The sequence below is a fragment of the Paenibacillus humicola genome (assembly GCF_028826105.1).
GTDB lineage: Bacteria > Bacillota > Bacilli > Paenibacillales > Paenibacillaceae > Paenibacillus_Z > Paenibacillus_Z humicola.
The window spans coordinates 3,534,966-3,996,338 of sequence record NZ_JAQGPL010000001.1 but is presented as its reverse complement, the minus strand read 5'-3'; the positions used below and the strand labels follow the sequence as shown (position 1 = coordinate 3,996,338).

Here is a 461,373-nt window from a genome sequence, read left to right as displayed (position 1 = left end):
GGCAAAGATTTGGATTGCGAATATTTCTATCGTATGGAAACTTGCTACGCCCTGCCTTTGTTTGCCATGCAAAACATCGCGTCGGGAGAAACGGCGGCTCTTTCGCGCTGGGCCGCAGACGTCACGATGCCGTCAGTGGATATTGTAAGATCCGAAAACAACGTCGACCCGAACATGACCGCCGGCGCCATCGGCATGAGCAGGCCGGAAAGCAGGACCTTGAATTATATGTATTACGGGTTTGCCGTGCGCAAACCATTCGAGGCGAAAATCGACGGCCTGTCGATCGATTATGTGTATCCCGGCTGCGACGGGCAGATGCCCCGAAGAAATCAGTATGCGGGCCTCGACTACAACAAGAAATCAAAAACGTTCCAGCGCGTGAACCACCCTGTGGAAGCGGGCTTTGAGCAGCATTACGCGGTGGCCGTAAACTTCAGCCATTACGGCAGCTTCCAGCGGATGATGACAGACAATTGGCGAATCGCCTACGACCGGCTGCGCGACGGGCTGTTCGATGTGGATAACGAGCGCCATTTTCACAACTGCATGAAGATGCTTGCCCAATATACGCGGCAATACGGCGATTCGTACGGTTTGCCCTTTGCCTGCCAGCTGCCCGATATGGACATCTCCTGCGTATCCTTCCAGTTCGGCTTTGTCGGGCAGCAGCCCGGTATCGGCTACCAGCTGCTTCGCTACGGCGACAAGGAAAACGTGCCGGAAGCCTTGGAAAAAGGCGTAAACGTCATCGATTTTTGGGTGAGGACGGCCATGACCGAATCCGGACTGCCGCACATGTGCTACAATCCCAACATCGAGGGGTTCGAGCCGTATCCGCACTATGTGCGCATGCTTGCCGACGGGATCGAGGCTATTTTGGACGCGGCCCTCTATATGCGCAAAAAGGGCGACGAACGGCCGGCCTGGCTCGAGTTTTGCAGAAGGACCGCGGATTGGCTGGTTGACATCCAGAACGATGACGGCAGCTTTTACCGCGCGTACAATACCGACAATTCCATCCGCATGAACTCCAAATCCAACACGCCGAGCGTCATTCGTTTCCTGGTCCAGTTCTATCTGGCGACCGGCGACGAAAGATATAAAACCGCAGCCGTCAAGGCGGGCGAATGGTCATTCGAAAACAATTATAGGAACTTGGAATACCGCGGCGGCACGTGCGACAACATGGATATCCAGGATAAAGAAGCCGGCATCTACGCTTTATTCGGTTTTCTTGCTCTGTATGATCTGACCGGCGAGGACAAATGGCTGGAAGGCGCGATCGGCGCCGCCGATTATACCGAAACCTGGACGTACGCCTGGAAATTCCCGGTACGCACTCTTTGGCCGAAGCATCCGTTCAACAACTATTCGATCAGCGGACAGAGCATCATTACGATCGGCGGGGGCGCCGACGTTTATATGGCCGCATGCTCGTATACCTATTACCGGTTGTATCTGATTACGGGCGACGAGCATTATCTCGATTTTGCCGAGTTCATCCACAAGAACACCCGGCAGTCCAATGACGTGGACGGCAGTGTCGGGTACATCATGCCCGGCCTGGGGCACGAAAGCGGCAACTTTACCAGCCAAACGCTGCAAAGCCGCTACCACTGGCTGCCCTGGTGCACGTATGTGGAAATCGACCCTTCGTCGAGGCTGTACGATACCTTTGGCGGCTATGAAATTGCAGACGCACAAAGACTCAGCCCGGAGGAGAGAGCCAGACGAAACCGCATCTACGATTCCTATGCTTAACCTATATTTGACTTGACGGGATAGTAAATATATGAAATTCTGATATAAAGTAGGTGGGCGTATGAGCCGGGATCAGAAGAAAATCAAATTGCCCCGCCTGATCGGCGACGGTATGGTGCTGCAAAGAAACGCGCAGGTCAAAATATGGGGCTCGGCACCGGCGGGAGAAATCGTCACGGTCCGTTTTATGGAAAAATCCTGCAGTACGATTGTTGATGCAGACGGAGAATGGCAGGTAAGCCTCCGGACCGAAGAGGCAGGCGGACCTTACGATATGGTGATCGAGACCGGAGACGGCGAAGAACGCATCACCGTAACCAATATCCTTTTGGGCGACGTATGGCTCTGTTCCGGTCAATCCAACATGGGCATGAAAATGCTCTCCGTTCAGGAGGTTTATCCCGGGGACATCGCCCGGGCGGGCAGCGATTCCATCCGGCAGTTTCTGGTCCCGGTGAAGTACGACTTTGAACGGCCGCAAACGGATTTCGAAGCCGGATGCTGGGAGGCGGCGGATCCCCAAAGCGTCCTGAACTTCACGGCCGTAGGGTATTTTTTTGCTGCAAAGCTATATGACAAGTACCGTGTCCCCATCGGCCTGATCAACGCCAGTCTAGGCGGGGCGCCGATCGAATCCTTCATGAGCGAGGATGCCCTGTCGCCCTTCGCGGAATATGTTGAAGCCGCGCAAAAGCTGAAAGATAACCATTATTTGGAAGCCCTGGCGAAAGCGGATCAACAATCCGGCGAAGCATGGTACCGCAATGTAAACCAAAATGACGCGGGAATGCCCGACGCCGGGAAGCCATGCTTTGATTCCGGTTACGACGCGTCCGCCTGGCCGTCCATCAAGGTGCCTTCCTATTGGGAAGAAGAAGGTTTGGGTCATTTCAACGGCGTCGTCTGGTACCGGAAGGATATCGAAATACCTGCATCGCTGCTTGGTAATCCCGCAAGGCTTGTTCTGGGCCATGTGGTCGATGAGGATACGGTTTATATCAATGGGACCCGGATCGGATCCAATCCGAATCAGTACGTGCCGAGGAAATACGAACTCCCGGAAAGTCTGCTGCAGGAAGGCAAAAATTCGATTGTGGTGCGAGTGGTCAATACTTCCGGTAAAGGCGGCTTCTATAAAGGGAAGTCGTACCATTTGAAAATCGGGGACCGGATCATCAATTTGAGCGGCGAATGGCAGTACCTGATCGGAGTAAAAAGCGATCCGCTTCCAGCGCCATCCTTTATCCAGTGGCGGCCGCTGGGCTTATACAACGGCATGATTGCGCCGGTTGTCCGTTACGCAATCAAAGGCGTCGCCTGGTATCAGGGCGAATCCAACGCCAAAAAGCCCGATGACTACGAGAGCTTGTTCAAGGCATTGATTGCCGACTGGAGAAAGAAGTGGGAGCAAGGCGATTTTCCCTTCCTTTATGTACAGCTGCCAAACTATATGGAGCCTTCCGGCAAGCCTGCCGCGAGCAATTGGGCCCAAATTAGGGAGGCACAGCGGCGGACGCTTGACGTGCCCGGTACGGGTATGGCGGTAACCATCGATATCGGGGAATGGAACGATGTGCATCCGGTCAATAAAAAGGACGCGGGAGAGCGGCTCGCTCTTGCGGCCCGGAAAATCGCCTATGGGGATGAGTCGGTAGTTTCTTCCGGCCCTACACTGCGATCGGTGAAAAGGGACGGAAGCCGGATCGTCCTGTCCTTCAGGGATACGGGCAGTGGTTTGATCGCCAAAGGCGCGGACCGGCCGGGACATTTCGCTATAGCCGGCACCGGCCGAATCTTCGTCTGGGCGGATGCCGAGATTGAGGGCGACTGCGTTGCGGTTTGGCATGACCGGATCCCGAGTCCCGTTTATGTGAGATACGCGTGGGCCGACAATCCGGAAGGCGCTAACCTGTATAACCGGGAAGGCTTGCCCGCTTCGCCCTTTACTACGGAAGAAGTGGATGATCTCTAATCCACGCAGGCAGCTTGCGGCCTGTTTCTTGCATGTAAATTCGTTTCAGCAGGATATGACGGATTCAATTCGGGTGGCAGGAGGGTGTTGCGATGAAAATAACCGAGATCAAAACCTATTTGGTATCGACGCTCAGACAAAATTGGCTCTTTGTCAAAGTTTTAACGGACGAGGGGGTTTATGGCTGGGGAGAGGCAAGCGTCGAAGGACAGGAGAAGGCGGTCGAACAAAGCATTCATTTATTGGCGGAGCGCTGCGTGATCGGAGAAGATCCCCGCAATATCGAAAAGATTTGGCAGAAGATGGCCCGCCACGGCTTTTGGAAAGGCGGCTTTGTTTATATGTCCGCCATTAGCGGGATCGACCAGGCGCTGTGGGATATAACCGGCAAGATTTACAATGTCCCGGTATACATGCTGCTCGGCGGTGCGGTACGCGACAAAATCCGCACCTATACGCACGCAGGCAATGCGGAATCCGCCCTGAAGGCGGTCGAAATGGGCTTTGCCGGCATTAAAACGGGGGGCGGAAAGCCCGGACGGATGTACGATCCGGCGTCCGATATCGAGTTTCTGGACGAGAATCTCGCTTCGATCCGCAGGGCAATCGGCAAGGATAAACTGATCTGCATCGACAATCACGGCCAAGGAACACCTGCCGAGGCCATCAAGCTGCTTGAGGTCGCGGCAAAACATAACGTCTATTTTTTCGAAGAACCGATCTCTCCCGAGAATACCGCCGCGTTCAAAAGAATCCGCGAAAACTCGGGCAATGTCCCGATCGCGGCAGGAGAGCGCCTTTTCAGCCGTTTCGAGTTCCGGGAAGTAGTTGAAAATCAGCTGTTCGATTTCGCGCAGCCCGACATTTGCCACTGCGGAGGCATAACCGAAATCCGTAAAATCGCTTCGATGGTAGAGACGTATCATATCAAGCTTGCGCCTCACAACCCGAACGGGCCGGTTGCCACGGCAGCAAGCCTTCACGTCAGCGCCGCCGCTCAAAATTTTGATATCCTGGAGTTTGCGGCGCATTCGGTTTACGCACGGACGGACATCTGCAGCATGTCGTTTAAGCCGGAAAACGGCTGTTTTCCTTTGCCGCAAGGCCCCGGCCTGGGGATCGAACTGAATGAAGAGGCGTTTGCAAAATATCCATACAGGTCAAAGCAGTATGAACCGCGTTACAATCTGGATGGAAGCGTCGCGGAAATTTAGGAGATATAAATAGCGGCAGGCAGCAGTTGATTTTTGATTTGCGCGATACCAGGTCAGCCATATCCGGTTGGCTTATATCCGATCAGCCGGAACATTTGGCTGATCTTTTTATTTTCCCAGAAAAAGAACAAAATAGATAACAAAAGTAATTACGAATACAGTATGGATTATTATTGTAAATAAGATATATATTCCAAATTAATATACAATAAAGAACTTTTTTCGTCCCCGCACACTGCGCAGGAGCAACAGGGAACGCCGGTTATACAAAATCTGGTTGACGAGCCGCTCTGGTACGTTTACCATTTCGTTTGTTATACTGGTGCTGCATCTGCCCATTCCGCTTTGTTGTTCGGCGCGACTCCCAACAAGACTGGATTAGCAGATGTTTTTTCCGTGCTTCGACCAACAGGAAAGGGGAATCGTCGCGGATGCGTACGCGCAGGATGTTCAGCTTGCGTTACAAAATATTGATCTTCTCCCTGCTGATGACGCTTGTTCCGATCTTGATCGTCGGCAGCTTCTCATACGTCCGCTCCACGAAAATCGTCAGAGACCAAGCCAGCAAATTAAATATGGAAACGCTTAAACAGATCGCCTACAACATCGAGTTTATCATTAACGACGTGCGCGGGATTTCGATCAACATGATCAACAACCAAAGGCTGAATCAATATTTGAAATCGTTTAACCGCAGCGAAATGTCCCAAAACGATCCTTCGATTCAAACCTTATTAGGCGATTATATTTTAACCAAAAAATATGTATATTCCATCTACGTTCAGGATTTGAGCGGCGGCGGCATGGATACGCAAGGGGCGCGCAATTTGCTCAGCGAGGAACAGATCGCGCGAATGAAGGCGTTGAACGGGAAGGAAGAGTGGTCCCTCAGCGACGTTTATGTGGGGACGTCGGACCTGAATGTCATCACGCTGTTCCGGGAAATCCGGGATATTAACAACATTAACCAGGTGCTCGGGTTTATGAAAATTAATTTGTCGCAGCCGCAAATCCGCAGCATTTACGACAAGCAGGTCGCGAGCGAGCACGGACTTTTCTTCATGATCGATGCGGATAAAACGATTTTGTCCACGCTGTCCGATCAGAAGGTCGGCCAGAAGCTGGAGGACCGGTATGTGCGGCCGCAGCTGTTTACGGACAGAGAAGGCTACTACGATACGGAGATCGACGGTCAAAAATATATGGTGGAGTTTTATACGATCGACCAGACCGGGTGGAGGCTGATCAACTGCGTCCCGCTGCGCTCGATTACGAAGCAGGGCGACCAGATCAAGCAGGTGACCTACGTGTCGATTTTCCTCAGCCTCGTCATTTGCTTCTTGTTCCTGCTCTATTTTCTGCTGAAGGTGCTGAAGCCGCTCCGGCAGATCCGCAGGCTGATGGGCAGCCTGGAGAAAGAAAATTTCAACGTCAACATGAACGTGCAGGGCAACGACGAGATCGCCTTGCTGGGCAGCAGCTTCAACAAAATGTCCAGAAGGCTTGACGAATTGATCAACGAGGTTCATGTGGTCAAGATTAAGCAGAAGGAAGCGGAGATCAAAGCGCTGGAGGAGCAGATCAATCCGCACTTCCTGTACAATACGCTGGACTTGATTTATTGGGTGGGACGGATGGAAAAGGCGTACGAAACCGCATCCCTCATTCAGACGCTGTCCCAGCTGTTCCGCATCGGCTTGAACAAAGGCAGCGGCTTTACGCTGGTCCGCAAGGAATTGGAGTATATCGAAAATTACATGCTGATCCAGAAAAAGCGGTACGAGAACGCCATTACGTTCACCGCCGAAGCCGACCCGGATACGCTGAACTGCAAGGTTATCAAGCTTATTCTGCAGCCGTTGATCGAGAACGCCATCACGCACGGCATCGAGCAAAAGGGCGGCTTCGGCCATATCGGGGTGCGGATTTACAAAGAAGGCGATACGGTCGTGTACGAGGTGACCGACGACGGCGTCGGGATGGATCCGGACGTCGTCGCCCGGCTGCAGGGCCCGGCGCACCTGCAGCAGGGAGTGGGCCTTCGCAATATCAACGACCGCATCAAGCTGAGCTTCGGCAATTCGTACGGAATTCACATTGAGAGTAAGCCCGGACAAGGGACGAAAGTAATCGTCAGACAACCATTCATAAAGGGGAACGAGCAGGATGTTCAACATGATGATCGTGGATGACGAACCGCTGGTTCGCAAAGGGATTGCGACATCGATCGACTGGCAGGAGCACGGCATCGAGATTGCCGCCGAAGCGGGAAACGGGCGGGACGCCCTGCAGAAGCTTCAGACGGCTCCGGTCGACCTCGTGCTGGCCGATATCCGCATGCCGATCATGAACGGGATCGAGTTGTCCGAGCAGATCAAGAAGCTGTATCCCGATATCGCGATCGTGCTGCTGAGCGGTTACGAGGATTTCGCATATGCCAAGGCGGCGCTTCAGATCGGCATTCAAAATTATTTGTTGAAGCCGGCCAGCGCGGAGAAGCTGATCTCCGCCATCACCGATATCCGCGACCGGAAGCGGGAAGAGCAGCTGAGCAAGACAAAAGAAATCGGCCGGCTTCACATGTTTAATGAAAATCTGCCCTACCTCAAGTATAAATTTATGAACAGTCTGCTCAAAAAGGAATTGAGCGCGGCCGGAATCAAGGAAAAGCTGCGGACGCTGCAAATCGATTTGACGGGATCGGAATATCACATCCTGATTATGGACATCGACGATTTCGCGTTCTTCTCCCAGAAGCTGTCGCCGAAGGAGAACGAGGCCTTTGCGTTCGCCGTCTTCAATATCGCCGAAGAGACACTGCTGTCCTACTTCTCCGGCTTTGTCAGCTACGGAGAGCTGAATCGGCTGATCGCCCTCGTGTCTACGGATAAGGTTCATTCGCTTCTGGCCGTCTGCAAGGAAATCCAGTCGAACGTCAAAAGGTACCTGAAGCTGTCGCTTTCAATCGGCATCGGCCTGCCGTGCGCGAGCCTGCTCGAGATCGGCAGGTCGTACCGGGAAGCGGACCAGGCGCTTAAGGAGAAGGTGTATCGGGGAAAAGGGCAGATCTTTATGCACGTGAGAGAGCGGCAGCGGGAGAATGCCGGCGCGGAGCCGTTCTCTACGCTCACGATGGAAGAGCGGTCGATGGCGCAGGCGTTGAAACGGATGAGCGAGAGCGAGCTTCGCGAAATGATCCGCCAATATTTTCAGCGCTTCGCGTCCGAGAACCGGCGCTTCGACGAAGTGAAGCACGCCTGCGTTCGGCTGGTCATCTTTTTCATTCAAGAGCTGGAGGAAGCGGGGCATTCCAAGGACCTTGTTTTCGGCCCGCAATTCATCCCGCATGTTGCGATCGAGCGCTTTGAGGTGGTGGCCGACCTGGAGGCGTGGATGGGGCAGATGGTCGCCAAGATCGTTCGTCATTTGGAGGACAATCGCCGGAATTCCTTCAAGAGGACGATTAAAGAGGCGATTCAGTACATGGAGAAGCATTACGAACAGTCGCTCAGTTTGACGGAGGTGGCCGATCACGTCAATGTGACGCCGGCTTATTTCAGCAAATTGTTCAAAGAGGAAATGGGCATTACGTTCGTGAAGTGGCTCAGCCGGCTGCGGGTGGAGAAAGCGAAGGCGCTGCTCATGGAGACGCGCTTGAAGACGTATGAAATCGCCGAGAAGGTGGGATTCTACGACTACAAATATTTTTCCAATACGTTCCGCAAATATACGGGGCTGTCGCCGAGGGATTACCGAAACCGATAAAAGGATAATTATTTGGATGTTTTCGTAAAAAAGCCGCCCTTTTTTTTAGCCGATTCCTTGTAAAATGTAGACCATGACCCATACCACACGTTACGAGGGGGACTTTTCACATGAAAAAGGCTACGATGCTTGCGTTGGGAACGACGGCTGCGATGTTAGCGCTTTCCGCCTGCGGAGCAAGCGGCGGCAAGGACGCGGCTCCAGGCGGCGCTTCCGACTCAGGTTCAAACGGCGGCTCCGCGCCGTCCATCAAATTGACTTTGGAGGACCGGCTGCTCGAGACGTCCACGGAAGGTGCCGTCATTGCCCATCGGAAGATGATCGACGAGTTCAAGAAAGAGCATCCGAACGTGGAAATTTCCGAGGAATCGCTGCAGGACGCCACCTATAAAACAAAAATCAAAACGCTGGCGGCCGGAAATGACATGCCGGACGTGTTCGAGCTGCTCGGATCGGACGCCCAAATGTTTGTCGACAACAAGCTGATTATGCCGCTCGACGACATCATGAACCAGGATTCGGAATGGAAGAAGGGCTTTATTCCGAGTACGCTGAAGGATTTTACCGTCAATGGGGTATTGGCAGGAGCACCGATGCAGATGCTCTCCACCTCGCTCATTTTCTATAACAAGGATATTTTCGATAAGGTCGGGATCACCGAATTCCCTAAGACGTGGAAAGAGTTCACCGACGCGATCGATACGCTGAAGGCGAAAGGCTACACGCCGATCTCGCTGGGGAACAAAGACAAGTGGGTGGCGGAATCCAGCATTCTTAGCGAGCTTGGGGACCGCTTTACCGGTACGGATTGGTTCAACAGCATCAAGAACAATCAAGGCGCAAAGTTCACCGATAAGCCGTTTGTCGACGCTTTGACGGCGCTGCAAAGCTTGAGCAAGATGGGCGCGTTCAACAGCGACCTTAACAGCATCGACAACAGCCAGCAGCGAACGGCGTTCTACAACGGCAAAGCGGCGATGTTCTTCGAAGGAGACTGGGCGATATCCTCCTTATCCAGCGAAGCGCCGCAGGAAATCAAGGACGCTACGCATCTGGCCATTCTGCCGAGCGTGGAAGGCGGAGCCGGCAAAGCGAATGTCGTATCCGGAGGCGCGGCATGGGCGTTCGCGATCAACGCCAATTTGAAGGGCGACAAGCTGCAGGCGGCAATCGATCTGGTGAAGAAGCTGACCGGCGTGGAAGAAGCGAACGCGGCAGCCGAGAACAATGCCGTTGCCGCAACGATTCCGACCGATTATGACAAGAGCAAGGTCGTGCCGCTGTTCAACGAGTATTTGGAGATGTTCAAGAACCTCGAGCAGTCGCCGATTTATGACGGCCAGCTGTCGCCGGCGGTGATTGAAACGATGAACAACGGGCTGCAGGACCTGCTGATCCAGCGCATTACGCCGGAGCAGCTCGCGAAGGATATTCAAAGCACTTACGAAGGTTCGTAACCGCTTAAAAAGCTCCGTTTGTCTCCGGAACGTCCGTTTCGGAGACAGGGCGGAAGTTAGGAGGTGAGCCGCTTGGGGAAGAAGCTGCCCAACCCGAGATGGACGACGATTTACGGTTTTATGCTTCCCGGCATTCTCGTGTATTTGTTTATTGTCATCGTTCCGCTGGCACTGTCGATTCATTTCAGCTTTTACAAATGGTCCGGCGGCTTGTCCAAGGATTTTATCGGTTTTCATAATTACAGCCAGCTTTTGCAGGATGCGAAGTTTTGGTTCTCGTTCCGCAACAACATGATTATTACGCTGCTGAGCATTATCGGTCAGCTTGGAATCGCGTTCGTGCTGGCCGTCATTTTGCAGGCCAAATGGGTAAAGCTGCGCGAGCTGCACCGCACGGTGCTGTTTCTGCCGGTCGTGCTGCCGGCCGTTGTCGTCGGTTTTATCTGGAACCTGATTTACAGCCAAAATTACGGGATTTTGAACAGCCTGCTCAAGGGCTTGCATCTGGCGGACTGGATTCGCCCGTGGCTGGACGACCCGAAGATCGTCATCTATTCGGTTACGATCCCGATCATTTGGCAGTGGATCGGCTTGTATTTGATTATTTTCATGGCATCGATCCAGAGCATCCCCGGGGAAATTTACGAAGGAGCCGAGATTGACGGGGCCACCGGCTTCAAGAAGGTCATCTATATTACGCTGCCGATGATGTACGATACTTTAAGAGTGGCGATCATGCTGTGCATCGCTGGCAACATGAAGATTTTCGACAACATCTTCGTCATGACCGGGGGCGGACCCGGCAACAGCTCTACCGTTATGGCGCAGTATGCGTACAACACTTCGTTTGGAAAATTTCAACTGGGGTACGGAAGCGCGATTTCCATCGGCATGATCGTCCTTAGTCTCGGCTTGATCCTGCTGAGCCGCAGATTGATGGGAGGTCGTTCCCTTGAATCGTAAAATCGCGGTCGCCGGCGTCAAGTCGGCCGCCAACGTGTTGATCGCCGTGTTTTCGCTCGTCAGCATTTTTCCGATTTTGTGGGTGATGTATTCTTCCCTGAAAAATCAGCAGGAATTCAGCTTTAACATTTTATCGCTCCCCAAAAGCCTGCATTTCGACAATTACGTGACGGCTTTTTGGGACGGCAAGCTGTACCTCTATTTGTGGAACAGCGCGTTCGTCAGCGCGATCTCCGTCGTTCTCACGATATTGATCGGCTTTGTGAGCGGTTACTTTTTGTCGCGGTTTTCCTTCCGGGGCCGAAACGTCGTGTACACGATGTTTTTGTTCGGCATGCTGGTGCCCGTTTACGGTTTGCTGGTACCCTTGTTCATCGAGTATCGCAACCTGCATCTGCTGGATCACCGGTTGTTCCTGGTGCTGCCCGAGGTCACGTTTGCGCTGCCGCTTGTCATCTTCCTGATCGAGAGCTTCATGAAGAGCGTTCCGATTGAGATGGAAGAGGCGGCTTACGTCGATGGAGCGAATACCGTTTCCACCTTGTTTCGCATCGTGTTTCCGATTTGCAGGCCGGTGCTGTCCACCTGTATCATCATCAGCTTCCTGAACATCTGGAACGAATTTCCGTTTGCGCTGATCCTGATCAATTCGCAGGAGCTAAAGACGATTCCGGTCGGCCTGACCAATTTTGTCGGGCAGTACACGATCAACTATCCGCAGCTTATGGCGGGCATTAACGTTTCGATCTTACCCGTCATCATCGTCTACCTTTGCTTGTCCAAACGGATCATTCAAGGCATGGTCGCCGGCGCGGTAAAAGGATGAGTCCGTGCGGCTCCCGTTTGTTCATTTAAAACGATTTGCTAGACTAACAGGTTCATAGAGAGAGGTGCGAGCATGATACCGACACTGAATCCGGTCACGACAGGAAGGGACGCGGCTGCGGAGGAGTTCCTGGACGCGGCGTCGCTGGCGGGCTTTCCGGCGATCGACTACAGCATACTGCCATTTTACGAGACATTCAAAACGCAATCGTTCGCATCCGCCCGGGAAATGCTGTCGACACGGAATCTCGTTCTGGGTTCGTTCGGACTGCCGGTCGAATTCCGCAAGGACGAGGCGCTGTTCCGGGAGGAGCTCGCGGCGCTGCCCGACATCGCCCGCTTCGCTGCCGAGCTCGGCGCGACCAACTGCTGCACGTGGCTGTATCCCGCCACCGACGAGCCGGTTGCCGAATATACGAGCCGCTTCATCCGCCGCCTGCGGGAGTGCGCCAAGGTGCTGGACGATAACGGAATCCGCTTCGGCATCGAGTGGGTCGGGCCGAAGACGCTGCGAACGATGAAGCACGATTTTATCCATACGCTGCCTGGTGTGCTCGAGCTGATCGGAGCCATCGACGTGCCGAACGTCGGCGTGCTGTTCGACAGCTTCCATTGGTTTACCTCGGGTGCGACCCGCGAAGATATTTTGGCGCTGCGGCCGGAGCAAATCGTGCTCGTGCATATTAACGACGCGCCAGACAAGCCCGCGGACGAGCAGATCGACAACCAGCGCCTGCTGCCGGGGGAAGGAATTATCGATTTGCCGGGCATGCTGTCCGCGCTGCGGGAAATCGGCTATGACAGCTATGTATCCGTGGAGACCTTCAGCGACTCGCTTCCGCTGCTCGGTTCGAAAGAAGCGGCGCAGCGCACGAAGAGCGCGCTCGATCCGGTATTGGAGGGGTATGTATGATGAAGAAAGCGGCCATCGTTGGCCCGCGCATGGCGGAATTGGTCGAGCGGCCGATTCCGAAGCCGCAGGGCAGAGAAGTGCTGATCAAGGTGCACGTCGCGCCGATGTGTACGGAGTATAAAGCTTTTCTGGAAGGAAAGCCGCATGACTGCCTGGGACACGAAGCGGTCGGCGAAGTGGTCGAGACGGCGCAGGAGGGCGGACTGTTCAAGGTCGGCGACCGCGTCGTCGCCATGCCGCTCTCCGGCTGCGGCGAGTGCGAGCTTTGCCTGGCGGGAGATTACATCCACTGCCTGAGCAATCCGATGATGGATTCGGCGATGGCGCAGTATATCGTGAAACCGGAAGTCTGCCTGCGCAAAATTCCCGACGATCTGAGCTACGAGCAGGCGGCTTTGGCCTGCTGCGGACTCGGCGCGTCATTCGGTGCGATTCGGAAGCTCGGCGTGTCGGCCTACGATACGCTGCTCGTTACCGGCCTTGGGCCTGTCGGGCTCGGCGCCGTCATTAACGCCAAGTTTTGCGGCGCCGTCGTGATCGGAGTGGAATCGAATCCGTACCGGATCGAGACCGCCCGCCGGCTGGGCATCGATGCGGTGATCGATCCGCGGGACGCCGAAGCCTTGGCGAAGATTGCAGAGCTTACCGGCGGCAAAGGACCGGATTACGCCGTCGACTGCTCGGGCGTGCCGGCCGCCCATCGGCTGTGCATCGATGCCGTCAAGCGGAAGGGCAAGGTCGCTTTCGTCGGGGAATCCCATAACGAAACGCCGATCGTAATCAGCCGGGATATGATTCGCAAAGGCATTCATCTCATCGGCTCGTGGCATTACAACTTGAACGATTTTCCGCTGCTGATGAACGTTATTCGCCGTTCCCGCATGACGGAATCGTTCGTCAGCCATGTGTTTCCGATGAGCCGCATTCAGGAGGCGCTGGAAACCTCCGTTTCCCAGCAGTGCGCCAAAATCATGCTGAAGCCGTGGGAATAACGCGCCATCCGCGTAAATGGAAAGCAGACATTTGCCCCGGCCGGTCAGGCCGGGGCAAATGCGCGAATAAGGAGTGTGAGCTTGGATGAATGGAACAATGAAAGCGGCCGTGATGAGCGCTCCGTTTGAAATCGATATCGTCGAAATGCCGCTGCCCGAGCTTCGGGACGATGAAGTATTGGTGAAAGTGATGGCGGTCGGAGTATGCGGATCCGATATCCATTACTATGAGCACGGCCGTATCGGCCGGTTCGTCGTGGAGAAGCCGATCATTCTCGGCCACGAATGCGCCGGCATCGTGGAGGCGGTCGGCGCCGCCGTCACGAAATTCAAGCCCGGAGACCGGGTCGCCGTCGAGCCCGGCGTCACCTGCGGCAGATGTCCCGCCTGCAAGGAAGGGCGTTATAACCTGTGCCCGGACGTGCAGTTTCTGGCGACCCCTCCCGTAGACGGGGCGTTCGTGCAGTATATCGCCCACCGGGAAGATTTCCTGTTTGCCATTCCGGACCGGCTCTCCTATGAAGAGGCTGCGCTCAACGAGCCGTTCTCCGTCGGCATCCACGCCGCCAAACGGGCCGGCGTCAAGCCGGGGCAGACCGTCGCGATCATGGGCATGGGCCCGGTCGGCTTGATGGCGGTTGTGGCGGCCAAGGCGTTCGGCGCGAAGCAGATCGTCGTCGCGGACCTGGAGCCGATCCGCTTGGAGGCGGCGTTGAGGCTTGGCGCAACGCACGCGGTCAACATCAGGGACGCCGACCCGGTGCAGGCGGTGCGCGAAGCGACGGGCGGCATCGGCGCGGACGTCGCGTTCGAGACAGCGGGCAATCCGAAGGCGCTGCAGTCGGCGCTGTATGCGGTACGCCGCGGAGGCAAGCTGGCGATCGTCGGCCTGCCGCCGCAGGATGAAATTCCGCTGAACATTCCGTGGATCGCGGATAACGAGCTGGACATTTTCGGCGTCTTCCGCTACGCCAACACGTATCCGCAAGGCATTTCGTTTCTGTCCTCCGATATCGCGGACGTACGTTCGCTGATCACCGACCGGTATCCGCTCGAACAAACGAAGGAAGCGATGGAACGGGCCCGCACCAACAAAAGCGGCAGCCTGAAAGTCGTCGTTTATCCGAACGGCCTTTTATAAGACCTGCCGGTTTCCGCCTTTTTGACGTGCTTTAATCAAGCATATCGCGAAAATGGAGCCAAGCGACGCCTAAAGCCATGAACTAGTATCAAAAATATAAAGCAAAGGAATCTTCAAATCCGCCTTCAAGCGGTGATGAAGGTTCTTTTTTATGCGCGAATTCGATCTCTCAGAGGGCTCAAATATCGCATACCGACTTGTATAGAAGCTAACCCTAAAAAATAGATAAAATTCCACTAAATTTAATTCCATAAATTTAATGACATTCATTTCACCCGCTGCCGCTGGTCATGCTCATGGGAGTCCTAAGCCTGTTTTCTAAGAAGCGCAGCTTCGGGCAGACGCTTTGCGTTTCGTTCATGTTTAGATCTCCTTTCAATGTCATATGTTAAAAGCAGGAGATACCGAAAAAAACCGGGTCGTGATCGTCCGCTGCAAAAGGACAAATTTGCTATCCGCAAGCGTCACAATGGAGGGGATTCCGATGTCCAGCAAAACGTTATCGGCCTTCTTAAAGGGAAATTTGGAGGCTTTGAAAAGCAAGGGTCTGTACAATGCGATTGATACGGTGCAGGGGGCCAACGGTCCGGTGATCGCAATTGACGGCAAATCGTTCATCAATCTTTCCTCCAACAACTACCTGGGTCTGGCTTCGGATCCGCGGCTGGTCGAAGCGGCCGTGAAAGCCGCGCGGCAGTACGGGGCCGGGTCCGGAGCGGTAAGAACGATCAACGGAACGCTGAAGCTCCATGTGGAACTGGAACAAAAGCTGGCCGAGTTCAAGCATACCGAGGCGGCGATCGTTTTCCAGTCCGGCTTTAACTGCAATATGGCCGCCATTTCGGCGGTTATGGATGAGCGGGATGCGATTTTGTCCGATGAGCTGAATCATGCTTCGATCATTGACGGCTGCCGTTTATCGAGAGCGAAAGTGATCCGATATCGTCATTCCGATATGAACGACCTGCGCGAAAAAGCGAAGGCAGCCAAAGAGAGCGGCCAGTACAACAAAATGATGGTGATTACGGACGGCGTATTCTCCATGGACGGCGATATCGCCAAGCTGCCGGAAATCGTCAACATTGCCGGGGAGCTCGACCTGATCACCTACGTGGACGACGCGCACGGCTCCGGCGTATTGGGAGACGGAGCGGGGACAGTGAAGCATTTCGGGCTTTCACGCAGCATCGATTTTCAAATCGGTACCTTGTCCAAAGCTATCGGGTCCGTGGGCGGTTATGTGGCCGGCTCGCAGGAGCTGATCGATTGGCTCAAGGTGCGCGGCAGGCCGTTCCTGTTCTCCACCTCCCTGCCTCCCGCCGCGGTTGCCGCTTCGATCGCCGCGATCGATATCCTGAAGAGCAGCTCGGAGCTGCAGAAGCGGCTGTGGGAAAACGCCGCTTATTTGAAGAAGGGGCTTTCCGGTCTCGGCTTCAACATCGGTTCCAGTGAAACGCCAATCACGCCCTGCATCGTTGGGGAGGAGATTTTGACGCAGCGATTTAGCCAAAGGCTGTATGAAGAAGGCGTGTATGCGAAAGCCATCGTATTCCCGACCGTGCCGAAAGGAACCGGAAGAGTGAGAAACATGCCGACGTCGGCGCATACCAAAGACATGCTCGACCGGGCGCTGTCCGCTTATGAAAAAGTCGGCAAACAATTGGCCGTCATACCGGGTTAAGCTCCTTCTCAAACAACCAAATGCTTCATTGGGGAGGCATATGAGATGAAACGGATCTTGGTAACCGGCGCCCTTGGCCAAATCGGCTCCGAATTAGTCGGGAAATTGAGAGAAAGGTACGGGAACGATCAAGTGATCGCGACGGATATCAGAAAAGCGGCCGATCCGGCACGATATGAACCGTTCGAGATTTTGGACGTGACGGATGTGCATGCGATGTTCGACATTGCCCGGAGACACCGCGTGAACACGGTGATCCATCTTGCCTCGTTATTGTCCGCCTCCGCGGAAGCGAGACCGCTTCTAGCCTGGCAGGTGAATATGGGCGGACTGCTCTGCGCCCTGGAAGTTTCCCGGGAGCTGGGCTGCCTGTTTTTTACGCCAAGCTCGATCGGCGCGTTCGGTCCGGGCACGCCCAAAGAAAATACGCCGCAGGATACGATCCAAAGACCGGCGACGATGTACGGCATCAATAAAGTATCCGGGGAGCTGCTGTGCGATTACTATTATCGAAAATTCGGCGTCGATACGCGCGGGCTGCGTTTTCCCGGGATCATCTCGTACAAAACGCCTCCCGGCGGCGGCACGACGGATTATGCCGTGGACATGTACAGAAACGCGGTCGCACATGGAAGGTATACCTCTTATATCGCCGCAGGTACCTATCTGGACATGATGTATATGCCAGATGCTTTGCAGGCCGTCGTCACGCTGCTGGAAGCCGATCCGTCCAGGCTGATTCACCGAAATGCCTTTAATGTCACGGCCATGAGCGTGGAGCCGGAAACCGTTGCCGCGGCCATCCGCAAGCATTTGCCGGCATTCGAGCTCGATTATGCCGTTGACCCCCTGAGGCAGGCGATCGCCGAAAGCTGGCCGAAATCGATGGACGCCACGGCAGCGCGAGACGAATGGGGGTTCCGGCCGGAATACGATCTGGAGAAAATGACACTCGACATGCTGGAACATTTGGGGGGAATAACAACCGCTTAGGCCGAGCTTCGGCCTGTATAAGCTTCGAGCAGGGGACGGAAGCACGGGCGTAGGCATCGGCCGATCCTGTGTGTCTTGAACCGACTCGAACTGAATATTCCGAATTTATGATCATTTTGTATTGACATCCTGCATGTTCATCCTTAACATGAATTTGAAATCGCGCAATCGATTGCAAAGTGCCGTCCTCAAGGTGACGGGACTTTGCCATCTCGTTTGTAAGCGCTTGCGAAAATAGGGAAACTGGACGAGAGGGTGATTAGCGTTGCCGAAGGTGCTGATCCCGCAAACCATTGCGGATGAAGGAGCCCGTTTTTTGATGGAAAGAGGCTATGAGATCGTGAAAGGAAGCGGAATTTCCGAGGACGAGCTCGCCGAAGCGATTCAAGCTTGCGATGCGGTTCTGGCCCGTACGGAAAGGTATACCGAGAACGTGATCCGGGCAGGCCGAAAGGTACGGGTCATCGCCAGGCACGGTGTCGGAGTGGACAACATCAACGTACCGCTGGCGACCGAGCTGGGTATCTACGTCACCACGACTCCCATGGCGAATGCCGTTTCGGTCGCGGAGCACGCCTTGACCCTCATTTTGGCCCTCTCCAAGAAACTGATGGCGATCGACCGGGCGTTCAGAAAAGGCAACTGGGAGATTCGCAATCAAGTATTCGGTATGGAGCTTGAGGGGAAAACGCTGGGTATTCTCGGTTTGGGCAGAATCGGTTCCATGCTTGCGAAGAAGGCTTACCACGGATTAGGGATGAACGTAATCGGATACGACCCTTACGTTCCAGCCGATCGTCTGCCGGAGGGCGTGCGGCAGGCCGATTGGAACGCCATATTTGAGCAAAGCGATTTTGTAAGCGTCCACCTGCCCGCAGCGCCGGAGACGATGGGGATCATCGGCCGGAAGGAGCTGGAGCTGATGAAGCCTTCCGCGTATTTCGTGAATGCTGCCAGAGGCGAGGTTGTGAACGAGCGCGATCTGGTCGCCGTTTTGAACGAAAACAGGATTGCCGGAGCGGGGCTGGACGTCTTTCGGGAGGAGCCGCTGCCTGCGAGCCATCCGTTTTTTCAAATGGAGCAGGTCCTGATGACTCCCCACAATGCGGCGTTAACCGAAGAATCCAGAGCCAAAATGGCCTTGCATGCCGCGATGAGCATCGACGAAGTGTTAACCGGTAAAAGTCCGAGCTGGCCGGTGAATCATCCGGTGCCGAAAGGAGTTAACCATTGATGAATAATAAGGTGAAAAAGAAAATCAAGGAAAACGGATACGTTGTCGGCTGTTTTCAGGGCTTTCACTCGGCCTCCGTCGTGGAGATGGTCGGTTATTCCGGCTTCGACTTTGTCGTCATCGACAATGAGCACGGCCCCTTGTCATGGGGCGAGGTGGAGGAAATGATCCGCGCGGCGGAACTCGCCGGCACGATGCCGTTCGTTCGGGTTGCGTACGATGCCTCCGACATTCAAAAAGCGCTTGACAGGGGCGCTTACGGCATCCATGTCCCGATGGTCAATACGAAGGAGCAGGCGATCGAGATCGTGCAGCGCGCGAAGTTCCCTCCGGCAGGCAGGCGGGGAACCGCCTATTCGTGCCGCGCCGCGCTTTATGGCGTGCACGGCGGAGCCGGCTATTTAAAGCAGGCTAACGATGAGATTCTAGTCGCCGTGCATATCGAAACGCCGGAGGCCGTGGACAATATCGAAGCGATTATGACAGTCGAAGGCATCGATGTGTGTTATATCGGGCCGACGGATTTGTCCGTTACGATGGGGTATGCCTCGGAAGGGCCGAGCCATCCGGAAGTGCAGAAGGCGATGAACCGCGTGCTGGAAAGCGGAAAAAAGCACGGCGTCGCCGTCGGCACGCAGGTCGGCAATGCGCAAGGGGTCACGCAGCAAATGGATTGGGGCGCCCGCTACGTCGGCGTCGGCATAACGCCGATGCTCTATTCGGCCTTTAAGGACGCGGCAAACGCGGGCAAGCGTTAACATGCCGGGCATCGCTCCTTAGAGCCGGGGAGTACGGGCTCAAAAAACGTTTGTCAAGCTGGTTTGGAGAACAAGGATATCGTTCCATACCATTCCTATATGGGTCTTCGGGCCGATTTAGGGATGGTTTTTCATTATCTTGCGGCACAGGCAGAATGCTGATCGCAAACGGGATGTGTGGACGATGAGGCTTAAGTCGAAGTATTTGCTCTTGCTGATCGTGATGGCTGTTCCGCTGACCGTCAGCTTATTGATCGCTTACCAGCAAATCCGGCAGCAAATCAAAGATAACTTGATAGCGGCTCAATTTCAGTTGATGAACCAGTTGAATATCAGCCTGCAGAATGCCGTTATCGAAGTAGACGACAAGCTGATGAGCGTATACGAATCTCCCGATATATACGATTATTTGACCAATCCTTACGGATACTCCCTTCAAGGTGAAAATCGGATGGTGAGCTTATTGCAGGTGCTGGCTTTGTCGCTTCGCGAAGCCAACAACGTTTTTCTGTACCTGAACGATGAGCATTTATGGTACGAGATCGAATACCAGGACTTGTCTTTGCAAAAAAGTACGGAGCTTACGGGTGAGGAGCGGCAATGGCTGGACAAAACCCGGAATCGAAACGGTGCCATGACGATCAATTATTCTTTCGATCAGCCTTCCGGGCAGTTGATTATCGGCCGATCCATAACGGATGTGATTCGAAAAACCTATATCGGCGTTCTCGGGATCGATTTGAATCCGCGTTTTTTCGAGAGTGTTTTGGCCGATCAAATTTCGAACCGCGACGCGATTGAGGTGATAAATGCGGAGGGAACCGCTCTCTATACGACACTAGCGGCCCCGATTGATAAACGCGGCATGATTGCCGTAAAAAGCTCCGCCAATCGATTCGGCTGGAGGGTCATCCAATATATCCCGAACGTTTTCCTGGCCCGGGCGGCATGGGATGCGATTAAATATACCATCTATCTGGGTGGGATGATGATCGCTGTTGCGGCATTGATGTGGCTCTCATTCTCCCGGCAAATATCGGGTCCGATCGTCAGGCTGGTCAGATCCATGAAGGATGTGGGAAACGGTGATTTTAAGCTGGTTTTGAGCGACGGCCGCGATGCATCCAGAGGCGATGAGATTGGGTTTTTGGCGAGGCAGTTCCAGTCCATGGTTCGAAAATTGGACGAACTGATTCAGAGTCAATATGAATTGAAATTGCAGGAGTCTTACTCCAGAGTAAAGGCGCTGCAGGCGCAAATCAATCCTCATTTTTTATACAACACGCTGACCGCGATATACTCGGAAGCATTGGATGCCGGCTCCGAAACGATATGCAGCATGATCAAATCGCTCTCTTCGATGTTCCGGTATACAATCGAGTCGGGTGAGGACATCGTTCCTTTGGGAAGGGAAATCGAGCATGTCCGGAATTATTTGCAGATCCAGCAATTCCGGTTCGAAAAAAATCTGGAGTATCGGATCGAAGCAGCCGAGCATTTACTTTCGTATCCATGTCTCAAATTATCGCTGCAGCCCATCGTAGAAAATGCGGTCATCCATGGCATATCCAAAAAAGGGTTTGGCGCCGTCGTTATTGCGGCCGAACGGCAAGGAGACCGAATCAGTTTGAGCATTCGGGATAACGGTGTCGGACTATCTAAGGAAAAGCTGGAAGCCCTTCGGCGGAATATGATGTCCGTCGGTGTCAGCGGCGACCATTTGGGTCTTCATAACGTTCAGCAGCGCATCCTTCATTATTTTAAGGATTCCGGCGCTATCCGAATCGAGAGCCAACCCGGAACCGGAACGACCGTAACTGTGGAATGGAGCGTGAAGCGCGGTGATGAAATTAATTATCATTGAAGACGAACCCAAGGTCAGAAAAGCGCTCAGATCGATTCTGGCAGCGCTTGATGAACCGATCGAAATCGCCGGCGAAGCTGAAAACGCACTTGAGGGATTGCGGTTAATCGAGGAATCGGAGCCGGATTTGATGCTGCTGGACCTGGCTATACCGGGGATGCACGGGCTGGAGCTTATCGCGCATATGCAGACAAATCGTCATGAGTGTCAGGTCGTCATCATCAGCGGACACGACAGTTTTGCTTTTGCTCAGCAGGCGCTGCGATATAATGTCGTGGACTATATTCTGAAGCCCTTCGACAAGAAGGACCTGTCCCGCGCGCTTGACAAAGCGATTCAGCGTATGCACAGCGCCGCATTCTTGAACGAAGCGGAATATGCGGCGATACGGCATAAACGTGAAGAAACGTCGAAAGCCCGTGCGCGAATCATTCGAAAGATTTATAACGGAGAGAAGCTGACGGTGAACGAACAGGCGCGATATCCGTTTTATCTCAATACCGAATGTTGGTCGGCTCATCTCGTGGTTGTTCGAAACTATTTTTCCGATTTACAAGAAAAATATAACGGAGACCTTGAGCTGGTTGAATACGTCCTGTGCAATTTCTTTGAAGAGATTCTTCAATCATCAAGTATTCCGTATATTTTCGGACCGGCGGGGAATAATTGCCGGCTTGTATTTTGGCTGCTGACGCCATGTAATGCATTGTCAAAGAACAAGCTGTGTGAAATCGCCGGTGTGATGAAAAAAATGGTGAAAATCGACTGCATGATCTTAAGAGAAGGATCGATCTTGACCAAAAATGAATTTTCCGTCGCGATTCATCAACTGGAGCACCGTTTATTACATATCGATCTATCGCAGTTTGAACCCGATCCTGCTGTCATCGACGTTGGCCAGGCGATCTCAAGTCCGCTAACCGACGAAAAGCTGTCGGAATTATCACGGCTGCTGCATAACATCCAGCTCTTTATCGATTACGGGATGCATGAGCAAGCAGCGGCCGCGCTGCAAGAGAGATTTGCATGCTGGCTCAATAACAAGCTTTTGACATGTCAATTCGTCTATTTGCTATTCTCCTCCTTGGTGCACAGCGATTCGGATGCGCTGCATGAAGAAGATCCGTTGACGCTTTGCCTAAAGGCGCAATTGAACGCCTGTTTCCTGCTGGACCGGCTGCTTGCCCGCTTGAAAAATATCGGTGAAAACTCCGATTGCGCAAAGCGACCGGCAACGCGCAAAGAACGAGCCGCAGCCGTTCAAACGTATATCGAGCTGAATTACAGCGAAGCTTTGTCGCTGACGGGACTTGCCCAAACCTTTTTTGTAAGCAAAGAATATTTGGCCAGCAGTTTCAAAGACGAGACCGGCGCCACCATCCATCAATACATCCAAAATATCCGCTTGCAGAAGGCGACCGAGCTTCTCCGTGAGCAGGAATACCGGATATCCGACGTCGCCCAGAGAGTCGGCTACGACAATTACAGTTATTTTGATAAGCTGTTTCGGAAGAAATACGGTCATACCCCTTCGGAATATCGCAGCAAAATCTTAAACCTGTGTTAGTTCGAATCTTAATCCTGAACTATCAAGATTCCGACAGCCCCCTTAATCTAATTGTAAGCGTTTAATAACGCTAATCCTTATGAGGGGGACATTGGGTATGAACTTGAGAAGATTCATGATTCCGTGTCTAATCGCTATCCTAGCTGCCGCTTTGACGATGAGCGGCTGCTCGGCGTCCACGTCGATTACGGGATCCGATGCCAAATCGCCGGATGCCAAAGACACTGGCGGCAAGGTTACGCTGAGATTCATGACAAGCGACAACTCGGAAGCCACCGCCTACAAAACCATTATCAGTGATTTTGAAAAACAGAATCCCAATATTAAAGTCGAAATGACGGTCGTTCCGGGCACCGAAACGTTTATAACGGCGTTGAAAGCCAAATTCTCCGCGAACGACGCGCCGGACCTGTACTCCTTTCAGGTCGGGGCGAGAACCCAGGAATTTGCTGCCGCCGGTTTGCTTGCGGATTTGTCGGGCGATCCGCAGCTGCTTCAGAACATTCAGAAGAAGGACCTTGCTTTGGTTACTTACAAAGGCGGTATTTATGCCGCGCCGACGAACTACCAGGCGACAGGAGTCTTTATCAACCAGGATGTATTCAGCAAGTACGGGCTGACTCCTCCGGAAAATTTTCAGCAGTTAATCGAAGTGAACAAAGCGTTCCAGCAAAAAGGTCTTCAATATCCGATGGTCATGGCGGGGAAAGACGTCGGCATCGTCTCGCAGTTTGATTTTCAATATTTGTCAACCGTGGTGCTGTACAATCAGCCGGATTATTACAAGCAAATCCTGGACGGCAAGCTTCATTTCAACAGCCCGCTCATGAAAAAGATGTTCGATCGCTATGCCCAGCTAAGAGCTTTTATGTCACCGGATTCGCTCGGTGTGGACGCGGACACGGCGGTGAAACGGTTCATAAAGGGCGAAGGGGCCATGCTGATGGACGGGACTTGGCGGATTCAGCCGATCAGGCAGTATGCGCCGGACATGAAGGTCATTATGATTCCTTCGGTGCTGCAGGAACCGAATCAAGAACGCGTGCTGAATGTCGGCGTTTCGCTGGGCGTTTCGCTGACGAAAAGCTCAAAGCATCCCGAAGAGGCCAAGAAATTTCTAGCCTATATCCTTACGCCTGAAGTCGGGAATACCTATGCGACCGTCGCGCAGCAGCTTTCCACCATCAAAGGAGTCAACGCCGTATTCGACCCGATGCTTCAGCCGCTGCTGCCTTACCTGAACGGGGACAAAACGGATAAGACGTCACCGCATGCGGATTTGACCTGGATCCCGGGGATTAAGGACGTGATGAAAACGGAAACGCAAAAATGGTTCTTGGGCGACAGCCTGGACAGCATTCTAAACGACTGGGAAGCGCAGCATCAGCGATTAATGAAGGAAAACCCGGATTTCGTCAATAACTACGGAAAAAACGGATGAGGTCAAAGTGATGCTAACCTCAAAGCTTACCAATCGCCGTTTCAAGGACCGAGTCCAGTTTTCTTCGCTGCTGCTGCCCGCGGTGATCTTTTATTGCGCTTTTGTCATCGTGCCGCTGCTTGGCGCTTTCTTTTACAGTGCGACGGATTGGGATGGAAAGACCGGAGGTTTCCATTTGATCGGCTTGAAGAATTACGCCGGCCTGATGTCGGATGCTTATGTCTGGCATACGCTCGGCGCAACGATGAAGTACACCGTCGCCGTAACCGTTTTCCAGAATGCGTTGGCATTATTCCTTGCCGTGGCTCTGGACCAAAGCTTGAAAACCAAGCATCTGCTCAGAACCTTGATTTTTATTATCTGTACGCTCAGCCCGTTGATCACCGGCTATATCTGGAGCTTTATGTACTCCGACCCCCTCATGACGCTTGGCCGTTTTCTGGGTATCGACGTTCTGGCTAACAATATATTGGGCAGCCGTCCTTTTGCGATTTATGCCGCGGCGTTTGCTTCGATCTGGCGAAGCGCGGGATGGACGATGGTCATTTACTTGGCCGGCCTGCAGATTATTCCCAAGGATCTGGTCGAAGCGGCCTCCGTCGACGGCGTGAACGCCTGGCAAAAATTGAGGAGCATCACCATTCCGCTGCTCGCGCCGGCTATTACGGTCAATATCGTGCTCACCTTTGAACGGGGATTGAAGGATTTTGACACCATTTTCGCCCTGACCGGGGGAGGACCGGGGGATAGCACTTCGATCATCGCTCTCAGCATTTACCGGGAAACCTTCTTTTTCTCCAGAGCCGGATACGGCACAGCGGTGGGCATCCTGTTGTTCATCTTAATCATTATTTGCACGCTGATTCAATTGAAGTTTTTACGAAGGAGGGAGGAAGATGTTAGCTGACCGGATCCGCCGAAAGCCCGGACTAAAGCTGTTTGAGCTGTTTATGATCATTTTCACCTTGGTGTACTGCTTTCCGTTTTATTTAATCGTCTCTACTTCGATGAAAACGCCGCCCGAGATTCTGATGTCGACTTTAGCTTTGCCTAAAACGTTCCATTTGCAAAATTATATCGATGCTTGGGAAGCGAGCAATTTCCCGCATGTGCAGCTCAATACGATGATCGTTTCGCTGACTTCCGTCATCGGCATCATCCTCATCGCTTCCATGGCATCGTTTACGATTGCCAAGCAGGCGAACGGCCTGAACCGGTTTCTGTATTATTTTTTCCTATCCGGCGTCATGATTCCCGTATATACCGTTCTCGTCCCGCTTTTGCAGCTGCTGAACAATTTGCGCCTTATGGACGCAATGCCGGGATTGATTCTCGTCTATATCGGGCAAGGGATGCCCTTCGCCGTATTCCTGACGGTTGGTTTCATTCGAGGCTTTCCCAAGGAAATCATGGAGGCGGGGACGATTGACGGATGCTCGGTGTACGATTTGTTCTGGAAAATCGTGCTGCCTTCGCTCAAGCCGATCATGGCGTCGCTGTTCATACTCGATTTGATCTGGATCTGGAACGATTTTCTGCTGCCGGTGCTGGTGCTGCAAAACAGTGAGCATTTCACCATCACGTTGTCTCAGTATGCTTTTTACGGAGAGTACGGGACAAAGTGGAATATTGCTTTTGCCGGCTATATGATGGCCATTATACCGCTTGCCTTGATTTATGCGGGCCTGCAAAAATTCGTCGTAAAGGGGATATCGGCAGGCGCGTTAAAGGGTTAAAATGGGAAAAGGGAGGGTGCGGAGATGTCCAAAAAGGAACTGCCTCAGCTGCCGTACGGCGCCGTGTATTTCCGCAAATCGAATCCGCCGAAGGCGGATTGGGAGCGCGATTACCGGACGGCTCGCGAGGACGGCATGAATCTGTTCAGGCACTGGTTCATGTGGGGCGCGATTGAAATCGCGCCCGGCGTATTCGACTGGGAGGACTACGACCGTCAGCTTGAGTTGGCGGCTCAAAACGGGATCAAGACCATCATCGCCGAGATGATCGTCTATGCGCCCGAATGGGCGTATGCCCGCTTCCCCGATGCTTTGCACACGGATATTCACGGGCATAAAGTGTACAGCCAGATGGGCGGAAGCAGCGCGACCGGCGGCATGGGCGGGCTTTGTCTCGACTGCGGCGGAGCGAAGGAGCTGGCCGGCCGGTTTCTGACGGAGCTCGTGCTGCGGTACAAGGATCATGAAAGCATGGCCGGCTACGATATTCACAACGAATGCAACTATCAGATGAGCGGCGCCTGCTGCTGCAAGTATTCGCGGGAGAAGTTCCGCGGCTGGCTGAAGGAAAAATACGGCACGGTGCAGGAGCTGGCGAAAGTCTGGAGACGGTACAGCTATACCGATTGGAGCGAAGTTCAGCCGCCGGCAAAGCTCGGCCTGTATCCGGAAACGATCGACTGGCTGCAATTCAACAAGGATAAGCTGTACGAGCTTATCCGCTGGAGGCGCGATCTGATCGCCGCGTTGGACAGCCGCAGCTTCATTACGGCGCATGGCGAAGCGGCCAGCTTGGTCAAAATGGCCGCCGCCGGGTCGGACGATTGGGAATCCGCCAAGCCGGTAGACATTTACGGCTTTACCTGGGTGGCTTCGCGGAAAGGAAGCGAGCCATGGAAGCAGTGGCACGCGGTGGATTTGACGCGGGCGGGCTCCGCGGGAAAGCCGTTCTGGCATGCCGAGATGCAGGGCGGCCCGCTCTGGCTGCAGCCGCAGGTGGTCGGACGGCCGAAATCGGACGGCCGGGTTACCGGGGCGGAAGATATCCGCCTCTGGAACTTGACCTCGCTGGCCGGCGGCGCGCGCGGGCTGCTGTTTCCCCGGTGGCGCCCGCTGCTCGACGGACCGCTGTTCGGCGCCTTCGGCCCTTACGGAATGGACGGCTCGCGAACGGACCGTTCCCGCATGGCCGGGACGATCGCGAAGTGGGCCAATGCGCCGGAGCAGCGAGATTTGCTTGCTTCTTCCCCGATTCGAGGGGAGATCGGTCTTCTCGTCGTTCCGGAGACCGAAATGCTGAACTACATCTTCTCGCTGCAGGGCGATTACGATTTTTACGCCAAAGCGATGTGGGGCGCATATCGCGGATTTTTCGACAATCATATTCAGGCGGACTGGGTCCATATCGACCGGATCGACGAATACGACGTCCTTTACTTTCCTTTCCCGCTGATGCTGACCCGGGAGCATGCGGAAAAACTGAAAGCTTGGGTCAAGAACGGCGGGATCCTGATCAGCGAAGGCTGCCCGGCCTATTTCGGCGACCGCGGCAGCGTCGGTCCGGTGCAGCCGAATTACGGTCTCGACGAAATGTTCGGGGCTGCGGAGGAAACCGTGGAGTTTATGCCGGACATTGCGGATTCCATCACCTTCGAAGCCGGCGGCGGCGAGGTCAGGGGCGGCGTCTATTTGCAGTCGTACCGGGCGACGTCGGGCACGCCGGCGGGCAAGTACCCGGACGGCCGGACGGCCGTCATCGAGCATGCCTTCGGAGCGGGCAAAACGATGCTGATCGGGACGTTTCCGTCGGCGGCTTATTACCGCGCAAGTGATCCCGAGAACAAGCGGTTTTTCGCGGGCGTCCTGCGCTGGTCCGGGAAGGAACCGCAGGTCCGGGTAAGCGCTCCGGAGGTGCAGGTGCGCCTGCATGACGGCCCTGGCGGAAAGTTTGCCTGGATTCTCAATCACGCGGCGGAAACCGTTCGGACCGATATTCGCATTTCTCCGGCGTTCGCCAAAATATCGTCCGCCGAGATGAGGTGGGGGCAAAACGTCCCGAAGGTCGAAGGCAATCTGCTGCATGCGGAGCTGCCGGCGAAAGATGCAATCATCGTCAAAATGATCGAATGAAGAGGAGAGCTGACGGATGCTGAACAATAAAATCGCCGTTATTACGGGTGCAGGAATGGGGATTGGCAGAGCGATTGCGCTGACCTACGCACAAAACGGAGCGCATGTCGTCGTCAATGATATCAAAGAAGACGCCTTGCAGGAAACGATGGAGCTGCTCGGGCACATCCCGGGATGCCGGGCTTACGCCCATGTCGGTGACATCTCGCTGAAGGCTTCGGTCGACGAGCTGTTTCAAATCGTCGAAACCGAGTTTGGCCGCATCGATATTTTGGTGAACAATGCGGCTTGGACGACCTGCGGCCGGCATTTTCTCGAATACGACGAAGAGTTCTGGGATCTGGTTGTGCGCAACAATTTGAAGAGCGTGTATTTGGCTACGCATCGGGCGGCGACGATGATGGCTTCGCAGGAAGAAGGAACGATCGTCAACCTGTCCTCGATCGGCGCGACCAGGGCTCACCGCCAAATGGTGGCTTACGACTCGTGCAAAGGGGCGATCGAAGCGTTCACGAAGGCGACGGCCCTCGATTTGGCGCCGTGGAATATCCGCATCAATGCGATCAGCCCGGCTTCCATACTGGGAACGCCGGTCAAAAAAATGGATGAAAGCGTCCTGCAGAGGCGCGATCCGGCGGATTTCGCCTCGCCGATTCTCCGGCAGGGGACGCCGGAGGATATCGCGAACGCCGCTTTGTTTCTGGCGTCGGAGCAGTCCAGCTTCATGACCGGCCAAACCGTTGCCGTCGACGGCGGCATGAGCATTCAGGCAAGGCCGTTTGCCAGAGACGCGAAGCCTGCGGTTACGCCGGCATCGTGGAAAGCAAACCTGAAGCCGTAACCGGCAGAACCGGGGCCCATCGCCGGCGGCCGGTCATCCGGGCGACTGACCGGCCGACCGGCCGCTAAGCCGGTGCATCCGTTTTTCGTACTTAAAGCCGCTTTGCCGAATCGGGCAAGGCGGCTTTTTTGCGCGCGTTCTGTTCGCCGGCATCGCCGATCGCATCGGCCTCGCAGGTTTTGGGGAGACGGGAACAACGCACGGTCCAAAATGGGATCGATTGCATTGTATGTAGAGAACCGGCTTTCGAATGACATTAAGCATCAGGTTACGGAAGGGAAGAGACCTCACATGGCAGAACGCAGCGATGAAAACGGCGAATCGGGCGCAGCAGGAACGGAGCACGGATCGAACCCTGCAATAGCCGCGTGGAAGCTCTCTTTCATGACCTGGTTATTCGCGTTGTGCGGTTTGGTTGTCATTGCAAACGTTTATACGATGATTCCCATTACGGGGGACGTTGCGCAAGCTTTGCACGCTTCAATCGGCAGGACGGTTTGGTCTAGCAGCATGTTCTCGATTTGGTATGCCGTCGGTTTCTTGGTGTTCGGACCATTATCCCATAGATTCGGGCGAAAGCAAATCATCGTTTCCGGCCTTCTGTTGTTGACGTTAACCACATTTTTGGCAGGTTTCGTCCATACGGCCGGCCAGCTTGTCCTTCTTCGTGCCGTACAAGGATTTTTTGCGGCTTCCTTTCAGCCAGTAGCGCTGGCGTACGTATTTGAACGATTCCCCGTTGAAAAAAAGGGAACGGCCATTTCCATCCTCAGTACCGGATTTCTGATGGCGGGAATCGCCGGCCAGGTCATCAGCTCGTGGGTGACGGAGCGCTATGGCTGGTCAAACGTATTCGTATTGTTTGGCACGCTGTATGGGCTTGGTTTTTTTGTGACGTGGATCATTCTGCCGGCGGGAGAAAAACCGAATCGGGATGCACGCTTCCTCGCGGCATGGAAGAACATGATCGTCTTATTGCGAAGCCCGAAGCTGGTCGGTGCTTATAGCGTCACCTTTACCTTATCGCTGGCCTTCGTTGGCATGTATGCCGCAATGGGGGATTATTTCATCTTTACGTACGGGCTGGCGCCTGAACAGGTGCTTCATATCCGCGCAATGGGCATGGCGGGTATGCTCGTATCGCCGTTCGCCGGTCGATTGATCGCCCGTTTCGGAGTGAAAAGGGTGCTGGCGGGCGGACTGGCGGGCGCAGTCTGCGGCTTGCTGCTCGAATCCGGAATGCCGAAGGTGTATGAAATCGCAGGCTCATCCGTCATTTTTGTAGCGGGCGTTTCCGTATTGATTCCGACCTTCATTCATTTGGTCGGCATTTTGGGCAGCCGGGACAGAAGCGGCGCCGCGGCGCTGTATACGTTTATTCTCAATTTGGGAGCAAGCGCCGGGCCGCTGCTTCACCCTGTCGGAGGCTTTCGGATCATCACTCTGCTATTGTCCGGCGTCCTGATGGTTTCGATGGTCATTTCCGTCACCCTGCGGCTATCGGCCGAACCGGCCGCGGAGCAAGCGAGGATGAAATAAGCCGAAAAAAATCCCCTTCCGGTGACCGGGGAAACGTTCGTCCGCGGACAACCGGGAGGGGAGTCGGTTCGCCATTACCGGCTCATGTTGTTTAAGGCGCTGAACAGGGCTTTGACCGACGAGGTCATAATATCGGCGTCCATTCCGCAGCCCCAATAGACGCTTCCGTTCGGAGAGGTGATGCCGATATAGGAGACCGCCTGGGATTTCGAGCCGGTTTCCAGTGCGTGCTCCGTATAGACCAAATCGGTATATTCCAGCCCGAGATGGGTTTGCAGCGCATTGCTGATCGCATCGAGCCTGCCGTTTCCCGTGCCGGCAAGCTCTTGGGTGCCACTGCCGGTTCGAACGGTGACGACGGTTTGAAAATCGTTGTCGCCGTCGGAACGGTACTTCACAAACTCGAGCGGCGTCCCGATATTCACGTATTCCTTCACGAAAATATCGTGGATTTCACCCGGCATCAGCTCCTTTTGCAGCCGGTCCGATACGTTTTTCACGCAATAGCCGAAGTGCTCGCGCATTTTCGGCGGCAGATCGAGCCCGTACTTTTGCTGCAAAATGTAGCCGATCCCGCCTTTGCCGGACTGGCTGTTGATGCGGATAATATCGCCTTCGTATTCCCGGCCGATATCCTTCGGATCGATCGGCAGATAAGGGACCGACCAGCGCTGGGCTTCCTTGACGTCGCGCCATTTCATTCCTTTGGCAATCGCGTCCTGGTGCGAGCCGGAGAAGGCGGTGAACACAAGCTCGCCGGCGTAAGGGTGCCTTTCGCTCACCTTCATTTTGGTCAGCCGTTCGTAAACGGCCATGATGCCGGGAACATTCTCAAAATTCAGCTTGGGATCCACCCCGTGCGAATACATATTCAGGGCGAGCGTAACAATGTCCACGTTCCCCGTACGTTCGCCGTTTCCGAATAAGGTGCCTTCCACCCGCTGAGCGCCGGCGAGCATCCCCAGCTCCGCATCCGCAACACCTGTTCCTCTGTCGTTATGCGGGTGAAGCGACAAAATGACATGCTCCCGGAAATTCATATGTTCGCTCATGTATTCGATCTGGCTGGCGTAAATATGCGGCATCGACATGGACACCGTGGCCGGAAGATTGATAATGACCGGATTGTTCGCTGTCGGCTGCCATACGTCAAGCACCGCGTTGCAAATGTCCAGCGCAAAATCCACTTCGGTGCCGGTGAAGCTTTCCGGCGAATATTGGAACTGGAAATTGCCTTCCGTTTCCGCGGCGCACTGCTTCAGCAGCTTTGCGCCGGTAACGGCGATATCGATAATTTCGGCTTTGGATTTGCGGAACACCTGCTCCCGCTGGGCAACGGAGGTCGAATTGTACAAATGCACCACGGCTTTTTTCGCGCCCTGCAGCGATTCGAACGTTTTGCGGATAATATGCTCCCGGGACTGCGTCAGCACCTGAATCGTTACGTCGTCCGGGATCAGATTCTGCTCAATCAAGGTGCGCAAAAAGGTGAATTCGGTATCCGATGCCGCGGGAAAGCCGACTTCGATCTCCTTGAACCCGATCTCGACGAGCAATTTGAAGTATTCGAGCTTTTCCTCCAGATTCATGGGGACGATCAAGGCCTGGTTTCCGTCCCGAAGATCGACGCTGCACCAGATCGGGGCTTCGGTAATGTATTCCTTCCGGGTCCAATTCAAGCTTGACTGCGGCGGCATAAAGTAGCCACGGGCGTACTTTTCGTAATTTTTCATGCTGGCGGCCATCCTTTCGTTAGGGGTTCCTGCTCCTGTTACGGATTTTCGGAATGCAAAAAAAGCCTTCCATCTCCAAAGAGACGAAAGACTTTAACATCTTACGCGGTACCACTCTCATTCATACCGAAACGGTATGCACTCGGTGGATAGGAATGATAACATTCGTATCCTCCCATGATAACGGTCAGGCTCCGGCTCCGCTTACTGACGAGTTCAGCGGGCAACTCCAAGGCGAGTTCGGATCTCCTTCACGGCTGCTTCGCACCGGCCAGCAGCTCTCTGGTCGTTTCGGAAATCGTACTAGTCCTCTTCGGCGTATTTGAATATGTAGCATTATTTTATACGTTCCGGACCGGGTTTTCAAGCGAGTAACGAAATAAAATTTTGACGATCCCTGAAGGGGCCCCATTTATTGGAAGGATTCCGCAGGCAACGTTCGACGGCATCGATCCAACGGTGTCGTTTTTCGATTTAGACGCTGCAGCCGGCGTATCGTCTTCAATGGCCTGAAATGTCGTCATCGGTACTTATTTTGCTTGAAATTTGCAAAAAAATGACTATTTTAAAATAAAAATCTATTGACACGAATGAGCTGTCTTAGTAGTATGAAATCAAACATTCCATTCCATACAAATTCAACCAATTCGCGAAGGGGGAGTAGATCGAAAGAATCCGGAACGCGCCGTAAAGTCAAACCGATTGCAGCTTTTATTTTTCCCATTTAAGAAATCGATTACTAAAACTCCATTCTTTTCATCGAAGTTCGCCCACTCAACAGCTCTGTCCTGCTTCAATACCTTCATCCAGACGTGCGAAATAGCTGCAAAAATCAATAAGAAGTCTTCACTTCAATAAGAAATCGATTACTGAAATTTCAGTCTGCATTTGCAGCTGACCTGCCGCCGGAATCGTCTTTTTCGTTTGCTCTCGGGCCTAATCGTTCCTTGGATTTCGTTCATCCTGTACCGGTAAAGCCGGGGGAAGGGGGATTAAACATGGCTGTTACCATGAAGCCTGCAAGCAGCCCGGCCGTCCGGACGATCCGCAGAAAAAAATGGATCGGCCGCAACGATCTGATGGGATTTGCGTTCGTCTCGCCGCTCGTCGCCGGCATATTGGCATTTGCCGTTTATCCGATGGTTTCCGCGCTGTATTTGAGCTTCCAGCAAACCTCGGGTGCGAGCTTGGCGGGAAAATGGGTAGGGCTCTCCAACTACAACTACGTCTTTAACGACCCTATTTTTTGGAAATCGCTTTATAACACGTTTTACATGGGCGTTTTATCCGTCGTTTTCGGTATTTTCGTTTCGTTTGTTTTGGCCAGCATGATCAACAGTCTCAAAGGGACCCGGTCAAAAAATTTATTCAAGGGCATTTATTTCCTGCCCAATGTCGTGTCCGCCGTAGCGTCGACGCTGTTGTTCTCCTTTCTGTTTTTTCCGACCAATCAAGGGCTGCTCAATTTTGTGCTGGGTCTGTTTCACATCCCCCCGGTCGGCTGGTTCACGGATCCCAAATTTTCGCGGATCAGTATTGTGCTGATGAGCATGTGGGGCGCGCTTGGGTACAACACGATTATTTTCATCGCCGGACTGCAGAGCGTGCCGCGGGATCTGTACGAAGCCGCCGAGGTTGACGGCGCGAACGGCCTCCGGAAATGGCGGCATATTACGATTCCGTACATGCGTCCGATTTTCGTGTTTATGATCGTGCTGGGCACGATCGGCAGCATGAAGCGCTTCACGGATGTGTGGCTGATCGGCGGAACGGCCGGCAATCCCGGCGGGACGCTGCTCACCTCGGTGCTGTACATTTACCGGAACGCTTTTTTGGCCGGACAGATGGGTTTGGCAACGGCGGCTTCCTACCTCTTGTTTCTCGTCATTCTCATCATGACCGTGCTTATGCTGAAATTGAACCGGAAGAAAGACAGTTTCGATTAGCGGGAGGGGATGAACCGTGTCTGCTGCTGCATTTAAGGAGAGTTCCAGACGCCGAAACGATGCCGTCACGCAAGGAGTGCTGATGGCCTTGCTGGTCGCAGGCTCGATCGTCATGATCGTTCCGCTCGTTTGGATGCTGAGCACCAGCTTCGACTGGTCCGCCAGACTCGAAATCGGATTCCCGCCGAGATTTTGGCCCGAAGAGCCTTCTTTGAAAAATTACCAGGCGGCGTTTACCAACGTACCGATGCTGAAATACATATTCAATTCCCTGGTAGTCGGCGCCGGCGTTATTGTCGTCAGCGTCATTTCCGCTCTGCTTTCCGGGTATGCGTTGTCCAAAATCCGTTTTCGGGGCTCCAATCTGGTGCTCGTCATGGCGTTAAGCACCATTATGATCCCGTTTGAAATGACTATGATTCCGCAGTTTCTGCTGTTCAGCAAATTGCACCTGACCGATTCGTACGTCGCCTTTTATTTGCCGGCGCTCAACTATGCGTTCGGAACCTTCCTGGCCAAGGCGTTTTTCGATCAGCTGCCTTCAAGCCTGCGCGAAGCGGGCGTCATCGACGGGGCGCACGAGTTCACGGTATTCGGCAAAATCTATTTTCCGCTTTGCACGCCTGTCGTCGCCACGCTCGTCATTCTGCTGTTCCTTGGCGTGTGGAACGACCTGCTCTGGCCGCTGCTGGTGCTGAAGAGCGCGTCCAAATTCACCATTCAGCTCGGTCTCGCCATGTTCACGTATAACAGCGGCATCAACCGTTTCCCGTCGATTATTATGGCCGCCACCATGGTCAGTCTCGTGCCGGTCATTCTCGTTTATCTGTTCTTGCAGCGCTACATTATCGAGAGCATCGCATTGACGGGAATCAAGCAGTAAGGCTCCGCTATCCGCCAGGCTTTCCGGGGAAGCGGGCCCTGTGCATTTCAATTTTTGCAGGGAATGCCCGGCTGTAAATAGAAAAAATATGGAGGAGGAGTCTTGCGTATGAAAAAATGGATGCTCCTTATAATGGTCGTGACGACGGTATTGTCGCTTGCGGCTTGTTCTTCCGGAACGAATTCGGCTTCCGATGCGGCGCCGGCCGTCAAGAAGGTATCCGACATGTCGGGAACCGTAAGGGTTGCCTTGGCAGGCTGGCAGCTGGATAACGGGATCGATCCGCTGACCGGTTCGAATTCGATCGGACTGAATCAATTCCTGAATGAAACCTTCAAGAAAATGTATCCGAACATCAAGCTGGAAATTTCTCAGGTTCCTTGGGAAAATGCGAAGGCCAAACAATATTCCATGCTGCTTTCGAACGAGGTCGACGTGATGTATACCGGCGGGGCGTATGCGACCCAATTTTATCAGGAAGGCCTGCTGCGGAATATCGACGACCTGATCGCCGGCGACAAAACGTTCGATCCGAGCATTTATTTGGACGGGGTATGGAACAACTCCTACAGCACGAAATCGCTCGACAAGAAGCATCAATACGGCATTCCGGCCGTGCTCGGAAGACGGATGACCATTTACGACAAGAAGCTGTTTGACGATTGGGGCGTCGCGCCGCTTTCCGATGCGGCAACGCCCGAGGATATATTGAATGCGGCGCTGAAGATGACGGGCAAAAATCCGAAAACCGGCGAGCAGAATTACGGGCTGTATTGGGAAGGCAACTCGCTCAACGCTTCGATGCTGGTCGGTCTCACGCTTGCGTTCGGCGCCAAAGGGGCGGAAGGCTCCCTCAGCGACATGAAGCACGTCAAGTGGGAGCTGAATTCGCCGGAGATGGTCAAAGTTTTCGAGTGGGTTAAAAAGGCGGCGCCGCTTGCTCCTCCCGGATTCGTGAACGGACAGGGCGCGGAAAACTTCGGCTTGGCCAAAAATGACATTGCGATCGGGATCGACCAGTCCGGCGGCGCCACGATGAGCGATTTTCAATCCTCCAAGGACACGACGCTGCTCGATCGATTCGATACCGCGATGAACATCGGGCCCAAAGGCGAAAGCTGGGTCGCCGTCGACCCGTTCGTGATGGCCAAAAACGCCAAGGACGTCCAGGCCTCGTGGGAGGTCATGAAATTTCTGTCAGGATATGAGACGCAAAAGCATAATTATCAGTATTTCGCCTCTACGCCGACGCTGAAAAATCCGGATTTCATTCTTCCCGAAGACAAATACGTCAAGGAAGCGCTCAAGATTGCCGACCTCGGCCACTCCGAATTGATGGATGAAGCGAACCCGTTCTATTTGAGCGATATCGTTCCCGCCTTCAACGGCTTCGCCAGCCAGGCGGCGAAAGGAAACGCGCCGGACATTCAAACGTACCTGGACGACCTGCAGAAGCGTGCGGTGAATTGGTCGAACAATTTGAAGTAGGCAGGTGAGGAGCTGTATGCTGAAAGGGATCAATCAATGGTGCTTCCCGGAAGGAACGCCGCTGGAAACCGTGTTCGATACGTGCAGGCGGGCCGGCTATGACGCGGTGGAGCTGAATCTTTACGCGCCCGGCGGCGCCGGGCTCACGATGGACACCACGCCGGGCGAAGCCGGAGCGATCGGCGCGATGGCCCGCAAATACGGCCTGCAGCTGCGAAGCTTGTCCACCGGGCTTCTCGGCAAATATCCGCTGTCGTCGGCCGACGAGCACGTCCGGGAAACGGGCCGAAGCGTGATCCGGAAACAGCTTGAGCTTGCCGCCGCGCTCGGCATCGATACGATTCTGGTCGTGCCGGGAAGGGTGACCGAGCAGGTTGCCTACGATGTTTGCTACACGCGCAGCCAGGAGGAGCTGCGGCGTATGATGCCCGAAGCAGAGGCGCGCGGCATCTTCGTCGGCATCGAAAATGTGTGGAACAAGTTTCTTCAGTCCCCGCTTGAGATGGCGAGGTACATCGACGAGCTCGATTCACCGTATGCCGCCGCCTATTACGATGTGGGGAATACGCTCAGCATCGGCTTTCCCGATCAATGGATCCGCATTTTGGGCAGCCGGATTAAGAAAGTGCACGTGAAGGATTTCAAGCCGGAAGCGGGCGGTTACAGCGGCTTCGTTCCCCTCTTGGCCGGGGGCGTCAACTGGGGCCGCGTACGGGAGGCCCTGCGCGAAATCGGCTATACGGACACGCTGACCGCGGAGCTCGATCCGTACGCCGCCGCGCCCGAGCAGCTTGTTTTCGATACGGCGAGACATCTGGATTTTATCATTCGCGGAGAAATCGGATAAAAAAGCGAGGTTTTAGGAGATGAAGGTAGGCTTAAGCACATACAGCTTGTCCCGGGCGGTCAGATCGGGCGAAATGGACGTCCTGCAGGCGATCGAATGGATTGCGGAAAACGGCGGCGAGCATGTGGAAATTTCGCAGTTCGGGTTTAATCTGGAGGAAACCCCCGAGCTGGCGGACGCCATCATTCAGAAAGCCGGCGAGGCGGGGATTGAAGTGTCCGGCTTCAACATTTCCGCCAATTTTATAAGGCCGAGCGAAGCGGAGTACGAAGCCGAGATCGAACGCGTCATCCGAAGCGTCGACATCGCAGCCCGGCTCGGCGTTCGAACGATGCGGCACGACGTCGCCTCCCGGCCGAAAAACGAATGCTCGATCCGGCAGTTTGAAGCGGATCTGGAAAGGCTGGCGCGCGCCTGCCGAATCGTAGCCGATTACGCCGCCAAATACGGCATTACGACAACCGTTGAAAACCATGGATTTTTTATTCAATCGAGCGACCGGATCCAGCGCCTGGTCGATGCCGTCGATCGTCCGAATTACAAAACGACGCTCGATATCGGCAATTTCATGTGCGTGGACGAGGACCCGGTATCCGCGGTCAAGAAAAATCTTGCCTATGCCTCCATGATTCACCTGAAAGATTTCTATCTCCGGCCGGCTTACCGGAATCCCGGGGAAGGATGGTTCGAGACGTTAAGCGGCAATTATTTGCGCGGCGCGATTTTCGGGCAGGGGGATATCGACGTGCCGGAAGTGATCCGGCAGATCAAAGCTTCCGGCTATGACGGTTACTTGTCGATTGAATTCGAAGGCATGGAGGAGTGCAAAGCGGGCTCGAGAATCGGGATGGCAAACGCAAAGCGTCTATGGGCCGAGGCGTGAGGAGAATCGTTAATCAGAGGAGATGACGGCTGTTTATGGTGCGAGTTGCTGTAGTCGGCGCCGGCGGAATCGCGGCGGAGCATCTGAAGCATTTGCATGACAACGAACAAGTCAAGCTGGCGGCCGTATGCGATATTGTACAAGCCAGCAGCGAACGGGCGGCCGAACGGTACGGGGCGGTCCCGTATACCGATTTCGACGCGATGCTGGACCATGAATCCATCGATGCGCTGTTCCTTTGCGTTCCGCCGTTCGCACACGGCGATATGGAGGAGAAGGCCGCCGCGCGCGGCATCCATCTGTTTGTGGAGAAGCCGCTCGGGCTGGATCTGGAAACGGTCCGAAGAAAAGCCCGCGCGATTCGCGAAGCCGGCATTATCGCCGGAACGGGCTACTGCCTGCGGTACTTGGACACCGCCGCAAAAGCCAGGGAATATTTACAGGGCAAGACAATTGCCATGGTTCGCGCCCACCGCTTCGGCTCTTTCGTGACGGTGCCCTGGTGGAAGGATAGGACAAAATCCGGCGGTCAGCTGATCGAGCAAACGACGCATAATGTGGATCTGCTCCGCTACCTGGCCGGCGAGATCACGCACGTTTCGGCGGATATGGCGTTAAACGTCATGAAGGAAATCGACGGCATCGATATTCCGGATGTGTATTCCGTCAACTTCCGGTTTGCTTCCGGCGCGGTCGGCCATCTCGACACCTCGTTCGTCGACCAGCCCGACAGCCGTTCCGGTCTGGAAATTATCGGGCGCGGCTTCCGGGTCGTCTTGGACGGCACCTCGCTTACGATTATGGAAAAGAATTGGACGATGACGTATAAAAGCCGGGTCAACTTCTACAAAGAGCAGGACGACGCCTTTATCGAAGCCGTCGCCGCCTTGGATCCAGCCGGAATATTGGCTCCATACGAAGAAGGGATGAAGACCTTGGAGGTTACGCTGGCCGCCCATCGCTCGTCCGAAACCGCTTCTTTCGTCAAACTCGGAACGGAATGAACGGGGAGGGAATGATATGGCGGACAAAATGAGATTTGCCATTGTCGGCGCCGGCGTCATTGCGCCGTTTCACGCCAAGGCGGTTGCGCTGCACCCGGACGCGGAGCTGGTTGCCGTAGCGGACATCGAGAAGGATAAAGCGGAGCGGCTGAGCGAAACGCACGGCATTCCACTCGTCTATACCGATTACGAGCAAATGCTGAAGCGGGACGACATCGACGTCATTTGCGCAGCGGTGCCGAGCGGGCTTCACCATGAGGTCGCGATCGCAGCGGCGCAGGCGGGAAAGCATGTTTTATGCGAGAAGCCGCTGGATATTGCGTCCGAACCTATGACCCGGATGATCGATGCCTGCAGGCAGAGCGGCGTAAAGCTGGGCTGCGTATTTCAGCGGCGGGTCATGCCCGCGTCCATCGCCGCCAAGAAGGCGGTCACGGAAGGGAAGCTGGGCAAGCTCGTGCTCGGAGACGCTTATTTGAAATATTACCGCAGTCCGGACTATTACCGCAGTGCCGGCTGGAGAGGCACATGGGCAATGGACGGCGCTGGCCGGCGACGTTGCATCGGTGTTCGCGTATTCGGCTCCCCTGCTTCGAGACATCGAGGTCGAGGATACGGCGGTGGCCGTGCTGAAATACAAAAACGGGGCTTTCGGCGTCATTCAGGGCACGACTTCCGTATATCCGGCGCAGGAAACCCGGTTCGAGCTTCACGGCGAGAAGGGCACGATCATTTTCGGGACAGCGGCTTTAAACAGTGGAGCTTCGCAGGCAGCGACGAAGAAATGCCCGAGGCGGAAGGGATGGTCAACTCCGGCAGCGATCCCGCCAACATTGCCGGAGACGGCCATTATATTCTGGTGGACGACATGATCAAGGCCGTGCGGGAAAACCGCGATCCGCTCATTACCGGAGAAGAAGCGAGAAAAGCGGTGGACTTGATATTGGCCATTTACGAATCGTCCAGAACGGGAAAAGAAGTCGTTTTATAGCAGAAGTCGTTTTACAGCGGAACGGCCGCAGCAGCCTGCCATTCTTCGGAATGGCGGGCTTGCTTTATTTGCTGCACTTCCCCCCGCGTTATTACCGTGCCCGGCCCCCGGCGGCTTCGCGCCGTTAATCGGCTCTTGCGGCGACGGAGCTGCGCTCGATCAGCTCGGGCTGCAGCATGAAATTGAGATACGGCTTTTTGTTCCCGTTCATCATGTCCATCAGCATGCCGCAAGCCATTCGCCCCATCTCATAATCGGGCTGCTTGACCGTTGTCAGCGCCGGCGTAATCATGCGCCCGAATTCAATGCCGTCGAAGCCCACGACTGACACGTCCTGCGGCACCGAAAGCCCCTGCGAAGTCAATTCGTTAATAATGCCGAACGCGGTCATATCGTTGCAGGCAAAAATCGCCGTCGGCCGGTCGGAGCGGTCGAGCAGCCTGCCCGTCAACCGCTTGCCGTTGTCGAACTCGTAAATGCCGTCATAAGCGGCTTTCGATTCCGCGCCGGCTTCTTCGACCACAGGCTCCAGTCCAAACTGGCGCATGGCATCCAAGTATCCTTGGCAGGTGCTTTTGCGGCTCGGACGGTCGAGGGGAGAAGTGACATAAGCGATATTCCGATGCCCCTTGCCGATCAAATACGTCGCCGCCATATATCCGCCTTTGCGGAAATCGAACTCGATGCGGGATACTTCCTTCTCGTCGATATCCTGATCCAGCGCAATGACGTTCAGCCCCAAATCGATGAGCTGCTTCAAAAGCTTGGTGTTATTGGAAATGGACGAGATAATGAGTCCTTTGATCTGTTTTTCGAAAATGGTCTTCATGAACTGTTCCTCAAGCTTCGGATCCTGCCTGGCATTGCAGAGCAGGACATGGTAGCCGTGATCGACGGCGATCTCCTCGATCCCCGAAATAACAGACGAATAAAAAGGGTTGGTGATCGACGGGATGATGACGCCGAGCGTCATGTTGGTATTCGTTTTCAGCTGCTTGCCCAGCTGATTCGGAATATATTTCAGCTCGGAGGCGGTTTTTAAAATTTTTTCCCGCATGGCGTGACTGACCGGATAGGTGCTGTTGCTGAGCACTCTGGAAACGGTTGCAGAGGAAACCTGCGCTATTCGGGCGATGTCGTGAATCGTTATCGTTTTTTTCATTGAATAGTCTCCAAATATGTTTTATGATGATCGTAATCGATTTCTGTCTGTTTGTATTATAGCAACGAATTTTATTTTCGCAAATTCCGGCCCGTTCGTTCGGAAGGAAAAGGGATAAAGCATCGACGTTTTAGAAATCGATTACTATTGTTTACGATGGAGGAGCCGCAATGAACATTATGGTGACGGAAAATCCGCAGGAGCTCGGGAGGGAAGCCGCCCGTCTTGCGGCGGAAGCGATCAATAAGGCGATTGCGGCGCGCGGCGGCGCGCGAATCGCGCTCTCGACCGGCGCATCGCAATTCGAAACGCTGGATGAGCTCCGGAAGCAGAACGTGGATTGGACGAAAGTGGACATGTTTCATTTGGATGAATATATCGGCATTACCGAAGAGCATTTGGCAAGCTTCCGCAAATATTTGAAGGAGCGCTTTACGAGCAGGGTACCGTTGAAAAACGCCTATTTTGTCGACGGCGAAGGCGAATACGAGGACAAGATGAAGCGGCTGTCGGAAGAGCTCGCCAAGGCCCCGGTCGATCTCGCCCTTATCGGAATCGGGGAAAACGCGCATATCGCCTTCAACGATCCGCCGGCCGATTTCGGCCGCAAAGAGCCGTACATCGTCGTCAGCCTCGATGAAGCGTGCAAGCTTCAGCAGGTGCGTGAAGGATGGTTCCCGTCGGTGAGCGAGGTGCCGGTACAGGCTATTTCCATGTCCGTCCACCAAATTATGGAGAGCAGGACCATCGTTTCCGCCGTGCCTCACGGGGTGAAGGCGAACGCGGTCAAGCTGGCGCTGGAGAGCGGCGTTCGGCCGGAAGTGCCCGCATCGATCCTGAAGACGCATGCCGATTGGACGCTTGTCCTGGACCGCGAGTCCGCCGCTTTTGTGAAAAACGATTGACGCCAGGCGAGGAGGCGAGGATAAGGGATGGAAACGGTGTTTACGGCGCGGCATTGGCAAACCGGACGGACCGTGAAGGTTGACGTTGCAAACGGCACCATCGCGGATATCGCGGAAACGGACGAAGCGGCGCAGCTGTCGATCGCACCCGGGCTGATCGACATTCAGGTGAACGGGATCGGCGGACATGATTTGAATGATCGCCGGATCACGACGGAGACGGTTCGCGAAGTGGTCAAGCAGCTTTACCGGGGAGGCGTCACCCGTTTTTGCCCGACCGTCGTGACCGGACCGAAGGACCGGATGCTCCACGGCATCCGGACGATCGCGGCCGCCTGCGCCGCCGATCCGACGGTGAACCGCGCGGTTATCGGCATCCATGTGGAAGGGCCGTTTATAAGCGCGGAAGACGGGCCGAGGGGAGCTCACAACAAGGATTGGGTGAGAGACCCCGACGAGGCGGAATTTATGGAATGGTACGATGCGGCCGGCGGAAAAATTTGCAAGGTGACGCTGGCTCCGGAAAAGCCGGGCGCCATCGCGTTCATCCGGATGCTGAAGCGTATGGGCATCGTTGCCGCGATCGGCCACACCGGCGCTTCCGAAGAGCAGATCCGCCAGGCCGTGGACGCCGGCGCTTCCATGAGCACCCACCTGGGAAACGGCGCACATCCTTATCTTAAACGGCATCCGAATTATATTTGGGCGCAGCTGGCGGACGACCGATTGTGGGCCGGATTGATTCCCGACGGCCACCATCTGCCGGATTCGACGCTGAAGTGCATGATCCGCGTCAAAGGAGACAAAGCCATTCTGACCAGCGACGCGGTTCACTTGGCTGGCCTGCCTCCGGGCCGTTACGCGACGGGATTTAACGACGATGTGATCTTGGAAGAAGACGGGCTGCTGCACGTGGCCCATACCCGCGATATTTTGGCGGGGGCCGCCACGCCTCTGCACATCGGCATGGAAAGGGCGGTCCGCGCGAACGTCTGCTCACTGGATGAAGCCGTGCGGATGGCGACGCTGAACCCGGCCGCGCTCTTCGGATTGGACCGGCAGGGCATCGGCAGGCTGGAAGCCGGCTCGCCCGCCGATTTTATCTTGTATCGTTCCGGTCAGGACCGGCCTTTCGACATCGTACAAACGGTTTCGGGCGGAACGGTTATTTATGAAGCTTGCGAGGGAAAGGAGGGCGGCCGTGAATAACAAGGCTTTTGCCGTCATCGGCTGCCGTCATGCCCATATCGGCCTCTTTATTCGCGAGATGCTCGCCTTGGGCTATCGCTGCGCGGGAATTTGCGAACCGGACGAATCGCCGGTCGCGGCTGCATTGGCGGATTCGTTCGGCGTCCCGCTGACTGACAATCCGGAGCGATTGCTGACCCCCGAAGTAGGCGTTGTCGGATGCGCGGCGGTTAATAACGAAAAAATCGATGTGATCGAAATGTGCGAGAAGCACGGGAAGCCGGTCATGCTCGATAAGCCGCTCGTTACGAGCCGGGAAGGGCTCGGCAGGCTGGAGGGCGTGATCGCCCGCGGAAGCATTGAGGTCGGCATGCTGCTTACCTCGCGGGATAGCCGGTCGATTTATACGCTAAAGCAAACCATCGACGAAGGGCGGCTCGGCAAAATCGTCAGCATCACGATGCGCAAGCCGCACCGGCTGTCGCCGGCAGCAAGAGAGCCCTGGCATTTCGCAAAGGAACAAAACGGCGGCCCGATCGTCGATTTGCTCATTCACGATTTCGATTTGCTGCGATGGTTAACCGACCGGGAAATTGCGGGGATGAACGGCATGATGGCGAAAAACGTGCTGCCGGAATATCCGGATTTCTACGATACCGCTGCGGTGCAGGTTAGGATGGAAGGTAATATTTTAGCGCAGCTGTATACCGACTGGCATACGCCCGAAACCTGCTGGGCATTCGGGGACTGCCGCATTTTCGTTTCCGGCACGGAAGGCTGCGCCGAGCTTCGCTTGTATGGAGATCCATCCGTTGCCATGGAGGAATTGATGTTCGTACAGACGAACAGCGAGAAGCTGCACCGGGTTGAACTGCAATCGCCGGCCGTTACGGTGATCGAAGATTTTTTGAACCGGATCGAAGGAAAGCCGTATCGGATATCGCATCAAGATTTGCTGCTTGCCAGCAGGGCGGCTATTGAGGCCGATGAGCAAGCACTGCGGATTCGTTCGATTTGAACATTCTTAAGGAGTATGAAATATACGCATGCAAATGCAAGGACACAGCTGAAAATTAAAGGCGCCGGCTGCAGGACGTATTTATTGCGCAGGACCCAGCAGCAGCGGCAGAAGCTCGCCGATTCGCGAGACGATTGCATCCGGGCGGTCCGGACCTTCCGGAAGCGGCTGCTCGCAGGCGTAGCCCTGCTTTACCCAAATGGCCCGCATCCCGAGCCGCTTTGCCGGAACGATATCGTTATCGATCCGATCCCCGATCATGACGGCCTGTTCCGGCGGACAGCCGGCCTGTTCAAGTCCCATTCGAAAAAAAAGCGGATCCGGCTTCGCCATCCCCGCTTCTGCCGATGCGCAGACGACCTTGAAGTAGGGGGCGAAGCCGTATCGTGCGATTCGTTCCAGGGTTCCGGGACCCTGATTGGCGATAATGCCGAGCTTATGACGGCGGGACAGCGCCGCAAGCAGCGGCAGGGAGTCCGGAAACGGACGTTCCAGGTCTTTGCGGTACTTCATGCTCCGCCTGACCTGCTCCCGCAAATCTTCTGTAGGGATCAATCGCTCCATTACGGTTCGCATCGGAAACCCGGAAAATTGCCGGTAAGCTTCCCGGACGCCGTGTTTGACTTGTTCAGGCGAAAAACGGAATCCGATTTCCTCCGCCCCGCTCACAAATTGGCGTATGCTCTCGTTTATCGCTTCCGACTCATCGATCAAGGTTTCGCCGAGATCGAAAAAAATCCAGCGAATAGGGTCCGTCCAAGGCAGCGGCATCCCTGATTCCTCCGTTCTTAACCTTTTCACCAAGTATTATACGAAGTATTGCTCGGAATGAACAAGTTTTTGTCTTTGTGCGCGTCTGGATTCATTTAGCAGCGTGTGGTATGATTGGAAAAATATAAAACCGCTTGGTTTAATATTCCCTGCCGGAAAGCCGGATATCAGGTTGTAATGGGCAATGTGTCTCCCTTTTTTTTATCTAAAGGAGGTTTTTGGTGTGTCTGAACTGCAGCAAGCCGTATCATCGCTTTTTCAACCGTTCCGATCGGATAGACTGAACACGGACAACCGGATCGTAATGGCGCCGATGACAAGAGGGTATTCGCCGGACGGCGTTCCCGGGGACGACGTAGCCGCTTACTACGGCCGCCGGGCGGCGCATGGGGTCGGATTAATCATAACGGAAGGAACGCTTATCGAACATCCGGCAGCCGGCGCCAATCCGAATTGGCCCCATTTTTTTGGCCATGCCGCGCTGGAAGGCTGGTCGAAAGCCGTCAAAGCCGTTCATGCGGCGGGAGGGAAAATCGTTCCCCAGCTGTGGCACGTCGGGATGGCCCGGAAAATCGGAGATCTGCCGAATCCGGACACGCTGCCGATCGGGCCTTCCGGACTCGACTTAACCGGAGAGAAGGTGACGCAGCCGTTGTCGGAAAACGAGATCGAGGCGCTTATTTCGTCGTACGCGCAGGCGGCCGAGGATGCGGTGCGAATCGGTTTTGACGGAATCGAGCTGCATGGCGCGCACGGCTATTTGATCGATCAATTTTTCTGGGGGCGCACGAACCGGAGGGAAGATAAGTACGGCGGCGATTTGGCCGCGCGTACCCGTTTCGCCGTTGAAGTCATTCGAGCCTGCCGCCGGTCGGTCGGACCGGATTTTCCGATCATTCTGAGGTTCTCGCAGTGGAAGCCGTCCGATTATGACGCGAAGCTTGCGGAAACGCCTGCGGAGCTGGACCGGTTTCTCGCGCCGCTTGCGGATGCGGGCGTCGACGTATTCCACTGCTCCACACGGCGTTACTGGGAAGCCGAATATGAGGGATCGCCGCTCAACCTCGCCGGCTGGACGAAAAAGCTGACGGGGAAGCCGACGATTACCGTAGGCTCGGTTGGCCTGGACAACGAGTTCCGGAGCAGCCGCGGGGATACCGCTCAAACGGCGGAGATCGACGATATCGCGGAGCGGCTCGATCGGGGCGAGTTCGATCTTGTGGCGGTAGGCCGGGCGCTGCTTGCCAATCCGGATTGGGCGGAGCTGATCCGGAGCGGACGTCCGGGCGAGCTGAAAGCATACGATACGCAGGTATTGCGGTCCCTTTATTAAATGAATTGCCGATGGGATCCGATAAGGTTTAGTCGGTTAACCGAAGACGCTTTTTCCCGATAGGGGAAAGGGCGTCTTTTTTTATACCGGCACGTCGAATTCGGAGGAGAGAAGAAGTCCCGGGCCCGGCACGAGCCATGACCGGTTCGATGCCGGCAGGGTTGAAACACCTTTTCCCGGCGAGTCATATTTAATGACACGAATCTGAAAAGCGCCATGTAACCGTGGAAAATGAAGCGATTACAACACTTTAGAAGCGGATGGAACATTTTGAAAACGCTTTTTACATGAAATATTAGTTGACATGCCGAAAACGGAGGCTATAATCATTATTGAAAATATTTTTTTTGAACTAAAAAATATTTTGGTTAAGGGGGCGATGACTTGGAGAACGTGAACGATGAGAAGGAGTTTCTGACTTCGTTGATCAAAGGAATCGCGGCTCAGGTCGGCGAGAAGTGCGAGGTCGTGCTGCACGATTTAACCCGCAGCTACGACAGCTCGATTATCGCGATCGAGAACAACCAGGTGACAGGCCGTACGATCGGTGACAGCGGTACCAACTTGGGACTCGAGGTGCTGCGCGGATCCGTGCAGAACGGGGACCGGTACAATTATATCACGCAGACGAAGGACGGGAAGATTCTCCGTTCGACCTCGATCTACATTCGGAACGAAGAGGGTAAGACGATCGGCGCCATCTGCATCAATCTGGATATCTCGGATTTCATCATGGCGGAGAAAACGCTGAAGTCGATCACACAGCACAATTTTGAGGCGCGGGCGCCGGAAGTCGAGGAAGTGTTCGTCAAGGACGTCAATGAGCTGCTCGACTATTTGCTGCAGGAATGCCAGAAAGAGATCGGCAAGCCGGTCTCGCATATGAGCAAAGAAGAGAAGATGCAGGCGATCCGGTTTCTCGACCAGCGCGGCGCGTTTCTGATCAAGAAAGCGGGGGACCGCGTCTGCCAATTGTTCGATATTTCCAAGTACACGCTCTACAACTACCTCGACGAGGGACGAGGAACGGCCTCCAAATGATGAATTTTACAAAATAGAAGCTATTTCCGGGAGGTGATGACGTGTCGCAGCCTTTGCTGTCTGTTAGAGGCTTGAAAACGTATTTTGTCGGCGGCGGAGCCGAGGTGCGAGCCGTCGACGGCGTCGATCTGGACGTTTATCCGGGCCAGATCGTCTGTGTCGTAGGCGAGTCCGGTTCAGGCAAAAGCATGACGTCCCTGTCCATCATGGGACTTTTGCCCAAACCGCAGGGCCGGATCGTCGCCGGCGAAATACGGTTCGACGGACGGGACCTCGTTCCGCTGAACGAACGCGAGATGTCGGAAATCCGAGGCAATGATATTTCGATGATTTTCCAGGAGCCGATGACCTCGCTGAACCCGGTACTGACGATCGGCGACCAGATCACCGAGGCGCTGCTCCGCCACCGCAGGATCGGCCGCAAGGAAGCCGGCGCGAAAGCCGTCGAGATGCTCAAGTTCGTAGGCGTACCCCGCGCCGAAGCGATCGTCAAGGAATACCCGCACCGGCTGTCCGGCGGCATGCGCCAGCGGGTCATGATTGCGATGGCGATGGTGTGCCGGCCGAAACTGCTGATCGCCGATGAGCCGACCACAGCTTTGGATGTGACGATTCAGGCGCAGGTGCTTGAGCTGATGCGTTCCATGCGGGAACAATTCCATACGGCGATCGTGCTTATCACGCACGATTTGGGCGTCGTGGCTGAAATCGCCGACCACATTGTGGTGATGTACGCCGGACAGATCGTGGAGAATGCGCCGGCGGACGAGCTGTTCGCGAATCCCGGCCATCCGTATACGAAGGCGCTGCTGGACTCGATTCCGGCGATGGACGAGGAGAAGGACGAGCTGTATTCCATCCCCGGTACCGTGCCCGATGCCGCACATTTTCCGAACGGCTGCCGCTTTGCCGATCGATGCCAGCTGGCCAGGGATTCCTGCAGGCAGTCGGAGAAGGAATTGCGCCCGATCAAGTCCGGGCATTGGATCCGGTGCGATGTCGTCTGACAAGCCGGAACAGAAAGGAGAGGAACATGGCTCAACATTTATTGAAAGTTCGGAATATTAAGAAATATTTTCCGATTCGCTCCGGATTGTTGAGACGGACCGTCGGCCATGTCAAGGCCGTGGACGATGTGTCGTTCGAATTGGCGGCCGGAGAGACGCTCGGCATCGTCGGCGAATCCGGCTGCGGCAAGTCGACACTGGGGCGTATGATCATGCGGGTGACGGATCCGACCGACGGCGACATTCTGTTCGAGGACGTCAACCTGACGCAGATGAGCCGGACGCAGCTGCGAAGCATCCGCGACCGATTTCAAATGGTATTCCAGGATCCTTATTCGTCGCTGAACCCGCGGATGAATGTCGGCCAGATTCTGTCCGAGCCGCTTGTCATCAAGGGGATTCGGAAGAAGGAAGCATTGGAGAAGGCGGCCGGTCTGCTCGAGCGGGTCGGGCTCCGCGCCAGAGATCTGGAGCGGTATCCCCACCAATTTTCCGGAGGACAGCGGCAGCGCATTGGCATCGCCCGGGCCATCTCGCTGAATCCCAAGCTCATCGTGGCGGATGAAGCGGTCTCTGCTCTCGACGTGTCGATTCAATCGCAAATTTTGAATTTGATGATGGATTTGAAGCATGAATTGAACCTGGCCTACATCTTCATCTCCCACAATCTCGCCGTGGTGCGTCATATTAGCGCCCGCGTCGGCGTGATGTACCTGGGCAGCATGGTCGAGCTGGGCGACAAAAGCGATGTGTACGGCAGCCCTCTGCATCCTTACACCCAAGCGCTGCTGGCTTCCGCGCCGGTCGCCAGGCGTGAGGCGAACCGGCAGCGGATCGTGCTCGAGGGCGAGCTGCCCAATCCCGCCAATCCGCCGGCCGGCTGCCCGTTTCACCCCCGTTGTCCCCAAGCGATGGACATTTGTGCCCGCCAGAAGCCGGCGCTGAAGGAAGCCGCTCCGCGTCACAGCGTGTCCTGCCATCTGTATTAACAATCGAGAGTGAGGTTCTTTGCATGGACTATCCATCCTATGTTTCCGTCGTCGATCCTTTGACCCGTTCGGTCTATCCGGCCGCGCTGGAACGGACGGAAGAAGGCTTCGCGCTGCACCGCACGGACGCAGACGTCCGTCCCGACGTGTATTTGTCGCCCGGCTGGATCGATCTTCACGCCCATGTCTACGACGGGGTAGCCGATCTCAGCGTCCCGGCGGACGCGATCGGTCTGGCGACCGGCGTTCATCTGATCGCCGACGCCGGCAGTGCCGGAGAAGGAACGATCCGCGGGCTTCGGGAATACGTTGCGCCCCGGTTCGAGACCGAGATCCGGTCGTGGCTGAATATCAGCTCCATCGGACTGGCCCACATCCGCGAGTTCACCGATTTATCCTTGATCGATATCGACAAGACCGTTTCGGCGGCTGTCGGTCAGGCGCCTTTCGTGTGCGGCATCAAGGTCAGGTCCAGCGGCGCCATCGTCGGCAAGCTCGGGCTCATTCCTCTGCAGATGGCGCTGCTAGCCGCCTCCGAAGCCGGCTTGCCCTTGATGGTGCATATCGGAGAAGCGCCTCCGCTCATTGACGATGTGCTTCATCTGCTTCGCGAGGGCGACGTGGTCACGCATTGCTTCCACGGCAAAACAGGCCATCCTTGGCAGCCCGGCGGCACGCCCGGGAGGGCGCTGCAGCAAGCGCTCGAGAGAGGGGTGATACTCGATGTCGGTCATGGAGCGGCAAGCTTCAGCTTCGACATCTGCCGCAATGCGCTGAATCAAGGCCTATCGGGCGTGTCGATCAGTACCGATGCCCATATTCGCAACATCAACGGTCCCGTCTACAGCCTGGCCGTGACGATGACCAAGCTGATGTACTGCGGCATGAGTCTGTGCGACGTCATTGCAGGCGTCACGGCCGTTCCGGCCGGCGTGCTGCGGATGAACGACTGGTGCCGTCTGGAAGGCACGCTGGCTAAAGCCACATTGTTCCGGATCGCGGACGGTGACGCTTCGAACGTCATTTACTCCGATGCGGGCAAATCGGTTGTCCGTCCGAAGCAGATCATTGAGCCGACAGCCGTCATTACGGGCAATCTAATGAAGAAGATATCTTAATGGGGAGGTCATTCAATATGAAAACGAAATGGTTGGTTTTGGTACTGGGGTTAGTTCTTCTTCTGTCCGCTTGCAGTTCATCGAAGGGCGGCACGGGAAGCAGCTCGCCTTCGCCATCCGGCAGCGCCGGATCGGATGCCGGCACATCCCCCTCGGCCGGCGGCTCCGCGGCCGTAGGCGAAGCTTCTCTCGTGGTCGGTCAAGACACGGACGCATCCACGCTCGATCCGCAGAAGCAGGGCAAGATGCCGGACATGAACATTCTCAGCAACATGTTCGACACGCTGGTGACGCGCGACGCCGACAACAAACTCGCACCCGCGCTGGCTACGGAGTGGAAAGCCATTGACGATCATACCTGGCAGTTCAAGCTGCGCCAAGGCGTCAAGTTCCATGACGGCGAGAGCTTCAACGCGAACGTCGTCAAATACAGCATCGACCGCTTAAAGGACCCGGCGACGGCATCTCCGATTGTCGAGCTGAACTCGGTCAAGGAAGTCGATGTTGTGGACGATTACACGGTCAACTTCGTAACGAATGCGCCCGATCCGATTCTTCCCAACAAGCTGACGCTGTTCGGCGGCGTCATGGTTCCGCCGAATTACATTAAGGAGAAAGGCGACGAATACTTCGCCAGCCATCCGGTCGGCACCGGCCCGTTCAAGTTCGTCTCCTGGACGAAGGATAACAAGGTCGAGATGGAAGCGAATGCGGATTACTGGCGCGGCGCTCCGAAAATTAAGAAGCTGACGTTCCGCATCATTCCGAACGCTGCCGACATGGTCGCCGCACTGCGGGCAGGAGAAGTCGATATTGCCGCGACGGGCATCAACGCGGACGTGGCCAATCAATTGAAAAATGACTCGAGCGTCAATATTGTGACGAGCCCTTGGATCCGCACCTTCTACATCTCGCTGAATACGTCCGAGGAGCATCTGGCCAAGAAGGAAGTCCGCCAAGCGATGAACTATGCGATCGACGTAAAGTCCATTATCGACTCGGTTCTCGGCGGCAAAGCCTCCCGTGTCTCCACGCTCATTCCGAAGCAAAATTTCGGCTATGACGCCAATATTGCGCCGTACGACTACGATCCGGCCAAAGCCAAGCAGCTTCTCGCGGACGCCGGCTATCCGAACGGCTTCACGATTTCGATGGATGCGGACAATACCAATGCGAGCTATGTCCAGATCATTGCCGCCCAGCTTGGTCAAGTGGGGATTAAGGTAAACGTCAACCTGATGGACAGCAAGACCTTCACGGCGAACATCGTCGCGGGCAAAGCATCCCCGATGTACTATCAGGGCAATACGGGCTGGACGATGGACGCACTCAGCAATTTCCAGTCTTATATTAAGAGCGACCGCAAGTACAACCGCTGGAAAAACGCCGACGCCGATAAGCTTATCGATCAGGAAGAGCAGTCGATCGATCCGCAGGTCCGCCAGCAAGCGTTCACCAAGCTGCAGCAGCTGCTGAAGGAAGAAGCGCCGTTCGTCTACCTGTATCAGCTCGACAGCTATTACGGCATGACCAAGCGCGTATCCTGGACGCCTAATTCCATCGGCTTGCTCTGGATGTACAATGCATCGGTGAACTGACGGTGTACTTCGGAGGTGGAATGAATTGATCGCTTATATTCTCCGTCGCTTGTTCTATGCGATCTTTGTGCTGTTCGGCGTGGCGACAGTCGTCTTCTTCATCACCCGACTTACAGGAGATCCGGTATCGATTATGCTGCCTCCCGATGCTACCGTGGAACAGGAGGCTCAACTGCGAGCCGCCCTGGGTCTGGATCATTCTCTGCTTGAGCAGTACGGTATTTATTTGAAGGATCTGCTTCATCTGGATTTGGGAGAGTCGCTGCGGTATCAGCAGCCGACCATTCAATTGATCGGCGAACGACTGCCGGCGACGCTTCAGCTCGCCGGTGCGTCTCTGATCTTCTCGTTAATCATCGCTATCCCCGCCGGGATCCTCTCGGCGGTGAAACGCGGCAAGGCGGCCGACAAAGGCATCATCTCTCTGGTGCTGATCGGGCAGTCGATTCCGGTGTTCTGGATGGGGATCGTGCTCGTGCTGCTCTTTGCGGTCGAGCTGCACTGGCTTCCGACCGGCGGCATCGGCGGCTGGAAGCATCTGATTTTGCCCGCCATTGCCCTCGGACTGCATCTGATGGCATTGGTGACCAAACTGCTTCGCTCGTCCCTGATCGAGACACGCGGTTCGGATTATATCCGAACCGCGCGCGCCAAGGGGCTTATGCCCGGCAAAGTCATGGCCAAGCATGCGCTTCGCAACGCATTGCTGCCCGTCATCACGGTCGTCGGCCTGGAGATCGGGTCGCTGCTCGGCGGCTCGGTCGTGACGGAGAGCGTGTTCGCCTGGCCGGGCGTCGGCCAGCTGCTCGTCCAGGCGATCTATAACCGCGATTTTCCGCTGGTGCAGGGCGCGCTTATTCTGTTGGCCGGCATTTTCGTACTGATAAATCTTCTGGTGGATATCTGCTATGTATTCGTTGATCCGCGGATCGAGCTGGAATAGGACGGTGCGGATGAATGATTAAAAAACTTTTGAAATTAAGATCCGGCGGGGCGATCGTCACGTTCTCGATGGTTATTCTTGGCCTGTTCATCATTTTGGCGATTGCCGGCCCGCTGCTTACTGTGAAGGATCCCAACGCGCAGGATTTGATGAACCGCCTGAAGCCCCCGTTCTGGCTGCAAGGCTCGGTGCACGGCCATGCGCTGGGGACGGACGATCTTGGCAGGGACATCTTGAGCCGGCTGATCGCCGGGGCGAGAGTATCGATCATGGTCGGCGTTCTGGCGGCTTGCCTGTCGGGCGTGCTCGGCACGGTCATCGGCCTGCTGTCCGGTTTTTATAAAGCGATCGATCAGATTATGATGCGTCTGGCCGACATTCAGCTGGCTTTTCCGACCATTCTGCTGGCGCTCGCGATCGTGGCGGTGCTCGGCGGCGGCATGGACAATCTGGTCTTTGTGCTCGGCGTGACCGGCTGGGTATCGTATGCGCGGGTCGTCCGCTCGCAGGTGCTCAGCATCCGAGGCAGCGACTTCGTCGTGGCGGCGCAGACGATCGGCGCGAGCGACCTGCGCGTGCTGTACCGTCATATTTTGCCGAACGTGTACGCGCCTGTCATCACAATCGGGGCGTTCCAAATCGCATCGGCGATTATCGCGGAATCGTCGCTCAGCTTCCTGGGACTCGGCGTTCCGATCGATATTCCGAGCTGGGGAAACATGCTGAGCGGCGGCCAGCTGTACATGACCAGCGCCTGGTGGATCTCGGTGCTGCCTGGACTGTGCATTCTGCTGGTCGTGCTCTCCATCAACATTATCGGGGACGCGCTGCGCGATTATTTGGATCCCAAATCAAGGCTGGGCTAGGGGGCAATCGAGTTGAAATGGTCATATGCCACGCATTACGTGTGCGACGATTGTTCGGCCTCGTTCGAAATGCGCCGGGCGCTCAATACATGCCCGGCCTGCGGCGGGCTGCTGGAAGTTCAATATGACTTGGACGCGATGAAGGCGGAGCTGAAACCGGAGCTTTTCGACGGCCGGGAAGGCTCCATGTGGCGATGGCACGAGTTTTATCCGCTGCGCAGCGGCGACCATGTCATCAGTCTGGGCGAGGGAGGCACGCCGCTGGTCCGGTCGATACACGCCGGGCCGCTGCTCGGCTTGTCCCAATTGTACTTTAAGAACGACACGCTGATGCCGACGGGGAGCTTCAAGGACCGCGGCTTCAGTCTGGCCGTCAGCTTCGCCAAGGAATTGGGCATAACCGAGGGCTTGACGTACAGCTCGGGCAATGCCGGCTCCTCGTTCGCGGCGTATGGCTCGCGTGCGGGCATCCGGACGACCGTTTTGGTGGAGTATTTGGCCAATCCGGTCAAACGGTCGATGATCTCCCTCTACGGCGCCCGGACGGCGATTTTGCATTTTCGTGAAATGAACGAGATTACCTCGATGCTTGAGCGTGGCGTCCGGGAGCTGGGACTGTACCAGTTCGTCAACTTCATCAATCCCGTCCGCCACGAGGCGATGAAGAGCTATGCGTATGAGCTTTCGCAGCAGTTCGGCTGGGAAGCGCCAGACGTCGTGGTTCAGCCGGTCGGCACCGGCGGCGGCATATGGGGCGCGTGGAAAGGATTCCGCGAATTGAAGGAGCTGGGCTGGATAAGCTCGCTGCCCCGGATGGTCGCCGTGCAGCCGGAGGCGACGGGACCGATCGTGCGCGCGTTCCGGCAAGGCTTGACCTCGGCCGGAAGCTACGGCGATTCGACACGGACTATCGCGCAAAGCATGGCGGGCAATTCGCCGATTCAAGGCGGCCGGCGCGTGCTGAAAGCGATGTACGACTCGCACGGATTCGGGGAGCTGGTCACGGACGAGCAGATTCTCGAAGCGATGGCCTGGCTGGGCCGTGAAGGCATTTCGGCGGAGCCGGCCTCGGCGGCCACGCTCGCAGCCGTCGCGATTGCCGTTCGGGAAGGGCGCATCGCGCCGGACGAGCGCATCGTGTGCGTCATTACGGGAAGCGCGCTGAAGCAGCCGTCGGCAATTGAGAAGGCAGCTGCCGGGACTTCGCTACAATTAAATGCGAATTTCGAGGAGCTCTCGCGTCTGCTGGCCTCTCTTTAATCGGCGGCGTACGCGATAACCTTTCGATTGAAAGGAGGTCTTGCATGATGACGGAATCTCGCGGCCGGACGGTGCAGCGGCTGATGGCGTGCATCGCCCTGCCAAGTCCGACCCCGCCTGGAGAAGTCGGGGCGGTTGCGGACTGGATCGAGGAATGGGCAATTTCGTTCGGCGCACGGGTGGAGCGCCAGGAGGTGGAGCCGGACAAGGACAACGTGCTCGCAACAATGGACTTCGGACCGGGGCCGACGCTGGTGTTCAACTCCCATATGGATGTCAACAATCCGGCAGGACAAGTATGGCAGCATCCTCCGTTCGAGCCGTTCTTGACCGAGGACCGGCTGTACGGTCTCGGAGCCTGCGACGCCAAAGGCAGCCTGGTCGCCATGCTGTGCGCGATGGAGCGGCTGGCGGAGCGGCGCGAGGGACTCGGCGGGAAGCTGACGCTGACTGCCGTCATGGGCGAAGAAGCCGGCGGGATCGGCAGCTTCCATCTGGTCCGTCAAGGCATTCAGGCGGACGGGGCCGTTGTCGGCGAGCCGACGGGGCTGCAGGTCGCCGTGGCGCACAAAGGCACTTATATGCGAAAAATTGCGTTTCGCGGGCGAGCGGTCCATTCCGGCAGCGCGCACCTGGGCATCAACGCCATTCACCATGCGGCACTGTTCTGCGTGGAGTGCGAAGCGCTAAACCGTCGACTGGCCGAGGCGCCCCACCCGCTGCTCGGTCCGGCTACCGCGGCCGTCACGATGATCAGCGGCGGTACGCGGCAAAACACCATTCCCGGCCGGGCTGAGCTGATTGTCGACCGCCGGCTTCTTCCCGGCGAGACGCATGCCAAAGCGGACGAGGAGCTGGCCGCGATCCTGTCGGAGCTCAAGCGGCGGGTGCCGGAGCTTGACGTCGAGCCGGTCGAGGTGATTGTCGCCACCATCCCGTCGCAGACGCAGGAGGGAGCGGCCATTCTGCCGGCTGCGCTGGCCGCAGCCGACGAGGTGCTGGGCGGGGAGCGGCATCCGGCCGGCTTCAGCGCCGGCTGCGACATGAGCAAGCTGGCGGAGCTGGCCGGCATTCCCACGATCATCGTCGGACCCGGAAGCTTGACGGAAGCCCACGCGCCGGACGAATTCGTAGACCTGGATCAGCTGGACAAGGCGGTTTGCATCTATGAGCGGATCGCACGCAAATTTCTGACCGGGAAGGAGGGGACGTCGTGAGCCGTTTAAAGCAGTTCTTGCAGCAAGAGAGGGAGAACAAAGCATTTTCCGGCGCCGCCTACATCTACGGAAGCGCAGACGGCATCAGCAGCCAGGGGGTCGTCGGCACGCTGTCCTGGGAAGGCCCCGAGGCTGCATTCGATTCGATGTGGGATCTGGCGTCCGTCACCAAGCCAATCGTCGCATTGGCTTTAATGAAGCTGTTCGACAGCGGCGAATGCTACCTGGATCAGCCGATCTCCGATTTTTTGCCCGCTTATCAAGGAACGGACAAGCAGGATCTGTCGCTCCTTCAGCTGTTGACGCATACGAGCGGCATCCCCGGGCAGCAGCCGTTGTACCTTCATGCGGACACGAAGGAGAAGATGCTGGCCGCGATTCGGGGACTGCCCCTGCGCCATGCGCCGGGGACGTTCGTCGAATATTCTTCCCAGGGCTTCATTATTGTCGGTCTGGTCATTGAAGCGATCGCAGGCAAGCCGCTGGACGCCGCCATGCGCGAATTGGTGTTCGAGCCCTTGGGGCTGGACAGCATGACGTTTAATCCGCCGCCCGAATGGCGCGAGCGGATTGCCGCGACCGAGGCGTGCCCGTGGCGGGGCGTTACGGTGCAAGGCCAGGTTCACGACGAGAACGCGGTCGTGCTCGGCGGTGTCGGCGGGCATGCCGGTCTGTTCTCCAATCTGGAGGATTTGGCGAAGATCGCGCAGATGATGTTAAGGCTCGGAGACACAGCGCGCGGACGTTATCTGTCGACCGCCGCAGTCGAGCGCATGACCCGTAATGTTACCGCCGATCTGAATTTGGCGCGCGCGCTGGGCTGGCAGGCGAAGGATGAGCATCACTCGCCGGCGGGCGATTTGTTCTCTTCCCGCTCCTACGGGCACACGGGATTTACCGGCACCAGCCTGTGGATGGACCCGGAGGCGGGCCTGTTCGCCGCACTGCTTACCAATCGTGTACATCCGGATCGCCGCAATGACCGGATCAAGCGCGTCCGGGCGATTGCTCACAACCTGATCTATATGGACTACACACAAGGAGAATCAGCTGATGAAAATTGAAATCGTAACCGATAAAGCTCCCATGCCTGCAGGCTCTTATTCCCAAGGCATCAAAATAGGCAACCGTATCTATGTCGCCGGCCAAGGCCCCAAAAACGCGGCGAACGGCGAAATGCCCGAGACGATCGAAGAGCAGACGCGCCAGGTATTGACCAACATCCGCTACATTCTCGAGGAAGGCGGCGCGACGCTGAACGATGTGGTAAAGGTCACGGCGCATTTGGCCGACATGAGCGATTTTGATAAATACAACAAAGTGTATCACGAATTTTTCAAGCAGCCGTTCCCGGTCCGGACGACCGTCGGCAGCGTGCTGGACCACATTCTGGTGGAGATCGACGTCATTGCGGAAGTCAGTTCCGCATCCGAATAAATCGTCCGATGAAGGTGGTTGAAAGCATGCGAATCAGCAGCATCGTCGTCCGGAAAATCGCGGTGCCGCTCCGTAAGCCGTTTAAAACGGCGCTGCGGACGGTGCATACGGCCGAATCGGCGATCGTAAGGATCGAGACGGCCTGCGGCCGAAGCGGTTGGGGAGAAGCGCCCCCGACGATGGCGATCACCGGGGAAAGTCTGGCCAGCATCGAAGCCTTCATCCTCGGCATCGCTCCCGCCCTGACCGGCGAGCCGGTGCTCGAATTCGAACGGCTGCTTCCGCGGATTCACGGTGCGGCGGCGGGCAACGGCAGCGCGAAAGCCGCTCTCGACATGGCACTGCACGACTTGATCGCGCAGCACTACGGCGTGCCGCTCTATGTGTGGCTGGGCGGCTGCCGGAGCGAGCTGGAGACGGATTATACGGTAAGCGTGGGTGATCCGCGGGACATGGGCGACGATGCGGCCGAGTATGCGGATCTCGGATTTTCCGCCCTGAAGCTCAAGGTCGGTCTGGGCGGCGCAGACCTGGATCTGGCGCGCATCCGGGAGGTTCGCGCGCGGGTCGGTCCGCACCTCAAGCTGCGTCTGGACGCCAACCAAGGCTGGGAGCCGAAGACGGCGATCCGGATCATCCGCAAAATCGAGGACGAAGGGCTGAACGTCGAATGGGTCGAGCAGCCGGTGAAGGCCCGGGATATTGAAGGACTCCGGCAGGTTACGGAAGCTGTCGATACCGACATTATGGCGGACGAGAGCGTATTTACCCCCCGAGATGCGCTGGAGGTGCTGCAGCGCCGGGCCTGCGACGCCATCAACATTAAGCTCATGAAGGCGGGCGGCGTGCAGCGAGCGGCGGTGATCAGCCGGATGGCGGAAGCCTGCGGCGTGCCCTGCATGATCGGCAGCATGATGGAGACGCGAATCGGCATTACGGCGGCGGCTCATTTGGCGGCCGGGCTCCGGCATATCACGCACGTCGACCTGGACGCTCCGCTCATGATGGCGGCCGATGCCGTTATCGGCGGCGTCGTTTACGATGCCTGCCGCATGCGGCTTGGCGACGAGCCCGGATTGGGTATTCGCGGGCTCGCATCCGGATTTGAGACGTAAGCCGCTTCGATGTGAAGCGCAAGACGGCGATTCAGTGCGGCCGAGCCATGTATGCCGGCCTGACGAAGCTGATCTTGACATGATAAGCTCCCCTTATGGTAGACAGGTGAAATAACAAACACCTGGTTACTGTAAGAGGAGTATTTTTATGCCCAAAAAAATGTATACCGCTTCAGAAGTTGGCAATCATACCGTGTGGTGGTATTAATGCTCCATAACAAAGTAAACGGCCTCAGTCCCCTGGATTTCAGGACGAAGGCCGCTTAAATCGCTATTTGTACGGTCTACTTGACGGGGCAGCTCAACATCGGTCCCTATCGGCAGAACGTTCCGAACCATTTTAATTGCCGGCAACGACCTGATCCCAGATGCCGCCGTCCCCGTAGAGCTCGGTATTGACCTTGTCCCAGCCGCCCAAGTAACCGGTATCGAACAAACCGGCCGGCTGTTTGTATTTATCCGCGTAGCTGCTCTGCACCTCCGGAAGGACGGAACGGAAACCGTGGACGGCGAATATTTTCTGCGCTTCGGGCGTCCACAGGAAGTTCAAGAACGCTTCGGCGACGTCGCGCGTGCCGTGCTTATCGACAACTTTATCGACGACGGCGGCCGGATTTTCGATGGCCGTCGTATATTTCGGCGTGATCGCCTCGTACTTCTTCCCCGAATCGATGCGGCTCAGCAGCTCGTTCTCATACGTAATGATGACGTCGCCGATGCCGTTGTCGAACGTGGACATCGACGCTTCGCCGCTTTTGTCGAGCGCCTTGACGTTTTTGTAAATGCCGGCAAGCAGCGCCTTGGCCTGCGCCGGATCCTGTTTGCCGCCTTGTTCCTCGGATAATTTGAGCCCCGCTCCGTAAATGGCGTTCACATCCCAGCGGGCGCCGCCGGACGACTTCGGATCGGGAATGAGCACCTGTACGCCGGGCTTTTCCAAATCCGCCCAGTCGTGTATTCCTTTCGGGTTGCCGCTGCGCACGCCGAATACCGCGATGGAGTCCGTAATCATGCCGCCGTGAGGAGCGCTTTTCCAATCGTGCGTGATCAGCCCGGCCTTGACGATTTTGTCGATATCGCCTTCCAGCGAAAGGGCGGCAATGTCGGCTTCGAAGCCGTTCGTAATATTACGGGCCTGGGATCCCGAGCCTTGATAGGATTCTTTGAATTCCACCTTCTGGCCCGTTTTGTCCTGCCATTCTTTCTGAAAGAGAGGGAAAATCGCCTCGAATTCGTCTTTAATCGTGGAGTAGCCCCCGATGGTGAGGGTTACCGTTCCGGCCCCTTTCGTTGAATTTCCGCTTCCCGCCGGGTTTGATCCCGATCCGGATGGAGAGCCTCCGCTGCCCGACGACCCACACCCCGAAAGTACCGCAGCGGTAAGCAGCAGCGTTAACCCCAAAACATAGAAGCCATTTCTCTTTTTCATGTGCTCCCTCTCCTTATCGTTCGGTCGATGGTTAAATATGAACAGGCATCGGATCTTCCAAAGCGCGGTTTTCCAATACGCGTGTTTCCTCCGTTGTAAAAAGCAGCAGCTGGTGCACCAGCACATTGACGCGGTCTCCGGTTTCGAACGGCCGCTCGCTCATCGGCTGGTAGGCGAACCATTTCGCCCCGGCGTCCAGTTCCATTTCCAGATACCACGAATCGCCGCGAAAATGAACGTGCATTACCGTTCCGGTTTGGCCTGCCGCTTTCAGATGCTGCGTCCGTTCCGGTCTGACCGTAATCGATTCCGGGCGGATCAAGACGCTGACGCCGTCCCGCCATTCGCCGCCGTCCCGAAAGGCTTCCAGCTCCGGGAAGCCGGTGAGCGGGAGGGGAGTCGGCTGTTTGTTGGATTCGCCGACGAAGGAAGCGACAAAGGCCGATGCCGGCTCGTTATAAATTTGCCAAGGCGAGCCCTGCTGCTCGATTTGCCCGTTCTGGACAATGATCAAATCGTCCGCAACCTCGATGGCCTCGTCCTGGTCGTGCGTTACGAAAATGGTCGTGATGCCGAATTCGCTGATCAGCCTGCGCAGCCACAGCCGCAGCGATTTGCGGACTTTCGCGTCGATTGCCGCAAACGGCTCGTCTAGCAGCAGCAGACGGGGCTCCGGGGCGAGCGCCCGGGCGAAAGCGACACGCTGGCGCTGGCCGCCGGAAAGCTGATGCGGGAGCTTATGTTCGGTGCCTTCCAGCTCCATCAGCTTCAGCAGCTCCAACACCCGGCTTTTGATCGCGTCGCGGCCGTATTTTTTCACCCGGAGCCCGTAAGCGATGTTGTCGAAGACGCTCATATGCTTGAACAGCGCATAGTTCTGGAAGACGAATCCGATCCCGCGCTCCTGGACGGGAATGGGGTTCGCCAATTTGCCGTCCAAATAAATTTCGCCCGCCGTCGGCGTTTCAAGCCCGGCGATCATGCGCAGAATGGAGGTTTTTCCGCCGCCGCTCGGTCCGAGCAGCCCGACCAGGTCTCCTTTTTCAATCTCAAAGCTGACCTGCTTGATCGCGTGGAACGAGCCGAACCGTTTCTCCAAATTTCGCGCTTCAATGTACATGTCCGCCGACTTCCTTTCTAAGTTTGATCCATTCCAGCGCCAGCAGTACGGCAACCGAAGCAAGAGCGAGAAGCAGCGCCATGCTGTTCGCCGCGATTTCATTGAAATCGGTGGAATCCTGGTAGACCAGCGTTGTGGCGGTTTGCGTCTGGTTCATAATATTGCCGGAAACGACCAGCACCGCGCCGAATTCGCCGATGGACCGGGCGGCCGTCAGCACCAGGCCGTAACCGACCGCTCCGCGGATCGCGGGCCATGTGATCCGGAAAAACGTTCGGACCGGGCCGGCGCCAAGCGTGGCGGAAGCTTCCTCCTGGCTCGTTCCCAGTTCGCTTAAGACCGGTACCAGCTCCCGAATCATGAAGGGAAAGGTCACGAATACGGTCGCCATCACCATGCCCGGCAGCGCGAAGACGATCTTGAAGCCGTTCTGCTCGAAGAATGCGCCGAGCAACGTGTTCGGGCCGAACAGCAGAATGATCATGAGGCCGCCGATGATCGGCGAAACCGCAAAGGGCAGGTCGAGCACCGCATTGACAAACGGGCGGATCCATTTCGCAATCCAGGTGCCTCTGGCGATTTCCAGCGAAAGCAGAAGACCGATGACCGTATTCAGCACCAGCACGATCGCGGTGATGATTCCCGTAACGGCCAAAGCATGAAGCGCCTCGGGGCGGCCGAGCGACTGTATAAAGGGGCCGAAGCCGCCCTCGAACGCGCCGATGACGATACTCGCGAAAGGAAGAATAAGGATGACGAAAAACAGCAGTACGGTGACGGTTATAAAAAGCTTCCTCACAGCTGGGTCCCTCTTTTCTTCTGCACGGCGTTGACGGTCCACAATACGGCAAAAGACAGCGTCAGCAGCAGAACGGACACGGCCGCCGCTCCCTGAGTGTTGTAATTCTCGATTTCCGTATAAATAAACACCGAGGCGACCTGCGTTTTTCCCGGCAGATTGCCCGAGATCATCGAGATGGCGCCGAATTCCGCCAGCGCCCGCGAGAAGACGAGCATGCTGCCGGCTATAATGCCGGGAGCGACGGAAGGAAGCAAAACGTTAAAAAACGTAAACAATTTCCCGGCGCCGAGCGTGTAGCTGGCCTGCTCCTCGAATGAATCGAATTGTTCGAGCAGCGGCTGGACGGTTCGAATGACGAAGGGGAGCGTAATAAACACCATCCCGATCACAATGGACGTCTCGTTGTACAGCAAATGAACGCCCGCATACTCGAGCCAAACGCCGAGCGGGCTGCTTGGGCCGAGCAAGGTGAGCAGCATAAGTCCCGAGACGGCGGTGGGCAGCGCGAACGGAAGGTCCACAAGGCTGCTCAGCAGCCGGCGTCCGGGAAACCGGTACCGCACGAGAACAAATGCGCTCAGCGTACCGATAACCGCCTGAATGACGGTGGTGACGATGCTTAGCTTGACGGTAAGAACAACCGCTTTCCAGGCGATTGCGCCGGATATTTCGTTCCAGAACGGCTGCCATCCGAGCGAGAAGCCTTTGGCGTAAACGGCCGAAATCGGCAGTACGACAAGGATAAGCAGATAGCCGATCAGGACGGAACGGAATGCTGCGCGAACGGGCTGCATGGCCATCAACACCTCATATCCAACCAAACACACCAGATAAGTTGGAATTAAATTTGATCTTGAATATACCAAGCGGTACAAGCTGTTGTCAATAATAAATATTGATTCCGTTCATAAATTTCAATGATAAAATGCGAAAGATGTATTGACCTTCGATTGGCGATCATGCTAAGATTCAAAAAAAAGTTAACAGGTAGGAAAAATTGGGATAGACAAATCGGCTGCTTCATGACAACTGTACACTGGGTCAACCGGACAACTGGAGACTTCTCGAACGCGCACAACTTGGGAACTGTCTTTGGGCGTCTTTTTATTTATCCGCGGAAAGGAGTTAACGGGCGATATGTCCAATCGTCGGTTCCGTCTGTCCGGTGATCCATGGGAATGGCTGTTTGCCGTCTTTTGTATGGTCATAGGCTTGTGGCTGCTTTTTCATTAGTTTGTGCGGATGAACCTGTCAAAAGAAATGAATAAGGTGTGAGAAAAATGAATCACATGATCGCCATTCAATCCTCAGACGCCGAGCTGTCTGCAGTTTTGCAGTATCCGTTGTCCGGCGGTAATAACAAGTTTCCGCTGGTGATCATCTGTCACGGTTTTATCGGGAACCGGATTGGGGCGGACCGATTGTTCGTCGATGCCGCCAATTCGTTTCTCCGGGGAGGCTATATGGTCCTTCGTTTTGATTACGGAGGGTGCGGCGAAAGCGGCGGCGAGTATGGCACGGGAGGCATGGACCGGCTTATCGAGCAAACAAGATACGTCATCGACTACGCGTCCGCTTTGGATGTCGTGGACCAGGAACAAATTTGTTTATTGGGGCACAGCCTGGGCGGTGCGTGTCGCGCTTCTTACTGCCGTGCGGGATCCGCGGATTAAGACGCTGATCTTATGGTCGGCCGTCGCATATCCATGCGGGGACATTCGCCGCATCGTCGGATCGGAAGTATGGAAGGAAATCGAGGAGAAGGGCAGCGCGCATTATTTGAATTACACCTTGACGAAGCATTTTATACGTTCGCTGGCGAGCTTTCAACCGATGGAGGAATTGCAGCGTTATCAGGGTAATGTGCTCCTTGTTCACGGGACGAACGACGATGTCGTTCCCGTCGATCATTGTTTTCTTTATCAGAAAGTATTTTGGCTCAGGCGGGAGGGCATTTGCGATAAAGAAATCATTTTGCAGGGAGACCATACCTTTTCTTCCAGCACCGCAAGAAAGGAGCTGCTTGAAAAAACGATTCATTGGCTGAAAGGCTTGAGGGACAAAAAATGGCTTTGGAGCGGCTGGTCGATATGAATTTAAGGAGGGACAATAGGATGTCCAATGAGGAAACGGGGCGCCTTTCCGCGGGTATTGACGAAGAAACGCTGCAGTGGATTCTGAAAAATCTGGACGGATTGAAATACGGTACGGTTCATATTACGGTGCATCAAGGCAAAATCGTTCAGATCGACCGGACGGAAAAAATCCGGTTCGATAAGTAACGCTTTATAATTCATAGTTTACAGGTATGATTAATTGGTATAAACTAAACCCATCAGCGAATGAACCGGAGTGCATTCCAGGTGCGGCCCGCGATTTCCGGATAACCGGAATTCCGGGAAGCAAGCGCTGTCGTGCGGGAAATACGGCTCTCCAAGCCGCTTTGCCGAAAAAACGTTTATAAGCGGAAGGTCGACCGGATCACCGGAGGTCTCCCACCTATTCCATCACTGTGGAATCGGCGGGAGATCTCTTTTTGTTTTTCAGGATCCGATTCGTGCCTTGCGTCATTCCAACAGCGGAGATGAGAACAATGAAGCTAACATTCAAACCATCCGTCCTGACCGCATTCTTGATCGTCATGGCTGCCGCGGCGGTTCTGGCGGGCTGCTCGAAAAGCACGACGGCGGTAAATGCAGGCGGCGCCGCGAGCGCCCTCGGGAACGCCGATTCGGCTTCGGCAGGCGGGAAAAGCCCGGGTACGAAGGAAGTGCGCATCGGCTTTCAAAAATACGGCACGATGAACATCCTGAAGGCGAGAGGGACGCTCGAAAAGCGTCTGAGCCCCGAGGGCTACAGCGTGAAATGGGTCGAATTTCCGGGCGGTCCGCAGCTGCTTGAAGCTTTGAATGTCGGCAGCATCGATATCGGGCATACGGGAGAAGCGCCGCCGATTTTCGCGCAAGCGGCCGGGGCCCCGCTCGTCTATCTCGGACATGAACCGGCCAGCCCCAAAAGCGAAGCGATTCTCGTTCCCAAAAACTCGCCGATCCAAACCGTCGCCGATCTGAAAGGGAAAAAAATCGCGCTTAACAAAGGCTCGAACGTTCATTTCCTGCTCGTGAAGGCGCTGGAAAAGGCGGGGGTGAAATACTCGGATATCCAGACGGTATTCCTCGCCCCGGGCGATGCGAGGGTCGCTTTCGAGAACGGCAGCGTCGACGCATGGGTCATTTGGGATCCGTTTTTTGCCGCCGTGCAAACCGCGACAGGCGCGCGAGTGCTTACGGATGGGAAGAATCTGGTTTCCAACAATGAATTTTACATTGCCTCCCGGACTTATGCCGAGCAAAACAAGCCTGTCGTCGATGCGGTGCTCGATGAGCTGAATAAAGTCGATGCGTGGGCGAAATCGAACCAGAAGGAAGTCGCGGAGATGCTCTCCAAGGAGCTGGGCATTGACGTTCCGTCGCTGGAAACGGCATCGGAGCGCCGGGGCTACGGGCTGCAGCCGATTAACGAATCCGTCATTCAGGCGCAGCAAAACATTGCCGATACGTTCTTCGGCTTGAAGCTGATTCCGCAAAAAATCCGGATTGCGGACGCGACGTCAAAGGACTTTACGAAATGAGCCTATGATTCTTAGCGAAAAGCTTTATCGACTCTAAACGAAAGCGGATGATCGAGATGGAAGTGTTCTGGTTTATTCCTACGCATGGCGACGGACGATATTTGGGCAGCGGCAACGGCGCCAGAGCGGTAGACGATGCCTATACACGGCAAATTGCCCAGGCGGCGGACCGGCTCGGATTTGGCGGCGTGCTCCTTCCGACGGGCAGCTCCTGCGAAGATGCATGGGTGGTCGCCTCTTCGCTTATTCCGGTTACGACCAAGCTGAAGTTTCTCGTCGCCGTCCGTCCGGGCCTGATGTCGCCGACGCTCTCGGCACGCATGGCCGCGACGTTCGACCGTTTGTCCCACGGACGCCTGCTGGTCAATGTCGTAACCGGCGGCGACCCGGTCGAGCTGGCGGGAGACGGGTTGTTTCTGGAACACGACACCCGCTACGAGGTGACCTCCGAGTTTCTGGAAGTGTGGCGCCGCGAGCTGTCCGGCGAGACGGTCGATCTCGAAGGGGAGCATCTCCGGATTAAAGGCGGCAAGGTGCTGTATCCGCCGGTTCAGAAGCCTTATCCGCCGCTTTATTTCGGCGGCTCTTCGCCGGCGGCGCAGCAGGTAGCTGCCGATCATGTCGATGTTTACCTCACCTGGGGCGAACCGCCGGCGGAGGTGGCAAATAAAATTGCCCGCGTGAAGGAGCTTTTCAACCAGCGGGGACGAAAAGTCCGTTTCGGCATCCGTCTGCATGTCATCGTGCGGGAGACGGAGGAAGAAGCCTGGAGAGCGGCGGAAAGCTTGATCAAATATGTGGATGACGATGCGATTGCGGCCGCGCAGAAAGTGTTCGCCCGGTTCGACTCGGAAGGACAGAAACGGATGACGCGGCTTCATGGAGGAGACCGTTCCGGGCTCGAAATTTCGCCCAATCTTTGGGCAGGCGTCGGACTTGTCCGCGGCGGCGCGGGAACCGCGCTGGTAGGCGATCCGGAGACGGTGGCGAAACGGATGCTCGAGTACAGGGATCTGGGCATCGAAACGTTTATTTTTTCCGGCTATCCGCATCTGGAAGAAGCTTACCGCGTTGCGGAGCTGCTCTTCCCGCTGCTGCCGCTTGCGCAGCACGAAGCAACAGGCCCGATTTCCACCAGTCCGTTTGGAGAGTTGATTGCAAATGAAATTAAACCGCCCGTGCGGACGCCGGTCAGCTAAAGGGGAAGACGTATGAGTAAACCGAAACGGCTGCAGGCCTTCTGGTCGGACTATGGACTTCCCTGGCTTCTTCCCGTCCTTCTGATTATCGTGTGGCAGCTGCTCGGTACCGCCGGTTTCATCCCCGCGCGCGTTCTGCCGACGCCGCTTGCCATCGTAAAAGCCGCCATCGCCTTATCGAGCAGCGGAGAGCTGTTTGAGTATATCGGCATCAGCACGCAGCGGGCGCTGATCGGCTTTGCAATCGGCGCTGCAATCGGTTTTGCGCTTGGATTTTTGAACGGCATTGCGCCAATGATGGAGAAGCTGACGGACACCAGCATGCAGATGCTCCGCACGATCCCGCATCTGTCGCTCATCCCGCTTGTTATTCTTTGGTTCGGAATCGGGGAAGAAGCGAAAATATTCATTGTCGCACTAGGCGTCATGTTCCCGGTTTATTTGAATACGCTGCACGGCATTCGGTCGGTGGAGCCGGGGCTTATTGAGATGGGACGGATTTACGGGCTGAGCGGGTGGAAGCTGTTTCGAACCGTTATTTTACCCGGCGCGCTGCCGTCCATACTCGTCGGCATCCGGTTTGCGCTCGGCATCATGTGGATTACGCTGATCGTCGCGGAGACGATATCGTCCGACTCGGGGATCGGCTATATGGCGATGAACGCCAGGGAGTTTTTTCAAATGAATGTCGTCGTGCTCAGTATCCTGCTGTACGCCATACTCGGCAAACTGTCCGACTCGATCGCCAAATACATGGAAAGGAGCTGGCTCAAATGGCATCCCCATTACCGTCAAAAGCCGTAAACGGCCGGAGCGCGTATTCCGTGCCTGAACGGGAAAATGGTCTCGAGCTTGAGATTCGCGAAGGCACGGTCCGTTTCGGCGAAAAAACCGTGCTCGACCGCGTCAGTCTTCGCATCCGACCCGGCGAATTTCTTGCCGTCGCGGGCCGGAGCGGCAGCGGCAAAAGCACGCTGCTGCGGCTCATTGCCGGCCTTGAAAAGTCCGAAGCCGAGGCCGTTTTCTTCGACGGCGCCTTATCGTCCGGCTTGCGCAGCGACGTCCGGTTCATGTTTCAGGAAGCGCGCCTCCTTCCCTGGAAAACGGTGCTCGATAATGTGCGCATCGGCGTTCCCGGCGGCGACCGCGGCAAAGCGCTCGTAGCGCTGCAATTCGTAGGGCTGGACGACCGTGCCGGCGAATGGCCGGCCGTGCTGTCGGGCGGGCAGCGTCAGCGGGTTGCGCTGGCAAGGGCGATCGCGGGCAGCCCGAGGCTGCTTTTGCTTGACGAGCCGCTCGGCGCGCTCGATGCGCTGACCCGAATCGAGATGCAGCAGCTGATCGAGCGGCTGTGGATCGAACGGCGGTTTACGGCGGTGCTCGTGACGCACGATATCAGCGAGGCCGTGGCGCTCGCCGACCGCGTCGCCGTGGTGGAGCAGGGGGCCATTACGTTCGACGTGCCCGTCGCGCTCGCTCGTCCCCGCGAACGGGACGGCGGCTTTGCGCAGCACGAGAAGCTCATTTTAAACCGCGTGATGACGAGGGGGAAGCAGGAACGGGAATCCGTTCGGGTCTTATAACGCAACCTTTGGTTTCATTACTTGAGGAGAAACCTGCTTCGCCGCCGAAAGGACGGCGACAGCCGATAAGTCTTGTTTTGTCCATGTTAAAAGGGCGAAAGGTCATTCCGGATTGTATACCGGGGCGGCCTTTTTTGCGTTTCTCCGAACGTAAAATCGAAGGTCAACGGTTTTTTCGCCGAATCGGACGGCCAATATTTTTCATCTGCCGGGCATTGCGTTTTAGGCGGGATATCAGTATGATGCCCTTATTGGAGGGGTGACCGATTGCTGCGATTAGGAAAGTACTGGGAGACGCGGACGCTCAAAAAAAAATTGATGTTCACCTTCATGCCGCTTGTGCTCATTCCGATGATCTTTCTCACTGTCTTGTCCAGCTGGATATACAGCACGCAAATTTCGAAGAGCATCGATCATAATGTGACGAATTCGCTCAATTTGATCAACAATCAGTTGAATACGTACTTGGACGAGCTGACGAGACTGTCGGTTCTTCCGTATTATAACAGCCAAATCCTGACGATCATGGGGCAGACGGGAGACATCAGCGATTCCGACTACAAGCAGATTCAGGGCCTGCTGTCGCAGGCGATCCGGAATCCGAGAGAAGACCTGCAAAGCGTGTTTATTTACCGGAATGACGGACAAATTTTTTCGAGCTCCATCTATAATGCGAGCATCAACTACCAATACGATTTCAAGCATTCGCCGTGGTACAAGAAAGCGGTTGCAGCGGACGGAGGCGTTGTTTTTACCGGCAAGGTGAGCGATACGCGCATCATCAATCGTCCGGAGCCCGCGTTTTCGGTGGCCAGGGCGATCAAGCTGTATAACGGGCCCGTCCTGGGCGTCACGATTATCGACGTCAACTTTACCGGTTTGGAAAGTATTTTCCAGAATGTCGATTTGGGCAAAGGATCGAATATCGTCGTATTGGACGAAAATAACCAAATGATTTACAGCAAAAACAACAACGATATCGACCGGCTGTCCGGCATCGATTTCTCGAAGAGTATGCCCCGGAATTTGCGTGACGGCCGCGACAAGCTGATCGTCCATCATATCGATTCGGCCGATACCGGCTGGAAAATTGTCGGCATCGTATCGGAGGCGGAGATCAATCAAGGCAAAACGATTCTGTACCGGACCATTTTAATGGTATCGGCCATTATTTTTGTGGCGATCGTGATCGTCTCCATTCTGCTGTCCAATACGATTACGAGACCGCTCAAAACGCTTCGAATGCTGATGGGGAAAGTGGAAAACGGCGATTTTAACGTTTCGTACCAATCGCTCGGCGGCAACCTGGAGATCAGCATGGTCGGCAGAGCGTTCAATAAAATGAATCAGAAAATCGACGAGCTGATCAATCAGGTGCTGGAAATCCGCTTCAAGCAGCAGGAGGCGGAGCTGAACAATTTGAAGCTGCAAATCCAGCCTCATTTCCTGTTCAACAATTTGGAGGCAGTCCGGGCGCTGGCGGAAATCGGGGACCGCAAAGGAATTGCCGAGCTGACGACGGCGCTCGGCGGCATCCTGCGCTACAGCCTGACCAAGCAGAACGACAAGGTTCGGCTTCAGGATGAGATCAACCAGGTCAAACGTTACCTGCGAATCGAACAAATCCGCTCGGGAGACGCGCTGAAGGTCGAATACGACCTGGACGAAGAGCTGCTCGGCTGCCGGACCATCCCGATCCTGCTGCAGCCCGTCGTCGAAAATTGCATTCATCACGGATTCGGACAAATCAACGGGCAGAAGCGGATTGCCATTGCCGTGAAGGCTTCGCGCGACGGCATTCTGATTACGGTCGCGGATAATGGAACAGGGATGGCGCCGGACGAGCTGGCCGGGTTGAACGCCTTCCTGGCCGGCGAATCGAAGCAATTTTCGTTCGGGAATTCCGGAATCGGTCTGCAAAATTTGCTCTCCCGCATCCGGCTCGAATACGGCGCCGCTTACGGGATCGCGCTCGCCAGCCGGCAGGGGGCGGGAATGACGGTTCATATTCGAATCCCCCGCATTGACGACGGCGTGCCGGCGCTGAAGGAAGGAGGATGATCGATGCCTCGTCTGCTTATTGTCGACGACGAGTGGCTTATTCGAAAAGGAATTGTCGGCATGGTGAAGCGGCTGCAATCCGATTGGTCGATCGAAGAAGCCGCGAACGCGAAAGAAGCGATTGACCTCCTGACGCTGCACGCGTTCGACTTGATTTTATGCGATATTAAAATGCCCGGCATGGACGGCATCGAAATGCTTGACGAGTTGACGCGCCAGGGCATCCGGATTCCGGTCGTCTATTTAACCGGCTATGACGAATTTACGCTTGTCCGGAATGCACTTCGCTTAAGAGCGTACGATTACTTGCTGAAGCCTGTTAACGACAGCGACGTGGTCGCGGTGTTTGCGAGATTCCAAACCGATTTTCTGACGATCAGCGTTCGATCCGGCGTCCAGGATACCCGCCTGCAGCAATTCGAATTTGGGCTGACCAATGCGCTGGAGTCGTTTGACGCCGACCGGGTCTCGCACGCGATCGAAGAAGGGCTTGCGCTGCTGAACGGCTCGATGTCCAAGTCGGAGTCCGTCGATGAAATTGTTCGCGTGGCCGCAAACTTTTTCGGCAAAAATCGGCTGCCCGGCTTCGAAAAGGAGATTTCCCTCTCTTCGAACGATTTGAGCAATCTGGAAACCGTCAAGCACGCGATCCGCATCCGGCTCGCGCATTTGAAAGCGATCGGCGAGGCCGAAGACGGCAACAAAATCGTCAAAAAGGTCAAAGCCTTTATCGATCAAAATATCCAGCACCAGCTGACGCTTGCGGAAGCGGCGGAGCAAGTCCATTTTAATCCGACCTATTTCAGCGAATATTTCAAGGAGAAGAGCGGGGAAACCTTTATGCAGTACGTGACCCGCGTCAAGATCGAAAAAGCGAAAGCGATGCTCGCCGATCCTACGATCAAAATTAATGACATTTCCGATTTTCTGGGCTACAAGGATCCGCGCTCGTTCAGCAAAATGTTCAAAATGGTGCTGGGATTGACGCCGACCGAGTACCGCCACCTTCAGAGGTAACGTCTTCCAAGGAATTGGAAGGCTTTTTGCCATGCGCCGAATTGCGTTCGAAATCACATTTGCAAAACACCCGAAAAATTGTTCCGTTTTCCGAACGTAAACGCATGTTCACTGAAAACGTTTGCCGCTAAAATAGATGCAGATGGTCGCGACATCACGATTTTACTACCAAACGGGGGTTTAATATGAAACGGCTTACATTATCGCTTATGGTTGGCGTTACGGTCGTCGGCACCGGAATGTTAAGCGCTTGCTCGTCGGGGAAGACGGACGACGCTCAAGGTTCTGCGAACGGTTCCGCCGCATCCGGGAAAACGGTAACGCTGAATTATTTCGATTGGACGGACGAGCAGCCCTACATGGATCAGGTCATCAGCGCATTCGAAAAGAAATATCCGAATATTAAAGTCAATGCCAGCTACGTTCCGACAAGCGATTATATCCAAAAAATTCTCGTCAATTTGTCGACCGGCGGCGGCGATATGGACGTCTTCGCCACGCAGAGCACATCCAATCTCGCCGAATATATTTCCAAGCAGGTGCTGGAGCCCTTGGACGATCTTGCGGGCTCGCCTGATCTTTCCGGAATCGCGGATTCGATCGGGCAGCTGAAATACGACGATCATATCTACGGCCTGCCATACCGGACAAGCAAATGGGTGCTGTATTACAACAAGGATATGTTCGATAAAGCGGGCGTGAAATATCCCGACGGCACGTGGACCTGGGACCAATATGAAGACGCATCCAAAAAGCTGACGAGCGGCAGCGGTCAGAATAAAGTGTACGGTTCCATGAGTTATCAGTCGGATAACACCTGGTGGAGGGTGCTGGCCAACATCGAAGGCGCGAGCAATCCGCTGAAAGCAGACGAGCTTCCCAAATTCAAGCAGGCGCTGGAGTATTATTATAACCTGACCTATACGGACGGCGCGCAGCAGCCGTTCGGCGAGCTGGTCGGCAATGCGGGAGCCGATTTCGCGGGACGCTTCCTGCAGGGAAGCGCCGCCATGATGTGGAACGGCGACTGGGCCGTGCAGCAATTGAACGACGCCATTCAGCAAAAAGGCGTCAAGCTGAATTACGATATCGCACCGCTGCCGCACTGGAAGGATCAGGAGCCGGCAACGACGGGTTCGTTTGCCGTCATCATGGTCAACAAACAAACGAGCCATATGGACGAGGCGAAGAAATTCGCGGAATTTATCGCTTCGGAAGATACGGCGAAAATCATCGCCGGCAACGGCCTCTTGACGCCATGGACCTCCGATGCCGTGAAGCAGGCATACCTCGCCAAGGTGACGACGCCGGCGCATGCAAGCGTCTTCTCCGACAATACCAAGGTCATGAGCCAGGTGCCGATGGATCCGCTGTACAACCAAGGCATCAATATCGTCAAGGAAGAGTCTTCCCTCTATCTGCTGAAGAAGCAAACGATCGACCAGACGATGCAGAACATTCAGGACCGCATCAAAAAAGAAGTCAAGTGATCGGCGGTCATGCCGCAAGCGCTTCCTGCCCGCCAGCGGGCGGGAAGCGTTTCTCAAGCCGATACCTTACAGCAAAGAGGGGGAAGACATGCTTCGTTTCAAACAATACGGGATCGCCTATTTGTTCCTTGCGCCTAGTCTGATCGGCCTGCTCGTGTTTATTTTATATCCGATTGTCGATTCGCTTTATTTGAGCTTTACGAAGTGGGACGGTTTAACGCCGATCAAATGGATCGGACTGGATAATTATCGCGATTTGCTGACGGACGATACCTTCAAAATTTCGTTGATCAACAACCTCTATTATACGGCCGTTACCGTGCCGATCACGATTGCGCTTTCCATTTTGCTTGCGCTCGTCATGAACGTGAAGGTACGGGGAATCAAGACGTTCCGCGTGCTTTACTTCTTCCCGAATATTACGGCCTCCATCGCCGTCGGCATTATTTGGGCTGCGATGTTCACGCAGTACGGGCCGATCAATACGATTCTGCGGTTCTTTGGCGCCAGCAATCCGCCGAGCTGGCTCGCTTCGACCTCGCTGGCGCTGCCGGCCGTCATGATGGTCAGCATTTGGAAAAGCGTCGGCTATAACGCGGTGATTCTGTTTGCCGGCTTGCAAGGCGTGCCCCGCCAGCTGTACGAGGCGGCCGAGCTGGACGGCGCCGGCCGGTTCAAACGATTTTTGCACGTGACGCTTCCCGGCTTGTCGCCCGTCATTTTCTTCAGCGTCGTGACCGGCGTCATCGGCTCGTTCCAGGTTTTCGATACCGTAATGGCGATGACGCAGGGCGGCCCGGGCCGGTCGACGAACGTTCTTGTTTATTACATTTACAATTCGGCTTTCCAAAACTATCACTTCGGCGCCGCTTCCGCGATGTCGTATGTTTTGTTTGTCATCATCCTGATCGTCACGCTGATCCAGCTGAGAGTGCAGAAGCGCTGGGTTACGTACTAGAGACCGAAAGGAGCGGGAGCTTATGGAGATGGCGGCGGGCGAAGGCGTCAACAAGACGATCGGGTTCGGCGGAAAACAGGTTCTCCGGACCACGCTTACCTATATACTGCTTTTGATTGTTTGTATTGTGACCGTACTGCCGTTTGTATGGATGCTGTCCGGCTCGCTGAAAAATCAGGCGACGATTTTTCAGCATTCGATGCAGCTGATTCCCACGCAGCCGCTGTGGTCGAATTACAGCGACGTATGGAGCAAAATTCCGTTCGGGACATTTTATTTGAACACGATCAAAGTATCGGTGCTGTCTACGGCAGGATCGCTCATTTCCGCGTCGCTGGCGGCATACGCATTTGCAAAGCTGAAATTTCCGGGGAGCAGCAAGCTGTTTTTGCTTTATTTGGCGACGATGATGATTCCCGGGCAGGCGATTATGATCCCCCAGTTTTCCATTATGAAACATTTGGATCTCGTCAATACGCACTGGGCTTTAATTCTGCTCCATTTGTTCAGTCCGTACGGCGTTTTTCTGCTTCGCCAGTTTTTCATCCAACTGCCGCACGATCTGAACGAATCGGCCCGCATTGACGGCTGTTCGGAGTTCGGCATCTTTTTCCGTATCGTGCTGCCTTTGGCCAAGCCGGCGCTTGTCACGCTCGGCATATTCAGCCTGCTCGGGTCGTGGAACGACTTTCTCCAGCCGCTTATTTACCTGAGCAATGAAAAGCTGTACACGATCCAGATGGGCATCCGGTATTTTCAACAGCTGAACGGCGCGGATTACCCGCTCATCCTGGCTGCAACGACGATGTCTCTCGTTCCGATCATCCTCATCTACCTGTTCGCCCAGCGATTTTTTATCGAGGGCATTGCGGTGACGGGCATCAAAGGATAAATCGGACGGCAGCGCCGGCGGTTGTTTCCTAAGCGGGTAGAACGGCGTAATCCAATAAAAGCAAAAAGAAAGCGGGCGTACAAGTCTTGAACAAAAAAACGCTGTTTAACGACGGATGGGCGTTTGCCAAAAGCGGCCTCGAGGTGACGGGTCACGACGGCCTTAGCTTTGAACCGGTCGATATCCCCCATGACTGGCTCATATACGATACCTTGAACCTGTACGAGGACGGCATCGGCTGGTACCGAAAGCGGTTCGTGCATGCCAAGGAAGCCGGCCAGGAGGTGCTGTTGTACTTTGACGGGGTATTTATGGACTCGTCGCTTTATGTGAACGGCCGGTTCATCGGCGAATGGAAATACGGCTATTCTTCCTTCGAGCACGAAATTACGGATGCGCTCGTCGAAGGGGAAAACGAAATCATCGTAAAGGTCGTGCACCAAAGCCCGTGCAGCAGATGGTATACGGGCGCCGGAATTTACCGCAATGTGTGGCTGAAGACAAGAGGCCGCAATCATATCGCGACGGACGGCATGTATATCACCGTGAAGCGGGAAGGGAGCGGCTGGATCGTCGAAGCCGAAACGGAGCTTGTCCTGGCGGACGATGCTCAGCTCTCGCATACGGTCCTGTATCGGGACCAAATCGTTGCCGCTTCTTCGGACAAGGCTTCAGCAGGAACAGCGTACAACCGTCAAAGGCTGCACGTAACGGATCCACTGCTGTGGAGCATGGACGAGCCTCATTTGTACCGTCTTGTCACCGAGCTGAAGTCGACAGCGGGGGGCGGGGAAACCGTTGAAACCGTGACGCAGCGGATCGGATTCCGTGAAATCGTCCTCGATCCCAATGAGGGCTTCCGGATTAACGGACGCCGGATGAAACTGAACGGGGTATGCGAGCATCACGATTTAGGCGCGCTCGGGGCCGCGTTTAATAAGGAAGCTCTCCGAAGAAGGTTCATCATCCTGAAAGACATGGGCGTGAACGCCATTCGCACCGCGCACAATATGCCCGCGCCGGAGCTGATGGACCTCGCGGACGAAATGGGCTTCCTCATTGTATCGGAAGCCTTCGATATGTGGGAACGGCCGAAATCGAAATTCGATTACGCCCGGTTTTTCAAGGATTGGGCCGCCGCCGACGTCAGAAGCTGGATCAGGCGGGACCGCAACCATCCGAGCCTGCTTATGTGGAGCATCGGGAACGAGATTTACGATACCCATGCCGGCGAGAGAGGCCTGGAGCTTACGGGCATGCTGATGGAGGAAGTGCGGAAGCACGATCCGAAGGGCAACGGATGGGTGACGCTCGGGTCCAATTATATGCCCTGGGAGAACGCGCAGAAATGTGCGGACCTCGTAAAGGCTGCCGGCTATAACTACGCCGAGAAATATTACCGGAAGCATCACGAGGAGCATCCGGACTGGATCATTTACGGCAGCGAGACGGGATCGGTCGTGCAGAGCAGAGGCATTTACCATTTTCCGTTTAAACAATCGCTGCTGGCCGACGACGACGAGCAGTGTTCCGCGCTCGGCAACAGCGCCACGAGCTGGGGGGCCAGATCCACGGAAGCGTGCATCATTGCCGACCGGGATACGCCGTTCTCCCTCGGCCAGTTTATTTGGACCGGATTCGACTATATCGGAGAACCGACTCCTTACCATACCAAAAATTCCTATTTTGGCCAAATCGATACCGCGACCTTCAAAAAGGATTCGTATTACGCGTATCAGGCGGCATGGACGGATTATAAGAAAAAACCGATGGTTCACCTTTTCCCGTACTGGGATTTCAGTCAAGGGCAGCTGATCGATGTCCGGGTCTGCTCGAACGCGCCAAAAGTCGAGCTGCAGTTCAACGGCGCCTCCATCGGCACCTTCGACATCGACCAAACGCACGGCGCGCAGCTGGGCGGCTGGTGGCAGCTCCCGTATGAGGAAGGCGAGTTGAAAGCGATCGCGTACGACGAGACGGGCGCCGTTATTGCGACCGATGCTAGACGATCGTTCCGGGATGCCCGGAAAATTCGGCTGCAGGCTGACAAAAACAGCCTGCTGGCGAATGGCACGGACCTCATTTTCGTCGAAATCGCGATGGAGGACGAAGACGGCAATCCCGTCGACAATGCGAATAACCGGGTGCACGTCGAGGTGACGGGCGCGGGCCGGCTGCTGGGACTGGACAACGGAGACAGCACGGATTACGACCCGTATAAAGGGCTGAGCAGAAGACTGTTCAGCGGCAGGCTGATGGCGATCATCGGGGCGAAGCTGGAACCGGGAACGATTCGGATCGAGGTATCCTCGAAAGGCTTCGAAACCGTTTCGGCGGAATTCGGGGCGCTGCCGGTACCCGAAGGAACGGACCTTACGGGAATTTCCGCGCGGATGAAGAATGAGGAACGGCCCTGCGTCACGGGGAGCGCGGAAGAAATTCCGGTGCGCAAAATTGACATCGTCAGCCCCTCCGGGCAGCTGCTCGATCCATCCCGGCGGGAAATTACGGTACGGGCGAAGCTGTACCCCGAAAACACGTCGTATCCGGAGGTCGAGTGGAGCGTCGTGAACGATGCGGGGATCGAATCGAACATCGCCAAAGTGGAAGCATTCGGCGCTGAAGCGCGAATTACGGCTTTGGGCGACGGGGATTTCCGGATCCGCTGCACGAGCAGGAACGGCACCGGCAAGACGAAGCTGATCTCCCAGCTCGAGCTGAAGGCCGTAGATCTCGGCACCGCCTATAAAGACCCTTACGGGTTTATCTCGGCCGGGCTTTACGATTATGGCAAGGGCGAAGTCAGCAACGGCAACGAGCGCGGCGTGGCGACGAGCCGGGACGGCGAAACCCAGGTCGGCTTCCGCGACATCGATTTCGGCCCGTACGGCTCGGATACGATCACGCTCCCGATTTTCGCCTTGTCGAGCGACAAATACGCGATGCAAATTTGGGAAGGCATGCCCGGCGAAGAGGGCAGCGAGCTGCTGGCCGACGTGATCTACCAGAAACCGTCCAAATGGAACGTGTACCAGGAAGAAACGTACGTTCTGCCCAAAAGGCTCCGCGGGATTACGTCGATCTGCTTCGTGCTTCGGCAGAAGGTCCATATCAAAGGATTTTCGTTCCGGAAACAAAATCGGGCCTTCGAGCAAATCGGCGCTGCGGACAGCGACCATATTTACGGCGATTCGTTTGCCATAACCGGTAACGGCGTTGAGGGCATCGGCAATAACGTGTCCCTGGAATTCAACCAAATGGATTTTGAGGGTGAAGGCTCCGCAAAGCTTGTCCTGTACGGCAGAGCGCCGATCGATAATACCATTCATATCCGTTTCGCGGGCGACAGCGGGGAGAGCAGCCAAATCGTCGAATTCGCGCAATCCGGCGGTTACGAGGAGCGGGTATTCGAGCTGGAAAACATAACGGGTGTCCAAAACGTGACCTTCGTCTTCCTGCCGGGATGCCAATTCGATTTCGGCTGGTTCCGGTTTGAGCGATAGGGAGTTGGTTCCCAATATTTGTAAAGTGAGTTTATAGGGGTTGACCGTACAAGCTGGCCGAACCGTGGCACATCGCTCCCCCTCAAATCGAAGACAGATACAATTTTGAGGATGCGCTTCTGGTAGGCTGTATGCCGATCACGCTGCTGAAGCACGCGGACAGGGTGAAAATTGCCTGCTTGGCGCAGCTGGTTAATGTTATTGCGCCCATCATGACGGATAACGGTGGAGGCTCCTGGAAGCAAACGATCTTTTTTCCTTTTCTTCATGCATCGCTATACGGCCGCGGAGTGTCGCTTCACCCGGTCGTTTCTTCGCCGAAATACGACAGTGCGGAATTTACCGACGTGCCGTATTTGGAATCGGCAGCCGTTTATCGGGAAGAAACAGAGGAATTGACCCTTTTTGCGGTCAACCGGCATCTTCAGGATTCGCTTCTGCTGGAATGCGACGTGAGGGGATTTTCGGGATATCGAATCGTCGAGCATCTAGTTCTTGAGCATGACGACTTGAAAGCCGTAAACACGGCAGACCGGGAACATGTAAAGCCCCATACCGGAGGAGAATCGCAGCTTCAGGATGGACGGGTTCATGCCCGGTTGGGGAGAGCATCCTGGAATGTCATTCGGCTTGCCAAAATGTAATTGATATGAGGAGAATCGCAGGCGTCGATCCGGACGCATGTGGTTCTCCTCTTTGTTTGCCGGTAATCGTGCAAACAAACAGAGAATGATTTCAGTTTTTCTTGATTTCACAGCGTTTTTTCATATTCGTGCTGTAAAGTAGACGGAAGGGTGGTAGTGATACGACGGCAGTTCAGGATTCATTATAGCTAGCGCAGCATAATGAGAATGGAAATTAATGTATCTGGAGAGAAGGAACGTCATATGGTCAGATCGTTTTTGAAAAGCTTCAACGGTACAAGAGGAATGGCCGCCAAGGTTCCGGAAATCACTTTGTATTTTTGGGTCACGAAGCTGCTGACAACCGGGATGGGCGAAGTGACCTCGGATTATTTGTTCGAGCATCTGAATCCGTTCCTTTCGGCGCCTCTAAGCGTGCTCATTTTTATGGCCGCGATGGTATTGCAGTTCTACGTACGCCGGTATGTGGCCTGGATTTATTGGCTGGTCGTCGTCATGGTCAGTATCTTCGGCACTACGGCTGCAGACGTTGTTCGCGTAGGACTGGGAATCCCTTACGTTATATCAACGGTATTCTTTGCGCTGGCACTGACCGCTGTCCTATTGCTCTGGTATGTCAAAGAGAAATCGCTCTCCGTGCACAGCATCTTCACCCAACGCCGCGAAATTTTTTACTGGATCACCGTGCTCACGACATTTGCGCTTGGCACGGCTGCAGGCGATATGACCGCAACCGCCATGCACCTCGGCTACTTCGCTTCCGGTTTGCTGTTTGCCGCACTGCTTGCCGTTCCGGCCTTATGCTATTGGCTGCTCGGACTTAACGAGATCCTTGCTTTTTGGTTTGCCTATATCATGACGCGTCCGGCTGGGGCCTCTTTCTCGGACTGGTTTTCCGCCGCACACAGTCAAGGCGGTCTCGGAATGGGAAAAGGCGAGGTCAGCCTGATCTTAACCATCCTTATCGTCATTCTTGTCGTGTTCAAAGGCGGTTCTCCTGCCCCGAAAATCGGGTTGACCGTCCCGGGCGAGAAGCGCACCGATTCCGCCGCCGGCTGAGGATTTGCTGCCTGCTGCCGTAACGACTTCCGGCAATACCGCGACGGACGGCAGACGCGAAAAGCCCGGGCCCTCGCCCGGGCTTTTCGCCTTTTCGGAGCATGTCCGCTTTACAGCCCGAGCTCGGTAAGACCCGGATGATCGTCCGGGCGCCGGCCGAGCGGCCAGTGAAATTTGCGCTCCGATTCGGCGATAGGCAGGTCGTTGATTGAAGCGAAGCGGCGCTGCATGAGTCCTTCCGCATTAAACTCCCAATTCTCGTTCCCGTAGGAACGGTACCAATTCCCGCTGTCGTCATGCCATTCGTACGCGAAGCGCACCGCGATGCGGCTGCCGTCGAACGACCACAGCTCCTTAATCAGGCGGTAGTCCAGCTCCTTCTCCCATTTGCGTTTCAGAAACGCCACGATTTCCGGCCGGCCGGTAATAAACTCGGCGCGGTTGCGCCAGCGGCTGTCCTCCGTATAAACCAGCGAGACGCGTTCCGGGTTCCGGCTGTTCCAGCCGTCCTCGGCCATCCGGACTTTGGCGGCTGCGGTTTCTTCTGTGAATGGCGGCACAAGAGCGGCCATAACCTCACTCCTTTCATTCTAATGGTTTCAGTATAAAGCGGCCGGCTGTTCCGGGCAATAAGGCTTCATGATAAGCCGTTCGGGCAACCCGGCGGTTTATATACGCCCGATCAAGAATCGCTTTCGGTGCCGAGCAGACCGTTCTTCAGATCGAGCATTTCAAGCACCTGCCAGGCGTATTGGAGATCGAAAAACGTGGAGTAATCGTCAATCCGGATGCCGAGAATGTCCTCGACCCGTTTAAGGCGATAAGCGAAGGTGTTCGGGTGGATGTTCAGCATGGCGGCCGCCTGCTTGTGGCTTTTTCCGGAAACGATAAAAGCATCCAGCGCTTTCATCAATTCGTCTCTTTTGTGCGGCGGGTAATCCAGCAGCGGCTGGAGCAGGCCGTAAACGAACTGGAGCAGCTGGTCCTTCGGCCGGTCCAGCACGAATTGAATCGCCCCCATCTCGACATAGTCTTTGACCGCATGCTTGTCTTTGCGGCTTTTGATCAGCGCCACGCACTGCTTCGCTTCCTGATACGACTGCATGACTCCGCCGAAATTGCGGCACATGCGGCCGATGCCGATGGAGCAGTTGGCGTCCGGATGGTGTGTGCGCAGGACGTCACTCAGGCGGCGGGCAATGCTCCGGCTTCTTTTCAGCGCGGCCGCGGCATCGGCGCTCCGGGACAACGGCAGGATCATGACGAAAGCGTTCAGCCTGCGGATGACCAGGCTGCTGGGGTTCAAGCCGTGAAGCTCGGCTTCGATCGTTTGCTGAATGCGCCGGTGCGCGGCTTTTCGTAAACCCTCCTGCCGGGGAGCCTTCGCAAAATCGATTTCCGCCACCATGAATGCGAGGGGGTTCTCCGCCTCCAATCCGAGCGATCTGGCGCGTTCGCGCAGCGTCGCGACGTTTTTCTCGGAAATGAGCTCGTCCAGAAACTCGCCCTTTATCCGCTGCTCGGTTTCGTATACCGCTTCCTTCTTCAGAAAATCGAGGGCCAGCACAAGGCAGCACTGCTCCGCCAGCACGACGTCCTGCTCGCTTAATTTCGAATTGATCTCCAGTACGGCGAGTATGCCGAATATTTCGTCGGAGGTGACGATCGGGCACAGCAGGACGGAGCAGGGCGGGCTTCCTTTCGGATTCGGCTGAACCCGGCGGGGCTTCCAGGTTTTCAGCACCGTTTGCAGGGCTGCGACAAAAGAAGGGGCGCCCAGCTCAAGATCGAGCCGGGCCGGCGCCCGGGTCAGCACGCCCAACAGGCTGTCATAAATGAGGATGGGATTTCCGAGTATGCCGCTGACCGCGGCGCCGAACTCAACCGCCGATTTGCCGTTCAGGATAAGCTTCATCAAGCTTTCGTGCGTCTGGTTGATCCGGTAGAGCCGGTGGTTCTGCAATTGAATGACATCGTTCAGCTCCGCCAGCTTCTCCTTCTTGTTCTTCTCGTCCTGGTACAGCCGCGCGTTCTCGAGCGCGACCGCCGCCAGATTGGACAGGGTGATCAACAGGCTCAGGTCGTTTTCGCTGAATGTGCCGTGCATGAAGCTGTTGATCGCCATGACGCCGATGCACTCGCCTTTAATGAGCAGCGGGGCGCACATGACGCTTTTAATTTTAAAATGCTGGCCGATGTCCCGCTTGATCGGCGCGAGCGATTGCTCGTAATAGATTTTGTTCACTGCGGACATCGAAGCCGTATGCCGGATGACGTCGTGCGATTGTTGAAATATTCTCGGCGTCCGGCTTTCGAACGTCAAGCCGGTCATGGATTCCCCCGGCGCGATATGCAGATGCCGCATCTTCTCCCAGAGAAATCCCGTGCAGGCCATCGGCCTTAAGACCGTTTCCTTGTCGTAGATCGACAGAACGCCGGCATCGGCCGCCTCGATTACGTTTTGGGCCCGGTCGAGAATCCGCGTGAACACGTCATCCAGCGCCAGACTGGACGTCAAATACTGCGCGGCATCGATCAGCAGCTCATACTGCACCAGCCGCAGCCGCAGCCCGAAAAGCAGGTTTTCTTGTTCGCGTTCCTCAGCTTTCATAATCAGATCCGCCTTTTCCCGGGAGATATCCCGATTTCAATGACATTCGTTGTCTATTTTTCTCACATACTATCGAAACCGAATTCGAATGTAAATGCCAAAAGTCATTGTTTTCCCGAAAAATGCATGTCTTTTCCGGTAAAATCACGAGATTTCTTCGGCATTCCTTATATTATAATACAGCTAGCTTAAGACTTTCGTTCTAATGATGGTATAAAACATGACATAAAAGGGCCGAGGAGGAGCAGCTTGTGAAATTGATTGGCATCGATGTCGGGGGAACCTTTACCGATCTGATCTTCACGGATACGGAGACGGGCGTCACCCGTATTCACAAGGTACTGACGACAAGGGAGGACCCGTCGGTCGGCATGGTATCGGGCGTGGAGGAGCTTTGCAGGCGGAACGGGATCGAGCCCGGTTCGCTCGACCACGTCTTTCATGGCACGACGATCGCGACGAATGCGATTTTGGAGCACGACGGGGCCAAGACGGGCATGATCACCACCGAAGGGTACCGGGATATTTTGCATATCGGCCGCCATCAGCGCCCGCAAAATTATTCGATCATGCAGGAGATCCCCTGGCAGGAGCGGCCGCTCGTGGAGCGGAGAAACCGCAGAACGGTGAAGGAGCGTCTCGTGCCCGAGAACGGGCGGGCCAGGACGCTTGTTCCGCTGGACGAGGAGGGGGTGCGCGAAGCGCTCCGCCAATTCAAACGGGACGGCGTCGAGTCCGTCGTAATCGGCTTTCTGTTCTCTTATTTGAATCCGGCGCACGAGGAAAGGGCCGCGGAAATCGTCCGCGAGGAGTTCCCGGACCTTTACGTGACGACGTCATCCGGCATTTCGCCACAGTTCCGCGAGTTCGAAAGGTTTACGACGGCCGCGCTCAACGGATTCGTCGGACCTAAGGTGCAGGCTTACATCGACCGCGTGGAGCAGCGCCTTCGGAACGCCGGCATTACGTGCGACCTGCACATCATGACCTCAAGCGGCGGCGTGGCGACGGCCCGAACGGTGGCGGAGAAGCCGGTGCTGACCATGCTCTCCGGCCCGGCGGCCGGCGTGCTCGGCGGCCAGTGGGCGGGCAGGCTGTCCGAGCGGGAGCGGCTCATTACGTTCGACGTCGGCGGAACGAGCGCGGATATCGCGATCGTGACCGAGGACGGCTTCGGGGAATCGTCCGCCCGCGATACGTGGATCAGCGGCTTTCCGGTACAGATCCCCATGATCGATATCCATACGATCGGAGCGGGGGGAGGCAGCATCGCTTACCTGGACGCCGGGGGAGCTTTCCATGTCGGACCGCGAAGCGCGGGCTCGTATCCCGGCCCGGCGGCCTACGGACGCGGCGGGCAGCAGCCGACCGTAACGGACGCCCACGCCGCGCTCGGGCATCTCGACCCGGAACATTTTCTCGGCGGGGAAATGGAGCTGTATCCGGAAAATGCGCTTCAGGCGCTGCAGGAGCTGGGCGAGCAGCTCGGTCTTGACGCAGCGGAAGCGGCGGAAGGCGTGCTCACGATCGTCAACAATAATATGGCGGGCGCCATTCGGGCGAAGACGGTGCAGAAAGGCCACGATCCCCGCACGTTCAGCCTGCTTGCTTTGGGCGGTGCCGGTCCGATGCATGCCGTGGAGGTTGCCAAAATTCTCGGCGTGCCGGAGGTCATCATTCCGCCGCATCCCGGCATTACATCGGCGACGGGGCTCCTGACAACGGATCTGAAATACGATTCGTCGCGCACGCTGTTTCTGCAGAGCGGCTCGGCGCGGCCGGAGCTGCTGAACGCGGTCATTGCGGAAATGGAGGCGGGAATTCGCGGACAGCTGGAGCTGGCGGGCTTCTCCGGCGAGTCGGCCGAGGTCCGCAGCTATTTCGACTGCCGTTACCAGGGACAGGGGTACGAGCTGCGCGTGGCGCTGCCTGGCGAGCCGCTGGATGACGATAACATCCAAGCCGTATGGGACAGCTTCCATGCGTTCCATCAGAAAGAGTACGGGCACGCTTTTCCGGACCGGCCGATCGAAATCGTCAATTTGCGGCTGACCGGAATCGGCGCGATGCCGAAAATCGGGCGTCCGAAGGCCGGCGCAGACACGGCGCTGAACGAAGCCCGGGTCAAAACGAAAGCGTGCTTCTTCCGGGCGGACGGCCGGCTGCAGAAGCTCGAGACGGCGTTCTATCGCAGGGAGCTTCTCCCGGCCGGCGTCTCGTTCGAGGGACCCTGCGTCGTGCTGCAGAAGGATACGACCACAATCATCCCTCCGGGCTGCAGAGCCGTGCTGGAGCAGACCGGAAATATTCGAATTCAAGTGGAGGTGTAACGATGACGGAGCAAGGAGCAAACCGTTCCATCGATCCGGTTACCGCGCAGGTTCTCCGGGGGGCCCTGGAAAACGTTGCGGTCGAAATGGGCTACAAGCTGGCCCGCATGTCCTACTCCAGCATTATTCGCGAATCGGAGGATTTCGGCTGTGCGCTGCTCGATGCCGACGGCCAGCAGCTCTGCGAATCGACGACCAGCACGCCGCTGCAGTCCGGCCCGATTCCGGGGTACATGAAGGGGATCAAAAAAATTATGGCCGAGCGGGGGGAACGATTTTTTCCGGGGGACGTCGTCATGCACAACTCGCCTTATTACGGCGCTTCGCATCAGCCGGACGTCGGGTTTTTCGTCCCGGTGTTTTACCGCGACGAGCTGATCGGATTTTCGTGCGCGACGGCTCACCATCTCGATCTGGGTGCGCTTACGCCGGGCTCGTGCGGCATCGTGGACGCGGTTGACGCGTATGCGGAGGGGCTCCAGTTCAAGGCGATCAAGGTGTACGAACGCGGCGTCCGCAACGAGATGGTATGGCGGATGCTGCGCGACAACGTGCGGGCGGCCGACCTGGTAGTCGGCGATATGGAGGCGCAGATCGCCGCCTGCCGGATCGGGGCCGAACGCTACCTCGAAATCGTGGAGAAATACGGGCTCGAAACCGTGATGGCGGCAAGCGAAGATTTGATGAGCTATTCCGAGCGTATGCTGCGCGGCGAAATCGCCAAGCTTCCGGACGGGACCTATACCGCGACGGGGTATATCGACGGCTTCCTGGACAGCCCGGACCCGGAGAAAAAAGACTTGAAAATCTGCGTATCCGTCACCGTCGAAGGCAGCGATATCGTCGTGGATTTAACCGGTACGTCGCCTCAGGTATCCGACCGGCCGATCAATATGCCGCTCGAAGGAACGGTCGATATCGCCGTTTATTTCACGCTCCGGTCGGTTCTGCTCGACTCGGAGACGTTCGGCCCGATCCCGCAAAATTCCGGCTTCATGCGTCCGATCAAAATCATCGCGCCGAAGGGGACGCTGGTGAATCCGGCGTTCCCGGCGCCGACGATCGCCCGGTTCTGTCCCGGCAACATGGTGGCCGATACGCTGATGCACGCGCTTTCCCAGGTCGTGCCGCGGCAGGTCAGCGCAGGCATCGGGAATCTGAACGTGGTCGCCTACAGCGGTCTCCAGCGCGAGCAGTACTGGGTGTATATGGATATCATGGAGGGCAGCTACGGCGGACGATTTGGTAAGGACGGCATGGACGCCGTCGACACCCTTTACGCGAACACGCGCAACAATCCGATCGAAGACATCGAGTCGCACTACCCGCTTCGCGTAACGCGCTACGAGCTGCTCGACCACTCGGCGGCCGCGGGCAAATTCCGCGGCGGAATCGGATCCGTCCGCGAAATGGCGTTTCTCGAGGACGGCGGGTTCTCCGTGGAAGGGGACGGGCAAAAGTACAATCCATGGGGATTCCAGGGCGGTCTTGACGGTACGCCGTGCGGGCTGCTGCTGCTCTCCGCGGACGGGAAGACCGCGGCCCTGCCGTCCAAAATCCCGTATCACCGCGCAAAGAAAGGAGATTCGCTGCGGTTGACCGGGCCCGGCGGAGGAGGCTACGGCAATCCGCGGGAACGCGATCCGGAAGCGGTCCTATCGGACGTGCTCGACGGCTTCGTTTCGGCCGAAAGCGCCGCGCGCGATTACGGCGTCGCACTCGCCGGCGGGAACATCGACTGGGAAGCGACGGCCCGCTTTCGCTCCTAAGCTTTACCATTCTTGTACACTCGGGAGGTTCATCCATGAAAATCAAAATGGTATACGGCTTGCTCGCGATCCTGATTCTGCTGGCGATGACGGCGTGCGGGAGCGGCTCCGGCTCGTCGGACGGCACCGCGACGAATGCGTCCGGCAGTACGTCCGGCGCGGATACTTCCGGCGGCTCTTCCGGCCCCTCAAGCGCGGCTTCGAGCGATACGTCCGGCTCGAAGGCCGATCTGGACCATGCGCAGCAGCAGATCGACCAGTACAAAAAGCTGCCCGAATTCGTTCCGGCCGGCGAACCGTTCGATGCCAGGAAGGCGATGGCCGGGAAAAAAATACTTAGCATTCCGGCGTCCAGCTCCGTACCGTTCCTCAGCAATATCGAGAAGGTTATGGGCGGCACCGCCAAAGACATCGGCTTCGAGTTTAAAGAATGGACCAACCAGGGACAGCCGTCCGAGTGGGTACAGGGCATGAACAACGCCGTGAACCAGAAGTACGACCTGGTCGATCTCCTGGCCGGAACCGACCCGGCCGTTCTGAAGCCGCAGATCGACGCCGCGAAAGCGGCCGGGGTCAAGGTCGTTTCCTCCCATCTCAGCGGTCTCGACCAGACGGTTCCCAACGTAACCGAAAATCTCGGCATCGATTACAACCTCGCCGGACGGCTGCTGGCCGACTGGGCGTGCGTGAAGACGGAGGGCAAGCCGAACGTGCTGATGATCACCTCGGACGAGGTCGTGTCCACCGGTTCGCTCGCAGGCGGCATCAAGAGCGAATTTGCCGCAGTCTGCCCGGACGCGAAAATCACGTCGGTGAACGTGCCCGTGACCGAATGGGGGACCAAAATCCAGCCGACGGTGCAGGCGGCCGTCGTCAAAGATCCGGGACTCAACTACATTTTGCCGATTTACGACAGCATGAGCCAGTTCGTCGTCTCCGCGCTTGCCACCGCCGGAGCATCGGACCGGGTAAAAATCGCCACCTTTAACGGTACGCCGTTCGTGCTCGATCTGATCGCGCAGGGCAAGGTGGAGATGGACATCGGCGAAAACCTCGACTGGATCGGCAGAGCGGTCCTGGATGCGGAGATGCGCCTGCTCGCGGGACTGCCGTTCCCGAAGGACCCGCACATCCCGCTGTACATCTGGGATAAGAGCAACATTGCGCAAGCGGGCTCGCCGGCCAAGGTGTCGACCGGCTACGGGGATGCCTATATCGACGGCTACAACAAACTGTGGATGCTTTCGAAGTAACCCCTTTGAGGAGGCGGTCCGATGGATAACGCGTATCCGGTCCTGGAGCTGCGCCGCATTTCCAAAACGTTTTTCGGCCAGCGCGCGCTGCAGGACATCGATTTGACGATCGAGCCCGGCGAAGTGCACGGACTGCTGGGCCAGAACGGGTCGGGCAAATCGACGCTCATCAAAGTTTTGGCCGGCTTCCATGCTCCGGACCCGGGCGGGGAGCTGCGGCTCGGCGGTCAGCCGGTCAAGCTGCCGGTGCCGGCCGGTGAATTCAGGAAGCTCGGCATGAGCTTCGTTCACCAGGACCTGGGCCTGATTCCGTCGCTCAGCGTGATCGAAAATCTGCTGATGAGCGAGTTCGCCTCGAAGAGCAAATGGCGCCTTTCGTGGCGCGCGGAAATCCGCAGGGCGAAGGAAACGTTCGCGCGGTTCGGGCTCGACCTGGATCCGAAGGCGAAGGTCGCGGACCTCAGCCCCGTCGAGAAAGCGCTGCTCGCCATCGTCCGCGCGATCGAGGAAATCCGCTCAAACGGGAGCATGAAGGATGCGGGTCCGGGATTGCTCATTTTGGACGAGCCGACCGTATTTCTGCCCCGGACCGGCGTGGATCAACTGTTCCGGCTGGTCCGCGAAGTGGCGGAGACGGGCGTCGGCGTCATCTTCGTCTCCCACGACCTGGACGAGGTAATGGAAATTACCGACCGGGTGTCGATTCTGAAGGACGGGCGGCTGCTTGTCACGGCGCATACGGAGGACGTGACGAAGGAAACGCTGGTGGAAACCATTATCGGGCGCAAGCTGGCTTCCTACAGCCGCGAAACGAACCGGGCAGATCGGCCTGAGCCCCATGTGACCGTTCGCGGGTTGTCCGGAAATGTCGTCCGGGACGTCTCGCTCGAGCTGGGGAAAGGGGAGGTCCTCGGGCTGACGGGGCTGGCCGGTTCGGGCTTTGAGGAAATTCCTTACCTGCTCTATGGCGAGCATCCGGCGTCAAGCGGCCGCATCGAAATCGGCGGGAAAGCTTACGAAGCTCCGGCCATGACGCCGATTCGCGCGATCGAAGGCGGGATGGCGCTCATTCCCGCCGACCGCCCGGGTGCCGGAGGCGTCGATTCCCTGACGATCGCGGACAATGTCACGCTGCCGGTAATCGGGCAATACTTCAAGCACCTGCGCCTCGACCGCGGCCGAATGCTCGCCGATACGCAGTCGCTGCTGTCCCGGTACGAGGTCCGTCCGAACCGGCCGGCGCTGAACCTGCAGGCGCTGAGCGGCGGAAACCAGCAGAAGGTCATTTTGGCGAAATGGTTCCAGATCGATCCGAAGCTGGTGCTGCTCGACGAGCCGACGCAGGGTATCGACGTCGGGGCGCGGGAGCAGGTTTACGACATTATTAAGACGGCCACAAAAGAAGGAACGTCCGTCCTTTGCGCTAGCTCCGATTACGAGCAGCTGGCTTCGATCTGCGACCGGGTGCTGATTTTCGCCCGGGGCCGCATCATCGGCGAGCTTCAGGGGAGCGAGCTGACGAAGGACCGGATTACGGAACGCTGCTACAACAGCTTGGACATCGGAATTGCGCGGGCGACATGACGGCCCGGTGCATGCTAGGAGGAACGGAGCATGAGTAAACCCCGGAACGATGACGGGATTGCCGGCCGTTTGGAAAGCGGTCTGGAACGATTCGCGCTGGTCGGCGCCCTGGTGCTGGTCATCCTGATTTTCGGGAGTTTAAGCCCGGACAATTTTCTCACCGCCGCAAATTTTTCGACCATTCTCGGTTCTCAGGCGGTTCTTGTCGTCCTGACGCTCGGGCTGCTCATTCCGATGACGACAGGCGATTACGATCTGTCGGTCGCAAGCGTGCTGACGCTGTCGAGCATGGTCGTCGCCGTGCTCAACGTGCAGCATCACGTGCCGATCGGATGGGCGATCGCGGCGGCGCTTGCCGGCGGAATCCTGGTCGGTTTCCTGAACGGGGCATTCGTCATGCTGTTCGGCATCGATCCGTTTATCGTCACGTTGGGCTCGGGAACCGTCGTCAACGGCATCATTTTATGGATCAGCGGCTCGACGACGATCAGCGGCATTTCGGACGGACTCATCCAATGGGTGGTCGTCAAGCGGCTGCTCGGCATTCCGCTTGAATTTTATTACGGGCTCGCGCTCTGCGTTTTTCTGTGGTATTTCTTCGAATTTACGACGGTCGGGCGCCGTCTGTTGTTTGTGGGCCGAAACCGGAACGTGGCCAGACTGAGCGGCATCCGCGTCAGCAGGGTCCGCTGGCTCAGCTTGATCGCCTCGGCTTTCATCAGCGCGGTTGCGGGCGTACTTTATGCCGGAACGACCGGCGCTGCGGATCCGACGTCCGGGCTGTCCTATCTGCTGCCGGCGTTCGCGGCGGCGTTTCTCGGCGCGACGAGCATCGTGCCCGGCCGATTCAATCCTTGGGGCTCCTTCGTCGCGGTTTATTTGCTGGTGACGGGAATTACGGGGCTGACCATCATGGGCGTGCAGACGTTCGTCCAGAATCTGTTTTACGGCGGCGCGCTGGTGCTGGCCGTTACCTTTTCCCAGCTGGTCAAGAAGCGTCAGGAGTCGAGAACGAAAGCAAGATCATCATAGGAGGAATTGCCGTTGGACCGTAAAATTCCCGTTATTTCGCTGGAAGATATTCCGCCGGCCGACCTTGGAGGCGGCAGCTGGAGCAAAATACTGATCACCCGGGAGCGCGTCCCGGACAACCTGGCGACGCTCGGCTATTCATGTTTCAAGCCTGGAACCGTGACGGCATCAATCGTGCACGAGACGGAGGAATTCGTGTATGTCGTCCATGGCAGCGGCGAGCTGCGCCTGGACGGCGAAGCCGTGCCGTTTCGCGCGAATCAGGCGCTCTTCATCCCGCCGGGCGTTTGGCACGGGATCGCGAACACGGGGGAAGAGGACGTCGTGATGGTATTCGGCTTTCCTTCTCCCGAATATCCCCCCACGCGGCGCAGGTAAGCGGAAAAAAGCCGGGAACGCAAAGGAAGGAGAGACGGCCATGATTAATCGCGGGCGATTGGAAGAACGGATCGAGCGGCTGGGCCGGATCGGCCGGACGCCGGAGGGAGGGGTCACGCGCCTTGCCCTCTCCGATGAAGACCGGCAGGCGCAGGCACTCGCGGCGGAGTGGATGGAGCAGGCGGGAATGAGCGTATACCGCGATCCCGCGGGCAACCTGATCGGCCGCATCGAAGGAATGGACCGGGAAGCGCCGCCGGTCGTAATCGGCTCCCATATCGATACGGTGCAGAACGGGGGCAAGTACGACGGCGCGATCGGCGTGCTTGGCGGCATCGAGGTCGTGCAGCATTTCCGGGAAGAAGGCCTATGCACGTTCCGGCCCATCGAAGTGATCGCGTTTTGCGAAGAAGAAGGATCGCGCTTCCAGAGCGGGATGTTCGGCAGCCGGGCGCTGGCCGGCATGACGGGCGAGGCGGACCTGGAGCTGACGGACGGACGGGGGATCACGCGGCGGGAAGCGCTGGCCGGGTTCGGTCTCGAGCCCGGACGAATCGGCGTACAGGCCGTGCGCAGACCCGGCGAGGTTCGGGCTTATCTGGAAATGCACATCGAGCAGGGGCCGGTTTTGGAACGGGCGGGCGCGCCGGTCGGGATTGTCGGCGGCATCGCCGGACCCGCCTGGATGGAAGTCTCGGTCGAAGGAAAAGCCGGACATGCGGGGACGCTTCCGATGACGATGCGCCGGGACGCCCTGCTTGGCGCCGGCGAAATCGCGCTGCTGGTCGAGCATATATGCCGGTCCTATCCGGGGACGCCTGTCGCGGGAACGGTCGGGCGGCTCGCGGTGCTGCCGGGCGGCACGAACATCGTGCCGGGCCGCGCCTTGTTCTCGGTCGATATTCGGGATATCGACGCGATTCGCAGAGAAGAAATCATCGAGCGGGTGCGCAGCGGCGCCTTGGAAATCGGTGATCGAAGAGGTCTTGCGGTCCGCTTCGACGAAAGAATGAAAATCGATCCGGTCCGGTGCAGTCCGGCGATCGTCAGCCTGATGAAGGAAAAGTCCCTCGGCATGAAGCTGGAATGCCTCGAGCTGGTCAGCGGCGCCGGGCACGACGCCCAAATCATGGCGTCGATCACCGACGTCGGGATGATCTTCGTCCGCTGCAAAGACGGCGTCAGCCACCATCCCGCGGAATTTGCGGAGCCGGCCGATATCGCGCTCGGCACCGAGCTGCTTGCGCGCGTCGCGCTTGAATTGGCGGCGCGCTGATGCGTCTGCTTCAACCTCCAGTTCAACGTTGAACATGAACAAATTATTTCATGCCTGTTTAATGAACAGGCACTTTTTTTATGTTTGGAAAACTCTTCATGCAACCTATCGGAATCCAACTTCGTCATGAAGTTATTGCGAAGGAGGATCGAAATGAAGAAACCTTTTTATTTTATCCTATTCAGCATCCTCATCATCTCAGGCTGTTCTTCAAAAAAGGATGATCCGGTCCGGACCAGTTCTCCTAATATTCCCGTATATCTTAGTTGGAAAAACACACTCTACACGAATATAAACGGTCAAAATAGCTTCAATAAAGGGGGATTTTTAGGAAAAACGGATGATTCTTATGGAAAGGTTTATCAGATAAAAGGGCGATCCTAAACAAAAAGTGCTGATTGTATACGCTGGAGTAAATCTTGTTGAGTCCCCTGTTCAATTCACCTCGAATTTAGCGATTAAATTTGCGCTGTTCGATGATACGGTGGGCTTCAATATGATCAAGGGTATCACTTTGCCAAATACGTCCGGTAAATATACCTTATCGATTCTCCGTAAAAATGTTTACGTCAATGTTAAGTTAGACGTAAGCGCAAAGCAGGTCGGCCCCCATGCTTTTGACGTTACAATCATTGAATCATGGGACAGCAATAAAAAACATATGTGGATCATCCGGTCCGTTCCGAATGAAACGACTGTCATCCGTCAAGAAGGCGATACACCGCCGCAATTATCCGATTAGAAAGAAACGGTCTTCACCGCTAGAAAGAAACGGTCTTCGCCGCCAAAACGCGATGCAGGCCGTTTCTTTTTCGTTTTTTCGAAAAAATCAGAACGGATCTAAAGAAATCGGAATCCGCTCTTATAGTCATCGCTCCTCATAATTCCTATACTGAAAAAAACGGCAAAAGAGGTGATGCGTGAAAATGGAAGCAGGCGAATCGATCGCGTTGCGGAAAAGCCGGGCTGCCAAAGGGAGGCGCTGGGATTCGCCGATCGCAGGCTACATCGCCATATCACCGTGGCTGATCGGTTTTTTGGCCCTGACGCTGTATCCGATGGTGCAATCGCTGTATTATTCGTTCACGGATTTTTCGCTGCTGGAGGCTCCGGGCTGGGTCGGGCTGCGAAACTACGAACGGATTGCAACGGACGAAAAGTTTTACCACGCGGTGAAGGTCACCTTCATGTACGTGATCGGTTCCGTGCCGCTCCGGCTGGTCGCCGCGTTGTTCGTTGCCGTTCTGCTGGCCAAAAACGTAAAAGGGATGTCGGCCTACAGAACGATGATTTATTTTCCTTCGTTAATCGGGGGGAGCATTGCGGTGTCGCTGCTGTGGAAAAACATTTTCGGAAAGGAGGGGTATATCAACCACCTGCTCGGGTATTTCGGCATCGAGGGCACGGGATACGTGTCCAATCCCGATACGGCGCTCGGAACGCTGGTGCTGCTGGTGGTGTGGCAGTTCGGTTCGGCGATGGTTATTTTTCTTGCCGGGTTAAAGCAGATCTCCGGCGATCTGTACGAAGCGGCGTCCGTCGACGGCGCGGGAAAAACGAGGCAGTTTTTCAACATTACGCTGCCGATGCTGACGCCGACGATTTACTTTAATCTCGTGATGGGGATCATCTCGGCCTTTCAAATGTTTACCCCGGCGCTGATCATTACGAACGGGGGCCCGATGGATTCGACGTATGTGTATGCGCTTTATTTGTACGACCGGGCGTTCGGCCAGCTGCAGATGGGCTACGCTTCGGGACTTGCCTGGATTATGCTGCTGATTATTGTAGCCTTTACATCCGTTATCTTTTTATCCTCCAAGTACTGGGTGTTTTATGAAACGGAAGGAGGGAGAAGGAGGTGACGCAGGCGATCCCGAATCGAATGATCGTCAGACATCTTGTTCTGCTGGTCTTCAGCGTCATTATGATCTATCCGGTGCTGTGGTGGATCGGGGCTTCCCTGAAATCCAACGAAGAGCTGGCGCTGCCCGGACTGCTGCCGACCCACCCCGTCTGGAGCAATTTCACGAAGGGCTGGTACGCAATTCCGGAGCATTCGTTCACCGATTTTTATTTAAACACGTTTCAGCTGGAAATCGGGGTCGTCATCACGACCGTGCTGTCCTGCAGCCTGGTCGCTTACGGCTTCGTCCGGCTCGATTTTCCGCTTCGCAATCTGTGGTTCTCCATCCTGATGCTGACGCTGATGCTGCCGTATCAGGTGACGATTATTCCGCAGTATGCGCTTTTTCACCAGTTCGGCTGGGTAAATACGTATTTGCCGTTTATTGTGCCGCATGCGCTGGCGAACGGATCCGGCGGAACGTTCTTCGTCTTCCTGCTCGTGCAGTTTATCCGGGGCATTCCGCGGGAGCTGGACGAGTCGGCGAAGATGGACGGCTGCAGCTGGTTCGGCATTTATTGGCGAATCGTCATGCCGCTCATGAAACCCGCTTTGGTAACCGTTATCATCTACTGTTTTTTATGGAACTGGGACGATTTCTTCGGTCATCTGCTGTATATCAATTCGGTCGACAAATATACGGTGGGCCTGGCGCTGCGCATGTTCAACGATTCCCAGTCCGCTCAGGCGTGGGGGCAGCTGCTGGCCATGGGCTTCGTATCGGTCATCCCGTCCGCGCTCATTTTCTTCTTGGCGCAAAAGCATTTTGTCGAAGGCATTGCCACAACGGGAATTAAAGGCTAACGGCAGCTAATATTCGATAATAGACAAAGGGGTTGTGAGGAATGGCAAAGGTACGCGGAAAAATCGCGCTTCCGCTTCTGCTGGCGGCGGTTATGACGGCGGCGGCCGGATGCGGCGGCGGAGCGGCGAATACGGGAACGGGCAGTACGGGAGAGACGCAGGGCGCTTCGGGAGAAGCGGCGGGCAAGCCCGTCAAGCTGCGCATCAACTGGTGGGGCTCGGAAGCGAGACATAACGCGACTTTGAAAATTTTGGACCTGTATACGAAGAAAAATCCGAACGTTACCTTCGAACCGGAATATTCCGGCTTTGACGGCTACATCGACAAGCTGAATACGCAGGCGGCGGCCAAAAACGCGCCCGACATCATTCAAATGGACGCGTCGTGGCTTGCCGACTGGAACGCCAGAAACCAATTGGCCGACTTAAGCTCCGTCAATGTGGCCGATATCGATTCCGGGCTCGTGGAGCAGGGGAAATATGACGGGAAGCAGACGGCCATCCCGCTCGGGAAAAACGCCTGGGGCCTCATCTACGATAAAGGCGCGCTGGATAAGCTCGGCTTCAAGCTGCCGGAGGGCGGCATCACGTGGAACGATTATTTCCAGCTCGGAAGAGACATCAAGGCCAAGCTGGACAAAGACCACTACGCGCTGCAGGACTTCACGAGCAACCGGGAAGCGTACACCTCCTACCAGCTCAGCAAAGGGAAAGGCTATCCCGTCACGATGGACGGCAAATTCAACTTCGACCGCGATACGTGGCTGGAATGGATCAAAACGTTTAACGATCTGCGGGCCAAAGGCGTCGTTCCGCCGGCCGATCTGACCGTCGCGGACAAAGAGCTCGATCCGAAGCTGGATCTGCTCGTAACCGGGAAATTTCTGTTCCGCGCGGCCCATGCCGCCCAGGCTTCTTCATGGGACAGCCTGAAGCCGGGAAGCATCGGCGTTGCCGCGATGCCGAAGGACAAGGAGCACGGGGGCTGGCTTAAGGCGACGTTCTTCTTCGGCGTCAGCCAGGATTCGAAGCACAAGGACGAAGCCGCCAAGTTCATCGACTGGTTTATTAACGATCCCGAAGCGATGGCGATCTCCGGCACGACGCGGGGCGTTCCGCCGTCCAACAAAATATTGGCTTCCATGGAGCCGAACTTTACGCCGGCCGACAAATTGACGGCGGATATGATCTCCATGACCGCGCCCGACGCCCAGCAGTTCAATCCCGGCGCCAAAGGCTGGGTCAACTTCGATTCGAAGGACTACAAGAGCGTTACCGAAGCGGTCATGTTCGGCAAAATGACGCCGGAGGAAGCGTTCGACGAGCTGACAAGCAAGGCCAAGGAATACGAACAATAAAACGAAGCGAGCGGGGTGCGCCAAGTGGCGGTAACGTTAACGGGATTTGCGGACGAAATATCACCGGATTTGGATGAACAATTGGCGGTTTTGCAGGCGGAGGGCATCTCCCACCTGGAGCTGAGAAGCATCGGCGGGACCAATGTGCTGAAGCTGACCGATGCCGAGCTGGAGGAGGCGAAAGCCAAGCTGAGCGCAGGCGGCTTCCGCGTCTCCTCCGTCGGTTCGCCGATCGGCAAATACGGGGTTCGCGACGATTTCGCGGCGGAGTTGGAGCATGTGAAGCGCGCTTGCGATATCGCCGCCTTCCTGGAGGCTCCCTACATCCGCGTCTTCTCCTACTTTATTCCGGGGGGGGAGAACCACGCAGATCATCGAGGGGAAGTGGTGCGCCGGATGAAGGAGCTCGCCGCGGTGGCGGAGAGCCGCAGCGTGACGCTTTTGCTGGAGAACGAGAGCGCGGTTTACGGGGACACGGACGACCGCTGCCTCGAGCTGCTCGAAGCCTGCCGCAGTCCGCGCCTGCGTCTGGCGTTCGATCCCGGCAACTTCGTGATGAACGGCGTAAAGCCGGTTTCCGAAGCGCTGCCCAAGCTGAAATCCTATATCGAATACGTGCACGTCAAGGATGCGGCGGGAGAATCCCGCATGTTCGTGCCGGCCGGAGCGGGAGACGGCGAATTGGCGCCGTTCATCCGGCATTTGAAGGATACCGGTTTCCATGGATTTCTCTCCGTCGAACCGCATCTGCACAAGTATTATCCGGAGCTCGACAATCCGTCCCGCTTCGTCCGGGCGGTGCGGGCGCTTAAAGGGCTTTTGGACGACGCGGGTCTGGATTGGAACTGAACGACTAAAGGAGGAAGCGGTAAAACGATGCATAAGGTGAAAATCGGCCTGATCGGCCTTGGAAATATCGGGGGCAACACGCACTGCGGCTATTTGACCGAGCTGGACAGCGTGGAGCTGGTCGGCGTCTGCGACGTCGTCAAGGAAAAGGCGGAGAAGGTCGCCGCCGAGTGCGGCACGGTCGCGTATACGGACTATAAGGAGATGTTCGACAAATCCGGCCCGGAAGCCGTCATCATCGCCACGCCGCATTACGCGCATACGCCGATTTCGGTGGAAGCGTTCGAACGCGGGCTGCACGTCTTGTGCGAGAAGCCGCTGGCCGTTCACGTGATCGACGCGCAGAAGTCGATCGACGCCTACGAGAAGGCGAAGGCGGTTCATCCGAAGCTCGTATTCGGCATGATGTTCCAGGAGAGGACGCTTCCGTTCTACCGGAAGCTGAAGGATATCGTCGACGGCGGCGAGCTGGGCCGATTGACGCGGGTGACGTGGATCAACACCGCTTGGTTCCGGTCGCAGGCGTATTACGACAGCGGCGACTGGCGGGCTACCTGGGCGGGTGAAGGGGGCGGCATTCTCACGAACCAGTGCCCGCACAATCTCGACATGTACCAGTGGCTGTTCGGCGTCCCCGCCCGGATTTCCGGCCATGCGCACATCGGCAAATACCACGACATCGAGGTCGAGGACGAAGTGACCGCTTATTTCGAGCATGAGGGCGGCATGATCGGCCACTTCATCGTGACGACCGGGGAATCGCCGGGAACGAACCGGTTCGAAATCGTCGGCGAGAACGGAAAGCTTGTGTACGAGAACGAGAAGCTTATCCTGTACCGGAACCGGATCTCGATGCTGAAGCATTTGCGGGAGACGACCGAAAAGTTCGGAAATGTGGAAAGCTGGTATACGGAAATTCCGGTCAATACCAAAGCGCCTTCGGGTCACCGGGTGGTGGCGGAGAAGTTTATCGAGGCCGTACGAAACGGCGGAGGCGAGCTGATCGCGCACGGAACCGAAGGCATCAAGGGGCTTACGATCGGCAACGGCATTATGCTGTCGTCCTTCACCGGCAAGACCGTGGACGTGCCGTTCGATGCCGACGACTACGAGCGCAGGCTCCTTGAATTGATCCGGACCTCCAAATATGTCAAAACGGTGCGGGACGCCGGCGATACCGACATGTCCGCTTCCTTCTCGCAGGTGTAACCTTTCGCGCGGACAGGGCCGCCGCTTCGTACGTCCCGATCGGACAGCCAGCCGTCAGCCGGCTTCCGATGGGGACGGCTGGCGGCGCCCTTTTCCCTATCTAGTAAAACAAACGGGCGGATTATATACTGAAACAAATCGTCTTCTCGCTTACCATTTACCGAATAGGGAGGAATCCGACGCATGTGGACAATCGCGATTATCGACGACGACAGACAGGTGCTGAAAGGGATGAAGCAGGTCATTCCCTGGGAGGACATCGATGCCCGATGGGCCGGCGAAAGCCTGAACGGGGCAAGAGGGCTGGAGCTGATCCGCGAGGAGCAGCCGGATATCGTCATCACCGACATCTACATGCCGGTGATGAGCGGGATCGCGATGATCGAGAAGCTGCATGAGGAAGGCTACGAAGGAAAAATTATTATTCACAGCGGCTATTCCGACTTCGAGGTCGCGCGCAAAGCGCTGCGGCTGAACGTCGGGGATTATTTGTCCAAGCCCGTTTCCCGGGATACGCTGCGCGAGGTGCTGCAGCGTGCGATCGCCGAGCTGGAGGGCGAGCGCCGGACCAAGCAGGAGCAGGAGCGGCTTCGGGATAAATTGATGGCTTACGAGCCGTTCGTGCACCGGGAGCGCCTTAAGAGCATGATCACCGGAACGGCGTCCGAATGGGACGAAGACGGTTTGACCGCGCAGCTTGGCGGCCCAGGGCGGCGGCATCTGGTGCTGGGAATCGAAATTTTGCGCACGGCGAGAATCGCCGAAGCCCGTTTGTCGGACAGGCTTATTTTCCGGTTTGCCGTCCAGAACATCATTGAGGAGATTGCGCATGCGGCGCATGCCGCGTTCGATTATATCGAATTGCACGGCTATTATTCCGCGCTCGTGCTCCATGCCGGCGAAGACGAGGATGCGGGCGTGACGGTTCGCCGGATGGCGGACCGCATCGTCCGGTGCGTGCAGCAGTATTTGCAGCTGTCGGTCCGGATCGGGATCGGCGGGCTGAAGAATAACGCCGCGGAGCTGCCGGAATCGTTCGAAGAAGCGTTCCATTTTTTATCGCAGGAGCACCGGGTCCTTCACACCCCGGGCGTGTTTGATTTTGCGGCCGAACGTGAAAGCGGATTAATCAGCCGTACGCTCACCGCCGGGCGGCCGATGAAGTTTTATCATCATTTGGTCGAGGATATGAAAGAAACGCAGGGCAAAAACGCCGCAAAAATCATTGCCAGCTATATCGCCTCGCTCAGGAACGACCGCGAAATCGGCGTTCCTCAGCTTCGCGCGCTCGGAACGCAGTTCTGGGCGATCATCGGCTACGCGCTGAACGACGAGGAAATACGGCTCGACGAGCTCGTTAAGGACGACCGCATCGAGCAGGAGCTGAGCACGGTCTGCACGCTCGATCAATACGAAGCGTGGCTGAATCAGATGGTCGGCGCCGTCTGCCGTCACCAGGATTGGCACGAAAATTTCAAGCACCGGCTGACGATCGATTTTATCAAACAGTACATTCACGAGCATTACGCGCGCGAAATCACGATTGCGGAGCTCGCGTCCGAGGTGTACATTTCGAAAAATTACTTGTGTCAAATTTTCAAAAACGGCACCGGCGAGACGATCAACAACTACATCATCCGCGTCAAAATGGAAAAAGCCAAAAGCCTTCTGCTGGAGCGGAAGCTCAAAATATTCGAAGTCGCGGAAAATGTCGGCTATAAGAGCATTCCCTATTTCAGCACGACCTTCAAAAAGTATTACGGCGTTACGCCGGCCGAGCTGATCTCATGAACCGGCTGTTCAAGAAGTTTCGCATCGATTATTTGATGTACGGCGGATTTTCCGGTGTCATGATCGTGATGCTGAGCATCGTCATCTGGCTGACGTATACGCTGTCCACGCAGGAAATGGTCCGCATGACCTCTTATTATCAGCAGGGCCTGCTCGGCGAATTGTCCAATAAAACGGAAATTCAAATGCTGGCGATCGAGCAGCATTCGCTTGCCGCGGCGCGGAACCCGGTGCTGACGGAGTATACCCGCACGGACGGCGACTCCTATTCCAACTATCAGAAAGTAAGCGAGCTGGAGCTGTATTTGGCCAGCATCACGTACGTGACCCCGATCATTCAATCCATCGACTATTATACGAATCTCATGCCGGTTTCCGTCACGTCCCAGAGTCCCGTTACGTTCTACAGGGAAGATCAGGCGAAGCGCGAAAACTGGTATGCCGTCGTTGAAAATACCGATTTCGCCTGGATCGGCGAGCACCGGAAGCATACCTATCAGGGCGAGATTAACGTCGTCAGCTTCGCCCGCAAAATCTATTCCGGCACCGGCGCGTTTCAAGGCATCCTGCTGCTGAATGTCAAAGCTTCGGCTCTGCAAAGCCTGGTGCGGGGGGATTCGCCGGACGCCAACCGCATGCTGCTGGACTCGGGAGGCAGAGTCATTACGTCGATCGGCGATCCGCAGCTTTACGCCAAGCTTGCCTCCTACAAGGACGAAATGACCGACAATTCCGGTTATGTCAAAACCGCAAACGAGGGGCGCAGCGGTTTATTTTCCCCGGCCTCCCCCTATTTGATCGTATGGGCCAAGCATGCCGATAACGGCCAGACGCTCGTCGAATTGACGCCGTGGCGCAAAGTTACCGCAGGCAGCGTTCATACGGCGATCATTTTGTCCATTGTCGGCATATCGGCCATCCTGCTTTCCCTGCTCGTGACGCTGCTGCTGGCCCACCAGTTTCTGAAGCCGATCCGCCTGCTGCTCCACGAGATGGGACGCTACTCCGGCCGGGCGGGTCAAATTCAGCTGCCCGAGGATTACCGCAACGAATTCGGCATCCTGTTCAAGGGCTACCGGAAGCTGATGAACCGCATTCATATGCTGTATGTTTCGCTGGAAAATCAGTACAAACGGCAAAAAAACGCCGAGCTGAAAGCGCTGCAGGCGATGATCAATCCCCATTTCCTCTATAATACGCTGGACCAGCTGAACTGGATGGCGCTCTCCGCCGGCCAGGACAAGCTGAGCCGCATCCTGGAGCTGATGGGGAAGATGTTCCGGATTGGCTTGTCGAACGGCGAAAGCCTGATTACGGTGCGCGAGGAGTTCGTCTATGCGGAATGCTACGTGAAAATCCAGCAGTACCGCTGGGAGGAAGGGCTGACGGTGACCTTGGACGTGCCCGATTCCGTAAAACGGCTGTATATCCCGAAAATGACGCTTCAGCCATTTATCGAAAACGCCATTATGCACGGCTTCAACGAAAGGACGACCGGGACGATTCATATCGCGGTAAAGGAGGAAGCGGGCAATCTCGTCGTCCGCATCGTCGACGACGGGGTCGGGCTGAAGCCGGGCTGGGATGCGCCGGATAAGCGAAAAACGGGCGGTTACGGCATCCGCAACGTCAGGGAACGGTATTTCACCTTATTCGGCGACCGGGCCGCCATCGAGATCGCCGGCAGCGCTGACACCGCCGGCACGTCCGTGCGGATCCGCCTGCCCGTGCTGACGGGCAGCGAGACCGGGGAGACGGAGCGGGCGGCGCTAACGGCAAACTGAAGCGGGCGTATATCCGTCAATCGAAAGACGATAATGATGAAGACGGATGACTCTTAAAGCGGCGGTGAAGATCCATGCTGTTCACGCCAATCAAGCCGATGATCGTATCGATGGGGCGCGAGGCGTTCGACGATGAAACGTTTATTTTCGAGCCGAAATGGGACGGCTGGCGGATCCTGCTGCACAAGCAGGGCGACCGGCTGGAGGCGTACACCCGCAACGGAAATGTGGTGACCGGAAAGTTTCCGGAGCTGCGCGAGGCGGCCGCCTCTATTCGGGCGCGGGAAGCCATTTTGGATTGCGAAGGGGTCTGCATTCGCGGCGGGCGAACGGTGTTCGACGACTTTTCGTACCGGGGGCGTCTCGCCGACCCGCGCAAAATCGCGTCCGCGGCCCGGACGCACCCGGCTTCCTTCATGGTGTTCGACGTGCTTCTGTCGGACCGCCGCGAACATCTCGATGAGCCGTTGATGACCCGGAAAGAGCGGCTCGCCGAGATCGTCGAGCCGGCGGACATGATCGTGCCGACATCCTATATCGGGGAGAAAGGGAAGGCCATGTTTGCGTGGTCGGCGGAGCACAGGATGGAAGGCATCGTGGCCAAACGCAAAAATTCCGTTTACGTTCCCGGCATCGAAACGCAGGACTGGATCAAAATCAAACATTTCCAAACGATCGACGCGATTGTGCTCGGTTACCGTACGGATCCCCGGTTCGGCCTCGTGATCGGACTCCATTTCCGGACGGTGAAATATAAGCCGGTCGGCGTTGTGGAGTTCGGGTTTCAGCCGGACGAGAAGCGGGCTTTCCTGGAAATCGCCCGGCAGCTGCATACCGTGAAGGACAACAAAACGCAGTGGATCGAGCCGAAGCTGGTCTGCCGCATTCAGTACCTGGAACGGACCGATCGTCATCAGCTGCGGACGACCGTCTTCAAAGGCTTTCAATTTGATCGGAACAGCGATGATTGTTATTGGACGTACTGACAGCCCGTCAGGCTTTCCTCAATGCGCCGGCTCTCCGGCAGGAGCCGTCAAGCCGGCCGAAACCGGCTGGACCAAGCACATCGATCGGACGTTTTCAATTTGTGCGGGACATCTGTAAGTTTGCCGCCTGTTTGGCGTCCGATTGCCGACCGCGCATGCCTATCGTTATAGAGACCATGCTTTCGCCAGCTTTGCGATTCCCTCTTCGATTTGAGGCGCGGTTAACCCGCCAAACCCGGCAACAAATCCCGCCCCGGCCATCGCAGGATAGGCTTCCGCAGAAGCTCCCGGAACCAGATAACGAGAGACTGGAGCGATTTCGATTTCGTGCAGACGGGCGAGACGGACCAGTTCGTCCTCCGAACGGCCTGTACGGCACTCCAGGATGAGGTGAAGCCCCGACTTCGCTCCCGATACACGGGGACGCGATCCCGAAAATTAGTCGCCGCAGCGTCGATCAGCACACGGCGATTGGCCTGATAAAACGTCCTCATGCGCCGGATATGCCGATCCAGACGCCCTTCCTCCATCAAGAGCTGCAGCGTATGCTGCGTCAAGCGCGATGCCGTTTGATCGAAATGGTTGAATTCCCGCTCGTAGCGTTCCAGCAGTGCCGGAGGCAGAATCAAAAAGCCGAGCCGGATGGCGGGTGCCAATATGCGCGAGAACGTCCCCAGATAGATCACCCGCCCGAGCGGATCGATACTTTGCAGCGCGGGTAACGGGCGGCCCTCGTAGACAAATTCGCTGTCGTAATCGTCCTCGATGATCCATCCTCCGCAGCGTTCGGCCCAATGAATGAGACGGCTTCGCTTGGCTGCCGGCAGCATGGCGCCTTGCGGAAATTGATGCGAAGGGGTGACATAGACGCCGCATAACTGTCGATGCCGCTCCAGCTCCTCGCACGACAAGCCGTCATTTTCGAGCCGAATCGGCACTGGAACGAACCGCTGGCGTAAAAACATGCGGTGCATGCCCGGATGCATGAACGCTTCTACGCCGAGCTCCCTATTTTCGCTACTGAGCAGACAGCCGATCATATACGCCGATTGCTGAGTACCGGAGGTGATGACGATCTGCTCGGGCTCACAAACCACGCCGCGGTTTTGCCGCAGGTGCGAACGGATCAGACGCCGCAGGCCGGGCTCGCCTTTCGGATCGCCGTAACCGAACAGATCGCGTCCGTTCCCGTTTAAAGCTTTGACCATGAATCGTTTCCACAGCCTAAGCGGAAAATGCTCCGGCAGAATACGGTCATAGGAGAAGTCAATTAATAACGGTTCTTGCTGCTGCCCTGCTCCAGGCTTCGGATTTGCATTGTGGTCCAAATTTTGGTTCACGGCAGGCTCCGGTCCGGCAATACCCCTTAGCGGTTCAATGACGGCTGCCGTATACCCGCTCTTCGGCTTGTTCTGCAGGTAACCTTCGGCGACTAGCTGCGCATACGCCGTTTCGACCGGATTGCGGCTCACGCCCAAATGCTGGGCCAGCGCCCGGATCGACGGCAGCTTGGTTCCGCCCGGAATGACGCCTAGCAGTATGCGCTCGCGGTAAAAACGGTAAATTCGCACGTACTCGGGCTCATTGGCACCCCTGTTCAGCTGCGGCGGCATCAGCAAGACAAGCTCTCCCTCCTCCTTAATCTGTCATTAAGTTTAATCGAAAAGTGTACATTTTCAAATGACAAAATGAACGTATAATCGGCTTATTGAAGCTTAAGGAGGGAATGTAGATGGAATCGAATTACAGCTACAAGGCTGCCGGAGTCGATATCGGCAACGCGGACCGGGCGAAGTCGGATTTGGGGAAACTGCTTGCAGGTACCGACAGCCGGATCCTGAGCCGGCCGGATTCATTCGCTTCGCTGTTCGTGCCCCGCTTCGACGGAATCGAGGACCCGGTGCTGGTGCTGAAGGCGGAAGAGCCGGGATCCAAGCAGCTGCTTGCGTTTCAGTATCACAAGACGGAAACGATCTGCCGCGATCTGATTCATCATTTGATCAACGACATTGTTGTAATGGGCGCCCGGCCCGAAGCGGTGCTGGACATTATATTATGCGGAAAAATTCAGCGGGAAACGGTTGTCGATATCGTCCGTTTTCTATCGGCGGCGTGCAGGGAGCAGGGATGCAGCATCGTCGGCGGCGAGACATCGGAACAGCCCGGTCTGCTTGAAGAAGGCCGGTATATGCTGAACGCCGCAATCCTGGGCGTCGTGGACCGGCGCAGCATCATCGACGGCAGCGCCATCCGCCGCGGAGACCGGATTCTCGCGCTGGCATCGAACGGCCCGCATACCAACGGTTACTCGCTTATTCGCAAGCTGATGGCCGACATGCCGGAGATTTTACAGGAATATGTGGACGGCACGTCTTTTCTCGAAGCGATTTTACGGCCGCATACCTGTTATTATCGTCAGCTGAAGGACCTGCTGCCAACCGGTACAATTCATGGCATGGCGCATATTACCGGTGGGGGAATCGAAGGGAATGTGAAGCGGATCCTTCCGGAAGGGACGGCCGCGCGGATCCATCTAAGCCGGATTCGGATTCCCCGCGTTTTTCAAATCATTCGGAAGTTCGGCGGCATCCCGGATGCCGAAATGCTGAAATCCTTTAACGTGGGAGCGGGATTGATCGTCGTCGCGCCTCCGGACCGGTGTCCGTCGATTCTCGATCACCTGAACACGCTCGGCTGCGGCAGCTACGAAATCGGCGAGATTACGGACGGTGCGCGGCAGGTTGAATTCACCGGCGTGCTCAATTGGCAGGATTGAACGTTTCTCACGTCTTGCAGCTGGTACATGTTCGCCACCTTCCGCCGCAAGGACAACAATCTGCTGGGAACGGCCGTGCTGACGGCAGAAAGCTTGCTGGGGCCGTTCAAGCCGTACAGCGACGGGCCCGTTACGCCGCAGAATTGGAGCTCGCTTGACGGCCCGGATCAGGACAATACGTCACCGACGGCCCGTATTTGCACCGGACCCGAAGCGGTCGCCGCAGCCCGTTAATCCGCGGCAAAAAAATACCGTGAGCAGGCAAGCGCCTCTTCACGGTATTTTTTGCGATCGGATGTCGGTCCCAGGCTAATGCATGCTTCTGGCCATTTGGACGGCCGCATCCGCTTGTACCAGGCCGTAGCCGAACATGTTGTCGCGTCTGGGAGCGCCCAAATCGACGGCCGTACTTTCGATTACCTTGCGAATCTGATCGTTCGTCAGGCCCGGATTTGCGGACCAGGCGAGAGCGGCAACGCCCGTCACGTGCGGCGTCGCCATCGAGGTGCCTTCGTAATAGCTGTAATCCCACGGCGTCACCTCGACCTTGCCGGTTCCGAGTCCGCCGCTGCGCAGCGCGGTTCCCTGGTTATACGACAAGGATACGGCGGGAATCCAGCTGCCTGCGGCGCCCAGCGTAAAGTTGCCCGGGTCGTCGGGGTTTGCAGTATCGTTGTTTACGATGACCGCCGCCGAAGCCCCTTGGCTCATCGCGTTCTGCACTTTCTCGGAGAAGGCGTTCGTTCCGCGGTCGATGACCGCAATCCAGGCGCCGGAAGCGGGTTTGCCCCCGCAGGTCGCCGCCGAGTCGGCAATGCCGCAGTCGACGAGCGGCCCCGATACCGAGCCGGTCCCGGAAAATTCCAGCGGGTTGCTGTGATAAGACGTCGAATCCCCATCCTTCACGGCCGAGGCGTGAAGCCCGGTACCCCTCGGAACGCTCGATAAGGTTCCGACGCCCGGTCCGACGAGCTCCTGGTCTTTGCCGTAATCGGAGAAGCTGGCCAGATTCAGGCTGCTGTCCACCGCGCCCACCGCCACGACCGATTTGTAACCGGCCGGATAACCGACGTGATTCAGGCTGTCGTTGCCGCTTGCGGCAATGATGAGCATACCGTTCATGTTAGCGCGGTCGAACGCTTTCTGCTCCGTATGGGACGGCTCGTCGCTGCCCAGCGACAGGTTGGCGATATTGGCTTTGTTTTCCTGGCACCAGTTCAGGCCGGCGATCACGCCGCTCGTCAAGCCGTTTCCGTCGTCGCCCAGCACGCGGGCGACATACAGATCGACACCGGGCGCGACGCCGATCCGGCTGCCGCTGGCGCTCGTCTGGCCGGCGATCGTGCCGGACACGTGCGTGCCGTGCCCGAAACCGTCCGCTGCGTCCGGATGCCCGTCATCGACAAAATTTTGGCTCGCTTTAATGATGGACGTTCCGTTGCGGTAAAATTCCGGATGCCCGGCATCGATGCCGGAATCGAGGACGCATACCCGGATATGGCTCCCGGTCGCGTTCTGGCTCCAGGCCTGCTCGGCGTGAACGGCCTGCAGCCCCCAGGTCAGCTCGCCGTCGGTATACGTCTGGCCGAGCGCGGTAGCGTGAACGGGCCGGTCTTCTTCAATCGATTCGATGTCCGGATTATTCTTCAGCTTCTGAATGGTATCCGGGTCCGCGACAATGTTCGCGGCGCCAAGATCGTCCCAGTGCTTTTTCAATTGAATACCGGGGGCGTTCAGCGCATTGACGGATTTGCCGGGCTTCAAATTGACCAGATACGAATGGCGGTCGGATGAAGACGGCGCGGCATAAGTGAAATTGGCGGCAATCAGGAGGAGGGAGCACAAGGCGGCTGCCGCTTTGAAGATGAGGGGCAATCTTCTTTTCATCATGAAACTCTCCTTTCGATACCGGAAAATCGAAGCGGCTTGCGGTTATTCATGATGTCAGCGGTAATGGAAAACAACAGTACTCGGAACGGACGTGTCGAATCGGTTCGGATTGGGAAGAACGGGCGCACATCACCTCCTAAATCTCGTAAGCTTTTACAAATTGATTATAGTAGAAGTAGATTTAAGTAACAATAAATGGCATCTGAGGCGGAAGAATCAAATTTTCGAGCCGATTCAACAGCATTTGTCTATGAATTTACAGAAAAAGGGTGATGGCGGCTGCGCGGCGGATCCGGCCGGTACCGAAGGCAGGCAAGCCGACGATAAAACGGACAAAAAAAAGCTCCGTCCAAACGGTTCTCCAGCCGTTTAGAGGAGCAGAAAAAAAGGTTACATCGACAGGTTAACTGAATTTGTGGTGAAGCGCCAATTAGAAAGACCCTCATTTTGATTAGAATCGACTCATTCAGCTCTCATTTTGTCGAAAAATGTCAAAAAAGTACACCAAAGTATACGGTTTGCGGAAAAAGCGCGCCTTCTGCGAACGAAAACGCCGGAGCGGACGCCGGCTGCTAGAGGCCAATAAGTTCTGAAAGCGAAAAACGAAAGCCCGCGCTTCCGCACCATTTTCCGCCTCATCATCGAAGCCGCAAAAAATCGTGCTGGCGCATCTCTCAGGCTTACTTTAATCTATAGGCAGTGGTATTTTCGGATGACTTCTCGATAGATTGAAGGGAAGAAACTGGTTCCGCCGCCGCAAGACGGCGTCAGCCGTTTCTTCTTGCGATAATAGACAGCGGGAGACGACGAACGATGAAACGAATGGCCATCTTTTATTTTCTGTTCTTTTTGGCGCAGGCGGCCTACGCCCCTTATGTCAGCTTGTATTTCAGCGGCAAGGGCTGGGACGGCACCTCCATCGGCGTCGTCCTTTCCTTATGGTCGCTGGTCGGCATTGCGGCGCAGCCGGCGATGGGGCTGTTAAACGACCGGCTGCGCCACCCCCGCCGGCTGCTCATGCTTGCCGCCGTGCTGGCGCCGGTGACGGCGCTCGGGTTTATCGCATTCGACAGCTATGCCGTCGTCCTGGCGGTTTCGGTCGTGTTCGCCTGGTTCCAGTCGGCCGCCAATCCGCTGGCCGATACGATCGCCGTCGAAACGGCTGCCCGTGAAGGCTTTGCGTTCGGCAGCGTGCGGCTGTGGGGGGCGTTCAGCTATGCGGTGGGCACGCTCGTCACCGGCTTCCTGTATGTGCGAACGGGTTACGAATGGAGCTTTCCGACCTATCTCGCAATCAGCCTGATCGCCGTCGCTTCCCTGCTGTCGTTCCGGCAGCCGGCAGGCGTCCGGCACCGGGTTACGCTGTTCAACCAGGCGAAGGACGTGGTGCGCAACCGGGCGTTTCTGCTTTTTACGTTCATCAGCCTGCTGCTGACGATCGCGCTGGCGGTCAACGCGTCGTTCCTGCCGATCTATTATAAGGAAATGGGCTTTGATAAAAGCTTGATCGGCACGGCCTACGCCATAGCGGCGCTGACCGAGGTCCCGATGTTTTGGGCGGCGGCGAAAATCGCGGCGCGGATCGGAAGGTACGCCGTTTTGGGCATCGCCGCGCTCTGTTACGTCGCCAAATGTTTCCTCATGTACGCCGTTCCCGGCATCCATCTGGCGCTTGCCCTGCAAACGCTGGACGGGATCGCGTTCGCGTTTTTCGCCAGCATGACGGTCGAAACGGTCGAGGCCTTCTCCGGCGAGCGGACGAAGGCGACCTATCAATCGGTGTTTGCGGCCGGAACATACGGGCTGGGCGGGATTATCGGCAATACGGCCGGAGGGGCGGTAATCGACCGGGAAGGCGCGCCGTTCCTGTATGCCGTGCTCGGCACGCTCAGCCTCGTTTCCCTCGCGCTTTATGCGGGATTCGGTCTTTCAAGGAGACGGAGAGCCCGGGAGGAAGGGAGCGGCATCGGGCTGTAGCGAATACCGGATCAAAAAACGTCGCTCCCCCTGCGGGCTGCCCGGCTTTCAGGGGGGTTCTCATGCGTCTGTACGGGCTCGGCCGTTTTGTGATATAACTACGATTGTCGATTCTTTTTGAGTATAATAAGGGAAGGTGTACCATGAACGAATCGAAGCTCCGGTATTTGCACCCTGCGGCGGATTGGCGGAAGGGACTGCCGATCGGCAACGGGAGGCTCGGCGCCGTCGTCATCGGCGGAGCCGGGAGCGAGACCCTGCATTTAACGGAAACGACTTACTGGTCGGGCAAACCGGAACCGGTTCTCCGGAATAAACATGCGAAGGCCGATCTGCAGCGGATGCGGCAGGCGTTCTTTGACGGGGATTTCAAGCGGGGGGAAGAGCTGGCGCAGAAAGCGCTTCAGCCGGAGAAGGGCAATTTCGGCACAAATTTGGCGCTCTGCGATATCCGGATTGATTTTCCTGCCGAAGGGGAAGGATACGAGCGCGTGCTGGACTTGAATGATGCGATCGTACGCACAACCTGCCGGCTGGACGGCAAGCCGCATGTCAGAGAAACGTTTGCCTCGCATCCGGACGGCGTCCTGGCCATGCGGATTTGGAGCGGAGAGGAAGGAAGGATTTCCTTTCGGCTGTCGCTTGCCGGGCGAACGGACACGTTCGAGTCGCATGAGGAGGCGGGCGATTCGATCGCGTTTCGCAGCCGGGCGACGGAAAACGTCCACAGCGACGGCACATGCGGAGTGCGCGCGCAGGGACTGATCAAGGTCGCGGCCAGCGGCGGTTCGGTCGCCGCCGAAGCCGGCACGATCGTCGTCAACGGCGCGCTTGAAGCGTTCGTCTATTTCGCGGCCGCTACCGATTACGGCCAAACGGGCGGCGAGTGGGCGGAAGCGCCGGCGAGACAAATCAAGGACGCGCTTGCCAAAGGATACGAGCGCCTGCGCGCGGATCATATCGCCGATCATCGCAGCCTGTTCGAACGGATCGATCTGCAGCTCGGGTTTTCGGATCGCGAGCAGCTGCCGACCGATGAGCGAATCCGCGCGATTGGAAGCGGTCTCAAGGACGATCCGCAGCTGTATGCGCTGTTCTATCAGTACGGCCGCTATTTGTCCATCGCCGGATCGCGGGCCGATTCCCCGCTCCCTATGCATTTGCAGGGCATATGGAACGACGGCGAGGCGAGCCGCATGGCCTGGAGCTGCGACTATCATCTCGACGTGAATACGGAGATGAATTATTACTTGCAGGAGGCGGCCGGCCTTGGCGAATGCCATCTGCCGCTCATGCGCTTTATCGGACGTCTCGCCGAAGCGGGCCGCGAGACCGCCCAAGGCTTATACGGCTGCGAAGGCTGGGCGGCGCACGTCTTCACGAACGCCTGGGGATTCTCGCAGCCGGGCTGGTATTATTCTTGGGGACTTAACGTAACAGGAGGGCTGTGGCTGGCTACCCATCTGCGCGAGCATTACGAGTTCGGGCTGGACCGCGAATTTCTGGCGGAGCTGGCGTATCCCGTGCTGAAGGAAGCGGCGGCCTTCTTCCTGGACTACATGACCGTTCATCCGAAATACGGATGGCTCGTCACCGGTCCTTCCAATTCCCCGGAAAACAGCTTTTATCCCGGCGAACCGGGGGAAGGATCGCATCATCTGTCCATGGGGCCGACGATGGACCAGGTGCTCGTGCGAGACCTGTTCGAATTTTGCCTGAAGGCGGCCGGGCTGCTGGATACGGACCGCGGCCTGCAGGAGCGGCTGAAGCGGACGATAGCGCTTCTGCCTCCGTTGCAAATCGGCGCAAGCGGGCAGCTGCAGGAATGGCTGGAGGATTACGCCGAAGCCGAACCGGACCACCGGCATTTGTCGCACCTGTTCAGCCTGTATCCGGGCAATCAGATCACGCCCGAGCGCACGCCTGCCTTAAGCGAGGCGGCGAAGACAACGCTGGAATCGCGCATGCGGGGCGACAGCCTGGAGGACGTGGAATTCACGCTCTCCTTGTTTGCCGCCGGCTTTGCCCGGCTGCACGACGGCGGCCGGGCGCACGATCAGCTCGCTTATTTGCTCGGACAGCTCGTTTTCGACAATCTGCTGACCTTCTCCAAGGCCGGCATCGCGGGGGCGGAAGCGAATATTTTCGTCATTGACGGCAACTTCGGCGGCGCTGCGGCAATCGGGGAAATGCTGCTGCAAAGCCATGCGGATGCGATTCGTCTGCTGCCGGCTCTGCCAAAGCAGTGGCATACCGGCCGCGTATCGGGGCTGAGAGCGAAAGGCAGCGCGGAGATCGGCCTCGTCTGGGAGAACGGCAGGCTGACCCGGGCGTCGGTCAAAGCGCATTCGGCCGGGACGGCGACGATCCGCTACGGGGAGCTTTCCGCTTCGCTGACGCTTGTGCCGGGCGCCGAATATCTGTTCGACGGAGGCCTGAATCCGCTTGGGGAAAGCAGCCGCTGATTTTTAATCGATCCGGAAGGAGAGCATAGACCGTGCCCAAGCATTCCAGACTGTTTCGCAGATTTCTGGTTTCTTATCTTATCATCCTGATTATTCCGAGCTTGGCCGGCTATATGTCCTACCGCACGTCGATTTCGGTTACCCAATCCGTCTCGATTGAGAACAGCGTTTCCCAGCTGCGAATGAGCCAGGGGATTCTGGAACGGAGAATGGCCGAGGTGGAGGGCTTCACCAGGCAGATGGCGCTCAATCCGGAGCTGAACATGCTGATGAAAAACCGAAGCGGCAGTCTGCCGAACGTTTACGGCATGTGGAACCTGATGCAGGAAGTGACGGCGTTCAGCCAGACGAACGATTTTCTGCAAAACTTTTATATTTATCTGAACAACTACCACGTCATCGTCACGCCCGGATCGACTTACTACCGGCCCGAGCATTATTACCAGTCCTCCAATTATATCGGGCTCGACGAGAAGGACTGGGAAACGAAGGTGCTGAAAACGACGCACCGCAGCGAAATCATGCCGCTTCGGCCGTATATGAACAAGGGCAACCAAAGCGCCGCCATTACGTATTTGCAGTCGATTCCGCTCGACAGCTTTACCGGCGCCTCGCCCGCCATGGTGGCGGTCATCGTCGACGAGCAGACGATCGCCGGCATCCTGTCCGGCCTGCAGGAAAAATACGGCGGCTGGGTTCATGTAAGTGACGAAAACGGGCATACGATCGGTTCGGTCGGCATCGGCGAGCAGGAGATCCAGCATTTGCAGTCGGACTCCCGCTTCGACAAAGCCGCGCTCAGCCAGTTTTACGGCGATGATCTGGTCATCAGCATCAAGTCCGAGCGAAACGGATGGGTGTATATGGCGGGCATTCCGAGACACGCGCTGATGGAGAATGCCAACAAAATCAAATCGATCACCTGGTCGGTAACCGTTGCGGCGCTGCTTTTCGGACTGCTGGCCGGACTTGTGCTTTCGTACCGGAACAGCGCTCCGATTAACCGGCTGCTCGGCATCATGCGCGAACAGTTCGGCAAGGACGGCGCAGCGGGGCGGAACGAATACGATTTTCTGCAGGGCAATATTTCCGTCCTGCTGACGACGAACAAGCTGCTGGAAAATGAATTGACAAGGCAGCTTCCGCTCATCCGCGACGCTTTCCTGAAGCGGCTTTTGGCAGGCGAATTTCAGTCGCGGGACGAAATTGAGGCCGCAGGCTCGCAGGCGAACATGCGGCTGGGCGATACCGGCAGCGTGGCGATCGTCCAAATTAACGGGTATTCGGGCATGGACAGCGTCGAGATTTTGAACGAGCTGAGCGCGGCGCGGCTGCTGCTCAAGCAAACGCTGGCCGATTTGGACGATTCGGTTCATATGACGGATCTGGGCTCCGACCGGCTGGTCGCTATTTTCGAGCACGAGCCGGCTGAAGCGGGCAAGTCCGATCCGGAGACGGAACGGGTGCTGCAGCAGCTCGCTTCCAGCGTGTTCACCGAGTACCGGATCTCGGTGACGGCTGCACTCGGCGAATCGTACCTTGCGGTGCCGGAAGCCGCCCGTTCCTACGAGCAGGCGAAGCAGACGCTGGAATTTGCCGTCTTTACGAACCGGAAGGGCGTGCTGCATTACAGCGACACGCGCGTGGAGAGCACGACCTATTATTATCCGCTGGAGATGGAGCTCCGCCTGATCAGTACGATTCGCGCCGGAGATATCAATGAGGCAAAACGAATCGTACAGACGATTATGGACGAAAATATGAACAACCGGGTGCTGTCGATCGATATGCGCACCCAGCTCGCCGGCGAGCTGCAGGGAACCTTCATGAAGCTGCTGGACCAGAAGGCTTTCGCGGAATCCGATCAGTTCGAGGAGATCAAGCAGCGCATTGCCGATATTCAGCGCGCGGATACCATCGAATCGGTGCACGGCGAAATCGATGCGGTTATGGAATCGCTCTGCGCCATCGTGTCCAGCCGTAAAAACGACCTGCATACGCGTATGGTCGAGCAGATCAAGCTTTTTATCGAAGAAATGTACGCCGATCCCGAGCTGACGCTGTACCGGATTGCCGAACAGGTGGAACGCCCGGAGAAATCAATTTCCCCATTGTTCAAGGAAGTAACCGGCATCAATCTATCGGACTATCTGGAGAAAGTCCGGCTCGACCATGCGGCGGCAATGCTGCGCCGGAACGACTTTACCGTCGACGAAATCGCGGCGCGGGTCGGCTACAACAGCTCGCATTCGTTCCGCCGAGCGTTTAAGCGGGTGCTGGGCGTGCCGCCCAGCTCATACCGGCAAGCGAATCTAGAAAACTGAACACATCCCGGCTGCTTCCAGCGGCCGGGATGTTTTTCGTTAATTTGCGCTGCAGTACAAAATTGGTATGGCGTTGTCTATATGGGTTCTTTTATCGAATTGACGTTTTTAATTGATCTTCGATATCCTGCAGCTTGTAGTCGCCGGTCATTCCCTTGATGGTGGAATGGAATTTCCCGTCTTTTTCTGGGATAAGAGCATTTGCAGAGCTTCTACATAAGCGATAAGATCGGATTCATTCGTAAGCTCGTGAATCGAATAAACCGGCCAATCCCCTTGGGAGGCAGGCAGCCTTCCCGTGTCCGCCCGTTCTTTAACCTGGCATCCGTTAAACATGAGAATACTGCACGCAATGGTCGCAAGGAGATACATTGCTTTTGGCATTATTCATTCACCGCCTTCTTTATAGACTGTTATCAAATCGATTATGTTGCATACCTTCTTGCCCAATGGCGGAGGGAGAATGGTACGGCCGGATGAAATCGGCGGCAAAGCCTGCGCGGCCGCAAGGGAAAAAGGCCGTCCCAGCGACAAATGTCCCCTTCGAAATCGGGCGATTTGTACGCATAAAGACGCAAATGTACCTATCGCAAGCAAGCATTTTCGCCTAAAATCGTTCCTGTTAAAGCGCCTTCAGGCCGGAATGCAGGATTGTCGTGGGGCGTTTTCGACAGGATTCGAATAGGCCGGGTCAGGTAAAGAGTACGGATACGTCAGAGGCCGGCGGCATCAGAGCTGCGGCTTCGAGAAAGCGCTCACAGCAGGTTCGTTCGGTGAACCGGATTCGGGTTAACTTGGTAGGAGGGGAATTCATCTGGGAACGTTAACAGCAGAAAAACGGGAGGTTAAAAAGGGAGGCAGGGCGGCCACCTCATCCGCTGCGGGACGAAGCTTAAGGAAGCATTGGCAGCTTTACCTGCTGATCATTCCGCCCGTTCTTTATTTTGTCATTTTCAAGTACATCCCGATGTTCAACGTGGTGCTGGCCTTTAAAGACTACAATGTTATCAAGGGCATCTGGGGAAGCCCGTGGGCCGGAATGAAATACTTCGACTTGTTTTTTCATAACCCGGTATTTCTGACGCTGCTCAAAAACACGCTGTTCATTTCGATTTATTTGCTCGCGGTCAGCTTCCCGATTCCGATCATTTTGGCGCTGGCGCTGGGCGAGGTTCGCAGTCAGCGGTTCAAAAAGACCGTTCAGCTCGTCACTTACGCGCCTTATTTTATTTCCACCGTCGTGATGGTGTCGGTCATTATGCTGTTTCTGGCTCCGAATACGGGGATCGTCAACATGCTGCTGGGAAAGCTGGGCATCGATTCGATCAACTTTCTGGGCAATTCGGGCATGTTCCGTTCGATCTACGTCTGGTCCGAGGTTTGGCAGACCGCTGGTTATTCCGCAGTCATCTATTTGGCGGCGCTGGCTGGCGTCGATCCTTCGCTCTACGAAGCCGCTAAAGTGGACGGCGCTTCGCGGCTCCAGAAAATATGGAACGTCGATATTCCGGGCATTTTGCCGGCGGCGACCATTATACTCATTCTGAACGTCGGCAATATTATGGCCATCGGCTTCGAAAAAATTTATTTGCTGCAAAATCCGCTGAACACGACGACGTCGGAGATCATTTCGACGTACGTGTACAAAATCGGGCTGCTAAACGCCAACTACAGCTTTGCGACGGCGGTCGGCCTTTTCAACTCGGTCATCAACCTGTTTCTGCTCGTGTCGGTGAACTCGATCGCCAAGCGGTTATCCAATAACAGCCTTTGGTAAAGGCTTCGTAACGGAAAGGAGCCATTTGCTATGGCAAGCGCAAGCGTAAAACATACCGTTCGCGAGTCGTTCGGCGACCGGATCTTTTTAACCGCCGTTTACGTTTTTTTGACGCTGGTGCTGATTGCGACGCTGTACCCGCTCGTTTTCATCGTCAGCTCGTCGTTCAGCAGCCCGGCCGCCGTCTCGGGAGGACGCGTCTGGCTGCTGCCGGTCGAAGCGGGACTGCAGGGGTATGCAGCCGCCTTCAAGAACAGCCAGATCGTGACGGGCTATGCCAATTCGCTGTTCTATACGGCTGCAGGCACGCTGATCAGCGTGACGCTGACCGTCATGATCGCGTATCCGCTGTCGCGCAAAACGTTTTTCGGGCGCAGCGGCCTGATGATGTTCATCGTGTTTACGATGCTGTTCTCCGGGGGGCTCATTCCGACGTATCTCGTCGTAAAGGCGGTCGGCCTCATCGATACGCGCTGGGCGCTGCTGCTGCCGAACGCCATCTGGGTATGGCAGGTCATCATCGCGCGAACGTTCTTCGCGACCTCGATTCCCGACGAACTGGCGGAGGCCAGCGAGATCGACGGCTGCAGCGATTTGCGGTTTATATCGAGCGTCGTGCTTCCGCTGTCCAAGCCGATTCTCGCGGTGCTGATGCTGATGTATGCCGTCGGGCAATGGAACGCCTATTTCGATGCGCTCATTTATTTGAAGACCAACAGCCTGTTCCCGCTGCAGCTGTTCCTGAGGTCGATTCTCATCCTGAACAACGATACCGGCACGATCGACGCCGGGCAAATCGCGGAGAAACAGATGCTGCAGGCACTGATGAAATATTCGATTATCGTCATTTCCAGCTTGCCGGTGCTGATCATCTACCCGTTCGTCCAACGCTTCTTCGTGCAGGGCATGCTGATCGGTTCCGTCAAAGGCTGAAGCCCGTGCGAATCGATCCTTGAGAGGGGGAATGCGTATGTAAGCGGGTGGCGCATCGCATCGTTATTTTCGAATCCAACAAAAAAGGGAGCGTTCATCATTGAGAAAGATATGGACAACAACGGCTTCGCTCGTATTGGCCGCGACCGTCGTTCTGGCCGGCTGCTCCAAGGGCGGCGGCGACAACGGCGGAGGAAATACGACGGGGAGCGCAGGTACGGGCAGTTCGAACGGCGCATCTTCCTCGGGCCCGGTAACGATCAACGTATTTGCGGACGAAGATACGACCAACAACCAGGATTTAGCCACCAACGCGTTTTCGAAGGAACTGGAGCAGAAATTCAACATCAAATTCAACTGGACCACCGTACCGTACGACGGAGCGCCGGAGAAGCGGCAAATTTCGCTCGCCAGCGGCGATTATCCGGACGCGTTTCTGCTCGTGCCGTATATCGATAATTTCACCCAGAACGATCTGCTGCGCTACGGCCAGCAAGGCGTCATCCTTCCGCTGAACGATCTCATCGATCAATATGCTCCGAACATCAAGAAGACGCTGGAAGAGAATCCGGACTACAAGGCGATCAATACGGCGCCGGACGGCAAAATTTACGGGCTCACGCAGCTCAGCGCCTGCTACCACTGCTCGTTCCCGAACAAAATGTGGGTCAACACGAAGTGGATGAAGCAGCTCGGCATCGAAACGCCGAAAACGACGGAAGATTTTAAGAAGATGCTCGAAGCGTTCAAGAATGACGACCCGAACGGCAACGGCAAGAAGGACGAAGTACCGCTCAGCGGCTCGAAGGAAACGTTCGGCGTGCACGTCATTCCGTACCTGATGAATGCATTCATTTACGACGACGATCATACCTATCTGATGATGGACAGCGGCAAAGTCGATTTCTCGCCGAACAAGCCGCAGTGGAGAGAAGGTCTGAAATATGTCAAATCGCTGTTTGACGAAGGCCTGATCGACCCGGGCGCGTTTACGCAAAACGCCGACGCATTCAAAAAAATCGGCGAAAATTCGCCGCAAATTCTCGGCGCCGGCGCCGGTATGCACCCGGCGATCTTCATCGACATCGCCGACGGCAACCGCTATTCCAAGGATTATGACTCGATTCCGCCGATCAGCGGTCCGGACGGTACGGCCTATGCGACGACGCAGTACACCGGCAACCCGGGCACGGCGTTCGTCCTGACGAACAAGGCCAGCAAGGAAGCGCAAATCGCCATGATCAAAGCGCTCGATTACATCTATACGTTCGACGGCGAGCTTGCTGCGGACAACGGGGTCGAAGGCGTCGACTGGCGCAAGCCGAAGGAAGGCGAGAAGGCGCTGGACGAATCGATTCAGCCGCGTTACGCCACCATCCAGAAGCCGGCCGGCTCGAAGCCGACCAACAACGCCTGGGCGCAGCTCGGCCAATACAACCTGAGCGCCGAATTCCGCAATTCGATCGTACAGTCGACGGATATTTACAAATCCGACGGCTACGAGCGCCGTTTGTTTGCAGCGACGAAGAACAACTACGACGGCAAGCAGCCGAAGGAAGTGTTCCCTTACTGGGCCGTCTGGATCGATCCGGCTTCCGCCGATCAGGCGAGCATCCTGCAAACGAACATTACGAACTACGTCGACCAAAGCGCGCTGCAGTTCATTACGGGCAACAAAGACCTGGATAAAGACTGGGATTCGTACGTGAAGGGCTTCGACAGCCTGGATCTGAAGAGCTACCTGGATATGATGCAGAAAGCGTACGATAATTCGGCATTCGCCAAAAAATAAGCGGACAGCAATAAACAACTTGAACCGAATGGCGCCTTACTCCGGTAAGATCGCCGCTTTCGGAGAAGCCCGAGAGTCCATCACATCACTAACGGTACGTTTCGGCGGGCCCTTCCGCGCGATGCGGAAGGGCCCGTCCCGTACAGAAAGCGGCTGAACATGAAAAGCAATCCAAACCGCCCGCCTGGACCGGGTTATGCGGTTCTCCGCAGCGGACTGCCCCGCCTGCGCGAAAAGCTGAAGAAGGATCAGCCGGTGACGATCGCCTTTCTCGGCGGCTCCATCACGGAGGGCTATGCAGCCTCCGATCCGGACAAAACAAGCTGGCGGGCGCTCACCGAGCAGTATTTTAGGGAAAAATATCCGCATCGCACGATTACCGGCATCAATGCGGGCGTCGGCGGCACCGATTCGGCATTCGGCGCGCACCGGCTCGCCGAGCATGTATTAACGAAAGGCGTACCGGACCTGCTGTTTGTCGAATTCGCCGTCAACGACGGCGAAGACCGCGGCCGGTCGGTCCAAGGCATGGAAGGCATCGTCCGGCAAATGCGTCGGCTGTCGCCCAATACGGATATCTGTTTCCTGTATACGGCGGCGGATAAAAATATGACGGAGGGCGTGCCGTTCAACATCGCCGTTCACGAAGAGGTGGCCGGACATTACGGCATCCCGTCGGTCAATTTCGCGGCCGGCATACGCGATCTGGTTCAAGCGAGGCGCATCCGCTTCGAAGACATCCTTCCCGACCGGACCCATCCGAACGATGAAGGATTTGCGCTGTATGCGGGCTTTTTGCGGGAAGCGCTGGATGCCGGGCTCGGGCCCGGGAACGAGGACGCGGACGCTCGCCCGGCGGCCCGGCCGGGCTATTCTCTGCCGTCACCGCTCGATGCCGGCAATTATGAGTACGGCGGCATGCAGGGCCTGCACACCGCAGGGGCTTCGAAAGGCTTTTCGCCGAAGGTGCTCGCATCGGAACCGCTGATCAACTGGCGATTCAAAACCGACCATTTGTACGCGGATGCCCCCGGTGCGGAGCTTCAATTTACCGTTCAAGGAAGCGGCGCCGGTTTGCTGCTGCTTTGCGGACCCGACAGCGGCATCTTCGAATATGCAATCGACGGAGCCGAATTCCGGCCCGTGAACCTGTTCGACGACTGGTGCCTGAACGTGTACCGCCCGGTGATCGCGCTGTTCCCCGGACCGGACGGAAAGCGGAAGACGCGAAACGTCGCCGTACGCAATACGGGGATGAAAGACGAGCGCAGTACCGGGACGGCGCTGCGGATTTCGAACCTGCTTTATCATTAACGGGATCGGGGCTGTCCTAAAAGTTGTAATGCGATTTGTGAGTCCCGCCAAAAAAATTGAATCCGCGTAAGAAAAGAACTTTCACCTCCGTCTTATCGGCGGATGTGAAGGTTCTTTTTGTTCCCCATTTGGAAGTCTCTCTTTCATGCGGGCACTTGTGGGAGAGCTCCACGAAGGGGAGGTGCCGGGCGGATAACGCCGAAATCATTATTTTGCCGCATAAATCGTAAGATTCTTGGCTTGCGCGCTCCGGACCGCTCGATTACATTGAAACATGGAACCCACTCTAATCGATGAAAGGAGCCAGTTATGAGGAAAACGCTATCAAGGCTGCTGGCGTTCGCGCTTCTGCTCGGGTGCGTCTCGTATTCGTTCGGCGGGGCGGGGCAGGCCGGCGCGGATTCGGCGGCTGCGGACGCTTCGGCGGTCACCGCAGGGGTTTACGGCGGCAGCTTGAGCTACGAAGCCGAAGCTTCGGGCAATACGTTTACCGGCAATGCGAGCGTTGCCGACTGCGGCGCCTGCTCGGGCGGCAAGAAGGTAGGCGGTCTGTACCAGGGCGCCAGCATGACCTTTACGGACGTCAACGTTCCGGCCGGCGGAAAGTACAACGTCGTCTTCGCCTATATTTCCGGCGATCCGCGCAGCGCGGACATCAGCGTCAACGGAGGGGCGGCGCAGCATATCGATTTTGAGAAGACGGCCGACTGGGATACGCTCGGCACGAAAGCGATCGCCTTCGATTTCGTACAAGGAACGAACACGATCGAAATTTCGGACGGCGGCGGCTACGCCCCCGATTTCGATAAAATCGACCTGTACCCGGTATCGCAAAGCGTGGAGGCCGAAGCGCCGGGCAACCTGCTGACCGGCAATGCCGCAATCGCAGACTGCTCCGTCTGCTCGGGCGGCAAGAAGGTCGGCGGCTTGTATCAAGGGGCGTCGCTGCAGTTCAACAACGTTCAAGCGAGCGACAGCGGCACCTACAGGATGACGGTGTATTATATTTCCGGCGACCCGCGTTCAGCCGATATTTCCGTCAATGGCGGGGAAGCCAAGCATGTCGACTTCGCAAAGACGGCCGATTGGGACACGGTCGGCGTCTATGAGACGACCGTCTCGCTGAACGCCGGAAACGGCAATACGATTCTGTTCTCGGACGGCGGCGGCTATTCCCCGGATATCGACCGGATCGTGCTTGCGCCCGCCGGCCAAAGCTACGAGGCCGAAGCGCCGGACAACGTGCTGACAGGCAATGCGTCGGTGGCCGGCTGCGCCGCCTGCTCCGGCGGACAGAAGGTCGGCAACGTTTATCAAGGCGCGTCGCTGCAGTTTAACGGCATCAACGTGCCGGCAGCCGGCAGCTACGATGTAACCGTCTACTACATTTCGGGCGATCCGCGAGCGGCGGACGTCAGCGTTAACGGCGGCCCGGCGCAAAACGTGCTGTTCGCCAAAACGGCCGACTGGGACACGGTCGGCACGCAGACGATCACGCTGACGCTCCAGGCCGGAAGCAACGCAATCCAAATCTCGGACGGCGGCGGCTATGCGCCCGATTTCGACCGCATCGTCGTTTCCGCCGGCAGCGGCAGCAGCGCGCAGCCGTGTGAAATCGCGGACGGCTCGGCCGTGGAGCTGGGGGCGAAAACCGCCGAAAAAACGGTGAACGGCATTACGGTTTCGCAATTTGCCGGCGGCGTTATTATGAAGAACGGCGATTACACCGTCACCTACGATACCGGTACCGGGTTCGCCGAATACGCATGGAATGGCAAAACGGTTGCCAAAGGGATTTACGGCAAGTTCAATGATCTGGCAACCAGCTGCTACAGCAGTCACAGCTTCGCCATGTCCGACGTCCAGCCCGTGAAGGACGGCTTCGGCAGCGGGGTGAAGGTGAAGTTCGTCAATGCGCAGGCGGACAGCCCGAGCCTGATCCAATGGTTCAGCTTCTATCCGGGCAAGCCGTATTTCTTCACCCGCTTGGAAGCGAAGGCCGGCGCGCCGATCAGCTCGAATGATATGGCTCCGCTCGTCACGAATTCGACCGGCGGCGTCGATATCGGCAGCTACGGGGACGGGCGCGTGCTGTCGGTGCCGTACGACAACGACATGTGGATTCGTCACCAGGCGGAACCGATCAATTCGACCGACACAAGCTACGAAGTGTCCGCCGTCTATGACAATACGACGCGAAACGGCCTTATCGTCGGCTCCGTGACTCATGATACGTGGAAAACGGGCATTCATTTCGCCGGCGACAACAACCGCTTGAACAATCTGGAAGTGTACGGCGGGGCATCCTCGGCGAAAACGCATGATTCGATCCCGCACGGCAGCATCTCGGGAACCGATCTGTGGTCCCCGCTGACGTTCGTCGGCTTTTATGGCGACTACCGCACCGGCATGGAGGATTACGGCAAAGCGAACGCCGTCATTGCGCCTCCGCTTGCGTTCGGCAAAAACGTTCCGCAAGGCGTGCCGGTCGGCTGGAACAGCTGGGCGGCTTATGGCGACAAGCTGACGTACCAGGATGTGCTGGACACGTCCGATTACATCAAAGCGAAGCTGCAGCCGAAAGGCTACGACAACAAGAAGGTCGCCTATGTCAACCTCGACTCGTATTGGGACAATTTGACCGACGACCAGCTGGCCAAGGCGGTGGCCCGGATTAAGCAGAACGGTCAGAAGGCCGGCATTTACTGGGGACCGTTCGTCTATTGGGGCGACAATATGAATCAGCCGGTGGAAGGCTCCACGGCGTATACGTACGGGGACATTATCCTGAAAGATAAGGACGGCAATCCGCTGCCCAAGCTCGACGGCGCTTATGCCATCGATCCGACGCATCCGGGCGCGAAGGAGCGGATGGCGTATTATTTGAACCGGTTCAAGAAGCTCGGCTTCGAATATATCAAGCTGGATTTTCTGACGCACGGCGCGCTTGAAGGACAGCATTACGATCCGGCCGTGACGACCGGCACGCAGGCGTACAACAAAGGAATGGCTTATATCGATTCGCTTATCGCGAACTCGATGTTCATCAGCGAGTCGATCGCACCGCTGTTCCCGAGCCAATACGCGCACAGCCGCCGCATCGCGACCGATACGTTCGGCAGCATCTCCGATACGGAGTTCGAGCTGAACGCGCTGACGTACGGCTGGTGGCAAAACGGGACGATTTACCATTACGCCGATCCCGACCATATGGCGCTGACGCGGGCGGGTTCGCTGACCGAAGCGCGCTCGCGGGTCAATTCCGCCGTTATAACCGGCACCGTGTTCCTGAATTCGGACGATTTCCACGATCCGAAAGCGCAGCAGTACGCCGCAGCGCTGCTGACGAACCCGGACGTGCTCGAAGTGGCGAAGAAAGGAAAAGCATTCCGCGCCGTGGAAGGCAACACCGGAGCGAAGGCTGCCGATGTATTCGTCAAGCAGGATAAAAGCTCGTATTATATAGCCGTGTTCAATTACGGCAATGCGGCTGCAGACAAAACGATCGACCTGGCAAGGGCGGGACTTAGCGGCACGGCGCAGTATAAGCTGAAGGAGCTGTGGACCGGAGCGGCATCCCGGGTACAAGGAAAGCTTCACGTGCATCTCGAACCGATGGAATCGAAGCTGTTCGAGCTCAAGCTTGCCGAATGAACAGGAAATTTAAGATTGCAAATCGATAAAAACAGGGAGGCCCGCCGAGGGTCTCCCTTTTGTATGCGTGGCGCATTCATTCGCTCATCTTGTATGTGTGGCGCATTCATTCGTTCATCAGCCATTCGAATCTTTCAGGCCGTCAGGCAGCACGTCATCGTTACAGCGGACCGTGCAGCGGAATGCGGATCTGCACCGCGGTCCCGATGCCGAAACGGCTGTGGATACGGACGCCGTATTCGTCGCCGAACGTCATCTTGATGCGCCTGTCGACATTGCGGATGCCGTAGCCCGGCGAGCTTCCGTCGTCCGCCGTCCGGATCCGCCCGAGCGTCTCGGGGCGCATGCCCATGCCGTCGTCGATCACCTCGAGTACGAGCTGCCCGTCTTCGATCCGCGCTTTGATGATTATCGTAATGCCGGATTCGTCGTCCCAAATCGCGTGATGGATCGCATTTTCGATAAACGGCTGCAGCATCAGCTTGACGACGGGATACGGACAGGCCGCCTCGTCCACCTCGTAATGAAGATGAATCAGCCCGTCGAAGCGGAGCTGCTGGATGGAAAGATACGATTTCGTCAGCTTCAGCTCTTCGCCGAGGCTGACGATCGTTTTGCCTTTGTTCAGCGAAATGCGGTAAAACTTCGCCAGATGCGTCACCATGTCCTGGATTCTGCGGTCCCCGCTGCGTATCGCAAGCGAGGAGATGGAGGCGAGCGTATTGTACAGAAAATGCGGATTAATCTGCGCCTGCAGCATGTTCATCTCCGCTTCCTTCTTGGCGATCTCCTTTTTGTACACCTCGTTGATCAGCTCTTTCATCCGCCCGGCCATCTTTACCATCGCGAATGCGAGCTGGCCGACCTCGTCGTGGCCGGCCGGCACCGCCGGCACGTTGAAATCCTCGCGCTCGACCCGCCGGGTAAGCAGCAGGAGCCGTTCGATCCGCTTCGTAAACAGGCGGGCGGTAATATAAATGAGGATGACCGAAAGCGCAAAGCTGGCGGCAGCCATCGTAAACAGGCGGGAGAAAGCGATTTTCACGTTCGCCAGCAGGCTGTCGTAGGACACGACCGAAACGGTTCGCCAGCCATTGTCGATCGTGTTGTAGACCACGTAAACTTTGGCGCCTTCATACTGGCCCATGAAGCTGCCCGTCTGGCCGGTAAATTCGCCGCCTTCGACGAATTCGTTCAGCTTGCGGTTCAGCATGCGCTTATCCTTGCCGGAAATGATCGTGCCGTCCCCCGTGACGATAAACAGCTCCTTGTTCTGGTTTTCCTTCTCCATCAGCGCATAAATATCCGGTTCGGGGATATCGATGGTAAGGATGCCGTACGGAAAGTTCAGGCTGCTGTTGTCGAGCAGGCGGGCGAGCACGATGCGCGACGGCTTGGCTTCCCGGATGCCCTTCTCGGCCTCCCCGTCCGCCGGGCGGACGGCGGGCATGGCGGTGAACGTGACGTTGCCGAAGGACTTGATTGCCGCAGCGTACCACGGGCTGTTCAGCGCTTCCGCGTCCGGACGCTTGATGAATACCTCGTCGACCGGAAGCGTCCGGTTGGTCGTGTAGACCGTAATGGCGGAAATGTCCGCATTCGTGACGAGCACGTTCCGGAACGTGTTGTCGATGTAATCGTACGCGTCGACGTAAGCCTTGCTGTTCGCGTAATTTTGCGACAGGTAATCGCGCAGGCGCGGGTCCAGGTACAGGGAAGAGGACACCTTGCTGTACGCGTCCAGCTTCATTTTCAGATTGGCGCTGATCTGCGCGGTCGTCAGCTCCATGCTGGCGTATGTCTGGCGCGTCAGCTCGCTCTTCATTTTCTCATAGGAATAGACGGCAAAGAACAGCATCGGTCCGACGGACACCAAGCCGAGGACGACAAACAGCTTGTTGCGCAGCCGCATATCGACGAAAGGACGGATCAGCAGGCGGGAAAACAGCCGTCTCAGACGGCTTGCGAACATGCTTCGCCTCATCAATAATGCTGCTTCCGGAATTGATTGGGCGTCAGACCTGTATATTTTTGGAACACCGAGCAAAAATACGACGCGTTCTCATAGCCGACGAGAGCCGAGATGTCGTGTATTTTGAGCGATTTGTCCGCCAGCAGCCCGCTCGCCCGTTCCATCCGCTTCTCCGTGACCGCCTCGAGAATCGTCCGGCCCGTTTTCTCCTTGAAGATCGTGCGGATATAGTTCGGGGACAAATAGATTTCCTTGGCGATATCCTCGATCGTGAGCGGATCACGGTATTTCCGGTCGATGATGTCCTGAATATGCCGGGCGATATGAAGGTGGCGGTCCTTGTCCTTCTCCGACAGCGAGATGATCAGGCTTCGACACACGTGGCTCAGATGCTCGCCGATTTCGTCCAGCGTGCCGCAGCGGTTCATAATTTCCCGCTCGCTGCCGAACGAGCCGGCCTGCAGCTCCTTGAATGCCGCCTGAAAATGGTGCTCGACCGCGGTGATCAGGCGGACCGCCGCCGAACGTGCCAGGTTCGGGTGGACGTGCAGCTCCCGCAATTGGGCGGTAAAAGCCGCGATTTCGGCTTCCATCTCGTCCGCGCGCAAATGGCCGATCGTGCGGCACAGCGCCGTGAAGTGGGCTTCGATGCCGATTTCGCCCTGCTGAGGCGGGGGCAGCTCCTCGGCGGGCAGCAGCGAGCCGTGCCCGTAATAAAACGCGTGGCCGGCGGACGCCTTCGCCTCCCGGAATAAGCCGTAGGCGTCCGCCGTCCCGTCGCCCGGACGGGATACGCCGATCGTCAGCGAGACGGGAAAATCGTCCGCGATCAGCTTCTGCAGCTGCAGCCAAATTTCCCGGCCGCCGCCGGAATCGGGATAGAGGCCGGCGAACGTGCCGCTCTCCCAGTCGATCAGCATGCCGCCGTAGCCGAGCGCCCGCAGGCGGCCGTGCACCGCGTCGGCGATGCTGCGCTCAAGCGGGGCGGGCATGGCGGCGTCCCGGACGCTGTCGCGGGTCGAGCGGGAGACGGACAGGAACGCCGCCCGGTACGGGCCGCGGGCGGGCAGCCCGGCGCCGGCCAGCAGCTTCAGCTTGGCCGCCAGCTCCGTTCGGCGCGCCGCCGATTCTTCGATCAGCAGCCGGCGCAGCAGCTTCTCGCGCACGACCTCCTGCGAGCGCTCCGCAAGCTTCGCTTCCTCGCATTTCGCCTTCACCTTCTCCATGAGCTGCGTCAGCTCATCGAGATCGAGCGGCTTGAGCAAATAGCCGGACGCTTCGACGGAGAGCGCGGCTTTAATATATTGAAATTCGTCGTGGCCGCTCAAAAACACGATTTTCACCCGTTTGCTGAGCTGCTTCGCCCGCTTGGCGAACTCGAGACCGTCCATAATCGGCATCCGGACATCGGTCAGAATGATGTCGGGATCGAGCCGGCGGGTCAGGTCTAGCGCTTCCCGGCCGTTCTTGGCGGCGCCGGCGACTTTAATCCCCATCGTTTCCCAGGGCACATAATCGGTAAGCGTTTCCAATTCCATGCTTTCGTCATCCGCAAGCAAGATGGAATACATGCGTCGTTCACGTCCTTCATTGACTGGTCGTTAAGTGGCTGATGATTTCATTGTATTCATTCTGCCGCATTTCAACAACGCATCCCAGCAATTCCCGGCGGTTTGAGGCATGGATCGGAGGATGTTTGCATGGAATCCGCCCGAAGCAGGCCCCTATAATGGAAGTACGTTTCAGATCGTCATTATCGGGGGGAGAATCGTTTGTGAAAGCCTTTGCGGAACAATCGCCGCGCCCTGTGCCGCTTCCCGGCAGAAGGACCGCCGTTTGGAGGCGGCTGGCGCAGCAAAAATATTTATGGCTGATGATCGTGCCGGCTTTCGTATGCACGCTGGTGTTTTCATACGCGCCGATGTTCGGTCTATATATGGCGTTTATCAACTACCAGCCGGGCGGCTCGTTCTTCGGATCGTTTTTTCACGGCAAATTTGTCGGGCTCGAATGGTTCCGTTATTTTTTCAATAACGGCGATTTCTGGATCGTGATGCGCAATACGCTGGCGCAGAGCCTGCTCAGCCTGCTGCTCGGCTTTCCGGCGCCGATCATTCTCGCGCTCGCCATCAACGAGGTGCGAAGCGGCTTTTTCAAAAAAATCTTCCAAACGATCTCGTATTTGCCGCACTTTATATCATGGGTTATCGCGGCAAACATCATCATTACGCTGCTGTCGTCGCAGGGGCTCGTCAACAAGGTGCTGATGCTGCTGCATATTACCGATGAGCCGGTCGCCTTTTTCCAGCACGGGCATTACTTTTGGTGGATCATCGCTTCCTCCAACATGTGGAAGGATATGGGGTTTAACGCCATCATGTACTTGGCCGGCATCGCCTCCATCAATCCCGAGCTGTATGAAGCGGCGAAGGTGGACGGCGCCACGCGGATGAAGCTTACGCGCTATATCACGCTGCCTGCGCTGCGGCCGACGATCGTCATCCTGCTCATTCTCGCCGTCGGCGGCGTGCTGAACGCCGGTTTCGACCAGCAGTATTTGATGCAGAACGACCTCGTGCTCAAATATTCCGATGTCATCGATACGTACACGTACCGGTACGGCCTGCAGAACAGCATGTTTTCGTATGCGGCCGCCGTCGGCATGTTTAAATCGGTCGTCGCGTTTCTGCTGGTGCTGATGGTCAACCGCCTGGCGAAAAAAGTTAACGACCAGTCGTTATTCTAAAACCCGACGGAAGGAAGAATCGCATGAAAAGCAGGTCCATGGGGGATATGCTGTACGCCGGCGTCGTCTACGCCTTTCTGCTCGCGGTCGTCTTCGTGACGTTCTACCCGTTCTGGAACGTGCTCGTGCTGTCCGTCAACAGCGCGTCCGATACGATCAAGGGCGGCATTTATTTCTGGCCGAGGGAACTGACCTTCACCAGCTACAAGGAAATTTTGACCGACAGCGAAATCATGCACGCCGTGTGGGTGACGGTTGCGCGCACCGTCATCGGCACGCCGCTTTCGGTGGTTGTGATCAGCCTGCTGGCGTACCCGCTCAGCAACCGCGATCTGGTGATGCGCCGCCCGGTCACGCTCTATTTTATTTTCACGATGTATTTCGGCGGCGGTCTCATCCCGTATTATATGGTGCTGAAAACGGTTCATTTGATCGATACGTTCTGGGTGTTCATTTTGCCGGGGCTGGTCAACGTGTTCTACATGATCCTGGTTCGGACGTACATCGAGCAGCTGCCGCAGGAAATGGTCGAATCGGCGAAAATCGACGGCGCCAACGACCTGCAAATTTTCTTCCGGGTCATCTTCCCGCTGACGATGCCGGTGCTTGCGACGATCGCGCTGTTTACCGCTGTCGGCCACTGGAACGCCTGGTTCGACTCGTACGCGTTCACCTACAAATCGAGCCTGAAAACGCTGCAGGCGGTGCTGGTCAAAATTTTGAACCAATACCAGACCGGAAGCATGGTATCGGACGCGCAGAAGCTGGCCGACTCCGCGAAGCGGCTCGCCGTGTCCTCCGATACGATCCGGATGGCGGCGACGGTCGTGGCGACGCTGCCGATCGTGCTGGTCTACCCGTTCCTGCAGCGCTATTTTGTCAAAGGCATGACGCTCGGAGCGGTGAAGAGCTGACCCGGACGCAGCGATATTGAAAGGGGGGAGCGCCGGCCGGATTCAGGCGCACGGCCTGCGCATGCCGAGACGGGCTTGACAGCCGTTTCATTCCATCTTACATTCCATGCAGGGGGATAGGAACCATGAAGAAAAAACGTATCGCGACGGCGCTGCTCGCGCTGTCGCTTGCGCCCGCGCTGCTCGCCGGCTGCGGCGGCTCGAACGGGGCGAACGGCGGACAGAATGAGGGCTCCGGCGGAACGGCCGGCCAGACGGACGGCGGCGCCGGCAAATCGGCGGAACCGATTACGGTCACCTTTTTCGACCAGAACCGGGGCGACGCTTTCGACGATCCGGTCGCTCAGGAAATCATGAAGCGCACCGGCGTCAAGGTCGAAATCCAGCAGCCGACCGGCAATCCGCAGGAGAAGCTGAACCTGATGCTGGCGAGCGGCGATTTGCCCGACGTCATCCTGATGACCCGAAGCGGGGATATCATCAACAAATATATCGCCGCCGGCGCGATCATTCCGCTGAACGACCTGATCGACAAGTTCGGTCCGGATGTCAAGATGATGTACGGCGACATTTTGTCAAAGACGCGTTACACCGACGGCAATAACTACTACCTGTCCAATTGGTACGGCATGGACCCGACTCCGGTGTTTGGCATGAACATCCGCAAGGACCTCTTGAAGGAGCTGGCTCCGGACGTCGCGGAAGGCGGCAAGCCGCTCACGACCGACCAGTTTGAGCAGCTGCTGAAGGATTTTAAGGCGAAGCATCCGACCATCGACGGCAAAGCGGCGATCCCGATGACCTTCACCGCCGAGAATACGGGCGCCTTGTTCGGCACGTTCAAAGGCATGTGGGGCATGAAAGCCTATTACGAGGACGCGGACGGAAACCTGAAGTTCGACGTCAAAGACCCGAAATACCTCGAGATGCTGCTGTACATGAACAAGCTGTACCGCGAAGGCTTGATCGAGTCCGACTGGCCGGTCAACAAAAACCAGACGTGGGAGCAGAAGCTGTCCAACGGCATCGTGTTCGCCACGCCGGGCGCGTACTGGGACGTAGGCAACGCCAACAATGTGCTGAAAAAATCCGGCGGCGAGGACAAGGAAATGTACGCGTATAAAGTCGCGGCGCCCGGCGTCGATCCGTCCAAGACGACGTTCGGCCCGCGCAGTCCGCTCGGCTGGGACGGCATCGCGATTTCGAAAAACAACAAGCACCCGGAAGAGACGATGAAATTCATCAACTTCCTGGCCAGCGAAGAAGGGCAGTACCTGCTCATGTGGGGCGTCGAAGGCCAGAGCTGGGATATGAAGGACGGCAAACACGTGCCGCGTCCCGACGTGCTGAAGCAGCTGAAGGACGACTGGGCCGGCACGACGAAGAAGCTCGGCATGAGCAAATGGACCTGGTTCGTCAAGAACGGCAACGGCTCGGACGGCACGCCGCTCGGCATCGGGGCGTTCAACCGCGGCGAAACCGACGCGATGGCGATCAAAAACCTGTCCGACTCCGTCTGGGATACGTCGCCGTACGATAACCTCGGACCGGAGGGCGGATCGCCGGATTCGCTCAGCTACCAGAAGGTGCAGGACATCATGAAGCAGTCGCTTACCAAAATCGTCATCGCCGGCTCCGAAGCCGAAGCGAAAAAGACGTACGACGACATGCTCGCGCAAATGAAGGCGGCGGGCGACGAGAAATTGGAAGGCATCATTACCGACAACTACAAGAAGCGTCTGGAATCGTGGAAATAACCGGATCGTTTGGCCAAAGGGCGGGCGCAAGCCTTGCCCTTTGCGCCGTTTTGCCGGGCGGATTTTGTCTTTTCGCGGTTATGATTCGATGGAGAGGATGGCGTGCCGTATGAATGCAAGGCAATTGGGAGTGAAGGTGGAGTTCGGGGAAAGGGCGGTTACGGCGGACAACGGCTGCCTGACGCTGACCGCCGATTTGAAGGGCGGAACGTTTGGGGTGCGCTGGCGCGACGGAGCGGAGCTGAACTCGATCGTCTCGGCTTATCGCCTGACGGGCGGGGCGGTGAATACGACGGCGGATTATGCCGGACACCGCGCGAACGATAACGTGGCGCGCGTGGTCGAAGACGCCGCAGGCGGCCGCGGCATCCGGATCGCTGTCGAGCATACCGGCGGAAAAGCCGGCCGGCCGGCGCTCCGGCAGCTGTTCACGGTTTATGAAAATTTGCCGTTTCTCACCGTCGGCATCGAGCTGTACGGAGCGGCCGGCGAGGAGCCGGAGACGAATTATATGGCGCCTCTGTTCGCCGTCAATCCTGGCGAAGGGGCCATTCGTCTGGGGCTGCCGGAGGATCGCGAGCTGCGCGCCCTGTTCGTTCCGTTCGACAATGACAAATGGGTCCGCTATGCATCCGTGCCGGTTCCCGGCGAGCTGGAAAGCTATGAGGCGACGGCGTTTTACGACCCGTTCTCGCGCAAAGGGCTCGTGCTCGGCTCGGTTTCGCACGACATATGGAAAACCGGCCTCAAGCTGGCGTCCGCGGCCGCAGACCGCATCGAAACGCTGGAGGTCTACGGCGGCGCGGCCGGCGAGCTGACTCGCGATTCGATTCCGCACGGCGCGGTGAAGGGCGCCACGGTGCAGTCGCCGGTTATTTTCGCCGGCTCTTATGCCGATTACCGCGACGGGCTGGAGGCGTTCGGCCGCGCCAACGCCGCAATCCGGCCCGCGCTGCCTTGGGAGCACGGCGTGCCGTTTGGCTGGAACAGCTGGTCGGCGGTCGCCGACAAGCTCGATTACGACGTGTACGTCAAGACGTCCGATTTTCTGCGCGGCCTGAAGGAGAAGGGGTTCGAGAACGAGGGGTTCGTTTATATCAATTTCGACTCTTTCTGGACCAGCCTTACCGACGAGCAGCTGCGGCAGGCGGTCGCGCACGTCAGGAGCAACGGGCAGAAGGCCGGAATTTACTGGACGCCGTTCGCCTTCTGGGGCAAGGATACGGAGCGCGAGGTCGAAGGGACCGGCGGCCGGTATACGTACGCGGAGCTGCTGCTGAAGGACCGGTCCGGCAGCGTGCTGCCGCCGCTGGACGGCGGATTGGCCATCGATCCGACCCATCCCGGAAACCTGCAGCGCACCGATTATCATCTGAAGCGGTTCGCGGAATGGGGCTTCGAATACGTCAAGCTGGATTTTCTCGGTCATGGAGCGCTTGAGGGGAACCATTACGACACTTCGATTCAGACGGGCATCCAGGCCTATAACCTCGGCATGGAGGCGATCGTCCGCGGCCTCGCGCCGGAACGGATCGGCCGCCCGTTCCATATCAACCTGTCGATCGCGCCGCTTTTTCCGCACGGATACGGCCACAGCCGGCGCATCTCGTGCGACGCGTTCGGTACGCTTGCGGACACGGAGTATATGCTGAACGCGCTCACCTACGGCTGGTGGATGAATGGCACGCTGTACCGGTACAACGATCCCGATCATACCGTGCTGTACAAAAGCTACAATCAGGACGCAACCGGCGTGCAGGAAGGCCGCAGCCGACTGAACGCTTCGGCGATCGCCGGCACCGTCCTGCTGATGGGCGACGATTTCCGCCGGGAGGAAGCAAGAGCCCGCGCGACCGAATGGCTCGCCAACGGGGAGCTGCTGTCGCTGGCCCGGCTCGGCCGGACGTTCGTGCCGGCAGAGAGCGGAACGGGATCCGCGGCCGCCGACGTCTTTCTCTTGCGGACCGGGGAGCAGGGGGAAGAGCGGATCGTGCTTGCCGTCTTCAATTACGACAAGCATGCTCCGGCGCGGAAGCGCATTTCGCCGGAGCGGCTCGGCTTGGCTGCGGGCGCATCCGCGGCATATACCACGACCGACCTGTGGACCGGCGAATCCCGGGACTGCAGCGGCGACCTTATCGTGCCGCTGGCGGCGGGGCAATCGACGCTCCTGAAGCTGGTTTTCCGTCCATCCTGATCCGCGGATTGCGGTTTCTCTCCCGGGTAAGGACGCGGATTTTTCCTTCTGCGTCCCGCATAGATAAATCGAATCGCTCTTTGCACGAATGCCGGGCCCGGCATCGGCAAAGAGCGATTTTTTGCGTTGCGCTGGAAACGCCGTGCGCCGCCCGTTACCTTCTGCGAACCTCTGCAGTAACTGAGCCGCCGGAGCGGCCGTCCCCATCCGCCGCCCTGTGAAGGAAACGTCCCTGAACGAAGCGAATACAAAAGGGGATTTACGTGAAAGCGTGTTTATTTTACCATTAGAGGAAAGTTTATGTTCGCACATCTTTTCTCATCCTTGAGGAGCGGTGGTGTCGGCATGGTGTTCAAAAAGCGGTTTTTCAGCATCCGTTCCAAGGTCATGCTCTTTGCCGTCGTCCTGACCGTCTTCCCGCTGTTGATCGTGAGCGGCTTCTCGTATTTCGAATCGATCAGAGTCGTCCGGGACCAGACGATCGACCTGAATTTGATCAACGCGAAGCAAATATCCAACAATCTCGATTTAATTGTAAGCGATGTCAATACGATCTCGCTGAATCTGATCCAGAACCGCGAGATCGCGGACTTCCTGAGCACCCCGGACCCGCAAACCAGGCAGCTCGATTACCCGCGGATTCTGTCCGTCCTGAACGATCAGGCGTTCAACAAAAAATACATTTACTCCATTTACATCCAGGATTTGAGCGAAACCGGAGTCGATAACCGTGGGGCGGTCAATCTCGTGCCGGATAACCGGCTTCTGCAGGCGAAGGCGTACGACGGGAAAGACAGCTGGTATTTTGACAGCGTTTTCGTGCAGAACCAGGAAATCAAGGTCATCTCCATGATCCGGGATATTCGGGACATCAACGATATCGGCCGCTCGCTCGGCGTGCTGAAAATCAACGTCCCCGAAAGCGCCGTCCGTGAATTGTTCCGCACAAAATCAAAATCGCAGGAAAAGAGCCTGTTCTACCTGATCGATCAGCAGAAAAATATTTTGTCGGCGCTGCCGGCGGACCGGATTGGCAGCCGGATCGAGCCCAATCTGACGAGTCCCGGCATGGACAGCCGGACGGAAGGCGATTTTAACGCGACGGTCGGCGGACAGAACTACCTGGCCATTTACTACCGGATGGCGACGCAGAACTGGTATATCGTCGAGCTGACGCCTTACAAGCTCATATCGGGGCCGGGCAATGCGATCAAGCGGGTGACCTTCTATTCGATCGCGGCCAGCCTTGCCGTATGCGTCCTGTTTATCGTGCTGTTTGGGGCGCGGGTGCTGGAGCCGCTGAAGCGGATTCGCGAGTTGATGCGGCAGGTGGAGCGGGAAAATTTCAATTTGGAAATGAAGGTGCAGGGAAACGACGAAATCGCGCTGCTCGCCGGCAGCTTTAACCGCATGTCCCATCGGCTGAACGAGCTGATCAACGAGGTTCACGTGTCGAAGCTCAAGCAGAAGGATGCCGAGCTCAAGGCGCTTGAGGAGCAGATCAACCCGCATTTTCTATACAATACCCTCGATCTGATTTACTGGATGAGCCGGATGGAGCAGGCGTACGAGACATCGGTCATGGTCAACTCCTTATCCCAGCTGTTCCGGATCGGGCTGAACAGCGGCAGCCGGTTTACGACGGTCGCCAAGGAGGTCGAGCATATCGAGCATTATATTCTCATTCAGCAAAAACGGTACGAGGAGACGATCGACTTTTCCATCGACCTTGAGCCGAAAACGCGGGACTGCAGGGTGACGAAGATGGTGCTGCAGCCGATTGTGGAAAATGCGATCCGGCACGGCATCGAGCCTGGCGGAGGAGACGGCAGAGTCGAGATCCGCATTTTTCGCGAAGGGGACGATTTGGTCTACCTGGTGAGCGACGACGGGGAAGGGATCGACGGGGCCTCCGTTCAGGCGGTGCTGGACCGGCCGACCGAGAAGCAGCGGGGGCTCGGACTGAAAAACATTCACGACCGCATCAAACTGAACTGCGGCAGCCGGTACGGCGTCGAATTTCGCAGCGCTTCCGGGCAGGGGACGGCCGTAACGGTGAGACAGCCTTTTCGGAAAGGAACGGTATCCGATGTTTAACGTGATGATTGTGGATGACGAAATGATCGTGCGCAGGGGCATTCGGTCTTCGATCGACTGGGAGGAGCACGGCATTGCGATTGCTGCAGAAGCCCGAAACGGCAAGGAGGCGCTCGAGAAGCTCGGCCGGCAGCCGGTCGATCTGATCCTGACGGATATCCGGATGCCCGTCATGTCGGGCATCGAGCTGGCCAAAACGGTCCGCAGCGAATATCCGGACATCGAAATGGTGCTGCTGAGCGGGTATGAAGATTTCCAGTACGCCAAAGAAGCGATGTCGATCGGCATCCGCCACTATTTGCTGAAGCCGATCATTGCGGAGAAGCTGATTGCGGCGCTTTCCGAAATCCGGGATACGGAGCTGAGCCGGCGGCTGGCCAAGCAGGGAGAGCTGGTGAAGACCCGGCTGCTGAACGAAAGCCTGCCGCTGATCAAGTCCAAGCTGATGACCGGGCTGATCGACAATAAACCGGACACCGGGGACATTCTCGATAAAGCGAAAACGCTCGGCATCGACCTGAGCGGTCCGGCTTATCAGATCGTCGCCGCCGAAGCGGACGGCGAGTGGCCGGGCCGGGAGCTGTCCCGGAAGCAGCGGGAGGCGTTCGATTTCGCCTTTCTGAACATCGCGGAGGAGACGCTCGTTTCCCGTTTCCCGGGGTTTGCCAGCATCGCCGGTCCCGGCCGGCTGACCGGTCTGGTCAATCTGCGTCCGGATGAATCCGCGCTCTCCGTTTGCCGGGACATACAGTCCAATCTGCTGCGGTACCTCCGGTTGTCCGTCTCGATCGGAATCGGACGGCCCGTCCGGCAGCTTGCGGACATTGCCGCCAGCTGGGACGAGGCGGTCAAAGCGGTCCGGAATAAAGCCTTTCACGGGAAAGGCGCGATTCTCGTATGCGGCGAGGAAGAGGCTGCGGCTGCTGCGGCCGGGCACGCGCGAAAATTAGTCGGCGATGTGCTGCGGTACGCCGCCGCCCATTACGACAAGCCGCTCGGGCTGGCGGAAGCGGCCGGCCACGTCTCCGTCACGCCGGCCTACCTCAGCAAGGTGTTCAAGGACGAGATGGGCGTTACCTTCATTAAGTGGCTGAACGGGATCCGGGTGGAGGAAGCCAAGCGGCTGCTCGCGCATACCCGGATGAAAACGTATGAAATCGCGAAAAAGGTCGGCTGCCCGGACTACAAATATTTTTCTTTCCTGTTTAAGCGGCATACGGGCTGCTCGCCGATGGATTTCCGCAACCGGCAGGCCCGGGAGTAAGGAAAAGGGGGAACGCTTCTTGAGCCTATGGACCGCAGTAAGGCTGTTCTGCCTCTGGCTCGTTTTTGCTTCGGCGCTGGCCGGGTGCGCAGACGCGGGCGGCGATATCGGCGGCGCGGACGCGGCCGTAGACGGCACGGATAAGAGCATCAGGCTGACGCTGACGGATTCGTGGACGACGACATCGACCACCGCCGTCGATATCGTCCACCGGCAGTTGATCGAACGGTTTCAACAAGACAATCCGGACATCGACTTATCCGAAGACATTCTCGACAACGCTTCGCTCAAAACGAAGATCAAAACGCTTGCCGCCGGCAACGTGCTGCCGGACGTCTTCATGATGCTCGGCTCGGACGCGAAAATGTTTCTGGACAACAAGCGGATTATGCCCGTTAACGGCCTGCTGGCCGCCGATCCGGCATGGATGCGCGGCTTTCGACCGGACTCATTCGACGATTTCCGGATCGGCGATGCGATCACGGGCATCCCGATGCAAATGACGGCGACGTCGATCGTTTATTATAACGCGGACATTTTCCGAAAGGCCGGCTACGATTCGTTTCCGTCGACCTGGGACGGCTTCGTGGATGCCGTCCGGAAAATCAAGGCGCTCGGCATCACGCCGATCGCAATGGGAAACAAGGACCAGTGGGTGGCGGGGTCATGTCTGCTCAGCACGCTCGGCGACCGGTTCGCCGGCACGGACTGGTTCGGCAGCATCGTCGCGCACGGCGGAGCGAAATTTACGGACAAGCCGTTCGTCGATGCGCTGGCGGCGATCAAGGAGCTTGCCGATCTTGGCGCGTTCAACGGCGACATCAACAAGCTGGACAACATCCAGCAGCGGACCTTGTATTACGTCGGCAGTGCCGCGATGTTCCTCGAAGGAGGCTGGGCGGTCTCCTCCGTCGCGGCCGATGCGCCGAAGCCGATTCTGGACCAGACGCGCCTGGCGTTACTGCCGGCCGTCAAAGGCGGCAGGGGCGCAGCGGATGCCGTGTCCGGCGGCTCGGGCTGGGCGATTGCGCTGAATGCGAATTTAAGTGGGGAGAAGCTGGCGGCCGCGGTCAAGTTCGTGAAGCTGCTGACTGGCACGGAGGCGGCGAATATGGCGGCGGAGCGGGGCGACATCTCCGGCTCGTATGCGTCGGACTACGACAAAAGCGTGTCCCCGGCGCTGTTCGACCCCTATTTAACGCTGCTGAACGGGGCGGAGATGACCCCGGTCTACGATGCGCGCCTGTCGCCCGAGGTTGTCCAGACGATGGACCGTGGGCTGCAGGAGCTGCTCACCCCGGGCTCGAAGCTGTCGCCGCTCCGGCTTGCGCAGCAGATCCAGGAATCGTACAGCGTCTCGGACTGAGCTGCCGCACGGGACCCGGCAAATCGTGCCACACGGGATCCGGCGCATCATGCCGTGCAGGACCCGGCAAATCGTGCCACACGGGATCCGGCGCATCATGCCGTGCAGGACCCGGCAAATCATGCCGCCGAAAGAGGAGCGCGGAAGCTCTCTGAACACGTAACCGGGCCAGCCGGACTGGAAACGTCAAGCGCTGTGCTGCCGCACCTGCGCAGCCGCATCCGGCCGGCACGTTCCTCTGTGATTCATCCGGTTGTCACGGCTTGCCCTCAATCCTGCTCATTTGGCCGTGGCGGCTCGTCCTCCATCTTCCTAGTCCGACCGTTGTCACCGTTCCTCAATCTTCCTCATCCGCTCGTGGCCTCCCGCTCTCAATAATCCTCATACGCCCGGCACGGTCGTCCTTAATCTTTGCCAACCGGCCGGCACGCCCACCTCAATCGGATAAAACTCATTTGTCATCCGAGCCGCCCACCATAAAAATACGGATATAATCTAAAAAATACAGATATTTACAGTTACGACCGACGAAGCCTATACTAATTGCTGAAAACGTTTACCATACGGCTCCGGCACCGGGGCGGGAAGCAAAGGGGGAACACCTACTATCGGGAGGATTGGCACGATTGGCGGTCATCTACTTTGTAAAGATCGGAGAGGGTAGACATGAGAAGAAATGCGATTACGGTCATGCTTGCCGGCCTGCTGCTGATGATGTCCATGCTGGCGGCATGCTCCAACTCGCAAGCGTCGCTGTCGCAGACAAACGCGCAAACGGGCGGGAAACAGACAGATTCCGCGAGCAGCGAACCGGCGGGGACGGCCTCGGCGCCGGACAGCGGGAGCCGGCCGGGGAACGCGGGAGACGCGAAGGAGACGCCGAGAAACGAGACGCTGTACATCAACGGCCTGCAGTGGGGAGCGCCGACCAACTTCAACCTGCTGAGCGGCAATCCGGCGTTTCCGATCAACTACGGGAACTCGCGGGAGCTCATTTACGAAACGTTGTTTATGATCAATATGAACGACGGCAAGCTGGAGCCGCTGCTCGGCAGCTCGTATACATGGACAGACGACAAAACGCTGCGTATCGAGCTGAACAAGGACGCCAAATGGAGCGACGGCCAGCCGTTCACGTCGGACGACGTCGTCTATACGTACAAGCTCGGCCAGAAATATGAAATCAACTGGACTAGCTACTGGGATTACATCCAGGATGTGGCCGCCGACGGTCCGAACGCGGTGAAAATCACGATGAAGCCGGATAACCCGAACAAGCTGACGGTGACGGAAAGCATCGAGCTCATCCCAATGCTGCCGAAGCATATTTGGGAGCCCATCGAGCAGAAGGCGGGCAACGATCTGGCCGCGATCCGCAAGGAATTCAACCCGAATCCGGTCGGAACCGGGCCGTACAAAATGTACTTCTACAACGACCAGAAAATTACGCTCATCCGCGACGACAATTATTGGGGCAAAGCGCTGTTCGGCAAGCTGCCGGCGCCGAAATATATTACGCACGTCATTTATAAAGACAACGCGGCCGGCGATCTGGCGTTCAAGAACGGCCAGGTGGACGTCTCGCAGCAGTTTACGCCCCAGGTATGGAAAATGTGGGAAGGCGGAGCCCCTATCAAGACGTATTTGAAGGATGCGCCGTATTACCTGCCGGGCTCGATGCCGTCGATTTTCTTCAATATGTCGAAGAAGGGTCTCGACAACGCGAGCGTCCGCCGGGCGATCGCAATGGCGATCGACTACAAGAAAATTTCCCAGCTCGCGATGAGCGGCTATTCCGCCGACATGAAGCCGTCGCTGACGCTGGATACGCCGTCGGAATCGCAATACGTCGACCAGGCGGCAATCAAGCCGCTGCAGTGGACGACCGACGTCGACGGCGCCAACAAGCTGCTCGACAGCATCGGCGCAAAGAAGGGCAAGGACGGCATCCGCGTGCTGAACGGCCAGCGGCTCGGGCCGTACGATCTGGAATGCCCGTACGGCTGGTCGGACTGGAACGCCGCGCTTGAAATCGTAGCGCAGAACGCCAAGGCGATCGGCATCGAGATCCGCACGAAATTTCCGGAGCAGCCCGTTTGGAACAACGACCTGCAAACCGGTAAATTCGATATCATCATGAACACGCCGGCCGGCAACGTCACGCCGAGCAACCCGTGGAACCGCGCCAGAACCATCATGTATTCGAAGGGCGTCGCTCCCATCGGCGAGATGGCGTTCTGGAACTGGGGCCGTTACAAAAACCCGCAGGCGGACGAAATCATCGAGAAGATCCCGACGGCGCAGGGCGACGACGCCAAGAAGCTGTATACGGAGCTGACGAAAATCTGGCTGACGGATGTGCCCTCCGTGCCGCTCATGTACCGGCCGTGGGAGTTCTATACGGTAAACGAATCGGTGTGGAAGGGCTTCCCGGTCGACGGCGACGGCAGCAACATCCCGCCGCAAATCGCCATCGACGGCGCGGGCATCAAAGCGCTGTATCAAATCACGAACTAGACACTCCGGATTTATAACACCCGTGGTGAGACAGAATCGCTTATTCCGGCTGACATCATGGGCGGCCTGCGGCTGACCCGCTTCGTGCGGACGCGCGCAGGCCGCGCTTTTGCCGGCCGCATTACGGAGGTGAATATCCGCTTGAACGCCTATACGAAATATTTTGTGAAAAAAACGGCCTGGTACCTGGTTACGCTGCTCATCGCGCTGCTGCTCAATTTTCTGCTGCCGAGGCTGATCGAAGGCAACCCGGTCAGCGCGATCGCCTCCCAGGTGACGCAGGGCATGACGGACAGCGACTCGATCAAGAAGGTGTACGAAAACTTCATGCGGGAATTCGGCGTCGACAAGCCGCTCTACGTGCAGTTCGGCATCTATTTGCGCCATTTGTTCACCGGAGATCTCGGCACCTCGTTCGGCCTTTATCCCCGGAAGGTTTCGGATATCCTCGCATCCGCCGTGCCGTGGACGGTCGGGCTTCAGCTGCCGGCCATTCTCGTCGGCTGGATTCTGGGCAACGTGCTGGGGGCGGTCGCGGCGTACCGCCGGGGCGTATTCGACAAGGTGCTGTTTCCCGCGGCGCTGTTCGTCAACTCGATTCCGTTCTTCACGCTGGCGATCATCCTTCTCTACCTGCTCGGCATCACGCTGAAATGGTTTCCGATTTCCGGCGGCTACGACTTCCAGATGGTGCCGCATTTCGGCCTCGATTTTATCGGCTCGGTTATCCGGCACCATACGCTGCCTTTCCTGTCCATCGTGCTCGTCGCCATCGGCGGGCAGGCGATCGGAATGCGGGAGATGTCGCTTTACGAGCTGAACGCGGATTACGTGCTGTACAGCAAGCTGCTCGGCATCCGCGATTCGCGCGTCGCCCGCTATGTGTTCAAGAACGCCATGCTGCCGCAAATTACCGGGCTTGCGCTGTCGATCGGCACGATGGTCGGCGGATCGCTCATCTGCGAGATCGTCTTCAGCTATCCGGGCATCGGCACCTGGCTGTTTACGGCGATCCGCCAGCTCGATTACCCGCTCATCTCCGGCTGTACGCTGCTCATCGCCATGACCGTGCTGCTGGCGAACTTCACGATCGAGATCATTTACGGCATCGTCGATCCGCGGATCAAGGCAGCGCAAATGGAGGAGAACTGATATGTCGCAATCGACCCGCATTTTGCTGAAGTCGCCGAAATTTTTGTTCGGCCTGATCGTCACTTTGCTGATGATCGCGCTAGTCGTCTTTTATCCGCTGATCAACCGGGGCGACCCGTTCGAAATGAAGGCGCTTGCCTTCCAGCCTCCCGGCGCCGGCCTGCCGCTCGGCTCCGATAACTTCGGCCGCGACCTGTTTCTCGAGCTCGTCTACGGGATTCGCACCTCCGTGATGGTCGGGCTCGTCGCGGGCGTGTGCGCCACCGCGATCGGCCTGGCGATCGGGCTGGCCTCCGGGTATATCGGGGGCTTGGCGGACAACATCTTGACCGCGGTCACGAACATGTTTATCGTTATTCCGTCGTTCATCATTCTTATTCTTATCTCGGTCAGCATCAATTCCCGCAGCTCGCTCATCGTGGCGCTCATCATCGGGCTGACGAGCTGGCCGTGGACGGCGCGGGCCGTCCGGGCGCAGACGACGTCGCTTCGAAACCGCGACCATGTCAACATCGCCAAAATATCCGGCCACGGCACGGCCCGTATCATCGCGTTCGAGATTTTGCCTTACATCGCATCTTACGTCGTCATGGCGTTTATCCTGCAGGTCGCGTCCGGCATCCTGGCCGAGGCGTCCATCTCGATGCTGGGGCTCGGGCCGTACAATACGATCTCCCTCGGCATCATTATGAACTGGGCGCTTATATTCGAAGCCCCCGTGGCGGGCGCCTGGTGGGCGTTTATCCCGGCCGCTTTCGCCATCGCCGTCATCACGTTTTCGCTCTACATGATGAACACGGGAATGGACGAAATTTTCAATCCGAAAATAAGGAGCTAGCCATGAGCAAACCTATGCTGGAAATTGCCGAGCGTCAGAGCCCTTCCGCCCGTAAAAACATACTGGAGGTCAAAGCGCTCAAAACGTACTACCGTACCCGGCTGAAGGAAAAGGTGTTTGCCGTCGACGGCGTCAGCTTCGCGCTTGAGGAGGGCAAGACGCTCGGCATCGCCGGCGAATCCGGGTGCGGCAAATCGACCCTGGCGCTCAGCCTGATGGGATTTTATTTTCCTCCGCTGCATTACGGCAGCGGATCGATTGAAATCAACGGCATCGATATCATGAAGCTGAACAAGGAACAGCTGAGGAAGCGCATCCTTGGCAGGGAGATCGCCTACATTCCGCAGGCGGCGATGAATGCGCTGAACCCGACGCTGAAAATCATCCGTTTTATCGAGGACATGATGAAGGAGCACCGGCCGGAGCTGACGAAGCGGGAGGTTTGGGACATGGCGGCGGAACGGTTCGAGACGCTGCATCTGTCTCCCGATGTGCTGAATGCGTTCCCGAACGAGCTGTCCGGCGGGATGAAGCAGCGGACCGTCATTGCCATCTCGACGATTTTGAACCCGAAGGTGCTCGTGGCGGACGAACCGACGTCGGCGCTCGACGTCACCTCGCAGAAGGCGGTCATCAAGCTGCTGAAAGAGCTGATCGACAAGAAATTCATCAAGTCGCTGGTGTTCATTACGCACGAGCTGCCGCTTCTTTACCATGTGACCGACGACATTATGGTCATGTACGCCGGGGAAATCGTCGAGCGGGGCACGGCGCACCAGATGATTTTCGATCCGGTCCATCCGTATACGAAACGGCTGATGGGCTCGATTATCGTGCCGGAGGAAGGCATGAAGGAGCACAAGCTGGCGGCCATTCCCGGCGCGCCGCCGAATTTGAAGCAGGTGCCTCCGGGCTGCCGCTTCGCGGACCGGTGTACCTTTGCCCGGGAGGACTGCAGGCATGGAAAAATCGAGAACCGCGAGCTTGGAGAACGGGTTTACCGGTGCTTGTTCGAGGCCGGCACCCTGAAGGAGTGGTATGCGCATGAAGAACGGTGAATCGCTGCTTACCGGCACGAAGATCACGAAGGTATTCGGCTACGGGAAGAAAAAAACGACGGCCGTGAACGAGGTCAGCTTCGATTTCCGCGAAGGCGAAATTATTTCGATCGTCGGCGAAAGCGGTAGCGGCAAGACGACCTTGGCGAAAATGCTGATGGGCCTCCTGAAGGAAACGAGCGGGGAGATCCGATATAAGGGGAAGCCGAGACAGCTCGGGCGGCATGCGGACCGGAAGGCGTACTGGAAAGATATCCAGGCGATTTTCCAGGATCCGTTCTCTTCGTTTAATGTGTTCCGCCGGGTGGAGCGGCTGCTCTCCGACTGCATCGAGCTGCAGGGGCTGAAGCTGAGCGGCGAGGAACGGTTTCGGAAGATGAAGGAGGCGTGCTCCTTCGTCAACCTGAAATTCGAGGAGCTGTACAATAAATATCCGTTCGAGCTGTCCGGCGGGCAAATGCAGCGTCTCATGATCGCGCGGATTTTCATGCTTCATCCGAAAATCCTGATCGCCGACGAGCCGACGTCGATGATCGACGCCTGCTCGCGGTCGACCATTCTCGACATGCTGCTGAAGCTGCGCGAGGAGAACAATATGACGATCATCTTTATTACGCATGACGTCGGGCTCGCCTATTACGTCAGCGACACGCTCTACATTATGGAAAAAGGGAAAATCGTGGAAAGCGGGCCGGCGGAGGAGGTCATCATCAATCCCCGCCACCGTTACACGCAGCAGCTCATTTCCGATGTGCCGAAAATCAACGAGCCGTGGGACCTTGCGAATTAATGCCGTCGTCTTGCGTTCATTTGACGATCAGCACCGGAACCTTGGCGCGCACCGTCACCTCGTGGCTGACGCTCCCGAGCACAAACTCGCGGATGGGGCTTAAGCCCCTGCTGCCGAGCACGATCAGGCTGCAGCCGTTCCGCTCGGCGGAATCCAGGATCGCTTCCCCCGGGCGCCCTTCGAGCAGCTCGGTATGCGCGTAGGGAAGATGGACGATTTTGTCCCCGGCCTCCTGAAGCAGCAGCTGCGCCTGCTCGGCCCAGTCGCGCTGAATCGAGGCCGGTGCGGTTACGAGCGCGTCCGCCATGACCATGGCGGGCGCGCTCCATACATGGACGACGGTCAGCCGGTTGGCCTGTTTGCATTCGACCAGCTTCACGGCGGTCGCAAGCGCTTTCTCCGCGGCCTTCGAGCCGTCGAAGGCGGCAAGAACATGATGGAACAGCATGCAAACCCCTCCTTCATACCGGATATACATTTCATTACCTGCCGGAACGGCGTTTGAAACGGGGGATGCACGAAGGGGTATTTTTTCTATTCGAGTTAAGCGCAAATAAGGATTCATTGGACACGATGCAGGCTGCGAGGAATAGTCATGGCTCCGAAAGTATTCGATACCTCATTCTTTTTGGATGCGCCGGATGCCCAGCAGCAGCACCAGAATCAGACCCATATACCCGAATAAGGGATAGAGATAGTCGACCAGGGAAGCAAATCCGATTTGGCTGATGAGAAAACATCCGAGCAGCGTTGCAAATACGATGACGGGTACCGGAAGGCGGCATAAGCTTCGAATCTGGCGCGTAATGCCGAATACATTGCCGATCAGCGTCGTGAAAATTTCCCCGTAAATGACCGTCAGGAACAAGGCATGCATGAACGGCCCGAACTCCCGTATAATTTCGGCCATCGGCACCTCGTACCGCATAATGTCCGGCATTCGCATCGTTAACGCGAAATGGCTGACAAGCAGCATGATGCCGAGCCCGGCGCCTCCCCAGAAGCCGCCCCATTTCAGCGTCGATTCATCCTCCGCCTCGCTTCCGAGCGGCACGATGACGGCTTGGACGAAAGCGAAATTAAGCGACGCGTAAGCCAGCGAATCGAACGCCCACTTGTAGCGGCCGGGGAGATCGGGAGCTGCACCGGGCTGCATCACCCGCGCCAGGCTTGCCGGATCGAGCATGCTTACCGCCAGAAAGATCGTAAAAAAGACCATGAGCGGCGCGACGAGCGCATTAACCGCGATAATGCCTTTGATATCCCGGGACATGACCAGATAACTGAGGCCGATACTGGCCAGAATGCCAAGCTGGTAAGGCAGTCCGAGCTGTTCCTGGAAAATCGACCCCGTACCCGACAGCATGACGGACGTAACGCCGAACAGGATGATGAACGTGAGTCCGTTGGCGATTTTTCCGAAAACCGGTCCGAACAGATAGGTGTTGAGCTCCCGGTAAGAGTAAGCCCGGATACGATGCGAGAGGATCATCATTTTCGTTCCGAGCCACATGAAAAGCAGGGTGCAGACGAGAATGCCCAGCGTTCCGCGCGATCCGTATACGGTAAAAAACTGCATGATCGATTGGCCCGAAGCAAAACCGGCTCCGACGACCGTGCCGATGTACGTGGCGGCGATTTGAAAAACGGCAACCGCTTTTTTCTTCATTCGTCTCCGACCCCCAAAATGGATAAGCCCTACCTTTTCATTCTATGTCTCGCAGATTTATGTATTCTCGCATTTCCCGTTTGTCCCGTGAGCGCGGCTGCGCCATGTGGTAAAATAAAAGGACGACCGCATGGGGACAGTGGAGGAGAGATCGATATGGAAGCGTTGGAAGCGATTCGTACAAGACGAAGCATCGGGAAGGTGAAGCCGGATCCGGTCGCGAAGGAGACGATCGAACGGATTTTGGAAGCGGGGGTATGGGCGCCGAATCACCGTCTGACGGAGCCGTGGCGGTTTTTCGTCATGACCGGCGGCGGCCGCGCCAAGCTGGGCGGCGCGCTCGCCCGGATCGCGCTGCAGGGCGAGGCCGATCCCGGCTCGCCGGAAAACGTGGCGAAGGCGGAGTCGGCAAGGGCCAAGGCGCTGCGCGCGCCGGTCGTCATCGCTGCGGCTGTAACGCCTTCCGAAGCGAAAGGCGTCATCGAGCTGGAGGAATACGGCGCCGTCTTCGCCGCGATCCAAAACATGCTGCTTGCGGCGCACGCCCTCGGGCTCGGCGCGGTCTGGCGGACCGGCGAGCCGTGCTACGGCCCGATTATGAACGAAGTGTTCGGCCTGCAGCCGAAGGACAGGATGCTCGGCTTTATCTATTTGGGCGTCCCGGACATGACTCCTCCCGAGGGAAAACGGGAGAGCGCGGCAAGCCGGACGCAGTGGATTGAAGACTAGCGGCGTCCTGCAGAGCCGTTTTTCATCTAGGATGCCGAGCGTTCCGCACGCGGGTCCCCAGATTTTGGAATTCGTCAGCCTTTCTCAAGCTTTGCTGTACGGCATCCGAACCGCAACTGAGAACCTGCCGATTGTAATCTTCCAGGGAAGGCGGCAAGGAAGCCGCTCCCCGGTTCACCTCGCCAAGCTTGGCGCACAGCAATGCAGCGTCGAGAAGAGCCGTATTCGCTCCGTTTCCGCCGGTTGCGGCAGTGGCATGGACGGCATCTCCGAGCATGGTGACCGCTTGAGACTCCCACGCGGGCACAGGCCCGAGAGCGCGAATAGGCCCGAAGCCGCTATTGTCGCGGTCCGCCTGCCGCACCAGCTCTCTCAGGTCGGGATGCCAGCCTTGTATGAGCTCCAGAATCGTCGCGATTGCAGCCGTGCCTTTCCGCTCCTTCTGCCCGAGCACGCCCGGATGCTCCGGCGGCAGAAGCATGATCCACCGCAAATAGCTTGGCGTCTCCGGCAAATAGACGCCGGGAGCCCATTTCTCGGCGGCCAGATGCGGCGGCTCTCGGAACTGCATTTTGCCCAGAAACATATCCAGTCCGGGTCCGGATACCATGGTCCCCCGGCCGGGTACAAGGGAAGCGAACCTCCGATCGAGCGGAGTCCGGCCAATGACACCGCGAAGTCCTGTATCGACGGGCTCAACAGGTCCGACGAGCTGCCGGCGCACCGCGGACCCCACGCCGTCCGCTCCGACCAGAAGGTCGCAGCAAGCCGATGCGCTGTCGGCGAAGCAGACGCGCACGGTGCCATCGGACAACGTCTCGTATCGGGTCAGTTTTTTACCGAAATGAACCTTTTCCTGAAGGCCGGCGAGCAGAAGATGACGGAGAACGTGCCGATCAATGACGACCGATTCCTCGACCGCATCGGTCTTCGCTTCCCGTCCTTCCATCCGAATGTCGTTCAGCTGCTCGTCTAGGAGCCTTCCCGGGCCGGTCAGGTCCCCGCTGGTTGCTTCCAGCAAAGCATGCAGCCGTACCGGCAAACAACTTTTCAGCGCTTCGAATCCGGAGGGGTTCAATCCGATCCGGTAGCCTTGAAACCGTGCCTCCACTCCCGGATCCTGCTCGTAAACCTCCACCTCGATTCCTTCCTGTGACAGCCCTTGCGCAAGGCATAATCCGCCCAGACCCGCACCGATGACGATGACTTTCATCTTCTTCCCGCCTCTCGTTTAATGGGATGGATAATCAAAGAAAGTCGTTCCCTTAGGGATAGTCTAATCCTGCTTTTTTAACTGAATATGAACGATCGAACCGTCGGAATTTTTCAGGACACAAAAGCCCTCCCTCACAGGAAACCGCTTCCGGCAGCACGAAGGATTTCGCCGTCCGGCGGCGAACGTTATACGAATAAAACGAACGAGGGGGAATGCTGGCGATGAAAGGGAAAGCGGTCGTTTTTACCGATAAGCTGACAGTGTCGGTGCGGGAGGTGGACCTGCCCGAGCCGCGACCGGACGAAGTCGTCGTCGAACCGGCGGTATCCTGGATCAGCAAAGGCACGGAGTCGTCGTATTTGCGCGGCGAGCGGATTGCCGGCGACACGGCCTCTTTCGAAGGAGGACCCACGCCGTTCCCGATCGTGCCCGGCTACCAGAAGACGGGCATCGTCCGCGAGGTCGGCTCCGAGGTCGCCGGCCTGCGGACGGGGGACCGGGTATTCGCGTCCGTAAGCCGCGTTAACGGCATGTTTGCACCTGCAGGCGGACACGTCAGCCCGGCCGTAACGGCGGCCAATCAAGTGTGGAAGCTGCCGGAGGGTGCCGATTTCACCGACTACAGCGGCCTCGTGCTGACGCAGGTCGGCTATAACTGCGGCATGAAAGGGAACCTGGCCCCCGGCGACCGGGCCGTCGTGCTCGGCGACGGGCTTGTCGGCCAATGGACGGCGCAGACGCTGCTGCATCGGGGCGTGCAGGTTCTCGTTGCCGGAAGGCGCGACGACCGGCTGAATCTTCTGCCCGCGGAGGCGGCGCGGCTGAACGCGAGGCGGGATTCGCTGCCGGAGGCAGCGGGCGATTTTGCCGGCGGCGGCACCGGAATTGCCGCTGTCGTCGATACGGTAGGCGATCTGGAGGCGGTGCAGCGGCTTCTTCCGCTGCTGCGGCGCGGCGCGGATTTCGTCTCGGCGGGCTTCTACGGGACGCGCGGCGTGATCGACATCCAGCATCTGCGTCAGAAGGAAATCTCGCTTCATGCGCCGTCCGGCTGGGTGAGGGAGCGAATGGACGCAGCGCTTGAAGGCATCCGCGAGAGCTGGCTGCAAACCGGCAGGCTGGTGACGCACCGTTTTCCCGCCGGCCGTGCGGCCGATGCCTGGAAGCTTATAGCGGACAACAAGGAGCCCTGCCTGGGCGTCGTGCTGGATTGGGAGTAAAGTCCCTGCCCGGCGGAGCGGAAGTCCCGTTCCGCGCGCTGCTTGTCCGGCGGCTGCCATAAAATGCTATAATCGTACAGGAAGGGAAAAATCGAGGAAGAGGAGTGTCTTGAGATGGAATATATGAAACTCGGCAGGACCGGGATGGACGTCTCCCGCATCTGTCTGGGCTGCATGAGCTACGGAGCGCCCGACCGCGGCGGGCATACGTGGACGCTCAGCGAAGAGCAGAGCCGCCCTTTTATCCGGAAAGCGCTTGACCTCGGCATCAACTTTTTCGATACCGCAAACGTTTACTCCGACGGCACGAGCGAGGAAATCGTCGGACGCGCGCTGAGGGATTTCGCGAACCGGGACGAAATCGTGGTGGCGACGAAGGTGCACGGCCGGATGCACCAAGGGCCGAACGGCGCCGGGCTTTCCCGCAAGGCGATCATGGCCGAAATCGATAACAGTCTGCGCCGTCTCGGCATGGATTATGTCGACCTGTACCAGATTCACCGGTGGGACAACCAGACGCCGATCGAAGAAACGATGGAAGCGCTGCACGATGTCGTAAAAGCCGGCAAAGCCCGCTATATCGGCGCTTCTTCCATGTACGCCTGGCAATTTCTGAAGGCGCAGCACACCGCCGAGCGCAACGGCTGGACGCGCTTCGTCTCCATGCAGAACTACCTGAACCTGCTGTACCGCGAAGAGGAGCGCGAGATGCTTCCGCTCTGCAAGGAGGAGCAAGTCGGCGTCATCCCGTGGAGCCCGCTCGCCAGGGGCCGTCTGACCCGCGACTGGGAAGAGACGAGCGCCCGGTCGGAGACGGACCAGTTCGCGAAGGCGCTGTATACGGTCATGGAAACGGCGGACCGCAAGGTCGTGGAGCGCGTGGCCGAGGTTGCGGCCGGGCGCGGCGTGCCGCGCGCGCAGGTCGCGCTCGCATGGGTGCTGCAGAAGGAGGCGGTTGCGGCGCCGATTATCGGCGCGACAAAGCCGCATCATCTTGACGACGCCGCTGCCGCGGTATCGCTCAAGCTGACGCCCGAGGAAATCGCAAAGCTCGAAGAGCCGTACGTGCCGCACCCCGTTCTCGGCGGCCTGAACTGATAAACGGACAAGGCCTATAAGACATTTAACCCGCTCCCGGATCAACTTCCGGGGGCGATTTTGTTTCACAAGCATAACAAACCTCCATGTTTCGCCCTCATATACGCCTTCCAACCGGACGTTTTGCCTCGACTTCCCGTTCCGGCCGGCCTTCCGGTCCGCGTAGGTTTCCTGCAAAATCCTTATAGACGAGTACGCCCCAATTTTTCTCGCATTGCTCCGGATCCGTTTCCGCACGTTCTTCATCCGCTGTGCTCTATCTCCGGTCCTTTCTCCAGTGCCGCCGCGACTGGCCGACGGTCGCTGACGGCTTCGGCATCGGTACAGGTCGCCGGAAGCTGCAGGAGCATATCGAATATCTGTGTACGATCGTGTGAATAGGGAAAACGAAGCGCCTGTCTTAAGCCCCATGAAATCGTTTAAGACGGGCGCTTTTCCGTTGTCACACAAGAAACGGCCGTCCGTGGAGGATGGCCGTTTCGTTGTTAAATGCGTTGCTGCCCGGCGCGTTCAGGGAATCAGCGTACGGCTTACCTTTGGCCGATCTGCACGGCTTGCCGCCGGTACACGGCTGATGCCGGGAATCAGCGTGCGGATTACCGCTCGCTGATCTGTACGGCATGCGGCCGGTACACGGCCGTGATGCGGCCGCTTGCATCGGCGGCAAACATTACCGTGCGCTCCTGCTCGAGCGTAAAGCCGTATCGTTTGCCGGTCTGCGGGTCGCGCACCTCGATGTCGGCGTCGCAGCCGAGCTCCGAGACGAACACGTACAGTGCGCCGGTGGCGAAGGTCAGCTTCCGGCCGTACACGCCGGGAAGCTCGCCGCCCCGCACCCATTCGAGCTCCCGGCCGACGCCGGCGAGCTCAAGCGCCTTGCCATAGACGGCTTCGAGCGTTTCGCCGCGCTCGTTCAGCTCGACCGGCAGCGGGCACCAGAGCAGCCGGCCCGCGCCGAGCTTCGCGTCGATGAGCTGCGCCGGCCCGCTCCCGGCCTGCTTGCAGCTGTCTGCAATATGGCCGCCGCCGAACGATACCGGCAGCAGGCGGCCGTCGAGCTCCAGCAGCTCCTCGCGGAGCAGGTTGCGGACGGCGGCTGCCGCCGGCGCCCCGAGCTCGCGTTCGAGCCGGCCGGCCGGACGCCAGTATTCGTCGAGGCCGAGCGGACCGGTGAACAGCAGCGCTGCGCCGCTCTCGCGAACGTATGCGGTCAGCCGCTCCAGCGCCGCGCCGCTGAAATTGTGCGGGCTCGGCACGATGACGAGCTTCGGCCGCACCGAACCCAGCGCCTCGAGGTGATATTCGCCGAGGCCGAGCGGGTGTACGTTCATCGAATAGGCAAGCGTGCGAATCAGCCGCGTCGTCGATTCGTAAGCGTGCCCCCGGCTGGAAAAATCGTTCGAATACGGGAATATAACCGCCACTTCCTCGAGCTTCCGGCCCTCGAACAGGTCGCGGATTTGCCTCATAAACGCGCCGAAATCGTACGAAACGTCCGCTTCCGGCTTTTCGGTGCCGTCCGCCCGCAGCGCGCCGATATGCGACTCGTTAATGTTGTCCATATAGAAGTTGATGTTCCAGATCCACTGCACGGCGCCCGCGCCGCCCGTCGAGAACGAGTAGGCGTACTTGCGCTCGAGAATGTTGCGCAGCTCCGCCTCGCTCCGCTTCGCCCGGCCGTCCGGCGTTTCGACGTACATGATGCCCGTTTCCTGGATCAGGTTCGGCTTATCCGCCGTTTTCGCGAAAATGCCGTCCCAGACGAGGGCGTCCATTTTCCACCAGGAGTGCACGGTCGTATAATCGACGGCTTCGGCGTAGAAGAACGGCGACGGGCGCTGCGCGCCGAGCCCTTCGTCCTGGCCGACGGTCACGAGCTGCTCCGGCTGGATGCGGCGGATGGTCTCGACCAGCTGCGATGCCCAGCGGTTGTGCATGTCCATGCTGAACAGCGAATAATCGAGCCACGGCCCGCCGCGCTTCGGCGTAATCTCCGTCGTGTTGAAATTGACGCTCCGCGGTTCGGGGAGCTGCACCGCATCGAACGACGGCAGCTCGTCAGGCGTCATGTTCCACCGCTCCTGAAGCGTACTGATATTGTCGTGCCGCTGCTGCAGCCACTCGATAAACGCTTTTCGCTCGAACGGATCGCGCGCCGATCGCGGCCCTTGAAACAACCGGTTCGGATCGAACATCGACGGCTCGTTGATCAGATCCCAGTGGACATGCTTCGACTCCGCATGGCGCGACACGATCGCCGCGATAAACCGTTTCTGCGCCTCGACGCTGCGCGGGTCCAGGTACGGGTTGACGCCCTCCCAGAGCTCCGGCGCGAAGGAGAAGAAATTGAACGTCACTTCCAGCCCGTGCCGTTTGGCCGTCAGCAGGAAGGCGTCGATCGCCCGCAGCACCTCCTCGTACGGATGTCCGTCGACGAACATGATGTTGCGCCATGCGGTCCAAATGCCCGTGCGGATCAGGTTGATGCCCGCCCGCTTCATCTGCGCCATGTCGCGGTCCCAGACGGCTGCGTTCGGCAGGAACAAATATTTGCGCGCGACATCGCTCGTCATGTAGGTCATGCCGACGATCGGCAGCGGGCGGCCTTCTTTGCGGAAATAGTCGCGATCCGCGGTAAGGTGTTCGCCTGCGGCGAGCAGCTCCCGGTCGAAGCCCCAGAAGCCCTGGCGCAGCGTCCGGCGCTCGCCCGTGTCCGATACAGCCTCGCATTCAACGGCGTAGAAGCCCGCTTCGACGGGCGGCTCGACCTGCAAACGCCGGAACGTCAGCTCGCGACCGGCTGTCAGCGTCGTCTCCGTCCGCCACACTTCCGCGAAGCGCGCTTCGTCGTAGGCGAAAAACGGCTGCGGATCGCTTTCCGCGCTATTCGCCGCCTTCAGGACGCGCAGCTTGAACGTCCACGCGCCGGCCTCGTCCGAGGCGCCTTCGCGGGCGCTCGGGAGATGCTGCGCCTGCAGCGTAAGTCCCGCACGTTCGCCGGGCTCGAAAGCGCCGTAATTCGGCTTCAGCCACAGCTCGGTTACGCCCCTCGCCGCAAATTCCGCCCAGCGCGCAAGCGCCTCCGCGCCTCCGCTCAGCCAGAACGACTCGCGTAGCACCTGCGAGACCAGTGCCCAGCGGCCGCCGGCGAACGTTCCTTTCGTATGCTCGAGCAGGACGGCGGGAGCGGCGAGCTCACGGTTTAATGCGCCTCCGCCGATTCCCTTCAGCAGCGGATAAAGATGCGCGTCCATCGGACCGCCGGAGCCCATTTCGGCCGGATGGTCGGAAGCGCGCGTCACGTGCAGCGCAAGCCCGAACGCCGGCTCGATCGTGAACAGCCGCTCGTCTCCGTCGAACAGCGGCAGGTCGGGATTCGCGGACAGCCGCTCGACAGCGCTTACGTCGACGGCCAGCGCCTCATGAATATGAAGCTGCTGATGGTAGGCCGTTTGCTCCGGTTCAGCCTGCCAGGCGCCGCTTTCGTCCTTGTAAACCGGGCGCCGGAACGGCACGCCGCCGAGCAGGACGAGACCTTTGCCCCGCGACAGATGCTTCAGAATCGCCGGCCAGGCCGTTTTCGGAAAATAGGAGCCGTGCAAATGGACCAGCACGTCTGCATGCTCCAGCTGTTCCGCCAGCCCGTCCGCGCCGGTCACCTCAAAATGGCCGGCAAGCGCCCGGACCGCCGCCTCGTCCGGCCTTTGGCCGTCGTAAGGAAACGCCGCGTCGTAAAACAGGACCCCTTTGTTCATTCGTTTGGCACACCTTTCGTCTGTAGTTTCAGAGAAACCTTAAAATGTTAGGATTGTTAGGTTGACAACACCCGTTTCCGGCGACTACTTTAGAGGAAGATGCAGCGGCTTGTCAATGGAAAGATCAGCTTAGGAAAGGGGCGGACGGCATGGCGCAAAAAGTGTCGATGCAGCAAATCGCCGACCGGCTCGGCGTATCGAAATATACCGTATCGCAGGCGCTGGCCGGCAAGGACGGCATCAGCGAAGCGACCCGGCGGCAGGTGGTGGCGATGGCCCGGGCGCTCGGCTACCAGTCTCCGCCGGGGAAAGCAGGCCGCGACGGAGCGGCCGGAAGAGGCGAAGCGGTCTTAAGAAGCGGAGCGACGGGCGGGGTGCCCGGCGCCGCATGCGGCGCGGATGCGGACCGCGAACGCGAGCAAGAAGGGGGGCTGATCGATGTCGGCCTTCCCGAACGGCATGCCGAGGAGCCGTATTTCTGGCAACGGATCCGCCAGGGCATCGAAGCGGGCTGCAGGCAGTACGGGTACCGCGCGCGTTATTTTACGTTCCGCGAGAGCGGCGGCGGCCGGCCGCTTTGCGTCCCGGACGGCGGCGAACGGGCGGCCGGCTATATTATCGCCGGCAGCTGCCCCGCCGAAGCGCTGCTTGAGCTGAAGCGGACCGGCCTTCCGCTCGTGCTCGTCGATCACGAGGAGCCCGTCGCCTTCACCGATGCGGTGCTGAACGCGAACGCGGAAGCCGGCCGCATGGCCTGCCACCAATTAATGTCGCAGGGCTGCGAGTCTATCGCGTTCGTCGGCCGGGACAGCTTCGCGGTCAGCTTTCGGGAGCGGTGGTGGGGCTGCCGGATCGCCATCGACGATCTGAACGGCAAAAGGACGTCCGGCTATGCCGCTCTGAAGCTGGACCGCTCCCCCAGGGATGGCGGCAAAACGGCCGTTCAGCTGCGCAAATGGACGATTCCGTACGGTTCGTCTCCATGGCGCGCCGCGCTCGCCCGCAGGCTGGCCTCGGCGGCTGCCGAGAAAGGGCTGCCGGACGGCTTCGTCTGCGCGAACGACGATATCGCGCTGGAGCTCGTCCGCCTGCTTGCCGTCCAGGACGTCCGCGTGCCGGGCGGCTGCCGGGTCGTCGGCATCGACAACACGGCGGCGAGCGGCGCCGCGCCCGTTCCGCTGACGACGGTCGATCTGGCCAAGGAATGGCTCGGCATCCGGGCCGTGGAGACGTTCGTGCGCAGACTGGAGCGACCCGAAGCGCCGCCGGAGAAGGTGGTGCTCGCCGCCCGGCTCATCGTCCGGCAGTCGGGATAACGAAAACCGCGACGTCGCGAAACCCCGGCTTTTTTGCAGATCCGCAGCTCATTTTCGCGCCGCTTGCGGGATACGGCGTTCTCCCTTCGCTGTGCATACGTCCCGCCTTTGCGGGAAACAAAGCTCCGCGCCTTCTCTCTTCGAGAGCACCGACGTTTCGCATCATTCGTCCGTCCGGGAGGTGCTCCCGGAAGCTTTATGCCGGACAATCTCCGCATCCGCTCCTGTCCGCATAAGATGGTCTAAAGACCCAAGACCATTTGAGAGGAGCTGCTTGGCTCGATGCAACGGACCGTTATGGTGCTTGTCCTGGCGCTGTACGTGCTGCTGGCCGTTCTTTTGGTCGCCGCGCTTTTTTGAATCCGCCTTGAAGGGCGCATCCGGCAGCAGCGCGGCATAGTATCCGATAGGATACGCGATTTTCCTCCGGGGGAAATAAACCGGAGGCTTTTTTATGCTCACCGACCGGTCTTCGTACGCGCTGCCCCGGCAAGATTCCGGCTTCAATCCACAGCCTTACTCCGCTTACCCGCCTGCCCGCATGTCATCCCGTGCGCCGCGGCATAATGCAGCCTCGAATGACAAATACTGTACCTAAGTTTGATCCGAAGCTGAAAGGAGATTCGCGAAGTGGCAGTGAAATCAGGCGCCAAATTTAAAAAAACGGCCATGTCGCCAAAGGAGTATCAGGCGTTCGCCAAAACGCGCGAGCCGTCCCGGTCGGTGCTGGCCAACTGCATCCGCGCCTTTCTCGTCGGGGGCGCCATCTGTCTCGCGGGACAGGGGATTCAGGATTTCTTCGTTTATGTATTCGATATGGGGCGCAAGCAGGCGGCCAATCCGACCGTGGCGGTGCTCATCCTGATCTCCGTCATTATGACCTGCATGGGTGTCTATGACAAGATCGCTCAATGGGCGGGAGCGGGTACGGCCGTTCCCGTTACCGGCTTTGCCAACTCGATGTGTTCGGCGGCGCTCGAGCATCGCAGCGAAGGGCTTGTGCTCGGCGTGGGCGGCAACATGTTCAAGCTGGCCGGTTCGGTCATCGTCTTCGGCACGGTGGCGGCTTTCTTCGTCGGCATCATTTACATGGCGCTCGGCATTAAGGGGCACTGACATGCTCCGGGGCGCACAAACGTGGTGGTTCGACCGGAGGCCCGTCATCGCCGGGGCGGCGACCGTCGTCGGCCCCGAGGAAGGGAACGGTCCGCTCGCGTCCGATTTCGATCTGGTCCACCCCGAGCTCGACATGCAGCAGAAAAGCTGGGAAAAGGCGGAGCGGCTGCTGCTGGAGCAGGCATCCGATTTTGCGCTGAAGGCCGCGCAGCTGGACAAGAAACGGCTGCAATTTTATGTCGGCGGCGATTTGATGAACCAGATCATTTCGAGCAGCTTCGCCGCCCGCACGATCGGCGCGCCTTACCTCGGCGTATTCGGCGCCTGCTCGACTTCGATGGAATCGCTGGCGCTTGCGGCGCTGATCGTCAATTCGGGCTCCGGGCAGTACGTGCTTGCCGGAACGAGCAGCCATAACTGCACGGCCGAGAAGCAGTTTCGCTACCCGACCGAATACGGTTCCCAGAAGCCGCCGACGGCGCAGTTTACCGTTACGGGAGCGGGCGCGGCCGTCCTGGCGCATGAAGGGAGCGGCCCTGTGGTCGAATGCGCGACGATCGGCAAAATCGTCGATCTCGGCATCAAGGACCCGTTCAATATGGGGGCGGCAATGGCGCCGGCGGCGGTCGATACGATCAAGTCGCATTTTAACGATACCGGCAGGGCTCCGGGCGACTACGATTTGATCGTAACGGGAGACCTGGCAAGGGTCGGCCACAAAATCGCATCCGATTTGCTGGCCCGCGAAGGGGTGCCGATGGACAGCACGGTTTTCTCCGACTGCGGCCTGATGGTGTACGATGTCGACAAGCAAAGCGTGCAGGCGGGCGGAAGCGGATGCGCATGCTCGGCCGTCGTGACTTACGGCCATCTGCTGAAGCGGCTCGCGCGCGGCGATCTGAACCGGATTCTCGTGGTGGCTACCGGCGCGCTGCTGTCCCCGCTGTCGTATCAGCAGGGCGAAAGCATCCCGTGCATCGCGCACGCCGTCGCTATCGAACGGGGGCAAAATTAGACCGAAAGGAGTGGAAAATATGGTGTACTTATGGGCGTTTCTGGTTGGCGGCGCCATCTGCGTCATCGGCCAGCTTATGTTCGATGTGGCGAAGCTGACGCCGGCGCATACGATGGCGACGCTGGTCGTGGCCGGAGCGGTGGTCGACGGGATCGGCTGGTACGATCCGCTCGTCGACTTTGCGGGTGCGGGCGCGACCGTGCCGATTACCAGCTTCGGCAACGCGCTCGTGCACGGAGCGATTACGGAAATGCACCGGGACGGCTGGGTCGGGGTGCTGACCGGTATCTTCGACTTGACGAGCGCCGGCATATCGGCGGCGATCATTTTCTCCTTTCTGGCGGCGCTGGTCGTCCGGCCGAAAGGCTGAAGGACTGGAAACGAAAGGCTTACATTCGCGTAAAATTGGAGCTTCCCTGTGGGATTCTCCAATTTTTTTTGTCGGATTTACGGTTGTACGCGGCTGCGACTATTTTGTAAAATAATAGAATCCAGAACTATATCCATTTATCTCATCATCCGGGAGGGTTTAACGATGGACAACCGCAGCGCAGAATACTCTTTAAGCCGAGCGATTCGCCGCAATCTGGAGAGCTGTATCCTGGGGAAAAATGCCGAAATCGAACGTTTTTTGACAGCGCTCCTTGCAGGCGGCCATATTCTGCTCGAGGACGTTCCCGGCACCGGCAAAACCCAGCTTGTGAAGGCGCTTGCCCGCACGATCGGCGGCCGTTTCCGCCGCATTCAATGCAACCCGGACCTGCTTCCTACCGATATAACAGGCGTTTCCATTTATCATCCCAAGGTTGAAGCTTTTATTTTTCGGCCGGGTCCCGTCATGGCGAATCTGCTGCTCGTGGACGAGATCAACCGGGCGACGACGAAGACGCAGTCTGCGCTGCTGGAAGCGATGGAGGAGCGGCATGTGACGATGGACAGCGAGACGTACGCGCTGCCGCAGCCGTTCGTGCTCATCGCCACCCAGAACCCGATCGAATTCGAAGGCACGTATACCCTGCCGGAGGCGCAGCTCGACCGGTTTATGATGAAGCTTTCGCTCGGCTACCCGGATGCCGCGACCGAACGCCAGATGGTGCTCTCCCCCCATTCCATGTCGCCGGCGGAGCAGCTTGAGCCCGTTGCCGATATTCAGCAAATCGCGCAGATGATGGAGGCCGTCCGCCTCGTGCATACGGATGAAGCGATCGCCGATTATTTGATCCGGATTATCCGCGGCACCCGCGAACACGGCGGCGTCCTGCTCGGCGCAAGCCCCCGGGCCGCCATTTCCCTCATGTCGGCGGCGAAGGCGAACGCCTTCCTGCAGGAGCGGGATTACGTCATCCCCGACGATATTAAAGCGCTCGCGCCGGCCGTTCTTTCCCACCGGATCATGCTGCAGACGGAAGCGCGCATGAACGGCCTGACGCCGGAGGAAGTTGTCGACTCCGTCGTCCGCGCGACAAGCGTTCCGGTCCGGATGGAGCGATAAGCGCCATGTTTACGGCAATTACGGCCATGACGAGATGGCGAATCATCGGCTTGGTTTACGCCGTTTCCCTTCTTTTTCTGCTGTTTCAGGGCGGAAAAACGGCATTGATGCTGTTTTGCATTTTTAACGTGCTGCTTGTGTATTTGGTGCTCGGCCGCTGGAGCGGCATCGGCAGCGTAACCGGGAGCAGGCGGCTGGCGGGGGTGGGCGGCGCGACGTTGGAGCAGACGCTGACGGCCGGCGCGCGCGTCGACGTGCAGGTTTTCGTGCAAATTCCCGGCGTCTGGCCGATCCCGTATGTGCTTGTCCGCGACCGGCTGATCCGCCAGGACGGGGAGCCGGTTCCGTTCGAGGCTTCGTTCGTCCCGAGCTATAGGCGCAGCGGCGAAATCGTCTATACGACCCCCCCATTGGAACGAGGCGTCTATCGCTTTGCAAAGACGGAATGCTCGACGCGGGATATTTTCGGGCTGTTCGAGCATACGGGCACCTTTGAATCGCCGGCGCCTTTCAGCGTTTATCCGCGTATGGTGGCGATCCGGCAATGGCAGATTTTAAGGCGGGGAGCGAAAGGCCCGTATTCCACGTCCGCCTCGCGCCTGTCGGCGAAGGAGACGACGCAGATCAACGGCGTTCGCGAATATATTTACGGCGACAAGCTGTCGCGCATCCATTGGAACGCCACGGCCAAGACCGGCCAGTGGAAATCGAAGGAATTCGAACACGAATCGCTGCCGCGCACGGTCATTATGCTCGACCGCTACTCAGGCGGGTACGAGCGGAGCGAGCAGTTCGAGCTGGCGGTTTCGACCGTCGCCTCCTTGATGGATTTCGGCTTCCGCCGTTCGGCGGCAATGGGCCTTTTGTCGGTCGGGGAAGCGCTCCAAGGCTTCGACCCGCAGCCGACCTCCGCCCAGCGGCAGCTCGTCATGAACCATCTTGTCCGCGTGCAGGCGGACGGCAGCGCGCCGCTTTACAGGGCGCTCCGGCAGGGCGAGTCGCTCGTCCCTCCCGGCTCCATCGTCGTGCTGGTCACCCCGGAGAAGGGCGAGGAAACGGTAAAAGCCATGGAATGGCTCGGACGAAGAGGCGCCGTTCCGGTCCTCATATATTTGAAAGGCATTACGGCCTACAGCGCGGGGGGCGGCATGGAGCGCGGCGCTTCCGAATGGCTGCGCCTGCTGGCGAAAGGGGGCTTTTCCGTTCATGCGATCGAATCGCTGCGGGAGCTGCCGGATACGCTTGAAGGAGGAAGTGCCCGGTGAGAAATACGTTTGTTCAAACGGTCGTGAAATGGGCGAAAACCGGTACTTATTTTAAAATGTCGGTCGTTTTTGCGGCTTTGCTTGTCTTCGAATGGATCCGCTGCCTGCAGGACTGGTGGTGGGACGAAACGTTCGCCATTGTGCACGGCACGCTGCTTGCGGCGGTGCTGACCTCGCTGTTTGTTCCGCGGACGGCCTGGCGCCTCGTGATTCAGCTGTGCGCGCTGATTGCGCTGAATATCGCGTATTCCGGCTATAAATGGATTCCTTTTATAGGCGAGAAGAAGAGGGCGGCCGACTGGCTGGTCTGGGCCGGAGCGAATGCGGGTCAGCTGTCCCCGTTTATCTGGATCGGCCTGACGGTGCTCGTGCTGTTCCATGCGATCGTCATCTGCCGCAAGCGCAGGTCGCTGATCATGACGGTCGTCGGAGCGTCGCTCGTGACGCTGGCCGTCGACGATTCGCTGTTTACGCCGATTTACCTGTGGCAGGAAATCGCCTGGACGGTCGGCATCGGGCTGGCTTGGCTTGTCGCCAGCCATTTTACGAGCTTCCGGCAGCGGCATCCCGACAGCTGGAGGCAGTTGACGGATTACCCGGCAAGCCTCTTTCTGCCCGTGCTGTTCATTATCGCGCTCGTCATGGGCGCGGGCTTGTTCGTCCCTTCCGTTAAACCGCTGTTGACGGACCCGTATACCGCCTGGAAGGAAGCGAGAGGCGAGGCCGTGCCGTCGCTGATCGGAGCGAAGGTGGACACAACCGCCGTATCCGGGAGCGAGGGCGATACCCGGTCGGGCTACAGCCGCAACGACAGTGCGCTCGGCGGAGGGTTCCGTTTCGATTATTCGCCGGTCATGACCGTGACGACGACGAAACGCAGCTATTGGCGCGGGGAAACCAAAGCGTTTTACAGCGGCAGAGGCTGGCAGGAAGCTTCTGGAGAGCGGGAGGAAGAATCGGTCGAAATGACCGCGCTTAAGCAATCGCTCCCGACAAGCGGAAATGCTTCCTCCGATCATGTGGAGAAGGTGGAGCAGACGGTCGAAATGGTGCGCAAGGACCGTTTTCCCGTCCTGTTCGGCGCCGGTCCGATCTCGTCCGTCGTGTCCATAAACGGCGGCGATACCGTGCCGTATTCGATGCGTTGGCTGCCGGACTCCTGGGAGCTTCGCCTGCCGAGAGGAGCGGCGTACCCGAAATCGTACTCGCTCGTCTCCGACGTGGCGGTGCTGGACGAAGCGGCGCTGCGCAAAGCCGGGAACGATGACGGGGCCGTTAACGCCATGTACCTGCAGCTCCCGGAATCGCTTCCCCAGCGCGTCCGAAATTTGGCCGCCGAGCTGACGAAAGGGAAGGCGACGGCCTACGACAAGGTGCTGGCGATCGAAAACTATTTGCAGACGAATTTTCAGTATACGAACGAACCCGATCTCAGCAAAAAACGGAGCAGGGATTTCGTCGATTCGTTCCTGTTCGAAATTAAAGAAGGATATTGCGACTACTTCTCGACGGCGATGGCGGTGTTGACGAGAGCCGCCGACATTCCGGCACGCTGGGTAAAAGGTTATGCGCCGGGCTCGATGCCGGTCGATCCGGAAGAGATGCAAATGGAAGGCATTACCGGCGCGAACATCAATCCCGACGGAGCGGGAACCTACACGGTGCGCAACGCCGACGCCCACTCGTGGGTCGAGGTGTACTTCGACGGGTACGGCTGGGTGCCGTTCGAAGCGACCGCGGGCTTCGCCTATCCGTATGCGATGCCCGAGGACGAACCGGCTGCGATTCCCGACATCCAAAGCGCTCCGGACAGCACGCCGTCAGCCGATCCGGCCGAAGAACCCGCGATTCCGCGCAACGACCTGATCGCGTCGTTCGCCGGAGCGGTTATGCTGCTGATTGCGGCGGTCGTCTTCCTGCGCCGGAAAGCGATTGCCGCCGTTTGGCGGACATGGCGCCGGAACAGCGCCGGCTCGCCGAATGAGCGGGTCGTTAAAGAAACGAATCGGCTGCTGCGGTACTGCCGCCGCAAAGGCCTCGACCGGGAGGAGCACGAGACGGTGCGCGAATCGGTTTTGCGCTGGTCGGCTCGTCTCACGTCGCTGCAGAACGAATTCGGCGCCGTGCTGCTCTCGTTCGAAAAAGCGCTCTACAGCCCCGACAAGCTGTCCGAGGAGGAAGCGATCCGCTTCGAAGCTCACGTCAAATCCATCCGGGAGCGGATCGGTTAACACGGTTTCAGCCCGGCCGGGCGCCTTAGGCGCCCCCGGGCTTTTTAAGCGTATCCGCGTAAATATCGGGCAAACTGTTAAAAAATAATGTAAAAGGAAGAAAGCCCTCAAGAGTCCCCAGCGGGGACATCAAGGCAAACAGCGAGGAAAGAACGTCAAACGTAAAGCGTGTCCGCGAATGCGGACGACAAGCGAGGGGAGCTCTCAGACATTTCAACGACGGCCGAGTAGAAGGAACGCCAATATCCGGGTGTCCAGAGGGCCGGGGCCCTCTGGGTCCCCCTCCGGGGGACTTAGGGGACAAAAAAGGAGATGTCCAGAGGGCCGGGGCCCTCGGGGTCCCCCTCCGGGGGATTTAGGGGGCAATAAAAGAGGTGTCCAGAGGGCCGGGGCCCTGGGGTCCCCCCTCCGGGGGATTTAGGGGGCATCTTTGAACAAACGCCCTTTGTGTGGTATAGTTTCGGTGATAGTGAACGCAGGGGAGACAAAGGCATGTTTGAACGGATGTTGCCGCATATGCGCGTCAATACCATTTACGATATCGATTTGCAGGCTTTGCAGAAAAAAGGGCTGAGAGGCATCATTACCGATCTCGACAATACGCTTGTCGGCGCCAAAGTGCCGCTCGCGACGCCGCAGCTCGTGAAATGGCTGGACGTCGTGCGCGACCACGGCTTTCGCGTCGTGATCGTATCGAACAACAACCTGACGCGCGTCTCGAGGTTTGCCGAGCCGCTCCATATCCGCTACGTGCATGCCGCTCGCAAGCCCGCAGGTAAAGCGTTCCTCAAGGCGCTGAAGGAGCTGGCGCTTCCGGCGGAAGAGACGGCGGTCATCGGCGACCAGCTCATGACCGACGTGCTCGGCGGACGGCGGATGGGGCTGTTCACGATTCTCGTCAATCCGATCGCGCCGGGCGATGAAGGCTTTACGACGCGCTTTAACCGGATGATCGAGCGGGTCGCGCTCTCCCGCCTGCGCAAAAAAGGGCTTTGGCCCGAGGAGGAACGCCATTCTTGACGAAACCGATTCATGAGCAGGGAGCTTGCGCCGGCTGCGGCGTCCGGCTGCAAACCGCAGATACGGACAAGCCCGGCTTTGTGCCGGCCGCGGCGCTGGAGCGGGAGCCGGCGATTTGCCAGCGGTGCTTCCGCATCAAAAACTACAACGAAGCGTCCTCGGTCGCCGTCGACCAGGACGACTTTCTCAGGCTGCTGGGCGGCATCGCCGCTACGGACAGCCTTGTCGTACATATCGTCGATATTTTCGACTTCGAAGGCAGTCTGATTTCCGGCCTGCAGCGGTTTGTCGGCAGCAATCCCGTACTGCTCGTCGCGAACAAAATCGATCTGCTGCCAAAAGGAATCAACCTGAACCGCCTTCGCAACTGGGTGCAGAAGCAGGCGAAGGCGCAGGGACTGCGGACCGTCGACATCGTCCTGTGCAGCGCCAAGCGGGGCTTCGGCTTCGAGCACGTGATCGAAGCGCTTGGCAGGCACCGCGGCCGCCGCGACGTGTATGTCGTCGGCGCGACAAATGTCGGGAAATCGACGCTGATCAATAAGCTGATCCGCGATTACAGCGACCTTGGACGCGAGCTGACGACGTCCCGATACCCGGGAACGACGCTGGATGCGGTACACATCCCGCTGGACGACGGTAACGATATCATCGATACGCCGGGCATTGTCTATGCCCACCGGATGACGGAAATCGTCCCGCGCGGCGTGCTGCAGGCGCTGCTTCCGGACAAGCCGGTCAAACAGCTCGTCTATCAGCTGAACGACCGGCAGACGCTGTTCATCGGTGCGCTGGCCCGGATCGATTTTGTGGAAGGCGCGCGGCAGTCGTTTACGCTGTATATCTCGAACGCGCTTTCCGTTCATCGGACGAAGCTGGAGCGGGCGGACGAGCTGTACGCCGAGCACCGCGGCGAAATGCTCGCCCCGCCGAGCCGTGAGCAGCTGGCGGATATGCCGGAATGGACGCGCCACCGGCTGACGGTGAAGCGCGGCGGCGACAACGATGTGTTTATTTCTGGCCTCGGCTGGGTGCACGTCAACGGCGGCGAAGGCGCGCTGATCGACGTTTTTGCACCGAAGGGCGTCCGGGTGCTGCTGCGGGATGCGCTGATTTAACCGCGGCAGGCGGCAGCTTTACGCTCGGAACGAAAAACGGCTTAAAGGTCTGCATGTTGGGAGAGTGAACGTTTCATGGGGACGACGAGCGGCGGGGCGGCGGCACAGGCCGGCACCGCATGGGCGGTCGACAGTCATACGACGCTGTACTGCGTCATCGGCGATCCGGTCCGCCATTCCAAATCGCCGGTTATGCTGAACCGGGCTTTTCAAGAAACGGGCGTGAACGGAATGTATATCGCCTTTCATATAATGAAGGAGCGGCTCGGCGACTTTGCCGCCGGCGTGAGGGCCATGGGCATCCGCGGCGTCAACGTGACGATTCCGCACAAGCTGGACATCATGCCGTTTCTGGACGAAATCGACGAAAGTGCGGAAGCGATCGGCGCCGTCAATACGATTGTGAACGAAGACGGAAGGCTGATCGGCTTTAACACGGACGGCATCGGCTATGTCCGGTCGCTCAAGGAAGAAGCGGAGCCGGAGCTCGCCGGCAAGCATGTGCTGATCGTCGGCGCCGGCGGGGCGACGCGCGGGATCCTCTACGCGCTGTGCAAAGAATCGCCAGGGCGGATCACGATCGTGAACCGGACGCCGGAACGCGCCCAGGCGCTGGCTGAAGCGTTTAAAGGAAGCGCCGACCTTCGCGCGATCGGCTGGGACCGGCTGCGGGACGCCTGCGCGGAAGCCGACATCGTGATCAATACGACGCCGGCGGGCATGCATCCGAACGTGGACGAGGTTCCGTTCGACCCGTCGTGGCTGAAGCCCGGCACGGTCGCGAGCGATTTGATATACAATCCGCTGACGACCCGTTTTCTGTCCTCGGCGGAGGATCGGGGCTGCCGCATTCACGGCGGGCTGGGCATGTTTATTTACCAGGGCGCATATGCATTCGAGTACTGGACAGGTGTGCCCGCCCCGGTGGCGGCAATGCGCGAGACGGTGCTGGAGGCGCTCGGACGCGAACGTTAAAATTGACGACGAAGGAACGAACAATACGATGCTGACAGGGAAGCAAAAACGACATCTGCGGGCGCTCGCGCACCATTTGACACCGGTATTTCAGGTGGGCAAAGGAGGCGCGAACGAGCATCTCGTCCGCCATGTGCAGGAAGCGATCGAAAAGCGGGAGCTGCTGAAGGTTTCGGTGCTGAACAACTGCCTGGACGACCCGAAGGAGATCGGGGAATGGGTCGCGGCGGAAGCGGGCGCCGAGCTCGTCCAAGTGATCGGCAAGACGATCGTGCTCTACAAGGAATCGAAGGATCATAAGACGATTGAGCTGCCATAGGCGGCCGCGTCTCGATATCGGCGGTTGTCGGGCGGAGTATCCGCACGTGCTGCTGCGGGGAGGAAAAGGTTACGGTGTTAAAAGTCGGCATAATGGGCGGCACGTTCGACCCGATTCATTTCGGCCATTTGCTTGCTGCCGAGACGGCGCGCGAGACATGCGGGCTGGACGAGATATGGTTCGTCCCGTCCTGCAAGCCGCCGCTTAAGGCTGGCGAGCCCGAGGCGGACGGCGGATTCCGGCTCGAAATGGTATACCGCGCCATCGATTTTCAGCCGCATTTCCGGGCGATGGATATCGAGCTGGAGCGCGGCGGCACGAGCTATTCGATCGATACGGTGCGGTCGCTTCAAGAGCTGTACCCGGGCAGAACGTTCAGCTATATCATCGGCTCCGACCGTGTCAATGATCTGCCGAAATGGCACCGGATCGAGGAGCTGGCGGACGTCGTCGATTTTATCGGGGTCGAACGGCCGGGAGAATCCATCGACAAGGACAGGCTGCCTGCTTTTATTAGCGGAAAGCTGCGCATCGCGCAAATGCCGCAAATCGGCATATCGTCAACGGATATACGGAAGCGCTGCGCCGAAGGACGGTCGATTCGTTTCCTCGTGCCCGAGAAAGTGTATTCGTTTATAAAAAGGAACGGTCTGTATGAATCGTAACACGATGATGGAAGCGGTTCGCGCTGAAATGCCGGAGCGCCGGTGGGCGCATACGCTCGGCGTCATGGAGACGGCGGTCAAGCTCGCCGAGCGTTTCGGCGGGGACCCGGAGAAGGCGGACCGGGCGGCGATTTTGCACGATGTGGCGAAGTATTGGCCGACGGCGAGGATGGAAACGATCATCCGCGGGCAGGGACTGCCCGCCGATCTGCTGGACTATGATAAGGAACTGTGGCACGCGCCTGTCGGCGCGTTCGTGGCGGAGCGGGATTACGGCGTGTCCGACCATCAGGTGCTGGACGCGATCCGCTACCATACGTCGGGACGGGAGCGCATGACGCTGCTCGACAAAATCGTCTGCCTGGCCGACTATATGGAGCCCGGACGCGATTTTCCCGGGGTGCATAAAATCCGGGAATTAGCCGAGCATAGTTTGGAGAAGGCGCTGATCGCCGGGTTCGACTCGACGATTTCATATTTGCTGGCGCAGGGCAAAAGGATTTATCCATTGACGGTGGCGGCGCGCAATGATTTGATTTTAACGGTGCGGGAGGCTGAGCAATGACGGTGAAAGCGGACGAACTGATGCAGCTCGTGGTGGCTGCGGCGGAGGACAAAAAAGCGCATCAAATCGTGGCGCTCAATCTGACGGGCGTATCGCTGGTGGCGGATTATTTTGTAATCTGCCACGGTAATTCCGATACGCAGGTGCAGGCGATCACGACGGAAATTCGCAAGCGGGCGGAAGAAAGCGGAGCGCGCGTGCGCGGCGTTGAAGGGATGGATTCGGCAAGGTGGGTGCTGGTCGATCTCGGTGATGTCGTCGTTCACGTGTTCCACCGCGACGAGCGCGAATATTACAGCCTGGAGCGGCTTTGGTCCGACGCGAAGGTCGTGGAGTTCGCATGAGCCTCATTGCGGGGACGATACAAAAGCTGAGGGTGGCGCGCGAAGTGCCGCCCTACGGCTTTTTCCTGACCGACGGCGACTCGGAAGTGCTGATGCATTATACGGAAATCATCGACAAAAAACCGAAGCCGGGCGCAGAAGTCGACGTGTTCCTGTACTTTGATTCGGAAGACCGTCCGGCCGCCACGATGAAAAAGCCGCTGATTACGCTCGGCGATGTGGCCCGGCTGGCCGTGGCCGATCTTCACCCGCGCATCGGCGCATTTCTGGAGATGGGGCTCGGCCGCCAGCTGCTGCTGCCGATGTCGGAGCAGCCGGAAGCGAAGGAGCTGCGGCCGCAGCGCGGCGACGAAGTGTACGTGACGCTCGCGCACGACAAAGCCGGCCGCCTGGTGGCGAAAACGGCAAGCGAGGAGCAGCTGGCGAAGCTGGCTTTTCGCGTGCCGTCAGCCTGGCGCCATACTTGGGTGGAGGGCTGGGTGACCAAAACGCTGAAGCTCGGTTCCTTTGTCCTGATCGACGGCGGCGTGATCGGCTTCGGCGCCATGGGGCTCATTCCGGAAAGCGAGCGTTCGCATCCGTTAAGGCTGGGCGAGCGCGCCCGCGCGCGAGTAACGTTCGTGCGCGAGGACGGGCGGGTCAACCTGTCGATGGTTCCTCCGAAGGAAGTCGGCCGCGTGGAGGATGCCGACCGGATTCTGGCCTTTCTGGAAGAGCGGCCAGGCGGCAGAATGCCGTATTCCGACGAAACGCCGGCCGATATCATTAAGCAGAAGTTCGGCATCAGCAAATCGGCGTTCAAGCGCGCGGTCGGCAAGCTGATGCGCGACGGCCGCGCGAAGCAGCTGGGCGGCTGGACCGAGCTGGTTCAGGCCGAAGAGGCGGCCGGAGCGTCCGGTAAGGACGGGCACCGCGACGGGGACGGCCCGGAGGCCGGGGGGACGGACTAAAAAAAGCCGGCAGTGCGGGACAAATGCCCGTCATGACCGGTGAACGATTTTACATCATGGGAGGATGACATCGATGCATGCTTACCGGCAATTCGCGGCTGTGTACGACCGTCTGATGGAGGATATGCCTTACCCTGAATGGATGCGTTTCGCCAGATCCTGCTGGGAACGGTATGGCGTTCCGAAGACGATCGCCGATTTGGGCTGCGGGACGGGCAACCTGTCGATTCCGCTGGCGCGGTCGGGCTTTCACGTTTACGCCATCGATCTGTCGGCGGAAATGCTGACGATCGGACGCAACAAATGGGACGCCTCGCCGCAGCATACGTTCCGCACGCAGGAGGGTTCTATCCGCTGGCTGCAGCAGGATATGCGCGACTGGGAGCTTCCGCAGCCGGTCGACGCCGTCATCTCGTTCTGCGACTGCGTCAATTATTTGACGGAGGAGGACGACGTCGAGGCGGCGTTCCGGGCCGCGTACGGACAGTTGAAGAGCGGAGGCGTTTTTCTGTTCGACGTTCACGCTCCGCGGACGCTCGCGCGCTACGCCGGCGAACAGCCCTTCGTGCTGGACGAACGCGATATCGCTTATATATGGACGTGCGAGCTCGATCGGGAGCGGACCGAAATCGAGCATAAACTGACGATTTTCGCCCGCGAGGGCGAGTCGCGCGACGCGCGGTATGCCCGGATCGAGGAAACGCACGTGCAGCGGGCGTATGAACCGGCTTGGCTCCGCGGCGCGCTGGCCAGAGCGGGCTTCGGGAACATCGAAATCTATGCCGACTTCCGGCTGGAGCCGCCGAACGCCGAATCGGAACGGATTTTTTTCGCCGCGGTGAAATAATTCGGGCGGTCCGCGCTTGACAGGCCGCAAACGCTTTTTTATAATCGAACTAACATTTTTTAATGCAGGCTTTGAAGAGGAGCAGTAGTTTTAACGCGCCCGGATCAGAGAACCGGCGGTTGGTGCAAGCCGGTCCGGCGCGGAGACGAACTCGCCTTGGAGCCGCGCGTCAAACTGGCCGCAGACCGTCGTCCGCCGCCGCGAAACGCGCCGTTTCGCCCGCGATAAGGGCTTCGAGTGAGCGGCGGCAAAGCATGCCTGCCGCTAACTAGGGTGGTACCACGGGAGACGAGTCCTCCCGTCCCTAGCGTTAACGCTGGGGGCGGGAGGTTTTTTGCATTTTCGTCAAGATCAGGGAGGACAAGAAGATGGCGCAGGATCGTCAGGAATTTGGCTACCGTCCGCAGGAGCTGGAGCCGAAATGGCAGCAATATTGGGATCGGCACAAGACGTTTCAAACGAAAGAAGACCCGGACAAACCGAAATTTTATGCGCTCGACATGTTCCCGTATCCGTCTGGGGCCGGGCTGCACGTCGGCCATCCGGAAGGCTATACGGCAACGGACATCGTATCCCGCTACAAACGGATGCGCGGCTATAACGTGCTGCATCCGATGGGCTGGGACGCGTTCGGACTGCCGGCGGAGCAGCACGCGCTCGATACCGGCGAGCATCCGCGCGACATTACGGTGAAGAACATCAACAACTTTCGCCGCCAGATCAAATCGCTCGGCTTCTCATACGACTGGGACCGGGAATTCAGTACGACCGATCCCGATTATCACAAATGGACGCAGTGGATTTTCATCCAGCTGTATAAGAAGGGACTGGCCTATGTTGCCGAGGTGCCCGTGAACTGGTGCCCCGCGCTCGGGACGGTGCTTGCGAACGAGGAAGTGATCAACGGCCTCAGCGAACGAGGCGGCCATCCGGTCATCCGCAAGCCGATGCGCCAATGGGTGCTGAAAATTACGGAATATGCCGAACGGCTGCTGGAGGATCTCGAAGAGCTGGACTGGTCCGAGAGCATCAAGGACATGCAGCGCAACTGGATCGGCAAATCGAAGGGCGCGGAGGTGACGTTTGCGGTCGACGGGTACGACGAGTCGCTCGTCGTCTTTACGACCCGTCCGGACACGCTGTTCGGCGCCACGTACTGCGTCCTTGCGCCGGAGCACGAGCTGGTGGAGAAAATCGCTTCGCCGGAGCAGAAAGCTGCGGTTGAAGCGTACCGGGAAGCGGCGGCGCGCAAGAGCGATCTCGAGCGGACGGATTTGGCGAAGGACAAAACCGGCGTCTTTACCGGCGCGTACGCGGTCAATCCGGTTAACGGCGCGAAGGTGCCGATTTGGATCGCCGATTACGTGCTGGCCGGCTACGGCACGGGCGCCATTATGGCGGTGCCGGGGCACGACCAGCGCGACTGGGAATTCGCCAAGCAGTTCGAGCTGCCGATCGTTGAGGTCGTGCAGGGCGGCGATCTGTCGAAGGAAGCGTTCGCCGGCGACGGCCCGCACGTGAATTCGGATTTTCTGAACGGGCTGCATAACGAAGCTGCCATCAAACGGATGATCGAAAAGCTGGAAGCGAGCGGCAGGGGCAAGGGGAAGGTGACGTACCGGCTGCGCGACTGGCTGTTCAGCCGCCAGCGCTATTGGGGCGAGCCGATCCCGATCCTGCATCTGGAGGACGGCACGATGAAGCCGGTGCCGGAGGACCAGCTGCCGCTTCGGCTGCCGGACGTCGAGCAGATCAAGCCGTCGGGAACGGGCGAATCGCCGCTGGCCAACGTGAAGGAATGGGTCGAGACGGTGGACCCGGAGACCGGCATGAAGGCGCGCCGCGAGACGAACACGATGCCGCAGTGGGCGGGGAGCTGCTGGTATTACCTGCGTTTTATCGACCCGCATAACGACAAGGAGCTTTGCTCGCCGGAGAAGCAGAAGGAATGGCTGCCGGTCGATCTGTACATCGGAGGCGCGGAGCATGCGGTGCTCCATTTGCTGTATGCGCGTTTTTGGCACAAGGTGCTGTACGACCTTGGCGTCGTCGCGACGAAAGAGCCGTTCCATAAGCTGGTTAACCAGGGCATGATTCTCGGCACGAACAACGAGAAAATGTCCAAATCGCGCGGCAACGTGATCAATCCGGACGATATCGTCGGCGAATTCGGGGCGGACACGCTGCGGATGTATGAAATGTTTATGGGGCCGCTTGAGGCGACGAAGCCGTGGAATACGAACGGCGTGGAGGGCATGTCCCGGTTCCTCGCCCGCGTTTGGCGGCTGTTCGTCGGCGAGGACGGCGGGCTAAACCCGCGCATTGCGGACGGCGAAGCGGCCGAATCGTTCAAGCGCACATGGAACCGGACGATCAAGAAGGTTGGCGACGACTACGAGCATCTGCGGTTTAACACTGCGATCAGCCAGTTGATGATTTTCGTCAACGATGCGTACAAAGCGGAAACGCTGCCGCGGAAGGCGATGGAGCATTTCGTGCAAATGCTGTCGCCGCTCGCGCCGCATATCGCCGAAGAGCTGTGGGCGAAGTTAGGCCATGGCGAATCGGTGACCTACGAGCCGTGGCCGTCTTATGAAGAGGCGTGGACGGTCGATCAGGAGATCGAAATCGTGGTGCAGGTAAACGGTAAAATCGTCGATCGCCTGTCGATTCCGGCCGACATGGAAGCCCCGGAGATGGAGGAGACCGCGAAGCGGTCGGAGAAGGTCAAGGAAGCGACCGCCGGTAAAACGGTGCGCAAAGTCATTGCCGTCAAAGGCAAGCTCGTCAATATTGTCGCGAACTGACGCCGCTTCGGCTGCATGCGGCAAAAAATAGACAAAGAGGTGAGGGCTTCTTAACGCAAAGCATGCGTTAAGAGCCGTTCACCTCTTTGCTGTTTAAGGCGACGGCCAAATGCTCCAGATCGTCGCGGTATTTCGCATGGGTCGTCTTGATGACGGCATTGAAGACACCGTCCAGCTCCCGTTCCAGCAGCGCCAGCGCTTTGGCGGTAATGCCGCCGGGAACGGCGACGCGCGCCTGCAGCTCCTCAGGCGTCATGCCGCCCTCGGTAAGCAGCTGGCCGGTGCCGAGCAGCATCGTGCTGGCGATGAGCAGGGCTTCGCTGCGGTCGATACCGGTTTCCTCGACGGCGGCGTCAACGAACCGCTGCAGCACGAAGGCCATGAAAGCGGGTCCGCAGCTGGACAGGTCGGAGACGATCCGGGTATGTTTTTCGTCGATAACAAGCGGTTCGCTGATCGCGGCCAGGAGACCGTTCAGCTGCGCCCGGTCGGCGGCCGTTACCCGGCTGCCGTACATGCACAGCGTCGAGCCGCAGCACAAATAGTTCGTGATGCTCGGGATGACCTTGGCAATTTTGCACGGCAGCAGCTCTTCGAGCTGGTCGAGCAGCACCGGGCTCGTGATCGAGATCACCAGCTGATGCGGCTCCAGCACGCCGCGCAAATCCTCGATCACGTTTTTATATTCGTGGGGCTTGATGCATAAGAAAATCATGTCGCGTTTTTCGGCCGCTTCGCGGTTCGTAGGGACGGCACGCAGGCCGAAATGCCGGTAGGCGAGCCGCTCCGCTTTGGCAAATGTACGGTTGCTGGCCGTTATTTGCGACGGTTCGAGCGCGCCCGAGCCGATAAAGGCCTCGATTAGCAGGCTGCCCATGCTTCCGATTCCGATAAAACCGACATTCATCACAATTCCTCCCTGACGTTGCGCGTAAGGTGTCCCGGCTTTCGGCTCGAGCCGCTAATCGGGGGTACGCGCATATGGACGGATCGGCTTGATGCGTACTGCCGCCTGCTGCTTGTCGAAACCGGCGGACGCCCAAGCGCTCTTACTACAATATGCGGGGCAGCATGGCCAGATAACCCGGGTTTTGACGGAAAGAGAAGAAAAATTAACGATTTCGAATGGGAGGCTCGAACATGCAGATGTTCAACAAGCGGCTGGGCCGGCGGGATAAACCGGCGCTCATTTCACTCGTCATCCTTGCAATCGGTGCTGTCATGCTGGCCACCGCGCTGCTGCTGCAGCGGAATGCCTATGAGCCGCCCGGCTGGCAGCCGGTTAACGGGCAAGTCGCGGAGGCGCTGGAGCGGCTGGACGATGCGGGGAAAGCCGCTTCAGGCGCACTTGAAGTGCAGGAGACTGAGACCGCGGCGCAGACTGACGCGGTGAAAGCGGGAAGGAAAGCCGATGCGGGTGAGAATGCCGGCATGGGTGGGAATGCCGATGCGGATGGGAATGCCGGCACGGGTGGGAAAGCCGATGCGGGCGGGAATGCCGGCCCAGGCGTCGGAAGCGGTGCAGGCTCGGCCGCTGGCACTCAGGATGGCGCCGTCTCTGTGGGCTTGCATGAAAGCGGCCGTTCTGATCAAGCTTCTCGTGTCGGAGGGCCGTCAGGTTCCAGCGCTGCCGTCGGTGAACCTGCTGCAGGTTCCGATGGCGAGAAGTCTCCCGCGGCAGGGAACGAGGGCCGAATCGATATCAACCGCGCAGCCGAGCCCGAGCTCGACGCGCTGCCCGGAATCGGCGAGTCGAAAGCGAAGGCCATTGTCGACGAAAGGGATCGGAACGGACCGTTCCGGTCCGCGGACGATTTGCTGCGCGTGAAGGGAATCGGGCCTAAGCTGCTGGACAAAATAAAGCCCTTCATTGTCGCCGGCCCGTGAATATGCGACAATAAAAGCTGTACGCGCGAGACGACGATGAACCGGATGCTGCAGCGGGAGTCCGATTTCCGTTTGCGGTTTCTCCTAAGGCGCAGGCGGCTTTAAGGAGGAAGTTCCCCCGCGTATTTTCAATAAGGCTGCTAAAGCGTTTATTTGAAGCCGCAAACACCGGCGCTGAATGCTTTTTGCACATTTACAACTATGCTGGCAGAAGCCGGCACGCGATTAAACAACACAAGAGGAGCGTATTCGAACCGATGGCGGCACAATCGCAAGACAGCGCACGCAAGGATTGGGACACTTATTTCATGGATATCGCCTATATGGTATCAACCCGGTCGCGCTGCCCGAGAAGACATGTGGGAGCCGTGCTCGTGCAGGGAAAAAAACTGCTGGGAACGGCTTATAACGGAGCCCCGATGGGCGTGGCGGACTGCTCGGAAGCGGGCTGTATGATCGTGGAGGAAGTCGAGGTCGAAACGAGCGGCGGAGAGGAGAAAATGATCCGGAAGCAGCGCTGCATCCGGACGATTCACGCCGAGCAAAATTTGCTTCTTTTCACAGACCGGATCGACCGTGAAGGGTCGACCGTATATGTCACCGACCAGCCCTGCTGGACATGCGCCAACATGCTGGCGAACAGCGGCATTAACGAAATCGTCTATCACCGGCCCTATCCGAAGGACAGCGAGAAGGTCGCGGACCTGATGGCACAGAAAGGGATAACGTTCCGGACGCTGGCCGGCTACGAGCCGCCGGCGCAGGCGGGCATGAATGTGATTTCGTAAACACAAATCAGCAGGGCAAGCGGGGAAGAACCTCCGGCCAGCGTCTAAGATGACGCGCCGGAGGTTTTTTTGATTTAAAGGAAACTTTTCGTCAACGGAGGAACTGTTCAATGAAGCAAAGACCGCTCGTTGCATTTGCGATTTGCTGGGTGGCGGGGAGCCTGGCGGCGGCTGCGCTGACCATGACCGGGACGGTGTTTGCCGGCGTGGGATTTGCGCTTGCGCTGCTCGCGGCGGCGCTGGGCGGGCGGATCGGCCGGCCGCTCGCCTTTGCCTGCCTGGCCGCATACGGCCTCGCGGCAGGGGAACGCGCTTGGTCGGACGCGCGCAACGCGACCGCGCTCACGGACCTGCTCGCCGCCGCCGAGGCGGCGGGACCTTCGGCTGCGCCGTCTTTCCCCGCCGAAGCCGAAGGGACGATCGCGTCCGCCGTTCAAATCGACGGCGACCGCGTGCAGTTCCGCGTGACGGCGGATACCGTCCGCGTCCGGGACGAGCGGGCGCCGCGGCGGCTGGGCGGCGAGCGCCTGCTCGTACAGGTGCGGCTCGCCGAGCGGGCGGAGCTTGCCGCGGCGGCCGGCTGGCGGCGCGGCGACCGGGTCCGCGTCGCCGGCGAGCTAGAGCGGCCCGCAGGGCCGACCAATTTCGACGGCTTCGATTACCGCCGCTATTTGCGCAGCCAGCGCATCCACTGGCTGCTGAAGGCCGGCGGTGCATCGGCCGTCTCGGCGCACGCCGGCCCGCGGCTGCAGGCGGCGTCGCTGCTCGGCCTGATCGACGATGCCCGCGCATCGCTCGGCAGCCGGATGGAGCGGCTGTTCCCGGCCGAACAGGCCGGCTACATGAAAGGGCTCGTGCTCGGCATCGCCGACGACCTCGATCCCGATTTGTACCGCCGCTTCTCGCAGCTCGGACTGACGCATATTCTGGCCATTTCCGGCCTTCATGTGGCCGTTTTTCTGTATGTGCTCGGCGCGCTGCTGAAGCTGCTTCGCTTGACGCGCGAACGGACGCTCGCCGTTATGATGGCGGGAGTACCGCTGTACGTACTGCTTGCGGGTGGCTCGCCGTCCGTCGTCCGCTCGGGGCTCATGGCGGTTCTCGGCCTTGCCGCCGCTCGCATGAACCGTCTGAAGGACGGCCTGCATCTGCTCGCCGCGGCTGCGTTGTTTATGCTGGCATGGGACCCGTATATGCTGGAAAACGTCGGCTTCCAGCTGTCCTTTCTGGTGACCGCCGGCCTTATTTTGGGCGTGCCGCCGGTGCGACGGCTGTTTCCGGCGGGCGGCAGGCTGAAGCCGCTGTACGATCTCGTGGCGGTCAGCGTCATCGCGCAGGCGGTATCGTTTCCGCTAACCGTTTATTATTTCAATCAGTTCCATCTGCTGTCGCTTCCGGCGAATCTCATACTTGTGCCGTTTATCAGCTTCATTGTTATGCCGCTGGGCGGCGGAGCGCTTCTGCTAGACGCGCTGTGGCATCCGGCCGGCCGTCTGATCGCATTGGCCGCATCGGCCGCAAACGAGCTGACCTTCGGCTTAATCGAGCGGTTGAGTGCCATTCAGCCTCTTCGGCTTATATGGGCTGCACCGCCCGTCTGGTGGATTGCCGCGATGTATGCGGCGATCGCGCTGACGATCGCGTCACTCGGCCGATTTGCCGGCAGGCCGGCCGCAGCCTCCTCGAACCCGCACCAGGCGCCGGACGAACTAACGGTCCCGGCGGAGGACACAACGACCGCGCCGCTGCTTTCGCCGGCTGCGAAGCGCAGGCGGCAGCATGCCGGCGCCGCAGATCTGCGTCTCGACGCTCGCGGTACCGGCTCGGCCGGCACGCAGCCGCTACCGGCCGGACAGGAGGCTGCGTTTGCGGCGGCCGGGATAAGCGGCGCTTCGCTGAACTTGGCCCATGCAGGCGCCGACCCGATCGGCGGGACGCAGCCGTTAAGGGGCGGACAGCCGGCTGCGCCCGCAGCCGCCAAAGCGATCTGCGCCCCGTTATTCCCGGCGGTTCATCGCAAGAGCGGCATTCATCGGGCGACCGCGGCCGGCGCCGCGATCCTCCTGGCTGCGCTGCTGGTCTTCGCGTATTTCCCCGATTGGGCGAGCCGCAGCGCCTCGGTGTCGTTTCTTGATGTCGGGCAGGGCGACTCCATTCTGATCCGGTCGGCGGCCGGCAAAACGATACTGGTCGACGGCGGCGGGGCAGTCGTCTTTCGCAAACCGGACGAGCAGTGGAGGGAAAGGCACGACCCGTTCGAGGTCGGGCGCAAGGTCGTCGTGCCGCTGCTGCAGAAGCGCGGCGTCCATGCCATCGACCTGCTCGTGCTGTCCCATCTTGACAGCGACCATATTAAAGGCGCGCTGGCAGTCGTGGATACGATCCCCGTCCGGGGTATCATGTGGAACGGAACCGTTAAGCCGTCGGACGACGCCGTCCGGCTGCTGCAAGCCGCAGTCGGCAAGCGAATTCCGCTGTTCAAAGCGTCCGCCGGACAAAGCTGGAGCATGGATGCGCGCTCCCGTTTGACGGTCATCGGCGGAGCGGATGCGATTCAGCCGGCCGGACAAGAGGGAGCGGTTCCGACCGTCGAAGAGCAGAACGGCCAAAGCGTTGCGCTTCTGCTGGAGCTTTATGGCCGCACCTTTCTGTTGACGGGCGATGCCGATGCGGCCGAGGAACGGCGGCTGCTCGCCGGGCTGCCGCCGCAGTCCGGCATGGCCGTGTCTGCCGGGCCGCCGCCTCAATCCGGCGCGGCCGCATCCGCCGGCCCGCCGGCCAATCGCGGCGATGCCGCGGCAGGTGCTTCCCTGCCGCGTCAGGCCGCCGCCGGCTCGCCCGCAGGCGGCCCACCCGCCGCCGGCTCGCCCGCTGCCCGGGCGGCATCACTGCGGCCGCCGCTTCTTCCGCAGCCGCCGGTCGACGTGATGAAGGTATCCCATCACGGGAGTAAAACGTCGACGACGGCTGAGTGGCTCGCGTATTGGCATCCGCAGACGGCGGTCATTTCCGTTGGCCGGAACAACATTTACGGACATCCGAACGCCGCGGTGACCGGCCGGCTGCGGGAAGCCGGCATTCGCGTGCGCCGGACGGACACGGACGGCGAGGTGCAGTTTCGCATTGCGCCGGACGGGGGCTTGTACGTCCGAACCCGGCTGGCAAAATAACGCTCGCTAACCATGTCGATCGTTTCGGGCCCCAAATGACTTCCGCGCAATCGCATCAACCGTTTGACCCGCTTCGCCACCGGATGCCAATCCGAAGCATGCAGCCGCCAGGCATCCAACATCCGGATAACCGGGCCGACAACCTGTAGGAGCCGCTTTGACAAATCGGGGCGGCCCCGATATAATGTCAGAATGTAAACGCATTCTTTTTTTGATGTAAGCAGACAACCATGTTTACTGAGGAGGAGAGTGTATGAAAGCCGCCTTTGAGGTCCAGAATCAATACGAAGAGATCCAAATGGACATTTGTATTTTATCGGACCTTCATGCGCTTGCGCATTGGCATGTCGACGTGGAATTGGTTTACGTGATCGAAGGCGCGGTTCAAATGGGAATCAATGAGGAGCAGCGGGTTTTGCAGGCCGGCGATATCGGAATCTGCTGCAGCAACGATATCCACTTTTTCTCTTCGGAGATCAGCAATTCGGTCATCTTGATCAAATGTTTGCCTGAATATATCGATGGCTACGGAACGTGGCAAAAAAATCATATTTTCAACAGCCCGTTTATCGAGGCCAAATCCGTCGGGCAGCCGGGGGGACTTGACCGCGACGTTTACGACAACATGAAAGCGCTGTTCCACAGCCTCTTTCGGGAAATGAACGACCATCGCGATTTCTATAAGCTGTTTGCGAAAAGCAAGCTGCTCGAGCTGTGCGGCCTGATGCTGAGGCATCTGCCGAAACAGGAGTGCGAAACGAAGCGGGAGCAGAGCGACTCCAGCATCAAGCTCGTCCAGGAATCGCTGCGGTATATCGAGAAAAATGTGATGAACAACCCGTCGCTCGAGGAAATCGCCCGGACGATGAACATCAGCCCGTATTATTTTTCCCGAATCTTCAATAAGGTGATCGGCATGAATTTGAAGGCGTATCAAAACATGCTCCGCCTCAACAAGGCCGAGAACATGATCGTATGCGACAAGGCGCCGATCACCGACATTGCGTACCAGTGCGGCTTCAACAGCATTCGGACCTTCAACCGGTGCTTCCGGCTCGTGAAAGGCTATTCGCCTTCCGATCTGCGCAAGCCCGCTATTGCCGCCGCGGTCTCACAGCATTAATTTCCGCCCCTAAGTCTTCGAACGGAAATCGGCATCTGCCGGTTCCGTCGAAGGCTTTTTTTATGCGATTCAAAGTCCGTACAAACCGGGGCTTTAAACGATATGTTCAAAGCGAAATGTTTTTCAAAAAGTATCTCCATACGTACATCTGACATTCTAGGGTATATTTTTGTCATAAATCGTGAAATCATGGCATGAACCATTCAATATCATCAAAATTCAACTTTTTAATGTAAACTATATTGACATAAAATTCATACCCGCTTAAAATCATAATTAAGGTTGAAATTCGTACTAAAAATTCGATAAAATGACCTTAATCCGTTCCAAATCATTTACTTTAGTACGAAAGAGGTCCAACATGAAGGAATCCGGGACACAAAATCTTAACGCCGATCTGGACGAGCTGGATTATCGGATCGTGCAGTTTCTGCAAGACAATGCGAGGTATCCGTTTACGCAAATCGCCAAACAATTGGGGGTGACCGAACGCACGGTGCGCATGCGCGTGCAGCAGATGCAGCAGGACGGCATCCTGAGCCTGGTGGGGGTCGTCAACCCGATCAAAGCCGGCATCCGGATGCAGACGATCATCCAGATCGCGGTCGCATCGAACAAGCTCGATCACGTGATCGGGGAACTCAACGACACGGACGAGGCTAGGCTGGTCTTGTTAACGTCCGGCGAATATCAATTAATGATCGAGGTGTTTACGCGAGACAACGAAGAGCTTTCGTTATTCATCAGGGACAAGCTGCTTCGCATCGAAGGGATCGTCAAAACGAATGTCATCATGGAACTGAAGGTACTGAAATCCCGCATGAAGTTTATCCGATAGCTTGCTCCTTTTTATATCCTATCGTAAAGCGAGGTTATGTTCATGCGTACAAAAAGGCTCCAAGCGGCTTTGGCCGCGGTAGTCGTCGGCGCGATGTTCACGATGGCGGGCTGCAGCGGAGGCGGTTCCGGCAATACGGGCGCATCCGGTTCATCCTCTGCGGCTTCGGCGCCGTCATCGGCTCCGGCGGAAACAAGCGGCGCGCCGGCGGGCGGCAAAGTGCTCAATATCGGAATTAACGCCGATCCGCCCAGCCTGGATCCCTATGCTTCGTCGGCGCTTGTCGACCGGTATGTTCAAAACAGCATTTTCGATAAATTGTTCGATTTGGACAAGGACGGGAAAATCGTTCCGATGCTTGCCGAGTCTTACGAAATCAGCCCGGACGGCAAAACTTACACGCTGAAGCTAAAGCAGGGCGTCAAGTTTCAGGACGGGACGGATTTCAACGCGGATGCCGTCAAATTTAACCTCGACCGGTACGAAGAAGATAACTCGAGGCGCAAAAACGAGCTGAAATTCGTAGACAGCGTAACCGCAGTCGATGCGAATACCGTTAAAATTCAATTATCGCAGCCTTTCTCCCCGTTTCTTTCCATTCTTACGGACCGCGCCGGCATGATGGCTTCGCCAAGCGCGGTGAAGAAATACGGCGACGACTTCGTCAATCATCCTGTCGGCACCGGCCCGTACGCTTTCGTCGAGCACGTATCGGGAGATCACGTGACGCTGAAGAAAAACGACGCGTATTGGAACGGGGCGCCGAAGCTGGACGAAATCAATTACAAAGTGTTTACCGACGGACCGGCTATGGTCCAAAACCTGCGGTCGGGCCAGATTGACATCGCATCCGATTTGAACGGGGCCATCAAGCTGATTCCGAGCATCAAGGACGATACGGCTAATTTCACGATTATCTCGGAAAGCGGAATGGGCTTCCAGGGCATTCATTTGAACGTGACCAAAGGACCGTTCACGAACAAATATTTGCGCGAAGCCGTCGACCGGGCCATCGACCGGGACGCCTTCGTCAAAGTGCTGTTCGACGGTTACGCCAGCCCGGGCAATTCGCCGTTCTCGCCGGGCAGTCTCGCCTACGGGGACTCCGATAAATATGCGAAGCCGGATCCGGATGCGATCAAGGCGCTGCTTGCCAAAGGAGGGAAACCGAACGGATTTTCATTCAAATTCCAGGTCGGTACGGGAACGGCGGCCCAGCAGTTCGGCGCGGTGCTGCAAAATATGCTCAAGCCCTATAACATCACGGTCGAGCTGGAGCAGGTGGAGTTTGGCCAAATGCTTGAAAACGGGACGAACGGCAATTTCGAGGCGCTGCAGATCGGCTGGTCCGGCCGCCCCGACCCGGATCAAAACTTCTACGATTTCGTCGTGACGAAGGGCTCGCAAAACTATTCGCATTACGCCAATCCGGAGGTCGACAAGCTGGCGACCGAGGCAAGGCAGGAGCAGGACCCGACGAAACGCAAGGCGTATTACAACAAAGCGATGGATATTTTGCACGATGACGTGGAATACAGCTATATTTACCACCAAAACAACATTTTCGGCTTCTCCAAAAAAGTGACCGGCTTTACATACGTCCCGGACGGAATCATCCGCACCGCAGGGCTGGACAAGCAATAACGGAATTCACCGGAGGGAGGCGTTTCGATGGTTTTCTTCATCCGAAGACTGCTGCTGACCATACCCATTCTCTTCTTGGTGTCCGTCATGACGTTCATTTTGATTCATTTGATTCCGGGCGATCCCGCCCGAGTCATCCTGGGGCAGGAAGCGACGCCTGAAGCTTACGCAGCGCTGCGGCATCAGCTGGGCCTGGATCAGCCGCTTATCGTGCAGTATTTTCGCTGGCTCGGCGGCGTGCTGCACGGCAACCTGGGCATGTCCATCACGGACCATGTCCCCGTGTCGGCGCTGATCGCCCAGCGCCTGCCGGTCACGATCGAGCTGACGATCGGGACGTTTCTCGTCGCGGCTCTGATCGCGTTTCCCGCCGGCATATTGGCGGCCGTTCGGAAGCGGACGTGGGTCGATTACACCGGTTCGTTCGCGGCACTAGGCGGAATGAGCATTCCGAGCTTCTGGCTGGCCATCATGGCGATCATCTATTTCTCGGTAAAACATCACTGGCTTCCTTCTTCCGGGTATACGCCTCTGTCACATAGCGTTTCGCAAAACCTGATCGGCATGATTTTGCCGTGCTTCGCAACGGGCGTCCGGGAATCCGCGGTCTTGATGAGGATGCTCCGGTCAAGCTTGATTGACGTCAGCACGATGGATTTTGTGCGGACCGCAAAAGCGAAAGGCTTGGGCGAGGCGCGAATCGTCCTGGGACACGTGCTTCGAAACGCGATGATTCCCGTCGTGACGACGTCCGGACTGCTGGTTGCGGGACTGCTTGGCGGACTCGTCATTACGGAATCCATTTTCTCGATACCGGGGTTCGGCCGGCTGATCGTGGAATCCGTCTTTAAACGGGATTACGTTACCGTGCAGGGCGCCGTTCTGGTCTCGGCCCTGCTCGTCGTGATCGTCAATCTGTGCGTCGACCTGCTGTATGCCGCGATCGATTCCCGTATCAAACTCGGAAAGGCGGGAGAAGCATGAGACCATTCCGGCGATTTTTCCGTTCGGGGCTGGGCGCGCTCGGGGCCTTCATTATTTTGGCGCTGGTGTTAACCGCCGTTTTCGCCCATCAAATCGCCCCGTACGATCCGAATGCACAGGATTATAACCACATTCTCGAGCCGCCGGGCGCCAGCCATTTATTCGGCACGGACGACCTGGGCCGGGACATTTTCTCCCGCGTCATTTACGGCGCGCAAATTTCCATCAAAGCCGCCCTCATTTCCGTCGGCATCGCGATGGCGATCGGCATTCCGATCGGGCTCCGGTCCGGCTATTACGGCGGGTTCTGGGACGAGTGGGTCGTGATGCGCACCGTCGACGCCATGCAGGCCTTTCCTTTTCTCATTCTCGCGCTTGCGCTCGCGGCCGTATTGGGCTCGGGATTCGGCAACGCCATGCTGGCCATCGGCATCGGGTTCGCGCCGGCTTTCGTGCGCATTACCCGCGGTCAGGTGCTGGCGATCCGGAATCTGGATTATATCCAGGCGGCCAAAGCGGTCGGCGTCAAAAACCGGTCGATTCTGTTCAGCCACATTCTTCCCAATGCGATCAATCCGATCATCATTCAAACGACGCTCGCGATGGCATCGGCCATTTTGGCGGAGGCATCGCTGTCTTACCTCGGGCTGGGCGTCAAGCCGCCCGCGCCGTCCTGGGGGAGCATGCTGAATCAGGCTCAAAGCCTGGTGACCGCCGCTCCCTATGCGACATACTTCCCCGGGGCGGCGATCTTCATCGTCGTGCTCGGCTTTAACCTGCTCGGCGACGGACTGCAGCTTTATCTGGATCCGAAGGCCAGGAAATAGGAGGCGACCGGGATGAACGCTTTGCTTGAAATTCGGAATTTGCGGACCGCCTTCAAAACGGACCGCGGTCAAGCGGCCGTCGTGGACGGCGTGGACTTCTCCGTCGAACCCGGCGAAACGCTTGGAATCGTGGGGGAATCGGGGTGCGGAAAAAGCGTAACGAGCCTGACGATCATGGGGCTTCTACCGGAAAACGGGAAGGCGGAAGGACGAATCCGCTTCGACGGCCGGGACCTGCTCGCTTGTTCCGCCAAACAGATGCGGGACATTCGCGGGAACCAAATCGCCATGATTTTTCAGGAACCGATGACCTCGTTGAATCCGCTCCATCCCGTAGGGCGGCAAATCGAAGAATCGATTCGGCTTCACCTTAAATGGCCGAAGGACCGGGCGAAAGCCAGAGTCATCGAGCTGCTGAAAGCGGTGGGGATGCCGCGGGCGGAGGAAATTTGCCGCGAATATCCGCATCAGCTCTCGGGCGGAATGAGGCAGCGGGTCATGATCGCGATGGCCATGGCATGCAATCCGAAGCTTATTATCGCCGATGAACCGACAACGGCGCTCGACGTGACCATCCAGGCGCAAATTCTCGACCTGCTCCGCGAGCTGAAAGAAAAGACGGGAACGTCCGTGATGCTCATCACGCACGATTTGGGCGTCGTGGCGGAAATGTGCGACAGGGTGATCGTCATGTATGCGGGGCAGGTGGTGGAAGAGGCGGATGTGGCCGCGTTGTTCGAGGATCCCAAGCATCCCTACACGATAGGCTTGATGGAGTCGCGGCCCGACATCGGGAAGGACCAGGAATATTTGGATACGATTCCGGGCTCCGTGCCCATGGTTCACCAAATGCCGCATGGATGCCGGTTTGCGCCGCGCTGCAGCAAGGTTATGGAACGATGCTTGGCGGAGCAGCCGCCGCTCCGGGAACAAGGAAACCGCAAGTGCAGATGCTGGCTGTTTACGGAAGGGGACCGGACCGATGAATAACCCGCTTCTGGAAGTGAAAGGCTTAAAAAAATATTTTCCGATCAAAAAAGGGCTGCTGGGCCGCACGGCCGGTTACGTCCGGGCTGTGGACGGCGTCGATCTGCACGTGTCGGAAGGCGAAACGTTGGGCATTGTCGGCGAATCCGGCTGCGGAAAGTCGACGACGGGCAAGAGCATTCTCAGGCTGATCGAACCGACCGGAGGACAGGTTCTTTTCCAGGGCAAAGATTTAGCCAAGCTGTCGGCAGAAGAGATGCGCAAAATGCGCAAAGACGTGCAGTTCATTTTTCAAGACCCGTATGCCTCGCTAAATCCCAAAAAAAAGATCCGGCAAATCTTGACGGAGCCGCTGAACGTGCATGAAATCGGAACGAAAAGCGAGCGGCTCCGGGCGGTCGAAGAGATGATCGAGATCGTCGGCCTGAAGAAGGAATATTTGGACCGTTATCCGCACGATTTCTCCGGCGGGCAGAGACAGCGCATCGGCATTGCGCGGGCGCTCATCGTCAAACCGAAATTGATCATCGCCGACGAAGCCGTCTCAGCGCTGGATGTATCGATTCAAGCTCAAATTTTGAATCTGCTGAAGGATTTAAAAAAAGAATTTCAGTTAACGCTCATTTTCATTTCCCACGATTTGTCCGTCATCAAACATATATGCGACCGGGTGGCCGTCATGTATCTGGGGCGCGTGGTGGAAACCGCGGACAAGCGGAAGCTGTTCAGCAGCCCCGGCCATCCGTATACCAAGGCGCTCCTTTCCGCGCTTCCGGTCGCGAATCCGAAGGCGGTCAGGGAGCGGATCATTTTGCGGGGCGATTTGCCGAGTCCGGCGAACCCGCCGAGCGGGTGCGCGTTCCACCCGAGATGTCCGTCGGCCGTCGATGCGTGCAAATCGGCGGCACCCGCGCCGGCTCGAATCGGTTCCGGCCAGTACGTTTCCTGTCACCTGGTTCAAGAAGAAGCAGCTGCGGCCATAAAAATGGGTTAACCCGGGAGGAATTGATCATGGAGTTTAATCCGTCCGAATATCCGTATGCCTCAAGAAGAAATACCGTATACGCCAAAAACGGCATGGTGGCGACCTCGCAGCCGCTTGCCGCCCAAGCCGGGCTGGATATGCTCAAAAAAGGCGGAAACGCGATCGATGCCGCCATCGCCGCCGCCGCATGCCTCACGGTTGTCGAACCGACATCCAACGGCATCGGCGGCGACGCTTTCGCTTTGGTGTGGGTTAAGGACCAGCTGCACGGGCTGAACGCCAGCGGTCCTTCGCCCCGCTCGATTTCGATCGAGGCGGTGAAGCGGGCCGGCTATACGGAAATGCCGGTCTACGGGTTCATTCCCGTTACGGTTCCCGGCGCGCCGGCTGCATGGAAGGCGTTATCCGAACGATTCGGGAAGCTGCCTTTGACGGAAACACTGCGGCCGGCGATCGAATACGCCCGTCAAGGATATCCGTTAACGCCGACGCTCGGCTATTACTGGGCGTCCGCCGTCAGGCATTTACAAGCGAAAACGGCCGGCGACCCCTTTTCAAGCTGGTTCGAGACGTTTGCGCCGGAAGGAAGAGCGCCCCGGATTGGGGAGGTATGGCGGTCGCCGGGCCATGCGAGCACGCTGCAGTCGATTGCCGAGAGCGGCGCCGAATCGTTCTACCGCGGAGAGCTGGCCGAGAAAATCGACCGCTTTTCCAAGCAGTACGGGGGGTTCATCTCTGCCGCGGATCTCGCGGAATATGAGCCCGAGTGGGTGACGCCGGTGAGCGTCAATTACAGGGGCTTCGACGTGTGGGAAATTCCGCCGAACGGCCAGGGCATGGTGGCTTTGATGGCGCTCAACCTTTTGAAGGGCTTCGATTTCGCCGGGCAGGGCGACGCGGAAACGGTTCACAACCAAATCGAAGCAATGAAGCTGGCCTTCGCCGACGGACTGCATTATATTACGCAGCAAGACAAGATGACGGCGTCCGTCGAAGCGCTGCTGTCGGAGGACTATACCCTGAAGCGAAGGGCACTGATGACCGGCCGGGCAGGGTCGCCTGCGGCGGGCGAACCGCCGAAGGGCGGGACGGTTTATCTTTCCGCCGCTGACGGCGAAGGAAACATGATCTCCTACATTCAAAGCAACTACATGGGGTTCGGGTCCGGGCTTGTCGTTCCCGGCACCGGAATCGCGCTGCAAAACCGGGGGCATACGTTCTCGCTGGATCCGGGTCACAGCAACCGGCTTGAACCGGGCAAAAAAACGTACCATACCATCATCCCCGGGTTCCTGTCCAAAGACGGAAAGGCGGTCGGCCCTTTTGGCGTCATGGGCGGGTTTATGCAGCCGCAGGGCCACGTGCAGGTCGTGATGAACATGATCGATTTTCGGCTTAATCCGCAGGCGGCATTGGATGCGCCAAGGTGGCAGTGGATCAAGGACAAGACGGTCCATGTCGAAGCTTCTTTTCCGGAGCCTGTCGTCGAGGCGCTGAAGGAGAAAGGGCATCATATCGAGCGGATAACGGGGTCGGGCACCTTCGGCAGAGGCCAGATCATTTTGCGCGACGAACACGGCGTTCTGGCAGGCGGAACGGAGCCGCGTACGGACGGGTGCATCGCAGCATGGTAATAATGAGCTGATTCGTTCCGATTCGGCGGAAATGATTTTCCACGACGTATTCATGTCACTCGATTGAACGGAGGCATCGTCCCCCGTGCAAACGAAATGCTCTCCCTCCAGGCCGTCGGCCCGGAACGGCGATACGCCGTATTCCGGCCGGCGGTCTTTTTTTTGCGCGCTTTGGAAACGGTCCCATAACAAAAAATGTCCATCATTTAAGCAAAGCATGGCGAGAAAACATTCTCAGTTATGATTATAGTATGAGTTGAAGACGAAAAAGGAGGAGAAATAAATGGAATAGATTATTAAAAATTCTAGAAATCTGTCCTAATACTATTTTAAGGATGAAAAAGGGGGCGGGAATATTGGGGATTTTGAAAAAAGAAGCCATTTGTCAGATTGCTTTGGTTGTAAAAGACATTGAACAGGCGGCACGCCATTACGCCGAGCTGTTCGGCGTCGACGTTCCGCGCATCTTTCAAATTCCTCCGCACGAAGAAGCGAACACGCAGTACCGCGGCCGGCCGACCTCTACTCGGGCCAAGCTGGCCGTAATCGATCTCGGTCCGCTTGTGCTTGAGCTGACGGAGCCTGACGACGAGCCGAGCTCGTGGAAGGAATTTTTGGAAACTAACGGAGAAGGCGTGCATCATATCGGGTTTATGACGGACGACCGCGAGAAGACGATCGGTTATTTTGCGCAAAAGGGCATTCCGGTACGCCATTACGGCGAATATCCGGGCGGCAGCTACACGTTCGTGGACAGCGGCGAGCAGCTGGGCGTCATTCTCAATATTAAACACGAGCCTAAACAAGGGGGAGATCCACAATGAGAAAAACGGTATCGGTCCTGACGGCGGTTGTGTTGACGACGGGCCTGGTTGCGGGCTGCTCGAGCGGCGGCGGGGGCGGCAGCACGGGCTCCGGCACGGATACCGGCTCGACCGGCGGATCGGGCGATTCGAAGGCGGGCCGTACGCTGACCTACTGGTCCCCGTTCAGCGGCGATTCGCAGAAGTGGGATCAAGGCCGGATCGAAGCGTTTACGAAGAAAACGGGCATTAAAGTCGACGTGCAGTTTATCGCGCCCGACGGCGGCCTCTCGAACGGCAAGCTGCTGGCGGCTATATCCGGCGGCACCGTGCCCGACCTGGTGGAAACGAGCTCGCCTTCGCGAGGCTACAATTTTGCAACGGAAGACTCGTTGATGCCTTGGGACCCATATCTGGCCGACATCGGCTTCGACAGCGGCAGCCAGGCGCTTCCGGGCTTCAAGGATCTCATGAAATACGATGACAAAACGTACCTGCTGCCGCAGGACTCGAACGTACTGCTGCTGTACTACAACGTGGATATGTTCAAGGAAGCGGGACTCGATCCGGATAAACCGCCGAAAACGATCGAAGAGCTGGACCAATACGCCGAGAAGCTGACGAAGGTCGACAACGGCAAAATCGAACGCCTCGGATTTGTCCCGTGGGTCGACAGCGGTGCGGATCCGTTCACGTGGCTGTGGATGTTCGGGTCCAAAATTTACGATCCGGCGACCAAGAAGCTGGAGCTGACCGACGACAAGAGCGTCAACGTCTTCAAATGGATGAACAGCTACGCGCAGAAATACGATCCGGCAAAATTGAAATCGTTTACGTCCGGCTTCGGCGGCATGTTCTCCCCGGACCACCCGTTCATGACCGGCAAAATCGCCATGACCGTGACGGGAAACTGGTTTACGAACGCGCTGAAAATTTACGCGCCGAAGGTGAATTACAAGGTCGCGAAAATTCCGGTGCCGGCCGGCGGACGGGAAGGCGGCTCGCCGCTGTACTCCAACGTCTTCATGATCCCGAAAGGGGCCAAAAATCCCGATCTGGCGGCCGAATTCGTCAAATTCGCGCTGACGCCGGAGGTCAATATGGACAACTTCGCGCAGTGGCGGTCGATCCCGATCACCGACGACAAGTTTGACGAGGTGACCTGGACGAAAGAAGGCGACCCGATTTACAAAATCGAACGCGAAGAAGCGAAATCCGAAAATTCCGGGCATCCGGGCCTGTCGCCGGTATCCTCAGAGCTGTCCGACGCGATTACGCAGCTGATGGACAACGTCATTTACAACAATAAGGATCCGAAGCCGCTGCTGCAGGCGCTGCAGGATAAACTTCAAGCGGAAATAGATAAAGGGTAACAGGCTCTTCCGCACGCCCTGAAATTAACGGAAGTGCCAAGGAGGGCTGTATGCGACTTCAAACGGGAACCTTCATGAAAGGAATCGAAACGTTCGTTCTATATGTTGTGCTGCTTGCGCTTGCGGCCTGTTTTATCGTTCCGTTCTTTTGGCTGCTGTCGGAGTCGCTGAAATCCCCGTCGGAGCTTTTCGAGGTTCCGACGAGGTGGTGGCCGAAGACGATCATGTGGTCGAACTATGCGGACATGTTCAACTCGTTTCCATTTTTTCTTTATCTGAAAAACACGATCATCATCCTGATCCCGAATATCGTCGGCGCAGTTATATCCAACACGCTGATCGCCTACGGATTCGCCCGGCTGGACTGGAAATACCGGGACAACGTGTTCATGATCGTGCTGATTACGATGATTTTGCCGTACCAGGTGACGATGATTCCGCTGTTCATCATGTTCCACCATCTGCATTGGATCGGAACGTTTCTGCCCCTCATCGTCCCGAGCTTTTTCGGCAACCCGTTCTTTATTTTTCTGCTTCGCCAGTTTTTGCTCGGGATTCCGAAGGAGCTTTCTTACTCGGCGAAGATCGACGGCGCGAACGAATTTCAAATTTACGCCCGCATCATCATGCCGCTGGCGAAGCCGGTCATCTCGACCGTCGTCATCTTCGCCTTCCTGGGCACCTGGAACGATTTCATCGGACCGCTGATTTTCCTGAGCGACAACAAGCTGTATACGCTGTCCCTCGGCGCCCAGTCCATTATGGGGACGTACGATCCGAAGTGGAATATTTTGATGGCGCTGGGGGTTACCATGACCGTGCCGGTACTCGTAATCTTCTTCCTGCTGCAAAAATATTTCATCCAGGGCGTCGCCATGTCCGGGATCAAGGGCTAGGGAGGGCTGGCTAATGAACAAAAAAATGAACATCGCGCGAAGGGATTTTCGCAACGCCATGCTCTTCATCTCGCTGTGGATCATCGGCGTGATCGCCTTCAAGCTGTACCCGATCGTCATCTCGTTCTATTATTCGCTGACCGATTATTCCGTCGTCAAAAAATCGGAGTTCATCGGCTTCGGCAATTACAACGCGCTTTTTCACGACCCGTTGTTCTACAAATCGCTGTCGAACACGTTTTACATGATTTGTCTCGGTACCGTCTGCTCGACGGCGGCAGCAATCGCCATCGCGGTGCTGCTGAACAACAAGGGAATCAAAGGGCTTTCCTTTCTGCGGGTCGTGTTTTTTATTCCGACGCTCGTTCCGGTCGTCATCGCGAGCATCCTGTGGATTTGGCTGCTGCAGCCGGACAACGGCATCATTAACGAAGTGCTCGGATTTTTCGGTTTAACCGGACCGGTCTGGCTGGCCAGCCCGCTTTGGGCGAAGCCCGCCTTCATCCTGATGATGGTATGGAGCTCGGGAACGGCCATCATCATTTACTTGGCGGGACTGCAGGAAATTCCCGATTCGCTTTACGAATCCGCATCGATCGATGGAGCCGGCTTTTTCCGGAAAGTGTTCTCGATCACGCTTCCGCTGCTGTCGCCGGTTATTCTGTTCAACGTCGTGACATCCGTCATCGGCATTTTTCAATGGTTTGCGGAACCGCTTATTATGACGAACGGCGGGCCGGACAATTCGACGCTGTTCTATTCGCTCAACCTGTACCGTTCCGCGTTCCAGTATTTCAAGATGGGGTATGCGTCCGCGATGGCCTGGATTCTGCTCGTTATCGCCATGATCATCATCCTCATTCTGTTCAGGCTCAACAAACGCTTCGGCTATTCGGAATAAACCATGCATTCAATCGCAGAAGGGAATGGTACCCACATGGACCGCAAACCGCTTGAAACGAACACGGTTACGCAAATCGGCATTTTGGTGCACGACATTGAAAAAACGGCGAAAGCCTATTCGGAATTTCTGGGCATCGAGCCCCGTTTCGTCACGACCGGCACGTACGAGGAAGCCGAGACGGAATATATGGGCAGCCCGTCCAAAGCCAGATGCCGGCTCGCTTTCTTTACGGTCGGCCCGTCCCTGGAGCTTGAACTGCTTCAGCCGGATCACGAGCCGAGCACCTGGCGGCACGATCTCGACAAATACGGCGAAGGCGTCCATCACATCGCGTTCGTCGTCAACGGCATGAAGGAAAAAACGATGCTGCTGCAGCGAAACAACATTCCTTTGCTGCAAAAAGGCGAATATCCCGGCGGACGCTACGCTTATTTCGACGGGACCGAGCAGTTGAAGGTCGTCCTCGAGCTGCTGGAGAACGACTGAACGTAAGCCGGGCGGAACAGCCGCCGGCCGCGAAAATTCGCGGCCGGCGGCTGTTATTTTTTTCACCCCCCGGCGGATAATTGGAAGCGCCTGCGCCCAGAATAAAGCATGCCGCAACTATTCGCTTTTGGAGGTGGGCTTATGGAAACGATCTGGATTACGACGCTGCGAACGCTGACGGGCTTTTTCGTCCTGCTGATTCTTACACGCATCTTGGGAAAAAAACAATTAAGCCAAATGACGTTTTTTACATATATAACGGGAATCGCGCTTGGCAATATTGCCGGCGATATGGTCGTCCACCGGGACATTAAAATCATCGACGGCGTCGCCGGGCTGACGCTGTGGGCGCTGCTGACGATGACCATCGAATATGTCAACCTGAAATCGCCGAAGGTCCGGGTGCTGCTCGACGGCGAGCCGACCATCGTCATTAAAGACGGAAAGATCGTCAAGAAAGCGATGGCTTCGAACAAGCTGAACATGGATGACCTCTCCATGCTGCTCCGGGATAAAGACGTGTTTTCCGTGAAGCAGGTTGATTATGCGATTCTGGAGCCGAACGGAAAGCTCAGCGTGCTGAAGAAGCAGGAGGAGGAAACGGTCACCAAAAAGGATTTGAGCGTCCCGATGTCCCGCCGCTTATATTTGCCGACCGAGCTGATCGTCGACGGGAAAATCGTAGCCAAAAGCCTCAAGGAGCTGAATATCGACCGCGCCTGGCTCGAGCAGCAGATCAAATCCGGCGGCGCAAGCTCGGTGAAGGACGTCTTTTTTGCCGAATTACAGTTTGACGGAAGCGTGTTTGTCGATTTCAAAACGGACGGGCAGGGACTCGCATGAGGAAAAAGCTGACCGTTTCGCTGCTGCTGCTTCTGACATGCGCGGTCGGTTTCGGCTGCCAAAAGCCGGCGGGCGAAATGAAGGAGCAGGATTTGCAAAGGGTGCGTTCTCTTCAAGGAGGACAAACGAAAAAGGTTATCATGATTCTGGTCGATTCCCTTATGCCGAAGACGATCGATACCGGCATCCGGCAGAAGCGCCTGCCGACATTTCAGTATTTGACCGAGCACGGCCAGTATTACCGGAATATGGTCAGCTCGTTTCCCACGATGTCCGTCACGATCGACAGTTCGCTGCAGACCGGCGAATATCCGGACAAGCACCGCGTTCCCGGCCTGACCTGGTATTCGGCCGCCGAACGGCGTGTGATCAACTACGGCACGGGACCGATGGAGGTGCTGAGACAGGGGCCGGGAACGGTGCTCGAGGACGCCTTGATCAGCCTGAACGGCAAACACTTGAGCCGCCATACCCCGACCGTCTATGAAGAGCTCGCCCGGCGGGGGCTGACGTCCGGTTCGGTCAACGGCCTCATTTACCGGGGGGCGAGCGGTCATGAGCTGATTTTGCCGGCCTGGCTCCACGCGCCTTCGCACCTGCCGTCGCGCATACCGGTGAAGGGCCCGGATTTGCTGGCATTAGGTTCGCTGGCCAATCCGCTCGCGGAGCGGATCGATTTGCCGGACGGGGCAGCCGACCGGTTTGGACTGAACAACCGGTTTTCGGCCGAGACGGCGGCATATTTGATCCGGGCCGGCAAGCTGCCCGATTATCTGTTCGTCTATTTGCCCGATCTCGATCAAGAGCTTCATCGAAAAGGGCCGGGAGCGATGGAGGAGGTCGAGCGGGTGGACGGCCAGCTTGCGACGGTGCTGCAGGCTTTCGGATCGCGGGAGGAAGCGCTGCGCAAGGCGATCATTATCGTGGCGGGCGACAGCGGTATGACGCCGATCATGAGGGCGGAGAAGAAGCCGACTGTGGAGCTCGGCGCCATATTTAAAGACGACCGGCTGCTGCGGCCAGGCGAACCCGTATCGGCCCGGACGGGCTTAATCGCAGCCGTCAACGAAACAATGGCGTACGTCTATCGCATGAACACGGACAAAACGCTTCGGGCGCTGGCCGGAGAGCTTGCTGCGGATTCGCGGATCGATCTGGCGGCCTGGAAGGAACGGGGCTGGATATACGTGCTGCAGGGGAAGACGAAGAAGGAGCTGCGTTTCAAGCCGGGCGGGAAACTGGCCGACCCCTATGGGCAGAAGTGGACGGCCGAACGCAGCCTGGACGTGCTGGACGTGAAGGCCGATTCCCGGACGGGGCGGATCGCTTATGACCGTTACCCGGACGGCTTCAGGCGGTTATCCGCAGCGCTCAGCTCGCACGATGGCGATTATTTAATTGTAACCGCAAAACCAGGCTATGAGCTCGCAGACCGAAGCTCGCCGAAGCATAATGGAGGCGGCGGACACGGGGCGCTCGGCCGGGAGGAGACGCTCGTCCCGCTCCTCATTGCAGGCACCCGGCAAAAGCCGGAGCATCTCCGGATGATCGATATAAAGCCGTTCGTGCTGCGGCTGCTGACCGAGCGGCAGGATCAACATCCGGACGGAAAATAACCGGTGGAATCCGGCGCCGGATTCCGGCGGAAGTATGGACGGTTCCCTTTGGCATCTGCTAAAATAAGATTATATTATAGCGTCTAGTTTTATAATATAAAACTAATGCGATGCCAAATTGGAGAGGTGAACGAGCAATGGGGAAAATCGTCATCGTTCCGGAGCTGGAAGCGCGTCATTTGGCCCGAATCCGGGATGCCGCGCCCGGCTGGGAGCTGATCGCCGGCAAAAGTGCGCCCGGATTTATGGAGCATGCGAAGGAAGCGGAAATTATCGGCGGCTGGAATCGCGACGTGCGGGAAGCGGTTCTTCGCCCGGGCACGGCCTTGAAATGGGTGCAGAACTGGAGCGCCGGCGTCGACAGCCTGCCGCTCGACCGCTTCAAGGAGCTGGGGATTGCCCTGACAAGCGCAAGCGGCGTGCACCCGTATCCGATTTCGGAAACGATTTTCGCCATGATCCTCGGCTTTGCCCGGCAAATTCACGTTGCGGTCCGTCACCAGACGGTCCGCCGCTGGGGGCAGTACGGCGCGATGGCCGAAATTCACGGCAGGACGATCGGCATCCTCGGCGCCGGCGCCATCGGCGTGGAGACGGCGAAAGTGGCGAAAGCGTTCGGCATGCGGGTGATCGGGGTCCGGCGTTCCGGCGAGCCTGCGGAGTGGATTGACGAAATGTACGGCATGGACGGATTGAACGAGCTGCTTGGCCGCAGCGATTATATCGTCAACTGCCTCCCGCATACGCCCGAGACGTTTCACCTGATCGGAGAGGAGCAATTTGCCGCCATGAAGGACGGCGCGTTCTACGTGAATATCGGGCGGGGCAAAACGACCGATTCGGATGCCCTGCTCGCCGCTTTGCGAAGCGGGAAACTCGCGGGGGCCGGTCTTGACGTGTTCGAGCAGGAGCCGCTTCCCGCGGAGCATCCTTTTTGGGCGATGGAGAACATCATTCTCACCCCGCACAACGCGGGCAGTACGACGGCTTATTCGGACCGCGTCATCGATATTTTCGCGGACAATCTGAAAGCCTACCTGCAGCACGGAGCGCCGGCGGTTAACGTTGTGCAAATCGATATCGGATACTGAACGCGATTGAAGGAGAAGGGGCCCGCGAGGGCTCCTTTTTTATATGTACCTTTATTTTCCGAAAATTGTGATATCCAATCGGGTTATTTACGGGAGGGCGATTCGGCTGGTAATTGCCGCCTGAGCGGCGGCCGTCGCTATACGGGGTACCGATTTTCTGCTATCCTTTAATGTAGGGTTTTACGGGGTTCATCGCTAAATCTAAAATTTTTTTAAAGACATTTTAAACGAAGCTGCAACATATTCCTGCGCCTTTCCGTCAGAAAGGTTGCAAGAGAGGGGGATCCCCGTGGTAGAGCCCGGCCTGATCAAAGCGGCGCAAGCCGGCGATGGCGACGCTCTGATTTCTCTATTGCGCGAGATTGAACATCACGTATACCGGACAGCCTACTATATATTAAACAATGAGCAGGATGCCATGGACGCCGCTCAGGAGGCGCTGATCCGGATCTATACGAAAATCGGTTCTTATGAAGAAAAAGCCCAGTTTAAAACGTGGGTGCAGCGGATCGTGACGAACATCTGCATCGATAAATTCAGAAGAACCAAACCGACCGTATCGATCGACGAACACGAAATGGTGTTTCAGGACAACCATTCGGTCGAGCAAGAGGTCATGTCCGCATATGCGGTTCAGGATATTCGAAATGCGATCGACAAGCTGCCCGAGCATCACCGCGCTGTCGTGGTGCTGCGGTACTTGCAGGACTTTTCGTACAACGAAATCGCCGATTCGCTCGATCTTCCGCTTAATACGGTAAAATCTTATTTATTTCGGGCCAGACAGCAACTGCAATCGTACCTTCATGATTATCAGAAAGGCGGTGTCCGAGGATGAATTGTCAAGAGGTGATGGACTATATGCAGCGGCAGCTTGACGGCGATCTTGACGATCTTGAGACCGAGGTCTTGATGACTCATACGCGGCATTGCCCCGAATGCAGGAGGGTGTTCGAACGTCTGCAGCTGCTTAATGCCGGACTGGAAAATTTGCCGAAGGTGACGCCGAGCTACAGCCTCGTCGATGCGATTTTGCCGCGCCTCGCCGAGCTTCAGGCGGAGGGCGCGGGAAGCGGCCTGCCGGCACGGACGGAAACCGGCGAGGAGCCTCCGGCCGCAAGGGCGGGCCGCGCCGGCAAGCCGGCGCGCCGCTTGGTCAGCCGGACGACGCTCGGCGCCGCCCTCGGAGTCGCCGCGGCAGGCATTGCCGCGGCTCTGCTGATCGTCAATTATTCCGGCGGCACGCTGCGGCAGGAGTTAAGCGGGATGACCTCGACCGCCGATAAAGCGGCGTCCGATGCGGGCGCGGCTACAGGCGGAGCGGAGCTGCGGTCAGCCGATCAGAAACCTATTCTGGACGATCAAGCAGCTGCGACGAAACAGCTCGAGAAGAATTCGGATAACACTGCGAATCCGGACGGCACGGCTTCAACGAAGCGGGGTTCCGATACGCAGCGTTCGGGCGGCGGCGACGCCGCAGATTCCGGTACGGGAGACGGCGGCGCGGACACCGAACGGCATTTCGGACCGGAAGGCAATTCCGGCGCGCCCTCCTTTTCGCCCAACTATTCGACATCGGGCTCGGGCGGGCAGCAGTCTGCGTCTCCCGACGGCTCCGCTGCTGACGGACCGGGAATAACGAACGGGCCGAATAAGCCGGCGGCTCCGCCGGATGATAGCGCGCCGAAGGACGGGCAAATTTTCAGCGCCGCACGGATTACCCGGCAATGGGATTCACCTGGCGGCCGGTATAAGGCGGCTTTCGACGATTCGTCGTCGGTGCTCGGCATCGCCGACAATGAAGCGAACCAAATCACATATCAAAGTGAAGCTTTCAAAGGCGGCGTTACTGCGGTAAAATGGTCGGAGGACGGCAGGACGCTTACGTTCGAGACCAAGGACGAAAACGGGAAGACCGTCGTCCATACGGTGGACGCGGCGAACGGCACGGAAACGACGCAAATCAAATAATTCGCGGGCAGGTTTGCACACTTTCCGTGACAGCTGCGTATGGTATAGAAAACGCACGCGTCATGGACGGTGCCTCGGGCATCGTATGACCATCCCTGCAGCGGTACCATGGGCCGCCTGCGACGGATGTTTATATAGATGTTCAGGGACAAAGGGATGAAGCCTTCCGCTTCATCCCTTTGTTGCTCTTCTGCAGCTCGAACGAAAGCGAGGACAAGCGATGGACGCGAAAGCGGCGGCAAGGGAATGGAAGAACGGGCAATTTCGGCCGGTATACGTGCTGTATGGCAAAGACCGTTACCGGATGCGGCAGTTTGTGGCCGCCTTGACCGAAGCGCTGCTGCCGGAGGAGGAGCGCGAGCTCGGCGTAGTCAAATTCGATACGTCCGAGATGCCGGTCGACGAAGCGGTTGCCGAAGCGGAGACGCTGCCTTTCTTCGCCAGCCGCAAGCTGGTGGTCGTCCGCGATCAATCGGTACTGGCTGCGGCGCAGGGCCGGGAAGGCGGGAAAATCGAACACCGGACGGAGCGGCTGATCGCGTATGTGCAGGAGCCGTGCGAAAGCAGCGTCGTCGTCTTTCTCGTGATGGCCGACAAGCTCGACGAGCGCCGCAAGGCGGTCAAGCTGCTGAAGGAAAAGGATGCGCTGCTGCCGTTTCAGGAGCTGACGGAAAACGAGCTGCTGCAGTGGACCGTGCGCAGGGCGGAGGAGCAGGGACGGTCGATGAGCCGGGAAGCCGCTGAACTGCTGCTCGCCCGCACCGGCGCGAGCCTGCAGCAGCTGGCGAACGAGGTGGACAAGCTGTGCCTGTATGCGGGAGAAGGCGGCGCGGTCGGCGCGGATTCGGTCGAGGCGCTGACCGCCTCGACGGTCGAAGAGGATGTTTTCGCCCTCATCGATGCGATGGCTTCGCTGCAGGCGGACCGGGCGCTCCGGCTGTACGGCGAGCTGCTGCTGCGGCGGGAGGAGCCGATCCGCATCGCGGCGCTGATCGCCCGCCAGCTGCGGATCATGCTGCAGGTCAAAGAGCTTGAGCAGCACCGGTATTCGCCGCAGCAGATGGCGGGGCAGCTCGGCCTGCACCCGTACGCCGTGAAGCTGGCTGCCGAGAAGGCCCGCAAGTTTACGACCGCCGCGCTGGGCGCGCACCTGAACCGGCTCGCGGAACTCGACTATCAAATGAAGACCGGCCAAATCGACAAAACGCTCGGCCTCGAGCTGTTTCTGTTGTCGATGGCCGCCTGAAGGACATCCGTTAAAAGGCGCAAAAAAAGTCCTGCTCCTCCGCTTCGCCGCGGACCGGGCAGGACTTTTTATTCGAATCAGGCTTGCGCCGAAAGAGCGTTCAGCTTTTTCGCCAGACGAGATTTTTTGCGGGCAGCCGCATTTTTATGGATCAGGCCTTTGGTAACCGCCTTGTCCAGCTTTTTCGTCGCGGCTTGCAGGGCGGCTTTGGCAGCATCGACGTCTGTTGCGACAACAGCTTGGTCGGCGGCTTTCACGGCCGTGCGGAGCGCGGATTTTTGCGAAGCGTTCAAAGCGCGGCGTTTTTCGCTCGTTTTGACGCGTTTCACAGCGGATTTAATGTTTGGCATAGCATTTCACCTCCCGTAGCAAGAGAAACCCCTTAGTTAAAACACAACTTGAAACATTCTACCATGGGCATTTCCAAAAAGCAATAGCCGTCACCGGCTCAGATGCCCGCCGGCAGCGGCAGAAGCGGCTTGCGGCAAACGGCGGACGGCGCTCCGTTCGCCCGCATAATTCACTTTCCATGTTCGCAAACTAAAGCCAAACCGATGGAAGGAGCGCCCGAACATCATGGAAGAGCTTGATTTGTCGCGATTCAATGCCGGCATCGACTTGGCGCTGGAGGCTAAAGAACTGGCGGAATCCGGGGGCCAGGGCCCGATTCCGGGCGTCCGTTCCGGCACCGAGGAAGAAGACGGCATTACGATTACGCGTCTCGATATATTGGACGAACAGGGCTCGCGCGCACTCGGCAAAATGATCGGCCATTACGTGACCTTCGAGGTACCCGATCTGCGCAAGCAGGATACCGGCCTTCAGGACCGGCTCGCCACCAGATTCGCCCAGGAATTCGCTTCGTTTCTGGAACGCATCGGGGTTGACAAGAACGCGAATATTTTGATCGTCGGACTGGGCAACTGGAACGTGACGCCCGACGCCCTAGGCCCACTCGTCGTCGAGAATGCGCTGGTCACGCGGCATTTCTTCGAATTGATGCCCGATCAGGTCGCACCCGGATACCGCTGCGTCAGCGCCGTTGCTCCGGGCGTGCTCGGCATCACCGGCATCGAATCGAGCGAGATCGTGCAGGGTATCGTGGACCGGTCGAAGCCCGACCTCGTCATCGCCATCGACGCGCTTGCCTCCAAGGCGCTCGAGCGGGTCAATACGACGATCCAAATCGCCGATACCGGAATTCATCCGGGCTCGGGCATCGGGAACAAGCGGAAAGGGCTGACGAAGGACATCCTCGGCATCCCGGTCGTCGCCATTGGAGTTCCGACGGTCGTCTATGCCTCAACGATCGTCAATAATACGATCGAGCTGATGAAGAAGCATATCCAGGCCCAGAACGGCAATACCGACCATATATTCGGCCTGATCAATCAAATGCCGGAGAACGAACGGCTGCAGCTCGTCCGCGAAGCGCTCGGGCCGCTCGGCTACGACCTGCTCGTCACCCCGAAAGAAATCGACCAGTTTATCGAAGACATCGCGAACATCGTGGCAAGCGGACTGAATGCCGCGCTCCATGAAGCGGTGGACAAATCGAACGTAGCCGCCTACACGCATTAATCCGCCGTTCATGAAAAGAGGCTTCCCGCGGGAAGTCTCTTTTTCTATGAAAGCCGCTTTCTATGAAACTTTCGGTTCTATGGATTCCGATCCTCTCATAAAGTGATAACAGCTTGTTTAAGAGAAAGCGCACCGATGGGAGGAACGCTTGGAAATGAAACCTGTCGTAACCTGGAATTTGCGAAACGGCAGCCGCAGGCTTCGCGAGCTGCTCGTGACGGGACGCACCTTTGTTTTATTATCCGTCTTATCGATGTTTATGGTGCTTGTAATCGGAATCGGCGCGATCGTGCAGCAGAACGCTGCCGGTACGCCGGTCTCGTCGATGAAAGGACTCGCCGCAGCATTGTCAAGCAGCTTGTTCGGACGGATGCTGGCGATGGAGATGCCGGCGGCGGACGACGGCAAGGGCGGCGCGCAGCCGTCGGGCAAGCAGCTCGGCGCATTTCTGGTGCGGATGCTGACGGACGTCAACGTCTCCGATCCGAAAAGCCTGCTTGCGCGCGAATACCCCGGCATGGACGGCGGCGACCGGACGGTACCGCTTACCGCGGACGCGGGAACGCCGCCCGAAGACCGCGAGCCGGCCGGCGGTCCGGCAGCGGGCGAAACGCAGGGTGGAGCAGGCGGAGCGGAAAAGGAAGGAACCGGCGTGAAGCCGCAGGCGGATTCGACCGGAGGAGCGAAGGACGGCTCTTCCGAATCGCCTCAGAGTGGGGGAGCGCAGGACGGTACCGGCAAACCCGCCGGTCCGGCAGCCGGCGGGCAGGAGGCGGGCCACTCGGCCGCTCCGACGACGGCCGGCCGCGATGTCGTGTTCATTTACCATTCGCATAACCGCGAATCGTGGGCGCCGGAGCTGAAAACGAACAGCAGCGATCCGACGTCGTCCACCATCAACGTGACCCTGCTCGGCAAGCGGCTGGCGGAGGAGCTGAACGATGCCGGCATCGGGACGCTGCATTCGTCGACGGATTATTCGAGCACGATCAAAAATTATATGTGGGTGCTTTCCTATAAATATTCGAAAAAAACGGTCGAAGAGGCAATGGCATCGAACAAAGATTTGAAGTTTTTCTTCGACATTCACCGCGATTCGCAGCACCGCAAATATACGACGGCGACGATCAACGGCAAATCTTACGCGCAGGTCTTCTTCATCGTCGGCCACGCCAACCCGAACTGGCGCAAAAACGAAGCGTTCGCCGAAGAAATCGACGCGGCGCTCAAGAAAGAGTATCCGGGCATCTCGCGCGGCATCTGGGGCAAAACGACGGCGACCGGCAACGGCGAGTATAATCAGTCCGTCTCTCCGGACAGCGTGCTGATCGAAATCGGCGGCATCGACAATACGCTGGAGGAATCGTACCGGACGGTCGATGCGCTGGCCAAGGTGATTTCGAAGATTTACTGGAATGCGGAGAAAGTGAGCGTTCCGAAAACGAATTTTTCCAGCTGAATCGCGTATCGGACGGTCTCGGGCGGAAATACTGGCGATAGGAAGATTCGGAGAGATTATAAGGAGGAAAAGCGATATGCGGCGTCAATCGTTTAAAATGGCGATGATCGGGGGCGTCGTGGCGCTCATCGTGCTGTTCGGCATCGATATTGCAACCAGCGGCGTCCAGCGGATCAACGGGCCTTTCGGCAGCGACGGGGCGCTGCCCGTAAACCGGACGGGCTATGACCCCGATGGGGGATGGACCTATCCGCCGTCAGGGCAGGCCGGCAGCGGCGATCATGCAAACGACGGCCTTTACGGCGGACAGCCGGGCGGCGGATATGCCGGAGGCGGTTACGGCGGTTCGCAGGCCGGCGCTTACGGGCAGTACGGCGGCGATGACGGATGGCGATCGCTGCCCGAAAATTCGGATGCTTACGGGCAGCAGCCGCCCCGAAGCGTCGCCGAAGCCGAGCGCAGCCGCTGGAGCGGCGGCCGGACGCAGCAGCCGGAAGCGGCGCAGCAGCAGCCGCCCGCACCGCAAAACGAACGGCTGCCCGGGCTTCCCGATACGCGGCGCGATTCGTCGGTTAACAAGCTGGCCGACGGCGCGGCCGGTCTGCTGCAGTCGGTATCGAGCGAAGGGATCCGTTTTATCGTTTCGTTCTTCGATTCGATTACGGATTGATGACCACCCCCCGAACTGATATAATTACGGAATGGCTGGCAATATGGATCTTTGTGGGGGTTAGGCATGGCGGACGTACGCGACCGACAGAATAGAATCAGGAACTTTTCGATTATTGCCCATATCGATCACGGCAAATCGACTTTGGCCGATCGAATCTTGGAATATACGGGCGCGCTGTCCTCCCGGGAAATGCAGGACCAGGTGCTCGACCAGATGGATTTGGAGCGCGAGCGCGGCATTACGATTAAGCTGCAGGCCGTTCGGCTCGTCTATAAGGCGGACGACGGCGTGGAATATATATTGAACCTGATCGATACGCCGGGACACGTCGATTTTACGTATGAGGTTTCGCGAAGCCTGGCCGCCTGCGAAGGCGCGCTGCTCGTCGTGGACGCGGCGCAGGGCATCGAGGCCCAGACGCTGGCGAACGTTTACCTGGCGCTGGACAACAACCTGGAAATTTTGCCGGTTATCAATAAAATCGACCTTCCGAGCGCCGAGCCGGAGCGCGTCAAGCAGGAAATCGAGGACGTCATCGGCCTCGACGCAAGCGAAGCGGTGCTGGCTTCCGCGAAGGCGGGCATCGGCATTAAAGACATTTTGGAGCAGGTCGTCTCGAAGGTGCCGGCGCCGGCGGGCGATCCGGACCAGCCTCTCAAGGCGCTTATTTTCGACTCGCATTACGACGCATACAAAGGCGTCATCGTATACGTGCGCGTGGTGGACGGCAGCATTCGGGCGGGAAAAAAAATCCGCTTCATGGCCACCGGAGCGGAATTCGAGGTTATCGAGGTCGGCGCGTTTATGCCCCGCATGGGCATCGTGGACGAGCTGGCGGTCGGAGACGTCGGCTTTATCGTGGCGGGCATCAAGAACGTGAAGGATACGCGCGTCGGCGACACGGTGACGGAAGCGAAGCGTCCCGCCCCCGAGCCGCTGCCGGGCTACCGGAGAATCAACCCGATGGTATTCTGCGGCCTATATCCGATCGAAACGCAGGATTATAACGATTTGCGCGACGCGCTCGAGAAGCTGGAGCTGAACGACGCCTCCCTGCGCTACGAGCCGGAGACGTCGTCGGCGCTCGGCTTCGGCTTCCGCTGCGGTTTTCTCGGGCTGCTGCACATGGAAATCATTCAGGAGCGGATCGAACGCGAGTTCAATATTCCGCTCATAACGACTGCGCCGAGCGTTATTTACCGCGTCACGCTGACGAATGGGGATACCATTGAGATCGACAACCCGTCCAACTATCCCGAGGTCGGCAAAATCGAGTACGTCGAGGAGCCGTACGTGAAGGCGGCCATCATCGTGCCGAACGATTACGTCGGCGCCATCATGGAGCTCTGCCAGAACAAGCGCGGCGAGTTTATCAATATGGAATATTTGGACACGAACCGCGTTACGATCACGTACGATATCCCGCTGTCCGAAATCGTCTACGATTTCTTCGACCAGCTCAAATCGAGCACGAAGGGCTATGCGTCGTTCGACTACGAGCTGTCCGGCTACCGCCAGTCGAAGCTGGTGAAGATGGACATCATGCTGAACGGCGAACAGGTCGACGCCCTGTCGGTCATCGTTCACCGCGACCGCGCCTACCAGCGCGGGCGGATCATTTGCGAAAAGCTGAAAGAGCTTATTCCGCGTCAAATGTTCGAGGTACCGGTGCAGGCTTCGATCGGTCAGAAGGTCATTGCCCGCGAGACGGTCAAGGCGATGCGCAAGAACGTCCTCGCCAAATGCTACGGCGGCGACATCAGCCGGAAGCGCAAGCTGCTGGAGAAGCAGAAGGAAGGCAAAAAGCGGATGAAGCAGGTCGGCAGCGTCGAGGTGCCGCAGGAAGCGTTTATGGCGGTGCTGAAAATCGACGAAGACTGATTCGTCGGTCGGGCCGGTGCCGTACCGTGCAGGACGGGCATCGGACGAGCCTGTGCCGTGTGCCGTTTCGGCCGGGCGACGAAACAACGCGAGGGAGCCGCGGGCTCCCTTTTCGCTTTTGTGCCAGGCGCGCCGCCGCCGCTCAAAAATTGAAGCGCTGATGTTGACATGCGCAGCCGAGCGGCAGAAGCCGGTTGTCTTACCCTATCACGATTCCGCAGGAGGTGACCCAAGATGCTGATGCACGCCCCGCGCGCTTTATATATTCACATCCCGTTTTGCACGAACAAGTGCCATTATTGCGACTTCAACTCCTATGTGCTGAAGGGCCAGCCGGTGGACGATTATTTGGACGCCCTGGAGCGCGAAATGGAAATCACCGTGTCCGTGCTGCCGCCGGACGACATCCGCACGGTCTTCGTCGGCGGAGGGACGCCGACGGTGTTGACGCCGCCGCAAATGGAGCGGTTCCTGAAGGCGGTTCGGGCGCATTTTCCGATTGCGGACGGCGCCGAGTTTACGATGGAGGCGAATCCGGGCACGACCGACCCGGAGAAGCTGGCGGCGATGCGAGCCGGAGGGGTGAACCGGATCAGCTTCGGCGTTCAGTCGTTCGACAACGGGCTGCTGGAGCGGATCGGACGTATACACAACGTCGACGATGTATACCGCTCGATCGGGAACGCCCGCGAAGCCGGCTTTGACAATTTATCGATCGACCTCATGTTCGGCCTGCCCGGCCAGACGGTCGGGCTGCTGTCGGACAGCGTGAACCGCGCGCTGGAGCTGGAGCTGCCGCATTATTCGCTTTACGGGCTGAAGGTGGAGGAGAATACACTTTTCCATGCGCTTTACGAGCGCAATGAGCTGCCGCTGCCTTCCGAGGATGACGAGCTTGCGATGTATATGCTGCTGATCGATAAGCTGACCGCCGCCGGCTTCCGCCATTACGAAATCAGCAATTTTGCAAAACCGGGCTATGAAAGCCGGCATAATACGACCTATTGGCGGAACGAGCCTTATTATGGAATCGGAGCGGGCGCCCACGGCTATGCCAAGGGCGAGCGTCATATCAACGTCAAAGGCGTACAGCCCTATATCGATAAGGCCCGGATGCAGCTGCCGAGACTCGAAACAAATCCTGTCAGCGAAGAGGAAGCGATGGAGGATTTTATGATGGTCGGGCTGCGGCTGCTGGACGGCGTCAGCGGCGAAGCGTTCGCCGGGCAGTTTGCGGGGCAGGCGATCGAGGACGTCTTCGGCCCGCAGCTGCGGAAGCTGCTCGCGGACGGACTGCTTGAGCGGACCGGCGCCCCCGGCGGGGGCTACCGGCTCTCAAAGCGGGGGATCCCCCTCGGCAATGAAGTGTTCGGGGCGTTTATCGGGGAATAGGCGCGTGCCGGGGAAGCCGTAATGCGCGATCTGCAAGGAATGACCGGATGCTTTGCCGGGAAAAAAACTATTGTGCGTCTGGTCGAGCTGATGTATATTTATACGTATTACTCTATTAATCATGCATCGGGGAGGTAAGGAAGCGTGGAGGCGGTATGCAGAAAGGCGACGCCTGAAGACGTCGATATACTAACGCAGTTGATAGCGGGTTACGCCGAAAAGGGTGTCATGCTGCCGCGTTCGCGCGAGACGCTGTCCAGACAGATCGATACGTTCGTCGTCGCCGAGCTGGACGGCGAGGTCGTCGGATGCGGCTCGCTGTGCAGGCTCGGAGCGGAACTGGTTGAAATTCGTTCGCTCGGCATCACGGAAAAGCACAAGGGCGGCGGCATCGGCAGCAAGCTCGTCGATTTTCTGATCGAGGAAGCGAGAAGACAGGAAATTCCGAAGGTGATGGCCCTCACCTATGCCGTTCGTTTTTTCGAGAAAAACGGCTTTGAGGTCGTCAATAAGGATATCTTTCCGGAGAAAGTTTGGACCGACTGCGTCAACTGTCCCAAGCAGCATTGCTGCGATGAAATAGCCGTCCTGAAAACGCTGAACTGACTTGACAATGGGCAAGTCAGTTTGGTATTTTTGTAGTAATGATTAGCACTCAACGACCCCGAGTGCTAACGAGCGCAGACGAAGGATCGACTGACATGCGAGCCTTTCAGCGGTACGTATTGGAGGGAACAGCGATGTTAACCGAACGCCAACGCATGATTTTGAACGCCATCGTCGACGATTACATCCGCTCTGCCGAGCCGGTCGGCTCGCGCAGCATTTCCAAACGCGGCGATGTCGCTTACAGCGCTGCGACCATTCGTAACGAAATGGCGGATCTCGAGGAGCTCGGCTTTTTGGAGCAGCCGCATACGTCCGCGGGGCGGATTCCGTCCATTAAAGGGTATCGGTATTACGTCGATCATCTGGTGAAGCTGGGCGAGGTGACCGAGCGCGATCTGCAGACGATCCGCTCCTTTTTTGCGGAAAAAATGAATCAGCTCGAGCACATCATCCAGCACGCTGCGATGATTCTTTCCAATATGACCAATTATACGTCCATCGTGCTCGGGCCGGAGACGTTTACGAACACGCTGAAGCATTTCCAGCTTGTGCCGATCAGCGAAGACGCGGCGGTGGCGATTATCGTGACCAACACCGGACATGTCGAAAACCGGACGGTTACGATTCCGCCGGATATCGGCATGTCGGACATGGAGCGGGCGGCCAACATTTTGAACAAAAAGCTCGCCGACGTTCCGATTGCTCGCCTGAAGTCGAAGCTGTACTCGGAGGTCGGCCGGGAGCTGGGACGCTATATCGACGGCTGCGAGCATCTGCTTGATATGCTCGGCGATGCGCTGAGCGGCGAGGACGAACACCGCGTCTTCCTGAGCGGCACGACGAACATGCTGAAGCAGCCCGAGTTCAAGGACGTCGAAAAGGTGAAAACGCTGCTCGACCTGCTGGAGGAGACGCCGACCTTGATGCGGATGTTCGCGTCCGTGCCGAGCGGCATCCAGGTGCGCATCGGCACCGAGAACGAACATGATGCGATCGCGAGCTGCAGCGTGATCACCGCTACGTATTCGATCGACGGGCAGTCGCTCGGCACGATCGGCATTTTGGGCCCGACGCGGATGGATTACGGCAAGGTGATCAGTCTGCTCGACGTGCTTTCCAAAGATATGGCCGTCCTGCTTGGACGATGGTACAAATGAACGATGAATTCGAGGAGGTGAACCTTTCCGTGAGCGCAAACGAACAACAAACGGCCGAGGAACATAAAGATGAACAAACAGAAGCCCGCGAGGAAGAAGCCGTGCAGGAGCACGACCGGATTTCGGAACGGGAACCGGCCGGCGGGCAGGCGGAGAAGGTTTCGGATGCGGCGGAGGAGGACCCGCGCGTCGCAGAGCTGACGAAGCTGGCTGAGGATAACCACCAGCGGTACTTACGCGCCCAGGCGGATTTCGATAATTTCCGCCGCCGGACGATGAAAGAGAAGGAAGAGCTTGCGAGCTACGCCTCGATGAAGCTGCTTGGCCAACTGCTGCCGGTCGTCGACAATTTCGGCCGTGCGCTGGAAGCGGGCCGCAGCGGCGGCGATTTCGACGCGTTCGCCAAAGGGGTGGACATGATTTTCCGCCAGCTGGAGCAGGTGCTCGAGCAGGAGGGATTGAAGCCGATGGATACTGTCGGCCAGCCGTTTAATCCGGAGTTCCACCAGGCCATCATGCAGGTGGAATCCGAGGAGCACGAAGAAGGCATCGTTGTGGAGGAAGTTCAGAAGGGCTATATGCTGAAAGATAAAGTGCTGCGTCCCGCCATGGTCAAAGTCAGCGGCTGAACGGCGCAGCTTCCCTATATCGGCTCGACATTACGATAGTTTGAGGAGGACTCCTAAATGAGCAAAGTAATCGGTATCGACCTTGGAACGACCAACTCCTGCGTAGCGGTTATGGAAGGCGGCGAAGCCGTCGTAATCCCGAACCCGGAAGGCAGCCGCACGACGCCGTCCGTCGTCGGCTTCAAAAAAGACGGAGAGCGGATTGTCGGCGAATCGGCCAAACGGCAGGCGATTACGAACCCTGACCGCACGGTCATTTCGATCAAACGCCATATGGGCACGAATCATAAAGAAACGATCGACGGCAAAGAATATTCGCCGCAGGAAATTTCGGCCATGATTTTGCAGAAGCTGAAGTCCGATGCGGAAGCGTACCTGGGGCAAACGGTGACGCAAGCCGTTATCACGGTCCCGGCGTATTTCAACGACAGCCAGCGCCAGGCAACGAAGGATGCAGGGAAAATCGCCGGTCTTGAAGTGCTGCGCATCGTCAACGAGCCGACGGCGGCCGCGCTCGCATACGGCCTCGAGAAGTCGGAGGACCAGACGATCCTCGTCTACGATCTCGGCGGCGGCACATTCGACGTTTCGATTCTCGAGCTCGGCGACGGCTTTTTTGAAGTGAAAGCGACGAGCGGCGACAACCGGCTCGGCGGCGACGATTTCGACCAGGTGATCATCGATTATCTCGCAGGCGAGTTCAATAAAGAGCACGGCATCGACCTGCGCAAGGATAAAGCGGCGGTGCAGCGCCTGAAGGATGCGGCCGAGAAAGCGAAGAAGGAGCTGTCCGGCGTACTGACGACGACGATTTCGCTGCCGTTTATTACGATGGTCGACGGCGTGCCGCAGCACTTGGAAATGAACCTGACCCGCGCCAAATTTGAAGAGCTGTCCGCTCCGCTCGTCGAACGCACGCTCGGTCCGACGCGCCAGGCGCTCAGCGACGCCGGCCTCAGCTCCGGCGATATCGACAAGGTTGTGCTCGTCGGCGGTTCCACGCGGATTCCGGCGGTACAGGACGCGATTAAGAAGCTGATCGGCAAAGAGCCTCATAAAGGCGTCAACCCGGACGAAGTCGTCGCGCTCGGCGCCGCGGTGCAGGCCGGCGTATTGACCGGCGACGTGAAGGACGTCGTGCTCCTCGACGTCACGCCGCTGTCCCTCGGCATCGAAACGGCTGGCGGTGTGTCTACAAGAATGATCGAGCGCAACACGACGATCCCGACCAGCAAGTCGCAAGTTTTCTCGACGTATGCGGATAATCAGCCGAGCGTCGAAATTCACGTCCTGCAGGGCGAACGTCAAATGGCGGCCGACAACAAAACGCTCGGGCGTTTCATGCTCGGCGATATTCCGCTTGCACCGCGCGGCGTGCCTCAAATCGAGGTCACGTTCGATATCGACGCCAACGGCATCGTCAACGTATCCGCGCTCGATAAAGGCACGGGAAAGAGCCAGAAGATTACGATCACGTCCTCGAGCGGCCTGTCGGATCAGGAAATCGACCGTATGATGAAGGATGCGGAGCTGCATGCCGAGGAGGACCGCAAGCGCCGCGATCTCGTCGAAGCGAAAAACAATGCCGACCAGCTGGTCTATTCGGTCGACAAGACGATCAAGGACCTGGGCGACAAAGTCGACGCCGGCGAAGTCGCGAAAGCGAACGACGCCAAGGAAGCGGTCAAGAAGGCGATCGAGAGCGACGACATCGAGCAGATTAAGAAAGCGACGGAAGAGCTGACGCAAATCGTGCAACAGCTGTCCGTTAAGCTTTATGAGCAGGCGCAGGCTGGAGCGCAGGGCGAACAAGGCGCGGAAACGGCTCAAGGCGGCGAAGCGAAGAAAGACAACGTTGTGGATGCCGATTACGAGGTCGTCGACGACAAGAAATAAACACGTTGGAACAAGCGAAACGGCGCGCCGTCCGAAGGTCGGACGGCGCGGCCGTTTTTCGCGTGTAATCAGGGACGGCAATAAGGAGACGGGGTGACGGATTTGGCAGACAAGCGGGACTACTATGAAGTGCTGGGCGTCGGCAAGGACGCTTCCGGGGAAGATATCAAGAAAGCGTACCGGAAGCTGGCGCGTCAATATCATCCGGACGTCAATAAAGAGCCGGATGCGGAAAATAAGTTTAAGGAAGTAAAAGAAGCGTACGATACGCTGAGCGACGACGGCAAGCGGGAGACTTACGACCGTTACGGTCATGTCGATCCGAACCAGGGCTTCGGAGGCGGCGGAGGAGCCGATTTCTCCGGCGGCTTCGGCGATATTTTCGATATGTTTTTCGGCGGCGGCGGCCGGCGGGACCCGAACGCGCCGCAGCGCGGCAACGATTTGCAGTACACGATGACGATCGAATTCAAGGAAGCGGTATTCGGCAAGGAAACGGAAATTACGATTCCGCGCACCGAAACGTGCGACACGTGCCGCGGCTCGGGCGCCAAGCCGGGAACGAAGCCGGAAACGTGTTCGGTCTGCCGGGGTACCGGCCAGCAGGAGGTCGTGCAAAATACGCCGTTCGGCCGCATGGTCAACCGGCGCTCCTGCTCGAACTGCGGCGGCAGCGGCCATATCATCCGCGACAAATGCGGTACGTGCCACGGCTCCGGCAAAGTAAAGCGGCAGCGTAAGCTGAACGTCCGCATCCCGGCCGGAGTAGACGACGGCGCGCAAATCCGCCTGTCTGGCGAAGGTGAAGGCGGCATGCGCGGCGGTCCTTCCGGCGACCTGTATATTGTGATCCGCGTCAAGCCGCACGATTTCTTCGAACGGGAAGGCGACGACATTTATTGCGAGGTGCCGCTGACGTTCGCGCAGGCTGCGCTGGGCGATGAAATCGAAATTCCGACGCTGAGCGAGAAGGTGAAGCTGAAAATTCCGGCTGGCACGCAGACCGGCACTTTTTTCCGGCTGAAAGGAAAAGGCGTTCCTCGGCTGCGCGGTTACGGTCAAGGGGATCAGCACGTCAAGGTGACCCTCGTGACGCCGACGGGCCTTTCCGAGGAGCAGAAGGACCTGCTGCGCCAGTTTGCCGGAATCGACGGCGGGCAGTCGGCGCAGGAGCAGCACGAAACGATTTTCGACCGGATGAAAAAAGCGTTTCGCGGCGACTGACGGCATAGTTTGCGGCAATCTTGCCCATCCTATTCTTCGTAACCGGGCGTTTAACCGCCTGCAATCGCGAAGGAGGAAGTTCGGATGGAACGAGAACCGAAACGCAGCGACCCCTTGCCGGTCGCCAAAAACGAGGATATCGAGTTTTCCGAAGCGCTGGCGGATAAGGACGATCAAGAAGCCGAGCGCCGCGCCGCCGCTGCGGATTCCCGCGCGGAGCGGGAATAGCGAAGGAGGGACCGGCAGTGGCGGCCCGAATTCGCGCGACCTTTCCCGACGTCCTCGGAGCCCGCGAGGCGGAGCTGAAGCTGCAGGCGCTGCGCGCGCAGCAGGTGGAAGGCGACGGCGCGGCGCTGACGGCAACCGTTGACGAGGAGCTGCTCAGCCGGGCGATATATCTTATCCGCCAGACCGGCGGACAGCCCGAGCTTTAGACCCGGAAGCCCATTGTACGTATAAGACTCTGCACGACCGGTCAGCCGGGAATCCGGCAGCGGCAGCGGAGTCTTTTTTGTGTTCTTTCCACGATCTGGTGTAAAATAGACGTCATAATATTGGTGCAGAAATTTGCGGGGGGCGCTAGCGTCGTGAAATGGCATGAACTGACGATCCGGACAACGGAAGAATCGATCGAGATGATCACGAACTTTTTGCATGAAATGGGCGCCGGCGGCGTATCCATTGAAGAATCGGGCACGCTGAACAAACCGCGCGATACGTCGCTCGGCCAATGGTACGACGTGCCGCTGAACGATATTCCGGAGGGCCAGGCGGTCATTAAAGGATATTTTGCCGAAGAAACCGTCATGGACGAGCTTGAAGCGCAGCTGCGTCCCCGGATCGAGGAGCTGCGGGATTACGATATCGACCCCGGCGAGTACGAGCTGTCGCGTCAGCTGGTCGACGACGAGGACTGGGCGACGGCGTGGAAACAATATTTTAAGCCGATTCGGGTGTCTGAGCGGCTGACGATCAAACCGACCTGGGAAAATTACGCGCCTTCGCAGGAGGAGCTTATAATCGAGCTCGACCCGGGCATGGCGTTCGGCACCGGAACCCACCCGACGACGGCGCTGTGTCTGCAGACGCTGGAGTCGGTCATCCGCGGCGGCGAGGATATGATCGACGTCGGCACGGGCTCGGGCATTTTGGCCATCGGCGCCGTCCGGCTCGGCGCGCGCCGCGTGCTGGCGCTTGATCTTGATCCGGTTGCGGTCTCGTCGGCAGCGGAAAACATCAAGCTGAACGGTTTGGAAGCGGACATCCAGGTGCGGCTGAGCGATCTGCTCGGCGTTCTCGGGCGGAGCGCCGAAGGCGATACGGACGAAGCTGATACGCTCCATGTGAGCGTACCGGTCGACCTGATAGTGGCCAACATATTGGCCGAAATCATCCTGCTTTTTATCGACGACGTATACACGGCGCTGAAGCCGGGCGGCATCTATATCGCTTCGGGCGTTTACAAGAACAAGGAGCAGGGCGTAGCGGCCGGGCTGGAAGCGGTCGGCTTCGTTATCGAAGAGCGCCGCCGCGACGAGGACTGGATTGCCTTCGTGGCGAGGAAGCCCGAGCGCACGGAAGCATAGAGGGCCGGCGGAAGCGAGTTTTTTACTCGCAAAGATGCTGGTTCAAGAAGTATCGCAAAAACTTAAGCGTAAGCTCCCGAAGCGAGTTTTGTTTCGTAGCTAATCGTGGAAGCCCTGCTCCACAAAACTTATGGCGTATGCTTCCGAAGCGAGTTTTGTTTCGTAGCTAATCGTGGAAGCCCTGCTCCACAAAACAAATAGTTTATGCTTCCGAAGCGAGTTTTGTTTCGTAGCTAATCGTGGAAGCCCTGCTCCACAAAACTTTTAGGAGGCTGAGAAGTGTCCAACTTACTCTGGTATCCGATCCGGGATTTGCCTTTTATTTTTCTCGTCATTATGATCGCTTTTACGGTTCATGAATTCGCGCATGCATACAGCGCCTATAAATTCGGCGACCGGACGGCGTACGAGGCGGGGCGGGTGACGCTGAACCCGCGCGTGCATTTGGACATTCTCGGCACCATATTGCTGCTGATCGGCGGCTTCGGGTGGGCGAAACCGGTGCCGGTCAATCGCGGGCGCTTCAAGCGTCCCCGGCTGATGGGCATTATCGTTTCCGCCGCCGGACCGGTCAGCAACCTGCTGATCGCCGCTCTCGGCATACTGGCTGTGTACGTGCTGAACGATGCCGGTTTGCTCGATGCCGGCTCGGTCGGCGCGCATAAGGCGATCGTTCATTTTTTGTATTATTTGATCACGATCAACCTGGTGCTGTTCGTCTTTAACCTCATCCCCATCCCGCCGCTCGACGGCTACCGGATCATCCAGGATCTCGTGCCGCTGTCCGTCAGGTACAAAATGGACCAGAACGCGCACTGGGGCATCGTCATTTTTCTGATGATTCTGTTCATCCCGCAGCTGCGCGAGGTCACGCTCGACCCGCTGTTTGCAAGGACGGCGAACATTTGGGGAGGCCTGGGCGATTTTTACGGGCTGTTCTTCAGACCGGTCGATTGGGGGCAATTTTTTCTAGATGCCGCGATGTAAGACGGCCTTTGGAAAAAGTTTAAAATGCTGGCGAAGCGGGAATAAAACGTGTATGATGAAGGTTGGGGCTTTTTTGCGTACTCCTTGCGAAAAAGCCGACTTTAATGCGAAGGATCAGCGTGATGCAACGATATTTTGTAGCGCCGGACCAGTTTGAAGGCAGCCGTGTCGTGCTGACCGGCGACGATGCCCGCCATGCGCTGCGCGTGATGCGGATGGAGCCGGGAGACCGGTTCATCGCCAGCGACGGCGCAAGCCGGGAAGCGGTGGCTGCCGTTACGGCCGCGGATAACGGACGGGTGGAGGCGGAGATCATATTCGAGCTCCCGATGGACGGTGAGCCGAAATGGCCGGTGACGGTGGCGCAAGCATTGCCGAAAGGCGATAAAATGGAGCTTGTCATTCAGAAAGGCACGGAAATCGGAGCCGCGGCGTTTGCGCCGTTTCAGTCCGAACGGATGATCGTGCAGTACGACGACAAGAAGGAAGCGAAGCGTCTCGAACGCTGGAGCAAAATCGCCAAGGAGGCCGCGGAGCAGGCGCACCGCAGCCGGATTCCGGCGGTTGAGCCGGTGCGAACGTGGCGCGAGCTGACCGCATCGATGGCAGCATACGATTTGGTGCTGTTTTGCTATGAGAAGGAAGGGGGATCCGGCGGCACGGGGCTTCGCGAAGCTTTGAACGCGTTTCGGAAAGAACGCCTGGCTGCAGGCGCAACGGAACGCGGACTCCGCGTCATGCTCGTCGTCGGACCGGAGGGCGGTTTTACGCCGCGCGAGGCGGAGGAAGCGGAAGCCGCCGGGGCCGTCATCGTCGGGCTCGGCAGGCGCATATTGCGCACCGAGACGGCGGCGATGGCTGCACTCGCCTGTCTCATGTACGAATCCGGAGAAATGGGAGGCGATTGACGAATGCCGTCGGTTGCATTTTATACACTGGGCTGCAAAGTCAATTTCTACGATACGGAAGCGATTTGGCAGCTGTTCAAAAAAGAAGGGTACGAGCAGGTTGATTTCGAAACGGCAGCCGCGGACGTATACCTGATCAATACGTGCACGGTTACGAACACGGGCGACAAAAAAAGCCGGCAGATCATTCGACGCGCCGTTCGCCGCAACCCGGACGCGGTAATCGCCGTAACGGGCTGCTACGCTCAAACGTCGCCGGCCGAAGTCATGGCGATCGAAGGCGTCGATCTGGTCATCGGCACGCAGGACCGGGACAAGCTGATGGGCTACATCGCGCAAATCCAAAGCGAACGCAAGCCGATCAACGCCGTCCGCAACATTATGAAAACGCGCGCGTTCGAGGAGCTTGACGTGCCCGATTTTGCCGACCGCACGCGAGCTTTTCTAAAAATCCAGGAGGGCTGCAACAATTTTTGCACCTTCTGCATCATCCCGTGGTCGCGCGGATTGTCCCGCAGCCGCGATCCGCAGAGCGTCGTCAAGCAGGCGGAGCAGCTCGTTGCCGCCGGCTACAAGGAAATCGTGCTGACAGGCATCCATACCGGCGGCTACGGCGACGATTTGGACAACTACCGGCTGTCCGACCTGCTCTGGGACCTCGATAAAGTGGAAGGGCTGGAGCGTATCCGTATCAGCTCGATCGAGGCGAGCCAGATCGACGACGCCATGATCGACGTGCTGAACCATTCCCGGAAAATGTGCCGCCATCTTCATATTCCGCTGCAGGCGGGGGAAGATTCCGTGCTGGCGCGGATGCGCCGCAAATATACGACGGCCGAGTTTGCGGACAAAATCCGCCGGCTGCACCGCGCGATGCCGGGCGTGGCGATTACGACGGACGTGATCGTCGGCTTTCCCGGCGAAACGGATGCGTTGTTCGAGCAGGGCTACCGGTTTATGAAGGAGCTCGGTTTTTCCGAAATGCACGTGTTCCCGTACTCCAAACGGACCGGCACGCCTGCCGCCCGGATGGAGGATCAGGTGGACGAAGACGTGAAGCACGAGCGGGTTCACAAGCTGATCGATTTGTCGGAACGGATGCAGCTCGACTACGCGAAGAAGTTTATCGGCGAAGTCGTGGACGTCATCCCGGAACGGGATTACAAAGGGGCTCCGAACAGCGGCCTCGTCATGGGCTATTCCGGCAACTACCTGCAGGTCGTCTTCGAGGGCTCCGAAGCGTTGATCGGCGAGCTGTGCCGCGTGAAAATTACCGAAGCGGGCGTCAATGAATGCCGCGGGCAGCTCGTCCGCGTGCTGGATGCAGGTGCAGCCGCGGCGCGCGGGGGCGATGCTCGGAAGCCGGCAGCGCTTCCTCAAGCGCTGGAAGCCTGAAGCGGCGAGGCCGATACGGCCCGGAAGCGTAAAATCGGCTGGGCGGCCGGCAAGGAAACCGAGGGGGGGACCAAGCATGAAAGAAATATCCGCCGGCGGCGTCGTATACCGGCGCGTAAACGGCGAGCTGCAAATCCAGCTGATTCAGGACCGGTACGGCAAAATTTCGCTGCCGAAAGGGAAGATGGAGCCGGGCGAAACGGTCGAGCAGACGGCGCTGCGCGAGATTTTGGAAGAGACGGGCATGGAAGGCAAAATCATTTCGCCGATCGATCAGATCAAATACACCTATACGCACGAGGCGAAGGGCACGGTCGATAAGGAAGTGCATTATTACCTGGTCGAAGCGACCGGCGGCAAGCTGCAGGCGCAGGTGGAGGAAATCCGCGGCGTCGAATGGTTCGAGCCGGCAGAGGCGTGGCGCCGCCAGAAGCAGTCGGGCTACGACAACAACGACCGCATTTTGTCCGGAGCGCTGCGGCTGCTCGGCCTGGAGGTGCAGGGGCATGGTTGAGCCGTATGTGCCGGGAGCCCCGCTCGCGCGTTTTATCGACCATACGCTGCTGAAGCCGTCCACCGCGGAGAAGGATATCGTCCTGCTGTGCGAGGAAGCGGCGCAGCACGGCTTTTACAGCGTGTGCGTGAACGGCTCCTGGGTTCCGCTGTGCAGAGAGCTGCTGGAAGGCACGGGCGTGCGCATCAGCGCGGTCGTGGGTTTTCCTCTCGGCGCGATGGCGACGAGGGTGAAGGCGTACGAAGCGGCGGCCGCGGTGGAGGACGGTGCCGCCGAAATCGATATGGTGCTGCCGGTGGGAGCGCTCGCCGACGGCCGCTTCGGCGTCGTTGCATACGACATTTCCGCCGTCGTGCGGGCCGTCGAAGGGCGGGCGATCGTCAAGGTCATTCTCGAAACGGGACTGCTGGACGACGAGCATAAAGCGGAGGCGTGCCGGGTCGCGGAAGCGGCCGGCGCCCACTATGTGAAGACGTCGACTGGCTTTGGTCCGGGCGGGGCGACGGAAGCCGACATCCGGCTGATGCGCGCTTCGGTGTCGCCCGGCATCGGCGTGAAGGCGTCGGGCGGTATCCGCGATGCGGAGACGGCGGTCCGGATGCTGAAATGCGGCGCGAACCGGCTCGGAACGAGTGCGGGAGTCGCCATCGTCACTGCGGGGAGCTCTCTCTCAGCCTCGGGTGGTAGCAGACCGGAAGGGCAAGCAGGGAGCATGCAATATTGAAGATCGTCTGCGCATGGGCGATTTGCGCGGCCGGAGAATCCGACAGCCAGGCCGATACGGCATGAAGCTGCCCGACAAGCGGCGTGAACAGCGCCGCGCCGCCGACGTTAAGCAGCAAATGCGACCAGGCGACGAAACGGCCTGATTTCGTGCCGCCGATCGAGGCAAGCAGTGCGGTGACGCAGGTGCCGACGTTGGAGCCGAGCACGATGGCGATGCCGATTTCGACGGGCATCGCGCCGACCGCGGCGAGCCCCATCATAATGCCGATGACGGCGGCGCTGCTGTGAACAATGGCGGTCAGGACGAAGCCGGCGGCCAGTCCCCACAGCACGCTGTCCCCGGCATGGCCGAGGAAGAGCCGGAACAGCGCGCTCGACTCGACCGCCGGGCCGATCGCCTGCATGAGGCCGATGCCGATCAGCAGCATCGCGAATCCGCCTAGGATGAGGGCGCCGCTCCGCAGCGGCTGAAGCCAGCCGCCGGAGCCTGCCTGCGGCTTGCCTGGGGCGGATTTGCCGCCGCCGCCCAAACCGCCGAGCGGAACCGCGGATGTTCTCCGCAGCGAGCGCGCGGCTGCGAGCAGTCCCATTTCGCCGAGCAGCACGGTCACGGTCCACAGGGCGAGCGACGCTTCGAACAAAGGCCAGGCGATCCGGCTCAAATTCAGACCGAGCAGCTCGGTCGTCAGACAAGTTCCGATATTGGTGCCGAGTATGATGCCGAGCGTTCGCGAGAAGGTGAGCAGCCCGGTGTTGACGAGGCCGATCGACATGACCGTGACGGCCGTGCTGCTCTGCAGAACGGCCGTCGCTGCCGTTCCGACGAGGAGACCGTGGATGGGCGTGGCGGTCGATCTTTTCAGCACCGCGTCCAGATGGCGGCCGACCGAACGATGAAGGCCGAGCTCCATCGTTTTCATGCCGATCATGAAGACGGAGAACCCGATCAGCATCGGAATGACTATCGTTGTCAGCATGTACGAGGCTCCTTTATGTTCGAAAATGAGGCCGTTCGTATCGATGTATATGCATCACATTAGACAAGCATGACAAGCAGGCGCGCGGACAGGCGGCCTCGGAAAGGGCGGGAACGATGCAAAAGGAACGGGCGAAGGCCGTGCTTGCGCAAGGGCGCAAAAAGAGGCTGGAGCAGGGACATCCCTGGGTGTACGGAAACGAAATCGCCAACATGGAGGGCGATGCGCAGCCTGGCGATCTCGTCGACCTGGTGAATCATCAAGGGCGCTATCTGGCGACGGGGTACTGGAATCCGCAATCGCAAATCGCCGTGCGGATCGTCTCCTACAAGCCGCTTGACGCCATGGACGCGGCTTTTTTCCGCGAACGGCTGGAGCTCTGCGCGCAGCACCGGGCCCGGTTCGTCCGGAGCCGCGACTGCCGGCTCGTCTACGGCGAAGCGGACTTCCTGCCCGGCCTGATCGTCGACCGGTTCGGCGGTGTGCTTGTTGTGCAGCTGCTTACGCTGGGCATGGACAGCAGGCGGGAGGCGATCGTGGAAGCGCTGGTCGAAGTCTTTCAGCCGCAGGGCATATACGAGCGAAGCGACGTTCCGGTGCGGGCGCTCGAGGGCCTTGAAGAGCGGACCGGCCCGCTGTATGGGCACTGTCCGCGATTGGTTGAGATCCGGGAAAACGGCCTCCTGCTGGAGGTGGATATCGCGGAAGGGCAGAAGACCGGCTATTTCTACGACCAGCGGGAAAACCGCGCGTCGACCGCGCCGCTCATGAAAGGCTGGGGAGCGCGCAGCGGCATCCGGCTGGAGTATCGGCCGCTGTCGGAGGTGCCCGAAGGGGCGGCTGTCGCGATGGCGGAACCGGAAGAGGAGGCGTTGGATTCCGGCGAACACGCACTCGTGCCGGTAAACGCCAACGGCAAAATCGTCACCTACCCGTACTGGGACGGCGGGACGGTGCTCGAATGCTTTTCGCATACCGGCAGCTTTACGCTGCATGCGTGCAAATATGGGGCGAAGAAGGTCACCTGTCTCGACATCTCCGCCCATGCGATCGAGACGGCAAGACGAAACGCGGCGCGCAACGGCTTCGAGGACCGCGTCGAATTCGTCGTGGCCGATGCGTTCGACTATTTGCGCGCGCAGGCGAAAGGGCTGGAAGAGCGCGCGCTTCGCGCCAAAGCGGGCCGTGCGACCGGCAAAACCGACACCTCCAAGCCGCTCGGTGACGACGGCCGGACGTGGGACGTCGTCATTCTCGATCCTCCGGCGTTCGCGAAGTCGAAAAGTGCCGTGCCCGGCGCGGTACGCGGATATAAGGACATCAATCTGCACGGCATGAAGCTGGTGAACGAAGGCGGTTATCTGGTCACCGCAAGCTGTTCGTATCATATGCGGCCGGAGCTGTTTCTCGAGACAATCCGCGCGGCCGCGGACGACGCAGGGAAAACGCTCCGGCTGATCGAGTGGCGGGCCGCCGGCAAAGATCACCCGCAGCTGGTCGGCGTTAACGAAGGCCATTACCTGAAGTTCGGCATCTTTGAAGTGCGCAGCCGCTAGACAGCCTTGTGCGCGCAAAGGAAAAGCCTTCCCGTCGGACATTCAGTCCGGACCCGGGAAGGCTCTTTCGTCTGGCGCGGTTATGCCTGGCGTGCGGCATCCGCTGCGGCACTGCCCGCATCAGCGGGAGCCTGCAGGCAGCGGAACCGTCTCGTAATCCTTGCGGCCGGGGGCTTCGCCGCTTTCCTCCAGCCGGAACGACGCCGCGCTGCGCACCTTCAGGATGATTTTGCGTATGCTTTCGCCGGACAGATGGTAAATCCGTTCCAGCTCAGCAACGGTGCACCCGTCTACGTAGCGGCCGTAAATTTCCTCATTGCGGCGCTCGATCAGCACGCGCGAGCCGCTTTTCTCGCCCCAGCCGGCCCGCTCGCTGCGGGGCTTCGGAATATACAACAGCTCGCCCTGGATATAATGCTGAAGCTCCTTCAGCAAACTAGGGGGAAGCACATCTTTTCCATTTTTGTAGTTCAAGGTAAACCTCCTCTATCATTTCGGACACTGCTGCGACTGCGCCTACCGGTAACGTTGCCTGCATGTTACCTTCCTCCTTTCGTTCGAATGAAAAAAACACGACCCGTCAATAAATCGTGTTTCCCTTAGTATAATTGAAAACGTTTTATTTGGTAACCGGATTTTTGAAAATCGATCCCTATCGAACTGCATGACCGGCTCAAACCGGGTTTTATGGAAGGGAGGCCGCTGAAGGGCCTCCCCCTGCTTTAAGCGGCTCCGCTTACGCGGAAGCCACCTCCGTATGAATGATCAATTCGATCAGCCTCCTTTCGCAAAAATTCGTCGGCCCGACACCTTAATTAACGCATATCCGTCCGTCCGGGGCAAGCGCAAAAACAAGTATAACCATTTTTTACGCCTACGCCTGAACATTCCGATTGCCAGATTCTAAATCTGGCAGGAGCTTTAACATTTCTTTAAACTTAAGGTGTACAATGAAGACCTTTACAAGGAGGGATGCGCGTGTCAGGCACATCGATTTTGATCATTGAAGACGATGCGAAAATAAGAAATCTGCTCAGGCTTTACCTGGAACGGGAAGGTTACGAAGTGCTCGCGGCCGAAAACGGCGAAGAAGGCAAAGAGGCGTTTCTGAAGTTCGATCCCTGTTTTGTCATCACCGATCTGATGCTGCCCAAGCTGAGCGGCGAAGCGTTATGCCGTTGGATCCGCGGCGAGCTTAAAAATGACACGCCGATCATCATGCTGACGGCAAAAGTGACGGAAACGGAACGGATCGAAGGGCTCCAAATGGGCGCCGACGATTATATAACGAAGCCTTTCAGCCCGCAGGAAGTGGTCACGCGCGTCAATACCGTGCTCCGGCGGACTTCGAACCGATGCAGCAAAATCCATTATAAAGGATTGATCATCAAGCCGTCGTACGGAGAAGTCAAATATAACGGCACCCTTATCCCGCTGACGCAGCACGAATTTAAACTGCTGTACTTTTTTATGAGACACCCGAATCAGATTTTATCCCGCGAGCAAATTTTGGACGAGCTTTATCCGAATGAAGAGAAAAGCGTCGTCGACCGGACGGTGGACGTTCATGTCGGGAAGCTGCGAAAAAAAGTGGAGACGTCTTGCAACGCACCGTGTTTTTTCGAGACGATCCGGGGAATGGGGTATCGCTTTGTCGCCTATTAAACGGATATGGAAGCAGCAGGTCGCCTGGAAGTTAATTGTGGTCAATGTGCTGGTCATGCTGATCGTCATTTGGCTGGCAGGCGTATCGGTCAAAGATTTTGCGTGTATCCTTGTGGAAAAGAACCGGCTGATCGGCGAAGGAACCGACTTTTCCTATAACCGGACGATGAACGTCTACCTGATTCGGGCAAGCCTGATCGCGATGGTCGTGGCCTCGATCATTCATTTCGTGTTTATCAAAAAAATATTGTCCCCGTTAAAACGTTTGACGGCGTCGACGCGCCAGCTGACGGACGGGTCCTACCCGGAACCGATAAAGGTACCTTCCGAGGATGAGATCGGACAATTGACCCGCTATTTTAACGATATGGCGTTCGCCTTGAAACGGTCTGCCGAAAACCGCAAACGAATGCTGAGCAACGTTTCGCATGATTTGCGGACGCCTCTGAGCAATCTGAACGGCTATCTGGAGGCGTTAAGCAGCGGGGTGCTGACCGGGGACCGGGATCTGTATTTGTCGCTGCTGGAAGAATCCCAGCATATTACCCGGCTTGTCGAACAGCTGCATCAGCTTTCCGTATGGGAAGACAGGGAAACGGCAGGCATGGCCTTCAGCGCCGTCCAAATCGATGAATTGATCGCCCGGTGCGTGCAGTCGTTCCAGCTGGAGCAGCAAGCGCGAGACATGGAACTGGACGTATCGCTCGAACGGGATGTCGTCACCTGCGACGAGGGCGGTTTAAGACAAGTGTTAAACAATCTGATCCAAAATGCGTTCAGCTACAGCACCGGGCGAATAATTTGGGTGACGGGGTCTGCCGCGCCTTCCGGGTACCGGATTACGGTCAGCAATATCGGCGAGCCGCTGCCCGAAGAGGTGCAGGAGCTTGTGTTTGAACGCTTTTTCCAGGCGGATCCGGCGAGACAGCGCGGGGAACACGCAAAAGGGAGCGGACTCGGGCTCGCCATTGTGAAAGAAATCGTGGAGAAGCACGGAGGCGAGGCCGGCCTGATATCGGAAAATAACAAGCATTCGTTCTGGGTAACGATTCCGCGCAGCCCGAAAAAAAAGTGACCGAAAAAGGAATTCGATCTATCCAACAATTGGTAAAATTCTCTTTAACAAAGCTTAACACACCCCCGATAGGATGGAACCACAATCCTTTTGGGGGTGTTTCGCATGTTGGAAGGATACCGGGCGATGATTTGTGAATTGTTGATGCAGACTTACGGCGACTTGACGCCGAGAGCGAAGAAAGGGGGACGGAATTTTCAAATCCGGCAGGAAGCGCTTACGTTTCTGGATTCGTCCTGGTTTGAAACGCTTTGCGCGGCGGTCGAGCTCGATCCCGGGTCGGTGAGGCGGAGGATGCTTCAGACATCCGTCTCGCGCCGGGTTAAACGATAAGGGAAGGGACATTTGAGTCCCTTCCCGTTTGTTAATTATAAAGCGCTTCCGCCGAATACGAACCGGTATTCCCAGTGCTTCCCGACAATGCTGTCGATCCGGACGCCGCCCGATTCCTTCGAATAGGTTTGCAAAATTTTTCCGTTTCCGAGATAGATTCCGTTATGCGTGATGCGCTGCTTGGATTTGTCAATTCCCGCGTAATTGCCGCTCTTGCTCCCCTTATAAGACATAAAAAACATAATGTCCCCGGGCTTTAGATTTTTCCAGTTTGTCGTCGTATGGCCTTTCCGCTTCACATAATCGGCCTGCTTTCTCGAATCCGCAGGCAGTATAATTCCCGCCCCGTCCTTGAAGGCTTGTCTGACGAAATCGGAACAGTCGAACGTATGGGTATTGGAACGGCTGGAACCGAATTCGTAAGGCGTCCCCAAATATTTCATCCCTGCCTGGATGACGCGGCTCGGCGTCCCGGCGGCAGCGGCTTGTACGTGCTTGTCCATTGCCTGAGCGGAACCGGACGTGTCGATGAACTGGCTTTGCGTAGTCACGTATCCGATTGTGCCGCTGCGGTCTTTGACTTTATACCAGTACTTGTTGACCTTTCCCAGCAGGCTGACGTGTTCGCCGGCTTTTAAGTAGCGGATGCGCTCGCCGCTTGTGGAAGGCTCCTCCCGAAAGTTGACGCTTTTTTGGACGACGCCGCTCTGGCTTGCGGCCGAAGCGGCAGGCAGTCCGGCAAGCAGCGTACCGGAAAAGAGAGTGGAAGCGAGCAGCGACAGGGCCAATTTGTTTTTCAACGTTGAAATACCTCCTAAAGGCTCCGAATTTACCCCAGCGCATTCAAACCGGCTGCGGTATACAGGAAGACTAACATGTGCGGCAGATTGGACATGGAGGTAATTTGTGCCAAAAGAAGGCTTTATCGTTTCTTTAAAAAGATGAGGTATCGTCGTTCAGAAAGGAGGCGGAGACTTGCACAATTTTATGATCGGTTCGTTTGTACTCAACGGTTCGCTGCTTCTGTACCTCGGCATCGGGGCGGCCGGATGGCTGATGCTGAAATACCGGTTTCGATCCTTGCCGGAGGGCGGCCCGTTCCTGTCCTGCGCCATGAATGCGTTCTGGATCTGGATGCTCGTGTGGAAAGGAAGCTTCGCGGTTTTTCATCCGGTCGATTTTATCCGGCAGCCGGTATCGCTCCTTTATTTCGACGGGGGAGAACGCGGCAGATGGGCGGCTGCCCTGGCCGCCGCGGCCTACATCGCGTACCGCTCCGTCAAACAAAAAATGAGCGCTGCGATGTGGATCGAAGCCGGTGCGTGGTTTAGCTTCGCGGGCTGGTTTGTCTATCACTTCCTGCTGTGGATGTTCGATCAGGAGCCGTTGTGGTTTCATGCCGTCAATGCCGGGTTGACGGCGGCTCTGTTGATCGCGTTGGCGGTGACCCATAAAGACGACGCTCCGTTTCAGTACGCTTTATGGTTCTCGATCGGAAATGTGCTGCTGCTGTTTATGGTATCCGACCGCCCGGCGTGGCTGCTGACCTTCAGCAAACAGCAGATCGTGTTCCTGCTCGCCGCCGCGTCATTAACCGGATGGTCATGGAGGAATGAGAAAAGGCGGAAAGGAGGCGCTCATGGATAACGTTACGATACTGGTGGCCGTTGCGGCGGGGATGCTGTCTTTCCTGTCGCCCTGCGTGTTCCCGCTCATTCCGGCTTATGTATCCCATTTAACCGGCTCGTCCATTCAGGACGGCAGGCTTGTCGTCAACCGGAGAAAGCTCCTTGTGAATTCGATCGGCTTTATTGCGGGATTCGCCTTTATATTTATCGTGCTGGGCGCATCGGCAAGCTTCCTCGGCCGCTTTGCGGCTCACGAACGCGATCTGGTGCAAAAAATAAGCGGTCTGCTCATCATGGCGTTTGGGCTGCAAATGGCCGGTTTTTTAAATCTCCGGTTGTTCATGTCCGTCAAGTCATGGAATAACGGGATAAAGACGGGCCGCGGCGTCATCCGCTCGTTTCTGACCGGTCTGGCGTTCGGCGCCGGGTGGAGTCCATGCGTCGGGCTGGCTTTATCGTCCATCCTGCTGCTTGCCGGTTCTTCGGAGACGCTGTGGAGCGGAATCGGGCTGCTTGCCTTTTATTCGATCGGTTTGGGCATCCCCTTTCTGATTCTTTCTTGGCTGTTAACCTACTCGATGGGCATCATGAAAAAAATGAACCGCTGGATGCCCTATTTATCCAAGCTGAACGGGTGGATTTTTATCGCAATGGGTCTGCTGCTGTTTACCGGACAGCTGCAGGTCATCAGCGCCTGGCTTGCCCGGTATACGTTCTTGGACATAACGTTTTAATGCGAGGAGACGATACGAATGAAAAAAAACATCATCGCCATCCTGGTTTTAATCGGACTTGTCGCGTACGGCGGCTATGAATACGCAAGTCCGCCGGCTTCGGATATCCCGACAGCGGAAACGGAAGCGGCCGACCCGGATGAAGGCATCGAAAAAGGACAGCATGCGCCGGACTTCTCATTAACGGATCTTGAAGGCAGGCCTGTCCGTCTATCGGATTTTAAAGGCAAGAAGGTGCTCATTAATTTTTGGGCGACCTGGTGTCCGCCTTGCCGGGTGGAGCTGCCGCATATGCAAAAATTTTACGAGGATTACGAATCGAAAGGAACGGTTATTCTGGGCGTCAATCTGACGCCGACGGAAAGAAACGCGGATTCGATCCGTACCTTCGTCAGGGAGCAGGGACTTTCGTTTCCGATCGTATTGGACCCCGAGGGCGACGTCATGGATACCTTTCAAGTGATGGCCTATCCGACCACGTACCTGCTGGATTCCGAAGGCGTGATCCGGGAAAAGTTTCAGGGCGCCATCAGCTACGACATCATGAAAGATGCGGTTGCGAAGCTGTAGCGGCCGGATTCGTTCAACTATCATTTTCCATCCCGCAATTCGAACAAATGTTTGTGTTTCGGGTGCTCAATTCTCTTTTCCTGTGATAGAATAGAAGAATCGAATCAGCAGGAAGGAGGGGGCGCATGGCGCTCCGATTTATCGTCGGCCGGGCCGGAACGGGCAAAACCCGCCGGTGTCTGGACGAAATGCGCAGCCTGCTGCGGGAACAGCCTGACGGGCCGCCGCTCATGATGCTCGTGCCGGAGCAGGCTACGTTTCAAGCCGAATACGCGCTGCTTGGGGGCGAGGGACCGGGAGGGGCGATTCGCGCCCAGGCGCTCAGCTTCCGCCGCCTGTCGTTCCGCGTCATGCAGGAAACCGGAGGAACGGCGCTCGTGCCGATCGGCGAGAACGGCAAAATGATGCTGCTGCACAAAATCGTGCATCGGCTCGACGTGCAGCTCCAGCTGTTCGGAGGCGGGGAAGCGCAGCGCGGCTTTATCGAACGGCTTGGCGAGCTGATGACGGAGTGGAAGCGGTACGGCATCGATTCCGCCCAAGTGGAGCAGTTCGCCGCCTCCGGGGCGGCGAATCCGCTGCTCGCCCGCAAGCTGCACGACCTGCGGCTGATTGCCGGCGAGCTCGAACGGGAGCTGGACGGACTTTATGTCGATGCGGAGGATTACCTGAGCTGGCTCGCGTCGGGCTTCGATGAGGCGCCATCGATGAAGGGGGCGCGAATTTGGGTCGACGGATTCCACGGCTTTACGCCGAAGGAGTACGGAGCGCTGGAGGCGCTGCTGCGCCATTCGGCCGAAGTGACGGTCGCGCTTTGCCTGGACCGGCCGTACGGCGAAGGCGAACAGCCGCACGAGCTGGAGCTGTTTCGGCCGACGGCGGAAACGTATGTCAAGCTGGCCGAGCTTGCCGGGCGTATCGGGCTCGAGCTGGCGGAGCCGGTCGTGCTGGACGGGAAGCCGCCGCTCCGTTATCGGGGAAGTCCGATGCTCGCCCACCTGGAGCGGCATTTCCGGGACCGGAAGGCGCTGGCGCTTACAGCCGAAGAGCTGGAGACGGGCGCGGTATCGCTGCATGCGGCGGGCAGCCGGAGGGCCGAGGTGGACGCCGCGGCAAGGGACATCCTCCGGCGCGTCCGCGACGAAGGGTACCGGTACCGCGACATTGCGCTGTCGGTGCGAAACGCGCCGGACTATTCCGAATACATAAGCAACGTGTTTGACGATTACGGCATTCCATATTTTCTCGACCAGAAGCAATCGCCGCTGCACCATCCGCTTGTCGAATTCGTCCGCTCGGCGCTCGAAATCGCGTCGTACGGCTGGCGGTACGAGGCGGTTTTCCGCTGCATCAAGACCGAGCTGCTGCTGCCGGACGACGGGAGCGTGACGCGAGAATCGCTCGATCTTCTGGAAAATTACGCGCTGGCCGCCGGCATCGACGGCAGCCGCTGGCTGACGCGCAGCTATTGGAAGCCGCTCGTGCGCGATACGCTTGAAGGCGAAGCGGCGCAGGCCGCGGCCGGCGAGCTGAAGCGGTTCGAAGCGGTGCTTGCGGCCCGGGAGGCGGTCGTGCCGCCGCTGCGGAAATTTATCCGCCAGCTGAAAAAAGCGGAGGACGTGCGCGCGATGTGCGAAGCGGTATACCGGCTCCTCATGGCGGTCGACGCCCCCGACCGGCTCGAACGGTGGAGCCGCAGGGATGCCGCGGCGGGACGGACCCAGCGCGGCCGCGAGCACCGGCAGCTGTGGGACGGCGTCATGGACGTGCTCGACCAGCTGACGGAAATGACCGGGGGCGAACGGATGCCGGTCCAGCTGTTCGCCGGCATGGTGGAAACCGGGCTGGAAAGCCTGAAGCTTGCCGCCGTTCCGCCGTCGCTCGACCAGGTGCTGGTCGGAAGCATGGACCGGACGCGTTCCGGGCGCATCCGGGTCTGCTACGTGCTGGGCGCCAATGACGGCGTAATGCCGCAGCGCGTACAGGAGGACGGCGTGCTGACCGAGCAGGAGCGGGAAACGCTCGGCGCGGGCGGGCTCGTTATGGCGCCGGGCGTAAGGCGCAGGCTGCTGGACGAACGGTTTCTCATCTACAACGCGCTGACGGTGCCGGGCGATCATTTATGGATCAGCTGGCCCACGGCGGACGAAGAAGGGAAAAGCCTTCTGCCGTCGGAGGTGATCCGTCACGTAAAGCAGTTATTTCCCGGCATCCCCGTGAGGACGCCGACCGGCGAACCGGCGCCTTCCATGCCCGAGGAGGAACAGCTGGCTTTTGCCGTCCGCCCCGGGCGTGCGCTGTCGCACGTCATCGGCCAGCTCCGGCATTGGCGCCAGGGAGGCGGCGTCTCGGACGTCTGGTGGGAGGCGTACAACTGGTTTGCCGTGCGTCCGGACTGGCAGCCGCGCCTCGATAGGCTGATCCGCTCCCTCGACTACGCCAACGAGGAGCCTTCGCTCACGCCGTCCACGGCGGAGCAGCTGTACGGCTCGCTGCTGCGCGGCAGCGTATCGCGCATGGAGCGTTTCGTTTCCTGCCCGTTCCAGCATTTCGCCGTTCACGGGCTGCGGCTGCGCGAGCGCGAGCTGCACAAGCTTGCCGCACCGGATATCGGCCAGCTCTTCCACGCTGCGCTCAGCCGGCTCGCGGAATCGCTCGGCGACAGCTGGGGGAAGCTCGCGCCGCAGCAAATCCGCGAAGCGGCCGCCAGTGTCGTGAATGAGCTGGCCCAGCGGCTGCAGTCGCAAATTTTGCTGCGCAGCAGCCGCCACCAGTATGTGGCGCGCAAGCTGCGGGACATTGTCGGCCAGGCGGCGGTCATGCTGAGCGAGCATGCGCGGAGGGCGGAGTTTAAGCCGGTCGGGCTGGAAATCGCCTTCGGGCCGGACGGTCCGCTGCCGCCCGTGCGGATTCCGCTGTCTGGCGGCAGGCTGCTCGAAATGTCGGGGCGAATCGACCGGGTGGACGCCGCGGTTACGGAAGAAGGCGCGCTGCTGCGCGTTATCGATTACAAGTCCGGCGAGCGGCAGCTGCGGCTCGAGGAAATCGCATTTGGCCTCGCGCTGCAAATGCTGACCTACCTGGACGTTCTGCTGACGCATGCGCCGCAATGGCTGGGACAGCCGGCGAAGCCGGCGGGAGCGCTTTATTTTCACGTCCATAACCCGATGCTGTCCGCTTCCAATGTGCTGCCGCCGGAGAAGGCGCGGAAGGAAATGCTGAAGCGGTTCAAGCTGAAAGGGCTGGTGCTCGCGGACGAGGAGACGGCGAGAAGGATGGATCTCGCGCTCGATACCGGCATTTCCGAGCTGATTCCGGTTCGGATCAAGAAGGACGGCGGCTTCGCAAGCGGCTCGTCCGTCGTAACGGACGAGCAGTGGAGCACGCTGCGCGGATCCGTCCGCAGGACGCTGCGCAGAATCGGCGAGCGGATCGCGGACGGCGACGTTTCGATTGCCCCTTACCGGCTCGGAAACCGGACGCCCTGCCAATTTTGCGCGTACAAGCCGGTCTGCCAGTTCGACCCGATGATGGCGGGCAACGACTATACGAAGCTGCGGCGGCCGGCCAAGGACGAAATTTGGGAGCTGCTCGCCGCCGGGGCCGAAGGCGACCCGGACGGCGGACGGGAAACGGATGCGGCAGCCGAAGGAGAGACCGGAGGAACGTCCGGCGCGGAAGGGGGAGAGAAGCGATGACGCAGCGGCAGGCGATTCCGCCGAAGCCGGAAGGCAGCGCGTGGACGGACGACCAATGGCGCGCGATCGTGACGGAGGGCCGGAACATTCTGGTTGCGGCGGCCGCCGGCTCGGGTAAAACAGCGGTGCTGGTCGAGCGGATCATCCGTAAAATATCGGCGGATACCGACGTCGACCGGCTGCTGGTCGCAACCTTTACGAAAGCGGCGGCGGCCGAGATGAAGGAACGGATTCGCATCGCGCTGGAGAAAGAGCTGGACCGGAATCCTTCCTCCGACCATTTGCGGCGGCAGCTCGCGCTGATGGGGCGCGCGTCGGTCACGACGCTTCACTCCTTCTGCCTCGATGTGATCCGCCGGTATTACGCGCTGATCGGGCTTGATCCCGGCTTTCGGATCGCAAGCGAAACGGAAGCGGAGCTTCTTCGCATCGATGTGCTGGATGCGCTGTTCGAAGAGCTGTACGCCATGGCGGAGACGGGAGAGGAGGAGGCGCGCGGGACAGCCCTCTTCGAACTGGAGGAACGCACGGCGCTCGCAGAAGCCGCGGCCGGACTCGAAGACGGAATAGAGCAATTCCCGGACCGAACAGGGCGACAGGCTTTGCGGACCAACGGTCAGCCTCCCGCTCGAAATGCGGGCGGCCCGGAAATGAGCGGCCGGGACGCTGCCGGCGGATCGGAAGAGCATTCGCCGGGCGCCGGAAAAGTGGACGAGCCAGCCGGAGTCCCGCACGATGACGGCGAGGAGGCTGCCGATGATTCGGACGGCGAAGCGGGTGCGGAGACAGCGGCGCATTCCGAGCCGCTGCCGCCTGCGCGCGATTTCATCGAGCTTGTCGAGCGATTCGGGGGCGAACGCGGCGACGAGCCGCTGTACCGCCTTGTGCTGAAGCTGTACGATTTTGCGAAAAGCCATCCGTGGCCGGAGCACTGGCTGCTGCATACGGCGGAGCGCTTCGATCTCCGGGAAACGGCGGAGCTTAGACGCACCGAATGGGCGGATACGATCCGGCTTCAAGCCATGCTCGGCCTTGAAGGGGCGGAACGCCTGCTTCTTCAGGCGCTCGAGCTGACCCGCCGGCCGGCAGGACCGGCGGTATACGCGGAGACGCTCGAGGATGATTTGGCGGCGGTCCGGGGCTTGACGGAGCGGCTGCGCGCCGAGCCGTGGGAAGGCTGGTCCGGCGCGTTTGACGCCATTGCCTTCGGCAAGCTGAAAAGCATGCGCGGCGACGGCTTCGACAAAACGCTGCAAGAGCAGGCGAAGGAGCTGCGCGACCAGGCGAAATCGGCGGTTTCCGGATTGAAGGAGGAGCTGTTCGGCCGCACGGCCGAGCAGTTCGCGTTTGAGCTGCGGGAGCTGGCGCCGCTCATGCGCACGCTGGCGCAGCTTGTTGTCGCTTTCGGCCGGCGGTTCGAGGCGGCCAAACGGGAGAAAGGGCTGCTCGATTTCGGTGACATGGAGCATTACTGCCTGCGCATTTTGCGCGATCCGGCATCGTCTCCGGAGCGGACGGTTCCGTCCGCGGCCGCGCTCGAATACCGGCGCCAGTTCGACGAGATTTTGCTTGACGAATATCAAGATACGAACATGGTGCAGGAGGCGATCGTTGCGCTCCTGTCCAGACCGGGAGCTGGTAACCGCTTCATGGTCGGCGACGTGAAGCAGAGCATTTACCGGTTCCGGCTCGCGGAGCCGAACCTGTTCCTGCATAAATACGAAACGTATTCCCCGGCGGCGGAAGCGGAGACGGCTCTTTTTCCGGAACAGAACGCCGATGCGGCGGAAAGTCTTCCGGCAGAGGAAACCGCGGATGACAGCCAGCGCTTTGTCCTTGTGAACGAGAACTTAGCGCTCGAGGCTTTCGAAGCGGAGGTCGACGAAGAGCGCGGGATGCGGATCGACCTTGCTCGTAATTTTCGCAGCCGGCAGGAGGTTGTGGACGGTGTGAACGGCGTTTTTCGGGCGATCATGCGCCGTCAGACGGCGGAGATGGACTACGACGAGCGCGCCGAGCTCGTGTGCGGCGCGTCGTATCCGCCCGCCGGCGAGGACGGAGCTCCCGAACGGTATGCGGTCGAATTTGCCGTTCTGGATAAAGGCGCGGCGCCGCCGCCGGATCCCGGGCAGTCCGATGACGGAGCGGAAACGCCCGCGGACGGGGAAGAAGCCGCGGAAGCGGCGGAAGATCTGCAGGCCGTGCGGCTGGAGGCGCGATATATTGCGGCGCAAATTTTGCGCCTGCGCGGCGCGGGCGGAGCGAACAAGCCTTTGGCCGTGCACGACGGCAGGCAGGGCGGCAAACGGCCGCTCGCCTGGCGGGACATCGTCATCCTGCTGCGGGCCGACAAAATGTGGGCGCCGGTTATGATCGAGGAGCTGCGGACGCACGGTATTCCGGCACACGCCGAGCTGAGCAGCGGCTATTTCGAGGCGACGGAAGTCGAGACCGTGCTGTCGCTGCTGCGCGTCGTCGACAATCCTTATCAGGACATTCCGCTGGCCGGAACGCTGCGTTCGCCGATATTCGGATTGACGGCGGAGGAGCTGGCGCTTGTGCGGGTCGCCGCCCGAAACGGCTATTATTTCGACGCGGTTAAACGGGCGGCCGGGGACGCGGCGGTACCCGATGAGACGCGGGCGAAGCTTTGGGCGTTCCTGTCGCGCCTGGAAGCGTGGCGCGATGAAGGGAGGCAGAGCGCGGTATCCGAGCTGATTTGGCGGATATACCGGGATACCGGATATCTCGATCTCGTCGCCGGCATGCCGGGCGGGCTTCAGCGGCAGGCGAACCTGCGCGCCCTGCACGACCGCGCGCGGCAGTACGAATCGTCGTCGCTGCGCGGCTTATTCCGCTTCCTGCGCTTTATCGACCGGATGCGCGAGAACGGCGGCGATCTGGGGACGGCCGGAGCGCTCGTGGAGCAGGAGGACGTCGTCCGGATCATGTCCATTCACAAGAGTAAAGGGCTCGAATTCCCCGTCGTGTTCATCGCCGGGCTCGGCAAAGCGTTTAATCGCCAGGACCTCAGCAGCCCGTTTTTGATGCATAAGCAGCTTGGCTTCGGGCCGCGGTTTGTCGACACGGGCATGCGGGTCAGCTATCCGACGCTGCCCTATTTGGCGATTCGGGAACGGCTGCGAATGGAATCGCTCGCCGAGGAGATGCGGATTTTATACGTTGCGCTCACCCGGCCGAAAGAAAAGATGTTTTTGGTCGGCACGGTGGCCGATGCGGAGCGGCAGGCGGAGCGCTGGCGGGCGATGGTGGACGGCGGCGGCTCCCTGCCCGACTTCCGCTTGGCGCAGGCGAAACGGTTCCTCGACTGGCTTGCGCCGCTGGCGCTTTCGGAAGGTTCGTCCGTGACGGCGGAAATCGGTGCCGATTCGGCTGAAGCCGGCTTCTGGACGGCGCCGGCAGACGACGATTCTCGTACGGGTGCCGACGAAACCGGAATGCTACAATCGGATCGAATGGGTATCGCGGAAAACGATTCGAACAGTCTTACGGCGGAAGGGGAAGCTCTTTCCGGTACTTATGCAGCATCGGCACAATCCGGTTTTGTCCACGATGATCCCGGCGGAGCGGAACGAACGGCTCGGCCGGACCGGATCGAAGAGGGGCAAACGGAGCCAGGCGTCCGGGAGCTGCCGCTTGCAGCCGCCGAACGGCGAAACGGAGGGCGGCAGACGGCGGCGCTGCGTAATTGGAAGACCGGCGTCGTCGCGGCTTCGCTGCTCGTGCCGCAGGCTGCGCCGGCCGCCGAGACCGATGAATCGGCGGAGGCGGCGTTTCGCGAGCGGCTAAGGGCCGTGCGCGCCCTCGTGCCGCTTCCGGCGTCCCCGGCGTTAGCGGCGGAGCTGGAGCACCGTTTTGGCTGGCAGTATCCTTATGCCGCGGCGACGACCGTTGCCGCAAAAACGTCGGTGACCGAGATGAAGCGGCTGCACGCCGAAGCCGACGAAGAAGCGGCGGCGCTGCCGCTTCCCGAAGGGATTGCCGGAACGGCAAGCGAGCCCTCGAAGGACAAGCCTCTTGCTGCCGAAGCGGTAGGCGATCGTGCAGAACAGCTGGCATTCGATTTCGGCGAAAGCGAATCGGAAACGGACCTGCCGGTTCCTGACTGGAAAGTTGCGGATGCCGGATCGGCAGACGCGGAGCCGGCTGCCGGAGAGCGGCTGGCGGAGGCAGGCGGCAACGCCGGACCGGTTTTGGATGAGCCGAGTGCTGCAGACGAGCACGGGACGGCCGCGGCTGGCGGCTTCATCCGGGTGCCGGGGGCGCCGGCAGACGTCGGAGGAGCAAGCGTGAACAGCGCACATCCGGCCTTCGACGCAGCTGTTCGGGGGACCTTCCCGGCTCAAGGTTCAGGCGGAGCTTTTACGTTCCGTTTGCGGCGCCCGAAATTTATGGAGGAAGCGTCGCTCACGGCGGCGGAGCGGGGAACGGTCAGCCACTTGGTCATGCAGCACATTCCGCTCTCACTGGGCGAGGTCGACGAGGAATCCGTCCGGGTCACGACACGCCGGCTGCTGGAGCGGCGCATGCTGACAGACCGGCAGGCGGAAGCCGTCGATCCGGCGGCGATCGCCGCCTTTTTCCGGGAGCCGGTCGGCCGGCGGCTGCTGACGGCGGATTGGGTTCGGCGCGAGACGCCGTTCAGCTGCACGTTCCCCGGGGAACGCGTTTATCCCGGCGCGGGGCACGGACTCGGCAGCGAGCCGGTTCTGATCCAGGGCGTCATCGACTGTCTGTTCCGTGACGGGAAAGGGCTGGTGCTGCTCGACTACAAGACGGACCGGATCGTGATGAAAAGGTGGTCGGAAGCCGCCGAACGCCACCGGTTTCAGCTGACGTTGTATGCCGAGGCGGTCGGCCGCATTTTGGGCGAGCCGGTCGGCGAATGCTACGTATTCTTTTTTGACGGCGGCCGTGCGGTCCGGCTGTTCTAGCCGGGATGGCCCGAAGATCTTAATGGAGCGCTTGAGCCGCATTTTGGTGCGGCTGCTTGCGCCGTGAAACCAGGGAGGAGGGGGAGCTGGATGCGAATACTGCATACGGCGGACTGGCATTTCGGGCGGACGCTCGAAGGGCGCAGCCGCCACGAGGAGCAGGAGGCTTTTGTGGACGAGCTGGCCGCCATCGTCAAGGACGAGGCGATCGACCTCGTATTGCTGGCCGGCGACGTCTACGATTCGGTAAACCCGCCGGCTGCGGCGGAGCAGCTGTTTTACGAGGCGTTATCCCGGCTGGCGGACGGGGGGAAACGGACCATTGCGGTCATTGCCGGCAATCACGACCATCCCGAACGGGTCGCGGCGGCGGCACCGCTTGCGGCGAAAAGCGGGATCCGGCTCGCCGGGCTGCCTGCCGCATCGCCGATGACGGCCGATATCGCAAGAACCGGAGAAAGGGCCGTCATCGCGGCGCTTCCGTATCCGTCGGAGTCGCGGCTGCGCGAGCTGCTCAGCGAAGCGACCGACGAAGCGGCGCTGCGCAGCGCCTATTCGGAGCGGGTCGGCCGGCTGATGGCGAAAATGGGCGAATCGTTCGGTCCTGACACCGTCAATTTGGCGATGAGCCATATCTATGTGCTCGGCGGACTCGAAACCGACTCCGAGCGGCCGATACAAGTGGGCGGCGCGTATACGGTCGATCCTTCGGCGCTGCGCTGCGGCGCGCAGTACGTGGCGCTCGGCCACCTGCACCGCCCGCAGCGGGTCGGCGGCGACGATCGGATGCGCTACAGCGGCTCGCCGCTCGCGTACAGCTTCTCGGAAGCGGGCCAGGCGAAGTCGGTTACGGTATTCGACGCCGAGCCGGGCGCTGCCGTTCAGCCCCGGGAGGTGCTGCTCGGCTGCGGCCGTCCGCTCGTGCAGTGGCGCGCAAAAGGGGGGCTTGAGGAAGTGTACCGCTGGCTGGAGGAGGGCCGGGACGCCAGAGCCTGGATCGATCTGGAGGTGGCGCTGACCGAAACGATGACGCTGCCGCAAATTCAGCAGCTGCGCAAACAGCACGACGGTTTTATCCATATCCGTCCGGTTTATCCGGAAACGGAAGAGCGGTCCGATGCGGACGGGCGTTCCCGGGAGAAGCTGCCGGCGGAGGAGCTGTTCCGGCGTTTTTTCGCCCGTCAGACCGGCGGCGCGGAGCCGGATGCCGAGACGGTTCGGCTTTTTCTGGAGCTGATCGCCGAAGACGAAGAAGAAGCGGGACCGGAGGACGTCCGGCTGGAAGGAGGCGAAAGCGCATGAAGCCGATTGTGCTGCGGCTGAGTGGTCTGCAGAGCTATCGAGAGGCGCAGGAGGTCGATTTCAGCCGGCTGTGCGAAGCCGGCGTCTTCGGTATTTTCGGCTCGACCGGCAGCGGGAAATCGAGCATCCTCGACGCGATGACGCTCGCGCTGTACGGCAAGGTCGAGCGGGCGGCGAACGGCACGCAGGGCATTATGAACCAGGCCGAGAAGCAGCTGTCCGTCGCCTTTACGTTCGAGCTGGCCGCTCCGGGCGAGCGGCGGCTGTACCGGGTCGAACGGCAGTTCAAACGCAGCGGCGACGTAACGGTCAGCAATACGCTGAGCCGGTTCATCGAGGTGACGGAAGCGGGGGAGACCGTGCTGGCCGACAAACTGGCCGACGTCACCCGCTGCGTGGAGGAACGGATCGGCCTGAATATGCAGGACTTCACGCGGGCGGTCGTGCTGCCTCAGGGCAAGTTCGCGGAATTTCTGTCGCTGACCGGCAAGGACCGCCGCCAAATGCTGCAGCGGCTGTTCCGGCTGGAGCGGTTCGGCGACGGGCTCGCGTTGAAGCTGAACCAGCGCATGAAAGCGGCGGAAGCCGCGCTGAACGAGGCGGCAGCCGAGCAGCACGGGCTCGGCGACGCCTCTGCGGACGCGGTCGACGCAGCGTCCGCGCGCCACCGCGAAGCGGCCGCCGCCGCGGCGGCGGCGCGTGCGGAGCTCGCGGAAGCGGAGCGGCTGCACGCGGAGCGGCTGCACGTGCGCGAGCGCCAGGAGGCGCTGCGCGCGAAGCAGGCGCTGCAGGCGAAGCTGCTCGAGGAGGCGCCGAAGGTGACGGCGCTCGAGCGCGAGCTGCAGCGCCTTGCGGCGGCCGAGCGGCTGCTGCCGGCGCTGGACGCCGCCGATGCGGCCGAAGCGGCGCTGCGCGCCGCCGCTTCGCGCCGCGAAGCCGCCGGGCGGGCGCATGCCGCCCGGCAGCAGGCGGCCGCTGAGGCCGCCGCCGCGCGGGCCGCGGCGGAAAGCGCGGCAGGCGAGGCCGAGCCGCGCCTCGCGCTGCGGCTCGAGCAGCTCGCGCAGGCGCAGCGGCTCGAGGCCGAAGCCGCCGCGCTGGCGGCGAGCGCCGCCGAAGGCGAACGCCGCCGCGCGGACGCCGCCGGCCGGCAGCACGGCTTTGGCGAGCAGGCCGCCAAAGCGGAGGATACGCTCGCGCGGGCGGCGCAGCGGCAGAGCGAGCTGAAGGCGCAGCTGCAGCAGGCCGAGCTGAGCGCCGAGGAGCGCCAGCTCCGCACGGCGGCTGCGCAGCGGCTGCAGCACGCCGAGGCGCTGCGCGCGCAGCACGCGGCCGCAGAGCGCGAAGCCGAAGCCGCCGCCGGCGAGCTGGAGCGGCGGCGGCAGGCGCTCCGAGCCGCTGAAGCGGATAGCGGCGCGGCGTTTGCCGCGCTGGAAAGCGCCGCCTTCCGGCTTCGCTCTGTACGCGCCGAAACGGCGGCGCTCGAGCGTACGCTGCGGGATGCCGCGCGGGAGCTACCCGCCAGGCTGGAGCGTGCCCGGTCCGCCGAGCGCGCGGCGCAGCTGGAGCGGCTTGCGGCGCAGCTGGCCTCTTCGCTGGCGGACGGGGAGCCTTGTCCGGTCTGCGGATCGCTCGACCATCCGATTCGCCTCCACGCGCCCGATGTTAACGGCTCCCAGCCGCCCGAAACAGGTGCGGCCGAAGCCTGGGAAACCGTTCAGCAGCGGACGCAGGAGCTGCTGCTTCGTACGAGCGGCCTGCATGCGAAGCTCGGAGCCGCCTTTGAACGCATCGAGGAAGCGCTCGCCGATGGGGATGCGGCTCGGCGGTCCGCTTCGGACGGAGCAGTGGAAGACGCGTTCGGTGCGCGGCGCGCCGCTGCCGCGGAAGCGGCCGCGGCCGTTGATGCAGAAGCCGCATCAGCCGCGGACTTGCTTAATGGAGAAGCCCGTGCGCCATCCGTGATGGGCCGAGGGCCTCTTGGAGAGGAGCGGTCGCTGCAGGCCGCCGAACGGTTCCTGCAGGAAGCGGAACATACATACGTACAGGCCGCCGCGTCCTTCTCCGCGGTCGAGCCGGAGCTTACGTCCGTCCGCGCCCGCCGGACGGAAGCGCAGCGCCGCTATGCCGCGGCGGAAAGCGCCAGCCGCGCTCAGGAAGCGCTGGCGGAGGCCGCGAGCCGGCGCTGCGCCGGACTGACGGACGAGCTGGACCGCGAACGGCGGGAATGGATGAGCCGGTTCGGGGCCGAATTAACGATGGAGCAGGCACAGCCGCTTCTGGATGCCTTTGAGCAGAGAGAAACGGCTGCCCTCGATCTGCGCAGCCGGCTGGAACGGAGCGTGACGTTCATCGAGGAAACGGCGGCGCAGCTTCACCGGCTGCGGCAGTCCGGGCAGGAGGCGCAGCTCGAAGCCGTCGAGCTTGCCGCCAGACTGTCCGGCCTGAAAGAGCAGCTGACGGAAAAAGAACGCCTTTTGCGGGAATGGACGGTCGGACGTCCGGCTGCCGAGCTGCTCCGGGAGGCCGAACGGGAACTCCGCGAGCTGCGGGTCCGGCTGCACCGGCTGAAGGAGGCGCAGGAGACGGCCGTCGACGCTCTGCAAGCGGCGTCCGGCGAGCGGATCGCCGCCGAAGAGGCGGAGCGGGCCGCGGCGGCGAGAAAGGGGGAAGCCGATGCCGCTATGCATTCGGCGCTGCAGAGCTCGCCGTTTCAATCCGGCGATGAAGCGCAAAGCCTGCGGCCGCTGCTTCCGCAGCAGGAAGCAATCGCCGCGCAGATCGCAAAATACCGGGAGGCGGAGCGCCAGCTTGCCGCTCAAATCGAGCTGCTGCGCGACCAGCTCGGCGGCCGGTCGGTCACGGACGAGGAATGGGAGCGCTGCGTCTCCCGCCTGCAGACGGCAAGAGCGCGCGGCGAAGAGCTGCTGCAGCTGGCCGCCAAAGCGGAGCGCGATGCCGAGGAGCTGAAAGCGAGGCACGAACGCTGGACCGCGCTGGAGGAAAAGCGGCTCAAAATGGAGCGGCTGTGCGAACGCCTTAAAACGCTGCAAACCGTTTTCCGCGGCAACGCCTTCGTCGAATATGTGGCCGAGGAGCAGCTGGTGCAGGTTTGCCGCTCCGCTTCCGAACGGCTCGGCTATTTGACGAAACGGCGCTACGCGCTCGAGGTCGATTCCGGCGGCGGCTTCGTGATCCGCGACGACGCGGGCGGCGGTATCCGCCGGCCGGTATCCACGCTCTCCGGCGGCGAAACGTTCCTCGCTTCGCTCGCCCTCGCGCTTGCGCTGTCCGGCCAAATTCAGCTTCGGGGCAAATACCCGCTGCAGTTCTTTTTCCTGGACGAGGGCTTCGGCACGCTCGATCCCGAGCTGCTCGATACGGTCATAACTGCGCTGGAGAAGCTGCATCACGACAAGCTGGCCGTCGGCGTTATCAGTCACGTTCCGGAGCTGCGGGCGAGACTGCCCCGCCGGCTGATCGTCACCGGGGCGGAGCCGTTCGGCCGCGGCAGCACGGTCGCGCTCGAAACGATGTAGGGCGTTATTGTGACAATCGCGCGCGCAGGCTTGAAACCGCCCGAAAAAAGCGGTAACGTGAAGCTGGGCGGTACGATGCCGCCCGGCTCGAAACGACCGGATGTGAAGGCGGGCCGCTGATCTTTCAGCGTTTTGCTCCGGTCCGAAAGCCAGCCTTGTAAACGGGGAAGAGACTTGCGGCGCTTCTTTTTGTACGGCGGCAGCCGCGTTTTCCGCTTGTGGAGGAATGATGATCTTTGGAGGAACAACAAAAGAAGCGTTCCTATTTCGTGCCGGTGCTGCTCCTGCTGCTCGTGGTTAGCTTTACGGGCAACATCCTGCTTGTCAGCAAGCGCGTCTCGGACGATCAGGAAGACCGCGTTCAGCGGGGGCTGGCGATTATCGCTGACGGAAAACAGGCGAAGCTTCATATCGACGCGGTTCTGACGAATGTGGATGCCATGCTCGGCAGCGGCAGCGACATCTCCCGCCGGTTGGCCGCAAAAGGTGCACTGGGCGCCGCCTTCAAGCAGGCGGATGAGGTCATCCGTTTCATGGGCGAGGCGCAAAAAATAAGCGGCAAATCGTTTCCGTCGACAAAACGGGATGCTGCATCCTTTTTTGGAGAGGCCGAGCGGTCGATGCTGCAGCTCGGCAATCACGACGGCCCGCTGACGGCGCCGGAACAGGCTTATTTGCAAATGATGAAGCAGGTATACGAGCAGCTGAAAACGGACCTTGCGCCATTCGAATATAAGACGGTATCCCGAGATATCGGCCTGACCGTTCAAACGGGCGGCGCCTGGGTTGACATGGCCTCCCGTATGCAGGAGGCGATCAACGCCCCGGACAACGTCGTGTTCAAACCGTAGTGAAGCGGCAAACGGCCGAAGCTCAGCCAGTTTTTTAAACTTGATGGGGTATGACCCGTTTTGGAGGAGAGATGATGGCAAACGACCCGGCGAGATGCCCGCTCTGCGGAGGCGATAACAGCTGCGTCATGGCGGCCGGCCGAAAGGACGAGCCGTGCTGGTGCATGACGGCCCGCTTCCCGGAGGAAATCTTTGCGCTCATCCCTCCCGAGAACCGGCGAAAAGCCTGCATCTGTCCGGCTTGCCTGGAGCGGTTCAAGCACGGTCATAACGAACAGCAGTCAACCAAACCGAAGTCAATCGAACCGTAGTCATGAACCGCAGTCAACCAAACCGCGATCAACCAAACCACTGTCAACCGAACCGCGGTAACCGAATCATATACAACTTATCCGCAAGCAAGCCGGCCGGGATTTTCCCGGCCGGCTTGCTTGTTAACGGATCTGTTATTAGCTTCGATAAGCACCCTTCCGCCCAGCACCTAGCCGCGCCACCGCACCCGGCACCCTGCCGCCGCCACGCCCGCGATTTAGCTTGCTTTTCCCAACTATTAAGACGAAGATGCCTCCCGCTTCCGGTAATTGGCCGGCGTGCAGCCGTAATGCTGCTTGAAGACGCCGATAAAATAGCTTAAATTGTTGAATCCGACGTCGAGCGCGATATCGATCGTTTTTTTGTCCGTTTCCCGGAGCAGGACGGCCGCCTGCTGCATGCGATACTGATTGACGTATTCGACCGGGCTTTTCGCCGTGATCTCCTTGAAGAAACGGCAAAAATATGCCTCGCTCATCGAGACGAGATCCGCGAGCTCCTTCAGCCGGATCTGTTCGCCGTAATGAACCTGAATATAGCCGAGCACCGTTTTCAATCGCTCGATCTTCGTTTCGTCCGATCCGGCCGGCGTCTGCTGAGGCGCGGGATCGCCGAGCGCGAACAGCTTCGACAGCATCAGGAACAAGAGCCCCTTGGTCTCGAGCTCGAACGCCGGCCGCTGGTCCCGGTTCGCTTCGATCAGCGTTTCGAGCTGCTGCAGCAGCTCCGTCTCCTCGGGGCTCCTGCCGGTCAAATGGACGGGAACCTTCCGTTTGCGCTGGATCAGCGGCTGAATGTACCGCTCCTGCATGACGTCGATTTTGCCGCTGCCCAGCATGTCGGGATGAAACACGACGGCGATAAACGAACAGGAGCCGCCGTCCGGCGCATAGCCGGAATGGAGCTCGCCGGAGTTGATGAAGATCGCTTCCCCGGCGCAGACCCGGTAATTGTTCACATCGACGCGAAATACCGCTTCGCCATCGGTGACGACCAGAATCTCCAGCTCCTCATGCCAATGCAGATCCATCAGCGGCTCGCCCGGCAGACACGAATACGGGTAGATGCTGATCGGGTAAAGCGGCCTGCCATGGACGCGATTTTCTTTCAGCAGCGCTTTATTCACCGGCTTCACCAGCCTTTCTTCGTCTATAAAGGTCAAAATGCTAATATCAATTAGCAAAATGTAGAAAGATTTTCAAAGATAAAGTCAATATCATTATACTATACGAAACGGAGGGATTCGAGTTGAAATTTACTGACGGCTACTGGATGCTGAAAGACGGCATCCGTATCAGCCACCCGGTCGAAATACGCGATCTGACAGCGGACGAACAGCAGCTTTCGGTTCATGCCGCCTGCAAAAACATCCGCACCAAAGGGGATACGTTAAACGCTCCGCTGCTGAACGTGGAGCTCAGCTCGCCCTTCGCCGACGTCATTAAAGTGCGCTGGACGCATCATGCCGGCAAAAGGCCGAAAGGTCCGGCATTCACCGTTTTTGAAGATGGGAATCATCGCGTGACGATCGAAAATGGCGACGATGCAGCGACGCTGCAGAGCGGCGGGCTGACGGCAGCTATCCGCAAGGACGGCCCGTGGGAAATCGCCTTTCACAATTACGGTAAACGCATTACCGGAAGCGGTCCGCGGCGAGCCGGGTATATCGAGACGAAGGAAAAATCCGCCTTTTTCCGCGAGCAGCTTGACCTTGGTGTCGGCGAATCGGTTTACGGGCTTGGCGAGCGGTTTACGCCGTTTGTGAAAAACGGCCAGGTCGTCGACATCTGGAACGAAGACGGCGGGACAAGCAGCGAGCAGGCTTACAAGAACGTGCCGTTTTACCTGTCAAGCGAAGGCTACGGCGTTTTCGTCAACCATCCGGAACGCGTCTCGTTCGAGATTGCGTCGGAGCACGTATCCAAGGTGCAGTTCAGCGTCCCGGGCGAAACGCTCGAGTATTACGTGATCGGCGGCCGTACGCTGAAGGATGTCCTGAACAATTATACGACGCTGACGGGCAAGCCCGCGCTGCCTCCGGCTTGGTCGTTCGGGCTGTGGCTGACGACGTCGTTTACGACCGATTACGACGAAGCGACCGTCAACTCGTTTATCGAAGGAATGGAGAAGCGCAATCTTCCGCTGCACGTGTTCCATTTCGACTGCTTCTGGATGAAGGAGTACCAGTGGTGCGATTTCGAATGGGACCCCGCCGTTTTCCCGGATCCGGAAGGCATGCTGAAGCGGCTCAAGGACCGCGGGCTGAAAATTTGCGTCTGGATCAATTCGTATATTGCGCAAAAATCGCCGCTGTTCCGGGAGGGCATGGAGAAAGGCTATTTGCTCAAAACGAAAGACGGCGACGTTTGGCAGTGGGATATGTGGCAGGCGGGCATGGGACTCGTCGATTTCACGAACCCGGATGCGGCGGAATGGTATAAGAGTCATTTGAGGCGTCTCGTCGACCAGGGGGTTGACTGCTTCAAAACGGATTTCGGCGAGCGCATTCCGACGGATGTCGTTTATTTCGACGGCTCCGACCCGGATAAAATGCACAACTATTATACGTTTCTGTTCAATCGGGCGGTCTTCGAGGTGCTTGAGGAGAAGCTCGGCAAAAACGAAGCGATGCTGTTCGCCCGTTCGGCGGCGGCAGGCAGCCAGCAGTTTCCGGTGCACTGGGGCGGCGATTGCTCCGCGACATACGAATCGATGGCCGAATCGCTGCGCGGCGGTCTGTCGCTCGGCCTCTCGGGCTTCGGCTTCTGGAGTCACGACATCAGCGGCTTCGAGCGGACCGCGCCGCCGGACATTTACAAGCGCTGGGTCGCGTTCGGCCTGCTGTCCTCGCACAGCCGCCTGCACGGCAACGAATCGTACCGGGTGCCGTGGCTGTTCGACGAGGAGGCGGTCGACGTTCTCCGGTTTTTCACGAAGCTCAAAAGCAGCCTGATGCCGTACCTGTTCGCGGCTGCGGTCGAGGCTTCGCAGTTCGGGCGGCCGGTGATGCGCGCGATGGTGCTCGAGTTTCCGGAGGACCCGACCTGCCATCCGCTCGATCTCCAGTATATGCTGGGCCAAAGCCTGCTCGTCGCGCCGATCTTCCGGCCGGACGGCAGCGTCCGCTACTACGTGCCGGAAGGACGCTGGACAAATTATTTTACGGGCGAAACGATCGAGGGCGGGGCGTGGCGGCGGGAAACGCACGGCTATATGAGCCTGCCGCTACTCGTGCGGCCGAATACGCTGCTGGCTGTGGGCGCCGACGATCTGCGGCCGGATTACGATTACGCCGACGGCGTATCGTTTGAGCTGTTCGAGCTGGTAGACGGTGCGGAAGCCGCCGCTCCGGTCCACGGCTTGAACGGAGAGCTGCAGGTGGCGGCCAAAGCGTCGCGTACCGGCAGCCGGATCTCGATCACGGCGGAGGGAGCGGTCAAGCTTTGGAGCGTGATGCTGCGCGGCATCCGCGAAGCCTCCCGGATCGAAGGCGCGACGGGCGAGACGACCGCGCGCGGGCTGAAGCTGACGCCCGAACCCGGCAGGCAGTCGATCATTGTGACGCTGTAAGAAGCTTCACCAAACAACGAAACGCCCTTCGGCCTATACCATGGCCGAAGGGCGTTTCGCGTCATGCCGTGCGAATTGCTCATTCTACTCTTTATGCAAGCGATTGGTCGCCGTTAAGCACCGCGGATCGTACGATGGGAGCGGGGTATTTTGCGGGGGCGATGCCATCCGACGGCGCCAGATCAGCACATCCGCGATTGTTCCGCGGTCGGCAGATCAGCACATCCGCGATTGTTCCGCGGTCGGCAGATCAGCACATCCGCGATTGTTCCGCCGATCGCCAGCGTCCTTTACAGATCAGCACATCCGCGATTGTTCCGCAGGCCGCCGGCGTCCTTCACGATTGGCGAACAAGCGGCGCCGCCGATCCGTCGGCCCTGCCGACGATAACCCCGCTCGCCATCCCGACGAACAGGCCGTTTTCCACGACGCCGGGAATCGCATTCAGCTGCGCGGTCAGCCGGCCCGGATCGCCGATGGAGCCGAAGTTGCAGTCCGCGATATAATTGCCGTTGTCGGTCGTATAGACGGAGCCGTCCCGTGCGAGGCGAACGACCGGATTTCCGCCCAGCTCCGTCAGCTTGGCCAAAGTCAGCTCCTTGCCGAACGGAACAATTTCCACAGGCAGGGGGAAAGCGCCGAGACGCCGGACGACCTTGCTTTCATCGACGACGAGGATCAGCGTCCTGCTTGCGGCGGCGACGATTTTCTCGCGCAGCAGCGCGCCGCCGCCGCCTTTGATGGCGTTGAATGCGCCGTCGACCTCGTCGGCGCCGTCGATCGTTACGTCAATGCCGTCAATATCGGCAAAGGGGGAGATCGGAATGCCGAGCTCGCGGGCAAGCCGCTCCGATTGTACCGAAGTGGCAACTGCCCGGATCGACAGCCCGCCTTGCACGAACTCCCCGATTTTGCGGATCGCATAGACCGCGGTCGATCCTGTGCCGAGCCCGACGGTCATGCCGCTCTCGATGCGCCGGACCGCTTCTTCGGCCGCCGCCCGTTTTCCTGTTGCCTGTGCGCTGGAATCCTGATTCAATGTGATCCGCTCCTTCTCGCCATTTTAGACCCGGGCAAGCTCTTCCGCCAGCAGCTGCGCGACGCGGCGCGCGCTCGAGAAGGCCCGCTCGGCCAGCTCGCCTTTGCCCTCGCAGCCGTCGCCGCAAAAGTAGAAGGGCATGCTTTCGATCCGGCTGGGCAGCAGGCGGTTGCCAACGACATTTTTGACGCTTTGCACCATCGCTTTCTTGGAAACCCGCTTAACGGCGACGGCGTCGCGCCAGCCCGGATAATGGCGGTCGAACAGCGCCTCCATTTGCGCCGTGCGTTCCTCAAGGTATGCTTTGCGGCCATTCTCGCCTCCGTGCGTCTCGTCGCTCAGATAAGCGATGCCCTGCAGCAGCTGGCCGCCTTCGGGAATGAGCGTATGGTCCGTTGCCGATACGTCGGAAATGAACATTTTGTTGTTCATATCGCTGATATAGCTGAACGGCCGGGCTACGATACGATTGAAGCCGACGTCGTACACCATGACTTCCGTCGGCGTGTTCCGCTCGTACGGCTCAAGGAACGGCTCCCACGGAGTGCCGCGAAGCAGCTTGACGACCTGCTGCACCGGCATGGCGAAGACGATGCGGTCGAACGCTTCCTCGCGCGATTTGGTCTTCAAAATATATTTGCCGTTCTCGTAGCGGATGCCGTCGACGCCTTCCTGCAGGGCGAACGTCCAGCGGCCGCTCTGATCGATTTTGGCGCGCAGCTGGTTCGTGATGACGGCCCAGCTGCCGAGCACGTAGTTGACGGGGCGCTGCGACAGAAACAAGTTGTGGTAATATGCGCTGATGACGGGTCCGGGCACGCGCCGCGCGTCTTCCGGAGTGATGAAGAAGTTGCTGCAGACCAGATGCTCCCACAGCTCCTTGACATCCTCGCCCGCGCCGGATTCGGCAAGGTAGTCGCCAAGCGTCGCATAATTTTTCACCTGATGAATGTTGGCGACGACCGCGGCAATTTCCGCCACGAAGCGGACCTTCTGCGCCGCGGTCAGCACCTCGGTCTTTACCAGATTGATCGCGTCGAGCGGGGCTGGCGTCACCTGATCGCCTTTCTCGTACATCACCTTCCGCTTGTCGACCTGCTTGCTGCCGAACGACAAGCCGAGCTCCCGCTCCATGACCGAAAGCGTATGACGGTCGATGCCGTAAATGGCGTGCGCGCCATAGTTAAGCGTAAAGCCGGCCTTCTCGTACGTAAACGCACGTCCGCCGAGCTGGGGGCTGCGTTCGAACAGGACGCCTTCCACGCCGGGCCGGGCCGATAAATAGGCGGCCGCCGTCAGGCCTGCAAGGCCGCCTCCGATAATTGCGATTTTCATTTTCGTTTCCTCCTCGATGAACGGCAAGCCGGAGCTGCCGTCTCCATTCGTCGTTGTCTCGTTTTGTCCCCGCAGTCCATCCCAGGCCGTTGCCAGATGCATGCGCAATGCGTCCGAAAGACTGCCGCCATGCGTCGCCCATCCGACGACGGTTCCCGCATAGATCGTATAGAGCAGCATGGCTTTTCTCCGGTCGCCGACCCAATCGGCGATTTCCGTCACGACGTAAGCCTCCAGCATCGTCAGCTGGCGTCTCAGCTCATCGTGCTCCATCTGCAGGGCGATCAGGCTGCGGACCACCTTCGGCATCGGCTCCAAAACCGACCCGAGGTCGATAAACAGCCGTTCGATATGACGCTGGATGAAAGCGACCCGCGAAGGCCGCTGCTGCGCCCACTGGCGCGCCGCATCCATTTGCCGCCGGGGCAGCTCGACGAGCAGCTCGTCCTTGCTTTTGAAATAGTGGTAAAAGGTACCCTTCGAAGTTCCGGTCGCATGGATGATCTCGTCCACCGATACCTGCTCGAAGCCGCGTTCGCGAAACAGCTTGAGTGCCGTTTCCACGACGAAATCGCGTTTTTGGCGGGTGGACGGGCGCATGAATCTCATACCGATCCCCCCGTTCCTTTCCATTATACCTCGTTGGAAAGGGCGTTATCTATCTCAAATTAGACTCATAGTCTAATCGTTTCGGCATTGATTCCGGTTCTCAGGCGGGAGGGGCACGCGCCTATTTTTTGATGAAACGGTAGCCAAACGCCTACGGGCGAATACCATGGAACAGACAAACGGCAAGCGCTGACGGAACGACTAGTACGCGTGGTATCGCGGAGCCGTTCGTGCAGCGCAGCAATCACTTTCAGGAGGTTATGACCCGCATGGAAAGCAAGGCTTCAACTTCGCCGGTGACGAAAACGTCCACCGCTCCCGTCGTCCATGAAATGCATAAAAAACCGACGGCGGTGATGCCGGAGCACAAAAAACCGACGGCGGTTATGCCGGCAGCAATGCCGGAGCACAAAAAGCCGATGGAGGTTCACGAAGTAAAAAAGTGGTGCCACGACCATAAATATCGATACGTCATGGTGCAGACGAAAGACGGCTGGTGCTGCGACGGGTTTGTCGAACATATCGACGACGAGCATGTCTACCTGGCGGTCCCTTATTGCGGAGAGTACGATTATCATCGGGGCTTCGTTCCCTTCGCTCCGTTTGCGCCGTCTCCGTTCTTTCCGCGGCGAAGATTCATTCGCCGGGTATTTCCTCTTACCGCACTGGTCGCATTTTCGCTCCTTCCGTTTTTCTGGTAACTTGCTTGGAAGACGGCGCTCCGCCTGGCGCCGGCTTCCCGTTCGATTGGACGAGCCCTGTTTTTTTCGGTATGATGGAAAGGTGAAACGCGTATTCAAAGAGCGGGAGGTAGCTTAGGATGGATTGTATTTTTTGCAAAATCGTCGAAGGTTCCGTTCCTTCGCGCAAGGTGTTCGAGAACGAACGCATTTTGGCTTTTCACGATATTCAGCCCGCCGCTCCGGTACATATTTTGATCATTCCGAAGGCGCATATTCCTACGATGAACGATGTCGCGGCGGAGCATGACGCCCTGATGGCCGAAATCTTCACGGTCGCCCGCCAAATCGCCGCGGAGCAGGGGATCGCCGAATCCGGCTACCGGCTCGTCAACAATTGCAATGCCGACGGCGGCCAGGTCGTTTACCATCTGCACCTGCATCTGCTGGGCGGCAGGAAGCTCGGCGCGGTTACCGGTTAATGGGAAGCCGGGACGGAAGAAAGGGAACCGGCAGCATGCAGCTGCCTTAAGTTGACACTGACTTTCGTCTTGACATATAATGAAGTTTGATAAACCGTGTGTTCTTCTTGGACGGTCTGTTTCGGAGGGAGGGAAAACTGGTGTCTGAAACAAAAGTTCGCAAAAACGAGACAATCGATGCTGCACTCCGCCGCTTCAAGCGTTCGATCGCAAAGGATGGCGTCTTGGCCGAGGTGAAGAAACGCAAGCATTATGAGAAGCCTAGTGTCAAACGCAAGAAAAAGTCCGAGGCTGCGCGTAAAAGAAAGTTTTAGGAGGATCCTTCCGCAATGAACCTTAGCGAACGATTGAACGACGATATGAAGCAAGCGATGAAAAGTCAGGACAAATTCAAGCTTTCCGTCATCCGGATGGTCCGTTCGTCCATCAAGAACCGGGAAATCGACTTGAAACGTTCGCTCGACGACACCGAAGTGCTTGATATCTTAAGTCGTGAAGTCAAACAACGTAAAGATTCCCTCCAAGAATTTGAAAAAGCCGGCCGCGACGATCTTGTGTCAGATCTTGCCGCAGAAATTGAAATTATTAGTGCATACCTTCCTCAGCAGCTGAACGAAGAAGAGATCAAAGTGATTGTTCAGCAGACCATCCAGGAAACCGGTGCTTCTTCCAAAGCCGAGATGGGGAAAGTCATGGCTGCCCTCATGCCGAAGGTAAAAGGGCGCGCTGACGGTAAACTAGTAAATACGATCGTGCAGCAATTTCTGCAATAACATACGCTTTCAGCCGAACACTCCCTGCAGCTTGGGAGTGTTTTTTCGTGTTGACAGCCGCTGCCTCCGCCTTCAAAATAGGTCTATCGTCAAAATCGGCTTCTGCCGAAGGAACGGGGACTGCAAAAAGGCTATGTTCAAAAACTGGGGCGCCATTCTCGTGCTCGCCGTTCCGTCGCTCGTCTCGTTCGCGACGCAGACGGTCACCGGCACCGTCAACCTGATCATGGTCGGCCATCTCGGGTCGCTCATCATCGCGGTTGTCGGGGTTTCCAACATTATTATGTACAACGCTTTCGCCCTTTTCTCTGGCATCGGTCATACGGTCAATTATTTGGTGGCGCAAAATTACGGCTCCGGGGATATGGTCAAGGGAATCTCCCGCACCTATTTGGCGATGCTGCTGTGCCTGTTTTTCGCCCTCTGTGTCGCCGCCGCTGGATGGACGGCTGCGGACGATATTTTGCGCTGGACGGGAGGCTCCGAGAGCCTGGTGCGCAGCGGCACGGATTATTTGAAGCTCCGCTTTTACGCCATGTCGTTCGGTATCGTCAATTTCGCTTTTCACGGTTTTTTGCGCGGCATCGGCGCGACGAAAATGTCCATGGTCGTCGCGCTCGTCAGCAACGTGCTGATGGCGCTGCTCACCTACATGTTCACCTTCGGGCGGTGGGGAAGCCCGGAGCTCGGGCTTCAGGGAGCCGGAATCGCCGTGCTCGCCGGAGAAGCGATACAGTTCCTGATTTGCGCCTTGCTGTTCTTTTTCGCCCTGCACGGGCGGTTCCGTACGCGCAGCCTGGGCGCGGTCCGTTTCGAATGGCCGGAAATGAAGCTCATCGCCGGCGAAAGCGGAAAGCTCGGCATGCAGGAATTTTCGCTCAGCCTGTCGATGTATATTTTCACTTCCTTTGTGGCAAGGCTGGGCGACGAGGCGCTTGCGGCAAACGAGGTATCGCTGAATGTCATGTCGTTCGGCTTTATGCCCGCGTTCGCATTCGGGGCGACGGCGACGATTATGGTCGGCCAGCATGTCGGCAAAGGCACGCCGCTGCTCGGGCGCCGGGCGGGCACGGACACGGCGGTGCTCGGTACGATTTTCCTGATCGTGCTCGGCACGGTGGAGATCATTTTCGCCGTTCCGATCGCCCATCTGTATTCGGACGACAAAGCGGTTTACGAGCTGGCCGCATTCCTGATTCAAGTGTCGGCTTATTTGCAAATTTTCGACGGCCTGCTCAATTTTTATGCCGGCGGCCTGCGGGGCATCGGGGATACGACCTTCCTGCTTCGCGTTTCGCTTGCGGTGAGCTGGCTGCTGTTCGTGCCGCTGGCGTATCTGTTTATTTTCGTCTTCGATTGGGGAAGCCTTGGAGCATGGTTGTCGCTTTATTCATTCCTGACGGTGTTCGGCATCAGCGTCATGGTCCGCTTCTACCGGACGGATTGGGCGTCCGTGCGCCTGAAGGAAGCGGCGCATTGAGCCGCCCGTGAAACGGGTGCCGGCCTGCGGCGTATTAAGGAGTGCGGCTCGGAAAGTCCGCGCCGCGCTTTGGCGGATGATCCAAAAAGGGAGGGCTGACTGTTGCGGCTGCGGCAACTTGTAAGAGGGAAGAAAGGGATGCTGCTCGTCCTGCTGCCGATTTTTGCGCTGCTGCTCAGCGCGCCGGCGTTTGCCGCCGGAGCGCAGGCTTCGGCCGCCGATTTGACGGCTTCGCTGCATGAGAGCGGGACGCTGGCCCTGCAGGCGCAGATGGGAGCAGCGGAGAAATTGGCCGATTTTCTGACGGGGCCGGTCGTGCGGACGCTGCTGTTTGCGATCGGGTTTGCCGGCGTGGCGATTGCGATGATCGTTCCGGGTCTCGGCGTTCCGGGCATCGCGGGCATCGCCGCCTTTGCCTTGTATTTCTACGGTAATTTCGTGACCGGCTCCGCAGGGGTGGAGGATATCCTCCTCTTCGTCATCGGCATCGTCCTGCTGGCGAGCGAGCTGTTCGTCCCGAGCTTCGGCATTCTGGCCGCGCTCGGCACGACGTCGCTCATCGCCGGTGCGGCGCTTGCCGCGCAGGACCCGAAGGAAGCGATATTGTCGCTGGTTATCGCGGCGATCGCAGCGGGAATCGTCGTATACTTTGTCGCCAGACGGTTCCGGCACCGGGGCGTCTGGAACAAGTTTATTTTGCGGGACCGGCTGACGACGGAGGAAGGGTATGTGTCGACGGCGGACAAAAAGTCGCTGCTCGGCGCGCACGGGGCTGCCATTACGCCGCTGCGTCCGGCAGGGACGGCGAACATCGGGGGCCGGCGTATCGACGTCGTGACGTCGGGCGAATTTATCGCCTCGGGTACGGACATCGAAGTTATCGAGGTCGAAGGCATGCGCGTCGTCGTACAGCGGCGCGAAGAAAATCAACACTCATAAACGGAGGGAATGCAAATGGGACTGGATCCGACTGTAACCATCATTATTATTGTGGTGCTCGCGATTATCGCGCTGTCCGTGTTTCTCAGCTTTTTCCCGATCATGCTCTGGATTTCGGCACTTGCTTCCGGCGTGCGCATCGGCATTATCACGCTCGTGGCGATGCGGCTGCGCCGGGTCATTCCGAGCCGGATCGTCAATCCGCTGATCAAAGCGACGAAGGCGGGGCTCGGGCTGACGATTAATCAGCTGGAAAGCCACTTTCTGGCGGGCGGCAACGTCGACCGCGTCGTCAATGCGCTGATCGCCGCGGAGCGGGCCAACATCGAGCTCGGCTTCGAACGGGCCGCCGCGATCGACCTGGCCGGCCGCGACGTGCTGCAGGCGGTGCAGATGAGCGTCAACCCGCGCGTCATCGAGACGCCGATCGTATCCGCCGTCGCCAAGGACGGCATCGAAGTGAAGGTCAAGGCGCGCGTAACGGTTCGCGCGAACATCGACCGGCTCGTCGGCGGCGCCGGCGAAGAAACGATTATCGCCCGCGTCGGCGAAGGCATTGTCACGACGGTCGGTTCTTCGAAATCGCATAAGGACGTGCTGGAAAACCCGGATCTCATCTCCCGGACCGTGCTGGGCAAAGGGCTGGACGCCGGCACGGCGTTCGAAATTTTGTCCATCGATATCGCGGACGTCGACGTGGGCAAAAACATCGGCGCCCATCTGCAGACGGAGCAGGCGGAAGCCGACAAGCGGATCGCCCAGGCAAAGGCGGAGGAACGCCGTGCGATGGCGGTGGCGCAGGAGCAGGAAATGAAGGCGAAGGTCGTCGAGATGCGCGCGCGCGTCGTCGAATCCGAATCCCAGGTGCCGCTGGCCATGGCGGACGCGCTGAAGAGCGGAAAAATCGGCGTGCTCGATTATATGAATTTGAAAAATATCGAAGCCGACACGCAGATGCGGAGCTCGATCGGCAGACCCGACGCCGGAATGACCGATAAGCCCGGCGAATAGGTGACGATATGGATGCGATCGTTCAATTTATCGTCCACAACTTCTTCATCGTTATCGTCGTCATCGGGTTCGTGCTTTCGCTGCTGAACAAGGCGCGCCGGGGCAACACCCGCTCCGGGCCCCGGATGCCGAATTTCGGCGGCAATCCGCCGCTGCCGAAAGGGCCCCGGCAGTTAACCGGGCAGCCGGGGCACTCTCGCCCGCCGGTGACGGCGAGGCAGGATGCCGCTTGGCCGGAGCGGCGCGAAACGACGGCCATGCCGACCGAACGCCCGGCAATGACGGCGCCTGATCGTCCGTCGATGCCGATCGAACGTCCGGCAATGACGACGCCCGAACGCCCGCCGATGACGTCGTACTCTTCAGCCGCGCAGCATGATGCGCAGGCGGACGTGCAGACGTCTGGCGGCTGGGAGATTGGCGTCGAGCGGACGTCTGCAGCAGCGGCCCCGGCGGCCGTCCTGCCCGGCAGGGGACGCCCCTCTGCAGCCGCCGATTCCTCAAGCCGCGCGCCTTTTCGGCTGGCGGACCGCGGCGAGCTGCAGCGCGCGGTCGTCCTGGCCGAGGTGCTTGGGCCGCCGCGGTCGAAGCGCCCTTTTCAACGAAAATAACAGACGAATTCACGAGGAACATTCCGCTTTGCCGCGGGATGTTCTTTTTTGTTGTATGGACTCCCCGCGCCTGATTTCCCGTTTTTCGCTTTACCCGTTTCCCCGGGGCCGAACCTTCATATTTTTCTTTTAGGCCGCATAGGTTGGTACAGTACGGGAAGGGGGCCTTACGCCGACATGCGCCGCTTCAATCGCAAACTTCGCAAAATAGCCGCCGATCTGCTCGATTTACCGCAGGACGTCGTATTCGATCTGCCCCGAGTGACCATGATCGGCGACCGCCAGCTTTACATCGAGAACCATCGCGGCGTGCTTCATTTCTCGAGCGACAAGCTGCGCCTGGCGCTCAGTAAAGGCGAGCTGGAGGTAACGGGGGCTCAGCTGGTCATCCGGACCATCTGGACGGAAGAAGTATTCGTGGAAGGCGTCATCAAGCACATCGAGGTGCGCGATTTATAAACAGGCCGGAAAAAGGGGGCTGCTGTAAGGATGAATGCGTCGTGGATGCAGTGGACGAAGGGCATCGTAACAATCCGCGTCAGAGGCGATGCGGCGGAAACGCTCGTAAACCGGGCGCTGGCCGCCGGCGTGCAGCTGTGGTCGATCAGCCGGACAAGCGGGGGGGAGCTTGTTTGCGACGTGACGGTCGGCGATTATTTCCGGCTGCGGCCGCTCCTGAAGGAGACCGGCTGCCGCGCGCATGTCCTCGGCCGGAAGGGAATGCCGTTCTGGCTCGTGAAGCTGGAGAAACGGCTTTTTTTTGGCGCCGGGCTCGTCCTGTTCTTCATTGGAATGTATTTGCTGTCGTCGCTCGTTTGGACCGTCGACGTCAAAGGGAACGACAAGCTGTCCGAAGAGCAGATTTTGCAGGCGGCGAAGCAGGAGGGCATTTATCCGTTTCAATGGTCGTTCCGGCTGCAGGATACGGACGTGCTGTCGAAGAAGCTCGCCCGGATGCTGCCCGGCGCGGCATGGGTCGGCGTCGAGAAGCACGGAACGCGCATTACGATTCAGGTCGTCGAGACGACGAAGCCGGAAACGAAGCCGCTGCTCAGCCCGCGCGATCTCGTGGCGTCCACGGACGCGGTCGTGACGGACATGCTGGCGGAAACGGGACGTCCCGTCGTGAAACGGAACCAGAAGGTAAAGAAAGGCGACGTGCTCATTTCGGGTCTGCTGGGGGACGAAGCGCACCGGCAGGCGGTCGTGGCCAAAGGCACGGTCAAGGGTCTCGTCTGGCACGAATACAATATTGTTTCGCCGCTTATGCGGCAGGTGAACGTATATACAGGACAAAAATCGGTGCGCTGGTACGCGGTCGCCTGGGGCCGCGCGCTCAAGGTGAGCGGCTTCGGCAAGCCGCCGTTCGCGCAGTACGAGACGGAGAAGCAGCTGGAGCAGGCTTCGTGGCGGTCGTGGAAGCTTCCGCTGGGACGAATGAAGGAAACGCTGATGGAGGTGCGCACGGATACGGTACCGGTGAGCGAGAAGGACGCGAAAGCGGCCGGACTGGCGCAGGCGCGCGCCGATTTGATCGCCAAGGGAGGACCGGGGACGGTCATCCGGGGTGAAAACATTTTGCATGAAAACTCGGACAATGGTAAAGTTTATATGAAAGTGCTTTTTGAGGTCGAACAGTCGATTGCAGTCGAAAGACCGCTAGTTCAGATGCAGGGAGATTGAGAATTATTGGTCAATGAAACCAAGGTTGTGAAAATTCCGCTCGCCGGCGCGGCGGAAGGGCTGGCGCTGCTGGGGCCGCAGGACAAGTTCCTCCGGCTCGTTCGGGAGCAGACCGCAGCGGACGTTGCCTCGCGTGACGCCGAAATAACGATCTCCGGTCCGGAAGCCGAAGTGGACTCGATCGAGCAGCTGTTCACCGTGCTGCAGCAGCTGTTCCGCGGCGGCTATACGCCTTCGGAACGCGACGTGACTTATGCGCTTGAGCTGGCCAGGACGCTGCAGGCGGACCAGCTGCTCGATTTGTTCAAGGCGGAAATCACGACGACGTATAAAGGCAAACCGATCCGGGTGAAGACCATCGGCCAGCGCCATTACGTGCAAACGATCAAGAAAAAGGACATCGTGTTCGGCATCGGCCCAGCCGGTACGGGCAAAACGTATCTCGCGGTCGTACTGGCCGTCGCGGCGCTGAAGGAGAACGCCGTCAAGCGCATTATGCTCACGCGCCCCGCGGTCGAAGCGGGCGAGAACCTGGGTTTCCTGCCCGGCGATTTGCAGGAGAAGGTCGATCCGTATTTGCGCCCGCTCTACGACGCGCTTCACGAGGTGCTCGGGCCGGATCAGACCGCCAAGGCGTTCGAGCGGGGACTGATCGAGGTGGCGCCGCTCGCTTATATGCGGGGACGAACGCTGGACGATTCGTTCATTATTTTGGATGAAGCGCAGAATACGACACCGGAACAGATGAAAATGTTTTTGACCCGGCTCGGCTTCGGCTCGAAAATGGTCGTCACCGGAGACGTGACGCAGATCGACCTGCCGCGCGGCAAGCGGTCCGGCCTGATCGAGGCGCAGCGCATTTTGAACAATATCGAAGAAATCGGATTCATCGCCTTTTCGGAGCACGACGTTGTCCGCCATTCACTCGTGCAGAAAATTATAAACGCTTATAACTGGGACGCGGAAAACGAAACGATTTAATGTTAAGGAAGGCCCCGCTGCAGGACGCACCGCTTTTTTGCCGCCTGTGCCGGGGCTTAAAGCCTTGTGGCCCCGCCCGCGGACCTGCCGGGGGTTCCCGAACGGACGTTATTTACGCCGGGGATTCGGGGTGCTTTGCCTCTAGGGGAGGGAGAATGGATGCGATTCAGCGGATGGAAGCAGAACGCGGCCGTACGATGGGGGCTTTTGCTCCTGTTCGTTTTGCTTTTTTATTTGAGCATGGCGCCCCACCTGCTTCCGAAAACGTACGATATCGAGCTCGGCAAACGGAGCGTGCGCGATATTGAAGCGCCCAAGCAGCTGAAGGACGATAAAGCGACCATTCAGGCGCAGGAGCAGGCCGCCGACCGGGTACAGGACATTTATTCGATCGTGGCGCTGCACAGCGAAAATTTGCTCGACAAGCTGTTTACCCGGATGGAGCAGCTCAATCAGGACGACCAGGTGACGGACGCGAATAAAGTCGCGATCTATCGCAGCGAAATCCCGCAGATGTATAACGATTACGTCGACCAGTTCGCGCGGACGAACGCGGGCAACGGCAGCTACAATCAGACGCTGCTGGATGAAATGGCCAAGACGGTCAAGGAGCAGGCGTACCGCATTCCCGAGGAGACGTATTACAAGCTGCCGCAGCTGACGAGCGACCAGCTTACCGAGATGCGCCAGGTCGGCCTCGGCATCGTCCGCAAGCTGACGAGCGACCCGCTGAGCGATGCGGAGACGGCCCGCACCAAGGTAGCGGAGCTTGTCAACGCAAGCTCGCTTAGCGAGCGCAAGACGCGGGAGATTGTGCAGGAGCTGGCGCGTTATGCGATTATGCCGAACCGGTTCTACGACAAGCAGGCAACGAGCGACGCCCGCGTTCAGGCGAAGGAAAACACGCCCGAGGTGATCATTAAGCAGGGCGACATCATCGTGCAGAAGGGCGAAATGATTTCGCAGGACGTTTATGACCGGCTGTCCGGCTTCGGCCTGCTGCAGGATAAGCGGACCTATTGGCCGAATCTCGGCCTGCTGCTTATGTCGGTGCTGTTCATGCTTGTCATTTACAGTTATTTGGAGAAGTCAAGCGGATTATGGAAGGGCGGCAAAACCGGCTATAACAACTCGCAGCTCATGATGCTGCTGCTTGTATTCGTCCTGAACCTCGCGGCCATGCATATCGCCCGCCTGACGCAGACGGAGGCGGTGCCGTATGTCGGCTATCTGGCGCCGACGGCGATGGGCGCGATGCTGATCGCCCTCCTGCTGGACGCTCCGCTCGCGATCGTCAGCACGTTTCTGTTCGCGCTGGCGGGGAGCGTCATCTTCAATACGGAGCCGAACCGGATTTTCGACTTCAATTACGGCTTCGTCACGGCTGTCGTCTCGTTTGCCGCGATTTTCGCGATTCATCGCGCCAGCCACCGCTCGACCATTCTGAAGGCCGGCATTATGGTCAGCCTGTTCGGTTCGGCTTCCGTCGTTTCGCTGCTCCTGCTGCAGAGCGAGCTGCCGCAGCGAACCGACATGATCCTGCCCGTAGCGTTTACGTTTGCTAGCGGCTTGCTGACGGCGATTCTCGTCATCGGGCTGATGCCGTTCTTCGAAGTATCGTTCGGCATTTTGTCGGCGCTGAAGCTTGTGGAGCTGTCCAATCCGAACCATCCGCTGCTGCGCAAGCTGCTGACGGAAACGCCGGGGACGTACCACCACAGCGTCATGGTCGGCAACCTGTCGGAGGCCGCCGCCGAAGCGATCGGCGCGGACGGGCTGCTGTGCCGCGTCGGCTCTTTCTATCACGATATCGGCAAAACGAAGCGGCCGAGCTATTTTATCGAAAATCAGACGAATATCGAAAATCCGCACGACAAGATCGATCCGAAGCTGAGCAAATCGATCATTATCGCGCATGCGCGCGACGGGGTGGAGATGCAGAAGGCGCACAACATCCCGAAGCCGATCCGCGATATCGCCGAGCAGCATCACGGCACGACGTTTTTGAAATACTTTTACTATAAGGCGCTGAAGCAGGCGGAGGAAGCGGGCGTGGAGCCGGATTTTACCGAAGACGATTTCCGGTACCCGGGGCCGCGCGCCCAGTCTAAGGAGGCGGCGATCGTCGGCATTGCCGACTGCGTCGAGGCCGCCGTCCGCAGCCTGCGGAATCCGACGATGGAGCAGATCGAAACGATGATCGCCAAAATCATCAAGGGACGGCTCGAGGACGGCCAGCTTGACGAATGCGACCTGACGATGAAAGAGCTCGACAAGATCGCGCAGACGCTGAAGGAGACGGTAATCGGCATCTTTCACTCGCGCATCGAATATCCCGAAGATGCCAAGCAAAAGGAGCGACCGGCATGAGTTTGCGTTTGGACTGGACCAACGATCAAGACAAAATCGGGCTTCCCGAAGGCTGCATCGAACAGCTGGAGCAGCTGCTGCAGATCACCGGGGAGACGGAAGGAATCGAAGACGGCGAAGTGACGTTAACGTTCGTGGACGATAACGAAATCCATCAGGTGAACCGCGATTACCGCGGCATCGACAGGCCGACCGACGTGCTGTCGTTCGCGATGCAGGAGGAGACGGACGAGGAGCCGGAGATCATTTACGAGGTCGAAAGCGAGGAGGAGGCTGTTCCTTTCGACGGGATGCTCGGCGATATTATCATTTCGGCGGAAACGGCAAAGCGGCAGAGCGAGGAATACGGACATTCCCTCGAGCGGGAAATCGGATTTCTGTTCGTGCACGGGTTTCTTCATCTGCTCGGCTACGATCATCAGGACGAAGCGGGAGAGGCGGAAATGATCCGCAAGCAGGAAGCCGTGCTGGACCGGGCGGGACTGCGACGGTAATGCGCCGCTTCCTTCGCAGCGCGGGCGCGGCGCTGTCGGGCATCGCCTGCGCTTACAGAACGCAGCACCACATCCGGTTTCACTGCTTCAGCGCCGCCGTCGTGATCATCGCCGGCTTGGCGCTGCGGCTTTCGCGTTTCGAATGGGCATGGCTCGTCATCGCCATCGTGTCGGTCCTCGCGGCGGAGCTGATCAACACCGCGGTTGAGAACGTCGTCGATCTGGCGAGCCCGAATATCCATCCGCTCGCGAAGGCGGCGAAGGATACGGCGGCGGGCGCCGTGCTCGTTGCGGCGGCAGGAGCCGTCGTCATCGGGCTGCTCGTATTCGGACCGCATCTTTGGGCGCTTGTGGCGCAGAAAGGATGAAGACAGTCGTGACGGACCTGGACCGGGAGACTGCGGGCGATCCGCAGGCGGAGGAATGGAAGGCGCTGCTGGAAGCCGCAGCGAAAGCCAGGAAACGGGCGTACGCTCCGTATTCGCGCTTCCTGGTGGGGGCGGCGCTGCTGGACGGCGAAGGCCGCGTGCATCTCGGCTGCAACGTCGAGAACGCCGCTTACGGCCCGACCAATTGCGCCGAACGGACGGCGCTGTTCCGGGCGGTGGCCGACGGCTGCAGGCCGCGTTCGTTCCGGGCGATCGCCGTCATCGGCGATACGCCGGAGCCGATCACGCCGTGCGGCGTATGCCGGCAGGTGCTGGCCGAGCTGTGCACGCCGGACATGCCGGTCATCATGAGCAATTTGCAGGGCAGCCGGCTCGTTTCTACCGTATCGGAGCTGCTGCCCGGAGCTTTTTCATTCCATCAACAAGACGATAACGGCAGCCTGGAAGGAGAGCAATCGCATTGAACGCATCGGCAGCGGGCAAGGAACCCTACCGCTCGGGCTTTGTGGCGATCGTCGGAAGGCCGAATGTCGGCAAATCGACGCTCATTAACGAAATGATCGGGCAGAAAATCGCCATCATGTCGGACAAGCCGCAGACGACCCGAAACAAAATACACGGCGTTTATACGACCGACAACTTCCAGATCGTATTTTTGGATACGCCGGGCATCCATAAGCCGCAGTCGAAGCTGGGCGATTTCATGGTGAAGGAAGCGGTCGGCACGCTCGGCGAAGTGGACGCCGCGCTTTTTCTGATCGACGCCTCCGAAGGACTCGGCGGCGGCGACCGTTTCATCATCGAGCAGCTGAAGAAAGTGGAAACGCCCGTTTTTCTCGTGATCAACAAAATCGATAAGGTGCATCCCGAGGAGCTGCTGCCGCTTATTGCGCAGTACAGGGAGCTGCACGAGTTCACCGAGGTGGTGCCGGTCTCGGCGCTGCAGGGCAGCAACGTCGGCACGCTGCTGGACGTGCTGTCCGGCTACCTGCCGGAAGGACCCCAGTATTACCCGGCGGATCAGATCACCGACCACCCGGAGCAGTTCGTCTGCGCCGAGCTGATCCGCGAAAAAATATTGCAGCTCACACGCGAGGAAATACCGCATTCGATCGCCGTTACGATCGAGGATATGCGCGTGCAGGAGAACGGCGTCGTCTACATCGGGGCGGTCATTTTCGTCGAACGGGACTCGCAGAAGGGCATCGTGATCGGCAAGCAGGGCGCGCTGCTGAAGGAAGTCGGCAAGCTGGCGCGGCGCGATATCGAGCTTCTGCTCGGCTCGCGCACATTCCTTGAGCTGTGGGTCAAGGTGAAGAAGGACTGGCGCAACCAGGAGCGCATTCTCAAGGATTTGGGCTTCCGCAGCGAATAGAGCAGCCGTTTATTGTCTGGCATAGGACCGGCCCGATCATCGCATCCTATCCATAAGGAACATTTCCGATCTGGAGGGGATAAATACGAATGCGGGACTTTTCGTGGAAGTATTTTACGATGACCGGGGATGTGGACGCTTTTATGCTCTATAAGGAAATGGATCAGCTCGCGGATGCGGCCGAAGGTTCGGAGGAAGAGCCGGAGAACGACGAAGCCGAAGGCGCCGGGCTTTAACCCGCCGGACGCGTGCGCAGGACAGGGGAGAGTTGAAGGTGCAGTACCGGGCCGAAGGCATCGTGATCCGGAGCATGGATTACGGGGAAGGCAACAAAATCGTCACGATCGTAACCGATTCGTTCGGCAAAACGGGCCTGATGGTCCGCGGCGCGAAAAAAGCGAGAAGCCGCCACGGATCTCTGGCGCAGCCGTTTACGCTCGGCGAATTTCACTATTTTCGGAATACGGGACTCGGCACGCTGTCGCATGGTGAGATTATCGAATCTCACCATGTTTTGCGTGAACAGCTCGAGCTCGCCGCTTATGCGGCTTACGCCGCCGAGCTGACCGACAAGGCGCTTCAGGACGAAGAAGCCGGCCGGTACATATTCGAACAGCTGAAGGCGTGCTTCGCCTCGCTGGAGGAAGGCAAGGATCCGGTGATCGTGACCGGCATTTACGAGATGAAAATATTGCAGGCGGCCGGATACGGGCCGGCGCTCGGCGAATGCGCGTCCTGCGGCAACGCCGCGGGCCCGATGGCGTTAAGCCCCCGAACCGGCGGCCTGCTGTGCGGCAGATGCCGCAGCCGCGACCCGTACGCGCTGGTGCTTGGCGATGGAGCGCTGAAGCTGCTTCGTCTATTTGCCGGCATGGACCTCGGAAGACTCGGCAATGTCCAGGTGAAGGATGAAACCAGGCTGCAGCTGAAGCAGGCGATGAGGCTCCTAATGGATGCTCATTTGGGGATTCCGCTGAAATCGCGTTCTTTTCTCGACCAGATGGACAAGTTTTCGATCTGAATGGATTTGGCGGACTTGCGTTGACAGCGTCCTCGAAAAAAGCTATGATCTAGTATTATGAATATCGGACGATGATAAAGAAAGTAACCGGTTGCGATTCGCGTGCGCAGCGACCCGGGGGCGGTGAGAGCCCGGGCGGACGAACCGGCGAAAGGCGCTTTGGAGTTCGGACAAGCATGAAGCAAGGTGGGTTTCCGCCGGATGCGCGCTTATGCGCCGCACGGATATCGGGGACCAAGTAGGGTGGAACCGCGGGAGATCAGCTCTCGTCCCTACGTCTGCCATCAGACGTAGGGACGGGGGCTTTTTTATCTGCCGGGAGACCGGCTTTAGGCTTGTATTCCCGGCGGATCTAAAGGAAGCGGATTGCTTCGTCGTCTTAAAACGGCTTAAGTTGCCGTTCTTTCCGGGGAATCGAAAGCATCGCCCGCCGCCTGCCTGATGAACAGATGCGTCCATTTGAATAGGAAAAGGAGAGTCGCTAACCGATGAATTTTCAAAGTATGATTTTGACGCTGCAGCAGTTTTGGGCGGAACAAAACTGTATCCTCGTGCAGCCATACGACGTCGAGAAAGGCGCGGGCACGATGAACCCGATGACGTTTCTGCGCTCGATCGGACCCGAGCCGTGGAACGTCGCTTACGTGGAGCCTTCACGCCGCCCGGCGGACGGCCGCTACGGGGAAAATCCGAACCGGTTGTACCAGCATCACCAGTTTCAGGTCATTTTGAAGCCGTCGCCCGGCAACATCCAGGAGCTGTACCTCGAAAGCCTGAAGCGTCTCGGGGTCGACCCGCTTCATCACGACATCCGGTTCGTCGAGGACAACTGGGAATCGCCGACGCTCGGCGCCTGGGGGCTCGGGTGGGAAGTATGGCTGGACGGCATGGAAATTACGCAGTTCACGTATTTTCAGCAGGTCGGCGGCATCGACGCGAATCCGGTCGCGGTGGAAATCACATACGGCATGGAGCGTCTCGCCTCTTATATCCAGGAGAAGGAGAATGTCTTTGACCTGGAATGGGTGGACGGCGTTACCTATGGCGACGTGTTCCTGCAGCCGGAATACGAGCATTCGAAGTATACGTTCGAGGTGTCCGACGCTTCGATGCTGTTCACGCTGTTTAATATGTACGAAGGAGAGGCTCGCAAGGCGATGGAGCAGAAGCTCGTTTTTCCCGCTTACGATTATGTGCTGAAATGCTCGCATACGTTCAACCTGCTCGACGCGCGGGGCGCCATCAGCGTGACGGAGCGGACCGGCTACATCATGCGGGTGCGCAATCTGGCGCGCGCCTGTGCGGCGACCTACCTGGAGGAGCGCGAACGTCTCGGCTTCCCGCTGCTGAAGAAAGGGGTGAGCGTCAATGGCTAAGGACCTGCTGCTTGAAATCGGACTCGAGGAAGTGCCCGCCCGCTTCGTGCGCGGCGCGATGAACCAGCTGAAGGAAAAAACGGTCAAATGGCTTGACGCCTCCCGGATCGGTCATGGGGAAGCCGAAGCGTTTGCCACGCCGCGCAGAATCGCCGTTCTGGTGAGGGGCGTCGAAGAGAAGCAGGACGACGTAAACGAAGAGGTAAAAGGGCCGTCCCGCAAAATCGCGCTCGACGAGCAGGGGAACTGGTCGAAGGCGGCGCTCGGCTTCGCGCGCAGCCAAGGCGTCGATCCCGCATCGTTCTTTTTTAAAGAGCTCGGCGGCGTCGAATACGTCTATGCGAATAAAAGCAGTGTCGGCGCCGCAACCGCCGAGGTGCTGCCGGAAGGGCTTGCGTCCCTGATCGGTTCGATGTCGTTTCCGAAAAACATGCGCTGGGGCAGCACGGAAATGCGCTTTGTCCGCCCGATCCGCTGGCTCGTGACGCTGTATGGCGGCGAAATCGTGCCGCTGGAAATCGCAGGCGTCGCAAGCGGCCGCACGACGCGCGGGCACCGTTTTCTCGGCGGCGAGACGGAAATCGCGGAGCCGTCTCAATATGCGGAGCGGCTGCGCGGGCAGCGGGTCGTCGCCGACGTCGCCGAACGCGAGCGGCTGATTACGCAGCAGATCGAAGCGCTGGCCGCCGAGAAAGGCTGGGAAATCGCCGTCAAGGAGGATCTGCTCGAGGAAGTGCTGTTCCTCGTCGAGTATCCGAGCGTGCTGTTCGGATCGTTCGATCCGTCGTTCCTGCACATCCCGCAGGAGGTGCTGATCACCTCGATGAGAGAGCATCAGCGCTATTTCCCGGTGCTCGATGCCAACGGCAGGTTGCTGCCGTATTTCGTGACGGTGCGCAACGGCGACCGGACCTCCATCGAGCAGGTGGCGAAGGGCAATGAGAAGGTGCTGCGCGCCCGGCTGTCCGACGCGAAATTTTTCTACGCCGAGGATCAGAAGCTGGCGATCCCCGATGCGCTGGCCAAGCTGGAGACGATCGTCTACCATGAGGAGCTCGGTACGGTGGCCGACAAAGTGCGCCGCATTCAGGTGACCGCAAGTAAGCTGTCAGCGGCTCTGGAGCTTGACGCCCAGACGACGGACGATGCCGCGCGAACGGCGGCTGTCTGCAAGTTCGACCTCGTCACGCAGATGGTCTATGAATTCCCGGAGCTGCAGGGCATCATGGGCGAGGATTACGCGCGCAAAGCGGGCGAGCGGGAGGCGGTCGCGCGAGCGATCAACGAGCATTACCAGCCGCGTTTCGCCGGCGACCGCGCTCCGTCATCGCTGGCCGGCGCCGTCGTCAGCATCGCCGACAAAATCGACACAATCGTCGGCTGCTTCCAGATCGGCATCGTGCCGACCGGCTCGCAGGACCCTTATGCGCTGCGCCGGCAGGCGGCAGGCATCGTGCAGATCATTTTGGCGCATGAACTGAAGCTGCCGCTCGGCATGCTGTTCGACCTGTCGCTGGACGTGCATGCCGGCAAACCGATGAAACGGGACCGGGCCGACATACGTAATGATTTGTACGAATTCTTTGGACTCCGCGTCAAAAACGTGCTTACCGAGCAGGGTATTCGTTATGACGTGATCGATGCCGTGATGGCTTCCGGCTACGACGATTTGCGGCAGACGGTAGACCGCGCGTCGGCGCTGACGGCGGCGGCCGCCGGCGAGCGCCAGGCCGAATTCAAATCGGCCGTCGACGCCTTGAACCGCGTCTGCAACCTGGCGGCGAAGGCCGAATCCGGCACCGTCGATCCGGCTTTGTTCGCCGACCCGGCGGAGGGCGCGCTGTATCAGGCGTGGCTGGAGACGGGACCCGCCGCATCCGCGGCGCTGGAAGCGGGCGATGCGGCAGGAGCGATTGCGAAGCTTGCCTCGCTGAAGGACGTCATCAATGCGTACTTCGACAGCGTCATGGTGATGGCCGACGACAAGCAGGTGCGGGATAACCGGCTGGCGACGCTTGCTGCAATCGCCGACGGGGTCGCCCGCGTAGCGGATTTGTCCAAGCTCGTTTGGCAGTAAGTGCGGCAGCCTGCCGCCAAGGCATGCGGGCTGCGCCCCCAATTAAACTGGAGGTCGATGCGAATGACGGAAGAGACGCAGTCTGAAGTCATTATCTATGTCTTATCGGATTCCGCCGGCGATACCGGAGAGCTGGTCGTCCGTGCGGCGGCCGCCCAGTTTCATCCGCTGCTGGCCGATATCCGCCGTGCGCCGTTCATCCACGATACGGCGACGCTTGAGCGGTTCACCCTTCAGGCGAAGGCATGCGGCGGCATTATTTTGTATACGCTGGTCATTCCGGAGCTGCGGGAGGCGCTGAACCGGCTCACGCAGGAGCTGGACGTCATGGCGATCGATCTGCTCGGACCGCTCATCGGCAGCCTGGAGTCGAAGACGGGGCGCAGCTCCCGGCACGAGCCGGGTCTTAATCACGTGCTGGACGCGGATTATTTCCGCAAGGTCGAAGCGGTGGAGTTCGCCGTCAAATATGACGATATGCGGGATACGGCAGGCATCCGGAAAGCCGACATCGTGCTGGTCGGCGTATCCCGGACGTCTAAGACGCCGCTCTCGATGTATCTCGCCCACAAAAAATTCAAGGTGGCGAACGTGCCGCTCATGCCGGAGCTGGAGCCTCCGGCGGAGCTGTTCGACATTCCGAAGGAGCGGGTCATCGGGCTGACGATCGGGGTGCATTATTTGAACGTCATCCGGAAAGAGCGGCTGAAGGCGCTCGGCCTGCCCGACAGCGCGGCTTATGCAACGACGGCGCGCATCGAACGCGAGCTCGCCTATGCGAGGGAAGTGATGGAACGGCTCGGCTGCGTCGTCATCGACGTCTCGCACCGGGCGGTCGAAGAGACGGCGAGCCTGATCATGGAGAATATCAGGGCCACTTGACAATCGGTAACGGCAGGATTTTTTCCTGAATTGCCGTATATAATAGTACGGTTACTTCAGGCAGTGAATCGGGTGAACGGAGATAATGAACGGAAAACCGTTAGTTGTCGTGGACGCAGATGCGTGTCCGGTAAAGCGCGAAATTGTCGAAGCCGCTCGCAAGCTGTCCGTTCCCGTCCTGATGGTCGCCTCCTACGACCATCGGCTTGAGCCGGAAGAAGGCGTACGAATCGTCCAAGTCGACCGAAGCGACCAATCGGTCGACTTGTATATTTCGAATCATGTCGCAAAAGGCGATATCGTCGTCACGCAGGATTTCGGGCTGGCGACGATCGTGCTGGCGAAAGGAGCCGTCGCGCTGTCGCCGAGAGGGCAGCAGTACGACGACGGGAACATCGATTTTCTGATGGCGCGGCGGCATGAGCTGGCCAAACTGCGGCGCGGCGGCGGCCGTTCGAAAGGCCCGAGGGCAATGACCGATGAAGACCGCGCGCGTTTTCAGCAAAAGCTGACAAAAGTTTTGCTCAGCCGGCAGGAGAATGAAGGACGGTAGCGAATACCTATTACGTGTTTGAGGATGAGGTGGAGGTGTATGGCTTACGGATATATACCGGATTCCGTCATAGACACGGTGCTTCGGCATCACGATATCGTGGAGACGGTCGGAAAGTACGTTCACCTCACGAAGGCCGGGAAATACATGAAGGGGCTCTGCCCCTTTCACTCCGAGAAGACGCCGTCCTTTACAGTGACGCCGGAGAAACAGATCTTCTACTGCTACGGGTGCGGCAAGGGCGGCAACGCCATCAAGTTCGTCGAAGAAATTGAAGGCTACTCGTTCCCGGAAGCGGTCCGCCATATGGCCGAGGAGGCCGGCATCGCGATCGAGTGGACGGGACCTGCCGGCCGGTCAAGCGGGCCGGAGAACGCGGTGCGCGACAAGCTGATCGATGCACATGAGCTGTCGGCAAAGCTGTATCATTACTTGTTGAAAAATACGACGCACGGCCAGCCGGCCATGAACTATTTGCGGTCGCGCGGCGTGACGGACAAGCAGATCGACCATTTCATGATCGGCTATGCTCCTGCGGAGTGGGACACACTGGCCCGTTTTTTGAAGGAACGGGGCTTCGATCCGGCGCTGATGGAGAAGGGTGGGCTGCTGATCGCAAGACAGGACGGAAGCGGTCATCTCGACCGGTTCCGCGACCGCATCATGTTTCCGATCCTGAGCCGGGACGGCAAAACGATCGCGTTTGCCGGGAGGCTTCTCGGGGACGGGCAGCCGAAATATTTGAACTCGCCGGAGACGATGCTCTTCGGCAAAAGCCGGACCCTCTACAATTTTCACCATGCGCGCGCGGCAATGCGGAAAAGCCGCAGAGTCGTGTTGTTCGAAGGTTATATGGACGTCATCAAAGCGTGGAGCGCAGGCGTGGACAGCGGCGTCGCTTCGATGGGAACGTCGCTGACCGAGGAGCACTGCGAGCTGCTGAAGCGCAACGCGGAGGAAGCGGTCCTCTGCTACGACGGCGACGATGCCGGACAAGCCGCGGCGCTGAAGGCGATTCCGCTGCTCGAGAAGGCCGGGCTGAAGGTGCAGGTCGCCATGCTTCCAAAAGGGATGGACCCGGATGAATTCATCGAACGGAACGGTCCGCTCGCCTTTATGCGGGAAACGATCGAGCATCCGGTATCGGTCACGAAATTTAAACTACTATATACCCGGAAACACCATATACTCCTAGAAGAAGAAGGACAAAAGAACTACCTCCTCGAAGCGGTCGGCATCATCGCCGAGCTGGACTCGCCGATCGAACGCGAGCTTTATTTGAAGGAGCTGTCCCGGGAGTTCGCCTTCTCCCTCGAGGCGCTGAAGCAGGACTGTTTCGAGCACCGGCAGCAGTTGCAAAAAAAGAAAGCGCAAAGGGATAATAACGATAATTCGTGGAATAATGGTAGGAATGAAAACCGTCGTACGCCGTCCTCCGCGCCAGCCGTTCTGCCGGCTTACCAGGTCGCCGAACGGAAGCTGCTGGCCCGCATGATGCAGGACGCCGAGACGGCCGCGGCGGTGCACGAGAAGCTGGGCGAAGCTTTTAACGTGGAGGATCACGCAGCGATTGCTGCTTATTTATACGCTTATTATGCGCAGGGCAACGATCCGGATATCAGCCGGTTTATCGCATCGCTTCAGGACGATCGTCTGGAACGGACCGCCGCTTCGATCTCCATGATGGACGATGAGTTTCCTCTCGACGGGCAGATGCTTGACGATTTTATCTGGGAAATTCTTAAAGTGCCGCAGTTTCGTGAAATCGATCGAAAAAAAGAAGGCATGGTGCGCGCGGAACGCTCCGGCGACATGCTGGCGGCGGCAAAAATAGCAAGTGAGATTATCGCCCTAGAGAGACGGCTTAAAGGTCGGAGCAGTGATAGGTTCTAGGGAGGAGGGAGTCGGAAAATGGCGAATGAACAACATACGGAACTGGACAGCGAGCAGAAGCTCGAGCTTGTCAAGGAGCAGCTGATCGAGCACGGGAAGAAGCGCTCTTCCCTGACCTATAAAGAGATTATGGAGAAGCTTTCTCCGTTCGATCAGGATCCGGAGCAAATCGACGAGTTTTTCGAGCAGCTCGACGATATCGGTATTGAAGTGGTGAACGAGAACGACGACGATCTCCCGATCAGAGGAGACGATCAGGACCGCGACCAAGACGACTTCAATTTCGATGACGACCTGGCGCTCCCGCCCGGCATCAAAATCAACGACCCCGTTCGGATGTACCTGAAGGAAATCGGCCGCGTGCCGCTTTTGTCCGCAGACGACGAAGTGGAGCTGGCCAAGCGGATCGAGCACGGCGACGAAGAGGCGAAGCGCCGTCTGGCGGAAGCGAATCTGCGGCTTGTCGTCAGCATCGCAAAGCGTTACGTCGGCCGCGGCATGCTGTTTCTCGATCTGATTCAAGAAGGTAATATGGGCTTGATTAAAGCGGTCGAGAAATTCGATCATACGAAGGGCTACAAGTTCAGCACGTACGCGACGTGGTGGATTCGTCAAGCTATCACCCGCGCGATTGCGGACCAGGCGCGCACGATCCGGATCCCGGTGCATATGGTGGAGACGATCAACAAACTGGTGCGGGTTTCCCGCCAGCTGCTGCAGGAGCTGGGGCGCGAGCCGAGCCCCGAGGAAATTGCGGCCGAGATGGATCTCAGCACCGAGAAAGTGCGGGAAATTATGAAAATCGCGCAGGAGCCGGTTTCGCTCGAAACGCCGATCGGCGAGGAAGACGATTCGCATCTGGGGGATTTCATCGAGGATCAGGAAGCGCTCGCCCCGGCGGACGCGGCCGCCTACGAGCTGCTGAAGGAGCAGCTGGAGGATGTGCTCGATACGCTGACCGAACGTGAAGAGAATGTGCTTCGCCTCCGTTTCGGCCTCGACGACGGCCGTACGCGGACGCTCGAGGAAGTCGGCAAGGTGTTCGGCGTAACGCGCGAACGGATCCGGCAAATCGAAGCGAAGGCGCTCCGGAAGCTGCGCCACCCGAGCCGCAGCAAACGGCTCAAGGATTTCCTGGAATAACCGCCAAAGACCTTTCTGCCGAGCAGCGAGGTCTTTTTTCAAGTGGGGGATTCCGCCTTCGGAGGCGGATCCCCCGGAAAAGGGGAACGAAGCCGGCGCAGCGCCATGGAAACGCTGGCTTCTTATTATTGGAAATATTGCCTTGTTCTGTTTTGTTGGTTATTATTTTACCTTTTTTTATCCGTCATTGCAAATTGGGATCGCTGCGTCCGCCGCGGCGGTATTCGTGATTTCCGGTCAGAGGTATAGGCAGAAGCACGAGGCGGCGGGACTTGCGATGACCGGCACCGGTATGCTGCTTAGGCTGGGCGCTGGGCTGTTCCTGCTGCAGCTGTATGAGCTGGCGGCTTGGGGCCGGACGGCGGGGCTGCTGCTTTTCTTCATGCGAAAAAAATGGATTGCGTGGGTTGCTTAACATGATACAGTTATCGAAACGGCTGCAAACGATCGCGGACCGGGTGACGCAGGGGTACCGGCTGGCCGATATCGGCTCCGACCATGCGCTGCTTCCGGTCTATCTTGTGCAAAGCGGCAAATGTCCGTCGGCCGTCGCCGGCGAGCTGAACGACGGCCCTTTTCAGGCGGCACGCCGGCAAACGGCGGAGGCGGGGCTTGCCGCCCGCATTTCCGTCCGCCAAGGAGACGGGCTTGCCGTGCTGTCGCCCGGCGAGGCCGATACTGTCGTCATTGCCGGCATGGGCGGCAGTCTGATGGCGACGATATTGGAAACCGGTTTTCTTGCCGGCAGGCTGAAGGGGGCGAAGGAGCTGGTGCTCCAGCCTAACGTCGGCGAGGATCTCGTTCGAAAATGGCTCGTGCTTCGCGGGTTTGCGCTGCTGGACGAAACGATTCTGGAGGAGGACGGACGGTTTTACGAGGTGCTGCATGCGGCTCCGCTGCCGGATGCCGCCGAACGAAACGGCCATCTGTACGATCCGGCGTTTCTGGACGTGCAAATGCCGCATGCCGCCGCCGCAGGCTGGCTGTACCGCATGGGTCCCTGCCTGCTGCGAAGCGCGGAGCAGCACGAGACGCTGACAGACAAGTGGCGGCAGGAGCTGCTGAAGCTGGAGCGGATCTGCAGCGGGCTGGCGCAGTCGGATACGGAAGAAGCCCGCAGCAGGCTGGCGTCCTTCCGCGCCGAAATCAACCAAATCGGGGAGGTGCTCGCATGTTTGCCCATGGTCAAACGGTCGTCCAGATGATGGAGCAGCTGGCGCCGAAGCATATTGCGGTCGAGAACGACAAAATCGGGCTTCAGCTGGGCTCGCTGCAGAAGGAAATCCGCACCGTTCTGGTCGCGCTTGACGTGACGGACGAGGTGGCGGACGAAGCGATCGCGCTCGGAGCCGATCTTATCGTCGCCCACCACGCGATCATCTTCCGGCCGCTGGCCAAAATCGATACGTCCACCTATGCCGGCAAATTATACGAAAAATTGATCAAGCACGATATCGCCGTCTACATTTCGCATACGAATCTGGATGTCGCGGACGGCGGCATCAACGACTGGATGGCCGACCTGCTCGGCATTGCCCCCGAAGGACGGGCGAGTCTGGAGGACGTGCATACCGACCAGCTGTACAAGCTGGCGGTGTTCGTCCCCAAATCGCATCACGAGCAGGTGCTCGAAGCGATCTGGAAAGCGGGGGCGGGCGGTATCGGCGGCTACAGCTGCTGCAGCTTCAATACCGAAGGAATCGGGACGTTCCGCCCCGGCGAAGGCGCGAATCCGTTTATCGGGGAAGCCGGAAAGCTGGAGCGGGTGGAGGAGGTGCGCATCGAGACGGTCGTGCCGCAGAGCGCGCACCGCAAAGTCGTTCAGGCGATGCTGAAGGCTCATCCGTACGAGGAGGTTGCGTACGATCTGATCCCGATGGACCTGAAGGGGCGCGCCTTCGGTCTCGGCCGGACCGGCCGGCTGACGCAGCCGGCGAAGCTGGGCGAGCTGGCGGAGCGGGTGAAGCGGGCGTTCGACGTGCCGTTCGTCCGGCTTGTCGGCGATCCGGAGCGCGACATTCGCAAAGCCGCCGTGCTGGGCGGCTCGGGCGCCAAATATGTGCGCCATGCGCTTTATGCCGGAGCCGACGTGCTTGTCACCGGCGACATCGACTACCATACGGCGCATGATGCGCTTGCTGCCGGGCTGGCGATTATCGACCCCGGTCACAATGTGGAGAAAATCATGAAGCCGCGTGTGGCGGAGTGGCTGAGCCGGGAGCTTGCACAGCGAAAATACGCCACGAAGGCGGTGCCGTCGAGCCTCGATACCGAAGTGTTCCGTTTCGTCTGATCGGCAATGCCGGCTCGCGTACCTCATGCCCCGATTTGCCGCGGGATGAGACTTGAACGTTTTCTCATTTCGGTTTAGGATGGCGGCGGACTTGCCGTCCCGCCGGCCGTTCGGAGGACAGGCAATGCCGGGCAGCGGAAGCAGCGATTCACAAGGAAACGTTTCGCACTTGAGCTTTCGTTTCGTTCCTAGTATACTAGCTTATGCACACGGAAAGTTTGACAGACAATCGCTGGCGGCCTCAGGGCCGCGAGAGGAAAGTCCGGGCTCCACAGGGCAAAGATGCTGGATAATGTCCAGTCGGCGCGAGCCGAAGGATAGTGCCACAGAAACGGACCGCCGATGGCCGGCTCACGCCGGCACAGGCAAGGGTGGAACCGTGGTGTAAGAGACCACGAGCGCCGTTGGCGACAACGGGGCTGGTAAACCCCATCTGGAGCAAGACCGAGAGAACGTAGCGGAGGCAGACGCCTTCCGCGCCCGATGCCCGGGGATCGTTCGGGTTGGTCGCTTGAGCCGTCCAGTAATGGCCGGCCTAGATAGATGATTGTCGCTTCGCAAGTGGGAGGGTCGTTCCCGTTCGCACCACAGGAAGTACAGAACCCGGCTTACGGCAAACTTTCCGCACGATATTGCATTTCAGCCAATCGTCCCGGCAAACGGGGCGGTTTTTATTTTTCAAGGGAAAAAATCGAGGGGGGGACCCGGGATGGAAACAAATGATCATGGTCGGGGCAACCTGGAGAGGATCGTTCGAAAGCTGGGCGTCCGGCGGATCGTCGAGCTGCTGCGGGACCGGCTTTCCGGCTCCGACTTGAACACGCTGCTGCTGGAGCTGTTCCGGCAGAAGGCGGGGATGTCTTCGCCCGGCGATTTGCTCAGCCGGTACCGGTCCAATCGTTTCGTTCAGCCCGCTGCCGTCGACCCGCTCCGCCTGAAAAGGCTGGAGCTGGAGCTGCTGAGCCTTGCGGCGCGCTATCGCTTCGAGCCCGTCGAGCTGTCCCCGGTCGCTCCGCTTGGCGCCTGCTCGGCTGTGGCGCCCGTCGATCAGCACAAGGTGATTTCCGCACTGCGGGGAACGGAAGTGCTGTCGGACGCAACCAACATGCTCGCATTGCATAGCTGCGATCTGATCCGATCGGGTAAACGGGACCGTGAGGAAGATTTGATCCGGTTGTGCGCCACCCACCGGCACGTCAGGGCGCAGTTTTTCGGCGGCAAACCGGGGCTGCTTCCCCATTTTCACCTGTTCTGCATGGTTACTTCGGGCAAAGATACCGGGTCGTACCGCTTTGAAACGTTATCGTTTTGGGAGCATGTCCGGGTGTACCGGGACATTTTTGAATCCGTTTTCGCAGCCGATATGGAAATCGTTATAAGCGGTCGGGCCGGGTATACGGATCCGGACGGATTGGTGCGGCGAATTGTTCAGGAGGGAGAGGCTCTGACGGTGCCGGTATCGATTAAAGAACCGAATATGGAAAATCGCTACTATCGGGGCCTGCAGTTTACAATTCGCATCCGGCTGGGCGGCAGCGAGATCAATATCGGCGACGGCGGTTTTGTCGACTGGCCGCAGCAGCTGCTGGCAAACCGGAAAGAGCGGATGCTTATCAGCGCGATCGGCTTGGAGCGGTTTCTCGGCTGATCGACAAAAGCCCGGACGTTCCAATGAACGTGCCGGGCCGCTTGCCGCCGCGGTCAGCCTTTGCCGACCATCGCCTCATATTTGCGCATAATCCGCTGCAGCCGGCTTTCGACCTGCTGCGGATACTGCTCGATCGACTCGTTTGACGGGCTGGCCATTTCCAGCGCCCGCACAATGTCGATTTGGCCGTAGCCGAAATATTTGTCTTTGCCTTCGTCGCCGAGATCGAGCGAGGAGCGGCGCATAATGTCGTACACCTGCTCATTGCTGAGCGACGGATTGATCGACCGGATCAGTCCGGCCAGCGCCGCGACGTGCGGACTGGCCATCGATGTGCCGGACAAAGCGGCATACTGGCTGCCGGGATACGTGCTGGCGATGCTGTCGCCGGGAGCCGCAACGTCAATATAATCGCCGTAATTCGAGAACGACGATTTATTGCCGTTGGCATCGGTCGACGCCACCGCAAACACCTCCGGATAGGCCGCCGGGTAGCCCGGCCGTTCCGTATTATCGTTGCCGCTCGCCGCTACCAGGACGACGTCGCGGTCGTACGCATATTTGATGGCGTCGTGCAGAAATTGCGCCTGCGCATAGTTGCCGAGGCTCATGTTGATCACTTTGGCGCCGTGGTCCGTCGCCCAAATGATGCCCTCCGCCACCGTATAGGTCGAGCCCGCGCCGCTGTCGTCCAGCACTTTCACGGGAAGCACCTTGTTGTACCAGGACAGTCCGGCGACCCCTTCGTTGTTGTTGACGACCGCCGCGATGATGCCGGCGACGTGCGTGCCGTGCCCGACATCGTCCTCCGGCGGATTGCCGGGACTGACCAAATTCGTGCCTTCCGCCAGCTTGCCCTGCAGATCGGGGTGATCGGTCTGTACGCCGGTATCGAGCGTGGCCACGATGACCTTATCGCTGCCTTTGCCGATGCTCCAGCCCCGTTCGGTTTCAATCGTGGGCAAATTCCACTGGTATTCCGAATATAGCGCGTCGTTCGGCACGATCGGCTTCACATCGTTGGTTAAATACAAATAATGCGGCTCGACGTAGGACGGATTCCAACGGGACTGAAAATACCGGATCATCGGCTCGGCTTCCATTTTATCCGACTGGAAGACGTACGTGTACCCGAGCTTGCGGACGGAATTGGCGGAAACTTCGCGCTTCATCCGCTCCAGCTCGCGCTCCGACGGATGGCCCTTGAATTTGACGACCACCTCGTCGACCCGGTAATGGCTGGCGCTGCCGTTGTCCTCGCCGCTGTCCACGGTCGTGTCCCGAAGCGTGTTCGATTTTACCGATTCGATCTTGTATCTGCCTTCGGCGGGATACGGCACGACACGCAGATTGCGGCGCTGATGGCGCTCCACGTTCATGACGATGTCCTGCAGCAGAACGGCAACGATGCCGTCGCCCTTGCGCTTGCGGTCCGGGACGGCGATCACCATGTACCGGTGCCCGTTCGCTTCAATGGCGGGGGAAGCGTAAGTACGGCCTTGCGCGAGCTGTCCGCGGGCTAAAGCAAGCTGCCGTTTCAGCTCCCGGTTGTCGCCGGAGGGGAGCTTGCCGCCCGTCAATGTCCGGCCGTTCTGCCGCCACCAAACCGCCTTCATTTGCTTGTGCATCGCCATCATTCGGCGCAGCGCCTTCTCATCCCGGTCAGGCGCGGTTTTGCTTGACATCAGCTTATAAAAATTTTTCGAGCACTCCGTTTTGCACAGCGTTTCCGTCGCGTTCATGTCGTGCTGGACGGCCTGAAGCTTCAGATGCCGCTCGCTGCCGGCAACCGCCGCCTTCGGCGCCGGAGCCGGTCTTGCCGGCGGGGCGGTTCGTTCGCCGGTTCCGAACCAGGGCATGAGCGGGATGAGAAAAACGGCTGCCGCACACGCCGCAAACCAGCCGATCCACTTGCGTCGTCGCATTGGTGCTGCCTCCTCGGTTTGGACTAGGAATCAAGCCGAACCACGGCTTCTACGCCTTAGAATTCGGTGCCGCATCGCAAAATATACGGTTAACTGAGGCAACAGGCAGTACCATCGATATGTATTTTGTGGTACGATGTTGATGGCTTGTAGATATTGTGTTGAATGATGAAAGGGGAACTACCATATTATGCCATCGACCAATGTGAAACCGCTCAGCGAATCAACGAGAGACAAACTGAAATCGGCCATCGGCGATTTGGAAATATTTTTAAACGGGCATGCATTACCGCAGCTTGTCGGCGAGGATCAGGGAAACGAGGCGAGGCTTTTTTATAAAGGCCTGCTGTCGGATTTGCGCCATCTGCTCGTATTTTCGGAGGTCGCTTACGAAAAGCTGGGCGTGGTGCTCAGACGGCCGAATTTCGATCAAGACTTCGCCGAGCGCGCATTGTACGAGGTATACCACCAGTGCGTGAACGCGTTTTTCTATCCAAAAAACGAATGCTACTCGGAGGACGGGCGGTACGCCTATACGGGGCAGGACGCGATCCGCTTCCGCATGAAGCCGGTCCGCGAAGTACGGGATATCGTGCTGTCGGTATCCAAAATTTTCGAAGAGCTGCGCGACGATCTGTCGTATTACGAGAGCGACTATATGACGCAGCGCCGCATGCAGGGTCAAAAATAAGGCAGGGATAACGCACCCCCGGTACGGGAAACTTGATACCGGGGGTGATTTTTATGCCGAAAGGCGTAAGCTGCAGCGTTGCGAACTGCACGTATTGGGCACAAGGCAACCGGTGCAATGCCGACGAAATCATGATCGATATCGACAATCATGCAAGCAAGCCGCTGGACACGGAGTTCGCGCACGAAGTACTGGGCGAACAGCACCGGGATACGGCGCCGGAATCTTCAGCGACATGCTGTCACACATTCAAACCGAAGGAGTGAGACGGCATGGAGCATAATTCGGACTATCCCGAATATCCGGAGTACAAGCACCATTCCAAGCATTCCGCCGGGAACGAAACCCGCAGGCACAATGAGGAAATGGCGGAAGAGCTGGCCGTTCCCGCCCCCCGATCGGGAGGCCGGGTGCGCGTGCTTCAAGAGGACGCGGCGGAGAAAACGACCGACGCGGCGCGCGCGACGGGCTGGGCTGCGTTAGTCCTCGCGATTCTCTCCTGGATTGTATGGCCCGTACTGCTCGGCATTACGGCGGCGGTGGTCGGCTTTATCGCCTTCCGCCAGGGCAGCCGGGGGCTCGGCATTTGGTCGATGACGCTCGGTCTCATTGCGGCGGCGGCTTATTTGGTCCTGATCCCGTTTTATTACGCCGTAACCTGACGATCCAGGCTGCCATGCTCCCCGGCCGGCGGTTCGCGAAAGAGCCGCCGGCCGCAAGTGGCGGGCGCTGCGATTACATAGTGGCGGACAAGCTCAATACCGTGTAAAATAGTAGGTATCGTTTGGCACTTGATTGCACGGATGGAGGCGCTTTGGCCCGATGAGCATTGACCCGCGCATTTTATCTTCGCTGCTGCGGCTGCAGTTCATGCCGAGCTACAATTTGACCGGAACAACCGCGGACGCGGAGACGTTCGATACGGCGGAAAGCGGCGATCCGTTCGGATATCTGCTTCAGCAGCTGATTGCCGGCGGTACCGGTTCGCTTGACGGCTTGGAAAGCAGCGGTTCGGTTGGCGGTTTGACAGTTGCGCAAATGCCGGAGCTCGGCCTGCTGGCTCCGCTGGCCGCCCGCGGCATGGCCATGCCGTCCGGCTATGCGGAAGAAACCGGCGCGGACACGGCCGATTTCGAAGACATCATCCAGGAAGCAGCCGCCAAATATCGGGTCGAGCCCTCTCTGATCAAGGCCGTGATCGATAACGAATCTTCCTTTCATCCGGAAGCGGTTTCGGCCGCGGGAGCGAAAGGGCTGATGCAGCTGATGGACGGAACGGCGCGAAGTCTCGGCGTCACCGATTCGTTCGATCCGCGGCAAAACATCGATGCTGGAACGCGCTATTTGTCGTATTTGATCGGCAAATACAGCGGCAGCATTCCAACGGCGCTGGCCGCTTATAACGCCGGACCGGGACGCGTCGACAGAGCCGGTATCCGCACCGGCGACGATCTGAACGCCAAGTTTTCGGCGCTGCCGGAGGAAACGCGGCGGTATGTGGCGAGCGTTATGGACGCCCGGGCGAGGTTCGGCTCGTCCATGTAGATTTGCCAGGCTTATCGTGAACGTCCGGAGATCGCGGGGAAGCGCCGAAGCATCGGTACACGCTTCTTACGTTGATCTTTTTATTTTGTCCGTCGCTGGCACGGGACGAAAGGAGCCCCTCTGATGACCATGTATTATTTCGACCATTGCGCCTCGACGCCGCCGCTTCCCGAGGTGATCCGCACGATGGCGGAGGTGATGGCCGAGCATTACGCGAACCCCTCCTCTCTCCACCGCGGGGGAGCGGAGGCGGCCAAGCTGCTGGAGCGCGCGCGCGCCGTTATCGCAGGCGCATTCGGCACGGAAGCCGGCGAATGGTTTTTTACGTCGGGCGGAACGGAAAGCAACAATTTGGCAGTTGTCGGAGCCGCCAGGCAGTACCGAAGCCGCGGAAACCATCTGATTACGTCGGCGGTCGAACATCCTTCCGTGCTGGAACCGTTCCGGATGCTGGAGCGCGAAGGCTTCCGCGTCACCTATCTTCCCGTCGACGGCTGCGGAGTCGTGTCTCCGGAGGCGGTTGAAGCCGCGTTGACGGACGAAACGACGCTGGTCAGCGTCATGCACGTGAACAACGAGGTGGGCTCCGTGCAGCCGCTTGCCGCCATCGGCAGCCTGCTGCACCGCCGCCCGCGAACCCTGTTTCACGTCGACGGCGTGCAAAGCATCGGCAAGCTCCCGGTCCGGCTGCGGGAATGGGGCGTCGACCTGCTGGCCGCTTCCGCGCATAAAGTCGGCGGTCCGCGGGGCATCGGCCTGCTTTACAAACGGGAAGGCGTTCGGCTTGCCCCGCTGATGGGCGGAGGAGGCCAGGAGGGCGGCGTTCGCCCCGGAACGGAAAATGTCCCTGCGATCGTCGCGGCGGCCAAAGCGTTCCGGCTCGCGGTCGAAAGCCAGAAGCAGCGCGCGGGGCGAATGTACCGGCTGCGCGGGAAGCTGCTGGCCTGCGTCGCGGCGATACCCGAGCTTGTCCTGAACGGCGGCGGCAGCGCCGACGACCCGGCAGGAACGGGAGGGTCGGAGGAGAAGGAACCGGCTGCGGCGCCGCATATCGTCCATTTTTCATATCCCGGCATGAAGCCGGAGGTGTTCGTCCATATGCTGGAGAAGCACCGGATACTCGCTTCGACGAAGTCCGCCTGCTCTTCGAAGGACGACAAGCCGAGCGCGGTGCTGGAAGCGATGGGAGCGGACCGGGAACGGGCAGCAAGCGGGATTCGCATCAGCTTCGGCGATGAGCACGGCGATGCCGAGCTGGAATGGCTGTGCGGCATGCTCGGGCAAGTCGTGAAGAAGCTGAAGCCATTGGAAAGGAAAATGAACGAATGAAAACCGATATGATTTTGGTCCGTTTCGGCGAACTGACGGTTAAGGGCCGCAACCGCGGACAATTCGAGAAACGGATGGTCGAGCAGGTTAAACGAATGCTGCGCCCGTTTCCGAACGCGTCAATCGAGCGGACGTACGGCCGGCTTTACATATCGCTGAACGGCGAAGCTTATGAGGAAATCGCGGCCAAACTGAAGGACGTATTCGGCATCGTGTCGTTCAGCCCTGTCCGCAGAACCGAGAGCGAGCTGGAGGCGATTCAGGCTGCCGCGGTGGACGTTATGCGCGCCCTTCCCAAAGAGCCGGAAACTTTCAAAGTGTCGGCCAGGCGGGTGCTGAAAGCTTTTCCGCACAATTCGCAGGAAATGAACCACTTGGTCGGTTCAAGCGTGCTGCGCGCGTTCCCCGCGCTCAAGGTGGATGTGCGGACGCCCGAGGTCGAGCTTCGCGTCGAAATTCAGCCGGAAGGCACTTATATTTTCAGCGAGGTCGTGCCGGGCGCCGGAGGGTTCCCGTTCGGCACGAACGGCAAAGCGATGCTGATGCTGTCCGGCGGCATCGACAGTCCGGTGGCGGGTTATTTGGCGATGCGCAAAGGGCTGGAGATTGAGGCGGTCCATTTTCACAGCTATCCGTTCACGAGCGAGCAGGCAAAGGAGAAGGTCATTGAGCTTGCCCGCAGGCTGGCGTATTACAGCGGAAAAGCGATCAAGCTGCATCTGGTGTCCTTCACGGAGATTCAGACGGCGTTTACGCAGTCCAATCAGGATCATCTGATCATTACGCTCATGCGGCGGTCGATGCTGCGCATCGCCGAGCGGCTGGCCGAACGGTCGGGCGCCCTCGGCATTGTGAGCGGGGACAGCCTCGGCCAAGTGGCGAGCCAGACGCTATCCAGCATGAACGTCATCGGACGGACGGTGGGACTGCCGCTGCTGCGGCCTTTGATCATGACGGACAAAAACGATATCATTCGCATGGCGGAGCGGATCGGGACGTATAAGACGTCGATTTTGCCCTATGAGGACTGCTGCACGCTGTTTGTGCCGAAATCGCCGAGCACGAACCCGAACCTGAAGGTGGTCGAAAAGGTCGAATCGTTCGTGCCGCGGCTTTCCGACATGATCGAGGAGGCGGTGGCGGGGACGGAAACGATTCACGTTTCCGAGCAAACGCCGGCCGGGCTGCTTTCGGCAGGCCGTGAAGACTGGTTTTAATTTGGCAGGAAAAAAAGCAGGAGATCCCGCTTCAGTGGGATTCCCTGCTTTTTTCGGTTGCGGCCTTGCGGCTCCGCGCGGTGTTCGTCCAAAGCCCGGCAAGCACGATGACGATGACGACCAGCACCATGAACGACCATTTGAACAAGCTGCTTTGGAGGAAGAACGCTTCGATTTTCGGTTCGTGCGTAATCATCTTCGCCGCCGTGTAAGCGAGAACGCCGGAGCCGATGTAGACGATCCACGGGAAGCGCTGAATGAGCCGGATGAACAGCGTGCTCCCCCAGACGACGATCGGAATGCTGATTAAAAGTCCGAGTATGACGAGCAGCGCATCGCCGTGCGCCGCCCCGGCGACCGCGATGACGTTGTCGAGGCCCATTGCCGCATCGGCGATAATAATCGTCCGTATCGATTGCAGCAGCGTGTTTCCGGCTTTAATATCCCCGTGTCCGCCATCGTCGACAAGCAGCTTGTACGCGATCCACAGCAGCAGGATACCGCCTCCGAGCATGAGCCACGGAATCTCCAGCAAATACACCACGAGCACCGTCGCGACGGCCCGAATGCCGACCGCGCCGAACGTACCCCAGATAACCGCCTTCTTCTGCTGGTCCTTCGGCAGCTTCCGGGCGGCCAGGCCGATGACGATCGCATTATCGCCGGCCAAGATCAAATCGATGAATACGATGGTCAGCAGAGCGGTAAAAAAATCGAGCGTAAACAATTCCATCCCTTTGTCCATCCCTTCCCGGCTTCTGAAAGTCAAAGGTTAATACGTTCCCCGCTGAAATTGGATTCAAAAATAAGGCACATAACTCGTCCAATTCGGACATACACGTTTCATAAGGGCAAATGAACGACCCGAAGCTTGAGCGGGAAATGGCTTCCCAAAGCCGCGCGGACCGTAATTATTTTTTGCGAAAACGTCTGAGCATATGCTTACGAAGCCGCGTTTTCCCTGAAAACGCCTGAGCGTATGCTTACGAAGCCGCGTTTTCTGCGAAAACGCCTGAGCGTATGCTTACGAAGCCGCGTTTTCTGCGAAAACGCCTGAGCATATGCTTACGAAGCCGCGTTTTCTGCGAAAACGCCTGAGGAGGGCCGAGATTGGAAAGCTTGCTCGTTTTTATCGAAATTGTGTTCATTAACGTCCTGCTCAGCGGAGACAACGCAGTCGTGATCGCGCTCGCGAGTCAGCAGCTTCCCCCAAAGCAGCGGAAAAAAGCGGTCTGGTGGGGGGCCGGCGTGGCCGTCGGACTGCGCTGCCTGCTTACGGTCGCGGCAATCACGCTGCTGAAAATCCCGTTCCTGCAGGCGGTCGGCGCCGTGCTCCTGTTTCTGATCGCGGTCAAGCTCGTCACCGATGCAGCCAGCCACCGCGGTGGAGAATCGCACCAGGTCGGCCGCGTCAGCACACTCGCCGGCGCGGTCCGGACGATCGTCGCGGCGGACTTCATCATGAGCCTCGACAACGTGCTGGCAATCGCCGCGGTTGCCGAAGGCGAGCCGATTCTGATGCTGCTCGGCATTGCGCTCAGCATTCCGATGATCATTTGGGGCAGCCAGCTGCTCGGCTCGCTGCTTCATCGATTTCCCTCCTTCGCCTATCTGGGCGGCGGCCTGCTCGGATATGCAGCCGGCGAAATGCTCGCGCACGATCCGGGCATCGTGCAGCTTGGCGTATCCGGCATGCACACCCTGCAGCAGGCCATTCCGTTATTTTGCGTTCCGCTGGTCATTATTGTCGCTCTGCTTCGCGCGCGCCGCTGAAGAGGGCGATTTTTTTTGGCGGAATGACGGCTTACACTGGTTTTTTGTTCCCCGTTCCTATACACTAGTAATGATAAAAATTCCGCTATCGGTGTCGATTCGGACGAAGCGGCTGTATCGCTTGCTTTCCGCACAGCCCTCTTTTCCAAAAGCAGGGATGGTTTCAGGCGCCCGCCGGAAGGCGGCCGGGCCGCTTGACCGGAATCGGGATCAGCCTCCGGTAAAAAAGTGTCGAGAGAAGGGAATCGCAATGTCGAAAAATCAATATGTCGTCGGTCTTCTTTTTTTGTTTGCCGGCGCTATTATTTTGCTTGGAAAGCTCGGCCTGTTCGCCTTTATCGGGACGAACTTCTGGCCGCTTTTCGTGCTGATTCCCGGCATTTTACTGCACGTGCTGTTTTTTGGCCGGCTCCTGCCCTCGGTCGTTCTCGTTCCGGGAGCGGTCTTGACGATAAGCTCGCTCGTCTTTTTCATTTGCATCGCTTTCGGTTGGAGCAATATGCAGTATTTGTGGCCTTTCTTCCTTTTCGGGGTCGCAGCCGGGCTTTACGAGTTTCACCTGTTCGAAATGTCGCATCCGAAATTCCCGCTGACGATCGCCATTGCGCTTGCGATTATCGCCGCCGCCTTTTTCTTCATTATGGTGTTTTGGGGCCTCACGCTTTATATCGTTGCCGCCGCGCTCATCATCGCCGGGGCGTTTCTGGTGGCGGGCCGCAGAGCCCGCTGGTAAACGGGTTTCGAACGTTTTGATTTGCCGATTCGATAAGACTAAACAAGTGGAGTGGATCAGAGAAACATGCAGGCCAGAGAAAACCTACGGAATATCGCCATCATCGCGCACGTCGACCATGGCAAAACGACGCTCGTCGACAAACTGCTGCAGCAGTCCGGAACGTTCCGGGAAAACGAAGCGGTTCAGGAGCGGGCGATGGACTCCAACGATTTGGAGAGGGAACGCGGCATTACGATTCTAGCGAAAAATACCGCCATCACGTATAAGGATTATTTGATCAATATCGTGGATACGCCGGGTCACGCCGATTTCGGCGGCGAGGTGGAGCGCATCATGAAAATGGTCGACGGCGTGCTGCTCGTCGTCGACGCCTTCGAGGGCTGCATGCCGCAGACGAAATTCGTGCTGCGCAAGGCGCTCGAGCACCAGCTGACGCCGATTGTCGTGCTGAACAAAATCGACCGCCCGAACGCCCGTCCCGCCGAGGTGGTGGACGAGGTGCTCGATCTGTTTATCGAGCTCGGAGCGAACGACGAGCAGCTCGATTTCCCCGTCGTTTACGCGTCGGCGCTGATGGGAACGTCGAGTCTCGATCCGGAGCGGCAGGACGGAGACATGCAGGCGCTTTACGAGACGATCGTCAGCCATATTCCGGCTCCGACCGAAAGCATGGAGCAGCCGCTGCAGTTTCTCGTCACGCTGCTCGACTACAACGAATATTTGGGCCGCATCGCCATCGGCCGCGTCAACAGGGGCAAAATCCGCCAAGGCCAGCCGGTCGCCGTCATGACGCGCGAAGGCGCGACGAAATCGGCCCGGATCGAGAAGCTGTTCGGCTTCCAGGGGCTGAAGCGGATCGAGATCGAAGAAGCGGGCGCGGGCGATATTGTGGCCATCGCCGGCATTAAAGAAATCAACATCGGCGAGACGATCGCCGATCCCGCGCATCCTGAAGCGCTGCCGGTGCTGAAGATCGATGAGCCGACGCTGCAGATGACGTTCCTCGTCAACAACAGCCCATTCGCCGGGCGCGAAGGCAAGTGGGTGACGTCGCGCAGGCTGCGCGAGCGTCTTTTCAAGGAGCTGGAAACGGACGTGGCGCTGCGCGTCGACGAAACGGACAGCCCGGACGCGTTCATCGTCTCCGGGCGCGGCGAGCTGCATCTCGGCATTTTGATCGAAAACATGCGCCGCGAAGGCTATGAGCTTCAAGTGTCCAAGCCGGAGGTTATTATTAAAGTGATCGACGGCGCGAAAATGGAGCCGTACGAGCGCCTGATTATCGATGTGCCGGAGGAAAGTACGGGCTCCGTCATGGAGAGCCTCGGCACGCGCAAAGCGGAAATGGTGAACATGGTCAATAACGGCACCGGTCAGGTCCGGCTTGAATTCGTCATTCCGTCGCGGGGGCTGATCGGCTACCGGACGCAGTTCCTGACGCTTACGCGCGGTTACGGCATTATGAACCATGCGTTCGACAGCTACGGACCGCTGGCCGGCGCTTCCGTAGGCGGGCGTCATCAGGGCGTGCTCGTCTCCAGCGAGAACGGCACCTCGACGTTCTACGGCATGCTGTCGGTGGAAGACCGGGGCATTTTGTTCCTCGAGCCCGGGACGGAGGTTTATGAAGGCATGATCGTCGGCGAGCACAACCGCGACACCGATATCATCGTCAATATATGTAAAGAGAAGCAGCTGACCAACGTCCGCTCGGCGACGAAGGAGGAAACGGTGCGGTTGAAAACGCCGGTTCTGTTCTCGCTCGAGCAGGCGCTCGAATATTTGAACGACGACGAATACTGCGAGGTCACGCCGAAGTCGATCCGTTTGCGTAAGAAAATTTTGAACAAAAGCGAACGCGAGCGCGCGGAGAAGCACCGCAAAATGGCGCAGTCCGGCGTATAACCGGCTGGAGGCGCGCTATTTACGAAGCCGCGTTTTCGATTGAAAACGCTGAGGAGGACTGCCCCCGTGCAGAGCTGGTTTCACAACCATCCGGTCATTTCGTACATCCTGATTTTGTGCTTCACGATTTATATATTCAATGCCGTGTTCCGAGTACAGCGGCTGCCGGTGCTGAAGGAAATTCTCGTGCATCTCATCATGGCTGTCGGCGCGTTCGTCCTGCTGGTGCTGCAAATCGACGAGCTGCCGATCATCCAGTGTATGTCGGTTGCCGTTGCGATGATGCTGCTGCTTCGCGGGAGACAGCTGTACGACCGGTGGAAAGGGAAAAACGGCAGTGCCGATGCCGAGGATGGCCGAAAAGCGTAGGATGATTTTGGCTGGAATGGGGATATTATCCGAAAGGCGGCCGAGGAGGGCATTGGCAGATGAGATTTGATGACGCTTTGTTCAATTGGCTGCAGATTCAGATCGTTGCGGATGCCCGCCCGGACGACCGGGCGGCGGCCGATACGAGAGATTTCTTTTTGCAGATTTTGCAGGAGGACCATGGCGTAACCGCCGTCAGCATCGAGAGCGCAGGCGGGGAGACGCTGAACGTGCGCTGCGATCGGGAAGGGCGCACGAACCTACATAAGTTTCCGAAGGAGGCTGGCGAGCGGCTGCTCGCCGATATTAACGCAAACCCGAAATACAATGAATAGAAGGTGGAAGCGATGGCAAGCAAATCTTCACTGCCCCCCAGATCCGCTTCACGATCTTCGAACGGTCCGAAAGGACCGAAACAGCCGAAACGCAGAAAAAAGATGCGCTGGATGCGTTTTGTCATGCTCCTGCTGCTGGTCGTGCTGGCCGGTATTGCGGGCACTTTGGGCTATTTCTATAAGCTTTCCAAAAATGCGATCGATACGATCACGACCGATGCGAATCCGGCAACCGTCATTCCGAAAGCGAAGTCCGTCGCCGTCAAGCCGGTCTCCATTATGCTGCTCGGCCTCGACACGCGCAAAGAAACGGGCAGCCTCAATACGGATGTCATGATGATCGCCGCCTTTAACCCGAAGACGAAGAAAGCGACGGTCATCTCGATCCCGAGAGATTCGAAAATTGAGCTCAGCGGGTATAACAGCCGTAAAGCGAACGCCTACTACGCCAATTTCCTGCGGGAAGCCGAGGATAAGACTTCAGATAAAGCCGAAGCCGACCGGACGGCGAAGCAGGGTCTGCGCAAAATGTTCGGCGAATTTTTCGGCATTCCGATCGATTACACGGCAACGATCAATTTTCAGGGCTTCGCCGACGTCGTCGACGCGCTTCACGGCGTCGATGTAAACGTCGATATGGATATGAATTACAACGATCATGCCGGACAGCCGGACGGCACGAGCATTCATCTCAAGAAGGGATTTCAACATCTGGACGGCGAAGAAGCGCTCGGGTTTGTCCGTTACCGCAAATCGAACGACGGGAAAAACATGTCCAGCGATTTCGACCGCAACCGGCGGCAAAGCGAGGTGCTCGGCGAAATCGCCGACAAGCTGAAGTCGCTCTCCGGGGTGACGAAAATTCCCGGCGTTATCAAAGCGGTGGGCAACAACATGAAGATGGACATTCCGTCCGGCGAGGTCCAGAAAATGATTACGACGTACTTCGGCATCAGCCGAAGCGACATCACGTTCATTCCGCTGGAGGGCACCTGGCGCAGTCCTTACGTCTATCTGGACGCCGATAAGCTGGAGCAGGCGAAGGCCGCGCTGCGGCAACAACTGGCGGATTGACGGGTAGCAAGTCAGCCTCGTACTATGGTATAATGTTTTCCAACGGAGCACCTTTCAACCGCTGCATAAAGGAGGGTTCTGCGGATGACCGAACTTGTCACTGCACTATCCGAAGAGGTCATGAATCAGCTGCGCAAGGAACCGTTCGTGCTTCTGCATACCGTCGATTCGGAAACGGGTTCGCCAACGTCAAGCGCCATCTCATGGATTTATCCGGCGAACGATAAGACGCTCCGGTTCGCGTTAGACGGCCGTTCGCGGCTCGCCGGGAATATGTCGGCTAAAGCGGACGTAAGCGTCACGGTATTCGCTCCCGGCATCGTCCAGACGGTGTACGGCCAAGCGAGACTCGTTACGGATGCGCTGGAGGACGTGCCGTTCAAGCTTGTCTGCTTCGACATTGCGATTGGCCATATCCGCGATGCGATGTACTACGGCGCGCGCTTGTCCCACCTGCCGGAATGCGAGAAAACGTACGACAAACGAGCTGCGGACAAACTTGACGGTCAAGTGTTTGCCGCCATGAAGAAAGCCTAGTGAATGGCTCACTAGGCTTTTTGTGTTTTTTAACGGACCGCCGGCTTTACAATTGCTTATCGATTTTCGTGCCGCTGCGGGTTTGAGGCTCCGCTTCCCGCTGTTCCGTGTTGCGGGGCAGCTGCGGGACGATCCGCCCGACGATGTCCGCCATCTCCTCGGCGAACCCGGCGATCGGCCGTCCGCGCCGGATATCGGCGCCGATTTCCTGCAGCCGCTGCGTCAAATCCATGTCCGCCGTTACGACCGCGTTTACGCCGTAAGGATCTTTGCGGAATGCTTCGGCCACCGCATATTTAAGGGTGCCGACCCGGGAGCGGTCCAGCTTGCCGTCCACGTCGATGCCGACGACCGCCGTATTGCCGAGTACGACGCAGTGCGCCCCTTGTACGCCGGGAATGCTTGCGGCGAGCCGTTCGAGATGGACCGTCACCTGTTCCGGACCGGCGACGTCCATTTCCCGGGGTACGCTCTGCTGCACGTGAACGCCGGCATTATTTTGAGGAGAGGGTGATGTTTCATTGCGGGCGACGGTACCGCAGCCGGCCGTCAGCAAGCTGAGAAAGAGAGCGGATAGGAACCATTTGTACATGAACCTCACCTGACCTTTCCTAGTCTGTACAGGTATAGCTTCACCAAGCGTGCAGCAGCCTATGTACGACACCAAAACCGATATTTCCAACGCCAGGAGGGCTCACGATGAAAAAAATATTCGTGCTGGACACCAATGTGCTGCTCCATGACCCGCAAGCGATCTTCGCCTTCGACGATAACGAGATCATAGTCCCGGCGGTGGTGTTGGAAGAAATTGATTCGAAGAAAAGGCTGGCCGACGAGCTCGGGCGCAACGCGCGTTCCGTCTCCCGGCTGCTCGATCATATGCGGGAAACCGGGCGGCTGCATGAAGGCATCCAGCTGAGCAGCGGCGGGCTTCTGCGAGTGGAGCTTAATCATCGGAGCTTTGTGCGGGTACAGGAAATGTTCGGCGAAATGACAAACGACAACCGCATTTTGGCGGTCGCCTTGAATTATTTTTTGGAGGAGCAGGAGAAGGAGCAGCCGCGGCCGGTCGTCATCGTCAGTAAAGATGTGCTTGTCCGGATCAAAGCGGACGTGCTTGGGCTGCAGGCGGAGGATTATTTGTCCGACCAGGTCGTGACGCCGTCGGAGGTGTACGCCGGCTACCTGACGCTGCTCGTGCATCCGTCGATTATCGATGAATTTTATACGTACCGATTTTTGACGATCAACAGCCTGCAGCTGAAATCGAAGCTCCACCCGAACGAATTCGTGATCCTCCGGGATGAGATGGGCACGTCCAAATCGGCGCTGCTCAAGGTGAGCCCGGATGGAGTGCGGCTGGAGCCGCTTTATATAAGCAACGATCCGGTGTGGGGGATCACGGCGCGCAATGCCCAGCAGCGGATGGCGCTCGAGCTGCTGCTGAATGACGACATTCCGCTCGTGACGCTGACCGGCAGGGCCGGAACCGGCAAGACGCTGCTGGCGCTGGCGGCGGGGCTGATGAAGGTGGAGGATGAGCATAAGTACAAGAAGCTGCTGATCGCCCGCCCCGTCGTCCCGATGGGCAAGGATATCGGCTATCTCCCGGGGGAGAAGGATGAGAAGCTGCGTCCGTGGATGCAGCCGATTTACGATAATTTGGAATACCTGTTCGATACGAAAAAATCCGGCGATATCGATAAAATTTTAATGGGGCTCGGGAGCATTCAAGTCGAAGCGCTGACCTATATCCGGGGACGGTCGATTCCGGGGCAGTTCATTATTATCGACGAAGCGCAAAACCTGACCCGTCACGAAGTGAAGACGATCGTGTCGCGCGTCGGCGAGGGGAGCAAAATCGTGCTGATGGGCGACCCGGAGCAGATCGACCATCCGTATCTCGATGCGATCAGCAACGGGCTGACGCATATTGTGGAGCGGTTCAAGGCGGAGAGCATCAGCGGCCACATCACCCTCGAGAAGGGCGAGCGGTCGAAGCTCGCCCAGCTGGCGGCCGAACTGCTGTAGAGACGCGGCGGGATAACCGCAGATGCCGCTGATCCTCAAAGGAGCTGCTTGGCTTGGCAGCCGTAAGCGCGGGCGACGCCTTCGAGCAGCTCGGCATGATGACGGCCGACGGCGAACAGCCGGCGGCCTTCTTCCTGTTTGCGGGCGAAAGCGAATTCCTCCGCCTGCAGCGACGCCTGATCCGGCTCCGCATCGTCCCCGGCGGGAACGATGGCAACGACGGCGGCAAGCTGCAGATCGATATAATGGCGGCCCGAGCGCGTGACGACGCCGAAGTCGGTGAATAGCCGTTCGTCGGCCGACCACGATTCGTCAAGCGGGGCCCATTCGCTGCGCTCGGTGCCGACCCGATAGCGGGAGACGAACTGCTCCACCGCGTCGGCATCCCCTTCGCCGGCCAGGAAAAGCAGCGTTTTGTCGCGGTCCACGAGCGGCGCCGCATCGGCGATTCCTTTGACGATTTGGGCGTAAAATCCAGGCAGCTTGCCTTCCGGAAGCTGCAGCTCGATGCCGATTAATTTTTCCATCGCGAGAACACCTCCATGTTCGGCCGGAGCTTTGAAGGTCTGGCCGCAGTACGGCTACTGCCATTATGCCCGAAGCGGCGATTCAAGGCAAATATGCGCGACCGCCGGACCGGACCGGCATCCGAATTGCGAGGCGACAGCGAAGCGGTTTCTTGCTACAATAACAGGTAGGACTTTAGAGGGAAAGGAAGGAAAAGGTGTCGCGGAGGAAATATACGCTGCTGCTGTTTGGCGTTTTTGCGCTTTGCGCCGTGCTGCTCGTTCCCATGCTGGATTCCGGGCCGAATGACGCTCCCGACCGCCTGCCTCCATCCGGCGGCCAGCCGCCGGCATCAAACCCGGCGAAAACGGCTGCGGTGACGATTCGGATCGGGATGGCCGTAGACAAGGCGGAGCTTCGTTACTGGCAGGAAGCCGACCGCAGATTCGAGACCGAACACCCGGATATTCGAATCCAGCTCGTCAATGTTCCCGCAAACGATGCGGTCTCGGAGTGGAAGAAGGCGTCGCAGATCGGCGATCCGTTCGATGTCATGCTTCTCGCAAGCCCGCAGGTCGCGGATTTCGCGGTGAACGGCTATTTGCTGCCCGTCGACGATTTGCTGGCCGGCATCGACTTATCCGACCAAATGGAAGCGCTCACAGAACCGGTCAAATGGAACGGTTCGCTGTGGGGCGTACCGTTCGACTATAATCCGGTTGTCACGGTGTGGAGTAACGCGCTGCTGAAAGAGGCGGGACTGAACGGGCCGCCCGCCGATTGGAATGCATTTACGGCCGCGGCGAAGAAGCTTGCTTCGCAGCGGCCCGATTTGGCCGCGGTGAACGTGGACCTGTCCGACCCCGCGGAAGCCGCCGCCTGGCTCGGCTCCTTCGACCCGAACGCCGGACAAACCGTCTGGCCCGGCCTCCTCGGCACCGCCGGGAAGCAGCAGCTGCGGTTCGCCGCTTCCCAAAGCCGCCTGGTCGCAAGTCTGGACCCGCATGCCCATGCGGCCGAGCTGCTGGAGCTGTTCCGTTCCGGCCGGCTGCTGTCTGCCGTTATGCCTTGGTCGGATTATACCGCGCTTGCCGGCAAAGCGCAGGGCACGCTCATTACAGGGGATAAACCGCGGCCGTCCGTATGGCCCGGCGGCCGCAGCCTGGTCATTTCGGCCCAGTCGCAGGCCCCCGCCGCTGCGGGCAGGTGGATTGGCGCCATGGCGTCGTCGGCGCAAGAGCTGGCGGGGTACAATACGCTGGGAACGCTGCCCGCGCGCAAATCGGCGTTTTCGCGGGCCGGCGGCAGGGCCGGGGCGGTCGGCCTGCCGGAAAAGCCGCAAGCGCTGCCGAAGCCTTTCCGGATCTCGGCCGACCCGCATTGGCCGGAGCGTTACCGCAAATGGTCGGCTCTGCTCGCGCCGCTGGCCGGCAGGACGCCGACTCCGTCCGAGACGGAACGTCTCATCCGCATATGGAACGAAGAAGGGGACGGCGGAGCCGCTACAAACTGACGGACAGCTGGACGATCAGCTTCCCGTCCTCGACCTGCACCGACTTCGTCCGCAGGAACGAGATAATGCTTTGCGGATAAAAGTTGAGGTCGAATTCCTGCTCCAGCGATTGCCTCGTCGTATCGGGGAGCGCGAGCCCGTTGAACAGCAGCTCGTCGACATGAAAGACGATCGTGCCTTTCGGATCGATCGTATAATGTCCGGTCAGCTTGACGGACAAATTGCCGTCCCTGCCGCTGACGACGACGGCGTCTTGAACGAAGGCGAAGGAAAAGTTATCGAACAGCTTGTTTTGGTTGCGCAGAAACGCATTCAGCTTGTCGTCCGGAATCGTCAGCGTATAGGTGAAGCCGTCGATTCGAAGCATGTCGCGGTTATCCTGAATCCACTGCGGCAGCTGGCTCATCGCGTCGTCGAGCGCCTGGAAATAGATGCGGACTTTGCCGATTCCGACGTTCTGCCAGTAATCGGTCATCTCCCGGATCATCTGCTTCAGCCGGTCCGCATCGGGACGGCTGTCGACGCTGCTGTCCACGTCCCGCTGGAGCTCAAGCACCCGCTGGCGCTGCGTCTGCAGCTGGGTCTGCACGCCCGCCAGCTCCGCCGACTGCCGATTCAGGTCCGCGACGGCCGATTTCAGCTTGCGGTATTCGGTTAAATATCCGTTCAGCGTCTGCCGGTCAGCGGAAAAAATCGTATCGAAATAGTCCAGTACGGCCATCCAATGGGACAAACTGTCAGCGGAAAATAACGCCGTCAGCAGAACGTCGCGGTCTCCTGTATAATAGGCCCGTAAGACGCGGCCCGCGTCTTCGCGCTTCTGGCTGACCCGCTTCTCCTGTCCGGCAAGGGCGGTGCGGGCCGACTCGAGCTTGGCGCCGAGCTTGGCCTGCTCGTCCGCGACCCGGGCGATTTCCTTGTCGATTTCGACGATGCTCAAACTTTTTTCGAGGATGGATTTGATCTGCCCGTCGTCCGGAGCCTGCGGCGCTTCGGCGTAAGCGGGACAGACCGCGGTCCAGAACGCCAGCGCCAGGCAGACGAAGAGGCCGATGCGCCGGCGAAGCTTGTCGCTCAAGCGGCTTCGCCCCCCTTTTTCGAAACATGACTTGTCCGTTTGCATGCCCTACTATATGCGGACATTCCTTTTAATATTTCTTTCGGGCGGCAAATCGGCCCCCGATACGGAGGCGACTTGACTTGAACGACGCGTTGACGGCGAAAATAGCGGCCGCGATCCGCCGCTCCGGAGCGGCGGGGCGGCCGGATCCGGGGACGGACGGCGGTGCGGACGAGCCCTGCATTACGTTTCGGGATTACATGGAAAGCTGCCTCTACGACCGCGACTTCGGCTATTACCGCACAGGCCGGGTACGAATCGGCCGGAACGGGGACTTTTATACGAGCTCCGCTGTCGGCACCGTGATGGGGGAGATGCTGGCGCGGTATTTCCTCCGTCTGGCGGGCGAGTTCGGCGGCGAGACCGATGCGGCGGAGTGGGGAGCGGGCACGGGCCGGCTGTCCCTGCACATGCTGAGTACGTGGGCGAATGCGGGATATCCGGGGCTTTCGTCGATGACCTATACGGTTGTCGACGGCAATCCCGTGCATTTGGAGGAGGCGGAGCGGACGATCCGTTCCGCGGCTTTGAAGGAAAAGCCCGGGTCGCTCCGCTTCCTGAGCGAAGCCGAAGCGGCGGAGGCGGATTGGAGAGGGAAGCCGGTCGTCGTCCTCGCGAACGAGCTGCTCGATGCGTTTCCCGTTCACCGCGTCGTACGAAAAAACGGGCGGCTGTGGGAGCTCGGCGTCGCCGTTAACGAAACCGCGGAAGCCGGCGCCGAAGCGGACGACCGGCCGTTTCGCTATGTCCGTATGCCCTTGTCCGATCCCCGGATCTCGAAGGCGCTGCAAAGCGACGGAATCCGCTTGGCGGAGGATCAGATCGCGGAGGTCCATCTGGACGCCGAGGCGTGGATCGCCCGGATGGCGGAGACGATCCGGCAAGGCGTATTGGTGCTCGTCGATTACGGCCACGAAGCGGCGGAGCTTGCGGCGCCGCACCGGATGCGCGGCACGCTGCTCTGCTACCGGAACCATCTCGCGGCCGACGACCCGCTGCGGTTTCCCGGCGAACAGGACATCACGGCGCACGTCAATTTTACCGCCTGCCGGAGGGCGGCGGAGGCGGCCGGCTGGCAGGTCGGCTATTACGGCACGCAGAAGCGCTTCCTGATTGAACAAGGCGTCCTGAACGGGCTTTCGGAACACGACGGACGCGATCCGTTCGGCGAAGCGGCCCGGCGCAACCGGTCGATTCGTCAGCTGCTGCTGAGCGACGGGATGAGCGAGACGTTCAAGGTGATGACCCTGATCAAACGATAACCGCCGGTCGCGGCCGGCAACGCGAAAAAAGGCTGCTCCGGTCAGCTTGTACGGACCTGGAGCAGCCTTTTTTGTCGGCGTTCGTTATGTAGCCGGGATCAGAACGGATTGCCCATTACAAATACCGACCAGTATGTGAACCCGAGAAACGCGACGACCATATACCCCCAGAACATCAGGATGTACGACCGTTCGGAAAAGTTCAAATATCCTAACAGGACGAACGCGGCGGCCTGGATAAAGAACAACAGCGCCATCTCTGTCAAATCGCCCGCAAAGGCCATCAGCGCGATTGCCAAGCACCAGAAGCCGAGCACCCGAAACATGCGTGCCATGATATCATCCCCCTCTCGCCAGACTGAGCCCGATTTCTATTGCCCATTATAACGGTTCAGGAAACGGCTGTAAACCTACCTCCGTGACGAAATGACAAACTTTTTGCCTTGACGCCCGGGGCTCTTATAAGTTTGCTTCATTCGTAATCAAAACATGTATGAGCCTCCAAAAAATTGGATATACAATTTAGTATCCGATAGATTCTATGAACTCTACCAAGGGCATAGAGATAAAGTAAGCGCCTAACGTTAGGAGGTTGTTGGTTGCATGACAGCAGTGAGACAAGATGCGTGGAGCCCGGATGACGATCTCATCCTCGCCGAGGTGACGCTGCGGCATATACGCGAAGGAAGCACGCAGCTCGCGGCGTTCGAAGAGGTTGGCGAACGAATCGGCCGGACTTCCGCAGCCTGCGGGTTCCGCTGGAACAGCTGCGTCCGCAAACAGTACGAGGAAGCGATCCAAATTGCGAAACAGCAGCGCCAAAAACGCAACTATATGAAAAAACAATCGTACGCCGCGCCGCACGTGTCGTCCGTCGGGACGGCCGAGGGGGAGGAACGGGCGTACAAGAACGACGCGGTTACGGAAGAATCGCTTTCCATCGATACGGTTATCCGCTTTTTGCGACAATGGAAAGGCACGTATCAGGAGCTTCATCGCCAGATCAAAGCGCTTGAGCGCGAGCTTCGCGACAAAGAAGAAGAGCTGTATTCGCTCCGCGAACATAACGAGAAGCTGATGAGCGAGGTCGACAACGTGCAGACGGACTATCGGGCCGTCAACGACGACTACAAGACGCTGATCCAGATTATGGACCGGGCAAGACGGCTGACGGTATTAAACGAAGAGGACGAGGCGAAGCCTCGCTTCAAAATGGATGCGAACGGCAACCTCGAGCGCATCGAATAACGGCAGAGCGCGGGCGGAAAATCCCGCTTCCCGTATGGGGAGCGGGATTTTTTGCGTTTGCATGGAAAGCGGCGGCGGCATTTTATCAGGCGGCGGTCCGTGGTACGATGATAGGATAAGGGAAGGAAAATATTTCGCCTGCCGGGCAGGGAGGAAAGAAGTCGTGCGAATGTTTATCGTAGGCGCAGGCGCGCTTGGGCTTTTGTATGCCGCCCGTCTGGCCAGGGACGGCGTCCCGGTGACGCTGCTGACGAGAACCCGGCAGCAGGCCGAGGCGATCCTGGAGCAGGGCGTGTCCCTGACGGACGAAAATGGGCGGACCGACCTGCGCATCGTCGCGCAGCCAATCGATGCCCTCAGGGACGGCGGCCGCGCCGTTCCGGCGTCGGAACGGGACTGGATCTGGCTGGCCGTGAAGCAGCCGCACATTAACGAGCCGCTGCTCGAAGCGCTGGGTAGGCTGGCGGCGAAGGGCTCCCCCGTGATCGCGCTGCAGAACGGAATCGGCCACCTGGACGTTCTCCGCGAGGCATTGCCGGACAGCCTGCTGCATGCCGCCGTTTCGACGGAAGGCGCGCTGAAAACCGGCGACTGCGCGGTCCGGCATACCGGGCACGGAAGCCTGACGTTCGGGCTGTGGCCCGGCGGCCGGACGGAAGACGGCGAAGCGCAAAAAATGTTGCTGCAAAAGCTCGAAGCGGCAGGAATCGCGGCCTTTCTGTCGAATGAGATGGGTAACCAGATCTACCGGAAATTGCTCGTCAACGCCGTTATTAACCCGCTCACCGCCCTGTTCGGAGTCACGAACGGCAGGCTGCCGGAGGAACCTGTCCGGCTCTCGCTGATGAAATCGCTGCACGCGGAAACGGAACGTATTCTGGAGTCCGCCGGGATGGAGCGCGACGCAAGCTCCTGGGACAGGCTGTTTGCGGTTTGCCGGCAAACGGCGGAGAACGAATCGTCGATGCTCCGGGACGTAAGAGCGGGACGGGGGACGGAGATCGACTGGATTAACGGCGGCGTCTCGCGGCTTGCGAGAAAATACCGGCTGCCTTCGCCGCTGAACGATGCGATGACGGCAATCGTAAAAGCGCTGATGACATAAGTCGCGGGAACGGAAGGAGCGGCCGTCAAAATGGGATGGATATGGGACCTACTGAGTCATGTCTACGCGTTTCTCGCGGTTGTGCCGGCCGCTCCTTTTTTGCTCATCTATTTCGGGTACGGCGCCTATACGGGCGACCGGAAGAAAGCGTTTCGAACGGCGATGGATATTACGACCGCCCTGCTGATCGGCTGCGTGGCGGTGCTCTTCAATTTTATCTTCCACAGTTCCTTCGGCCTGTACGGGATTCTGCTCATCCTGCTGATCGGGGGCGGCCTGCTCGGCAACCTGCAGTACCGAAGCAAAGGGATCGTCGACCTGAAGCGGATTTTCCGCGCGGTATGGCGGCTCGGTTTTTTTCTGATGAGCGTCTTTTACGTGCTGCTGATGTTTATCGGCATCGGGAAAAGCATTTTTACCCTGTAATGCACGGCTTTCGGATAATTGTCCGGTTTTCGGACTTGAAGCGCCTTCCCGACGGGAGGCGATTTTATTTTTTGACGCTTGGGTCACGGTTGTGTACAATAAATTCAAACTGCAATCATGACCGGATTTTTCCGGTCTTCACTTTATGGGGAAAGCGATGGGGAGAAGTTTGAAACTGCAAATGGAATTGGAGCCGGTTCGGCTGCCCGTATCGCAGCCGCTTGCTGACGCTTTCGTAAACCGGACCGATGCGCGGATCGAAGCGCTGTTCGGGTACCATCCCGCGGAAGCGTCCCACTGGACGCAAAGATTGGAATGGCTCGAGGCGCACCGGAACGACCGGGTTGCGCCGGATTTGCTGGCCGCGGCACTCCGGACATTCAACAAACGCTTCAACGGTTCGGATGCCGCTGTGAAGAGCATAGAAGCGATTGCCGCCGGCGCGCCTGTCATTGTCGGCGGCCAACAGGCGGGGCTGTGGACCGGTCCGCTGCTTGTCATTCATAAGGCCGTGACGATCCTGTCCGCCGCCCGTCATGCTTCCGATGCGACGGGACGGCCCGTTGTGCCGGTTTTCTGGATCGCCGGCGAGGACCACGACTGGGATGAAGCGAACCACGCCTTCATCGTTTCGCAGCAGTCCGACCTTGTGAAAATCGCACTGGATCGGCCCTCCGCCATGCGGAGCTCGGTGAGCCGGACGCGGCTTGCGCGCGAGGCGCTCGAAGCGGCCGTCGCCAAGCTGACCGATGCGCTGCAGGATACCGAGTTCAAGCCGGAGCTGATCGGCAAGCTGAAGGAATTCGCGCAGCGGTCGTCGTCGCTGACCGAATGGTTCGCCTTTATGATGGGATGGCTGTTCGGCGATCAGGGGCTGGTGCTGCTGGATGCCGACGACCCGGCGCTGCGCCGTCTGGAAGGACCGATGTTCCGGCGGATGATCGAACGGAACGACGAGCTGGAGCGGGCGTATTTACATAGCGCCGCAACGGTTCAAAGCTATGGCTACGGCCTGCAGGCGGACGTCGCGGAAGGCGGGGCGAACCTGTTCCTGTTCCGCGAGGAGCCGGCAGCGGATGCCTCGGGGGAAGCGGGAGCGGAACGGACGCTGCTCTTCAAGCGGGATGGCCGGTTCGTCAACCGCCGCGGCACGCTGGAGCTATCGCGCGAGGAGCTGCTCGCGGCGGCGGACGAGACGCCGGAGATGTTTAGCAACAACGTGCTGACCCGCCCGCTCATGCAGGACTATGTCCTGCCCGTGCTGGGCACCGTGCTCGGCTCAGGGGAAATCGCCTATTGGACACTGACGGCGGAAGCGTTCCGCACCATGGGCATGCAGATGCCGATTATCGTGCCGCGCATGTCGTTTACGCTGATCGACGGGACTTCCGCCAAGTTTATGAAGAAGTTTGGCCTGTCGCTGGAGGACGTCGCGCTTCGTTTCGAGGAGCGGAAGGAGCAGTGGCTGAAGGAACAGGATGAGCTGGACATCGACGGTTCGTTCGAAGAAGCAAAGCGCCGTTTCGCGGAGCTGTACGAACCGGTCATCGGTCTTGCGGCCGCCGTCCAGGGCGGGATGGCCGAGCTGGGCGAGAAGAACAAGCTCAAAATCGTCGAGCAGATCGGCTATTTGCAGGCCCGGACGAAGGATGCGCATGCGAAACGATACGAAGCGATCATCCGCCAGCTGGACGGCATCGCGCTCGCCCTTTGGCCGGACGGGAAGCCGCAGGAACGGGTCGTCAACGCCGGCGTATACTGGAACAGGTACGGCAGCGCATGGATCGGCCGGCTGCTGGAAGCGCCTTTCGAGCCGTGCGGCAGCCACCGGATCGTATACCTATAGAATAGAAGGGCTGTGACTTGAGGCGATGGCCGCAAATGCAAAAGAAACGAGTATCGTAGCCGATTTGGCGCTGGCGCCGGACGGACGTTTGAAAATCGACTGGGTCGCGGCGCATATGCCGGTACTGAACCGGATTCGCGAGCAGTTCGAGAAGGAGCAGCCGTTCAAAGGGCTCAAGGTGGCGATATCGCTCCATTTGGAGGCGAAGACAGCCTATCTGGCCAAAGTCGTGCAGGCCGGCGGCGCCGAAGTGACGATTACGGGCAGCAATCCGCTGTCGACGCAGGACGATGTCTGCGCGGCGCTTGTGGAGGACGGCATAACCGTTTTCGCCAAATATAATCCGGAGCCGCAGGAATACAAGGCGCTGCTCGTGAAGACGCTCGAAACGAAGCCGGACCTCGTCATCGACGACGGCGGCGACCTCGTCTCCATCCTGCATGCCGAGCGGCCGGATCTCATGAGTCAGGTGCGCGGCGGCGCGGAGGAGACGACGACCGGTATTCTTCGTCTGAAAGCGATGGAGAAGGACGGCTCGCTCAAGTTTCCGATGGTAGCGGTCAACGACGCGTACTGCAAATATTTGTTCGACAATCGTTACGGCACCGGCCAGTCGGTATGGGACGGCATCAACCGGACGACCAATCTTGTCGCGGCAGGCAAGACGGTTGTGGTCGTCGGCTACGGCTGGTGCGGCAAAGGCGTGGCGATGCGGGCTAAAGGGCTCGGCGCAAACGTCGTCGTTACCGAGGTCGACGCGATTAAAGCGGTCGAGGCTTATATGGACGGCTTTACGGTGCTGCCGATGCTGGAAGCGGCAAAAATCGGCGATATTTTCGTCACCGTGACGGGAAATCGCGACGTCATTCGCGGCGTGCATTACGAAGTGATGAAGAACGGCGCGATTTTGTCGAACGCCGGTCATTTCGATGTCGAAGTGAACAAGCCGGAGCTTGAAGCGTTGTCCGCAAGCAAACGTATCGTTCGCCGAAACATCGAGGAATACCGGTTGAAGGACGGGCGCAGCATTTATTTGCTGGCAGAAGGACGGCTCGTCAATTTGGCGGCCGGCGACGGACATCCCGCCGAAATCATGGATATGACGTTCGCGCTGCAGGCGCTTTCGCTAAAATACGTCAACGATCATTACGCTGCAATCGGCAGCAAAGTGGTCAACGTGCCGTATGAGCTTGACGAGCAGGTGGCGCGTTATAAGCTCGCATCGCTCGGCATCGGCATCGATGCGCTGACGGAAGAACAGCGGTCGTATCTGGACAGCTGGACGGAGCATTAAGCTCCTAGCTGCAATCGTCGCTAACGTTAAAACCGTACCATCCGAGGCTCCCGCAAGGGCTTCCGCTCCGGATGGTACGGTTTTTTTGTTTTCGTCCCGGATGTGCAACATTATCCATGCCGCCTGACGTCTAGTAGGTGCTAGCACAGGCTGTAAAGGGGGGCATGAGATGACAGAAAGCAGGGAGAAAAAGAAGCGCCGAGGGCGAAGAGCGTTCATGCTTGCAATTTTGCCGGCGCTGTTGGTCATGCTGCTGGCCGGCTGCACGCACGGCGGCGGCGCAAATACGGGAGCGGCTGCGGACGCGGCTGCGGCAAATGACGGCTTCATGAGCGGGACGGCCGAATCGAAAGCGGTGGTGGTTCAGGATCAGGCCGCTCCGACGGGAGCCGTGCCGGCTGGCGGCGGATTGCCGGGCGGTGAGACGTTCGCTCCGGACACGGCCGGGGAGGATTCGCCCGCGGGTCCGGAAGAGCTGGCCGGCTCCGCCGATCCGGACGGCCTCAGCCGGAAAATCGTCTACAAGGCGAATATGACGATGAAGGTCGACGATTACGCCAAAGCGCAAACGGAGCTGCAAAAGCGGATCGCGTCATCCGGCGGCTATGTGCTTACCTTTTCCGATTCGAAAACGGCATCCGAAGTCGGCGGCACCTATACGGTCAAGGTTCCCGCGTCCGGCTTCTCCGATTTTATGCAGCAGGTCGAGGCGATCGAGCATCTCGATGTGCAAAGAAGCTTGAGCGGCACGGACGTGACGCAGGAGTACGTCGACCTGCAGGCGCGGCTCAAGGCGCAGCAGGCGGTCGAAGCCCGGCTGAACTCGTTTATGGAGAAGGCGGTGAAGGCGGACGATCTGCTGAAAATATCGCAGCAGCTCGGAGACGTGCAGACGCAAATCGAGCAAATTAAGGGGAGGATGCGCTACCTCGATCAGAACGTCGCCTACTCCACGGCGGTCATCAAGCTTTACGAGGAGCTCGAACCGGTCCAGCAGCCGAAGAAAAAAGGCAAAGAAACGGCGCTTGGGGAGCGGCTGACGAACGCGCTTTCCGGCAGCGCCGATTTCTTGTACCGGATGCTCCAGGGCGCGCTTGTGCTGGCCGCGGGAGCGATTCCGGTTTTGGCCGTTTTGGCGGTCGTGTGCATTCCATTCTATTTCGGCTGGCGCAGGCGGCGCAAGCGAAGGGACGAAACGCGCGAAGCGGGTCCGGCAAACGCAGCCGTACTCCCGATTCATATCCCGTCGGCCGAAAATTCGGATCCGGCTGACCCAAGTGAAGCCAAGCCGAAAAAAAACGATTAACGAGGTGAAAGATAGCGAAAAAGAGCCGTTTCCCGGCCGTCCTGACAATCAGGCGGCGGGAGACGGCTCTTTTGGTATCAATGCGGCTGCCGGCGTCCGCACGCTTTGCGGATCGCATGGCGCATGACGGCTTTCCGCGCCAACAGGCGCCGTTCCTGCTCCGGGGCCTCGAAAAATTGCGGCGACCGGTACAGCTCGATCAGCGCATCCTCGCTTGCCGCCGCCGCCGCGATGTCGTCGCCGAGCAAATAGTGGGCGATTTGATAGCACAGCTGCTCGATCGGGCGCAGCTGCTCGATTTTCGTTTCGGCTAACGCATTCATGGCCGGCTCCTTTAACTGGAAGAAGTTCCCGCGAATCGGGACGGGTAACGGCTTTTCAGTATCCGATGCTTACAGCTTACACGATCGCGCGGGACGAATGGTTTCAAAAATGTAACAAGATTAATCCCCTAAATAATTTATTAAAAAAGGGACTCCCCGGAAGGATTTCGATTTTCGGTGGCGAATAGATCAACCTTAGTGGTGGAAAGTGGGGGCAAGTGGCGAGTTTGGGGGAGGAGGTGGAGCGGCCTATGTTTATGGGCGAATATCAGCACAGCATCGACGACAAAGGCCGCCTCATCATCCCCGCCAAATTCCGCGAGCAGCTGGGCGAGCAGTTTGTCGTCACGCGCGGCCTCGACAACTGTTTGTTCGTTTATCCGATGTCGGAGTGGGGCGTGCTCGAGCAGAAGCTGAAATCGCTGCCGCTCATGAAATCGGACGCGCGGGCGTTCTCGCGGTTTTTCTTCTCGGGAGCGACCGAATGCGAGCTGGACAAACAGGGAAGGGTAAATTTGCCGAATAATTTGTGCGAATATGCCAAATTGGACAAGGAATGCATCGTGCTCGGCGTCTCCAACCGGGTTGAAATTTGGAGCAGGCACATTTGGGAGAGCTACTTCAAGCAGTCCGAAGAAACGTTCAACGACATTGCCGAGAAGCTGGTCGATTTCGATTTCAATTTTTAATTCCGGAATACCTTGCGCGCCAGGGAGGGTTACAGCATGTTCGATCATATTACGGTGCTCAGGGAAGAAGCGGTTGACGGGCTGGCGGTGAAGCCGGACGGGATTTACGTCGACTGCACGCTCGGCGGCGCCGGGCACAGCGAGCTGATCGCGTCGCGCCTCGGGCCGTCCGGCCGTCTGATTGCTTTCGACCAGGACGACCGGGCGCTCGAGCATGCCCGTGTCCGGCTCGCGTCGTACCTGGACCGCGTTACGCTGGTCAAAAGCAATTTTCGCCATCTGGAGCAGGAACTTTCGGCGCTCGGCGTGAACGGCGCGGACGGCGTCCTGTTCGATCTCGGGGTGTCGAGCCCGCAGCTCGATGAAGCGGAGCGCGGCTTCAGCTACAATCACGACGCTCCGCTCGACATGCGGATGGATCAGACGGGGCTTCTGACCGCCGGCGATATCGTCAACACGTGGGAGGAGCGGGACATCGCCCGCATCATCGACAGCTACGGCGAGGAGCGGTTCGCGAAGGCGATCGCCCGCAAAATCGCGCAGGCGCGCGAGCAGCGGGAAATCGTCACGACGGGCGAGCTGGCCGAGCTGATCAAATCGGCCATTCCGGCCGCCGCGAGACGGACGGGCCCGCACCCGGCGAAGCGCACGTTTCAGGCGCTGCGCATCGCCGTCAACGACGAGCTTGGAGCCGAGGAATCGGCGCTCGAGCAGACCGTACGCGTGCTGAAGCCCGGCGGCAGAGCGGCCGTCATCACGTTTCATTCACTCGAAGACCGGATTTGCAAGCACCTTTTCGCGAAATTTGTTGAAAAATGCACCTGTCCGCCCGATTTTCCGATGTGCGTCTGCGGAGGAAAGGGCGTGCTGAAGCTGATTACCCGCAAGCCGATCGTCCCGGGACAAGAGGAGCTCGAACGCAATCCGCGCGCCCGTTCGGCGAAGCTTCGGATTGCCGAAAAGCTGGATTCGGACCGTCCGGCGCAGACGCGGAACGAATAATTGATTTTAGAAACTAGGAGGTATCACCTTACATGGCCTATGTGAACGGCAACTTGGCGCTGCAGCCGAAGCGCAAGCCGGGGCAGAAAAACGCGTACAAGGAAACGAAGAAAACCGTCGTGCGCAGGAAGTCGCTGCCCGTGCAGGAGAAGCTGCTGTTTTTGTTCACCATCGTCGTATTTGTCGTCGTGCTGTTCGTCATTATTTCGCGTTCCGCGCAGGTTTACCAGACCAATTTAAAAGTTGTCCAATTGAACACGAAATATCAGACGCTGCAGGGGCAGATCAAGGATCTGCAGCAGCAGGTGCAGGCGCTGAACAACCCGGAGCGGATTCAGGATATCGCCACGCAGGAAGGCATGTCCGCCGATCTGGACAGCAGCATTAAGGTGAAGACGGACGACGGCGAGACGGCAACGGCGATGAACAGGTAAGGTGAACCGCTCATGACAAAACGAATCCAATTACGGACGCTGCTGGTCGGAGGGCTTATCACCCTCCTTTTTGTTGCTCTTGTAGGCCGCATCTATTGGGTGCAGGTGGTTAAGGCGGACTTCTGGTCCGCGCAGGCGCGCGAGGTATGGTCGAGATCCGAGAAGCTCGAGCCGGTCAGAGGGACGATCACCGACCGCAACGGCAACGTGCTTGCCATGGATGTAGACGCGTATACCGTTTCCGTTAATCCCGATCTCATTCATAAGCTCAATTTGGAGGACGCGGTCGTCAGCAAGCTGCACGCCGTCCTCAACAAGCCCGAGAACGAGCTGCGCGACCTCGTGACGGCGAAGAAGAAAGATGGTACCTACTTACAGAACCGGGAGATCCGTCCCGAAGGCTGGAAGATCGATAAACCGCTTGCCGACAAAGTGGAGCAGGCGGTAGCCGATTTGAAGAAACAGACGAACGATAAGGACGTCGGCATCTATTTGATGACCGAAAAGAAGCGGTTTTATCCGAAGAACGACATGGCTTCCCACCTGCTGGGCTACCTGGACAAGGACGGCAACGCGGTGATGGGGCTGGAGAAATCGCTGGACGACAAGCTGAGAGGCAAGGCAGGCGAAATTGTCTACGAGAAGGACGGCAACGGCGTCATTTTGGATAACGGCCCGGTGAAATTTAATCCTTCCCATGACGGGGATGATGTGACGCTGACGATTGACACCGACATTCAGCATTACGTCGAGGATGCGATCAAGCAGGCATGGGACGAATATAAGCCGAAAAGCATCACGGCGATCGCCGCCGATCCGCAGACCGGCGACATTCTCGGCATGGCGAACCTGCCGGATTTCAACCCGAACCAATATTGGACGGCGAAGCCCGGGGATTTCTACAACTCGGCGATCAAAGCGCTGTACGAGCCCGGCTCGACATTCAAAATCGTAACGCTCTCCGGAGCCGTACAGGAAGGGCTGTTCAATCCGAACGATACGTACAAGTCGGGCTACATCGACGTTCCGGGCAAGCGGATCCGGGATATCAACCGCGAAGGCTGGGGCACGATCACCTACCTCGAAGGGCTCAAGCGGTCCAGTAACGTCGCGTTCGTCAAGCTGGGCTACGAGAAACTCGGCGCCGACCGTTTAATTAACTACATTAAGAAATTCGGCTTCGGCCAGCCGACGGGCATCGAACTGCCTGGGGAGAGCGCCGGTATTGAAGAAATTAATCCGAAAATTCCTACTGATGTGGCGGCAGCGTCATTCGGCCAAGGCAGAATTGCGGTGACGCCGATCCAGCAAATCGCCGCGGTCGGCGCCGTCGCCAACGGCGGCAAGCTGATGCAGCCGCATCTGATCAAACAGATCGAAGATCCGGTAACGAAGAAAGTCGAGGTCACGCAGCCGAAGGTCGTTCGTCAGGTCATTTCGCCGCAGGTATCCAAGCAGGTCGGCGACTATTTGGAGCAGGTCGTGTCCGACCAAAAAATCGGCACCGGCAGAAACGCTTATATCGAAGGCTACCGTGTCGCAGGAAAAACGGGTACGGCTCAGAAGGTTGTGAACGGTCATTATTCGACGGATCAATTTGTTGTCTCATTCATCGGCTTTGCGCCGGTCGGCAACCCGAAAATCGTCGTCTATGTCGTCGTCGACTCGCCGAACAACCCGCTTGCCGGCGGCGGCACCGTCGCAGGGCCGGTTTTCCGCAGCATCGTGCTGCAGAGCCTTCGCCATATGGGCGTAGCCCCGACCGAAACGGCGGCCGATGAAGCCGAGCAGAAGGAAACGACGGTTTCGGTGCCGGATTTGACCGGGCAAAGCGTGACGCAGGCAACGAAGGCGCTGGAAGGCAAGTCGCTGCAAGGCGAACCGGTCGGCACCGGCTCGACGGTGCTGCAGCAAATTCCGAAGGCCGGCACGGCCGTCGGCAAAGATCAAAAAATTTATTTGCTGACCCAGGACCGGAGCAAGCTGCCGGTTCCGAACATGAGCGGGCTTTCGCTCCGCGACGCGCTGGAAATTTGCTCCCTGCTGCAAATTCGCGCCGTAACGGAGGGTGAAGGCTTCGTTACCGCGCAGACGAATGCGAAGTTAAACGGGCAGCCCGTGCTGAAGCTGACGCTCGAGCCGCCGGACGAGCTGCCGCCGCCCGCTGACGGCGCCGGCCAGCCGGACGCCGGGGAAGCCATCACAAACGCCGCCGAAGGCGAAAAGCAGGAGAATAAAGCGCCGCATTGACGGCTTGTTCTAACCCTCTTGCGAACCGAATAGGCTTGGATTAGGAAGCGGATGGACGAGGTCCATGCCGCTTTCCGTCCACTCTCGCATTCGGAAGGGGGCTTTAGGCGTGAAAGTATCGAATGTGACGGTGAGACGGCGGCTGTTCGCCGCGCTTGCCGTTTCCGTTGTGGCGTTCTCGCTGCTGGCCGGACGGCTCGGCTACGTGCAGCTCTGGAACGGGGAGCAGCTTGCGGCGAAGGCGGAGGACTCCTGGCGCCGGGAAATCCCGTTCGCGGCGAAGCGGGGAGAGATCTGGGACCGAAACGGCGTGCGACTTGCGTATAATATAAGCTCACCGACCGTGATGGCGATTCCTGCCCAGGTGAAGAACGCGGACGACACGGCCGCGAAGCTGGCTCCGCTGCTCGGCATGACCGAGGAGCAGGTGCACGCCCTCGTGACGAAAAAGTCGATGATCGTCAACATCAATCCCGGCGGCCGGAAAATAACGCCCGAGAAGGCGCAGCAGGTCAAGGATCTGGCGCTGCCCGGCATCGTCGTCGCGGAGGACAACAAGCGATATTATCCGTTCGGCCAGCTCGCGTCGAACGTGCTCGGCATCGTCGGCCTGGACGGCGGGCTCACCGGAGTCGAACAGAAATACGACAGCCAGCTGAAAGGGATCAACGGCAACGTTTCGTTTCTGTCCGATGCCAAAGGCAAGGTGATGCCGGGCTCGACCGACTCGTATTCGCAGCCGCACGACGGGCTCGATATGGAGCTGACGATCGACAAGCAGATCCAGTCGATCATGGAACGCGAGCTGGATCAGGCAATGGTCAAGTTCCAGGCGGACGATATGATCGCCATCGCAATGGACCCGAACAACGGCGAAATTCTCGGCATGGCCAGCCGGCCGACCTTCGAGCCGGACAAATACCGGGATGCCGATCCGACGGTGTACAACCGCAATCTGCCGATTTGGATGACGTACGAGCCCGGTTCCACGTTTAAAATCATTACGCTGTCCGCCGCTCTCAACGAAGGCAAGGTCGATCTGCAGCACGATACGTTTTTCGACCCCGGTGCGGTCGAGATCGGCGGCGCGCGGCTTCGCTGCTGGAAGAAGGGCGGCCACGGCAGCCAAACCTTCCTCGAAGTGGTGCAAAATTCGTGCAACCCCGGATTCGTGGCGCTCGGCAACCGGCTCGGCAAAGAGAAGCTGTTCGATTATATTAAAGCGTTCGGGTTCGGCCGGAAGACGGGCATCGATATCGGCGGCGAATCGACCGGCATTTTGTTCAAAATGAACCAGGTCGGGCCGGTGGAGCTTGCCACAACCGCCTTCGGCCAGGGCGTTTCGGTAACGCCGATCCAGCAAATAACGGCCGTTTCGGCGGCGATTAACGGCGGAACGCTGTATAAGCCTCACGTCGCCAAGGCGTTTATTAACCCCGAAACCGGCGAAACGGTCGAAACGGTCCAGCCGGATGCGGAGCGGCAGGTTATTACGCCCGAAACGAGCAAAAAGGTGCGCGATGCGCTGGAGAGCGTGGTGGCGAAAGGGACAGGGAAAAACGCCTTCCTCGACGGCTACCGCGTCGGCGGTAAGACGGGGACGGCGCAGAAGGTGATCAACGGCCGCTATTCGCCGAACGAGCATATCGTCTCGTTCATAGGCTTCGCGCCGGCGGATGATCCGAAAATCGTCGTCTACGTGGCCGTCGACAATCCGCAGGGCATCCAGTTCGGCGGCGTTGTCGCGGCGCCGATCGTGCACAACATTTTGGCGGACGCGCTTCCGTATATGGGCGTGCAGCCGCGCCAAAACCAGATCGAGCGGCAGTATAAATACGGCGATCTCGCGCCGAAAATCGTCACCGTTCCGAACCTGGTCGGCAAGACGGTTTCGGATATTTATGAAGATATGAACATGACGCTTAATCTGTCCTCGGCGGGGAGCGGCGACACGGTCATCCGTCAGGCGCCGGCAGCCGGCACCCGGGTGGAGCAGGGCTCGACGGTCCGCATCTATTTGGCCAAGGACCCTGATGAAGACTCTTCGAATTGACGATACTGAATAATAGCAGCGTTTACGCGATAGACACTGAGGGAGGACTTTGGCATGCGACTCACCCAATTGGCATCGCTTCTCATTACCGCAAGGCTGGAAGGCGGCGATGCGGAAATCGCCGGCATTCAGACCGATTCGCGCAGGGTGGAGCCGGGCGATTTGTTTATCTGCCTGCCCGGGTATACGCAGGACGGGCATGATTTCGCACCGCAGGCGGCGCAGCGCGGCGCGGCGGCTTTCGTGGCGGAGCGTCCGCTGCCGGTGGACGCTCCGCAGCTGATCGTAAAGAGCAGCCGGCTGGCGATGGCGGTGCTGTCCGATCATTTCTTCGGCCATCCGAGCCGGAAGATGAAGCTGATCGGCGTGACGGGCACGAACGGCAAAACGACGACCACCTATCTGATCGAACGCATTCTGGCCGATGCCGGCAAGGCGGCCGGCGTGATCGGAACGGTCGAAATGCGGTACGGCGGACGCTCGTTCCCGATGTCGGGCACGACGCCGGAGGCGCTCGAGCTGCAGCGGAGTCTGGCGGCGATGGCGGATGCCGGCACGGAATACTGCGCAATGGAAGTTTCCTCCCATGCGCTGGAGCAGGGCCGGGCGAAGGGCTGCCGGTACCGGTCGGCCATTTTCACCAACCTCACCCAGGACCATCTCGATTACCACGGGACGATGGAGCGTTACGCGGACGCCAAAGGGCTCCTTTTCTCGCGGCTGGGCAACGAGTATGCCGAGACGGCGGAGGAACGGTCGTATGCGGTGATGAACGCCGACGATCCCGCATCGGAACGGATGGCGCAGCTGACCGCGGCGGAAATCATCACTTACGGCGTGGACGCTCCGGCGGACGTCAGGGCGTCTAATATTCGCATCACGGCGCGCGGAACCTCGTTCCGGCTCGATTCGTTTCGGGGCTCCGCGGACATTACGCTGCGCATGGCCGGGAAGTTCAACGTTTACAATGCGCTTGCCGCTCTATGCGCCGCGCTTATCGAAGGAATCCCGCTGGAGAGCGCGAAGCGCAGCCTTGAAGCGGTTCCCGGCGTACCGGGCAGAGTGGAATCGGTCGATGCCGGACAGCCGTTCGCCGTCATCGTCGATTATGCCCATACGCCGGACGGGCTCGAAAACGTGCTGCGCGCGGTGAAGGAATTTGCCGCGGGCCGGGTCATATGCGTGTTCGGCTGCGGCGGCGACCGTGACCGGACGAAGCGTCCGATCATGGGTCAAATCGCCGCCCGCTACGCGGACCGGATCATCGTCACATCGGACAATCCGCGGACGGAGGATCCGGGGAAGATTTTGCTGGATATCGAAGCCGGGCTGAAGGCGGACAGCGTGCCCGAGGAGCGGTACGAGCTGCTTGTCGACCGCCGCGAGGCCATTCAAAAAGCGGTTGAAATGGCCGGCCCCGACGATGTAGTATTGATAGCGGGCAAAGGGCATGAAACCTATCAATTGATCGGCGGCGTAACGCACGACTTCGACGACCGCGAGGTAGCCAAAGCCGCGATAAGGAGTTTGTCGACGTGATCAAAAGAACGCTTGGCGCCATTGCCGCCATGTGCGGCGGAACGTTAAACGACAGCGGCCATGCCGCATTAACCGTTGCCGGGATATCGAAAGATACGCGGCATATAAAACCCGGCCAGCTTTATGTCCCGCTTGCGGGAGAGCGGTTCGACGGGCACGATTTTGCCGCGGACGCGCTGGCGAAAGGCGCTGCCGCGCTGCTTTGGCAGACGGACCGGGAGCTCCCTGGCGAGCTGGCGGGGAAGCCGGCCGTCTTCGTCCCGGACACGCTGGCCGCGCTGCAGCGGCTCGCCGCCTCTTACCGGAGAGAGCTGGGCCTTAAGGTGGTCGGCATTACCGGGAGCAACGGCAAAACGACGACGAAAGATATGGTGGCGTCGGCGCTGTCCGGCGCCCTTCGCGTGCATAAAACGGAAGGCAATCTGAACAATCACATCGGACTGCCGATAACGGTGTTGGAGCTGGACGAGACGGTTGAAGCCGCCGTGCTCGAAATGGGGATGAGCGGCTTCGGTGAAATCGAGCTGCTGACCCGCATCGCGCAGCCGGACATCGCCGTCATTACGAATATCGGCGAAGCTCATTTGCAGCAGCTCGGTTCGCGGGAAGGGATTGCCAAAGCGAAGCTCGAAATTGCGGCCGGCTTGCGGCCGGGCGGCCTGCTGCTGATCAACGGCGACGAGCCGCTGCTGCGAAGCGGCATTGCTTCGCTGTCGCTGCCTGAAGGAGCCGTGGTCCAAACGTTCGGCCTCGGCGCCGGCAACGATTGGACGGCATCCGCGATCGAGATCGGCGCCGAAAGCTCGGCGTTCGGCGTTACACCTTCCGGACGCGCTGCGGCTGCGGCTCTGAACGCCGGGGAAGAGGCCGGCGCCGGCGTCATCTCCGGCTTATCCGTCCCCGTGCCCGGCAAACACAACGTATCGAACGCGGTCGCCGCCGTTGCGGCGGCCGTGCGGTTCGGCTTGACGGCGGAGCAAATCCGCCGCGGCTTTCAGGGCTTGAAGCTGACGGGCATGCGCATCGAGCCGATGCGCGCGGCCGGGGGAGCCATGCTGCTGAACGACGCTTACAATGCCAATCCGACGGCCGTCCGCGCGGCGATCGACCTCGTCGCGCAGCTGACCGGGTACCGGCGGAAGTGGCTCGTCTTGGGAGATATGCTGGAGCTCGGGCCGAAGGAAGAGGATCTGCACCGGGAAGTCGGCGAATATGCCGGTCCGGACAAAGCCGACGCGGTGCTGACGTATGGGCCGCTGTCGGCTCATACGGCAGCGGGAGCCGCGAAGCGGTTCGGCCTGCCGGCGGCGGGAACCGGCTCCGCGGCTCCTGGCGAAGAACCGGCCGTGCTCGCCTTCGACGACAAAACCGCGCTCGCGGAGTTTCTGCGGGCGAGGCTCGCGCCGGACGATCTCGTGCTGGTGAAAGGATCGCGCGGCATGCAGATGGAAGAAATCGTGCATGCGCTCATGCGCGAATAAAGAGGTGTGGTCATGGACGTAAAGGTCATTCTGCTGTCAATCGGCGCTTCCTTCCTGCTTGCGATTTTGCTCGGACCTTTGTTCATCCCGCTGCTGCGCCGGCTGAAATTCGGCCAGCAGATCCGGACCGAGGGCCCGCAGAGCCACTTGAAGAAAAAAGGGACGCCGACGATGGGCGGCATCATTATCATGCTGGCCGCGCTGCTCGCTTTTCTGAAATTTTCCGATAAGACGAGCGAGTTTTGGGTGCTGCTCGTGTCTTCGCTCGGCTTCGGGCTGGTCGGATTTCTGGACGATTACATCAAAATCGTCTTCAAACGCTCGCTCGGCCTGACGGCCCGGCAAAAGCTCGTGTTTCAATTTATTTTTTCCATTCTGGTGTGCGTGCTGCTGTATCAAATGCACCACAGCACCGACGTCGGCATTCCGGGGACGAATGCGGTGTGGCATGCCGGCTGGTTTTATTATCCGTTTGTCATTATTATGCTGTTCGCCACGACCAACGCGGTTAATTTTACGGACGGCGTCGACGGCCTGCTGAGCGGAACGGGCGCCGTCGCGTTCGGCGCGTTCACGATACTCGCGATGCATGCGAGCGAGAACGAATCGGCCGTATTTTCAGCAGCGATGATCGGCGCTCTGCTCGGGTTTCTCGTCTTTAACGCCCACCCCGCCAAAGTTTTTATGGGCGATACCGGCTCGCTCGGCATAGGCGGCGGCATGGCGGCGGTGGCCATTTTGACGAAAACGGAATTTTTGCTTATTATTATCGGCGGCGTGTTCGTCTTGGAGATGTTGTCGGTCATCCTGCAGGTCGGCTCGTTCAAGCTGAGAGGCAAGCGCATCTTCAAAATGAGCCCGATCCATCATCATTTCGAGCTGTCGGGCTGGAGCGAGTGGCGCGTTGTCACCGTGTTCTGGCTTGCCGGCGTCTTATTCGCCGCCCTGGGCATAGCCCTGGGCCGCTAATTCCGCCTCGGGCGGAAGAGGCGCCGCTGGTGCAAAAAAACGCCGCAGGCGGAAAAAGGCACCGCAGGTGCAAAAACGCCCCAGGCGAAAAAAAGCACCGCAGGTGCCGTGTTCGGTCTTTTGCGCGGTTAAGCGTGTCCCCGAGTGGGGACGAAAGCGGCGGATACGAACGAATTCTGTTTTAAAGCGACCATTACCCATAACGTTATTCAAGGTGCAGCCATCAGGTAACAAAGGTGCCCAGAAGTAGAGCGTGTCCCCAGGTGGGGACGAAAGCGGGCATATCAACGAAGACAATTAGGGCGCGGCTCTAAAACTCAAACGTTCTACCTTTCCGGGTGTCCAGAGGGCGGGAGCCCTCGGGGTCTCCTCAGAGTTTTCCGAAGGAAAACTTGCTTCGGAAGCTTAGGCTTGGGGAGGGGGATTTAGGGGGAGGTAATCTCTTGTTTGATCCAATCCACTATAAAAACAAAAACGTCGTCGTGCTGGGCCTTGCGAGAAGCGGGGTCAGCGTCGCCAAGCTGTTTCACAAACTCGGCGCTCACGTCACGGTGAACGACCAAAAGGAACGCCGCCTATGCCCCGAAGCGGACGAGTTGGACGCTTTGGGCGTTTCTGTTATATGCGGCGGTCATCCGGAAGGACTGCTGACGCCCGATACGGCGCTTGTGGTCAAAAATCCGGGCATTCCGTACAGCGCGCCGCCGGTGCGCCGTGCGCTGGAGCTCGGCCTCGACGTCGTGACGGAGGTGGAAGTCGCTTACCGGCTGTCGCCCGCGCCGATCATCGGGATCACGGGCTCGAACGGCAAGACCACCACGACCACCTGGCTCGGCGAAATGATGGAGGCGGCAGGTCTGAGGCCGATCGTCGCCGGCAACATCGGAACGCCGCTCTGCGAGGCGGCGCAGATTGCGGAGCCGGACAACTGGATCGTCGCCGAGCTGAGCAGCTTCCAGCTGAAAGGGACCGAGGCGTTCCGGCCGCGCATCGCGGTTCTGCTGAACGTGGTCGAAACTCATCTCGACTACCACGGCGGCATGGACGATTACATTGCATCGAAGGCGAAGCTGTTCGCCAATCAGACGGAGACGGATTCAGCCGTGCTCAATATGGACGATGACGTCTGCCGCCGGCTGGCGGAAAGCGGCGCCGTGAAGGCGCAGCTGCTGCCCTTCGCGACGAGCCGCGAGCTCGAGTACGGCGTCTATGTCGAACCGCCGTATCCGGAAGCGATTGAGGCGGCGGAGGACGGCGTCGAGCGCAGTATCGTGCTGAAGGAGCGCGGCGGCAGCAAGCGAACGATTCTTGCCGTCGGCGAGCTGGGCATTCCCGGAAAGCACAACGTGTCGGACGCGCTTGCGGCGATCTGCGCCTGCCTGGCGGCCGGCGCAAATCCCGAGCAGCTGATCGAGCCGCTGCGAGGCTTCCGCGGCGTGGAGCACCGGCTCGAATTCGTATGCGAGCGAGGCGGCGTCGTTTATTACAACAACTCGAAAGCGACGAACGGCACGGCTGCGATTATCGCGCTTCGTTCGTTCGCTCCGGGCCGGGTCGTGCTGATTGCCGGCGGGCTCGACCGCGGTTCGGATTATATGGAGCTGCTGCCGCACCTGAAGGATCAGGCGAAGGCGCTCGTCGCGCTCGGCCAGACGCGGGAGAAACTGGCGCGCGTGGCGGAGCTCGCAGGTTTACCGGACGTCAAAATCGTCGAACCTGAAGAGGACGCCGAAAAGACGCTCCGGAAGGCGGTGCGCGAAGCGGCTTCCCTTGCCGGGCCGGGGGATGTCGTGCTGCTGTCGCCGGCCTGCGCAAGCTGGGACATGTTTGAGTCTTACGAGCAGCGGGGGCGAATGTTTAAGCAATCGGCGCATACGTTGTAAGTAGGGGGCTTGTCCCTACTTACGCATGCAGAGGTGTTTCCAGCGATGGCCAAAGCCAGATCCGCCCCGGATATGTGGATGATCGTTTCGATTTTGCTCATTCTTGCCATCGGTCTCGTGATGGTCTACAGCGCAAGCGCCGTACTTGCATTTCACCAATTCGGCGACTCCTTCTATTTCCTGAAACGCCAGCTGCTGTTTGCGGCGCTCGGTGTCGGCGCGATGTTCGTCACGATGAACACCGATTATTGGATATGGAAGAAGTACTCGAAGCTTGCCCTGATCGTCTGCTTCGGCCTGCTCGTCATTGTGCTCATCCCCGGCATCGGCGTCGTGCGCGGCGGCGCGAGAAGCTGGCTCGGCATCAGCTCGTTCGGCATCCAGCCTTCCGAGTTCATGAAGCTCGCCATGATCATCTTTTTGGCCAAACTGCTGTCCGACAGGCAGCAGGTCGTGACGAGCTTCACCAAAGGGCTGCTGCCGCCGCTCGGCATTATGGGCCTGGCGTTCGGTCTGATCATGCTGCAGCCGGACCTCGGCTCGGCGGCGGTCATGGTCGGCGCATCGCTGCTCGTCATCTATACGGCGGGAGCAAGGCTCTCCCATCTCGGCTCGCTGGTCCTGCTCGGCGTCGGCGGCCTGGTCGGCCTTATTTTGGCGGCGCCGTACCGGATGAAGCGCATCACCGGCTTTCTCGATCCATGGTCCGACCCGCTCGGGACGGGGTACCAGATCATCCAATCGCTGTACGCGATCGGTCCCGGCGGCCTGGTCGGTCTCGGTCTCGGCATGAGCCGGCAAAAATTCAATTACCTGCCCGAGCCGCAAACCGATTTTATTTTCTCGATCGTCGCCGAAGAGCTTGGATTTATCGGCGGCGCGGCGATCATCGCGCTGTTCGCGATCTTGATTTGGCGCGGCATGCGGACGGCGATGACGGCGCCCGATACGTTCGGCAGCCTGCTGGCGGTCGGCATCGTCGGCATCGTCGGCGTCCAGGTATTCATCAACATCGGCGTTGTCATCGGCATGCTGCCGGTTACCGGCATTACGCTGCCGCTCGTCAGCTACGGCGGCTCGTCGCTAACGCTGCTGCTGACCGCGCTCGGCATTTTGCTCAACATATCCCGTTATTCGAGGTGACGTTTTCATGCGGATTGTATTGACCGGCGGCGGAACGGGCGGCCACATCTATCCCGCGCTTGCCGTCGGCAGGCACGTAGCCGAGGAGGAGCCGGATACCGCCATCCTTTACATCGGCACCCCGAAAGGGCTTGAAAGCCGGATCGTGCCCGCGCAGGGCATCGATTTCGAGCCGGTCGAAATTACCGGCTTCCGGCGCAAGCTGTCGCTGGAAAACGTCCGCACCGTGATGCGGTTCCTGAAGGGCGTCAGACGTTCGAAGCAGCTGCTCGCGGCCTTCAAGCCGGACGTTGTCGTCGGCACGGGCGGCTATGTATGCGGTCCGGTCGTATACGCTGCGGCGAAGCTCGGCATCCCGACGCTGATCCACGAACAGAATGCGATCGCGGGACTGACCAATCAGTTTCTGGCCCGGTACGCCGACTGCGTCGCCGTCAGCTTTAAAGAATCGCAAACGCAGTTCAAGCGTTCGAAGCGGGTGGTGTTTACCGGCAATCCGCGCGCTTCCCAAGTGGTCAAAGCAAACAGGGACAAAGGCTTCGCCTCGCTCGGCCTGTCCCAGGGCAGCAAAATCGTCCTGGTGGTCGGCGGCAGCAGAGGCGCGAAAGCCATGAACGACGCGATGGTGGACATGGCGCCGCTGACTGGGCGGCTGCCGGGGGTCCATTTTGTGTTTGTAACCGGCGAAAGCTATTACGAGGGGACGATGGAGCGGATCAAGAAAGTGATTCCGCAGCTTTCCAATTACATCCATGTGCTCCCGTATTTGCATAATATGCCCGAGGTGCTGGCCGCCTCGACGCTTGTCGTCAGCCGCTCCGGCGCTTCGTCGCTGGCGGAGCTGACCGCGCTCGGCCTTCCTTCGATTCTCGTCCCGTCGCCGAACGTGACCAACAATCACCAGGAGGCCAACGCGCGGACGCTGATGAACGCGGGCGCCGCGGAAATGATTATTGAGCGACGGCTGACGGGCGCAATGCTGTTCGAGCGGATAAGCGCCATACTTGGCGATTCCGGGCGGCTCGCAGCGATGGGAACGGCGGCGCGCAAGCTTGGCATGCCGCAGTCGGCGGCCCTGCTGTCGGCCGAGCTCAAGCGGCTTGCCGGGCGAAGCTAGGGCAGCCGCGCGGCACCTGGGCGATTGTCACACTACCGTACGCGGAGGCATAGTATACCGTATAATCGTGACCGCCACCCGGCGGGTCCAATAAAGCCTGAGCGTCTGTGCAGGCGGACCGCCCGGCGTCCCGTACGATGTCTCCGGCCGGCTGTCGCCCGCAAGAGCAAAAAGGAGGTACGAGAGATGGAGCAGTTTTTGGCGGAGCTGGCCCGCACCGATGTCGGCGATGTCCGGCACCGCGAGCCTTTATCCGCATATACAACCTGGAAAATCGGCGGCCCCGCCGACGTTTTCGTCATTCCGCATGATGAAAAGCAGCTGGCGGCGGTCCTGCGGCTGCTCCGGAAGCACTCCGTTCCGTGGACGAACCTCGGCCGCGGCTCCAACATGCTGGTGAGCGACAAAGGTATTCGCGGCGTTGTCATCCAATTGGGCGACGGGTTCGATTATGTGCGGTTCGAGGGCACGCTCGTTCATGCCGGCGCCGCTTTCTCCTTCATCAAGCTGTCCGTTCTGGCGGGCAAGGAAGGGCTGACCGGACTGGAATTTGCAGGGGGGATTCCGGGAACGGTCGGCGGAGCCGTTTATATGAACGCAGGCGCCCACGGGTCGGAAGTGTCGCGCATTTTCAAATCAGCTGACGTTGTACTGGAAACAGGGGAATTGGTTCGCTATGGACCAGGCGATATGCAATTCGCTTACCGGCATACGGTGCTTCACGACCGTCCGGGCGTCGTCGCCCGGGCAACGTTCGAGCTCCGCGAAGGAGACCGGAAGGAAATCGCCGCATCGCTGGCATCCTACAAGGACCGGCGCCGCCGTACGCAGCCGCTTCAGCTGCCGTGCGCGGGCAGCGTGTTCCGGAATCCGCCGGGCGATCATGCCGCGCGGCTTATACAGGAAGCGGGCCTCAAGGGGCTTCGCAGCGGAGGAGCGGAAGTATCGGCGCAGCACGCCAATTTCATTGTCAACACCGGGCAAGCGACAGCTGAGGACGTTCTCGCCCTCATGGCAACGATCCGCAGCACCGTCAATGACCGATTCGGAGTCGACCTGGTGCCGGAAGTACTGGTGGTGGGCGAGCGGTAATCCGGAGGTGATACATTGGACAAATTGGTGATTGAAGGCGGGAAACCACTCTCAGGAACCATTGTTATCCAAGGAGCGAAAAACGCCGCTTTGCCGATTTTGGCTGCAAGCATGCTGGTGGAAGGAAAAGTAATGCTCGATCATGTGCCCCGCCTTCTGGACATCGACGTCATGCTGAACATTTTGCGGGAGCTTGGCTGCGAAGCGGTGCATGAGGGGCAAACCGTAACGCTGGATACGTCGACAGCAAACAGCTCTCATATTCCCGAGGCGCTGATGCGTCAAATGCGCTCCTCCATTTTCCTGATGGGGCCGCTGCTGGCCCGGTTCGGGAAGGTGACGGTCTATCAGCCCGGCGGCTGCGCGATCGGCGAACGGAAAATCGACCTGCACCTGCAGGGCCTGACGGCGCTCGGCGCAACGGTCGAAGAGGAAGGAAGCCGGATCGTGTGCTGCGCGGGCCGGCTGAAGGGGACGGAAATCCATCTCGACTTTCCGAGCGTCGGCGCAACGGAAAATATTATGATGGCCGCGGTGCTGGCCGAAGGCATGACCACGATCACGAACGCGGCGAGAGAGCCGGAAATCCAGGATTTGCAGCATTTTCTCAATCGGATGGGTGCCAAGATCATCGGGGCGGGGACGGATACGATTACGGTGGAGGGCGTTAATCGTCTCGAGCCGTGCAGATACCAGGTCATTCCCGACCGCATCGTAACGGGCACCGTCATGGTGGCCGCCGCCGCAACGCGCGGACAGGTGACGCTGCAGCATACGAATCCCGTACACTTAACCTCGCTCATCCACGTCCTCAGGCGCGCAGGTGTTCAAATCGCGGTTGACGGTGATATAATTAAGATCGGCAGTTCCAGCCGCCCGAAAGCGATCGATCGCGTCGTCACGTCGCCTTACCCGGCGTTCCCGACCGATCTGCAATCGCAGGTTATGGTGCTGCTCGCGCTTGCCGACGGAGTGAGCGTCATGAAAGAGACGATTTTCGAAGGCCGTTTCAAGCATGTGGATGAATTGTGCCGCATGGGCGCGGATATCCGCGTCGATCTGAATTCCGCTTTCATCCGCGGCGTCTCACGGCTTTACGGCGCGACGGTCGAGGCGACCGATCTCCGGGCCGGAGCCGCGCTCGTGATTGCAGGGCTGGCGGCGCAGGGAAAAACCGTCGTCGAGCAGGTGCATCATATTGACCGGGGCTACGACCGGATCGAGACGATGCTGGGCCGGCTCGGGGCACGCATCCAACGCGTACCGGCGGCAATGGACGACCGGGTCTACCGCTGACCGCTTGAACATTTTGCATACAATGAGACTCATGATCGCAGCCGGCAACACCGGCCTGCAGGCTGCCCCCGCTAACACCGGGCGGCGGGTACTGCGAACCGGACGTTTGCCGTCCTGCGTTTTGGCAAAGAGGGGACAAGCAATGCAGGAAAAAGTGCCGGTGCTGCGAGAACCTGTCCGGAAACGCCGAAGCGGCAAAAAATTGCTTGCCGTACTTTTGTTGCTTTTTATCGTTATATTAAGCGTGATGTTCTTTCATTCATCGATCAGCAAAATTTCTTCGGTCGATGTGGAAGGCGAGCAGGTGCTCAGCGTCGAATCTATTAAGCAGGCGGCAGGCGTTAAAGCCGGGGACGCATTCTTCGGCATAAGCGCCTCTGCGATCGAGCGCCGGGTCAAAACGCTGAAGCCGGTCGAGAGCGTCGAGGTCGTCAAAACGTTTCCGGGAAAAATCGGCATTACGGTTCGCGAGTTCCCGGTCGTTGCGTTCGAGCTGTCGAAAAAAGGAGAGCTTTCGGCCGTTTTGTCGAACGGAGTGGACGTGCCGGCTACTGCGAATCTTGTGGCGGACAAGCCCGTTCTTACCGGCTGGCAGGACAACGATCCCGTCAAAGCGCAGCTGGCCAAACAGCTGGCCGCCATACCGCCGGAATCGCTGGCCGATTTCTCGGAAATCATCCCGGACCCGTCGAAATCATATCCGGACCGGATCAAAATCTATACGCGCACGCGCTTCGAAGTCATTACCGCCGCCTCGCTGCTGCCGTCCAAGATCGCCATGCTGAACGGCGTTACCCAGCAGCAGGAGCCCGGCATCGTTACGCTGCTGCTGGCCGATAAGTGGGCGCCGTTCAACAACGCGCCGTCCGATGAAGAAAGTTCGAAATGAATCTTTTGAAATCGCTACTCAATAGAGTTAATAAATGATATGATTTAAGTTATATGCCGATTTGGGTTTATCCCGGCATTTCGCGGCTGACAGACCGCTGCAAGGCGGCTCCGGCCCGCACTGGAAACATCTTCAACCCCCGAAAATTTTGTTGAAAAAGAGGGAAAATATAATAGGCGTTGAATTAAAGTAGTCATACATCGTAATCGACCGTACCCAAAAATGTTGAAACGGAGGTGCCATAGGTTTGAGCAGCAATGACATCATCGTCAGTTTGGACATCGGTACATCCAAGGTTCGTGCTATTATTGGCGAAGTCCAGAACGGAGCCATTAATATTATTGGAGTTGGATCTGCCGACTCGGAAGGCATTCGCAAGGGAGCGATCGTCGATATCGACCAGACCGTGCAGTCGATCCGCAACGCTGTGGAACACGCGGAACGCATGGTAGGCATTCAAATAAACGAAGTTTACGTCGGCATTCAAGGGAATCATATCGCTTTGCAAACGAACCGGGGCGTCGTGGCGGTATCGAACGAGGACCGGGAAATCAGCGAAGACGATATCGACCGTGTGCTTCAGGCGGCGAAGGTGGTCGCGCTGCCGCCGGAGCGGGAAATCGTCAATCTGGTGCCGAAGCAGTATCTGGTCGACGGCTTGGAGGGGATCTCCGATCCGCGCGGCATGATCGGCGTTCGCCTCGAGGTGGAAGCGACGGTGGTAACCGGAGCAAAGACGGCGATACATAATCTCGTCCGCTGCGTCGAGAAAGCGAATCTCCAAATCGCCGGTATCGTCCTGATGTCTTTAGCCTCCGGTCAAATGGCGCTGACGAAAGACGAAAAAATGATGGGAACGGTGCTGGCCGACATCGGCGCGGGCTCCGCGACGATCGCCGTTTTCGATCAGGGAAGCCTGTCCGCCACATCGACGCTGCCGATCGGCGGCGAATATGTCACGAGCGATATCTCCTACGGACTGCGGACGCAGACGGAGCAGGCCGAGAAAATTAAGCAAAAATACGGCTGTTCGCTGATCGGCGACGCCGCCGAGGATCAGAAGTTCAAAGTGATGCGGATGGGCAGCAACGTCGAGAAGGAATTTACGCAGGTTGATCTTGCCAACATTATCGAACCCCGGATGCAGGAAATTTTTCATTTGATCCGCCAGGAAGTCAGAAGGCTCGGTTACGGCGACAAGGTGAACGGCTACGTGCTCACGGGCGGCGCGGTGACGATGCCCGGGACGCTCGGGCTCGCCCAGGTCGAGCTGGAATCCTCCGTGCGCATCGCGGTCCCCGATTATATCGGCGTACGCGACCCTTCTTATACCAGCGGCGTCGGCATGATCCAATACGTGTCCAAATACATGCGCAGCCGCCCCGTCAGCGCTCCCAAGAAGAGTTCATCGCGGAAATCGGGAGCTGCCGCATCGTCGAAACCCGGTTTGTTCGAGCGGCTCAAAAATTTATTCAGTGAATTCATTTGAACGGGGGATAAACAAGGATGTTGGAATTCGATTTCGAAACGGAGCAACTGGCGCAAATTAAGGTCATCGGCGTGGGGGGCGGCGGCAGCAATGCGGTCAACCGGATGATTGAGAACGGCGTCAAGGGCGTGGAATTTATAACGGTCAATACGGATGCGCAGGCGCTGAACATGGCGCACTCCGAGCAGAAGCTGCAGATTGGGGACAAGCTGACCCGCGGTCTCGGCGCAGGTGCGAATCCTGAGGTCGGCAAGAAAGCGGCTGAGGAATCTCGCGAATCGATCATGAATACGCTCAAGGGAGCGGATATGGTGTTCGTGACCGCCGGCATGGGCGGCGGCACCGGTACCGGCGCAGCGCCGGTCATCGCCGAAATCGCCCGCGAATGCGGCGCGCTGACGGTAGGCGTCGTGACACGCCCGTTTACATTTGAAGGGCGCAAACGTTCCGGCCAGGCGGAAATGGGCATCGAGGCGCTGAAGGAGAAGGTCGACACGCTGATCGTCATCCCGAACGACCGGCTGCTCGAAATCGTCGACAAAAAGACGCCGATGCTCGAGGCGTTCCGCGAAGCCGACAACGTGCTGCGCCAGGCCGTTCAAGGCATCTCCGACCTGATCGCCGTACCGGGTCTCATCAACCTCGATTTCGCCGACGTGAAGACGATCATGACCGAGCGAGGCTCGGCGCTGATGGGCATCGGCAACGCGACGGGCGAGAACCGTGCGGCCGAAGCCGCCCGCAAAGCCATTCAAAGCCCGCTGCTCGAAACGTCGATCGACGGCGCGCGCGGCATCATCATGAATATTACCGGCGGTTCCAACCTGTCGCTGTACGAAGTAAACGAAGCGGCGGAAATCGTCATTTCCGCTTCCGATCCGGAAGTGAATATGATTTTCGGCGCCAGCATCGACGAATCGCTGAAGGAAGAGATTAAGGTTACGGTCATTGCGACGGGCTTCGAGCATCGCAGCAATCCGGGGCTTCGCCGCATGGCGGGTCAGCAGCCTGCCGAGCAGCAGCCTGCCGAGAACCGTCAAACTACGACCACTCCCGGTCCGAAGCCGTTCGGAAGCGGCGTGTCCAGCGACCAGCTCGATATTCCCGCTTTTCTGCGCAACCGCCGCAACAACGACCGCTAATTCCGGTTCATACGTGACCGCAATGTAAACCGCCTTCCGGCCCTGCCGGGAGGCGGTTTTTTTTCGAAATCGGAGAAAGGGCTTCGATTTCCAAAGGGACGAAACGGCTGCTCACCGTCAAAAGGACGGCGGACAGCCGTTTCTACTTGTCTCGAAATCCGGATAAGATCGGGTCGTACGGAGCAACCGCCGCCGTCGTTTTTTCGGGTTGTCCGGGCTCGTCTTCCGCAACAGCTCGACAAAAAAAGATCGCTCCTGACGGCATGTTTAGACAGACATTGTAATAGGATTTAAATATACTAGACACATGCCACAGACCGTTGCGGCATAAAGGGAGGCAGGCCGGAAAGAGGAGCTGCGGCGGGAAGGTGAGCGGCGCTTGAACGCAGTTTATATCGACGTCCTGTTTATGATCAACGTGATGATCGACGGTTCGGCCCTCCTGCTTACCGCTTGGGTGCGGGGCGTCCGGGCCGTCTGGTGGAAGGTGCTGCTGGCCGCGTTCTGCGGATCGTTGTATGCGGTACTGGCCGTATTTCCGTCGCTTGCGTTCTTGTTCGGCATTCCGGTTAAATTGGCTGTGTCCGTCGTCATGCTGCTGATCGTTTTCGGGTTTGGGAGCATTCAGCATTTTGTACGTCTCGTGTTTGTATTTTATGCCGTTAATTTTGTGGCCGGCGGTGCCGTGCTCGGTCTCCATTACCTGCTGATGAGCGGTTCCGGTGAAATGAAGGATATCCTGATGTTTATCGGCGGCCGTTCGGACGTCCATTTGAGACTCGGCATCGTGTTTCTGTTCAGCCTTATTTCTGTCGGTTTTTACATGTTTCGTTCCATCCTGATGCAGCGAAAAGAACGCGACCTGGTGAGGAGCCATATCGCGGAGGTGTCGGTGATGATTGAAGGCTGCGAGCGGAACTGCACGGGGCTCATCGATACCGGCAATCAGCTTTACGAGCCGCTGACGCGCACGCCCGTCATGGTGATGGAAGCTTCGCTTTGGCAGGAGGATTTGCCGCCGGGCTGGATCAAACGGATCCGGGATGCGGAGGTCGATAAACTGCTGGCAACCATGCAGGATGAGCCGTTTATGTGGCAGGACCGCCTGCGTCTGGTGCCGTATCGCGGCGTCAATCGCGGCGCTCAGTTCATGCTCGCCATCAAGCCGGATCTCGTTGTCGTACGGCGGGACGGGGAAGTTTACGAGACGCGCAAAGTGCTGGTCGGCCTCGACGCCGGCAGGCTGGCTGCGGACGGGGCCTATCAGGCCATTGTCCATCCGTCGCTGCTTCATAATCAAACGAATGCGAATGGTCCTATTCACAGCTCTTCGGGGAGGGATGGAGCAGCATGCTCGTCAAATGGAAATTAGTCCTGCAGTTATATTATTATCGCGTTTTGTTTTTATTCGGGTTAAAGAGCGAGGAAATTTATTATATCGGCGGAAGCGAGGCGCTGCCGCCCCCGCTCACCCGCGAAGAAGAAGAATATTTGCTCGAGAAGCTGCCGTCGGGCGATACGGCGATCCGGGCGATGCTGATCGAACGCAACCTCCGGCTCGTTGTGTATATCGCCCGCAAGTTCGAGAACACGGGCATCCATATCGAGGATCTCGTCTCGATCGGCGCGATCGGCCTGATCAAAGCCGTCAATACGTTCGATCCGGAGAAAAAGATCAAGCTCGCCACGTACGCCTCCCGCTGCATCGAGAACGAGATTTTGATGTATTTGCGGCGCAACAGCAAGACGCGGACGGAAGTGTCGTTCGACGAGCCGCTTAACATCGATTGGGACGGCAACGAGCTGCTGCTATCCGACGTTCTCGGCACGGAGAACGATACGATTTACCGCAACATCGAGGAGCAGGTCGACCGTAAGCTGCTGCACAAAGCGCTCGACAAGCTGACCGAACGGGAACGGATCATTATGGAGCTTCGCTTCGGGCTGGCCGACGGCGAGGAGAAGACGCAGAAGGACGTCGCCGATCTGCTCGGCATTTCCCAGTCCTATATCTCCCGGCTCGAGAAGCGGATCATCAAGCGGCTGCGGAAGGAATTTAACAAAATGGTGTAGCGAACCTTCCAACCCCTAGGTATCGGCAAGCGCTTCCAAGAGCCGCAAAAACGGGATGGAGCATGGGAAGGTGCCAGGCCATGCAGTTAATTATAAGGATCCGGCGGCGTTGTAACGCCGCCTTGAATGGGAGCACCGGGTGAGCCGGGCTCTCTTTTTTGCGTATTGACAATTGAAGCGGATTCAGCCGGACTCCGTAAACTTAAACGAATGAGCGCCTGTTTGAATTTGAAATGCACGTGCATGCGGGGCAGGGAAAGCGCGAAAATTATTTTGCACATCTCGTCCGCGGATGGCGCCGATGGTAGCGTTTTCCGGATTTTCAAGGAGCTGTGCGGCGGCTACAGGGCAGGAATAAAAGGGCAGGCCGAGGAGATAATGAACAGTAATGTTTCTCCTTGGGAGGTAATCACGTTGACCCGAAACAAAGTCGAGATTTGTGGAGTGGATACCGCGAAACTGCCCGTCCTGACAAACGCCGAAATGCGGGAGCTTTTCACCGCGCTGCAAACGAAGAACGAATGGGCAGCAAGAGAGAAATTGGTCAATGGCAACCTGAGGCTTGTGCTCAGCGTCATCCAGCGTTTCAACAACCGCGGCGAATTCGTCGACGACCTGTTTCAGGTCGGCTGCATCGGGCTGATGAAGGCGATCGACAATTTTGATCTCAGTCAAAACGTGAAATTTTCCACCTATGCGGTGCCGATGATTATCGGCGAAATCCGCCGCTATTTACGGGACAACAATCCGATCCGCGTCTCGCGCAGTCTCCGGGACATCGCGTACAAGGCGCTTCAGATCCGCGACAGCCTCACGAACAAAAACTCGCGGGAGCCGACGATTTTCGAAATTTCCGAGGCGCTTAACGTTCCGAAAGAAGACGTCGTGTTCGCCCTCGATGCGATTCAGGATCCGGTCTCATTGTTCGAACCGATTTATCATGACGGGGGCGATCCGATCTACGTCATGGATCAGATCAGCGACGATAAAAACAAAGACGTCTCCTGGATCGAGGAAATAGCCCTGCGGGAAGCGATGCATAAGCTGAACGAGCGGGAAAAAATGATTTTGTCGATGCGTTTTTTCGAAGGCAAAACCCAAATGGAAGTCGCCGACGAAATCGGCATCTCCCAGGCACAGGTATCGCGCCTCGAAAAGTCGGCGATCCAGCAGATGCAGAAGCACGTGAAGACTTGATCTCTAGTCGCGCCTTTACAAGCCTAAGCTCCCGAAGCTTCGGGACACCTTAACGATATGTGACGCTCCGGCCCTTTGCCTCCGGCAAAGGGCCGGAGTTTTTTCGCTTGCCGGCTGCAGGCCAAAAAGCGCAAATGGTGGGGGTTCGTTTTATAAGTCAACTTTTGCCTAGGCGAAACATATATAAGAAGTAGACGGGGATGGTCTCAACCCTTACGGAAATGTGGTGAACGGAAATGAAAATATCCGATTTCCAGACAAAGGACGTCATCAACATCGTGGACGGCAAGAAGCTCGGGCAGGTCACCGACCTGGAGCTCGATTTGCGGCAAGGCCGAATCGACGCGATCGTCGTGCCGAGCTATTCAAAATTTTTCGGTTTGTTCGGCGGCGGAACGGATGTCGTGATTCCTTGGCGCAATATTGTGAAAATCGGCGCCGATGTCGTGCTGGTCCGGGTCGACGATACGAAAATGCTGCGCAGCGAAGAGGAAGAAGCCCAGGCGCGCTGAACGCCGAATATTCCGTCCGGCGGACAAATAAGCCGCCTGGTCTAGGCCGGACACCGGCCGGAGAGGGATACTCAGCGCTCCGGCGGAAAAGGGGAAGGCCGCCGCGTACCGCATCAGCCGCGTTCATCCCGCCGGCAAGTACCGCTCGCGCGGCCGGACGCAGCTGTGGTACACTGGTTAACGAGGTGAAATAAGGAATGGAACCGTTTGAGCGATATGATTCCGCGAAGGGACCTTCGCTTTTTTTATTGCCGCAATGGGCGAAGCTCCGCGGCGGACTCACGGCCGGCTTTTCCAGCCGGCTGGGCGGCGTCAGCGCCGGGCCGTGGAGCTCGCTGAACTGCGGGCTCCACGTCGGCGACGAGCCGGATGCGGCCGTGCGCAACCGCGAGCGGATCGCCGAGGAGATCGGCTGGCCGTTTGAAGCGTGGACGTGCGCCGAGCAGGTGCACGGCTCGCGCGTGTATCGCGTAACGGCGGAGGATCGGGGCCGCGGCCGGTTGTCGCGCGAGTCGTCGGTCGGCGATGCCGATGCGCTGATTACCGGCGAGCGGGGCGTGCTGCTGACCTCTTTTTACGCGGACTGCGTCCCGCTTTATTTGTTCGATCCGCACCGCGGCGTCATTGCCCTCGCCCATGCCGGATGGAAAGGTACGGTGCTGCAAATCGCGCGAGCCGCCGTGGAGGCGCTCGCTGCGGAGTTCGGCTGTGACCCCGCCGATATTCGCGCCGCGATCGGGCCTTCGATCGGGTTGTGCTGTTATGAGGTGGGCGGCGAAGCGCTTCGGCTGTCGGAAGAGCTGGCGAGCATGCTGGAGGCCGGCCCCCTGCCGGATGCCCGGCCGCAGGAGCCGCTGATCGCTGCGTCGGAGGGCGGCAAAGCCCGCATCAACTTGAAAGAAATGAACCGACAGATTATGATAAAAGCAGGAATTTTGCCGACGCATATCGAAATGACTGAATGGTGCACCGGCTGTTCGACCGATTTGTTTTTTTCGCATCGCAAAGAAGGCGGGAAAACCGGGCGGATGGTCAGCTGGATCGGCATGGAAAGAGGTGACGCGGACTCGTGACGTTGTCGAATCGAATCGAAACGGTGGAGTCGCGCCTGTCCGAAGCCTGCCGCCGCAGCGGCAGAAAGCGGGAAGACATCCAAATCATCGCGGTAACCAAATACGTCGGTACGGAACAGACCGTCAGCGTTCTGAATCATGGCCTGCTGCATCTTGGCGAGAACCGCTGGCAGGACGCCGCGGCCAAATGGCTGGCCATCGGCGGTGATCAGGCTGAACGCCGGCCGGACGTCGCCGGACAAGCCGTCTGGCATTTTATCGGCTCCCTGCAGACGAATAAAGTGAAGGAAGTTGTTGGAAGATTTACATATATTCATTCGCTGGACAGGCCGTCGCTGGCCGAAGCCGTGCAGCGGCGGGCGGAGCACCTGGGCATTGTCGTCCCCTGTTTTTTTCAGGTCAACATATCCGGAGAAGACAGCAAGCACGGGCTGGCTCCGGAGCAGCTGATCCCTTTCGCAAGATCGGTGGCGAATCTCCCGAATATCGAGCCGGCCGGACTCATGACGATGGCTCCGAACGAAGCGATAGCCGAGCGGTCCCGACCCGTATTTCGTGGACTGCGGCAGCTTCGGGACGAGCTGAATGCGGCCGCGGTGCTTAACAAACCGGTTACCGGGTTATCTATGGGCATGTCGGGCGATTTCGAAATCGCCGTCGAGGAAGGCGCAACTTGGCTCAGATTGGGCACCATATTAGTCGGGAGGGAATAAAAATGGGCGTCATGAATAAATTCATGAATTTTCTCGGTCTGCAGGAAGAAGAGGAGATCGTCGAGCGCGAACGGATTGTGGAGCAAGAGGAACAGGACGTTGAAACCTCTCCGGCCGAACCGCGTAAACATACAACGAGACCCAACAACGTGGTCAGCATTCATTCGCAGAAAACCGTTCGCGTTATTTTGAACGAGCCGCGCTCGTACGACGAAGCGCAGGAAATTGCCGACCATCTTCGTTCGAGAAGGTCGGTCGTCGTCAATCTCCAGCGCGTCCGTACGGATCAGGCGGTCCGGATCGTCGACTTCTTGAGCGGGACGATTTATGCGCTGCAGGGACAAATTTCCAAGATCGGACCGAATATTTTTCTTTGCACGCCGGATTCCGTTGAAATTCAAGGTACGATTTCGGAGCTGCTCAGCGAGGAAGACTACAGAAAAATGAGGTGACCTTGAGTAGATGGATTATGCGGGACTAATATGGACGCTGGAACGAATATACACATTTATGATTATCGGCTATACGCTGCTCTCTTGGCTTCCAAATGCCCGGGAAAGTTTTGTCGGCCAGCTGCTTGCCAAGGTGGTTGAGCCTTATTTGACGCCCTTTAGACGCATTATTCCGCCAATCGGCGGCATGCTGGACATTTCCCCGATCGTCGCTTTGATCGCCCTGCAGTTCGTGGCGGCAGGGATTATCGCCGTTATCGGCTTTTTCCTGTGAAGCCCGAGCTGTACGTTCATTTTCATCCCGACGAGCGGCCGTTCGTCGACCGGGCGTCCGAATGGATCGACCGCGCGGCTTTCGGGCATGAGCTGAAACGAACCGATTTTCTCGATCCGCGCCAGGCGGATATTTTATCGAGTCTGGCCAACCGCCGGCCCGAGGTGCAGCTGAAGCTTTTCGGAGGCTACGAAGAAGCCGAACGGAAACGGGCGATCGTAGCGCCGGAGTACCGTTATTTGGATGACGAGCCGGAAGGAATCGCGCTGATCCGCGTCAGCGGCGGGACGCAGGGGCATTTGGAGCTGGATCACAGCGATTACCTCGGCGCGATGCTGGGTCTCGGCATCAAACGTGACCGCATCGGCGATCTGCAAGTGCACGAAGAGCACTGCGATTGTCTGGTTGCCGAAGAAATTGCATGCTATATTGATATTCATTTACGTCAAGTCCACCGGGTTCATGTCCTGACGGAAATTCTTCCTTTGTCCGAACTGCGCGTCGCCGCTCCCGCATTGGAAGAAATGAGCCTGTCGGTGGCTTCTTTGCGTCTGGACGGCATCGCCAGCGACGTATACCGGATCAGCAGAAGCAAGATCGTCGATCCGATCCGGGCGGGACGCTGCCGCGTCAACTGGAAGGCGGAAGAAGATCCTTCAACGCCGCTGAAGGAGGGAGACGTCGTTTCGTTCCAGGGGCTCGGCCGGTTCAAGGTGCTGAGCGTGGAAGGGACGACAAAAAAAGGCAGGGTGCGCGTCAAAATCGGCAAATTTATATAGGCGGTTGCAGGATTTTGCCCGCTTCTGTCGAAATGATCTTTCTAAATATGTGCTTCTATTTCCAGAGGAAGAAACTCTTTGCCGTCAATGGGCGGCGACAGCCGTTTTTTCTTGCTTCCCTTGACGGGGCCGGCGCGAATTCGGATGCCGGGATTGGCCAAGCTCGCCTTGCGGTTCCGGCGAAGCAAGTATTCGAGATCATCTTCAGGAGGTGCGCCAATGCCGCTTACGCCATTGGACATACATAACAAGGAATTCGGCCGACGTCTGCGCGGATACGATGAGGACGAGGTAAACGAATTTCTCGATCAGGTCATTAAAGACTACGAAGCGCTTATTCGCGAAAATAAAGAGATGCAAAATCAGGCGATCGCTTTGCAGGAAAAACTGAACCATTTTGCGAATATCGAGGAAACGCTGAGCAAAACGATCATCATCGCGCAGGAAGCGGCCGACGAGGTCAAGAACAACGCGAAGAAGGAAGCTCAGCTGATCATCAAGGAAGCGGAAAAAAACGCCGACCGGATCATCAATGAATCGCTGTCCAAATCGCGCAAGGTAGCGCTTGAGGTCGAGGAGCTGAAGAAGCAGGCATCCATCTACCGCGCCCGTTTCCGCACGCTCGTGGAGGCGCAGCTGGAGCTGCTCAGCCAGGAGGGATGGGATTCACTCGACGGCGGAGGCAGCGGAAGCGGGAGCCTGACGAGCGAAATCATCAGAGGGTAGCCGCGGGTGAAGGTCCGGACATGCGCCGGGCCCGTTTGACATTTGCGTTTTAATCGCGTATAAATGAACTATTACAATGCAGTAAATTCGTCGACGAGAACGAGTACGCCGTCACGTTTGTTCCCCAGAGAGCCGGTGCCCGCTGAGAGCCGGCGTTCAAACGACAGCGGAAAATCATCTCCGAGAAGCGGGGCCGAACCCGCCGGGGGAGAAGGTGCGGCGGCACGACAAGGCGAAGGCGGAAGCCTTCAGCCGAATTGCCGCTTCATGGCTCCCGGCCAACTAAGCGCCGCCGGATGTCCACCGTTATCCGGAACGCGGACGATTGCGTCCGTCGGCAGAGTGCCGAAACCGCGGGTATTGGTTGGCCGTTTGCTCCGTTCATGGGGACGGAAGGGACGGACATGTCATGCTGCGCTTCGGAACGAGGGTGGTAACGCGAGCGAGGTCTCGTCCCTTATTGGGGACGGGATTTTTTTATTTTCAAGCACTGGAAAGGGGCTCTGATAGCGATGCAGCGCGTTGATGTGAAGGAACGGGCCAGAGTACGCGAAAAGCGGGTTTTGGCCAAATGGAATGCGGAGGGCACATTCAAGCAATCGATCGAGAACCGGGAGGGCCGGCCGAATTACGTATTTTATGAAGGGCCGCCGACCGCAAACGGTGCCCCGCATATCGGGCATGTGCTCGGCAGGGTAATTAAAGATTTTGTCTGCCGTTACAAGACGATGTCGGGCTACCGCGTCGTCCGCAAAGCGGGGTGGGATACGCACGGGCTGCCGGTCGAGCTTGGCGTCGAGAAGCAGCTTGGCATTTCCGGCAAGCAGGAAATCGAGAAATACGGCATCGAGGCGTTCATCAAGAAATGCAAAGACAGCGTCTTCGAATACGAACGGCAGTGGCGCGAGCTGACCGAGGCGATCGCCTACTGGACGGATATGGACCATCCTTACATTACGCTGAAGAACAGCTACATCGAGAGCGTCTGGCATATTTTATCGACGATCCACAAGAAAGGGCTGCTGTATCGCGGGCACCGCGTCAGTCCCTACTGCCCGTGCTGCCAGACGACGCTCAGCTCACACGAGGTGGCGCAGGGGTACGAGGATGTGAAGGATTTGAGCGCCACGGTCAAATTCAAGCTGGCGGATTCGGACGAGTACGCCCTCGCCTGGACGACAACACCGTGGACGCTGCCCGCAAACGCCGCGCTTGCCGTCAATCCCGGGCTTGATTACGTGCGTGCGAAGAAGGAGGGCGAAACGTACATCGTCGCCGCCGGCCTGGCCGAAGAGGTGCTGAAGGACGGGTATGAGATCGTCTCGACTGTGAAAGGCGCTGACCTGGTCGGCATGAAATATGAGCCGCCTTTCCGCTATGCGAAACCGGAAAACGGGCATTTCATCATTCCGGGCGATTTCGTAAGCGATACGAGCGGTACCGGCATCGTGCACATCGCGCCGGCGCACGGGGAAGACGACTACAGGGCTGCCCGCCAGAACGGGGTCAGCTTCCTGAACGTCGTCGACAACGCCGGCCGTTATATGGAAGCCGTCACCGATCTCGCCGGCCGGTTCGTCAAGGACTGCGACGTCGACATCCTCAAAATGCTGAGCGAGCGTTCGCTGCTGTTCGCGAAGGAGCGCTACGAGCACAGCTACCCGTTCTGCTGGCGCTGCAAATCGCCGCTGATCTATTATGCGACGGAAAGCTGGTTTATCGAGACGACGGCGGTCAAGGACCAGCTGATCGCGAACAACAACGGCGTCGACTGGTATCCGGGGCATATCCGCGAGGGCCGCTTCGGGAAGTTTCTCGAAGACCTCGTCGACTGGAATATCAGCCGCAATCGCTACTGGGGCACGCCGCTGAACGTATGGGTGTGCGACAGCTGCGGCGGGCAGCACGCGCCCGGCAGCATCGCCGAGCTTGTCGATCGCTCGGCATCGCCGATCTCGCCGGACATCGAGCTGCACAAGCCGTACGTCGACGAAGTGAAGCTGAAGTGTCCGCACTGCGAAGGCGGCGTCATGACCCGCACGCCGGAAGTGATCGACGTCTGGTTCGACAGCGGCTCGATGCCGTTCGCGCAGTACCATCACCCGTTCGAGAACGAGAAGCTGTTCGAGGAACAGTATCCGGCGGACATGATTTGCGAAGGCATCGACCAGACGCGCGGCTGGTTTTTCAGCCTGCTTGCCGTTTCGACGCTGTATAACGGCAAGGCGCCGTACAAAGCGGTCATTTCGACCGGGCATATTCTCGACGAGAACGGACAGAAGATGTCCAAATCGAAAGGGAACGTCATCGATCCGTGGGAAATCATCAACGAATACGGCACGGATGCGTTCCGCTGGGCGCTGCTGGCGGACAGCGCGCCATGGAACAGCAAGCGGTTCTCGCGCGGCATAGTTGGCGAAGCGAAGTCGAAGGTGATCGACACGATTGTCAACACGCATGCGTTCTTCGCGCTGTATGCATCGATCGACGGGTACGACCCTGCGGCGCAGCCGCACCGCGTATCGGGCGCCAAGCTTGACCGCTGGATCGTTTCGCGGCTGAACAGCCTGATCCGCCAGGTGCGGAAGGGGCTGGACGTGAATGACTTCCTGAATGCGGCGAAGGCGATCGAGACGTTCGTCGACGAGCTGAGCAACTGGTACATCCGCCGCTCGCGCGACCGCTTTTGGGGAAGCGGCCTGACGGACGACAAGCTGGATGCTTACGGAACGCTGCGGCACGTGCTGCTGACGCTGTCCCGCCTGATCGCGCCGTTTGCGCCGCTGCTTGCGGACGATGTATACGGCAACCTCGGCGGCAGCGGAAGCGTCCATTTGGCCGATTATCCGGAAGCCGACGAAGCGGCGATCGACGACAAGCTGGAGCGGGACATGGAGACGGCGCGGCAAATCGTCGAGCTGGCGCGCAACGTGCGCAACGAGACGGGCATCAAGACGCGGCAGCCGCTTTCGGAGCTGATCGTCGCGCTAGACCGCGAATTCGACCTGGCGGCCTACGAGGACATCATCAAGGACGAAATCAATGTGAAGCGGATTACGGTCGAAAGCGGCGACGGCGGCTTTGTCGATTTTACGTTCAAGCTGAATTTGAAGGTCGCCGGCAAAAAATACGGCAAAAACGTCGGTCCGATCCAGGCGTTCCTGAAAGGGCTGACGCCGGACGAGACGCGAGCGGCGGTTAGCGGCGGCGGGCTGGGCTTCACTTCTCCGGAAGTCGAGAAGCTGACGATCTCCCTGGACGAGCTGCTCGTGGAAAAGCAGGCGAAGGCGGGCTTCGCATCGGCATCGGGGTACCAGCTGACCGTGGCGCTCAACACCGAGATTACGCCGGAGCTCGAGCAGGAGGGTTATGTCCGTGAAGTCATCCGGGCGGTGCAGGACACGCGCAAAAAGCTCGATTTGCCGATCGAGAAGCGGGTCCGTCTCGTGCTCGATGTGGATGACGAGCTGATGGACGCGCTGCGGGCGTTCGAGTCGGTGCTGCAGGACAATGTGCTGCTGAGCGGCGTCGAATACGGCGAGCGCGAGGGCATGGAGCGGGTGCAGCTCGGCGAGAAAGAAATCGGGATTCTAATTGCCTGATTAAGGGTATAGTAACAGCATAGAGGACAGGAACGAACGCCCATGCGAACTTTGAAGGCGGGCGGCGGAAGCCGTTCGCGGCGAAGTCCGATGGGCGTCTTTTTTCATGCAGGAGGTGATGCGAATGTCCAAAAACGAAGCCAATGACTGGAATGTACTCGCCCGCACGATCGAATCGCTGGATAAACGGCTGAAAAAGGTGGCGATCGATCTGGAAAAGGCGCAGATGGCCGAATACGTCAATTTGCTGCACCGTCCGCTTTCGCTTATTTGGCGGAACGTGCTGGCCGGAACGGCGCGGGGCGTCGGCATCGCCATCGGATTTACCTTCTTCGCCGCTACAATCCTGTACGTGCTGCAATTGCTCGGCGCGCTGAACCTGCCGATTATCGGCGATTATATCGCCGACATCGTGCGCATCGTGCAGCGCCAGCTGGAAGGCAAGGTGTACTAGGCCGCCCGCTTAGGACGTCATAAGCCTTCCTGAACGAGCAGCTGATAAGAAAAATGCCGGTCCAGGGCGAAATTGACCGCGCCGAGCGCGCCTCCGATTTGCCCGAAGGCGGCGGTCCGCAGCGTCGTGCCGGCCGATAGCGCCGGCATGGAACGCTGCCGCATGACGGCTTCGGCCGCGCGCGCATACGCGCCGCAGCTTGCGGGGACGGCGCCGCCGAGGATCACGGCCTCCGGGTTGAGCAGGTTGACGAGATTGGCCAGCGCAAGTCCGAGATAGGAGGCGGCACGGCTGACGACCTGAAGCGCCAGCTCGTCGCCGTCGTCCGCGGCCCGGCAAACGTCCGCGGCTCTCAGCAGCTGCAGGTCGAAGCCCGGAACCATTCCGCCGAGGACGCTGTGCGGCTGTCCGGCCCGCAGCAGCCGCCTTGCTTCCTGCTCCATCGCCGATGCCGCGGCGTACAGGTGCAGGCATCCGCTGTTGCCGCACGGACAGACCGGCCCGTCCGGCTCCACAGTAATATGGCCGAGTTCGCCGGCTCCCCCGAACCATCCGGATACCAGCTGCCGGTCGCTAAATATCCCCGCCGCAATGCCCGACCCGACACCTACATAAATCATATGCTTGTATTCCCGGCCCGCCCCGAAACGGCATTCAGCCAGTCCGCGCGCCCGGTGGCGGTTCAGCGCGACGACCGGCCAGCCCAGCGCGCCGCCCGCCATCCGCTCCACCTCCACATTGGACCACCCCCAGTCGGATGCGCTCCGGATCGTTCCCTGGCGGTTATCGACCAGACCGGGAACGCTTAGCCCCAGCAAATGCACGATCCTTTTGTCAAAATCTTTAACAAAATTGCCGACCCGGTCCGTCAGCGCCTGAACGGCTGCCTCCGGCTCGAAGGAGGGGACCGGGATTTTCACGATGTCCAGCGTATTGCCGAGCAGGTCGAATGCGCCGAGCGTCCATTCCTGGTTGTCCAAATCGGCGCCGAGAACGGCGTGGGAGGCGGGAACGAGCTCGAGCGAAATCGCAGGCCGGCCGCCGGTCGAGGGGCTTTTCTCCGTCTCCTGCACGAGGCCCGCTTCGATCAGCTCCGCGATGGAGAGCGAAATGGTCGCGCGGCTCAGATCCGTCATTTTCGTCAGCGTGATCCTCGGCATCGGTCCGAACATGCGCAAAGTCTGAAGAATGGCCGTTTTGCTTCCTTTTTGATCGCCGGCTTTGCCGGATAGGTTCATGGGATTCACCGTCGCTCTTTCTTTGTTTCGTACCCCGATTATACAGGAACCAAGCCCTGATGTCGAAGCGGAATTCGAGATCGGGGCTGCTTTTTTGAATGAGTTATGAATAAATCCTAACAAAATGATAGTGGTTGAGCAAGAGGATTCGTTGAATTACATGGAAATATTAAGAAAATCACAATTTTGTTGATAAAGTTAATTTAAATATTGACTAAAGTGGAAAGTTGCGCTACCATTTTGGATGTGGAAATGAAAACGCTGTCAAGGAGGGCAAGCATGAACCCGAAGATTGTACTCGCCGGCAACATGTACGATGACGCGCCGATCGAACGTTTTTTGCAGGATGCGGCGTCGATTGGCTATCAGGGAGTGGAGCTGCGCGGCGTCGGTGAGCTGCTGAACGTGCCTGTCCCGCGCGAACGCGGTCTCGCCATGAAGGAGATGCTGGTCCGGCTCGGACTGGAGGCCGCCAACCTGTCGCTGTTTGCCGGCAATTTCGCCTGCAATACTGCGGAGGAGAACGAAAGGGAAATCCGCAGGTGGGAGCATTATCTGGATTTCGCCGAGACGATCGGCTGCGGGATGATGCGGCTGAATCCGGGCTTCCAGCATTCCGGCGAGGTGCCGGAGGCGAATTTCGCCGAAGCCGTCCGCTGCTTCCGCATCTGTGCGGATGCGGCGGCGGAGCGCGGCGTCCGCGTGGCGATCGAGATGCACCACGGCACGCTGTGCGACCATGCGGAGTCGGCGCTCGCTTTCGTACGGGCCGTCGGCCGCACCAATGTCGGCTTGATTCTGGACCCGGTCAACCTGTATCAAGTGCCGGCCGAATACGGCGCGGACGCGATTAAGATGCTTAAAGATCATCTGTTTAATGTCCACGTAAAAGACATCGTTCGGCTGACCGGTCCGGATTATCCATGGGCATTCGAATACGGCGACTATGTTCCGCATATCGGCCGGTTTCATCGCGTCGTTCCGAAGCGGGAGCCGGAGGCGCCGAGATATTACGCCCACCGGCTGATCAACCAGGGCGGCATCGACTGGTGCGCCGTGCTAAAGGGGCTTGCGGAGGTTGGCTACAACGGCTGTCTGACCGTGGAAAGCGTCGCGAAGCCGGGCTCGGAGCTGCCCGTCTACGGGGATCTCGCGCGCAAATGCATGGACGATCTGAAAGCGCTGCTTGACTTGATCGGGTCCGTGCCGAAGGCGGGGACCGCTTAACGCGTTCTTCGGCAGGGGCTTACGCTTAAGGCATGACGAGCCCTTCGAATGGGGCCGACTTGACGGTTACGGAAAGGAGAAGATGCGATTGGACACGCATGAGAAACGGCAGGAGCCGAAATCGCGCGAGGCATCGAATGCCAGGGGACGTCCCTACGACGGTATCCGGGACGCTTACCGTACGGGGGCGGCCGAAGCAATCCGCTGCTCGCTGTTTACGAAGCCCTGGAAAGACACGCCTGCGCTGGCGCTTGCCGAATGGGTGAAAGGCGTCGGCTTCGACGGCATCGAGCTGCCGGTCCGGGAAGGGTTCCAGGTGGAGCCGTCCGCCGCAACGGAAAAACTGCCGGCGTTTGCGGCGGCTGTGAGGAGCGTCGGGCTGGACATCTTCAGCGTCGCCGCCCGTCCGGACGAACGGATTTTCGCCGCCTGCGCCGAAGCCGGCGTACCGATGATCCGCATCATGGCGGAGATCGGCGAGGACGGCTATCTCGCCTCGGAGCGGCGGCTCGCCGACTGGCTAGAACGCAGCGTCGCGCCGCTTTGCCGGGCGTACAACGTTAAAGTCGGCATACAGCAGCATCACGGACGGTTCGTCCCGGATGCGGCCGGACTGATGCGGATTGTCGGCCGATTCGAACCGGAGCTTATCGGGGCGGTCTGGGATGCGGCGCACGACGCGCTGGCGGGTCAGCAGCCCGAATACGGGATCGAGCTGCTCGCATCCCATTTGGCGATGGTCAATCTGAAAAATGTGTACATGTACCGCAGCAACGGACCGGAAGCCGAATCCGCGCAGTGGGGGCGCCATTTTACGACGGGCAGGCACGGCATGGCGTCCTGGCCGCGGGCGGCCGCTTACCTGAAGCGGCGCGGATATGCCGGCGTCGTCTGCCTGACGGCGCAGTATTCGGATGATAGCCGCACGGACCGCTATATCGCCGAGGATTTGGCGTATGCCAAGGAGCTGTTCGGCGGGAGCGGGGAGGCGGAAGCGATATGAGCGCGAGAGCGAAAGCCGCCGCCGGGCATCCGGCGCAGCGGGCGGCGGCACCAAGCCGGAACGCCGTGCTTTCCCGGCTCCGGCGGGACAAATATTTGTACGCGCTGGTGGCGCCGGGCGTCCTGTTTTTTCTTTTGTTCAAATATGTCCCGATGTGGGGCGTCGTCATCTCGTTTCAGGAGTATTCGCCGTATATGGGCGTCCTGCACAGCAAATGGGTCGGCTTCGAGCAGTTCGCGAGGTTTTTCTCGGACCGGGATTTCGGGACGCTGTTCCGCAATACGATGGCGATCAGCCTGCTGAACCTGATCTTCTTCTTCCCGCTGCCGGTGCTGCTGTCGCTTCTGCTGAACGAGCTGCGAAACGCATACGTGAAGAAGTGGATCCAGTCGATCGTCTACCTGCCGCATTTTTTGTCCTGGGTCATCGTGGCGGGCATTTCGTTCCTGCTGTTGTCGCAGTCGTCGGGCATTATCAATCAGCTGCTGGTCAGCCTCGGTTTCGGCAAATACGACTTTCTGACCAATGAGCACAGCTTCTGGGCGCTGCTGACCGCGCAAACGATCTGGAAGGAAACGGGCTGGGGCACCATCATTTTTCTCGCGGCCATTGCCGGCGTCGATCCGCAGCTGTACGAAGCGGCCAAAATGGACGGCGCCGGACGTTTGCGGCAGGCCTGGCACGTCACGCTCCCCGGAATCCGCAGCGTCGTCGTCATTCTGCTCATCCTGCGGCTCGGGCATGTGATGGACGTCGGCTTCGAGCAGGTGTTCCTGATGATGAACGGCGCGGTTTCCGACGTAGCCGACGTCTTCGAAACGTATGTATACCGGCTCGGCATCCAGCAGGGGCAGTTCAGCTTCAGCACGGCGGTCGGCCTGTTCAAGTCGGTCGTCGGCCTCATTCTCGTCATCGGCGCCAACCGGCTGGCCAAACGGTACGGCGAGGAAGGCATTTATTAGGCGGGCTGCGGCCGGCTGCCATGCGGCCTGCCGAGCGGGCGAAGCCGGCGAAAGAAAACGCGGGAATCGCGGCTGCTTGAGCCTGATTGCACCGGCGGCGAGGAGCCGGGCCGGCCGGCGCATTCGCTCCCGTCTGCCGCCGAAAGTCCGGCTCCCGTCCGGTCCGCACCATAACCCGCATGCGGGGGAAAGAGGGGATGTAGCTTGAAACGAAGTCCGGGCGGCCGGCTGTTCGACGGCTTCAATATCGCGTTTCTCGTCGCCGCTGCCGCCGTTACGCTGTTTCCGCTGTATTACGTTTTTGCGGTGTCCTTCACGGACCCGACCGAGTATATCGCCAAGCGGGGATTCGTGCTGTTCCCGCAGCATTGGACGCTTGATTCCTACCGGTATCTGCTGTCCACGTCGACCTTCACGAGGGCGACGCTCGTCAGCGTCTTCCTCGCCTCCGTCGGAACGGCGCTCAGCCTGATCGTCACCTCGGCGCTCGCTTACGGGCTGTCGCGCAAAAGACTGATGGGAAGGCGCGCCATCATGCTGATGATTCTTTTTACGCTGCTGTTCAATCCGGGGCTTATTCCGCCCTATCTGCTCGTCCGCGATCTCGGGCTGATCGACAGCTTATGGTCGCTCATTTTGCCGGTGCTGACGAGCGGCTGGTACGTGGCGCTGATGCGCAGCTTCTTCGACGGCATTCCGCCGGAGCTGGAGGAATCGGGCGTCATCGACGGATCAAGCGACATCGGCGTGTTTTTCCGCATCGTGCTGCCGCTCTCCATGCCGGCGCTGGCGGCGTTCGGCCTGTTTTATGCTGTCGCGTATTGGAACACCTTTTTCACCGCGGTGCTGTACATCAACGACAACGCCAAATGGCCGCTGCAGCTCGTGCTGCAAAACATGCTGATCGATTCATCCACCCAGGCCGGGGGCTCGGCCGCCGCCGAAATGATGGCCGAGCAGCAAATTCCGCCGGAAACGCTCAAGATGGCCGCCGTCGTCATCGCGACGCTTCCGATCGTATGCGTGTATCCTTTTTTGCAAAAGCACTTCGCCAAAGGCGTCATGCTTGGCTCCGTCAAAGGATAAGAACAAAGGGGGATTTTCCATGAAGAAGGTTACGCTTCGCGGAGGCAGACCGCTGCACGCTGCCGCCGCCTTCCTGCTGTGCGGAACGCTGCTCGCGGCCTGCTCCGGAGGCAAAACGCCGTCATCCGGCGCTTCGGATGCATCAGGCGCATCAGGGGGCGATAACGGTGCAAAGCCGGTCGAGATCAGCATCATGACCGAATTCAGCACGCCCGAGCCGCCTGCGGCAGACAATCCGGTCACAAAGGAGTTCGAGAAGCGCACCGGGACGAAGCTCGATATTACGTGGGTTTCGCCGAACAGCTGGAGCGACAAGCAGAACGTCGTGCTCGCTTCCGGCGACATGCCGGATTTGATGAAGGTGAGCGACATGACGAACCCGCAGATGCTGCAGCTGGTCCGCCAGGGCGCATTTTGGGACTTGACGCCTTATCTGAAGGATTATCCGAATCTGATGAGCTACCCGAAGGAGATCTGGGACAAAACGAAAATCGACGGCAAAAACTACATCATTCCGTCGGTGCGCCCGCTGGAGGGCGCGAGCTATTTCGCGATCCGCAAGGATTGGCTCGACAACCTGCATCTCAAAATGCCGGAAACGCTGGACGACTTCTATAACGTGCTGAAGGCGTTCACGCAGGACGATCCCGACAAGGACGGGAAAAACGATACGTACGGCTATACGGGGAAAGGGTACAACGAAATTATCAATGTATTTAACGAGAGCAATGGCAAGTGGAAGGCGGTGGACGGCAAGCTGGTCGATACCGACCTCGAGCCGGGCACCCGCGACGGGCTTTTGTGGCTGAGGCGGGCGTTCGCCGACAAGCTGATGCCGGAGGATTTCGCCCTGATGAAGACGACCCAGTTCGAGGACATGGCCAAGGCGAACCAGGCGGGCGTGCAGGTCGACACCGTGGAAGGCGTATGGCGCGCCAACGCGGAGCTGCTGAAGACGATTCCGAACGCCGATTTTCTGCCCTTTACGTCCCTTACCGGTCCGAACGGCCAATATGTTCCGCAAAATTCGGGCGTGACCGGCGTTTACCTCATCCCGAAAAAGGTGCCAGAGGCGAAGATGATAAAGGTTCTCGCGCTCATGGATTATGGCGCCTCCGAGGAAGGGTTCCAGCTAGCATGCTACGGCATCGAAGGCGTTCATTTCACGGTGGTGGACGGCTTCAAAACCGCAACCGAGCAGGCGGTCAAGGACAGCGTGTCGCAAAGCTCGTTCGGCAAAATTTTCGAGCGGTACGACAAGTATTTGTGGGCGTATCACACGGGCATGCCGAAAAACGTGTTCGAGCGCAACAAAACGATTATTGACGCCCGCAGCAAGATCAGCACCCCCGACCCGTCGTACGGGCTCATTTCCGACACCAATATCCGTCTCGGCGCGGATTACCGGAAAAAGATCGACGACATGAAGGTCAAGGTGATTATGGGCAAGGAGCCGATCGAAGCCTGGGACGCCTTCGTCAAACAGCTGAAGGCCGATCCCGATTACATGAAAATCGCCGACGAGATGAACAAGGCTTATCAGGACCGGTTAAACGGCAAGTAAGAAAAAGCTTATGATCAACGAGGGGAGGGAAAGCCGTGAGCGGCACAATCAGAATGGCGGTCGTCGGACTGGGGCGCGTCTCGAAGTCTCATCTGCCGGCGCTGCGGGAGCTGTCGCCCAAGCTCAGGCTGGCCGCGCTCGTATCCCGCGACGCGGAGAAGCTGCGCCGGGAGGCCGGGAATGAGGAGGACGTGAAGACGTATACCTCCTATGCGGATATGCTGGAGAACGAGGAGATCGACGCGGTGCTGCTGCTCCTGCCTCATCACCTGCATGCCGAATACTCCATCCGGGCGCTGCGCGCCGGCAAGCACGTGCTGGTGGAAAAGCCGATGGCGATGAATTCGGCGGAGGCGGAGGCGATGGAGGCTGCGGCGGACGTGGCCGGGCGCGTGCTGATGATCGGGCAGAGCCGGCGTTTTTTCACCTCGGTCATGGAATCGGTACGCAGGCTGCGCGAGGGGGCGATCGGAAGGCTGATCAACATCAACGCGCTGCTGCTCGCCCATATGGATAAGCCGGCCGCCGACTGGTGGACGGATCCGGACAAAATCGGCGGCTTTATCGTTCCGCTGTGGGGCAGCCACATCCTCGATTATATCGTATGGGCTTACGGCGAGACGCCGGAGTCGGTTTATGCGCAGGGGTTTTCCAACAATCCCCATTGGAGGGGCGAGGACGAGGCGGCGATTTCCCTTCGGTTTGCGGGCGGACGAATGGCGAACGTACTCATGTCGTTCAACGCGGGCAGCCGTCCGACCGACGAGGAGGGCCTCACCGGCAAACGGATCTGGTCGACGCAGAACGGTGTCTACGACCGGTATTTGATCGGCACGAACGGCATGATGCGGCTGAAGGACGAATACGAGCTTGAGGTAAATGGGGCCAAGGAAGCGGAATGCGGCCGCGATGCGGCCAATTTCCGCCGGCAGCTGGAGGAATTTGCGGACGCGATTCTCGAAGGCCGCCAGCCGCTTGCGTCCGGGCGCGAGGTGCTTCCGGTCGTGAGGGTGATAGACGCCGTCTTCGAATCGATGCGCACGAACCGGGTTGTCCGATTGAACGGCGGCTCTGCCGACAACGGGTACCGGGACGAATATGGGAGGGTGACAAAATATGAAAGCTAAAGCGCTGGTGCTTCCGCCGGAATCCCGGCTGCAGGAGGTCTGCTCCGACGCGTGCCGCGCGCTGCTGGAGCGCGAGTTCGAGCCGGTTTGGAACGAAACCGGACGCGATTATAAGGCGGAGGAGCTGTTCGATCTCGTTCGGGAAGCGGAGGTCATCCTGACAAGCTGGGGCTCGCCGGCCTTGACCGAAGCGATGCTGGAACGGGCTCCCGGGCTGCGCGCGGTCGGGCATGCCGCCGGAACCGTGAAAAGCCTCGTCCCGCGGGGGATCTTCGCCCGCGGCGTCCGGGTCCACTCGGGCGCGCCGCGGATCGCGGCTAGCGTCGGGGAATTCTGCCTCGCCGCAATGCTGGCCTGTCTGCGCCGCCTGCCGGAGTTTGGCGGCGGGATGCGCGCGGGAGGCTGGAAGATTCCGGGGCTGAAAGGAAGAGAGCTTGCCGGGAGCAAGGTCGGCATCGTGTCGGCCAGCTCGACGGCGCGCGCGCTGATCCGCCTGCTTGCGCCGTTCGGCGTAGACGCGGTCGTTTATGATCCGTATTTAACAGCCGAAGCCGCCGCGGGACTGGGTGTCCGGACGGGAACGCTCGCGGAGGTGATGGCATGCCCGGTCATTTCCGTGCACGCGCCGAATTTACCCGCTACCGAAGGCATACTGACGGCGGAGCTGCTCGCCCGCATTCCCGACGGCGCCGTACTGGTCAATTCGTCGCGGGGCAGCGTTTTTGACGAGCAAGCGCTTATGGCGGAGCTGCAAAGCGGCCGGTTCACGGCTGCGCTCGACGTGTTCGCCAGGGAGCCGCTTGCTGCGGACAGCCCGCTGCGTACGCTGCCGAACGTGCTGCTGACGCCCCATATCGCCGGCGCGACGGTCGAGGGCCATCTCGCCCTGATGGAGGCGGTGGCGGCCGATATCGTCCGCGGTCTGGCGGGAGAGCCGACCGCCTATGAAGTGAACGAACGGATGTGGGACGTGATGGCGTGACGGCGGATTCGAGTGAGGCTTATGCGTCCGGGCGAGCGGCATCTGCCGGCCTTTCGAGCGGCAAGCTGACGGTTTCGCTGCCCAGATCGTCCGGACAGCTGCCGGTCTATTACAACGCTATGCGCGGACCGTCAGTCAACAGAAAGGAGATCGAGACGATATGGTAACAAAAATGGCTGTGCCGCCGATGGAGCTGACGGACCGGACCGGACCGGGCACGCAGCTGTGCGCGGTGATGGACGCGGTCGGGGAAATCAGCGTGCGGCGGGCGCTCGTTCCCGAGCCCAAGCCGGGCGAGGTCCGCGTCAAAGTGAAATGGGTCGGCATATGCGGCAGCGACATTGCGGTGTTTCGCGGTGCGCGGGAGCCGGAATTTATCACCTATCCGACGCGGCTCGGGCATGAGGTGGCCGGCGTCATCGACAAGGTCGGGCCGGGCGTCACCGGCGTAAAGGCGGGCGATCCCGTCGCGCTGCGATACGTTTGGGGAGCCTTCGCCGAATACGTTTGCTGCAGTCCTTTTTCCGTCAAGGTGCTGCCGAAGGAGCTGCCGCTCATCGAAGGCTCGCTGATCGAGGTGCTTCCGGGCATTCTGCACGCGGCGGAGCTCGCGGATATTTCGCCGCACAAGAACGTCCTCATTACCGGACAGGGCGTGAGCGGCCTCGTCATGACGCAGGTCGTCTCCCTGTTCAGTCCGCGCAAGCTGGCGGTGACGGACCTGTTCGACGAGAAGCTGGCTCTCGCCCGCAAGTACGGCGCGACGCACACGTACAAACTTCCTTCCGCGCATGCCGATACGATGGAAGCGCTGCGGCATGATTTTCCCGACGGCTTCGACGTCGTGATCCCGTGTCTGCTTGAGGGGGACGGGATGGTCGATGCGATCAGCGCGGCCGCCCAGAACGGCCGGATCGTCATGTACGGGTGCATCGGCACCTGCAGAAGACCTGTCGATTTCTTCAAGGTGCACAAGAAACGGCTGGATATTTTATCCACCGAACCGAAGCGGGACATCGACAACCGGCGCTTCTTCGACGAAGGGCTTCGCCTGGTCATGGACGGGCTGGTCAACACGGAGGAAATGATTACGCATATCGTGCCGCTGGCCGAAGTCGGCCGCGCCTTCGGACTGCGCAACGAGCATAAAGGCGATACGATTCATGTCATGATCGACTGCGAGGTACAGAAGTAGCGGTTGGCATCATTTTAACGGAATCCTATGCCGGTCTCTTGTCCGAGGCCGGCTTTTTTAAGGTTTTCTATATGCTTAAGCCGCCTGCGGCACCGGGGGAAGCGACCGCATTGACGTCAAAAAATCGCCATGCTATGCTTTGGCTTAAACCTGGAATGAGACGCTTGGAGACCGGATTCAGAAGGCCCCATAATCGAAACTTCCAAGGCGATACCGGAGAGGTGGTTATCGGGCATGAGCGCCGTCAAGAAAGTAAAGGTTGCTTTGGTCGGAGCGGGCGGTTCCGCAAGCGGCCGCGAGTTATGGAATGGTTTTCAATCGCCGGGCAGCTGGGGGATGCAGCATGTGCGCGTATGGGCGTCGAGGCCGGATGTGGATTTCTGCGCAATCGTCGGACGGGACGCCGTTCGTACGCAGGAGAAGGCGGAAATTTTCGGCACCAAGGCCTACACGCGAATTGCCGACATGCTGGAGCAGGAAACGCCGGATCTCGTCAGCCTCTGCCTGCCGAATCAAGGGCATTTCGACGCTACGCTGGAGGTTATCCGGGCCGGGTTCCCGCTGCTGGTCGAAAAACCGCTTGTATTTGATATCAGAGAAGCCGAAATCCTGATGAACGAAGCCGCCAAAAGAAACGTATTTTTTGCGATCAATTTTAACCACAGGTTCGCCAAGCCGGTCGAGCTTGCGCGCGCGGCGATCGATGCGGGCAGGCTTGGCGAGCTGACGTTCGCCTCCTGGCGGTTCGGCGGAGAAGGAGCCAGCAGTCATCCGCATGCCAATCTGATCGAGACGCAATGCCACGGCTTCGATATGCTGGAATATTTGTGCGGACCGGTCGAATCGGTGATGGCCGAGATGTCGGACAAAACCGGCAGCGGGTACCGGACGCTGTCGCTTGCCCTCCGCTTTCGAAGCGGGGCGGTCGGAAGCCTGATCGGAACCTATGATTCATCCTACGCCTACCCGGATACGCATCGCGTGGAGATCGACGGCACGCGCGGCCGGTCCGTCATTCACGATACGGTGAAAAAATATACGTTCCATGCCGCGGGCAGCGAGATCGGGGAAAGCTGGGAGGCCGGCTACTTTAACGATGCGGATCGCGAATTCCATCGCACATTCGACAAGCATGCCGAAGCGCTTCTCGTTGCGCTTCGCAGCGGAGACAAGCCCCCGGTCGACGCCGGAGCGGGCTATCGCGCGCTGCTTCTCGCGGAGGCCGCAATCCGTTCCTTTGAAAGCGGCTGCAGGGTGAAGGTTGCGGCAACGTGAGAACTGAAGCGGCCGAAACCTCCTGAATAAGGCGGCGCTCGGAAATGACGGCTCTGGAGCCGGAACCATTTTCCCATACGATGCATGCGGCGGAAAAAATGAGCGGCCCGGCAGCGGATGCCGCCTTCATATGCCGGTCAGGCCATAATAAACAAAGCTTGCAGTCCGCCGAGGCTGCAAGCTTTGTTGGTTAAGGACCGGAGCCTCATTCCTCCTCCAGTCCGCCGTCCCCTTCCTTATGCTTCATATATTCGTAATACGCTTTGTTGCGGACGACCGTCACATGATTTCCGGAAATATCGGTCGCCAGGAAGCTTTCGATCGCCTCGACGTAACCGTCGGGTTCTCCGGCTTCGATACCGACGCTCTCGTAATCTTCCGCGTTGCGGTTTTCGGACATGGCCGGCGAGTTCGAATTGCCCCAGCTTTCAACGATCTGCCAGGCGTCTTCTCCATCAAAGCCGTTATATTCATGCTCGTCGAGGCTTGAGCGGCCGAACGGCGGTTGCAGAAAAGCTTCCTCCACCGGTCTGCGGTAGGATTCGTCCTGTCTTGGCGAATGCTCGACGCAGTATACGGTATCCGGAACCGCCGCGAGCCGTTCGTACGGGATCGGTTCCCCGCATACGCGGCAAATCCCGTAGCTTCCATCCGCCATCGCCTCCAGGGCGGCATCGATCCGGGCTAGGCGCAGATCCTCCTGCTCGAGCAGTGCGACATCCTTCTCCCGATCATACGTCTCGGTCGCCAAATCGCCCGGATGGTTGTCGATGGCGGACAGCTCGCCCGTGTCGTCCCGCTGCGAGGACGCCAGCCCGTAATGCTCTTGATCCCCGAGGCGCGCTTCGGTCTGCCGTTTATCGGCTTCCAGCCTCGCTTTCAGCCCGTTAAGCTGTTCAGATGTAAGATGGCTCATAATCTGCCACAACCCTTCTCGAAATGTCAATCTGAAGGCCGTCGGTTCGACCTTATTGTTGGCGGAACGGCCGGATTTTAATCCGCGGGCCGGCTGCTTCTTCCGCTGGCTCTCGCAAAGGCGGATATGCTACAATATCTGGGACAAGGGAGGATTGATGGGGTGAAATATTACTATTATTGGATCGCGCTCTTCGTCTTCGCAATCGATTTCGTCTCAAAAAAAATGATCGAAGCCAACTTCGTTATCGGTCAAAAGATGAGCATTATCGGCGACTTCTTTGTGATTACGTTTCTCAAAAATCAGGGCGCCGCGTTCGGCATCCTGCAGCGCCAGCAGTGGCTGTTCGTTCTGATCACGCTTCTGGTCGTCGCCGGCATTGTCTGGTATATGGCGAAAAACCGGAATACCGGCAAGCCCTTGCTGCTGATCGGGCTCGGTCTCGTGCTGGGCGGCGCGATCGGCAATTTTCTCGACCGGGCGCTTTACGGCGAAGTCACCGACTTCCTGCAGTTTACGTTCGGCAGCTATGTGTTTCCGATTTTTAATTTGGCGGATTCCGGAATTACATGCGGCGTTGCGCTTATATTGCTCGATGCCCTGATCTCCTCAAAAAAAGAAAATGGTGAACCGAATGGACAGCATGAACGAAAAGAACCGGATGGAAGCCAGCCGGTCCAATGAAGAACGGATTGAATTTACGGCCCGGGACGGCGAAGCGGGCATAAGGCTGGACAAAGCCGTCACGGAAAGCCTGGAGGAAGACGCCGCCGCATCCCGCACCCAGGTGCAGGAGTGGATCAAAGCGGGCGCCGTGCTCGTCAACGGACGACCGGCCAAGGCGAATTACAAGCTCGCCGCCGGCGACGAGGTGACGATCGACATTCCGGAGCCCGAGGCGGCGGAGATTGAACCGGAGGCGATTCCGCTTGACATCGCATACGAGGACGGCGACGTTATCGTGATCAACAAGCCGCGCGGCTTGGTCGTCCACCCGGCACCCGGTCACGTCAAGGGCACCGTCGTGAACGCGTTAATGTATCACTGCACCGACTTGTCCGGCATTAACGGCGTTATGAGGCCCGGCATCGTGCACCGGATCGACAAGGATACGTCCGGACTGCTGATGGCGGCGAAGAACGATCTCGCGCATGCGTCGCTGGCCGAGCAGCTCAAGGCGCATACGGTGACGCGGAAATATATCGCCCTCGTGCACGGCAACCTGCCGCACGATCACGGGACAGTGGATGCGCCGATCGGACGCGATCCGCACGACCGCAAGCTGTTTACGGTTATCGAACGGGGCGGGAAGCGCGCGGTCACGCATTTTGCCGTCATCGAACGGATCGCCGATTATACGCTGCTCGAGCTCCAGCTCGAAACGGGGCGGACCCATCAAATCCGCGTTCATATGAAATATATCGGGCATCCGCTGGCGGGAGATCCGGTCTATGGGCGGAGCAGGACGATCGGGCTGAAAGGTCAGGCGCTTCACGCCGCGGTGCTTGGCTTCGAGCATCCGCGAACCGGAGCCTATCTGGAATTCGAAGCGCCCGTTCCGGAGGATATGGAGAGGGAAATCGCCATTTTGCGCCAGCTGTAAGCCCTTAGGCGATGCCTGTCCGAAACCGTCGAAAAGTGCAAACTTTTGGCCATTTCCTATATTAAGTTCGATGAACGGTTTACGCTATGATGAATGCAATTGCAGGAAATCGATTACGATCCAGGAAAGGTGAAGTGAATCCGAATGACACAAATTAATCATTCTTATACGGAGCTTCAGGGCAGCTATCTGTTCTCCGAAATCGCCAAGCGCCGCACGAAATTCATGCAGGAAAACCCGAATGCGCAAATTATAAGCCTCGGCATCGGCGACGTGACGCGGGGCCTGCCGGATGCGATCGTGAAAGCGATGCACGCTGCGGTGGACGAGCTGGCCCGGCCCGATTCGTTCCGCGGCTACGGCCCCGAGCAGGGTTACGATTTCCTGATTCAGGCGATCATCGATAACGACTATAAAGCGCGCGGGATCGACATCCAGACGAACGAAGTGTTCGTCAGCGACGGCTCGAAATGCGATGTCGGCAACATTCAGGAAATTTTCAGCCAGGATGCCGTCATTGCGGTGCAGGACCCGGTGTATCCGGTTTATGTGGACACGAACGTAATGGCCGGCCGTTCGGGACGGTTTAATAAAGAGAAGGGCCAATATGAGAACATCGTCTATTTGCCGTGCAGCGCCGAGAACAACTTTACGCCGAGCCTGCCGGAAGGGCGCAAGGTCGATTTGATCTACCTGTGCTATCCGAACAATCCTACGGGCATGACGCTGTCGAAGGCCGAGCTGAAGCGCTGGGTCGATTTCGCCAAAGCGAACGATGCGATTATTTTGTACGATTCGGCTTACGAGGCATTCATTCAGGAGAAGGACGTGCCCCGCAGCATTTACGAAATCGAAGGCGCCAAGGAAGTGGCCATCGAATTCCGCAGCTTTTCCAAGACGGCCGGCTTTACGGGCGTCCGCTGCGCCTACACGGTCGTGCCGCGCGAGCTGAAAGCCAAGGACGCAGACGGCAACGTCGTGACAGTGGCGGATTTGTGGAATCGCCGCCATACGACAAAATTCAACGGCGTTTCCTACGTGACCCAACGCGGGGCGGAAGCGGTCTTTTCGCCGGAGGGCAAGGAACAAATTCGTTCGATTATTGATTATTACATGACGAACGCGGGGATTATCCGCGACGGCCTGAAGTCGCTGGGGCTTCAAGTGTTCGGCGGCGTCAATGCGCCTTACATCTGGCTTAAGACGCCAAACGGACTCGACTCCTGGGCGTTCTTCGACAAACTGCTTTCCGAGGCGAACATCGTCGGCACGCCGGGCGTCGGCTTTGGCCAGAGCGGGCAGGGCTATTTCCGTCTAACCGCGTTCGGCAGCCGCGAAAATACGGAGAAAGCGGTTGAACGCATAACGAAGCTGAGTCTGTAAATGCTAAGCGGAGCAGGTTCATGACGACAAAAGCCTATTGACATGATTTGTCGAACGTGGCATAATTCTTTTGATGAACGAATGTACCTTTAAGTTCAGTCCAGAGAGGCTGGCAAGGTAGCGTGAATAATTGAATACCCGGAAGTACGGAGAAGCCGGCCATCGGTCTGCCCCTTAGGGGAAACCTGACTGCTTGGCGGCGACCGGACCGGATATTCATGTGTAAGTACGCTCTCCTTGCGGTAGCCCGCAAGGAGTTTTTTTGTGTGACGGAGCTTCGGTTCGACGTAAGGAGGCGGGAAACCCGCATGGATGAACAGCGGCGCATTATTATGGACGAGACGGCGATCCGCCGGGCGCTGACGCGAATCGCCCATGAAATTGTCGAGAAGAACAAAGGCATCGAAGGCTGCGTGCTCGTCGGAATCCGGACGCGCGGTGTCTATCTGGCCCGCCGTATCGCGGAGCTCATTCGCGAAATCGAAGGCGCTCCGGTCAAGTCGGACGAAATCGACATCACTTCTTACCGGGACGACCGGGCGCACGGCGCCGGCGGCTCGCCGAGTCCTGCGCCGTCTCCCGGCGCCGCGGCCACCCTGAACGTGCAGGACAAGCGGGTCATTTTGTTCGATGACGTACTGTATACCGGCCGGACGATCCGGGCGGCGATGGACGCGCTGATGGACCGCGGGCGGCCGCAGAGTATCCAGCTGGCGGTGCTGGTCGACAGAGGCCACCGCGAGCTGCCGATCCGGCCCGACTATGTCGGCAAGAACGTGCCGACCTCAAAGCAGGAGCGAATCGAAGTGTCGCTCCAGGACGTGGACGATGTGGACCAAGTGGCGATAATCCATCGGAGGGGGCTGGCTTGAATGGCGGTCATCACGCATATGCAGCGGAGTTTGCTCGGGCTGAAGGAACTCGATAAGGAAGAGATCGTTTCGATTCTGGACCGCGCGGCCTACTGGGAGGCGCAGCCGGATAAAGTGCGGCAGGTGGCTCCAGGCAAGTTTGTCGCGAATATGTTTTTCGAGAACAGTACCCGCACGCGGTTTTCGTTCGAAGTGGCCGAGAAGCGGCTAGGCGCGGAGGTGCTCAATTTCTCGGCCGCGGTTTCGAGCGTGCAGAAGGGCGAGTCGATCTACGATACGGTCAAGACGCTCGAATCGATGGGTATCGACGCCGGCGTCATCCGGCTGAAGCCGATCGGCGTGCTGGCCGAGCTTGCCGCGAAAATCAAGGTGCCGCTCATCAACGCGGGCGACGGCAACAACGAGCATCCGACGCAGGCGCTGCTCGACCTGTATACGATGCGCAAGCATTTCGGCGAGCTGCGGGGGCTGACGGTTACGATCGTCGGCGATGTGCTGCACAGCCGCGTAGCGCGCTCGAATTTGTGGGCGCTGCGAAAATTCGGCGCGAACGTGCGCTTCTGCTCGCCGCCGAACATGGCCGCCCCCGAGCTGGACGCGCCGAACGTGACGATGAACGAAGCGCTGCAGTCGGACGTCGTCATGATGCTGAGGGTGCAGCTGGAACGGCACGAGAGCGGCATGCTGAAATCGGCCGAAGAATACCGCGAGCAGTACGGCCTGACGGTCGAGCGGGCGAAACGGATTCCGGAACATGCGATCATCATGCATCCGGCGCCGATCAACCGCGGCGTCGAAATCGACGACGAGGTGGTCGAGCATCCGCAGTCGCGGATTTTCCCGCAGATGGCAAACGGGGTGCCGGTTAGGATGGCTGTAATCGAGCGTGCGCTCGGCTAAATTCGAAAGGGGATGACAACCGCGATGCCGGTTTGGATCATAAACGGACAAGTTTGGGACGAGGCGGCCGGAAGGCCGGTCACAAAACATATTCGAACGGAAAACGGCAGGATTGCGGCGATCGCGGAAGGCGATGCGGCTGAGCTGGATACGGAGGGGCATGATATAATCGACGCCGCGGGCAGGCTGGTCTCGGCGGGATTTATCGATATGCACGTACACCTCCGCGATCCGGGGTTCGAACATAAAGAAGACCTTGCAACGGGCACGCGCTCGGCGGCGAAAGGCGGCTTCACGACCATCGCCTGCATGCCGAACACGCGCCCGGTCACCGATACGCCGGAAACCGTCCGCTACATAAGGGACAAAGCGGCGAGAGAAGGCATCGTGAAGGTGCTTCCGTACGCGGCGATTACGAAAAACGAGCTCGGGCGCGAGCTGACCGACTTTGCCGCCTTGAAGGAAGCGGGCGCAGCCGGCTTCACCGACGACGGCGTCGGCGTGCAGAACGCGCAGATGATGAAAAACGCGATGACGCTGGCCAAATCGCTTGATCTGCCGATCATCGCCCACTGCGAGGACGACTCGCTGGTCGAGGGCGCCTGGGCGACCGAAGGCAATTTTGCCAGGAAATACGGCTTGAAAGGCATCCCGAACGAATCCGAGGCGATCCATGTCGGACGCGACGCGCTGCTGGCCGAGGCGACGGGCGTTCACTACCACGTCTGCCACGTCAGCACCGAACAGTCGGTGCGCCTCATCCGGCTGGCGAAGCAAAACGGCGTGCGCATCACGGCCGAGGTTTGTCCGCACCATCTGGTGCTGTCGGACGAGGATATTCCGGGGCTGGACGACGCCAACTGGAAAATGAACCCGCCGCTGCGGTCGCCCCGCGACGTGCAGGCGGTCATCGAAGGGCTCGAGGACGGTACGATCGATATCATCGTCACCGACCATGCGCCGCACAGCGACGAAGAAAAAGCGCGCGGCGTCGAGCTGGCGCCGTTCGGCATCGTCGGCTTCGAAACGGCGTTTCCGCTCCTCTACACGAAATTCGTCCAAACCGGCAGATGGACGCTCGGCTTCCTGCTGCAGCGGATGACGGCCGACCCGGCCAGGGTGTTTGGGCTGACCGAAGGCCGGCTCGCGGTTGGCGCTCCAGCGGACGTGACAATTGTCGAGCTGGAAGGCGAACGGACGGTCGATCCGAAGACGTTCGCTTCGAAGAGCGCGAACATGCCGTTCGGCGGATGGCGGTTAGCCGGCTGGCCGGTGCTCACGATGGTGGACGGCAAGGTCGTCTGGTCGGAGCTGCCGCAATAGCGTTTTTGACCGGGCGAAACGGCGGCCTCGGACAAGATGAACCAACGGTCAAACAGATGTGCTTCCGAAGCGGTCTTTCTTTCTGCTTGAACGGAAGTCATAAGAATAGCAGCCGCAGAAAACGTTGAGGAGTGATTCGGATGCAAGCAAGATTGTTGTTGGAAGACGGCACGCTGTTCACGGGCCTCGCATTTGGCGCCGAAGGACAGTCGGCCGGCGAAGTGGTATTTAACACCGGCATAACAGGCTATCAGGAGGTCATTTCCGATCCGTCCTACTGCGGGCAAATCGTTACGATGACGTATCCGCTCGTCGGCAACTACGGCATTTCGCGGGACGATTTCGAATCGGTCCGGCCCTATATCCACGGGTTTGTCGTCCGCAGGCACGAACCGGTGCCGAGCAATTGGCGGGCGCAGTACACGCTTGACCGGCTGCTGAAGGAATACGGCATCATCGGCATCAGCGACATCGATACGCGCATGCTGACCCGCATCCTGCGCCATCACGGCACGATGAAGGGGATTCTGACGACCGGCTCGGAGCGCGTCGAAGAGCTTCGCGAGCGACTCGATCTCACGCCGCTGATGCGCGATCAGGTGGCCCGCACGTCGACGAAAAGCATCTTTTCGAGCCCGGGAGACGGAGAGCGGATCGTCCTGATCGATTACGGCGCGAAAAGCGGCATCCTGCGCGAGCTGACGCGCCGCGGCTGCGACGTTGTCGTCGTGCCGCACGATGCGACGGCCGATGAAATCCGCCGCCTCGCACCGGACGGCATCCAGCTGTCGAACGGCCCCGGCGATCCGAAGGATGCGCCGCAAGCGGTCGCGACGCTGAAGGAGCTCCTCGGCGAATTCCCGATTTTCGGCATCTGCCTCGGCCATCAGCTGTTTGCGCTGGCTTGCGGTGCGGACACGACGAAGCTGAAATTCGGCCACCGCGGCGGCAACCATCCGGTGAAGGAGCTGGCGACGAACCGCTGCTACATCACCTCGCAAAACCACGGGTATACCGTGCTGGAGGATTCGATCGCGGGCACGAAGCTGGAAGTGACCCACATCAACAACAACGACCGGACCATCGAGGGCTTGCGGCATACGGAATTCCCGGCGTTTACGGTCCAGTACCATCCGGAGGCCGCGCCGGGACCGTTCGATTCAAGCTACCTGTTCGATCAATTCCTGGACATGATCCGCGACCATAAGCGAAGTCACCCGAAAAAACCGCGCCAGGCGGAGCTTGCGGAACGTCAAAGAGGAGAGCTGCAGTATGCCCAAAAATAATGAGCTGAAAAAAATTCTCGTCATCGGTTCCGGTCCGATCGTCATCGGACAGGCGGCCGAGTTCGACTACGCAGGCACCCAGGCTTGCCAGGCGCTGAAGGAAGAAGGTTACGAGGTTGTCCTGATCAACAGCAACCCGGCGACCATCATGACCGACACGAACATGGCCGATAAGGTTTACATCGAGCCCATCACGCTCGATTTCGTGACGCAAATTATTCGCCAGGAGCGGCCGGACGGCCTGCTGCCGACGCTCGGCGGCCAGACCGGCCTCAACATGGCGGTCGAGCTGGCCCGCGCAGGCGTGCTGGAGCGCGAAAACGTGAAGCTGCTCGGCACGCAGCTGACGGCGATCGAGAAGGCGGAGGACCGCGACCTGTTTCGCGATCTGATGCGCGAGCTGGAGCAGCCGGTGCCGGAGAGCACGATCGTGACAACCGTCGAGGAAGCGGTCGCTTTTGCCGGCGAAATCGGCTACCCGATCATCGTCCGCCCGGCTTATACGCTCGGCGGTACGGGAGGCGGCATTTGCGCGGACGAAGAAGAGCTGCGGGAAACGGTCGCGTCCGGCATCCGCTACAGCCCGATCAGCCAGTGCCTGATTGAGAAATCGATCGCCGGCATGAAAGAGATCGAATACGAGGTCATGCGCGATGCGAACGACAACTGCATCGTCGTCTGCAACATGGAGAACTTCGATCCGGTCGGCGTCCATACGGGCGATTCCATCGTCGTGGCGCCCAGCCAGACGCTGTCCGACCGCGAATATCAAATGCTCCGTTCGGCGTCGCTCAAAATCATCCGCGCGCTGAACATCGAAGGCGGCTGCAACGTTCAGTTCGCCCTCGACCCGCACAGCTATCAATATTACGTCATCGAGGTAAATCCGCGCGTCAGCCGCTCGTCGGCGCTCGCTTCCAAAGCGACGGGTTACCCGATCGCAAAGATGGCCGCCAAAATCGCCATCGGCTACACGCTCGACGAAATCGTCAACCCGGTTACGGGCCAGACCTACGCCTGTTTCGAGCCGACGCTCGACTACATCGTATCGAAAATCCCGCGCTGGCCGTTCGACAAGTTTACCTCGGCGAACCGCAAGCTCGGGACGCAGATGAAGGCGACCGGCGAAGTGATGGCAATCGGCCGCACATTCGAAGAATCGATGCATAAGGCGGTCCGCTCGCTGGAAATCGGCGTGCACCGCATTCACTTGAAGGATGCCGCCGAGCTGCAGGACGATGTGCTGCGTCTCCGCCTGCAAAAGCCGGACGACGAGCGGATGTTCCTCGTCGCCGAAGCGTTCCGCCGCGGCTACGAGCTGCAGGACATTCAGGACTTGACGAAAATCGACTGGTGGTTCCTGGACAAACTCGAAGGCATCGTCCGTTTCGAGAACGAGCTGCGCTCGGCTCCCGCGCTGTCGGAGGATCTGCTGTACCAAGCAAAGCGCAAAGGCTTCTCCGACCGATCGATCGCGGAAATCCGCTCCGAAGGCGGCCATGCGATGACCGAGCTGCAGGTGCGCGCCCAGCGGCTCGAGCAGGGGCTGAAGCCGGTTTACAAAATGGTCGATACGTGCGCGGCGGAGTTCGAAGCGTCGACGCCGTACTACTACTCGACCTATGAGACCGAAAACGAAGTGACCGATACGGCGAAGGAAAAGGTGCTCGTGCTCGGCTCCGGCCCGATCCGGATCGGTCAGGGCATCGAATTCGACTACTCGACCGTGCATGCGGTATGGGCGATTCAAAGCGCCGGCTACGAAGCGGTCATCATCAACAACAATCCGGAGACGGTTTCCACCGACTTCTCGACGTCCGACCGCCTGTATTTCGAGCCGCTTTTCTACGAGGACGTCATGAATGTGATCGAGCAGGAGAAACCGATCGGCGTCATCGTCCAGTTCGGCGGACAGACGGCGATTAACCTCGCCGCTCCGCTGACGAAGGCGGGCGTGCGCATCCTCGGTTCGGACCTGGAAAGCATCGATGCCGCCGAGGACCGCAAAAAATTCGAAGCGCTGCTGCGCAAGCTGGACATCGCCCAGCCGGAAGGCAGCACGGTCACGTCCGTCGACAAGGCGGTGGAAACGGCGCAGAAGCTGGGCTACCCGGTTCTGGTGCGCCCGTCGTACGTACTCGGCGGCCGCGCGATGGAAATCGTCTACTCCGATAACGAGCTGCTCAGCTACATGGAACAGGCGGTAAAAATCAATCCGGAGCATCCGGTGCTGATCGACCGCTACATGCTCGGCAAAGAAGCGGAGGTCGACGCGATCTGCGACGGCGAAACGGTGCTCATTCCGGGCATCATGGAGCATATCGAGCGCGCCGGCGTCCACTCCGGCGACTCGATCGCGGTCTACCCGCCGCAGTCGATCTCGGAGGACCTGAAGAAGGAGATGGTCGACATCACGATCAAAATCGCCAAGGAGCTGCGTGTCGTCGGTCTCGTCAACATCCAGTTTGTCATCTTCCAGGACAAGGTGTACGTCATCGAGGTTAACCCGCGCTCCTCGCGGACGGTGCCGTTCCTCAGCAAAATCACGAACATACCGATGGCCAATCTGGCGACGAAAGCGATTCTCGGCACGAAGCTCGAATCGCTCGGTTATACGGACGGTCTTTGGCCGGAGGCGGATTACGTATCGGTGAAGGTGCCGGTCTTCTCCTTCGCCAAGCTGCGCCGCGTCGATCCGACGCTGACGCCGGAGATGAAATCGACCGGCGAGGTGATGGGCCGCGACCAGCAGTACGCCAAGGCGCTGTACAAAGGGCTGATCGGCGCCGGCATGCGCATCCCGCCGACCGGCGCGATTATCGCGACCGTAGCCGATAAAGATAAGCCGGAGGCGATCGATATTTTGCGCGGCTTTTACGACCTTGGCTACAACATCATCGCGACCGGCGGCACGGCCGACGCGCTGGAGGCGGCCGGGCTTCGCGTCAATCGCGTCAACAAGCTGAGCGAAGGTTCGCCGAACATTCTCGACCTGATTCGCGACGGGCAGGCGCACTTCGTCGTCAACACGCTGACGAAAGGCAAAACGCCGGCACGCGACGGCTTCCGCATCCGCCGCGAAGCGGTCGAGAACGGCGTCATCTGCATGACGTCGCTCGATACAGTGCGGGCGCTGCTCAACATGCTCGAAACGATCAACTTCTCTTCCCGGCCGATGCCGGTGCTGCAGGAGAAATAAGGTTCCTCTTCGGCCGGTATCGGCCGGAGTCAGCGAAAGCCTGCCCGCCAGCAGGCTTTCGCTGCGAGTGAAACGAAAAAACGAAGCCTATGCTTCCGAAGCGAGTTTTTGCTCGCAAGGAGTGTTTCAGGATGTTTCGCAAAAACAAAGCCTATGCTTCCGAAGCGAGTTTTTACTTACAAGATGTGTATTTCAGGGTGCAGCGCAAAAACGAAGCCTATGCTTCCGAAGCGAGTTTTTGCTCGCAAGGAGTGTTTCAGGATGTTTCGCAAAAACTTTGAGGAGGTTCCGTCATGTCTACGGTAAAGCTTAGCCTGGAGGAAGCGGCCGGGAAAGTGATGGTCGCGCTCGACTATCCGGACGCCGCGGCGGCCGAGACGCTGCTGCGCGCTCTTGAAGGCATTCCGTGCTATGTCAAAGTCGGCATGCAGCTGTTTTACGCGGCGGGGCCCGGGTTTACGGCAGGCCTCAAGGAACGCGGCTACCGGGTTTTTCTCGATCTGAAACTGCATGATATCCCGAACACGGTGAAAGGCGGCGCAAACAGCATCGCCAGGCTCGGCGTCGATATTTTCAACGTTCATGCCGCCGGGGGCGTGCGGATGATGGAGGCTGCGCTCGAAGGCGCCGACGCCGCCGTCTCCGGCGGCGCCCGGCGCCCGGCGGTCATCGCCGTTACGCAGCTGACGAGCACCGCCCAAACGATGCTGAACGACGAGATCGGCATCCCCGGGTCGATGGAGGAGGCCGTGGTCCGTTACGCCCGGCTGGCGAGTCAGGCCGGATTGGACGGCGTCGTCGCCTCCTCGCGCGAGGTGCGGACCGTCAAAGCGGCCTGCGGCGAGTCGTTTCGCACGGTGACGCCCGGCATCCGGCCGGCGGGCATGGACGTGAACGACCAGTCCCGCATTATGACGCCGGCGGAAGCGCTGAAGGAAGGGACCGATTTCATGGTGATCGGCCGTCCGATCACGGCGTCCGCCGATCCGCGTCTTGCGCTGGAAAACATATTGAAGGAGCTGATGGAAGCATGACAACGACATCCTACCTTGAGCAGCTGCCCGTCCTTATCGCCGAACGATTGCTGGCTATCCAGGCGGTCGCGCTGCGGCCCAATGAGCCGTTTACGTGGTCGTCGGGCCTGAAATCGCCGATTTACTGCGATAACCGCCTGACGATGTCGTACCCCGAGATTCGCGAGATGATTGCCGAAGCGTTTGCCGCCATCATCCGCGATCGTTATCCCGACTGCGAAGCGGTGGCGGGCATTGCGACGGGAGGCATTCCCCATGCAGCCTGGGTGGCGCAAAAGCTGAACCTCCCCATGCTCTACGTCCGCGACAAGGCGAAGGGGCACGGCAAAACGAACCAGATCGAGGGTCATTTTACGCAGGGACAAAAGGTTGTCATGATCGAGGACTTGGTCTCCACCGGCGGCAGCTCGCTGAACGCGGCGAAGGCGGTGCGCGAGGCGGGCTGCGAGGTGCAGGGCGTCGTCGCGATTTTCACGTACCAGTTTCCGAAGGCGGCGGAAGCGTTCGCGGCCGAAAATATCCCGCTCGATACGCTGTCGAACTTGACGACGCTGATCGAAGTGGCGGAAAAGAACGGGACGATTCAGCACTCGGACGTTGCCATCCTGCAATCGTGGCGCGAAAATCCGCAGGCTTATCACGTATAATTAGCGCCGCCGCGGCGTGCGGCTGAACACGGACAGACCGTCCGTGTTTTTTTGTTTCCATTTTCGGCTATTCGGGTAATAGTTCTGTAACGGCGAGCATAAGGTATGAAGAGTTGATAGATTCAAAGGATGGAGAGGTAGATAGATATGAAACAATCGTTCGAAACGTTAATGGAATCCACCGGCGATCTGCTTCACCGCGTTCGCAAGTACGATCGGGACCTGATGCACAGCGAGGAAATTAAACGGCTCGGCGAGACGCATGCGCTGATCGGACAAGCGATCTGGGTGGCGGACAGCGATCCGCTGCGCGAGCGGGTGATGGAGAAGCTGATTCGGATGAAAATCAGGCTGATGACTTTGCTGGAAAATTTGCTTTATACCGCCTGAGGCCGGTCTTTCTTCTGCCCCCGGCGTCCGGCCGTCCTCAAAATTGTTTTGACGAAACGGGTTGCCAAAGCGGCCGGCGGGTGGTAATATGTTACATCAAACGGAAGGGTTTCTAGGGATCCGCGCACCCTGTGGCGAACCGAGCGAAACCGGCTGCAGACAATACGTCTTTGCTACACCGTAGGGATAAAAGACCTTCGGCAAGTTCCGCCTTCTGGGCGGTCTTCGCCGGGGTCTTTTTTGCTTTAGCGGGACGAAGCGGCAAGACGAGAGATGAGGTGACGGCGCGGTGTGGGCTTTGCAAACGGACGGACTTAGCAAAACGTTTAAAGTGAAACGAAAGGACGCGGGGCTGCGGGGAAGCTTCCGCTCCTTGATCAAGCCGGAATGGGAGGAAAAGATGGCGGTGCGGCAGATCGATTTGTCCGTCCGCCGCGGCGAGACGGTCGCCTTTCTCGGGCCGAACGGAGCGGGTAAATCGACGACGATCAAAATGCTTACCGGCATCCTGCACCCGACCTCCGGCTCGGCGAGCGTGCTCGGCCTGACGCCTTGGTCGGAGCGCGCCCGGCTCGCATACCGGATCGGCGCGGTTTTCGGGCAGAAGTCGCAGCTGTGGTACCATCTGCCGCCTGCGGACACGTTCGATCTGATCAGCCGCGTCTATGAGCTGAAGAGGAGCGATTACCGCCGGCGCCGCGACGAATTGATCGACCGGTTCGAGCTCGGCCCGCATATGCGGACGCCGGTGCGGAGGCTGTCGCTCGGCGAACGGATGCGGTGCGAGATCGCCGCTTCGTTCCTGCACCGCCCGGAGCTGATCTTTCTCGACGAGCCGACGATCGGGCTGGACGTCGTGGTGAAGCAGCGCATCCGCGAGCTCATTCGCGAGCTGAACCGCGAGGAGGGAACGACCGTTTTTCTGACCTCGCACGATGCGGGCGACGTCGAGGAGCTGTGCTCGCGCGCCGTCGTCATTCATCATGGCGGCCTGCTGCTCGATTCGCCGGTCGACAGGCTGAAGCGGGACGCGCTGAACCGCAAGACGGTCACGATGACGATGGCCGATTCAAACGGGCGGACGTTGCCGGCTGCCGTTGCCGGAACGGAAATGATGGCGGCGGAGGGACGCAGGCTGAAGCTGACCGTCGATTTGACGCAGACGACGATCGAGCGCGTGCTCGCCGAACTGATCGGCACCGTCCGGTTCGAGGATGTGACCGTGGAGGATCCGCCGCTTGAAGAAATCATCAAGCATATTTACGGCATGCAGGCCGGGGGAAAAGGACCGGCGGCTGGAAAGGCGGGAGCGCCATGAACGGAAGATATGCCGCGGCGGCGGAAGCCGCAGCGGCCAGGGCGGGGGCGGCCGGCCGGAAAATCGGCGCCGTCGCGCGCATTACACTGAGGCATCAGCTGGCTTACCGGACCGATTTCATCGTGCGCGCCTCTTTCCTGCTGCTCATCCTGTTCGTCTTCGTGCAGCTGTGGAGCGCGGCGTACGGCGGCGACGGCCAGCTGCGCATCGCGGGCTACACGCTGAAGCAGATCGTCTGGTACCTCGTTTTTACCGAAGCGATCACGATGGCCGGACCGCCGGTCGGCACGCTGATCGAGGATGAAGTGAAAAACGGCGACATCGCCATCCGGCTTATCCGGCCGCTCTCGTATATCGGCTATCATTACGCGTGCTATATGGCGGAGGCCTATTTCCGATTCTTCATTCATCTGGCGGTCGGCGCCGCCGTCGCGTGGCCGCTGGCCGGAACGCCGTCGTTCGGGTACGGCTGGGCGGCACTGCTCGCGCTCAGCTTCGGCGCGATGACGCTCGCTTTTCTGCTCAGCGCGGCGGTTGCGCTATGCGCCTTCTGGATCGAGGAGACCCGCGGTCTCGATTTCGTGCTGCAGAAGCTGAAGTTCACCGTCGGCGGCATGCTGCTGCCGCTCGATATGATGCCGGGTTGGCTGCAGCATTTGTGCGCCTGGCTGCCCTTCCAGGCGGTGCTCTATTTGCCCGCTCGGTCGGCTGTCGACGTAAGCCGTGCGGCTCTGCCCGAACAGCTGGTGGTTCAGCTGCTGTGGATCGCCGCCATTGCCGCCGTTGTGTCGTTCATCTACAGGAGAGGAGTGAAGAAGCTTCATGTCAATGGCGGATAACCGGACGGCGGCCGGCCGGAGCTTCGCCGTGCTGCGGTTTCTGCTGGCCTGCTGGAAAGTCAATCTGGCGGCGGCGATGGAGTACCGGCTCAGCTTCGTGCTGCTGGCCGGCATGATGATCGTCAACAACCTGCTGTGGCTGCTTTTCTGGAGCTTGTTTTTCGGCCGCTTTCCGGTCGTGAACGGCTGGCAGTTAAACGACGTCATGATGCTGTGGGCGGTCGGGGCGGGTGGCTTCGGCTGGGCAAACGTCCTGTTCGGCAATTTCAACCGGATCGCCGAAATCGTCGCCGGAGGCCGACTAGACGTCTATTTGTCGCAGCCGAAGCCGGTGCTGCTGCATGTGCTGGCCAGCCGCATGTCGATTACGGCGCTCGGCGACTTCATTTTCGGCTTGGCCGTTTACGCCTGGGCCGGCGACCATTCGCTCCGTGGCGCGGCGCTTTTCGCGGCGGGGCTGCTGCTCGCCGGGCTGCTTTTTATGGCCGTCATGATTCTGGCCGGGTGCTGCGCTTTTTTTATCGGCAATGCCGAAGGGCTCTCGCAGCAGGTGTTTAACGGCTTCCTGGCGCTGACGACTTACCCGTCGGATATTTTCCGCGGCCTGGCGCGGGCGGTGCTGTTCTCCGTCGTGCCGGCAGGCTTTATCAGCTATTTGCCGATCGGGCTGCTGCGCGACTTTTCGCCGCCGTTCGTCTGCGGAGCCGCCGGCGTCACGCTGGGCTTCGGCATCGCCGGCGTGCTGCTGTTCAGGCTCGGCCTCAAGCGTTATACTTCCGGCAACGCGATTGCGATGCGGGGATAACCTTCTTTGATCGTTCGTTTACCATTCAATAAGAAAGTCCGCAGGCTCCCGGTTTCCGGAAAGGATCGTGTCGATCTTCCGGGAAACGAGAGCCTTTTTAACAAATATTTAGGATTTTAAACAGCGTTCGGCGTAACTTTTTCGTGACTTGCACCGTCTATACGGTAATTGGATCCATATTCTCTCATAAAAGGGGGGCGCGAAAGCAGCTCATGACATGGTGGAAACGAACGACGTCCCAAACTTTAGCCGTAAAGGAGGCAGGGAGCGGACAAGAGGCAGCTCAGCCGGCAGAAGCGGCGAAGCTTGCGCAAACATACCCGGAGGAAGAACCGGGGGAGCCGATCTTGGCCGTGCGGGACGTGGGGCGCACGTTCCAGGTCGGCGGACAGCCGCTGCACGTGCTGAAAGGCATCCAGCTGGAGCTGATGCCGAGAAAGCTCGTCATGCTGCGCGGCAGATCGGGGTCCGGCAAAACGACGCTGCTGAATATGATCGGCGGACTGGATCAGCCGACAAAAGGCGAAATTTTTTTTCGCGGCATGCCGTTTCATTCGATGAACGACGATGAGCGCACGCTGGTCAGACGCAAGGAGATGGGCTTTATTTTTCAGGCCTACGCGCTGATGCCGCTGCTGTCGGCTTACGAGAACGTCGAGCTGTCGCTGCGCATGGCGGGTACGCCCGGCGGCGAATGGAAGGAACGCGTTTCACACTGTCTTGACATGGTCGGACTGGGCAAACGGATGCATCACCGGCCGTTCGAGCTTTCCGGCGGCGAGCAGCAGCGGGTTGCCATCGCCAAAGCGATCGCACACCGTCCGAGACTGCTCCTGGCGGACGAACCGACCGCGGAGCTGGATTCGCAGATGGCGGCGCAAATCATGGCGGTCTTTCAAAATATCATTCGCACGGAACAGGTTACGATTTGTATGACGACGCACGATCCCACGATTTTGGAGGTTGCCGATCATGTTTATGAAATGGTTGACGGGAAGTTCATTTAAGCGTTCATCCGCCGTTTTGCTGGGCGCATCGCTCGTCTTCGCAAGCGGCTGCTCGCTGCTCCCGAAGGAGCAGAGCGAGGAGACCCTCCCGGAAATCACGCCCCCGCAAATTTCGAAAAAACCGGAATACGATGTGACGACGACGACGCTGGAGACGAAGGTGACGGCCGCCGGAAATATCATTTCGATGCAGGAAGAGACGATGTATTTTACGATCGACGAAAAGCGCATCAAACAATTAGACGTAAAAACCGGGCAAAAGGTAACGGCCGGCCAGGTTATTGCCTCGCTCGATATGGACGACGAGGAGAAAGCGCTGCGCGACGCCAAAATTCAATTTCAGCAGGATGAGCTCGATATGAAGCAGACGCTGCGCAATCGCGATACGATGAATCCGGTCGAGTTTCAGCAGAAGCAGATCGCCTTCGAGGAGAAGCGGCAGGCGCTGGCCGACCAGCAGGAAGAGCTGGACAAAGCGACGCTGAAAGCGCCGTTCGCCGGCACTGTCGTGTCCGTCAGCGTGCAGAAGGGCGATCAGGTCAAGGCGTACGATCCAATCTGCATCATTGCCGATACGTCGCAGCTGACGGCCGCGGCGAAAATGACTCCGGACGACCTGCAGGGCGTTGCTGTCGGCATGCCCGCCGTCGTCGATATCAACAATATCGGGCAGGTGACGGGCAAGGTGAAGCAGCTGCCGGTCTTCCAGGACGACGACCAGAACGGGAACGGAACCGGCAACGGCGGTCAGCAGCGTCCGGACCGGCCCGAGGATTACCTGATCGTACAGCTGGACAAGAAACCGCCCGGCATGACGAGGGGCACGCCGCTGTCGATATCCATCATTACGCAGCGCAAGGAAAATGCGATCGTCATACCGCCTTCCGCCCTCCGGACAATGGGTGCGCGTACATACGTGCAGGTGGCCGAGAAGGACGGCACGAAGCGCGAGGTCGACGTCGAGGTCGGCCAGCAAACGGCGACCGAAGTGGAAATCGTCAAAGGGCTGACGCCGGGACAGAAAGTCGTAGGGCGATAACCGATGGGGATGCCGTTATTTCGCTTTCTGTTCCGGAAAATGTGGAACACCAGGTGGATGACGCTCAGCTCGCTGGCCGGTCTCATCATGGCCGTGGCGTTCGCCACCAGCATTCCGATGTACGCGGACGGCGCGCTGAAAGGCGTCGTGGAGCAGTCGCTGAAGGAACAGAGCGATGGCCTGCCCGCCGGCTCGCTGCTGATGCACTACCAGGCGTCGGGCGGCGACAAGACGGATTTGACCGCGCTCTCGAACGTAATGAGCTACATCCGCGAGAAAGTGCCGGAGGAAATCGGATTTCCGCATGCGTCGTTTGTCCAGACCCTGTCGATCGCAAGCGCGGAGATCGTGCCGGAGGACCCGTCCAAGGTCGATCCCAGCCTTGTCCGGCAGATGACGATTTCCACGATGTCCGGCATCGACAAGAAGGCGGAGCTGACGCAGGGGCGCTGGTTCGCCGATTCGGTCGGCAGCGGCAACACCATCGAGGCGGTGATGCTCGACGAAGCGATGTACCGGAACGACGTGCACATCGGCGACGTCTTCGAATACCCGATTTACAGCGGACTCAACATTACGGTACGCGTCAAAATCGTCGGCTCCTTCAAGCCGACCGCCGATACCGACCCGTTCTGGTATCAGGGGCTCGAAGGGATGATGAATACGCTGGTCGTCGGCGACAATGCGCTTCAGACCGGGCTGCTGAAGAATCTGAACATACCGCTTCATACCGCGAACTGGTACTACGCCTTCGATCTGTCGAATATCAAAACGAGCCAGCTGTCGCCGCTGAACCGGACGCTGGAGCGGCTGAACGTGGACCTGTACCAGCAGCTTAAAAACACGAGGGTGGAAATTTCGTTCGCCAAGCTGCTCGGCGAGTTCCGGACGCAGAGCCTGCAGCTGCAGCTGCTGCTGTTCACGCTGGCGGCGCCGATGCTGGCGATGGTGTTTTATTTCATCGCGATGAATGCGCGTCAGTCGCTCGACAAGCAGCGCGCCGACATCGCCGTGCTTCGGAGCCGCGGCGCGGGCACCAGGCAAATCATATGGATGTATTTTCTGGAGGGGCTGATGCTTGGTCTTGCGGCGCTTATTCTCGGTCCGCTCATCGGCTGGTTTATGGCGAAAAGCATCGGTTCGGCGAACGGCTTTCTCGAGTTCGTCGACCGCAAATCCATTCCCGTCGGGTTCTCGAACGAAGCGGTTATCGCAGGCATTGCGGCCGTGCTGCTGGCCGTGCTGGCGACCGTCATCCCCGCCGTCATCTATGCGCGGGCGTCGATCGTCAACTACAAGCAGCAGCTTGCCCGCTCGGACCGCAGTCCCGGCTGGCAGCGATGGTTTCTCGACGTGCTGCTGCTCGGCGTGGCCGCTTACGGCTGGTATTTGTTCAACGAGCGGCAGCTGGTCTCGTTTCAGAGCGGCTTGACGACGGACCAGCTGAACGTGCAGCCGTTCCTGTTTTTCGTGCCGGCGATCGCCATATTCGCGATGGGACTGTTCTTCCTGCGCATATTCCCGTGGCTGCTGAGACTGTTCGGCTGGCTCGGCAAGCGTCTGCTGCCGGTGCCGGCGTACCTGACGCTCACCCAGCTGTCGCGTTCGTCCAAAGGGTATTACCCGCTGATGATCCTGCTGATCCTGACGCTCGGTCTCGGCGTCTATAACGCGTCGGCTGCGCGCACGATCGATCTGAATTCGACGGAACGGACCTTATACAAATTCGGCACCGATGTCACGGTCAAGACGGTGTGGGAAGGTCAGGCCGATCCGGTCGATCAGGGCCGAAATGCCGGAGGAGACAACGGCGGCAGCGGCGGAGGTCCAAACGGCGGCGGCCAACAAGGCGAGGGCGGCCAAAGCGGCGGGAACGGCAGCGGCGAAGGCGGCGCGCCCGGCGCCGAGGGACCCGGCGGACCCGGCGGCGCCCCTGACGTTCCGACGCGCATCACGTACAACGAGCCGCCGTTCGAGGTGTTTCGCACACTGGACGGCGTGCAGGCGGCGGCACGCGTCCTGCAGACGCCGGGCAATATCATCGTATCGGGCAAATCGATCGGACAGGGCACGCTGATGGGCATCGACAATGTCGATTTCGCCAAGGTCGCCTGGTTCAGGGACGACCTGTTTCCGATCAATCCGTTCTATTATTTGAAGTTTCTCGGCATGTACGAGGAGGCGGCAATCATCCCGTCGAGCGTGGCGGAGAAGTACCAGCTGAAGCTCGGCGACGTCGTGTCCGTCGGCCTTCAGGACAATGTCATCGACTTCGTCGTCGTCGGCATTGTGCCTTATTGGCCGAGCCAGTACCCCGACCAGTCGCCGTTCGTCATCGCCAATCTCGATTACATTTATGACCAGGTGCCGATCATTCCGTACGACGTCTGGCTGAAGATGAAGCCGGGCGCGCTCACCGGAACGGTGATCAAGGAGCTGCAGGCAAAGGGCATCGAGCTGGCCGACGTGCAGGATGTGCGCATCGAGCTGGCCCGGCAGTCGAAGCTGCCGACGAGGGGAGGCGTATTCGGCATTTTGAGCCTCGGCTTCCTCGTCTCGATCATCGTATCCTTGACCGGGTACGTGCTTTACTGGTTTTTCAACCTGTCGGGGCGGATCGTACAGTTCGGGGTCCTGCGGGCGATGGGGCTGTCGCGCAAGCAATTGACCGGAATGCTGCTGCTGGAGCAAATATTCACGGCCGGCCTGTCGATCGCGCTCGGCATCGCCATCGGCAAAATCGCGAGCCTGCTGTTCCTGCCGTTTCTGCAGACGACCGAGAATGTCGCCAACTCGGTGCCGCCGTTCCGCGTCGTCTTCGATTCGAAAGATACGGCGCAGCTTTACATCGTCGTTGGCGTCATGATGCTGATGGGCGCCGGGCTGCTGCTCGTTCATATTCGCCGGCTGCGCGTGCACCAGGCCGTCAAGATGGGAGAGGAGCGTTAAGCGGATATGATCGATTGCGAAGGACTCGTCAAAATTTACAAATCCGACGATCTCGAGGTTGTCGCCCTCCAAGGGCTCAATTTGCAGGTCCGCGAGGGCGAGATGATGGCGATCATCGGCAACAGCGGCAGCGGCAAATCGACGCTGCTCAACATTCTCGGCGGGCTTGACCGGCCTTCGGCCGGCCAGGTCCGCGTCGGGCAGTGGGATCTGCTCAAAATTACCGAGGATCAGCTCGTCGAATACAAGCGGGATACGGTCGGCTTCATCTGGCAGAACAATGCCCGCAATTTGCTTCCCTATTTGACTGCGCTGGAAAACGTGGAGATGCCGATGATGCTCTCCGCGAGGCTCGACCGGGCTTATGCGAAGCAGCTGCTGGAATGGGTCGGCCTGAAGGAGCGGATGCACAACAAGCTCCACCAGCTGTCCGGCGGCGAACAGCAGCGGGTGGCGATGGCGATTTCGCTGGCGAACCGGCCGAAGCTGCTGCTCGCCGACGAACCGACCGGCTCGGTCGATTTGGCTACGTCGGACCGGATCATGGACATTTTCCGCAGGCTGAACCGCGAGCTCGGCGTCACGATCGTGATCGTCACGCACGATCTGTCGCTTGCCGGCAAGGTGGACCGGGTGGTCGCCATCCGCGACGGCCTGACGAGCACCGAATTTATTAAACGCAATCCGAACCTGGATACGTCGGGGGAAGGGTTCGCTCTGCAGAGCGCAAGCAGCGCGCACGAGGAGTATGTCGTCGTCGACCGCGTCGGCCGGCTGCAAATTCCGAAGGCCTATTTGACCGCGCTGAATATTAAAGATAAAGCATCGATGGAATTCGACGGCGAGCGCATCATCATTTCGCCGCCAAAATCATTGGAGGGGTAAATTCGAATGCAGATCCAATCACGTGCATCAATGGTACGAAAAGCATCCGCCGTTCTTATGGTGACGGCCATGGGAGGCTCGCTGCTTGCGGCGTGCAGCAAGGGCGACAGCGGCGACGGCGCCGACAAGCACGTCCTGCGCGTCGGTTTCATGTATTCGAACTCGGATAACGAACCTTATCTGCGCCAGCAGTTTACGGACAGCTATGAGCTGACTCATCCGAACATCGATATTGAAATCGCCGCCGCCATCAACTACGACGATCAGCGCTTCGATCCCGCGGCGGCGCAGGATCCGAGCAAGCAGCCCGACCCTTACGAGAAGCTGAAGGAAATGCTGACCGGACCGAATCCGGTGGACGTGGTCATTCTCGACCCGAATTACTTGAAGCGGCTCGTGCAGGACAACTTGCTGAAGCAGCTCGATCCGCTCATTCAGGACAGTAAATTCGATATCAGCGATTACGTGCCGACCGTCATCGACGGCATCAAGGACGCGGGAGGCGGCGATATTTACGCGCTGACGCCGACCTTTTCCTCTTCCGCGCTCTTCTACAATAAGAAAATGTTCGCCGACGCAGGCGTGCAGCCACCGGCCGACAATATGCAGTGGCAGGATATTTTCAATTTGGCCAAACGCATTTCCGCCACCAGCACGGCATCGAACAAAGTGTTCGGCTTCCAGTTCAATCGTTACAGCGGGGACCCGTTCTCCGACATGATGACGTACTCGGCGCCGCTGCAGCTCAAAATATGGGATTCCAAAGGCGAGAAAATGACCGTCGATACGCCGCAATGGGCGCAGGTATGGAAAGATATCGCCGGCGTGTACAAAGACAAGGTCGTGCCGTCTCAAGACGATATCAACAAATTCAATCAGGACATGAGCAAGCCCGCCCAGAACGGCAAACCGGTCACGAACCCCTACATGGGCGATCTGTTCGTGAACGGCAAAGTAGCGATGACGATCGCATCCTACGATTATGTGAATGAGCTGGCGAAATCGAAAGATTATAACGCCAAAAACAAAGACGTGCCGACTGTCGATTGGGATGTCGTCACCGTGCCGACATTCCCGCAAGCGCCGGGTGTAGGGGGCAATATTTATTTGTCCAACCTGATGGCGATCAATGCGAAAGCCCAAAACAGCGATGACGCCTGGGATTTCATCCAGTTCAACAACAGCGAAGAATGGGCGAAGCTCAAATCGCGCAGCACGTACGAGATGGTTTCGCGCAAATCGTACCTCAAGCCAAAGGACGGCCTGAGCTACAACATGCAGGCGTTTTATACACTGAAGCCGGTTCCGCCCCAGGACACCGGCATGGACGAATTGTCGCAGAAGATGCCGAACATCTGGCAGGTGCAAAACTACGGCCAGCCGCTCTTCCAGGACGTGCTGCAGGGCAAGAAAACGGTGGAGCAGGCGCTCAAGGAATGGCAGACCAAAGGCGATCAGGCGCTGCAAAAGCTGAAAGCCGATCCGAATGCCCCGCTCGATCCGCCCGGCGGAAACGGCGGCGGCAAGGTGATCTATGATGGCGGCGGATGGGGAGGCTGATTACGCTCGAACGCGCAGCCGCGGCAGGTGAATTGACGCCGTCCTCATACTCGGCCTGACGATCGAAGCTCCCGTACCTTGACAGGTGCGGGAGTTTTTTTGCGGCTTTCGCGCTTGACTTTTTCGGGTAATGGGTAATCTAAGCGAAAAAGGAGCGGGAGGAGGTGTTCGCCCCATGAACTGGGTATACTGGGTGCGCTTGTACGATACGAAGTTTCAGGCCGGCTGTCTCGTGAAGCGGATGGAAAACGACTGGTGGATTTACGGGTACGAATGCCCGCGGGAGATCGAAGTGTTTCAGTCCCGCAAAGGCCGGTACGGTGTCCGCTTTGTTCCATAAAATAATCCTTGACTTGCTGAATATTTTTATAGTATATTATTTCTTGTCGCCGTACAATGACGTTGATTGTGATTTGGTAATGTCGCGGGGTGGAGCAGTCCGGTAGCTCGTCGGGCTCATAACCCGAAGGCCGCAGGTTCAAATCCTGCCCCCGCAACCAACCCCCATACGATGGCGCTAAGGGCCCTTAGCTCAGTTGGTTAGAGCGGTCGGCTCATAACCGATTGGTCGGGGGTTCGAGTCCCTCAGGGCCCACCATTCACACACGTCGCCATTTTGCCGGGGTGGCGGAACTGGCAGACGCACAGGACTTAAAATCCTGCGGGTGGTGACACCCGTACGGGTTCGATTCCCGTCCTCGGCATTCTATTAACAAGCGATCGACTCCTTCGCACGCCGCAACCGGCTGGTGAGAAGGAGTTTTTTACTATACGCAGACGAGCGGCAGAGAGAGGAGCCTTGAACCAATGGCCGATATTTTCCAAAACGAATGGGCGCCTATTCTGCACCCGGAAATGGAGCTTCCGTATTACAGGGAGCTGCGCGCGGAGCTTGCCCGCCGGTACCGGAGCTCGACCGTATATCCGGATATGCGCCATATTTTTAATGCTTTGCATTATACCGGCTATGAAGAGGTGAAAGTCGTCATTATCGGGCAGGATCCTTACCACGGACCGGGGCAGGCGCACGGGCTCAGCTTTTCGGTGCAGCCGGGCGTGAAAGCGCCTCCCTCGCTGCAAAATATTTTCAAAGAGCTGCGCGACGATCTCGGCAGCCCGATACCGGACCATGGCTGCCTCGTATCGTGGGCCAAACAAGGGGTTCTGCTGCTGAACAATGTGCTGACGGTGCAGGCCGGACAAGCTGCCTCTCATCAAGGGCTCGGCTGGGAGCGATTTACGGATGCCGTTATCGCGGCGCTGAATGAGCGGGAGAAGCCGCTTGTCTTTATTTTATGGGGGCGCCATGCGCAGGAGAAGGCGGCTTCGATCGATACAAGCCGTCACTGCGTTATCGCATCGGCGCATCCGAGCCCGTTCGCTGCGCACCGGGGCTTCTTCGGCAGCCGGCCGTTCTCGCGGGCGAATGAGTTCCTGAAGAAAACGGGAAGCCAGCCGATCGATTGGACCGTTCCGCCGCTGGCGGAATTGGAAGCGGCCGCTGCAAAGGACGACTGATGGACGGGAGGAAGCGCCCGGTACGTCTGCTCACGCCGGCTTCAGGCTATTTGGACGGCTACGCCTACACGCTGAATCCGTATACGGGCTGCTCGTTCGGCTGCTCGTACTGCTACGTGCGGCGAATGCCCGTTGCGCTGTTCCGCAAGCAATCCTGGGGCGAGTGGACCGAGCGAAAGCCGGTCCGCCGGGAAGATTTCGCCAGCGAATGGAGCAGGGCGCTGGCCAAAGGGACGGTGACGGTTTTTATGTCGTCGGCGACCGACCCGTATCAGCCCGAGGAGGCTGCCGCCCGGCTGACGAGAACGGTGCTGGAGACGATTTCCAACCAGCCGCCGGCGTTTATTCTCGTGCAGACGAGAAGTCCGCTGGTGCTGAGGGATGCAGACCTGCTGCAGCAGCTGGGCGACCGTGTCCGGGTCAGCGTGACGGTGGAGACGGATCTGGAGGAAATGCGCCGGCGATTGACTCCAGCAGCGCCTCCGCTGGCCGCCAGGTGGCGGGCCATCCGCGAGCTGCGGCGGCTCGGCATCCCGGTGCAGGCGGCTGTGTCGCCGCTTCTGCCTCATTCGGACGCGTTCGCGGCCATGCTGGCGGAGACGGCGGAACGGGTGGTCGTCGATGATTTTTTTCGCGGCGACGGCAGCGGGGGAAAACGTTCCGCACAGCTGAAGATGCGGGAGCGATACGCGCAGCTGGGATTGGAGGACAGCTACGCTCCGGAAACGGCCGACCGCTTCACGGCGGAGTTAAAACGGCTGATGCCGCCGGGCGCCGTTTATTTCGGTCAGGAAGGTTTTCTGCCTTAACGATGAAGCACGCCCCGAGACGATTCGTCTCTGGAGCGTGCTTCGTTTCATTATGGGACGGAAGGTTTGCGGCTGCCTTTGCGATCTTGCTGCGGGCGGGCAAGGCCGGCTCAGCCGGCGGCCGCGATATCCGTCGCACGATCGGCAGTGCCCCCGGATACCGGAGTATCGCCGCTGCCGGAGGTGCCGGCCGAACCGGACATGCCGGCGCCTGCATCTGCGATAACCGGCGTATAACCGGAAGCTGTGTAGGTCACCTGCTTCACCTCGGCCACATGCTGCGGGTAAAGCATACCCGGCTGCGGGAAGGTGGGCTCCAGATGGATAACGGCCTGTTTCCCCTCGAAGGAAATCGAAGCGATGGTAAACCCGTAGCCCGGATTCGGCACGGTTGCGGTGACCGTCACTTCATTAACCTTATCGTTCACCGCCGCAACCGCCAGCTTGACGTCCGACAGCGAGGACGGCTGCTGGTCGGGAGGAGCAGGAATCGGCTGATGCGTTTTCACGAATTGAATCGCTTCATACAACCAGCCGGCAGCGGTACTGCGCGTCATCATTTGCTTCGGATGAAAATTTTGCTTGCCGTCGAGTTCGGCGATTTTGGCGATCAGCAGCTTCTGAATGCTGTCCATATACGCTTTTGTGACGTCCGCTTCGTCCTTAATGACGACGTACATTTCAATAAACGCAAAGTCGCCTTTGGCTGTTATCGCCTGGAACAGATGATAAGCGAACTGTTCGCGCGTCATAACGGCGTTCGGATTAACGTCCTTCGGCAATTTCAGACCGTTATATTGGGCGATGATGAAGTTTTGGGAATACCACGCGTTATCCTTCACTTTCGTATAATAATCGCTGGCTTTCGGTTCCTTAATAAAACGCAGGTTGTCGATGTTCAAATCGAGCCCCCGCACAATGAGCGTAACGCCTTCCGCATACGTCAGCTTGCCGTTCGGGTTGAACTTTCCGTCCTTGCCGCCTCCCGCGAGCTTGCCCAGCTTTTCGAGCTCGGCTATTTTTCCGGCGTTCGGGTCGTTCTTGATGTCAGAGAATGCCCATGCATTCTGGCTTACCGCGGTGAACAGAAGCAGCAGCGCCGCCAAAATAAACAACCTTCGCTTGATCACGTGCCATCACCTCATTTATTTTCCATTTGTTCCTGCGTGGTATATTCATTGACGTGACGAAAAGTCAATAGGTTGCACGACGGAGCGTAAAAATTAAAAAACCTCCCGGCGAACGGGAGGCTGCGAATGCGAAAAACATACCGGTGACGCATAGGGCGGGATGCAGACACCGCATGGAAAGCGCCGCTAATCTTCAGGCGTCCGGTCAAGATAGAGCCGGGTCACTTCCGTGACATCGCCGCGCTTCCGTTCCTCATCCGTCGGTTCCTCTTCCAGCGTATTGTGCGTGTCCATGCCCGGCGCGACGGTCGGTTCGTGCTTGCGGTCATCACGCATTGCCGCTTGTCTCCTTCGAGGAAGGCGGATTGCCGATGCCGCATGAGCCCGGGTAACCGTCATGGGCTTTCATGTCCTCCAGCTCGCTGCGCATGTCGTCGTCCTGCGGCATTTCCGCAACAACCTTGGCTGCCGTGACCGGTTCACCGGCCTTGCCGTTTGCTTCGCGCTCGTGATTATCGCTCATCAAAAGTCTCCCTCTTTTCGCGCAAAATGGCGGTGCCTTCGTTACCGTTATCGTGCACCAAGCGAACGGCAATCATGCACGCCCATCTACGCCTGTCCGGGCTTTATTTCATGAACCAGCGGACAATATACGATACGAGCGACAAGACGACGCTGACGACAATGCAGGTGACGATCGGAAAATAAAAGCCGAAATTCCCTTTCCGAATCGAAATGTCGCCCGGCAGACGTCCGAGAGGAATGAACTTTCCGAGCAGCGCCCAAAGGAGGCCGATCAGAACGAGCAATATCCCGGCTCCGATTAAAAATTTTGGCATATTGTTCATGAGGAGCTCCTTTCGAGAAAATCGAAATCGCTGCATGCAGATAATGGGATACTTTTGAATAGGTTGTCATTTTTGGCATCTAAATAATCGTTCCCGTTCCAGGTTAAATTAGTGGAAACGATGCGGATAAGGAGCAGCATTCATGGTTTTATTTTGGGTCTCCATCTTCCTGTTGAATATCTTTGCCTTTCTGATCCCCAAAACATTGCCTCACTGGCAAATATATGCCACATCCTTATTCGCTGTAGCCTTTCAAATTTCCGTCGATATTTATTTCGACCTGAAATGGAACTTATACGGTTATTTTAACAAAGGCGTCGATAACCTTGGATTCGTTTATCAATTCGGCATCTACCCGGCCGTCAGCATTCTGTTCCTAACCTTTTGGGAACACAGGAGAGGTTTCGGGTCCAAGCTGGGATATATCTTCTTATGGACGGTTTTCTCGACGGGGTATGAGTTTATGGCGCTAAAAAGCGGGTTCTTTTATTACAACGGCTGGAAGCTGATGTACTCCTTTTTCGAATACCCGGTGCTGTTCCTCATTCTTGTCGCCAATTTACGTTTTCTGCAATGGCTGCAGCGGAAGGAAGCCCGCGCTTGACTGGAATCAAAATGAAGAAAACCCTTGATTTCTCAAGGGTTTTCGGTATGATCTGTAGTGGGCTCGAACCACTGACCCCCACCCTGTCAAGATGGTGCTCTCCCAGCTGAGCTAACAGATCGTATTGTGATGGATCCCGCGTCTCGCGGTGACAAGTAATAATATATCAAAAGGAAAAAGGCGAGTCAACTGTCTGAATGAAAGTTTTATTATTCGCACAATTCAGCCCTTTGCGGCCTTTCGGCAAACAGCCGTCAGGCCGCAAGGGGCCTCTTGCAGTCAGGAAGGGTGCGGCTCGATTCCGCATTTGTTCGCGATAAAACGAATCTGGTTTTCGATACGGTTGATCTTTTCCTGTTCCTCCGGGGAACGTTCGCTGCTGCCGCTTATGAGCGATTCAAGCTCGAGCCGGAGCGAATGTAAATCCTCGGACGCCTGCGAGCAGTCATAGCTGCTTTCCAAATTGTTCAGCATCGTTGAAGGCTCCTTTCGCACGTGCCGGATATCCGTCGTCCGGTCTAAACAAATAGGATAAACGCTTGCCGCGCTTTTATTCCATGCGCGACTATTTCCCTTATGCGGCGCATACCTTTACACAAAAGCGTCGTGGGAGGCGGAGTAGCATGAATGAGGCGGCCTATTTGGTGATTTGGCTGATCGGCCTGTTTGCTCTCGTTATTGTGGTATCCGTTTGCGTCGTGAAGCTGATCGTTCACGATTCGACCGCTTACGATGAGAAGTTCCTGTGGATGCGCCGGCTGCCGCCGGATGCGGCGGACGACGGCAAAAACCGCGGCGGTCATTGACGTACGGCGCGTTTGAGAGTGATCGAATTGGTGCACACTATTCCTGACTTTGAAGAAATGAGGGAAGATGTGCATGAAAGCAATCGCCGTCGTTTTTGGAGCCGCTGTCATGATGCTCGCTTGTTCCGGCTGCAATCCGGAATCCGGGGCGGATGCGAAGCCGGGCGGACATCAGGTTCAAAACGTATTTGCCGACGTATACCGGGAACCCGAAAGCGAAACGGTCTTCGGGGATGTATACGATCCCCCGAACGAATCGCAGACGCTTGCGCCGCCGTATGCCGGCAAACGGGAAGGCGATCCGAACCGCGTGCCGCTGCCGACAGGCGGCTGAGCGCCGAGCCGCATCGGAATTTTCGGTGCGCAGCCGTGCGGCTTCATTCCGGCAGGGGCATTTTTTACCGGCTTATCGGGCAACCTAAATACCGAATCGATCACGAAAGGAGAGAGCGTACCATGGCTGACAACAATGCGGTGAACCCGAATGCGGGGCAGCGGGAAACGTTCGTAGCGGTTCAGAAAAACGGCGACGGCGATCTGACGGCCTTCAGGACGTCCTCCGGACGCGTTCTTAATTACGAGCAGGCGCTCGCAGCCGTCCAAGAAGGTCAAATCGCCGGCGTCAATGCCTTTAAGGGCAGAGACGGCGAAACCTATATCCGGGGCGATGCCGACGGCGACCCCAGCAACAATCTCGATTCCCTGCCGGGCTTCTGACCGGTTCGATAACGAAAACAGCCCGCTGGATGGCCAGCGGGCTGTTTTTCGTTACTCGAAGGTGTACAGGGAGTGCTGCTCCACAAATCTCATTTTTCCGGTCCTGCCTTCGAACTGCGGTTTCGTATCGTCGTAATGCATCAGCCATATCCGCTCCTGCATCGTTTCCGGCAGCGTCAAGAGCTCGTCCAGCGAAGCATGAACGATGCCCGGAGATTTCAGCTGGCAGTCGTGAAAGAAGACCGTGCAGCCGCGTCCGGCAAGCTCGGCGAGCAGCTCCGGCTGAAACGTCATGTCCGCCGAATAAAAAAACGTTCGGTTCACGATATAAGAGTAGCTGGCTTTTCCCGCGATATGCGGGGTGCGGATCGGCTCGACCGACAAGCCCGGCACGAGCTCCGCGGCTTCTCCTTCCCGCAGCGGACGAACCTCGAAAAAATCGTCCAGCTTCGTCCATTCCTCCTGAACGAGACCGCCCTTTAGCGAGTTTTCCCATAAGACGTTCGTCAGCGGCTCCGGAATATAGAGAACCGGCTTCCGGTTGTATACAAATTTCATTTGAAATGCAAACTCCTCGACGCCGCCGATATGATCGGCATGAATGTGGCTGAGCAGCAGCGCGTCGATATCGTTGAATGTCCTGCCGAGCGAATGGAGCGCGGCCGGTCCCGTAATGCCGCAGTCGAGCATGACCGTCCCGCCTTCCGCATCAAGCAGGGCGTTATTGTTGAAGTAACGTTTGGCAAACGCGCTGCCCGTCCCAAGCATTTGAATGTTCAATCGGTTAACCCCCCGTGGAAAATGGTTCGCATTTACTGTACCATGTCCGGTTCGCGTTGGAAAGCGGGCCCAAATTGCCGCAGGTCCGCCTGCGAGACAGCCGGGACAACATACCGCCAAGCCTCGCCTGTCATACAATGTGGGGAAACAACCGTGACGATGGGGCAGGTGCACGATCAGATGGCAAAAGGTAAAGCGGTGAAAAAACAGAAGACGCGCTCCGATCGGAAGCAAGCCGTTTTGAAGCTGGTTTTATCCGATACATGCGCGGTGTGCAAAACGCCTTGCGCCCGCGGGATGCGGTACTTGGACCATATGCGGCAGCCGGGGGCGGCGGGAAACGGCGTGCCCTGCATTTTGACGAAAACGTACGTCTGACCGCATCACGCGGTAACGTAGAAGAGCCATTTCCCGGGCAAGCGCGCTTTTCTTCAACATGCGACAACGGTACGCGAAACAAAAAACGTGTTCAAGTTGCGCAACTTTGGACGACTTGGTGAGTATAACCATTCATCCAGACAAACGGATGGAGGGTTTGCGACCATGAAATTCAGAAAGATTCTCATCTTGCTGCTGGTCATGTCATTATGGGGCGGTACGATGATCTTCGCCGATTCCGCCGCGCAGAAAATCCGCGTGATCGTGAACGGATCGACGCTTGACGATTCCGGTTTGATTGTTGACGGCAAGACCTATTTGCCGATCAGGCAAATTGCCGATACGCTGCAGTCACTGATCGTTTGGGACGACGAGGGCAAGACGGCGACCTTGTTTAAACCGAACGTTCATATGTTTCTTTTCCAGGACGACAAGAAGATTTTCGGCAATGTAACGGCAGGCAGCAAAATTACGTTCAATGTATTCGCCCAAATCGATAATTTAACGACCGACATTTCCGGTGTCAAGGTTTCCCTGTTCGATCCGAGCGGGACGGAGACAATCATTCAGTCGGAGAACGAGAAGACAGAGAAAGACAATTTCTGGTACAAAACGAACGATATTACCTACACGTTCAACAGTCCAGGCAAATACGTCATTCGTTTCTTCATGAAGATCAACCCGAACGATGACTGGAGAGTCGTATCGGAAAAAACGATTACATCCAAATAAACGTACCGGCCCCGCCCTTTGAGGAGCGGGGTCTTCTCGTTTGACCGGGCAGGGCGATCATGTTACGATACCTGTAAGCTTGGTACATATACAGAAATGAGGGTTTACGATGAGCGAACATATTCACGGCGACGATTGCGGATGCGGTCACGATCATGACCACGAGCATGAGGAGCACGTTTTTCTTGTCGAGGACGAGGAAGGCAAAGAGCGGGAAATGGTGATGGTATATACGTTCGAATCCGAGGAAAAGGTCTATGCGGTTCTGCTGGACCGGAACGATCCGGAAGCGGACGGCGTTATTTTTCGCATCGAAGAAGAGGGCGAGGAAGCGTTTCTCGTCGGTATCGAGGACGATGCCGAGTGGGACCGCGTCACCCGCATTTATGAAGAAATCGCCGAACGCGAGAACAGCCGGGCTTAACGTCCGTATTTAGCGATAAACCCCGCCTTCCCGGCAGCCGGGAGGGCGGGGTTTATCGTTGTATGTACGAAATTATTTGCGCGGGTTGAAATACATCGTTCTCCCGTTAAACAGCGTAAGCTCGGCTTTCAGATGCCGGGCGAAATATTTGCACAGCTCGTTGCCTTTCGCCTTATCGCCGTGCGTTGCGTCGTCGGGAAGCACAACCTGCACGAAATGTGTTTCCCGTTCGCCATCCGCTTTGTTGCCGACGCCGAACAAAATATACCGGTATTGCGGCGTCGTTCCTTTCAAATAAAACCAGCGGTCTTCCTCCCCGGGCCGGGTTTCCACGGTATAAGGAAAAGCGGCGTCGGCATAATCCCAATCCAGCTGCTCGCCGGTCAACGACGTCTGACGGCGGTATCGTCCAAGCCATTCCTTCACGTCGTCCAGGCTGAGCCGTTCGACGGCGGAGCCTTCCACGAATGTAATGTAAGCGCTTTGACTCAAAGTCAAGACCACCTTTCGCAAAAACGCGGAGCATTCGGTTATATACGTGTACCATCATAGCATTCCGCCGGGCGGTTGACAATCCGAAAAGACCGCCCGGCAATGCGGATCAAGGGCTTATGAAATCGCTTTTTCCTCTACGATGACCTTAACGAATTCGATGCTGCGGTCCTCAGGTCCTTTCACGGGCAGTCCGACCTCGACGTGGTCAACGATATAATCGATATTTTCCTGCGATATGACTTCGCCGGGAAGCAAGATCGGAATGCCCGGCGGGTAGACATAGATGAACTCGGCGATAATGCGGCCTGCGGATTCCTTGAACGGAATGACCTCCGTTTCGGCATAGAACGCGTCGCGGGGCGTAAGCGAGAGCTGGGGGATCTCCGGAATTTTCACGACCAGCTCGTTTGCTTCGTTCACCTCGTGATAAGTGTTCGCCAGATCGCGCAGCGCCGATAGCAGCGTGCCGACCGAATCCTGTGTATCGCCGGGCGTCACGAGGGCAAGAATGTTGTACATATCGCTCAGCTCGACTTCGATGTTATACGTTTCGCGCAGCCAGTTTTCCGTTTCGTAACCGGTAATGCCCAGATGGCGGACATGAACCGTCAATTTCGTCGGGTCGTAATCGTACGTCGCCTCGCCGCCCAGAATTTCCTCGCCCGGGCAGTAAAGACCCGGAATACGGTTAATTTCGGCGCGCGCATAATCGGCCAAATCGATGGCTTTCTGGGCGATTTCGTGGCCATGCAGCGCCAGATGGCGCCGGGACGTGTCGAGCGAAGCCAGCAGCAAATAAGAGGTCGACGTCGTCGTCAGCATGCTGATGATCGTCTGCACCCGCTGCGGGTTGATACGGCCGGCGCGCACGTTCAGCACGGAGCTTTGGGTCATCGAGCCGCCCAGCTTATGCACGCTCGTGGCCGCCATATCGGCGCCGGCCTGCATGGCGGACATCGGCAGCTTTTCGTGGAAATGAATCAGCACCCCGTGCGCTTCGTCCACGAGCACCGGAATGTCGTAGCTGTGGACCAGCTCGACAATTTCCTTCAAATTCGCGCAGATGCCGAAATAGGTCGGGTTGATGACAAGCACGGCCTTCGCGTCCGGATGGCGGTCCAGCGCGCGCTTTACCGCGCGGGTCGAAATGCCGTGATCGATGCCGAGATTGGCGTCCCGCGCGGGCGAAATGAAGACCGGGCGCGCGCCGGCGAAAATGATCGCCGACATGATCGATTTATGCACGTTGCGGGGAACGATGATTTTGTCGCCTGGGGCGCATACCGTCAAAATCATCGTCATAATAGCGCCGCTTGTGCCCTGTACGGAAAAAAAGGTATAATCGGCTCCGAATGCGTCCGCGGCAAGCTTTTGCGCGTCTTCGATGACGCCGGTCGGCTGGTGCAGATCGTCGAGCGGCGCGATATTGATCAGGTCGATCGACAGCGCATTATCGCCGATGAACGCGCGGAATTCCGGGTCGCTGCCGAGCCCTTTTTTATGTCCGGGAATATGAAATTGAACGGGATTGCGTGCCGCATGCCCGCGCAGCGCGCTGAACAGCGGAGTCCGGGTATGATCCATATGCTTCATCCCAGCCTTTCGTCGTTAGTCGTACAAACAAGCTTGAGTATAGCAAAACCGGGGGGGATTGCAAGTTACTTTTTTTGTGGAAACTAGAACGTAGAAAAGGAAATGCGGCGGTCTGTTCCGGCAGGCCGTTTTACAGGGAAGGAGCGAATCACCGGTGAAAATGCGCAAAGGCTGGACCAAAGGAAAAGTGCTGTCGTCGCCCTTCGTCATTCAACTGCTGATCATTATGTTTCTTGTCGAATTTGTAAAAGGCGCCTTGCTTATCTCCATCCTGCCCGTTTATATGGGGACGGTGCTCGGATTGTCCGCCTATGCGGTCGGCTGGGCGCTGGCGCTCCAGTATATCGGGGACAACGTTTTTCGCAGCCCGCTCGGCTGGATCATCGACCGGATCGGCTATCGGACCGCCATGCTGCTCGGCGTCCTGCTCTGCTTCGTTTCGGTATCGATCGTGGCGGTGACGTCCAACGTCTACTGGATCGTCTTCGCCTGCGTGCTGCTCGGCGTCGGCTCGTCGCCGCTGTGGCCGTGCGTGATTACGGGGGTGACGGCGGTGGCGGGGAACGAGGCGAAAGGAACGATCATGAGCTTCGTTTATATGGCGTGGCTGGTTGGCGTCGGCGCCGGGCCGGTCGTGATCAATTTCTTCATCGCGCATACATACGAGAACGCCTTTCGGATGCTGGTCGGCATGATGATGGCCGTCGTGCTGGTGGCGCTTTTTCTGCCGGGGAAACGGAAATCCGACGAGATCGAGGGACGGACCGAAGCGGCGCGGAAAGAGGCGGAGCACGTCCGCGCAGCGGTGCCGCTGCTGGAGCGGGCTTCCGCTTATTTCGCAAAAGTGCGCCGTTCGATGCAGGCCAGCAAGCTGCTGTATCCCGCCATGTTCTCGCAAAATTTTGCGCTCGGCCTGCTGACGCCGGTGCTGACGCTGTATGCGCGGACGGTGCTTCATCTGTCGCCGGGGCAGTACAGCCTGTATCTGCTGGCGGGCGGAGCGGTGACCGTCGCGGGACTTATCCCGGTCGGCAAATGGGTGGATCGGTTCGGCACGAAATGGTTTCTGCACGCAGGCTTCCTGACCGCCGCGATCTCGCTGCCGGTGCTTGGCTACACGCGGTCGCTCCCGCACGTGCTGCTGATCGTTGCGCTCGTCGGTCTTGGCTACGCCTGCATCATCCCGGCCTGGAATGCGCTGATCGCCGAAGCGATCCCGAAATCCGAGCGCGGCGCGGTATGGGGCTTCTTCCTCACGATCGAAGGGCTCGGGATGGTATTCGGCAGCATTATGTCCGGAAGACTGTGGGACAAGCTCGGCCCGCATGCGCCGTTTTTCCTGAGCGGCTCGGTGCTGCTGATGCTGTTTGTTCTTCATTTGTTCATAACAAGGCGTTCCAAACTTGTGGTACGATGAGGGGGTGGAGGGACGAAACAGATGAGAGACAAAAGACTCGCGATCGTCATGCTGATGCTGATGACCACGTTCATCGGCTTTGGAATTATCATTCCGGTGCTGCCGGAGCTGATTAAAGAAGCGAGCCCGGACCGGGTGGAGTTTCATACCGGCTGGATGCTGTCGCTGTATTCGCTCGTATCGTTCATCATTTCGCCGGTATGGGGCAGCCTGTCGGACCGGATCGGCCGCCGCCCGGTTATTATGGCGGGAGTGCTCGGTTTCGCCGCAAGCTTCCTGCTGTTCGGCGTCGCCGACGGCAGCCTGCCGCTTATGTATGCCTCTCGCGTGCTCGGAGGTCTGTTCTCCGGCGCCGTCACGTCGGTCATCGTCGCTTACGTTGCCGATATTACGCCGCCCGACCAGCGGACCAAAGGAATGGGCCTCGTCGGCATGTCGATCGGCCTCGGCTTCACGATCGGGCCGGGCTTCGGCGGGCTGCTCAGCCTCGTATCCAAAAACACGCCGTTTTTCGCCGCGGCCGGGCTTGCGCTTATCACGTTCCTGCTCGCCGTGACGAAGCTGACGGAATCGCTCGAGCCGGACCGCCGCCGCGCCTCTCACGAGCGCAAGCCTTCGCGCTGGACGGCTTTTACGGGACCGCTTAAATATTTGTACATGCTGGCGCTGTTCGTTTCGCTGTCGCTGGCCGGACTGGAGGCGACGCTGCAGCTGTTCGGCATCCAGCGGTTTAATGTGACGCCGCTTCAGGTCGGCATCATGTTTCTCGTATGCGGCCTCGTCGGCGCGCTCATTCAGGGCGGCGTCGTACGGAGGAGGATCCGCAAAGGCCAGGAGCCGGGGTACATCGCCGCCGGCCTGCTCATCTCGGCCGCAGGCTTTCTGCTGCTGCTGACGTCGCATTCACTGGCTACGGCGACGGTCTATCTGGCCATATTCGGCGTCGGCAACGCCTTGATTCGCCCGTGCGTCACGTCGCTCATTACCCAGAAAACGACGGTCGGCCAAGGCGTCGCCTCGGGGCTCAGCTCGTCGATGGACAGCCTCGGCCGCATTTTCGGGCCGCTGATCGGGACATCGCTCCTCAGCATCGGCCTGCCGCTGCCGTACGCTGCCGGCGGAGCGTTATCGCTCGCGGCGCTCCTGTTCCTGTTCCGGTTCCGGTCGCTCGACCGGGCGTCGGGCAGCAGCGCGGAGACGGCCGCCGTATCGGAACAGCGGCTGTAAAGCCAAGCCAAACGAAAGACGCCGGAGAGGGTTCACCTCAAGCCCGGCGTCTTTTTTTATGATCGAAGGGAAGGGCAGAGGCACTCCGCCGGAAGCGAAGCGGTCAGTTAACCTTTGGGGCGCCGAGGCCGCGGACGATAAAGGCGATCGTCTCCTCGCGCTCCCGCTCGTCGTCCCAAACCGCTCCTTCGCGGCTGCCGTAAAAGGAGCGGATCATCATATACCCGAACAAGCTTGAGCCAATCAGCCGAATGATCGTTTCCGACGGCATGGCGGCAACTTTGCCTTCCGACTTCAGCCGCTCGATCACGCTCCGTAGCCGGTCCAGAACGCGGTTCATCACTTCGTTCTTGAAATGCTCCTGCAGCTCCGGATGAAACGAGATTTCCTGAGCGGCGATGCGGATAATGCGCTGATGCTTATCCAGAAACTCGATCCGGTTTGCGATGACCGCCCGCAAAAACTGTTCGAGGCTGTCGTACTCCTCGTCCAGCACCTTGTTCAAATCGCGCAGCACGAGCGGTGCGATCAGCTTCGTCAGGGTCGGGGCGACGATCGCCAGGAGCAGCTCCTTTTTTGTTTTATAGTGGCGGAAAATCGTCCCCTCCGCAACGCCGGCGCGCTGGGCGATTTCGCTCGTGGAAGAGGCGGCAAACCCTTTTTCTGCAAAAATCTCGATGGCGGCCTGGACGATCCGGGCCTGCTTCTCGGTCATTTTGCCGCCGTCCCCGTCCTTCAGCAGATCGGCCAGCCATTGTTCCTTCGTATCCTGCATGAACCTCACACCTTTTCTGCCGCAATCCGAATCCCTCAAGTTCGGTAAAATCATATCATACCGGCATCGTTTTGTTAATGGAGCGAAAAAGACCGGCATCGGTTCGCTTCGCCCGGGGAAGGAGCGGCGCCTCGGTCTCAGGTCGGGGCCCAAGACTGGTCTGCGGTCGATTTTGCGGACGCCCGCAATCAGGTAAGCTTGAGCAAGAAGTTTTTTAGTGAACATTCCGGGAGGGCTAGCAAAGAAAATGCACGCATTGACAAAATGGGCATTCAACAACAAAGCAGCGATGAAGATTGTCGTGCTGATCGCGCTGGTTATGGGAGCGGTAAGCTATTGGAAGCTTCCGATGGAGTTTCTGCCGGAGGCCGACAATCCGGCGATCACGATTGCCGCGATCGGACAAGGCTACGATGCGAAATCGATGGAAACCGAAGTGACCGCCAAGCTGGAAGAGGCGGTTCAGTTCGTCAAAGGAAAGACGGACATGCTGTCCACATCCGGCAACGGGTTTTCACAAATCAATCTGACGTTTGATTCCAAAACGGATATGAAGGAAGCCAAGGCTGAGGTCGAGCAGGCGGTCGATGCGGTGCAGCTTCCGCAGGGCGTAATGAAGCCGTTTGTCGTGCAATTTAATACGACCATGATCCCGATCGCCTGGGTGACGGTCGCTTTTGACGGCAGCATGACGGCGGCCGAACGCGACCGGGCGGAGAAGGACGTCGTGGACGCCTTCAAAAAGATCGACGGCGCCGGTCAGGTCACCCTGGGCGGCAAAGCGGCGCCGAGCGTGCAAATCGTGCCGGATGCGGTGAAGCTGGCCGCAAAGGGCGTCCCCGTACAAGCGCTGATGGGCGTGCTGCAGGGCCGGACGGCATCGTCCGCCGTCGGCGAGAAGACGATTGACGGCGCGTCGGGAAACATTAACGTGCTTGCAGCCGTGGACGATATCGAGACGCTGAAGAAGCTGCCGGTCGCCGCCGGCGTGGCGCTCGGCGACGTCGCCGACGTGAAGCTGGCAAGCAGCAGGGAAAGCCTGACGAGCCTGGACGGTAAGGATGTGCTTGTGCTGACGATCGCCAAATCGGCGACAGCCAATGCGGTCAGCGTCGGCAAGCAGGCAGGCGAGAAAGTGGACGAGATTAACAAAGACATGAAGGGCGTCGATGCCCGCGTATTGCTGAGCACGTCGGACATGGTGACCCATTCGGTCAGCTCTATGCTGCGCGAGGTGCTGATGGGCGCCTTGTTCGCTACAGTCGTCATTTTGATCTTCATGCGCAATTTTCGGGCTACGCTCGTGACGATCGTGTCCATCCCGCTGTCCCTTGGCATTACGCTTTATTTACTCGATATTTCGGGCGTCTCGCTGAACATCATCACGCTGGGCGGAGTGGCGGTCGCGGTCGGCCGGCTGGTCGACGACAGCATCGTCGTCATCGAGAATATTTACCGCAGGCTGCAGAAGGAGCCGTTCTCGATCCCGCTTGTGATCGACGCGACGAAGGAGGTCGCCGCAGCGATCACGTCGTCGACGCTCGTGACGGTCGCCGTCTTCCTGCCGATGGGGCTCTTGCGAGGCTCGCTTCAGAGCTTTCTGCTGCCGTTTGCGCTGACCGTTGCCTATTCGCTGCTCGCCTCGCTGCTTGTCGCGCTTACGGTCGTGCCGCTGCTCAGCGCGGTTCTTCTGCGCGGCACGAAGATGAAGGAGCACGAAGGCTCGCAGCGCTTCGCGAAATTTCTGGCGTGGAACCTGCGCTTCAAGTGGGTGCCTTTGCTCGCCGCCGTCCTGCTGCTTGCCGGCTCGGTTACCGCCTATGCGGCGATGCCGAAGGGGGCGCTCGATTCGTCCGATGCGTCGAACCTGAACGTGACGCTTCAATATCCGGGCGAAACGCCGCAGGATGACGTCATCGCGAACGGCCGGAAGCTGGAAGCGTGGCTGAACGGACGGAGCGACATCGACTGGGTGCTGATGCAGAACGGCAACAGCTCCGATAACGCCAAATACGGCGCGGTGTCTTCGCCGACGCTCGTGACCTATATGGTTGCCGTCAAGAAAGGCGCGGATGCCGAGAAGCTGATCGGCGACATCCGGGCGCAGCGCTCCGGTTATCCGGGCGCGGATTTGAACGCCGGCGCATCGAACATGATGTCCGGCTCCAGCTCGACGCAGGTTACGGTCGATGTGACCGGCAGCGACCCGAATCAAATCGCCAAAGGCGCGGATGAGGTAATTGCGGCGATCAAGCCGATCAAGGACGTGGTGAAGGTTCAGTCGAACCAGGAGGAGAAAAAGCCGGTCTACACCTTCGTGCTTGACCCCGTCAAATCGAAGGGGCAGGAGGTTGCGGCCCAGCTGCAGGCGCTGCTGAACCCGATTCCGGTCGGCTCCATTTCGGTCGACGGGCGCGATACCGCCGTCCTGCTGGAGCCGATGGCCGACCCGAAATCCGCGGCCGAGCTCGGCAGGTTGACGATCATGACCCCGCAGGGGCCGGCGCCGTTATCGACCGTGGCGAAGCTCGTAAAAACCGAACAACCGAGCGAGTTTTTTCATAAGGACGGCAAGCCGTATATCCGCGTAACGGCGGATGTGGAGCCGAGCCAGCTGTCGATCGCCGGCAAAAAGATCGAAGACGCCGTCAAGAAGCTTCAGGCGCCGGAAGGAACGGCGTTCTCCATCGGCGGCGCCTCGGCGCAGCAGGCGGGCGATTTTGCCGATCTGGGCGTCATCATGCTCGTCGCCATCGGCATCGTGTACCTGATTATGGTCATCACGTTCAAAACGATCCGCGCGCCGCTCGCCATCCTGTGCTCGCTTCCGCTCGCCGCCATCGGCGCGGTAGCCGGCCTGCTCGTCTCGGGCATAACGCCGGACTTTACGGCTGTCTTCGGCGCCTTGATGCTGATCGGGATCGTCGTGACGAACGCGATCGTGCTGATCGACCGCGTGAAACAGAACGAACGGCGCATGTCGATCCGCGAAGCGCTCATCGAAGCGTCCTCGACCCGGATGCGGCCGATCGTCATGACGGCCGTCGCCACGATTTGCGCCATGCTGCCGCTCGTCTTCGGCTCCACGGAAAGCGGAAGCATCGTCTCCCAAAGCCTCGCCATCGTTGTCATCGGCGGCCTGGCGGCGGCGACGCTGCTGACGCTCGTCATCGTGCCGTGCATCTACGAGCTGTTCTTCTTCCGCAAATCGAAGCGCCAGCGGGCTGGAGGCGCTGTCGATCAGGCGGCCTAAAGCAAAGCCTGGCGTGTGTAAGCAGGACGGGTTAAAAAGACGCCCGCCGGTCCCGGTTTTCCGGGTACGGCGGGCGTTGTCTCGTTGGCGGGCGGCTTACTTCGGCGAGGCTGCCATTTTATAGAGCGGCAGCACACGGCGGAACGTTTCCTCCGCCTTGGCGATGAGAGCCTCGCCGTCGCGCAGCAGCGGATCGTTGCGGTCCAAGCGGATGCCGCAAAGCGCCTCGGCGGCTTTCACCGTCCGCAGCCGCTCCAGCAGCAGGCGGACGCCGTCGCGTCCGAGCTCGGCCTGTGAGGTTCCTTCCGGCGACATATGGTCGCCCGACCAGATATACCCGGCTGGTATTTCGCTTAAAATGTCGTCCAGATGCCTCAGCGCAAGCTCGGCAAACCGTGCTTTATCCGGCGCCTCGTAGATAACGGCAAACTGGATGAACAGGTGCGAACCGAACAAGCCGAGCTGAAAATGGGGGTGCATCTTATAGCCCCTTTTGTTCGGCGCGAACGCCACCCACGTATCGTTCGGCGGATGGACCGTCCGTCTGGCGTGTTTGGCGACGTGCGGATACATCGTCTCGCCGCACAGGCCGGAGAGAAAGGGGGAGAAACGTTCGCCGAGCTCATGGAGCTTTGGACGGATGCGTTCGATGAGCAGCTCCATCCGCGCCTCCAGTCCGGGCACGGCGAATACGTCGAAGTCGTCCTCGTGAAAGCCGGTAAACCGGGCGGTTTGTCGTTCGATTGCTGGCATGCAGGTTCATTCCTTTCTGTATACACACGCCGTCTGCGTCTGGCAGGGCAGTGTGCCCGAATCCGGCGCGCTCATGCAGAAAGCATGACCCGAATCCGGCAGCGATTGTCCATATTATAGCACAAAGAACAGGCGGTAAGCAGGAACGGGACGCCGTCTTGTTGCAAATCGCGGGCGGTTCGGTTACAGTCGAATTTAGCCGAAACCGGCAATCCGCCGATATCCGAATGGGTTGAAAAAGGGGAGAAGCGTTTTGTGGCAGCAAATCTGGTTTGTCGTTAATTTCGTGTTTGTGGCTTTATTGATCGTATTTATGTTCGCCCACCGCGCAGTCATCACGGCCAGGCAGCAGGGCGATCCGCAGCGGCTGCTGCGGGCGTCCCGGACCCGGCTCGCGGTCGGCGTTCTGTGCGCCGCCGCCTTCGCGGCAATGGCCGCCAGCTTCCTGATCGCCATGCGCATGGGCCGATGACAGTTTTGTGACCGATCCCGCTTCGTCAGCAACTTTCCCTTTCGATTTGCGCAACTTTTCCAGCGGCATCCGCGTTTAATGATCTTGAGTTCGAACTTGCGAGGCGCCGGACGCGGCGGCGGGAGCTAAAAGAAAGTGTGCGTAATAAAGGAGACGGAGCATGAAATCATTGAAGTGGCTGTTGATGTTTTCGCTGCTGCTGGCCCCCTTCGCCGGGGGACATGTCAAAACGGCGTCGGCCGACGGAACGCCGACCGATACGCTCGTTTTGACCCTGCGCAGCAATGTGATCGTGCATAATGGGGTCGTTTGGAAGTCAACGCAGCCGTTGACCATTTACAACGGGACGGGATTTGTCGAATTCCGGGCCATTTCGGCGCGGTACGGCTATAAAGTATCGTACAATCCCGCGACGAAAGAATCGATCGCGACAAGCGGCGAGCACGAGCTGCGGTTCAAGCCGGGCAGCGCGATCGTGGAGATGGACGGAACGATGGTGAAGGCGTCGGGAGCGACGTATATTTTGAACGGCTCGCTGATGGTGCCTCTGCGTGCATGGTCCGAAATTACGGGAAGCAAGCTGACCATCGCCGGGACGAAAATGACGCTGACGTGGCAGCGGTACGTACAGCCGACCGCCGATTTCGAGGTGCAGCCCGCCGAAATCTTTGCCGGTCAAACGCAGGTGACGTATGTCGATCATTCGACGAACTCGACGGGGCAGCCGTTCGTAGCGGACATCTGGCAGGGCAATCTCAGCGTGTTCCCCGAGCCTGGGACGTATACGATTACGCGTCAGGTGGAAGACGTGAACGGCCAGTGGAGCCAGCCGTACTCGGTTACGATAGAGGTGAAAGCGCCGAACCAGCCGCCGGTGGCCGATTTTTCCACCGATAAGCCGTCGTACAGGATTGGCGAGCCGATCATGCTGAACGATTTGAGCACCGACGATCAGAACGCGATTGTCCGCCGTACGTGGACGGTGGACGGTAAAACTTACGATACGAATCCTCCGCAGCTTGTTTATTTCGAGCCGGGCGACAAAACGATTACGCTTCAGGTCGAAGACAGCCAGGGGCTGGTCGGTTCGGTGACGAAGACGGTCACGGTAACGAGCGAGGTGCTGTACACGCAGGACGAGTACAACAAGCTGTTCACGAAAGCGGGCGACAAATTCCCGATCGACGGCAGCTCCGTCCTGAATATGAAGGCACTGTCGTATAAGATTCAGTCCGACAACTCGCAAATGGTGCTCAGCGACAACCCCGAAGCGCTGGTCCGCGAAGGCATCATTTACGAAGCCCAGCTGACGGGCCAGGCACGATTCATGTTTTACAACATGAACAAAATGAGCTACCCGGTTAAAATGTACCTGGTTGCGACCAATAAAAACGGCACGACGGTCAATGTCAGCACGACCTCTTCCGGTCTGGGCGGTCCGGCCCCGTCCGTATACAATACCGGCAAAATGTCGACGCTGCGCTATTTGAGCTCCTATTTGACCCCTCCGGCGTCGAACGTGGTGTCGATCAAACCGGGACAGTCGAAAATCATTTATGACGATCTGCATCAAATCCCGATGAAGCCTGGCGACGTGCTGTCCGCTTATGCCGACATTTATTCCGACCAGGAAGTCGTTTACGACGTCGTCGTCGTGGCGGCCAACGAAGATCCGATTCAGGCGCTGCCGAACCTGTCCATCATGGAAAAGGATAATTTGCACGTGCGGGGGACGTTCAATAACGCAAACCGGCTCATCGAGATCGACGACACGCTCGGCACCGAGCCGGAGCTGATTAAGCTGGGCGATTCCAAAATCGATCAATATTTGACCGGCATCGATGAAACGACCGGCGAACTGCAGCTGAACTACGGCAATTTCGGCTGTATGTATACGCTGCGCATGCCGCATGTCGCCCCGCATACGCTGATCAGCTTGAACGCGCGCGGAGGTTATTATACCGGCGGCTTTATCGTGAACGGGCAGGTGGTGCCGGTGACCGAGAACAGCATTCTGAAGGACAACTCGGAAGCGGCCGTCCTGTACCGGACCGGCGATACGCAGGAATCGGTGGAAATCGCCTTCACGCTCGCCGCAGGCAGCAACCTCCCGATCGCGCTTCTGCTTTCGCCGCTGCCGGCAACGAAATATTAATGCGTACAGGCAAATCAAACGGGCAAGTCAAAAAGCCTTCTCTCCCGAAGCCAACATGCTGAGGGAGAGAAGGCTTTTGTTGTGCCCGATCGAGTGGAAGCTCCTTACGGCAGTTCGATCGAGACCTCGCGTTTCAGATCGGCCGAACGGAGCACGCCGTCGATGATGGCCTGCTGGATCACGATTTGATCGGCCGGAATCGGCGCCGGACGGCCCTCGCGCACCGCGTCCACGAAATCGCGCACCTTTTCGAAGAACAAGTCCTTCGAATGCTCGATAATCGGCACGGGCGTCGACGTCTGCTGACCCATAAAATCATGGTACAGCGTCAAATTGCCGACCTTGCCGTCCCAGACGCCCGACCAGTTGCCGGAGCCGAACGGATTAACCTTGAGTCCCGCGTCCGTCCCGAGGAACATCGTCGAGCCGAGCGAATCCATGTGCATCGCCCACGAGATTTTGAACTGCAGCACAAGGTCGCCTTCGAACCGGACCATGGCGACGCCGAAATCCTCGACCTCGAACTTTTCCGCTTCCTTGTGATACAGCGGATTCGTGCCGAAATAATTGGACGTGTAGGCCGAAACGGTCAGCGGCTTCGGGTAGCCCATCGCGTTCAGCGCCATATCGAGCGAATAGCAGCCGATATCGGCCATCGCGCCTGCGCCGGCCAGCTCCTTGCGGATGAACGTCCCGCCCGGCATGCCGCGGCGGCGTCCGCCGCCCGTCTCGACATAATAAACTTTTCCGAGCTTGCCGGACTGCACGATATCCTGAACCAGCTTCATGTTCGGGTCGTAGCGCGGCTGGAAACCGATCGTCAGCATGCGGCCCGTTTCGCGCGATACTTGAACCATGTCGAGCGCCTCGGCGAGCGTGACGGACATCGGCTTCTCCAGCAGCACCTGCTTGCCCGCCCGCATGGCGTCCACCGCGGTGGTGTGATGCGCGACGTTCGGCGTACAAATACTGACGCCGTCCAAATCCAGCTCAAGCAGTTTGCGGTGATCTTCGTACGCGGCCGCGCCTTCGAGACCGAGCGCCTCGATAAACTGCTGCGCCTTGCCCGGCACGACGTCCGCGACGGCGGCGACTTCGACGTCCGGCAGCTTTTTGTACTGGTTGATATGGGCGCGGGCGATGCCGCCGCTGCCGATAATGCCGATTTTAAGCGTTTTGCTCATGATTGTGTTCAGCTCCGTTTCCAATATGGGGATGAAGCCTGGGGCGAACCGATCCGTCCGCAAGCTGCTTTTCCTTAAACTGCTTCGGTGTCATATGGAACCGCTTCTTGAAGACGTAATACAAGTAATTGCTGCTGGCAAAGCCGTGCTCGACGGCAATTTGCTCAAACGAGCTCCGGCCTTCCACGATGGCGGCGCATACCTGGCTGAGCCGGTAATTTTCGAGATAGGCGCTGAACGATTCCGCGCCGCGTTCCCGGAAAATGCGCTGAAGCTGCCTCCCGCTGATCGGGATGCGCTCGGCCACCTCCTGCAGCGTAATCGGCAGCGAATAATTGTCGTGAATAAACTGGGTGGCGATGTTGAAGCGATGCTCGTTCATGTTGCGGGCCGGCGGCTCGAACGTCGCCTGCGGCACCGAGCACATTCTGCCCGACCGCAGCAAAATCTGGATGATCGACTGCTTGATCGTCGAGAACGCGCCCGGCTGCTCTTCCCTCAAGGCACGGTACGCGGTCAGAAACCACGACATCGCGTTGTATTGATCGGCAAGCGGACGCTGCGGCAGCGCATCGAGCGAGCGGACGCACATCTCGGCTTCGAGCCGCTCCCATTTCTCGCCCCACGCTTCCGCATCCGGCTCCCCGCCGGCTTCGCCCAGCTTGACGATATCAACATGCAGGCACAGCTCATCCATCGCTTCGCGGGCGTCCGCTTCCTGCTGGTGGATGACACCCGGACCGGTCAAATAAAACAGCCCTTCGTGCAGCGAGTGCTTCGTTTCGCCCAGGATGACGGTCCCTTTGCCCCGGGGAATAAAATGAAACTCGTATTCCGAATGCTTGTGAAAGCGAATCATTTTGCCCGGCGTGAACGTTGTGAGGTGGCAGCGGAGCACCCGGAAGCCGTAGCCGCCCCAGCGAAAGCTGATCTCCAGCCGGTCGATGGCGTCCATCTTGTCGACCATCAAAGCATATGCAAACGGTTTAGCCATGCAGCCGCTCCGCTCCTTTCACTTGGATAAAATCAGCCCTGCAGCTCGCTGAGCGAGACGGTGCGTTTCTCGGCGGCCGACAGATTAGATGCTTCCATCAGCTTTGTCAAATCGGTTGCCAGCGCGATGTTCTCGTCGGCGGTCGTGCCGTTCAAAACATGGCCGACCCATTGCTCGAACGCGGATTCGCGGTTAGCCGGGATATCCACCGTTACCCATTCCTTGGCGTCCAGCTTGTTGCTGCGCACGCGGATCACCGCGTCCGGCAGGCCGTACAGCAGCGTCCCTTCGGTGCCGTGAATTTCAACGCAGAACGGCGAGTGGCTGTTGACGAAGCCCGCTTCGACGATGCCGATCGCCTTGCCGTAATGCAGCAGGACGGCCGCATTGTCTTCGACGTCCTTGCCGGTCACGTAGCCGTACGATGCGCTGACGGACTGCGGCAGGCCGAGGAACAGGCGGGTCAAATACATCGGGTGGCAGCCGAGGTCGATCAGCGCACCGCCGCCGCACTGCTCCTGGTTGAAGAAATGGGACGGCAGCCAGCCGGCCGTCGCGCCGTTATGGGACAGGCGGACGCGCGCCTGCGTCAGTTCTCCAAGCAGCCCCTTGGCGAGGACTTCCTGAGCGGCCAGTGTATAGCCGTCGTTCAGACGCGGCAAGGAGACGGTCAGCTTCACGCCGGCTTCACGGATGGCGCTTAAAATTTCGTTCACTTCGCGCAGCGTGGGCGCCACGACCTTCTCCGTAAAGATATGTTTTCCGGCGCGGGCCGCTTTCACCATCACGTCGCGGTGAAGATTGGTCGGCGTATCGACGATAACGGCGTCGATGTCCGCGCGGGCGAGCAGCTCATCCAAATCGGCAACGAACGGAACGCCGAGCTTGCCGGCGTTTTCCCGGCCGCGGTCTTCCAGCTCGTCCCAGACGGCGACGATTTCGGTATTCGGATTTGCTTGGGCCTGCTTCGTGTAGTCCCAGGCGTGGACGTGCCAATAGCTGAGCATTGCAACGCGGATCATTGAGGTTCCTCCTAATGTTTTCGTAAAATTATACTCTAATTATGCGACACAACGATAAGGTAACACAAATGAAAACGGTCTATAATCCGTTTAAATGACAAATAAGCTTCAAATTTACGACACATGTACCGCCGGGCTTCGGGAGGATGCGGCTGCCGTTGACGCAATCGTGATTTTCGGTCATGATGGGGTTGCAGGCAGCCGGACAGCTGAAAATCGGCATCGGCTTTTCTTAACGGGTTTTCATTGACGCGGAGCGAAGGGAAGGGAGGGCGGCCAAATGAAGCTGCGAAGGGCTGCGCAGGCGCCGATCCGTTTTTACCGCCGGTTCATTTCCCCGCTGAAGCCCCCGACGTGCCGGTTCTATCCGACCTGCTCGGAATACGCCCTTCAGGCGATCGAAAAGCACGGCCCGCTGAAGGGCGGATGGCTCGCCGCCCGGCGCATCGCCCGCTGCCATCCGTTTCATCCCGGGGGGATCGATCACGTGCCCCCGACGAAGGCGGAACGGGCCGCCGCGGCCCGGGCCGGCGGGGCGGGCGACGGCGCTTCCGGCAAGCTTGACAGCGCAGGCGGCGATTCGGTATAGTGTGAACAAAGGAAAGACATTCGTTTCCATAATGCAATTCGATGAACGGATAAGTACGGATCCGTTGCCCTTTCCAGAGAGCCGGGGAAGCTGAGAACCGGCAAGGCGCAGCCTCCCGAAGATGGTCCCGGAGAATCCGCTTTCGAACCGCCGGCCGGCTTCTGCGGCCGCAGGCAAGGGAGCGGCGCAAGGCCCCGTTAAAGGCCGCAAACGTTCCGCCCGGCAGGGAGCGGAACGCATGAAGCTTCTGCGGCCTTGGCAAGGCGCCCGCCGCCGAAGGAAATTGGGTGGTACCGCGTAAGCGCTGAGCTTTCGTCCCATAGTGGATGGAAGCTCTTTTTGCGTTTTATCGGTGTGCAATGACGAACTTGAACTCAAAATCAGGAGGTCCGAAGCGACAATGAGCGAAACGAACAAATCGTTCTATATTACAACGCCGATCTATTATCCGAGCGACAAGCTCCATATCGGCCACGCGTATACGACGGTGGCGGGCGACGCGATGGCGCGCTACAAAAGGCTTCGCGGATACGACGTCTGGTATTTGACCGGCACGGACGAGCACGGGCAGAAAATCGAACGGAAGGCCGCCGAGAAAGGACAGTCGCCGCAGCAGTTTGTCGACGGCATCGTGGCGATGATCAAGGAGCTGTGGCGCAAGCTCGACATTACGAACGACGATTTCATCCGCACGACGGAAGAGCGCCATAAGAAGGTCGTCGTCGACATCTTCGACCGGCTGCTTCAGCAGGGGGATATTTATAAAGGAACGTACGAAGGCTGGTACTGTACGCCGTGCGAATCGTTCTTCCTCGAGCGCCAGCTCGTCGGCGGCAATTGCCCGGACTGCGGTCGTCCGGTCGAGCTCGTGAAAGAGGAGAGCTATTTCTTCAAAATGAGCAAATACGCCGACCGCCTGCTGGAGTACTATGAAGAAAATCCGGAATTCATCCAGCCGGAATCGCGCAAGAACGAAATGATCAACAACTTCATCAAGCCGGGGCTCGAGGACCTGGCGGTGTCCCGGACGACCTTCGAATGGGGCATCAAGGTGAAAGGAGATCCGAAGCACGTCGTGTACGTCTGGATCGACGCCTTGACGAACTACATTACCGCGCTCGGCTACGGCACGGAAGACGACGCCAAATTCAAGCAGTTCTGGCCGGCGGACGTCCATCTGGTCGGCAAGGAAATCGTCCGGTTCCATACGATTTATTGGCCGATCATGCTGATGGCGATGGGCCTACCGCTGCCGAGGAAGGTTTTCGCGCACGGCTGGTGGCTGACGAAGGAAGGCAAAATGTCGAAATCGAAGGGCACCGTCATCGATCCGGTGAAGCTGATCGAGCGTTACGGCCTTGACGCGCTCCGCTACTTCCTGCTGCGCGAGGTGCCGTTCGGCTCGGACGGCACGTTTACGCCGGAAGGCTTCGTCGAGCGGGTCAATTTCGACCTGGCCAACGACCTCGGCAACCTGCTGAACCGGACGATCGCCATGATCGGCAAATATTTCGGCGGCGAGATTCCGGCTTATGCCGGCGCCGTCACGCCGTTCGACGCCGCACTGTCGGAGCTTGCCGCCGGCACGGCCGCACAGGTGGAAGCGGCGATGGAGAAGATGGAATTTTCCGTCGCGCTGGCGTCGCTGTGGCAGCTGGTCAGCCGGACGAACAAATATATCGACGAGACGCAGCCGTGGGCGCTTGCGAAGGACGAGTCGAAGCGGGAGGAGCTGGCCTCGGTCATGTTCCATCTGGCCGAGTCGCTGCGCATCATTTCCGTTCTGCTGCAGCCTTTCATGACGAGTACGCCGGCCGCGATCCGGAGCCAGCTCGGAATCCAGGAAGGCGCGCTCGCCGAATGGGAGAGCGCCAAATCGTTCGGGCAGCTGCCGGGAGGCACGAAGGTGCGCAAGGCGCAGCCGATTTTCCCCCGCCTCGACGCGGCGGAGGAGACGGCCTTTATTATCGCCTCGATGACCGGCGGATCCGCCCCTGCGGAGGAAACGCAGTCAGCGGAGTCCGCGGCCGAAACGAAGCGGGAGCCGGAAACGGCGGAAACGCCCGAAGCGAAGCCGGAGATTACGATCGACGAGTTCGCCAAGATCGAGCTGCGCGTCGCGACGGTCCTCTCGGCCGAGCCGGTCAAGAACGCCGACAAGCTGCTGAAGCTGCAGCTGGATCTCGGGTACGAGCAGCGGCAGGTCGTATCGGGTATCGCCAAATTTTATACGCCGGAGCAGATGGCCGGACGCAAAGTCATTTGCGTCGTCAACCTGAAGCCGGTCAAGCTGCGCGGCGAGCTGTCGCAGGGTATGATTTTGGCCGCATCGCACGGAGACAAGCTGATGCTGGCGACCGTCCCGGACGGCATGCCGAACGGTGCAATCGTGAAATAATGATGAACGTACGCCGCCGTCCCGCAGGGGACGGCGGTTTTGACATTGACATGCCCCGCGGCGCAATTCTATAATTATCAATTGTAATGGTTACGATTAGTATACAGGGGAGCAAACGAAGATGCCGATTCGACATCGACCGGTTAGTGCCCGTCGCTGCACGCCGGCTGCATGGCTGCTCGCGGCGCTTCTGCTGACGGCGTTTGCGCTTTCCGGCTGTGCCGGCGCCGAAGGCAGCCGGCTCGAGAAGGGAAAGACGAACGTCGTAACGAGCTTTTATCCGCTTTATTTTCTGGCCAAAGAAATCGGCGGCAAAAACGTCAACGCGATCAATTTGATTCCCGCCGGGGTCGAGCCGCACGATTGGAGTCCGAAAAGCCGCGATCTCGATACGGCCTCCAAAGCGCAGCTGTTCCTCTATAACGGGGCCGGGCTGGAAGGCTGGGTGAACGATTTTCTGCAGGGCCTTCCCGGCGATTCCAAGCTGGTTACGCTCGAGGCAAGCAAAGGAATCAAGCTTATTGCCGGCAATCCCGACGGCGGAGGAAGCGCCGGAACCGATCCGCATACGTGGGTGAGCCCGAAATCGATGATCGTGATGGCCGGCACCGTGCTTTCCGCGCTGCAGCAGGTCGATCCGCCGCACAAAGCGGATTACGAAGGCAATTACGACAAGCTGAAGGCGAAGCTCGACGCGCTCGATGAGGAATATACAAATAAGCTGTCTGCCGTTCCGCACCGGAATATCGTCGTTTCTCACCAGGCGTTCGGTTATTTGGCACGCGATTACGGCCTGCATCAAGTGTCGATCATGGGGCTGTCCCCCGATGCCGAGCCGAAAGCGCAGGATCTGCTGCATATCGCCAAATTCGTGAAGGATCAAGGCGTCAAATACATTTTCTTTGAATCGCTTGTTTCCGATGAGCTGGCGAAAACGCTGGCGGGCGAAACGGGGGCCGGCACGCTCGTGCTTAATCCGCTCGAAGGGCTGACGCCCGAGCAGGAGAAAAACGGCGACGATTATTTTTCGATTATGAAAGCGAATTTGCAAAATTTGCTGAAGGCATTACAATAATAGGACTACGGACGCATCAAGCGGGAGGTGAAGCGGATGCTGGCACGGCAGTTAAAGCCGGAAAAAGAACTCGTTTGCCATCCATCCATTGTCGAGCTGTCGGATATTTCGTTCTCGTACCAGCAGAAGCCGGTGTTAAACGGAATCGACTTCGCGGTACAGGAGCGCGATTTCGTCGGCCTCATCGGCGCGAACGGCGCCGGCAAAACGACGCTGCTCCGCATCATCGTCGGACTGCTGAAGCCGGACCGCGGAACGGTCAAGCTGTTCGGAGAGCCGATCGAACGGTTCCGCGGTTGGAACCGGATCGGCTATGTCCCGCAAAAGAACAGCTTCAATCCGCTTTTTCCCGCAACGGTAAGGGAGGTCGTGCTTTCCGGCTTATACAGCAGAAACAAGCTGTTCCGGAGCATATCAAAGGCCGATCAAGCCAAATGCGACGAGGCGCTGCACGTCATGAACATCGAGGATTTGGCCGGCAAGCGGATCGGGCAGCTGTCCGGCGGCCAGCAGCAGCGGGCGTTTCTGGCGCGGGCGCTGATCAGCAATCCCGCGCTGCTTATCCTGGACGAGCCGACGGTCGGCATCGATTCCGAGACGCAGGAAGGATTTTTTCATTTGATCAAGCATATGCATCAGCATCACCATATCACGTTCCTGATGGTATCCCACGATATGGACATGATTCGTACCTATCTGGGCCAGGAACCGTTGAAGGAATGCGGCAAGCTGAAGTTTTACGTCCGCCATTCCCACGATTTGGAGGATTGCGGAGAGACGAATTTGACGCACAGCCTGCGCGAGCTTCGTCATTCGCTCGAGAACGGGAAAGTAGGCGCTCAGCTTGGATATCGTAACGAGTGAATTTTTTCAGCGGGCGCTGCTCGGCGGCATCCTGATCGGCATAACGGCCCCGCTGATGGGGCTGTTCCTGGTGCTGCGCCGCCTGTCGATGATCGGCGATACGCTGGCGCACGTTTCGATTGCCGGCGTCGCGCTCGGTTTTCTCATCGGCGTCTATCCGATCGGCGCCGGCCTTATATTCGCGCTGGCGGCCACGTTTGCGATCGAGAAGCTGCGCAAGACGTATAAGTCGTACGCGGAGCTGTCGATCGCCATCATTATGTCCGGCGGCGTCGCGCTCGCTTCGCTGCTTTTCTCGATGGGCAGAGGCTTTAATGTCAGCGTCAGCGGCTATTTGTTCGGAAGCATCTATACGCTCGACAATGTCGATCTTCTGCTGATCGCGATCGTCACGGCGCTTGTGCTGATCGCGGTGCGGCTGCACGCCAAGGAGCTGTTCCTGCTGACCTTCGACGAGGATGCGGCGGCGGTCGGCGGCCTGCCGACCCGCTATTTCAATTTCATGATCAGCGTGCTGACCGCCCTCGTCATCAGCGTCGCGATTAAAATCGTCGGCGCGCTGCTTGTGTCCGCGCTGCTGACGATTCCGGCGGCGTGCAGTCTCGTGGCGGCCCGAAGCTTCCGGCAGTCGATCGTCACCGTGATCGGCATCGCCGAGCTTGCCGTCATCGGCGGCCTGCTGATCGCCGGCGTATGGAATCTCGCTCCCGGAGGCACGATCGTCCTGCTGCTCATTGCCGCGCTGCTCATTCTGCTTACGTTCCGCCGCAGGTTCAGCACGTGATGGCTGCTCCCGGCCGCTGCTATAGGCGGCCGGCCTCATTTTCCGATAGAAACGAGGTTTATCGCCAATGTCCGATGTCACGGTGTGGGCAGCGTTCGGCGCCGGCATCGCATCCTTCATTTCGCCGTGCTGCTTGCCGCTGTATCCGTCCTATTTGTCCTACATCACCGGCATTTCCGTCACCGATTTGAAAAGCGATCGTCCCGGGAAGGAAGTCCGGCTGCGGACGATGACGCATACGCTGTTTTTTATTATCGGCTTCTCGGTCGTCTACTACACGTTGGGCTACAGCACCAACAAATTCGCCGAGCTGTTCTCGGATTACCAGGCGGTCATCCGCCAAATTTCGGCCGTCCTGATCATCCTGATGGGGCTGATTCTGGTCGGCGTCTTTCAGCCGCGGGTGCTTATGAAGGAACGGAAAATGGATCTGCGCATGAAACGTTCGGGCTACCTCGCTTCGTTCGTGTTCGGCATCGGCTTCTCGGCGGGCTGGTCTCCGTGCACGGGGCCGATTTTGGCGGCGATTTTGATGATGGCGGCTTCGCAGCCCGGCACCTGGTTCGAGCTGACGACCGCATACGCGCTCGGCTTTGCGATTCCGTTTTTCGTGCTCGCCTTTTTCATCGGCTCGACGCGCTGGATCGTCCGCTATTCCGGCATCATGATGAAAGTCGGCGGTTCGGTCATGCTGCTTATGGGCTTTCTGCTGTTTACGGACCAAATGACCAAAATTACGATCTGGCTCAACTCGCTGACGCCGGAATGGCTGAAATTTTAAGTGAAATATTCGATATTGGCATCGGGAAAATGCTCGAAAATGCGTTCGCTGATAAAGAGCCGCAGCGCTTCGGCCTGCTCGTCCGGATAGACATATTTGCCCTGTCCCCAGCGTCCCCATTTATATTTGCGCTTCGCGATGTCCATTTCCAGCTTCGTCTTCGGATAACGCTTCTCGATAACGTTTTTGGCCGTTTTCGTAAACCGGTGCTGAATCAGCTCGAAAGTTAAACCCGGCAGAGCCTCCTCGGGCAGCGCCTGCGCCAGCGATGCCAGCAGCTCCGCATACCCTTCCTGCCAGCCGTCGTGCCAAATGATCGGCGCAATAATGAAACCGAGCGGATAACCGGCCCGAGCCACCTTGGCGGCCGCCTCGATCCGATCCTCGAAGCGGGAGGTGGACGGCTCGAAATGGTTGATGACATACTTGTCGTTGACGCTGAACCGGATGCGCGTATGGCCGTTATGCCGGGCGTCGAGCAGCGAGTCGACGGTATGGAACTTGGTAACGAAGCGAAGCCGTCCCAATGGCTGGTCGGCCATGAACTCGATCAGCTCGCGCAGGCTGCCCGTAATCGGCTCCAGCCCGACCGGGTCGGAGGTGCAGGCCGCTTCGAAGCGGGTAATTTCCGGCGCGCGCTCGTCGATATAGCCTTTGGCAGCTTTAAGTATGTCGTCCGTATTGACATAGACGCGGATATACGGCTTTGCGCCGAGCGTCGTCTGCAGGTAGCAGTAGTGACAGTGTCCCATGCAGCCCGTCGCGATCGGGATGGCGTATTCGGCGGAGGGCTTCGATGTATCGAACGTGAGCGTTTTGCGAATGCCGACCACCAATGTGCGCTTGGCGATTTTATATTGCTCGGTTTCGGTTTCGCCGGGCAGGTTCGTAATTCGGTTGTGCGAGGTCGTCATCCGGTAGGGGATGCCGCTGTCCCGGACCCAGTCCATGATGCGCCGCCCCTTCGGATAATCGAGCGCCGCGGGCTCGAAATAAACCAGCTCCGGAACGAAAGAGGTCGTTCGGGACGGTTTGGACCGCCCGGCTGCGATTGTCGACACTGTCGTTTCCTCCGATCGTCGGATTGATGGATCTATTTTTCCCGTCCGGCCGGGGGACAAACATGGAAAGTTTCAAGTGTCCGGGTTGCGGCAAGCTGACGGGCAGTGTATCATAACAAGAGTAGCGGAAACGCCCGAAATCAACGATTTCGACGCGGCGGACGCCGGTGCGACCTGGGGAATGGAGGTTCTTTGGATGCCCACTCCAAGTATGGAGGATTATTTGGAACGCATTTACAAGCTATTTGACGAAAAAGGTTACGCACGCGTATCGGACATTGCGGAAGGTCTCGAAGTGCATCCGTCATCCGTCACGAAAATGATTCAGAAGCTCGATAAGGACAATTATCTCGTCTATGAGAAATATCGCGGGCTTGTACTGACGAACAAAGGGAAAAAAATGGGGAAACGGCTGATGGACCGCCATCAGCTGCTGGAAACGTTTCTGACGATTATCGGGGTACAGGAGGAAAACATTTACAAGGATGTTGAAGGCATTGAGCATCATTTGAGCTGGGATTCCATTACGTGCATCGAAACGCTGGTGGAATATTTCCAGCGCCAGGAAAGCCGGCTGGAGGAGCTGAAGGGGATTCGCTCCGAGCTGGAGAGCGACTGAGCGGAGGCTGCGCGCTCGGAGGCCAACCAAAAACGACAACGACCGCTTCCCGGTAGAGGGAAGCGTTTTTTATTGGTTCGAGCTCAATCGACAAGCCTCGCCCGCATATACATGGTGCTGATCGGATATGCGAAGGGAGCGGCTGCCATGACGCGGATCAATGCCGTTTTCGAAGGCGGAGGCGTAAAGGGGATCTCGCTCGTCGGCGCGGTTTGCGCCGCGGAGGAGCGGGGAGCCGTATTTGAACGGGTGGCCGGCACGTCGTCCGGAGCCATTGTCGCGTCGCTGATCGCGGCCGGCTACAGGGCAGCGGATATAAAGGCGATTCTCGAAGAGACGCCGTTCAGGACGTTTCTCCGCCGCAAAGGAATTTACAACTTCGGCGTGATTGGGTCGGTGCTCCGTATCTTGTTCAAAATGGGCTTGTACAGCAGCGAGGAGCTGAAGCTTTGGATCGAGGGCCTGCTGGCCGTCCGCGGCGTCCATACGTTCGGCGATTTGCCGAAGGGGAAGCTGAGCATCGTCGCTTCCGATATTACGAACGGCAAGCTGCTGGTGCTGCCCGACGACATTTCCGGCTACGGGCTCGATCCGATGCGGATGAGCGTTGCGGCCGCCGTCAGAATGAGCTCGAGCCTGCCGTACTTTTTCGATCCGGTGCGCATCCGTATGAATCCGGGGCTTCGCAGGACGAACGGGCGTGCCGCGCAGTGGGCGTACATCGTGGACGGCGGTCTGCTCAGCAATTTCCCGCTTTGGCTGTTCGACAACGATCAGCGCGGCACGGCGCATCCGGTTCAGACCGTCGGTTTTCAAATGGTCGGAAAAAACGAAACCGAACCTCGAGTCATCAAAGGTCCGGTTACGATGCTGCAGGCCGTTTTTGAAACGATGCTGCAGGCTCACGACGAGCGTTATATCGAAAAGCAAAACCGCCCGAGAACGGTCAAAATTCCGACCAAAGGCATTCGTTCGACCCAGTTTCATCTCTCGAAGGAAGAAAGCGACATGCTCTATGGCTCGGGCTACGAGGCGGCGGCTTCTTTCTTTGATGCGCCGGATTGCTGCATCCGCCTGTAGGCTTAATGATATTTCGGCAGGTTATCGTCATCCTTACCGCCCTCGATGACACGAAACGGAACGTTTTTTCGCGCCTTCGGCTTATTTTGCATCGCGCCGTGCTTTTGCGCCGCTTTCGGCCGCTGGCGGCTGCGGGCGCCGCCGGGCGGAAATTTATACAGCAGGAAAATGGCACCGAGAACGGCAACCGGAATGATGATTTGAACGGGATTGGAAATTTGCGAAACAAGACCGATTGCGACAAGCGCCAAGATGACGATTAACAACGGACTCATTTTACGAGGCACGACCCTCACCCTTTCTACCCGAACGGAATTTTAAACGACGGCACTGCTTCGCGACTGGCCCACTTGGCGGTCAAGCTCCAGCATCCGGTTGAACGAGGCGATCGACACGGCGACCTGGTCGTCGGTCGGTTCCTTCGTCGTCAGCTTCTGCAGCCACAGCCCGGGGTACCCGAGGTAGCGCAGCACGGGAATATCGCGCAGCGCGTTGGTGAACCGCAGCGTCTCGTAGGAAACGCCGAGCACGACCGGCAGCAGCAGGATGCGCAAATAAATGCGCTGCAGCATCGAATCCCAATGGAAGAATGAATAGACAACGACGCCGACCAGCACGGAAAAGACGATAAAGCTGCTGCCGCAGCGGTAATGAAGCCGGGTAAAGCGCTGCACGTTCTCGACCGTAAGCTCGACGCCCGCTTCGTAGGCGCTAATTACTTTATGCTCCGCGCCGTGATACTGGAACAGCCGTTTGATAAGCGGAGTAAGCGAAATGACGTACAAATAAACAAGCAGGAACAAGATTTTGATCAGGCCTTCAATCAGGTTATGCTCTACTATATTCAGTCCGGTTCGTCCAAAGAGCAGCTGTTCCGCCGCAGCGGGAACAACGGTAAACACCAGCTTGCCGGCGACGAACGATAGGATGCCCGCAACCGCCACGCCGACAATCATGCTGAGGCTCCAGCCTTTTTTGCCTTCCGGCTTGTCCTCCGTTTTCCCGGCATCGTCCGTCTCTCCGATTTCGTCCTCCGCATACGATTCCATGGAAAAATTCAAATGCTGCGAGCCTTTGGCGCTCGATTCGAGAATGGCGATTATGCCGCGAAGAAGCGGAACTTTTTTCAGCTTCTGCAGCCATGGGGTAGTCGTACGCGGCACCTCGTAAAAAATAATCTCTTTGTTTTTGCGGCGGACCGCCGTAACGTTCGCGTGCCTACCCGCGAACATGACCCCTTCGATGACGGCTTGTCCGCCGTAAATATTTCTTGCTTCCTGAGACAAGGCGAAATCACCATCCTTTGCGCATATGCGGTTTGGGCCGTTACCGGCAGCAATTCCCGCGTATCTATTGTACTTGATTATGCGATTGATTGCGAGCGGCATCCGCCGACATAAACGGCCCCGTCTCCGGTGGTTACGGTCTCCAATTATGCGCATACTAGCTACTGCCAGGCTATGATCAAGTGATGATGAAACGGAGGGAAAACGAATGGCTCACGCGCATAGGAAACCGAACCTTCATCGCCTGCGGGAGCGGCGCCGGAACGTCACGAATCCGGCCGGTTACTCCCTGATGATCGGCTTTTTCGCCGGCCTGCTCTGGGGCGGGCTGCGCTGGCTGCTGTACATCGTTCATTTTACGCATGTGATTCCGGCTTTTCTTCTCGATCCTTTCTTCCGGCTTTCGTTTCTGAAGACGGGATGGGGGCAGCTGGCCGGGCTCGGCGGCTTCATCCTGTTCTCCATTGCGGCGGCGCTCATCTATTATTATACGCTGGGCCGAATTGCCGGACCGTGGCCGGGGCTCGTATACGGCTTTTTCTGGTGGTGCGTCTGGTTCGCTGCCGTCGGTCCGCTCCTGCGCATGATGGAGCCGCTTCATAAAATCGGATACGATTCGATGACGACCGAGCTTTGCGTTTTTCTGATGTGGGGACTCTTCATTGGCTATTCGATCGCCTACGAATTCAACGACGAGACGTCGCGCGAACCGGTCAAGCTGTTCTGATCGCATAGGGCATCGGTGCCGGCTTGCCGCCGCTGGAGCCGCTTTCCGGATTGCACTTCTCAAATCGCCGGTCATTATGGTAAAATGTCTAGTGATCTATGCGCCGGGAGGTACATAATGGCAACGATTTGCGTAATAAACGGACCGAACCTGAACATGCTTGGTGTCCGCGAGCCCGGCGTGTACGGCACGTCGACGCTTGCCGACATCGAGCGGCTTGTCCGGGATACGGCCGATCAGCTGGGCGTCGGGGTTTCGTTTTTTCAGTCGAATCACGAAGGCGCGATCATCGACCGCATCCATGAAGCGTTCGGCCGCGAGGACGGCATTCTGATCAATCCGGGCGCGCTGACACATTACAGCTACGCGCTGCGGGACGCGCTCAGCACGGTGGCGCTTCCCGTGGTCGAGGTGCATTTGTCGAACATACATAAACGCGAAGCGTTCCGGCATGTGTCGGTTACGGCGCCCGTCGCGGCCGGCCAGATCGCCGGGTTCGGGCCACAAAGCTATGTGCTGGGCCTGACCGCGCTCGCGGGGCTGCTGCGGCAGCCCGAATAACGAACGCCGGCACAAGGCGGCGACGTCTCTGAAAGGGTGATGAAGATGGCGAACGTACGAGTTGCCGGAGTGAAGGAGAAGCTGGCGTCGCTGCAGATCGACGGCCTGCTGGTGACGAATCCGGTCAATCGCCGGTATTTGAGCGGATTTACGGGAACGTCCGGCTATTTGTTGATTTCGGGCGGCGGTAACTGGCTGTTGACCGATTTCCGTTACATGACGCAGGCATCCGACCAGGCATCCGGCTTTACCGTCGTGAAGCACGGAACCCGGATGATCGATTCGGTCAAAGAGCTGGCGGCATCCGCGGGCATCAAGAAGCTGGGCTTCGAGCAGGAGCATGTCGTGTTCGCCGATTACGCCGCCTGGAAGACGGCGTTGGACGGGGTTGAGCTGGTCCCCGTGTCCGGCATCGTTGAGCAGCTGCGCGTAATCAAGGATACAACCGAGCTTGCCATTATGCGCGATGCCGCGGCGCTCGCGGACGAAACGTTCCGCCATATTCTCGGCTTTATTCAGCCCGGTGTCCGCGAGACGGACGTCGCGCTTGAGATGGAGACGTATATGCGCGCGCGCGGAGCTTCCTCGACCTCGTTTCAGACGATCGTCGCGTCGGGCGAACGCTCCGCGCTGCCGCACGGCGTCGCCAGCGATAAGGTCATCGGGAAGGGCGAGCTCGTCACGCTCGATTTCGGCGCTTATTTCGGCGGCTACTGCTCCGACCTGACGCGCACCGTCATGGTCGGCGCTCCTTCGGACCGGCACAAGGAAATTTACGACATTGTGCTGGAAGCGCAGCTTACGGCGCTTGCCGGCATCAAGCCGGGCATGACCGGCCGCGAAGCCGACGCGCTGGCACGCGACGTGATCGTCAAATACGGCTACGGCGAACAGTTCGGGCACAGCACCGGCCACGGGCTCGGGATCGAGATCCACGAGGAGCCGCGCCTGTCCGCAAACAGCGATCAGTCGCTTGAACCCGGCATGACGGTAACGGTTGAACCCGGCATTTACATTCCGGGTTTCGGCGGCGTCCGCATTGAGGACGATATCGTAATTACGCCGGACGGAAACGCGTTGTTGACCTCGTCTCCGAAAGAGTTTATCGTTTTGGGATGAGTTTTTTAAACCTGACGGGGCCTGGTCCCCGCAGATTCATTAGGAGGGAACGAAGCAGTGATCTCAGTCAACGATTTTAAAACAGGACTTACCGTCGAAGTGGACGGCGATATTTTCAGCGTCATCGAGTTTCAGCACGTTAAACCGGGCAAAGGCGCGGCGTTCGTCCGTTCGAAGCTGAAAAACCTCCGCAACGGCAACATCGTGGAGAAAACGTTCCGCGCAGGCGAAACGATCGGCCGTGCGCTGATCGAGAACCGCGCCGTGCAATATTTGTATAATTCCGGCAGCGAATATACGTTTATGGATAACGAAACGTACGACCAGTTCGCGCTCGACAAGAAGCAGCTGGATTGGGAGCTGAACTTCCTGAAAGAAAACATGACCGTCAACATTTCGAGCTACCAGGGCGAAATCATCGGCATCACGATGCCGAACAGCGTCGAGCTGAAGGTCACAGCAACAGAGCCGGGCATCAAGGGCAACACGGCGACGGGCGCGACCAAGAACGCGACGGTCGAAACCGGCCTGAACGTGCAGGTGCCGCTGTTCATCAACGAAGGCGACATGCTGCTGATCGATACGCGCGAAGGAAAGTACATCTCCCGCGCCTAACCTGCCGGCGCTCATACGAATCACGGCTTAAAAACCGCTCGGACCGCTGTCCGTGCGGTTTTTGTCGTATTCAAAGCGGGCGCGATATGATATAATCTTTTTTCGAACAAGAAAAAAAGGACCTTTGACTTACGTGGGGAGTGGATCACGGTTGTCGCTTATAGTCATGAAATTCGGCGGCAGTTCCGTCGGCACGATCGAGCGGATGCAGCGAGTAGCCAGACGAATTGCCGATTATATGGAGGCCGGCCACCGGGTCGCCGTTGTCGTTTCCGCCATGGGCGACACGACCGACGACCTGATTGACCAGTCGAAGCAGCTGAACCCGAATCCGCCCGCGCGCGAAATGGATATGCTGCTGACGACCGGCGAGCAAATGTCGGTCGCCCTGCTTTCCATGGCCATACATCAGCTGGGCCGCGAGGCCGTATCGCTGACAGGCTGGCAGGCGGGCTTCCGTACGGAGCCGGTGCACAGCAAAGCTCGGATTACCGATATACGCCCGGACCGGATTTTGCGCGCGCTGGACGAGGGGAAAGCCGTTGTCGTCGCGGGCTTCCAGGGCATGACGGAGGACGGGGAAATCACGACGTTCGGAAGAGGCGGTTCCGATACGACGGCCGTTGCGCTGGCGGCGGCGATTCAGGCGGACGTGTGCGAAATTTTCACCGATGTGGACGGCGTTTACTCGACCGATCCGCGCATCGTCAAGAACGCACGCAAGCTCGCCGAAATATCGTACGACGAAATGCTTGAGCTGGCGAATCTCGGAGCGGCGGTGCTGCATCCGCGCGCTGTCGAATATGCGAAGCATCACAACGTAAAGCTGATCGTCCGCTCGAGCTTTACGCATAACGAGGGAACGACGGTGAAGGAGGAAGCGGTCATGGAGCAGGGGGTTGTCGTGCGCGGCATCGCCTATGACAAGGACGTGGCAAGAATCAGCATACTCGGTGTGGAGGATGTGCCGGGCGTGCTCGCGAAAGTATTCGGCGCTTTGGCGTCCAGCGGCATCGATGTCGATATTATCGTGCAGAGCGGCGTTCAGGACGGCAAAGCCGATTTTGCGTTCACCGTTTCGCGGGGCGACGCTGCAAGCGCCATCGGTATCGTCGAAAGCATCCGCAGCGAGGTGCCGTACCGCGAAGTGACCTCGGAGCAGGATTTGGTGAAGGTCTCGATCGTCGGCGCGGGCATGGTCAGCAATCCGGGCGTTGCGGCGAAAATGTTCGAGGCGATTTACAAGCTGGGGGTCAGCATTAAAATGGTCAGCACGTCCGAAATCCGCCTCTCCTGCATCATCGCGGCGGAGCCGGTTCAGGAGGTTGTCCGCGCACTGCATACCGCGTACGGGCTGGATACGACGGAGCAGGCATTCGTCGGCGGCCCGCAGGAACGCCGCTGAACCGTTTTATCGTAAGCAAAAAGAAGCCGGATCTTACGCATCGGGGTGCGTGAAGATCCGGCTTTCTTTTGTGCGCCGCCGGCTAGGCTAGAACCGGTCCATCAGCAGCTTGAACACCTTAAACAGGATTGCGGTGATGCCGGCCGCCATCAAAGGCCCGACGGGGATGCCGCGCAAAAAAATAATGCCGATAATCGAGCCGACGACCATGCCCACGATGAGCTGGGGGTCGAATTTCAGCATTTCAAGCCCTTTGCCGTTGACGTAGGTGGCGGCCGCTCCGCCGACCAGCGCGAGAATGCCCGGCCATGACGTCACGGCCCCGATCATATCCTTCGATTGGATGCGCCCGGCCGCAAAGGGTACGAGCACGCTGAGCGTCAAAAAGAGCAGCCCGAGCTCCATGCCCCGCCGTTCGATCGACGGCAGAAACCGCTGCAGATGGATGAGCTTGACGATCAGCAGCACGCAGGCCGCCGTGGAGATGATCGGGGAACGGCCGATCAATCCGATAATAATCAGTGCCACCAGTATGATTTCACCGCTCATCTTGCTTGCTCCTCCAACTTAAGCATCGCCGCCCCCGCGCGTCCAGCCGCTTGAAAGGCGTCCATACTTCCATTGTATGGAACAAGCTCTCCGGATATGTCAGCCCGCCACCATCATGTCCCCGCTGAGCCGCGGCACCGTCCGGCTCAGATCGACCCGGCCGCAGTACTCGACATCGCGGCCGTAGCCCAATTTGACGAGCCTTTTGCCGGAAGCGCCGCTGAACAGCAGCTCGCCGATCCGCTCGGCCGCGCTGTCGTACAGCCCCTGCAGCGCGATGCCCAAATCGTCGGCCACTATACCGGACGGGCAGATCGAGCGGATACGGCTGATGAACAGCCCGGCGCACAAGCCGTCTTCCAGCGCGAATTCGTCGTGGCTTCCGGAGCAGAGCAGCACGATATCCCGCTTCAGCAGCACCGCCGTCTCGGCGCAGGCGGTCGCGTTCAGCAGCGAGCCGGCTAGCAGATGGTCGGCCCGCATCGCTTTCTGCACCGCGCGCGTGCCGTTCGTCGTCGTCAGCACGATGCGTTTGCCCGCGGCAGCTCCGGGGCCGAATTCCTCCGGCGAGTTGCCGAACTCGAAGCCGGGAATTTTGCGTCCGAACCGTTCCCCGGCGAGCAGTTGGCCCTCGCGGTGCAGCGCTCGCGCCTCCAGCACGGTTTCCACGGGAATTACGCCCGCCGCGCCTGCGTCGAGCGCAGCGACGATCGTGCTGGTCGCGCGCAGGACATCGATGACGATCGCCGTCCGGTGCGTGAATTTGTCCGCCCTCGCCTCATTAACGCTGGCAATGACTTCGATTTGCATTTGGCTTCCTCCGCCTTCCGATCTCCCGATCCGTTATGCCCCGCCCTCACCGCGCACCGGTACGCTGTGCGCGCTGCGGCCTGAGCGGCCGGTCAGATCATATATTGCGCCGCTTCGCCGCGGATGCCGAATTGGAACGTATCCGAGCGCAGCCCGCGGCGCATCGTTTCAAGCGAAAATGCTTCCCCGGGCGGGATGTTGCCGAGATGGACGCCGGGGCCGAACGTGTTCAGCAGCAGCACCTGCTGGTGCTTCAGCGGCGCTTCCCACATCAGCTGGCTGACGTCGCCCATTGCGCGGCACACCGATTCAAGCGCATCGTCATGGCATGCGCCGTTCTCGTCGAACAGGCCGACGCCGACGCCGGATTCGCGGGCTTCCACCGTGACCAACTCGGCCCCGGCGACCCAGTCCGCGTCCGCCGTCGCGGCCAGCTCCTCCGCATCGATTAACGATCCGCTTAGTTTTTTTCCGTATTCCGTTACGACGCGAAGGCCCCGCCTGCAGCCTTCCTTGATCAGCTCGGTCCGGCGGCTGCGCGGCAGATCGATCGTGCCGTCGGACACCTCGATGCCGTCAAAGCCGAGCCTGCAGACCGAATCAAAGAAATCGCCGGCTACATTTTGCTGCACGGCCGTCTCAAGCAGCGTGCCGCCGGGCATGACGACGATTCCGCACCGTTTGGCTAACTCAATTTTGCTGAGCAGCAGCTCGGTCGAATATAGAGGGGCCGTACCGAAGCCGAATTTAATGCAGTCGATGTAGCGGCCGGCTGTTTCCAGCAGATCGGTGAAGGCGCTGCGTCCGAGCCCCTTATCGATGACCATCGTTTGACCGCGTCCGGCCTGCCGGTGAAACGGAGACTCGGAGCCGCCCGAATGGCGGAGGCCGCTCGGATCGTGCAGTTCGGAGGGCCATGCTTGGCGTGGAATGGACTTCATGAATCAATCTCCTCGCTTATCATTCGAATATCAATCGGCACCTGTCGCAAGCGGCGGGTACGAGAGCAATATATGCGCCGCGGGCGGGGCAGGTGCCCGGATGAGGGCCGGAAACGCGAATCGCGTCCGGGCGGCATGAACCTCTGACAAGCCTGCATAGGTTGTACTAGAGGCTATTTCCGGATGAAGGGGGAAGGACCGTGTTAAACAAAATCGTATTAAGCATGGCGTCGCTCCGCGTGCTGTCCGGTTCGCTGGAAATTATCGCGGCGCTGATCATGCTGCGGCTCAATCAGATCGACAAAGCGCTGATCGTCAATTCTTCGCTTGCGCTGGTCGGCCCGATCGTGCTCATCACGACGACGACGCTCGGCCTGATCGGCCTGTCGGATAAACTGTCGATGGGAAAAATGCTGTGGGTCGTCGCGGGCGTCGCGTGCATTTTGACGGGCGTGTTAAAAAAGTGACCGTTCCGCGGCAATCGGCGGGAGGCTTGTCATATCCCGGCAGGCGCGCGAATAGATTAAAACTAGCGATCCATGCAAAACAGCCTATGAAACTACGAAACGCACGTTTTGCGAGAGCTTAGACGTTCCGGGAGGGATGGATGCATGCTGAATCGCGTCTTGCACTTGCTGCCTGCTGAGCTCGGCACCGTTCTCGCGCAAATGCCGGAACGGCTGAAGGAGACGGTGGAGGAAATCCGGATTCGCGAAGGACGGCCCCTTGAAGTCGGCGCCGCGGACGGCTTCCGCTTCATCGGCGAAGGCGGGCAGCCGCTGCTGAAGCCGGACGAAGCGTACAAGCCGTCGGCCGAAACATGCCGGAAGCTGCTCGAACGGCTGACGGATCATTCGCTTTATGCGATGGAAGAAGAATTGCGCCGCGGTTATATTACGGTTCCGGGCGGCCACCGGATCGGCATCGCCGGCCGAACCGTACTGGAATCGGGCGCCGTCCGGGGCATCCGCGACGTCGGCGCGTTTAACGTCCGGATCGCCCGCGAGGTCGTCGGCGCGGCCTCGGGCGTGCTGCCCAAGCTGCTCGACCGGCGGCGGAAATCGGTTTACTCGACGCTGGTCGTCGCGCCTCCCCAGCAGGGAAAAACGACGCTGATCCGCGATATCGCGCGGGCCGTCAGCGGCGGATGGTGGGGGCACCCCGCCGCGGAGAGCTGGCCGGGCCGGAAGGTCGGCATTGTGGACGAGCGCTCGGAAATCGCGGCCTGCCTGCGGGGCGTGCCGACGTTCGACGTCGGACCTCGCACCGATGTGATGGACGCCTGCCCGAAGGCCGAAGGCATGATGATGCTGCTGCGCTCGATGTCGCCGGAAGTGATCGTGGTGGACGAGATCGGCCGCGAAGAGGACGCGAACGCCATTCTCGACGCCAGCCACGCCGGCGTATCCGTCATCGCGACCGCGCATGCCGCCGATTTTGAAGAGGCCAAGGGACGGCCGGCTATCCGCAGACTGCTGGCGGCGGGGGCGTTCGAGCTGGCGGTGGAGCTGCGCCGGACCGGCAGCGGCCTGGCGGGCGCGATCGTGCCCGTCTCGGCATTCAAGGCGCCGGCTGCCCGGGAGCCGACACATGCGAAAGGGGGCGGCGCTTATGGTTAAGCTGATCGGAGCGGCGCTCATCCTGTTCGCCGGCACGATGATCGGCTTCCTGCAGGCATCGCGCCTCTCTTTGCGGCCCCGCCAAATCCGGCTGCTGATCCATGCGCTGCAGCGGCTCGAAACCGAAATCGGCTACGGCTATACGCCGCTGCCGGAAGCGCTCAGCCGCTCGGCCGCATCGCTGCCGGAGCCGGCCGCTTCGCTCCTGACGGAAGTAAGCGAACGCCTTGGGGAGGCGGACGGGCTTACGTTCCGGGAGTGCTGGGAGCGGTCGGTCAGCCGCCACTGGCCTTCGACGGCGATGCGGGGAGCGGAGCAGGCGGCGTTCATCCGGCTCGGCGCCGTGCTCGGCGCCAGCGACCGCATGGATCAGATCAAACATTTGCGGCTCGCGGTGCAGCAGCTGTCGACCGAGGAAGAAGCGGCAAGAGACGAGCAGGCGCGGTACGGTAACATGTGCAAAAGCCTCGGCGTTCTCATCGCGGCGCTTGTCGTCATTTTGATCGTTTAGTGGGGTGCCGGATGAATGAACATTGATGTGAGCGCCATATTTCAAATTGCAGGCATCGGCATCATCATTGCCATGATCCATACCGTGTTGAAGCAGATGGGAAAGGAAGATATGGCGCATTGGGTTACGCTGATCGGGTTTGTCGTCGTGCTGTTTATGGTCGTGCGGCTTCTGAACGATCTGTTTCAGGAGATCAAAACGATTTTTTTGTTCCAATAACGGCGCTCGTCAGGCACCAAGCGGCAGGGCGGTGAAGCAGTCGTGGAAATGATTCAGATCGTCGGCCTCGGGCTCATTGCGACCATCCTGATTATCGTCATACGCGAGCAGAAGCCGATGTTCGCCTTTCTGCTCGCCGCTTTTACCGGATTGTTCATTTTTCTGTACGTCATCGGCAAAATCGACGCGGTGATCGGCGTGCTGGAGCAGCTGGCGGACCGCTCCGGCATACCGTCCATCTACTTGAAGACGATTCTGAAAATCATCGGCATCGCCTATATCGCCGAATTCGGCGCCCAGATCGTGCGGGACGCGGGTCAGGAAAGCGTCGCTTCGAAAATAGAATTTGCCGGCAAGGTGCTCATTCTCGTCATGGCCGTTCCGATTATCAGCGTCATCGTCGAGACGGTGCTCGGCCTGCTGCCGGCGGGGAGTTGAACGCAGCATGACGCTTCGCCTGCATCGCATGTTCCGCCTGCTGCGCCTTGCGGCGCTTCCGGCGGCCGTCTTGGCCGTCCTGCTCTGGGCGCTGCCGGCGGCAGCCGCGCCGAATGATTTGACGAATCCCCAGGTGAATCCCGTACAAGCCGATCATCCGGCACCGCCGCCGACCGATCAGCAGCCGGCGGGAGACGGGGACTTACAAGACGGGAGCGGACCAGACAAGCTTCAGGATCCGGGCGCCGCGTCGCTGAACCGGGATCTGGCGGACGAACAGCTGAAAGGGATCGATACGGAAGCGGTCGAGAGCTACTGGAACCGGCTGATGAACGATTACGGGGGCTTTTTTCCGGACGGCAAAGTGCCGAGCTTTATCGATATGGTCATGCCGGGCGGACACGGGCTCAAGCTGACGACCGTGCTGTCGGGACTGCTGAAATACGTGCTGCACGAGGTGCTGTACAACGGCAAGCTGCTCGTCACGATCGTCATCCTGACCGTGTTCAGCATGATTCTCGAAACGCTCCAGACCGCGTTTGAGCGCGGCTCCGTCAGCAAGATCGCCTACAGCATCATCTACATGGTCGTCATCGTGCTGACCGTCAACAGCTTCAACGTCGCGATCGGCTACGCAAAGGACGCGATCGGCGGCATGATCCAGTTTATGGTGGCGATGGTGCCGCTGCTGCTCACGCTGCTGGCCTCGACGGGAAGCGTCGTCACCGTATCGGTGCTCCACCCGCTGATCGTCTTTATGATCCATGCCGTCGGCACCGTGATCTACACGATCGTGTTTCCGCTCTTGTTTTTCTCGGCCGTGCTGCACATCGCAAGCGCCTTAACCGACAAATTCAAGGTCACCCAGCTGGCGAACGTGCTGCGGAACATCGGCGTCGGTCTGATGGGCGTCATGCTCACGGTTTTTCTCGGCGTCATCTCGGTACAGGGAGCATCCGGCTCGGTGGCGGACGGCGTCGCGATGCAGACGGCAAAATTTATTACCGGAAACTTCGTGCCCGTCGTCGGGCGGACGTTCTCGGACGCGGCGGATACGGTCATGTCGGCCTCGCTGCTGGTCAAAAACTCGATCGGGCTTGCGGGCGTCATCATTCTCATCATTCTATGTGCTTTCCCGGCGCTCAAAATATTGATGCTCGCCCTGATCTACAACGTTTCCGCCGCCGCGATGCAGCCGCTCGGCGACAGTCCGGTCACCTACTGCCTGCAGACGATCGGCAAAACGCTCGTCTATGTCTTCGCCGCCGTCGCCGCGGTCGGGCTCATGTTTTTCCTGGCCGTCACGATTATTCTCGCCGCCGGCAACGCCGCCGCCATGATCCGCTGAAGCGAAGCCGGAAGGGAAGGGAGGATTCGGGATGCTGACCTGGCTGGCAAGGTGGCTCGAGCAAATCATCGCGGTCGTGCTGCTGGCCGGTTTTATCGACCTGCTGCTGCCGAACAAAGCGATGCAGCGGTACGTGCGGCTGGTAGCCGGGCTGCTGATCCTGCTCACGATTTTGTCGCCGGTCGTCCGCATGCTGCAGGGCGATTTCACGACCAAACTGGACGAGTCGCTGGAAGGCTGGTTCGATACGTCATCCTCCGTCTCCGATTTGAAAATGCCGACGCTGCAGGACATCGAGCGCGGAGCGATGTCGCTCCGCAGCAGCCAGCAGGCGTCGGCGGAGGCGCTCGCCGAGCGCAAGCTGGCGGAGGCGATGAAGGAGCAGGTCGCGGCCCGCACCGGACTTGCCGTCGAGAGCGTCGCGGTGAAACTGGACGATTCGCGCAAGGATTCGCCGAAGGTCGCGTCGGTCACGGTGACGCTAGCCGCACGCGATGAAGGCACGGATTCTCCCGGCGCAGCGTCCGGTACGCCGGACGGCGGCCCGGGAACGGACGGGTCATCCGCATCCGATTCCGCTGCCGGGCAGCAAGGAAGCTCGGCCGGCGGCGGAGATATTGAACCGGTGAAACCGGTAACCGTGACGGTGACGAGCGAAGCTTCCGGCGATGACGACAGCGTTCCCGCCTTCGGGAACGGCGAGGATGACAAACCGGCCGGCGGAGCCGCGGCGGGAGCCGTCAAGCGGGTGCTGAGCGAAGGCTGGGCGGTCGACCCGGGCGCCGTGATCGTGCGGCAGGCTCAAGCGGCGGACGGCGGCAAGTAAGAAAGGGGGAGGCGGCTTTGGCGAAATGGCTGGAAGGGCTCGAGTCTGCCGTCGGCGGCGGGTCGGGCGGGCCGGGCGGACCGAAACGGGTGAAAACGCTGCGGTGGCTGCTTATCATCGGAGGAATCGGCGCCGCACTGATGCTGATGAATTCCTTCCTGACGTTCCGCCAGGTCGATCCGAACCGTCAGCAGGAGCAGCAGCCCGCTTCGTCCGCACCGGCATCTGAACAAACGGCGTTATTCGGACAGGATGGGGGCGGCTCGGATCCGTTTCAGACAATCGAGCTGACCCTGCAGAACAGGCTGAAGGAAATATTGGAAAATATTGTCGGCGTCGGTTCCGTCGACGTGCTCGTGACCGTCGATTCGACCGACGAAACCGTCTACGAGCAGAACGAAAACGAGACGCAGCAGGTGACGGACGAGAACGACAAAAACGGCGGAAAGCGCCATATTACCTCAATTACGAAAGGCGGCCAGGTCGTGCTGTACGAAACATCGGGCGGCCAGTCGCCGATCGTCACGAAACGCATCAAGCCGGATATCCGCGGCGTGCTCATCGTCGCCAAAGGCGCGGAGAACGCCACGGTAAGGCAAATCATTATGGATGCCGTAGAAAAGGGCCTTGACGTTCCGGTCAACCGAATTTCGGTTGTGCCGAGAAAGCATCAATCGTAAACAATTTGAACCTTAACTAAGGAGGATGCTCGAGTATGAACACGAAAAGACAAACGGTTTGGCTCGTATCGATGCTTAGTCTGATGGTGATTTTGTCGGCGTATTATTTGTTCACCGAGGATACGACTCCATCGCCGGACCTGTTGACGGACGGAACGAAGCAGGAGCAGAAGGCGCAGAACGGCGCAACCGAGGCTTCCGGCGGCACGCTGGATCCGAACGGCATCAACGTGACGGATGTTGCGCAAACGTCGGACGCATCGTCGGCTAATAGCGCGGCTGCAGACTCCGCCCAGAATGATCAGGCCGTTTCGAAGGACGACCAGCAGGTGCTGGACGAATACGCCTCTTCGAACGCCGGCGACAATACGTTCAACCAGCTGCAGGAGAAGCGCGATCAGCAGTTCTATAACGAATACAACCAGCTGATGGGCGCGACGACGGATCCCAAGGCGAATGCCACTGCGGCGAATAAAGCGGTCGAGCAGCTGGATCAGCTGGAGGACAAAAACACGAAAGTCACCGCGCTCGAGGAAGAGCTGACGAAGCAGTACAAAAACGCGGTCGTCACCGAGGAGAATAACCGCTACCGCGTTGTCGTCCAAAGCGACAAGCTGGACCGCAGCCAGGCGGACAGCATCGTCATGAAGGTCGTGAAGGAGCTTGGCGCGACGGCGGACCAGGTTTCGGTGCAGTACCTTCCTTAAGCGGCGAGGCCGGCGCCCCGCGGCCGCGGTCAGCGGCTGCGGGGCTTTTTTTCGGGCGATCCAAAATATAAAATTCCGCCCATGCTTTATGCTATCTCCCGGCTTCGCCGTCAATGGACGGCGCCGGCCGTTTCTTCTTAGAGCGGCAGAAAAAATTAGCTTTTCGTCTTCCTTACGCAATCGAATTCTGGGGAAATCTTGTTCCTCCGCCAGTAGAAAGCGACTTCCGTATTTTCTCATATGAAGGACATGTTAAATTGGAGTTCGTGTTCGTCCGCGTTTATGCTATAATGGGACTGTTATGTGCAAGTTTTGGTAAGCGCATGCACGGGAGGCGGGATTTGCCCGTTCGCGGCATGCTTGCGGGAGAACCGCAGCCGCAAAAGGCCCTGCTCCCGAAGCGTGCGGCGCATAGCGGAGAAGATCGCAAACAACTTTTAGGAGTGAAACGAGTGTTCAAGCTTAGCGAGATTAAAGAATTGATCAAGCTGGTCGATCAAACTTCCGTACATGAACTCGAAATCGAAAATGAAGGCGCAAGGCTGTTCATCCGCAAGCCCGGCAAAGCCGAGGCGGTGAATGTGCAGGCTGCGCCCGTCGTTCCCACATATATACCGGAGGCGCCCGCTGCCGCAGCGGCGGTTCAGGCTGCCGCAGAGCCCGCCGTTTCCCGGCCTGCGGAGAAAGCCGACAACGTCCTGCAAATCGTATCGCCGATGGTCGGCACCTTTTACCGCGCTTCGTCGCCGGATGCCGACCCGTTTGTCAATATCGGCGACCGCATAGGCGAGAAAACGGTCGTGTGCATCCTCGAAGCAATGAAGCTCATGAACGAGCTGGAAGCCGAGGTGCGCGGCGAAATCGTCGACATTCTCGTCGAGAACGGACAGCTCGTCGAATTCGGGCAGCCGCTGTTTCTGGTTAAACCGGAATAAGTTTATTTCGCGAGAGGAGCCTCCGCATTGAAATTCAGTAAAATTCTTATTGCCAACCGGGGCGAAATCGCCGTTAGGATCATCCGCGCCTGCCGCGAGCTCGGCATTCAGACGGTCGCCGTTTACTCCGAAGCGGACCGCGAATCGCTTCATGTGCGGCTTGCCGACGAGGCTTACTGCATCGGTCCGGTCGCATCGAAGGACAGCTATCTCAATTTGACGAACATTATGAGCGTTGCGACGCTGACCGGCTGCGACGCCATCCATCCCGGCTACGGCTTTCTCGCCGAAAACGCCGACTTCGCCGAAATATGCGAAACATGCAACGTCACGTTTATCGGTCCTTCGCCGGAAGCTATCAGCAAAATGGGCGACAAATCGGTCGCGAAGCAGACGATGAAATCGGCCGACGTGCCGGTCATACCGGGCTCTGAGGGGCTTGTCGAGGATTTGGACGAGGCCATTCGCGTTGCGCGGGAAATCGGCTACCCCGTCATTATTAAAGCGACGGCGGGCGGCGGCGGCAAAGGCATCCGGATCGCCGAAAACGAGGAGTCGCTGATCGCGCAGATCACGACGGCCCAGCAGGAAGCGCAGAAGGCGTTCGGCAACGCCGGCGTTTATTTGGAGAAATATTTGACCGGCATGAAGCACGTCGAAATTCAAATTATGGCCGATAAGCACGGCAATGCGGTTCACTTGTTCGAACGCGACTGCTCCGTACAGCGGCGCCGCCAGAAGCTCGTCGAGGAGGCGCCTTGTCCGGTACTCGGCCCGGCGCTGCGCGAACGGATGGGGCTGGCGGCCGTGCGCGCCGCCAAGGCGGTTGAATACGCTGGCGCGGGGACGCTTGAATTTTTGCTCGGCCCCGACGGGAATTTCTATTTCATGGAAATGAATACGCGCATTCAGGTCGAGCATCCGGTAACGGAGCTGATCACGGGCGTCGATCTGATAAAAGAAATGATTTCCGTCGCCGAAGGCAATCCCCTTTCGATCACCCAGGACGACCTGAACATTAACGGCTGGTCGATCGAGTGCCGGATCAATGCCGAGGACCCGGACCGGAATTTCATGCCGTCGCCGGGCCGTATCGATTTTTACCTTCCTCCCGGAGGCTTGGGCGTGCGGGTCGACAGCGCGGCGTATCCCGGTTATATGATCTCGCCGCATTACGATTCGATGATCGCCAAGCTGATCGTTTGGGGAGAGACACGTGAGGACGCTATCGCGCGCATGAAGCGGGCGCTGTCCGAATTCGCGATCGACGGCATCCAGACGACGATCCCGTTTCATTTGAAGCTGATGAATCATCCGAAATTCGTCAAGGGCAATTTCGACATCAAATTTCTTGAAGAGTACGACGTCAACCGGCCCGAGGATGCGCAGGACGAATAAGGCTTATAACCGCAGGCGGAAAAGCTTGCAAATGCCTCGGACGGGGCTCGAATTGTACGGTGCGAAATGCGGATCCGGGCGATTTCGCAAGCCGGCGGAGAGGTCCGCGATTGTTTGTCATATTTCTCTCTGAATGCTATAGTATAGAAATAAGATGCGGATGAGCCCCGGCTTGGCCGGAGCCGTATGGCACTAAATCGGGAGGTGTATGATAACCATGAGTACGTTGGCGGCGGATTACGAGAGAACCGACATGGGCACCATTCAGATCGCACCCGAAGTGATTGAAGTGATAGCCGGTCTGGCGACGATCGAGGTTCAGGGCGTAGCCGGCATGAGCGGCGGCTTCGCGGGCGGCATCGCTGAACTCCTCGGACGCAAAAATTTGTCCAAGGGCGTCAAGGTCGAGGTCGGGCAGCGCGAAGCGGCGGTAGACGTATCGATTATCGTGGAATACGGAAATCGCATCCCCGAAATCGCGGCCGAAATTCAGCGCAATGTGAAGCGCTCCATCGAAACGATGACCGGGCTCCACGTCGTTGAAGTGAACGTGCAGATTCATGACGTTCATTTTAAGGTAACCGAGAAGCCGGAGGAAGAAGACGCGCAGCTACGCGTCAAGTAATCGTGTTTTCGGCGGCAGATACGAAACAGCGATCCCCCTTGTGATTGGGCAATCCGCTCGGCGCAAGGGGTTTTATCTGGCATAAGGCGAAAGCGGCCAGACCGGACATCATAGATCCTTTTCCTCAGAAAAGAGACAAGCTCCTCCGTTCCGCGAGGCGGAGGAGACGTCTCTCTATCCTGGCAAGGAGGCGTCTCCCGTTGATCAGAATGCTCGACAAGCTTTTGCTTTTTTTGTATAGTTCGGCAATCGGCATTTGCGCGGCCGTCGCGTTTGGCGTAGGCTTGAATTGGGTGCAGGAGCAGTGGCTGACCAATTTCGTGCGCGATGTGTACGGGGGGCAGGCGAAATGGCTGCAAGCCGTCATCCTGGCCGTATCGGCGGTGCTTTTCCTGATCAGTCTGCGGTTTTTCTACCTGTCCGTCCGGCGCGGCAGCGTATCGGCGCCTTCCATCGATCAGCGGACGGAGTTCGGCGACATCCGGATTTCGATTGAAACCGTCGAAAATCTCGCGCTCAAAGCGGCAGGCCGTCAGCGCGGCGTCAAAGACTTGCGTGCGCGCATCCGAATCAGTGAAGCGGGCATCGACATTTCCATGCGGGCGGTCGCGGACGGAGAAACCTCGATTCCGGCGTTGACCGAGGAGATCCAGCGAACGGTCAAAGCGCACGTGGAGGAAATAACGGGGATACCGGTTTCGGGCGTATCCGTTTTCGTGGCGAACATCATCCAGACGACGAATTTTAAAAGTCGCGTGGAATAGGGGTGTTGCCGGATGTGGAAGGAAATTTGGGAAACCTATGGAGGACGGATCGCCGGCGTTACAACGGGCGTCGTTTTGGGAATCCTGTATTTTATCGTCGGATTTTGGGACATGCTGTTTTTCGCGCTGCTGCTCGGCATCGGCTACTGGATCGGCAAAATGAAAGATGAGCAGAGCGGGCCGGTCATCCCTTGGCATAGGCTGACGGAGTGGCTGATGGAACGGTGGCGTCCGTTTAAATGACGCTGTGATCTCCTCCGTACTCCGGACGATGGCCGATTGCGGCCGTTCGAAGCAGGGAGGAGATCATATTTTTAAAATGATCAAAGAAAGTGTCGGGAGGCGCCATGAAACGAAGGCTAGCACGGGAAATTGCAGTCCAAAGCTTATATCAGATGGAAATGAACGAGGTATCATCCGGCGATGCGGTCGACATGCTGATGGACGAAGTATCGGAAGAGAACGAAATCGGGGCCGACGCCGGCGATGCGAAGGGCATTGACAAGTTTGTCCGAAATCTGGTCAACGGCGTAACCGAGCATAAAGCGGCGATCGACGACATGCTGCAGCAGTATTTGACCGGCTGGCAGGTTGACCGGCTTTCGCGGGTCGATCGTCAGGTGCTGCGTCTTGCCTGTTACGAAATGGTATTCCGCAGCGACGTTCCGCCGAAGGCGGCGATCAACGAGGCGATCGAGCTTGCCAAACATTTCGGCACGGACGATTCCGGTAAATTCGTCAACGGTGTCCTTGGCCGGCTCCTTCAAGAGCTGGACGAGCTGAAACCGAAGGCGTAGGGACTTAAGTGATCGTCAAGGGGACTTAAGGGGATAATATGTTGAAGGGGCGATACATAACGTGAGCGCACAGCTGATCGAAGGCAAAAAAATATCCGATGCGATTCGTATCGAAATCCGGGAGGAAGCGGCGAAGCTGACCGCGGCCGGCATCGTGCCGGGACTCGCAGTCGTGCTTGTCGGGGAGGACCCGGCATCGAAAGTTTATGTCGGCAGCAAGGAAAAAGCGTGCCAGCAGCTCGGCTTTTATTCCGAGGTGCACCGGCTGCACGCCGAGACGTCGCAGGAGGACCTGTTGGCGTTGATCGGCAAGCTGAACCGGCAGGACACGATTCACGGCATACTCGTTCAGCTGCCGCTGCCGAAGCATATCGACGAGAAAGCGGTGATTGACGCCATCAGCGTCGACAAGGACGTCGACGGCTTCCATCCGGTCAGCGTCGGCAACCTCGTCATCGGCGACGACAGCCTGCTGCCCTGCACGCCGGCGGGCGTCATCGAATTGCTGAAGCGCACCGGCGTCGAAATCTCCGGCAAGCACGCAGTCGTGATCGGGCGCAGCAACATCGTCGGCAAGCCGGTCTCGATGCTGCTGCTGCGCGAGCACGCTACCGTGACAATCTGCCATTCGCGTACGGCCGATATGGAAGCGATCGCGAGAACGGCCGATATTCTCGTTGTAGCGATCGGCAGGCCGAAAGCGATCGGCAAATCGTTCGTGAAGCCGGGCGCAGCCGTAATCGATGTCGGCATCAACCGGCTGCCAGACGGGAAGCTCGCCGGCGACGTCGATTTCGACGATGTGCTGGACACGGCCGGCTATATTACGCCCGTACCGGGCGGCGTCGGGCCGATGACGATCACGATGCTGATGCTGAACACGCTGAAAGCGGCGAAACGGCAGGCGCATTCGGGTTAAGGGGTGAGCGGGCCGTATGGCAAGCGAAGCGCGCATTTTTTCGATCAAAGAAATAAACCGGTACATCCGGATGAAGCTGGAGTCGGACGAGCTGCTCGGCGACATCTGGCTGCGCGGGGAAATTTCCAATTTCACGCATCATTCGAGCGGACATATGTATTTTACCTTGAAGGATAAAGACAGCCGGCTCAAATGCATTATGTTTGCTTCCCATAATCAGCGGCTGCCTTTTATGCCGAAGGAAGGCGCCAAAGTACTCGCCAGAGGCAACGTGTCGGTCTACGAGCGCGACGGCAATTACCAGTTTTATGTGACGCAGATGCAGCCGGACGGCATCGGCAGCCTTTACCTGGCGTTCGAGCAGCTGAAGCGGAAGCTGGAGGAAGAGGGCTTGTTCGATCCGATGCGGAAAAGGCCGATTCCCCGCTTCCCGAAAGCGATCGGCGTCATTACGTCGCCGACCGGCGCCGCCGTGCGCGATATCCTCATTACGCTGCAGCGCCGCCATCCTTCCGTGCCGGTGCTGCTTTTTCCCGTTTCCGTTCAGGGCAGAGGCGCGGCGCCTTCCATCGTCCGGGCGATCGAAACGATGAACCGTCTGGCCGAGGTCGACGTATTAATTGTGGGAAGGGGCGGCGGTTCGCTGGAAGAGCTTTGGGCTTTTAACGAGGAAGCCGTCGCCAGGACGATCGCCGCATCCGCCATTCCGGTCATTTCGGCGGTCGGCCACGAGACCGATTATACGATCGCCGATTTTGCGGCCGATCTTCGGGCGGCAACGCCTACGGCGGCTGCGGAGCTGGCGGTGCCCCACATGCTGGAGCTTCAGGGGCAAATCGGCCAGCTCCGTGCGCGAATGGCGAAATCGCTGCAGACCGCGGTGGACCGCCGCAAGGAACGGCTGCTTCGGGCAAGGCGGTCGCCGGTGTTCGTCAGCCCGCGAAAAATGCTGCTTCAGCATGCGCAGCGCCTGGACCGGCTGACCGAGCGGCTGGAGCATCGGACGGTGCGGCTGAGCGAACGGAACCGCGAACGGCTGCTGCGGCTGCAAGGCGCACTGCAGGCCGTTCATCCGGGTACGAAAACCGCCGCCGAAGCCAAACGGCTGCAAGCCGCGGCGAAACGGCTTGAATCGGCAATGCTGGCCGGGATGAAGGAGCGCAGGCTGAATCTGCTGTCCGGGATGCGGCAGCTTGACGCATTAAGCCCGCTGAAGGTCATGTCGCGGGGCTACAGCCTCGTTTACGACGAGCGGGAGAAGCGTCTCATCAAATCCATTGAGCAGGTACAGCCCGGCGACAGGGTGAAGGTGAAGCTGTCCGACGGGCAGCTGGATTGTCAGGTTTGGGGCATGAAAGGGGAGGCGTAACGCAATGGGAGCGGAAGAACGGCAGGAAATCGGTTTTGAAGAGGCGATGGAACGGCTCGAGGCGATCGTCGGCAAGCTCGAAGGCGGCGACGTGCCGCTTGAAACGGCAATCGAGCTGTTTCAGGAGGGGATGAAACTTTCCCAGCTGTGCGGCGCCAAGCTCGAGCAGGTGGAACGCAAAATCGAGATGCTGATCGAATCCGAAAACGGCGTGGTTAAAAAACCGTTTGCCCCGGCAAACGACGACAGAGGAGAATAATCGTTTGAACGCTTCAACATCGGATTATATCGCGAGCTCGGCTGCAGAAGTCGAGCAGGCCTTAAAGCGCGTGCTGCCGGCCGATTGGCGCATTCCGTCCCGGCTGCGCGACGCGATGACCTATTCGCTCGACGCCGGGGGCAAGCGTCTGCGGCCGGTTCTCGTTCTGACCGCGGCGGAAGCGGTAAACGGCGACGGCCAATTGCGCCAAGCGGCGATGCCTGTGGCGTGCGCGGTCGAGCTCATTCACACGTATTCGCTCATTCACGACGATTTGCCGGCGATGGACAATGACGACTACCGCCGCGGCAAGCCGACGAATCATAAGGTATTCGGCGATGCGATGGCGATTTTGGCCGGCGACGCGCTGCTGACCCATGCTTTTTACGCGGTCGGCGAAGCCGCTGAGCGCGGCGTGCCGGCTCAGACGCTGCTTTCGATCACAACCGATTTATCGAAGCTCGCAGGAGCCTCCGGCATGGTCGGCGGCCAGGCGGCCGATGTGCTCGGCGAACAGGGCGTCACGTCGCTTGCGGAGCTGGAATATATTCATCTGCGCAAGACGTCCGATTTGATCGTCTTTGCCGTAACCGCCGGCGCCCGAATCGGCGGCGCTTCCGCGGCGCAGCTTCGGCAGCTGGAGCAGTTCGCGCAGAAAATCGGCCTTGCGTTTCAGGTGCAGGACGATATTCTCGATGTGACGGGCGATGAGGCGAAGCTCGGCAAGCCGAAAAATAGCGACATCGACGGGCATAAAGTAACCTATCCTTACTTGCTCGGGCTGGACAAAAGCAGGGAGCTCGTAAACCGTCTGACGGACGAGGCAAAGTCGGCGCTCATGCAGGCGGACCTCGCCATGCCGGAGCGTTTGCTCTCCATCGCGGACTTTTTGATGAGCCGGGATCATTGAGACGTCAGCCGGCAAAGGCGCGAATTCCCTTTGTTTGTTTAGGCATCCGCTTCAAGGTATGCTATAATTTAACGACAAGGCATGACGCCATTGGACAGCGGATGCCGCTGACCCGGAAAGCGAGGAAAATGACGTGCTGCTTGAGCATATTAACGGGCCCGAGGATTTAAAAGCGCTGAACGTCGCCCAATTGGAGCAGTTGGCGGCCGAAATCCGGACGTTTCTCATCGAGAAGCTGTCGGTAACCGGCGGCCATTTGGCGCCAAATCTGGGTGTCGTGGAGCTGACGCTCGCGCTTCATTATTTATACGACAGCCCGAACGATAAATTGATCTTCGACGTCGGACACCAGTCCTACGTGCACAAAATTTTGACCGGACGGATGGACCGGTTCGATACGCTGCGCCAGTTCAAGGGGCTGTGCGGCTTCGTCAAACGGTCGGAAAGTCCCCACGATGTATGGGAAGCCGGCCACAGCAGCACTTCGCTGTCCGCCGCGATGGGCATGGCGCTGGCACGCGACCTGCAGGGCGGCCGCAACAAGGTGATCGCGGTGATCGGCGACGGCGCGCTCACGGGCGGCATGGCGCTCGAGGCGCTGAACCATATCGGCCACGAGAAGAAAAACTTGACGGTCATTTTGAACGATAACGAGATGTCGATTGCGCCGAACGTCGGTGCTCTTCACCATTATCTCGGCAAAATCAGGACCGACCGCCATTACCAGAAGGCCAAAGACGAGCTGAACCAGCTGCTGAACAAAATTCCGGCGATTGGCGGCAAGCTGGCCAAGACGGCGAGCATGCTCAAGGACAGCGTCAAATATTTGCTCGTCAGCGGCATTTTGTTCGAGCAGTTCGGGTTTACCTATTTCGGTCCGGTCGACGGGCATGATTTAAACCAGCTGCTGGACGTCATGGGGCAGGCCGACAAAGCGCACGGGCCAGTGTTAATCCATGTGGTGACCACCAAAGGAAAAGGCTACTCGCCCGCGGAAGCGGATGCGCATAAATGGCACGGCATTACGCCGTACAAAATCGAATCCGGCCAGGTGCTGAAAGCGGTCGGGCCGCCGATGTATACGGAGGTGTTCGGCGATGCGCTCATCGAGCTGGCGTCGCGGGACGACCGGATCGTCGCAGTTACGCCAGCGATGCCCGGCGGTTCGGGACTGATTAAATTTGCCGAACGGTTTCCGGGACGGATGATCGACGTCGGCATCGCCGAACAGCACGCCGCGACGATGTGCGCATCGCTTGCGATGTCGGGCATGAAGCCGGTATTTGCGGTTTATTCGACGTTTTTGCAGCGGGCGTATGACCAGGTTGTGCATGATATTTGCCGCCATAACGCGAATGTCTTTTTCGCCATCGACCGGGCGGGCTTCGTCGGTCCTGACGGGGAGACCCATCAAGGCGTTTACGATATCGCCTATCTCCGGCATATTCCGAACATGGTGCTGATGATGCCGAAGGACGAGAACGAGCTTCGCCGTATGATGCGGACCGGGATCGAATATGACGGCGGGCCGATTGCCGTCCGTTATCCGCGCATTAACGGGCTTGGCGTTTCGCTCGATCCCGAAATGACCCCGATTCCGATCGGCACATGGGAAACGGTGCGCGAGGGGGATTCGGCCGTCATTTTGGCGATCGGACCGATGCTCCAGGTGGCCGAAGAAGCGGCGGAGCAGCTGAAGCGCGAAGGTCTTAACGTACGGATCGTGAATGCGCGCTTTATTAAGCCGCTCGACGAGTCGATGCTGATGCAGATCGCGGACGAGCGGGTAAACGTCGTCGTCCTTGAAGAAGGCTCGGAGCTTGGAGGACTTGGCAGCGCGGTCATGGAATTTTATTCGCTTCACGGAAAATTCGGCGTCCCCGTGCGGATCGTCGGCGTTCCCGACGTGTTTGTCGAGCACGGGTCGATCAAGGAACAGCGCCAGGAAACGGGACTGACGGCGGATCGCGTCGTCTCGGAATTGAAAGCGATGATGCCGCGCATTCGCAAGCGCGCGGGCGGACCGGCCTGAAGCGAGCGGGAGCGAAGATGACGACGGCGAAGGAACGAATCGATATATTGCTTGTGGAACAAGGGTACTATGAAAGCAGGGAAAAGGCGAAAGCCGCGTTGATGGCGGGACTCGTCATCGTGGATGGGGAACGGATCGACAAAGGCGGAACGAAGGTGCCGAGAACGGCTTCCATTGCCGTGAAAGGCGCCGTTCACCCTTACGTCAGCCGCGGAGGCCTCAAGCTCGAGAAGGCGATACGAACGTTCGAATTATCGATGGATGGGGCAGTTATGCTCGACATCGGGGCCTCGACGGGCGGCTTTACGGATTGCGCGCTCCGGCACGGCGCCGAATGCGTATATGCAATCGACGTCGGCTACAACCAGCTGGTTTGGTCGCTGCGGCAGGACGAACGCGTCATCGTGATGGAACGGACCAATTTTCGTTATACGAAGCCGGAGGATTTAAAAGGGCCGCGCCCGAATATGGCGACCATTGACGTCTCGTTTATTTCGCTGAAGCTGATTCTGCCGGTGCTGTCGACGCTGCTGCCCGAGGACGCGCCCGTGGTGGCGCTGATTAAACCGCAGTTCGAGGCGGGCCGGGACAAAGTGGGAAAATCGGGCGTCGTGCGCGAACCGTCGGTACACCGGGACGTCCTGCGTACCGTGCTCGGTTTTGCGGCGGATCAGGGCTATGAGCTGAAGCATTTGACGTTTTCGCCGATTACGGGCGGGGAAGGAAATATCGAATTTCTCGCGCATTGGCAATGGCAGCCGGGCGGCGCAAAAGCTTCACCGGGAGAGGAGCTCATTGCGTCGGTCGTGCAGGGAGCGGGATCGGCTTTTTCGTAGCCTATGCTTGGATACAGAGAAGCTTTCTTTTTCGGACTGCCGAGGAGGAAAGCTTTTTTTTGTCGATTTTACCGTTTGTTCCCCTTTCCATTCGGCGAATAATTTGTTAAACTGAAAAAACCAAACAAGCGTTCGTGTTTGGGTGGAAGAGGAAAATCAACCCTTCATCGCGAAACTCATTTATAGCTGTTGCTTTCGCGAGGAGGTGCGGATATGGGAAACTACGGCGATTGGCTCGTTATGATCGTTGCGGCAGGGCTTATTCTATACTGGGTATACCGCGGTTTTTATCGCTGGCTGCACGAGCCTCCGGGCATGCGCTCGAAACTCCTGCTGAGCGAGGCGGAGAAAGTGCGGGAGGACGACGAGAACGTCCGGTTTCTGGAGCAGGCAGGCTTTGAGGTGACGCACGGAAAATATCGTGTGCCGATTACGATCGACTTGGACGGCGAGGAGCTGCAAAGCAGACTTTTTATTGATTTGATTGCGGAGAAAGATGGCAAACATTATATAGTTAAGACCGCGCGGGACCGAATGCCGATCGATTGGACAGGCAGCGGCGTCCGGGATCGGCTGCTTGTGTACGCGCTGCTGCTGCCCGAATGCGAAGGGGTGCTGTTCGTCGATCAGAAGGAGAGAACGATCCGCACGATCGTTTTCCGGTTCGGCTGATTTCCGAAATGGCACAATATAGAGGACGAGACGAATGCTGAACCTTTAAAGGAGGGTCTTATGAAGAGCGTCAGACAGATGAAGATCAGGGAACTGATTACAAGCCAAACGATCGAGACGCAGGAGGAGCTTGTCGAAGCGTTGCGTGCCGACGGCATGCAGGTGACGCAGGCGACGGTTTCGAGGGATATTAAGGAAATGCAGCTGATCAAAGTGCCTTCCGGCGATGGGGAAGGAAGGTACAAATACTCCATGCCGCAGGAACAGCGGGGCAATCCCGTGCACAAATTAAAGCGCGCGCTTGCCGACCATTTTCTGCATATCGATTATACGGATCATCTAGTCGTGATGAAATGTCTGCCGGGTACGGCGAATGCGATCGGCGCTTTGATCGACAATATGGAATGGCAGGAAGTGATGGGCACCATTTGCGGCGACGATACGATTCTCATCATTTGCCGGACCAAGAAGCAAAGCGCGGATACCGTCGCAAGGCTGCTGGAATTCATGAGCTGATCTCGGCACGGCGCCGATGATGGGCCAATAACGAACTTACCGTTTGATTAATGAAGGAGGAGAATTCGCATGCTTCGTGAGCTGTCTATCCGCAATCTGGCTGTTATTGAATCGGTAACCGTCCGTTTTCATCATGGTTTCCATGTTTTGACCGGTGAGACCGGTGCGGGCAAGTCGATCCTGATCGATGCGCTCAGTCTGGTCGTCGGAGGCAGAGGCGCGTCGGAGATGGTCCGGTACGGATGCGACAAGGCCGAAATCGAAGCGATGTTCGATCTTCCTTCGGGTCATCCGGTTTGGGGAACGCTGAACGCATTCGGATTAAACGCTTCATCGGACGAATGCCTGATCGTTCGCCGCGAGCTTTCGGTGCACGGCAAAAGCGTAAGCCGCGTTAACGGACACATCGTCACGCTGTCGATGCTGCGCGAGATCGGTGAATGTCTCGTCAACATACACGGCCAGCACGAGCATCAGTCGCTTCTGTGCACGGAGAAGCATCTGGACTGGCTCGATTCATATGCGGGCGACCAAGTGGCGAAACTAGTGGAGAAATACCGCGCTACGTACCGGCGGTATGAGGCGGTTCGTCAGGATTTGAAGGGGCTTGAGGATTCAAGCAGGCAAAATATGCAGATGCTTGACCTGTACCGCTTCCAAATCGAAGAAATCGCTTCGGCACAATTAACGGCAGGCGAGGACGAGCAGCTTCTCGAGGAGAAACAGCGGCTCATGCATGCCGTCAAAAGACGCGATTCCGCATCGGAGGCGTACGCGCATCTATACGGCAGCAAAGGGCTGGATGCGATCAGCCGCTCGATTGTGCGCATCGAGGATATCCGCGATTACGATCCGGCCGTGCTTAGCCCGCTGCTGGAGCAGCTGCAGTCGGCGTTTTACCAGCTTGAGGACGCCGCGTTTCAGCTGAGGGGCTATCGCGACGGCGTGGAATCCGACCCGGAGCGTCTCGCGCTGATCGACGACCGGCTGGATCTGCTGAACAGCCTGAAACGGAAATACGGAGAGACGATCCCCGATATTTTAACCTATTTGCAGCGAATTCAATCGGAAGCCGATAAAATCGAAAATCGCGACGAGCATATCGGCAAGCTCCGTCAGGAGCTGCAGGATGCCTTTCAGGAGGCGGCCCGCCTTGGGAAGACGTTATCGGCGCACCGCCGCGAGGCGGCCAAGCGGCTGGCCGGCGCCATCGAAGCGGAGCTTCGCGAGCTGCAGATGGAACGGACCGTCTTTAAGGTCGAGCTGACGCAGCATGAGGACGGCGACGGCTTCCGCTTGATGCCAAGCGGCATCGATGAAGCGGCCTTTCTGATCGCGCCGAATCCGGGCGAACCGCTGAAGCCGCTCAGCAAGATCGCATCGGGAGGCGAAATGTCCCGCGTTATGCTGGCGCTTAAAGCGATTTTTGCCGCCATTGACCGCGTGCCGGTGCTCGTATTCGACGAAGTCGATACCGGCGTGAGCGGCCGCGCGGCACAGGCGATCGCCGAGAAGCTGTCGAGACTATCCGGGCAGTGCCAGGTGTTTTCCATTACACACTTGCCGCAGGTTGCCTGCATGGCGGATTACCATTATGAAATTAAAAAATCGGTCGTTGCCGGCAGGACGATGACGAGCGTGACCGAGCTCGAAGCCGTTCTGCGCATCGAAGAGCTCGCCCGGATGCTCGGCGGAGTGGAAGTAACGGAAAAAACGCGGCACCATGCGCAGGAAATGCTCGACTTGGCGCACAGGCAAAAGGGGGCGTAATGAGAGGCATTCAGGGAATGTTTTTGGCGACATAAAACATTAGGGGCAGGGATACCTTAAAGGTACGCAAATGGCGAACACCTTTCTCGTCAAGCGATGAAGCAACAGGGAGCGTGAAGTCATTGAATGCCAACCAGCGGAAACGGTGGCTCGGTCTTGTTCTTGTCATCATCGTTTGTATGCTCGGTATGTCCTCCCCTTTTCAGCATTACGCCGCCTTTCCCAATGAGCTGCGGATATTCTCGGGACAGTTAAAACAGCTGCATTACGGCATGCCTGTACACGCGCAGGTTACGGTCGATCCTCCGACCTTGCAGGTGAACGGTTCTTCGACCCGTTTGCATTCCGTCGATTTGAACAAGCCCTTATCCATTGAAGCAAACCAAAGCGGACCCGCAACGATTAAACTGAAGCTGTTCGGGAAAATTCCGTTTAAAACCGTCAAGGTGAATGTCGTGCCCGATCTTAAGGTCATCCCGGGCGGGCAAACGATCGGAGTTAAAGTCCGGTCCGCGGGCATTATGGTTGTTGGCCATCATCAGGTAGTCGGCAGCAAAGGCGTCAAGGTATCTCCAGGCGAAGAGGCGGATCTTCAGCTCGGCGATTTGATCACCCATATTAATGGCAAGAACGTCAATGAAGTTCATAAAATGGCCGAAATGGCCGAAGAAGCCGGCAAATCGAAGCGGCAGCTCGAGCTTACCGTCAAACGGGGTACCAAGCTGTTCCAAACGAAGCTTTCCCCGGTGTACGACATTGAAGACCGCGCATGGAGACTCGGACTATACATTCGCGATTCCGCAGCAGGTGTCGGAACGCTGACGTTTTATGCGCCGGATCAGGGCGTATACGGTGCTCTGGGCCATGTCATCACGGATATGGATACACAGACACCGATTGAAGTGGGCGAAGGCCAAATTTTGCAGTCCAACGTCACCTCGATCAATAAAAGCCAGAGCGGCGAACCCGGCGAGAAGCGAGCGCATTTTATTAAAGAAAGCAAAGTGCTTGGAAATATTGAACGAAATACGTCCTTCGGCATCTTCGGAAAAATGAAAGAACTTCCATCTCACAGCTACAACGAGCAGCCGATTCCGGTCGCTTTTGCGGAGGAAGTGCAGGAAGGCCCGGCTCAGCTGCTGACCGTCGTGAACGGACAAAAGGTGGAACGGTTTAACGTTGAAATCGTCCACGTCACGCACCAATCATCACCGGCCACAAAAGGAATGGTAATTAAAATTACCGACCCTCGATTGCTGGAACAAACCGGCGGCATCGTTCAGGGCATGTCGGGAAGTCCGATCATTCAAAACGGAAGACTTATCGGTGCCGTGACCCACGTATTCGTTAACGATCCGACGTCCGGATACGGATGCTTTATCGAGTGGATGCTTCAGGATGCCGGCGTGCTCTTGAAGCAGCCGGAGGCAAAACCAAATCTTAAGGCGGCATAATCGCCCCTTAGGATTTTTGGTTTTACAGCTTGTAGTGTCGAATTTGTTCGAATGGTGGTATTCCATGTAATAAATTATTTATTATAAAGCACGTAACAATAAAAATAAAGAAAAATATTATTCGACAGAAGGAATTTAATTCACGATGTCGAACCCATTTAAACAGACAGAAATGAAGAACATCATGAGGGCCAATATTATATTAACGACGTTTACAGTCTAAGGAGGATAAGGATCTTGCAAAGAATTGAGGTTTTGTTGGCTGACGACAACAGGGAATTCACGAATTTGCTGTCGGAGTATATTTCTGAACAAAACGATATGGTCATAGCCGGTGTAGCTTATAACGGCGAAGAAGTGCTCCGCCTGCTCGAAGAATCGCGCAAAGCACCGGATGTACTCATACTCGATATTATTATGCCTCATCTTGACGGTCTCGGCGTACTCGAGCGTCTCCGCGAGATGAATTTGTCCCCGATGCCGAAAATTATTATGCTGACTGCATTCGGTCAAGAAAACATTACGCAAAAGGCGGTTCAGCTCGGTGCATCCTACTACATATTAAAGCCGTTTGACATGGAAATTTTGGCTAATCGTATTCGTCAGCTGGTTGGTAATGCGACGGTCGTTTCCTCCTCGTCTTCGTCCTTCTCGACCGCTTCGTCTCTGACCATGAAGTCGAATGTCGTGCCGATCGCCAAAGGAAAAAACCTCGATGCGAATATTACGAGCATCATCCATGAAATCGGGGTTCCGGCTCATATTAAAGGGTATCAGTACCTTCGCGAAGCGATCACGATGGTATACAACAACATCGAAATTTTAGGCGCCATTACGAAGACGCTATATCCGGCAATCGCGGAAAAATTCAAGACGACGCCCTCCCGTGTCGAACGCGCCATCCGGCATGCCATCGAAGTCGCTTGGACGCGCGGCAATATTGACAGCATCAGTCATTTGTTCGGGTACACGATCAACATCAGCAAGTCGAAACCGACGAACAGCGAATTTATCGCGATGGTTGCGGACAAGCTGCGGATCGAGCATAAAGTCAGCTGAAAGGAAGAAATTGATGAATAACCGGCACTCCTTGGACGGGCTTGTTCCGTTGCGGGAGTGCTTTTTTATTGTACGGGCTTCCATTGTTGAGGGAACAATTTTGTCCCTTCGCCAAAAGAAGGCGTATAGCCGGTACTCCTAGGGAAAACGGACTTTAATTTGGCTTCAGCGTATCGTTTTGGCCGGCCGATTCGTTTACAATGTGAAGACGAAATACAAAGGAGGTGCCGCGGTTGCAGCAAAAACATGGCGTCGACGGCGGTTTTTATCGTCCCCGCTCCGAAACGGGGGAGTGGAACGAGATCCGGGAGCTGCAGCAGTCCCTGTTCCGGTACTGTCTATCCCTGACCGAATCGGCCTGGGATGCGGAGGACTTGGCGCAGGAAGCGATTCTCCGCGCACTGCCCGTCATCTGCGGCGAACGTTCGCATCAAAACCCGCTCGCTTATCTGATGCGAATTGCCAAAAACAGCCGGATTGACCGTAAGCGCCGGGCGCGTTTCGAAACGATTGATCAGCAGCTTTGCGAGGAAGCCTGCTTGCGGGAGAATCCGTTTCCGAATCCATCCGATGTGGAAGCGGCGCTGGAACGGATTGTCCGGAGGCTGACTCCTCTGCAAATGACCGTGTTCCTGCTGCGCGATGTATTCAAATATACGTCACCCGAAGTTTCCAGGTGGCTGGAAATATCGGAGGGGGCTGTAAAAGCATGCCTGCACCGCGCCAGAACGTCGATTGCCGCCCAGAAACGGGACTCGGACGAGGTCACGGGCGCTGATTCCGAAAGCGAAAAGCCCATATCCGCGGAATGGATTGCTTCTTACTTGGAGGCTTTCCGTCAAGCCGACGCACAGGCGCTGGTTCGGCTCGCGTACGAACGTACGAAGCCTGCCGTGTCTGCGATTGCCATCGGTCATATGACCACCGAAACCCGTTCTCGCGTTGATGGCCGTATTGACGGTTCCATGCGAATCGGCAGCGGTTCCGTCATCATGGGAGCTGCGGCTTAACTCACGAAGAAAAGAGGGATGACGCTGAACCTGGTGCCTTATGTCATCGAGCAGACGAGAACCGGTGAGCGCAGCTACGATATATACTCCCGTTTGCTGAAGGACCGGATCATTATGATCAACGGCGAAGTGGAGGACGGCATGGCCAATATCATCGTAGCCCAGCTGTTATTCCTGGCGGCGGACGATCCCGACAAAGATATCCAGCTCTACATTAACAGCCCGGGCGGCTCGGTAACGGCGGGCTTCGCCATTTACGATACGATGAATTACATTAAGCCGGATGTATCTACGATTTGCACCGGAATGGCCGCCAGCTTCGGAGCGGTTCTGCTTACGGGCGGCGCGAAAGGGAAGCGGTACGCGCTGCCGAACAGCGAAGTGATGATCCATCAGCCGCTCGGCGGGGCGAGAGGCCAGGCATCGGATATTCAAATCCACGCCCGGTGGATTTTGAAAACGAGAGAGAAAATAAACCGGATTTTATCCGAGCATACAGGCCAAAGCCTGGAACAAATCGACCAGGATACGGACCGCGACCATTTTATGAGCGCGGAGGAGGCTAAAGCTTACGGTCTGGTGGACCACATCATTGTCGCCTAGGTAAACCAAGAATTTGCTGTGGACGAACCGGATGCTAGCCTGCAGCAACTGCCGGGCTGCAGCTTGTGCGGACCAGATGCATCTTTGCTTATCCATAATTGAAAAAGGAAGGCCGTCACCGTTGCGGCCTTCCTTTTTTCGATCGTTAAGCATATAGGATCATTGAACTGCCAAACTTTGCTATAAACAGGCTGGTAACTCCCTAGGCTGGCAACTTCCTCTCAAAGAACGGCAAGAGGCGTCCACCTATGAAGCGCAGATTAAACGTTCTGCCGCGGCGGACGAGGCCGTTTTTGCTTGAACCTTGGGGCTACATAATTCCGTTTCCGGTCCCGGAAGAACGTCCAGCCCCCGATAAAACCGATTCCGAACGCAAACAGCACGAATCCCAGGAGCATTTTCCCCCAACCGAACGGCTCGCCGGAGGCGTTCTCACCCAGTGACGAGAAGTATTGAAAAACGGCATCCTTCATAAGCAAAAATCCATAAGTCGCTCCAAGGCCTGGAATGACGAGCAGCATAATGGCGATAAACCGAGCGATGATTTCTTTCATTCCCGCATGATCCTCCCGTATGCAAAACAGCTTCGTCCTTATCATACCGTTTTGCTCCACGGCTGTCTATTTGCGGGACGGTCCTCCAGGTTTCCCCGGACAGCGAAAAAAGGTACAATAGATCCGAAGAAGGATTATCCACACCGTAAACCCGGACGCCGGGGGACGGCGAAGCAAAATTTTATTCATGCCGGGAGGAACCAACCAAAGTGACCATTTCATGCGATATCGCCGTACTCGGCGGAGGCATTGGGGGATATACGGCTGCCATCAGGGCGGCGCAGGCAGGCAAAAACGTCGTGCTGATCGAAAAGGGCAAGCTCGGCGGAACGTGCCTGCATCAGGGCTGTATCCCGTCCAAGGCGCTGCTGCGAAGCGCCGAGGTGCACGCGACGCTGCGGAAAGCGGATACCTACGGCATCCGGATCGCCGAAGGAGCGGTTTCGATCGATTTCGGCGCCGTTCAGCAGCGCAAGGAACAAACCGTCGAGCGCCTGTACAAAGGGCTCCAGCTGCTCATGCGCAAGCACGGCATCACCGTCATCAGCGGCAGCGGCCGTGTAATCGGTCCGTCGATCTTCTCGCCGCGCAGCGGCAGCGTCGCGGTCGAGCTGGCGGACGGCGAAATGGAGACGGTCGTGCCGGCGAATCTGATTATCGCCACCGGTTCGCGGCCGCGCGTCCTGCCGGGACTCGAGCCCGACGGCATAAACATGATGACGAGCGACGACGCCCTGCGAATGGACCGGCTGCCCGAATCGATCCTCATCGTCGGCGGCGGCGTCATCGGGGTTGAATGGGCGTCGATGATGGTCGATTTCGGCGTTAACGTTACGCTGGTCGAGACGGCTTCGCGCCTTCTTCCGGGCGAGGATGCCGAAGCATCGGCTGAGCTGACGCGGCAGCTGCGCAAACGAGGCGTGCGCATTTTGACCGGCATTAGCTTGAAAACCGATACCTATGCCTATAAAGACGGACAAGTTTCGATTTCGGCGGATACGGCGGACGGCGGCGTGCTGCTGACGGCGGAGAAGCTGCTCGTGTCGGTCGGACGACAGGCGAACGTGGAGGGGATCGGGCTGGAAAATACGGATATCCGGATGGAAAACGGCTTCATTCGCGTCAACGCCCATTTTCAGACGACCGAGCCGCATATTTATGCTGTCGGCGACGTGAACGGCGGGCTGCAGCTGGCCCATGCGGCCGCGCACGAGGCGCTGGCGGCGGTCGATCATTTGCTTGGGCGGCAAACGCACAGCTTCGAGCCGGGCAGCGTCCCGCGTGCGATCTATTCCCGTCCGGAGGTCGCATCGGTCGGACTGACCGAAGAAGAAGCGCGCAGGCGGGGGCATGAGCTAAAGACGGGAAAAATCCCTTTTCAGGCGATCGGCAAGGCGCTCGTGCTCGGCGAAACCGACGGGTTCGCGAAAGTGCTGGCCGACGCGAAAACGGGCGATATTATCGGCGTGCATATCATTGGGCCGCACGCGACGGATTTGATTTCGGAGGCTTCGCTCGCGATGGTGCTCAGCGCCGTTCCGTGGGAAGTCGGGCAAGCGATTCATCCGCACCCGACGCTTTCCGAGGCGCTGTCCGAGGCGATGCTGGCAGCGGACGGCAGCTCGCTTGTCATGTAAACCGCGCTGCACGAGCCTTGCGGCTGTGCCGCGATCTGTCCGGGGGCGGATTTCCTTTTGCGAGAAAGTCGGGTATAATAAGTATCATCAACTCTTAGTACCAGGTTTTAATAGCAGCTTAAAGGAGGGCGACCGCCATGACCCAGTCCGAATCCGCTTTGCGCCAGGCAAAGCATCGCACGCTTGGCCTTTCCGACGAACAGGCCGTCGATATGTACCGCATGATGATAACGGCGCGCCGTTTTGACGAAAGGGTGCTTCTGCTGCAGCGCGCGGGCAAAATCAATTTTCACGTATCGGGCATCGGCCAGGAGGCTGCCCAGGTTGCCGCTGCTTACGCGCTTGACCGGGAGACCGATTATTTTCTTCCCTATTATCGCGATTACGGATTTGTCCTGACCGTTGGTATGACGCTGCGCGACCTCATGCTGTCCGTATTCGCAAAAGCCGAGGATCCGAGCAGCGGAGGCCGGCAAATGCCGGGCCATTTCGGACATAAGCGTCTGCGCATCGTAACCAGCTCGAGCCCGGTAACGACACAGGTGCCGCACGCCGTAGGCTTCGCGCTTGCCGCGAAAATGAAGCGCAAAAACTTCGTATCGTTCGTGACATTCGGCGAGGGGTCCAGCAACCAAGGCGATTTTCATGAGGGCTGCAACTTTGCGGGCGTCCATAAGCTGCCGGTCATTTTCATGTGCGAAAACAATCAATACGCGATTTCCACGCCGCTTCACCGCCAGGTGGCGGGCAGCGTGTACGAACGTGCGATCGGCTACGGCTTCCCCGGCTTCCGCGTCGACGGCAACGACCCGCTCGAGGTTTACCGGCTGGTAAAAGAAGCACGGCAGCGCGCCGTCGCAGGTGAAGGTCCGACGCTGATCGAAGCGGCAATGTACCGATTGTCGCCGCATTCGACCTCGGACAACGATCTTGCCTACCGGACGAAGGAAGAGGTTGACGAGAACCGGGCGAAGGACGGGCTTCCGAAATATAAACAATATTTGATGGACATCGGCATTTGGGACGAAGACCGGGATGCCGCGCTGCAGCAGGAAATCCGGGCGATGCTCGACGAAGCGACCGAATACGGCGATAAAGCGCCGTTCCCGGCCCCGGAGGATATCCTGAGGCACGTATATGCAGAAGGCGGCAACGCCGGAGGGGGGCGCTGACATGCCGGTGATGGACTATATCGATGCGATTCGGCTGGCCATGAAAGAGGAGATGGAACGCGACGAAGACGTGTTCGTGCTCGGCGAGGACGTCGGCGCCAAAGGCGGCGTGTTCACGACGACAAAAGGGCTGCTGGAGCAGTTCGGCGGCATGCGCGCGCTTGATACGCCCTTGTCCGAATCCGCGATTGCGGGCGTCGCGATCGGGGCGGCCATGTACGGCATGAAGCCGATCGCGGAAATGCAGTATTCCGACTTCATGTTTCCGGCCACGAACCAGATTATTAGCGAAGCGGCGAAGATCCGCTACCGTTCGAACAACGATTGGAGTTGTCCGCTTGTGGTCCGCGCGCCGATCGGCGGCGGTATTTTCGGCGGCTTATATCATTCGCAATGTCCCGAATCGGTCTTTTTCGGCACGCCGGGGCTTAAGATCGTCGCGCCCTATACGGCTTACGATGCGAAAGGCCTGTTGAAGGCGGCCGTGCGCGATCCCGATCCGGTCTTGTACTTCGAAAACAAAAAGTGCTACAAGCTTGTCTCCGGCGACGTTCCGGATACGGATTATACGGTACCGATCGGCAAATCGAACGTCCTGCGCGAAGGCGACGATATTACCGTCATCAGCTACAGCCTGCCGCTTCATTTTGCGATGGAGGCGGCCGGAGAGCTGGCGGAGGAGGGCATTTCCGCGCATATTCTCGATCTGCGCACGCTGCAGCCGCTCGACAAGGAAGGCGTGCTGGAGGCGGCTCGGCGCACCGGAAAGGTGCTGATCGTGCACGAGGACAACAAGTTCGGGGGCGTCGGCGCCGAAGTGGCGGCAATGATCGCGGAAGAGATGCTTTACGAGCTGGATGCGCCGATCATGCGGCTTTGCGGGCCCGACGTACCGGCCATGCCGATCAATCCGCCGGGCGAGAAATTTTTTATGCTGAACAAGGACAAATTGAAAGATGCGATGCGTAATCTTGCATTATATTAAAATCGTTCGGGAGTGGTAGCGATGAAAACGGTGACGGAGATCGTCGTGCCCCAGCTGGCGGAGTCGCTCGTTTCGGCGACAATCGACAAATGGCTGAAGCAGCCGGGCGATCCGGTCGACGTATATGAACCGATTTGCGAAATGATTACGGATAAAGTCAATGCGGAGCTGCCGTCCACCTTGAAGGGTACGCTCGTTAAAATATTGGTCGGCGAAGGCGAAACGGTGCCGGTCGGCACGCCCGTCTGTCTCATCGAGACCGAAGACGGTTCGGCCGGCGGCGAAGCGCCGGCATATGCGGCATCGGTGCCGTCTGCAGCCGGCGGCGCCGACGCGGAGAACCGGCCGACAGCACCCGCCGCAGCTCTGCAAACCACAGGCGAAGCGGGGGCGCGCGCCCGCTTCTCGCCCGCGGTGCTGCAGCTGGCGGCCGAGCACGGCATCAATCCGGCGCACCTGCACGGCACGGGTCTTGGGGGACGTGTCACGCGCAAGGACGTGCTGGCGTACATCGCATCCGGCGCCGCCGGGCAAACGGCACAGCCGGGGGCGCGGTCGACCGCCGCGAGCGTTTCGCAGCCGGTTCCGGGTGCCGAAGCGCACGTGCCGGTCCGTACGACGGGGCTGCATTTGACGCAGCCGACGCGTCAGCCGCAAATCGAGGTCGAGGGCCAGCAAATCCCCGGCCGCGGCGAATATTTTATCGACGTGACGCCGGTTCGCAGCACGATCGCCCGCAATATGCGGCAGAGCGCCACTGAAATTCCGCACGGCTGGATGATGATCGAGGTCGACGTGACGAACCTCGTGCTGCTGCGCAGCAAGCTGAGAGACGAGTTCATGAAACGCGAAGGCGTCAACCTGACGTATTTGGCTTTTTTCATCAAGGCGGTCGTTAATGCGATTCGCGATTTCCCGATCATCAACTCGGTCTGGGCGGTCGACAAAATCATCGTCAAGCGGGACATCAACATTTCGCTTGCGGTCGGCACGGAAGAAGCGGTCAAAACGCCGGTCATCCGCAACGCCGAGCATAAGACGATATCCGGCCTGGCGCGGGAAATCGACGATTTGGCGCGCAAGACGCGCGAAGGCAAGCTGACGCTCGCCGATATGGAGGGCGGCACGTTTACGGTCAACAATACCGGCTCGTTCGGCTCGATCCTGACGCAGCCGATCATCAATTACCCGCAGGCGGCGATCATCACATTCGAATCGATCGTCAAGCGCCCCATGGTTATCAACGACATGATCGCCGTTCGTTCGATGGCGAACGTCTGCCTGTCGCTCGACCACCGGATACTGGACGGGGTGATTTGCGGCCGTTTTCTGCAGCGGGTGAAGGATACGCTTGAGAGCTTCAATTTGGATACGAAACTATACTGAGGCGAGGCGCTGGCTATGGCGGAAACGACGAACGTCAAAACGCTCGATATCCGGTATACGCCTATGATCGGGTATGCGGAAGCGTGGGAATTGCAAAAACAGTATGTGAAACAAATCGACAAGGAGCAGCGTCCGGAAACGCTGCTCCTGCTTCAGCATCCGCCGACCTACACGGTCGGCTCGCAGCGGCATCCGGAGCATCTGCTCCTGTCGGAAGAGCAGCTGGCCGAGAAAGGCATCGGGCTGTTTCAAATCGACCGCGGAGGGGATATTACCTATCACGGTCCGGGACAGCTGGTCGGATACCCGCTTCTGTATCTGGATTCGGCCGGGCTCGATTTGCACGGTTATTTGCGCTCGCTGGAGCAGGCCATCATCGATTGGCTGGCCGGATACGGCCTGGCGGGCGGGCGGAAGCCCGAATACACGGGTGTTTGGCTCGGGGACGAGAAAATCGCCGCCATCGGCGTCAAATTCAATAAAGCACGAACCCGGCGCGGCTTTATCACGAGCCACGGCTTCGCGTTAAATATTAAGACCGGTATCGCGCAGGACGGCTTTCAGGGCATTATCCCGTGCGGCATCCAGGAGTACGCGGTGACGTCGTTCGAGGATGCGGCGGGCATTCCGATGACGGTCGAACGCGCGGCGCGGGAGCTCGTCCCCTTTTTCTGCCGGCAGTTCGGGTTCGGCGAGCCGGAGGGGGCGCCACTCTTACTCGAATATCCAGCCGATGCTGAATAAGAGGGTGGACAGCACCATGGATACGATCAGCAGCCAGACGAACATCTTCACAAATCGATTCGTACGCAGGGCCAATACGCTCCTTTCGGGTATAATTGCAGCTTCGTGCATATTCCTATTGTAAACGATAGCGGAGGACGGAGGAAAGCCGATGATTGATCAGCAGCGTCTGGTGGAGCAGTTTATGAGCCTGGTTCGCATCGACAGCGAGACCGGGAACGAACGGCAAATTTGCGATGTGCTCAAGGCGGAATTCAGCGGGCTCGGACTTGCGGTGGAGGAAGACGGCACGGAGGCGCTCACCGGTCACGGCGCCGGTAATTTGATCGTCAAACTTGCGGCGACGGCAGGCTCGGAGTCGGCGGACACGATCTTTTTTACATCCCATATGGACACGGTCAAACCCGGCAAAGGCATTCAGCCGCGGCTGGACGACGACGGCTACATCCGCAGCGACGGCACGACGATTCTCGGAAGCGACGACAAGGCCGGGCTCGCGGCGATGCTGGAGGCGATCCGGGTGCTGAAGGAGCGGAACGTTCCCCACGGCCCCGTGCAGTTCATTCTGACGGTCGGCGAGGAATCGGGGCTGGTCGGGGCGAGAGCGATGGATCGGGCGAAGCTGGAAGCGAAATACGGGTATGCGCTCGACTCCAACGGCAAAATCGGCGAAATCGCCGTCGCGGCGCCGTCGCAGGCGAAAATCAGCATTAAAATTTTCGGCAAATCCGCTCACGCCGGCGTCAATCCCGAGGACGGCATCAGCGCCATCCAGGTTGCTTCCAAAGCGGTGTCCCGCATGACGCTCGGCCGTATCGACCACGAAACGACGGCCAACATCGGCCGGTTCGAGGGCGGCGGGGCGACGAACATCGTCTGCGATTTCGTCAAGCTGGACGCCGAAGCGAGAAGCATCGTGCGGGAAAAGCTCGACCGGCAGGTCGAAGCCATGCGCGCCGCCGCTTTAAGCGCGGCGGAGGAATTCGGGGCGAAGGCGGAGTTCGAAAGCGTGATCGTGTACCCGGGCTACTCGTACGACGACGGGGATCCCGTGGTGGAGCTGGCGAAGTCGGCGATCCATGCCATCGGATGCACGCCGAGCACGTTCCATTCCGGAGGCGGCAGCGACGCCAATATTTTTAACGGACTCGGCGTGCCGACGGTCAATCTGGCAATCGGCTACGAGCATATTCATACGACGAAGGAACAGATCAAGGCGTCCGACCTGGCCAAAACGGCGGAGCTTGTCCTCGAGTTAATCGCCCAAGCGGCGCGCCGCGGCTGAAGCCGGTACGATCGTGTGAGCGAGATACGAAAAGGGGCTGCCGCCTGTTAGATTGCAGGTCCAGCCTCTTTCACTCGAAACTAAATTGATACTTGGCCGATGCTTTCGCAGAACCACCTTCATCTATCTGACGTTTGGTTCGAATGAATATCGCCTCAGCCTCGAACAGGCTAAATCGGTTAAGGGGCATCATTTTGAGGCTTCATTTATTTTTAGAGAAGAACCTATAGATGATCTTAAAAAACCTTCCAATTCGATATTGGAGGGTTATTTGGCGTTCAACTTTGCGATGAATCCCTGCACCAGGGGTCAAATACCGCGGTCAATCAATCGCCTCAAAACCATGAAAAATTAGTGAACTTCATGTGAGGTAAATTGACAATGTCAAATCGAATCATTAATGTAAAAATGAGCGGTCTCAAATTCCTGCGATCGCACTCAAAATGAATACCAAAAAAAGGAGTCAAGATGTTGATGAACAACCAAAGCAAAGCAGGTGTGATGCATCGGAAAAATAATAAAGAAAATACGTTCTTATTTCTAACCGACATTAATTCCATCTTGGTAAGCGGCGATGACACAAACGGGGAATTTTGTGTGGTGCATTGTGCCGTTAAGGAAAATGACGGTCCTCCGCTACATATCCATAGAGACGAGGACGAAGCTTTTTACATGTTGGATGGAGAAATGGAGATGACGATCGGCTCGGAGAAGTTGTCGGTGAAAAGCGGCGATTATGTTTTCGCTCCTCGCGGTATTCCGCATACCTTTAAGGTAAAGTCTCCGAAAGCCCGTTTCCTGGTTACGGCTTACCCGGCGGGATTTGATACTTTTGTGCGGGAATTGGGCGTTCCTTACGTGGAAGGGATGGAAGCGAACATCGAGCCGCCTACGCCCGAAGTGATCGAAAAGCTGATTGAGGTCTCAAAAAAATACTACATTACTTATCCCGGTCTTTAATTTCCCCCCCGGTCCCGAATCGTTCTATTCGACTTCAAAATATATAAACATCGAAAGAAGGCAATCGTATATGACATCATCTTTCTCCCATTCATCCCTTCAAGATTTCAACGACGCGTTTGTGCCAGACACGTATAAGGTTTCGGTTGACGGAGTGGAACAATGCTTTCATATCGCCGGCAGCGGGCCGGTTTGTCTGGTCCATCCTGGCGGCCCCGGTTTTCATTGGAATTATATGCGTATGTCGCTGCTTGAACAATCCATGACGGTTGTCTATATCGAGCCCGTAGGCACGGGGAATTCGGGCATGCTGCCGGACGGAGATTACGCTATGACGAGGTACGCCTATTACGCGCATAAAGTTGCAGAGCACATCGGAGCTCGAAAGCCCTACTTCATGGGACATTCGCATGGAGGCTTCGTCGGACTTCAATATGCGCTCGATTACCCGGATGAGCTCGGAGGGCTGATCGTCTACAGCGGCGCTCCATGTATGGGACCGGATCTTGGGATGGAGCAGGTTCGGCAAATCGAGCTTTATGCCCAGCGCTGGCCCGATCGCCAGGAAGCTCAGGATGCGAAGCAGGCGTGGATGGACTTAATAACTGGCGCAGCGCAGGACCGGGAATCGACCTTACTCGTTTTGCGCCGGTTGTTACCCGCCTTCTTCGGTAATTATTGGAGCCTTCCGGAAGAAGTGGAGGAGTGGAAAGCCGGTCTGGATTTTACCGTCGATCCGAATCGGAAGCCGCATATGTGGGATATCAGGGACGTTTTGACTGCGATCCAGACTCCGGCGCTCATTCTGGCCGGCGAGCATGATTTCAACTGCGGCCCGCGCTGGGCGGCGGAAATGGAGGAGAACATTCCGGGCTCGCAGCTTTATATCTTTGAAAAAGGCGGACATATGAGCCATGTCGAAAGCCCGCAGCTATTTACGAAAGTGGTGACTGATTTCGCGGCGCGGGTTAACAGCAGCAAATAACGGCTCCTTATTCGTATCCGAGGCGAGAAAAGGACGCTGCTATAGCGGGCATTCGCCGTCCCTGAAAGCCATGAAGATGGTTTGGTTTATAGGGACGGTTTTTTAACGTTCGCGAGGGCTGAGCTGCCCGAGGTAATCGCCGAGCGTGCCCGAGGACTTGAAGCTCTTGCGGCAGTTTTGCTTCGCAATCGTTTTCAGCCGGTGGCGGATTTCCCAGGCTTTGCCGACAAGCGTCATCTGGTTGGCTGCGATATATTGCTTCATTTTCCACGCATCTCCTTTTCATGCATCCATTCAAAAACCGGACGGCCGGCGTTCCGGTTTGCTATAATGATTCGTATGCGGCGGGCGGACAAGTTATGACGAGGTCCCCCTTCCATGAGAATCCGGACACGAAGGAGAGGAACGGACATGCTCGAAAAAACCGGCGACTATCAGGAAAAGACGATCGGCACGCAGCCGATTTATGAGGGGAAAATCATTTCGCTGCAGGTTGATACGGTGCGGCTGCCGGGCGGGAGAACCGCGACCCGGGAAATCGTGCGCCATCCCGGCGCGGCAGCCGTCCTGGCGCTGATCGAGGACAAAATGCTGGTGGTGGAGCAGTACCGCAAGCCGATGGAGAAATTCCAGATCGAGATTCCTGCTGGCAAGCTGGATCCCGGAGAGGATCCGATGGAAGCGGCGGCCCGCGAGCTGGAGGAGGAGACCGGCTATCGTGCGGGCCGTCTGCGTCCGATAAGCGCTTTTTATACGTCGCCCGGGTTTGCCGACGAGAAGCTGTATCTGTATGCCGCGGAGGAGCTGGTCAAGGGGGAAAGCAGGCCGGACGAGGACGAATTTTTGGCGGTGGAGGCGATCACCTTCGAGCAGGCGCAGCAGTATATCCGCGAGGAACGGATCAGTGACGCGAAAACGATGCTCGCGGTTTATGCCTGGCACCTTTACCGCCTGACGGGACAATTTTAGTCATGGAGGACTGGAAGTCGCTGCGCCGCATTTTCGCCGACCTGCACCTCCATATCGGCCGGACGGAAAAGGGCGAGCCGGTTAAAATTAGCGCCAGCCGCGATTTGACGTTTCGCGAAATCGCCCGCGAAGCGGCGGAGCGCAAGGGCATCGGTCTGCTCGGCGTGATCGACTGCCATTCGCCGGCCGTGCAGGAGGATATCGCGGACCTCCTGGAAACCGGCGAAATGACGGAAGTACCGGGCGGCGGCATCCGTTACCGGAATACGACGCTGCTGCTCGGGGCGGAAATCGAAACGCGCGACGAAGGGTTCGGTCCGGCGCATCATCTCATTTATTTGCCGACGTTTGACGCCATGCGCGCGTTCACGGATTGGATGAGCCGGCATATGCGGAATGTGCGGCTCAGCTCGCAGCGCATTTACGTCTCCTCGCGCCGGCTGCAGGAGGAAGCGAAGGAACGCGGTGGCCTATTCATCCCCGCGCATATTTTCACCCCGCATAAAAGCTTGTTCGGCAGCTGCTCGGACCGGCTGGGCGATACGCTCGATCCGGCGCTGATCGACGCCGTGGAGCTGGGCCTCAGCTCCGACAGCCTGATGGCGGGACTCGTTCCGGACCTCGACGAGCTGCCGTTCGTCACGAATTCCGACGCGCATTCGCTGGCCAAAATCGGGCGGGAATACAACGAGCTGCTGCTTGGCGAACCGTCCTTCGCGGAGCTGAAGCTGGCGCTGACCGGCAGGGAAGGACGGCGAATAGCCGCCAACTATGGACTCAATCCCGCGCTGGGCAAGTACCACCGGACATACTGTCTCGGCTGCGGATCGCTGGCCGGGGAGGAAGCGGCGATGGAACGGTGCCCGATGTGCGGCAGTCCGAAGATCGTCCGCGGGGTCATGGACCGAATTGATGAGCTCGGCCGTGCGGCCGGCCGCTCTGAGCCGGCGGTTGCGCCTGACCGGCCTCCGTACCGCTATCAGGTGCCGCTTGAATTTATTCCGGGCGTCGGCAAACGGACGCTGGAGAAGCTGCTTGCCCGTTTCGGCACGGAAATGGCCGTGCTGCACGATGCGCCGGAGGATGAAATCGCCGCTGCTGCCGGAGCTGCGGCGGCGAGAACGATTGCGGAGGCAAGAAGCGGCAGGGTCCGGCTGGCTGCGGGCGGGGGCGGCACTTACGGCAGGATAAGCCGGTAAAGCGGAGGAACGCCGCCCGGCATAAGCGGCAGCGGGCATAGCGTTCGGCGCATGGACATACACTTTACCAAGGATGGGAGGCGTGTGATCATGCGTTCGCAGGCAGGGCTGCCGCTGCTTAGAAAGGAATTGACGCTGCTAATATTCGTAACGGTTATTTTTGTCGTCGGACTTGTGTTCGGAGCGCTCCTGGTCAACGCGCTGACGATGGATCAGCAGCGGGAGCTCGCGGAAAACGTGCAGCTGCTTGCGAAACGGGCGCTGGCGGATGCGCCTGGTGCGGGCGGCGGCGATTTTGCCGGACGGGCCGCTTTTTATGCGAAATGGCTGCTTCTCATTTGGGTGCTTGGCGTAACGGTCGTCGGCATGCCGCTGGTGCTGGCGCTCGATTTTTTCAAAGGCGTGCTCGTCGGCTTTGCCGTCGCGACGCTCGTGAACGAGCATGCGTGGAGAGGACTTCTGTTTTCGCTTGCTTCCGTCGCTCCGCAGAATCTGATTGTTGTCCCGGCGCTTCTGATTGCGAGCGTCTCGGCCTTATCCTTCTCGCTGTACGTCATCCGCAGCCGGCTGTTGAACCGGTACGGAACATTAAGCGGTCCGCTTGCGGCTCATACGTCGACCGCCCTGCTCATGCTGCTCATCGCCACGGGGGCTGCGCTTGTCGAAACATACGCTTCACCGGTGCTTCTGAAGTGGGCTGCGCCGCTGATTTACGGGGCTTGAAAGCGGATTGTAATCATTCTAAAAAAGTTTGACTTTCCTCGCAATGTGCCCCTATAATGAAAGCAAACGTTTCCGGCATAAGGCGCAGGGTGCAGGTGCGAGGGGGGAAACCATGGAGTCCCGGATCGAGAAAATCAAGCAGCAGCTTCAGTCTCAAGGGTACAAGCTGACCCCGCAGCGCGAAGCGACGGTGCGCGTGCTTCTGGAGAACGAGGAAGACCATTTGAGCGCGGAGGACGTGTTCATGCTCGTCAAGGACAAGGCGCCGGAGATCGGTCTTGCGACGGTCTACCGCACGCTCGAGCTGCTCAGCGAACTGCATGTCGTGGAGAAAATGAACTTCGGCGACGGGGTTGCCAGGTACGATTTGCGCGCGGATAACAGCAAGCATCATCATCATCATCTAATTTGCGTCCAATGCGGCTCGATGGAGGAGATCAAGGAAGATTGGCTCGGACCGCTTGAGGAAAGACTTGAGCGGGAATACGGCTTTATGGTCATCGACCATCGTCTGGATTTTCAAGGCATTTGCAGGCGATGCCGGGAAAAGAACGAACAGTAACTCCCCGATAGGCGCCCTTCATTCGAGGCACGAATGAGCTGGGCGCATACGCGAGGGAGTTTTTTATTTGGACCGGCGTCTGCGGGCCGCGCCCGAGCCGGAGCGGGAGACTTTGGCGGCACGGGCAAGCCGGATCAGGCCGGCCCCCTGCGACCGCGAGGAGAAGCCGGACAGCTTCAGCGCGGTATTGCGAAGCTTTCGCGAAATCTGGTACGGCCGCAGCTTCGGATTGATCGCGAGCAGCAGCGCCGCTCCGCCGGCGACATGCGGGGACGCCATGCTCGTGCCCGACAGCGTCTTGTAGCCGCCGCCCGGCCAGGTCGATTTGATTGCCGTGCCGGGTGCGGCAACGTCAATGCCTTTGCCCCGGCTGCTGAAAGAAGCAATCTGGTTCTGAATGGTCGACGCGGCAACGGCGATCGTCTCCGGAAAGCTTGCCGGCTCGTCGATCCCTCCGCTGAAGATGCCGCCGTTTCCCGCGGATGCGATGACCACGATTCCTTTTCGGCGGGCGCGCTGGATCGACTGGCGCAGAGCGGAGCTTGTGGCGCCGGAGAGGCCGAAGCTCATATTGATCACCTTCATCCCGTTGCGAATGCACCAGTCGATGCCGTCAATGATGCTCGAAATGTACCCCTCGCCCGCCGCATCGAGCGCTTTAACCGCAAACAGCTTTACCTTGGGCGCGACGCCGGGGATCATGCCGTTCGTACCGAGGGCGGCGGCGATGCCGGCGACATGCGTCCCGTGACCGTTATCGTCCGTATAGGATCTTCCGCCGATCGTATTGACGCCTCCGGCAATGTGCAGGTCGGGATGCGGCGCAATGCCGGTATCGATGATGGCGACCGGAACGCCATCGCCCTTCGTCCTCTTCCATACCTTCGGCGCCTGCACGCGGCTGACGTTCCATGTCGTCCCTTCGGCGCTTTCATGTGCCCGGCCGCGCAGCGGGAGCGGCCCGATTCGCCCTCGCCGCAAAAAAGGGCGCGTACGCTTTCCCCGTTTGATGGCGGCATCCGATGCTTCGGCTTTACCAAACGGTGCAGGCCGGGCATGGGCGCGGATTTTAAAATCCGGCTCGACGAACCGGATGTCGGGATGATGGAGCAGCTGATTGAACCGGCTCGCCTCGGACCGGCTCAAATTGCAGCAAAGGATAAAGCCTCCGCGAATCAATTTGACCGGCCCGAGCCCCCGTTTGGACAGCTCGCGGGCGCAGCGCTTAAAGGAAGATCGGCTCTTGAAGCCGATCATTTTCCGAGTTGCCCCGGAACCGGACGGGCGTGCGCAGCTGACCAGCAATCGTTCGACGTTTTGCACATTCGGCCCTCCTCAAAGTTTTGTGAAGCAAAACTTGCATCGAAAGCAACGGCTGCGTATTGTGAAGAAAATCCCGCTTCGAAAACAATTAATCGTACAAGCTCACAACCCTCAGGGCAGACTTTTCATTCAGTGTATGGGGGCTGACATCCAGCCGCATGGGCGGCCGTCGCCCCGGCACATAATTTATGCCAGCGGGGGAGAACGTATCGGTAAGAAGGGTAGGCGGGGCGGGACTGTCAAGCCGTCCCGCGGCTGCATATGTAGGAATGAAGGAGGTTATGCGGATGATCATCGGGGTTCCGAAAGAAGTCAAACCGAGCGAATACCGGGTCGCGCTCACCCCGGCCGGAGCCGGCATGCTGATCGCGGCCGGGCACGATGTGGTCGTGGAAACAGGGGCCGGCGAGGGAAGCGGTTTTACGGACGACGCTTATACCGCCGAAGGCGCCGGAATTGCCGCAGCGGCGGCGGAAGTGTGGGCGAAGGCCGACATGATCATGAAAGTAAAGGAGCCGCTGCCGGAGGAATTCGGCTATTTCCGGGAGAAGCTGCTGCTGTTTACGTATTTGCATCTGGCGGCCGCACCTCAGCTGGCAGGCGCACTTGCAGACAGCGGAGTATCCGGCGTTGCGTATGAAACGATCCAGCTGCTAGGAGGAAGTCTGCCGCTGCTGACCCCGATGAGCGAGGTGGCCGGCCGGATGGCCGTCCAGGTCGGAGCGCAGTTTCTGGAAGCCTTCTATGGCGGCCGCGGCATTTTGCTCGGCGGCGTGCCGGGCGTCCCGCCGGCTGAGGTGATCATACTGGGCGGCGGCATCGTCGGGACGAATGCCGCAAAAATTGCGCTCGGCATGGGGGCGGACGTCGTCATTTTGGAGAAAAGCGCGGACCGGATGCGCTATATCGACGATATATTCGGGGGCCGCGTGCGGACGCTGATGTCGAACCCGTACAATATCGCCAGCGCCGTCCGGAAAGCCGATCTGCTGATCGGCGCGGTTCTGATTCCGGGGGCGAGGGCGCCGCACCTCGTCACGGAGGAAATGGTGAAAACAATGAAAAAAGGGGCCGTCATCGTGGACGTGGCCGTCGACCAGGGCGGTACGATCGAGACGATCGACCGCGTGACGACACATAAGGACCCGGTATACGAGAAGCATGGCGTCATTCATTATGCTGTCGCCAACATGCCGGGCGCCGTGCCCCGAACGTCGACGCTGGCGCTGACGAACGTCACGCTGCCGTATGCGTTCGAGCTGGCGACCGACGGGCTCGAAAAGGCGGTTCGCCGCAATGAATCGCTGCGCAAGGGCGTCAATACGTACAAAGGCCGGATCACGCATCCCCAGGTCGCCCAGGCGGTCGGCCGGCCCTATATTCCGCTCGACCAGCTGCTCGACAGCACCCCCTTCGACCAGTTGAACTGAAGGCTGCGGCCGACCGGCCAATCATGAATCGGCGTCTCCTTTCATATGGTGGTTACAGCGGGACAACTACCCGCATTTTCGTTCATCCCAGGAAGGAGGCCTCCGGCTATGGTCGTTTCGGTGCGCAAAATGGTCAGGCGGCTCATATTCATCGTCCTGCTGGTCCTTCTCACCTTCGTCACGTACGGCAGCTGCCGGTATATCGCGGCATGGATCGCTCCGGATGATCCGTACCGCGTCCCGCAGGGGCAGGCCCTCAAAGTGTTTCAGCCGGGGCTGGGCGGCACCGGAAGCGAATCGATTGTGGACCGGCTGCGGCTGTTTTACTGGTACGGCGAGTGACCTTTCCCGTCTGCCGCCTGTTTTCGACAGGAACGGGCAGGAAAACCCGGCATCCGTGTGGAATATAGGAGGACGAAACCGGGGAAAGGAACGACCCAGCGATGAGAGCCCATTTAGAAGCCTTTATGCGTTACCTTCAGGATGAAAAGCGGCTTTCGCACAGCACGCTCGGTTCGTATGAGCGCGATCTGGAAGGCTTTCTTGCGTTTGCCGCGGAACAGGGCCTTCAAGGACCGGGCGACATTCAGAAGCATCACGTCTCGCGTTATATGCTCGGGCTGAAGCAGCAGGGCCGCGCCAACGCGACGGTTATCCGCCATGCGGTTTCAATCCGGTCGTTTTTTCATTATTTGCTCCGCGAGCGGATTGTCGGCCATGATCCGACGCTGGAGCTGGATACGCCGAAACCCGTAAGGAAGCTGCCGACCATTTTGTCGGTCGGCGATGTCGAGCGGCTTCTTTCCGCGCCGGAAGCTACGGCCGGCGGCATTCGCGACAAGGCGATGCTCGAGCTGCTCTATGCGACGGGCATCCGTGTTTCCGAGCTGGTGGCGCTCGATTTGCCCGACGTGAACATTTCGCTCGGATTTATCCGCTGCGGCGGAGCCGCGGGGCGCGAGCGCGTCGTCCCGATGGGGGCGGTCGCCTGCGAGGCGCTGACGGCTTACGCCGATTCCGTGCGGGGAAGGCTGCTGCGCGGCGGCGATGCGGAGAACGCGCTTTTTCTGAATCAGCTCGGAACCCGGATGACGCGGCAGGGCTTCTGGAAAATCGTAAAAAAATACGCGGCGGAAGCGGGCATTACCCTTGACATTACGCCGCACACGCTCCGACATTCCTTTGCCGCCCATTTGCTCGAGAACGGCGCCGATCTCCGCTCCGTGCAGGAGATGCTCGGCCATGCCGATATTTCAACGACGCAGGTGTATGCGCAGGTGGCCAAGACGCGCATTAAAGACGTTTACAACGGCGCTCATCCGAGAGCGAAAGTAAAATAACGAGACCGTCCGGGAGGGAGCGCTTTATGAAATTCCAGCGCATCGCGCTGATCGTCCTCGACAGCGTCGGCATCGGCGAGCTGCCCGACGCGGCGTCGTTCGGCGATGCCGGATCGCATACGATCGGCCACATCTTGAACCGTGTTCCGTCGCTGTCGCTGCCGCATCTGCGCGGCTGGGGACTCGACCGGATCGAACGGCTCGGAGGCTGGCAGCCCGAAAGCGGCCCGTCCGCTTATTATGGCAAAATGGCGGAAGTGTCCGTCGGGAAGGACACGATGACCGGACACTGGGAGCTGGCCGGGCTGAAGGTGACGGTTCCGTTCCGCACCTTTCCGGACGGATTTCCGCGCGAGCTGCTGGACGCGTTCGAAAGCCGTACGGGCCGCGGCGTGCTCGGCAACAAACCGGCCAGCGGCACGGAAATTATCGCCGAGCTCGGCGAGGAGCAGCAGCGGACGGGAAAATGGATCGTCTATACTTCGGCCGACAGCGTATTTCAAATTGCGGCCCACGAAGAAGCCATTCCGCTCGAGGAGCTGTACGAAGCCTGCAAAATCGCCCGCGAGCTGACGCTTGACGACCGTTACGCGGTCGGACGCGTGATCGCCAGGCCGTATACCGGCAAGCCGGGCAACTTCGTCCGCACGCCGAACCGTCACGATTACGCGGTCAAGCCGCCGCAGCCGACGGTGCTGAGTTCCTTGAAGGAGAACGGCTTCGACGTCATTGCGGTCGGCAAAATCAACGATATTTTCAGCGGCGAAGGGATTACGGAAGCGCTGCCGACCAAAAGCAACGCCGACGGCATCGCCAAAACGAGCGAAGCGCTTGGCCGCTCTTTCAAGGGGCTGCTGTTTACGAATCTGGTCGACTTCGATTCGCTATACGGCCACCGCCGGGACCCGCAAGGCTATGCCGGTGCGCTCGAGGAATTCGACCGCGCCGTTCCGGAGCTGGCCGGACGCCTCACGGAACGCGATCTGCTGATCGTGACCGCCGACCACGGCAACGACCCGACGCACCCGGGCACCGACCATACGCGGGAATACGTGCCGCTGCTCGTGTACGGGCCTGCACTTAAGCGTTCTGGAAATCTTGGCGTCCGTTCGACCTTCGCCGACGTCGCGGCCACGATTGCCGACAATTTCGGCGTGAAGGCTCCGGACCACGGCACGTCGTTTTTGGGCGAGCTGCAGTAGCTTCAGGCAATTTTTCAAAGAAGATAGCATGGGGAGGTTTACCGGATGAATGAACTCAAAGCGCCGCATATTCGCGAAGCGGCGGACTATATTTTGCAGCGCTCCTCGCTGCGGCCCGAAATCGGGCTGATTATGGGATCGGGGCTCGGCATTCTCGGCGACCATATGGAGAACGCGGTAACCATCCCGTATCGGGAGATTCCCCATTTTCCGATTTCGACCGTGGAAGGCCATGCCGGCGAGCTGATGATCGGTACCCTGTCGGGACGCCCGTCCGTCCTCATGCGCGGCCGCTTTCATATGTATGAAGGCTATGGGCCCGAGCTGACCAGCTTTCCGGTGCGCGTCATGAAAGCGCTCGGCGTCCGCACGCTCGTCGTCACGAACGCTGCGGGCGGCATCAATACGGGCTACGAGCCCGGCGATCTGATGCTGATCAGCGATCATATCAATTTGACGGGGCGCAATCCGCTTGTCGGACCGAATGACGGCGAGCTCGGCGCCCGGTTCCCGGACATGTCCGAAGCGTACAGCCGCCGGCTGCGCGAGCTGGCCCGCGAAACGGCGCGGAAGATGGGCTTCGAGCTCCGCGAGGGCGTCTATATCGGCGTGCTCGGCCCGTCTTACGAAACGCCGGCGGAAATCCGCATGATGCGCACGCTTGGCGCGGACGCCGTCGGGATGTCGACGGTAGCGGAAGTAATCGCGGCGCGGCACTCCGGCATCGAGGTGCTGGGCATCTCCTGTATCAGCAACATGGCGTCGGGTATTTTGGACCAGCCTTTATCCCATCAGGAGGTCATCGAAACGACGGAACGTGTCAAATCCCGCTTCTTGGGACTGGTGACCGCTCTGGCAACGCTGCTTTAGGCTCGTTTTTTGTAACATAATTGTAACAAAGGTCTCGACCGATTGTGACAATCTTTGTCCGGCGATTCGTCATATAATGTCTGTGGAATCGAACAGAAATTTTGAAGTGGGGATAGGAAATGGACAACCTTACATCTTGCCGGCTGGAGAGCCTGCGCGGTCAGCTCGTGTCGACGGCGATGCGGGAAAATACGTTTCTGCACCGGGATGTGCTGCAGCTGAGCCAGTCGCTCGACCAGCTCATCGTGAAAGTGCAGACGGAAAAGCGCGAATCGCTTGCGGGGCGAAAATAACACCGCACCTTACTAGCGAATACAGACGGAGGCATTCACATGCGGACGGTCGATCTCATACAGAAGAAAAGAAACGGCGGACAGCTGACGGACGATGAGCTGTCCTTTCTTGTAGACGGTTACTGCCGGGGCGGCATCCCGGACTATCAAATGTCGGCATGGGCGATGGCCGTTTATTTTACCGGCATGACGGCGGAGGAGACCGCTTCCTTGACACTCGCCATGGCGCGTTCGGGGGATCAGGTCGATTTATCGCCGATTCAAGGCGTCAAAGTCGACAAGCATTCGACCGGAGGCGTCGGCGACAAAACGACGTTAATTGTCGCACCGCTTGTCGCAGCGTGCGGCGTTCCCGTCGCAAAAATGTCGGGCCGCGGGCTCGGACATACGGGCGGTACGATCGACAAGCTCGAATCGATCCCGGACTTCCAAACGGAGCTGGAGCCGGATCGTTTTTTCCGCCAGGTGAACGAGATCGGGCTTGCCGTCATCGGGCAGAGCGGCAATGTGACGCCTGCCGACAAGAAGCTCTATGCGCTCCGCGACGTAACGGCTACTGTGGAATCGATTCCACTCATCGCCAGCTCGGTCATGAGCAAGAAAATCGCCGCCGGCGCGGATGCGATCGTGCTTGACGTGAAGACGGGCAGTGGTGCGTTCATGAAGACGCTGGACGATTCCGAGCGGCTGGCCAAGGCGATGGTCGAGATCGGTACGCAGGTCGGCCGGCGGACGGCTGCGCTCATCAGCGACATGGATCAGCCGCTTGGCTTTGCGATCGGTAATGCGGTGGAGGTTGCGGAGGCGATTGAAACACTGAAAGGCCGAGGGCCCGCCGATTTGACGGAGCTGTGCGTTAAGCTCGCCGCGTATATGGTGCTGCTGGGCGGCAAAGCGGAGCGGCTGGAGGATGCCGAAGCATCGGTCCGAGAGCGGCTGGCTTCCGGGGAAGCGTTGGAGAAGTTTCGCCGTTTCGTCGCCGCTCAGGGCGGCGATCCGGCGGTGGCGGACCGGCCGGAGGAACTGCTGCCGCAGGCGCCGGCCGTCGTTCCGGTTAGGGCCGAGCGCAGCGGGTATATCCGCCGGATCGACGCCGAGCGCTTGGGGCTGGCTGCGATGCAGCTCGGCGCCGGACGCGAGACGAAAGATGCGGCGATCGATTATGCGGTTGGCTTAACGCTGAAAGTCAAACTTGGCGGCAGGGTGGAATCCGGCGACGAAATCGCGCTGCTTCACGCGCGCCGGGAAGACGCAGAGACGCGCAGCATCGCGGCGATGGTGCTCGAAGCCTGCGAGTTGGGCGGCGAACCGCCGGAGCCGGGGCCGCTGCTGCTGTCAGTCGTGACGGCGGAAGGAACGCAGCGTTTCGTTTGAAGTCCAGTTCAGCTGTTCGGCCGTCGGTCGGCAAAGCTCCGGAGCATCCGGGCTTTGCCGATTGCTGCTTCGTCGATAGGACCTTCCTGTTTGTTCTTGGGAAAGAAATTCGTCCTTGCCGCCTGACCAAAACGCCGGAAGCCATTTCTTCCTAGCGTTCGCTGCTTCCAGGCGTTATTCGGACACGCGTATTTCCGGATTGGCCGCTATAATCGCCTCGGCGCAAGCCCACAGCTTCGGGAGGTAACGGAGGACGGCATCGGCGCGCCGGTGAAGCTCGCGGTCGGTTGCGACGCCGAGGTCGTCCAGCAGCTCCTCGAAGGCCGGAAGAAGCGCCCGGTCCTGTGCGGGGTCGTCCGCGGCCAATATTTTGTGGCAGCGCGCGAACGTCGCGGCGATCCAAAACACCGCTTCACGGTAGTCGCCGGCCGCGATCCGCATGCGGATGCCGTCGATGGCGACCGGTCTCGCCGCGGCGGTAATGTCGGAGCTGAAGAAAAACGGCGTCTTCGCCGCACCGGCCGCGGCATCGAAGGTCTGCTCCAACCGGCTCAAATGCTGGGCTACGCGTCCCTCGGAGAGCTGCGCGCAGCCCAGCAGCTCCAGCAGCTCCGGATACATGCCGGACTGCCCGTACCGTTCAAGCGTCTTGCGCGCGGCAAGGTAGCGGAGCCGGACGGTCGGATTGCGCGTCGCGGCGGCGAGCAGGACATGCGTCGTCACGCCTGTCGGAAACAGCCACGCCATCGCCCGGTCGGGCAGTGGCGCATTGACGTCGAGCCCGCGCAGCCCTTGCTCGATGCGGCTGCGCGCATGCCCGCATCGGCGCCGCACCCATTTGCTGTCGGCAAAATGGCGCGACACGGCGGTTTGCAGCTCCTTGAGCCGGCCGGACGGATCGGCGATGAGCGTATCCCTGCGAAAGCCCCCGGCCAAATGATAGTCGGCCAGCACCTTTTCCGGCGAGGCCAGATCGTTTGCGGATAAGTAGGTCGCCTCAAGTAAAACGCCCTCGTAGCGGAATTTTCCCGGCTTCATCGGCGCCTCGTCCCGGTCGAGGACGACGATTACATCGACATCGGAATCGGACGGCAGCTCCGCATTGCCGTCCATGTCGACAGTCGAGCCGCTGAAGTAGGCCCCGACAAATCCCTCGGTCCTGCAAGCATTCTCCGCCACCCACGATTTCGCCGCATCTCGCGCCGCTTCCACTTTCATGTTAGGCCGCCTCCCCTTGAACGTTCATGTTAACGCTTTCCATTATAGAGCGCCAGCCGGAAAAGACCAGTCTGTTTTTATCCGGCTCAGATGGTGTATAATGGGAGGAGAAGAGAAACGTTACCCGACCCGTGAAAAAAAGGGCCCCTGAACTCGCCGAAGTACGGCGGCTGCAGGAGGCCCTGTTTGGCTTTAATTACCCGAATAATCCGTCCGGTTAACGGTTATCGACCTTTTCGGGATACAGATCGTGCTGCAGCAGCCGCTGCTCGGCCATGCGCCCGTATTTCGTGTCCGGCTTGCCGTAATTGCAGTACGGATCGATCGAAATGCCCCCGCGCGGCGTAAATTTGCCCCAAACCTCGATATAGCGGGGTGCCAAGAGTCCAATCAGGTCGTTCATGATGATATTGACGCAGTCCTCGTGAAAATCCCCATGATTGCGAAAGCTGAACAAATACAGCTTCAGCGACTTGCTCTCCACCATTTTGACATCCGGAATGTAGCTAATGTACATCGTTCCAAAATCGGGCTGCCCGGTCATCGGGCACAGGCTTGTAAATTCCGGGCAATTGAATTTGACGAAATAATCGCGGTACGGATGCTTGTTGTCGAACGTCTCGAGCACGCCGGGATCGTAGGTGAACGTATACGCCGTCCCCTGGCTGCCGAGCAGCGTAAGCCGGTCCAAATCTTCTTTTTTTCTGCCTGTCGTCATGTGTCTGTCTCCTTACGTTTCGTAGTTTTTTTGAGAGGGAGATTGCGAACCTCTACCGAGCGGACGGATGAATCGGTAGTGTGCGTCTCCCGCCGCGCCGCCAGGATTTTAAGTCCAAGGGAAACAGATTCATTATATCAGGTCCGGAGGCTTGCCGCAGCCTCCCGCTCATCCGGCGAATTATGCATCGGCTGGAATAATTTAGCCATTAACGGTCCACACTGATGAGGAGAATTTAGCCGAACCGGCGGATGCGCGAGCGCCGCTCAGGCATCATTTTGGAGGGAGAACGACAACAATGAACCGCAACTGCAAACAGCTGCTCCTGATCAGCTGCATATCCGCGATGATATTCGGCGGGCCAGCCGCCGCTTACGCCAAGGAACCGGCACCGGCGCCGTCTCCCGGGCAGAACGACCTGGCGCAGTCCGCGCGCTCGGCCATTCTGATGGATGCGGACAGCGGGACGATCATTTACGAGAAAAACAGCCATGAGAAGCTTCCGCCGGCCAGCATTACGAAGGTGATGACGATGCTGCTCGTAATGGAGGCGCTCGACGAAGGCCGGCTCAAGCTGTCCGACAAGGTGCTGACAAGCGAATATGCGGCATCGATGGGCGGGTCGCAAATCTTTCTCGAACCGGGCGAAGAGATGACGGTCGACGAGATGCTGAAGGGCATCGCGCTGGCATCGGGGAACGATGCTTCGGTCGCCATGGCGGAGAAAATCGCCGGCACCGAGTCGTCGTTTGTCGACATGATGAACAAGCGCGCCGCCGAGCTCGGGCTGAAAAATACCCATTTCGCGAATGCGAACGGGCTTCCGGCTGAAAATCATTACTCGTCCGCTTACGACATCGCGGTCATGTCCCGCGAGCTGCTCAAGCATCCGGAGATTACGAAGTATACCGGGATGTACCAGGATTACCTGCGCAAATCGAGCGAGAAGCCGTTCTGGCTCGTCAACACGAACAAGCTCGTCCGCTTCTACAGCGGCGCCGACGGCCTGAAAACGGGCTTTACGAGCGAGGCGAAATTTTGCCTGACGGCAACCGCGCTGCGCGACGGCCTTCGCGTCATTGCCGTCGTTATGGGCGAGCCGAACACCAAAACGCGCAACGCCGAGGTTTCGCGGATGCTCGACTATTCGTTCGCGCAGTATATGAACCATACCATTTTCAAAAAAGGCGATGTAATGGGTACCGTCAAAGTCGAGAAAGGCGTCGTGCCGGAGCTCAAGCTGACGGCGAAGCACCCGTACAGCGTGCTGCTGAAAAAAGGCACGCCGGTCAAGGATATCCGCTATGAGCTGCAGCTGAATTCGCTCAAAGCGCCGGTGACGGTCAATATGCCGATCGGCAAAATGATCGTCTATCAAGGGGACAAGCCGCTGACCGAATTCGCCGTGGACGCTCCGCAGTCGGTGGCTCGGGCCGGCTGGTGGAAGCTGTTCAAACGGACCTGCGGAAGCCTGTTCTCGTAAAGCCGGCTTACATTTCGCTTCGTTGCGGACGGGCTGCGCCGGGCGGTCTTTCATGAACGGACCGTATGCCGGCAAAGCCCCGCTTGCCCGCCGAATAAACAGAACGGCGCGCTTTAGCGCTTTTTGTCAGCTCATAGCGCTCTGCTTCTAGTTTTGTCGCCCGGCAGGAAACGAAGGCCGTTCCGTAGAAATGCTTGTTCAACACCAAGCTGATCCTCTTAAGTGCACGCAAAGGAGTGAACGAGGTCATGAGTTTGCAGGTTGAACTATCGCATCACCGGAACGTGCTGATCGTCAGGCTGCGCGGCGAGCTGGACCATCATACGGCGGATTCCGTCCGCTTCAAGATGGAGGAAGCGATTTTGCGGGGCAACAGCGATCATGTCATTCTGAGCTTGAAGGACCTCCAGTTTATGGACAGCTCCGGTCTCGGCGTCATACTCGGCCGGTACAAGCAGCTGAAGGCGAAGGGCGGCAAAATGGTTGTATGCGACGTCAATCCGGCCGTATACCGGCTGTTCGAGCTTTCGGGGCTGTTCAAAATATTGCCGATTCACGAAAACGAGCGGTTAGCGCTCACAAGTCTGGAGGTCGTTTCATGAGCGGAACGAATGAGATGACGCTGACCTTTTCCGCCCGTTCGGAAAACGAGGCGTTCGCGCGCGTCGCTGTGGCTGCTTTCGTCTCGCAGCTCGATCCGACGATGGAGGAGCTGAACGATTTGAAGACGGCCGTCTCCGAGGCGGTCACCAATGCGATCATCCACGGCTACGACGGTAACGAAACCGGCAAAGTGACGGTCGAGGCGTCGATCAGCGGCGGCGTGGTGCGGATTGTCGTCAAGGATAACGGCGACGGGATCGAAGATCTGGAGCTGGCGCGCCAGCCGCTTTACACGTCCAAGCCGGAGCTGGAGCGCTCGGGGATGGGCTTTACGATCATGGAAAATTTCATGGACGGCTTCGAAGTGTACAGCGAGCCCGGCAAGGGTACATCCATTGCGATGACGAAGCGAATCGAATCGAAAAAGGCGCTGTTCAATTAGGCGCATAGGGGTTGACCGCATGGAAGTCGATTTGAAACAAACGGCGCAACCGTTTTTGGACGATTCCGAGGTGAAGCGGCTCATCGCGCTCAGCCAATCCGGCGATACGGTGGCGCGCGACACGTTAGTGCAGTGCAATATCCGGCTTGTCTGGTCCGTCGTGCAGCGGTTTATGGGCCGCGGGTACGAACCGGAGGATTTGTTTCAAATCGGATGCATCGGGCTGCTGAAATCGGTCGATAAGTTCGACCTGTCGTACGACGTCAAATTTTCGACGTACGCGGTGCCGATGATTATCGGAGAAATCCAGCGGTTTCTGAGGGACGACGGTACGCTCAAGGTCAGCCGCTCGCTGAAGGAGACGGCCAACAAGGTGCGCAAAACCAAGGACGAGCTGTCCAAGGTGCTCGGGCGGCTGCCGACGATCAAAGAGGTAGCCGACAAGCTCGGCATCACCCCGGAGGACGTCGTATTCGCCCAGGAGGCGAACAAGCCGCCGACGTCGATTCACGAGACGGTATTCGAAAACGACGGCGACCCGATCACGCTGATGGACCAGATCGCCGACGATTCCCAGGAGCGCTGGTTCGACAAGCTGGCGCTGAACGAAGCGATCGGCGGATTGTCGGAACGCGAGCGTCTCATCGTCTACCTGCGCTATTACCGCGACCAGACGCAGTCGGAGGTTGCCGCTCGGCTCGGCATTTCACAGGTGCAGGTATCGCGCCTCGAGAAAAAAATACTGCAATCGATTCGGGACCAGATCGCCCAGTAGGACGTCTCCCCCAAAACGGCCTGTCAAGGATAAACCTTGCAGGCCGTTTTGCTGTTTTCGGAAGGAAACAGCCGCAACCGGGGAGTGTGCGACTCTCGAGTGAAGCGGAGCGTTTTTCGCATTAAAATCCTTGTTATGGAAAAAACGCATTTTATCCCCATGCGATTTTGTCGATCGCAATAAGAAAGCTGCAGAGACCGCCAAAAGCAAAGCTTTGTCCGCGAAAGCGGACAAGAGCGGGCACAATACTCGGAGGGGCGGTCACAGAGACGGAGGCAAACGCAGCGGACGGAGCTCCCAAAGTGGAGCTTTGTTCGCGAATGCGGACAAAAGCGGGTTCACTCGAAAGGAGCATCAAGGCCGGCCGCGGAGAAGGCACGCCCATTTCGGGTGTCCAGAGGGCGGA

General features: G+C 58.6%; 418 protein-coding genes, 4 tRNA genes, 1 other RNA gene, 3 pseudogenes, 1 riboswitch and 2 other annotated features (1 of these 429 cut by a window edge). Of the genes and pseudogenes, 366 read left to right on the top strand and 60 right to left on the bottom strand.

Annotated elements, in window-relative coordinates:
- The 23 genes from PD282_RS18435 to PD282_RS18325 all read left to right on the top strand — a co-directional run.
- On the top strand, positions 1-1,764 hold the 3' portion of the coding sequence (locus PD282_RS18435; protein ID WP_274652101.1) for a glycoside hydrolase family protein. 426 nt of this gene lie to the left of the window's left edge; 1,764 of the gene's 2,190 nt are visible here — the last part of the coding sequence; the start codon falls outside the window, past its left edge; its stop codon occupies positions 1,762-1,764.
- 61 nt (positions 1,765-1,825) lie between these two features.
- Positions 1,826-3,736: a sialate O-acetylesterase gene (locus tag PD282_RS18430; RefSeq protein ID WP_274652100.1), complete on the top strand. Its 1,911-nt coding sequence runs from the start codon at positions 1,826-1,828 to the stop codon at positions 3,734-3,736.
- Between the two features lie 92 nt (positions 3,737-3,828).
- Positions 3,829-4,950 carry a galactonate dehydratase gene (gene dgoD, locus PD282_RS18425; protein ID WP_274652099.1) on the top strand — a complete coding sequence of 374 codons (1,122 nt, stop codon included), beginning with the start codon at positions 3,829-3,831 and terminating at the stop codon, positions 4,948-4,950.
- 431 nt (positions 4,951-5,381) lie between these two features.
- Entirely contained in the window at positions 5,382-7,142 is a 1,761-nt protein-coding gene (locus PD282_RS18420; RefSeq protein ID WP_274652098.1) for a cache domain-containing sensor histidine kinase, read from the top strand.
- Positions 7,126-8,715: a response regulator gene (locus PD282_RS18415; protein WP_274652097.1), complete on the top strand. Its 1,590-nt coding sequence runs from the start codon at positions 7,126-7,128 to the stop codon at positions 8,713-8,715. Before PD282_RS18420 ends, PD282_RS18415 begins: the two co-directional genes overlap by 17 nt.
- Before the next feature lie 110 nt (positions 8,716-8,825).
- Positions 8,826-10,172, top strand: a complete 1,347-nt coding sequence (locus PD282_RS18410; protein ID WP_274652096.1) for an extracellular solute-binding protein — start codon at positions 8,826-8,828, stop codon at positions 10,170-10,172.
- A gap of 72 nt (positions 10,173-10,244) precedes the next feature.
- The gene (locus tag PD282_RS18405) at positions 10,245-11,135 is read left to right on the top strand and encodes a carbohydrate ABC transporter permease (RefSeq protein WP_274652095.1); all 891 of its coding nucleotides are present in this window, start codon (positions 10,245-10,247) and stop codon (positions 11,133-11,135) included.
- The gene (locus PD282_RS18400; RefSeq protein ID WP_274652094.1) at positions 11,125-11,961 is read left to right on the top strand and encodes a carbohydrate ABC transporter permease; all 837 of its coding nucleotides are present in this window, start codon (positions 11,125-11,127) and stop codon (positions 11,959-11,961) included. Before PD282_RS18405 ends, PD282_RS18400 begins: the two co-directional genes overlap by 11 nt.
- 72 nt (positions 11,962-12,033) lie before the next feature.
- Positions 12,034-12,873, top strand: coding sequence for a sugar phosphate isomerase/epimerase family protein (locus tag PD282_RS18395; protein ID WP_274652093.1), 840 nt, complete (start codon positions 12,034-12,036; stop codon positions 12,871-12,873).
- Positions 12,870-13,865: a zinc-dependent alcohol dehydrogenase gene (locus PD282_RS18390; protein ID WP_274652092.1), complete on the top strand. Its 996-nt coding sequence runs from the start codon at positions 12,870-12,872 to the stop codon at positions 13,863-13,865. The genes PD282_RS18395 and PD282_RS18390 overlap by 4 nt, the downstream gene beginning before the upstream one ends.
- Positions 13,866-13,950: 85 nt before the next feature.
- Positions 13,951-15,006 carry an NAD(P)-dependent alcohol dehydrogenase gene (locus PD282_RS18385; RefSeq protein WP_274652091.1) on the top strand — a complete coding sequence of 352 codons (1,056 nt, stop codon included), beginning with the start codon at positions 13,951-13,953 and terminating at the stop codon, positions 15,004-15,006.
- Between the two features lie 484 nt (positions 15,007-15,490).
- Entirely contained in the window at positions 15,491-16,687 is a 1,197-nt protein-coding gene (locus PD282_RS18380) for a glycine C-acetyltransferase (protein ID WP_274652090.1), read from the top strand.
- Between the two features lie 45 nt (positions 16,688-16,732).
- A complete protein-coding gene (locus PD282_RS18375; protein ID WP_274652089.1) occupies positions 16,733-17,680 on the top strand; it encodes an NAD-dependent epimerase/dehydratase family protein in 948 nt (315 codons plus the stop codon).
- A gap of 274 nt (positions 17,681-17,954) precedes the next feature.
- Positions 17,955-18,914, top strand: a complete 960-nt coding sequence (locus PD282_RS18370; protein ID WP_274655315.1) for a hydroxyacid dehydrogenase — start codon at positions 17,955-17,957, stop codon at positions 18,912-18,914.
- Positions 18,914-19,672: an HpcH/HpaI aldolase family protein gene (locus PD282_RS18365; RefSeq protein WP_274652088.1), complete on the top strand. Its 759-nt coding sequence runs from the start codon at positions 18,914-18,916 to the stop codon at positions 19,670-19,672. The genes PD282_RS18370 and PD282_RS18365 overlap by 1 nt, the downstream gene beginning before the upstream one ends.
- Positions 19,673-19,856: 184 nt before the next feature.
- Positions 19,857-21,536, top strand: a complete 1,680-nt coding sequence (locus PD282_RS18360) for a sensor histidine kinase (RefSeq protein ID WP_274652087.1) — start codon at positions 19,857-19,859, stop codon at positions 21,534-21,536.
- On the top strand, positions 21,517-23,103 hold the full coding sequence (locus tag PD282_RS18355; RefSeq protein WP_274655313.1) for a response regulator: 1,587 nt from the start codon (positions 21,517-21,519) through the stop codon (positions 23,101-23,103). The genes PD282_RS18360 and PD282_RS18355 overlap by 20 nt, the downstream gene beginning before the upstream one ends.
- 97 nt (positions 23,104-23,200) lie before the next feature.
- Entirely contained in the window at positions 23,201-24,544 is a 1,344-nt protein-coding gene (locus PD282_RS18350) for an ABC transporter substrate-binding protein (RefSeq protein ID WP_274652086.1), read from the top strand.
- A 10-nt stretch (positions 24,545-24,554) separates the two neighbouring features.
- Positions 24,555-25,451, top strand: coding sequence for a carbohydrate ABC transporter permease (locus PD282_RS18345; RefSeq protein WP_274652085.1), 897 nt, complete (start codon positions 24,555-24,557; stop codon positions 25,449-25,451).
- Complete coding sequence (locus PD282_RS18340; RefSeq protein WP_274652084.1) at positions 25,441-26,280, top strand: carbohydrate ABC transporter permease; 840 nt, start codon at positions 25,441-25,443, stop codon at positions 26,278-26,280. The genes PD282_RS18345 and PD282_RS18340 overlap by 11 nt, the downstream gene beginning before the upstream one ends.
- A 24-nt stretch (positions 26,281-26,304) precedes the next feature.
- Entirely contained in the window at positions 26,305-28,410 is a 2,106-nt protein-coding gene (locus PD282_RS18335; RefSeq protein ID WP_274652083.1) for a beta-galactosidase, read from the top strand.
- A 16-nt stretch (positions 28,411-28,426) separates the two neighbouring features.
- On the top strand, positions 28,427-29,251 hold the full coding sequence (locus PD282_RS18330) for an SDR family NAD(P)-dependent oxidoreductase (RefSeq protein WP_274652082.1): 825 nt from the start codon (positions 28,427-28,429) through the stop codon (positions 29,249-29,251).
- Between the two features lie 384 nt (positions 29,252-29,635).
- Positions 29,636-30,790, top strand: coding sequence for an MFS transporter (locus PD282_RS18325; RefSeq protein ID WP_274652081.1), 1,155 nt, complete (start codon positions 29,636-29,638; stop codon positions 30,788-30,790).
- A 74-nt stretch (positions 30,791-30,864) separates the two neighbouring features.
- On the opposite strand, the gene leuA is transcribed toward PD282_RS18325, so the two are convergent.
- Positions 30,865-32,523, bottom strand: coding sequence for a 2-isopropylmalate synthase (gene leuA, locus PD282_RS18320; protein ID WP_274652080.1), 1,659 nt, complete (start codon positions 32,521-32,523; stop codon positions 30,865-30,867).
- Between the two features lie 76 nt (positions 32,524-32,599).
- Positions 32,600-32,849: a binding site (T-box leader), on the bottom strand.
- Between the two features lie 684 nt (positions 32,850-33,533).
- Here leuA and PD282_RS18315 point away from each other — a divergent pair.
- The 7 genes from PD282_RS18315 to PD282_RS27575 all read left to right on the top strand — a co-directional run bounded on the left by PD282_RS18315 (position 33,534) and on the right by PD282_RS27575 (position 40,565).
- Positions 33,534-34,469, top strand: a complete 936-nt coding sequence (locus tag PD282_RS18315; RefSeq protein WP_420832368.1) for a carbohydrate ABC transporter permease — start codon at positions 33,534-33,536, stop codon at positions 34,467-34,469.
- Positions 34,470-34,545: 76 nt separating this feature from the next.
- Positions 34,546-35,352 carry a carbohydrate ABC transporter permease gene (locus PD282_RS18310; RefSeq protein WP_420832367.1) on the top strand — a complete coding sequence of 269 codons (807 nt, stop codon included), beginning with the start codon at positions 34,546-34,548 and terminating at the stop codon, positions 35,350-35,352.
- Positions 35,353-35,460: 108 nt separating this feature from the next.
- Complete coding sequence (locus tag PD282_RS18305) at positions 35,461-36,840, top strand: ABC transporter substrate-binding protein (protein WP_274652077.1); 1,380 nt, start codon at positions 35,461-35,463, stop codon at positions 36,838-36,840.
- A 16-nt stretch (positions 36,841-36,856) separates the two neighbouring features.
- Positions 36,857-37,687 (top strand): sugar phosphate isomerase/epimerase family protein, encoded by an 831-nt coding sequence (locus tag PD282_RS18300; RefSeq protein ID WP_274652076.1) that lies wholly within the window; start codon positions 36,857-36,859, stop codon positions 37,685-37,687.
- A gap of 19 nt (positions 37,688-37,706) precedes the next feature.
- Complete coding sequence (locus PD282_RS18295) at positions 37,707-38,570, top strand: sugar phosphate isomerase/epimerase family protein (RefSeq protein ID WP_274652075.1); 864 nt, start codon at positions 37,707-37,709, stop codon at positions 38,568-38,570.
- 35 nt (positions 38,571-38,605) lie between these two features.
- Positions 38,606-39,574, top strand: coding sequence for a Gfo/Idh/MocA family protein (locus PD282_RS18290; RefSeq protein ID WP_274652074.1), 969 nt, complete (start codon positions 38,606-38,608; stop codon positions 39,572-39,574).
- Between the two features lie 16 nt (positions 39,575-39,590).
- Positions 39,591-40,565, top strand: a complete 975-nt coding sequence (locus tag PD282_RS27575; RefSeq protein WP_476703963.1) for a Gfo/Idh/MocA family protein — start codon at positions 39,591-39,593, stop codon at positions 40,563-40,565.
- Positions 40,566-40,689: 124 nt separating this feature from the next.
- On the opposite strand, the gene PD282_RS18275 is transcribed toward PD282_RS27575, so the two are convergent.
- Complete coding sequence (locus PD282_RS18275; RefSeq protein ID WP_274652073.1) at positions 40,690-41,727, bottom strand: LacI family DNA-binding transcriptional regulator; 1,038 nt, start codon at positions 41,725-41,727, stop codon at positions 40,690-40,692.
- A 170-nt stretch (positions 41,728-41,897) separates the two neighbouring features.
- On the opposite strand from PD282_RS18275, the gene PD282_RS18270 reads away from it, so the two are divergent.
- From PD282_RS18270 to PD282_RS18260, 3 genes are read left to right on the top strand one after another with little or no spacing between them, the layout of a single operon-like run.
- On the top strand, positions 41,898-42,632 hold the full coding sequence (locus PD282_RS18270; protein WP_274652072.1) for a 6-phosphogluconolactonase: 735 nt from the start codon (positions 41,898-41,900) through the stop codon (positions 42,630-42,632).
- A gap of 27 nt (positions 42,633-42,659) precedes the next feature.
- On the top strand, positions 42,660-43,841 hold the full coding sequence (gene nagA, locus PD282_RS18265) for an N-acetylglucosamine-6-phosphate deacetylase (protein WP_274652071.1): 1,182 nt from the start codon (positions 42,660-42,662) through the stop codon (positions 43,839-43,841).
- Positions 43,834-44,838: a Gfo/Idh/MocA family protein gene (locus tag PD282_RS18260; RefSeq protein WP_274652070.1), complete on the top strand. Its 1,005-nt coding sequence runs from the start codon at positions 43,834-43,836 to the stop codon at positions 44,836-44,838. Before nagA ends, PD282_RS18260 begins: the two co-directional genes overlap by 8 nt.
- 81 nt (positions 44,839-44,919) lie before the next feature.
- Here the strand turns inward: PD282_RS18260 and PD282_RS18255 are convergent, their stop codons facing one another.
- A complete protein-coding gene (locus PD282_RS18255) occupies positions 44,920-45,609 on the bottom strand; it encodes an HAD family hydrolase (protein ID WP_274652069.1) in 690 nt (229 codons plus the stop codon).
- Between the two features lie 223 nt (positions 45,610-45,832).
- Here PD282_RS18255 and PD282_RS18250 point away from each other — a divergent pair, with 223 nt between their 5' ends.
- The 13 genes from PD282_RS18250 to PD282_RS18190 all read left to right on the top strand — a co-directional run bounded on the left by PD282_RS18250 (position 45,833) and on the right by PD282_RS18190 (position 59,533).
- Positions 45,833-46,942, top strand: coding sequence for an NADH:flavin oxidoreductase (locus PD282_RS18250; RefSeq protein WP_420832309.1), 1,110 nt, complete (start codon positions 45,833-45,835; stop codon positions 46,940-46,942).
- 393 nt (positions 46,943-47,335) lie between these two features.
- A complete protein-coding gene (locus PD282_RS18245; protein ID WP_338045254.1) occupies positions 47,336-47,983 on the top strand; it encodes a helix-turn-helix transcriptional regulator in 648 nt (215 codons plus the stop codon).
- Positions 47,984-48,024: 41 nt separating this feature from the next.
- Positions 48,025-48,990 (top strand): ABC transporter ATP-binding protein, encoded by a 966-nt coding sequence (locus tag PD282_RS18240; RefSeq protein WP_274652066.1) that lies wholly within the window; start codon positions 48,025-48,027, stop codon positions 48,988-48,990.
- Positions 48,987-49,979: an ABC transporter ATP-binding protein gene (locus tag PD282_RS18235; RefSeq protein ID WP_420832366.1), complete on the top strand. Its 993-nt coding sequence runs from the start codon at positions 48,987-48,989 to the stop codon at positions 49,977-49,979. The genes PD282_RS18240 and PD282_RS18235 overlap by 4 nt, the downstream gene beginning before the upstream one ends.
- Before the next feature lie 23 nt (positions 49,980-50,002).
- Positions 50,003-51,097, top strand: coding sequence for an amidohydrolase family protein (locus PD282_RS18230; RefSeq protein WP_274652064.1), 1,095 nt, complete (start codon positions 50,003-50,005; stop codon positions 51,095-51,097).
- Positions 51,098-51,114: 17 nt separating this feature from the next.
- The gene (locus tag PD282_RS18225) at positions 51,115-52,695 is read left to right on the top strand and encodes an ABC transporter substrate-binding protein (protein ID WP_274652063.1); all 1,581 of its coding nucleotides are present in this window, start codon (positions 51,115-51,117) and stop codon (positions 52,693-52,695) included.
- 25 nt (positions 52,696-52,720) lie between these two features.
- A complete protein-coding gene (locus tag PD282_RS18220; protein ID WP_274652062.1) occupies positions 52,721-53,638 on the top strand; it encodes an ABC transporter permease in 918 nt (305 codons plus the stop codon).
- Between the two features lie 14 nt (positions 53,639-53,652).
- On the top strand, positions 53,653-54,504 hold the full coding sequence (locus PD282_RS18215) for an ABC transporter permease (protein WP_274652061.1): 852 nt from the start codon (positions 53,653-53,655) through the stop codon (positions 54,502-54,504).
- A gap of 12 nt (positions 54,505-54,516) precedes the next feature.
- A complete protein-coding gene (locus tag PD282_RS18210; protein ID WP_274652060.1) occupies positions 54,517-55,764 on the top strand; it encodes a threonine synthase in 1,248 nt (415 codons plus the stop codon).
- 44 nt (positions 55,765-55,808) lie between these two features.
- Positions 55,809-56,981 (top strand): M20 family metallopeptidase, encoded by a 1,173-nt coding sequence (locus PD282_RS18205; protein ID WP_274652059.1) that lies wholly within the window; start codon positions 55,809-55,811, stop codon positions 56,979-56,981.
- On the top strand, positions 56,978-58,045 hold the full coding sequence (locus PD282_RS18200; RefSeq protein WP_274652058.1) for a serine hydrolase domain-containing protein: 1,068 nt from the start codon (positions 56,978-56,980) through the stop codon (positions 58,043-58,045). The genes PD282_RS18205 and PD282_RS18200 overlap by 4 nt, the downstream gene beginning before the upstream one ends.
- The gene (locus PD282_RS18195) at positions 58,035-58,418 is read left to right on the top strand and encodes a RidA family protein (protein ID WP_274652057.1); all 384 of its coding nucleotides are present in this window, start codon (positions 58,035-58,037) and stop codon (positions 58,416-58,418) included. The genes PD282_RS18200 and PD282_RS18195 overlap by 11 nt, the downstream gene beginning before the upstream one ends.
- 26 nt (positions 58,419-58,444) lie before the next feature.
- Positions 58,445-59,533, top strand: a complete 1,089-nt coding sequence (locus PD282_RS18190) for a dipeptide epimerase (protein WP_274652056.1) — start codon at positions 58,445-58,447, stop codon at positions 59,531-59,533.
- A gap of 340 nt (positions 59,534-59,873) precedes the next feature.
- Here the strand turns inward: PD282_RS18190 and PD282_RS18185 are convergent, their stop codons facing one another.
- The 4 genes from PD282_RS18185 to cysT are packed head-to-tail and all read right to left on the bottom strand — an operon-like array spanning position 59,874 to position 63,678.
- Positions 59,874-60,962, bottom strand: coding sequence for a sulfate ABC transporter substrate-binding protein (locus PD282_RS18185; protein WP_274652055.1), 1,089 nt, complete (start codon positions 60,960-60,962; stop codon positions 59,874-59,876).
- 31 nt (positions 60,963-60,993) lie between these two features.
- Complete coding sequence (locus tag PD282_RS18180) at positions 60,994-62,082, bottom strand: ABC transporter ATP-binding protein (protein ID WP_274652054.1); 1,089 nt, start codon at positions 62,080-62,082, stop codon at positions 60,994-60,996.
- Positions 62,072-62,881 carry a sulfate ABC transporter permease subunit gene (locus PD282_RS18175; RefSeq protein WP_274652053.1) on the bottom strand — a complete coding sequence of 270 codons (810 nt, stop codon included), beginning with the start codon at positions 62,879-62,881 and terminating at the stop codon, positions 62,072-62,074. Before PD282_RS18175 ends, PD282_RS18180 begins: the two co-directional genes overlap by 11 nt.
- Positions 62,878-63,678: a sulfate ABC transporter permease subunit CysT gene (gene cysT, locus PD282_RS18170; RefSeq protein ID WP_274652052.1), complete on the bottom strand. Its 801-nt coding sequence runs from the start codon at positions 63,676-63,678 to the stop codon at positions 62,878-62,880. The genes PD282_RS18175 and cysT overlap by 4 nt, the downstream gene beginning before the upstream one ends.
- A gap of 486 nt (positions 63,679-64,164) precedes the next feature.
- Between cysT and PD282_RS27460 the strand changes: the two are divergent.
- The 14 genes and pseudogenes from PD282_RS27460 (at position 64,165) to PD282_RS18100 (ending at position 80,921) form a co-directional block, all read left to right on the top strand.
- A pseudogene (locus PD282_RS27460) lies at positions 64,165-64,978 on the top strand (alpha/beta hydrolase family protein).
- 20 nt (positions 64,979-64,998) lie between these two features.
- Entirely contained in the window at positions 64,999-65,166 is a 168-nt protein-coding gene (locus PD282_RS18160; RefSeq protein ID WP_274652051.1) for a YezD family protein, read from the top strand.
- 311 nt (positions 65,167-65,477) lie between these two features.
- Positions 65,478-66,515, top strand: a complete 1,038-nt coding sequence (locus PD282_RS18155) for a sulfonate ABC transporter substrate-binding protein (RefSeq protein ID WP_274652050.1) — start codon at positions 65,478-65,480, stop codon at positions 66,513-66,515.
- A gap of 56 nt (positions 66,516-66,571) precedes the next feature.
- Positions 66,572-67,714 (top strand): FMNH2-dependent alkanesulfonate monooxygenase, encoded by a 1,143-nt coding sequence (gene ssuD / locus PD282_RS18150; protein WP_274652049.1) that lies wholly within the window; start codon positions 66,572-66,574, stop codon positions 67,712-67,714.
- Positions 67,715-67,726: 12 nt separating this feature from the next.
- On the top strand, positions 67,727-68,518 hold the full coding sequence (gene ssuC / locus PD282_RS18145; protein ID WP_274652048.1) for an aliphatic sulfonate ABC transporter permease SsuC: 792 nt from the start codon (positions 67,727-67,729) through the stop codon (positions 68,516-68,518).
- Positions 68,488-69,297: an ATP-binding cassette domain-containing protein gene (locus tag PD282_RS18140; protein WP_274652047.1), complete on the top strand. Its 810-nt coding sequence runs from the start codon at positions 68,488-68,490 to the stop codon at positions 69,295-69,297. The genes ssuC and PD282_RS18140 overlap by 31 nt, the downstream gene beginning before the upstream one ends.
- 267 nt (positions 69,298-69,564) lie before the next feature.
- Positions 69,565-71,358 (top strand): cache domain-containing sensor histidine kinase, encoded by a 1,794-nt coding sequence (locus tag PD282_RS18135; RefSeq protein ID WP_274652046.1) that lies wholly within the window; start codon positions 69,565-69,567, stop codon positions 71,356-71,358.
- A gap of 3 nt (positions 71,359-71,361) precedes the next feature.
- Positions 71,362-72,375, top strand: a complete 1,014-nt coding sequence (locus tag PD282_RS18130) for a response regulator transcription factor (RefSeq protein ID WP_274652045.1) — start codon at positions 71,362-71,364, stop codon at positions 72,373-72,375.
- Between the two features lie 185 nt (positions 72,376-72,560).
- The gene (locus PD282_RS18125; protein WP_274652044.1) at positions 72,561-73,865 is read left to right on the top strand and encodes an ABC transporter substrate-binding protein; all 1,305 of its coding nucleotides are present in this window, start codon (positions 72,561-72,563) and stop codon (positions 73,863-73,865) included.
- An 88-nt stretch (positions 73,866-73,953) separates the two neighbouring features.
- Entirely contained in the window at positions 73,954-74,823 is an 870-nt protein-coding gene (locus tag PD282_RS18120) for a carbohydrate ABC transporter permease (RefSeq protein WP_274652043.1), read from the top strand.
- 22 nt (positions 74,824-74,845) lie between these two features.
- Positions 74,846-75,715 carry a carbohydrate ABC transporter permease gene (locus PD282_RS18115; protein ID WP_274652042.1) on the top strand — a complete coding sequence of 290 codons (870 nt, stop codon included), beginning with the start codon at positions 74,846-74,848 and terminating at the stop codon, positions 75,713-75,715.
- A gap of 86 nt (positions 75,716-75,801) precedes the next feature.
- A complete protein-coding gene (locus tag PD282_RS18110) occupies positions 75,802-79,218 on the top strand; it encodes a glycoside hydrolase family 2 TIM barrel-domain containing protein (protein ID WP_274652041.1) in 3,417 nt (1,138 codons plus the stop codon).
- Positions 79,219-79,277: 59 nt separating this feature from the next.
- Positions 79,278-79,862 (top strand): annotated as a pseudogene (locus PD282_RS18105) (alpha-L-arabinofuranosidase C-terminal domain-containing protein); the annotation flags it as partial.
- Between the two features lie 243 nt (positions 79,863-80,105).
- Entirely contained in the window at positions 80,106-80,921 is an 816-nt protein-coding gene (locus PD282_RS18100; protein ID WP_274652040.1) for a COG4705 family protein, read from the top strand.
- A 110-nt stretch (positions 80,922-81,031) separates the two neighbouring features.
- Here the strand turns inward: PD282_RS18100 and PD282_RS18095 are convergent, their stop codons facing one another.
- Together PD282_RS18095 and PD282_RS18090 are read right to left on the bottom strand one after the other, a co-directional pair.
- Complete coding sequence (locus PD282_RS18095) at positions 81,032-81,493, bottom strand: nuclear transport factor 2 family protein (protein ID WP_274652039.1); 462 nt, start codon at positions 81,491-81,493, stop codon at positions 81,032-81,034.
- Positions 81,494-81,603: 110 nt separating this feature from the next.
- Positions 81,604-83,532, bottom strand: a complete 1,929-nt coding sequence (locus PD282_RS18090; RefSeq protein WP_274652038.1) for a GAF domain-containing protein — start codon at positions 83,530-83,532, stop codon at positions 81,604-81,606.
- Between the two features lie 251 nt (positions 83,533-83,783).
- On the opposite strand from PD282_RS18090, the gene PD282_RS18085 reads away from it, so the two are divergent.
- From PD282_RS18085 to PD282_RS18005, 17 genes are all read left to right on the top strand, one after another.
- The gene (locus PD282_RS18085; RefSeq protein ID WP_274652037.1) at positions 83,784-85,862 is read left to right on the top strand and encodes a hydantoinase/oxoprolinase family protein; all 2,079 of its coding nucleotides are present in this window, start codon (positions 83,784-83,786) and stop codon (positions 85,860-85,862) included.
- A gap of 2 nt (positions 85,863-85,864) precedes the next feature.
- On the top strand, positions 85,865-87,631 hold the full coding sequence (locus tag PD282_RS18080) for a hydantoinase B/oxoprolinase family protein (RefSeq protein ID WP_274652036.1): 1,767 nt from the start codon (positions 85,865-85,867) through the stop codon (positions 87,629-87,631).
- Positions 87,632-87,666: 35 nt separating this feature from the next.
- Positions 87,667-88,884, top strand: a complete 1,218-nt coding sequence (locus tag PD282_RS18075; protein WP_274652035.1) for a sugar ABC transporter substrate-binding protein — start codon at positions 87,667-87,669, stop codon at positions 88,882-88,884.
- Between the two features lie 21 nt (positions 88,885-88,905).
- Positions 88,906-90,468 (top strand): sugar ABC transporter ATP-binding protein, encoded by a 1,563-nt coding sequence (locus PD282_RS18070; RefSeq protein ID WP_274652034.1) that lies wholly within the window; start codon positions 88,906-88,908, stop codon positions 90,466-90,468.
- A 30-nt stretch (positions 90,469-90,498) separates the two neighbouring features.
- Positions 90,499-91,500, top strand: a complete 1,002-nt coding sequence (locus tag PD282_RS18065) for an ABC transporter permease (RefSeq protein ID WP_274652033.1) — start codon at positions 90,499-90,501, stop codon at positions 91,498-91,500.
- 12 nt (positions 91,501-91,512) lie between these two features.
- Complete coding sequence (locus PD282_RS18060) at positions 91,513-91,878, top strand: cupin domain-containing protein (RefSeq protein ID WP_274652032.1); 366 nt, start codon at positions 91,513-91,515, stop codon at positions 91,876-91,878.
- 40 nt (positions 91,879-91,918) lie between these two features.
- Positions 91,919-93,154 carry a Zn-dependent hydrolase gene (locus PD282_RS18055; RefSeq protein WP_274652031.1) on the top strand — a complete coding sequence of 412 codons (1,236 nt, stop codon included), beginning with the start codon at positions 91,919-91,921 and terminating at the stop codon, positions 93,152-93,154.
- 153 nt (positions 93,155-93,307) lie between these two features.
- Entirely contained in the window at positions 93,308-93,538 is a 231-nt protein-coding gene (locus tag PD282_RS18050) for a hypothetical protein (RefSeq protein ID WP_274652030.1), read from the top strand.
- A gap of 7 nt (positions 93,539-93,545) precedes the next feature.
- A complete protein-coding gene (locus PD282_RS18045) occupies positions 93,546-93,896 on the top strand; it encodes a hypothetical protein (protein WP_274652029.1) in 351 nt (116 codons plus the stop codon).
- 184 nt (positions 93,897-94,080) lie between these two features.
- Positions 94,081-95,019 (top strand): carbohydrate ABC transporter permease, encoded by a 939-nt coding sequence (locus PD282_RS18040; RefSeq protein ID WP_274655309.1) that lies wholly within the window; start codon positions 94,081-94,083, stop codon positions 95,017-95,019.
- 20 nt (positions 95,020-95,039) lie between these two features.
- On the top strand, positions 95,040-95,864 hold the full coding sequence (locus tag PD282_RS18035; RefSeq protein WP_274655307.1) for a carbohydrate ABC transporter permease: 825 nt from the start codon (positions 95,040-95,042) through the stop codon (positions 95,862-95,864).
- Between the two features lie 41 nt (positions 95,865-95,905).
- Positions 95,906-97,222, top strand: coding sequence for an ABC transporter substrate-binding protein (locus PD282_RS18030; RefSeq protein ID WP_274652028.1), 1,317 nt, complete (start codon positions 95,906-95,908; stop codon positions 97,220-97,222).
- A 24-nt stretch (positions 97,223-97,246) separates the two neighbouring features.
- Complete coding sequence (locus PD282_RS18025; protein WP_274652027.1) at positions 97,247-98,071, top strand: sugar phosphate isomerase/epimerase family protein; 825 nt, start codon at positions 97,247-97,249, stop codon at positions 98,069-98,071.
- 27 nt (positions 98,072-98,098) lie between these two features.
- Positions 98,099-99,280, top strand: a complete 1,182-nt coding sequence (locus PD282_RS18020) for a Gfo/Idh/MocA family protein (protein WP_274652026.1) — start codon at positions 98,099-98,101, stop codon at positions 99,278-99,280.
- Positions 99,281-99,463: 183 nt separating this feature from the next.
- Positions 99,464-101,071 carry a response regulator gene (locus tag PD282_RS18015; protein ID WP_274652025.1) on the top strand — a complete coding sequence of 536 codons (1,608 nt, stop codon included), beginning with the start codon at positions 99,464-99,466 and terminating at the stop codon, positions 101,069-101,071.
- On the top strand, positions 101,068-102,855 hold the full coding sequence (locus PD282_RS18010; protein WP_274652024.1) for a cache domain-containing sensor histidine kinase: 1,788 nt from the start codon (positions 101,068-101,070) through the stop codon (positions 102,853-102,855). Before PD282_RS18015 ends, PD282_RS18010 begins: the two co-directional genes overlap by 4 nt.
- 74 nt (positions 102,856-102,929) lie before the next feature.
- Complete coding sequence (locus PD282_RS18005; RefSeq protein ID WP_274652023.1) at positions 102,930-103,841, top strand: ATP-dependent DNA ligase; 912 nt, start codon at positions 102,930-102,932, stop codon at positions 103,839-103,841.
- Between the two features lie 221 nt (positions 103,842-104,062).
- On the opposite strand, the gene pdxR is transcribed toward PD282_RS18005, so the two are convergent.
- Positions 104,063-105,454 carry a MocR-like pyridoxine biosynthesis transcription factor PdxR gene (pdxR, locus tag PD282_RS18000; RefSeq protein WP_274655305.1) on the bottom strand — a complete coding sequence of 464 codons (1,392 nt, stop codon included), beginning with the start codon at positions 105,452-105,454 and terminating at the stop codon, positions 104,063-104,065.
- Between the two features lie 119 nt (positions 105,455-105,573).
- On the opposite strand from pdxR, the gene purM reads away from it, so the two are divergent.
- Positions 105,574-106,617 (top strand): phosphoribosylformylglycinamidine cyclo-ligase, encoded by a 1,044-nt coding sequence (gene purM / locus PD282_RS17995; RefSeq protein WP_274652022.1) that lies wholly within the window; start codon positions 105,574-105,576, stop codon positions 106,615-106,617.
- A gap of 27 nt (positions 106,618-106,644) precedes the next feature.
- On the top strand, positions 106,645-106,851 hold the full coding sequence (locus PD282_RS17990) for a hypothetical protein (RefSeq protein ID WP_274652021.1): 207 nt from the start codon (positions 106,645-106,647) through the stop codon (positions 106,849-106,851).
- 75 nt (positions 106,852-106,926) lie between these two features.
- Here the strand turns inward: PD282_RS17990 and PD282_RS17985 are convergent, their stop codons facing one another.
- Entirely contained in the window at positions 106,927-108,504 is a 1,578-nt protein-coding gene (locus tag PD282_RS17985) for a S8 family serine peptidase (RefSeq protein ID WP_274652020.1), read from the bottom strand.
- 816 nt (positions 108,505-109,320) lie between these two features.
- On the opposite strand from PD282_RS17985, the gene PD282_RS17980 reads away from it, so the two are divergent.
- The 8 genes from PD282_RS17980 (at position 109,321) to PD282_RS17945 (ending at position 124,743) form a co-directional block, all read left to right on the top strand.
- On the top strand, positions 109,321-110,484 hold the full coding sequence (locus PD282_RS17980; RefSeq protein ID WP_274652019.1) for an MFS transporter: 1,164 nt from the start codon (positions 109,321-109,323) through the stop codon (positions 110,482-110,484).
- Positions 110,485-110,627: 143 nt separating this feature from the next.
- A complete protein-coding gene (locus PD282_RS17975; RefSeq protein WP_274652018.1) occupies positions 110,628-112,949 on the top strand; it encodes a glycoside hydrolase family 95 protein in 2,322 nt (773 codons plus the stop codon).
- Positions 112,950-112,981: 32 nt separating this feature from the next.
- A complete protein-coding gene (locus tag PD282_RS17970; protein WP_274652017.1) occupies positions 112,982-115,273 on the top strand; it encodes a helix-turn-helix domain-containing protein in 2,292 nt (763 codons plus the stop codon).
- Positions 115,274-116,195: 922 nt separating this feature from the next.
- Positions 116,196-117,050: an ABC transporter permease gene (locus PD282_RS17965; protein ID WP_420832365.1), complete on the top strand. Its 855-nt coding sequence runs from the start codon at positions 116,196-116,198 to the stop codon at positions 117,048-117,050.
- Positions 117,051-117,080: 30 nt separating this feature from the next.
- The gene (locus PD282_RS17960) at positions 117,081-117,983 is read left to right on the top strand and encodes a carbohydrate ABC transporter permease (RefSeq protein WP_274652016.1); all 903 of its coding nucleotides are present in this window, start codon (positions 117,081-117,083) and stop codon (positions 117,981-117,983) included.
- Between the two features lie 100 nt (positions 117,984-118,083).
- Positions 118,084-119,775 carry an extracellular solute-binding protein gene (locus PD282_RS17955; RefSeq protein ID WP_274652015.1) on the top strand — a complete coding sequence of 564 codons (1,692 nt, stop codon included), beginning with the start codon at positions 118,084-118,086 and terminating at the stop codon, positions 119,773-119,775.
- A gap of 159 nt (positions 119,776-119,934) precedes the next feature.
- The gene (locus PD282_RS17950; protein WP_274652014.1) at positions 119,935-121,089 is read left to right on the top strand and encodes an SGNH/GDSL hydrolase family protein; all 1,155 of its coding nucleotides are present in this window, start codon (positions 119,935-119,937) and stop codon (positions 121,087-121,089) included.
- A gap of 309 nt (positions 121,090-121,398) precedes the next feature.
- Positions 121,399-124,743 carry a carbohydrate-binding protein gene (locus PD282_RS17945; RefSeq protein ID WP_274652013.1) on the top strand — a complete coding sequence of 1,115 codons (3,345 nt, stop codon included), beginning with the start codon at positions 121,399-121,401 and terminating at the stop codon, positions 124,741-124,743.
- A 160-nt stretch (positions 124,744-124,903) separates the two neighbouring features.
- Here the strand turns inward: PD282_RS17945 and PD282_RS17940 are convergent, their stop codons facing one another.
- Together PD282_RS17940 and PD282_RS17935 are read right to left on the bottom strand one after the other, a co-directional pair.
- A complete protein-coding gene (locus PD282_RS17940; RefSeq protein WP_274652012.1) occupies positions 124,904-126,715 on the bottom strand; it encodes a cache domain-containing sensor histidine kinase in 1,812 nt (603 codons plus the stop codon).
- An 11-nt stretch (positions 126,716-126,726) separates the two neighbouring features.
- Positions 126,727-128,286, bottom strand: coding sequence for a response regulator (locus PD282_RS17935; RefSeq protein ID WP_274652011.1), 1,560 nt, complete (start codon positions 128,284-128,286; stop codon positions 126,727-126,729).
- 203 nt (positions 128,287-128,489) lie between these two features.
- On the opposite strand from PD282_RS17935, the gene PD282_RS17930 reads away from it, so the two are divergent.
- The 12 genes from PD282_RS17930 to PD282_RS17875 all read left to right on the top strand — a co-directional run bounded on the left by PD282_RS17930 (position 128,490) and on the right by PD282_RS17875 (position 145,411).
- Complete coding sequence (locus PD282_RS17930; RefSeq protein WP_420832308.1) at positions 128,490-129,461, top strand: ABC transporter permease; 972 nt, start codon at positions 128,490-128,492, stop codon at positions 129,459-129,461.
- A 23-nt stretch (positions 129,462-129,484) separates the two neighbouring features.
- On the top strand, positions 129,485-130,375 hold the full coding sequence (locus PD282_RS17925; RefSeq protein WP_274652010.1) for a carbohydrate ABC transporter permease: 891 nt from the start codon (positions 129,485-129,487) through the stop codon (positions 130,373-130,375).
- 125 nt (positions 130,376-130,500) lie between these two features.
- Positions 130,501-132,132, top strand: coding sequence for an extracellular solute-binding protein (locus PD282_RS17920; protein WP_274652009.1), 1,632 nt, complete (start codon positions 130,501-130,503; stop codon positions 132,130-132,132).
- A 109-nt stretch (positions 132,133-132,241) separates the two neighbouring features.
- Positions 132,242-134,329: an alpha-amylase family protein gene (locus tag PD282_RS17915; protein ID WP_274652008.1), complete on the top strand. Its 2,088-nt coding sequence runs from the start codon at positions 132,242-132,244 to the stop codon at positions 134,327-134,329.
- A 345-nt stretch (positions 134,330-134,674) separates the two neighbouring features.
- Complete coding sequence (locus PD282_RS17910) at positions 134,675-136,426, top strand: sensor histidine kinase (RefSeq protein WP_274652007.1); 1,752 nt, start codon at positions 134,675-134,677, stop codon at positions 136,424-136,426.
- Positions 136,419-137,690 carry a response regulator gene (locus PD282_RS17905; RefSeq protein ID WP_274652006.1) on the top strand — a complete coding sequence of 424 codons (1,272 nt, stop codon included), beginning with the start codon at positions 136,419-136,421 and terminating at the stop codon, positions 137,688-137,690. The genes PD282_RS17910 and PD282_RS17905 overlap by 8 nt, the downstream gene beginning before the upstream one ends.
- Positions 137,691-137,709: 19 nt before the next feature.
- Positions 137,710-139,056 (top strand): extracellular solute-binding protein, encoded by a 1,347-nt coding sequence (locus PD282_RS17900; protein WP_274652005.1) that lies wholly within the window; start codon positions 137,710-137,712, stop codon positions 139,054-139,056.
- 666 nt (positions 139,057-139,722) lie between these two features.
- Positions 139,723-141,573, top strand: coding sequence for an ABC transporter substrate-binding protein (locus PD282_RS17895; RefSeq protein WP_274652004.1), 1,851 nt, complete (start codon positions 139,723-139,725; stop codon positions 141,571-141,573).
- Positions 141,574-141,714: 141 nt separating this feature from the next.
- On the top strand, positions 141,715-142,725 hold the full coding sequence (locus PD282_RS17890) for an ABC transporter permease (RefSeq protein WP_338045253.1): 1,011 nt from the start codon (positions 141,715-141,717) through the stop codon (positions 142,723-142,725).
- A 1-nt stretch (position 142,726) separates the two neighbouring features.
- Positions 142,727-143,563, top strand: a complete 837-nt coding sequence (locus PD282_RS17885; RefSeq protein WP_274652002.1) for an ABC transporter permease — start codon at positions 142,727-142,729, stop codon at positions 143,561-143,563.
- Between the two features lie 2 nt (positions 143,564-143,565).
- Complete coding sequence (locus tag PD282_RS17880; RefSeq protein WP_274652001.1) at positions 143,566-144,621, top strand: ABC transporter ATP-binding protein; 1,056 nt, start codon at positions 143,566-143,568, stop codon at positions 144,619-144,621.
- Entirely contained in the window at positions 144,608-145,411 is an 804-nt protein-coding gene (locus PD282_RS17875; RefSeq protein WP_274652000.1) for an ABC transporter ATP-binding protein, read from the top strand. The genes PD282_RS17880 and PD282_RS17875 overlap by 14 nt, the downstream gene beginning before the upstream one ends.
- A 16-nt stretch (positions 145,412-145,427) precedes the next feature.
- Here PD282_RS17875 and PD282_RS17870 read toward each other — a convergent pair whose 3' ends face one another.
- Together PD282_RS17870 and PD282_RS17865 are read right to left on the bottom strand one after the other, a co-directional pair.
- Positions 145,428-145,859 carry a universal stress protein gene (locus PD282_RS17870; protein WP_274651999.1) on the bottom strand — a complete coding sequence of 144 codons (432 nt, stop codon included), beginning with the start codon at positions 145,857-145,859 and terminating at the stop codon, positions 145,428-145,430.
- Between the two features lie 171 nt (positions 145,860-146,030).
- Positions 146,031-147,080, bottom strand: a complete 1,050-nt coding sequence (locus tag PD282_RS17865; RefSeq protein ID WP_274651998.1) for a YkvI family membrane protein — start codon at positions 147,078-147,080, stop codon at positions 146,031-146,033.
- Positions 147,081-147,236: 156 nt separating this feature from the next.
- Here PD282_RS17865 and PD282_RS17860 point away from each other — a divergent pair, with 156 nt between their 5' ends.
- A complete protein-coding gene (locus PD282_RS17860) occupies positions 147,237-147,809 on the top strand; it encodes a nitroreductase family protein (RefSeq protein WP_274651997.1) in 573 nt (190 codons plus the stop codon).
- A 22-nt stretch (positions 147,810-147,831) separates the two neighbouring features.
- On the opposite strand, the gene PD282_RS17855 is transcribed toward PD282_RS17860, so the two are convergent.
- A complete protein-coding gene (locus PD282_RS17855) occupies positions 147,832-149,022 on the bottom strand; it encodes an FAD-dependent oxidoreductase (protein WP_274651996.1) in 1,191 nt (396 codons plus the stop codon).
- 224 nt (positions 149,023-149,246) lie between these two features.
- On the opposite strand from PD282_RS17855, the gene PD282_RS17850 reads away from it, so the two are divergent.
- Together PD282_RS17850 and PD282_RS17845 are read left to right on the top strand one after the other, a co-directional pair.
- Positions 149,247-150,245, top strand: coding sequence for a zinc-dependent alcohol dehydrogenase (locus PD282_RS17850; RefSeq protein ID WP_274651995.1), 999 nt, complete (start codon positions 149,247-149,249; stop codon positions 150,243-150,245).
- Positions 150,246-150,359: 114 nt separating this feature from the next.
- The gene (locus tag PD282_RS17845; protein ID WP_274651994.1) at positions 150,360-151,343 is read left to right on the top strand and encodes an aldo/keto reductase; all 984 of its coding nucleotides are present in this window, start codon (positions 150,360-150,362) and stop codon (positions 151,341-151,343) included.
- 596 nt (positions 151,344-151,939) lie between these two features.
- On the opposite strand, the gene PD282_RS17840 is transcribed toward PD282_RS17845, so the two are convergent.
- Positions 151,940-155,098 carry an alpha-amylase family protein gene (locus PD282_RS17840; protein ID WP_274651993.1) on the bottom strand — a complete coding sequence of 1,053 codons (3,159 nt, stop codon included), beginning with the start codon at positions 155,096-155,098 and terminating at the stop codon, positions 151,940-151,942.
- Between the two features lie 149 nt (positions 155,099-155,247).
- Here PD282_RS17840 and PD282_RS17835 point away from each other — a divergent pair, with 149 nt between their 5' ends.
- The 17 genes from PD282_RS17835 (at position 155,248) to leuS (ending at position 173,143) form a co-directional block, all read left to right on the top strand.
- Positions 155,248-156,414 (top strand): LacI family DNA-binding transcriptional regulator, encoded by a 1,167-nt coding sequence (locus PD282_RS17835; protein WP_274651992.1) that lies wholly within the window; start codon positions 155,248-155,250, stop codon positions 156,412-156,414.
- A 669-nt stretch (positions 156,415-157,083) separates the two neighbouring features.
- Positions 157,084-157,530, top strand: coding sequence for a stage V sporulation protein AC (gene spoVAC, locus PD282_RS17830; RefSeq protein WP_274655300.1), 447 nt, complete (start codon positions 157,084-157,086; stop codon positions 157,528-157,530).
- 1 nt (position 157,531) lies between these two features.
- Positions 157,532-158,545 carry a stage V sporulation protein AD gene (gene spoVAD / locus PD282_RS17825; RefSeq protein WP_274651991.1) on the top strand — a complete coding sequence of 338 codons (1,014 nt, stop codon included), beginning with the start codon at positions 157,532-157,534 and terminating at the stop codon, positions 158,543-158,545.
- A 19-nt stretch (positions 158,546-158,564) separates the two neighbouring features.
- Positions 158,565-158,915: a stage V sporulation protein AE gene (gene spoVAE, locus PD282_RS17820; RefSeq protein ID WP_274651990.1), complete on the top strand. Its 351-nt coding sequence runs from the start codon at positions 158,565-158,567 to the stop codon at positions 158,913-158,915.
- Between the two features lie 165 nt (positions 158,916-159,080).
- The gene (locus tag PD282_RS17815) at positions 159,081-160,037 is read left to right on the top strand and encodes an AAA family ATPase (RefSeq protein ID WP_274651989.1); all 957 of its coding nucleotides are present in this window, start codon (positions 159,081-159,083) and stop codon (positions 160,035-160,037) included.
- 5 nt (positions 160,038-160,042) lie between these two features.
- Positions 160,043-161,302, top strand: coding sequence for a DUF58 domain-containing protein (locus PD282_RS17810; protein ID WP_274651988.1), 1,260 nt, complete (start codon positions 160,043-160,045; stop codon positions 161,300-161,302).
- Positions 161,299-163,533 carry a transglutaminase TgpA family protein gene (locus PD282_RS17805; RefSeq protein ID WP_274651987.1) on the top strand — a complete coding sequence of 745 codons (2,235 nt, stop codon included), beginning with the start codon at positions 161,299-161,301 and terminating at the stop codon, positions 163,531-163,533. Before PD282_RS17810 ends, PD282_RS17805 begins: the two co-directional genes overlap by 4 nt.
- A gap of 447 nt (positions 163,534-163,980) precedes the next feature.
- On the top strand, positions 163,981-164,553 hold the full coding sequence (locus tag PD282_RS17800) for a YqeG family HAD IIIA-type phosphatase (RefSeq protein ID WP_338045200.1): 573 nt from the start codon (positions 163,981-163,983) through the stop codon (positions 164,551-164,553).
- Entirely contained in the window at positions 164,550-165,671 is a 1,122-nt protein-coding gene (gene yqeH / locus PD282_RS17795) for a ribosome biogenesis GTPase YqeH (protein ID WP_274651985.1), read from the top strand. The genes PD282_RS17800 and yqeH overlap by 4 nt, the downstream gene beginning before the upstream one ends.
- A 75-nt stretch (positions 165,672-165,746) precedes the next feature.
- On the top strand, positions 165,747-166,646 hold the full coding sequence (gene aroE / locus PD282_RS17790; protein WP_274651984.1) for a shikimate dehydrogenase: 900 nt from the start codon (positions 165,747-165,749) through the stop codon (positions 166,644-166,646).
- A gap of 28 nt (positions 166,647-166,674) precedes the next feature.
- Positions 166,675-166,965, top strand: a complete 291-nt coding sequence (yhbY, locus tag PD282_RS17785; protein ID WP_274651983.1) for a ribosome assembly RNA-binding protein YhbY — start codon at positions 166,675-166,677, stop codon at positions 166,963-166,965.
- A 74-nt stretch (positions 166,966-167,039) separates the two neighbouring features.
- The gene (gene nadD / locus PD282_RS17780) at positions 167,040-167,630 is read left to right on the top strand and encodes a nicotinate-nucleotide adenylyltransferase (RefSeq protein WP_274651982.1); all 591 of its coding nucleotides are present in this window, start codon (positions 167,040-167,042) and stop codon (positions 167,628-167,630) included.
- The gene (gene yqeK / locus PD282_RS17775) at positions 167,620-168,195 is read left to right on the top strand and encodes a bis(5'-nucleosyl)-tetraphosphatase (symmetrical) YqeK (protein ID WP_274651981.1); all 576 of its coding nucleotides are present in this window, start codon (positions 167,620-167,622) and stop codon (positions 168,193-168,195) included. The genes nadD and yqeK overlap by 11 nt, the downstream gene beginning before the upstream one ends.
- Positions 168,192-168,539, top strand: a complete 348-nt coding sequence (gene rsfS / locus PD282_RS17770) for a ribosome silencing factor (protein WP_274651980.1) — start codon at positions 168,192-168,194, stop codon at positions 168,537-168,539. The genes yqeK and rsfS overlap by 4 nt, the downstream gene beginning before the upstream one ends.
- Complete coding sequence (locus tag PD282_RS17765) at positions 168,536-169,489, top strand: CvfB family protein (RefSeq protein WP_274651979.1); 954 nt, start codon at positions 168,536-168,538, stop codon at positions 169,487-169,489. Before rsfS ends, PD282_RS17765 begins: the two co-directional genes overlap by 4 nt.
- 73 nt (positions 169,490-169,562) lie before the next feature.
- Positions 169,563-170,336, top strand: a complete 774-nt coding sequence (locus PD282_RS17760) for a class I SAM-dependent DNA methyltransferase (protein ID WP_274651978.1) — start codon at positions 169,563-169,565, stop codon at positions 170,334-170,336.
- Positions 170,337-170,398: 62 nt separating this feature from the next.
- Positions 170,399-170,645: a binding site (T-box leader), on the top strand.
- 59 nt (positions 170,646-170,704) lie between these two features.
- Complete coding sequence (gene leuS / locus PD282_RS17755; RefSeq protein ID WP_274651977.1) at positions 170,705-173,143, top strand: leucine--tRNA ligase; 2,439 nt, start codon at positions 170,705-170,707, stop codon at positions 173,141-173,143.
- 67 nt (positions 173,144-173,210) lie between these two features.
- Here the strand turns inward: leuS and comER are convergent, their stop codons facing one another.
- The gene (comER, locus tag PD282_RS17750) at positions 173,211-174,050 is read right to left on the bottom strand and encodes a late competence protein ComER (RefSeq protein ID WP_274651976.1); all 840 of its coding nucleotides are present in this window, start codon (positions 174,048-174,050) and stop codon (positions 173,211-173,213) included.
- 233 nt (positions 174,051-174,283) lie between these two features.
- Here comER and PD282_RS17745 point away from each other — a divergent pair, with 233 nt between their 5' ends.
- From PD282_RS17745 to holA, 22 genes are all read left to right on the top strand, one after another.
- A complete protein-coding gene (locus PD282_RS17745) occupies positions 174,284-175,030 on the top strand; it encodes a helix-hairpin-helix domain-containing protein (protein ID WP_274651975.1) in 747 nt (248 codons plus the stop codon).
- A 257-nt stretch (positions 175,031-175,287) separates the two neighbouring features.
- Positions 175,288-175,818, top strand: coding sequence for a deoxycytidylate deaminase (locus PD282_RS17740; RefSeq protein ID WP_274651974.1), 531 nt, complete (start codon positions 175,288-175,290; stop codon positions 175,816-175,818).
- 110 nt (positions 175,819-175,928) lie between these two features.
- Positions 175,929-178,988 (top strand): ComEC/Rec2 family competence protein, encoded by a 3,060-nt coding sequence (locus tag PD282_RS17735; RefSeq protein WP_274651973.1) that lies wholly within the window; start codon positions 175,929-175,931, stop codon positions 178,986-178,988.
- A gap of 253 nt (positions 178,989-179,241) precedes the next feature.
- Positions 179,242-180,111, top strand: coding sequence for an AraC family transcriptional regulator (locus PD282_RS17730; protein ID WP_274651972.1), 870 nt, complete (start codon positions 179,242-179,244; stop codon positions 180,109-180,111).
- 361 nt (positions 180,112-180,472) lie between these two features.
- Positions 180,473-180,949: an Lrp/AsnC family transcriptional regulator gene (locus tag PD282_RS17725; protein WP_274651971.1), complete on the top strand. Its 477-nt coding sequence runs from the start codon at positions 180,473-180,475 to the stop codon at positions 180,947-180,949.
- A gap of 42 nt (positions 180,950-180,991) precedes the next feature.
- Positions 180,992-182,593 carry an ABC transporter substrate-binding protein gene (locus tag PD282_RS17720; protein ID WP_274651970.1) on the top strand — a complete coding sequence of 534 codons (1,602 nt, stop codon included), beginning with the start codon at positions 180,992-180,994 and terminating at the stop codon, positions 182,591-182,593.
- 27 nt (positions 182,594-182,620) lie between these two features.
- A complete protein-coding gene (locus tag PD282_RS17715; RefSeq protein ID WP_274651969.1) occupies positions 182,621-183,577 on the top strand; it encodes an ABC transporter permease in 957 nt (318 codons plus the stop codon).
- The gene (locus PD282_RS17710) at positions 183,574-184,404 is read left to right on the top strand and encodes an ABC transporter permease (protein WP_274651968.1); all 831 of its coding nucleotides are present in this window, start codon (positions 183,574-183,576) and stop codon (positions 184,402-184,404) included. The genes PD282_RS17715 and PD282_RS17710 overlap by 4 nt, the downstream gene beginning before the upstream one ends.
- Positions 184,405-184,416: 12 nt before the next feature.
- The gene (locus PD282_RS17705) at positions 184,417-185,394 is read left to right on the top strand and encodes an ABC transporter ATP-binding protein (protein ID WP_274651967.1); all 978 of its coding nucleotides are present in this window, start codon (positions 184,417-184,419) and stop codon (positions 185,392-185,394) included.
- Positions 185,387-186,385 carry an ABC transporter ATP-binding protein gene (locus PD282_RS17700; protein ID WP_274651966.1) on the top strand — a complete coding sequence of 333 codons (999 nt, stop codon included), beginning with the start codon at positions 185,387-185,389 and terminating at the stop codon, positions 186,383-186,385. Before PD282_RS17705 ends, PD282_RS17700 begins: the two co-directional genes overlap by 8 nt.
- Before the next feature lie 17 nt (positions 186,386-186,402).
- The gene (locus PD282_RS17695; RefSeq protein WP_420832307.1) at positions 186,403-188,010 is read left to right on the top strand and encodes a gamma-glutamyltransferase family protein; all 1,608 of its coding nucleotides are present in this window, start codon (positions 186,403-186,405) and stop codon (positions 188,008-188,010) included.
- Between the two features lie 356 nt (positions 188,011-188,366).
- Positions 188,367-188,834, top strand: coding sequence for a VOC family protein (locus tag PD282_RS17690; protein ID WP_274651965.1), 468 nt, complete (start codon positions 188,367-188,369; stop codon positions 188,832-188,834).
- A complete protein-coding gene (locus tag PD282_RS17685) occupies positions 188,831-190,186 on the top strand; it encodes an ABC transporter substrate-binding protein (RefSeq protein ID WP_274651964.1) in 1,356 nt (451 codons plus the stop codon). The genes PD282_RS17690 and PD282_RS17685 overlap by 4 nt, the downstream gene beginning before the upstream one ends.
- 50 nt (positions 190,187-190,236) lie before the next feature.
- Positions 190,237-191,082: a carbohydrate ABC transporter permease gene (locus PD282_RS17680; RefSeq protein WP_274651963.1), complete on the top strand. Its 846-nt coding sequence runs from the start codon at positions 190,237-190,239 to the stop codon at positions 191,080-191,082.
- A gap of 13 nt (positions 191,083-191,095) precedes the next feature.
- A complete protein-coding gene (locus PD282_RS17675; protein WP_274651962.1) occupies positions 191,096-191,983 on the top strand; it encodes a carbohydrate ABC transporter permease in 888 nt (295 codons plus the stop codon).
- A gap of 36 nt (positions 191,984-192,019) precedes the next feature.
- Positions 192,020-192,472: a VOC family protein gene (locus PD282_RS17670; RefSeq protein WP_274651961.1), complete on the top strand. Its 453-nt coding sequence runs from the start codon at positions 192,020-192,022 to the stop codon at positions 192,470-192,472.
- Between the two features lie 141 nt (positions 192,473-192,613).
- Positions 192,614-193,315, top strand: coding sequence for a DUF421 domain-containing protein (locus tag PD282_RS17665; protein ID WP_274651960.1), 702 nt, complete (start codon positions 192,614-192,616; stop codon positions 193,313-193,315).
- Complete coding sequence (locus PD282_RS17660; RefSeq protein WP_274651959.1) at positions 193,312-194,931, top strand: alkaline phosphatase family protein; 1,620 nt, start codon at positions 193,312-193,314, stop codon at positions 194,929-194,931. The genes PD282_RS17665 and PD282_RS17660 overlap by 4 nt, the downstream gene beginning before the upstream one ends.
- 137 nt (positions 194,932-195,068) lie before the next feature.
- Positions 195,069-196,022, top strand: coding sequence for a D-2-hydroxyacid dehydrogenase (locus PD282_RS17655; RefSeq protein WP_274651958.1), 954 nt, complete (start codon positions 195,069-195,071; stop codon positions 196,020-196,022).
- A 289-nt stretch (positions 196,023-196,311) separates the two neighbouring features.
- A complete protein-coding gene (locus PD282_RS17650) occupies positions 196,312-196,860 on the top strand; it encodes an RNA polymerase sigma factor (protein ID WP_274651957.1) in 549 nt (182 codons plus the stop codon).
- Complete coding sequence (locus PD282_RS17645; RefSeq protein WP_274651956.1) at positions 196,857-197,993, top strand: anti-sigma factor family protein; 1,137 nt, start codon at positions 196,857-196,859, stop codon at positions 197,991-197,993. Before PD282_RS17650 ends, PD282_RS17645 begins: the two co-directional genes overlap by 4 nt.
- Before the next feature lie 220 nt (positions 197,994-198,213).
- Entirely contained in the window at positions 198,214-199,239 is a 1,026-nt protein-coding gene (gene holA / locus PD282_RS17640) for a DNA polymerase III subunit delta (protein ID WP_274651955.1), read from the top strand.
- Between the two features lie 77 nt (positions 199,240-199,316).
- Here the strand turns inward: holA and rpsT are convergent, their stop codons facing one another.
- Positions 199,317-199,589, bottom strand: a complete 273-nt coding sequence (gene rpsT, locus PD282_RS17635; protein ID WP_274651954.1) for a 30S ribosomal protein S20 — start codon at positions 199,587-199,589, stop codon at positions 199,317-199,319.
- A 226-nt stretch (positions 199,590-199,815) separates the two neighbouring features.
- Here rpsT and gpr point away from each other — a divergent pair, with 226 nt between their 5' ends.
- The 18 genes from gpr (at position 199,816) to deoC (ending at position 217,854) form a co-directional block, all read left to right on the top strand.
- Complete coding sequence (gene gpr, locus PD282_RS17630; protein WP_274651953.1) at positions 199,816-200,820, top strand: GPR endopeptidase; 1,005 nt, start codon at positions 199,816-199,818, stop codon at positions 200,818-200,820.
- Positions 200,821-200,974: 154 nt separating this feature from the next.
- Positions 200,975-202,279 carry a stage II sporulation protein P gene (locus PD282_RS17625; RefSeq protein WP_274651952.1) on the top strand — a complete coding sequence of 435 codons (1,305 nt, stop codon included), beginning with the start codon at positions 200,975-200,977 and terminating at the stop codon, positions 202,277-202,279.
- 76 nt (positions 202,280-202,355) lie between these two features.
- Positions 202,356-202,949 carry a hypothetical protein gene (locus PD282_RS17620; protein ID WP_274651951.1) on the top strand — a complete coding sequence of 198 codons (594 nt, stop codon included), beginning with the start codon at positions 202,356-202,358 and terminating at the stop codon, positions 202,947-202,949.
- A 66-nt stretch (positions 202,950-203,015) separates the two neighbouring features.
- Positions 203,016-204,833: a translation elongation factor 4 gene (gene lepA / locus PD282_RS17615; protein ID WP_274651950.1), complete on the top strand. Its 1,818-nt coding sequence runs from the start codon at positions 203,016-203,018 to the stop codon at positions 204,831-204,833.
- A 234-nt stretch (positions 204,834-205,067) separates the two neighbouring features.
- Positions 205,068-206,225 (top strand): radical SAM family heme chaperone HemW, encoded by a 1,158-nt coding sequence (gene hemW / locus PD282_RS17610; RefSeq protein ID WP_274651949.1) that lies wholly within the window; start codon positions 205,068-205,070, stop codon positions 206,223-206,225.
- Between the two features lie 144 nt (positions 206,226-206,369).
- Complete coding sequence (locus tag PD282_RS17605) at positions 206,370-206,831, top strand: N-acetyltransferase (protein ID WP_274651948.1); 462 nt, start codon at positions 206,370-206,372, stop codon at positions 206,829-206,831.
- Positions 206,832-206,965: 134 nt separating this feature from the next.
- The gene (hrcA, locus tag PD282_RS17600; protein WP_274651947.1) at positions 206,966-207,991 is read left to right on the top strand and encodes a heat-inducible transcriptional repressor HrcA; all 1,026 of its coding nucleotides are present in this window, start codon (positions 206,966-206,968) and stop codon (positions 207,989-207,991) included.
- Positions 207,988-208,620, top strand: a complete 633-nt coding sequence (grpE, locus tag PD282_RS17595; RefSeq protein WP_274651946.1) for a nucleotide exchange factor GrpE — start codon at positions 207,988-207,990, stop codon at positions 208,618-208,620. Before hrcA ends, grpE begins: the two co-directional genes overlap by 4 nt.
- A 57-nt stretch (positions 208,621-208,677) precedes the next feature.
- Positions 208,678-210,516: a molecular chaperone DnaK gene (gene dnaK, locus PD282_RS17590; protein WP_274651945.1), complete on the top strand. Its 1,839-nt coding sequence runs from the start codon at positions 208,678-208,680 to the stop codon at positions 210,514-210,516.
- Between the two features lie 102 nt (positions 210,517-210,618).
- Complete coding sequence (gene dnaJ, locus PD282_RS17585; RefSeq protein ID WP_274655297.1) at positions 210,619-211,740, top strand: molecular chaperone DnaJ; 1,122 nt, start codon at positions 210,619-210,621, stop codon at positions 211,738-211,740.
- An 84-nt stretch (positions 211,741-211,824) separates the two neighbouring features.
- Positions 211,825-211,968, top strand: coding sequence for a YfhD family protein (locus PD282_RS17580; protein ID WP_274651944.1), 144 nt, complete (start codon positions 211,825-211,827; stop codon positions 211,966-211,968).
- Positions 211,969-211,985: 17 nt separating this feature from the next.
- Positions 211,986-212,174: a hypothetical protein gene (locus tag PD282_RS17575; protein WP_274651943.1), complete on the top strand. Its 189-nt coding sequence runs from the start codon at positions 211,986-211,988 to the stop codon at positions 212,172-212,174.
- Between the two features lie 153 nt (positions 212,175-212,327).
- The gene (gene prmA, locus PD282_RS17570) at positions 212,328-213,326 is read left to right on the top strand and encodes a 50S ribosomal protein L11 methyltransferase (protein ID WP_274651942.1); all 999 of its coding nucleotides are present in this window, start codon (positions 212,328-212,330) and stop codon (positions 213,324-213,326) included.
- Positions 213,327-213,605: 279 nt separating this feature from the next.
- Positions 213,606-214,313, top strand: coding sequence for a site-2 protease family protein (locus PD282_RS17565; protein ID WP_274651941.1), 708 nt, complete (start codon positions 213,606-213,608; stop codon positions 214,311-214,313).
- Between the two features lie 122 nt (positions 214,314-214,435).
- A complete protein-coding gene (locus PD282_RS17560) occupies positions 214,436-215,221 on the top strand; it encodes an RsmE family RNA methyltransferase (protein ID WP_274651940.1) in 786 nt (261 codons plus the stop codon).
- A 3-nt stretch (positions 215,222-215,224) separates the two neighbouring features.
- Positions 215,225-216,616, top strand: coding sequence for a tRNA (N(6)-L-threonylcarbamoyladenosine(37)-C(2))-methylthiotransferase MtaB (gene mtaB / locus PD282_RS17555; RefSeq protein ID WP_274651939.1), 1,392 nt, complete (start codon positions 215,225-215,227; stop codon positions 216,614-216,616).
- A gap of 76 nt (positions 216,617-216,692) precedes the next feature.
- Positions 216,693-217,130, top strand: a complete 438-nt coding sequence (locus PD282_RS17550) for an NUDIX hydrolase (protein ID WP_274651938.1) — start codon at positions 216,693-216,695, stop codon at positions 217,128-217,130.
- On the top strand, positions 217,123-217,854 hold the full coding sequence (gene deoC, locus PD282_RS17545) for a deoxyribose-phosphate aldolase (RefSeq protein ID WP_274651937.1): 732 nt from the start codon (positions 217,123-217,125) through the stop codon (positions 217,852-217,854). Before PD282_RS17550 ends, deoC begins: the two co-directional genes overlap by 8 nt.
- Here deoC and PD282_RS17540 read toward each other — a convergent pair.
- On the bottom strand, positions 217,781-218,833 hold the full coding sequence (locus PD282_RS17540) for a Na/Pi cotransporter family protein (protein ID WP_274651936.1): 1,053 nt from the start codon (positions 218,831-218,833) through the stop codon (positions 217,781-217,783). The genes deoC and PD282_RS17540 overlap by 74 nt on opposite strands.
- A 116-nt stretch (positions 218,834-218,949) precedes the next feature.
- On the opposite strand from PD282_RS17540, the gene PD282_RS17535 reads away from it, so the two are divergent.
- On the top strand, positions 218,950-220,389 hold the full coding sequence (locus tag PD282_RS17535) for a class I SAM-dependent rRNA methyltransferase (RefSeq protein WP_274651935.1): 1,440 nt from the start codon (positions 218,950-218,952) through the stop codon (positions 220,387-220,389).
- Positions 220,390-220,509: 120 nt separating this feature from the next.
- Here the strand turns inward: PD282_RS17535 and PD282_RS17530 are convergent, their stop codons facing one another.
- Positions 220,510-220,863: a CD3324 family protein gene (locus PD282_RS17530; protein WP_274651934.1), complete on the bottom strand. Its 354-nt coding sequence runs from the start codon at positions 220,861-220,863 to the stop codon at positions 220,510-220,512.
- Positions 220,864-221,361: 498 nt separating this feature from the next.
- Here PD282_RS17530 and PD282_RS17525 point away from each other — a divergent pair, with 498 nt between their 5' ends.
- From PD282_RS17525 to PD282_RS17515, 3 genes are all read left to right on the top strand, one after another.
- A complete protein-coding gene (locus tag PD282_RS17525) occupies positions 221,362-222,054 on the top strand; it encodes a response regulator transcription factor (RefSeq protein ID WP_274651933.1) in 693 nt (230 codons plus the stop codon).
- The gene (locus PD282_RS17520) at positions 222,041-223,129 is read left to right on the top strand and encodes a sensor histidine kinase (protein ID WP_274651932.1); all 1,089 of its coding nucleotides are present in this window, start codon (positions 222,041-222,043) and stop codon (positions 223,127-223,129) included. Before PD282_RS17525 ends, PD282_RS17520 begins: the two co-directional genes overlap by 14 nt.
- 105 nt (positions 223,130-223,234) lie before the next feature.
- Positions 223,235-223,462 (top strand): hypothetical protein, encoded by a 228-nt coding sequence (locus PD282_RS17515; protein ID WP_274651931.1) that lies wholly within the window; start codon positions 223,235-223,237, stop codon positions 223,460-223,462.
- Between the two features lie 35 nt (positions 223,463-223,497).
- Here the strand turns inward: PD282_RS17515 and PD282_RS17510 are convergent, their stop codons facing one another.
- Positions 223,498-224,262, bottom strand: a complete 765-nt coding sequence (locus tag PD282_RS17510; RefSeq protein ID WP_274651930.1) for a C40 family peptidase — start codon at positions 224,260-224,262, stop codon at positions 223,498-223,500.
- Between the two features lie 175 nt (positions 224,263-224,437).
- Between PD282_RS17510 and PD282_RS17505 the strand changes: the two genes are divergently transcribed.
- The 10 genes and pseudogenes from PD282_RS17505 (at position 224,438) to PD282_RS17465 (ending at position 241,047) form a co-directional block, all read left to right on the top strand.
- Complete coding sequence (locus PD282_RS17505) at positions 224,438-225,109, top strand: hypothetical protein (RefSeq protein ID WP_274651929.1); 672 nt, start codon at positions 224,438-224,440, stop codon at positions 225,107-225,109.
- Complete coding sequence (locus tag PD282_RS17500; RefSeq protein ID WP_274651928.1) at positions 225,102-225,824, top strand: cytochrome c biogenesis CcdA family protein; 723 nt, start codon at positions 225,102-225,104, stop codon at positions 225,822-225,824. The genes PD282_RS17505 and PD282_RS17500 overlap by 8 nt, the downstream gene beginning before the upstream one ends.
- A gap of 18 nt (positions 225,825-225,842) precedes the next feature.
- Positions 225,843-226,394 (top strand): peroxiredoxin family protein, encoded by a 552-nt coding sequence (locus tag PD282_RS17495; protein ID WP_274651927.1) that lies wholly within the window; start codon positions 225,843-225,845, stop codon positions 226,392-226,394.
- Positions 226,395-226,519: 125 nt separating this feature from the next.
- Positions 226,520-230,092 (top strand): helicase-exonuclease AddAB subunit AddB, encoded by a 3,573-nt coding sequence (gene addB / locus PD282_RS17490; RefSeq protein WP_274651926.1) that lies wholly within the window; start codon positions 226,520-226,522, stop codon positions 230,090-230,092.
- Positions 230,089-230,619 (top strand): annotated as a pseudogene (locus PD282_RS27380) (UvrD-helicase domain-containing protein); the annotation flags it as partial. The gene addB and the pseudogene PD282_RS27380, both read left to right, overlap by 4 nt.
- Positions 230,620-230,742: 123 nt before the next feature.
- Positions 230,743-235,047: a UvrD-helicase domain-containing protein gene (locus tag PD282_RS17485; RefSeq protein WP_420832364.1), complete on the top strand. Its 4,305-nt coding sequence runs from the start codon at positions 230,743-230,745 to the stop codon at positions 235,045-235,047.
- A 90-nt stretch (positions 235,048-235,137) separates the two neighbouring features.
- A complete protein-coding gene (locus PD282_RS17480; protein WP_274651924.1) occupies positions 235,138-236,349 on the top strand; it encodes an exonuclease SbcCD subunit D in 1,212 nt (403 codons plus the stop codon).
- Positions 236,346-239,885, top strand: coding sequence for an AAA family ATPase (locus tag PD282_RS17475; RefSeq protein ID WP_274651923.1), 3,540 nt, complete (start codon positions 236,346-236,348; stop codon positions 239,883-239,885). Before PD282_RS17480 ends, PD282_RS17475 begins: the two co-directional genes overlap by 4 nt.
- A gap of 236 nt (positions 239,886-240,121) precedes the next feature.
- The gene (locus PD282_RS17470; RefSeq protein ID WP_274651922.1) at positions 240,122-240,736 is read left to right on the top strand and encodes a hypothetical protein; all 615 of its coding nucleotides are present in this window, start codon (positions 240,122-240,124) and stop codon (positions 240,734-240,736) included.
- A 74-nt stretch (positions 240,737-240,810) separates the two neighbouring features.
- Complete coding sequence (locus tag PD282_RS17465) at positions 240,811-241,047, top strand: cysteine-rich CWC family protein (RefSeq protein ID WP_274651921.1); 237 nt, start codon at positions 240,811-240,813, stop codon at positions 241,045-241,047.
- A 239-nt stretch (positions 241,048-241,286) separates the two neighbouring features.
- On the opposite strand, the gene PD282_RS17460 is transcribed toward PD282_RS17465, so the two are convergent.
- Entirely contained in the window at positions 241,287-242,183 is an 897-nt protein-coding gene (locus PD282_RS17460) for an AraC family transcriptional regulator (protein ID WP_274651920.1), read from the bottom strand.
- Between the two features lie 113 nt (positions 242,184-242,296).
- Between PD282_RS17460 and yicI the strand changes: the two genes are divergently transcribed.
- Positions 242,297-244,618, top strand: coding sequence for an alpha-xylosidase (gene yicI, locus PD282_RS17455; protein WP_274651919.1), 2,322 nt, complete (start codon positions 242,297-242,299; stop codon positions 244,616-244,618).
- 337 nt (positions 244,619-244,955) lie between these two features.
- On the opposite strand, the gene rpiA is transcribed toward yicI, so the two are convergent.
- Both rpiA and PD282_RS17445 read right to left on the bottom strand, forming a co-directional pair.
- Complete coding sequence (gene rpiA, locus PD282_RS17450; protein WP_274651918.1) at positions 244,956-245,657, bottom strand: ribose-5-phosphate isomerase RpiA; 702 nt, start codon at positions 245,655-245,657, stop codon at positions 244,956-244,958.
- Between the two features lie 24 nt (positions 245,658-245,681).
- Positions 245,682-247,601 (bottom strand): FAD-dependent oxidoreductase, encoded by a 1,920-nt coding sequence (locus PD282_RS17445; RefSeq protein WP_274651917.1) that lies wholly within the window; start codon positions 247,599-247,601, stop codon positions 245,682-245,684.
- Between the two features lie 269 nt (positions 247,602-247,870).
- On the opposite strand from PD282_RS17445, the gene PD282_RS17440 reads away from it, so the two are divergent.
- The 29 genes from PD282_RS17440 (at position 247,871) to PD282_RS17300 (ending at position 273,755) form a co-directional block, all read left to right on the top strand.
- Positions 247,871-248,302: a hypothetical protein gene (locus tag PD282_RS17440; protein ID WP_274651916.1), complete on the top strand. Its 432-nt coding sequence runs from the start codon at positions 247,871-247,873 to the stop codon at positions 248,300-248,302.
- Between the two features lie 119 nt (positions 248,303-248,421).
- Positions 248,422-248,763: a histidine triad nucleotide-binding protein gene (locus PD282_RS17435; RefSeq protein WP_274651915.1), complete on the top strand. Its 342-nt coding sequence runs from the start codon at positions 248,422-248,424 to the stop codon at positions 248,761-248,763.
- Positions 248,764-248,903: 140 nt separating this feature from the next.
- Entirely contained in the window at positions 248,904-249,077 is a 174-nt protein-coding gene (rpsU, locus tag PD282_RS17430; RefSeq protein ID WP_005547957.1) for a 30S ribosomal protein S21, read from the top strand.
- Positions 249,078-249,092: 15 nt separating this feature from the next.
- Complete coding sequence (locus tag PD282_RS17425; protein ID WP_274651914.1) at positions 249,093-249,536, top strand: GatB/YqeY domain-containing protein; 444 nt, start codon at positions 249,093-249,095, stop codon at positions 249,534-249,536.
- Positions 249,537-249,669: 133 nt separating this feature from the next.
- Complete coding sequence (locus tag PD282_RS17420) at positions 249,670-251,016, top strand: MATE family efflux transporter (RefSeq protein ID WP_274651913.1); 1,347 nt, start codon at positions 249,670-249,672, stop codon at positions 251,014-251,016.
- A 102-nt stretch (positions 251,017-251,118) separates the two neighbouring features.
- Positions 251,119-251,955: an NfeD family protein gene (locus tag PD282_RS17415; protein ID WP_274651912.1), complete on the top strand. Its 837-nt coding sequence runs from the start codon at positions 251,119-251,121 to the stop codon at positions 251,953-251,955.
- Positions 251,956-251,970: 15 nt separating this feature from the next.
- The gene (gene floA / locus PD282_RS17410) at positions 251,971-252,966 is read left to right on the top strand and encodes a flotillin-like protein FloA (protein WP_274651911.1); all 996 of its coding nucleotides are present in this window, start codon (positions 251,971-251,973) and stop codon (positions 252,964-252,966) included.
- A gap of 8 nt (positions 252,967-252,974) precedes the next feature.
- Positions 252,975-253,577, top strand: a complete 603-nt coding sequence (locus PD282_RS17405) for a hypothetical protein (protein ID WP_274651910.1) — start codon at positions 252,975-252,977, stop codon at positions 253,575-253,577.
- A 177-nt stretch (positions 253,578-253,754) separates the two neighbouring features.
- On the top strand, positions 253,755-254,036 hold the full coding sequence (yqfC, locus tag PD282_RS17400; protein ID WP_274651909.1) for a sporulation protein YqfC: 282 nt from the start codon (positions 253,755-253,757) through the stop codon (positions 254,034-254,036).
- A 30-nt stretch (positions 254,037-254,066) separates the two neighbouring features.
- Positions 254,067-255,260, top strand: a complete 1,194-nt coding sequence (gene yqfD, locus PD282_RS17395; RefSeq protein ID WP_274651908.1) for a sporulation protein YqfD — start codon at positions 254,067-254,069, stop codon at positions 255,258-255,260.
- Positions 255,261-255,266: 6 nt separating this feature from the next.
- Positions 255,267-256,241 (top strand): PhoH family protein, encoded by a 975-nt coding sequence (locus tag PD282_RS17390; RefSeq protein ID WP_274651907.1) that lies wholly within the window; start codon positions 255,267-255,269, stop codon positions 256,239-256,241.
- 159 nt (positions 256,242-256,400) lie between these two features.
- Positions 256,401-258,611 carry an HD family phosphohydrolase gene (locus PD282_RS17385; protein WP_274651906.1) on the top strand — a complete coding sequence of 737 codons (2,211 nt, stop codon included), beginning with the start codon at positions 256,401-256,403 and terminating at the stop codon, positions 258,609-258,611.
- Positions 258,608-259,105: an rRNA maturation RNase YbeY gene (gene ybeY / locus PD282_RS17380; RefSeq protein ID WP_274651905.1), complete on the top strand. Its 498-nt coding sequence runs from the start codon at positions 258,608-258,610 to the stop codon at positions 259,103-259,105. The genes PD282_RS17385 and ybeY overlap by 4 nt, the downstream gene beginning before the upstream one ends.
- Complete coding sequence (locus tag PD282_RS17375; protein WP_274651904.1) at positions 259,105-259,473, top strand: diacylglycerol kinase family protein; 369 nt, start codon at positions 259,105-259,107, stop codon at positions 259,471-259,473. Before ybeY ends, PD282_RS17375 begins: the two co-directional genes overlap by 1 nt.
- Positions 259,470-259,958 (top strand): cytidine deaminase, encoded by a 489-nt coding sequence (locus tag PD282_RS17370; protein ID WP_274651903.1) that lies wholly within the window; start codon positions 259,470-259,472, stop codon positions 259,956-259,958. Before PD282_RS17375 ends, PD282_RS17370 begins: the two co-directional genes overlap by 4 nt.
- On the top strand, positions 259,955-260,869 hold the full coding sequence (gene era, locus PD282_RS17365) for a GTPase Era (RefSeq protein WP_274651902.1): 915 nt from the start codon (positions 259,955-259,957) through the stop codon (positions 260,867-260,869). The genes PD282_RS17370 and era overlap by 4 nt, the downstream gene beginning before the upstream one ends.
- 89 nt (positions 260,870-260,958) lie before the next feature.
- Complete coding sequence (locus tag PD282_RS17360; RefSeq protein WP_274651901.1) at positions 260,959-261,105, top strand: YqzL family protein; 147 nt, start codon at positions 260,959-260,961, stop codon at positions 261,103-261,105.
- Positions 261,106-261,143: 38 nt separating this feature from the next.
- Complete coding sequence (gene recO, locus PD282_RS17355) at positions 261,144-261,890, top strand: DNA repair protein RecO (protein ID WP_274651900.1); 747 nt, start codon at positions 261,144-261,146, stop codon at positions 261,888-261,890.
- Positions 261,891-262,378: 488 nt separating this feature from the next.
- Positions 262,379-263,266: a glycine--tRNA ligase subunit alpha gene (gene glyQ / locus PD282_RS17350; RefSeq protein WP_274651899.1), complete on the top strand. Its 888-nt coding sequence runs from the start codon at positions 262,379-262,381 to the stop codon at positions 263,264-263,266.
- A complete protein-coding gene (gene glyS / locus PD282_RS17345) occupies positions 263,259-265,343 on the top strand; it encodes a glycine--tRNA ligase subunit beta (protein WP_274651898.1) in 2,085 nt (694 codons plus the stop codon). Before glyQ ends, glyS begins: the two co-directional genes overlap by 8 nt.
- Positions 265,344-265,406: 63 nt before the next feature.
- Positions 265,407-266,225: a pyruvate, water dikinase regulatory protein gene (locus tag PD282_RS17340; protein ID WP_274651897.1), complete on the top strand. Its 819-nt coding sequence runs from the start codon at positions 265,407-265,409 to the stop codon at positions 266,223-266,225.
- 85 nt (positions 266,226-266,310) lie between these two features.
- Positions 266,311-266,778 carry a YaiI/YqxD family protein gene (locus PD282_RS17335; RefSeq protein ID WP_274651896.1) on the top strand — a complete coding sequence of 156 codons (468 nt, stop codon included), beginning with the start codon at positions 266,311-266,313 and terminating at the stop codon, positions 266,776-266,778.
- A gap of 39 nt (positions 266,779-266,817) precedes the next feature.
- Entirely contained in the window at positions 266,818-268,671 is a 1,854-nt protein-coding gene (gene dnaG, locus PD282_RS17330) for a DNA primase (protein ID WP_274651895.1), read from the top strand.
- 18 nt (positions 268,672-268,689) lie between these two features.
- The gene (rpoD, locus tag PD282_RS17325; protein WP_274651894.1) at positions 268,690-269,814 is read left to right on the top strand and encodes an RNA polymerase sigma factor RpoD; all 1,125 of its coding nucleotides are present in this window, start codon (positions 268,690-268,692) and stop codon (positions 269,812-269,814) included.
- Between the two features lie 226 nt (positions 269,815-270,040).
- Complete coding sequence (locus tag PD282_RS17320; protein ID WP_274651893.1) at positions 270,041-270,229, top strand: hypothetical protein; 189 nt, start codon at positions 270,041-270,043, stop codon at positions 270,227-270,229.
- A gap of 1 nt (position 270,230) precedes the next feature.
- The gene (locus PD282_RS17315) at positions 270,231-271,019 is read left to right on the top strand and encodes a tRNA (adenine(22)-N(1))-methyltransferase (RefSeq protein WP_274651892.1); all 789 of its coding nucleotides are present in this window, start codon (positions 270,231-270,233) and stop codon (positions 271,017-271,019) included.
- Positions 270,986-272,107: a Nif3-like dinuclear metal center hexameric protein gene (locus PD282_RS17310; protein ID WP_274651891.1), complete on the top strand. Its 1,122-nt coding sequence runs from the start codon at positions 270,986-270,988 to the stop codon at positions 272,105-272,107. The genes PD282_RS17315 and PD282_RS17310 overlap by 34 nt, the downstream gene beginning before the upstream one ends.
- Before the next feature lie 213 nt (positions 272,108-272,320).
- An RNA gene (gene rnpB / locus PD282_RS17305) (RNase P RNA component class A) lies at positions 272,321-272,733 on the top strand.
- A gap of 83 nt (positions 272,734-272,816) precedes the next feature.
- Positions 272,817-273,755 (top strand): hypothetical protein, encoded by a 939-nt coding sequence (locus PD282_RS17300; protein ID WP_274651890.1) that lies wholly within the window; start codon positions 272,817-272,819, stop codon positions 273,753-273,755.
- A 53-nt stretch (positions 273,756-273,808) separates the two neighbouring features.
- Here the strand turns inward: PD282_RS17300 and PD282_RS17295 are convergent, their stop codons facing one another.
- A complete protein-coding gene (locus PD282_RS17295) occupies positions 273,809-275,680 on the bottom strand; it encodes a S8 family peptidase (RefSeq protein WP_274651889.1) in 1,872 nt (623 codons plus the stop codon).
- A gap of 190 nt (positions 275,681-275,870) precedes the next feature.
- Between PD282_RS17295 and PD282_RS17290 the strand changes: the two genes are divergently transcribed.
- The 6 genes from PD282_RS17290 (at position 275,871) to thiI (ending at position 280,462) form a co-directional block, all read left to right on the top strand.
- On the top strand, positions 275,871-276,371 hold the full coding sequence (locus PD282_RS17290; protein WP_274651888.1) for a YpuI family protein: 501 nt from the start codon (positions 275,871-275,873) through the stop codon (positions 276,369-276,371).
- A gap of 53 nt (positions 276,372-276,424) precedes the next feature.
- Positions 276,425-276,637 carry a DUF1540 domain-containing protein gene (locus PD282_RS17285; protein ID WP_274651887.1) on the top strand — a complete coding sequence of 71 codons (213 nt, stop codon included), beginning with the start codon at positions 276,425-276,427 and terminating at the stop codon, positions 276,635-276,637.
- Between the two features lie 6 nt (positions 276,638-276,643).
- The gene (locus tag PD282_RS17280) at positions 276,644-277,033 is read left to right on the top strand and encodes a hypothetical protein (RefSeq protein WP_274651886.1); all 390 of its coding nucleotides are present in this window, start codon (positions 276,644-276,646) and stop codon (positions 277,031-277,033) included.
- Positions 277,034-277,193: 160 nt separating this feature from the next.
- Positions 277,194-277,916, top strand: coding sequence for a lytic transglycosylase domain-containing protein (locus PD282_RS17275; RefSeq protein ID WP_274651885.1), 723 nt, complete (start codon positions 277,194-277,196; stop codon positions 277,914-277,916).
- 129 nt (positions 277,917-278,045) lie between these two features.
- Complete coding sequence (locus PD282_RS17270; protein WP_274655295.1) at positions 278,046-279,245, top strand: cysteine desulfurase family protein; 1,200 nt, start codon at positions 278,046-278,048, stop codon at positions 279,243-279,245.
- The gene (gene thiI / locus PD282_RS17265) at positions 279,242-280,462 is read left to right on the top strand and encodes a tRNA uracil 4-sulfurtransferase ThiI (protein WP_274651884.1); all 1,221 of its coding nucleotides are present in this window, start codon (positions 279,242-279,244) and stop codon (positions 280,460-280,462) included. The genes PD282_RS17270 and thiI overlap by 4 nt, the downstream gene beginning before the upstream one ends.
- Positions 280,463-280,493: 31 nt before the next feature.
- Here thiI and PD282_RS17260 read toward each other — a convergent pair whose 3' ends face one another.
- Positions 280,494-281,195 (bottom strand): TerC family protein, encoded by a 702-nt coding sequence (locus PD282_RS17260; RefSeq protein ID WP_274655293.1) that lies wholly within the window; start codon positions 281,193-281,195, stop codon positions 280,494-280,496.
- Positions 281,196-281,572: 377 nt separating this feature from the next.
- Here PD282_RS17260 and PD282_RS17255 point away from each other — a divergent pair, with 377 nt between their 5' ends.
- The 7 genes from PD282_RS17255 (at position 281,573) to PD282_RS17225 (ending at position 287,191) form a co-directional block, all read left to right on the top strand.
- Complete coding sequence (locus PD282_RS17255; RefSeq protein ID WP_274651883.1) at positions 281,573-282,235, top strand: TerC family protein; 663 nt, start codon at positions 281,573-281,575, stop codon at positions 282,233-282,235.
- 250 nt (positions 282,236-282,485) lie between these two features.
- Positions 282,486-282,968, top strand: coding sequence for a hypothetical protein (locus tag PD282_RS17250; protein WP_274651882.1), 483 nt, complete (start codon positions 282,486-282,488; stop codon positions 282,966-282,968).
- Positions 282,969-283,034: 66 nt separating this feature from the next.
- The gene (typA, locus tag PD282_RS17245; RefSeq protein ID WP_274651881.1) at positions 283,035-284,876 is read left to right on the top strand and encodes a translational GTPase TypA; all 1,842 of its coding nucleotides are present in this window, start codon (positions 283,035-283,037) and stop codon (positions 284,874-284,876) included.
- A gap of 66 nt (positions 284,877-284,942) precedes the next feature.
- Positions 284,943-285,245 carry a YlaH-like family protein gene (locus tag PD282_RS17240; protein ID WP_274651880.1) on the top strand — a complete coding sequence of 101 codons (303 nt, stop codon included), beginning with the start codon at positions 284,943-284,945 and terminating at the stop codon, positions 285,243-285,245.
- A 59-nt stretch (positions 285,246-285,304) separates the two neighbouring features.
- On the top strand, positions 285,305-285,580 hold the full coding sequence (locus PD282_RS17235; protein ID WP_274651879.1) for a hypothetical protein: 276 nt from the start codon (positions 285,305-285,307) through the stop codon (positions 285,578-285,580).
- Between the two features lie 123 nt (positions 285,581-285,703).
- Complete coding sequence (locus PD282_RS17230) at positions 285,704-286,654, top strand: LCP family protein (protein ID WP_274651878.1); 951 nt, start codon at positions 285,704-285,706, stop codon at positions 286,652-286,654.
- Between the two features lie 84 nt (positions 286,655-286,738).
- Positions 286,739-287,191, top strand: a complete 453-nt coding sequence (locus PD282_RS17225; RefSeq protein WP_274651877.1) for a pyridoxamine 5'-phosphate oxidase family protein — start codon at positions 286,739-286,741, stop codon at positions 287,189-287,191.
- Between the two features lie 46 nt (positions 287,192-287,237).
- Here the strand turns inward: PD282_RS17225 and PD282_RS17220 are convergent, their stop codons facing one another.
- Positions 287,238-287,783: a YhcN/YlaJ family sporulation lipoprotein gene (locus PD282_RS17220; protein ID WP_274651876.1), complete on the bottom strand. Its 546-nt coding sequence runs from the start codon at positions 287,781-287,783 to the stop codon at positions 287,238-287,240.
- Positions 287,784-287,890: 107 nt separating this feature from the next.
- On the opposite strand from PD282_RS17220, the gene PD282_RS17215 reads away from it, so the two are divergent.
- Positions 287,891-289,222, top strand: a complete 1,332-nt coding sequence (locus PD282_RS17215; RefSeq protein WP_274651875.1) for a PhoH family protein — start codon at positions 287,891-287,893, stop codon at positions 289,220-289,222.
- Positions 289,223-289,257: 35 nt separating this feature from the next.
- Here the strand turns inward: PD282_RS17215 and PD282_RS17210 are convergent, their stop codons facing one another.
- Complete coding sequence (locus PD282_RS17210) at positions 289,258-289,749, bottom strand: hypothetical protein (RefSeq protein ID WP_274651874.1); 492 nt, start codon at positions 289,747-289,749, stop codon at positions 289,258-289,260.
- 197 nt (positions 289,750-289,946) lie between these two features.
- Here PD282_RS17210 and PD282_RS17205 point away from each other — a divergent pair, with 197 nt between their 5' ends.
- Positions 289,947-291,242: an ABC transporter substrate-binding protein gene (locus tag PD282_RS17205; RefSeq protein WP_274651873.1), complete on the top strand. Its 1,296-nt coding sequence runs from the start codon at positions 289,947-289,949 to the stop codon at positions 291,240-291,242.
- On the opposite strand, the gene PD282_RS17200 is transcribed toward PD282_RS17205, so the two are convergent.
- Positions 291,232-292,320, bottom strand: coding sequence for a coiled-coil domain-containing protein (locus PD282_RS17200; protein ID WP_274651872.1), 1,089 nt, complete (start codon positions 292,318-292,320; stop codon positions 291,232-291,234). The genes PD282_RS17205 and PD282_RS17200 overlap by 11 nt on opposite strands.
- Before the next feature lie 122 nt (positions 292,321-292,442).
- Between PD282_RS17200 and PD282_RS17195 the strand changes: the two genes are divergently transcribed.
- Positions 292,443-293,624 carry a class I SAM-dependent methyltransferase gene (locus PD282_RS17195; protein ID WP_274651871.1) on the top strand — a complete coding sequence of 394 codons (1,182 nt, stop codon included), beginning with the start codon at positions 292,443-292,445 and terminating at the stop codon, positions 293,622-293,624.
- A gap of 98 nt (positions 293,625-293,722) precedes the next feature.
- Here the strand turns inward: PD282_RS17195 and PD282_RS17190 are convergent, their stop codons facing one another.
- Positions 293,723-293,959, bottom strand: coding sequence for a DUF2626 domain-containing protein (locus PD282_RS17190; RefSeq protein WP_274651870.1), 237 nt, complete (start codon positions 293,957-293,959; stop codon positions 293,723-293,725).
- Between the two features lie 268 nt (positions 293,960-294,227).
- On the opposite strand from PD282_RS17190, the gene PD282_RS17185 reads away from it, so the two are divergent.
- From PD282_RS17185 to PD282_RS17160, 6 genes are all read left to right on the top strand, one after another.
- Positions 294,228-294,872, top strand: coding sequence for an RsfA family transcriptional regulator (locus PD282_RS17185; protein WP_274651869.1), 645 nt, complete (start codon positions 294,228-294,230; stop codon positions 294,870-294,872).
- A gap of 169 nt (positions 294,873-295,041) precedes the next feature.
- On the top strand, positions 295,042-295,977 hold the full coding sequence (locus PD282_RS17180) for a ketopantoate reductase family protein (RefSeq protein WP_274655290.1): 936 nt from the start codon (positions 295,042-295,044) through the stop codon (positions 295,975-295,977).
- A 30-nt stretch (positions 295,978-296,007) separates the two neighbouring features.
- Positions 296,008-296,403 (top strand): DUF3397 domain-containing protein, encoded by a 396-nt coding sequence (locus PD282_RS17175; RefSeq protein ID WP_274651868.1) that lies wholly within the window; start codon positions 296,008-296,010, stop codon positions 296,401-296,403.
- Positions 296,404-296,560: 157 nt separating this feature from the next.
- The gene (gene bshC / locus PD282_RS17170; RefSeq protein ID WP_274651867.1) at positions 296,561-298,249 is read left to right on the top strand and encodes a bacillithiol biosynthesis cysteine-adding enzyme BshC; all 1,689 of its coding nucleotides are present in this window, start codon (positions 296,561-296,563) and stop codon (positions 298,247-298,249) included.
- A 25-nt stretch (positions 298,250-298,274) separates the two neighbouring features.
- Positions 298,275-299,543: an adenosylhomocysteinase gene (locus PD282_RS17165; protein WP_274651866.1), complete on the top strand. Its 1,269-nt coding sequence runs from the start codon at positions 298,275-298,277 to the stop codon at positions 299,541-299,543.
- A 169-nt stretch (positions 299,544-299,712) separates the two neighbouring features.
- On the top strand, positions 299,713-300,849 hold the full coding sequence (locus PD282_RS17160; RefSeq protein WP_274651865.1) for a DUF4349 domain-containing protein: 1,137 nt from the start codon (positions 299,713-299,715) through the stop codon (positions 300,847-300,849).
- Between the two features lie 77 nt (positions 300,850-300,926).
- On the opposite strand, the gene PD282_RS17155 is transcribed toward PD282_RS17160, so the two are convergent.
- The gene (locus tag PD282_RS17155; RefSeq protein ID WP_274651864.1) at positions 300,927-301,172 is read right to left on the bottom strand and encodes a hypothetical protein; all 246 of its coding nucleotides are present in this window, start codon (positions 301,170-301,172) and stop codon (positions 300,927-300,929) included.
- 251 nt (positions 301,173-301,423) lie between these two features.
- On the opposite strand from PD282_RS17155, the gene mraZ reads away from it, so the two are divergent.
- The 28 genes from mraZ to PD282_RS17015 all read left to right on the top strand — a co-directional run bounded on the left by mraZ (position 301,424) and on the right by PD282_RS17015 (position 333,495).
- Complete coding sequence (gene mraZ, locus PD282_RS17150; RefSeq protein ID WP_274651863.1) at positions 301,424-301,861, top strand: division/cell wall cluster transcriptional repressor MraZ; 438 nt, start codon at positions 301,424-301,426, stop codon at positions 301,859-301,861.
- A gap of 36 nt (positions 301,862-301,897) precedes the next feature.
- A complete protein-coding gene (gene rsmH / locus PD282_RS17145) occupies positions 301,898-302,863 on the top strand; it encodes a 16S rRNA (cytosine(1402)-N(4))-methyltransferase RsmH (RefSeq protein WP_274651862.1) in 966 nt (321 codons plus the stop codon).
- A 32-nt stretch (positions 302,864-302,895) separates the two neighbouring features.
- The gene (gene ftsL / locus PD282_RS17140) at positions 302,896-303,297 is read left to right on the top strand and encodes a cell division protein FtsL (protein WP_274651861.1); all 402 of its coding nucleotides are present in this window, start codon (positions 302,896-302,898) and stop codon (positions 303,295-303,297) included.
- A 12-nt stretch (positions 303,298-303,309) separates the two neighbouring features.
- A complete protein-coding gene (locus PD282_RS17135; RefSeq protein ID WP_274651860.1) occupies positions 303,310-305,547 on the top strand; it encodes a penicillin-binding transpeptidase domain-containing protein in 2,238 nt (745 codons plus the stop codon).
- Positions 305,548-305,656: 109 nt separating this feature from the next.
- A complete protein-coding gene (locus PD282_RS17130; protein WP_274651859.1) occupies positions 305,657-307,600 on the top strand; it encodes a stage V sporulation protein D in 1,944 nt (647 codons plus the stop codon).
- Between the two features lie 54 nt (positions 307,601-307,654).
- Positions 307,655-309,139: a UDP-N-acetylmuramoyl-L-alanyl-D-glutamate--2,6-diaminopimelate ligase gene (locus PD282_RS17125; protein WP_274651858.1), complete on the top strand. Its 1,485-nt coding sequence runs from the start codon at positions 307,655-307,657 to the stop codon at positions 309,137-309,139.
- Positions 309,136-310,620 (top strand): UDP-N-acetylmuramoyl-tripeptide--D-alanyl-D-alanine ligase, encoded by a 1,485-nt coding sequence (locus PD282_RS17120; protein ID WP_274651857.1) that lies wholly within the window; start codon positions 309,136-309,138, stop codon positions 310,618-310,620. Before PD282_RS17125 ends, PD282_RS17120 begins: the two co-directional genes overlap by 4 nt.
- 12 nt (positions 310,621-310,632) lie before the next feature.
- The gene (gene mraY / locus PD282_RS17115; RefSeq protein ID WP_274651856.1) at positions 310,633-311,589 is read left to right on the top strand and encodes a phospho-N-acetylmuramoyl-pentapeptide-transferase; all 957 of its coding nucleotides are present in this window, start codon (positions 310,633-310,635) and stop codon (positions 311,587-311,589) included.
- 443 nt (positions 311,590-312,032) lie between these two features.
- Positions 312,033-313,472 carry a UDP-N-acetylmuramoyl-L-alanine--D-glutamate ligase gene (murD, locus tag PD282_RS17110; RefSeq protein WP_274651855.1) on the top strand — a complete coding sequence of 480 codons (1,440 nt, stop codon included), beginning with the start codon at positions 312,033-312,035 and terminating at the stop codon, positions 313,470-313,472.
- Positions 313,473-313,517: 45 nt separating this feature from the next.
- A complete protein-coding gene (gene spoVE / locus PD282_RS17105) occupies positions 313,518-314,615 on the top strand; it encodes a stage V sporulation protein E (protein ID WP_274651854.1) in 1,098 nt (365 codons plus the stop codon).
- Between the two features lie 7 nt (positions 314,616-314,622).
- Positions 314,623-315,732 (top strand): undecaprenyldiphospho-muramoylpentapeptide beta-N-acetylglucosaminyltransferase, encoded by a 1,110-nt coding sequence (murG, locus tag PD282_RS17100; RefSeq protein WP_274651853.1) that lies wholly within the window; start codon positions 314,623-314,625, stop codon positions 315,730-315,732.
- Between the two features lie 186 nt (positions 315,733-315,918).
- A complete protein-coding gene (gene murB / locus PD282_RS17095) occupies positions 315,919-316,824 on the top strand; it encodes a UDP-N-acetylmuramate dehydrogenase (RefSeq protein WP_274651852.1) in 906 nt (301 codons plus the stop codon).
- Positions 316,825-316,839: 15 nt separating this feature from the next.
- On the top strand, positions 316,840-318,120 hold the full coding sequence (murA, locus tag PD282_RS17090) for a UDP-N-acetylglucosamine 1-carboxyvinyltransferase (protein ID WP_274651851.1): 1,281 nt from the start codon (positions 316,840-316,842) through the stop codon (positions 318,118-318,120).
- A gap of 142 nt (positions 318,121-318,262) precedes the next feature.
- Positions 318,263-319,009 (top strand): cell division protein FtsQ/DivIB, encoded by a 747-nt coding sequence (locus PD282_RS17085; RefSeq protein ID WP_274651850.1) that lies wholly within the window; start codon positions 318,263-318,265, stop codon positions 319,007-319,009.
- A gap of 247 nt (positions 319,010-319,256) precedes the next feature.
- A complete protein-coding gene (gene ftsA, locus PD282_RS17080; protein ID WP_274651849.1) occupies positions 319,257-320,498 on the top strand; it encodes a cell division protein FtsA in 1,242 nt (413 codons plus the stop codon).
- 17 nt (positions 320,499-320,515) lie between these two features.
- Positions 320,516-321,640, top strand: coding sequence for a cell division protein FtsZ (gene ftsZ / locus PD282_RS17075; protein WP_274651848.1), 1,125 nt, complete (start codon positions 320,516-320,518; stop codon positions 321,638-321,640).
- 379 nt (positions 321,641-322,019) lie between these two features.
- A complete protein-coding gene (gene spoIIGA, locus PD282_RS17070) occupies positions 322,020-323,012 on the top strand; it encodes a sigma-E processing peptidase SpoIIGA (protein ID WP_274651847.1) in 993 nt (330 codons plus the stop codon).
- Positions 322,991-323,713, top strand: coding sequence for an RNA polymerase sporulation sigma factor SigE (sigE, locus tag PD282_RS17065; RefSeq protein WP_274651846.1), 723 nt, complete (start codon positions 322,991-322,993; stop codon positions 323,711-323,713). Before spoIIGA ends, sigE begins: the two co-directional genes overlap by 22 nt.
- 414 nt (positions 323,714-324,127) lie before the next feature.
- The gene (gene sigG, locus PD282_RS17060) at positions 324,128-324,910 is read left to right on the top strand and encodes an RNA polymerase sporulation sigma factor SigG (RefSeq protein WP_274651845.1); all 783 of its coding nucleotides are present in this window, start codon (positions 324,128-324,130) and stop codon (positions 324,908-324,910) included.
- Between the two features lie 236 nt (positions 324,911-325,146).
- The gene (locus PD282_RS17055) at positions 325,147-325,422 is read left to right on the top strand and encodes a YlmC/YmxH family sporulation protein (RefSeq protein WP_274651844.1); all 276 of its coding nucleotides are present in this window, start codon (positions 325,147-325,149) and stop codon (positions 325,420-325,422) included.
- Positions 325,423-325,619: 197 nt separating this feature from the next.
- Complete coding sequence (gene pgeF / locus PD282_RS17050; protein WP_274651843.1) at positions 325,620-326,495, top strand: peptidoglycan editing factor PgeF; 876 nt, start codon at positions 325,620-325,622, stop codon at positions 326,493-326,495.
- Positions 326,492-327,208 (top strand): YggS family pyridoxal phosphate-dependent enzyme, encoded by a 717-nt coding sequence (locus PD282_RS17045; RefSeq protein WP_274651842.1) that lies wholly within the window; start codon positions 326,492-326,494, stop codon positions 327,206-327,208. Before pgeF ends, PD282_RS17045 begins: the two co-directional genes overlap by 4 nt.
- A gap of 2 nt (positions 327,209-327,210) precedes the next feature.
- A complete protein-coding gene (locus PD282_RS17040; RefSeq protein WP_274651841.1) occupies positions 327,211-327,660 on the top strand; it encodes a cell division protein SepF in 450 nt (149 codons plus the stop codon).
- Between the two features lie 10 nt (positions 327,661-327,670).
- Entirely contained in the window at positions 327,671-327,934 is a 264-nt protein-coding gene (locus PD282_RS17035) for a YggT family protein (RefSeq protein WP_274651840.1), read from the top strand.
- Positions 327,931-328,713, top strand: a complete 783-nt coding sequence (locus PD282_RS17030) for a YlmH family RNA-binding protein (protein ID WP_274651839.1) — start codon at positions 327,931-327,933, stop codon at positions 328,711-328,713. The genes PD282_RS17035 and PD282_RS17030 overlap by 4 nt, the downstream gene beginning before the upstream one ends.
- A gap of 219 nt (positions 328,714-328,932) precedes the next feature.
- Positions 328,933-329,439: a DivIVA domain-containing protein gene (locus tag PD282_RS17025; protein WP_274651838.1), complete on the top strand. Its 507-nt coding sequence runs from the start codon at positions 328,933-328,935 to the stop codon at positions 329,437-329,439.
- 512 nt (positions 329,440-329,951) lie between these two features.
- Positions 329,952-333,041 carry an isoleucine--tRNA ligase gene (gene ileS, locus PD282_RS17020; protein WP_274651837.1) on the top strand — a complete coding sequence of 1,030 codons (3,090 nt, stop codon included), beginning with the start codon at positions 329,952-329,954 and terminating at the stop codon, positions 333,039-333,041.
- A 124-nt stretch (positions 333,042-333,165) separates the two neighbouring features.
- Positions 333,166-333,495 carry a DUF5665 domain-containing protein gene (locus PD282_RS17015; RefSeq protein WP_420832306.1) on the top strand — a complete coding sequence of 110 codons (330 nt, stop codon included), beginning with the start codon at positions 333,166-333,168 and terminating at the stop codon, positions 333,493-333,495.
- A 17-nt stretch (positions 333,496-333,512) separates the two neighbouring features.
- Here PD282_RS17015 and PD282_RS17010 read toward each other — a convergent pair whose 3' ends face one another.
- Complete coding sequence (locus tag PD282_RS17010; RefSeq protein ID WP_274655286.1) at positions 333,513-334,733, bottom strand: ROK family transcriptional regulator; 1,221 nt, start codon at positions 334,731-334,733, stop codon at positions 333,513-333,515.
- 279 nt (positions 334,734-335,012) lie between these two features.
- On the opposite strand from PD282_RS17010, the gene PD282_RS17005 reads away from it, so the two are divergent.
- From PD282_RS17005 to PD282_RS16955, 11 genes are all read left to right on the top strand, one after another.
- On the top strand, positions 335,013-335,960 hold the full coding sequence (locus PD282_RS17005; RefSeq protein WP_274651836.1) for a sugar phosphate isomerase/epimerase family protein: 948 nt from the start codon (positions 335,013-335,015) through the stop codon (positions 335,958-335,960).
- 88 nt (positions 335,961-336,048) lie between these two features.
- Positions 336,049-336,963, top strand: a complete 915-nt coding sequence (locus PD282_RS17000) for a sugar phosphate isomerase/epimerase family protein (protein WP_274651835.1) — start codon at positions 336,049-336,051, stop codon at positions 336,961-336,963.
- The gene (locus tag PD282_RS16995) at positions 336,960-337,925 is read left to right on the top strand and encodes an ABC transporter permease (protein WP_274651834.1); all 966 of its coding nucleotides are present in this window, start codon (positions 336,960-336,962) and stop codon (positions 337,923-337,925) included. Before PD282_RS17000 ends, PD282_RS16995 begins: the two co-directional genes overlap by 4 nt.
- Before the next feature lie 204 nt (positions 337,926-338,129).
- The gene (locus PD282_RS16990; RefSeq protein ID WP_420832305.1) at positions 338,130-339,011 is read left to right on the top strand and encodes a carbohydrate ABC transporter permease; all 882 of its coding nucleotides are present in this window, start codon (positions 338,130-338,132) and stop codon (positions 339,009-339,011) included.
- 19 nt (positions 339,012-339,030) lie between these two features.
- On the top strand, positions 339,031-340,575 hold the full coding sequence (locus tag PD282_RS16985; protein ID WP_274651833.1) for an extracellular solute-binding protein: 1,545 nt from the start codon (positions 339,031-339,033) through the stop codon (positions 340,573-340,575).
- Positions 340,576-340,610: 35 nt separating this feature from the next.
- Positions 340,611-341,702 carry a Gfo/Idh/MocA family protein gene (locus PD282_RS16980; RefSeq protein WP_274651832.1) on the top strand — a complete coding sequence of 364 codons (1,092 nt, stop codon included), beginning with the start codon at positions 340,611-340,613 and terminating at the stop codon, positions 341,700-341,702.
- Complete coding sequence (locus PD282_RS16975) at positions 341,692-342,684, top strand: hydroxyacid dehydrogenase (protein ID WP_274651831.1); 993 nt, start codon at positions 341,692-341,694, stop codon at positions 342,682-342,684. The genes PD282_RS16980 and PD282_RS16975 overlap by 11 nt, the downstream gene beginning before the upstream one ends.
- Positions 342,681-342,851 (top strand): hypothetical protein, encoded by a 171-nt coding sequence (locus PD282_RS16970; protein ID WP_274651830.1) that lies wholly within the window; start codon positions 342,681-342,683, stop codon positions 342,849-342,851. The genes PD282_RS16975 and PD282_RS16970 overlap by 4 nt, the downstream gene beginning before the upstream one ends.
- Positions 342,845-343,879: a zinc-dependent alcohol dehydrogenase gene (locus PD282_RS16965; RefSeq protein ID WP_274651829.1), complete on the top strand. Its 1,035-nt coding sequence runs from the start codon at positions 342,845-342,847 to the stop codon at positions 343,877-343,879. Before PD282_RS16970 ends, PD282_RS16965 begins: the two co-directional genes overlap by 7 nt.
- Before the next feature lie 234 nt (positions 343,880-344,113).
- Positions 344,114-345,154: a Gfo/Idh/MocA family protein gene (locus PD282_RS16960; protein WP_274651828.1), complete on the top strand. Its 1,041-nt coding sequence runs from the start codon at positions 344,114-344,116 to the stop codon at positions 345,152-345,154.
- 44 nt (positions 345,155-345,198) lie between these two features.
- A complete protein-coding gene (locus PD282_RS16955) occupies positions 345,199-345,348 on the top strand; it encodes a hypothetical protein (protein WP_274651827.1) in 150 nt (49 codons plus the stop codon).
- Positions 345,349-345,359: 11 nt separating this feature from the next.
- On the opposite strand, the gene PD282_RS16950 is transcribed toward PD282_RS16955, so the two are convergent.
- A complete protein-coding gene (locus PD282_RS16950) occupies positions 345,360-346,070 on the bottom strand; it encodes a TraR/DksA C4-type zinc finger protein (RefSeq protein WP_274651826.1) in 711 nt (236 codons plus the stop codon).
- A gap of 162 nt (positions 346,071-346,232) precedes the next feature.
- On the opposite strand from PD282_RS16950, the gene lspA reads away from it, so the two are divergent.
- From lspA to PD282_RS16820, 26 genes are all read left to right on the top strand, one after another.
- On the top strand, positions 346,233-346,754 hold the full coding sequence (gene lspA, locus PD282_RS16945; RefSeq protein WP_420832304.1) for a signal peptidase II: 522 nt from the start codon (positions 346,233-346,235) through the stop codon (positions 346,752-346,754).
- A complete protein-coding gene (locus PD282_RS16940) occupies positions 346,705-347,673 on the top strand; it encodes an RluA family pseudouridine synthase (protein ID WP_274651824.1) in 969 nt (322 codons plus the stop codon). The genes lspA and PD282_RS16940 overlap by 50 nt, the downstream gene beginning before the upstream one ends.
- 144 nt (positions 347,674-347,817) lie before the next feature.
- Complete coding sequence (locus PD282_RS16935; RefSeq protein ID WP_274651823.1) at positions 347,818-349,056, top strand: LL-diaminopimelate aminotransferase; 1,239 nt, start codon at positions 347,818-347,820, stop codon at positions 349,054-349,056.
- Between the two features lie 308 nt (positions 349,057-349,364).
- Positions 349,365-349,928 (top strand): bifunctional pyr operon transcriptional regulator/uracil phosphoribosyltransferase PyrR, encoded by a 564-nt coding sequence (gene pyrR, locus PD282_RS16930; protein WP_274655283.1) that lies wholly within the window; start codon positions 349,365-349,367, stop codon positions 349,926-349,928.
- Complete coding sequence (locus tag PD282_RS16925) at positions 349,929-350,828, top strand: aspartate carbamoyltransferase catalytic subunit (protein WP_274651822.1); 900 nt, start codon at positions 349,929-349,931, stop codon at positions 350,826-350,828.
- A 24-nt stretch (positions 350,829-350,852) separates the two neighbouring features.
- Positions 350,853-352,151, top strand: coding sequence for a dihydroorotase (locus PD282_RS16920; RefSeq protein ID WP_274651821.1), 1,299 nt, complete (start codon positions 350,853-350,855; stop codon positions 352,149-352,151).
- Between the two features lie 140 nt (positions 352,152-352,291).
- The gene (locus tag PD282_RS16915) at positions 352,292-353,437 is read left to right on the top strand and encodes a glutamine-hydrolyzing carbamoyl-phosphate synthase small subunit (protein ID WP_274651820.1); all 1,146 of its coding nucleotides are present in this window, start codon (positions 352,292-352,294) and stop codon (positions 353,435-353,437) included.
- Positions 353,424-356,636, top strand: a complete 3,213-nt coding sequence (gene carB, locus PD282_RS16910; protein WP_274651819.1) for a carbamoyl-phosphate synthase large subunit — start codon at positions 353,424-353,426, stop codon at positions 356,634-356,636. The genes PD282_RS16915 and carB overlap by 14 nt, the downstream gene beginning before the upstream one ends.
- 131 nt (positions 356,637-356,767) lie before the next feature.
- The gene (locus tag PD282_RS16905; protein WP_274651818.1) at positions 356,768-356,917 is read left to right on the top strand and encodes a hypothetical protein; all 150 of its coding nucleotides are present in this window, start codon (positions 356,768-356,770) and stop codon (positions 356,915-356,917) included.
- Positions 356,918-356,929: 12 nt separating this feature from the next.
- Positions 356,930-357,670: an orotidine-5'-phosphate decarboxylase gene (pyrF, locus tag PD282_RS16900; protein ID WP_274651817.1), complete on the top strand. Its 741-nt coding sequence runs from the start codon at positions 356,930-356,932 to the stop codon at positions 357,668-357,670.
- Positions 357,667-358,317 carry an orotate phosphoribosyltransferase gene (gene pyrE, locus PD282_RS16895; protein WP_274651816.1) on the top strand — a complete coding sequence of 217 codons (651 nt, stop codon included), beginning with the start codon at positions 357,667-357,669 and terminating at the stop codon, positions 358,315-358,317. Before pyrF ends, pyrE begins: the two co-directional genes overlap by 4 nt.
- Positions 358,318-358,464: 147 nt before the next feature.
- On the top strand, positions 358,465-358,707 hold the full coding sequence (locus PD282_RS16890; RefSeq protein WP_274651815.1) for a hypothetical protein: 243 nt from the start codon (positions 358,465-358,467) through the stop codon (positions 358,705-358,707).
- 289 nt (positions 358,708-358,996) lie between these two features.
- Positions 358,997-360,025, top strand: coding sequence for an ABC transporter ATP-binding protein (locus tag PD282_RS16885; protein ID WP_274651814.1), 1,029 nt, complete (start codon positions 358,997-358,999; stop codon positions 360,023-360,025).
- Positions 360,022-360,864 carry an ABC transporter permease gene (locus PD282_RS16880; protein ID WP_274651813.1) on the top strand — a complete coding sequence of 281 codons (843 nt, stop codon included), beginning with the start codon at positions 360,022-360,024 and terminating at the stop codon, positions 360,862-360,864. Before PD282_RS16885 ends, PD282_RS16880 begins: the two co-directional genes overlap by 4 nt.
- Positions 360,848-361,669 carry an ABC transporter permease gene (locus tag PD282_RS16875; protein ID WP_274651812.1) on the top strand — a complete coding sequence of 274 codons (822 nt, stop codon included), beginning with the start codon at positions 360,848-360,850 and terminating at the stop codon, positions 361,667-361,669. Before PD282_RS16880 ends, PD282_RS16875 begins: the two co-directional genes overlap by 17 nt.
- Before the next feature lie 212 nt (positions 361,670-361,881).
- Positions 361,882-362,676 carry an ABC transporter ATP-binding protein gene (locus PD282_RS16870; RefSeq protein ID WP_274651811.1) on the top strand — a complete coding sequence of 265 codons (795 nt, stop codon included), beginning with the start codon at positions 361,882-361,884 and terminating at the stop codon, positions 362,674-362,676.
- Complete coding sequence (locus tag PD282_RS16865; RefSeq protein ID WP_274651810.1) at positions 362,642-363,715, top strand: efflux RND transporter periplasmic adaptor subunit; 1,074 nt, start codon at positions 362,642-362,644, stop codon at positions 363,713-363,715. The genes PD282_RS16870 and PD282_RS16865 overlap by 35 nt, the downstream gene beginning before the upstream one ends.
- A 3-nt stretch (positions 363,716-363,718) precedes the next feature.
- Positions 363,719-366,664 (top strand): ABC transporter permease, encoded by a 2,946-nt coding sequence (locus tag PD282_RS16860; protein WP_274651809.1) that lies wholly within the window; start codon positions 363,719-363,721, stop codon positions 366,662-366,664.
- A 6-nt stretch (positions 366,665-366,670) separates the two neighbouring features.
- Positions 366,671-367,549, top strand: coding sequence for an ATP-binding cassette domain-containing protein (locus PD282_RS16855; protein WP_274651808.1), 879 nt, complete (start codon positions 366,671-366,673; stop codon positions 367,547-367,549).
- A 6-nt stretch (positions 367,550-367,555) separates the two neighbouring features.
- Positions 367,556-369,109 (top strand): ABC transporter substrate-binding protein, encoded by a 1,554-nt coding sequence (locus tag PD282_RS16850; RefSeq protein WP_274651807.1) that lies wholly within the window; start codon positions 367,556-367,558, stop codon positions 369,107-369,109.
- Between the two features lie 175 nt (positions 369,110-369,284).
- Positions 369,285-369,449: a hypothetical protein gene (locus tag PD282_RS16845; protein ID WP_274651806.1), complete on the top strand. Its 165-nt coding sequence runs from the start codon at positions 369,285-369,287 to the stop codon at positions 369,447-369,449.
- 83 nt (positions 369,450-369,532) lie between these two features.
- A tRNA-Met gene (locus tag PD282_RS16840) sits at positions 369,533-369,609 on the top strand.
- Positions 369,610-369,630: 21 nt separating this feature from the next.
- A tRNA-Ile gene (locus tag PD282_RS16835) sits at positions 369,631-369,707 on the top strand.
- Between the two features lie 20 nt (positions 369,708-369,727).
- Positions 369,728-369,813, top strand: a tRNA-Leu gene (locus tag PD282_RS16830).
- Between the two features lie 103 nt (positions 369,814-369,916).
- Positions 369,917-370,627, top strand: coding sequence for a uracil-DNA glycosylase (locus tag PD282_RS16825; protein ID WP_274651805.1), 711 nt, complete (start codon positions 369,917-369,919; stop codon positions 370,625-370,627).
- The gene (locus PD282_RS16820) at positions 370,627-371,436 is read left to right on the top strand and encodes an SPL family radical SAM protein (RefSeq protein WP_274651804.1); all 810 of its coding nucleotides are present in this window, start codon (positions 370,627-370,629) and stop codon (positions 371,434-371,436) included. The genes PD282_RS16825 and PD282_RS16820 overlap by 1 nt, the downstream gene beginning before the upstream one ends.
- A 110-nt stretch (positions 371,437-371,546) precedes the next feature.
- On the opposite strand, the gene PD282_RS16815 is transcribed toward PD282_RS16820, so the two are convergent.
- The 4 genes from PD282_RS16815 to PD282_RS16800 all read right to left on the bottom strand — a co-directional run bounded on the left by PD282_RS16815 (position 371,547) and on the right by PD282_RS16800 (position 373,414).
- A complete protein-coding gene (locus tag PD282_RS16815; protein ID WP_274651803.1) occupies positions 371,547-372,566 on the bottom strand; it encodes an S-layer homology domain-containing protein in 1,020 nt (339 codons plus the stop codon).
- A 186-nt stretch (positions 372,567-372,752) separates the two neighbouring features.
- A complete protein-coding gene (locus PD282_RS16810) occupies positions 372,753-372,902 on the bottom strand; it encodes a hypothetical protein (protein WP_274651802.1) in 150 nt (49 codons plus the stop codon).
- Positions 372,895-373,089 (bottom strand): hypothetical protein, encoded by a 195-nt coding sequence (locus tag PD282_RS16805; RefSeq protein ID WP_274651801.1) that lies wholly within the window; start codon positions 373,087-373,089, stop codon positions 372,895-372,897. The genes PD282_RS16810 and PD282_RS16805 overlap by 8 nt, the downstream gene beginning before the upstream one ends.
- Before the next feature lie 103 nt (positions 373,090-373,192).
- Positions 373,193-373,414, bottom strand: coding sequence for a DUF2905 domain-containing protein (locus tag PD282_RS16800; protein ID WP_274651800.1), 222 nt, complete (start codon positions 373,412-373,414; stop codon positions 373,193-373,195).
- 142 nt (positions 373,415-373,556) lie between these two features.
- On the opposite strand from PD282_RS16800, the gene PD282_RS16795 reads away from it, so the two are divergent.
- Positions 373,557-374,018, top strand: coding sequence for a CBO0543 family protein (locus PD282_RS16795; RefSeq protein ID WP_274651799.1), 462 nt, complete (start codon positions 373,557-373,559; stop codon positions 374,016-374,018).
- A gap of 48 nt (positions 374,019-374,066) precedes the next feature.
- Here PD282_RS16795 and PD282_RS16790 read toward each other — a convergent pair.
- Together PD282_RS16790 and PD282_RS16785 are read right to left on the bottom strand one after the other, a co-directional pair.
- A tRNA-Val gene (locus tag PD282_RS16790) sits at positions 374,067-374,139 on the bottom strand.
- Between the two features lie 158 nt (positions 374,140-374,297).
- Positions 374,298-374,492 carry a DUF2524 domain-containing protein gene (locus PD282_RS16785; protein ID WP_274651798.1) on the bottom strand — a complete coding sequence of 65 codons (195 nt, stop codon included), beginning with the start codon at positions 374,490-374,492 and terminating at the stop codon, positions 374,298-374,300.
- 149 nt (positions 374,493-374,641) lie between these two features.
- On the opposite strand from PD282_RS16785, the gene PD282_RS16780 reads away from it, so the two are divergent.
- The 3 genes from PD282_RS16780 (at position 374,642) to PD282_RS16770 (ending at position 375,541) form a co-directional block, all read left to right on the top strand.
- Positions 374,642-374,824 carry a hypothetical protein gene (locus PD282_RS16780; protein ID WP_274651797.1) on the top strand — a complete coding sequence of 61 codons (183 nt, stop codon included), beginning with the start codon at positions 374,642-374,644 and terminating at the stop codon, positions 374,822-374,824.
- Between the two features lie 73 nt (positions 374,825-374,897).
- Positions 374,898-375,158, top strand: a complete 261-nt coding sequence (locus PD282_RS16775) for a hypothetical protein (protein WP_274651796.1) — start codon at positions 374,898-374,900, stop codon at positions 375,156-375,158.
- A 122-nt stretch (positions 375,159-375,280) separates the two neighbouring features.
- Entirely contained in the window at positions 375,281-375,541 is a 261-nt protein-coding gene (locus tag PD282_RS16770; protein WP_274651795.1) for a DUF3892 domain-containing protein, read from the top strand.
- A gap of 51 nt (positions 375,542-375,592) precedes the next feature.
- Here the strand turns inward: PD282_RS16770 and PD282_RS16765 are convergent, their stop codons facing one another.
- Entirely contained in the window at positions 375,593-376,321 is a 729-nt protein-coding gene (locus PD282_RS16765; protein ID WP_274651794.1) for an MBL fold metallo-hydrolase, read from the bottom strand.
- 180 nt (positions 376,322-376,501) lie between these two features.
- Here PD282_RS16765 and PD282_RS16760 point away from each other — a divergent pair, with 180 nt between their 5' ends.
- From PD282_RS16760 to PD282_RS16750, 3 genes are all read left to right on the top strand, one after another.
- Positions 376,502-376,699 (top strand): hypothetical protein, encoded by a 198-nt coding sequence (locus tag PD282_RS16760; RefSeq protein ID WP_274651793.1) that lies wholly within the window; start codon positions 376,502-376,504, stop codon positions 376,697-376,699.
- Between the two features lie 165 nt (positions 376,700-376,864).
- Complete coding sequence (locus tag PD282_RS16755) at positions 376,865-377,431, top strand: stalk domain-containing protein (protein ID WP_274651792.1); 567 nt, start codon at positions 376,865-376,867, stop codon at positions 377,429-377,431.
- A gap of 109 nt (positions 377,432-377,540) precedes the next feature.
- Positions 377,541-377,855: a DUF1292 domain-containing protein gene (locus tag PD282_RS16750; protein WP_274651791.1), complete on the top strand. Its 315-nt coding sequence runs from the start codon at positions 377,541-377,543 to the stop codon at positions 377,853-377,855.
- 72 nt (positions 377,856-377,927) lie between these two features.
- Here PD282_RS16750 and PD282_RS16745 read toward each other — a convergent pair whose 3' ends face one another.
- Together PD282_RS16745 and PD282_RS16740 are read right to left on the bottom strand one after the other, a co-directional pair.
- Positions 377,928-378,347 carry a DUF1885 family protein gene (locus tag PD282_RS16745; RefSeq protein WP_274651790.1) on the bottom strand — a complete coding sequence of 140 codons (420 nt, stop codon included), beginning with the start codon at positions 378,345-378,347 and terminating at the stop codon, positions 377,928-377,930.
- A 117-nt stretch (positions 378,348-378,464) separates the two neighbouring features.
- Positions 378,465-379,934, bottom strand: a complete 1,470-nt coding sequence (locus PD282_RS16740) for an aminotransferase class I/II-fold pyridoxal phosphate-dependent enzyme (protein WP_274651789.1) — start codon at positions 379,932-379,934, stop codon at positions 378,465-378,467.
- 169 nt (positions 379,935-380,103) lie between these two features.
- Between PD282_RS16740 and PD282_RS16735 the strand changes: the two genes are divergently transcribed.
- Both PD282_RS16735 and PD282_RS16730 read left to right on the top strand, forming a co-directional pair.
- Complete coding sequence (locus PD282_RS16735; RefSeq protein ID WP_274655281.1) at positions 380,104-381,360, top strand: MFS transporter; 1,257 nt, start codon at positions 380,104-380,106, stop codon at positions 381,358-381,360.
- A 21-nt stretch (positions 381,361-381,381) separates the two neighbouring features.
- Positions 381,382-382,587, top strand: coding sequence for an MFS transporter (locus PD282_RS16730; RefSeq protein ID WP_274651788.1), 1,206 nt, complete (start codon positions 381,382-381,384; stop codon positions 382,585-382,587).
- 103 nt (positions 382,588-382,690) lie between these two features.
- Here the strand turns inward: PD282_RS16730 and PD282_RS16725 are convergent, their stop codons facing one another.
- Positions 382,691-383,362 carry a TetR/AcrR family transcriptional regulator gene (locus PD282_RS16725; RefSeq protein WP_274651787.1) on the bottom strand — a complete coding sequence of 224 codons (672 nt, stop codon included), beginning with the start codon at positions 383,360-383,362 and terminating at the stop codon, positions 382,691-382,693.
- 247 nt (positions 383,363-383,609) lie between these two features.
- Between PD282_RS16725 and PD282_RS16720 the strand changes: the two genes are divergently transcribed.
- Positions 383,610-386,615, top strand: a complete 3,006-nt coding sequence (locus PD282_RS16720) for an efflux RND transporter permease subunit (RefSeq protein WP_274651786.1) — start codon at positions 383,610-383,612, stop codon at positions 386,613-386,615.
- 96 nt (positions 386,616-386,711) lie between these two features.
- Here the strand turns inward: PD282_RS16720 and PD282_RS16715 are convergent, their stop codons facing one another.
- Positions 386,712-387,368, bottom strand: a complete 657-nt coding sequence (locus tag PD282_RS16715) for a YktB family protein (protein WP_274651785.1) — start codon at positions 387,366-387,368, stop codon at positions 386,712-386,714.
- Positions 387,369-387,621: 253 nt separating this feature from the next.
- Here PD282_RS16715 and PD282_RS16710 point away from each other — a divergent pair, with 253 nt between their 5' ends.
- Complete coding sequence (locus PD282_RS16710) at positions 387,622-387,840, top strand: hypothetical protein (protein WP_274651784.1); 219 nt, start codon at positions 387,622-387,624, stop codon at positions 387,838-387,840.
- Between the two features lie 160 nt (positions 387,841-388,000).
- Positions 388,001-389,995 (top strand): stalk domain-containing protein, encoded by a 1,995-nt coding sequence (locus PD282_RS16705; protein WP_274651783.1) that lies wholly within the window; start codon positions 388,001-388,003, stop codon positions 389,993-389,995.
- A gap of 104 nt (positions 389,996-390,099) precedes the next feature.
- Here PD282_RS16705 and PD282_RS16700 read toward each other — a convergent pair whose 3' ends face one another.
- From PD282_RS16700 to PD282_RS16690, 3 genes are read right to left on the bottom strand one after another with little or no spacing between them, the layout of a single operon-like run.
- Positions 390,100-391,179 carry a Gfo/Idh/MocA family protein gene (locus tag PD282_RS16700; RefSeq protein ID WP_274651782.1) on the bottom strand — a complete coding sequence of 360 codons (1,080 nt, stop codon included), beginning with the start codon at positions 391,177-391,179 and terminating at the stop codon, positions 390,100-390,102.
- Entirely contained in the window at positions 391,163-392,173 is a 1,011-nt protein-coding gene (locus PD282_RS16695; protein ID WP_274651781.1) for an AraC family transcriptional regulator, read from the bottom strand. Before PD282_RS16695 ends, PD282_RS16700 begins: the two co-directional genes overlap by 17 nt.
- Positions 392,174-392,205: 32 nt before the next feature.
- A complete protein-coding gene (locus tag PD282_RS16690; protein WP_274651780.1) occupies positions 392,206-393,195 on the bottom strand; it encodes a Gfo/Idh/MocA family protein in 990 nt (329 codons plus the stop codon).
- Positions 393,196-393,475: 280 nt separating this feature from the next.
- On the opposite strand from PD282_RS16690, the gene yidD reads away from it, so the two are divergent.
- From yidD to PD282_RS16660, 6 genes are all read left to right on the top strand, one after another.
- Positions 393,476-393,784 carry a membrane protein insertion efficiency factor YidD gene (yidD, locus tag PD282_RS16685; RefSeq protein ID WP_274651779.1) on the top strand — a complete coding sequence of 103 codons (309 nt, stop codon included), beginning with the start codon at positions 393,476-393,478 and terminating at the stop codon, positions 393,782-393,784.
- Positions 393,785-394,184: 400 nt separating this feature from the next.
- The gene (gene metG, locus PD282_RS16680) at positions 394,185-396,182 is read left to right on the top strand and encodes a methionine--tRNA ligase (protein ID WP_274651778.1); all 1,998 of its coding nucleotides are present in this window, start codon (positions 394,185-394,187) and stop codon (positions 396,180-396,182) included.
- A 121-nt stretch (positions 396,183-396,303) separates the two neighbouring features.
- On the top strand, positions 396,304-397,257 hold the full coding sequence (locus PD282_RS16675) for a metal ABC transporter solute-binding protein, Zn/Mn family (RefSeq protein ID WP_274651777.1): 954 nt from the start codon (positions 396,304-396,306) through the stop codon (positions 397,255-397,257).
- 36 nt (positions 397,258-397,293) lie between these two features.
- Positions 397,294-398,121, top strand: coding sequence for a metal ABC transporter ATP-binding protein (locus PD282_RS16670; protein WP_274651776.1), 828 nt, complete (start codon positions 397,294-397,296; stop codon positions 398,119-398,121).
- Positions 398,102-398,905: a metal ABC transporter permease gene (locus PD282_RS16665; RefSeq protein ID WP_274651775.1), complete on the top strand. Its 804-nt coding sequence runs from the start codon at positions 398,102-398,104 to the stop codon at positions 398,903-398,905. Before PD282_RS16670 ends, PD282_RS16665 begins: the two co-directional genes overlap by 20 nt.
- A gap of 67 nt (positions 398,906-398,972) precedes the next feature.
- On the top strand, positions 398,973-399,686 hold the full coding sequence (locus PD282_RS16660) for a cytochrome c biogenesis CcdA family protein (RefSeq protein WP_274651774.1): 714 nt from the start codon (positions 398,973-398,975) through the stop codon (positions 399,684-399,686).
- Here the strand turns inward: PD282_RS16660 and splB are convergent.
- Positions 399,683-400,747: a spore photoproduct lyase gene (splB, locus tag PD282_RS16655; protein ID WP_274651773.1), complete on the bottom strand. Its 1,065-nt coding sequence runs from the start codon at positions 400,745-400,747 to the stop codon at positions 399,683-399,685. The genes PD282_RS16660 and splB overlap by 4 nt on opposite strands.
- A 196-nt stretch (positions 400,748-400,943) precedes the next feature.
- Here splB and mntR point away from each other — a divergent pair, with 196 nt between their 5' ends.
- The gene (mntR, locus tag PD282_RS16650; protein WP_274651772.1) at positions 400,944-401,366 is read left to right on the top strand and encodes a transcriptional regulator MntR; all 423 of its coding nucleotides are present in this window, start codon (positions 400,944-400,946) and stop codon (positions 401,364-401,366) included.
- 72 nt (positions 401,367-401,438) lie between these two features.
- Positions 401,439-402,446 carry a patatin-like phospholipase family protein gene (locus tag PD282_RS16645; RefSeq protein ID WP_338045198.1) on the top strand — a complete coding sequence of 336 codons (1,008 nt, stop codon included), beginning with the start codon at positions 401,439-401,441 and terminating at the stop codon, positions 402,444-402,446.
- Positions 402,447-402,448: 2 nt separating this feature from the next.
- Here PD282_RS16645 and PD282_RS16640 read toward each other — a convergent pair whose 3' ends face one another.
- Both PD282_RS16640 and PD282_RS16635 read right to left on the bottom strand, forming a co-directional pair.
- Positions 402,449-402,721: a PRA1 family protein gene (locus PD282_RS16640; RefSeq protein ID WP_274651771.1), complete on the bottom strand. Its 273-nt coding sequence runs from the start codon at positions 402,719-402,721 to the stop codon at positions 402,449-402,451.
- Positions 402,722-402,763: 42 nt separating this feature from the next.
- The gene (locus PD282_RS16635) at positions 402,764-403,732 is read right to left on the bottom strand and encodes a DUF1385 domain-containing protein (protein ID WP_274651770.1); all 969 of its coding nucleotides are present in this window, start codon (positions 403,730-403,732) and stop codon (positions 402,764-402,766) included.
- Between the two features lie 208 nt (positions 403,733-403,940).
- Between PD282_RS16635 and PD282_RS16630 the strand changes: the two genes are divergently transcribed.
- From PD282_RS16630 to PD282_RS16610, 5 genes are all read left to right on the top strand, one after another.
- A complete protein-coding gene (locus PD282_RS16630) occupies positions 403,941-404,459 on the top strand; it encodes a YqhR family membrane protein (RefSeq protein ID WP_274651769.1) in 519 nt (172 codons plus the stop codon).
- A 117-nt stretch (positions 404,460-404,576) separates the two neighbouring features.
- Positions 404,577-405,020, top strand: coding sequence for a type II 3-dehydroquinate dehydratase (aroQ, locus tag PD282_RS16625; protein WP_274651768.1), 444 nt, complete (start codon positions 404,577-404,579; stop codon positions 405,018-405,020).
- Between the two features lie 45 nt (positions 405,021-405,065).
- Positions 405,066-406,139: a M24 family metallopeptidase gene (locus tag PD282_RS16620; RefSeq protein WP_274651767.1), complete on the top strand. Its 1,074-nt coding sequence runs from the start codon at positions 405,066-405,068 to the stop codon at positions 406,137-406,139.
- Between the two features lie 57 nt (positions 406,140-406,196).
- Positions 406,197-406,754, top strand: a complete 558-nt coding sequence (gene efp / locus PD282_RS16615) for an elongation factor P (protein WP_274651766.1) — start codon at positions 406,197-406,199, stop codon at positions 406,752-406,754.
- A 151-nt stretch (positions 406,755-406,905) separates the two neighbouring features.
- Positions 406,906-408,159: an aspartate kinase gene (locus PD282_RS16610; protein ID WP_274651765.1), complete on the top strand. Its 1,254-nt coding sequence runs from the start codon at positions 406,906-406,908 to the stop codon at positions 408,157-408,159.
- Positions 408,160-408,246: 87 nt separating this feature from the next.
- Here PD282_RS16610 and PD282_RS16605 read toward each other — a convergent pair whose 3' ends face one another.
- The 3 genes from PD282_RS16605 to comA form a co-directional block, all read right to left on the bottom strand.
- Complete coding sequence (locus PD282_RS16605; protein ID WP_274651764.1) at positions 408,247-408,708, bottom strand: DUF441 domain-containing protein; 462 nt, start codon at positions 408,706-408,708, stop codon at positions 408,247-408,249.
- A gap of 99 nt (positions 408,709-408,807) precedes the next feature.
- Positions 408,808-409,518, bottom strand: a complete 711-nt coding sequence (locus PD282_RS16600) for a 2-phosphosulfolactate phosphatase (RefSeq protein WP_274651763.1) — start codon at positions 409,516-409,518, stop codon at positions 408,808-408,810.
- Positions 409,519-409,610: 92 nt separating this feature from the next.
- Entirely contained in the window at positions 409,611-410,459 is an 849-nt protein-coding gene (comA, locus tag PD282_RS16595) for a phosphosulfolactate synthase (RefSeq protein WP_274651762.1), read from the bottom strand.
- A gap of 200 nt (positions 410,460-410,659) precedes the next feature.
- On the opposite strand from comA, the gene PD282_RS16590 reads away from it, so the two are divergent.
- From PD282_RS16590 to clpP, 28 genes are all read left to right on the top strand, one after another.
- Positions 410,660-410,926 carry a YqhV family protein gene (locus PD282_RS16590; protein ID WP_274651761.1) on the top strand — a complete coding sequence of 89 codons (267 nt, stop codon included), beginning with the start codon at positions 410,660-410,662 and terminating at the stop codon, positions 410,924-410,926.
- 144 nt (positions 410,927-411,070) lie between these two features.
- On the top strand, positions 411,071-412,078 hold the full coding sequence (spoIIIAA, locus tag PD282_RS16585; RefSeq protein WP_274651760.1) for a stage III sporulation protein AA: 1,008 nt from the start codon (positions 411,071-411,073) through the stop codon (positions 412,076-412,078).
- Complete coding sequence (spoIIIAB, locus tag PD282_RS16580; protein WP_274651759.1) at positions 412,071-412,589, top strand: stage III sporulation protein SpoIIIAB; 519 nt, start codon at positions 412,071-412,073, stop codon at positions 412,587-412,589. Before spoIIIAA ends, spoIIIAB begins: the two co-directional genes overlap by 8 nt.
- A 15-nt stretch (positions 412,590-412,604) precedes the next feature.
- Positions 412,605-412,808: a stage III sporulation protein AC gene (gene spoIIIAC, locus PD282_RS16575; protein WP_110043494.1), complete on the top strand. Its 204-nt coding sequence runs from the start codon at positions 412,605-412,607 to the stop codon at positions 412,806-412,808.
- A gap of 42 nt (positions 412,809-412,850) precedes the next feature.
- Positions 412,851-413,246 (top strand): stage III sporulation protein AD, encoded by a 396-nt coding sequence (gene spoIIIAD, locus PD282_RS16570; protein WP_274651758.1) that lies wholly within the window; start codon positions 412,851-412,853, stop codon positions 413,244-413,246.
- A 7-nt stretch (positions 413,247-413,253) separates the two neighbouring features.
- A complete protein-coding gene (gene spoIIIAE / locus PD282_RS16565) occupies positions 413,254-414,594 on the top strand; it encodes a stage III sporulation protein AE (RefSeq protein ID WP_274651757.1) in 1,341 nt (446 codons plus the stop codon).
- Positions 414,595-414,625: 31 nt separating this feature from the next.
- Positions 414,626-415,420 carry a stage III sporulation protein AF gene (gene spoIIIAF, locus PD282_RS16560; protein WP_274651756.1) on the top strand — a complete coding sequence of 265 codons (795 nt, stop codon included), beginning with the start codon at positions 414,626-414,628 and terminating at the stop codon, positions 415,418-415,420.
- Positions 415,421-415,437: 17 nt separating this feature from the next.
- Positions 415,438-416,100: a stage III sporulation protein AG gene (spoIIIAG, locus tag PD282_RS16555; RefSeq protein WP_274651755.1), complete on the top strand. Its 663-nt coding sequence runs from the start codon at positions 415,438-415,440 to the stop codon at positions 416,098-416,100.
- A gap of 35 nt (positions 416,101-416,135) precedes the next feature.
- Complete coding sequence (locus PD282_RS16550) at positions 416,136-416,807, top strand: SpoIIIAH-like family protein (protein ID WP_274651754.1); 672 nt, start codon at positions 416,136-416,138, stop codon at positions 416,805-416,807.
- A 452-nt stretch (positions 416,808-417,259) separates the two neighbouring features.
- On the top strand, positions 417,260-417,742 hold the full coding sequence (accB, locus tag PD282_RS16545) for an acetyl-CoA carboxylase biotin carboxyl carrier protein (protein ID WP_274651753.1): 483 nt from the start codon (positions 417,260-417,262) through the stop codon (positions 417,740-417,742).
- A gap of 27 nt (positions 417,743-417,769) precedes the next feature.
- Complete coding sequence (accC, locus tag PD282_RS16540) at positions 417,770-419,140, top strand: acetyl-CoA carboxylase biotin carboxylase subunit (RefSeq protein WP_274651752.1); 1,371 nt, start codon at positions 417,770-417,772, stop codon at positions 419,138-419,140.
- A 217-nt stretch (positions 419,141-419,357) separates the two neighbouring features.
- Entirely contained in the window at positions 419,358-419,765 is a 408-nt protein-coding gene (locus PD282_RS16535) for an Asp23/Gls24 family envelope stress response protein (RefSeq protein WP_274651751.1), read from the top strand.
- Positions 419,766-419,965: 200 nt separating this feature from the next.
- The gene (amaP, locus tag PD282_RS16530; RefSeq protein WP_274651750.1) at positions 419,966-420,529 is read left to right on the top strand and encodes an alkaline shock response membrane anchor protein AmaP; all 564 of its coding nucleotides are present in this window, start codon (positions 419,966-419,968) and stop codon (positions 420,527-420,529) included.
- Between the two features lie 12 nt (positions 420,530-420,541).
- On the top strand, positions 420,542-420,772 hold the full coding sequence (locus PD282_RS16525; protein WP_274651749.1) for a DUF2273 domain-containing protein: 231 nt from the start codon (positions 420,542-420,544) through the stop codon (positions 420,770-420,772).
- A 104-nt stretch (positions 420,773-420,876) separates the two neighbouring features.
- Positions 420,877-421,326, top strand: coding sequence for a transcription antitermination factor NusB (gene nusB / locus PD282_RS16520; protein ID WP_274651748.1), 450 nt, complete (start codon positions 420,877-420,879; stop codon positions 421,324-421,326).
- Between the two features lie 61 nt (positions 421,327-421,387).
- A complete protein-coding gene (gene folD, locus PD282_RS16515; protein WP_274651747.1) occupies positions 421,388-422,245 on the top strand; it encodes a bifunctional methylenetetrahydrofolate dehydrogenase/methenyltetrahydrofolate cyclohydrolase FolD in 858 nt (285 codons plus the stop codon).
- Between the two features lie 16 nt (positions 422,246-422,261).
- Entirely contained in the window at positions 422,262-423,614 is a 1,353-nt protein-coding gene (gene xseA, locus PD282_RS16510) for an exodeoxyribonuclease VII large subunit (RefSeq protein ID WP_274651746.1), read from the top strand.
- Between the two features lie 4 nt (positions 423,615-423,618).
- Positions 423,619-423,873, top strand: coding sequence for an exodeoxyribonuclease VII small subunit (gene xseB, locus PD282_RS16505; RefSeq protein ID WP_274651745.1), 255 nt, complete (start codon positions 423,619-423,621; stop codon positions 423,871-423,873).
- Between the two features lie 4 nt (positions 423,874-423,877).
- Positions 423,878-424,783, top strand: coding sequence for a polyprenyl synthetase family protein (locus tag PD282_RS16500; RefSeq protein ID WP_274651744.1), 906 nt, complete (start codon positions 423,878-423,880; stop codon positions 424,781-424,783).
- Between the two features lie 133 nt (positions 424,784-424,916).
- Entirely contained in the window at positions 424,917-426,815 is a 1,899-nt protein-coding gene (gene dxs, locus PD282_RS16495) for a 1-deoxy-D-xylulose-5-phosphate synthase (protein WP_274651743.1), read from the top strand.
- 17 nt (positions 426,816-426,832) lie between these two features.
- Complete coding sequence (locus tag PD282_RS16490) at positions 426,833-427,651, top strand: TlyA family RNA methyltransferase (protein WP_274651742.1); 819 nt, start codon at positions 426,833-426,835, stop codon at positions 427,649-427,651.
- A 213-nt stretch (positions 427,652-427,864) separates the two neighbouring features.
- Positions 427,865-428,323 carry a hypothetical protein gene (locus tag PD282_RS16485; RefSeq protein ID WP_274651741.1) on the top strand — a complete coding sequence of 153 codons (459 nt, stop codon included), beginning with the start codon at positions 427,865-427,867 and terminating at the stop codon, positions 428,321-428,323.
- A gap of 60 nt (positions 428,324-428,383) precedes the next feature.
- Complete coding sequence (gene ahrC / locus PD282_RS16480) at positions 428,384-428,839, top strand: transcriptional regulator AhrC/ArgR (protein ID WP_274651740.1); 456 nt, start codon at positions 428,384-428,386, stop codon at positions 428,837-428,839.
- A gap of 69 nt (positions 428,840-428,908) precedes the next feature.
- The gene (gene recN / locus PD282_RS16475) at positions 428,909-430,609 is read left to right on the top strand and encodes a DNA repair protein RecN (protein ID WP_274651739.1); all 1,701 of its coding nucleotides are present in this window, start codon (positions 428,909-428,911) and stop codon (positions 430,607-430,609) included.
- 122 nt (positions 430,610-430,731) lie between these two features.
- Positions 430,732-432,063 carry a SpoIVB peptidase gene (gene spoIVB, locus PD282_RS16470; RefSeq protein WP_274651738.1) on the top strand — a complete coding sequence of 444 codons (1,332 nt, stop codon included), beginning with the start codon at positions 430,732-430,734 and terminating at the stop codon, positions 432,061-432,063.
- Between the two features lie 237 nt (positions 432,064-432,300).
- Positions 432,301-433,122: a sporulation transcription factor Spo0A gene (gene spo0A / locus PD282_RS16465; RefSeq protein WP_274651737.1), complete on the top strand. Its 822-nt coding sequence runs from the start codon at positions 432,301-432,303 to the stop codon at positions 433,120-433,122.
- Between the two features lie 233 nt (positions 433,123-433,355).
- The gene (locus tag PD282_RS16460) at positions 433,356-434,132 is read left to right on the top strand and encodes an RNA polymerase sigma factor (protein WP_274651736.1); all 777 of its coding nucleotides are present in this window, start codon (positions 433,356-433,358) and stop codon (positions 434,130-434,132) included.
- 24 nt (positions 434,133-434,156) lie between these two features.
- On the top strand, positions 434,157-434,735 hold the full coding sequence (clpP, locus tag PD282_RS16455; protein ID WP_274655278.1) for an ATP-dependent Clp endopeptidase proteolytic subunit ClpP: 579 nt from the start codon (positions 434,157-434,159) through the stop codon (positions 434,733-434,735).
- Between the two features lie 260 nt (positions 434,736-434,995).
- Here the strand turns inward: clpP and PD282_RS16450 are convergent, their stop codons facing one another.
- Positions 434,996-435,289, bottom strand: coding sequence for a DUF2627 domain-containing protein (locus PD282_RS16450; RefSeq protein WP_274651735.1), 294 nt, complete (start codon positions 435,287-435,289; stop codon positions 434,996-434,998).
- A gap of 209 nt (positions 435,290-435,498) precedes the next feature.
- Between PD282_RS16450 and lpdA the strand changes: the two genes are divergently transcribed.
- From lpdA to PD282_RS16410, 8 genes are all read left to right on the top strand, one after another.
- Complete coding sequence (gene lpdA / locus PD282_RS16445; protein WP_274651734.1) at positions 435,499-436,926, top strand: dihydrolipoyl dehydrogenase; 1,428 nt, start codon at positions 435,499-435,501, stop codon at positions 436,924-436,926.
- Positions 436,927-437,063: 137 nt separating this feature from the next.
- A complete protein-coding gene (locus PD282_RS16440) occupies positions 437,064-438,098 on the top strand; it encodes a thiamine pyrophosphate-dependent dehydrogenase E1 component subunit alpha (protein ID WP_274651733.1) in 1,035 nt (344 codons plus the stop codon).
- Between the two features lies 1 nt (position 438,099).
- Positions 438,100-439,083, top strand: coding sequence for an alpha-ketoacid dehydrogenase subunit beta (locus PD282_RS16435; RefSeq protein WP_274651732.1), 984 nt, complete (start codon positions 438,100-438,102; stop codon positions 439,081-439,083).
- 21 nt (positions 439,084-439,104) lie between these two features.
- Positions 439,105-440,469 carry a dihydrolipoamide acetyltransferase family protein gene (locus PD282_RS16430; RefSeq protein WP_274651731.1) on the top strand — a complete coding sequence of 455 codons (1,365 nt, stop codon included), beginning with the start codon at positions 439,105-439,107 and terminating at the stop codon, positions 440,467-440,469.
- 15 nt (positions 440,470-440,484) lie between these two features.
- Positions 440,485-441,213: a lipoyl(octanoyl) transferase LipB gene (gene lipB, locus PD282_RS16425; RefSeq protein ID WP_274651730.1), complete on the top strand. Its 729-nt coding sequence runs from the start codon at positions 440,485-440,487 to the stop codon at positions 441,211-441,213.
- 151 nt (positions 441,214-441,364) lie between these two features.
- On the top strand, positions 441,365-442,498 hold the full coding sequence (locus PD282_RS16420; RefSeq protein WP_274651729.1) for a M20/M25/M40 family metallo-hydrolase: 1,134 nt from the start codon (positions 441,365-441,367) through the stop codon (positions 442,496-442,498).
- 474 nt (positions 442,499-442,972) lie between these two features.
- On the top strand, positions 442,973-443,458 hold the full coding sequence (locus PD282_RS16415; protein ID WP_274651728.1) for a quercetin 2,3-dioxygenase: 486 nt from the start codon (positions 442,973-442,975) through the stop codon (positions 443,456-443,458).
- Between the two features lie 154 nt (positions 443,459-443,612).
- Positions 443,613-444,443, top strand: coding sequence for an alpha/beta fold hydrolase (locus PD282_RS16410; RefSeq protein ID WP_274651727.1), 831 nt, complete (start codon positions 443,613-443,615; stop codon positions 444,441-444,443).
- Positions 444,444-444,545: 102 nt separating this feature from the next.
- Here the strand turns inward: PD282_RS16410 and mciZ are convergent, their stop codons facing one another.
- Positions 444,546-444,707, bottom strand: a complete 162-nt coding sequence (mciZ, locus tag PD282_RS16405; protein ID WP_274651726.1) for a Z-ring formation inhibitor MciZ — start codon at positions 444,705-444,707, stop codon at positions 444,546-444,548.
- A 147-nt stretch (positions 444,708-444,854) separates the two neighbouring features.
- On the opposite strand from mciZ, the gene PD282_RS16400 reads away from it, so the two are divergent.
- The 4 genes from PD282_RS16400 (at position 444,855) to fur (ending at position 447,896) form a co-directional block, all read left to right on the top strand.
- Positions 444,855-445,412, top strand: coding sequence for an NUDIX domain-containing protein (locus PD282_RS16400; protein WP_274651725.1), 558 nt, complete (start codon positions 444,855-444,857; stop codon positions 445,410-445,412).
- A 2-nt stretch (positions 445,413-445,414) separates the two neighbouring features.
- Positions 445,415-446,611 carry an endonuclease Q family protein gene (locus tag PD282_RS16395; RefSeq protein ID WP_274651724.1) on the top strand — a complete coding sequence of 399 codons (1,197 nt, stop codon included), beginning with the start codon at positions 445,415-445,417 and terminating at the stop codon, positions 446,609-446,611.
- 90 nt (positions 446,612-446,701) lie between these two features.
- On the top strand, positions 446,702-447,334 hold the full coding sequence (gene spoIIM, locus PD282_RS16390; RefSeq protein ID WP_274651723.1) for a stage II sporulation protein M: 633 nt from the start codon (positions 446,702-446,704) through the stop codon (positions 447,332-447,334).
- A 112-nt stretch (positions 447,335-447,446) separates the two neighbouring features.
- A complete protein-coding gene (gene fur, locus PD282_RS16385; protein ID WP_274651722.1) occupies positions 447,447-447,896 on the top strand; it encodes a ferric iron uptake transcriptional regulator in 450 nt (149 codons plus the stop codon).
- 63 nt (positions 447,897-447,959) lie between these two features.
- On the opposite strand, the gene PD282_RS16380 is transcribed toward fur, so the two are convergent.
- Positions 447,960-449,219 (bottom strand): S8 family peptidase, encoded by a 1,260-nt coding sequence (locus tag PD282_RS16380; RefSeq protein ID WP_274651721.1) that lies wholly within the window; start codon positions 449,217-449,219, stop codon positions 447,960-447,962.
- Between the two features lie 287 nt (positions 449,220-449,506).
- Here PD282_RS16380 and ald point away from each other — a divergent pair, with 287 nt between their 5' ends.
- The 7 genes from ald to PD282_RS16345 all read left to right on the top strand — a co-directional run bounded on the left by ald (position 449,507) and on the right by PD282_RS16345 (position 455,728).
- Positions 449,507-450,649, top strand: coding sequence for an alanine dehydrogenase (gene ald, locus PD282_RS16375; protein ID WP_274651720.1), 1,143 nt, complete (start codon positions 449,507-449,509; stop codon positions 450,647-450,649).
- Positions 450,650-450,757: 108 nt separating this feature from the next.
- Complete coding sequence (locus PD282_RS16370) at positions 450,758-450,991, top strand: DUF4227 family protein (protein WP_274651719.1); 234 nt, start codon at positions 450,758-450,760, stop codon at positions 450,989-450,991.
- Positions 450,992-451,092: 101 nt separating this feature from the next.
- Positions 451,093-451,989 (top strand): site-specific tyrosine recombinase XerD, encoded by an 897-nt coding sequence (gene xerD, locus PD282_RS16365; protein ID WP_274651718.1) that lies wholly within the window; start codon positions 451,093-451,095, stop codon positions 451,987-451,989.
- A gap of 26 nt (positions 451,990-452,015) precedes the next feature.
- A complete protein-coding gene (locus PD282_RS16360; protein WP_274651717.1) occupies positions 452,016-453,191 on the top strand; it encodes a phosphopentomutase in 1,176 nt (391 codons plus the stop codon).
- Positions 453,192-453,236: 45 nt separating this feature from the next.
- Complete coding sequence (locus PD282_RS16355; protein WP_274651716.1) at positions 453,237-454,061, top strand: purine-nucleoside phosphorylase; 825 nt, start codon at positions 453,237-453,239, stop codon at positions 454,059-454,061.
- Between the two features lie 119 nt (positions 454,062-454,180).
- Positions 454,181-454,354 (top strand): aspartyl-phosphate phosphatase Spo0E family protein, encoded by a 174-nt coding sequence (locus tag PD282_RS16350; protein WP_274651715.1) that lies wholly within the window; start codon positions 454,181-454,183, stop codon positions 454,352-454,354.
- Between the two features lie 39 nt (positions 454,355-454,393).
- On the top strand, positions 454,394-455,728 hold the full coding sequence (locus tag PD282_RS16345; protein WP_274651714.1) for a pyrimidine-nucleoside phosphorylase: 1,335 nt from the start codon (positions 454,394-454,396) through the stop codon (positions 455,726-455,728).
- A gap of 174 nt (positions 455,729-455,902) precedes the next feature.
- Here PD282_RS16345 and PD282_RS16340 read toward each other — a convergent pair whose 3' ends face one another.
- Together PD282_RS16340 and queF are read right to left on the bottom strand one after the other, a co-directional pair.
- Positions 455,903-456,946 (bottom strand): hypothetical protein, encoded by a 1,044-nt coding sequence (locus tag PD282_RS16340; RefSeq protein ID WP_274651713.1) that lies wholly within the window; start codon positions 456,944-456,946, stop codon positions 455,903-455,905.
- 217 nt (positions 456,947-457,163) lie between these two features.
- Positions 457,164-457,664, bottom strand: a complete 501-nt coding sequence (gene queF / locus PD282_RS16335; protein WP_274651712.1) for a preQ(1) synthase — start codon at positions 457,662-457,664, stop codon at positions 457,164-457,166.
- A 15-nt stretch (positions 457,665-457,679) separates the two neighbouring features.
- Positions 457,680-457,723, bottom strand: a riboswitch (PreQ1 riboswitch).
- Between the two features lie 287 nt (positions 457,724-458,010).
- Here queF and PD282_RS16330 point away from each other — a divergent pair.
- Positions 458,011-459,147 carry a D-alanyl-D-alanine carboxypeptidase family protein gene (locus PD282_RS16330; RefSeq protein ID WP_420832363.1) on the top strand — a complete coding sequence of 379 codons (1,137 nt, stop codon included), beginning with the start codon at positions 458,011-458,013 and terminating at the stop codon, positions 459,145-459,147.
- Between the two features lie 7 nt (positions 459,148-459,154).
- Here PD282_RS16330 and PD282_RS16325 read toward each other — a convergent pair whose 3' ends face one another.
- Complete coding sequence (locus tag PD282_RS16325; RefSeq protein WP_274651710.1) at positions 459,155-459,349, bottom strand: hypothetical protein; 195 nt, start codon at positions 459,347-459,349, stop codon at positions 459,155-459,157.
- A 46-nt stretch (positions 459,350-459,395) separates the two neighbouring features.
- Between PD282_RS16325 and spoIIAA the strand changes: the two genes are divergently transcribed.
- From spoIIAA to sigF, 3 genes are read left to right on the top strand one after another with little or no spacing between them, the layout of a single operon-like run.
- Positions 459,396-459,749 (top strand): anti-sigma F factor antagonist, encoded by a 354-nt coding sequence (gene spoIIAA, locus PD282_RS16320; protein WP_274651709.1) that lies wholly within the window; start codon positions 459,396-459,398, stop codon positions 459,747-459,749.
- Complete coding sequence (spoIIAB, locus tag PD282_RS16315) at positions 459,746-460,192, top strand: anti-sigma F factor (RefSeq protein WP_274651708.1); 447 nt, start codon at positions 459,746-459,748, stop codon at positions 460,190-460,192. The genes spoIIAA and spoIIAB overlap by 4 nt, the downstream gene beginning before the upstream one ends.
- Before the next feature lie 19 nt (positions 460,193-460,211).
- A complete protein-coding gene (gene sigF / locus PD282_RS16310) occupies positions 460,212-460,967 on the top strand; it encodes an RNA polymerase sporulation sigma factor SigF (protein ID WP_274651707.1) in 756 nt (251 codons plus the stop codon).
- Positions 460,968-461,373: the final 406 nt, after the last annotated feature.

Coding starts and splice junctions, on each gene's coding strand:
- PD282_RS18430 (WP_274652100.1), top strand. CDS start 1,826: ATGAGCCGGGATCAGAAGAAAATCAAATTGCCCCGCCTGATCGGCGAC.
- dgoD (WP_274652099.1), top strand. CDS start 3,829: ATGAAAATAACCGAGATCAAAACCTATTTGGTATCGACGCTCAGACAA.
- PD282_RS18420 (WP_274652098.1), top strand. CDS start 5,382: ATGCGTACGCGCAGGATGTTCAGCTTGCGTTACAAAATATTGATCTTC.
- PD282_RS18415 (WP_274652097.1), top strand. CDS start 7,126: ATGATGATCGTGGATGACGAACCGCTGGTTCGCAAAGGGATTGCGACA.
- PD282_RS18410 (WP_274652096.1), top strand. CDS start 8,826: ATGAAAAAGGCTACGATGCTTGCGTTGGGAACGACGGCTGCGATGTTA.
- PD282_RS18395 (WP_274652093.1), top strand. CDS start 12,034: ATGATACCGACACTGAATCCGGTCACGACAGGAAGGGACGCGGCTGCG.
- PD282_RS18390 (WP_274652092.1), top strand. CDS start 12,870: ATGATGAAGAAAGCGGCCATCGTTGGCCCGCGCATGGCGGAATTGGTC.
- PD282_RS18385 (WP_274652091.1), top strand. CDS start 13,951: ATGAATGGAACAATGAAAGCGGCCGTGATGAGCGCTCCGTTTGAAATC.
- PD282_RS18380 (WP_274652090.1), top strand. CDS start 15,491: ATGTCCAGCAAAACGTTATCGGCCTTCTTAAAGGGAAATTTGGAGGCT.
- PD282_RS18375 (WP_274652089.1), top strand. CDS start 16,733: ATGAAACGGATCTTGGTAACCGGCGCCCTTGGCCAAATCGGCTCCGAA.
- PD282_RS18365 (WP_274652088.1), top strand. CDS start 18,914: ATGAATAATAAGGTGAAAAAGAAAATCAAGGAAAACGGATACGTTGTC.
- PD282_RS18360 (WP_274652087.1), top strand. CDS start 19,857: ATGAGGCTTAAGTCGAAGTATTTGCTCTTGCTGATCGTGATGGCTGTT.
- PD282_RS18355 (WP_274655313.1), top strand. CDS start 21,517: ATGAAATTAATTATCATTGAAGACGAACCCAAGGTCAGAAAAGCGCTC.
- PD282_RS18350 (WP_274652086.1), top strand. CDS start 23,201: ATGAACTTGAGAAGATTCATGATTCCGTGTCTAATCGCTATCCTAGCT.
- PD282_RS18345 (WP_274652085.1), top strand. CDS start 24,555: ATGCTAACCTCAAAGCTTACCAATCGCCGTTTCAAGGACCGAGTCCAG.
- PD282_RS18340 (WP_274652084.1), top strand. CDS start 25,441: ATGTTAGCTGACCGGATCCGCCGAAAGCCCGGACTAAAGCTGTTTGAG.
- PD282_RS18335 (WP_274652083.1), top strand. CDS start 26,305: ATGTCCAAAAAGGAACTGCCTCAGCTGCCGTACGGCGCCGTGTATTTC.
- PD282_RS18330 (WP_274652082.1), top strand. CDS start 28,427: ATGCTGAACAATAAAATCGCCGTTATTACGGGTGCAGGAATGGGGATT.
- PD282_RS18325 (WP_274652081.1), top strand. CDS start 29,636: ATGACCTGGTTATTCGCGTTGTGCGGTTTGGTTGTCATTGCAAACGTT.
- leuA (WP_274652080.1), bottom strand. CDS start 32,523: ATGAAAAATTACGAAAAGTACGCCCGTGGCTACTTTATGCCGCCGCAG.
- PD282_RS18315 (WP_420832368.1), top strand. CDS start 33,534: ATGAAGCCTGCAAGCAGCCCGGCCGTCCGGACGATCCGCAGAAAAAAA.
- PD282_RS18305 (WP_274652077.1), top strand. CDS start 35,461: ATGAAAAAATGGATGCTCCTTATAATGGTCGTGACGACGGTATTGTCG.
- PD282_RS18300 (WP_274652076.1), top strand. CDS start 36,857: ATGCTGAAAGGGATCAATCAATGGTGCTTCCCGGAAGGAACGCCGCTG.
- PD282_RS18295 (WP_274652075.1), top strand. CDS start 37,707: ATGAAGGTAGGCTTAAGCACATACAGCTTGTCCCGGGCGGTCAGATCG.
- PD282_RS18290 (WP_274652074.1), top strand. CDS start 38,606: ATGGTGCGAGTTGCTGTAGTCGGCGCCGGCGGAATCGCGGCGGAGCAT.
- PD282_RS27575 (WP_476703963.1), top strand. CDS start 39,591: ATGGCGGACAAAATGAGATTTGCCATTGTCGGCGCCGGCGTCATTGCG.
- PD282_RS18275 (WP_274652073.1), bottom strand. CDS start 41,727: ATGAAAAAAACGATAACGATTCACGACATCGCCCGAATAGCGCAGGTT.
- PD282_RS18270 (WP_274652072.1), top strand. CDS start 41,898: ATGAACATTATGGTGACGGAAAATCCGCAGGAGCTCGGGAGGGAAGCC.
- nagA (WP_274652071.1), top strand. CDS start 42,660: ATGGAAACGGTGTTTACGGCGCGGCATTGGCAAACCGGACGGACCGTG.
- PD282_RS18255 (WP_274652069.1), bottom strand. CDS start 45,609: ATGCCGCTGCCTTGGACGGACCCTATTCGCTGGATTTTTTTCGATCTC.
- PD282_RS18230 (WP_274652064.1), top strand. CDS start 50,003: ATGGACTATCCATCCTATGTTTCCGTCGTCGATCCTTTGACCCGTTCG.
- PD282_RS18225 (WP_274652063.1), top strand. CDS start 51,115: ATGAAAACGAAATGGTTGGTTTTGGTACTGGGGTTAGTTCTTCTTCTG.
- PD282_RS18215 (WP_274652061.1), top strand. CDS start 53,653: ATGATTAAAAAACTTTTGAAATTAAGATCCGGCGGGGCGATCGTCACG.
- PD282_RS18205 (WP_274652059.1), top strand. CDS start 55,809: ATGATGACGGAATCTCGCGGCCGGACGGTGCAGCGGCTGATGGCGTGC.
- PD282_RS18195 (WP_274652057.1), top strand. CDS start 58,035: ATGAAAATTGAAATCGTAACCGATAAAGCTCCCATGCCTGCAGGCTCT.
- PD282_RS18190 (WP_274652056.1), top strand. CDS start 58,445: ATGCGAATCAGCAGCATCGTCGTCCGGAAAATCGCGGTGCCGCTCCGT.
- PD282_RS18185 (WP_274652055.1), bottom strand. CDS start 60,962: ATGAAAAAGAGAAATGGCTTCTATGTTTTGGGGTTAACGCTGCTGCTT.
- PD282_RS18180 (WP_274652054.1), bottom strand. CDS start 62,082: ATGTACATTGAAGCGCGAAATTTGGAGAAACGGTTCGGCTCGTTCCAC.
- cysT (WP_274652052.1), bottom strand. CDS start 63,678: ATGCAGCCCGTTCGCGCAGCATTCCGTTCCGTCCTGATCGGCTATCTG.
- PD282_RS18160 (WP_274652051.1), top strand. CDS start 64,999: ATGTCCAATGAGGAAACGGGGCGCCTTTCCGCGGGTATTGACGAAGAA.
- PD282_RS18155 (WP_274652050.1), top strand. CDS start 65,478: ATGAAGCTAACATTCAAACCATCCGTCCTGACCGCATTCTTGATCGTC.
- ssuD (WP_274652049.1), top strand. CDS start 66,572: ATGGAAGTGTTCTGGTTTATTCCTACGCATGGCGACGGACGATATTTG.
- ssuC (WP_274652048.1), top strand. CDS start 67,727: ATGAGTAAACCGAAACGGCTGCAGGCCTTCTGGTCGGACTATGGACTT.
- PD282_RS18140 (WP_274652047.1), top strand. CDS start 68,488: ATGGCATCCCCATTACCGTCAAAAGCCGTAAACGGCCGGAGCGCGTAT.
- PD282_RS18130 (WP_274652045.1), top strand. CDS start 71,362: ATGCCTCGTCTGCTTATTGTCGACGACGAGTGGCTTATTCGAAAAGGA.
- PD282_RS18125 (WP_274652044.1), top strand. CDS start 72,561: ATGAAACGGCTTACATTATCGCTTATGGTTGGCGTTACGGTCGTCGGC.
- PD282_RS18120 (WP_274652043.1), top strand. CDS start 73,954: ATGCTTCGTTTCAAACAATACGGGATCGCCTATTTGTTCCTTGCGCCT.
- PD282_RS18115 (WP_274652042.1), top strand. CDS start 74,846: ATGGAGATGGCGGCGGGCGAAGGCGTCAACAAGACGATCGGGTTCGGC.
- PD282_RS18100 (WP_274652040.1), top strand. CDS start 80,106: ATGGTCAGATCGTTTTTGAAAAGCTTCAACGGTACAAGAGGAATGGCC.
- PD282_RS18095 (WP_274652039.1), bottom strand. CDS start 81,493: ATGGCCGCTCTTGTGCCGCCATTCACAGAAGAAACCGCAGCCGCCAAA.
- PD282_RS18090 (WP_274652038.1), bottom strand. CDS start 83,532: ATGAAAGCTGAGGAACGCGAACAAGAAAACCTGCTTTTCGGGCTGCGG.
- PD282_RS18080 (WP_274652036.1), top strand. CDS start 85,865: ATGACGGAGCAAGGAGCAAACCGTTCCATCGATCCGGTTACCGCGCAG.
- PD282_RS18075 (WP_274652035.1), top strand. CDS start 87,667: ATGAAAATCAAAATGGTATACGGCTTGCTCGCGATCCTGATTCTGCTG.
- PD282_RS18070 (WP_274652034.1), top strand. CDS start 88,906: ATGGATAACGCGTATCCGGTCCTGGAGCTGCGCCGCATTTCCAAAACG.
- PD282_RS18065 (WP_274652033.1), top strand. CDS start 90,499: ATGAGTAAACCCCGGAACGATGACGGGATTGCCGGCCGTTTGGAAAGC.
- PD282_RS18055 (WP_274652031.1), top strand. CDS start 91,919: ATGATTAATCGCGGGCGATTGGAAGAACGGATCGAGCGGCTGGGCCGG.
- PD282_RS18050 (WP_274652030.1), top strand. CDS start 93,308: ATGAAGAAACCTTTTTATTTTATCCTATTCAGCATCCTCATCATCTCA.
- PD282_RS18040 (WP_274655309.1), top strand. CDS start 94,081: ATGGAAGCAGGCGAATCGATCGCGTTGCGGAAAAGCCGGGCTGCCAAA.
- PD282_RS18035 (WP_274655307.1), top strand. CDS start 95,040: ATGATCGTCAGACATCTTGTTCTGCTGGTCTTCAGCGTCATTATGATC.
- PD282_RS18030 (WP_274652028.1), top strand. CDS start 95,906: ATGGCAAAGGTACGCGGAAAAATCGCGCTTCCGCTTCTGCTGGCGGCG.
- PD282_RS18020 (WP_274652026.1), top strand. CDS start 98,099: ATGCATAAGGTGAAAATCGGCCTGATCGGCCTTGGAAATATCGGGGGC.
- PD282_RS18015 (WP_274652025.1), top strand. CDS start 99,464: ATGTGGACAATCGCGATTATCGACGACGACAGACAGGTGCTGAAAGGG.
- PD282_RS18010 (WP_274652024.1), top strand. CDS start 101,068: ATGAACCGGCTGTTCAAGAAGTTTCGCATCGATTATTTGATGTACGGC.
- PD282_RS18005 (WP_274652023.1), top strand. CDS start 102,930: ATGCTGTTCACGCCAATCAAGCCGATGATCGTATCGATGGGGCGCGAG.
- pdxR (WP_274655305.1), bottom strand. CDS start 105,454: ATGCCGCCGCAGCTGAACAGGGGTGCCAATGAGCCCGAGTACGTGCGA.
- purM (WP_274652022.1), top strand. CDS start 105,574: ATGGAATCGAATTACAGCTACAAGGCTGCCGGAGTCGATATCGGCAAC.
- PD282_RS17990 (WP_274652021.1), top strand. CDS start 106,645: ATGTTCGCCACCTTCCGCCGCAAGGACAACAATCTGCTGGGAACGGCC.
- PD282_RS17985 (WP_274652020.1), bottom strand. CDS start 108,504: ATGAAAAGAAGATTGCCCCTCATCTTCAAAGCGGCAGCCGCCTTGTGC.
- PD282_RS17980 (WP_274652019.1), top strand. CDS start 109,321: ATGAAACGAATGGCCATCTTTTATTTTCTGTTCTTTTTGGCGCAGGCG.
- PD282_RS17975 (WP_274652018.1), top strand. CDS start 110,628: ATGAACGAATCGAAGCTCCGGTATTTGCACCCTGCGGCGGATTGGCGG.
- PD282_RS17960 (WP_274652016.1), top strand. CDS start 117,081: ATGGCAAGCGCAAGCGTAAAACATACCGTTCGCGAGTCGTTCGGCGAC.
- PD282_RS17950 (WP_274652014.1), top strand. CDS start 119,935: ATGAAAAGCAATCCAAACCGCCCGCCTGGACCGGGTTATGCGGTTCTC.
- PD282_RS17945 (WP_274652013.1), top strand. CDS start 121,399: ATGAGGAAAACGCTATCAAGGCTGCTGGCGTTCGCGCTTCTGCTCGGG.
- PD282_RS17940 (WP_274652012.1), bottom strand. CDS start 126,715: ATGTTCGCAAGCCGTCTGAGACGGCTGTTTTCCCGCCTGCTGATCCGT.
- PD282_RS17935 (WP_274652011.1), bottom strand. CDS start 128,286: ATGTATTCCATCTTGCTTGCGGATGACGAAAGCATGGAATTGGAAACG.
- PD282_RS17925 (WP_274652010.1), top strand. CDS start 129,485: ATGAAAAGCAGGTCCATGGGGGATATGCTGTACGCCGGCGTCGTCTAC.
- PD282_RS17920 (WP_274652009.1), top strand. CDS start 130,501: ATGAAGAAAAAACGTATCGCGACGGCGCTGCTCGCGCTGTCGCTTGCG.
- PD282_RS17915 (WP_274652008.1), top strand. CDS start 132,242: ATGAATGCAAGGCAATTGGGAGTGAAGGTGGAGTTCGGGGAAAGGGCG.
- PD282_RS17910 (WP_274652007.1), top strand. CDS start 134,675: ATGGTGTTCAAAAAGCGGTTTTTCAGCATCCGTTCCAAGGTCATGCTC.
- PD282_RS17905 (WP_274652006.1), top strand. CDS start 136,419: ATGTTTAACGTGATGATTGTGGATGACGAAATGATCGTGCGCAGGGGC.
- PD282_RS17895 (WP_274652004.1), top strand. CDS start 139,723: ATGAGAAGAAATGCGATTACGGTCATGCTTGCCGGCCTGCTGCTGATG.
- PD282_RS17885 (WP_274652002.1), top strand. CDS start 142,727: ATGTCGCAATCGACCCGCATTTTGCTGAAGTCGCCGAAATTTTTGTTC.
- PD282_RS17880 (WP_274652001.1), top strand. CDS start 143,566: ATGAGCAAACCTATGCTGGAAATTGCCGAGCGTCAGAGCCCTTCCGCC.
- PD282_RS17875 (WP_274652000.1), top strand. CDS start 144,608: ATGAAGAACGGTGAATCGCTGCTTACCGGCACGAAGATCACGAAGGTA.
- PD282_RS17870 (WP_274651999.1), bottom strand. CDS start 145,859: ATGCTGTTCCATCATGTTCTTGCCGCCTTCGACGGCTCGAAGGCCGCG.
- PD282_RS17865 (WP_274651998.1), bottom strand. CDS start 147,080: ATGAAGAAAAAAGCGGTTGCCGTTTTTCAAATCGCCGCCACGTACATC.
- PD282_RS17860 (WP_274651997.1), top strand. CDS start 147,237: ATGGAAGCGTTGGAAGCGATTCGTACAAGACGAAGCATCGGGAAGGTG.
- PD282_RS17855 (WP_274651996.1), bottom strand. CDS start 149,022: ATGAAAGTCATCGTCATCGGTGCGGGTCTGGGCGGATTATGCCTTGCG.
- PD282_RS17850 (WP_274651995.1), top strand. CDS start 149,247: ATGAAAGGGAAAGCGGTCGTTTTTACCGATAAGCTGACAGTGTCGGTG.
- PD282_RS17845 (WP_274651994.1), top strand. CDS start 150,360: ATGGAATATATGAAACTCGGCAGGACCGGGATGGACGTCTCCCGCATC.
- PD282_RS17840 (WP_274651993.1), bottom strand. CDS start 155,098: ATGAACAAAGGGGTCCTGTTTTACGACGCGGCGTTTCCTTACGACGGC.
- PD282_RS17835 (WP_274651992.1), top strand. CDS start 155,248: ATGGCGCAAAAAGTGTCGATGCAGCAAATCGCCGACCGGCTCGGCGTA.
- spoVAC (WP_274655300.1), top strand. CDS start 157,084: ATGTCGCCAAAGGAGTATCAGGCGTTCGCCAAAACGCGCGAGCCGTCC.
- spoVAD (WP_274651991.1), top strand. CDS start 157,532: ATGCTCCGGGGCGCACAAACGTGGTGGTTCGACCGGAGGCCCGTCATC.
- spoVAE (WP_274651990.1), top strand. CDS start 158,565: ATGGTGTACTTATGGGCGTTTCTGGTTGGCGGCGCCATCTGCGTCATC.
- PD282_RS17815 (WP_274651989.1), top strand. CDS start 159,081: ATGGACAACCGCAGCGCAGAATACTCTTTAAGCCGAGCGATTCGCCGC.
- PD282_RS17810 (WP_274651988.1), top strand. CDS start 160,043: ATGTTTACGGCAATTACGGCCATGACGAGATGGCGAATCATCGGCTTG.
- aroE (WP_274651984.1), top strand. CDS start 165,747: ATGGGGACGACGAGCGGCGGGGCGGCGGCACAGGCCGGCACCGCATGG.
- yhbY (WP_274651983.1), top strand. CDS start 166,675: ATGCTGACAGGGAAGCAAAAACGACATCTGCGGGCGCTCGCGCACCAT.
- yqeK (WP_274651981.1), top strand. CDS start 167,620: ATGAATCGTAACACGATGATGGAAGCGGTTCGCGCTGAAATGCCGGAG.
- rsfS (WP_274651980.1), top strand. CDS start 168,192: ATGACGGTGAAAGCGGACGAACTGATGCAGCTCGTGGTGGCTGCGGCG.
- PD282_RS17765 (WP_274651979.1), top strand. CDS start 168,536: ATGAGCCTCATTGCGGGGACGATACAAAAGCTGAGGGTGGCGCGCGAA.
- PD282_RS17760 (WP_274651978.1), top strand. CDS start 169,563: ATGCATGCTTACCGGCAATTCGCGGCTGTGTACGACCGTCTGATGGAG.
- leuS (WP_274651977.1), top strand. CDS start 170,705: ATGGCGCAGGATCGTCAGGAATTTGGCTACCGTCCGCAGGAGCTGGAG.
- comER (WP_274651976.1), bottom strand. CDS start 174,050: ATGAATGTCGGTTTTATCGGAATCGGAAGCATGGGCAGCCTGCTAATC.
- PD282_RS17745 (WP_274651975.1), top strand. CDS start 174,284: ATGCAGATGTTCAACAAGCGGCTGGGCCGGCGGGATAAACCGGCGCTC.
- PD282_RS17740 (WP_274651974.1), top strand. CDS start 175,288: ATGGCGGCACAATCGCAAGACAGCGCACGCAAGGATTGGGACACTTAT.
- PD282_RS17735 (WP_274651973.1), top strand. CDS start 175,929: ATGAAGCAAAGACCGCTCGTTGCATTTGCGATTTGCTGGGTGGCGGGG.
- PD282_RS17730 (WP_274651972.1), top strand. CDS start 179,242: ATGAAAGCCGCCTTTGAGGTCCAGAATCAATACGAAGAGATCCAAATG.
- PD282_RS17725 (WP_274651971.1), top strand. CDS start 180,473: ATGAAGGAATCCGGGACACAAAATCTTAACGCCGATCTGGACGAGCTG.
- PD282_RS17720 (WP_274651970.1), top strand. CDS start 180,992: ATGCGTACAAAAAGGCTCCAAGCGGCTTTGGCCGCGGTAGTCGTCGGC.
- PD282_RS17715 (WP_274651969.1), top strand. CDS start 182,621: ATGGTTTTCTTCATCCGAAGACTGCTGCTGACCATACCCATTCTCTTC.
- PD282_RS17710 (WP_274651968.1), top strand. CDS start 183,574: ATGAGACCATTCCGGCGATTTTTCCGTTCGGGGCTGGGCGCGCTCGGG.
- PD282_RS17705 (WP_274651967.1), top strand. CDS start 184,417: ATGAACGCTTTGCTTGAAATTCGGAATTTGCGGACCGCCTTCAAAACG.
- PD282_RS17700 (WP_274651966.1), top strand. CDS start 185,387: ATGAATAACCCGCTTCTGGAAGTGAAAGGCTTAAAAAAATATTTTCCG.
- PD282_RS17695 (WP_420832307.1), top strand. CDS start 186,403: ATGGAGTTTAATCCGTCCGAATATCCGTATGCCTCAAGAAGAAATACC.
- PD282_RS17685 (WP_274651964.1), top strand. CDS start 188,831: ATGAGAAAAACGGTATCGGTCCTGACGGCGGTTGTGTTGACGACGGGC.
- PD282_RS17680 (WP_274651963.1), top strand. CDS start 190,237: ATGCGACTTCAAACGGGAACCTTCATGAAAGGAATCGAAACGTTCGTT.
- PD282_RS17675 (WP_274651962.1), top strand. CDS start 191,096: ATGAACAAAAAAATGAACATCGCGCGAAGGGATTTTCGCAACGCCATG.
- PD282_RS17670 (WP_274651961.1), top strand. CDS start 192,020: ATGGACCGCAAACCGCTTGAAACGAACACGGTTACGCAAATCGGCATT.
- PD282_RS17665 (WP_274651960.1), top strand. CDS start 192,614: ATGGAAACGATCTGGATTACGACGCTGCGAACGCTGACGGGCTTTTTC.
- PD282_RS17660 (WP_274651959.1), top strand. CDS start 193,312: ATGAGGAAAAAGCTGACCGTTTCGCTGCTGCTGCTTCTGACATGCGCG.
- PD282_RS17655 (WP_274651958.1), top strand. CDS start 195,069: ATGGGGAAAATCGTCATCGTTCCGGAGCTGGAAGCGCGTCATTTGGCC.
- PD282_RS17645 (WP_274651956.1), top strand. CDS start 196,857: ATGAATTGTCAAGAGGTGATGGACTATATGCAGCGGCAGCTTGACGGC.
- holA (WP_274651955.1), top strand. CDS start 198,214: ATGGACGCGAAAGCGGCGGCAAGGGAATGGAAGAACGGGCAATTTCGG.
- rpsT (WP_274651954.1), bottom strand. CDS start 199,589: ATGCCAAACATTAAATCCGCTGTGAAACGCGTCAAAACGAGCGAAAAA.
- gpr (WP_274651953.1), top strand. CDS start 199,816: ATGGAAGAGCTTGATTTGTCGCGATTCAATGCCGGCATCGACTTGGCG.
- PD282_RS17625 (WP_274651952.1), top strand. CDS start 200,975: ATGAAACCTGTCGTAACCTGGAATTTGCGAAACGGCAGCCGCAGGCTT.
- PD282_RS17620 (WP_274651951.1), top strand. CDS start 202,356: ATGCGGCGTCAATCGTTTAAAATGGCGATGATCGGGGGCGTCGTGGCG.
- lepA (WP_274651950.1), top strand. CDS start 203,016: ATGGCGGACGTACGCGACCGACAGAATAGAATCAGGAACTTTTCGATT.
- hemW (WP_274651949.1), top strand. CDS start 205,068: ATGCTGATGCACGCCCCGCGCGCTTTATATATTCACATCCCGTTTTGC.
- hrcA (WP_274651947.1), top strand. CDS start 206,966: ATGTTAACCGAACGCCAACGCATGATTTTGAACGCCATCGTCGACGAT.
- grpE (WP_274651946.1), top strand. CDS start 207,988: ATGAACGATGAATTCGAGGAGGTGAACCTTTCCGTGAGCGCAAACGAA.
- dnaK (WP_274651945.1), top strand. CDS start 208,678: ATGAGCAAAGTAATCGGTATCGACCTTGGAACGACCAACTCCTGCGTA.
- PD282_RS17580 (WP_274651944.1), top strand. CDS start 211,825: ATGGAACGAGAACCGAAACGCAGCGACCCCTTGCCGGTCGCCAAAAAC.
- PD282_RS17560 (WP_274651940.1), top strand. CDS start 214,436: ATGCAACGATATTTTGTAGCGCCGGACCAGTTTGAAGGCAGCCGTGTC.
- mtaB (WP_274651939.1), top strand. CDS start 215,225: ATGCCGTCGGTTGCATTTTATACACTGGGCTGCAAAGTCAATTTCTAC.
- PD282_RS17550 (WP_274651938.1), top strand. CDS start 216,693: ATGAAAGAAATATCCGCCGGCGGCGTCGTATACCGGCGCGTAAACGGC.
- deoC (WP_274651937.1), top strand. CDS start 217,123: ATGGTTGAGCCGTATGTGCCGGGAGCCCCGCTCGCGCGTTTTATCGAC.
- PD282_RS17540 (WP_274651936.1), bottom strand. CDS start 218,833: ATGCTGACAACGATAGTCATTCCGATGCTGATCGGGTTCTCCGTCTTC.
- PD282_RS17535 (WP_274651935.1), top strand. CDS start 218,950: ATGCAAAAGGAACGGGCGAAGGCCGTGCTTGCGCAAGGGCGCAAAAAG.
- PD282_RS17525 (WP_274651933.1), top strand. CDS start 221,362: ATGCGCGTGTCAGGCACATCGATTTTGATCATTGAAGACGATGCGAAA.
- PD282_RS17515 (WP_274651931.1), top strand. CDS start 223,235: ATGTTGGAAGGATACCGGGCGATGATTTGTGAATTGTTGATGCAGACT.
- PD282_RS17500 (WP_274651928.1), top strand. CDS start 225,102: ATGGATAACGTTACGATACTGGTGGCCGTTGCGGCGGGGATGCTGTCT.
- PD282_RS17495 (WP_274651927.1), top strand. CDS start 225,843: ATGAAAAAAAACATCATCGCCATCCTGGTTTTAATCGGACTTGTCGCG.
- addB (WP_274651926.1), top strand. CDS start 226,520: ATGGCGCTCCGATTTATCGTCGGCCGGGCCGGAACGGGCAAAACCCGC.
- PD282_RS17485 (WP_420832364.1), top strand. CDS start 230,743: ATGAGCGGCCGGGACGCTGCCGGCGGATCGGAAGAGCATTCGCCGGGC.
- PD282_RS17480 (WP_274651924.1), top strand. CDS start 235,138: ATGCGAATACTGCATACGGCGGACTGGCATTTCGGGCGGACGCTCGAA.
- PD282_RS17475 (WP_274651923.1), top strand. CDS start 236,346: ATGAAGCCGATTGTGCTGCGGCTGAGTGGTCTGCAGAGCTATCGAGAG.
- PD282_RS17465 (WP_274651921.1), top strand. CDS start 240,811: ATGGCAAACGACCCGGCGAGATGCCCGCTCTGCGGAGGCGATAACAGC.
- PD282_RS17445 (WP_274651917.1), bottom strand. CDS start 247,601: ATGAGATTCATGCGCCCGTCCACCCGCCAAAAACGCGATTTCGTCGTG.
- PD282_RS17440 (WP_274651916.1), top strand. CDS start 247,871: ATGGAAAGCAAGGCTTCAACTTCGCCGGTGACGAAAACGTCCACCGCT.
- PD282_RS17435 (WP_274651915.1), top strand. CDS start 248,422: ATGGATTGTATTTTTTGCAAAATCGTCGAAGGTTCCGTTCCTTCGCGC.
- PD282_RS17425 (WP_274651914.1), top strand. CDS start 249,093: ATGAACCTTAGCGAACGATTGAACGACGATATGAAGCAAGCGATGAAA.
- PD282_RS17420 (WP_274651913.1), top strand. CDS start 249,670: ATGTTCAAAAACTGGGGCGCCATTCTCGTGCTCGCCGTTCCGTCGCTC.
- floA (WP_274651911.1), top strand. CDS start 251,971: ATGGGACTGGATCCGACTGTAACCATCATTATTATTGTGGTGCTCGCG.
- PD282_RS17405 (WP_274651910.1), top strand. CDS start 252,975: ATGGATGCGATCGTTCAATTTATCGTCCACAACTTCTTCATCGTTATC.
- yqfC (WP_274651909.1), top strand. CDS start 253,755: ATGCGCCGCTTCAATCGCAAACTTCGCAAAATAGCCGCCGATCTGCTC.
- yqfD (WP_274651908.1), top strand. CDS start 254,067: ATGAATGCGTCGTGGATGCAGTGGACGAAGGGCATCGTAACAATCCGC.
- PD282_RS17385 (WP_274651906.1), top strand. CDS start 256,401: ATGCGATTCAGCGGATGGAAGCAGAACGCGGCCGTACGATGGGGGCTT.
- ybeY (WP_274651905.1), top strand. CDS start 258,608: ATGAGTTTGCGTTTGGACTGGACCAACGATCAAGACAAAATCGGGCTT.
- PD282_RS17375 (WP_274651904.1), top strand. CDS start 259,105: ATGCGCCGCTTCCTTCGCAGCGCGGGCGCGGCGCTGTCGGGCATCGCC.
- PD282_RS17370 (WP_274651903.1), top strand. CDS start 259,470: ATGAAGACAGTCGTGACGGACCTGGACCGGGAGACTGCGGGCGATCCG.
- PD282_RS17360 (WP_274651901.1), top strand. CDS start 260,959: ATGCGGGACTTTTCGTGGAAGTATTTTACGATGACCGGGGATGTGGAC.
- glyQ (WP_274651899.1), top strand. CDS start 262,379: ATGAATTTTCAAAGTATGATTTTGACGCTGCAGCAGTTTTGGGCGGAA.
- glyS (WP_274651898.1), top strand. CDS start 263,259: ATGGCTAAGGACCTGCTGCTTGAAATCGGACTCGAGGAAGTGCCCGCC.
- PD282_RS17340 (WP_274651897.1), top strand. CDS start 265,407: ATGACGGAAGAGACGCAGTCTGAAGTCATTATCTATGTCTTATCGGAT.
- PD282_RS17335 (WP_274651896.1), top strand. CDS start 266,311: ATGAACGGAAAACCGTTAGTTGTCGTGGACGCAGATGCGTGTCCGGTA.
- dnaG (WP_274651895.1), top strand. CDS start 266,818: ATGGCTTACGGATATATACCGGATTCCGTCATAGACACGGTGCTTCGG.
- rpoD (WP_274651894.1), top strand. CDS start 268,690: ATGGCGAATGAACAACATACGGAACTGGACAGCGAGCAGAAGCTCGAG.
- PD282_RS17315 (WP_274651892.1), top strand. CDS start 270,231: ATGATACAGTTATCGAAACGGCTGCAAACGATCGCGGACCGGGTGACG.
- PD282_RS17310 (WP_274651891.1), top strand. CDS start 270,986: ATGTTTGCCCATGGTCAAACGGTCGTCCAGATGATGGAGCAGCTGGCG.
- PD282_RS17300 (WP_274651890.1), top strand. CDS start 272,817: ATGGAAACAAATGATCATGGTCGGGGCAACCTGGAGAGGATCGTTCGA.
- PD282_RS17295 (WP_274651889.1), bottom strand. CDS start 275,680: ATGCGACGACGCAAGTGGATCGGCTGGTTTGCGGCGTGTGCGGCAGCC.
- PD282_RS17290 (WP_274651888.1), top strand. CDS start 275,871: ATGCCATCGACCAATGTGAAACCGCTCAGCGAATCAACGAGAGACAAA.
- PD282_RS17285 (WP_274651887.1), top strand. CDS start 276,425: ATGCCGAAAGGCGTAAGCTGCAGCGTTGCGAACTGCACGTATTGGGCA.
- PD282_RS17280 (WP_274651886.1), top strand. CDS start 276,644: ATGGAGCATAATTCGGACTATCCCGAATATCCGGAGTACAAGCACCAT.
- PD282_RS17275 (WP_274651885.1), top strand. CDS start 277,194: ATGAGCATTGACCCGCGCATTTTATCTTCGCTGCTGCGGCTGCAGTTC.
- PD282_RS17270 (WP_274655295.1), top strand. CDS start 278,046: ATGTATTATTTCGACCATTGCGCCTCGACGCCGCCGCTTCCCGAGGTG.
- thiI (WP_274651884.1), top strand. CDS start 279,242: ATGAAAACCGATATGATTTTGGTCCGTTTCGGCGAACTGACGGTTAAG.
- PD282_RS17260 (WP_274655293.1), bottom strand. CDS start 281,195: ATGGAATTGTTTACGCTCGATTTTTTTACCGCTCTGCTGACCATCGTA.
- PD282_RS17250 (WP_274651882.1), top strand. CDS start 282,486: ATGTCGAAAAATCAATATGTCGTCGGTCTTCTTTTTTTGTTTGCCGGC.
- typA (WP_274651881.1), top strand. CDS start 283,035: ATGCAGGCCAGAGAAAACCTACGGAATATCGCCATCATCGCGCACGTC.
- PD282_RS17235 (WP_274651879.1), top strand. CDS start 285,305: ATGAGATTTGATGACGCTTTGTTCAATTGGCTGCAGATTCAGATCGTT.
- PD282_RS17230 (WP_274651878.1), top strand. CDS start 285,704: ATGCTCCTGCTGCTGGTCGTGCTGGCCGGTATTGCGGGCACTTTGGGC.
- PD282_RS17225 (WP_274651877.1), top strand. CDS start 286,739: ATGACCGAACTTGTCACTGCACTATCCGAAGAGGTCATGAATCAGCTG.
- PD282_RS17220 (WP_274651876.1), bottom strand. CDS start 287,783: ATGTACAAATGGTTCCTATCCGCTCTCTTTCTCAGCTTGCTGACGGCC.
- PD282_RS17215 (WP_274651875.1), top strand. CDS start 287,891: ATGAAAAAAATATTCGTGCTGGACACCAATGTGCTGCTCCATGACCCG.
- PD282_RS17210 (WP_274651874.1), bottom strand. CDS start 289,749: ATGGAAAAATTAATCGGCATCGAGCTGCAGCTTCCGGAAGGCAAGCTG.
- PD282_RS17190 (WP_274651870.1), bottom strand. CDS start 293,959: ATGGCACGCATGTTTCGGGTGCTCGGCTTCTGGTGCTTGGCAATCGCG.
- PD282_RS17185 (WP_274651869.1), top strand. CDS start 294,228: ATGACAGCAGTGAGACAAGATGCGTGGAGCCCGGATGACGATCTCATC.
- PD282_RS17180 (WP_274655290.1), top strand. CDS start 295,042: ATGTTTATCGTAGGCGCAGGCGCGCTTGGGCTTTTGTATGCCGCCCGT.
- PD282_RS17175 (WP_274651868.1), top strand. CDS start 296,008: ATGGGATGGATATGGGACCTACTGAGTCATGTCTACGCGTTTCTCGCG.
- bshC (WP_274651867.1), top strand. CDS start 296,561: ATGGGGAGAAGTTTGAAACTGCAAATGGAATTGGAGCCGGTTCGGCTG.
- PD282_RS17165 (WP_274651866.1), top strand. CDS start 298,275: ATGGCCGCAAATGCAAAAGAAACGAGTATCGTAGCCGATTTGGCGCTG.
- PD282_RS17160 (WP_274651865.1), top strand. CDS start 299,713: ATGACAGAAAGCAGGGAGAAAAAGAAGCGCCGAGGGCGAAGAGCGTTC.
- PD282_RS17155 (WP_274651864.1), bottom strand. CDS start 301,172: ATGAATGCGTTAGCCGAAACGAAAATCGAGCAGCTGCGCCCGATCGAG.
- mraZ (WP_274651863.1), top strand. CDS start 301,424: ATGTTTATGGGCGAATATCAGCACAGCATCGACGACAAAGGCCGCCTC.
- rsmH (WP_274651862.1), top strand. CDS start 301,898: ATGTTCGATCATATTACGGTGCTCAGGGAAGAAGCGGTTGACGGGCTG.
- ftsL (WP_274651861.1), top strand. CDS start 302,896: ATGGCCTATGTGAACGGCAACTTGGCGCTGCAGCCGAAGCGCAAGCCG.
- PD282_RS17135 (WP_274651860.1), top strand. CDS start 303,310: ATGACAAAACGAATCCAATTACGGACGCTGCTGGTCGGAGGGCTTATC.
- PD282_RS17125 (WP_274651858.1), top strand. CDS start 307,655: ATGCGACTCACCCAATTGGCATCGCTTCTCATTACCGCAAGGCTGGAA.
- mraY (WP_274651856.1), top strand. CDS start 310,633: ATGGACGTAAAGGTCATTCTGCTGTCAATCGGCGCTTCCTTCCTGCTT.
- spoVE (WP_274651854.1), top strand. CDS start 313,518: ATGGCCAAAGCCAGATCCGCCCCGGATATGTGGATGATCGTTTCGATT.
- murG (WP_274651853.1), top strand. CDS start 314,623: ATGCGGATTGTATTGACCGGCGGCGGAACGGGCGGCCACATCTATCCC.
- murB (WP_274651852.1), top strand. CDS start 315,919: ATGGAGCAGTTTTTGGCGGAGCTGGCCCGCACCGATGTCGGCGATGTC.
- PD282_RS17085 (WP_274651850.1), top strand. CDS start 318,263: ATGCAGGAAAAAGTGCCGGTGCTGCGAGAACCTGTCCGGAAACGCCGA.
- ftsZ (WP_274651848.1), top strand. CDS start 320,516: ATGTTGGAATTCGATTTCGAAACGGAGCAACTGGCGCAAATTAAGGTC.
- sigE (WP_274651846.1), top strand. CDS start 322,991: ATGCTCGTCAAATGGAAATTAGTCCTGCAGTTATATTATTATCGCGTT.
- PD282_RS17055 (WP_274651844.1), top strand. CDS start 325,147: ATGAAAATATCCGATTTCCAGACAAAGGACGTCATCAACATCGTGGAC.
- pgeF (WP_274651843.1), top strand. CDS start 325,620: ATGGAACCGTTTGAGCGATATGATTCCGCGAAGGGACCTTCGCTTTTT.
- PD282_RS17040 (WP_274651841.1), top strand. CDS start 327,211: ATGGGCGTCATGAATAAATTCATGAATTTTCTCGGTCTGCAGGAAGAA.
- PD282_RS17035 (WP_274651840.1), top strand. CDS start 327,671: ATGGATTATGCGGGACTAATATGGACGCTGGAACGAATATACACATTT.
- PD282_RS17025 (WP_274651838.1), top strand. CDS start 328,933: ATGCCGCTTACGCCATTGGACATACATAACAAGGAATTCGGCCGACGT.
- ileS (WP_274651837.1), top strand. CDS start 329,952: ATGCAGCGCGTTGATGTGAAGGAACGGGCCAGAGTACGCGAAAAGCGG.
- PD282_RS17015 (WP_420832306.1), top strand. CDS start 333,166: ATGTCCAAAAACGAAGCCAATGACTGGAATGTACTCGCCCGCACGATC.
- PD282_RS17010 (WP_274655286.1), bottom strand. CDS start 334,733: ATGAACCTATCCGGCAAAGCCGGCGATCAAAAAGGAAGCAAAACGGCC.
- PD282_RS17005 (WP_274651836.1), top strand. CDS start 335,013: ATGAACCCGAAGATTGTACTCGCCGGCAACATGTACGATGACGCGCCG.
- PD282_RS16995 (WP_274651834.1), top strand. CDS start 336,960: ATGAGCGCGAGAGCGAAAGCCGCCGCCGGGCATCCGGCGCAGCGGGCG.
- PD282_RS16985 (WP_274651833.1), top strand. CDS start 339,031: ATGAAGAAGGTTACGCTTCGCGGAGGCAGACCGCTGCACGCTGCCGCC.
- PD282_RS16975 (WP_274651831.1), top strand. CDS start 341,692: ATGAAAGCTAAAGCGCTGGTGCTTCCGCCGGAATCCCGGCTGCAGGAG.
- PD282_RS16965 (WP_274651829.1), top strand. CDS start 342,845: ATGGTAACAAAAATGGCTGTGCCGCCGATGGAGCTGACGGACCGGACC.
- PD282_RS16960 (WP_274651828.1), top strand. CDS start 344,114: ATGAGCGCCGTCAAGAAAGTAAAGGTTGCTTTGGTCGGAGCGGGCGGT.
- PD282_RS16955 (WP_274651827.1), top strand. CDS start 345,199: ATGACGGCTCTGGAGCCGGAACCATTTTCCCATACGATGCATGCGGCG.
- PD282_RS16950 (WP_274651826.1), bottom strand. CDS start 346,070: ATGAGCCATCTTACATCTGAACAGCTTAACGGGCTGAAAGCGAGGCTG.
- PD282_RS16940 (WP_274651824.1), top strand. CDS start 346,705: ATGGACAGCATGAACGAAAAGAACCGGATGGAAGCCAGCCGGTCCAAT.
- PD282_RS16935 (WP_274651823.1), top strand. CDS start 347,818: ATGACACAAATTAATCATTCTTATACGGAGCTTCAGGGCAGCTATCTG.
- pyrR (WP_274655283.1), top strand. CDS start 349,365: ATGGATGAACAGCGGCGCATTATTATGGACGAGACGGCGATCCGCCGG.
- PD282_RS16925 (WP_274651822.1), top strand. CDS start 349,929: ATGGCGGTCATCACGCATATGCAGCGGAGTTTGCTCGGGCTGAAGGAA.
- PD282_RS16920 (WP_274651821.1), top strand. CDS start 350,853: ATGCCGGTTTGGATCATAAACGGACAAGTTTGGGACGAGGCGGCCGGA.
- PD282_RS16915 (WP_274651820.1), top strand. CDS start 352,292: ATGCAAGCAAGATTGTTGTTGGAAGACGGCACGCTGTTCACGGGCCTC.
- carB (WP_274651819.1), top strand. CDS start 353,424: ATGCCCAAAAATAATGAGCTGAAAAAAATTCTCGTCATCGGTTCCGGT.
- PD282_RS16905 (WP_274651818.1), top strand. CDS start 356,768: ATGTTTCGCAAAAACAAAGCCTATGCTTCCGAAGCGAGTTTTTACTTA.
- pyrF (WP_274651817.1), top strand. CDS start 356,930: ATGTCTACGGTAAAGCTTAGCCTGGAGGAAGCGGCCGGGAAAGTGATG.
- pyrE (WP_274651816.1), top strand. CDS start 357,667: ATGACAACGACATCCTACCTTGAGCAGCTGCCCGTCCTTATCGCCGAA.
- PD282_RS16890 (WP_274651815.1), top strand. CDS start 358,465: ATGAAACAATCGTTCGAAACGTTAATGGAATCCACCGGCGATCTGCTT.
- PD282_RS16880 (WP_274651813.1), top strand. CDS start 360,022: ATGAACGGAAGATATGCCGCGGCGGCGGAAGCCGCAGCGGCCAGGGCG.
- PD282_RS16875 (WP_274651812.1), top strand. CDS start 360,848: ATGTCAATGGCGGATAACCGGACGGCGGCCGGCCGGAGCTTCGCCGTG.
- PD282_RS16870 (WP_274651811.1), top strand. CDS start 361,882: ATGACATGGTGGAAACGAACGACGTCCCAAACTTTAGCCGTAAAGGAG.
- PD282_RS16865 (WP_274651810.1), top strand. CDS start 362,642: ATGTTTATGAAATGGTTGACGGGAAGTTCATTTAAGCGTTCATCCGCC.
- PD282_RS16860 (WP_274651809.1), top strand. CDS start 363,719: ATGGGGATGCCGTTATTTCGCTTTCTGTTCCGGAAAATGTGGAACACC.
- PD282_RS16855 (WP_274651808.1), top strand. CDS start 366,671: ATGATCGATTGCGAAGGACTCGTCAAAATTTACAAATCCGACGATCTC.
- PD282_RS16850 (WP_274651807.1), top strand. CDS start 367,556: ATGCAGATCCAATCACGTGCATCAATGGTACGAAAAGCATCCGCCGTT.
- PD282_RS16845 (WP_274651806.1), top strand. CDS start 369,285: ATGAACTGGGTATACTGGGTGCGCTTGTACGATACGAAGTTTCAGGCC.
- PD282_RS16825 (WP_274651805.1), top strand. CDS start 369,917: ATGGCCGATATTTTCCAAAACGAATGGGCGCCTATTCTGCACCCGGAA.
- PD282_RS16820 (WP_274651804.1), top strand. CDS start 370,627: ATGGACGGGAGGAAGCGCCCGGTACGTCTGCTCACGCCGGCTTCAGGC.
- PD282_RS16810 (WP_274651802.1), bottom strand. CDS start 372,902: ATGCGTGATGACCGCAAGCACGAACCGACCGTCGCGCCGGGCATGGAC.
- PD282_RS16805 (WP_274651801.1), bottom strand. CDS start 373,089: ATGAGCGATAATCACGAGCGCGAAGCAAACGGCAAGGCCGGTGAACCG.
- PD282_RS16800 (WP_274651800.1), bottom strand. CDS start 373,414: ATGAACAATATGCCAAAATTTTTAATCGGAGCCGGGATATTGCTCGTT.
- PD282_RS16795 (WP_274651799.1), top strand. CDS start 373,557: ATGGTTTTATTTTGGGTCTCCATCTTCCTGTTGAATATCTTTGCCTTT.
- PD282_RS16785 (WP_274651798.1), bottom strand. CDS start 374,492: ATGCTGAACAATTTGGAAAGCAGCTATGACTGCTCGCAGGCGTCCGAG.
- PD282_RS16780 (WP_274651797.1), top strand. CDS start 374,642: ATGAATGAGGCGGCCTATTTGGTGATTTGGCTGATCGGCCTGTTTGCT.
- PD282_RS16775 (WP_274651796.1), top strand. CDS start 374,898: ATGAAAGCAATCGCCGTCGTTTTTGGAGCCGCTGTCATGATGCTCGCT.
- PD282_RS16770 (WP_274651795.1), top strand. CDS start 375,281: ATGGCTGACAACAATGCGGTGAACCCGAATGCGGGGCAGCGGGAAACG.
- PD282_RS16760 (WP_274651793.1), top strand. CDS start 376,502: ATGGCAAAAGGTAAAGCGGTGAAAAAACAGAAGACGCGCTCCGATCGG.
- PD282_RS16755 (WP_274651792.1), top strand. CDS start 376,865: ATGAAATTCAGAAAGATTCTCATCTTGCTGCTGGTCATGTCATTATGG.
- PD282_RS16750 (WP_274651791.1), top strand. CDS start 377,541: ATGAGCGAACATATTCACGGCGACGATTGCGGATGCGGTCACGATCAT.
- PD282_RS16740 (WP_274651789.1), bottom strand. CDS start 379,934: ATGGATCATACCCGGACTCCGCTGTTCAGCGCGCTGCGCGGGCATGCG.
- PD282_RS16735 (WP_274655281.1), top strand. CDS start 380,104: ATGCGCAAAGGCTGGACCAAAGGAAAAGTGCTGTCGTCGCCCTTCGTC.
- PD282_RS16730 (WP_274651788.1), top strand. CDS start 381,382: ATGAGAGACAAAAGACTCGCGATCGTCATGCTGATGCTGATGACCACG.
- PD282_RS16725 (WP_274651787.1), bottom strand. CDS start 383,362: ATGCAGGATACGAAGGAACAATGGCTGGCCGATCTGCTGAAGGACGGG.
- PD282_RS16720 (WP_274651786.1), top strand. CDS start 383,610: ATGCACGCATTGACAAAATGGGCATTCAACAACAAAGCAGCGATGAAG.
- PD282_RS16715 (WP_274651785.1), bottom strand. CDS start 387,368: ATGCCAGCAATCGAACGACAAACCGCCCGGTTTACCGGCTTTCACGAG.
- PD282_RS16705 (WP_274651783.1), top strand. CDS start 388,001: ATGAAATCATTGAAGTGGCTGTTGATGTTTTCGCTGCTGCTGGCCCCC.
- PD282_RS16700 (WP_274651782.1), bottom strand. CDS start 391,179: ATGAGCAAAACGCTTAAAATCGGCATTATCGGCAGCGGCGGCATCGCC.
- PD282_RS16695 (WP_274651781.1), bottom strand. CDS start 392,173: ATGGCTAAACCGTTTGCATATGCTTTGATGGTCGACAAGATGGACGCC.
- PD282_RS16690 (WP_274651780.1), bottom strand. CDS start 393,195: ATGATCCGCGTTGCAATGCTCAGCTATTGGCACGTCCACGCCTGGGAC.
- yidD (WP_274651779.1), top strand. CDS start 393,476: ATGAAGCTGCGAAGGGCTGCGCAGGCGCCGATCCGTTTTTACCGCCGG.
- metG (WP_274651778.1), top strand. CDS start 394,185: ATGAGCGAAACGAACAAATCGTTCTATATTACAACGCCGATCTATTAT.
- PD282_RS16675 (WP_274651777.1), top strand. CDS start 396,304: ATGCCGATTCGACATCGACCGGTTAGTGCCCGTCGCTGCACGCCGGCT.
- PD282_RS16670 (WP_274651776.1), top strand. CDS start 397,294: ATGCTGGCACGGCAGTTAAAGCCGGAAAAAGAACTCGTTTGCCATCCA.
- PD282_RS16660 (WP_274651774.1), top strand. CDS start 398,973: ATGTCCGATGTCACGGTGTGGGCAGCGTTCGGCGCCGGCATCGCATCC.
- mntR (WP_274651772.1), top strand. CDS start 400,944: ATGCCCACTCCAAGTATGGAGGATTATTTGGAACGCATTTACAAGCTA.
- PD282_RS16640 (WP_274651771.1), bottom strand. CDS start 402,721: ATGAGTCCGTTGTTAATCGTCATCTTGGCGCTTGTCGCAATCGGTCTT.
- PD282_RS16630 (WP_274651769.1), top strand. CDS start 403,941: ATGGCTCACGCGCATAGGAAACCGAACCTTCATCGCCTGCGGGAGCGG.
- aroQ (WP_274651768.1), top strand. CDS start 404,577: ATGGCAACGATTTGCGTAATAAACGGACCGAACCTGAACATGCTTGGT.
- PD282_RS16620 (WP_274651767.1), top strand. CDS start 405,066: ATGGCGAACGTACGAGTTGCCGGAGTGAAGGAGAAGCTGGCGTCGCTG.
- PD282_RS16605 (WP_274651764.1), bottom strand. CDS start 408,708: ATGAGCGGTGAAATCATACTGGTGGCACTGATTATTATCGGATTGATC.
- PD282_RS16600 (WP_274651763.1), bottom strand. CDS start 409,518: ATGCAAATCGAAGTCATTGCCAGCGTTAATGAGGCGAGGGCGGACAAA.
- comA (WP_274651762.1), bottom strand. CDS start 410,459: ATGAAGTCCATTCCACGCCAAGCATGGCCCTCCGAACTGCACGATCCG.
- spoIIIAA (WP_274651760.1), top strand. CDS start 411,071: ATGCTGAATCGCGTCTTGCACTTGCTGCCTGCTGAGCTCGGCACCGTT.
- spoIIIAB (WP_274651759.1), top strand. CDS start 412,071: ATGGTTAAGCTGATCGGAGCGGCGCTCATCCTGTTCGCCGGCACGATG.
- spoIIIAC (WP_110043494.1), top strand. CDS start 412,605: ATGAACATTGATGTGAGCGCCATATTTCAAATTGCAGGCATCGGCATC.
- spoIIIAE (WP_274651757.1), top strand. CDS start 413,254: ATGACGCTTCGCCTGCATCGCATGTTCCGCCTGCTGCGCCTTGCGGCG.
- spoIIIAF (WP_274651756.1), top strand. CDS start 414,626: ATGCTGACCTGGCTGGCAAGGTGGCTCGAGCAAATCATCGCGGTCGTG.
- PD282_RS16550 (WP_274651754.1), top strand. CDS start 416,136: ATGAACACGAAAAGACAAACGGTTTGGCTCGTATCGATGCTTAGTCTG.
- PD282_RS16535 (WP_274651751.1), top strand. CDS start 419,358: ATGAGTACGTTGGCGGCGGATTACGAGAGAACCGACATGGGCACCATT.
- PD282_RS16525 (WP_274651749.1), top strand. CDS start 420,542: ATGTGGAAGGAAATTTGGGAAACCTATGGAGGACGGATCGCCGGCGTT.
- nusB (WP_274651748.1), top strand. CDS start 420,877: ATGAAACGAAGGCTAGCACGGGAAATTGCAGTCCAAAGCTTATATCAG.
- xseA (WP_274651746.1), top strand. CDS start 422,262: ATGGCAAGCGAAGCGCGCATTTTTTCGATCAAAGAAATAAACCGGTAC.
- xseB (WP_274651745.1), top strand. CDS start 423,619: ATGGGAGCGGAAGAACGGCAGGAAATCGGTTTTGAAGAGGCGATGGAA.
- PD282_RS16490 (WP_274651742.1), top strand. CDS start 426,833: ATGACGACGGCGAAGGAACGAATCGATATATTGCTTGTGGAACAAGGG.
- PD282_RS16485 (WP_274651741.1), top strand. CDS start 427,865: ATGGGAAACTACGGCGATTGGCTCGTTATGATCGTTGCGGCAGGGCTT.
- ahrC (WP_274651740.1), top strand. CDS start 428,384: ATGAAGAGCGTCAGACAGATGAAGATCAGGGAACTGATTACAAGCCAA.
- recN (WP_274651739.1), top strand. CDS start 428,909: ATGCTTCGTGAGCTGTCTATCCGCAATCTGGCTGTTATTGAATCGGTA.
- PD282_RS16450 (WP_274651735.1), bottom strand. CDS start 435,289: ATGAAAGAAATCATCGCTCGGTTTATCGCCATTATGCTGCTCGTCATT.
- PD282_RS16440 (WP_274651733.1), top strand. CDS start 437,064: ATGACCCAGTCCGAATCCGCTTTGCGCCAGGCAAAGCATCGCACGCTT.
- PD282_RS16435 (WP_274651732.1), top strand. CDS start 438,100: ATGCCGGTGATGGACTATATCGATGCGATTCGGCTGGCCATGAAAGAG.
- PD282_RS16430 (WP_274651731.1), top strand. CDS start 439,105: ATGAAAACGGTGACGGAGATCGTCGTGCCCCAGCTGGCGGAGTCGCTC.
- lipB (WP_274651730.1), top strand. CDS start 440,485: ATGGCGGAAACGACGAACGTCAAAACGCTCGATATCCGGTATACGCCT.
- PD282_RS16420 (WP_274651729.1), top strand. CDS start 441,365: ATGATTGATCAGCAGCGTCTGGTGGAGCAGTTTATGAGCCTGGTTCGC.
- PD282_RS16415 (WP_274651728.1), top strand. CDS start 442,973: ATGAACAACCAAAGCAAAGCAGGTGTGATGCATCGGAAAAATAATAAA.
- mciZ (WP_274651726.1), bottom strand. CDS start 444,707: ATGAAGCAATATATCGCAGCCAACCAGATGACGCTTGTCGGCAAAGCC.
- PD282_RS16400 (WP_274651725.1), top strand. CDS start 444,855: ATGCTCGAAAAAACCGGCGACTATCAGGAAAAGACGATCGGCACGCAG.
- PD282_RS16395 (WP_274651724.1), top strand. CDS start 445,415: ATGGAGGACTGGAAGTCGCTGCGCCGCATTTTCGCCGACCTGCACCTC.
- spoIIM (WP_274651723.1), top strand. CDS start 446,702: ATGCGTTCGCAGGCAGGGCTGCCGCTGCTTAGAAAGGAATTGACGCTG.
- fur (WP_274651722.1), top strand. CDS start 447,447: ATGGAGTCCCGGATCGAGAAAATCAAGCAGCAGCTTCAGTCTCAAGGG.
- ald (WP_274651720.1), top strand. CDS start 449,507: ATGATCATCGGGGTTCCGAAAGAAGTCAAACCGAGCGAATACCGGGTC.
- PD282_RS16370 (WP_274651719.1), top strand. CDS start 450,758: ATGGTCGTTTCGGTGCGCAAAATGGTCAGGCGGCTCATATTCATCGTC.
- xerD (WP_274651718.1), top strand. CDS start 451,093: ATGAGAGCCCATTTAGAAGCCTTTATGCGTTACCTTCAGGATGAAAAG.
- PD282_RS16360 (WP_274651717.1), top strand. CDS start 452,016: ATGAAATTCCAGCGCATCGCGCTGATCGTCCTCGACAGCGTCGGCATC.
- PD282_RS16355 (WP_274651716.1), top strand. CDS start 453,237: ATGAATGAACTCAAAGCGCCGCATATTCGCGAAGCGGCGGACTATATT.
- PD282_RS16350 (WP_274651715.1), top strand. CDS start 454,181: ATGGACAACCTTACATCTTGCCGGCTGGAGAGCCTGCGCGGTCAGCTC.
- PD282_RS16345 (WP_274651714.1), top strand. CDS start 454,394: ATGCGGACGGTCGATCTCATACAGAAGAAAAGAAACGGCGGACAGCTG.
- PD282_RS16340 (WP_274651713.1), bottom strand. CDS start 456,946: ATGAAAGTGGAAGCGGCGCGAGATGCGGCGAAATCGTGGGTGGCGGAG.
- queF (WP_274651712.1), bottom strand. CDS start 457,664: ATGACGACAGGCAGAAAAAAAGAAGATTTGGACCGGCTTACGCTGCTC.
- PD282_RS16330 (WP_420832363.1), top strand. CDS start 458,011: ATGATATTCGGCGGGCCAGCCGCCGCTTACGCCAAGGAACCGGCACCG.
- spoIIAA (WP_274651709.1), top strand. CDS start 459,396: ATGAGTTTGCAGGTTGAACTATCGCATCACCGGAACGTGCTGATCGTC.
- spoIIAB (WP_274651708.1), top strand. CDS start 459,746: ATGAGCGGAACGAATGAGATGACGCTGACCTTTTCCGCCCGTTCGGAA.
- sigF (WP_274651707.1), top strand. CDS start 460,212: ATGGAAGTCGATTTGAAACAAACGGCGCAACCGTTTTTGGACGATTCC.